The organism is Vibrio sp. Vb339 (assembly GCF_902751245.1).
In the GTDB taxonomy this organism is placed as follows: Bacteria; Pseudomonadota; Gammaproteobacteria; order Enterobacterales; family Vibrionaceae; genus Vibrio; species Vibrio coralliirubri.
The window spans coordinates 1,095,624-1,556,996 of sequence record NZ_CADDIS010000002.1 but is presented as its reverse complement, the minus strand read 5'-3'; the positions used below and the strand labels follow the sequence as shown (position 1 = coordinate 1,556,996).

Annotated in this window: 402 protein-coding genes, 3 tRNA genes and 1 pseudogene (1 of these 406 cut by a window edge); 248 read left to right on the top strand and 158 right to left on the bottom strand. The window is 44.8% G+C overall.

Going from position 1 to position 461,373, the window contains the following annotated elements; all coding sequences use genetic code 11:
* From HRQ85_RS15525 to luxS, 4 genes are all read left to right on the top strand, one after another.
* Positions 1-1,279, top strand: the end of a protein-coding gene (locus HRQ85_RS15525; protein WP_172379997.1) for a M16 family metallopeptidase. 1,580 nt of this gene lie to the left of the window's left edge; the window shows 1,279 of its 2,859 coding nt (coding positions 1,581-2,859); the start codon falls outside the window, past its left edge; the stop codon is at positions 1,277-1,279.
* A gap of 99 nt (positions 1,280-1,378) precedes the next feature.
* Positions 1,379-2,947 carry a glutamate--cysteine ligase gene (gene gshA, locus HRQ85_RS15520; protein ID WP_172379996.1) on the top strand — a complete coding sequence of 523 codons (1,569 nt, stop codon included), beginning with the start codon at positions 1,379-1,381 and terminating at the stop codon, positions 2,945-2,947.
* Positions 2,948-2,957: 10 nt separating this feature from the next.
* On the top strand, positions 2,958-3,608 hold the full coding sequence (locus HRQ85_RS15515) for a transglycosylase SLT domain-containing protein (RefSeq protein ID WP_017629422.1): 651 nt from the start codon (positions 2,958-2,960) through the stop codon (positions 3,606-3,608).
* A 24-nt stretch (positions 3,609-3,632) separates the two neighbouring features.
* The gene (gene luxS / locus HRQ85_RS15510) at positions 3,633-4,151 is read left to right on the top strand and encodes an S-ribosylhomocysteine lyase (protein ID WP_172379995.1); all 519 of its coding nucleotides are present in this window, start codon (positions 3,633-3,635) and stop codon (positions 4,149-4,151) included.
* Between the two features lie 115 nt (positions 4,152-4,266).
* Here luxS and HRQ85_RS15505 read toward each other — a convergent pair whose 3' ends face one another.
* Complete coding sequence (locus tag HRQ85_RS15505; RefSeq protein ID WP_019825852.1) at positions 4,267-5,538, bottom strand: HlyC/CorC family transporter; 1,272 nt, start codon at positions 5,536-5,538, stop codon at positions 4,267-4,269.
* A gap of 127 nt (positions 5,539-5,665) precedes the next feature.
* Entirely contained in the window at positions 5,666-6,460 is a 795-nt protein-coding gene (locus HRQ85_RS15500) for a cytochrome C assembly family protein (RefSeq protein ID WP_019825854.1), read from the bottom strand.
* Positions 6,461-6,660: 200 nt separating this feature from the next.
* On the opposite strand from HRQ85_RS15500, the gene ffh reads away from it, so the two are divergent.
* The 5 genes from ffh (at position 6,661) to rplS (ending at position 10,275) form a co-directional block, all read left to right on the top strand.
* The gene (gene ffh, locus HRQ85_RS15495) at positions 6,661-8,055 is read left to right on the top strand and encodes a signal recognition particle protein (protein WP_172379994.1); all 1,395 of its coding nucleotides are present in this window, start codon (positions 6,661-6,663) and stop codon (positions 8,053-8,055) included.
* Between the two features lie 212 nt (positions 8,056-8,267).
* On the top strand, positions 8,268-8,516 hold the full coding sequence (gene rpsP, locus HRQ85_RS15490; RefSeq protein WP_004410028.1) for a 30S ribosomal protein S16: 249 nt from the start codon (positions 8,268-8,270) through the stop codon (positions 8,514-8,516).
* 24 nt (positions 8,517-8,540) lie between these two features.
* Positions 8,541-9,095, top strand: coding sequence for a ribosome maturation factor RimM (gene rimM, locus HRQ85_RS15485; RefSeq protein WP_017063236.1), 555 nt, complete (start codon positions 8,541-8,543; stop codon positions 9,093-9,095).
* A 26-nt stretch (positions 9,096-9,121) separates the two neighbouring features.
* A complete protein-coding gene (trmD, locus tag HRQ85_RS15480) occupies positions 9,122-9,862 on the top strand; it encodes a tRNA (guanosine(37)-N1)-methyltransferase TrmD (protein WP_017061056.1) in 741 nt (246 codons plus the stop codon).
* 59 nt (positions 9,863-9,921) lie between these two features.
* A complete protein-coding gene (rplS, locus tag HRQ85_RS15475) occupies positions 9,922-10,275 on the top strand; it encodes a 50S ribosomal protein L19 (RefSeq protein WP_004735514.1) in 354 nt (117 codons plus the stop codon).
* A gap of 347 nt (positions 10,276-10,622) precedes the next feature.
* Here rplS and yacG read toward each other — a convergent pair whose 3' ends face one another.
* From yacG to nadC, 8 genes are all read right to left on the bottom strand, one after another.
* On the bottom strand, positions 10,623-10,820 hold the full coding sequence (gene yacG, locus HRQ85_RS15470; RefSeq protein WP_017106879.1) for a DNA gyrase inhibitor YacG: 198 nt from the start codon (positions 10,818-10,820) through the stop codon (positions 10,623-10,625).
* 81 nt (positions 10,821-10,901) lie between these two features.
* Positions 10,902-11,642 carry a cell division protein ZapD gene (zapD, locus tag HRQ85_RS15465; protein WP_017063237.1) on the bottom strand — a complete coding sequence of 247 codons (741 nt, stop codon included), beginning with the start codon at positions 11,640-11,642 and terminating at the stop codon, positions 10,902-10,904.
* A gap of 26 nt (positions 11,643-11,668) precedes the next feature.
* Entirely contained in the window at positions 11,669-12,283 is a 615-nt protein-coding gene (coaE, locus tag HRQ85_RS15460) for a dephospho-CoA kinase (RefSeq protein WP_048612337.1), read from the bottom strand.
* Between the two features lie 2 nt (positions 12,284-12,285).
* On the bottom strand, positions 12,286-13,155 hold the full coding sequence (locus tag HRQ85_RS15455; RefSeq protein ID WP_172379993.1) for a prepilin peptidase: 870 nt from the start codon (positions 13,153-13,155) through the stop codon (positions 12,286-12,288).
* Positions 13,156-13,221: 66 nt separating this feature from the next.
* The gene (locus HRQ85_RS15450) at positions 13,222-14,451 is read right to left on the bottom strand and encodes a type II secretion system F family protein (RefSeq protein ID WP_172379992.1); all 1,230 of its coding nucleotides are present in this window, start codon (positions 14,449-14,451) and stop codon (positions 13,222-13,224) included.
* Positions 14,452-14,465: 14 nt separating this feature from the next.
* Positions 14,466-16,151 (bottom strand): type IV-A pilus assembly ATPase PilB, encoded by a 1,686-nt coding sequence (gene pilB, locus HRQ85_RS15445; RefSeq protein WP_172379991.1) that lies wholly within the window; start codon positions 16,149-16,151, stop codon positions 14,466-14,468.
* A gap of 3 nt (positions 16,152-16,154) precedes the next feature.
* Positions 16,155-16,568, bottom strand: coding sequence for a pilin (locus tag HRQ85_RS15440; protein ID WP_172379990.1), 414 nt, complete (start codon positions 16,566-16,568; stop codon positions 16,155-16,157).
* A 255-nt stretch (positions 16,569-16,823) separates the two neighbouring features.
* Positions 16,824-17,714, bottom strand: coding sequence for a carboxylating nicotinate-nucleotide diphosphorylase (gene nadC, locus HRQ85_RS15435; protein WP_172379989.1), 891 nt, complete (start codon positions 17,712-17,714; stop codon positions 16,824-16,826).
* 83 nt (positions 17,715-17,797) lie between these two features.
* Here nadC and ampD point away from each other — a divergent pair, with 83 nt between their 5' ends.
* The 5 genes from ampD (at position 17,798) to lpdA (ending at position 25,960) form a co-directional block, all read left to right on the top strand.
* Positions 17,798-18,397 carry a 1,6-anhydro-N-acetylmuramyl-L-alanine amidase AmpD gene (gene ampD, locus HRQ85_RS15430; RefSeq protein WP_172379988.1) on the top strand — a complete coding sequence of 200 codons (600 nt, stop codon included), beginning with the start codon at positions 17,798-17,800 and terminating at the stop codon, positions 18,395-18,397.
* Positions 18,398-18,880: 483 nt separating this feature from the next.
* Complete coding sequence (pdhR, locus tag HRQ85_RS15425; protein ID WP_009847596.1) at positions 18,881-19,642, top strand: pyruvate dehydrogenase complex transcriptional repressor PdhR; 762 nt, start codon at positions 18,881-18,883, stop codon at positions 19,640-19,642.
* Between the two features lie 62 nt (positions 19,643-19,704).
* Positions 19,705-22,368, top strand: coding sequence for a pyruvate dehydrogenase (acetyl-transferring), homodimeric type (gene aceE, locus HRQ85_RS15420; RefSeq protein WP_017059442.1), 2,664 nt, complete (start codon positions 19,705-19,707; stop codon positions 22,366-22,368).
* A 26-nt stretch (positions 22,369-22,394) separates the two neighbouring features.
* Complete coding sequence (gene aceF, locus HRQ85_RS15415; RefSeq protein ID WP_172379987.1) at positions 22,395-24,287, top strand: pyruvate dehydrogenase complex dihydrolipoyllysine-residue acetyltransferase; 1,893 nt, start codon at positions 22,395-22,397, stop codon at positions 24,285-24,287.
* Between the two features lie 242 nt (positions 24,288-24,529).
* On the top strand, positions 24,530-25,960 hold the full coding sequence (gene lpdA, locus HRQ85_RS15410) for a dihydrolipoyl dehydrogenase (protein WP_017059440.1): 1,431 nt from the start codon (positions 24,530-24,532) through the stop codon (positions 25,958-25,960).
* 341 nt (positions 25,961-26,301) lie between these two features.
* On the opposite strand, the gene HRQ85_RS15405 is transcribed toward lpdA, so the two are convergent.
* On the bottom strand, positions 26,302-26,907 hold the full coding sequence (locus HRQ85_RS15405) for a LuxR/HapR/OpaR family quorum-sensing transcriptional regulator (RefSeq protein WP_019824386.1): 606 nt from the start codon (positions 26,905-26,907) through the stop codon (positions 26,302-26,304).
* Positions 26,908-27,244: 337 nt separating this feature from the next.
* On the opposite strand from HRQ85_RS15405, the gene hpt reads away from it, so the two are divergent.
* Entirely contained in the window at positions 27,245-27,775 is a 531-nt protein-coding gene (gene hpt, locus HRQ85_RS15400) for a hypoxanthine phosphoribosyltransferase (protein WP_017059438.1), read from the top strand.
* A 74-nt stretch (positions 27,776-27,849) separates the two neighbouring features.
* Here hpt and can read toward each other — a convergent pair whose 3' ends face one another.
* The gene (gene can, locus HRQ85_RS15395; protein ID WP_017059437.1) at positions 27,850-28,518 is read right to left on the bottom strand and encodes a carbonate dehydratase; all 669 of its coding nucleotides are present in this window, start codon (positions 28,516-28,518) and stop codon (positions 27,850-27,852) included.
* A gap of 286 nt (positions 28,519-28,804) precedes the next feature.
* On the opposite strand from can, the gene HRQ85_RS15390 reads away from it, so the two are divergent.
* The 3 genes from HRQ85_RS15390 (at position 28,805) to HRQ85_RS15380 (ending at position 32,476) form a co-directional block, all read left to right on the top strand.
* A complete protein-coding gene (locus HRQ85_RS15390) occupies positions 28,805-30,436 on the top strand; it encodes a SulP family inorganic anion transporter (protein WP_017063247.1) in 1,632 nt (543 codons plus the stop codon).
* A 350-nt stretch (positions 30,437-30,786) separates the two neighbouring features.
* Positions 30,787-31,704 (top strand): ABC transporter ATP-binding protein, encoded by a 918-nt coding sequence (locus HRQ85_RS15385; RefSeq protein WP_172379986.1) that lies wholly within the window; start codon positions 30,787-30,789, stop codon positions 31,702-31,704.
* A 1-nt stretch (position 31,705) separates the two neighbouring features.
* Complete coding sequence (locus HRQ85_RS15380) at positions 31,706-32,476, top strand: ABC transporter permease (RefSeq protein WP_010435987.1); 771 nt, start codon at positions 31,706-31,708, stop codon at positions 32,474-32,476.
* Positions 32,477-32,616: 140 nt separating this feature from the next.
* Here HRQ85_RS15380 and panC read toward each other — a convergent pair whose 3' ends face one another.
* From panC to sfsA, 7 genes are all read right to left on the bottom strand, one after another.
* Complete coding sequence (gene panC, locus HRQ85_RS15375; protein WP_048605734.1) at positions 32,617-33,507, bottom strand: pantoate--beta-alanine ligase; 891 nt, start codon at positions 33,505-33,507, stop codon at positions 32,617-32,619.
* 8 nt (positions 33,508-33,515) lie between these two features.
* Positions 33,516-34,310: a 3-methyl-2-oxobutanoate hydroxymethyltransferase gene (gene panB, locus HRQ85_RS15370; protein WP_172379985.1), complete on the bottom strand. Its 795-nt coding sequence runs from the start codon at positions 34,308-34,310 to the stop codon at positions 33,516-33,518.
* Between the two features lie 22 nt (positions 34,311-34,332).
* A complete protein-coding gene (folK, locus tag HRQ85_RS15365) occupies positions 34,333-34,818 on the bottom strand; it encodes a 2-amino-4-hydroxy-6-hydroxymethyldihydropteridine diphosphokinase (protein WP_102448391.1) in 486 nt (161 codons plus the stop codon).
* Positions 34,815-36,170: a polynucleotide adenylyltransferase PcnB gene (pcnB, locus tag HRQ85_RS15360; protein WP_017059432.1), complete on the bottom strand. Its 1,356-nt coding sequence runs from the start codon at positions 36,168-36,170 to the stop codon at positions 34,815-34,817. The genes folK and pcnB overlap by 4 nt, the downstream gene beginning before the upstream one ends.
* A gap of 183 nt (positions 36,171-36,353) precedes the next feature.
* Complete coding sequence (gene gluQRS / locus HRQ85_RS15355) at positions 36,354-37,229, bottom strand: tRNA glutamyl-Q(34) synthetase GluQRS (RefSeq protein WP_172379984.1); 876 nt, start codon at positions 37,227-37,229, stop codon at positions 36,354-36,356.
* 218 nt (positions 37,230-37,447) lie between these two features.
* Entirely contained in the window at positions 37,448-37,894 is a 447-nt protein-coding gene (gene dksA / locus HRQ85_RS15350) for an RNA polymerase-binding protein DksA (protein ID WP_004738189.1), read from the bottom strand.
* Between the two features lie 135 nt (positions 37,895-38,029).
* Positions 38,030-38,755, bottom strand: a complete 726-nt coding sequence (gene sfsA, locus HRQ85_RS15345) for a DNA/RNA nuclease SfsA (protein ID WP_048612328.1) — start codon at positions 38,753-38,755, stop codon at positions 38,030-38,032.
* 34 nt (positions 38,756-38,789) lie between these two features.
* On the opposite strand from sfsA, the gene hrpB reads away from it, so the two are divergent.
* The 10 genes from hrpB (at position 38,790) to HRQ85_RS15295 (ending at position 55,611) form a co-directional block, all read left to right on the top strand.
* Entirely contained in the window at positions 38,790-41,288 is a 2,499-nt protein-coding gene (gene hrpB, locus HRQ85_RS15340) for an ATP-dependent helicase HrpB (protein ID WP_172379983.1), read from the top strand.
* Positions 41,285-43,684 carry a penicillin-binding protein 1B gene (gene mrcB / locus HRQ85_RS15335; protein WP_172379982.1) on the top strand — a complete coding sequence of 800 codons (2,400 nt, stop codon included), beginning with the start codon at positions 41,285-41,287 and terminating at the stop codon, positions 43,682-43,684. Before hrpB ends, mrcB begins: the two co-directional genes overlap by 4 nt.
* A 38-nt stretch (positions 43,685-43,722) precedes the next feature.
* Positions 43,723-46,056: a patatin-like phospholipase family protein gene (locus HRQ85_RS15330; protein ID WP_172379981.1), complete on the top strand. Its 2,334-nt coding sequence runs from the start codon at positions 43,723-43,725 to the stop codon at positions 46,054-46,056.
* Positions 46,057-46,328: 272 nt separating this feature from the next.
* Positions 46,329-48,917, top strand: a complete 2,589-nt coding sequence (acnB, locus tag HRQ85_RS15325; RefSeq protein WP_172379980.1) for a bifunctional aconitate hydratase 2/2-methylisocitrate dehydratase — start codon at positions 46,329-46,331, stop codon at positions 48,915-48,917.
* Positions 48,918-49,200: 283 nt separating this feature from the next.
* A complete protein-coding gene (locus tag HRQ85_RS15320) occupies positions 49,201-49,569 on the top strand; it encodes a YacL family protein (protein WP_019824378.1) in 369 nt (122 codons plus the stop codon).
* Between the two features lie 239 nt (positions 49,570-49,808).
* On the top strand, positions 49,809-50,147 hold the full coding sequence (glnK, locus tag HRQ85_RS15315) for a P-II family nitrogen regulator (RefSeq protein WP_004738200.1): 339 nt from the start codon (positions 49,809-49,811) through the stop codon (positions 50,145-50,147).
* Positions 50,148-50,174: 27 nt separating this feature from the next.
* Entirely contained in the window at positions 50,175-51,404 is a 1,230-nt protein-coding gene (locus tag HRQ85_RS15310) for an ammonium transporter (RefSeq protein ID WP_048605711.1), read from the top strand.
* Between the two features lie 295 nt (positions 51,405-51,699).
* Positions 51,700-52,713 (top strand): Fe(3+) ABC transporter substrate-binding protein, encoded by a 1,014-nt coding sequence (locus HRQ85_RS15305; protein WP_016790767.1) that lies wholly within the window; start codon positions 51,700-51,702, stop codon positions 52,711-52,713.
* Positions 52,714-52,957: 244 nt separating this feature from the next.
* A complete protein-coding gene (locus HRQ85_RS15300; protein WP_172379979.1) occupies positions 52,958-54,583 on the top strand; it encodes an ABC transporter permease in 1,626 nt (541 codons plus the stop codon).
* A complete protein-coding gene (locus tag HRQ85_RS15295; protein ID WP_050647988.1) occupies positions 54,583-55,611 on the top strand; it encodes an ABC transporter ATP-binding protein in 1,029 nt (342 codons plus the stop codon). The genes HRQ85_RS15300 and HRQ85_RS15295 overlap by 1 nt, the downstream gene beginning before the upstream one ends.
* 150 nt (positions 55,612-55,761) lie before the next feature.
* On the opposite strand, the gene HRQ85_RS15290 is transcribed toward HRQ85_RS15295, so the two are convergent.
* From HRQ85_RS15290 to hemL, 14 genes are all read right to left on the bottom strand, one after another.
* On the bottom strand, positions 55,762-57,174 hold the full coding sequence (locus tag HRQ85_RS15290; protein ID WP_050620018.1) for a phosphoglucomutase/phosphomannomutase family protein: 1,413 nt from the start codon (positions 57,172-57,174) through the stop codon (positions 55,762-55,764).
* A 74-nt stretch (positions 57,175-57,248) separates the two neighbouring features.
* Complete coding sequence (locus HRQ85_RS15285) at positions 57,249-59,654, bottom strand: GH36-type glycosyl hydrolase domain-containing protein (RefSeq protein WP_017066806.1); 2,406 nt, start codon at positions 59,652-59,654, stop codon at positions 57,249-57,251.
* Positions 59,655-59,784: 130 nt separating this feature from the next.
* Positions 59,785-61,743, bottom strand: coding sequence for a beta-N-acetylhexosaminidase (locus tag HRQ85_RS15280; protein ID WP_172379978.1), 1,959 nt, complete (start codon positions 61,741-61,743; stop codon positions 59,785-59,787).
* 12 nt (positions 61,744-61,755) lie between these two features.
* Entirely contained in the window at positions 61,756-62,640 is an 885-nt protein-coding gene (locus tag HRQ85_RS15275; RefSeq protein ID WP_172379977.1) for an N-acetylglucosamine kinase, read from the bottom strand.
* 2 nt (positions 62,641-62,642) lie between these two features.
* Positions 62,643-64,364, bottom strand: a complete 1,722-nt coding sequence (locus tag HRQ85_RS15270) for a glycoside hydrolase family 9 protein (protein ID WP_172379976.1) — start codon at positions 64,362-64,364, stop codon at positions 62,643-62,645.
* A gap of 99 nt (positions 64,365-64,463) precedes the next feature.
* Positions 64,464-65,459 carry an ABC transporter ATP-binding protein gene (locus tag HRQ85_RS15265; protein ID WP_048605696.1) on the bottom strand — a complete coding sequence of 332 codons (996 nt, stop codon included), beginning with the start codon at positions 65,457-65,459 and terminating at the stop codon, positions 64,464-64,466.
* 87 nt (positions 65,460-65,546) lie between these two features.
* Positions 65,547-66,530 carry an ABC transporter ATP-binding protein gene (locus HRQ85_RS15260; RefSeq protein ID WP_048605693.1) on the bottom strand — a complete coding sequence of 328 codons (984 nt, stop codon included), beginning with the start codon at positions 66,528-66,530 and terminating at the stop codon, positions 65,547-65,549.
* A 2-nt stretch (positions 66,531-66,532) separates the two neighbouring features.
* Entirely contained in the window at positions 66,533-67,558 is a 1,026-nt protein-coding gene (locus tag HRQ85_RS15255; protein WP_172379975.1) for an ABC transporter permease, read from the bottom strand.
* Positions 67,559-67,560: 2 nt separating this feature from the next.
* Positions 67,561-68,547 (bottom strand): ABC transporter permease, encoded by a 987-nt coding sequence (locus HRQ85_RS15250; protein WP_017633262.1) that lies wholly within the window; start codon positions 68,545-68,547, stop codon positions 67,561-67,563.
* Between the two features lie 169 nt (positions 68,548-68,716).
* Entirely contained in the window at positions 68,717-70,399 is a 1,683-nt protein-coding gene (locus tag HRQ85_RS15245) for an ABC transporter substrate-binding protein (RefSeq protein WP_102478392.1), read from the bottom strand.
* 700 nt (positions 70,400-71,099) lie between these two features.
* Positions 71,100-74,489 (bottom strand): response regulator, encoded by a 3,390-nt coding sequence (locus tag HRQ85_RS15240; RefSeq protein ID WP_172379974.1) that lies wholly within the window; start codon positions 74,487-74,489, stop codon positions 71,100-71,102.
* A 216-nt stretch (positions 74,490-74,705) separates the two neighbouring features.
* On the bottom strand, positions 74,706-75,728 hold the full coding sequence (gene rsmC / locus HRQ85_RS15235) for a 16S rRNA (guanine(1207)-N(2))-methyltransferase RsmC (RefSeq protein WP_172379973.1): 1,023 nt from the start codon (positions 75,726-75,728) through the stop codon (positions 74,706-74,708).
* Between the two features lie 110 nt (positions 75,729-75,838).
* Entirely contained in the window at positions 75,839-76,924 is a 1,086-nt protein-coding gene (locus tag HRQ85_RS15230; RefSeq protein ID WP_004734536.1) for an AI-2E family transporter, read from the bottom strand.
* A gap of 343 nt (positions 76,925-77,267) precedes the next feature.
* On the bottom strand, positions 77,268-78,563 hold the full coding sequence (gene hemL / locus HRQ85_RS15225) for a glutamate-1-semialdehyde 2,1-aminomutase (protein WP_010436060.1): 1,296 nt from the start codon (positions 78,561-78,563) through the stop codon (positions 77,268-77,270).
* 296 nt (positions 78,564-78,859) lie between these two features.
* Between hemL and erpA the strand changes: the two genes are divergently transcribed.
* The gene (gene erpA, locus HRQ85_RS15220) at positions 78,860-79,201 is read left to right on the top strand and encodes an iron-sulfur cluster insertion protein ErpA (RefSeq protein ID WP_004734539.1); all 342 of its coding nucleotides are present in this window, start codon (positions 78,860-78,862) and stop codon (positions 79,199-79,201) included.
* Positions 79,202-79,348: 147 nt separating this feature from the next.
* Here the strand turns inward: erpA and HRQ85_RS15215 are convergent.
* Positions 79,349-80,552, bottom strand: a pseudogene (locus HRQ85_RS15215) (IS3 family transposase).
* 306 nt (positions 80,553-80,858) lie between these two features.
* On the opposite strand from HRQ85_RS15215, the gene HRQ85_RS15210 reads away from it, so the two are divergent.
* Entirely contained in the window at positions 80,859-81,983 is a 1,125-nt protein-coding gene (locus HRQ85_RS15210; protein WP_172379972.1) for an efflux RND transporter periplasmic adaptor subunit, read from the top strand.
* 10 nt (positions 81,984-81,993) lie between these two features.
* Positions 81,994-85,107: an efflux RND transporter permease subunit gene (locus HRQ85_RS15205; RefSeq protein ID WP_172379971.1), complete on the top strand. Its 3,114-nt coding sequence runs from the start codon at positions 81,994-81,996 to the stop codon at positions 85,105-85,107.
* A 71-nt stretch (positions 85,108-85,178) separates the two neighbouring features.
* Here the strand turns inward: HRQ85_RS15205 and HRQ85_RS15200 are convergent, their stop codons facing one another.
* Complete coding sequence (locus tag HRQ85_RS15200) at positions 85,179-86,468, bottom strand: peptidoglycan DD-metalloendopeptidase family protein (RefSeq protein ID WP_050645391.1); 1,290 nt, start codon at positions 86,466-86,468, stop codon at positions 85,179-85,181.
* Positions 86,469-86,597: 129 nt separating this feature from the next.
* On the opposite strand from HRQ85_RS15200, the gene tyrS reads away from it, so the two are divergent.
* Both tyrS and HRQ85_RS15190 read left to right on the top strand, forming a co-directional pair.
* The gene (gene tyrS / locus HRQ85_RS15195; protein ID WP_017059402.1) at positions 86,598-87,785 is read left to right on the top strand and encodes a tyrosine--tRNA ligase; all 1,188 of its coding nucleotides are present in this window, start codon (positions 86,598-86,600) and stop codon (positions 87,783-87,785) included.
* Between the two features lie 376 nt (positions 87,786-88,161).
* Positions 88,162-89,007: a magnesium transporter gene (locus HRQ85_RS15190; protein ID WP_017068902.1), complete on the top strand. Its 846-nt coding sequence runs from the start codon at positions 88,162-88,164 to the stop codon at positions 89,005-89,007.
* A 111-nt stretch (positions 89,008-89,118) separates the two neighbouring features.
* Here the strand turns inward: HRQ85_RS15190 and dacB are convergent, their stop codons facing one another.
* Positions 89,119-90,552, bottom strand: a complete 1,434-nt coding sequence (dacB, locus tag HRQ85_RS15185) for a serine-type D-Ala-D-Ala carboxypeptidase (RefSeq protein WP_172379970.1) — start codon at positions 90,550-90,552, stop codon at positions 89,119-89,121.
* A 111-nt stretch (positions 90,553-90,663) separates the two neighbouring features.
* On the bottom strand, positions 90,664-91,710 hold the full coding sequence (locus tag HRQ85_RS15180) for a porin (RefSeq protein WP_052878849.1): 1,047 nt from the start codon (positions 91,708-91,710) through the stop codon (positions 90,664-90,666).
* 513 nt (positions 91,711-92,223) lie between these two features.
* Between HRQ85_RS15180 and greA the strand changes: the two genes are divergently transcribed.
* Positions 92,224-92,697 carry a transcription elongation factor GreA gene (gene greA / locus HRQ85_RS15175; RefSeq protein ID WP_017059397.1) on the top strand — a complete coding sequence of 158 codons (474 nt, stop codon included), beginning with the start codon at positions 92,224-92,226 and terminating at the stop codon, positions 92,695-92,697.
* A gap of 125 nt (positions 92,698-92,822) precedes the next feature.
* On the opposite strand, the gene yhbY is transcribed toward greA, so the two are convergent.
* Positions 92,823-93,119 carry a ribosome assembly RNA-binding protein YhbY gene (gene yhbY / locus HRQ85_RS15170; RefSeq protein ID WP_004738252.1) on the bottom strand — a complete coding sequence of 99 codons (297 nt, stop codon included), beginning with the start codon at positions 93,117-93,119 and terminating at the stop codon, positions 92,823-92,825.
* A 114-nt stretch (positions 93,120-93,233) separates the two neighbouring features.
* Between yhbY and rlmE the strand changes: the two genes are divergently transcribed.
* The 17 genes from rlmE to HRQ85_RS15085 all read left to right on the top strand — a co-directional run bounded on the left by rlmE (position 93,234) and on the right by HRQ85_RS15085 (position 111,526).
* On the top strand, positions 93,234-93,863 hold the full coding sequence (gene rlmE, locus HRQ85_RS15165) for a 23S rRNA (uridine(2552)-2'-O)-methyltransferase RlmE (RefSeq protein ID WP_017059396.1): 630 nt from the start codon (positions 93,234-93,236) through the stop codon (positions 93,861-93,863).
* A 107-nt stretch (positions 93,864-93,970) separates the two neighbouring features.
* Entirely contained in the window at positions 93,971-95,938 is a 1,968-nt protein-coding gene (gene ftsH, locus HRQ85_RS15160; RefSeq protein ID WP_048612308.1) for an ATP-dependent zinc metalloprotease FtsH, read from the top strand.
* Between the two features lie 88 nt (positions 95,939-96,026).
* The gene (folP, locus tag HRQ85_RS15155) at positions 96,027-96,857 is read left to right on the top strand and encodes a dihydropteroate synthase (protein WP_172379969.1); all 831 of its coding nucleotides are present in this window, start codon (positions 96,027-96,029) and stop codon (positions 96,855-96,857) included.
* A gap of 21 nt (positions 96,858-96,878) precedes the next feature.
* Positions 96,879-98,219 (top strand): phosphoglucosamine mutase, encoded by a 1,341-nt coding sequence (gene glmM, locus HRQ85_RS15150; protein ID WP_019824349.1) that lies wholly within the window; start codon positions 96,879-96,881, stop codon positions 98,217-98,219.
* 294 nt (positions 98,220-98,513) lie between these two features.
* Positions 98,514-98,846, top strand: coding sequence for a preprotein translocase subunit SecG (secG, locus tag HRQ85_RS15145; protein WP_172379968.1), 333 nt, complete (start codon positions 98,514-98,516; stop codon positions 98,844-98,846).
* Positions 98,847-98,862: 16 nt separating this feature from the next.
* Positions 98,863-98,947, top strand: a tRNA-Leu gene (locus HRQ85_RS15140).
* Positions 98,948-99,000: 53 nt separating this feature from the next.
* Positions 99,001-99,077: transfer RNA gene (locus HRQ85_RS15135), tRNA-Met, on the top strand.
* A 234-nt stretch (positions 99,078-99,311) separates the two neighbouring features.
* Entirely contained in the window at positions 99,312-99,767 is a 456-nt protein-coding gene (gene rimP / locus HRQ85_RS15130; RefSeq protein WP_004738265.1) for a ribosome maturation factor RimP, read from the top strand.
* 35 nt (positions 99,768-99,802) lie between these two features.
* Complete coding sequence (gene nusA / locus HRQ85_RS15125) at positions 99,803-101,290, top strand: transcription termination factor NusA (RefSeq protein WP_017059230.1); 1,488 nt, start codon at positions 99,803-99,805, stop codon at positions 101,288-101,290.
* 22 nt (positions 101,291-101,312) lie between these two features.
* On the top strand, positions 101,313-104,003 hold the full coding sequence (infB, locus tag HRQ85_RS15120) for a translation initiation factor IF-2 (protein WP_059020115.1): 2,691 nt from the start codon (positions 101,313-101,315) through the stop codon (positions 104,001-104,003).
* 134 nt (positions 104,004-104,137) lie between these two features.
* Positions 104,138-104,551 (top strand): 30S ribosome-binding factor RbfA, encoded by a 414-nt coding sequence (gene rbfA / locus HRQ85_RS15115; protein WP_017065964.1) that lies wholly within the window; start codon positions 104,138-104,140, stop codon positions 104,549-104,551.
* Positions 104,551-105,504 (top strand): tRNA pseudouridine(55) synthase TruB, encoded by a 954-nt coding sequence (gene truB / locus HRQ85_RS15110; RefSeq protein WP_172379967.1) that lies wholly within the window; start codon positions 104,551-104,553, stop codon positions 105,502-105,504. Before rbfA ends, truB begins: the two co-directional genes overlap by 1 nt.
* 218 nt (positions 105,505-105,722) lie before the next feature.
* A complete protein-coding gene (gene rpsO, locus HRQ85_RS15105; RefSeq protein WP_010436144.1) occupies positions 105,723-105,992 on the top strand; it encodes a 30S ribosomal protein S15 in 270 nt (89 codons plus the stop codon).
* Between the two features lie 378 nt (positions 105,993-106,370).
* On the top strand, positions 106,371-108,491 hold the full coding sequence (gene pnp, locus HRQ85_RS15100; protein WP_172379966.1) for a polyribonucleotide nucleotidyltransferase: 2,121 nt from the start codon (positions 106,371-106,373) through the stop codon (positions 108,489-108,491).
* 124 nt (positions 108,492-108,615) lie between these two features.
* Positions 108,616-109,539, top strand: coding sequence for a lipoprotein NlpI (gene nlpI / locus HRQ85_RS15095; RefSeq protein WP_048605659.1), 924 nt, complete (start codon positions 108,616-108,618; stop codon positions 109,537-109,539).
* 152 nt (positions 109,540-109,691) lie between these two features.
* Entirely contained in the window at positions 109,692-110,099 is a 408-nt protein-coding gene (locus HRQ85_RS15090) for a MarR family winged helix-turn-helix transcriptional regulator (protein WP_017056675.1), read from the top strand.
* 89 nt (positions 110,100-110,188) lie between these two features.
* On the top strand, positions 110,189-111,526 hold the full coding sequence (locus tag HRQ85_RS15085; RefSeq protein WP_172379965.1) for an MATE family efflux transporter: 1,338 nt from the start codon (positions 110,189-110,191) through the stop codon (positions 111,524-111,526).
* A gap of 85 nt (positions 111,527-111,611) precedes the next feature.
* On the opposite strand, the gene HRQ85_RS15080 is transcribed toward HRQ85_RS15085, so the two are convergent.
* The 3 genes from HRQ85_RS15080 to HRQ85_RS15070 form a co-directional block, all read right to left on the bottom strand.
* Complete coding sequence (locus HRQ85_RS15080) at positions 111,612-112,490, bottom strand: U32 family peptidase (protein WP_172379964.1); 879 nt, start codon at positions 112,488-112,490, stop codon at positions 111,612-111,614.
* Between the two features lie 18 nt (positions 112,491-112,508).
* The gene (gene ubiU, locus HRQ85_RS15075; RefSeq protein ID WP_172379963.1) at positions 112,509-113,522 is read right to left on the bottom strand and encodes a ubiquinone anaerobic biosynthesis protein UbiU; all 1,014 of its coding nucleotides are present in this window, start codon (positions 113,520-113,522) and stop codon (positions 112,509-112,511) included.
* A gap of 168 nt (positions 113,523-113,690) precedes the next feature.
* Positions 113,691-115,730: a sensor domain-containing protein gene (locus tag HRQ85_RS15070; RefSeq protein ID WP_172379962.1), complete on the bottom strand. Its 2,040-nt coding sequence runs from the start codon at positions 115,728-115,730 to the stop codon at positions 113,691-113,693.
* Positions 115,731-115,988: 258 nt separating this feature from the next.
* Here HRQ85_RS15070 and ubiT point away from each other — a divergent pair, with 258 nt between their 5' ends.
* The 6 genes from ubiT (at position 115,989) to HRQ85_RS15040 (ending at position 120,641) form a co-directional block, all read left to right on the top strand.
* Positions 115,989-116,516 carry a ubiquinone anaerobic biosynthesis accessory factor UbiT gene (gene ubiT / locus HRQ85_RS15065; RefSeq protein ID WP_050645398.1) on the top strand — a complete coding sequence of 176 codons (528 nt, stop codon included), beginning with the start codon at positions 115,989-115,991 and terminating at the stop codon, positions 116,514-116,516.
* Complete coding sequence (locus HRQ85_RS15060; RefSeq protein WP_172379961.1) at positions 116,500-117,003, top strand: GNAT family N-acetyltransferase; 504 nt, start codon at positions 116,500-116,502, stop codon at positions 117,001-117,003. Before ubiT ends, HRQ85_RS15060 begins: the two co-directional genes overlap by 17 nt.
* A 136-nt stretch (positions 117,004-117,139) precedes the next feature.
* Entirely contained in the window at positions 117,140-117,538 is a 399-nt protein-coding gene (locus HRQ85_RS15055) for a DNA polymerase III subunit psi (protein WP_050633587.1), read from the top strand.
* A complete protein-coding gene (rimI, locus tag HRQ85_RS15050; RefSeq protein WP_172379960.1) occupies positions 117,531-117,986 on the top strand; it encodes a ribosomal protein S18-alanine N-acetyltransferase in 456 nt (151 codons plus the stop codon). Before HRQ85_RS15055 ends, rimI begins: the two co-directional genes overlap by 8 nt.
* Before the next feature lie 137 nt (positions 117,987-118,123).
* Complete coding sequence (gene prfC / locus HRQ85_RS15045; protein WP_172379959.1) at positions 118,124-119,704, top strand: peptide chain release factor 3; 1,581 nt, start codon at positions 118,124-118,126, stop codon at positions 119,702-119,704.
* A gap of 106 nt (positions 119,705-119,810) precedes the next feature.
* Positions 119,811-120,641 carry a LysR family transcriptional regulator gene (locus tag HRQ85_RS15040; protein ID WP_050633585.1) on the top strand — a complete coding sequence of 277 codons (831 nt, stop codon included), beginning with the start codon at positions 119,811-119,813 and terminating at the stop codon, positions 120,639-120,641.
* On the opposite strand, the gene HRQ85_RS15035 is transcribed toward HRQ85_RS15040, so the two are convergent.
* Together HRQ85_RS15035 and HRQ85_RS15030 are read right to left on the bottom strand one after the other, a co-directional pair.
* A complete protein-coding gene (locus HRQ85_RS15035) occupies positions 120,638-121,351 on the bottom strand; it encodes a hypothetical protein (RefSeq protein ID WP_172379958.1) in 714 nt (237 codons plus the stop codon). The two genes, HRQ85_RS15040 and HRQ85_RS15035, sit on opposite strands and share 4 nt — an antisense overlap.
* A 96-nt stretch (positions 121,352-121,447) precedes the next feature.
* Positions 121,448-123,157 carry a hypothetical protein gene (locus HRQ85_RS15030; RefSeq protein ID WP_172379957.1) on the bottom strand — a complete coding sequence of 570 codons (1,710 nt, stop codon included), beginning with the start codon at positions 123,155-123,157 and terminating at the stop codon, positions 121,448-121,450.
* Between the two features lie 243 nt (positions 123,158-123,400).
* Between HRQ85_RS15030 and HRQ85_RS15025 the strand changes: the two genes are divergently transcribed.
* From HRQ85_RS15025 to deoD, 7 genes are all read left to right on the top strand, one after another.
* The gene (locus HRQ85_RS15025) at positions 123,401-123,556 is read left to right on the top strand and encodes a DUF5363 family protein (RefSeq protein ID WP_172379956.1); all 156 of its coding nucleotides are present in this window, start codon (positions 123,401-123,403) and stop codon (positions 123,554-123,556) included.
* Positions 123,537-124,349 carry a TatD family hydrolase gene (locus HRQ85_RS15020; protein ID WP_172379955.1) on the top strand — a complete coding sequence of 271 codons (813 nt, stop codon included), beginning with the start codon at positions 123,537-123,539 and terminating at the stop codon, positions 124,347-124,349. The genes HRQ85_RS15025 and HRQ85_RS15020 overlap by 20 nt, the downstream gene beginning before the upstream one ends.
* A 204-nt stretch (positions 124,350-124,553) precedes the next feature.
* Positions 124,554-125,816: a NupC/NupG family nucleoside CNT transporter gene (locus tag HRQ85_RS15015; protein WP_017058833.1), complete on the top strand. Its 1,263-nt coding sequence runs from the start codon at positions 124,554-124,556 to the stop codon at positions 125,814-125,816.
* A gap of 517 nt (positions 125,817-126,333) precedes the next feature.
* Positions 126,334-127,110, top strand: coding sequence for a deoxyribose-phosphate aldolase (deoC, locus tag HRQ85_RS15010; protein WP_048605645.1), 777 nt, complete (start codon positions 126,334-126,336; stop codon positions 127,108-127,110).
* 221 nt (positions 127,111-127,331) lie between these two features.
* Positions 127,332-128,660 carry a thymidine phosphorylase gene (gene deoA / locus HRQ85_RS15005; protein WP_172379954.1) on the top strand — a complete coding sequence of 443 codons (1,329 nt, stop codon included), beginning with the start codon at positions 127,332-127,334 and terminating at the stop codon, positions 128,658-128,660.
* 76 nt (positions 128,661-128,736) lie between these two features.
* On the top strand, positions 128,737-129,957 hold the full coding sequence (locus tag HRQ85_RS15000) for a phosphopentomutase (protein WP_172379953.1): 1,221 nt from the start codon (positions 128,737-128,739) through the stop codon (positions 129,955-129,957).
* 65 nt (positions 129,958-130,022) lie between these two features.
* Positions 130,023-130,742 carry a purine-nucleoside phosphorylase gene (gene deoD, locus HRQ85_RS14995; RefSeq protein ID WP_017063285.1) on the top strand — a complete coding sequence of 240 codons (720 nt, stop codon included), beginning with the start codon at positions 130,023-130,025 and terminating at the stop codon, positions 130,740-130,742.
* Between the two features lie 129 nt (positions 130,743-130,871).
* Here deoD and HRQ85_RS14990 read toward each other — a convergent pair whose 3' ends face one another.
* Entirely contained in the window at positions 130,872-131,483 is a 612-nt protein-coding gene (locus HRQ85_RS14990) for a YtjB family periplasmic protein (protein ID WP_076655999.1), read from the bottom strand.
* A gap of 109 nt (positions 131,484-131,592) precedes the next feature.
* Between HRQ85_RS14990 and serB the strand changes: the two genes are divergently transcribed.
* The gene (gene serB / locus HRQ85_RS14985; RefSeq protein WP_017058828.1) at positions 131,593-132,573 is read left to right on the top strand and encodes a phosphoserine phosphatase; all 981 of its coding nucleotides are present in this window, start codon (positions 131,593-131,595) and stop codon (positions 132,571-132,573) included.
* A 122-nt stretch (positions 132,574-132,695) separates the two neighbouring features.
* Here serB and HRQ85_RS14980 read toward each other — a convergent pair whose 3' ends face one another.
* Positions 132,696-135,041 carry a PilZ domain-containing protein gene (locus HRQ85_RS14980; protein ID WP_050649684.1) on the bottom strand — a complete coding sequence of 782 codons (2,346 nt, stop codon included), beginning with the start codon at positions 135,039-135,041 and terminating at the stop codon, positions 132,696-132,698.
* A 161-nt stretch (positions 135,042-135,202) separates the two neighbouring features.
* Here HRQ85_RS14980 and radA point away from each other — a divergent pair, with 161 nt between their 5' ends.
* Positions 135,203-136,582, top strand: a complete 1,380-nt coding sequence (gene radA, locus HRQ85_RS14975) for a DNA repair protein RadA (RefSeq protein ID WP_017058826.1) — start codon at positions 135,203-135,205, stop codon at positions 136,580-136,582.
* A 235-nt stretch (positions 136,583-136,817) separates the two neighbouring features.
* Complete coding sequence (gene fusA / locus HRQ85_RS14970) at positions 136,818-138,905, top strand: elongation factor G (RefSeq protein WP_048612295.1); 2,088 nt, start codon at positions 136,818-136,820, stop codon at positions 138,903-138,905.
* A 201-nt stretch (positions 138,906-139,106) separates the two neighbouring features.
* On the opposite strand, the gene HRQ85_RS14965 is transcribed toward fusA, so the two are convergent.
* Together HRQ85_RS14965 and HRQ85_RS14960 are read right to left on the bottom strand one after the other, a co-directional pair.
* Positions 139,107-139,319, bottom strand: a complete 213-nt coding sequence (locus HRQ85_RS14965) for a VF530 family protein (protein ID WP_012604684.1) — start codon at positions 139,317-139,319, stop codon at positions 139,107-139,109.
* Between the two features lie 45 nt (positions 139,320-139,364).
* Positions 139,365-140,315 (bottom strand): LysR substrate-binding domain-containing protein, encoded by a 951-nt coding sequence (locus HRQ85_RS14960; protein WP_172379952.1) that lies wholly within the window; start codon positions 140,313-140,315, stop codon positions 139,365-139,367.
* 103 nt (positions 140,316-140,418) lie between these two features.
* On the opposite strand from HRQ85_RS14960, the gene HRQ85_RS14955 reads away from it, so the two are divergent.
* Positions 140,419-140,625, top strand: coding sequence for a DUF1127 domain-containing protein (locus tag HRQ85_RS14955; protein ID WP_172379951.1), 207 nt, complete (start codon positions 140,419-140,421; stop codon positions 140,623-140,625).
* A gap of 147 nt (positions 140,626-140,772) precedes the next feature.
* On the opposite strand, the gene HRQ85_RS14950 is transcribed toward HRQ85_RS14955, so the two are convergent.
* The 3 genes from HRQ85_RS14950 to HRQ85_RS14940 form a co-directional block, all read right to left on the bottom strand.
* The gene (locus tag HRQ85_RS14950; protein WP_172379950.1) at positions 140,773-141,678 is read right to left on the bottom strand and encodes a LysR substrate-binding domain-containing protein; all 906 of its coding nucleotides are present in this window, start codon (positions 141,676-141,678) and stop codon (positions 140,773-140,775) included.
* 339 nt (positions 141,679-142,017) lie between these two features.
* Positions 142,018-143,706 (bottom strand): AMP-binding protein, encoded by a 1,689-nt coding sequence (locus tag HRQ85_RS14945; RefSeq protein WP_172379949.1) that lies wholly within the window; start codon positions 143,704-143,706, stop codon positions 142,018-142,020.
* Between the two features lie 93 nt (positions 143,707-143,799).
* Positions 143,800-144,543: a helix-turn-helix domain-containing protein gene (locus tag HRQ85_RS14940; RefSeq protein WP_172379948.1), complete on the bottom strand. Its 744-nt coding sequence runs from the start codon at positions 144,541-144,543 to the stop codon at positions 143,800-143,802.
* A 194-nt stretch (positions 144,544-144,737) separates the two neighbouring features.
* Here HRQ85_RS14940 and HRQ85_RS14935 point away from each other — a divergent pair, with 194 nt between their 5' ends.
* The 17 genes from HRQ85_RS14935 to HRQ85_RS14855 all read left to right on the top strand — a co-directional run bounded on the left by HRQ85_RS14935 (position 144,738) and on the right by HRQ85_RS14855 (position 160,830).
* Positions 144,738-144,920 carry a Flp family type IVb pilin gene (locus tag HRQ85_RS14935; protein ID WP_122082189.1) on the top strand — a complete coding sequence of 61 codons (183 nt, stop codon included), beginning with the start codon at positions 144,738-144,740 and terminating at the stop codon, positions 144,918-144,920.
* A gap of 173 nt (positions 144,921-145,093) precedes the next feature.
* Positions 145,094-145,624, top strand: a complete 531-nt coding sequence (locus HRQ85_RS14930) for an A24 family peptidase (RefSeq protein WP_172379947.1) — start codon at positions 145,094-145,096, stop codon at positions 145,622-145,624.
* A gap of 37 nt (positions 145,625-145,661) precedes the next feature.
* A complete protein-coding gene (locus HRQ85_RS14925) occupies positions 145,662-147,011 on the top strand; it encodes an ATPase AAA (RefSeq protein WP_048605625.1) in 1,350 nt (449 codons plus the stop codon).
* Entirely contained in the window at positions 147,004-147,753 is a 750-nt protein-coding gene (cpaB, locus tag HRQ85_RS14920) for a Flp pilus assembly protein CpaB (protein WP_048605624.1), read from the top strand. The genes HRQ85_RS14925 and cpaB overlap by 8 nt, the downstream gene beginning before the upstream one ends.
* An 8-nt stretch (positions 147,754-147,761) precedes the next feature.
* Positions 147,762-149,216, top strand: a complete 1,455-nt coding sequence (locus tag HRQ85_RS14915; RefSeq protein ID WP_048605622.1) for a type II and III secretion system protein family protein — start codon at positions 147,762-147,764, stop codon at positions 149,214-149,216.
* Positions 149,179-149,475: a hypothetical protein gene (locus tag HRQ85_RS14910; RefSeq protein WP_170930205.1), complete on the top strand. Its 297-nt coding sequence runs from the start codon at positions 149,179-149,181 to the stop codon at positions 149,473-149,475. The genes HRQ85_RS14915 and HRQ85_RS14910 overlap by 38 nt, the downstream gene beginning before the upstream one ends.
* Positions 149,476-149,491: 16 nt before the next feature.
* A complete protein-coding gene (locus HRQ85_RS14905; protein WP_122082190.1) occupies positions 149,492-150,760 on the top strand; it encodes a TadE/TadG family type IV pilus assembly protein in 1,269 nt (422 codons plus the stop codon).
* Between the two features lie 2 nt (positions 150,761-150,762).
* Positions 150,763-151,191: a TadE/TadG family type IV pilus assembly protein gene (locus HRQ85_RS14900; protein ID WP_122082191.1), complete on the top strand. Its 429-nt coding sequence runs from the start codon at positions 150,763-150,765 to the stop codon at positions 151,189-151,191.
* Entirely contained in the window at positions 151,191-151,688 is a 498-nt protein-coding gene (locus tag HRQ85_RS14895; RefSeq protein ID WP_172379946.1) for a TadE/TadG family type IV pilus assembly protein, read from the top strand. The genes HRQ85_RS14900 and HRQ85_RS14895 overlap by 1 nt, the downstream gene beginning before the upstream one ends.
* Before the next feature lie 26 nt (positions 151,689-151,714).
* Complete coding sequence (locus HRQ85_RS14890; protein WP_122082193.1) at positions 151,715-152,935, top strand: AAA family ATPase; 1,221 nt, start codon at positions 151,715-151,717, stop codon at positions 152,933-152,935.
* 33 nt (positions 152,936-152,968) lie between these two features.
* Entirely contained in the window at positions 152,969-154,417 is a 1,449-nt protein-coding gene (locus HRQ85_RS14885) for a CpaF family protein (RefSeq protein ID WP_122082194.1), read from the top strand.
* A gap of 9 nt (positions 154,418-154,426) precedes the next feature.
* Positions 154,427-155,392 (top strand): type II secretion system F family protein, encoded by a 966-nt coding sequence (locus HRQ85_RS14880; protein WP_048605607.1) that lies wholly within the window; start codon positions 154,427-154,429, stop codon positions 155,390-155,392.
* A 3-nt stretch (positions 155,393-155,395) separates the two neighbouring features.
* On the top strand, positions 155,396-156,367 hold the full coding sequence (locus HRQ85_RS14875; protein WP_048605605.1) for a type II secretion system F family protein: 972 nt from the start codon (positions 155,396-155,398) through the stop codon (positions 156,365-156,367).
* Positions 156,364-157,368 (top strand): tetratricopeptide repeat protein, encoded by a 1,005-nt coding sequence (locus tag HRQ85_RS14870; RefSeq protein WP_122082195.1) that lies wholly within the window; start codon positions 156,364-156,366, stop codon positions 157,366-157,368. Before HRQ85_RS14875 ends, HRQ85_RS14870 begins: the two co-directional genes overlap by 4 nt.
* A gap of 34 nt (positions 157,369-157,402) precedes the next feature.
* A complete protein-coding gene (locus HRQ85_RS14865) occupies positions 157,403-159,166 on the top strand; it encodes a hypothetical protein (RefSeq protein WP_122082196.1) in 1,764 nt (587 codons plus the stop codon).
* Entirely contained in the window at positions 159,163-160,092 is a 930-nt protein-coding gene (locus HRQ85_RS14860; protein WP_050652455.1) for a glycosyltransferase family 2 protein, read from the top strand. The genes HRQ85_RS14865 and HRQ85_RS14860 overlap by 4 nt, the downstream gene beginning before the upstream one ends.
* Before the next feature lie 9 nt (positions 160,093-160,101).
* The gene (locus tag HRQ85_RS14855) at positions 160,102-160,830 is read left to right on the top strand and encodes a class I SAM-dependent methyltransferase (RefSeq protein ID WP_122082197.1); all 729 of its coding nucleotides are present in this window, start codon (positions 160,102-160,104) and stop codon (positions 160,828-160,830) included.
* Positions 160,831-160,866: 36 nt separating this feature from the next.
* Here HRQ85_RS14855 and chrA read toward each other — a convergent pair whose 3' ends face one another.
* Positions 160,867-162,015, bottom strand: coding sequence for a chromate efflux transporter (gene chrA, locus HRQ85_RS14850; RefSeq protein WP_172379945.1), 1,149 nt, complete (start codon positions 162,013-162,015; stop codon positions 160,867-160,869).
* A 101-nt stretch (positions 162,016-162,116) separates the two neighbouring features.
* Between chrA and HRQ85_RS14845 the strand changes: the two genes are divergently transcribed.
* Positions 162,117-163,046, top strand: a complete 930-nt coding sequence (locus HRQ85_RS14845) for a LysR family transcriptional regulator (RefSeq protein WP_172379944.1) — start codon at positions 162,117-162,119, stop codon at positions 163,044-163,046.
* Here the strand turns inward: HRQ85_RS14845 and HRQ85_RS14840 are convergent.
* The gene (locus HRQ85_RS14840) at positions 163,030-164,154 is read right to left on the bottom strand and encodes a phosphatase PAP2 family protein (protein ID WP_172379943.1); all 1,125 of its coding nucleotides are present in this window, start codon (positions 164,152-164,154) and stop codon (positions 163,030-163,032) included. The genes HRQ85_RS14845 and HRQ85_RS14840 overlap by 17 nt on opposite strands.
* Before the next feature lie 274 nt (positions 164,155-164,428).
* On the bottom strand, positions 164,429-165,502 hold the full coding sequence (locus HRQ85_RS14835) for a LacI family DNA-binding transcriptional regulator (RefSeq protein WP_172379942.1): 1,074 nt from the start codon (positions 165,500-165,502) through the stop codon (positions 164,429-164,431).
* A gap of 250 nt (positions 165,503-165,752) precedes the next feature.
* On the opposite strand from HRQ85_RS14835, the gene HRQ85_RS14830 reads away from it, so the two are divergent.
* Together HRQ85_RS14830 and HRQ85_RS14825 are read left to right on the top strand one after the other, a co-directional pair.
* On the top strand, positions 165,753-167,855 hold the full coding sequence (locus tag HRQ85_RS14830; protein ID WP_172379941.1) for an alpha-galactosidase: 2,103 nt from the start codon (positions 165,753-165,755) through the stop codon (positions 167,853-167,855).
* A gap of 102 nt (positions 167,856-167,957) precedes the next feature.
* Positions 167,958-169,655, top strand: coding sequence for a solute:sodium symporter family transporter (locus tag HRQ85_RS14825; RefSeq protein WP_172379940.1), 1,698 nt, complete (start codon positions 167,958-167,960; stop codon positions 169,653-169,655).
* Positions 169,656-169,842: 187 nt separating this feature from the next.
* On the opposite strand, the gene HRQ85_RS14820 is transcribed toward HRQ85_RS14825, so the two are convergent.
* From HRQ85_RS14820 to ebgR, 9 genes are all read right to left on the bottom strand, one after another.
* Positions 169,843-170,145, bottom strand: coding sequence for a DUF1330 domain-containing protein (locus HRQ85_RS14820; protein ID WP_050647949.1), 303 nt, complete (start codon positions 170,143-170,145; stop codon positions 169,843-169,845).
* Positions 170,146-170,525: 380 nt separating this feature from the next.
* Complete coding sequence (locus HRQ85_RS14815) at positions 170,526-171,866, bottom strand: MATE family efflux transporter (RefSeq protein ID WP_017070359.1); 1,341 nt, start codon at positions 171,864-171,866, stop codon at positions 170,526-170,528.
* A 392-nt stretch (positions 171,867-172,258) separates the two neighbouring features.
* On the bottom strand, positions 172,259-174,652 hold the full coding sequence (gene ygjK / locus HRQ85_RS14810; RefSeq protein WP_172379939.1) for an alpha-glucosidase: 2,394 nt from the start codon (positions 174,650-174,652) through the stop codon (positions 172,259-172,261).
* Positions 174,653-174,667: 15 nt separating this feature from the next.
* The gene (gene ygjJ / locus HRQ85_RS14805) at positions 174,668-175,732 is read right to left on the bottom strand and encodes a protein YgjJ (protein ID WP_048605573.1); all 1,065 of its coding nucleotides are present in this window, start codon (positions 175,730-175,732) and stop codon (positions 174,668-174,670) included.
* Positions 175,733-176,138: 406 nt separating this feature from the next.
* Positions 176,139-177,572, bottom strand: coding sequence for an amino acid permease (locus tag HRQ85_RS14800; RefSeq protein WP_050633944.1), 1,434 nt, complete (start codon positions 177,570-177,572; stop codon positions 176,139-176,141).
* A gap of 572 nt (positions 177,573-178,144) precedes the next feature.
* Positions 178,145-179,569 carry an amino acid permease gene (locus HRQ85_RS14795; protein WP_048605567.1) on the bottom strand — a complete coding sequence of 475 codons (1,425 nt, stop codon included), beginning with the start codon at positions 179,567-179,569 and terminating at the stop codon, positions 178,145-178,147.
* A gap of 176 nt (positions 179,570-179,745) precedes the next feature.
* Positions 179,746-180,198: a beta-galactosidase subunit beta gene (locus HRQ85_RS14790; RefSeq protein ID WP_172379938.1), complete on the bottom strand. Its 453-nt coding sequence runs from the start codon at positions 180,196-180,198 to the stop codon at positions 179,746-179,748.
* Positions 180,199-180,201: 3 nt separating this feature from the next.
* The gene (gene ebgA / locus HRQ85_RS14785) at positions 180,202-183,318 is read right to left on the bottom strand and encodes a beta-galactosidase subunit alpha (protein ID WP_172379937.1); all 3,117 of its coding nucleotides are present in this window, start codon (positions 183,316-183,318) and stop codon (positions 180,202-180,204) included.
* Between the two features lie 324 nt (positions 183,319-183,642).
* Positions 183,643-184,626 (bottom strand): transcriptional regulator EbgR, encoded by a 984-nt coding sequence (gene ebgR / locus HRQ85_RS14780; RefSeq protein ID WP_017069515.1) that lies wholly within the window; start codon positions 184,624-184,626, stop codon positions 183,643-183,645.
* A gap of 393 nt (positions 184,627-185,019) precedes the next feature.
* Here ebgR and galE point away from each other — a divergent pair, with 393 nt between their 5' ends.
* The 4 genes from galE to galM all read left to right on the top strand — a co-directional run bounded on the left by galE (position 185,020) and on the right by galM (position 190,034).
* The gene (galE, locus tag HRQ85_RS14775; RefSeq protein WP_048612262.1) at positions 185,020-186,039 is read left to right on the top strand and encodes a UDP-glucose 4-epimerase GalE; all 1,020 of its coding nucleotides are present in this window, start codon (positions 185,020-185,022) and stop codon (positions 186,037-186,039) included.
* A 340-nt stretch (positions 186,040-186,379) separates the two neighbouring features.
* Positions 186,380-187,435, top strand: a complete 1,056-nt coding sequence (locus HRQ85_RS14770) for a UDP-glucose--hexose-1-phosphate uridylyltransferase (protein ID WP_172379936.1) — start codon at positions 186,380-186,382, stop codon at positions 187,433-187,435.
* Between the two features lie 247 nt (positions 187,436-187,682).
* A complete protein-coding gene (gene galK / locus HRQ85_RS14765; RefSeq protein ID WP_172379935.1) occupies positions 187,683-188,843 on the top strand; it encodes a galactokinase in 1,161 nt (386 codons plus the stop codon).
* A gap of 111 nt (positions 188,844-188,954) precedes the next feature.
* Complete coding sequence (galM, locus tag HRQ85_RS14760) at positions 188,955-190,034, top strand: galactose-1-epimerase (protein ID WP_172379934.1); 1,080 nt, start codon at positions 188,955-188,957, stop codon at positions 190,032-190,034.
* A gap of 219 nt (positions 190,035-190,253) precedes the next feature.
* Here the strand turns inward: galM and HRQ85_RS14755 are convergent, their stop codons facing one another.
* Complete coding sequence (locus tag HRQ85_RS14755) at positions 190,254-191,252, bottom strand: substrate-binding domain-containing protein (protein ID WP_122082214.1); 999 nt, start codon at positions 191,250-191,252, stop codon at positions 190,254-190,256.
* A 197-nt stretch (positions 191,253-191,449) separates the two neighbouring features.
* Between HRQ85_RS14755 and HRQ85_RS14750 the strand changes: the two genes are divergently transcribed.
* Entirely contained in the window at positions 191,450-191,782 is a 333-nt protein-coding gene (locus HRQ85_RS14750; RefSeq protein WP_017060796.1) for a tRNA-binding protein, read from the top strand.
* Positions 191,783-191,828: 46 nt separating this feature from the next.
* Here HRQ85_RS14750 and HRQ85_RS14745 read toward each other — a convergent pair whose 3' ends face one another.
* The gene (locus HRQ85_RS14745) at positions 191,829-192,383 is read right to left on the bottom strand and encodes a gamma-glutamylcyclotransferase family protein (RefSeq protein WP_017060795.1); all 555 of its coding nucleotides are present in this window, start codon (positions 192,381-192,383) and stop codon (positions 191,829-191,831) included.
* A gap of 288 nt (positions 192,384-192,671) precedes the next feature.
* On the opposite strand from HRQ85_RS14745, the gene HRQ85_RS14740 reads away from it, so the two are divergent.
* Positions 192,672-193,856: an NnrS family protein gene (locus HRQ85_RS14740; protein ID WP_172379933.1), complete on the top strand. Its 1,185-nt coding sequence runs from the start codon at positions 192,672-192,674 to the stop codon at positions 193,854-193,856.
* Positions 193,857-193,924: 68 nt separating this feature from the next.
* Here the strand turns inward: HRQ85_RS14740 and HRQ85_RS14735 are convergent, their stop codons facing one another.
* Positions 193,925-194,932 carry an adenosine deaminase gene (locus tag HRQ85_RS14735; protein WP_172379932.1) on the bottom strand — a complete coding sequence of 336 codons (1,008 nt, stop codon included), beginning with the start codon at positions 194,930-194,932 and terminating at the stop codon, positions 193,925-193,927.
* Positions 194,933-195,286: 354 nt separating this feature from the next.
* On the opposite strand from HRQ85_RS14735, the gene HRQ85_RS14730 reads away from it, so the two are divergent.
* Positions 195,287-195,604, top strand: coding sequence for a DUF3622 domain-containing protein (locus HRQ85_RS14730; RefSeq protein WP_017056240.1), 318 nt, complete (start codon positions 195,287-195,289; stop codon positions 195,602-195,604).
* Positions 195,605-195,808: 204 nt separating this feature from the next.
* On the opposite strand, the gene HRQ85_RS14725 is transcribed toward HRQ85_RS14730, so the two are convergent.
* Complete coding sequence (locus tag HRQ85_RS14725; protein ID WP_017060792.1) at positions 195,809-196,855, bottom strand: succinylglutamate desuccinylase/aspartoacylase family protein; 1,047 nt, start codon at positions 196,853-196,855, stop codon at positions 195,809-195,811.
* Positions 196,856-197,126: 271 nt separating this feature from the next.
* On the opposite strand from HRQ85_RS14725, the gene HRQ85_RS14720 reads away from it, so the two are divergent.
* Complete coding sequence (locus HRQ85_RS14720; RefSeq protein ID WP_048605541.1) at positions 197,127-197,666, top strand: DUF3332 family protein; 540 nt, start codon at positions 197,127-197,129, stop codon at positions 197,664-197,666.
* Between the two features lie 138 nt (positions 197,667-197,804).
* On the opposite strand, the gene HRQ85_RS14715 is transcribed toward HRQ85_RS14720, so the two are convergent.
* Complete coding sequence (locus HRQ85_RS14715) at positions 197,805-199,277, bottom strand: aminoacyl-histidine dipeptidase (RefSeq protein ID WP_172379931.1); 1,473 nt, start codon at positions 199,275-199,277, stop codon at positions 197,805-197,807.
* A 1,064-nt stretch (positions 199,278-200,341) separates the two neighbouring features.
* Here HRQ85_RS14715 and HRQ85_RS14710 point away from each other — a divergent pair.
* From HRQ85_RS14710 to pgpA, 14 genes are all read left to right on the top strand, one after another.
* Positions 200,342-201,631 carry an NCS2 family permease gene (locus tag HRQ85_RS14710; protein ID WP_048605536.1) on the top strand — a complete coding sequence of 430 codons (1,290 nt, stop codon included), beginning with the start codon at positions 200,342-200,344 and terminating at the stop codon, positions 201,629-201,631.
* A gap of 84 nt (positions 201,632-201,715) precedes the next feature.
* On the top strand, positions 201,716-202,180 hold the full coding sequence (tet(34), locus tag HRQ85_RS14705) for an oxytetracycline resistance phosphoribosyltransferase domain-containing protein Tet(34) (protein WP_009847475.1): 465 nt from the start codon (positions 201,716-201,718) through the stop codon (positions 202,178-202,180).
* A gap of 89 nt (positions 202,181-202,269) precedes the next feature.
* Positions 202,270-203,523 carry an esterase FrsA gene (gene frsA / locus HRQ85_RS14700; protein WP_172379930.1) on the top strand — a complete coding sequence of 418 codons (1,254 nt, stop codon included), beginning with the start codon at positions 202,270-202,272 and terminating at the stop codon, positions 203,521-203,523.
* A 144-nt stretch (positions 203,524-203,667) separates the two neighbouring features.
* Complete coding sequence (crl, locus tag HRQ85_RS14695) at positions 203,668-204,057, top strand: sigma factor-binding protein Crl (protein WP_017060787.1); 390 nt, start codon at positions 203,668-203,670, stop codon at positions 204,055-204,057.
* A 76-nt stretch (positions 204,058-204,133) separates the two neighbouring features.
* Positions 204,134-205,318 (top strand): glutamate 5-kinase, encoded by a 1,185-nt coding sequence (gene proB, locus HRQ85_RS14690; RefSeq protein ID WP_172379929.1) that lies wholly within the window; start codon positions 204,134-204,136, stop codon positions 205,316-205,318.
* A gap of 66 nt (positions 205,319-205,384) precedes the next feature.
* Entirely contained in the window at positions 205,385-206,635 is a 1,251-nt protein-coding gene (locus HRQ85_RS14685) for a glutamate-5-semialdehyde dehydrogenase (RefSeq protein WP_050711734.1), read from the top strand.
* A gap of 156 nt (positions 206,636-206,791) precedes the next feature.
* A complete protein-coding gene (gene nrdR, locus HRQ85_RS14680; RefSeq protein ID WP_004734394.1) occupies positions 206,792-207,241 on the top strand; it encodes a transcriptional regulator NrdR in 450 nt (149 codons plus the stop codon).
* A 40-nt stretch (positions 207,242-207,281) separates the two neighbouring features.
* A complete protein-coding gene (gene ribD, locus HRQ85_RS14675) occupies positions 207,282-208,358 on the top strand; it encodes a bifunctional diaminohydroxyphosphoribosylaminopyrimidine deaminase/5-amino-6-(5-phosphoribosylamino)uracil reductase RibD (protein ID WP_172380074.1) in 1,077 nt (358 codons plus the stop codon).
* A gap of 72 nt (positions 208,359-208,430) precedes the next feature.
* Positions 208,431-209,087: a riboflavin synthase gene (locus HRQ85_RS14670; RefSeq protein WP_048612249.1), complete on the top strand. Its 657-nt coding sequence runs from the start codon at positions 208,431-208,433 to the stop codon at positions 209,085-209,087.
* Positions 209,088-209,195: 108 nt separating this feature from the next.
* Entirely contained in the window at positions 209,196-210,305 is a 1,110-nt protein-coding gene (ribBA, locus tag HRQ85_RS14665) for a bifunctional 3,4-dihydroxy-2-butanone-4-phosphate synthase/GTP cyclohydrolase II (protein WP_019824919.1), read from the top strand.
* A 295-nt stretch (positions 210,306-210,600) separates the two neighbouring features.
* Entirely contained in the window at positions 210,601-211,071 is a 471-nt protein-coding gene (ribH, locus tag HRQ85_RS14660) for a 6,7-dimethyl-8-ribityllumazine synthase (protein ID WP_004741508.1), read from the top strand.
* Positions 211,071-211,538, top strand: coding sequence for a transcription antitermination factor NusB (gene nusB, locus HRQ85_RS14655; protein ID WP_004734399.1), 468 nt, complete (start codon positions 211,071-211,073; stop codon positions 211,536-211,538). The genes ribH and nusB overlap by 1 nt, the downstream gene beginning before the upstream one ends.
* A 114-nt stretch (positions 211,539-211,652) precedes the next feature.
* Complete coding sequence (gene thiL, locus HRQ85_RS14650) at positions 211,653-212,627, top strand: thiamine-phosphate kinase (protein WP_172380073.1); 975 nt, start codon at positions 211,653-211,655, stop codon at positions 212,625-212,627.
* Positions 212,627-213,133 carry a phosphatidylglycerophosphatase A gene (gene pgpA / locus HRQ85_RS14645; RefSeq protein WP_017060782.1) on the top strand — a complete coding sequence of 169 codons (507 nt, stop codon included), beginning with the start codon at positions 212,627-212,629 and terminating at the stop codon, positions 213,131-213,133. Before thiL ends, pgpA begins: the two co-directional genes overlap by 1 nt.
* Positions 213,134-213,268: 135 nt before the next feature.
* Here pgpA and dxs read toward each other — a convergent pair whose 3' ends face one another.
* From dxs to xseB, 3 genes are read right to left on the bottom strand one after another with little or no spacing between them, the layout of a single operon-like run.
* Positions 213,269-215,152 carry a 1-deoxy-D-xylulose-5-phosphate synthase gene (dxs, locus tag HRQ85_RS14640; RefSeq protein ID WP_172379928.1) on the bottom strand — a complete coding sequence of 628 codons (1,884 nt, stop codon included), beginning with the start codon at positions 215,150-215,152 and terminating at the stop codon, positions 213,269-213,271.
* A 21-nt stretch (positions 215,153-215,173) separates the two neighbouring features.
* The gene (gene ispA / locus HRQ85_RS14635) at positions 215,174-216,058 is read right to left on the bottom strand and encodes a (2E,6E)-farnesyl diphosphate synthase (RefSeq protein WP_172379927.1); all 885 of its coding nucleotides are present in this window, start codon (positions 216,056-216,058) and stop codon (positions 215,174-215,176) included.
* Positions 216,059-216,078: 20 nt separating this feature from the next.
* Entirely contained in the window at positions 216,079-216,321 is a 243-nt protein-coding gene (xseB, locus tag HRQ85_RS14630) for an exodeoxyribonuclease VII small subunit (protein ID WP_004734405.1), read from the bottom strand.
* A 298-nt stretch (positions 216,322-216,619) separates the two neighbouring features.
* On the opposite strand from xseB, the gene pomA reads away from it, so the two are divergent.
* From pomA to HRQ85_RS14590, 8 genes are all read left to right on the top strand, one after another.
* Positions 216,620-217,384, top strand: coding sequence for a flagellar motor protein PomA (gene pomA / locus HRQ85_RS14625; RefSeq protein ID WP_017060778.1), 765 nt, complete (start codon positions 216,620-216,622; stop codon positions 217,382-217,384).
* A gap of 12 nt (positions 217,385-217,396) precedes the next feature.
* Positions 217,397-218,344, top strand: coding sequence for a flagellar motor protein MotB (locus HRQ85_RS14620; RefSeq protein WP_059020020.1), 948 nt, complete (start codon positions 217,397-217,399; stop codon positions 218,342-218,344).
* 316 nt (positions 218,345-218,660) lie between these two features.
* On the top strand, positions 218,661-220,109 hold the full coding sequence (thiI, locus tag HRQ85_RS14615; protein ID WP_017060776.1) for a tRNA uracil 4-sulfurtransferase ThiI: 1,449 nt from the start codon (positions 218,661-218,663) through the stop codon (positions 220,107-220,109).
* A 671-nt stretch (positions 220,110-220,780) separates the two neighbouring features.
* Positions 220,781-221,689 carry a transcriptional regulator GcvA gene (locus tag HRQ85_RS14610; protein WP_012604639.1) on the top strand — a complete coding sequence of 303 codons (909 nt, stop codon included), beginning with the start codon at positions 220,781-220,783 and terminating at the stop codon, positions 221,687-221,689.
* Entirely contained in the window at positions 221,682-222,305 is a 624-nt protein-coding gene (locus HRQ85_RS14605; protein WP_172379926.1) for an alpha/beta fold hydrolase, read from the top strand. The genes HRQ85_RS14610 and HRQ85_RS14605 overlap by 8 nt, the downstream gene beginning before the upstream one ends.
* Entirely contained in the window at positions 222,295-222,693 is a 399-nt protein-coding gene (locus tag HRQ85_RS14600) for a DUF423 domain-containing protein (protein WP_017060774.1), read from the top strand. Before HRQ85_RS14605 ends, HRQ85_RS14600 begins: the two co-directional genes overlap by 11 nt.
* Complete coding sequence (gene rlmM, locus HRQ85_RS14595) at positions 222,690-223,781, top strand: 23S rRNA (cytidine(2498)-2'-O)-methyltransferase RlmM (protein ID WP_017070491.1); 1,092 nt, start codon at positions 222,690-222,692, stop codon at positions 223,779-223,781. Before HRQ85_RS14600 ends, rlmM begins: the two co-directional genes overlap by 4 nt.
* 440 nt (positions 223,782-224,221) lie before the next feature.
* Positions 224,222-226,252, top strand: a complete 2,031-nt coding sequence (locus tag HRQ85_RS14590; RefSeq protein WP_172379925.1) for a TonB-dependent receptor plug domain-containing protein — start codon at positions 224,222-224,224, stop codon at positions 226,250-226,252.
* Positions 226,253-226,356: 104 nt separating this feature from the next.
* Here HRQ85_RS14590 and xni read toward each other — a convergent pair whose 3' ends face one another.
* The 5 genes from xni to queF form a co-directional block, all read right to left on the bottom strand.
* Positions 226,357-227,130 carry a flap endonuclease Xni gene (gene xni / locus HRQ85_RS14585; RefSeq protein ID WP_172379924.1) on the bottom strand — a complete coding sequence of 258 codons (774 nt, stop codon included), beginning with the start codon at positions 227,128-227,130 and terminating at the stop codon, positions 226,357-226,359.
* Positions 227,131-227,289: 159 nt separating this feature from the next.
* Positions 227,290-228,654, bottom strand: a complete 1,365-nt coding sequence (ppnN, locus tag HRQ85_RS14580) for a nucleotide 5'-monophosphate nucleosidase PpnN (RefSeq protein WP_048612241.1) — start codon at positions 228,652-228,654, stop codon at positions 227,290-227,292.
* 243 nt (positions 228,655-228,897) lie between these two features.
* Complete coding sequence (locus tag HRQ85_RS14575) at positions 228,898-230,463, bottom strand: sensor domain-containing diguanylate cyclase (protein WP_172379923.1); 1,566 nt, start codon at positions 230,461-230,463, stop codon at positions 228,898-228,900.
* 118 nt (positions 230,464-230,581) lie between these two features.
* A complete protein-coding gene (locus tag HRQ85_RS14570; protein WP_048612239.1) occupies positions 230,582-232,840 on the bottom strand; it encodes a tetratricopeptide repeat protein in 2,259 nt (752 codons plus the stop codon).
* A gap of 58 nt (positions 232,841-232,898) precedes the next feature.
* The gene (queF, locus tag HRQ85_RS14565; RefSeq protein WP_048615530.1) at positions 232,899-233,744 is read right to left on the bottom strand and encodes an NADPH-dependent 7-cyano-7-deazaguanine reductase QueF; all 846 of its coding nucleotides are present in this window, start codon (positions 233,742-233,744) and stop codon (positions 232,899-232,901) included.
* Between the two features lie 131 nt (positions 233,745-233,875).
* Here queF and syd point away from each other — a divergent pair, with 131 nt between their 5' ends.
* The 3 genes from syd (at position 233,876) to HRQ85_RS14550 (ending at position 236,809) form a co-directional block, all read left to right on the top strand.
* The gene (gene syd / locus HRQ85_RS14560) at positions 233,876-234,421 is read left to right on the top strand and encodes a SecY-interacting protein (protein ID WP_086970718.1); all 546 of its coding nucleotides are present in this window, start codon (positions 233,876-233,878) and stop codon (positions 234,419-234,421) included.
* Between the two features lie 4 nt (positions 234,422-234,425).
* Entirely contained in the window at positions 234,426-235,202 is a 777-nt protein-coding gene (locus HRQ85_RS14555) for a Zn-ribbon-containing protein (RefSeq protein WP_050633963.1), read from the top strand.
* Positions 235,203-235,603: 401 nt separating this feature from the next.
* Positions 235,604-236,809 carry a carbohydrate porin gene (locus HRQ85_RS14550; RefSeq protein WP_086970714.1) on the top strand — a complete coding sequence of 402 codons (1,206 nt, stop codon included), beginning with the start codon at positions 235,604-235,606 and terminating at the stop codon, positions 236,807-236,809.
* Between the two features lie 91 nt (positions 236,810-236,900).
* On the opposite strand, the gene HRQ85_RS14545 is transcribed toward HRQ85_RS14550, so the two are convergent.
* The 3 genes from HRQ85_RS14545 to metN all read right to left on the bottom strand — a co-directional run bounded on the left by HRQ85_RS14545 (position 236,901) and on the right by metN (position 239,484).
* On the bottom strand, positions 236,901-237,710 hold the full coding sequence (locus tag HRQ85_RS14545; RefSeq protein WP_019824947.1) for a MetQ/NlpA family lipoprotein: 810 nt from the start codon (positions 237,708-237,710) through the stop codon (positions 236,901-236,903).
* Positions 237,711-237,776: 66 nt separating this feature from the next.
* Complete coding sequence (locus HRQ85_RS14540) at positions 237,777-238,460, bottom strand: methionine ABC transporter permease (protein WP_172379922.1); 684 nt, start codon at positions 238,458-238,460, stop codon at positions 237,777-237,779.
* Entirely contained in the window at positions 238,450-239,484 is a 1,035-nt protein-coding gene (metN, locus tag HRQ85_RS14535; RefSeq protein WP_017060763.1) for a methionine ABC transporter ATP-binding protein MetN, read from the bottom strand. The genes HRQ85_RS14540 and metN overlap by 11 nt, the downstream gene beginning before the upstream one ends.
* A 207-nt stretch (positions 239,485-239,691) precedes the next feature.
* On the opposite strand from metN, the gene gmhB reads away from it, so the two are divergent.
* The 5 genes from gmhB (at position 239,692) to treC (ending at position 245,203) form a co-directional block, all read left to right on the top strand.
* Positions 239,692-240,276, top strand: coding sequence for a D-glycero-beta-D-manno-heptose 1,7-bisphosphate 7-phosphatase (gmhB, locus tag HRQ85_RS14530; RefSeq protein ID WP_017060762.1), 585 nt, complete (start codon positions 239,692-239,694; stop codon positions 240,274-240,276).
* A gap of 112 nt (positions 240,277-240,388) precedes the next feature.
* A complete protein-coding gene (locus HRQ85_RS14525) occupies positions 240,389-240,730 on the top strand; it encodes an MliC family protein (protein ID WP_172379921.1) in 342 nt (113 codons plus the stop codon).
* Positions 240,731-240,821: 91 nt separating this feature from the next.
* Positions 240,822-241,766 (top strand): trehalose operon repressor TreR, encoded by a 945-nt coding sequence (gene treR / locus HRQ85_RS14520; RefSeq protein WP_172379920.1) that lies wholly within the window; start codon positions 240,822-240,824, stop codon positions 241,764-241,766.
* 204 nt (positions 241,767-241,970) lie between these two features.
* Positions 241,971-243,395 carry a PTS trehalose transporter subunit IIBC gene (gene treB, locus HRQ85_RS14515; RefSeq protein ID WP_017063347.1) on the top strand — a complete coding sequence of 475 codons (1,425 nt, stop codon included), beginning with the start codon at positions 241,971-241,973 and terminating at the stop codon, positions 243,393-243,395.
* 122 nt (positions 243,396-243,517) lie between these two features.
* Positions 243,518-245,203, top strand: coding sequence for an alpha,alpha-phosphotrehalase (treC, locus tag HRQ85_RS14510; RefSeq protein ID WP_172379919.1), 1,686 nt, complete (start codon positions 243,518-243,520; stop codon positions 245,201-245,203).
* 181 nt (positions 245,204-245,384) lie between these two features.
* Here treC and HRQ85_RS14505 read toward each other — a convergent pair whose 3' ends face one another.
* The gene (locus tag HRQ85_RS14505; protein WP_017060757.1) at positions 245,385-245,987 is read right to left on the bottom strand and encodes a YitT family protein; all 603 of its coding nucleotides are present in this window, start codon (positions 245,985-245,987) and stop codon (positions 245,385-245,387) included.
* 347 nt (positions 245,988-246,334) lie between these two features.
* Between HRQ85_RS14505 and glyA the strand changes: the two genes are divergently transcribed.
* On the top strand, positions 246,335-247,585 hold the full coding sequence (glyA, locus tag HRQ85_RS14500) for a serine hydroxymethyltransferase (protein WP_048612231.1): 1,251 nt from the start codon (positions 246,335-246,337) through the stop codon (positions 247,583-247,585).
* Between the two features lie 471 nt (positions 247,586-248,056).
* On the opposite strand, the gene HRQ85_RS14495 is transcribed toward glyA, so the two are convergent.
* The 6 genes from HRQ85_RS14495 to tsaA form a co-directional block, all read right to left on the bottom strand.
* Positions 248,057-248,383, bottom strand: a complete 327-nt coding sequence (locus HRQ85_RS14495; protein WP_019819867.1) for a hypothetical protein — start codon at positions 248,381-248,383, stop codon at positions 248,057-248,059.
* A gap of 232 nt (positions 248,384-248,615) precedes the next feature.
* The gene (locus HRQ85_RS14490) at positions 248,616-248,807 is read right to left on the bottom strand and encodes a DUF4250 domain-containing protein (RefSeq protein WP_010436438.1); all 192 of its coding nucleotides are present in this window, start codon (positions 248,805-248,807) and stop codon (positions 248,616-248,618) included.
* A 1-nt stretch (position 248,808) separates the two neighbouring features.
* Positions 248,809-249,012, bottom strand: a complete 204-nt coding sequence (locus HRQ85_RS14485) for a YaeP family protein (protein ID WP_008222923.1) — start codon at positions 249,010-249,012, stop codon at positions 248,809-248,811.
* Positions 249,013-249,179: 167 nt separating this feature from the next.
* Positions 249,180-249,869, bottom strand: coding sequence for a tellurite resistance TerB family protein (locus HRQ85_RS14480; RefSeq protein ID WP_172379918.1), 690 nt, complete (start codon positions 249,867-249,869; stop codon positions 249,180-249,182).
* Positions 249,870-250,059: 190 nt separating this feature from the next.
* Positions 250,060-251,775 (bottom strand): proline--tRNA ligase, encoded by a 1,716-nt coding sequence (locus HRQ85_RS14475; protein WP_019821597.1) that lies wholly within the window; start codon positions 251,773-251,775, stop codon positions 250,060-250,062.
* Positions 251,776-251,876: 101 nt separating this feature from the next.
* Positions 251,877-252,572, bottom strand: a complete 696-nt coding sequence (gene tsaA / locus HRQ85_RS14470) for a tRNA (N6-threonylcarbamoyladenosine(37)-N6)-methyltransferase TrmO (protein WP_172379917.1) — start codon at positions 252,570-252,572, stop codon at positions 251,877-251,879.
* A 124-nt stretch (positions 252,573-252,696) separates the two neighbouring features.
* Here tsaA and HRQ85_RS14465 point away from each other — a divergent pair, with 124 nt between their 5' ends.
* The 3 genes from HRQ85_RS14465 to HRQ85_RS14455 all read left to right on the top strand — a co-directional run bounded on the left by HRQ85_RS14465 (position 252,697) and on the right by HRQ85_RS14455 (position 255,058).
* Positions 252,697-252,957 carry a type B 50S ribosomal protein L31 gene (locus HRQ85_RS14465; RefSeq protein WP_009847432.1) on the top strand — a complete coding sequence of 87 codons (261 nt, stop codon included), beginning with the start codon at positions 252,697-252,699 and terminating at the stop codon, positions 252,955-252,957.
* Between the two features lies 1 nt (position 252,958).
* Entirely contained in the window at positions 252,959-253,084 is a 126-nt protein-coding gene (ykgO, locus tag HRQ85_RS14460; RefSeq protein ID WP_004734365.1) for a type B 50S ribosomal protein L36, read from the top strand.
* Positions 253,085-253,471: 387 nt separating this feature from the next.
* On the top strand, positions 253,472-255,058 hold the full coding sequence (locus HRQ85_RS14455) for an AbgT family transporter (RefSeq protein WP_048606691.1): 1,587 nt from the start codon (positions 253,472-253,474) through the stop codon (positions 255,056-255,058).
* A 127-nt stretch (positions 255,059-255,185) separates the two neighbouring features.
* Here HRQ85_RS14455 and HRQ85_RS14450 read toward each other — a convergent pair whose 3' ends face one another.
* The 5 genes from HRQ85_RS14450 to HRQ85_RS14430 form a co-directional block, all read right to left on the bottom strand.
* Positions 255,186-256,115 (bottom strand): hypothetical protein, encoded by a 930-nt coding sequence (locus tag HRQ85_RS14450; RefSeq protein ID WP_172379916.1) that lies wholly within the window; start codon positions 256,113-256,115, stop codon positions 255,186-255,188.
* A 9-nt stretch (positions 256,116-256,124) separates the two neighbouring features.
* A complete protein-coding gene (locus HRQ85_RS14445) occupies positions 256,125-257,288 on the bottom strand; it encodes a BamA/TamA family outer membrane protein (protein ID WP_172379915.1) in 1,164 nt (387 codons plus the stop codon).
* Between the two features lie 188 nt (positions 257,289-257,476).
* Positions 257,477-258,247 carry a MipA/OmpV family protein gene (locus HRQ85_RS14440; RefSeq protein ID WP_172379914.1) on the bottom strand — a complete coding sequence of 257 codons (771 nt, stop codon included), beginning with the start codon at positions 258,245-258,247 and terminating at the stop codon, positions 257,477-257,479.
* Between the two features lie 118 nt (positions 258,248-258,365).
* Positions 258,366-258,809: a YaiI/YqxD family protein gene (locus tag HRQ85_RS14435; protein ID WP_009847429.1), complete on the bottom strand. Its 444-nt coding sequence runs from the start codon at positions 258,807-258,809 to the stop codon at positions 258,366-258,368.
* A 38-nt stretch (positions 258,810-258,847) separates the two neighbouring features.
* Entirely contained in the window at positions 258,848-259,135 is a 288-nt protein-coding gene (locus HRQ85_RS14430; protein WP_017110392.1) for a hypothetical protein, read from the bottom strand.
* Between the two features lie 769 nt (positions 259,136-259,904).
* Between HRQ85_RS14430 and HRQ85_RS14425 the strand changes: the two genes are divergently transcribed.
* A complete protein-coding gene (locus tag HRQ85_RS14425) occupies positions 259,905-260,423 on the top strand; it encodes a GNAT family N-acetyltransferase (RefSeq protein ID WP_048612224.1) in 519 nt (172 codons plus the stop codon).
* Here HRQ85_RS14425 and HRQ85_RS14420 read toward each other — a convergent pair.
* Positions 260,389-260,697 carry a DUF3301 domain-containing protein gene (locus tag HRQ85_RS14420; RefSeq protein WP_017060748.1) on the bottom strand — a complete coding sequence of 103 codons (309 nt, stop codon included), beginning with the start codon at positions 260,695-260,697 and terminating at the stop codon, positions 260,389-260,391. The genes HRQ85_RS14425 and HRQ85_RS14420 overlap by 35 nt on opposite strands.
* An 84-nt stretch (positions 260,698-260,781) precedes the next feature.
* A complete protein-coding gene (locus HRQ85_RS14415; protein ID WP_172379913.1) occupies positions 260,782-261,822 on the bottom strand; it encodes a DUF3549 family protein in 1,041 nt (346 codons plus the stop codon).
* 87 nt (positions 261,823-261,909) lie between these two features.
* On the opposite strand from HRQ85_RS14415, the gene HRQ85_RS14410 reads away from it, so the two are divergent.
* Positions 261,910-262,224 (top strand): YqcC family protein, encoded by a 315-nt coding sequence (locus tag HRQ85_RS14410; protein WP_172379912.1) that lies wholly within the window; start codon positions 261,910-261,912, stop codon positions 262,222-262,224.
* Complete coding sequence (gene truC, locus HRQ85_RS14405; protein ID WP_017060745.1) at positions 262,224-262,973, top strand: tRNA pseudouridine(65) synthase TruC; 750 nt, start codon at positions 262,224-262,226, stop codon at positions 262,971-262,973. The genes HRQ85_RS14410 and truC overlap by 1 nt, the downstream gene beginning before the upstream one ends.
* A gap of 154 nt (positions 262,974-263,127) precedes the next feature.
* Here the strand turns inward: truC and HRQ85_RS14400 are convergent, their stop codons facing one another.
* The 3 genes from HRQ85_RS14400 to map all read right to left on the bottom strand — a co-directional run bounded on the left by HRQ85_RS14400 (position 263,128) and on the right by map (position 267,332).
* Positions 263,128-263,511 carry a DUF3461 family protein gene (locus tag HRQ85_RS14400; RefSeq protein ID WP_004734354.1) on the bottom strand — a complete coding sequence of 128 codons (384 nt, stop codon included), beginning with the start codon at positions 263,509-263,511 and terminating at the stop codon, positions 263,128-263,130.
* 181 nt (positions 263,512-263,692) lie between these two features.
* Positions 263,693-266,314, bottom strand: coding sequence for a bifunctional uridylyltransferase/uridylyl-removing protein GlnD (gene glnD / locus HRQ85_RS14395; protein WP_172379911.1), 2,622 nt, complete (start codon positions 266,312-266,314; stop codon positions 263,693-263,695).
* A 139-nt stretch (positions 266,315-266,453) separates the two neighbouring features.
* The gene (map, locus tag HRQ85_RS14390; protein ID WP_048612219.1) at positions 266,454-267,332 is read right to left on the bottom strand and encodes a type I methionyl aminopeptidase; all 879 of its coding nucleotides are present in this window, start codon (positions 267,330-267,332) and stop codon (positions 266,454-266,456) included.
* 457 nt (positions 267,333-267,789) lie between these two features.
* Here map and rpsB point away from each other — a divergent pair, with 457 nt between their 5' ends.
* From rpsB to HRQ85_RS14285, 21 genes are all read left to right on the top strand, one after another.
* A complete protein-coding gene (gene rpsB / locus HRQ85_RS14385; protein WP_032547152.1) occupies positions 267,790-268,521 on the top strand; it encodes a 30S ribosomal protein S2 in 732 nt (243 codons plus the stop codon).
* A 138-nt stretch (positions 268,522-268,659) separates the two neighbouring features.
* Entirely contained in the window at positions 268,660-269,505 is an 846-nt protein-coding gene (gene tsf / locus HRQ85_RS14380; protein ID WP_048606678.1) for a translation elongation factor Ts, read from the top strand.
* Between the two features lie 150 nt (positions 269,506-269,655).
* Positions 269,656-270,387, top strand: a complete 732-nt coding sequence (gene pyrH / locus HRQ85_RS14375; protein ID WP_017630771.1) for a UMP kinase — start codon at positions 269,656-269,658, stop codon at positions 270,385-270,387.
* Between the two features lie 98 nt (positions 270,388-270,485).
* Positions 270,486-271,043: a ribosome recycling factor gene (gene frr / locus HRQ85_RS14370; protein WP_017060741.1), complete on the top strand. Its 558-nt coding sequence runs from the start codon at positions 270,486-270,488 to the stop codon at positions 271,041-271,043.
* A gap of 98 nt (positions 271,044-271,141) precedes the next feature.
* Positions 271,142-271,894 carry an isoprenyl transferase gene (locus HRQ85_RS14365; RefSeq protein ID WP_017063364.1) on the top strand — a complete coding sequence of 251 codons (753 nt, stop codon included), beginning with the start codon at positions 271,142-271,144 and terminating at the stop codon, positions 271,892-271,894.
* A gap of 15 nt (positions 271,895-271,909) precedes the next feature.
* The gene (locus HRQ85_RS14360; protein WP_048612218.1) at positions 271,910-272,752 is read left to right on the top strand and encodes a phosphatidate cytidylyltransferase; all 843 of its coding nucleotides are present in this window, start codon (positions 271,910-271,912) and stop codon (positions 272,750-272,752) included.
* Positions 272,753-272,803: 51 nt separating this feature from the next.
* Positions 272,804-274,012, top strand: coding sequence for a 1-deoxy-D-xylulose-5-phosphate reductoisomerase (gene ispC, locus HRQ85_RS14355; RefSeq protein ID WP_172379910.1), 1,209 nt, complete (start codon positions 272,804-272,806; stop codon positions 274,010-274,012).
* Positions 274,009-275,367 carry a sigma E protease regulator RseP gene (gene rseP, locus HRQ85_RS14350; protein ID WP_172379909.1) on the top strand — a complete coding sequence of 453 codons (1,359 nt, stop codon included), beginning with the start codon at positions 274,009-274,011 and terminating at the stop codon, positions 275,365-275,367. The genes ispC and rseP overlap by 4 nt, the downstream gene beginning before the upstream one ends.
* 48 nt (positions 275,368-275,415) lie before the next feature.
* Positions 275,416-277,821 carry an outer membrane protein assembly factor BamA gene (gene bamA, locus HRQ85_RS14345; protein WP_172379908.1) on the top strand — a complete coding sequence of 802 codons (2,406 nt, stop codon included), beginning with the start codon at positions 275,416-275,418 and terminating at the stop codon, positions 277,819-277,821.
* 27 nt (positions 277,822-277,848) lie between these two features.
* Positions 277,849-278,349 carry an OmpH family outer membrane protein gene (locus tag HRQ85_RS14340; RefSeq protein ID WP_017063367.1) on the top strand — a complete coding sequence of 167 codons (501 nt, stop codon included), beginning with the start codon at positions 277,849-277,851 and terminating at the stop codon, positions 278,347-278,349.
* A 5-nt stretch (positions 278,350-278,354) separates the two neighbouring features.
* On the top strand, positions 278,355-279,386 hold the full coding sequence (lpxD, locus tag HRQ85_RS14335; protein WP_172379907.1) for a UDP-3-O-(3-hydroxymyristoyl)glucosamine N-acyltransferase: 1,032 nt from the start codon (positions 278,355-278,357) through the stop codon (positions 279,384-279,386).
* A gap of 93 nt (positions 279,387-279,479) precedes the next feature.
* Positions 279,480-279,932, top strand: a complete 453-nt coding sequence (gene fabZ, locus HRQ85_RS14330) for a 3-hydroxyacyl-ACP dehydratase FabZ (RefSeq protein WP_009847408.1) — start codon at positions 279,480-279,482, stop codon at positions 279,930-279,932.
* 1 nt (position 279,933) lies between these two features.
* The gene (gene lpxA, locus HRQ85_RS14325) at positions 279,934-280,722 is read left to right on the top strand and encodes an acyl-ACP--UDP-N-acetylglucosamine O-acyltransferase (protein ID WP_017066405.1); all 789 of its coding nucleotides are present in this window, start codon (positions 279,934-279,936) and stop codon (positions 280,720-280,722) included.
* Between the two features lie 129 nt (positions 280,723-280,851).
* Positions 280,852-282,048 carry a lipid-A-disaccharide synthase gene (gene lpxB, locus HRQ85_RS14320; RefSeq protein ID WP_172379906.1) on the top strand — a complete coding sequence of 399 codons (1,197 nt, stop codon included), beginning with the start codon at positions 280,852-280,854 and terminating at the stop codon, positions 282,046-282,048.
* A 33-nt stretch (positions 282,049-282,081) separates the two neighbouring features.
* Positions 282,082-282,702, top strand: coding sequence for a ribonuclease HII (gene rnhB / locus HRQ85_RS14315; protein WP_017063371.1), 621 nt, complete (start codon positions 282,082-282,084; stop codon positions 282,700-282,702).
* A gap of 113 nt (positions 282,703-282,815) precedes the next feature.
* Positions 282,816-286,295, top strand: a complete 3,480-nt coding sequence (dnaE, locus tag HRQ85_RS14310; RefSeq protein ID WP_048616172.1) for a DNA polymerase III subunit alpha — start codon at positions 282,816-282,818, stop codon at positions 286,293-286,295.
* A gap of 45 nt (positions 286,296-286,340) precedes the next feature.
* Complete coding sequence (accA, locus tag HRQ85_RS14305) at positions 286,341-287,300, top strand: acetyl-CoA carboxylase carboxyl transferase subunit alpha (protein ID WP_017060731.1); 960 nt, start codon at positions 286,341-286,343, stop codon at positions 287,298-287,300.
* 125 nt (positions 287,301-287,425) lie between these two features.
* A complete protein-coding gene (gene tilS, locus HRQ85_RS14300; RefSeq protein WP_172379905.1) occupies positions 287,426-288,766 on the top strand; it encodes a tRNA lysidine(34) synthetase TilS in 1,341 nt (446 codons plus the stop codon).
* 46 nt (positions 288,767-288,812) lie between these two features.
* Positions 288,813-289,136 (top strand): c-type cytochrome, encoded by a 324-nt coding sequence (locus HRQ85_RS14295; RefSeq protein ID WP_170791809.1) that lies wholly within the window; start codon positions 288,813-288,815, stop codon positions 289,134-289,136.
* A 130-nt stretch (positions 289,137-289,266) separates the two neighbouring features.
* A complete protein-coding gene (gene glnB / locus HRQ85_RS14290) occupies positions 289,267-289,605 on the top strand; it encodes a nitrogen regulatory protein P-II (protein ID WP_017063373.1) in 339 nt (112 codons plus the stop codon).
* Positions 289,606-289,666: 61 nt separating this feature from the next.
* Complete coding sequence (locus tag HRQ85_RS14285) at positions 289,667-290,509, top strand: endonuclease/exonuclease/phosphatase family protein (protein WP_172379904.1); 843 nt, start codon at positions 289,667-289,669, stop codon at positions 290,507-290,509.
* A gap of 106 nt (positions 290,510-290,615) precedes the next feature.
* Here the strand turns inward: HRQ85_RS14285 and HRQ85_RS14280 are convergent, their stop codons facing one another.
* The 3 genes from HRQ85_RS14280 to gloB all read right to left on the bottom strand — a co-directional run bounded on the left by HRQ85_RS14280 (position 290,616) and on the right by gloB (position 293,702).
* Positions 290,616-291,302 carry a YIP1 family protein gene (locus tag HRQ85_RS14280; protein WP_050633984.1) on the bottom strand — a complete coding sequence of 229 codons (687 nt, stop codon included), beginning with the start codon at positions 291,300-291,302 and terminating at the stop codon, positions 290,616-290,618.
* The gene (locus HRQ85_RS14275; protein ID WP_048606648.1) at positions 291,299-292,873 is read right to left on the bottom strand and encodes a LysM peptidoglycan-binding domain-containing protein; all 1,575 of its coding nucleotides are present in this window, start codon (positions 292,871-292,873) and stop codon (positions 291,299-291,301) included. The genes HRQ85_RS14280 and HRQ85_RS14275 overlap by 4 nt, the downstream gene beginning before the upstream one ends.
* A gap of 70 nt (positions 292,874-292,943) precedes the next feature.
* Positions 292,944-293,702, bottom strand: a complete 759-nt coding sequence (gene gloB / locus HRQ85_RS14270) for a hydroxyacylglutathione hydrolase (RefSeq protein WP_017060725.1) — start codon at positions 293,700-293,702, stop codon at positions 292,944-292,946.
* A 53-nt stretch (positions 293,703-293,755) separates the two neighbouring features.
* Between gloB and HRQ85_RS14265 the strand changes: the two genes are divergently transcribed.
* Positions 293,756-294,538 (top strand): class I SAM-dependent methyltransferase, encoded by a 783-nt coding sequence (locus HRQ85_RS14265; RefSeq protein WP_048606645.1) that lies wholly within the window; start codon positions 293,756-293,758, stop codon positions 294,536-294,538.
* Positions 294,539-294,616: 78 nt separating this feature from the next.
* Here HRQ85_RS14265 and rnhA read toward each other — a convergent pair whose 3' ends face one another.
* Positions 294,617-295,081 (bottom strand): ribonuclease HI, encoded by a 465-nt coding sequence (gene rnhA, locus HRQ85_RS14260; RefSeq protein WP_017069372.1) that lies wholly within the window; start codon positions 295,079-295,081, stop codon positions 294,617-294,619.
* Between the two features lie 56 nt (positions 295,082-295,137).
* Here rnhA and dnaQ point away from each other — a divergent pair, with 56 nt between their 5' ends.
* Both dnaQ and HRQ85_RS14250 read left to right on the top strand, forming a co-directional pair.
* Entirely contained in the window at positions 295,138-295,905 is a 768-nt protein-coding gene (gene dnaQ / locus HRQ85_RS14255) for a DNA polymerase III subunit epsilon (RefSeq protein WP_017060722.1), read from the top strand.
* Between the two features lie 9 nt (positions 295,906-295,914).
* A complete protein-coding gene (locus tag HRQ85_RS14250) occupies positions 295,915-297,162 on the top strand; it encodes a TIGR03503 family protein (RefSeq protein WP_172379903.1) in 1,248 nt (415 codons plus the stop codon).
* 128 nt (positions 297,163-297,290) lie between these two features.
* On the opposite strand, the gene fadE is transcribed toward HRQ85_RS14250, so the two are convergent.
* Positions 297,291-299,756: an acyl-CoA dehydrogenase FadE gene (gene fadE, locus HRQ85_RS14245; RefSeq protein ID WP_050644957.1), complete on the bottom strand. Its 2,466-nt coding sequence runs from the start codon at positions 299,754-299,756 to the stop codon at positions 297,291-297,293.
* Between the two features lie 328 nt (positions 299,757-300,084).
* Between fadE and lpcA the strand changes: the two genes are divergently transcribed.
* On the top strand, positions 300,085-300,660 hold the full coding sequence (gene lpcA / locus HRQ85_RS14240; protein ID WP_050644958.1) for a D-sedoheptulose 7-phosphate isomerase: 576 nt from the start codon (positions 300,085-300,087) through the stop codon (positions 300,658-300,660).
* 67 nt (positions 300,661-300,727) lie between these two features.
* The gene (locus HRQ85_RS14235) at positions 300,728-301,573 is read left to right on the top strand and encodes a class II glutamine amidotransferase (protein WP_050633987.1); all 846 of its coding nucleotides are present in this window, start codon (positions 300,728-300,730) and stop codon (positions 301,571-301,573) included.
* A gap of 110 nt (positions 301,574-301,683) precedes the next feature.
* On the opposite strand, the gene purN is transcribed toward HRQ85_RS14235, so the two are convergent.
* Positions 301,684-302,358: a phosphoribosylglycinamide formyltransferase gene (gene purN, locus HRQ85_RS14230; protein ID WP_172379902.1), complete on the bottom strand. Its 675-nt coding sequence runs from the start codon at positions 302,356-302,358 to the stop codon at positions 301,684-301,686.
* Between the two features lie 132 nt (positions 302,359-302,490).
* A complete protein-coding gene (purM, locus tag HRQ85_RS14225; protein ID WP_008222945.1) occupies positions 302,491-303,531 on the bottom strand; it encodes a phosphoribosylformylglycinamidine cyclo-ligase in 1,041 nt (346 codons plus the stop codon).
* A gap of 169 nt (positions 303,532-303,700) precedes the next feature.
* On the opposite strand from purM, the gene upp reads away from it, so the two are divergent.
* Positions 303,701-304,327: a uracil phosphoribosyltransferase gene (gene upp / locus HRQ85_RS14220; protein ID WP_017060716.1), complete on the top strand. Its 627-nt coding sequence runs from the start codon at positions 303,701-303,703 to the stop codon at positions 304,325-304,327.
* A 141-nt stretch (positions 304,328-304,468) separates the two neighbouring features.
* Here upp and HRQ85_RS14215 read toward each other — a convergent pair whose 3' ends face one another.
* Entirely contained in the window at positions 304,469-305,707 is a 1,239-nt protein-coding gene (locus HRQ85_RS14215; protein ID WP_050619933.1) for a uracil-xanthine permease family protein, read from the bottom strand.
* A gap of 278 nt (positions 305,708-305,985) precedes the next feature.
* Here HRQ85_RS14215 and HRQ85_RS14210 point away from each other — a divergent pair, with 278 nt between their 5' ends.
* On the top strand, positions 305,986-307,239 hold the full coding sequence (locus tag HRQ85_RS14210) for a DUF2066 domain-containing protein (protein WP_172379901.1): 1,254 nt from the start codon (positions 305,986-305,988) through the stop codon (positions 307,237-307,239).
* A gap of 110 nt (positions 307,240-307,349) precedes the next feature.
* Here HRQ85_RS14210 and HRQ85_RS14205 read toward each other — a convergent pair whose 3' ends face one another.
* The 4 genes from HRQ85_RS14205 to HRQ85_RS14190 form a co-directional block, all read right to left on the bottom strand.
* Complete coding sequence (locus HRQ85_RS14205; RefSeq protein ID WP_017060713.1) at positions 307,350-307,787, bottom strand: DUF2069 domain-containing protein; 438 nt, start codon at positions 307,785-307,787, stop codon at positions 307,350-307,352.
* Positions 307,784-308,377 carry an NAD(P)H:quinone oxidoreductase gene (wrbA, locus tag HRQ85_RS14200; RefSeq protein WP_172379900.1) on the bottom strand — a complete coding sequence of 198 codons (594 nt, stop codon included), beginning with the start codon at positions 308,375-308,377 and terminating at the stop codon, positions 307,784-307,786. Before wrbA ends, HRQ85_RS14205 begins: the two co-directional genes overlap by 4 nt.
* 6 nt (positions 308,378-308,383) lie before the next feature.
* Complete coding sequence (gene arsC / locus HRQ85_RS14195; RefSeq protein WP_172379899.1) at positions 308,384-308,734, bottom strand: arsenate reductase (glutaredoxin); 351 nt, start codon at positions 308,732-308,734, stop codon at positions 308,384-308,386.
* 122 nt (positions 308,735-308,856) lie between these two features.
* Positions 308,857-310,311: a tetratricopeptide repeat protein gene (locus HRQ85_RS14190; protein ID WP_017060710.1), complete on the bottom strand. Its 1,455-nt coding sequence runs from the start codon at positions 310,309-310,311 to the stop codon at positions 308,857-308,859.
* A 178-nt stretch (positions 310,312-310,489) separates the two neighbouring features.
* On the opposite strand from HRQ85_RS14190, the gene HRQ85_RS14185 reads away from it, so the two are divergent.
* Both HRQ85_RS14185 and HRQ85_RS14180 read left to right on the top strand, forming a co-directional pair.
* Positions 310,490-310,729, top strand: coding sequence for a sulfurtransferase TusA family protein (locus HRQ85_RS14185; RefSeq protein WP_029235389.1), 240 nt, complete (start codon positions 310,490-310,492; stop codon positions 310,727-310,729).
* Entirely contained in the window at positions 310,722-311,798 is a 1,077-nt protein-coding gene (locus HRQ85_RS14180) for an AI-2E family transporter (RefSeq protein ID WP_017063383.1), read from the top strand. The genes HRQ85_RS14185 and HRQ85_RS14180 overlap by 8 nt, the downstream gene beginning before the upstream one ends.
* Positions 311,799-311,934: 136 nt before the next feature.
* Here HRQ85_RS14180 and bcp read toward each other — a convergent pair whose 3' ends face one another.
* Entirely contained in the window at positions 311,935-312,405 is a 471-nt protein-coding gene (gene bcp / locus HRQ85_RS14175) for a thioredoxin-dependent thiol peroxidase (RefSeq protein WP_172379898.1), read from the bottom strand.
* Between the two features lie 12 nt (positions 312,406-312,417).
* Entirely contained in the window at positions 312,418-312,960 is a 543-nt protein-coding gene (locus HRQ85_RS14170; RefSeq protein WP_017060705.1) for a glycine cleavage system protein R, read from the bottom strand.
* A 374-nt stretch (positions 312,961-313,334) separates the two neighbouring features.
* Here HRQ85_RS14170 and dapA point away from each other — a divergent pair, with 374 nt between their 5' ends.
* Together dapA and bamC are read left to right on the top strand one after the other, a co-directional pair.
* Complete coding sequence (gene dapA / locus HRQ85_RS14165) at positions 313,335-314,213, top strand: 4-hydroxy-tetrahydrodipicolinate synthase (protein ID WP_050644965.1); 879 nt, start codon at positions 313,335-313,337, stop codon at positions 314,211-314,213.
* 48 nt (positions 314,214-314,261) lie between these two features.
* A complete protein-coding gene (bamC, locus tag HRQ85_RS14160) occupies positions 314,262-315,308 on the top strand; it encodes an outer membrane protein assembly factor BamC (RefSeq protein ID WP_172379897.1) in 1,047 nt (348 codons plus the stop codon).
* A gap of 149 nt (positions 315,309-315,457) precedes the next feature.
* Here the strand turns inward: bamC and HRQ85_RS14155 are convergent, their stop codons facing one another.
* From HRQ85_RS14155 to HRQ85_RS14140, 4 genes are all read right to left on the bottom strand, one after another.
* On the bottom strand, positions 315,458-315,667 hold the full coding sequence (locus tag HRQ85_RS14155) for a DUF2897 family protein (RefSeq protein ID WP_048606545.1): 210 nt from the start codon (positions 315,665-315,667) through the stop codon (positions 315,458-315,460).
* Between the two features lie 8 nt (positions 315,668-315,675).
* Positions 315,676-316,350, bottom strand: a complete 675-nt coding sequence (locus HRQ85_RS14150) for a M15 family metallopeptidase (protein ID WP_172379896.1) — start codon at positions 316,348-316,350, stop codon at positions 315,676-315,678.
* 46 nt (positions 316,351-316,396) lie between these two features.
* Complete coding sequence (gene dapE, locus HRQ85_RS14145; protein WP_048616137.1) at positions 316,397-317,533, bottom strand: succinyl-diaminopimelate desuccinylase; 1,137 nt, start codon at positions 317,531-317,533, stop codon at positions 316,397-316,399.
* A 98-nt stretch (positions 317,534-317,631) separates the two neighbouring features.
* Positions 317,632-317,979: an ArsC family reductase gene (locus HRQ85_RS14140; protein ID WP_172379895.1), complete on the bottom strand. Its 348-nt coding sequence runs from the start codon at positions 317,977-317,979 to the stop codon at positions 317,632-317,634.
* A gap of 205 nt (positions 317,980-318,184) precedes the next feature.
* Between HRQ85_RS14140 and HRQ85_RS14135 the strand changes: the two genes are divergently transcribed.
* The gene (locus HRQ85_RS14135) at positions 318,185-318,472 is read left to right on the top strand and encodes a winged helix-turn-helix domain-containing protein (protein WP_004734273.1); all 288 of its coding nucleotides are present in this window, start codon (positions 318,185-318,187) and stop codon (positions 318,470-318,472) included.
* A 91-nt stretch (positions 318,473-318,563) separates the two neighbouring features.
* Here the strand turns inward: HRQ85_RS14135 and HRQ85_RS14130 are convergent, their stop codons facing one another.
* On the bottom strand, positions 318,564-318,896 hold the full coding sequence (locus HRQ85_RS14130) for a DUF4156 domain-containing protein (protein WP_172379894.1): 333 nt from the start codon (positions 318,894-318,896) through the stop codon (positions 318,564-318,566).
* A gap of 12 nt (positions 318,897-318,908) precedes the next feature.
* A complete protein-coding gene (locus HRQ85_RS14125; protein WP_172379893.1) occupies positions 318,909-319,253 on the bottom strand; it encodes a DUF2956 domain-containing protein in 345 nt (114 codons plus the stop codon).
* A 109-nt stretch (positions 319,254-319,362) separates the two neighbouring features.
* Between HRQ85_RS14125 and HRQ85_RS14120 the strand changes: the two genes are divergently transcribed.
* The 4 genes from HRQ85_RS14120 (at position 319,363) to HRQ85_RS14105 (ending at position 323,500) form a co-directional block, all read left to right on the top strand.
* Positions 319,363-319,824 carry a DUF2919 domain-containing protein gene (locus HRQ85_RS14120; RefSeq protein ID WP_048612193.1) on the top strand — a complete coding sequence of 154 codons (462 nt, stop codon included), beginning with the start codon at positions 319,363-319,365 and terminating at the stop codon, positions 319,822-319,824.
* Positions 319,825-319,890: 66 nt separating this feature from the next.
* Positions 319,891-320,814 carry a Dyp-type peroxidase gene (locus HRQ85_RS14115; protein ID WP_172379892.1) on the top strand — a complete coding sequence of 308 codons (924 nt, stop codon included), beginning with the start codon at positions 319,891-319,893 and terminating at the stop codon, positions 320,812-320,814.
* Positions 320,815-320,935: 121 nt separating this feature from the next.
* Complete coding sequence (locus HRQ85_RS14110; protein ID WP_172379891.1) at positions 320,936-322,069, top strand: flagellin; 1,134 nt, start codon at positions 320,936-320,938, stop codon at positions 322,067-322,069.
* Positions 322,070-322,366: 297 nt separating this feature from the next.
* The gene (locus HRQ85_RS14105) at positions 322,367-323,500 is read left to right on the top strand and encodes a flagellin (RefSeq protein WP_048659821.1); all 1,134 of its coding nucleotides are present in this window, start codon (positions 322,367-322,369) and stop codon (positions 323,498-323,500) included.
* An 874-nt stretch (positions 323,501-324,374) separates the two neighbouring features.
* Here the strand turns inward: HRQ85_RS14105 and crr are convergent.
* The 5 genes from crr to cysZ form a co-directional block, all read right to left on the bottom strand.
* A complete protein-coding gene (crr, locus tag HRQ85_RS14100) occupies positions 324,375-324,884 on the bottom strand; it encodes a PTS glucose transporter subunit IIA (protein WP_004737851.1) in 510 nt (169 codons plus the stop codon).
* A 106-nt stretch (positions 324,885-324,990) separates the two neighbouring features.
* Positions 324,991-326,715 carry a phosphoenolpyruvate-protein phosphotransferase PtsI gene (gene ptsI / locus HRQ85_RS14095; RefSeq protein WP_017061935.1) on the bottom strand — a complete coding sequence of 575 codons (1,725 nt, stop codon included), beginning with the start codon at positions 326,713-326,715 and terminating at the stop codon, positions 324,991-324,993.
* A gap of 136 nt (positions 326,716-326,851) precedes the next feature.
* Positions 326,852-327,109 carry an HPr family phosphocarrier protein gene (locus HRQ85_RS14090; RefSeq protein ID WP_004734263.1) on the bottom strand — a complete coding sequence of 86 codons (258 nt, stop codon included), beginning with the start codon at positions 327,107-327,109 and terminating at the stop codon, positions 326,852-326,854.
* 302 nt (positions 327,110-327,411) lie between these two features.
* The gene (cysK, locus tag HRQ85_RS14085; RefSeq protein WP_017061934.1) at positions 327,412-328,380 is read right to left on the bottom strand and encodes a cysteine synthase A; all 969 of its coding nucleotides are present in this window, start codon (positions 328,378-328,380) and stop codon (positions 327,412-327,414) included.
* A gap of 224 nt (positions 328,381-328,604) precedes the next feature.
* A complete protein-coding gene (gene cysZ, locus HRQ85_RS14080) occupies positions 328,605-329,363 on the bottom strand; it encodes a sulfate transporter CysZ (RefSeq protein ID WP_029235129.1) in 759 nt (252 codons plus the stop codon).
* Between the two features lie 229 nt (positions 329,364-329,592).
* Between cysZ and zipA the strand changes: the two genes are divergently transcribed.
* The 5 genes from zipA to cueR all read left to right on the top strand — a co-directional run bounded on the left by zipA (position 329,593) and on the right by cueR (position 335,835).
* Entirely contained in the window at positions 329,593-330,636 is a 1,044-nt protein-coding gene (zipA, locus tag HRQ85_RS14075; RefSeq protein WP_086970654.1) for a cell division protein ZipA, read from the top strand.
* Between the two features lie 92 nt (positions 330,637-330,728).
* Positions 330,729-332,741, top strand: coding sequence for an NAD-dependent DNA ligase LigA (ligA, locus tag HRQ85_RS14070; RefSeq protein ID WP_172379890.1), 2,013 nt, complete (start codon positions 330,729-330,731; stop codon positions 332,739-332,741).
* A 542-nt stretch (positions 332,742-333,283) separates the two neighbouring features.
* The gene (locus tag HRQ85_RS14065) at positions 333,284-334,447 is read left to right on the top strand and encodes a porin (protein ID WP_048606511.1); all 1,164 of its coding nucleotides are present in this window, start codon (positions 333,284-333,286) and stop codon (positions 334,445-334,447) included.
* A 98-nt stretch (positions 334,448-334,545) separates the two neighbouring features.
* The gene (locus HRQ85_RS14060; RefSeq protein ID WP_048606509.1) at positions 334,546-335,349 is read left to right on the top strand and encodes a DUF2057 family protein; all 804 of its coding nucleotides are present in this window, start codon (positions 334,546-334,548) and stop codon (positions 335,347-335,349) included.
* A gap of 93 nt (positions 335,350-335,442) precedes the next feature.
* Positions 335,443-335,835: a Cu(I)-responsive transcriptional regulator gene (cueR, locus tag HRQ85_RS14055; protein ID WP_017061928.1), complete on the top strand. Its 393-nt coding sequence runs from the start codon at positions 335,443-335,445 to the stop codon at positions 335,833-335,835.
* A 64-nt stretch (positions 335,836-335,899) separates the two neighbouring features.
* Here the strand turns inward: cueR and HRQ85_RS14050 are convergent, their stop codons facing one another.
* The 6 genes from HRQ85_RS14050 to HRQ85_RS14025 form a co-directional block, all read right to left on the bottom strand.
* Positions 335,900-336,079, bottom strand: a complete 180-nt coding sequence (locus HRQ85_RS14050; RefSeq protein WP_017061927.1) for a hypothetical protein — start codon at positions 336,077-336,079, stop codon at positions 335,900-335,902.
* A gap of 319 nt (positions 336,080-336,398) precedes the next feature.
* Positions 336,399-336,848 carry an NfeD family protein gene (locus tag HRQ85_RS14045; protein ID WP_017061926.1) on the bottom strand — a complete coding sequence of 150 codons (450 nt, stop codon included), beginning with the start codon at positions 336,846-336,848 and terminating at the stop codon, positions 336,399-336,401.
* A 3-nt stretch (positions 336,849-336,851) separates the two neighbouring features.
* Positions 336,852-337,781, bottom strand: a complete 930-nt coding sequence (locus HRQ85_RS14040; protein ID WP_172379889.1) for an SPFH domain-containing protein — start codon at positions 337,779-337,781, stop codon at positions 336,852-336,854.
* A gap of 196 nt (positions 337,782-337,977) precedes the next feature.
* The gene (locus tag HRQ85_RS14035; protein WP_172379888.1) at positions 337,978-338,832 is read right to left on the bottom strand and encodes a co-chaperone YbbN; all 855 of its coding nucleotides are present in this window, start codon (positions 338,830-338,832) and stop codon (positions 337,978-337,980) included.
* A 396-nt stretch (positions 338,833-339,228) separates the two neighbouring features.
* The gene (locus HRQ85_RS14030) at positions 339,229-340,056 is read right to left on the bottom strand and encodes an SDR family oxidoreductase (protein ID WP_048606500.1); all 828 of its coding nucleotides are present in this window, start codon (positions 340,054-340,056) and stop codon (positions 339,229-339,231) included.
* Between the two features lie 43 nt (positions 340,057-340,099).
* The gene (locus HRQ85_RS14025) at positions 340,100-341,014 is read right to left on the bottom strand and encodes a TIGR01777 family oxidoreductase (RefSeq protein WP_172379887.1); all 915 of its coding nucleotides are present in this window, start codon (positions 341,012-341,014) and stop codon (positions 340,100-340,102) included.
* Positions 341,015-341,303: 289 nt separating this feature from the next.
* Here HRQ85_RS14025 and HRQ85_RS14020 point away from each other — a divergent pair, with 289 nt between their 5' ends.
* Genes HRQ85_RS14020 through yfcE form a run of 5 tightly spaced genes read left to right on the top strand, consistent with a single transcriptional unit; the run spans position 341,304 to position 344,166 of the window.
* Positions 341,304-342,038 (top strand): DUF1538 domain-containing protein, encoded by a 735-nt coding sequence (locus HRQ85_RS14020; RefSeq protein ID WP_019820230.1) that lies wholly within the window; start codon positions 341,304-341,306, stop codon positions 342,036-342,038.
* A complete protein-coding gene (locus HRQ85_RS14015; protein WP_052878934.1) occupies positions 342,035-342,829 on the top strand; it encodes a DUF1538 domain-containing protein in 795 nt (264 codons plus the stop codon). Before HRQ85_RS14020 ends, HRQ85_RS14015 begins: the two co-directional genes overlap by 4 nt.
* On the top strand, positions 342,819-343,169 hold the full coding sequence (locus HRQ85_RS14010; protein WP_017062207.1) for a P-II family nitrogen regulator: 351 nt from the start codon (positions 342,819-342,821) through the stop codon (positions 343,167-343,169). Before HRQ85_RS14015 ends, HRQ85_RS14010 begins: the two co-directional genes overlap by 11 nt.
* The gene (locus HRQ85_RS14005) at positions 343,166-343,573 is read left to right on the top strand and encodes a CBS domain-containing protein (protein WP_017062206.1); all 408 of its coding nucleotides are present in this window, start codon (positions 343,166-343,168) and stop codon (positions 343,571-343,573) included. Before HRQ85_RS14010 ends, HRQ85_RS14005 begins: the two co-directional genes overlap by 4 nt.
* A 47-nt stretch (positions 343,574-343,620) precedes the next feature.
* On the top strand, positions 343,621-344,166 hold the full coding sequence (gene yfcE / locus HRQ85_RS14000) for a phosphodiesterase (RefSeq protein WP_017068995.1): 546 nt from the start codon (positions 343,621-343,623) through the stop codon (positions 344,164-344,166).
* 25 nt (positions 344,167-344,191) lie between these two features.
* Here the strand turns inward: yfcE and HRQ85_RS13995 are convergent, their stop codons facing one another.
* The 3 genes from HRQ85_RS13995 to HRQ85_RS13985 form a co-directional block, all read right to left on the bottom strand.
* Complete coding sequence (locus HRQ85_RS13995) at positions 344,192-344,512, bottom strand: SelT/SelW/SelH family protein (RefSeq protein WP_172379886.1); 321 nt, start codon at positions 344,510-344,512, stop codon at positions 344,192-344,194.
* Between the two features lie 136 nt (positions 344,513-344,648).
* A complete protein-coding gene (locus tag HRQ85_RS13990) occupies positions 344,649-345,164 on the bottom strand; it encodes a regulatory protein ToxS (RefSeq protein ID WP_017066005.1) in 516 nt (171 codons plus the stop codon).
* 1 nt (position 345,165) lies between these two features.
* Entirely contained in the window at positions 345,166-346,077 is a 912-nt protein-coding gene (locus HRQ85_RS13985; RefSeq protein WP_172379885.1) for a transcriptional regulator, read from the bottom strand.
* Between the two features lie 270 nt (positions 346,078-346,347).
* On the opposite strand from HRQ85_RS13985, the gene htpG reads away from it, so the two are divergent.
* From htpG to hemH, 3 genes are all read left to right on the top strand, one after another.
* Entirely contained in the window at positions 346,348-348,252 is a 1,905-nt protein-coding gene (gene htpG / locus HRQ85_RS13980) for a molecular chaperone HtpG (protein ID WP_172379884.1), read from the top strand.
* A 388-nt stretch (positions 348,253-348,640) separates the two neighbouring features.
* Positions 348,641-349,285: an adenylate kinase gene (adk, locus tag HRQ85_RS13975; RefSeq protein ID WP_048617835.1), complete on the top strand. Its 645-nt coding sequence runs from the start codon at positions 348,641-348,643 to the stop codon at positions 349,283-349,285.
* A 277-nt stretch (positions 349,286-349,562) separates the two neighbouring features.
* Complete coding sequence (hemH, locus tag HRQ85_RS13970) at positions 349,563-350,525, top strand: ferrochelatase (protein ID WP_172379883.1); 963 nt, start codon at positions 349,563-349,565, stop codon at positions 350,523-350,525.
* A gap of 127 nt (positions 350,526-350,652) precedes the next feature.
* Here hemH and HRQ85_RS13965 read toward each other — a convergent pair whose 3' ends face one another.
* Entirely contained in the window at positions 350,653-352,050 is a 1,398-nt protein-coding gene (locus HRQ85_RS13965) for a peptide MFS transporter (protein WP_172379882.1), read from the bottom strand.
* A 502-nt stretch (positions 352,051-352,552) separates the two neighbouring features.
* On the opposite strand from HRQ85_RS13965, the gene rfaH reads away from it, so the two are divergent.
* Positions 352,553-353,059 (top strand): transcription/translation regulatory transformer protein RfaH, encoded by a 507-nt coding sequence (rfaH, locus tag HRQ85_RS13960; protein WP_059019906.1) that lies wholly within the window; start codon positions 352,553-352,555, stop codon positions 353,057-353,059.
* Positions 353,060-353,139: 80 nt separating this feature from the next.
* Here rfaH and asnB read toward each other — a convergent pair whose 3' ends face one another.
* The 4 genes from asnB to nagA form a co-directional block, all read right to left on the bottom strand.
* Positions 353,140-354,810 (bottom strand): asparagine synthase B, encoded by a 1,671-nt coding sequence (asnB, locus tag HRQ85_RS13955; protein WP_017062196.1) that lies wholly within the window; start codon positions 354,808-354,810, stop codon positions 353,140-353,142.
* A gap of 235 nt (positions 354,811-355,045) precedes the next feature.
* Entirely contained in the window at positions 355,046-356,632 is a 1,587-nt protein-coding gene (locus HRQ85_RS13950) for a cation:proton antiporter family protein (RefSeq protein WP_086716115.1), read from the bottom strand.
* An 84-nt stretch (positions 356,633-356,716) separates the two neighbouring features.
* On the bottom strand, positions 356,717-357,931 hold the full coding sequence (gene nagC, locus HRQ85_RS13945; RefSeq protein ID WP_172379881.1) for a DNA-binding transcriptional regulator NagC: 1,215 nt from the start codon (positions 357,929-357,931) through the stop codon (positions 356,717-356,719).
* Positions 357,932-357,933: 2 nt separating this feature from the next.
* Positions 357,934-359,070 carry an N-acetylglucosamine-6-phosphate deacetylase gene (nagA, locus tag HRQ85_RS13940; RefSeq protein WP_172379880.1) on the bottom strand — a complete coding sequence of 379 codons (1,137 nt, stop codon included), beginning with the start codon at positions 359,068-359,070 and terminating at the stop codon, positions 357,934-357,936.
* Positions 359,071-359,545: 475 nt separating this feature from the next.
* On the opposite strand from nagA, the gene nagE reads away from it, so the two are divergent.
* Both nagE and glnS read left to right on the top strand, forming a co-directional pair.
* The gene (gene nagE / locus HRQ85_RS13935) at positions 359,546-361,105 is read left to right on the top strand and encodes an N-acetylglucosamine-specific PTS transporter subunit IIBC (RefSeq protein WP_048612171.1); all 1,560 of its coding nucleotides are present in this window, start codon (positions 359,546-359,548) and stop codon (positions 361,103-361,105) included.
* 302 nt (positions 361,106-361,407) lie between these two features.
* Positions 361,408-363,075 (top strand): glutamine--tRNA ligase, encoded by a 1,668-nt coding sequence (glnS, locus tag HRQ85_RS13930; RefSeq protein WP_172379879.1) that lies wholly within the window; start codon positions 361,408-361,410, stop codon positions 363,073-363,075.
* Positions 363,076-363,223: 148 nt separating this feature from the next.
* Here the strand turns inward: glnS and fcrX are convergent, their stop codons facing one another.
* Positions 363,224-363,673, bottom strand: a complete 450-nt coding sequence (gene fcrX, locus HRQ85_RS13925) for a ferric iron uptake transcriptional regulator FcrX (RefSeq protein WP_048606469.1) — start codon at positions 363,671-363,673, stop codon at positions 363,224-363,226.
* A 207-nt stretch (positions 363,674-363,880) separates the two neighbouring features.
* On the opposite strand from fcrX, the gene HRQ85_RS13920 reads away from it, so the two are divergent.
* Positions 363,881-364,387 carry a DUF4442 domain-containing protein gene (locus HRQ85_RS13920; RefSeq protein WP_019820496.1) on the top strand — a complete coding sequence of 169 codons (507 nt, stop codon included), beginning with the start codon at positions 363,881-363,883 and terminating at the stop codon, positions 364,385-364,387.
* Positions 364,388-364,484: 97 nt separating this feature from the next.
* Here the strand turns inward: HRQ85_RS13920 and fldA are convergent, their stop codons facing one another.
* The 3 genes from fldA to HRQ85_RS13905 form a co-directional block, all read right to left on the bottom strand.
* The gene (gene fldA, locus HRQ85_RS13915) at positions 364,485-365,018 is read right to left on the bottom strand and encodes a flavodoxin FldA (RefSeq protein WP_010436745.1); all 534 of its coding nucleotides are present in this window, start codon (positions 365,016-365,018) and stop codon (positions 364,485-364,487) included.
* A gap of 58 nt (positions 365,019-365,076) precedes the next feature.
* Positions 365,077-365,295, bottom strand: a complete 219-nt coding sequence (locus HRQ85_RS13910; RefSeq protein WP_004737900.1) for a DUF2788 domain-containing protein — start codon at positions 365,293-365,295, stop codon at positions 365,077-365,079.
* A 108-nt stretch (positions 365,296-365,403) separates the two neighbouring features.
* The gene (locus tag HRQ85_RS13905; RefSeq protein WP_172379878.1) at positions 365,404-366,165 is read right to left on the bottom strand and encodes an alpha/beta fold hydrolase; all 762 of its coding nucleotides are present in this window, start codon (positions 366,163-366,165) and stop codon (positions 365,404-365,406) included.
* 93 nt (positions 366,166-366,258) lie between these two features.
* On the opposite strand from HRQ85_RS13905, the gene seqA reads away from it, so the two are divergent.
* Both seqA and pgm read left to right on the top strand, forming a co-directional pair.
* Complete coding sequence (gene seqA / locus HRQ85_RS13900; RefSeq protein ID WP_019820493.1) at positions 366,259-366,798, top strand: replication initiation negative regulator SeqA; 540 nt, start codon at positions 366,259-366,261, stop codon at positions 366,796-366,798.
* 91 nt (positions 366,799-366,889) lie between these two features.
* A complete protein-coding gene (pgm, locus tag HRQ85_RS13895) occupies positions 366,890-368,536 on the top strand; it encodes a phosphoglucomutase (alpha-D-glucose-1,6-bisphosphate-dependent) (protein WP_172379877.1) in 1,647 nt (548 codons plus the stop codon).
* A 121-nt stretch (positions 368,537-368,657) separates the two neighbouring features.
* Here pgm and HRQ85_RS13890 read toward each other — a convergent pair whose 3' ends face one another.
* The gene (locus HRQ85_RS13890; protein ID WP_172379876.1) at positions 368,658-369,416 is read right to left on the bottom strand and encodes a DUF1853 family protein; all 759 of its coding nucleotides are present in this window, start codon (positions 369,414-369,416) and stop codon (positions 368,658-368,660) included.
* Positions 369,417-369,506: 90 nt separating this feature from the next.
* Here HRQ85_RS13890 and HRQ85_RS13885 point away from each other — a divergent pair, with 90 nt between their 5' ends.
* On the top strand, positions 369,507-370,265 hold the full coding sequence (locus tag HRQ85_RS13885) for a Nif3-like dinuclear metal center hexameric protein (protein WP_172379875.1): 759 nt from the start codon (positions 369,507-369,509) through the stop codon (positions 370,263-370,265).
* 691 nt (positions 370,266-370,956) lie between these two features.
* On the opposite strand, the gene HRQ85_RS13880 is transcribed toward HRQ85_RS13885, so the two are convergent.
* On the bottom strand, positions 370,957-372,246 hold the full coding sequence (locus HRQ85_RS13880) for a citrate synthase (RefSeq protein WP_048617859.1): 1,290 nt from the start codon (positions 372,244-372,246) through the stop codon (positions 370,957-370,959).
* Between the two features lie 417 nt (positions 372,247-372,663).
* Between HRQ85_RS13880 and sdhC the strand changes: the two genes are divergently transcribed.
* From sdhC to sucD, 8 genes are all read left to right on the top strand, one after another.
* Positions 372,664-373,056, top strand: a complete 393-nt coding sequence (gene sdhC, locus HRQ85_RS13875) for a succinate dehydrogenase cytochrome b556 subunit (protein WP_017061948.1) — start codon at positions 372,664-372,666, stop codon at positions 373,054-373,056.
* The gene (gene sdhD / locus HRQ85_RS13870; RefSeq protein WP_010436768.1) at positions 373,050-373,397 is read left to right on the top strand and encodes a succinate dehydrogenase, hydrophobic membrane anchor protein; all 348 of its coding nucleotides are present in this window, start codon (positions 373,050-373,052) and stop codon (positions 373,395-373,397) included. Before sdhC ends, sdhD begins: the two co-directional genes overlap by 7 nt.
* Complete coding sequence (gene sdhA, locus HRQ85_RS13865) at positions 373,398-375,164, top strand: succinate dehydrogenase flavoprotein subunit (protein ID WP_048606450.1); 1,767 nt, start codon at positions 373,398-373,400, stop codon at positions 375,162-375,164.
* A gap of 12 nt (positions 375,165-375,176) precedes the next feature.
* Positions 375,177-375,890, top strand: coding sequence for a succinate dehydrogenase iron-sulfur subunit (locus HRQ85_RS13860; RefSeq protein ID WP_010436773.1), 714 nt, complete (start codon positions 375,177-375,179; stop codon positions 375,888-375,890).
* 97 nt (positions 375,891-375,987) lie between these two features.
* On the top strand, positions 375,988-378,804 hold the full coding sequence (gene sucA / locus HRQ85_RS13855) for a 2-oxoglutarate dehydrogenase E1 component (protein WP_172379874.1): 2,817 nt from the start codon (positions 375,988-375,990) through the stop codon (positions 378,802-378,804).
* A 21-nt stretch (positions 378,805-378,825) separates the two neighbouring features.
* Entirely contained in the window at positions 378,826-380,034 is a 1,209-nt protein-coding gene (gene odhB, locus HRQ85_RS13850) for a 2-oxoglutarate dehydrogenase complex dihydrolipoyllysine-residue succinyltransferase (protein WP_172379873.1), read from the top strand.
* A 206-nt stretch (positions 380,035-380,240) separates the two neighbouring features.
* The gene (gene sucC, locus HRQ85_RS13845) at positions 380,241-381,407 is read left to right on the top strand and encodes an ADP-forming succinate--CoA ligase subunit beta (RefSeq protein WP_010436793.1); all 1,167 of its coding nucleotides are present in this window, start codon (positions 380,241-380,243) and stop codon (positions 381,405-381,407) included.
* On the top strand, positions 381,407-382,279 hold the full coding sequence (gene sucD, locus HRQ85_RS13840) for a succinate--CoA ligase subunit alpha (RefSeq protein ID WP_004734209.1): 873 nt from the start codon (positions 381,407-381,409) through the stop codon (positions 382,277-382,279). The genes sucC and sucD overlap by 1 nt, the downstream gene beginning before the upstream one ends.
* A 134-nt stretch (positions 382,280-382,413) precedes the next feature.
* Here the strand turns inward: sucD and znuB are convergent, their stop codons facing one another.
* Positions 382,414-383,199, bottom strand: a complete 786-nt coding sequence (gene znuB, locus HRQ85_RS13835; RefSeq protein ID WP_019820476.1) for a zinc ABC transporter permease subunit ZnuB — start codon at positions 383,197-383,199, stop codon at positions 382,414-382,416.
* Entirely contained in the window at positions 383,199-383,978 is a 780-nt protein-coding gene (znuC, locus tag HRQ85_RS13830; protein WP_172379872.1) for a zinc ABC transporter ATP-binding protein ZnuC, read from the bottom strand. Before znuC ends, znuB begins: the two co-directional genes overlap by 1 nt.
* An 83-nt stretch (positions 383,979-384,061) precedes the next feature.
* On the opposite strand from znuC, the gene znuA reads away from it, so the two are divergent.
* From znuA to HRQ85_RS13810, 5 genes are all read left to right on the top strand, one after another.
* A complete protein-coding gene (gene znuA, locus HRQ85_RS13825; protein ID WP_081230926.1) occupies positions 384,062-384,946 on the top strand; it encodes a zinc ABC transporter substrate-binding protein ZnuA in 885 nt (294 codons plus the stop codon).
* A 268-nt stretch (positions 384,947-385,214) separates the two neighbouring features.
* The gene (locus HRQ85_RS13820; RefSeq protein ID WP_253918866.1) at positions 385,215-388,577 is read left to right on the top strand and encodes an AraC family transcriptional regulator; all 3,363 of its coding nucleotides are present in this window, start codon (positions 385,215-385,217) and stop codon (positions 388,575-388,577) included.
* Between the two features lie 684 nt (positions 388,578-389,261).
* Complete coding sequence (locus HRQ85_RS26120; protein ID WP_004734203.1) at positions 389,262-389,483, top strand: FeoA family protein; 222 nt, start codon at positions 389,262-389,264, stop codon at positions 389,481-389,483.
* Positions 389,484-391,757, top strand: coding sequence for a Fe(2+) transporter permease subunit FeoB (gene feoB, locus HRQ85_RS13815; protein WP_216655515.1), 2,274 nt, complete (start codon positions 389,484-389,486; stop codon positions 391,755-391,757).
* Positions 391,754-391,984, top strand: a complete 231-nt coding sequence (locus tag HRQ85_RS13810; RefSeq protein ID WP_172379870.1) for a FeoC-like transcriptional regulator — start codon at positions 391,754-391,756, stop codon at positions 391,982-391,984. Before feoB ends, HRQ85_RS13810 begins: the two co-directional genes overlap by 4 nt.
* 131 nt (positions 391,985-392,115) lie before the next feature.
* On the opposite strand, the gene HRQ85_RS13805 is transcribed toward HRQ85_RS13810, so the two are convergent.
* Positions 392,116-392,544, bottom strand: coding sequence for an HIT domain-containing protein (locus tag HRQ85_RS13805; RefSeq protein WP_172379869.1), 429 nt, complete (start codon positions 392,542-392,544; stop codon positions 392,116-392,118).
* A gap of 462 nt (positions 392,545-393,006) precedes the next feature.
* Positions 393,007-394,740 carry an arginine--tRNA ligase gene (argS, locus tag HRQ85_RS13800; protein WP_017063415.1) on the bottom strand — a complete coding sequence of 578 codons (1,734 nt, stop codon included), beginning with the start codon at positions 394,738-394,740 and terminating at the stop codon, positions 393,007-393,009.
* A gap of 347 nt (positions 394,741-395,087) precedes the next feature.
* Here argS and HRQ85_RS13795 point away from each other — a divergent pair, with 347 nt between their 5' ends.
* A complete protein-coding gene (locus HRQ85_RS13795) occupies positions 395,088-395,684 on the top strand; it encodes a VOC family protein (RefSeq protein ID WP_172379868.1) in 597 nt (198 codons plus the stop codon).
* A 314-nt stretch (positions 395,685-395,998) separates the two neighbouring features.
* On the opposite strand, the gene purU is transcribed toward HRQ85_RS13795, so the two are convergent.
* Positions 395,999-396,832, bottom strand: a complete 834-nt coding sequence (gene purU, locus HRQ85_RS13790) for a formyltetrahydrofolate deformylase (RefSeq protein WP_050633767.1) — start codon at positions 396,830-396,832, stop codon at positions 395,999-396,001.
* A gap of 301 nt (positions 396,833-397,133) precedes the next feature.
* On the opposite strand from purU, the gene HRQ85_RS13785 reads away from it, so the two are divergent.
* From HRQ85_RS13785 to rnd, 8 genes are all read left to right on the top strand, one after another.
* Positions 397,134-397,334, top strand: coding sequence for a hypothetical protein (locus HRQ85_RS13785; protein ID WP_172379867.1), 201 nt, complete (start codon positions 397,134-397,136; stop codon positions 397,332-397,334).
* Positions 397,335-397,488: 154 nt separating this feature from the next.
* Positions 397,489-399,417 carry an ATP-dependent DNA helicase gene (locus HRQ85_RS13780; protein ID WP_172379866.1) on the top strand — a complete coding sequence of 643 codons (1,929 nt, stop codon included), beginning with the start codon at positions 397,489-397,491 and terminating at the stop codon, positions 399,415-399,417.
* A gap of 59 nt (positions 399,418-399,476) precedes the next feature.
* The gene (gene tsaB / locus HRQ85_RS13775) at positions 399,477-400,178 is read left to right on the top strand and encodes a tRNA (adenosine(37)-N6)-threonylcarbamoyltransferase complex dimerization subunit type 1 TsaB (protein ID WP_172379865.1); all 702 of its coding nucleotides are present in this window, start codon (positions 399,477-399,479) and stop codon (positions 400,176-400,178) included.
* A 72-nt stretch (positions 400,179-400,250) separates the two neighbouring features.
* Positions 400,251-400,556: a chromosome partitioning protein ParA gene (locus tag HRQ85_RS13770; RefSeq protein ID WP_172379864.1), complete on the top strand. Its 306-nt coding sequence runs from the start codon at positions 400,251-400,253 to the stop codon at positions 400,554-400,556.
* A 35-nt stretch (positions 400,557-400,591) separates the two neighbouring features.
* Positions 400,592-401,152 carry a Slp family lipoprotein gene (locus HRQ85_RS13765; protein ID WP_172379863.1) on the top strand — a complete coding sequence of 187 codons (561 nt, stop codon included), beginning with the start codon at positions 400,592-400,594 and terminating at the stop codon, positions 401,150-401,152.
* 63 nt (positions 401,153-401,215) lie between these two features.
* Positions 401,216-402,067, top strand: a complete 852-nt coding sequence (locus HRQ85_RS13760) for an alpha/beta fold hydrolase (protein WP_172379862.1) — start codon at positions 401,216-401,218, stop codon at positions 402,065-402,067.
* A 106-nt stretch (positions 402,068-402,173) separates the two neighbouring features.
* Positions 402,174-403,868, top strand: a complete 1,695-nt coding sequence (gene fadD, locus HRQ85_RS13755) for a long-chain-fatty-acid--CoA ligase FadD (protein WP_017062375.1) — start codon at positions 402,174-402,176, stop codon at positions 403,866-403,868.
* Between the two features lie 144 nt (positions 403,869-404,012).
* Positions 404,013-405,131, top strand: a complete 1,119-nt coding sequence (gene rnd, locus HRQ85_RS13750; RefSeq protein ID WP_050620928.1) for a ribonuclease D — start codon at positions 404,013-404,015, stop codon at positions 405,129-405,131.
* A 114-nt stretch (positions 405,132-405,245) separates the two neighbouring features.
* Here the strand turns inward: rnd and minE are convergent, their stop codons facing one another.
* Genes minE through minC form a run of 3 tightly spaced genes read right to left on the bottom strand, consistent with a single transcriptional unit; the run spans position 405,246 to position 407,012 of the window.
* Positions 405,246-405,509: a cell division topological specificity factor MinE gene (gene minE / locus HRQ85_RS13745; RefSeq protein ID WP_004737949.1), complete on the bottom strand. Its 264-nt coding sequence runs from the start codon at positions 405,507-405,509 to the stop codon at positions 405,246-405,248.
* 6 nt (positions 405,510-405,515) lie between these two features.
* Positions 405,516-406,328: a septum site-determining protein MinD gene (gene minD / locus HRQ85_RS13740; RefSeq protein ID WP_172379861.1), complete on the bottom strand. Its 813-nt coding sequence runs from the start codon at positions 406,326-406,328 to the stop codon at positions 405,516-405,518.
* Positions 406,329-406,349: 21 nt separating this feature from the next.
* A complete protein-coding gene (gene minC / locus HRQ85_RS13735; protein WP_017063419.1) occupies positions 406,350-407,012 on the bottom strand; it encodes a septum site-determining protein MinC in 663 nt (220 codons plus the stop codon).
* Between the two features lie 219 nt (positions 407,013-407,231).
* Here minC and HRQ85_RS13730 point away from each other — a divergent pair, with 219 nt between their 5' ends.
* The 5 genes from HRQ85_RS13730 (at position 407,232) to HRQ85_RS13710 (ending at position 413,026) form a co-directional block, all read left to right on the top strand.
* Entirely contained in the window at positions 407,232-407,522 is a 291-nt protein-coding gene (locus tag HRQ85_RS13730) for a YcgL domain-containing protein (RefSeq protein WP_017062372.1), read from the top strand.
* Between the two features lie 30 nt (positions 407,523-407,552).
* The gene (locus HRQ85_RS13725) at positions 407,553-408,551 is read left to right on the top strand and encodes a lytic murein transglycosylase (RefSeq protein WP_172379860.1); all 999 of its coding nucleotides are present in this window, start codon (positions 407,553-407,555) and stop codon (positions 408,549-408,551) included.
* A 170-nt stretch (positions 408,552-408,721) separates the two neighbouring features.
* On the top strand, positions 408,722-409,642 hold the full coding sequence (locus HRQ85_RS13720; protein WP_016789605.1) for a LysR family transcriptional regulator: 921 nt from the start codon (positions 408,722-408,724) through the stop codon (positions 409,640-409,642).
* A gap of 205 nt (positions 409,643-409,847) precedes the next feature.
* Positions 409,848-411,047, top strand: a complete 1,200-nt coding sequence (locus HRQ85_RS13715; protein WP_172379859.1) for a NupC/NupG family nucleoside CNT transporter — start codon at positions 409,848-409,850, stop codon at positions 411,045-411,047.
* 164 nt (positions 411,048-411,211) lie between these two features.
* Positions 411,212-413,026: a cation:proton antiporter gene (locus tag HRQ85_RS13710; RefSeq protein WP_172379858.1), complete on the top strand. Its 1,815-nt coding sequence runs from the start codon at positions 411,212-411,214 to the stop codon at positions 413,024-413,026.
* A 118-nt stretch (positions 413,027-413,144) separates the two neighbouring features.
* Here the strand turns inward: HRQ85_RS13710 and folD are convergent, their stop codons facing one another.
* The gene (folD, locus tag HRQ85_RS13705; protein WP_172379857.1) at positions 413,145-414,002 is read right to left on the bottom strand and encodes a bifunctional methylenetetrahydrofolate dehydrogenase/methenyltetrahydrofolate cyclohydrolase FolD; all 858 of its coding nucleotides are present in this window, start codon (positions 414,000-414,002) and stop codon (positions 413,145-413,147) included.
* A gap of 210 nt (positions 414,003-414,212) precedes the next feature.
* Between folD and HRQ85_RS13700 the strand changes: the two genes are divergently transcribed.
* Positions 414,213-414,289, top strand: a tRNA-Arg gene (locus HRQ85_RS13700).
* Positions 414,290-414,496: 207 nt separating this feature from the next.
* Here HRQ85_RS13700 and HRQ85_RS13695 read toward each other — a convergent pair.
* A complete protein-coding gene (locus HRQ85_RS13695; protein WP_172379856.1) occupies positions 414,497-416,212 on the bottom strand; it encodes an IucA/IucC family protein in 1,716 nt (571 codons plus the stop codon).
* Between the two features lie 151 nt (positions 416,213-416,363).
* Here HRQ85_RS13695 and HRQ85_RS13690 point away from each other — a divergent pair, with 151 nt between their 5' ends.
* The 8 genes from HRQ85_RS13690 to HRQ85_RS13655 are packed head-to-tail and all read left to right on the top strand — an operon-like array spanning position 416,364 to position 428,061.
* Positions 416,364-417,527: an MFS transporter gene (locus HRQ85_RS13690; protein ID WP_172379855.1), complete on the top strand. Its 1,164-nt coding sequence runs from the start codon at positions 416,364-416,366 to the stop codon at positions 417,525-417,527.
* Positions 417,528-417,559: 32 nt separating this feature from the next.
* Positions 417,560-419,773 carry a TonB-dependent receptor gene (locus HRQ85_RS13685; RefSeq protein ID WP_172379854.1) on the top strand — a complete coding sequence of 738 codons (2,214 nt, stop codon included), beginning with the start codon at positions 417,560-417,562 and terminating at the stop codon, positions 419,771-419,773.
* Positions 419,774-419,782: 9 nt separating this feature from the next.
* Positions 419,783-420,553: an ABC transporter ATP-binding protein gene (locus HRQ85_RS13680; protein WP_216655514.1), complete on the top strand. Its 771-nt coding sequence runs from the start codon at positions 419,783-419,785 to the stop codon at positions 420,551-420,553.
* Positions 420,550-421,506 (top strand): ABC transporter substrate-binding protein, encoded by a 957-nt coding sequence (locus HRQ85_RS13675; RefSeq protein WP_172379853.1) that lies wholly within the window; start codon positions 420,550-420,552, stop codon positions 421,504-421,506. The genes HRQ85_RS13680 and HRQ85_RS13675 overlap by 4 nt, the downstream gene beginning before the upstream one ends.
* Entirely contained in the window at positions 421,499-423,430 is a 1,932-nt protein-coding gene (locus HRQ85_RS13670; protein ID WP_172379852.1) for an iron ABC transporter permease, read from the top strand. Before HRQ85_RS13675 ends, HRQ85_RS13670 begins: the two co-directional genes overlap by 8 nt.
* A complete protein-coding gene (locus HRQ85_RS13665; RefSeq protein ID WP_050647381.1) occupies positions 423,417-423,992 on the top strand; it encodes a nitroreductase family protein in 576 nt (191 codons plus the stop codon). The genes HRQ85_RS13670 and HRQ85_RS13665 overlap by 14 nt, the downstream gene beginning before the upstream one ends.
* Positions 423,993-424,024: 32 nt before the next feature.
* Positions 424,025-426,709, top strand: a complete 2,685-nt coding sequence (locus tag HRQ85_RS13660; RefSeq protein ID WP_172379851.1) for a GNAT family N-acetyltransferase — start codon at positions 424,025-424,027, stop codon at positions 426,707-426,709.
* A gap of 26 nt (positions 426,710-426,735) precedes the next feature.
* A complete protein-coding gene (locus HRQ85_RS13655) occupies positions 426,736-428,061 on the top strand; it encodes a lysine N(6)-hydroxylase/L-ornithine N(5)-oxygenase family protein (RefSeq protein WP_216655513.1) in 1,326 nt (441 codons plus the stop codon).
* A gap of 162 nt (positions 428,062-428,223) precedes the next feature.
* Here HRQ85_RS13655 and HRQ85_RS13650 read toward each other — a convergent pair whose 3' ends face one another.
* On the bottom strand, positions 428,224-428,727 hold the full coding sequence (locus HRQ85_RS13650; RefSeq protein ID WP_172379850.1) for a GNAT family N-acetyltransferase: 504 nt from the start codon (positions 428,725-428,727) through the stop codon (positions 428,224-428,226).
* A 298-nt stretch (positions 428,728-429,025) separates the two neighbouring features.
* Here HRQ85_RS13650 and aroC point away from each other — a divergent pair, with 298 nt between their 5' ends.
* Positions 429,026-430,111, top strand: coding sequence for a chorismate synthase (aroC, locus tag HRQ85_RS13645; protein WP_004734182.1), 1,086 nt, complete (start codon positions 429,026-429,028; stop codon positions 430,109-430,111).
* 115 nt (positions 430,112-430,226) lie between these two features.
* On the opposite strand, the gene HRQ85_RS13640 is transcribed toward aroC, so the two are convergent.
* Complete coding sequence (locus tag HRQ85_RS13640; protein WP_004734183.1) at positions 430,227-430,850, bottom strand: trimeric intracellular cation channel family protein; 624 nt, start codon at positions 430,848-430,850, stop codon at positions 430,227-430,229.
* A gap of 299 nt (positions 430,851-431,149) precedes the next feature.
* On the opposite strand from HRQ85_RS13640, the gene HRQ85_RS13635 reads away from it, so the two are divergent.
* From HRQ85_RS13635 to HRQ85_RS13625, 3 genes are all read left to right on the top strand, one after another.
* Positions 431,150-431,680 carry an elongation factor P hydroxylase gene (locus tag HRQ85_RS13635; protein WP_172379849.1) on the top strand — a complete coding sequence of 177 codons (531 nt, stop codon included), beginning with the start codon at positions 431,150-431,152 and terminating at the stop codon, positions 431,678-431,680.
* Positions 431,681-431,689: 9 nt separating this feature from the next.
* Positions 431,690-431,953, top strand: coding sequence for a YfcL family protein (locus HRQ85_RS13630; protein ID WP_172379848.1), 264 nt, complete (start codon positions 431,690-431,692; stop codon positions 431,951-431,953).
* Between the two features lie 176 nt (positions 431,954-432,129).
* Positions 432,130-432,651 carry an NADPH-dependent FMN reductase gene (locus HRQ85_RS13625; protein WP_050643037.1) on the top strand — a complete coding sequence of 174 codons (522 nt, stop codon included), beginning with the start codon at positions 432,130-432,132 and terminating at the stop codon, positions 432,649-432,651.
* A gap of 146 nt (positions 432,652-432,797) precedes the next feature.
* Here the strand turns inward: HRQ85_RS13625 and mnmC are convergent, their stop codons facing one another.
* Entirely contained in the window at positions 432,798-434,948 is a 2,151-nt protein-coding gene (gene mnmC / locus HRQ85_RS13620; RefSeq protein WP_172379847.1) for a bifunctional tRNA (5-methylaminomethyl-2-thiouridine)(34)-methyltransferase MnmD/FAD-dependent 5-carboxymethylaminomethyl-2-thiouridine(34) oxidoreductase MnmC, read from the bottom strand.
* Between the two features lie 56 nt (positions 434,949-435,004).
* Here mnmC and fabB point away from each other — a divergent pair, with 56 nt between their 5' ends.
* From fabB to purF, 10 genes are all read left to right on the top strand, one after another.
* Entirely contained in the window at positions 435,005-436,216 is a 1,212-nt protein-coding gene (gene fabB, locus HRQ85_RS13615) for a beta-ketoacyl-ACP synthase I (RefSeq protein ID WP_017062353.1), read from the top strand.
* A gap of 483 nt (positions 436,217-436,699) precedes the next feature.
* Positions 436,700-437,833, top strand: a complete 1,134-nt coding sequence (locus HRQ85_RS13610) for a 4-phosphoerythronate dehydrogenase (protein WP_172379846.1) — start codon at positions 436,700-436,702, stop codon at positions 437,831-437,833.
* Positions 437,834-437,845: 12 nt separating this feature from the next.
* Complete coding sequence (locus tag HRQ85_RS13605; RefSeq protein ID WP_017062350.1) at positions 437,846-438,859, top strand: aspartate-semialdehyde dehydrogenase; 1,014 nt, start codon at positions 437,846-437,848, stop codon at positions 438,857-438,859.
* A gap of 207 nt (positions 438,860-439,066) precedes the next feature.
* Positions 439,067-443,953, top strand: a complete 4,887-nt coding sequence (locus HRQ85_RS13600) for a FimV/HubP family polar landmark protein (RefSeq protein ID WP_172379845.1) — start codon at positions 439,067-439,069, stop codon at positions 443,951-443,953.
* A 143-nt stretch (positions 443,954-444,096) separates the two neighbouring features.
* A complete protein-coding gene (truA, locus tag HRQ85_RS13595; RefSeq protein ID WP_172379844.1) occupies positions 444,097-444,891 on the top strand; it encodes a tRNA pseudouridine(38-40) synthase TruA in 795 nt (264 codons plus the stop codon).
* Positions 444,892-445,067: 176 nt separating this feature from the next.
* On the top strand, positions 445,068-445,994 hold the full coding sequence (gene accD, locus HRQ85_RS13590; protein WP_017062348.1) for an acetyl-CoA carboxylase, carboxyltransferase subunit beta: 927 nt from the start codon (positions 445,068-445,070) through the stop codon (positions 445,992-445,994).
* A 42-nt stretch (positions 445,995-446,036) separates the two neighbouring features.
* A complete protein-coding gene (folC, locus tag HRQ85_RS13585; protein WP_172379843.1) occupies positions 446,037-447,317 on the top strand; it encodes a bifunctional tetrahydrofolate synthase/dihydrofolate synthase in 1,281 nt (426 codons plus the stop codon).
* Positions 447,318-447,893 (top strand): SPOR domain-containing protein, encoded by a 576-nt coding sequence (locus HRQ85_RS13580; protein WP_172379842.1) that lies wholly within the window; start codon positions 447,318-447,320, stop codon positions 447,891-447,893. It begins immediately after the preceding gene.
* Positions 447,894-447,954: 61 nt separating this feature from the next.
* Positions 447,955-448,446 carry a CvpA family protein gene (locus HRQ85_RS13575; protein ID WP_009848678.1) on the top strand — a complete coding sequence of 164 codons (492 nt, stop codon included), beginning with the start codon at positions 447,955-447,957 and terminating at the stop codon, positions 448,444-448,446.
* A gap of 34 nt (positions 448,447-448,480) precedes the next feature.
* Complete coding sequence (gene purF, locus HRQ85_RS13570; protein ID WP_017066676.1) at positions 448,481-449,995, top strand: amidophosphoribosyltransferase; 1,515 nt, start codon at positions 448,481-448,483, stop codon at positions 449,993-449,995.
* A gap of 126 nt (positions 449,996-450,121) precedes the next feature.
* On the opposite strand, the gene HRQ85_RS13565 is transcribed toward purF, so the two are convergent.
* A complete protein-coding gene (locus tag HRQ85_RS13565) occupies positions 450,122-450,997 on the bottom strand; it encodes a LysR family transcriptional regulator (RefSeq protein WP_017067604.1) in 876 nt (291 codons plus the stop codon).
* Positions 450,998-451,225: 228 nt separating this feature from the next.
* On the opposite strand from HRQ85_RS13565, the gene HRQ85_RS13560 reads away from it, so the two are divergent.
* The 7 genes from HRQ85_RS13560 (at position 451,226) to recR (ending at position 457,169) form a co-directional block, all read left to right on the top strand.
* Complete coding sequence (locus HRQ85_RS13560) at positions 451,226-452,329, top strand: response regulator (protein WP_048610462.1); 1,104 nt, start codon at positions 451,226-451,228, stop codon at positions 452,327-452,329.
* 148 nt (positions 452,330-452,477) lie between these two features.
* Positions 452,478-452,615 (top strand): hypothetical protein, encoded by a 138-nt coding sequence (locus HRQ85_RS13555; protein WP_017067606.1) that lies wholly within the window; start codon positions 452,478-452,480, stop codon positions 452,613-452,615.
* A 74-nt stretch (positions 452,616-452,689) separates the two neighbouring features.
* Positions 452,690-453,061: a YbaN family protein gene (locus HRQ85_RS13550; RefSeq protein WP_029225617.1), complete on the top strand. Its 372-nt coding sequence runs from the start codon at positions 452,690-452,692 to the stop codon at positions 453,059-453,061.
* 161 nt (positions 453,062-453,222) lie between these two features.
* Positions 453,223-453,768, top strand: coding sequence for an adenine phosphoribosyltransferase (gene apt, locus HRQ85_RS13545; protein ID WP_017101994.1), 546 nt, complete (start codon positions 453,223-453,225; stop codon positions 453,766-453,768).
* A gap of 18 nt (positions 453,769-453,786) precedes the next feature.
* The gene (gene dnaX / locus HRQ85_RS13540) at positions 453,787-456,009 is read left to right on the top strand and encodes a DNA polymerase III subunit gamma/tau (RefSeq protein ID WP_172379841.1); all 2,223 of its coding nucleotides are present in this window, start codon (positions 453,787-453,789) and stop codon (positions 456,007-456,009) included.
* 152 nt (positions 456,010-456,161) lie between these two features.
* Entirely contained in the window at positions 456,162-456,491 is a 330-nt protein-coding gene (locus tag HRQ85_RS13535) for a YbaB/EbfC family nucleoid-associated protein (protein ID WP_017062338.1), read from the top strand.
* A 78-nt stretch (positions 456,492-456,569) separates the two neighbouring features.
* The gene (gene recR / locus HRQ85_RS13530; RefSeq protein ID WP_019823189.1) at positions 456,570-457,169 is read left to right on the top strand and encodes a recombination mediator RecR; all 600 of its coding nucleotides are present in this window, start codon (positions 456,570-456,572) and stop codon (positions 457,167-457,169) included.
* A 66-nt stretch (positions 457,170-457,235) separates the two neighbouring features.
* On the opposite strand, the gene aqpZ is transcribed toward recR, so the two are convergent.
* Positions 457,236-457,925: an aquaporin Z gene (aqpZ, locus tag HRQ85_RS13525; protein WP_050651594.1), complete on the bottom strand. Its 690-nt coding sequence runs from the start codon at positions 457,923-457,925 to the stop codon at positions 457,236-457,238.
* 100 nt (positions 457,926-458,025) lie between these two features.
* Entirely contained in the window at positions 458,026-458,274 is a 249-nt protein-coding gene (locus tag HRQ85_RS13520) for a YkgJ family cysteine cluster protein (protein WP_172379840.1), read from the bottom strand.
* A 159-nt stretch (positions 458,275-458,433) separates the two neighbouring features.
* Between HRQ85_RS13520 and HRQ85_RS13515 the strand changes: the two genes are divergently transcribed.
* Positions 458,434-458,871, top strand: coding sequence for a YcgN family cysteine cluster protein (locus tag HRQ85_RS13515; RefSeq protein WP_048610470.1), 438 nt, complete (start codon positions 458,434-458,436; stop codon positions 458,869-458,871).
* Between the two features lie 105 nt (positions 458,872-458,976).
* On the opposite strand, the gene HRQ85_RS13510 is transcribed toward HRQ85_RS13515, so the two are convergent.
* Positions 458,977-460,863, bottom strand: a complete 1,887-nt coding sequence (locus tag HRQ85_RS13510; protein WP_048611518.1) for a BCCT family transporter — start codon at positions 460,861-460,863, stop codon at positions 458,977-458,979.
* Between the two features lie 128 nt (positions 460,864-460,991).
* Positions 460,992-461,345, bottom strand: coding sequence for a hypothetical protein (locus tag HRQ85_RS13505; protein ID WP_052878961.1), 354 nt, complete (start codon positions 461,343-461,345; stop codon positions 460,992-460,994).
* Between the last annotated feature and the right edge of the window lie 28 nt (positions 461,346-461,373).

Genomic DNA, 461,373 nt, shown 5'->3' with positions numbered 1-461,373 from the left:
TTTTGCCAACGGTACGGATTTGATTGGTACCGTGACCAGTGAAACACCGACCGTACAGCTACAGATTCAACTTCCAGCCGGTGAGCGTTATGTTCGTAAAGGGCAAGAAGGCCTAGCGAACCTAACGGCTTCGATGATGGAAGAAGGTTCAACAAAACGAACGGTTGAAGAGCTACAAGCGACGCTAGATAAGCTTGGTAGTAGTGTGAGTATCAGTGCGGGCAGTTACACCACAGATATTTCAGTTTCTACGCTAGAGAAAAACCTGCCTCAAACCTTAGCGATCGTGCAAGAGGTTCTGTTTGAGCCTAAGTTTGATGAGCAAGACTTTGAGCGTGTTAAGAAACAGATGCTAGAAGGTGTTGTGTATCAGCACCAACAACCAAGCTGGATGGCGTCTCAAGCAACACGTGAGGTGCTGTTTGGCGACAGTATTTTTGCTCGAGCGAGCGATGGTACTAAAGCTTCTCTATCGAAACTCACTCTAGACGATGTGAAAAAATTCTACGATCAACACTACACACCTGAAGGTGCCAATATTGTTGTTGTGGGAGACATCTCGAAGAAAGAGATTGGAAAACAGCTACAATTCTTTGAAGAGTGGCAAGGCGATGCAGCTCCATTAACGCGTCCACAAATCGTCAAAGAGCTTTCAGGTCAACACCTGTATTTGGTAGACAAACCGGGTGCGCCGCAAAGCATTGTTCGCTTGGTTCGTAAAGGCCTGCCGTTTGATGCAACGGGTGAATTGTATTTGAGCCAGCTAGCTAACTTTAACTTAGCGGGTAACTTTAATAGCCGTATCAACCAGAATTTACGTGAAGATAAAGCCTACACTTACGGTGCAAGCGGTTACTTTGCGAGTACTCGTGAAACGGGCGCAGTAGTATTCAGTGCACAGGTAAGAGCGAATGCGACGGTTCCATCGATTCAAGAGTTCATTAATGAGCTGAACGAGTTCAGTCAAAGTGGATTAACTGACCAAGAGGTGAAATTTATGCGCCTCGCCGTCGGTCAACAAGATGCGCTTAAATACGAAACGCCAAGTCAAAAGGCGGGGTTGTTGAGTAATATTGTGGCATTGAGCCTTGATGAAGATTACCTACAACAGCGTAATCAGATAGTTGAAACGGTTTCAAAAGAGACCTTAAACGAACTATCTAAGAAATGGTTTGACCCGAATGATTATCAAATAATCGTTGTTGGTGACGCGGCCTCGCTTCGCCCGCGATTAGAAAAGTTAGATATTCCAATAGAAGAGCTTGAAATCATTCGTTAGAGTACACATTAAAGGGGGAGGGAAGAGACTCTACTTTTCTCCTCCAACCTAATTTATGATAGTTCTAATCAGAACGATATAAGATAAGTGAACTGAATTTTGACTGATTTTGCTGCGCGACTAAAGCAAGTTGCAACTAACCCTAAGACCTTCTCTCAATTTGGTCGTGGTGTTGAAAGGGAAACGTTACGCTACACGGAAGATGGCCATCTTGCTACTGGGCCGCACCCTAAAGCTTTAGGATCTGCGTTGATGAACGAATGGGTAACGACCGATTTTTCTGAGTCGCTACTGGAATTTATCACGCCTGTTTCTAATGACGTTCCGACGCTTTTGAATCAGTTGTCTGATATCCATCACTTCACGCAAACCAAGTTAGACGGCGAAAAACTATGGCCGCTTTCTATGCCTTGTTACGTTGGCAGTGAAGATTACATTCAGCTAGCGCAATACGGCACCTCTAACAACGGTAAGATGAAGACGTTATATCGTGAAGGCCTAAAGCGTCGTTACGGTAGCCTGATGCAGATTATCTCTGGTGTTCACTTCAACTTCTCTTTCCCAGAAAGTTTTTGGGATAGCCTGTTTGGAGAGCAAACTGAAGAAGCGCGTTGTGAATCTAAGTCAGATGCTTACTTTGGTTTGATTCGTAACTACTACCGCTTTGGTTGGTTAATCCCATACTTCTTCGGTGCTTCACCTGCGCTATGTTCTTCTTTCATCAAAGGAAGAGAGACAAGCCTGCCTTTTGAAAAGATTGGCGAGACACTGTACTTACCAAAAGCAACGGCACTGCGCCTGAGCGACCTTGGCTACACCAACAGTGCTCAAAGCGTATTGAAGATTGGTTTCAACAGCCTAGATCAATACCTTGAAGGTTTGAATCAAGCGATTCGCACACCATCAGAAGAATTCGCCGAGATTGGCACTAAGGTTGATGGTGAATACCGTCAGTTGAATAGCAACGTACTGCAAATTGAAAATGAGCTTTACGCTCCAATCCGTCCTAAGCGTGTGGCGAAGAGTGGTGAGAAACCATCTGAAGCATTGGCTCGCGGTGGTGTTGAATACATTGAGGTGCGTTCTTTAGACGTAAATCCATTCAGCTCAATTGGTATCAATGAGCAGCAGGTTCGCTTCTTAGACTTATTCCTAACGTGGAGTGTGCTAACGGACTCAGCAGAGATGGATAACTGCGAGCTTGAATGCTGGCGCGATAACTGGAACAAGGTGATCCTAGAAGGTCGTCAGGTTGGTCTAGAGCTGCAAATTGGTTGTCATGGTGAGCGATTGTCTCTGCAAGACTGGGCGAAGCGTGTCTTCAAAGATCTGCGTTCTATTGCCGAGATGATGGACGCTGAACAAGGTGGTCGTGCATACCAAGAAACGTGCGATACGCTTGAAGCTTGGATTGATAACCCAGAGCTGACCATTTCTGGCCAGTTGCTAGAAGAGACTAAGAAGTTAGGTGGCTTAGGTAAAGTGGGTTGCGCGTTAGGTAAAACGTACGCTCAGCAACACAAAGCGCACCAATACAAAGTATATTCAGCTGAGTTGATGGAAGCAGAAGTTCAACGTTCTGTGATTGCTCAGCAACAAAGTGAAGAAGCAAGCACTCAAGATTTTGATAGCTTCTTAGCGGATTATTTTTCGTATTTAAAAGCATAGCGAGACTTTGGTGGAAAGGAAGCAAGCCTTATTAGGTCAGCCTACTCGAGTGAGTAGTAAATGGTTACCTGTAGTGACTGTTGGTGTTGTCTCTAGCCTATTGGTTGGATGTGCAACGCCACCGCCAAAGCAGCAAGATAATTTGTGTAGCATCTTTCGAGAGCACCCTTCATGGTATGAAGATGCTTTGGATATGCAAGAAGAGTGGGGCACGCCGATTAACGTCGCGATGGCTTTTGTGAAACAAGAGAGTAGCTATCGTCATGATGCGCGCCCACCTAAAGATTACATTCTTGGCTTTATACCGTGGGGACGTGTAAGCAGTGCCTACGGTTATGCACAAGCTCAAGATCCTGCTTGGGAAGACTTCCAAAAGGCGACCAATAACGGTGGCTCAAGAACCAACTTTGATGATGCATTGATGTTCATCGGTTGGTATACCAGCGAGACGCGTCGTCAATTGGGCATCTCACTATGGGACCCATATAACCAATATCTGGCTTATCATGAAGGCCGTGGTGGTTATAAGCGCAAGTCATACAACAGCAAGCCATCGTTGATTAAGGTGGCGCGCAAAGTCGAACAGCAAGCAAAAGATTATGGATGGCAGCTGAAACAGTGCCGCAAAGAACTAGAAGACAATCGAAGCTGGTTTTTCTAAAACCAGCCGTCATGGAGAAGAGCAATGCCTTTATTAGATAGTTTCACTGTTGATCACACACGCATGAACGCACCTGCAGTTCGTGTTGCTAAAACAATGCAAACCCCAAAAGGGGATACCATCACTGTGTTTGACCTGCGTTTTACTGCGCCAAACAAAGACATCCTATCTGAGAAAGGTATCCATACTCTAGAGCATCTATACGCTGGTTTCATGCGTAATCAATTGAACGGTTCAGATGTAGAGATCATCGATATTTCACCAATGGGTTGCCGTACGGGTTTCTACATGAGCCTGATTGGTACGCCTACAGAGCAACAAGTGGCTGACGGTTGGTTGGCAGCGATGCAAGACGTACTGAAAGTTGAGAACCAGAATAAGATCCCTGAGTTGAACGAATACCAATGTGGTACCGCAGCAATGCACTCTTTGGATGAAGCGAAAGAGATCGCGAATGCGATCATCGCTGCAGGTATTTCTGTAAACAAGAATGATGAACTGGCACTACCAGAGTCGATGCTGAAAGAGCTTAAAATCGACTAGTCATTGATAGCTACCCTAGATAGGGCGAGTTAGATACTAAAAGGCCCGGTTCAATGAACCGGGCCTTTTTCGTCAACGTATTTTAGGGCGAGACAGAGATTCAGTGATAACTCAGTTAGCCGTTCACGATCTGTGGGAACACGCGAACCAGTTTGATGCGGTTCTCTTCAAGCTCAACAATTTCCATTGGGTGGCTGGCAACCTGAACACTTAGGTGACTCTCTGGAATATCTTCAAGATGTTCCAGTATCAAACCATTCAGCGTTCTTGGGCCATCGGTAGGCAGTGCCCACTGTAAGCCTTTGTTGATATCTCGGATATTGGCGCTACCTTCAATCAAGAAGCTGCCATCGCTTTGCGGAGTAATTTCTTCTGATAAGCTTGGGGCGATAGAGGTGGTAAACTCACCTACGATCTCTTCTAGAATATCTTCTAATGTAACCAAGCCGTTGATGTCGCCATACTCATCAACAATCAAACCGATACGCTGTTTATTGCGTTGAAACTTGAGTAGCTGAATGTTGAGTGGTGTCGCTTCAGGAATAAAGTAGATCTCATCTGCGGCACGCAGCAGTGTCTCTTTATTGAATTCGTTCTTTTCAAGCATCAGGCGGTAAGCTTCACGCAGCCTAAGCATGCCGACCACTTCATCTATTTGGTCACGGTACAGCACCACGCGGCCATGAGGCGAGTGGGTCAATTGACGAACGATAGATTTCCAGTCGTCATTGATGTCGATACCAGTTATCTCATTACGCGGCACCATGATGTCGTTCACGGTGACGTGCTCTAAATCCAGAATAGACACCAACATATCTTGGTGACGTTGAGGGATTAAGCTACCTGCTTCATTTACTACGGTTCTAAGCTCTTCGGAGCTCAAGTGGTCGGTTGCATCATGGCTGGCTTTGACGCCTAAGATACGAATGAAGCCGTTGGTAATAAAGTTCACTAAGATCACCAATGGTGATAGTACCTTCATAAGTATCATCAAAAGGATACTACTCGCGTAAGAGACACGTTCAGGGAATAGAGAAGCGATGGTCTTTGGGGTTACCTCGGCGAATACGAGGATCACGAGAGTCAGGGTACCAGTAGCGATAGCCACACCGATATCCCCGTAGATGCGCATACCAAGAATAGTAGCGATCGCAGATGCAAGAATGTTGACGAGATTGTTGCCGATGAGAATGAGGCCAATCAATCTGTCTGGGCGGTTCAGAAGTTTTTCTACGCGTTTGGCACCTTTATGACCCGTATTGGCCAAGTGCTTTAAACGGTAGCGGTTCAGGGACATCATGCCCGTTTCGGAACCAGAGAAATAACCAGAAATTACAATGAGACACGCGAGTAGCGCAAATAAGATACCCGTTGATATGTCGTCCAAAACTATTCTTTTCCTATTTGTGTATCTTGATTAATTTATGACCGAACATGGTCGAGATGTCAATTGAATGTCTTGCACTCAATATTTTAAAGGCAAGGTATGTGAGACCTTGCCTTTATTTTACAGACTAGTTCAGGATGATTTCCTGGACGAAGCGGCTACCGAAGTAGGCTAATGTGAGCATGCTGGCACCGGCCAGTGCGAACCAAGTGACTTTCTGTCCACGCCAGCCTTTCTGATAGTGACCCCATAGAAGGATGGAGTAGATAACCCAAGCGATAAAAGACAACACAGCCTTGTGTGCTTTTCCTTGAGCAAACATATCTTGTACAAAGATGAGACCCGTCAACAAAGTACCCGTTAATAAGCCATTACCAATCAAAATGATCTTGAAAAGCTGTCTTTCCACCATCATTAAAGGAGGTAGGTTAGGGTTTATCACTAAGGCTTTTTTCTTTTTAAGTTTGTGATCTAGCCAAGCAAGTTGCAGGGCGTATAGCGCACCGATAGTTAACGTTGCGTATGAGAATAGAGCCAAAGAGATGTGCACGAGCAGTTTTGGGTCATTCTCTAGATGTTTGATGAAGGTGCTTGGAAGAAAAGTGGCAGCCATCAAGTTTAGCGCAGCGAAGCTATAAACGACGGGCAAGATAAACCACAGACGGGTTTTGAGCATTGCACCGCTCATTACCACGGATATGATTAAACTGATTAATGAAGCAACGTTCAAGATACTGAGGTTTTGGCCACTGGCATTAAAAATCAAATCGCCAAGCAACCAAGCATGGAAAGCTAGAGCAAGTAATGCGCTGATAAACACCGTTTTTACACGGATTCCTGTTTGGTGCACGAGACCTGGAATGATCGTGGAAATCGCCATTGTATAAAGAAAGGCTGCTGCGATCGCAATAAGACTGTCCATGGTATCCATTTTAATGATTATTAATTGGCGAATTATACCTCGCATCGCTCTTTGGGGCTATGGCGAACCTCATTCAATTCCAAGTGAATAATGTCTCACATCACAAGCACGGATGATTAACGCTCTACAACGGGTATGACTCTAATCCGCGCTAATGTATACTCACAGTAATAGTCGCAGTTTTGAGCGAAGAGAAAACTATGTTTGATAATTTAACGGATCGTCTATCCAAAACGCTGAAGAACATCAGCGGTAAAGGTCGTCTGACCGAAGACAACATTAAAGAGACGCTGCGTGAAGTACGTATGGCGCTACTTGAAGCCGACGTTGCACTGCCCGTTGTCCGCGATTTTGTTAAGCGCGTAAAAGAAGGCGCTGTGGGTGTTGAGGTTTCTAAATCTCTAACGCCTGGTCAAGAATTCATTAAGATCGTTCAAGCTGAACTTGAAGCGGTGATGGGTGAGTCTAACGAGGCTCTTAACCTAGCAGCGCAGCCGCCAGCCGTTATCTTAATGGCGGGTCTACAAGGTGCGGGTAAAACCACATCGGTAGGTAAGCTATCTAAGCTTCTAACTGAGCGTGACAAGAAGAAAGTCTTGGTTGTATCTGCCGACGTTTACCGTCCAGCGGCAATCAAACAGCTTGAAACGTTAGCAAGCGATGTTGGCGTAGACTTCTTCCCATCTTCAGCTGATCAAAAGCCTCTTGATATTGCAAACGCTGCAATCGACCACGCGAAGAAGAAATTCTACGACGTGCTACTTGTCGATACTGCGGGTCGTTTGGCTATCGATGAAGAGATGATGGGCGAGATCAAAGAGCTTCATACTGCAATTAAACCAGTAGAGACACTGTTCGTTGTTGATGCAATGACAGGTCAAGATGCTGCGAACACTGCAAAAGCCTTTGGTGATGCGCTACCACTAACCGGTGTTATCTTGACGAAAGTTGATGGTGATGCGCGTGGTGGTGCTGCTCTGTCTGTTCGTCATATCACAGGCAAACCGATTAAATTCTTGGGTGTTGGTGAAAAGACTGACGCACTAGAACCGTTCCACCCAGATCGTGTTGCTTCTCGTATCTTAGGTATGGGCGACGTACTGTCTCTCATTGAAGACCTACAGAAAAACGTTGATACCGAGAAAGCAGAGAAACTGGCTAAGAAGTTCAAAGAGAAGAAAGGCTTTGACCTTGAAGACTTCCGTGAACAGCTAGGTCAGATGCAAAACATGGGCGGCATGATGGGCATGATGGATAAGCTTCCAGGCATGTCTCAGCTACCAGATAACGTTAAAGATAAAGTTGATGACAAGATGTTCAAGCAGATGGAAGCGGTCATCAACTCTATGACCATGAAAGAGCGTCAACGCCCTGACCTAATCAAAGGCTCTCGCAAAAAGCGTATTGCCGCTGGTTCTGGTACACAGGTACAAGATGTAAACCGTATGCTTAAGCAGTTCACCCAAATGCAGAAGATGATGAAGAAGATGCAGAAAGGTGGCATGAAAGGCATGATGCGCAACATGCAAGGCATGATGGGCGGCGGTGGAGGTATGGGCGGAATGGGTGGTGGCTTTAACCCGTTTGGTCGATAATCTACAAATGTAAGCTTTAGCTACGTTACTTTTCATAGTGTTAGCCGTGTCACAGAAAGTGTACGGCAGCTATGTTGGTGAAAAAATAGCTAAAGCCCTTGCATTGCACCGGAATAAGAGTAAAATTCCGGGGCTTTAATTTGGCACGAGACCCCAAGCTATTTACTTATACTTGGGGTTAATTATTTTATTAAGAAAGCAAAGAGGACGACATGGTAACCATTCGTTTGGCACGTCACGGTGCAAAGAAGCGCCCATTTTATCAAATCGTAGTTGCGGATAGCCGTAACGCTGCAACTGGCCGTTTCATCGAGAAAGTAGGTTTCTTTAACCCTACTGCTCAAGGTCAAGAAGAAGGTCTACGTCTAGACCTAGATCGTGTTAACCACTGGGTTGGTCAAGGCGCATCTCTATCTGATCGTGTAGCTAAGCTAGTTAAAGACGCTCAAAAAGCGGCTTAATTCTTTTTTAAAGAGAAATAGCTTATGTCGATGAAGGGTAAAGAAACTATGAGCGAGCAAAACAATAGAATTGTCATGGGTAAACTTGGGTCTACCTATGGTATTCGTGGCTGGCTTAAAGTGTTCTCCTACACAGACAATGCTGAAAGCATATTTGATTACAGCCCTTGGTATTTAAACCTAAAGGGTAAGTGGGTTGAGTACAAAGTTGAGAGCTGGAAACGTCATGGCCAAGGTTATGTATGTAAGCTAGCGGGATTAGATGTTCGTGAAGACGCGCAACTGATGACTAACTTTGAAATTGCTATTGACCCTGCTTCGTTACCTGAATTGTCAGAAGATGAATTCTACTGGCGCGAATTGTTCGGTATGCAAGTTTTTACCACTAAAGGTTACGACCTTGGTGAGGTCACTGACCTATTAGAAACTGGCTCGAACGATGTTCTAGTAATCAAAGCAAATCTTAAAGATGCTTTTGGCCAAAAGGAACGGTTAGTACCGTACCTTGAAGAGCAAGTGATCAAGAAAGTTGATCGCGAAGCTCGCCGGATCGAAGTTGACTGGGATCCTGGATTCTAACTCCAAATTACAGAGCGAGAGAACACATGTGGGTTGGCATTATTAGCCTTTTTCCTGAAATGTTCCGTTCTGTTACTGATTTTGGAGTAACAGGTCAAGCGGTTAAAAAAGGTCTTTTATCTATTGAGACATGGAATCCTCGTGATTTCACTCATGATAAACATCGCACTGTTGATGACAGACCTTACGGTGGTGGTCCTGGCATGTTAATGATGGTTCAGCCTTTGCGCGACGCTATCACAACTGCCAAGCAAGCAGCACCGGGAAAGACGAAAGTTATCTATCTTTCACCTCAAGGTCGTAAACTCGACCAGAAAGGTGTTGAAGAGCTGGCAACAAACGAGAATTTACTTCTTATTTGTGGTCGCTACGAAGGGGTAGATGAGCGCATCATTCAATCTGAAGTTGACGAAGAATGGTCGATTGGAGATTTTGTGATGACGGGTGGCGAACTGCCAGCCATGACGCTGATTGATTCAGTATCTCGGTTTGTTCCGGGTGTACTTGGAGATTTCGCTTCAGCAGAAGAAGATTCTTTTGCAAATGGTTTGCTAGATTGTCCCCATTATACGCGCCCTGAGGTTCTAGACGATAAAGATGTGCCATCGGTACTCAAGTCTGGAAACCATAAGGACATTCGTCGCTGGCGATTAAAACAATCGCTGGGCCGAACTTGGCTAAGAAGACCAGAACTCCTGGAAAACCTAGCTCTGACTGACGAACAGGAACAATTACTGGCTGAATTCATTAAAGAGCAACGCTCTTAACGAAAAGCAAGCAGTAACCTATTAAATTTAGTATCAGTTTATTCTAGGAATTTATACAAATGAGCAACATCATCAAGGCTCTTGAAGAAGAGCAACTAAAATCAGACCTTCCTAAATTCGCACCAGGTGACACTGTTGTAGTTCAGGTTAAGGTAAAAGAAGGTGACCGTGAGCGTCTACAGGCTTTCGAAGGCGTTGTAATCGCTATTCGTAACCGTGGTCTACACTCTGCATTCACAGTTCGTAAGATCTCGAACGGTGAAGGCGTAGAGCGTGCGTTCCAAACTCACTCTCCAATGGTTGATAGCATCGAAGTTAAACGCCGTGGTGCAGTACGTCGTGCCAAGTTGTACTACCTACGTGAGCGTTCTGGTAAGTCAGCTCGTATTAAAGAGAAGCTTACTAAGAAGTAATTCTTTTTGCATTCTATCGATAAAAGCGGAGCCATTTGGCTCCGCTTTTTTGTGTCTGTTATTTGTAGCTTAGCAGGTAAGAGATCCCCAATTCGCTCGTACCTCACTCTTGAGGATGACGAACCAAACCGAAACTCATATTTAACCGTCATTCCCTAGACAGACGAAGGAAGGAGTAGGGAATCTCTACTAGCGCCGTGTTATAGGCAATAAAAAAGGATTGACGTTAAACGCCAACCCTTCAACATTTACTCGCTACTCGCTACTCGCTACTCGCTACTCGCTACTCGCTACTCGCTACTCGCTACTCGCTACTCGCTACTCGCTACTCGCTACTCGCTACTCGCCTAGTACGGATCTTCCGACCAACCATCGCTATCCGACATGTCTGGTGCGCCAGCGATGCTGTTCTCTTCGTCTGCCCATTCACCGAAATCAATCATCTGACATTGCTTGCTGCAAAACGGGCGGTGCGGGCTTTGTTCACCCCATTCAACGTCAGTATTACATTGAGGGCATTTAACGATGGTGATTTTCTTCGACATAGTGATTCTTAATTTGAGGGGGTAATAATAGTGAGTTTAGGCCCGAGTGAAGACTCAAGCCAAACTATAAAAGGAAATCAATTAGGTGCAGATCGCCAATTCAAATTCGATGTCTTGAGTACAGGCTTGCCCAGTTTCAAAGCTCATGAATTTAACTGCAAAGCGGTTCTTGTGACCTGAGATCATCGGGTAGGCACCGTATTGCATTGGAATAGACAGACGAAGGATATTCGCTTCATCGGCATCGCTCTGGAAGAAGCCAGCACGAGCGATTTGCTCTTTAAAGTGACCAGTCTCTCTGGTGAGCTTCAACCACAGTGTTAGCGCTTCATACAGAGGCTGTAGGCTATCCATCCAAGCTTTGGCATCTCTCATTCTCTTATCGAGAGGAAGGTGCAGCCAATAATGTAGTGCCGGTAAATCAAAGCAGCATGAGCCACCTGGAAGATTAAAGCGCTGGCGAATCGCACTCAGGAAGCGGTCTTCTTTAAGTGATTGGCCAAAACGCTCTGCCTGCATCAGATCACGATAGATGTTACCAATGTCATTAAGCAGTGATGTCAGCATCTCTTGATCGACACCTTCAACATCCAACCAACTTTTGTAGGTTACACGTTGCTTCTCAATATCTTTTGCTAGTTCGCTCTTGAGTTGGATCTGTTCAAAGATTTCAATCAGATCAAAGATGGAACGGAAAAAGAGTTGATACTGTTGAGCATCGGAAAATGTAGAAGACAAGTGTAGCTGCCTCAAGAGTGATTCGACTCTTAAGTAGATGCGTGTTTTCTCATTTAGAGGATGTTCAAATTTATGGGTGATCATCGAGCAAACCTTCATTCAACATTGTTCTATTCTGACCCATCTACAGCACTGATTGCCAGATACTTTTGATGTAAATCTGTGATTTGAGGCAAAAGTTCTTGGTTTTTAGTATGGTTTTTAATCACGTCATCTGCAACTGCTAAGCGTTGTTCTCTTGAAGCCTGTGATTTTAAAATTGATGCAACTTGTTCCCTAGAAACATTATCACGACTCATCGTACGTTCTATTTGAACTTCTGCTGGCACATCAACAATTAATACGCGATCGGCCATGCCTTGCATTTGGTTTTCTACCAATAGCGGTGCAACTAATAAACCATACGGGGATGTGATTTTAGACAGGTCACTGTCAATTTTGTCACGGATCATGGGATGAAGGAGATCATTGAGCCACTGCTTCTCTTTAGGATCTGAGAAGATCAGCTCGCGCAGTCGACTTCGATTGAGTGTTCCATCTTCAAGCAAGATAGACTCACCAAAGTGTTCTGTAATCTGTTTTAAACCGTCACTGCCCAGCGCAACCACTTCACGTGCCACGATATCAGCATCAACAATATCAATATTAAAATGCTCATTGAACAGGTTAGCGACCGTGGTTTTGCCACTGGCGATACCACCGCTTAATCCGATAATGATTGCCATGGTTAAATTCCTAGTACAGAAGTGAAATACCAACCCATGATGTCGTTACCCCATATCAAGCTTACCCAACCCGCAATTGCAAGGTAAGGGCCAAATGGAAAGGCTTTATCGATGCCTTGCTGTTTCAGGCGAAGTTGAATCAAACCAAACACAAGGCCTACGAGCGAAGATAAAAGGATGATCATAGGCAAGTGCTGCCAACCCAGCCATGCCCCAAGCGCAGCCAGGAGTTTGAAGTCACCGTAACCCATGCCTTCTTTACCTGTGAGTAGTTTGAACAACCAATACACCGACCACAGAGCTAGGTAGCCAGCCATTGCGCCAACCACGGAATCTTGCAGCGATACTGGGCTGATATTAAACAGTGCTAAAGCGATACCGGACCATACCAAAGGCAAGGTGATTTGATCAGGCAACAACATAGTATCGAGATCGATAAAGGTCGCGGTAATCAATGCGAAGGTGAAAAAAATTAAAGCAATGGCGTAGTAACTGAAACCAAAGTGGCTAGCAACCATTGTGCAAAGTATTGCGGTAAGCAGTTCGACCAAAGGGTAGCGAGCACTGATTGGATTAGCACAGCTGTGGCACTTACCCTTTAAGAACAACCAGCTTAACACTGGAATATTATCGACGATTCTTAATTGGGTTTTGCATTTCGGGCAGGTTGAACGAGGAATGCTGAGATTGAACTTTCCCTCTGGCGCTGGAATTTTATATTGAGAGAAATATTCCGAGCACTCTTGTTGCCATTCGCGTTCCATCATAATCGGTAAACGGTGTATGACTACGTTGAGGAAGCTGCCGATAAGAAGGCTAAAAATGAAAGCTAATACGGGGAATAGCCAAGGATAGTAGTGAAATACTTCCATAGTGTCCTTTACCACTTAATCAAGGTGAGCAGAGATTGCTGCTCATGGGTGTTTAGTTGCTTTTAACTATCCTAACACACTCATAAGATTAAAGATCGGTAAGTACATCGCAACCACAAGCCCACCAACGACAGTACCTAAAAACACGATGATCAGTGGCTCTAGAATCTTGCCCAAATTGTCGACGGTGTTGTCGACCTCAAACTCGTAAATGGAAGCGACTTTATTGAGCATATCATCAAGGTTGCCTGACTCTTCACCTATCATCACCATCTGTAACACCATTTCAGGGAAGGCATTGGTATTGCGCATCGCGATATACATCGGCATTCCAGCTGCAGTTTCACGGTGAACTTCAATAATCGCTGATTCATAATGTAAATTGCCTGCGGTTTTTGCGGTGGTTTTAAGGCTCATGAGAATCGGAATACCAGAACTAAAACTGGTGGATAGCGTGCGGCTGAATTTGGCAATAGAGGCTTTGGCCATCACACCACCAAGCACTGGGAAGCGTAAGCCTAAGCGACTGGCTGATAATCGAATCGAGTAAGAGCGCTGACACAATTGATGGACCAATAGCGCCAACAAACCTATGCCCACAGCAGTATAAAAACTGTAAGCCTGCATCCAATGAGAAAGATGAAGAACTTGTTGAGTAAACCAAGGGAGATCGGCACCAAACCCTGAAAACATAGATTCAAATTCGGGGATTACCATGGTTAGCATTAGGTAGGAGACAGTTAGTGCAACAATGACCACCATCGCTGGGTAGATCAGTGCTTTTATAACCTTAGACTTTAACTGTTCACTCTTTTCTCGATAAGTTGCCAAGCGTTCGAATACTTGCGCTAGATTACCGGAAAGTTCGCCCGTCGCGACTAAGTCGGTGTAGAGATCATCAAAGTGACGGCTTGCGGTTCGCATCGCTTTTGATATCGGAGTGCCTGCTTCTACACCTTTACAGATATGCGAAAGGATGGACTTCATTTCAGCCTTACGATGATTGTCTGATACCAACTTGATGGCCTGCACGATAGGGACACCAGTCGCCAACATAGTCGCCAATTGTCGAGTCAAAATAGTGATGTCTTTGGGTTTTACGCGATGTGTTAAACGAGTCAGCGCAGAGATGCTTTTCTTTTTTATCTTCTTGGTTTGAATGTGCTGATCTTTGAGCTTTTCTCGCACCTCTAGTTCGGTGAGCGCTAAGGTTTGCCCAGACACTTTCTTGCCTGAGCTGTTAATGCCTTTCCAGTGATAGCTTTTTAGTTGTGATTGTTTGGACTTGCTACTCATTGGTGCTCCATTGGTTATATGTACAGAACTCGTTGCAGCTCTTGATAGCTGGTGGTGCCTTCAAGCAATTTATCTAACCCTGACTCTTGCAGAGTTCTCATGCCTTCTCGACGAGCCAAGTTTTCAATGGCTAACGCGTTCGGTTTGTCGATCAGGCTGCTTTTCAGTTGATCGCTAAACAGCATCACTTCATAGATACCCACTCGCCCCGAATAACCTTGGTTACACTCATTACACCCTTGAGGATTCGCTTTGTAGATGGTTTGGCTGTTAGGGATCGAGTGACGCAGAAATATGCCTGGTGAATCGTCAGTTTCTTTGCAGTGGTTGCACAACCGCCTTGCCAGTCGTTGGGCGATAATCAAACTCAATGAGGAAGCGAGGTTAAAGGGTTCTATCCCCATATGAGCGAGTCGAGTGACGGTTTCTGCGGCGGAATTAGTGTGCAGTGTCGAAAGCACCAAGTGACCGGTTTGCGATGCTTTGATCGCGATCTCTGCGGTTTCCAAGTCGCGGATCTCTCCAACCATCACAACATCAGGATCTTGTCGTAAAAATGATCGCAGTGCTTCAGCAAACCCAAAGCCGATCTTAGGTGTTACTTGTACCTGGTTGATACCACACAGGTTAATCTCCACTGGGTCTTCAGCTGTTGAGATGTTGCGTTCCGTAGTGTTAAGCACTCTAAGGCCAGTATATAGGGAGACGGTTTTTCCGCTGCCAGTAGGCCCGGTCATTAAGATCATCCCTTGCGGGCGTTTTAGCGCATCGAGGTAGAGTGCTTTTTGATCTTCGGTGTAACCTAATTTATCGATATCTAGATTGGCCGCGCTGCTATCAAGCAGTCGAAGAACGATCTTTTCACCCCACAAGGTCGGCAGCGTTGATACACGCATATCAATCGCTAAGTCGTCATTTAGACGCAGTTTAATACGACCGTCTTGAGGCAAGCGGCGTTCAGCGATATCAAGCTTGGCGAGGATCTTTAAGCGAGCTGATAGACGACGACTTAAGTGAGAAGCGGGCTGTTGAATTTCGACAAGGATGCCATCGCAACGTAGACGCACGCGGTAGTTTTCTTCATAAGGTTCGAAGTGGATATCCGATGCGCCTTTACGCACCGCATCAACCAGTATCTGATTGATAAAGCGACTGACAGGGGAGTCATCTTGGCTGAGATCTTCAATCGAAGTTATCTCGTCATCAGATATCTCAACAAGGTTAGCGAGCTCATCTTGAGTGATCTCTTTACGCTTGGAGTCTTGTCCGGAAATAGAACGGCCATACAGCTTTCGTATTGCGCCTTCTAATTCAGAGTAATTAGCGACAACCAATTCAATCTGTAATCCTGTCGCGAATCGAAAGTCATCTTCAGCTTGTAAATCCGTAGGGTCGGCAGAAGCGAGTGTGAGAGTGGAGCTAGAAACTGAAATTGGAATGGCGCGATACTTGGCGATCAACTCACGAAGCCCCAATTGCTCACACAAGGTTTCGTAGTTAGTACTGGCCAGTTGCACTAACGGTAAGCCGAAGATGGTTTTGATGTTTTTTGCTAAGGAATCGCCGCTGAACAAATCCAGAACGAGCAAAGCTTCAGGTGTAGATACACCTGAAGCATGTATATGTTCCGCAACGGCTTGTTCTTGAACCAGGCTAAGTAAGTTAGCTTGACGGAGAACGGTTGGGAGGTTGGTGAGCATTCTCTAGCTACAGCCCTTTGGTTTGTCATTACTGCCATGGTCTTCTAACTTACATGTCCAACCATGATCGTCATCTCTTTCATATGTAAACTTAGCTCCAGAGACGGCGCCCTTATTATGAGTAAAGGTTATCTTCTTATCTGTAATGGCTATAACCCCCAAACTATTTGAACCTGCAGAAACACCTAAATCACTCGGTGATGCACTGGAGATAGATCCGTTCTCTTGTATATATAACTCTGCAGGTGTTATCACTGATTTTATGGTGGCAAATCCTGATGCTAATTCACTTTTTGATACGTAATCTTTATAAGCTGGCACTGCAATCGCCGACAGCACACCAATAATCGCCACTACGATCATCAATTCAATCAGCGTAAAGCCTTTCTGAGTTGTTCTTTTGTTTTTGTTATTCATTGTCCTATTCCATTGTTTAGTTTGTTTCAGCGCAAGCACTGGTTGTTGGAAAGAATAGAATTTGAGGTGGGTAAGTGGAATGGTGTTCAGGTGTGGTCGCGAGCGGTTTTGTACTTATTGGTATCTTGTTTCATATGGCGCGCAAATTTATGCGATCAACTTAAATAAGTGATTGAAATACTGATAAATTAGGCAATAAAAAAGGCTCGGTAGTTAACCGTGCCTTTATAAATAAGTTATTTATATTTCAATAGATTAAGCTTTGAATCTCATTGATAAATCCATCGCTTTTAAGTGCTTAGTGAGTGCACCAACAGAGATGTAATCAACCCCCGTTTCAGCGAATTCTGCGATAGTGTCTAAAGTAACGTTACCTGAGTTTTCTAATGCTGCACGGCCAGCGTTGATTTTCACAGCTTCACGCATCATGTCTGTGGTGAAGTTGTCTAGCATGATGATGTCTGCGCCAGCACTGATCGCTTGCTCTAGCTCTTCTAGGCTTTCGGTTTCAACTTCCACTGGCTTACCTGGGTTCAGCTCTTTTGCAGTAGAGATAGCCTTCTCAATGCCACCACAAGCGATGATGTGGTTTTCTTTAATAAGGTAAGCATCGAACACACCAATACGGTGGTTGAAACCGCCACCACAAGCCACCGCGTATTTCAGTGCGCTGCGTAGGCCAGGAATCGTTTTACGAGTATCTAACAAGCGGCATTCAGTGTGTTTGATTTTGTCTGCGTAGATAGCCGTTGTAGTCGAACAGCCAGATAGCGTTTGAATGAAGTTCATTGCGTTACGCTCACCCGTTAATAGCGCGCGTGCTGGGCCAGTTAGCGTGCAAAGCGTTTGGTTCGGTTCAACCTTGTCGCCATCTTCTACATTCCACTCGATAGTCACTTCACCGCCCAATTGCTTAAACACTTCATCAGCCCAAGCTTTACCGCAGAACACGCCGTGCTCACGGGTAATGATGGTTGCAATGTTGATTGCGTCTGCTGGGATTAGACTTGCCGTAATATCAGCCGATGGATCTAACGTTCCACCTAGATCTTCTTTGATGGTCTCAGCGACTGCACGAGTGATCTCTAGAGGCAGTTGCTCTTTTAAGTAGTCTAGGCGTTGGTGGCTGTTATGTGTGTTTTTCATCGCAAATCTAATCTTGAAAGGGAGTGGGAATGGAATGATACTCTTGCTTAACTTCAAATTAAAGAGGCTAGCGCGACTGCTCTATGGGCAAGGTCACATCTTATTGTGCTAGCAGAAACGAAAGTGAGACCAAGATGACGATCAGCTCCAACGGATGGTATGACAACGCTCGGCATGTTCCTTCTCCGTATTTTGATGCTCGACCGAGTGCCGACGATATCTCGCTGCTGGTGGTTCATAACATTAGCCTGCCTCCGGGGCAATTTGGTGGGCCTTACATCGAACAATTTTTTACGGGTAAACTCGACGCTTCGGAACATCCATTTTTTAAGGTGATTCACCAAATGGGCGTATCGGCGCACTGTTTGATTCGTCGCGATGGGGAAGTGGTGCAGTTCGTTTCTTTCTTAGACCGAGCTTGGCATGCTGGCCAGTCGAGTTTTGCAGGGCGTGAAAGGTGCAATGACTATTCGATTGGTATTGAACTGGAAGGCAGTGACTTTGTGGCTTACACCGAGCAGCAGTATCAAGCGCTTAGCCAACTAACAGCAACGATCGTATCGACGTTCCCTCAAATCACCAGCGAACGTATCACTGGCCATCAATACATAGCGCCTCTGCGTAAAACTGACCCTGGCTTGGTGTTCGATTGGCAGAAGTTTAAAAAAAATCTCAAAGTTTAAGCCTCCGTTTTTGACGATGGCCTTACCGCTGGTGGGCGTTGAATAGTCAACGCCTAGCATAATGACTTGTGAATTTTTGTTGTTGCGATGTAAAGAAAGTGGTGGAGAGAAGCGCATCAATAAATTGAGAGTGTGACGAACTTATCAAACACTCATTTATTAAAACTTATGAACAGAATTTCCACCCTAAATGTGCGCTTGGTTCGATTTTTAAACAAGTGACGCTAATCTTTCTGAAACAATTCATTTTTATCCTGAAACTTTCTAGCACGAACACTCCCCAAAAGTATTACCCCTGTAAATGGTAAGACCAATTTGGTTGCTGTTTTAAATTTCATTTGTTAAATCATGGTTAATTCACGCTGTATTCTATGATGCAGGTCAATTTTAGGCTGGACAGTGGCGTTTTAATTATGTTAATTTCTGCCCAACTTAAAATTGGTATTACCAATTGTCAGCGAAGAAAAAGAAGAACAACAAACTATGGCTTATCAAAGGATTCGTCAGCCAAAACTCTCCGATGTTATCGAACAAGAGTTAGAAAGGTTGATAGTGGAAGGAACACTGGCTCCAGGGCAGCAGCTGCCGCCTGAGCGCGAACTGGCGAAACAGTTCGATGTGTCTCGTCCTTCAATCCGAGAAGCGATACAACGTTTAGAAGCAAAACGCTTGCTTACTCGCCGTCAAGGTGGAGGTACGTTTGTTAGCGAAAATATCTGGAAAAGCTTTTCAGATCCTTTGCTTAATTTGTTGTCGTCCCATTCTGAAACCCAGCTAGACTTGTTGGAATCGCGTCATGCGATGGAAGGGATTTCGGCTTACTTCGCGGCATTGCGTGGCACTGATGAAGACTTTGCTCGAATTCAAGCATGCCAAGAAAAAATTCGCGGTGCGCAAGATAAGGGTGATATTGAAGCCGAATCTGCAGCAGTGATGGCTTTTCTTATTGCTTTAACAGAGGCAGCGCACAATGTGGTGTTATTGCACATTGTTCGTAGCTTGGCTCCGTTACTCGAACAAAACGTCTTAGAAAATTTAAAGCTGTTGCATCGTCGTAAAGACGTTGTGGAGAAAGTGAGTATACATCGAGCTAACATTGTGGATGCGATCGTTTCAGGACAGCCAGAACAGGCACGTGAAATGTCACACTCTCATTTAGCTTACATCGAAGAAACATTGATGGATTTGACCAAAGAAGAGTCGCGTCGCGAACGTTCTTTACGTCGAATTCAACAGGGTAAATAGCCGTAATACTTCGGTTATTTACGTGTTTAGTAGAATCCAACTAACAAAAAGGATAGATCGCCATGTCTGACATGAAGCATGACGTTGATGCTCTGGAAACTCAAGATTGGTTAGAAGCTCTTGAGTCAGTAGTACGTGAAGAAGGTGTAGAACGTGCACAGTTTTTACTAGAACAAGTTCTAGATAAAGCGCGTTTAGATGGTGTTGATATGGCTACAGGCATCAACACAAACTACATCAACACAATTCCAGCAGCACAAGAGCCAGCTTACCCTGGTGACGTAACTCTTGAGCGTCGTATTCGTTCGATTATTCGCTGGAACGCAATCATGATCGTATTGCGTGCTTCTAAGAAAGACCTAGACCTTGGTGGTCACATGGCTTCTTACCAGTCAGCAGCAGCGTTCTACGAAGTATGTTTCAACCACTTCTTCCGTGCTCCAAACGAGACAGACGGTGGCGATCTAGTTTACTACCAAGGTCACATCTCTCCAGGTATCTACTCTCGTGCATTCGTTGAAGGTCGTCTAACTGAAGAACAGCTAGATAACTTCCGTCAAGAAGTTGATGGTAAAGGTATCCCTTCTTACCCGCACCCGAAACTGATGCCTGAGTTCTGGCAGTTCCCGACAGTATCTATGGGTCTTGGCCCTATCTCTGCTATCTACCAAGCGCGCTTCCTTAAGTACCTTGACGGCCGTGGCCTGAAAGAAACTTCAGCGCAACGCGTATACGCGTTCCTAGGTGACGGTGAGATGGATGAGCCAGAATCACGTGGTGCTATCTCTTTCGCTGCGCGTGAGAAGCTAGACAACCTATGTTTCCTAATCAACTGTAACCTACAGCGTCTAGACGGCCCTGTAATGGGTAACGGTAGCATCATCCAAGAACTTGAAGGCCTATTCAAAGGTGCAGGTTGGAACGTTGTTAAAGTTATCTGGGGTAGCAACTGGGATTCTCTACTAGCTAAAGACACTACTGGTAAGCTTCTTCAACTAATGAACGAAACTATCGATGGTGACTACCAAACATTCAAATCTAAAGATGGCGCATACGTACGTGAGCACTTCTTTGGTAAGTACCCAGAAACAGCTGCACTAGTTGCAGACATGACTGATGACGAAATCTTCGCTCTTAAGCGTGGTGGTCACGATTCTTCTAAACTGTTTGCTGCATTCAACAATGCTAAAGAGACAAACGGTAAGCCAACTGTAATCCTAGCTAAGACTGTTAAAGGTTACGGCATGGGTGATGCAGCTGAAGGTAAGAACATTGCACACGGTGTTAAGAAAATGGACATGACTCATGTTCAACACCTACGTGATCGCCTAGGCCTAGAAGACATCCTTTCAGATGAGAAGATCGCTGAACTTCCTTACCTGAAATTGGAAGAAGGTACGCCTGAGTACGAATACATGCACGCTCGTCGTAACGCTCTACACGGTTACACACCTGCACGTCTTCCTAAGTTTACTCAAGAGTTCAAGGTTCCTGAGCTAGACGCATTCGCACCTCTACTAGGTGAACAGAAGCGTGATATCTCTACAACTATGGCTTATGTACGTACGCTAAACATCCTTCTTAAAGATAAGAACATTGGTAAGAACATCGTTCCTATCATCTGTGATGAAGCTCGTACATTCGGTATGGAAGGTCTATTCCGTCAGGTTGGTATCTACAACCCACACGGTCAAGAATACACACCTGAAGATAAAGGCATCGTTTCTTACTACAAAGAAGCAACGTCTGGTCAAGTTCTTCAAGAAGGTATCAACGAACTAGGTTCTATGGCTTCATGGGTTGCTGCTGCAACTTCATACAGCACAAACGATCTACCGATGATCCCGTTCTACATCTACTACTCAATGTTCGGTTTCCAACGTATTGGTGACATGGCATGGCTAGCAGGCGACCAACAAGCTCGTGGCTTCCTACTAGGTGCTACTGCAGGTCGTACAACACTGAACGGTGAAGGTCTACAGCACGAAGATGGTCACTCGCACATCCAAGCGAACACTATCCCGAACTGTATCTCTTACGACCCAACGTTTGCTTACGAGCTAGCGGTAATCATGCAAGACGGTATCCGTCGCATGTACGGTCCTGAGCAAGAGAACGTTTACTACTACCTAACAGTAATGAACGAGAACTACGCAATGCCAGCAATGCCAGAAGGCGCTGAAGAAGGCATCCGTAAAGGTATCTACAAGCTTGAATCTCACGCTGGTGCTAAGGGCAAAGTTCAACTAATGAGCTCTGGTACTATCATGAACGAAGCGCGTAAAGCAGCTGAAATTCTAAGCGAAGAGTACGGCGTAGCATCTGACGTATTCTCTGTAACGTCGTTCAACGAACTAACTCGTGACGGCCAAGCGGTAGAGCGTGACAACATGCTTCACCCAGAAGCTGAAGAGAAAGTACCGTACATCACGACTGTTCTTGGTAAAGAACCTGCAATCGCAGTGACTGACTACATGAAGAACTACGCTGAGCAAGTACGTGCGTACATGCCAACTGAGTCTTACAAAGTACTTGGTACAGATGGTTTCGGCCGTTCTGACAGCCGTGCAAACCTACGTCGTCACTTCGAAGTTAACGCTGGCTACATTGTAGTTGCAGCTCTAACTGAACTGGCTAAACGTGGTGACATCGAGAAATCTGTAGTTGTTGAAGCAATTGCTAAATTCGATATCGACACTGAAAAAACTAACCCGCAATACGCATAAGACTGGCATTAAGGTAGGTAAATACAATGACAATCGAAATTAATGTACCAGACATCGGTGCTGACGAGGTTGAAGTAACTGAGATTCTTGTAAACGTTGGCGACAAGGTTGAAGAAGAGCAGTCACTGATCACTGTTGAAGGCGACAAAGCTTCAATGGAAGTTCCTGCGTCTCAAGCGGGTATCGTTAAAGAAATCAAAGTAGCAGAAGGCGATTCTGTTTCTACTGGTTCTCTTATCATGATCTTCGAAGCGGAAGGTGCTGCAGCAGCACCGGCTGCTCCAGCAGTTGAAGCGGCGGCACCAGTTGCAGCAGCTCCTGCAGCGGCAGCTGAGCTTAAAGAAGTTCACGTTCCTGACATCGGCGGTGATGAAGTTGAAGTAACTGAAATCATGGTTGCTATCGGTGACGCAGTAGAAGAAGAGCAATCTCTTCTTACTGTTGAAGGCGACAAGGCTTCAATGGAAGTTCCTGCACCATTCGCTGGTATCGTTAAAGAAATCAAGATCGCTTCTGGTGATTCAGTATCGACTGGTTCTCTAGTAATGGTATTTGAAGTAGCGGGCTCTGGCGCTCCAGTTGCAGCAGCTCCTGCTCCAGCGGCGGCACCAGTTGCAGCGGCTCCAGCAGCATCAGCTGAAAAAGAAGTAAACGTTCCTGATATCGGTGGTGACGAAGTAGAAGTTACTGAAATCATGGTAGCGGTTGGCGATACAGTAGAAGAAGAGCAATCTCTAATTACTGTTGAAGGCGACAAAGCTTCAATGGAAGTTCCTGCACCATTCGCTGGTACAGTAAAAGAGATCAAGATTGCAGCTGGCGACAAAGTGTCAACTGGCTCTCTAATCATGACGTTCGTAGTTGAAGGCGCAGCGCCTGCTCCTGTTGCAGCACCTGCACAAGCAGCAGCTCCAGCGGCGGCACCTGCTCCTAAAGCAGAAGCACCTGCAGCGGCTCCAGCAGCTGGCGACTTCCAAGAGAACGGTGACTACGCGCACGCTTCTCCAGTAGTTCGTCGTCTAGCTCGTGAATTTGGCGTTAACCTTTCTAAGGTTAAAGGTACTGGTCGTAAGAGCCGTATCCTTAAAGAAGACGTTCAGTCTTACGTTAAAGATGCACTTAAGCGTCTAGAGTCTGGTGCAGCGGCATCTGGCAAAGGCGGCGACGGTTCTGCTCTTGGTCTACTACCATGGCCAAAAGTTGACTTCAGCAAGTTCGGCGAAACTGAAGTTCAGAAGCTTTCTAAGATTAAGAAGATCTCTGGCGCTAACCTGCACCGTAACTGGGTAATGATCCCTCACGTTACACAATGGGACAACGCAGACATCACTGAGCTAGAAGCATTCCGTAAAGAACAGAACGCAATCGAAGCGAAGAAAGACACTGGCATGAAGATCACTCCACTTGTGTTCATCATGAAAGCTGTTGCTAAAGCGCTAGAAGCATTCCCAGCGTTTAACTCTTCTCTTTCTGAAGATGGCGAAAGCATCATTCTTAAGAAGTACGTAAACGTGGGTATCGCTGTTGATACACCAAACGGTCTAGTTGTTCCTGTCTTCAAAGACGTGAACAAGAAAGGCATTTACGAGCTATCTGAAGAGCTAATGGCTGTTTCTAAGAAAGCACGTTCTGGTAAGCTAACAGCGGCAGACATGCAAGGCGGTTGTTTCACAATCTCTAGCCTTGGTGGTATTGGCGGTACTGCATTTACTCCAATCGTAAATGCTCCAGAAGTAGGTATCCTAGGTGTATCTAAGTCTGAAATTAAGCCAGTTTGGAATGGTAAAGAGTTCCAACCACGTCTACAGCTTCCACTGTCTCTATCATACGACCACCGTGTGATCGATGGTGCTGAAGGTGCACGCTTCATTACTTTCCTAAACAGCGCACTATCTGACATTCGTCGTCTAGTACTGTAATTGAGAAAGTAATTATTAAGGTGACTTTCGGGTCACCTTAATTCTTTATATAAAGACTATTTTTAGAGAACAGTTTCCTGCATTTCTCATAATCTGATAGGGAATTGTTGTCTAGCTCACAGGCTAACTTAAAGCTACTTTCACACTGTTAACATCTCTGTAAAATGTTTCCTGTTTGAAAGCCCAATAATTTTAAGAACATCTACTCAGCCTGTTAGGGATAATGACTACAAGAGGTCACAATGAGCAAAGAAATTAAAGCCCAAGTTGTTGTACTTGGTTCAGGTCCTGCTGGTTACTCAGCGGCATTCCGTTGTGCGGATTTAGGTCTAGAAACAGTATTAGTTGAACGTTACAGCACTCTTGGTGGTGTATGTCTAAACGTTGGTTGTATTCCATCAAAAGCACTTCTTCACGTTTCTAAAGTAATCGAAGAAGCTAAAGCGATGGCAGAGCACGGCGTTGTATTCGGCGAGCCACAAACGGACATCAACAAGATCCGTATCTGGAAAGAAAAAGTAGTTGATCAACTAACTGGCGGTCTTGGCGGTATGGCTAAGATGCGTAACGTTACTGTTGTTAACGGTTTCGGTAAGTTCACTGGTCCTAACAGCATTCTTGTTGAAGGCGAAGGCGAAGCAACAACTGTTAACTTCGACAACGCAATCATTGCTGCGGGTTCTCGCCCAATCAAACTTCCTTTCATCCCACATGAAGACCCACGTATTTGGGATTCTACGGATGCACTAGAACTAAACGAAGTACCTGAAAAACTGCTTATCATGGGCGGCGGTATCATCGGTCTTGAGATGGGTACGGTTTACCACTCTCTAGGTTCTAAAGTTGAAGTTGTAGAGATGTTCGATCAAGTTATCCCTGCTGCGGATAAAGACATCGTTAAAGTTTTCACTAAGCGCATTAAGAACAAGTTCAAGCTAATGCTTGAAACTAAAGTGACTGCTGTTGAAGCGAAAGAAGACGGTATCTACGTTTCAATGGAAGGCAAAAAAGCACCAGCTGAAGCTGAGCGCTACGATGCTGTTCTTGTTGCTATCGGTCGTGTTCCAAACGGTGCACTTATCGACGCTGAAAAAGCGGGTATCGAAGTTGATGAGCGTGGTTTCATCAATGTTGATAAGCAAATGCGTACTAACGTTCCTCACATCCACGCGATCGGTGACGTTGTTGGTCAACCAATGCTTGCTCACAAAGGTGTGCATGAAGGTCACGTAGCTGCTGAAGTTATCTCTGGTAAGAAGCACTACTTCGACCCTAAAGTAATCCCATCAATTGCTTACACTGAGCCAGAAGTTGCTTGGGTAGGTAAGACTGAGAAAGAAGCGAAAGCTGAAGGCATCAACTACGAAGTTGCTACTTTCCCTTGGGCTGCTTCTGGTCGTGCAATCGCTTCTGACTGTGCAGACGGCGTGACTAAGATGATCTTCGATAAAGATACTCATCGCGTAATCGGTGGTGCTGTTGTTGGTACTAACGGTGGTGAACTTCTTGGCGAAATCGGCCTAGCAATCGAAATGGGTTGTGATGCAGAAGATATCGCACTTACTATCCACGCTCACCCAACTCTACACGAGTCTGTTGGTCTAGCTGCGGAAGTATTCGAAGGTTCAATCACTGACCTTCCAAACAAGAAAGCAGTGAAAAAGAAGAAGTAAATACTCTTCATACTTGAAGCCGCAGCGTTGTTAACTGCGTAAGTTCACCCTAATCACATAGAACTCCTATGCTCATAGGGCTGAACTTACTTGTTGCCTAGCTGCAACTCCAATTATTTTGAGTATATCTAGATTATAAAAGCCGCTGATTCGTCAGCGGTTTTTTTATGTCTGAAGAAAAGAGCAGGAACGTTTCACTCCGAGATACGAATACGCTGCGCTTCGGGATGCGAAGAGACATTCCATTCTACAAAAAAGGGTTGACCCATTAGGCCAACCCTTAAATTATTTACTCGAATCTCGAATCTCGAATCTCGAATCTCGAATCTCGAATCTCGAATCTACTTATAAATGCACAGCATGTTCAAGTAACTATCCGTTAAGCTTGAAAGCTCTTCTGGCGTTTCTACACGCTTCGCTTGGATGAATAGCGAGTAGCAAATGCCGTGGAATAGATTCGCTAGATGTTTCGGGTCGTGATCGTCACAAACTTCGCCACGTTCAATCGCTTTGCTAAACATGTTTTGTACTAACATTTGGTTAGTGCGGTTAGTTGTTACGAATAGCGGCCATACTTCATCACGAGTCGAAGCGCTCCATTCGAACCACACATTTAACCAATGGCTATCTTGAGCCACTAACGTCACCATTTCAGTCGCAATATTATGTAGGTTTTGTTTTGCGTGAATATCCAGATCGATATTGTCTGAAAGGAAGTTAGAGAATTGGCGTACAACGTGATTTAGTACTTCATCAACCAGATCTTCACGGGTAGGGAAGTAGTTAAATACAGTTGCGACAGACACCTGAGCGATGTCTGCAATATCAGCGTGTCCACCACGACCGATACCGCGGCGAGAGAATACCTCAAGAGCGATTTCCATCAATTGAAGTTTTCTTTTTAAAGGTGAAAGCCTAGTTCTAGGTCTCTTAGATATTGAGTCCATTTTATTTTCCTTGCCAACGAAATTTTTATATTAATGATTTTATTATTATTTAAGCCAAGATGAGTGTAATGGTGCATATGCGAATGGTCAATCCTTTCAGCTTGTTTTATAGACAGTTACATCAAACTTGATACATAAAGCGTGATCAGCATTGATGTGAAAGGAGACGAGTATTGGATAAGGCACCAGCGCACATTTCGTGGAGAATCTGACAGTAAATTCGAACCATAAGGTGGTGTGGGTATTTGAGCAGTGCTAGACTTACGCACAAAATTGAGCGACACAACTGACGAAACTGTCAACATTCGTCGCAATCACCAAATAGAATGAGAGCAGTATGAAGCATACAGTTGAAGTCATGATCTCTGAGCAAGAAGTTCAGGATCGAGTGAACGAACTAGGCAAACAGATCACGGAACACTACAACGGTAGTGAAGATCTAGTTTTAGTTGGCTTATTGCGTGGATCTTTTGTCTTTATGGCAGATCTTGCTCGTGCTATCGATTTAACTCACCAAGTTGATTTCATGACCGCGTCTAGCTACGGCAACGGCATGGAAAGCTCACGTGATGTTCGTATTTTGAAAGACCTTGATGATGATATCCAAGGTAAAGACGTTCTACTTGTAGAAGATATTATCGATACAGGTAACACGCTGACTAAAGTAAAAGAGATTCTGAGCCTACGTGGTCCTAAGTCTATCGAAATTTGTACGCTACTAGACAAGCCTTCTCGTCGTGAAGTGACTGTAGATACAAAATGGATTGGTTTTGAAATCCCAGATGAGTTTGTTGTTGGTGTTGGTATCGACTACGCACAAAAATATCGTCACCTACCGTACATCGGTAAGGTAGTACCTCAAGAGTAATCATTACGCTTGTAGTTTAGAAGTCATTAAAAAGCCCGCATCAAGCGGGCTTTTTGTATATATGACGGAATGGGTTAGCTTTGTTGACTAAGAAGAGGCGTCGTTAAGATCTTATTCAATGCATCTAAGTGACTGTTCTCTAAGGTATCGTTACTTGAACAACGTACGCCAAGGTCCTGCAGCTTGCCATCGCCAATACCATAAACCACACCATGGATTTCAACGTCTTGGCCACGCTCCCACGCATTTTGCATAATGGTTGAGTTGCCTAGGTTATAAACCTGTTCTGCGACGTTAATTTCGCACAACTTGTCACCCCATTGCTCACGAGGAAGCCCCTCGATTTGCTTACGGTATTTTAGGTAATTGTCACGGATGTGCAGTAACCAGTTGTTGATAAGACCAAGTTTAGGGTTATCAATCGCCGCGTTAACACCGCCACAGCCATAGTGACCGCAGACAATGATGTGTTTAACTTTGAGTACATCGACGGCGTACTGTACCACTGAGAGGCAATTTAGGTCGGTATGAACCACTTGGTTTGCCACATTTCGGTGAACAAACAGTTCGCCAGAGTACAAACCAGTGAGACGCTCGGCCGGAACACGGCTATCTGAGCAGCCAATCCATAGAAAACCAGGGCTTTGACCCTCTTCAAGCGTTGTAAAATACTCAGGTCGTTGAGATCGAATTTCTTCTGACCATTTAGAGTTGTTTTCAAAAAGCTGTTTAATCTCTGGCATTTTGCGTCTTACATCCCTTAATTAAGAATCTCAACTATACACAATGTTACAAATTCAATCTCGTAAAAACTGTGTCAAATAGTACTCATCTGACGTGTACTCGTCGTTAAAATCATTAACTTAGCGTAGAAGCTATGATCCGGTTATAAGACATGAATAATGTGATTGAATTAACACTTTCTGAACACTTGATACATTTGTTAAAGTGATAAGGTTTGTCATTTCATCATCAGGAAGGTGTGTTTTGTTTGGAAGTCGTTTTACGGATATCAATCTCAAAGGGGATATGTTTGGTGGTGTTACTACAGCCATCATCTCATTGCCTTTAGCATTGGCATTTGGTGTTGCTTCTGGTGCGGGCGCGGAAGCTGGCCTCTGGGGTGCCATCATGGTTGGCCTATTTGCGGCATTGTTTGGTGGATCGAGCAGCCTGATCTCTGAACCGACCGGCCCGATGACGGTGATCATGACAGCCGTAATGACCAGCATGGTCGCGAAATATCCTGAAACTGGCATGGCAATGACCTTCACAGTCGTGATGATGGCAGGTGCATTTCAGATATTGCTTGGCACGTTAAAGCTCGGAAAGTACGTTACTTTGATGCCATATAGCGTGATCTCCGGATTTATGTCGGGTATCGGCGTTATTCTAATTATTCTTCAGCTGTCGCCTTTATTAGGACATGCCGCCCCTTCTGGTGGGGTGATGGGCACGCTCTCTGCTCTTCCAGATACGCTAGCAAACTTAAAAGTGAGTGAACTGTTTTTAGGTGCATTGACGCTCGGTATTCTTTTCGGTTTTCCGGCTAAATATCGTAAGTATGTGCCTGCTCAACTGGTCGCTTTGGTTGCTGTGACACTCTTGTCCGTCATTATTTTTGATACCGACTCTATTCGCCGTATTGGTGAAATCCCAGCTGGTTTACCTTCTCTCGTTATCCCTACGATCAGCGCAGAACAGTTCACGACCATGGTTATCGATGCCTTGGTGCTTGGTACATTAGGTTGTATTGATACGCTTTTGACCGCGGTTATCGGAGATTCACTGACTCGTAAAGAGCATGACTCAGACAAAGAGCTTCGTGGCCAAGGCATTGCCAATATGATCTCTGGCCTGTTTGGTGCGCTACCTGGTGCGGGCGCCACTATGGGTACCGTAACGAATATTCAGGTGGGAGCGCGTTCTCCGCTTTCAGGTGTTATTCGAGCTTTAGTACTTGCGCTAGTGGTATTGGTTGCAGGTGGCTTAACAGAACCGATTCCTATGGCAGTGCTGGCTGGTATCGCGATGTATGTTGGTTTCAATATCCTAGATTGGAGCTTTATCCAGCGCGCGCACAAGGTTAGCTATGCCGGCATGGGCGTGATGTACGGCGTGATGCTACTGACTGTGTTTGTCGATTTGATTATTGCTGTTGGACTGGGCGTGTTTATCTCGAACATTCTGATTATTGAAAGATTGAGCCGAGAGCAAGCCAGACAAGTTAAGGCGATCAGTGATGGTGATGATGAAGATGATATCCCATTGACTGATAGCGAACGTCAGTTACTCGATAGTGCCAATGGTAAGGTGCTGTTCTTCTACCTTTCAGGGCCGATGATATTCAGTGTTTCAAAGGCGATCTCACGTCAACACTCAAGTATCTCTGACTATGAAGCGATGATTCTAGACCTGACAGATGTCCCTATGATTGATGTCACTGTTGGCCTTGCGCTAGAGAATGCGATTAAAGATGCATTGGATGCGCAGTGCGAGGTGTATCTGCTGTGTCCTAATGAGAATACGCGTCAGCAACTAGAGAAGTTCCACGTGATTGACCTAGTGCCGGAATCCAACACTTATCGATTCAGATATGAAGCCCTGACGGCAGCAACAAGCTATGTCGACAGAGATGAGCATCAATTTGAGTCAGTTTAATTTTTCAGTAATAAGCGAACATGAATGAGCTGATATGAATAATCTAATATGAATAAGCCATAGACGCTCACTTCAAGACTGATCATTAATGCCGTTAAGTGAACCACTTAGCGGTATTTTTATATCTATTGAACGTTGATTTAGCCTTCACGTAGCCAAGACGCTTATTTGTTTTCGAAAGAAACTCTCACACGATATTTGTATTAATCGTCAATCAACGATAAACTTGTTTGCAAAATGGCCGAGTAAACAAGTTTGGGTTAGTTTTCTGCTAGCTCGTTTTAAGCATTACTCTCTTCCTCAAGCTCGGTCGTCTACATCTTATCTATAGCAAATGGCAGTCTATCTCTATGTATGCATTAGAAATTGAGCAATTAAGAAAAACTTATGCTGGGGGCTTCGAGGCTCTTAAGGGCGTTAGTTTACAAGTAGAAAAAGGCGACTTTTACGCACTACTTGGTCCAAATGGTGCGGGTAAATCAACCACCATTGGTGTTATCTCTTCACTGGTAAATAAAACGTCAGGCAAGGTTAAAGTGTTCGGCTACGACATTGATACCGATCTGGAGTTGGCGAAGCAGAACTTAGGCCTTGTGCCTCAAGAGTTTAACTTTAACCCGTTTGAGACCGTTGAACAGATCGTGCTGCAACAAGCGGGTTATTACGGCGTGCCAAAAGGCTTAGCGAAAGAGCGAGCGAAAAAGTACCTATCTCAACTCGATTTGTGGGAAAAGCGTGGCGAACGTGCGCGTAACTTGTCTGGTGGTATGAAGCGTCGTTTGATGATCGCGCGTGCATTGATGCATGAACCTCATTTGTTGATCCTTGATGAGCCAACAGCAGGCGTCGATATTGAACTGCGTCGTTCAATGTGGGAATTCCTAAAAGAGATCAATGAGAAGCAGGGCATTACCATTATCTTGACCACGCACTACCTAGAAGAAGCAGAAATGCTGTGTCGCAACATTGGTATCATCAATCGCGGTGAGCTGATTGAGAACACAACAATGAAAGCGCTGTTGGGTAAATTGAGTGCTGAGACCTTTATTCTGGATCTGGAAGAGGGCACGACTGAACCTAAGCTTGAAGGGGTGAATAGCCAAGTGATGGTCAATGGGTCGCTAGAAATTGAAATCGACAAGAACCTAGGTTTGAATACCATCTTTGCTCAATTGAGCGAGCAACAGGTTAAAGTCCTTTCTATGCGTAATAAAGCAAACCGTCTAGAAGAGCTATTTGTAAGTATCGTCCGTGAGGGGAGTAAATAATATGTACAGCCTATATTGGACCGCTTTCTGCAGCTTGTTGACCAAAGAGATCAATCGCTTTACGCGTATCTGGGTGCAGACTCTGGTGCCACCAGCGATTACCATGACGCTTTACTTCATCATCTTCGGTAACCTGATTGGTGCTCGTATTGGTGAAATGAACGGCTTTAGCTACATGGAATATATTGTTCCCGGTCTGATCATGATGTCGGTGATCACCAACTCATACTCCAACGTTGCTTCATCCTTCTTTAGTGCCAAATTCCAGAAGAACATTGAAGAGCTGCTTGTAGCACCTGTTCCTAACTACGTGATTATCGCCGGCTTCGTAATGGGTGGTGTGGTTCGTGGCTTGTTAGTGGGCACTATCGTAACCTTCGTGTCTCTGTTCTTTGTCGACCTACAAGTTGACCATTGGGGCGTGATCATTGCGACGGTATTTTTAACGTCGGTAGTATTCGCTTTGGGTGGCTTGATTAACGCGGTATTCGCACGCACGTTTGATGATATCTCTATTATCCCAACCTTTATCTTAACGCCGCTGACCTACCTTGGTGGTGTGTTCTACTCGATCAGTCTATTGCCTGAATTCTGGCAAGGCGTATCGAAGTTGAACCCTATCGTGTACATGGTAAACGCGTTCAGATATGGCTTCTTGGGCGTGTCTGATGTGGGTATCGTGACGTCATTTGGCGTACTAGGCGTGTTTATCGTGCTGTTGTATGGCATTGCACACTACTTAGTGACAAAGGGTATCGGCTTACGTAGCTAACTTTTAGTTATCCAGGATCTATTAGTTATCCTGAATTGCAGGCAAAGAAAAAGGTCGATATTACATCGACCTTTTTTGTATCTTTCGTTTGTGCTTTTACTTTGCGTTAGAAGCTGGTTTACGTAAAGAGAAGAAAGCGATTATTCAGTCGCTTCTTCTTTCACTTCTTCTTTGGTTTCCGTTACCAAGTCGAGAACTTGGTTATCGATAAGACGGGTCTTACCTAGGAAAGCCGACATTAGAATCACTGCTTGAGTTGATTCTGAAGTGATTGCTTGCAGTGTTTTCGCATCGCAGATGAAGATCTCATCTGGCTGAAGATCTGCAGCGCGCAGCTGGTCAGTTGCATCTTCAATCACTGATGCGTAATCATCGCGGCCACCACGAATGGCACTGCTGATCCAGCGCATAGTACGCGCTAGAACTGGCGCTCGTTGGCGCTCGTCAATCGTTAGGTTGCTATTGCGAGAGCTCATTGCCAAACCATCCATTTCACGAACGGTCGCAACGCCGACAACTTCAATGTCTAACGCTAAATCAGTGGTCATCTGGCGAATAACAGCAAGTTGCTGAAAGTCTTTCTCGCCGAAGCATGCAAAGTCTGGCTGAACGATATTAAACAGTTTAGTGACAATGGTTGATACACCACGGAAGTGGCCTGGACGAGAGGCACCTTCAAGCATGTGAGATATGCCAGGGACCTCAACAAACGTCTGTTTGTCTAATCCATCTGGGTACATCACCTCTGGCGTTGGTGTAAATACTAGCTCAACACCTTCACCTGTTAGCTTACTTAAATCTGCTTCTAACGTGCGAGGGTAGTTGTTTAGGTCGTCGGCACGGTCAAACTGCATTGGGTTTACAAAGATGCTTACCACAACGATGTCGGCCAGTTCACGAGCTTTCTTTACTAGAGTCAGGTGGCCTTCATGCAGGTTTCCCATTGTCGGTACAAAAGCAACCGTACGTCCATCACGCTTAAACTGTTTAATCTGCTCACGAAGAGCCGCTATTTCAGCAAAAGTTTGCATACTTACTCCTAAGCGATTGTATGAGCTTCATCAGGGAAGCGCGCGCTCTCTACTTCTTGTTTGTATAGAGCTACTGCTTTACGCATATCACCTGTTTCTGCTAGGAAATTCTTAGAGAACTTCGGCATGTAGTTCGCAGAAATACCGAACATGTCATGCATAACCAAGATCTGACCATCGGTAACATTACCTGCGCCGATACCGATAACCGGTACGTCACAAGCTTCTGTAATTCGTTTTGCCAATGAAGCTGGCACACATTCAAGTAGAACGATTTGAGCGCCTGCGTTTTGCAGTGCTAACGCGTCAGCAACCATTTTGTCGGCTTGCTCGTCGTCACGACCTTGAATCTTGTAACCACCAAAAATGTTCACAGACTGGGGCGTTAAGCCTAAGTGTGCACATACTGGTACTGCACGTTCTGTTAGCATCTTCACAGTATCAACCAACCAGCTTCCGCCTTCGATTTTTACCATGTTCGCACCAGCACGCATCAAAGTCGCTGCGCTCTCACAAGCTTGTTCTGGCGTTGCGTAGCTCATGAAAGGCATGTCAGCCATAAGAAGACAATTTGGGCTACCAGAACGCACTGAGCGAGTATGGTAAGCAATGTCTTCAACGGTTACTGGTAATGTATCGTTATGGCCTTGTAGAACCATACCCAGTGAATCACCGACAAGCAGAACTGGCATTTCTTGGCTTTCGAATAATTGAGCAAAGCTCGCATCATAAGCTGTCGAAGTCGCGAATTTACGGCCTTCACGTTTGCATTTGATCAGGTCGTTAATGGTTACTTTTTTCATTGGTTTTCCTTAATGCGCTTGGCTATTGTTGCCAAACATTGAGCCCGTTCTTATCTACTATTTTCAGCAGTTCTGTCAGCTCAGTCCCATCAGGGAGTTGTAAACTTGGTGCGATTTCAGCAAGCGGGTAGAGTACAAACTCTCGTTCTTTCATTCCATAATGAGGAACGATTAAGCGCTCTGAATCGATCACCTCATTGCCGTATAGCACAATGTCGAGATCCAAGGTTCTTGGTCCCCAACGTTCGTCTTTACGGACGCGCCCTTGCTCTAGCTCGATTTTTTGAGTGCAATCAAGTAGTTCAATTGGCGTTAATTCGGTTTGGATAGCGACTACCGCGTTGATGTAGTCGGGTTGATTTTGCGGCCCCATTGGAGTGCTACTATATAGCTGAGAGGTCGCAATAAACGTTGATCGCGGTAGGATTTTTAGCGTTTCGATAGCCAAATTTGCTTGGCTAACTGGGTCGGCAAGGTTGCTGCCGACCGCAATGTAAGCCGTTATCATTCGGATTGCTTACTCTTTTTGTTTCGGTAAGTCTTACGGCGACGATGGCCTGACTTTGATGGTGCTGCAACGTCGTTAGCCATTGCTTGACGCATGTTGCGACCTGCAGTCTGATAACGCTCCCACCATTTTGCTAACTCTTTGGTTTCGCCACCTTCAATCTCACCACGCATTTCTAGGAAATCGTAGCCTGCACGGAATTTGTTTAATTCCATTAGACGAACAGCACGTTTACCGTTACGGCGAGGCAGTCTAAGTTGCAGTTGCCAAACTTCGCGAATGGTGGCGGTGTGACGGCGAGGAATAGCAATAGACTTTACTTGCTGATCAAGAATGATGTTACTCGCTTCCATGATCGCATCGTAGTGTGCCATACCCTGTTCAGCGACAAGTTTGTCTGCCAGCTTGTTCATTGGGTACCAAAGCATCGCTGCGAACATGAATGCTGGGTTTACTCGCTTACCGTCTTCGATGCGAAGGTCGGTTGAATCGAGAACCAAATCAAGCATCTGCTCTGTGTGAGAGTCATAATCTTCTGTGAAGTGCTCAGCCACGGCTGGGAACATCTGTTGGAACAGGTTGTACTCGCGCATCAGGTGGTAGGTTTCTAAACCGTGACCTGATTGCAGCAGTTTTAGAGACTCTTCGTAAAGGCGCGCTGCTGGGATGTCTCTTAGAAGGTGCGCTAACTCTTCAATCGGGTCAGCCGTGTCTTCTTCGATGTCGAAATCCAGTTTAGCGGCGAAGCGCATTGCACGTAGCATACGTACTGGGTCTTCGCGGTAACGCGTTTCTGGATCGCCAATCAGGCGGATCAGTTTATCTTCTAAATCTTCTACACCACCCGCGTAATCGTGGATGCTGTAGTCTGCAATGTTGTAGTACATCGCGTTGATTGTGAAATCACGACGTTCTGCATCTTCATCAACACTGCCGTACACGTTATCGCGCAGTAGCATGCCTTCTTTCGATTGTGCAGAAACATTTTTCGATGGTTCTTGGTGGTGACCACGGAAAGTTGCTACTTCAATGATGTCACGACCAAACATGATATGTGCCAAGCGGAAACGGCGACCGATAAGACGACAGTTTCTGAAGAGGTGTTTGATTTGCTCTGGCGTTGCGTTGGTCGCAATATCAAAATCTTTTGGCTGAGAGCCTAATAAGATATCGCGCACACCACCACCGACTAGAAATGCGTCAAAACCCGCACCATTCAGGCGATATAGCACTTTTAGTGCGTTGTCGCTGATCTGCTTGCGTGAAATATTGTGCTCTTGACGAGTATAAATATTCAGAGCTAATTCGTGGAATCCGCGTTGTTCGCTTGGGGTATTGTCGTTTGTATTCATTAGTTTAGAACAAAGTAGGTATCGCCAACTTTGTTTTTCTCTTAGTCCAAAGTGGTAGTGCAGAGTTTAATTGCGGCTAATAATAGCTTAGCGCGAGCCATTTGAGAACATCGTCTGCTTAACCACAGTGGTTGGTTATGGCATTTTTATGTGTCGTTTTTGCTATTTGCCGTGAGTTTCGAGCTAATTACAGTGCTCTTTTTGTAAACTATCAGGTAACTGACTGACGCTCCATTGTTGGCAGCCCCACAATAAAATCTCGTCCATTGAAGCCTCACAAAGAGCCGTCGGGATATCAAAACCTAAGAATCGCATCGCGTTGAGTAACGTTGGTTTTGGGTTATCGAGATCTATCGCGGTGGCATGGTTCTGTTTTGACAGTTTATTCCCCAAGCCATCGGTTGCCAATGGTAAGTGCAAGTAGCTCACTGTTTTTTGTTTGAGCGTCTTATACAAACTGATTTGTCGACCAGTTGGTTCTATCAGATCTGCGCCTCTTACGACTTCTGTCACTCCTTGGTCGATGTCATCAAGAACAACGGCCAAGTTATAGGCAAACAATCCATCTCTGCGTTTAATAATAAAATCTTCTGCAGCTAATGCTTTAGGGATTTGAATGGTGCCGTGGCGAACATCATCAAAGGACTCTACTGGAAAGTCCATGCACAAGCGCACCGCCTGTTCACCTGAATCGATTAGGCCTACATCTCGACAGTGACCATTGTAAAAGCCGCCCAAAGCTTTTATCTGCTTGCGGGTGCATTGGCAGTAGTAGGCTTGATTGTCAGCGACCCATTGATCGATTTGAGCTTGATAGAAGCCATGACGCTGGCTTTGATAAACGACTTCACCATCCCAAAATAGGTGGTAAGCCTCAAGCGTCTTAAGAATGAGGTCTGCAGCGCCGGCCATTTCTCTTGGCGGATCTAGGTCTTCCATACGAACTAACCATTTTCCTTGGTTAGATTTCGCTTGAAAGTAGCTACCAAGAGCAGCAACAAGTGAGCCAAAATGAAGAGGACCTGACGGTGATGGTGCAAAGCGCCCGATATAATTCATGAGTGAACAACCTAATCTAAATGGTACCGCAGTAGCCGATTCTTAAGACGTTTAACAAGAGCTTTAATGCGTAGAACTAAGCTTCAATTTATAGAACAAGGTTTGATGTATAGAACTAAGGCTTAAAGCTGCTATTTACTATCAAGCGTGTGAAATACTTCGCTTGGATAACAAACAAAAAAGGGAGCCAAGGCTCCCTTTCTTTACATCTGCAAGAATTAACCTTGCATCTGTTTCTCTTTGATCTCTGCAAGTGTTTTACAGTCAATACAAAGATCAGCAGTTGGACGAGCTTCAAGGCGACGAATGCCAATCTCGATACCGCAAGAATCACAGAAGCCGAAATCGTCTTCTTCGATCTTGTCTAATGTCTTCTCAATTTTTTTGATAAGACGACGCTCACGGTCACGGTTACGTAACTCTAGGCTGAATTCTTCTTCTTGAGAAGCGCGGTCAACTGGGTCTGGGAAATTCGCTGCTTCGTCCTGCATGTGGTGCACAGTACGATCAACTTCTTCCCTGAGCTGGTTGCGCCAAGCTGCTAAAATTTTTGTAAAATGTTCCGTTTGCTCAGGTGACATGTACTCTTCACCTGGCTTCTCTTGGTACGGTTCAACACCTGCGATGGCTAGGATGCCTAGCGCTTTTTTCTTAGATTCTGGCATACAGCATCTCCTATTTACACCTAGTCAACTGCAAAGCAGCTAATTTTAAGGCGGGTATCTATAGCAGAAAGAACGAATGGTGGCAAATACTCTTATTCAAACTTGCAATCAATGTGATTAGTTCAGCATCTTTGCTTAACTATTGATAAATTCAACAGCTTGTTTTAGTTGTATTTGAGTACTGCTGAGCTCTGCTTTATAGCAAAGCACTTCAACTCCAGCGTCTTGTGCTTGTTTTAGTAATAACGAATATTTGGCGTCTATATGGTGTGCCGCAGACACTTTTTCAATACCTGAATGTAAAACAGTGAATAAAAGTACGGCTCTATTTCCAGATTCGACCATTTCTGTGAGTTCACGCAGATGTTTTTGGCCTCTGGTTGTGACCGCATCAGGGAAAAAACCTTGCCCTTTAGTTGACGTTTCTAGCTCGTCGAGCAAAGTGACGCTTTTCACTTCGATATAGCAAGGCGGCTTTTCGTTATCTTCAAGCAGAATATCAATGCGACTATTCTCACTACCATATTTCACTTCGGTTCGTAACGCGTTATAACCTAAGAGTTCAACTATAGTCCCATTTTCAATTGCTTCCACTGCTAGCTGGTTTGCCCGCGCAGTATTTACACAAATACGATGACCTTTGTCTGTTTCTGAGATCTCCCAGCTGTTTGGGTACTTTCTTTTTGCATTATCTGAGGTTGAGTACCACACCGTATTACCAGGAGTCGCACATCCTGTCATCGCTCCAGTGTTAGCGCAGTGGATAGTGCGCTCGCTACCGTCTGGAAGTTGGATGTCAGTGAGAAAGCGTTTATAGCGTTTAATAAGAGTCGCTGGCTCTAATGGAGGATTGAAGTGCATATTACTTATTTAGACAGGTAGGTTTTTATGTACAATGTTGCCAACATTACACCACAAGGTTCTCCCATTGCCACAACTGCCCATAGAAGCTGTGATGCCAGATCTGCTCGCTGGCGTAGAAACACACACTCAACTTATTCTAAAGGCCGCTCCCGGTGCGGGTAAGTCAACATTCTTCCCTTTACAGTTAGTTAAGACCAACGCCGTTCAAGGCAAAATCATCATGCTTGAACCGAGGCGTTTGGCTGCAAGGAATATTGCCACTTATTTAGCGAGCCAATTGGGAGAAAAGGTGGGGGAGAGCATTGGCTTTAGAGTTCGTGGTGAATCTAAAACCAGCAGTGCAACTCGCTTGGAAATCGTCACCGAAGGGATCATGACGAGAATGATCCAAACCGACCCTGAATTGACTGGGGTTGATATGGTGATCTTTGATGAATTTCATGAGCGCAGCATTCACGCCGATACCGCATTGGCGTTTAGCTTAGAGATCCAAGACGCGTTGCGTGATGATCTAAAAGTGGTTGTGATGTCGGCAACCTTAGATCAACAAGCTCTGCAAACTTTGCTGCCGAATGCCAAATACGTTGAATCACAAGGTCGCACCTTTCCGGTCGATTTCCGTTATCAGCCTCTTAACGCAAATGAATATCTAGCCCCTAAAATGGCCAGCGTGATTCGTTCGCTTATGGAGAAAGAGTCAGGCTCACTTCTGGCCTTTTTGCCGGGTGTTTCTGCGATTAAGCAGGTGGAATCTCAACTAGAGCAACTTGCCAGTGATATCGATGTGTGTCCTTTGTATGGGCAACTCAGCTTTCCTCAGCAGCAGAAAGCGATCGCGCCATCAGAGAAAGGGCGTCGAAAGGTGGTGTTAGCGACCAATATTGCTGAGACTTCTTTGACGATTGAAGGCATTCGATTGGTGGTTGATTCCGGGCTTGAACGTGTGGCGAAGTTCGATCTGAAAACCGGTATTACTAAGCTTGAGCAAGTGAAAATCTCGCAATCTTCTGCTGAACAACGGGCGGGGCGTGCGGGACGAATTGAAGAGGGCTTGTGCGTCCGTTTGTACAGCGAAACGCAGCTGATGCAGCAACCAGCTGTACCAGAACCTGAAATTCTTCATTCTGACTTGTCTTCGCTGGTGTCTGAATTGACGCAATGGGGTGCTGCGAGTGCCGACGAGCTGCAATGGTTAGACGTTCCACCAAAAGCGTCTATTGGGCAAGCCAAGCAACTCTTACAGACTCTGGAATTATTAGACGAGAATGGTCAATTTACGGCACTAGGAAAACAGGCCCAACGTTTAGGTTTAGAGCCTCGTATTGCCAGCATGTTGGTTAAAGCGCAGCAAGGTAGTCCTGCTTTATTGAATGTCGCGATTGTTGCTGCCGCTTTGCTGGAAGAGCCGGAACGCAATGTGACGGATATTCAACACTCTTTGCATCGACTTAAGCAAAGAAAACATTCCAAAAATAGCGTTGTGATGCCGCGAGCGAAAAGTCTCGCGAGCAAACTCAATCATCACTTAGATTTGTCACAAGCTGACGAATCATTGCTACCATTAGTGCTTTGTTTTGCCTTCCCAGACCGGATTGCACAAGTGAGAAGCGCGACCAGCAGTGCTTTCCTTTTGGCGAATGGTCACGGCGCTGAGGTTCGTGATGATGATCCACTGGCGAACAATGACTATATCGTAGTGATTGATTTGATGCGCAGCACAGGGCGAGCCAGTCAAATTTTCTTAGCCACTGCGGTTGATATCGTGCAGCTAGAAGCTGAATTTCCAAAACTGTTTGTGCGTTCCGATTATGCCGATTGGGATGAGAAACGTGGCCGTTTAGTTGCCGAGCAGCGTGTATCTCTGGGCAAGTTGATTATCAGCACCAAAGCTTTACCTGATCCCGATGCGAATCAGGCGAGCCAAGCGCTGCTCAATTATGTCGCTCGATGCGGGCTGGATCGCTTAAATTGGACAGCTTCGGCTAAGCAGTTGGTTGAGCGTGTACGCAGTGCACAGCTTTGGATGCCTGAGCATGATTGGCCAGCGATGGATGATGCGAGTTTGATTGAACACCTTGATGAGTGGCTATCTCCGTATTTGAATGGCATTAAGTCGGCAAAAGGGCTGGCTAGTGTTTCGATTGAGCAAGCATTGTCGGCTTATCTTGGCTGGCCTTTGAATCAAGAAATCGACCAATGGCTGCCAACGCACTATCTGATGCCAACAGGCAGCAAGAAGGCCATTCGTTATCAATATCAATCTGAACCAGTGATCTCAGTGCGAATGCAGGAAGTCTTTGGCGAACAAGACTCGCCATTGATCGCGCAAGGGCGTAAAAAAGTAGTGCTTGAGTTACTTTCTCCAGCACAGCGACCACTGCAAATTACTCAAGATTTAGCCGGCTTTTGGGCTGGCGCGTACAAAGAAGTACAAAAAGAGATGAAAGGCCGTTACCCAAAACATCCTTGGCCGGATGACCCTGCTAACCATGTAGCAACCACTAAAACCAAACGACAGTTGAATCGATGATGACCAAAATGTTAACGCCAAAAAAGGCACCACCTAAAAAAGCGCCAGCAAAGAAGTCACCAGCGACCAAAGCCAAGCCAAGAAAACCAAGAGCGGCTGCGAAAAAGACCAAACCTAAGGCTAAGAAATCTGGCAAAAGAGGTTGGTTGAAGATCCTATGGGGCATTTCTTGGAAAGCGGGCTTAGCGCTTGCGGCATTGCTGTTGTTCGTCGGTATTTATCTCGATTCTGTGGTTAAGCAGCGCTTTGAAGGTCAGCTGTTTGATTTGCCAACCGTGGTTTATGCGCGAGTGCTAGACCTGTCTCCGGGAACTCCGGTGAGTTTGGTTCAGGTTAAGAATGAGCTCGATGTACTTAATTATCGTAAGGTGAACGCGCCTCGTCACCCAGGCGAATACTCCTCTTCTTCCACCAAGATTGAAATGATTCGTCGTCCGTTCGAGTTTGTCGATGGACCGGAAGCGGATCGTCATGTGATGCTGCATTTCAACGGTACCGAGTTAACTCGTATTCAGTCGTTAGAGAAGAAAGGCGACATGGGCTACCTACGTGTTGAACCAAAAATGCTTGGCATGCTTGAGAAAAGTAACGATGAGCAGCGCCTGTTCTTAAAACGTAATCAATTCCCAGAAGTGATGGTTGATGCCTTATTAGCAACCGAAGACCGAAATTTCTATCAACACGATGGAGTGTCGCCACTGGCCATTGCTCGTGCAATGGTCGTTAACGTCAAAGCTGGGCGAACGGTACAAGGTGGTAGTACGCTGACACAACAGTTGGCAAAAAACCTGTTCTTGTCCAGTGAACGTACATTGTGGCGTAAGGTTCGTGAAGCCTACATTGCACTTATTTTGGACCATCGTTACAGCAAAGACCGAATCCTAGAGGCTTACTTAAACGAGGTTTACCTTGGGCAAAATGGTGGACAAGCGATTCATGGCTTCGGCTTAGCGTCTCGCTTGTACTTCGGTCAGCCAATTCAAGAGCTCCGTATCGATCAGCTAGCACTGCTGGTGGGTATGGTGAAAGGACCGTCGTATTACAATCCGGTTCGTTATCCTGAGCGTGCTAAGACTCGACGCGATTTGGTTCTTCGCTTATTGATGCAACAAGACATCTTAACTCCGCGACAATACGAAGAGGCGGCGAGTCGTGATTTGGATATTCAAGACAACCCACGCATTGCTAGCCGTCAGCCCGCTTATTTCCAACAAGTAAACATTGAGCTTAAGAAGTATGTCGGCGATCGATTTGAGGCGAAAAAAGGGATTCGAGTCTTTACCTCTCTGGATCCGGTATCTCAAGACAAGTTAGAGAAGTCGATTGCTCGTAAGGTGCCTGATTTATCGAAAACCGCAGGTAACAAGCTGGAAGCAGCAGCTATTGCCGTGGATAGAAATACCGGTGAAATCCGGGCGATGGTCGGTGGTAAGCGTACTGGCTACGATGGCTTTAACCGTGCCTTGAACGCGAGTCGCCCAATTGGTTCTTTGGTCAAGCCTGCAATTTACTTAACCGCACTAGAGCAGCCTCAGAAGTACACGTTGGCGACAACATTGAAAGACACGCCACTGAGCTTGAAAGGCAGTAAAGGTAGCGTGTGGAGCCCGAGAAACTTCGATCGTAAGTTCCGTGGCGATGTGCCTTTGTATGTGGCGCTTTCTAAGTCTTACAACGTACCTACTGTTCGTTTAGGCATGCAATTAGGCATTGATAGTGTCTCGGATACGATTGGAAAACTGGGGGTCGATAAAAATGAAATTCGCCCAGTACCGTCGATGTTTTTGGGGTCGTTCTCACTGACTCCATTCCAAGTCGCGCAGATGTATCAAACTATCACCAACTCTGGCCGTATCGCACCTTTGTCTGCACTTCGCTCTGTGGTTGATAACGATGGCGAGGTTCTGTATCAGTCGATCCCTCGTGTATCACAAAGCGTTGACCAGCAAGCCGCTTGGCTAACAACCTATGCAATGAAACGTGGCGTATCGGAAGGTACGGGGCGTTTCCTACAAGGTCAGTTTGCATGGGCAGGATTAGCCGGCAAGACCGGTACCAGTAATGACAGCCGAGACAGTTGGTTTGTGGGCGTTGATGGCCGTGAAGTGACGACCATCTGGCTAGGGCGTGATGATAATAAGCCGACTAAGCTTACTGGTTCGAGTGGTGCGTTACGTGTTTATGCCGATTATCTCAAACAGAGAACACCCGAGCAGTTATTGCTGCCTTGGCCGACAGGAATTGTCACCGCTAACTTTACTCGAACTTCTCAAGGGGCTTTAGAGTTTGATTGTGATGGCGCAGTCAAACTGCCAGTTTGGGATGAGGATGGAAACATTAAAAAGGGTTGTGAAAGTCAACCAAAACAGTGGCTAAAGAAGCTTTTTCAGTGGTAAAGTCGTAACAAGAAAGAATGACAAGGACAGTTAAAATAATGATTTCTCGTTGGTTAGTGAGTGGCTTAGGTGTTGTCGGTACTGTGATCAGTTTTCAGCTGTTTGCATCCACCGCGACACAGATTGATCAATCTCAGCAGGCTGAACAAGCTCATAAAAGACCAACCGTTGCTGTCGTTCTTGCTGGTGGTGGGGCAAAAGGTGCAGCTCACATTGGTGTGCTTAAAGCTCTAGAAGAGATGCAAATCCCGGTTGATTATATTACCGGTACCAGTATGGGCTCATACGTTGGTGGTCTTTATGCGACAGGGATGAGCGCAGACGAGATCGAGAGCTTTATTTATACGGTCGATTGGAATCGCGGTTATCGTGATCGCGTTAACCGTAGTGATCGCCGTGTACGTGACAAAGAATATGAAGACCGCTACCAACTGAACACCGATCTCGGCTTAGGTTGGGGCGAAATCAAAGCAAGGAAAGGGGTGGTGCAAGGCCAGAATATGTTACGTATTCTGCGTGAGACCACAGGTAATCTATCCTCATTCGATTCTTTCGACCATCTTGCGATTCCATACCGTTCCGTCGCAACCGACATTATCGAACTTGAAGAGGTGGTCATCGACCATGGTCACCTTGTTGATGCCATGATGGCCAGTATGTCAGTTCCCGGAGCGCTTCCCCCTTATGAGCTAGATGGTCGAATGCTGGTTGATGGTGGTGTCACCAATAATATGCCCGTCGACCTAGCCAGAGCGATGGGTGCAGACATCGTCATTGCGGTGGATATCAGTACCAACTACAAAGGCAAAGATGATTTCACGAATTTTCTAGCCGCAGCTGACCAACTCTCTAATTATCTTGTTCAACGCAGCACCCAAGAGCAAGCTGAAACACTCACAGACGATGATGTCTTCCTGCGCCCAGATGTTGGGGAAATGGAGACGACAGAATTTGATAAAATGCCATCGGCTTTCCTCGCGGGTTATGAATCTGCTAAGCAGCATACTGATGAACTTTCTAAGCTATCGCTCTCAAATGCCGATTATCAGCATTATATCGAGGACAAACAAAAAGCGCGCAGACAGCTGAAACACGGCGATCAGACCGTCGTTGACCGAGTTGTCATCAATAACAATACCCACTATTCCGATAAGCTGATCGAAAACCGTTTAAACCTTGATTCAGGTGAGGTTCTGAAGACCAGTGAAATTGAATCTAAAGTACAAGACCTCTATGCGCTAGATAGATTCGAGTTGGTGACTTATGAATTTGACACTGTAGATGGCGAGGAGCAACTGCAGGTCGATGTGAACGAAAAATCTTGGGGGCCAAACTACCTCAACTTTCGATTCTTTCTTGAAGATGATTTCTCCACTACCAGTCAGTACTCGATCGGTGTTTCAGCCAACTTTACCGATATCAACTCGCACGGTGCAGAGCTAAGAACCAATATCGAGATGGGAACGGATAAACGAATTGAGGCGGAACTCTATTCGCCATTTTTTTCGAGTCAAAAATTGTTCACTTCTGCATCGGTTGTTTATAGCAAGGAAAACAGAAATCTACCGGTAGATATTGACGATATTGAAGAGCCGACACTGGACGTAACGAAAGACTACTTTCCAATGACCTATAGCGAGTATGTCGGTGAATTAGCGTTAGGCTATCAACCTACCTTATGGCAAGAGCTGAAGTTTGGTGTTCGTTATACTGATGGGGATGTTGAGGTGGCTTCTTTACCTTCGTTAGGTAATGGTGGTTACACGCGTATTGGTGGATTTATCAATTATCGATTGGATACTTTGGATAACTTCAGCTTGCCAACTGAAGGTTATTTTGTTGATTTAGAATACCTTGTTTCTCATGATGACTTTCAGAATGATAGCTCGATTAACGAAACAGAGTTGACGTCTGAGAGCGATACGGTTTATGAGTTTTCGGCTAATTTAATGGCAGCAAAGAGTATCGAGAAGCATACTTTAGTCGCAAAGCTCGATTACGGTATTGTAGAGAGCAAAAATTCGATTTTCCCTATTGATCCCAAAGAGCTTGGTGGCTTCTTAAACCTATCAGGTATTCCAAGGAACAGTATGATTGGTCAGAACTTGGCCTACACCAGCCTTATTTATCGTTATAAGTGGTTTGAAAATGACTTCGGCCTCTTTGAATCACCATTCTACGTGGGTGCATCCATTGAGCATGGTGGTGTTTGGTCGAACAATGATTTGAGTATTGATGAAGCGCCAATGTACACCGCGGGTTCTGTTTTCGCAGGTGTCGATTCACCAATCGGGCCGATCATTTTAGCTTATGGCCGAACCGAAGATAATTTCGATTCGGTGTATCTGATTGTAGGTACGTCCTACAAATAATCATGCGCAGAGTCGCCATTTAAGTGCGTAATTAGGCAAAAATAGTGGGACTTTCGTCTTAACTTGCTATGTTGGTCAAAATGATAAGATTTTAATTTAACGTTAAATTTGCTATTCTACCGCCCACAGTTTGGCCTCTATGACGCCGCTCATCAATACAAATTGAATGACAAAAATGGCAATGGAGAGCCAAGTTTCCAAGGATGTTCACTTCTTTATTTTACTAACAATTATGAAGGGAAGAAGTGAACCGCAATGAGAGGAAAAAAGTCGTGCTTGAAGCCTACCGTAAACACGTCGAAGAACGTGCTGCCGAAGGAGTTGTTCCAAAACCACTAGATGCTGAGCAGGTAGCTGGCCTAGTTGAACTTCTGAAGAATCCACCTCAAGGTGAAGAAGAAATCATTCTTGACCTACTAGAAAATCGCATTCCACCGGGTGTAGATGAAGCCGCTTACGTAAAAGCTGGCTTCCTTACGGCTATCACTAAAGGTGAAGTAGCTTCTCCACTAGTAAGCAAAGCAAAAGCTGCAGAATTGCTTGGTACCATGCAAGGCGGCTACAACATCGAATCTCTAGTATCTCTACTAGACGATGCTGAGCTTGCTCCAATCGCTGTTAAAGCTCTATCTCATACTCTACTGATGTTCGATGCGTTCTATGACGTAGAAGAGAAAGCGAAAGCTGGCAATGCATCTGCACAACAAGTGCTTCAATCTTGGGCTGATGCTGAATGGTTTACAGCGAAAAACAAAGTAGCGGAAAAGATCACCGTTAAAGTATTTAAAGTTACCGGTGAAACGAACACCGATGACCTATCTCCAGCGCCTGATGCATGGTCACGTCCTGACATCCCAGTACACGCGAAAGCGATGCTGAAGATGGAACGTGATGGCATTACTCCAGATGAACAGGGTAGCGTTGGTCCAATCAAACAAATTGAAGAAATGCAAAAAGATGGCATTCCACTGGCTTACGTTGGTGATGTTGTTGGTACAGGTTCTTCACGTAAATCGGCAACAAACTCAGTACTTTGGTTTATGGGTGAAGATATCCCATTCGTACCAAATAAGCGTACTGGCGGTGTTTGTCTTGGTGGTAAAATTGCACCAATCTTCTACAACACGATGGAAGATTCAGGCGCACTACCCATTGAACTGAACGTACAAGATATGAACATGGGCGATATCATTGATATCTACCCGTACGAAGGTGTTGTTCACAAGAACGGTTCTGTGATTTCAAACTTTGAGCTAAGCAAAGTACTTCTTGATGAAGTGCGTGCTGGTGGCCGTATTCCACTGATCATCGGTCGTGGTCTAACGGGTCGTGCTCGTGACGCTCTAGGTCTAGAAGAAACGGATCTGTTTGCTAAACCAATCGACCCATCTGCATCTGATAAAGGCTACACGCTAGCTCAGAAGATGGTTGGTAAAGCATGCGGCGTTGAAGGTGTGCGTGCTGGTCAGTACTGTGAACCTAAAATGACGACAGTCGGTTCTCAAGATACGACCGGTCCTATGACTCGCGATGAGCTTAAAGATCTGGCGTGTCTTGGTTTCTCTGCAGACCTTGTAATGCAATCTTTCTGTCATACATCGGCATACCCTAAACCAGTCGATGTAAACACTCACCATACGCTACCTGATTTCATCATGAACCGTGCGGGTGTTTCACTTCGTCCGGGTGATGGCGTTATCCACTCATGGCTAAACCGTATGCTTCTTCCTGATACTGTAGGTACAGGTGGTGACTCGCATACTCGTTTCCCTCTAGGTATTTCATTCCCTGCGGGTTCTGGCTTGGTAGCATTTGCTGCAGCAACAGGCGTTATGCCTCTTGATATGCCTGAATCTATCTTGGTTCGCTTTAAAGGTGAAATGCAACCGGGTATCACGCTACGTGACCTAGTACATGCCATTCCTCTTTACGGCATCAAGCAAGGCCTACTAACGGTAGAGAAAGCCGGTAAGATCAACGAATTCTCTGGTCGTGTACTAGAAATTGAAGGTGTTGAGCACTTATCTGTTGAGCAAGCATTTGAGCTTTCTGATGCATCTGCTGAGCGTTCTGCTGCAGGTTGTACGGTTAAGCTATCTCAAGAGTCTATCGATGAGTACCTGAACTCGAATATCGTTATGCTTAAGTGGATGATTGCTGAAGGTTACGGTGATGTTCGTACGATTGAGCGTCGTATCACAGCAATGGAAGAGTGGTTAGCGAACCCTGAGTTGCTATCTGCTGATTCAGATGCGGAATACGCGCATGTTATCGAGATTGATCTTGCTGACATCGATCAACCTATCCTATGTGCACCAAACGATCCAGATGATGCTCGTCTTCTTTCTGACGTTCAAGGCACTGAGATTCAAGAAGTGTTCATCGGTTCTTGTATGACCAACATCGGTCACTTCCGTGCTGCAGGTAAGATGTTAGAAGAGTTTAACGGCTCGCTAAATACTCGCCTATGGGTGGCTCCGCCAACGAAGATGGATAAAGACCAACTGACAGAAGAAGGCTACTACGGCATCTTCGGTCGTGCTGGGGTACGTATCGAAACTCCTGGTTGTTCACTATGTATGGGTAACCAAGCTCGTGTTGCTGATGCTTCGACGGTTATGTCGACGTCAACGCGTAACTTCCCGAACCGCTTAGGTAATGGCGCGAACGTTTATCTGGCTTCTGCTGAGCTTTCTGCTGTTGGTGCGATTCTAGGTCGCATCCCAACGAAAAAAGAGTACTTAGAGTACGCTGAGAAGATTAATGCAACGGCTGCTGATACATACCGTTACCTGAACTTCCATAAAATGGGTCAGTACACGGAAAAAGCAGACACTGTTATCTTCCAAGAACCAGCTTAGTACCTCGTTATATTTGTAGCTGCAGCGTTGTTGACTGCGTACGTTCACCCTAATCACATAGAGCTTCTATGCTCATAGGGATGAACGTACTTGTCGCCTAACTGCAACTCCAACTATTTAGAGGAACCCAAATGATAGAACGTCTACTTCGGTAGGCGTTTTTTTATGTCTGAATTCTGGACGACGAGCGACTCGATCTCTTGATGACTTCGCTATATACTCTCGCCTCATTTTTGCCACAACCCTTTTATTGAGTCTCTTTTTATTAGAGCTTTGGAGCCTTATGGAATTCGAATTTACTAGAAACACTCTAATGGGTGAATACTATGTGAAATGCAGCATGGGCCATGAGATTGTTGGCCGTTGGCTTCAAGAAGAGATCGGTAAAGATAAGCAGAAATTAGATCATGTGATGGCGTTGATTGAGCAATCTCGACAGGATCTGAGTAATGAAGTGACGCTGCTTGGCAAAGAGATTAGCCTTGCGATCAATGAAGATGAAGTAACGATTCAAGAAAACGTGTTAGCGCATGAGCAAGAGATGGAAGAGGGCAGTGAATTCGACTTCTATAACTGTGAAAGCCAAGCAAGCTGCGGAATCGATGATTTCGAACTGCTCATCGAACGCTGGATGGATTTTTTAGGTTACTAGTCTCTAATACCTATTTGTTAGTCACTCAGAGCTTTGAAGGCTCCGTTGCCCAAAACTGGAGCAATAAGAGCATTACGCATTAAGATAGTGAAAAGGCCGCACCATATTGGTGCGGCCTTTTTCGTTATTACGACCTTATTATCTTTATATCATTTAAAATCAATCACTTAACTTTTTGGCACGCTACTTGGATTGTAATAAGAGAATTAACGGATTAAGTAAGAATTTAAGGAACGAATATGAAATTAATAAATGCCATTGTTAAGCCATTCAAATTAGACGATGTACGCGAAGCGCTCTCTGATGTGGGTATTGAAGGTATGACTGTTTCTGAAGTGAAAGGCTTTGGTCGTCAGAAGGGACACACTGAATTGTATCGTGGTGCAGAGTACCAAGTGGATTTCCTACCAAAGGTGAAGCTAGAGATTGCTACCCAAGCTGAAAATGTTGACCGAGTTGTTGAAGCGATTAGCCAAGCGGCACACACAGGAAAAATCGGCGACGGCAAAATTTTTGTGTATGACCTAAGCCAAGCCGTACGAATTCGTACTGGTGAAATGGATGCTGAAGCACTTTAAAGAATTACAAGGACTGGAGACTTTAATATGGAACTTACAACAACAGTAACGGAACTACGTTACGCACTAGACACTTTTTTCTTCCTCATTTCAGGTGCGTTGGTAATGTGGATGGCAGCAGGCTTCGCGATGTTAGAAGCTGGCCTAGTTCGTTCAAAGAACACCACAGAAATTTTAACTAAGAACATCTGTTTGTACGCAATTGCTTGTACTGCTTTCTTAGTGGTTGGTTACAACATCATGTATGTCGACAACGGTGAAGGCGGTTGGTTGCCATCATTTGGTACTCTAATTGGTACACAAGGTGAAGGCGCAGACCACTCTCTAGAATCAGACTTCTTCTTCCAGGTAGTCTTCGTTGCAACAGCAATGTCTGTAGTATCTGGTGCGGTTGCTGAGCGTATGAAGCTTTGGTCATTCCTAATCTTCTCTGTAGTGCTAACAGCGTTTATTTACCCAGTTGAAGGTTACTGGACTTGGGGCGGTGGTTTCCTATCAGAAGCGGGTTTCAGTGACTTCGCAGGTTCAGGTATCGTACACATGGCTGGTGCAGCAGCAGCGTTGGCTGGTGTTTTACTACTCGGTGCTCGTAAAGGTAAATACGGTAAGAACGGTGAAATCTACCCGATTCCTGGTTCAAACATGCCACTTGCAACGCTAGGTACATTTATCCTTTGGTTTGGTTGGTTCGGTTTCAACGGCGGTTCTCAACTGATGGTTTCGGATTTTGAGAACGCAACAGCAGTAGGTCAAATCTTCCTTAACACCAACGCAGCAGCAGCAGCAGGTGCAATCGCAGCACTACTAGTATGTAAAACAACTTGGGGTAAAGCAGACCTAACAATGATTCTTAACGGCGCGTTAGCGGGCCTAGTAGCAATCACTGCAGACCCTCTATCACCATCACCTCTATTTGCTGTAGCTATTGGTTCGGTATCTGGTGCATTGGTTGTATTCAGCATCATCGCTCTAGACAAAGCTAAGATTGATGATCCAGTAGGTGCTATCTCTGTACACGGTGTATGTGGTTTCTTCGGTCTAATGGCTGTGCCACTAAGCAACGCTGATGCAACGTTTGGTGCTCAACTATTAGGTGCAGCAGTAATCTTTGCATGGGTATTCGGTGCTAGCTTAGCGGTATGGGCAGTGCTTAAAGCAACAATCGGTATCCGAGTAACGGAAGATGAAGAACTTGAAGGTATGGACATGCACGATTGTGGTGTCGGCGCTTACCCTGAGTTTGTATCAGTAAAATAATCAACAGTCGTCGCCTAATCTGAATTGGGTAGGTTAGACAAAGAAAGCCCCGTAACTCTTGTTGCGGGGCTTTCTTGTATTTACGGTTGCACAATATATAAACACGAACGTTGAAGTTAGGCTTATTGTTTAAGGGGGATGACAAGACACAAAGTTGAAATGGTTTGTTACAAAAGTGAGAGTTTAAATGGTCTGAGTAGACGGATTTTTTGTTGGTCGTCATTGTAATTATGTTAATGATGAATATAATAACGCAACTGATAGACATTATCATTTCGATATAAAGGATTTTACAATGAAGAAACTGCTAACACTTTCAGCTCTAGCGTGTGGTGTAATTGCCCCGACAGCAATGGCTGCGGAAGAAGTAAACGTATACTCTTACCGTCAACCTTTCCTTGTTGAGCCAATGTTCAAAGAGTTCACAAAAGAGACTGGCATTAAAGTAAACGTTAAGTTTGCTAAAAAAGGTTTAGCAGAGAAGTTAGCTCAAGAGGGTGAATACAGCCCAGCTGACGTTGTCTTAACTGTAGATATCAGCCGTCTATCTGAACTAACTAAACAAGGTCTAGTTCAATCTGTAGAGAGCGATGTACTTGAAAAGAACATCCCTGCTCAATACCAAGATACAGATAACGAATGGTTCGCTCTAACAACTCGTACACGTAGCGTTTATTCTTCACGTGACCGTGTTGGTCGTCTAGGTGAAGAGTTCACTTACGAAGATCTAACTAAGCCTGAATTTAAAGGCAAAATCTGTACTCGTAGCGGTAAGCACCCATACAATGTTTCTCTAGTATCTTCGATGATTGCTCACAAAGGTGAAGCTGAAACGAAAGAATGGCTAGAAGGCGTAAAAGCAAACCTAGCACGTAAGCCTCAAGGTAACGACCGCGCGCAAGTTAAAGCGATTAAAGAAGGTCTATGTGATGTTGCTCTTGGTAACAGCTACTACCTAGGTAAGATGGTTAATGATAAAGAGCAAAAAGCTTGGGCTGACTCTGTTTACATTAACTTCCCTAACCAAGAAACAACGGGTACTCACGTAAACATCTCTGGTATGGCAATGGCTAAATACTCTCCAAATGAAGAGAATGCCGTTAAGCTGATGGAATTCCTATCTGGTAACACAGCACAAAGCATGTACGCAGAAGTGAACTACGAATACCCAGTGAAAGCAGACGTTAAACCTTCTGAGCTTGTTGCTTCATGGGGCGAGTTCAAAGCGGATACTATTTCTCTAGATGAAATTGCAAACCACCACGCGGCTGCAATCAAGCTATTAGACGAAGTTAAGTTCGATCTATAATTTATTACGGTAGGCTTCGGCCTAAGTAAAATGACAACCTCAAGTCGCCATTTTGGCTACTTGGGGTTGTTTGTTATTGGAAAATCACTTTTTGATACAAAGCACCCCGTTGATCCCTTGAGTTATTAGCATCTCACCTTGAAGTCATTAGAGTATATGGGTATAAATAACCCCACCATTAAAAGGATATGAGATGTATTTGCAAATGCATTTGTGTTTCATTAAGCCTCGTTGTAGTTAGGCGATGAAAGAAAAGAATTATTTATGGATCACCAGTAGCAGCATTATTGCTGTATTACTGGTTTTACCGATCTTAGCGATTTTTACGACGGCTGTTGGAGAAACGGATGAGCTATTTTCTCATCTGATGTCCACAGTGATGCCTACCTATGCCTACAATACGGTGGTTTTAGTCATAGGAACCATGTTCCTGTCTTTAGTTTTTGGTATTCCGTCGGCTTGGGTTATGGCAATGTGCCGTGTTCCGGGAGAGCGTGTTTTGCAGTGGGCACTCGTCCTGCCATTAGCAATGCCAGGCTATATTGTTGGCTATATCTTTACCGATTGGTTCGACTTTGCTGGTCCTGTTCAGGTTTTACTGCGAGATCTTACTGGGTGGGGACCTGGAGAGTATTGGTTCCCTGATATTAGAACCTTATCCGGCGCTATTATTGTTCTGTCTCTCGTTCTCTATCCTTATGTATATTTGCTGTGCCGCGCGGCATTTATGGAGCAAAACGTCTCCTTATTGCAATCCGCTCGTTTGCTTAAATGCTCACCTTGGGAAAGCTTCCGTCGTATCTCTTTACCACTTGTTCGTCCATCAATGGCGGTCGGTTTATCGCTTGTTGCAATGGAAACCATCGGTGATTTTGGTACCGTGAGTTACTTTGCGGTAAATACTTTAACGACTGCGGTTTATGATACTTGGCTTGGCTACTCAAGCTTAACGGCAGCAGCGAAAATATCGGCAATCATGTTGGTTATCGTGATCCTACTGTTGAGCTCAGAGCGATACAGTCGGCGTAAGCAGAAGCTATTCCAGAATCAGTTCAGCAGCCGCGAAGATTTTCGTTACGACCTTTCTGGTTGGAAAAAATGGCTGGCACTATTCTGGTGCTGGGGATTAGTTTGCGTTGCGTTCTTATTCCCTCTTGGCCAGCTCATTATTTACGCCTACAAATATTTTGCTCAAAGCTGGACCCCTGAATTCAGAGAGTATGCCATCAACAGTCTTTACGTTTCGGTAGCTGCTGCGATTATTGGCGTGGTTATCGCGATGATTGTTAACTTTAACCAACGCGTTAGTCCTAGTAAGAAAAATCAGGCTTATATGCGTCTCGCTTCGATGGGTTATGCCGTTCCTGGCACCGTGTTAGCGATTGGGGTGATGGTACCTGTTTTGTTCATGGATCACTTGGTCAATGACATTGCGAAAGTGATGGAGTGGGGGCGACCTGGTTTGATCTTCTCTGGCTCCATGTTCGCGCTAATTTTTGCCATGGTCGTACGTTTCTCTGCAGTGGCAATTGGCAGTATTGAAAGCAGCTTGAGTAAAGTATCCCCTTCATTGGATATGGCCTCAAAAACCATGGGTTGCAATACCAATCAGATGTTACGCCGTGTTCATTTACCTTTGATTAAACGTGGCGCATTGATCGCTGGTTTACTGGTGTTTATCGAATCAATGAAAGAGTTGAATGCGGCATTGCTGCTGCGTCCTTTCAACTTCGAAACATTGGCGACTTATGTTTATAACTATGCCTCAGATGAGCACCTAGAGTTGGCGGCGATGCCTGCTGTATTATTGGTGTTGGTGGGTTTAATTCCTCTGATCATCGTAAACCGTTCCTTGGAGCAGAAAAACTAATGAGTTGTGCATTATCAATTAAAGATCTGACTTGTAAGTATGAGTCGCAAACCATTTTGGAAGCGCTCTCGTTAGAAGTTGAGCATGGTGAAATTGTTTGTCTTCTTGGTGCGAGTGGCTGCGGTAAAACGACCTTACTGAAGGCGATTGCGGGCTTACTTCCATTAAGTAGCGGTGTGATGAGTTTGAACTGTCAAACCATTGATGATGGCGAGAATTGGTTGCCACCAGAGCAGCGTAACATTGGTATGATTTTCCAAGATTACGCCCTGTTTCCGCACCTGACGGTAAACCAGAATGTCGGCTTTGGCTTGAAAGACCTTTCTGAGCAGCAAAAGAAAGAGAAGGTTCAAGAGATGCTGGAGCTGGTTCACTTAGATGAGTACGGTGACCGCTACCCACACCAACTTTCAGGTGGACAACAGCAACGTGTCGCGATTGCTCGTTCTTTAGCTTACAAGCCAGACTTATTGTTATTGGATGAACCATTCTCAAACATCGATACTCAGGTTCGTCATGAGCTAATTTCTCAGATTCGTAAGATCTTTAAGAAGCAGGGTGTTACAGCTATCTTCGTAACTCACAGCCGTGAAGAAGCGTTCGCGTTTGCAGATAAGATGGCAGTAATGAACCACGGTGTGATTGAACAGTATGGTTCGGCATCTGAGTTGTATTTCCATCCTTCGAGTAAGTTCGTTGCAGACTTTTTGGGCGGCGGTAGCTATCTCAATGCACAGCGTATTTCAGAGCATGAATTTGAAACCAGTTTGGGTATGGTTGAAGCCAAACCGCAAACGGAGATTGAGTTCGGCAATACATGTGAGCTTCTGCTAAGACCCCAGCATATACAAGCAAGTTACGAGCAAGATAGTGCTATTTCAGTGCTCGAGCAGCAATTTATGGGCGATCACTGTCGTTATGTAATCGAAGCACATGGTCAGAAGTTATTAGCAACCTCGTCAGAAGCACTTGAAGTGGGTATGCCGGTCAACGTAAAAGTCGATACCAAAGGCGTATTAGCTTTTTAAAGAGATATAACGCGATAGTAATCGTTACAAGAATCGCGATAAAAAAGCCCAGCACTTTAAACAAAGTACTGGGCAAGAGTTCTTCACTTATAGGCTTTAACAAGGCAGTGATTTGTTAAGTCCCATACAAAACTGCTGCACTCTATAAGCCTATAGAGAGAGGAAGTCTTTCACTTTTTGAAGAACACGTTCTGCAGTGTCTTTATCTTCCATTTCTGCGAAGATTCGTAGTAACGGCTCTGTTCCTGAGAAGCGAGCAATTACCCAGCCGCCATTCTTGAAGTACACCTTGGCACCATCTTCATAGCTGACTTTTTCAATTTCGTATTCAAATTCAGGCAGTTGCTTCTCGACGTAGATCTTAGTGTAGAGCGCTTCTTTCTCTGAAGGTTTAAACTTACAATCGCCTTCTGCGGTGTAGGCATAGCCATATTTAGAGTAAATCTCATCAAGTAATTCAGACAGCTTCTTGCCTGTCACACTGATCATCTCAACCAGTAAGCTTGAAGCAAATACGCCATCCTTACCTTTGATGTGACCACGAATAGTTAAACCACCTGAACTTTCGCCGCCAATCAGAGAGTCATCAGCCTCCATTTGCGAGCTGATATGCTTAAAGCCTACAGGAACCTCAAAGCTCTTCTCACCATGATCTGCCGCCACTTTATCCAATAGGTGTGTGGTTGCGATGTTACGAACGACAGAGCCCTTCCAGCCTTTGTATTCCAGCAAGTAGTAGTAAAGCAGGAGTAGTACTTCGTTAGGGTGAATGAAGTGACCTTTCTCATCGATGATTCCCAAACGGTCGGCATCGCCATCAGTACCAATACCAATGTCATAGCCTTCTGCTGCAACTAAGTGCTTCAAGCGATAGAGCGTTGCAGCATTTGGCGATGGCATCAAGCCACCAAAATCTGGGTTTTTGCCATCGTTGATGACGTCGACATCACAACGACCGTTAATCAGCACGGTTTGCAGAGCATTTTTTGCCACGCCAAACATTGGATCAATCAGTACACGTAGGTTAGCTTTCTTGATCGAATCGATATCGATGAAGTTGATGATTGAATCAACAAAGTCGTTCATCGGGTTGATGATCTCGATTTCTTTGTCGTTTAATGCTTGTTCGAAATCGACTCGGATAACATCTTCGTTGGTCAGTGTTGCGATTTGCTGTTCGATCTTCTCTGTGATGATCTCATCGGCATCTCGGCCGCCTTCAATGAACACCTTAATACCATTGTAATCAGCGGGGTTGTGAGAAGCGGTAATACACGCCGAGTAGGTGCATCCCATCTCTTTCGCTTGGAACATCACGATAGGAGTTGGAACGAACTTATCGATGAAGCTCACTTTGATGTTGTTCGCCGCAAGTACTTCTGCAAACCAACATGCGGCTTTATCGGAAAGGAAGCGACGGTCATAGCCGATCACAAACCCATTCTTGGCTGCATCTTCGTTGTTAATGATGTTTGCGAGCGCTTGTGCTACCAAACGGACGTTTTCTCTAGTGAACTCTTCACCAATGAAAGCGCGCCAGCCACCTGTACCAAATTTAATCATTAGAAAATCCTTTTAGTCTCATTGTCTCAAGCCCGTAAAGACTTGAGACAAGAGCTGTTCGTTAAATTGCGTGACTAGCCTAGAACAACGACAACATCGTTCACGCTGCCTTCTGCTTGTACTGGGATTGCGCCTTCAACTGATTCACCATTGATAGTGATAGAGGCAACGCCTTTGCTTACTGCATTCGGGTTTTGCACTGTGATGTTGTAAGTCGCGCCACGCCATTGACGAGTAACCTCGAACTCTGGCCAATCAGTCGGGATACAAGGATCAACCGTTAAGCCTTCAAAGCCTGTACGAACACCAAGAATGAAGTTGGTTACCGCGAAGTAAGCCCAACCAGAGGTACCGGTTAACCAAGGGTGGTTTGCACGGCCGTGGTCTTGGTGATCTTTACCCATGATGAACTGCACGTACGAGTATGGTTCTGCGTAACGCGTTTCAATCATGTCGTTTTGGTTGTAAGGGTTCAGTGCGTCGTAGAACTTCATCGCGCGGTCACCACGACCTAGTTTCGCTTCTGCCACCCAAGCCCATGGGTTAGGGTGAGAGAAGATTGCGCCGTTCTCTTTTACGCCTTGGTAAACGCGAGTTACGAAACCGATATCATCGTTTGGTGTTGCAAATGAAGGAGAGTTTAGGTGTAGGCCGTATTCTGAGAAAAGGTTCTCATCAACAGCGTCCATCGCTTTCTCACCGCGTTCTTGAGAAACAGCACCAGATAGAACCGCGAGCGTGTTTGACTCAAGGTGCACACGACCTTCAGCTTGTTGAGCGGTACCGATCTTGTCGCCATTTTTAGTCAGACCACGGATGTACCAACCACCCTCGTCATCCCAAAGATGCGTTTCACATGCTTCGCGAACGTTAGCAGCCATTTCAGTATATTTCGCAACGTCAGCATCGTTATTACGGAACTTAGCAAGATCTAGGAATTCTTGTAGCGCCCAGAAGTGTAGGAATGAAACCATTGAAGATTCACCGCCACCTAGGTTCAAACAGTCATTCCAGTCAGCTCGAAGACCTTTACAGATACCCGTTTGACCCACGTATTCAGCAGAGAAGTTCAGTGCCGCTTTCATGTGTTCGTAAACTGTCGCCTCGCCACCGTCTGCGTATGGAATCACTTCATCGAAGAAGTCGTGTTCACCGGTTTCCATTACGTATTTGATGATGGTCGGAACGATCCATAGGTGGTCATCAGAACATGTGTCTTCAATGCCGTGGATCTTGTCGTCATCTGACGGTGTTGGAACAACCGTTGGTGATTTTGATGGCTCAACGTCGGCTTTCTCTGGATCGAACCAGTCTGGATCGAACAAGTGTAGACCGTAGCCAGCTTTCACTTGGCCGCGAAGCAGGTCGATAATGCGCTTCTTGGTCATTTGTGGGTTAGCATGAGGTACTGAAATAGCATCTTGCGCCGTATCACGGTAACCAAGACCAGTACGACCGCCAACTTCGATGAATGATGCAAAGCGTGACCAAACCACACAGGTTTCCGCTTGGTATAGCGTCCACGTGTTGATCATTGTGTCTAAGCCTTCGTTTGGCGACTTAACTTGGAATTTGTTGCAACGCTCGTCCCAGTGATCTTTGATGCCTTGGAAAGCGGCATCTACGTTTGCTGTGTCTTGGTACTTCTCACGTAGGCGTTCACCGTTGCCTTTACCGATACCGAGTACATACGCAAAGCGAACTTCTTCACCGGGTTGAATCGTAAATTGCTTGTGCAGAGAACCACAATGGTTGTAACAAGTTTGAGCGCTGTTAGAACACTTACCGTTTTCAACCGCAATTGGATTTGCTTCATCACGGTACATACCAAGGAAGTTGTCACGTTGGCCATCGTAGCTGTCTGGTGAGAAAGTTGAAGCTAGGTAATAGAAGCCTTCAAAGTCGTTAGTGTTGTAGTACAGGTCGTATTCCAGAACACCTTCTTGGTAAGACGTGCCCGCAGAGTACAAAGACATCTGATGGTTTTGATTGTCTGATTGAATATGGCTGAAAGAGAACTCAACAAACGAGAAAGTGCTGATGGTTCTTGGCTTGTCAGTGTTGTTCTTTAGTACAACGTCCCAAACTTCTGCATCTTCACCCTTAGGTACGAATAGCGTCTTGGTTGCGGTAATGCCGCTGTATTCACATTTGAATTTTGAGTATGACAGGCCGTGACGAACTTCGTAGTTCGCTTCATCGAGGCTCTTTGCCACTGGTTGCCAAGAGATAGACCAGTAATCACCCGTCTCATCATCACGCAGGTAAACATAGTGTCCTGGACGGTCAAAGGTGCCGTTTGGACGGAACTTAGTAACACGGTTGTATTCCGGAGAATTGTAGAACGAGTAACCGCCCGCATTGTGCGAAATCACGGTACAAAACTTTTCAGTACCTAGGTAGTTTGTCCAAGGTGCTGGTACATCAGGGCGAGTGATGACGTATTCGCGATTGTCGTTATCGAAATAGCCGTATTTCATTGTCATTTCCTTTTTAACAAACTGCATCTATGCAGCTAATTTTTAAATAGTGATGCTGAGTCGTATCTAACTGAGCACCTTAATTTGAGTCAGCAACCACTCGATGTGAGTGTCGCTTTGGTTTGTTTTATTAAGCTTTCCAAGGGTTGCGATAATCAACATTGAGTCTGTCGAGTAATGGCAGATGCCCCTTTAGGCGAGATAGGTAATCTAGCCAGTTTCGGTTGTTTTTATGTGTCCAACATCCTTCAGCTAAAGCGCTAATTCTTGGGAGTACCATGTAATCCATACGCTTTTGGTTGGTGACGATCTCACACCATAGAGCACACTGAATTCCGCGGATCCGCTTACGAATTGGGTCGGTGTCGGATATCTCAGCAAGTGCTTCGTAGGTATAAGCTTGTTCTAATGGGATAACGGCAGCCCAATCTACGCCCGGTTCTTCCGGTGCATAATCTTGGGTCATGTCGAGATAGGTAAACTGTGCAGGTTGCAACACCACATCAAAGCCTTGGCGAGCGCAATTGACAGCCGCTTCTTCACTGAGCCATGAGTAGATGATGGTCTCTTTGCTCACCTTGTCGCCGTGCTGTGCTTCTTCCCAGCCGACCATGCGTTTGCCGAGTTGCTTGAGTTTGTTTTCGGCATAGCGGAATAGGTGGCCTTGTAGGTCTTTGCTGTCTTGGTACTGGTGTTCTTTCATCAATGCTTGAGCAGCAGGGCTGTTGGTCCACACGCCCGGTGGCACTTCGTCTGCACCCATGTGAATCAATTCGCTCGGGAACAGCTCTGCGACTTCTTCAATAACCGCATCTAAGAATTGGTAAGTGCCGGGCAAGCCTGGGTTTAGGACGTTGTCGTTGTAGTGCTGAATGCTCTTGTATTGAGTGGTATCAGCTTGCTCTACCAGCATGTCAGGCAGTGATTTGATTGCGGCGCGACAGTGTCCCGGAATGTCGATCTCTGGGATCACCGTGATGCTGCGTTGCTCAGCGTATTCAATGACTTCACGAATCTGTTGTTGTGTGTAGAAGCCGCCATAGTTGTCCGCAATGTGGGTATATTGCGGCTCTAGTGCATGATCAGGGCCACGCCAAGCGCCAATTTCTGTTAGCTGAGGCAGGCTCTTGATCTCAATTCTCCAGCCTTCATCATCGGTTAGGTGCCAGTGAAAAACGTTGAATTTGTACTGCGCTAGTTGGTTGATCAATCGCTTCACTTGATCCACTGAGTGGAAGTGACGAGCGCAATCCAACATCATGCCGCGGTACTTAAAGCGAGGTTGATCGGCTATCTGGCAGCATGGTAGAGAGAAGTTCTTTGCATTCAGTTGTTGAACTAATTGAATCAAGCTTGCCACAGCGTGTGTAAAGCCCGACTGGCTGCCTGATTCAGCAATAATCTGTTGTGCAGTGATGGTCAGCTTGTATTCGGCTTCATCTAGCGTCGGGTTGCTGCGAAATAGAATGTCGCCGCTTTCGTCTTTTGAAAGTTCAGCTGAAAGCGCGTTCGAAAGAGACAACTCAAAGGTCGAGAGCAATTCTTGCTGGAACCAAGATACTGCCTTATCAGCAAGATGAGATTGAACCTCAATTCTGCAGTCGTTATTTAGCGCGAAGCTACTTAGCGCGAAACTGCCTTGCTGAAGTTCGATATGATTCGGTTGAGGAATCAATGCAACCTCAGCAGCGTTAACTTCGGGTATTTGATTGCGTTCACGGTATGGCGAAGCCAGTACAATGGGTGATATCGCGACAGGCAGTACCGATGTTTCTCCATCATGATGTGACTGGATAAAGGCATCGTTAAGGCCATCAGAATAGAAGCGGAATGGGGCGCTTTGAATACTGAATTCAAGGTAGTAATGGTTGTTGGCCTTTAACACTGACGAACTTGGTGTGAACGAGCAAAAGCTGCCAACTTGAGTCAGCTCTCCTTGCGATAAACTCTCTGGAAGGATGAATCGATCAAATGCAAAGTGCAGAGACCAATCTTTTACGTCGAGGTCACTTAAGTTATGTACCGTAAGGCCAAATCGGCAGTTATTTTTTTGTTCAGAAAGAACAGCTAAGTCGATGCGATAATTCATATAACTTCCCTGCTAAGCCTGTTGATACAAGTTGTGTTGTGGTTTTCCGGCAAACATCAATGCGCCTTCAATAGCGTCGAATTGAGGTTTTACGATCCATTGTTGTACTGGTGGTGATAGCCAGTTGAGAATACGCTCAGCGATACTTCCCATTAAGCACACCTTGTCAGCGCCTTTTCGATGCAGTGCTAAGACAAACATTTCGATATCAGCCGCGGTTTGCTTGAGCATATCGATAGCCAGTTCGTCACCTTCGTTAGCGAGTTGAAAAATCACTGGTGAGAATTGACCGTAATCCTTTGGAATCGCGCCTTTTGACCATTCGACAATGGCATCCACATCATTATTAAAGTGATTCATCACATGTAGAGTCAGTGGGGTTTTGCTGCGAATACCGTCTTCTGCAAGCAAGACTTGTTGAATCAAACGAAGGCCCATCACTGCGCCTCCGCCTTGATCTGAAATCGGAAATTCACGACCGCCAACCACATGTTGCTCGCCGTCTTTTAGGTAGATACCGCAAGAACCCGTACCACCAATCATGATTGCGCCGTTTTGGCCATTGTGAGCACCAATGCAAGCGCCATAAGCGTCGGTATTTAGTGTCATGCTTGCGAAAGGGTGCGGTTGTGACATGAAGTCGAACCATGCTGATTTTTGCTCAGCACCAGCCAGTGCTAGGCCAACATGCATATTTGAAAAATCGTTAGAGTTAAGTTGCCCTTCTTGTGCCGCTTTTGTGATGGCATCAATAATTGAGCTCATCGCAACATCAACACCCAAAAGGATGTTGGCACTGCCACTTTTCGCTTCACCAATCAATTTGCCTTGGTCGTCACGAATACGAGCACGACAAGAAGTACCACCACCATCAATACCGACGTAGTAAAGAGTCATGATTATTGCTCCTTACGCTGAGCTAAGAAGTTGAACTGTGCAGCGGTGGCTAATAGGAACCACGCACCATGAGGGATCCATTGTTCGCCCCAGCGCCAGTTTTGAAGCATGTCATCTTTTTGTGCTGGAGGGTTGAACGCAATGTCTTGTTCATCTTCAAAACCAGCCGTGATGCCATTACAGATACCGCCTTTCGCATTGAAGAAACCAAGCTGAGGCAGGTAGTCTGGGTTGTTATGGCCATGACCATCGAGCATGCACATGTGGTATGGGTTGAGGCCCAAGATCCAATCAAGGCTATTTTGTGAAAGCTGGATTAAGCGTTCTTGAAGTTCGCTATCTTTAATATGTGGTTGAACTAGGTAAGCCATGGTGGCGAGTGAACCAAGGCGTGCGTTCTCGCCTTGCCACCAGTAACCGGTTTCGTTCTGTTGAGCTACGAAGAAGGCATCACGTTTATCACCATCGACAGATTTAACGTACTGTCTTGGGTAGCCGAATGGGTTGGTGACTTTGTCGGTGATGTTGATTTCGAACTGACAAGCTTGTTCAACAACTGTGCGAGCCTGTTCTTTTAGTTCAGCATTGGTTTCGTTGTCGATGTATTCACATAGTGCAATCACCGGAAGGCCGGCTTCTGCTGCATGAAAGTATGGTCGAGTGCCATCAGAGTTCGCAGACCAGAAGTGCTCAAATGAATCATCTGAATGTTGGCGAGAGATTAAACGAGTCGCCCAAGTTCGGGCTTCTGTTAAGTATTGCTGATCTTGAGTTACGCGATACAGCTCATTGGCTGCGAGTAGGGCGCAATACTCATCGATGATGTTCTCTTCACCATCGTTTAGATACTGTAGGTTGTACTCTTTTAGGTGCCAGTAACCCTTAACAGCCGTTTCAAGGTATGTGTGGCTCGAGTAGCTGCCAGAGATTTCAAGCTCAGAAGCTGCGGCTAGTGCTGCGATAGCAACACCTGCACCTTGTCGGTAGCCCGCTTGTAAGTCCGTTGATTTATGACCTTCTTGAGTCGCATAAGCGCAGATATCGCGTTGGTTGATATCTTTACTCCATTTGTCGAATACCGTCATATAGAAGTATCCGTCAGCGTCTTGCATACGCACTAAGAAGTCGGCACCGAACAGAGCCTCTTCCGTTAGACGAGTCATGGAGAATTTCGGGAAGTCTGGATTATGGCAAGTCAAGCGTACGCTTTTTAGCATGTTCCAAACGACCATTGGAATTTGTTGTGGGTTTAGGTAGTTACCATAAGACAGGTGGCTAAAATACTTACTGACATCACCAGATGCGTCATACCATCCACCGTGGACATCGACGTATCGGTCGGTACCTAGAATTTGTGCTTGTCGATCTTTTTTGTCGAAAATACCGCCACAGCGTTGTGACTTAAAGTAATGAAGCACATCAGAAAACGTGTGGTTCATTAATAGGTTGCTACCAATCTCAAACACTTCAGAGCGCAGATTGTCAAAGCGCAGATAGTAGCGACCAGATTCAGTGGCTGAACTGAAATCGATAGTGAAGAATTGCCCTTGATGCCAATTTGCTACGCGGCCTTGTTTAACCACATCAAAACTTCCGACAGTCATATGGTTGTCTGCACAGACGAGCAGAGCCGTTGTGCTAGATAGGCGAGCTTTCTTAGTTTGTAGGATAGCTTGCTTGGGGCCTGTGGACTCATAGCCAATATGGTTGGTCAATAACAGCATCAATATTCTCCGACAGTCCTAGTTTCTATTGGCTAGGTACTTGAATTTTTTTGGATATAAATAGTTAGGGTCCGCAGACCCTAACTTGGGTTTTATTGCTTAGCTTTCGTGTAGGTAACAGCGCACAAAGTGGTTATCAGCGAGCTGCGTAACCCCTGGTAGCTGCTCTTTACACTTATCCATTGCATGAGTACAACGACCTGCAAATGGGCAGCCTGCTGATACTGGTGTCCAAAGAGGAATCTCACCTTTGTTGCCAGCAAGTTGCTCGTGGATCGATTTCTTAGGATCTGGAACGGCCGAAACCAATAGCTGAGTGTAAGGGTGTTGAGGGTTAGCAATAACGTCATCGGTATCGCCCCATTCCACCATGTGTCCCACGTACATCACCGAAAGGTCTTCAGCGATATAACGAGCAGTTGCGATATCGTGAGTGATGTAAAGCAGAGACATTTGCTTCTCAAACTTCATCTCTTCCATCAGGTTCAAAACACCGGCACGAATCGATACATCAAGCATTGATGTTGGTTCATCGGCTAGTACAACTTCTGCACCTACCGCGATGTTGCGCGCTAGGTTGACACGTTGACGCTGACCACCAGACAGTTGGTGAGGGTATTTCTTCGCCGTCTCTTTTGGCGGAATGAGACCAACTTGCTCTAAAAGATCGTAAACACGTTCTTCTAGTTCTCTCTTGTTGCCCGGAGATACTTTCTTGTGGATCAACAGTGGTCGAGCAATGTGGTGGAAGATATTGTGCGTTGGGTTTAATGAACCAAACGGGTCTTGCCATACCATTTGCACGCCTTCACGGTAGTGCATCAGATCTTTTCTGCTTGAGATCTCTTGAATATCACGACCTTTGTATTCGATCGTGCCGCCCGAAGGCGCGTACATTTTTGCGATCATTTTTGCGGTTGTTGATTTGCCTGAACCAGACTCACCAACCACTGCTAGGCCACGGCTTTTGTACATCTTGAATGACACGTCGTTAATCGCACGCATCATTGGGGTTTGAATGGTGGTACTGCTTATTGGGAAGTCTTTTACGACATTCTTGCCTTCTACCAATAATTGACCGAAATCTTTGCTCATAATTGTCTCCAGAATCCTTATTCGCTTTGCTTGTTTTTAGGCGGTCGAGCCGCCTTGTTCGTTATTCACGCTGAGTCAGCGTGCAAGCTATAGCTTCCTTTGTACTATTGGGTCACCGTACAGGTGGCAGTTAGACAAATGTCCCGGGTCGATAGAACGCAACTTGGTTGGCACCTTGGTACACGTTTCATGTACACGGTCACAACGAGCTTGGAAACGACACCCTTCAGGGATCTCTAACAGGTTCAGAGGGTTGCCCGGAATACCTGCTAGTTTTGTCTTTGGCCCTGTCAGTGGAGGGAAAGAACTTCCCAGCCCTTTGGTGTAAGGGTGGTAAGGGTTTTCTAGAATATCTTGAGAGTTAGCCACTTCGATTAGCTCACCTGAGTACATGATGCCGATGCGGTCAGAGAACTCGACCATCAATGACAAGTCATGGGTGATGAACAGAATCGAGAAGCCAAACTCTTCTTTCAGTGCATAGATCTTTTGTAGGATTTCACGTTGCACAACTACATCAAGTGCGGTTGTCGGCTCATCCATGATGATCAGCTTTGGATTCAGTGCTAACGCGATAGCGATAACCAAGCGCTGACGCATGCCACCAGAGAATTGGTGAGGGTAATCACTCAATCGGCTCGGGTGAATATCGACGATTTCAAGTAGACCTTCAGCACGTTGTTTAGCTTGCTCACGAGTCATGTTGGTGTGACGCATAATTACGTCACAGAACTGCTCTTCCATCGGTAGTACTGGGTTGAGTGCGTTCATCGCGCTCTGGAATACCATCGACATCTCGCTCCAACGGAACGACTGCATACGGTCGTCACTGTATTCAAGGATGTTCTCACCGTTGAAGATAACCTCACCACCACTGATGTAAGCGGGCGGCTTATGAAGACGCATAAGGGAGAAAGCGACCGTTGATTTACCACAGCCAGATTCACCAGCTAGGCCGAATACTTCACCTGGAGCGATGTCAAAACTTACGTTGTTACACGCACGAACATCGCCTGACTCTGTGATGTAATCCACGCATAAGTTGCGGATAGAAATTAGTGGTTCAGACATGATTATTTATCTCCGCTCCAAAGTGCATTTTGTGGTGGTAGTTCTGGTTCACGTTCTTCTTTGTCTTGAGCTGCTAGTTTCTTCCAACGCTTCATGCCTTTGTGAGAACGCAGTTGCGGGTTAGCAATTTCATCGACAGCGAAGTTAAGTAGAGCAAGGCCAGTTACAAGTAGTGTCAATGCGATACAAGGAGCCAACAGTTCCCACCAAGCGCCAATCAGCATTGATGAAGAGGTTTGAACGTTGTAAAGCATGATGCCCCAGCTGATTGTGTTCGGGTCACCAAGACCTAGGAACGAGATGGTTGCTTCCATCATGATTGCGTACATCACCGAACCGATGAAGCTTGCGCCAACGATAGAGATAAGGTTTGGCAGAATCTCTACGAAGATGATACGGAATGAAGATTCACCCAAAACTTCAGCGGCTTTTACAAACTCTTTTTCACGCAGTGCTAAGGTCTGGGAGCGAACAACACGGGCGCCCCAAGCCCAGGACATAAAGCCGATAACCAAGGTTATGGTGAGTGGCCCTGCCTCACCGATAAAGGCTGCTACTACGAACAGTAATGGGTATTGAGGGATTACCAGCATGATGTTCATTGCGGCTGTTAGAATGTCATCGACACGGCCACCGAAGTAACCTGCAGAAACACCAATAACCGTTGCGAGTAAACATACGGTTAGACCCGCACCAAAACCTACAGCAAGAGATACGCGTGCGCCGTATACCACTTGAGACCAAACGTCACGACCCATACGAGTTGTACCTAGTACGTGGTCTGCCTTTTTAGACATGATCAGTGTACGACGGTCGTCTGCTAAGTTTTGAGCAACCCAGCCATCAGGGTTAGTTTGTGCAGACTTCACTACGAAACCAGGGTATTCGTGTGGGTTACCTGTACGTTTGTCTGGTACATGTTTTGTGATCAATGGAGCTGCAATCGCGCCAAGAATAAAGATACTTAGGATGATGACGCCTGTTAGGGCCATCGGGTTACGCCAAATGAGTTTTAGAAAGTCTTTCATGATTATTTACCACCCTTACGAAGACGAGGGTCAAGAACAACGTAAAGCATGTCTGCAACTAGGTTAAAGAACAGCATGAATAGCGTCATGATAAGCAGCTGACCTTGCAGTACTTGGTAGTCACGAGCGTTAATTGCGTTGAAAAGTACGCTGCCCAGACCTGGGTAGTTAAAGATGATTTCGATAATTAACTGACCACCGATTGCCATACCTAGCGACATTGAAAGGGCTGTCACACTAGGTAGCATCGCGTTACGAGCTGCGTAGTTGAATACCACTCGGTTTTCGCTCAGGCCTTTGCCTTTCGCCATGGTGATGTAGTCTTCGGCTAGTAGGTTGATCATGTTGTTACGCATGTTTACTAGGAAGCCACCAATTTGAACAACAGAAGCACAGAACAGTGGTAAGAAGGCGTGGTAAGCAACATCTTTAATGAATGCCCAGCTTGTCCAGTCAGGCATAGTACCTGCGGTGTAGGCATAACCTGTTGGGAACCACTTCAAGCCAATTGCAAAGGTAAATAGTGCAATCATTGCGATAACAACTTGAGGAACGGCTTGTAGAATCAGCATCCCTGGAGTTACGAAGGCATCGTACTTACTGCCGCGTTTCCACGCTGCGAAAATACCTAGGATTGAACCAATCGAGAAAGAAAGAATAACTGCGGTGCCGGCTAAGAAAAGCGACCAACCGAATGCTCCACCCAACAGTGTGTTTACAGAAAGTGGGTAGAATTGAATTGATGTACCTAGTTCCCAGCTAAGAATGTTCTTCATATACGCTACGTATTGAACCAGTAGACCACCATCAACGAAGCCTAATAGTTCTTTCATTGCAGCAATACGCTCTGGAGTAACTTGTACAGAAGCGTTCGCAAACATCATGGTAACTGGGTCACCAGGCATTGCTCTTGGAATAATAAAGTTTAACGTCGCAGCAACTAATAGCGCGACAAAATAAAATGACAAACGTCTTAAAAAATAACCCATAACTCACACCTTACTCACCCAGATTGTTTCCCTGTTTCTGGATTCAGGTCGCTCCTAGCGAAATTTGGAACGAAAAATCCCCTGACGACTAGCGCCATACTTTCAATTGAGAGTGTGGGGATTTTTATAAGCGGCGTAAGAGGTTACGCCGCAAGGATTGAACGATTACTTATTTAACTGGTTTTAGGTCCAGTACATGAAGTAGACGCTCTGGAATACCAGCCCAAATGTTTGGACGGCCTTTTGGATTTTCTTCGTTCCACCAACCAGTGAAGCGAGTTGTGTTGTATTGGTACATGTAAGCACCAGACATCACAGGGATTGTCACTTGGTCTGCAGCGATGATTTGCTGGATACCGTGTGCAATGTCTAGCTGCTCGTTCTTATCAGCTGTTTTGTAGAAGCTGTTTAGAAGACCATCTAGCTTTTCGTTTTTGTAGAAGTGCATTGCGAAACGAGGCATACCATCACCAGATTGTAGTGATGAGTTGTAAGCACTGTTCCAGTACGTGTATGGATCCGCACCGTGGAAGTAGTTTGTGTATGCTACGTCGTATGTACCTTCAAGCATTGCTTGGTTGTAAACAGAGAAGTCAGGTGTACGAGCTTTCGCTTTAATACCGATTTCGTTCAGCTGTTCTACCGCTAGTTGAACTGTGTTGTTGAAGTCAGTCCAACCGTTTGGCGATTGAATCATTAGTTCGAAAGACTTGCCTGATGGAGTGTCAACAAAACCATCTTTGTTTACATCTTTGAAGCCAGCGTCAGCAAGAAGCTTCTTCGCGCCTTCAGCGTTGTAAGTGTTGAAGCCTTTGTACTTGTCGTGAGTTTTTTCATCAGACCAAGCTTCAAACGCGTAGCCAAGACCCGATGCGAAATCGTTCACAGTACCGCCGCCGTAGAATGCGATGTCGATGATAGTTTGACGGTCAAGAGCCATAGAGAAAGCACGACGGAAGTCAACGTTGCTCAATGCTTCATGCTTCGCAGCATCAGGGTGCTTGAAGTTAACGATGAATGCCTGTGTACCTGCTGGCGGGTACCAGTAGTGGTGTTTAGGGCTAGCTGCTGCGTATGTACGGTCGATATCTGGAACGAAAGAAGACGTCCAGTCCATTTCACTGTTTACAACTTTACCTAGGAATTGGTCGTTGTTCGCAATTTGTGGAACACGTAGACAGTCAACATCTAGGTTGTCTGCATCCCAGTAGTTCGGGTTTGCACACTGGATGTAAAGTTGCGCTGTAAACGTATCGATTTCTGTAAATGGACCAGAACCTACCGGGTTCTCATTGGTAAACGTTGATGGATCTTTAACGTCTTTCCAGATGTGCTTAGGTACTACAGGTACTTTAGCAATCTCGTAAGGTACGTTTGAGTTTGCTTCTGTTAGTGTGAACTTAACTTGGTTGTCGTTCAGTTTTTCTACAGAAGTTACCCAAGAGTTGATACCAGATTGATCAAGCTCTGGCTTCTCTTTTACAAGGTTGAAAGAAAAAACAACATCATCAGCAGAGAAAGTTTCTCCGTCAGACCATTTAACACCCTTACGAATGTCGAAAACAACGCTCATCAGATCATCTGACATCTTGAAGTTTTCAGCTAGACGGAACACTGGAGTGTTACCGTGCATTTCGTTAAATACTACTAGCGGCTCGTACATGAAGTCAGTTGTAGTATGTAGGTTAGTAGCACCAAGGTACGGGTTAAAGTTACGTACGAATGTAGTGTACTCTTTCGGGTGTACGGTCAGTTCACTGCGCTCTGCAGCGGTTGCTACTGATGCAAAACCTGTTGTAGCAGTTGCAATAATTGCTGTTGCTATTGCTGTTTTTTTTATATTGGCAAGCATAGCTGTTCCTTACTATTTGCTTTCATTTCACTAATGGATTGAATGTTATCTGTCGCTAAATTGTTTAGTAGATACACACTCTGGTTAAAGGCCTACCTCTTCTTCGTTGCTCCAGATTCATCGTTGATTCTGAGAAGTGGTAAGAGTGGCCTGTAGGCCTTTGGCAGGAGTAAGAAAACACCTTATCGATGAATTAATCAAACTCGTTTCCCGTCAAAAACGTTAAAAACACACAACCTCACGTCATTAACGTCAAAATAGGTTGCTTTGGTGGTTTTTTGTGCGCAATTGTTAAGGTGATGTGACTCGCATTTGGTTTTGTGGTTATTGCTAGTTGTAAGTAGTCACTAACTTTAAAGGCTTTTTATTATAATGCTTTACCCTACGTTGGTATAATTGTAGATCTCGGTCACTTGCCAGTTTTACGTTAAATTTCCCTAGAAAATTAAATCTGCCGTTCTGTTGTGACTCGCTTCTCAAACTGCAACAAAGAGTCAGATAACGGTCAGATATGATTGAGAATAGAACGAAAAGTACTGACGGTTACCAGCACGCACTGTGCGTAATTGGCGTGAATTCCTCCTTGTTTAAAGACGTGAAAAAAGTGCGTTGCAAGCGTTGGGATTCTACTTTTTGTGATTATTAGGCGTACAAAAAAGCCCACGCTAGGTGGGCTAATAAGGTGATGTTGGTTCAGGGATTAACTGGTCAGTAGTTTCTGAAGTTTATCTCTTAGCATCTCAATATGGGTTCTTTCTGGCGTCTGTTCTTTACAGTGTTCCAGTATGAATTCGATTGAGCTCAGTACCGTTCGCCAGCGAGGGGTTTTCGGTAGGGTTTCTACGCGTAGGTATTTGTCTAGCGTTCGAGTTTGCAGCGTACTGCGGTCTAAGTAGACGCGCCACAAGCCACTCTTCTCGGCGAAAGCAAACTTGGTTTCCCCAGTCACCGATTCCCAGTAGATGATGGCATTCGTCATCGCATCGACCAGTACTTCACGCATCAACTCTTGTTTGTTTTTACCTTCACCGGTTGCCTTGTCAGCAAGACGAGTAAATTCTCCGCCAAGCTCTTTCAGCTGTTGTAACTTATCTTTGTCGCCTTCAAAGGCATAACTAGAAAGAGCCTCAACCGCCGTTTCAAGGTTATTGATTCGGTTGGAGTTAACACCACCACCTACATTAAAGATATACATGGTGTCGAGCCCTGAGCCTTCAGGCAGCTTAAGGATGTCACTTGGTATGCGCTGACGTGTGTCATCTATATAGATATCAATGTCACCGCAGTAGTGGGCTTGTTCCACCTTAAGGTATTTAGGCGCAATGATTTCGTCAGCCATTGAGCGTTTAAGTTGTTCTTGTCCGCGTCTGAATAGCTTCGCCGCCGCTTCGTTAGCAAAGCGAATACGTTGGTCATCACGAATACAGATGATGGCTTCAGGTGCCGATTCTAGTTGCTCTAATAAGCGGCCTTGAGTTTCTAGCAAGTTAGCTTCAACCATCGCTCTATGTTTGAGCTCGAGTTGCAGCTGGTCGTTTTCAAGGCGTCTCTGTTCTGCTTTACTTGCTGATAGATGCGCTGTTATTCGAGCCGCTAATTCTTGTTTGTTGAACGGTTTAGACAAGTAGTCATTGGCACCCGCTTCGAAACCTCGAACACGGTCTTCTGCTTGGTTGAGGGCTGTTAGCATGATGATTGGCAACTGAGCATGGTCATATTGTTTACGCAGTGCTTCACAAACCTGATAGCCGCTCATTCCTGGCATCATGATGTCGAGTAGAAGCAGCTCTGGCTTCTCTTTTTCAATCAGTTCAATGGTTTCAGGGCCATCACATGCAGTACGTACTCGATAACCTTCTAATTTCAAGAAGCTGTCTAATACTCGTAGGTTCACCGGCTCATCATCGGCGATAACCAATAATGGGCCATCTGGATTCTCACTGATAACACTATTTTCTTGTTGGCTGTTATCAATTAAATCCGGCGCTTGGAAGTGCGAGTAGTGACCAGATTCGTTGTAACTGTCCAGCTCATCTTGAGTCGCTAGGGGCAGGGTAAAGCTAAACGTAGTGCCAAGCATTGGTTGGCTACTTACGTACAGTGAACCGCCCATTAACTCGATGAGCTGACGACTGATCGATAATCCAAGCCCTGCACCTTGGCGGTAGTTACTCGCATCTTGGCCTGCTTGAATCAATGGCTCAAAGATGTGTTCAAGATACTCGGCCGGAATACCTTGGCCAGTATCGACAACTTGTACACGAATGTTGTCATCGATAACGCTGGCAGAGATAACAATCTTACCTTCTGAGGTGTACTTGATGGCATTGCCGACCAAGTTATACATCACTTGCTCAAGTCGTTGAGGATCCGATGAAACCAGCCCTAAATCACTTGGGACTTGGTTAATAATACGGATTGGCTTATTGCCCAATAGGTGATGAGACAACTCTAGGACCAAGCTGGTGGCTGCAGATAAATCAACGGCTGATTTCTTTATGTCTAAGCTGCCATAGCGCATCTTGTGATAATCAAGCAGATCATCAACCAAGGTCGCCAATCTCTGACCACTATTGATGATGATATCCAACTGATACTTCTGATTGGCAGGAATAGGGCCGTTCGCTCCAGATATCAAGGCTTCAGCGATACCCACCATGCCATGCAGTGGTGTTCTCAATTCGTGTGAAGTGGTCGCTAAGAACTCATCTTTAAGTTTGTTGGCCAGTTGCAACTCTTCGTTTTGCTTTTGAATGGTCTTAAGGTTGTCCTCAAGCTCATCATTTTGACTTTTGATGAGCTGCATTTTTTCACGAATCGAGCGCTGCATTCTTTCGAAGCTCACCGCGAGTCGGCCTATCTCATCTTTGCGCTCGGTATTGATCATGGTTTCATCTAGATCACCCGCCGATACTTTCTCGGCAGCCCAGGTCAGTTTAAGTAGTGGGGAGGTGATGAAGTTAGACAGATAGTGCGATGCAACAACGACGAGAATGATCGCCGTTAGCATCACGATCACGAAGATCTTTTCTAACTGATGAATACGAGCAAACGCCTCTTTTTCTGGCAGCTCTACGACAAGAGCCCATGTTGCGTATTTCAGCTCAATTGGTGTATATGCTGCGATAATCGCTTGATCTAGGGTGTTGTCGAAGGTGCCAACCGCCGTTTCGCCAGCCAATGCTTTATCAACAACGTCTAGGCTCAAGTTGATAGATTCTTGTGAATGGGCAAGGCTACGCGGCAGGTGATCATCACCTACAAGCAGCGTTTGAATATTCGAACTCTTGTTGAGATCCGCAATCAGCTTAGTAATGCCGTTGATTGGCAGCCTAAACATCGCGTAGCTGTGCAGGTAGCCTTGTTGAACGATAGGTGCGCCTAGCCATGCGGTCTGCTTGCCGTTTTCGTCTTTAAAATCAGACACGATAACCGGCGTGTAATCTTCGTTAGATTTACGTCGGTCGGTTACGTCTTTGGCTAGTCGTTGAAAGGTAATACCTAGGTTGGAATCCTTGTATTTCCCTGTCAGCAAGTTGGTGCCGTAATCGTCATTTTTAAAGACGGAATAAGCGACGTTACCGTTGATATCAACTAAGAGAATATCCTCAAAATCAGAGCGTTTAAGCAGTTCTAGGTAAGCATTATGGTAGCGCTTGTGCAGTAAGCGATAACGTTCGCTGCCAATAAAGCTGCTGGACTCTGGAAGAATCGACGTTTTGATTTGATCGCCAGACCCCTGAATGTAGCGCTGCTGCGCATTACCGCGAGCCTCGTCAATATCTAACCCCAATCGTTGGAATGCATTGATCAAACCATAAAATCGCCCGCCACTGGCATTGGCCAATTCTGAGCGAACAAAGCCCATCACTTGGGATTCTTGAGCTTGTAGGTAATCGACAATTTGCTGCTGTTTAGTATCACGAACCGAAACAAGGTGTGAGGTGCTTTGTTCCTGGAGATCCTGACTGTGCGATTGGAGGAAAAATATCGCGATGAGTGTCACTGGAGTAATACTGAGGACAAGAAATGCCAGCATTAGGGTATTTTGAAGGCGCTTAAACTTCTGCTTACGATAGAATCTAAACATAAATTGGGTACTACTTTCCTTTGATGTACTGCTAAAAGGGGCGAAAACAAGTACAGAGAATAGAATTAACGGGTTCCAATTTAACGAAATTAACGAGTTTTTTTACTTTGACAAGTAAGTGGTATTTAAAGCGTGTGCAAAAGCTCATTTTTATAGAGTTTTGACAAAAATATGAACAAACAGCGCAGATAATGACCCTGCGCTGTGCTAGAGAGGTTATTTGTTTGCGTGATAGATCGCGAATTTAGTGGTCTTATTTAGAGTCGCGCATTTTCCAAACGCTTGTTCAATAATTGGAATGTATTTTAAGAAACTGTTCGCAACAATAATCATCTCACCAGAACGCTTCAAATGCTTAGGAGCCTGAGCAAGCAAGGTCTCAGTCGCGCTGTAGCTAGTGTCTAAACCTGAATGGAATGGTGGGTTACTGATGATGAACTGGTAGTCTTCTGCAGTATCAGAATAGACATCTGAAGCGAAGACTTTACCCGATAAACCATTCGCTTCTAGTGTTGCTTGGCTTGATGCCACGGCAAACGCACTGATGTCGCACATTTCTAGCTCGATATCAGGGTTACGAGATGCCATTACCGCGCCTAAGACGCCTGCACCACAACCAAAATCCAGTACCTTGCCTTTTAGTTTTGGCAGAGTGTCCAACAGAAGTTGGCTACCGACATCGAATTGACCGTGACTGAAGACGCCAGGAAGGCTTTTTACCGTCAGAGGTTGTTCATCAATGTTAACCGTGTAGGTCTTAAACCAGTCTTGTAGGTTAAATGCTTGTGGCTGCTCGAAGCATTGACCCCAGTAGAAAGAGCAACGACGCGCTGAATCGTATTTAACAACTTTGCCGTAAGGAGCAAACATCTTCTCGATGCTTTTCACGCCTGAACGGTTTTCACCAACCACGACGATCTCGGTATCTTTGCCTAGCTTGGCAAATAGCATCGCCAACAAAAATTCCGCTTCCGCTTTGGCTTTTGGCCAGTACAGCATCACTAAGTCGGCTTTGGTCTCTTCGGTAAACTCCGCACCGTAAAAACGTTGGATGGTGTTGTAGCCTTCTAATTGACGGTAGTAGCTGTAATTAGAAGTAAACACAGAGACAGATTCACAATGCTTCGCTAACTCAACAGGGAATAAGTCTTCAGCCTCACCGGCAACTAAAACATGTTTGCCTTCAAAGTAGGCAAGTTGGCGCTCAGCAATCTGGCTTGGGGCAATATAAGCTGACATAGGACACTCTATTGAATCGTTAGCAAAAAATGAGGGCGGATTTTCGCATAATCCGCCCAAAGCTTGAAGTGTTTAATACTCGTTGGGCAAGTAAGTGATTGAAGAGCGGTTTAACTCTTGTCTTGCTGGTTTAAAAAGTCCTTAAACTCTTCATCGTAGATGTTAAATAGAACAATGGTAATCGCAAAAATCAGTGGGCCGTAGATAAGACCAATCAAGCCAAACAGTTGAATACCGCCCAATAGTGAGAAGAAGATCATTAGGGTATTCATGCCTGCGCTGCCTTGCATTAGCAGCGGACGCAGAAGGTTGTCAATTGAACCAACGATCGCCACACAGTAAACCGTTAGGAAAATTGCCCACGTGGTATCACCCGTTAGGAACAAGTAAGTTGCAGCTGGGATCCAGATTAATGCGGTTCCCACAACTGGGATGAAAGAGGCAAAGCCCATCATAGTGCCCCAGAATAGACCTGGGAAACCGGCAATCCACATACCTAAACCGCCAGCAAAACCTTGCGCGATGGCGGTTAAGAATGAGCCCATTACTGCTGATTTAGATACTTGCTCTATCTCTGTTAGAAGTTTGTCTTCTTGGCTACGAGACAGCGGCAGAATATGACGAACCACACTGATGATTTTGTCGTGATCTCTTAATAAGAAGAACAAAACGAACAGCATCAAGAAGAAATCCATCAAGAAATTGGTCGCATCACCTAAGATTTTCGCACTGATACCAACTAGCTTAGAACCAAAGCTTGTCGCAAACTCACCGACTTTTTGTGCGATGGCTTGGGGCTCAATGTTGTCGAAAGGCAGGTAGTTATTCACAAATGACAGCGCTTTGACCACTAACGGGTGAGCAAACAGAGTTTGAATGCCACCGTGGGTCACCCATTGGTAAGTGTTCTGAGAGAACAGAGAACCTTGCTGAACAATTGCTGCGAATACTGCCAATAAAGGGATAACAATAATGAAAGTCAGAATCACACAAGACAACAGAGAGACGATGTTTTCTTTATTCGGGAGCTTTTTTTCAAGCCACTCATGGATTGGGAACATCAATAGTGAAATTATAAAGGCCATCACGATAGAGTTAACGTACGGCTCGATAAGCAGGTAACAAGCATAAGCTGCCGCGAGTAGGGCGATGATGATCACCCAGTGGCTGGTATTGATTTTGAGTTTTTCTGACACGGTAATGGTCTCTATATTTGCGTTCTGAGTTTATAATGGCTGCAAAACAGAGAGTTAGCAATGAGGAGTTTTGATAATGGGATGCTGTAATAAAGATAAGAAATGCCAATACGAAGAACAGCAAACAAAAAAAGAGATCCCTTGGTTCAGAATGTTCCTTGGTACCTTGATGTTGTTGGTTTTCCTTTTCTGGGAACGTTAATCGCTTTGGGTTCAGCTTTAGCCTTAGTCGACGGCTAAATAAGCTGTCATATTTGTGGCTGGTGAGCGCGATATATAAAAAAGGGCTGCATTTAATGCAGCCCTAAATTCAATCGGTTAGCGACTTATAAAGTGCTTTCGATTATTTGCTTTCAGCAGCAATGATCGCAAGAGAGCGGTCAGCAGCTTCTAGTGTTGCATCAAGTTCTTTTGAACCATGAGCAAGAGAAGTAAAGCTTGCTTCGAATGCTGAAGGTGCAAGGTAAACACCGTGATCTAACATTAGGTGGAAGAAGCGCTTGAAGCGTTCTACATCACACTTAGTTACATCTTCGTAGCACGTCACAGTTTCTTGATCTGTGAAGAAGAAACCAAACATACCGCCAACTTGATGAACTAGCATCGGGATGCCGTGCTTGTCAGCAAGTTGCTTGAAGCCTTTTGCCAACTGCTTAGTTTTTGAAGCTAGACGCTTTTCGTTGCCTTCTTCTCGTAGAAGGTTCAAACATGCGTAGCCAGCAGCCATTGCAACAGGGTTACCTGAAAGCGTACCCGCTTGGTAAACAGGGCCAGTTGGTGCGATGTATTGCATCACGTCTTTACGACCACCGAAAGCACCCACAGGCATGCCGCCGCCGATCACTTTACCAAGACACGTTAGGTCTGGCTTGATGTTGTAGTAAGCCTGAGCACAACCTTCAGCAACGCGGAAACCTGTCATTACTTCATCAAAGATTAGCAATGCACCTTCTTGGTCACAGATTTCACGTAGACCTTCGTGGAAGCCTTCTACTGGAGGGATACAGTTCATGTTGCCCGCTACTGGCTCAACGATGATACAAGCGATCTCGCCTTTGTTTGCTGCGAAGATTTCACGTACTGAATCTAGGTTGTTGAAGGTTGCTGTTAGCGTTAGTTTCGCAAAATCAGCCGGCACGCCTGGAGAGCTTGGTTGACCTAAAGTCAGTGCGCCAGAACCCGCTTTTACCAGTAGGCTGTCTGCGTGGCCGTGGTAACAGCCTTCAAACTTAAGAATTTTGTCACGACCAGTGAAGCCACGAGCAAGACGAATCGCGCTCATTGTTGCTTCTGTACCTGAGCTCACCATACGTAGCTGTTCCATTGATGGAACCATCTCAGATACAAGTTCAGCCATTTTGATTTCAGTTTCGGTTGGAGCACCGAAGCTAAGGCCGCGTTGAGCTGCTGCAATCACAGCATCACGGATAACAGCGTGGTTATGACCAAGGATCATTGGACCCCAAGAGCCAACGTAATCGATATACGCTTTACCATCAGCATCAAAAATAAGTGGGCCATCAGCGCGTTCAACGAAGATTGGAGAACCACCTACGCCATTGAATGCACGAACTGGAGAGTTTACGCCACCAGGAATAGTTTGCTGTGCTTTTTCGTACAGCTCTGCTGATTTGGTCATTGATATATCCTCTTTTGACTGTCGGACCAATTGGCACGCATTGTACCTATCCCTAATCCAACTAGGAATGCTTTCGCCCAGATAATCACCCGAATCTGGTTGTTTTGTGTGGTTACACGTTTTAATTGTTAGATATTGGCGAGTTTACAGCAGTAAAAGGACCGATCCGGTGGTGAATACTTGAACGTTTCAGTCAGGTATTAGATAATCACCCGAATATAAGAAAATACTCAACAACACTGGTCTCGAATTAGATTTGTATCATGTTGTTTTTGACACAGGTAAGAGAGGTTGTCGTGAGCGAAGTAAATATCCCATTGTCTTTTTCTGATGCAGCAGCTACCCGCGTACAAACGCTAATTGCTGAAGAAGAAAACCCAGAACTAAAACTACGTGTATACATTACAGGTGGTGGTTGTAGTGGTTTCCAATACGGCTTCACATTTGATGAAAAAGTAAATGATGGCGACACTACGATTGTAAATAGCGGTGTAACGCTGGTTGTTGACCCTATGAGCCTACAGTACTTAATGGGCGGCATGGTTGATTACACAGAAGGCCTAGAAGGCGCACGCTTCTTTGTGAACAACCCGAACGCGACAACAACATGTGGTTGTGGCGCATCATTCAGCGTATAGCATGAGTTGAAAATAGCTTGAGCTCAAAGCTGCATTAGAAACATTTCAAACGCCGAACTTATGTTCGGCGTTTTTGTTTTTATATCCCCAAATTTCTCTTCATAACAAAGCTCTGACCCGTCCTGATATGGGTTGACACTTGATTGACTAAAACGCTCGATGTACTTCATCGGGCGTTTTGTATTTTAGAGCTGTGTGAGGCCTATATTCATTATAGATTTTTACTGATTCAGCGACCATTTTCTTTGCTTCATCTAAATCATTAGGCTTATTCAACAGATACTCCATCTTCAGTATTCCGTTGATCCTCTCTGCCAACGCATTCTGATAACAGTCATAGCCATCAGTCATTGAGCAAGATACACCATACTGTCGATGCAACTCTTGGTATTCAACAGAGCAGTACTGAACACCTCTATCTGAGTGATGGACAAGCTCACCTGTATTCTTCCGCCCTTTCACGCGTTTAAAAAGGCCTGCTTGACCGTGCGAGCTTTCATATCATCACTTATGTGATAGCCCACGATTTTTCTTGAGTAAGCGTCCGTCACTAAACTGAGATAAGTACTACCACGCCGCGTTGCTAGATAAGTAATATCGGCAACCCATAATTGCTCTGGTCTTTCCGGGATTAAGCCTTCCTTAATTCGATTTGGATGGCAGTAAAAGCGATGATTACTGTTTGTAGTTCGATGATAAGCCCTTCGATTCTGTACTAATAATCGATTCATTCTCAGCAGAGAGAATAAGCGGTCTCGCCCGATTTCAATATCGTTCTGAGCAAGTAAATACTTGATCTTACGAGTCCCTATACGAGGGTGCATCATCCTTTGCTCCTCCACAAAACCGAGTACGGATTCATCTTTCTTTGTCTGATGAATTTCTGCAACACAGCGTTTGTAGAAAGCTTGTCGTGTAATACCTATGAAGTGGCAAGCTTTAGTGACGGTCAATCTTCTGACCGTTTTTTCCTTAATAAATCGGCCTTGCGCTTCTTTGAGATTCGGACTCCGAAATCTCGATCCATGACTTTTACAACCGCTTCAAAGAACTCAGCTTTGAGCTGAGTTTCTTCTAATTGCTGCTCGAGTTCTTTGATTCGTTGCTCTGGGGTTTGAGTTGAGGGAGAGTTTGACATAGTCGCTCCTAACGCTCTCGTTTGTTCTATTCCTTTAGACCAATCTAGTTGACCATGTTTGCGAAGCCAAACTAAAACGGTAGAGCGACCTTGGATCCCATAACGTTCTTGAGCTTGCTTATAAGTCATTTCGCCTTTTTCAACTTGGCTTACGACTGCCAATTTAAAGGCAAGAGAATAATCTCGTTGAGTACGTCTACTTGTTGTTTTCATGACACTCTCCAATTTCATGTTGGAAATGTGTCAACCATATTTAGGACGGTACACTCCTTTCTTAGCAAGGCTCTTGTTTTTCACGCAGCCTCAAAATTGCTAAGACATATTAAGTTATTGCTTTTAAAACCATTCCAACCTTCTATTTTGTCATTTTTAGTACACGGCATATTTTTTAAACTGTCGATAGCGTCCAACTTCGTTGAGGATTGGTCTGTTAAGGTTACCTTTGTGCATAAGGAAGTTGCACATCACGCTATTAAGCCAACTAGCGCGCCTGAATTACATCGGACAAAAGGATTTGTTATGCCCACTCTATTTTCTAACTCACCACTTTTTCAGAAATTGAAGCAGCCGTGGCTGGTTTCTCTGACTCTAGTCGTGTTGTTGTCGATCTGGCTTGGTTTAGGCGTAGGGCAAGCAGAAGAGTCACCTGAAAAAAAGGCGACAGAAATTCCGTTTGCTAAGGTTTCCTTTCAAACATTCACCTCATCACCGACCTTTAAAACGATTGATCTCTATGGAAGAACGGCGCCCGATCGGCATGCTCGTCTAGGTGCAGAAGTCGCGGGCAAGATTGTCAGATTGAACGTTGTTAAGGGGGATATGGTTAAAGCTGGACAAGCCATTGCCCAGATAGATAAAGGTGATTTAGAGATTCAACTAGAACGAGCATCTGCGTTATATCGCTTGAAGCAGAAAGAGTTCAAAGCGGCGCAGTCACTGAAGAAAAGAGGGCTGCAAGGTGAAATCGCCTACACCACAGCTGAGGCTTCATTAACAGAAGCAAAAGCCATGATGCGTAATGCGGAATTGGCTTTAAAGAATACTGTCATTACTTCGCCTTTTTCGGGTGTGGTTCAAGACTTGATGGTTGAGCTTGGTGACTTTGTTGGGGTTGGTGATCCGGTTGCGGGCGTGATTGACCTCGATCCTCTGGTCATCGAAGCCGATATCAGTGAACGTCATATCCAGCATTTGTTAGTCAATCAATCCGCTTTGGTTCGCCTGTTAGGGAGAGAAGAAGCAGAAGGTCGTCTACGTTATGTTTCTCGAATCTCTTCTGCTTCTACCAATACTTTTCCAATCGAGATTGAAATCGATAACTCCAAAGGCCTATTACCTGCAGGTGTCAGTGCTGAAGTAAAACTCAACCTAGAAACAAGAGACGCAATCAAGATAACACCGGCGATGCTGGCACTGGATGAGGCGGGTAACCTCGGGGTCAAAACCTTGGTTTCAGTCGATGATTCACCAATCGTGAAGTTTGTAGGCATTCAGCTAGTAAAGGCAGAACAAGATGGAGTGTGGCTCACTGGGCTAGGTCAACGCGTCGACATCATCACCGTAGGTCAAGGCTTTGTGCGTGATGGTGATTCTGTGATTGCTGTTAAGCAAGGTGCTGAACTCTCAAATGTAACCGCTGAGTAGGAGATTGCCGATGTATTCAATTATTGATGCAGCTTTGTCTCGTGCTCGAACAATGCTTTCCCTTTTGGTGTTAATCCTCGTAGCTGGTGTCGTCACCTATATCACGATCCCCAAAGAATCGAGCCCAGACATTACTATCCCTATTATCTATGTCTCTGTTGGGCACCAAGGTATTTCGCCAACCGATGCCGAACGCTTATTGGTTCGGCCGATAGAGCAAGAGCTGAGGTCGATTGAAGGCGTAAAAGAGATGACAGCAACCGCAGCAGAAGGCCACGCCTCTGTTGTGTTGGAGTTTAATGTTGGCGTCGATCTCACCAAAGCAATGGCCGATGTGCGTGACGCGGTTGATCTGGCTAAACCAAAACTACCAGAAGACAGTGATGAACCGACCGTAAATGAGGTGACGCTGGCTTCTGAACAGCCTGTTCTGTCTGTTGTGCTATTCGGTACCGTTCCTGAGCGGACTATCGTACAAATAGCACGAGAAGTAGGAGACAAATTAGAAAGCTATCGCCAAATCCTTGAAGTGGATATTGCGGGCGATCGCGATGACATCGTTGAGATCATTGTCGATCCGTTATTGATGGAGAGCTACAGCTTAGATCAAGCGGATATCTATAATCTGATCGCTCTGAACAATCGAGTGGTTGCCGCTGGTTTTGTTGATACGGGGTATGGGCGTTTCTCTGTCAAAGTCCCTTCGGTGTTTAACTCTTTAAAAGACGTGCTCGAGTTGCCTATTAAAGTGGATGGCAAGCAGGTGGTCACTTTCGGCGATGTCGCTACGGTTCGTCGAGCGTTTCGAGATCCTGAAAGCTTTGCTCGTTTAGATGGCAAATCTGCGGTGGTGTTGGATATCAAGAAGCGTGCAGGCGAAAACATCATCGAAACGGTTGAGCTAGTCAAAGCAGTAATGGCAGGCGCTCAGCAGCAAGCGGAATGGCCAAATAACCTGTTGGTCAAATACACCTGGGATGAATCTAAAGATGTGAAGATCATGCTTAATGATCTGCAAAACAATATCTTATCCGCCATTATTCTGGTGGTTATCGTTATCATCGCGATTCTTGGTGTGCGTACCGCTTTGTTAGTGGGTATTTCAATCCCTGGCTCCTTTCTTACCGGGCTGCTAGTGCTGTCTGTGTTCGGCTTAACCGTCAACATCGTGGTGTTGTTCTCTCTGATCATGGCTGTGGGTATGTTGGTTGACGGTGCGATTGTGGTGACCGAATTTGCAGACAGGCGAATGCAAGAGGGGGAAGGGCGCAAAGCCGCTTACCGAGATGCAGCGAAACGGATGGCGTGGCCAATAACCGCATCCACAGCCACAACCTTAGCCGCATTTGCTCCGTTACTGTTTTGGCCGGATGTGACGGGCGAATTCATGAAGTTCTTACCACTAACTCTGATCGCGACATTAACTGCTTCGTTAATTATGGCGCTGTTGTTTGTGCCCGTGCTAGGAGGTTTGATTGGCAAACCTCAATACGTATCGTCTAAAAGCCAAGCTCGAATGGTCGCACTACATAATGGTGACTTTTCACAAGCCACAGGCTTAACTAAGGCGTACTACCACACACTGTCGATTGCAATTAAACACCCGTTTAAGATTCTTTGTAGTGCGATACTGCTCGCGGTTGCAGTTGGGTTTACTTACTCCAAAGCGGGCCTAGGTGCAGAGTTCTTCCCAGAAGTTGATCCGCCATTCTTTAACGTCAAAGTTCGTTCTCATGGTGACCTGTCTATCCAAGAAAAGGATGACATTATGCGCGATATTGAACTGATGATGCTCAATCATGATGAGTTCGATACCGTTTACACGCGGACTGGTGGTGATGACCAGATTGGTTTGATCTCGATAACACCTGTTGACTGGCAATATCGCCGCAGCGTTAAAGCAATTATTGATGAGCTAAAAGTACAGACCGACCAATACGCTGGTGTTGAGATTGAATATAAGTTTCCTGATGCTGGGCCTCCGGTTGAAAATGACTTAGTGATTGAGCTGTCAGCAAGAACGCCAGAGCAACTTAATCAGGCTGCAAAGATCGTAAGAGGTTGGGCAGATGGCAATCAAGCACTGACCAATATTAGTGATACCGCGAGTAAAGACGGCATCGATTGGAAGGTGGATATTCGCCGCGATGATGCCGCGCGTTTTGCTGCTGATGCGACCTTGGTGGGTAATACAGTTCAATTCGTGACGAATGGTCTCAAGATTGGTGATTACCTGCCCGATGACTCTGCAGAAGAGGTCGATATCTTAGTGCGTTACCCGAATGATAAAAGGGATATTGGACGCTTCGACCAGCTGAGAGTCAAAACACCTGCTGGCTTGGTGCCGATCACCAACTTTGCTCAGATTGTTCCCGACCATAAGCAAGATACGATTAAACGCCTTGATGGTAAGCGTGTGGTGAACATCATGGCGGATATGGAAGAGGGTTATAACCTTGCCCTTGAATTACCAAAGATTGAGCAAGCGTTGAGTGAGCTGGGGCTACCGAGTAGTGTAGAATTTCGTATCCGCGGTCAAAACGAAGAACAAGAAAACTCGTCAGCCTTCTTACAAAGTGCTTTCTTGGTTGCTTTGGCGGTAATGGCGTTGATTCTGATTACTCAGTTTAATAGTTTCTATCAAGCATTCCTGATTTTGAGTGCGGTGCTGTTCTCGACGGTTGGTGTGTTTGTTGGTCTGCTTATCTTTCAGCGCCCGTTTGGCATAGTGATGTCTGGTATTGGAGTGATTGCACTGGCAGGTATCGTGGTGAACAACAATATCGTGCTGATCGATACCTATAACCAGTTGATTAAAAGAGGCTTGGATAAGCGAGATGCGATTCTAAGAACCGGTGTGCAACGTTTAAGACCTGTAATGCTGACTACGGTCACCACCATTTTAGGCTTAATGCCGATGGTGTTAGAGATGAACATCGACCTGATTAATCAAAAGATAGAATTCGGCGCGCCGAGCACGCAGTGGTGGTCGCAACTCGCTACGGCAATTGCGGGAGGTTTAGCGTTTGCAACGGTACTTACCCTGGTGCTGACGCCTTGTTTGCTGATGTTAGGGCGAGATAAGAAGCCCGATGTGATCCCAAGCAACGACGGTGAAAGATAAGTCCTAGTTCGACGGAAATAAAAAGAGCGCCTTAGTGGGCGCTCTTTTCGTGGGTTTATATGGCTCTTAATCTAATTGGTCGCCAGTAACTGGCCGTATCGCTCTAGGTTATTCAGTCGAATCTCTGAGTTGGCAATAAAGGTTGCTTTTGCTTTACCCGTTAACGACTTAGATTGAGGCAATTTCACGGTACGCGCATTCTTATGTACGCCATTAACCAAGAACTCATAGTGTAAGTGCGGGCCAGTTACACGACCTGTGCCACCCAAAGTACCAATGGTTTGGCCTTGTTTTACACGCTGACCTGTTTTCACCATACGTCGCTTCATGTGCAGGTACTTGGTGATGTAGGTGTTGCTGTGGCGGATAAACACGTAGTTACCATTGAATTGGTTGTAACCCGACTTCTGAACAATACCGTCACCGGCTGCCCAGATAGGCGTGCCAACAGGAGCCGCGTAGTCAGTACCGCGGTGAGCTCGTACCTTACCGGTTACTGGGTGTCTCCTGGTAGGATTAAAGTTCGATGTTACGCGACGAAAATCAATTGGTGAGCGCAAGAACGCTTTCTTCATTGCTCGACCATTTTCATCGAAGTAGTTGCCGCTCTTATCATCCAATACTGCGGTAAATGAATCGCCTTGGTTTTTGAATACGGCTGCCATGATCTTACCGCGACCAACCACTTCACCTTCAACCACTTTCTCTTGGTATAAGATTTTGAAGCTGTCGTTCTTACGAATATCTAACGCAAAGTCGATATCCCAACCGAAGATGCCCGCCAGTTCCATAATTTGGTTTGCGGTTAAACCTGCGCTTACGCCAGCGTTCCAGAAGTTAGAGGTGATGTTGGCTTCGGCATAATTGTATTGGTATGCCACTTCTTTTTTGTCGAAACTTGATGAGAATGAATCGCCAGACTTAGTGATCTTGAAGCTTTCAAACGCACTAAGTTGTCGTTTTAACTGAATAAGGTCGTTGTTTTCATCAAAGCCGAACTGCAAGACATCACCAGGTCTTAGATTAGACAGCTGCTTCTTAATATCATTATTGGTATTGAGTAGCGTGATCAGCAGACGGTATGAGAGGCCAATACGTTCAAATAAAACAGAGGTGCTTTCGCCAGAGCGAACGGTGTATTTCTCCCAATTGAGCACTGCCGTCGGTGGAGCGTCACTTGAGCTAATAAGCGCAGAGGCATTGATAGTCAGTGGGTAATGTTTTCCCACAACTAAAGCGCCCGAATCGTCACGCAAACTGTTGACGTCGGGGAGTAAGAAAATCGCGACGAAAATTATGGCACTAAAAAATGCGATAAAAGCCCGGTGCAAAATAGGAAGGCGTGCAAAAATAGACAACATGTTCCGGTTCGTTCTGTAAATATTATGAAAATCGACGACGGAATAGTGTAACTGGTTTCAAAATACATCGCTATTCAAGTAAGATGTCTAATTAATGTATTTTTGCCAAATCTGTGGGAGTGAACAAGAATGGCGAGTATTGAAGCTGCACTAGCCGAGATCAAACGTGGCGTAGAAGAACTGATTCCAGAAGACGAACTGATTGCAAAACTAAAAGAAGGTCGTCCTTTACGCATTAAGCTGGGTGCCGATCCAACAGCTCCAGATATCCACCTAGGCCATACGGTTATCTTTAACAAGCTTCGTGCTTTCCAAGAGCTTGGTCATGAAGTGACATTCCTTATCGGTGATTTCACTGCAATGGTTGGTGACCCATCAGGTAAAAACTCAACACGTCCACCGCTCAGCCGCGAAGACGTATTGAAGAATGCTGAAACTTACAAAGAGCAAGTATTCAAGATTCTAGATCCTGCGAAAACGCAAATTCGTTTCAACTCTGAATGGCTATCTGAGCTTGGTGCTGAAGGCATGATTCGTCTTGCTTCTAACCAAACTGTTGCTCGTATGCTTGAGCGTGATGACTTCAAAAAGCGTTACGCTGGTGGTCAACCGATCGCAATCCACGAATTCATGTACCCACTTCTACAAGGTCACGACTCTGTTGCACTAGAGAGCGACGTTGAGCTTGGCGGTACTGACCAGAAGTTTAATCTTCTAATGGGTCGTGAACTGCAAAAAGCAGCAGGTCAAAAACCACAAGCGGTACTGATGATGCCACTACTTGTTGGTCTAGACGGCGTTAAGAAGATGTCTAAGTCTGCGCACAACTACATCGGTATCAGCGAAGCACCAAGCGAGATGTTTGGTAAGATCATGTCTATCTCTGACGATCTAATGTGGAGCTACTACGAGCTACTGTCTTTCCGTCCCCTTGAAGAAGTTGCGGAACTGAAAGCTGGCGTTGATGCAGGTAAGAACCCGCGTGACGTTAAAGTACTTCTTGCTAAAGAGATCATCGCTCGTTTCCACAGTGAAGCAGATGCTGAAGCTGCTGAGCAAGAGTTCGTTAACCGTTTTGCTAAGAACCAAGTTCCTGATGAAATGCCGGAATTTGAATTCGAAGCAGGCCTGCCAATTGCGAACGTTCTAAAAGAAGCGGGTCTTGTAAACTCGACTTCTGATGCGATGCGTATGATCAAGCAAGGCGCGGCTAAGCTTGAAGGCGAGAAGATTGAAGACAGCAAATTCGTACCTGAAGCAGGTACTGCCGTTTACCAAGTAGGTAAGCGTAAATTTGCTCGTATTACTATTAAGTAATAATGCACATCAATAATTGAACCAAAGGCATCCACGGATGCCTTTTTTATTGACTTAAAATTGACGAAACTTTGAAACGCCTATTGCTACACTATGCGCGCTGTCAAATTGACAGTAATTCTGGAGATTTTTATGAACAATACCGACCATCCTCCTAGTTTGAATGGAGAAGAATAACCTGTCTCGGTATTGATCTATTGTCCTGCCGTTCAGGTAGGGTATCTTTGTTTTTCCCCCGCATTCTTTTCCACACACTAGATTCTAACAAGTAGACACACCAGTAGCTTTCAGCTCTTGGTGCGCATAAATCTATAAATCTATAAATCTATGCTATTTGTTTTGATGGTCGTTACCTTTGCCAATCGGGAGATTCGCCATGACGGTAATGAACAACACTTTTTTATCTATTGAAGCTCTGTACTCAGAGCAAGACATCCAAGCTGTATCGAATGCATTTCAACAGTACGGACGTGAACAACAAATTAATCTTTTGAACCGAATGCCGCTCGAAGATGCGGTGCTAGTGCTGGGGCAATGCTCTCTTAGTACGATTCAGACTTTACTTAGTGAGTTAGAAGAGCAGGGCTTTGAGAAGCGCTCTCGACATCTAGCTCACCAACTAGGGCTGATCTACTCAGAGGTGGAGCCTCAACAGGGCTACCTTTCTACTGGCGTCATGAGCCACGTAAGACAGCGTATCGGTTGGATTATTGCGCTAGCACTATTGGGGATTGTCTCAGGGCTTATCATTGCTCAGTATGAAGACATTCTCAGTCAGTTGGTTCTTTTGGCAATCTACATGCCGGTAATTGCTGCTGCTGGTGGTAATACCGGAACACAAGCCGCGACTTTGGTGATCAGAGCCTTAGCCACAGGTGAGTTGAAAAAACGCCAATGGGCTAACGTTCTATGGAAAGAGTTTAGAGTTGCTATTTGTTTAGCTTTAGCGATTGCTGTAGTGATGATTGGACGTATTTTACTATTCAGTGAAAACCAATCGACAGGTGGCTATGACATCAACATGATTGCGTTAGCGATTGCGGTAGCGCTGTTTATTCAGGTGACCATATCAACTGTACTCGGCGGCGGGTTACCGATAGTCGCTCGGCTATTTAAGCTTGATCCAGCGGTGTTAGTGAGTCCAGTGCTTGCTTCGATAGTGGATATCTCAGGAATGTGGATCTACTTCACTGTCGTGAACTCATTCCTAGGAATCGCTTAAAAGCTGATAAAAATAGCTAAAATACATCTGAGAAACAAAAATGGTGCTGAAGATTGAAGGTCTTCAGCGCCATTTTTATTATTAAACTAGAAGCTTACACAGAGCTAAGCATTATTTAGATTTGCTTTGTGTTTGACTGAATTCGACTACATCTTTGTAGAAAGCACGTTCAAACTGGGTGATTGGTGCCTCCACTGGTTTGTCTGGATCTTGTTCTTCAGGGAAGTAATCACGGACAAATTGCACAAATAGAGAGTTTGGTTTTCCCGCCTTATCTAATCCGTATCCAGCCATGTTGTAACTGCCGTATAGAGAACCACTTTTGGCGATAATGTTGCCTTGAATCGGTTCTTTTCTCATGCTTTGACGGTATTTGAGCGTTCCATTCGTGCCAGATGTAGGCATAGCCTCAATCAGGTTGAGCTGTTGATCGTTTTCCCAGATATAACGAAGCACCTGTGCCATGGTCTGCGACCTCATCCGGTTATTTCTGGATAGCCCTGAACCATCGACGAGCTGCGCTTTACTGAGGTCAATATTAGCCTTGGTCAGCAATATCTGCTTTATCGCTTCAGTGCCGTTATTGAAGCTGCCCGGTTGAACATAAAATGTGGCTCCTAGCGTTTTAGTTAGATTATCTGCGATAAGGTTATCTGACTTCTTGAGCATGATATCGAGCAGTTCAGGAAGCTTTTCTGAGTTGTGACTAGCGACTAACGTGGTTTGGTCTGCTTTCTCTTTTTTACCAATAATCACATCACCTTTTACTTCTATTTTCAGTTCTTTGAGAAGCGACGTAACGACTTGATAGGTGTAAAGTTCTGGATTTTGAATCGCGAACTTGAGTGGCAGTGGCTTTTTACGTTCAACTAAGCAACCAGAGAGCTTGTAAGCGTTATCTGGTGTCGTGATGAGCTCCAAGTCGCATTGTGTTGCCTTCTGCCCAGAGCGAGTTACAGTGGCGGCAGTGGTCGTCACGTCTATCGGATAGTGAGCGGGAATATAAACGCGTGTCGCACCATTATCTTTTGTATAAATAGAGGCTTGTGCGCAGTTGCTGTCTAAGGTCATTGCACTCGAAGGCGCGCTGTAACAAACCCCTAGAATGTCCCAAGGCCACCCCACCGCTCTCTGATAGCCCGTAAAAGTCGAGTTATCGAGGTATAAGTTGCCTTTGATGGTTCTGGATTGAGATTTTGCGTATTGAGCTAAAAGGCTTTTTAGTTGTTCTCGTTGTAGGGTCGGGTCGCCACTAAATGAAATGATTGAGTCATTACCAGAACGAACAATGCTGGTCGTGTAGTGAAAGTCATCCCCTAACTCCAACTTAGCCGCCAAAGCTGTCACCAGCTTCAAAGTACTGGCGGGTGGATAGAAGCCATCACTGTTGGAATTCATTTTCTTAGAATCGCTACTCAGAGATTCCAAAATAACACTGGTGCTAGTGCCGGTAGGCAATTTATCTAGTGGGGCGTAAGCGAAAGCGTTAACTGAGAAAGCGCTAATGGAAAAACTACATACAAGTAGTGTGGATAGAAGGCGCATAGAAGATTTCTTGGATGGCTGATGTTTTCAGTATACAGATATAAAAAACGCCCGCTAGATAGCGGGCGTTTTGATTCTCAATTAACTAATTAATCAATTAGATAATCAGAATTAGAAGTCGTAACGTAGACCTAGAGCTAGCTCGTCTTCAGCGTCAGCTTTAGATGCAGTACCGTTACCTAAACCTACAGTACCAATCGTGTCATTTTCGCTGATTAGGTTGAAGTTGTACGAGATGTACGTACGGAAGTTAGGCTTGAAGTAGTATGTTGCATCGATAGCAACGTTGTCAGCTGAAGTTTCACCGTCAGTTTCTGCATTGTTGTACGTTAGAGTAAACGCAGTTTTATCTAGCGTGTAAGCCGTTGCGAATTCGTAACCTGTGTAATCACCGTTTCTCTTCGCTAGCTCACCGTCTGTGAATGTACCAGCAAAGTATAGAGCTTCAGTGCGGTAAGATGCCGCTAGCATGTACTCGTTTTCTACGTCTTGATCAGCGTAACCTGCACCTAGCTTAAAGCCAGAGTCGCCGATTGAGTAGATACCAGATAGAGAGTAGCCATCTTCGTTGTTGTCTGAGTAACCGCCGTCAACTGAATCCGTACGGTCTGCGAAGCGGTAGCTTGCTTTTACTGCTAGGTCTTGGAATTCGCCTTTGTAAGAAAGCATGTTGTCAGTACGGTCTGCTGCAGCAATTTTGTATGCTGCTGAGTTACCGTGGTAAGACATGATATCGGTAAAGTCTGTGATAACGCCTAGTGCGCCGTCGTTTTTACCGTATGTAACTTCACCGAAGTTACCGCCGATACCAGCGTAAGTGTAACGGTGATCAATATCGCTACCAGAAGTAGCTTCGCCGTCAACAACTACAGTGTTGTCAGCTGTAGTGTATTCACCTTCGTAGAAACCAACACCGTATAGACCGTCTTGGATTTCAACTTTACCTAGGAAGTTAAGACGTACACGAGAGTTGTCTTGTGCTTTGCCATCTTTTAGAGATAGACGAGCTTCCGCACGACCACCGATCTCTAGAGATGTGCCGTTTGAGCTGTATACAGAAGTACCGTCAATACCACCAGCTTGTTTACCGTCCGCTGCCACTGCGTTAGTAGCAAGAGCTGCAGCAGATACAGCAAGCGCGATCATAGTCTTGTTCATGTTATTATTTCCTAATTACTGTCCATAGAAGTTTTATCAAGGATTTGAACCCTTTTGTGTATTGCCTGTATTAATCAGGCTTCATAATCATGATTAGAACAGAAGTCTGAAAAATGCCAGTGCAATCCATGGGTTACTTTTTACCTCTAAAGTTCCATAGTCAGTTAGTAAAATGATATAAAACTAAAAAATGAACACTGTTTTATTATATCTCTTGTTGTTTAAGTGATTGTTTTTAAGTGGTTTTTATAAAAGTGTGATCTGTGTTTATTTTGTTTGTTTTTTGTTTTTTTAGGTATTTAACTCTCCACTTATTGATGGGGGGGTTATTATTCATTTTTGTGATGTCTGTAATTTAGACCTAGATAAAGCTTTTATAACGCAAAGTGGAATAAAGGTGATTTAGCCATAAAGTTTGTTTACACTAAGCCAAATCGTTTTGTTTCTATCACCCAATAAATACGTTGGGTGTATTTATGTTGGCCAAAGAAAGCTTTGGCATAGAGGTAAAAAATGGAAAAGGTTCCAATGACAGTACGTGGCGCTCAGCAGCTACGTGACGAATTAGATCGCCTACTTAAGCTACGCCCTGTTATCTCAGCAGCTATTGGTGAAGCTCGTGAACTAGGTGACCTGAAAGAGAATGCTGAATACCACGCCGCTCGTGAAGAGCAGGGTATTTGTGAAGCTCAGATCCGTGATATTGAATATAAGCTATCACTGGCTCAGATCATCGATGTAACGCAAATGGATAATACGGGCAAGATTATCTTCGGCACGACAGTGACACTGATTGATGTGGATACCGATGATGAGTTCCGCTACCAAATCGTTTCAGAAGACGAAGCAGACATCAAAACGGGTCGCATTTCTGTGAAATCGCCAATTGCTCGTGGCCTTATCGGTAAAATGGAAGGCGACGAAGTCATGATCTCTACCCCTGGTGGTGACAAAGACTTCGAAATCGACAAAGTAGAATATATCTAATTGAATTTTCTTTGTTTCTGATAAGTAAAAAGGTCGCTAAATGCGACCTTTTTCGTTTCTCACGCTACACTAAAAGATAAGCGCTGTGGCTTCCTATTAGTGAAGTTAGCTTATATTAAGCTCGCTTATTTACGTGGAATCTCGATTTTACGTGCTTCTGACTGACGGAACAGTACTAGAACTTTACCGATAGTCTGTACTTTCTCAGCTTTAGTTTCACGTACAATTGCATCGATAATCAGTTGCTTAGTCTCACGGTCTTCTGATGCAACTTTAATCTTGATCAGTTCGTGGTGGTCTAGAGCTAATTCGATTTCCGCTAGAACAGCTTCAGTAAGTCCATTTGCGCCCATTAGCACAACAGGTTTTAAACTGTGAGCTAGGCCCTTTAGATGCTGCTTTTGTTTGGTACTTAGGTTCATTACGCGGCCAATTTTCTTTACTATTAGGGTTGAAAAAACCTATTTTAACGCCATCTAAAGCTGAAGACTATAATTTATTCAGCAATTAGTACTTTCCTCCAATTTAGGTATCCAATGAGCAAACAGAAACACTCGGCCAGTTCAGGCCGTTGGTTGAAGGAACACTTCGACGACAAGTACGCAAATGAAGCAAGAAAGAAAGGCTATCGTTCACGTGCTTATTTCAAAATGGAAGAGATTCAAACGAAAGATAAATTGCTGTCTCCTGGGATGACCATTGTGGATTTGGGTGCAGCACCTGGCGGTTGGTCTCAATATGCTGCTAAGATTGTTGGAGACAACGGACAAATCATTGCATGTGACTTGTTACCAATGGATCCGATTGCTGGTGTTAGCTTTTTACAAGGTGATTTTCGCGAAGAAGCTGTGCTAGATGCCTTGTTGGAACGTATACAACCAAACATGGTTGATGTCGTGATGTCAGATATGGCACCTAATATAGCAGGCAACAATTCTGTGGATCAGCCAAGAGCTATGTATTTAGTTGAATTAGCTTTGGATATGTGTCGACAAGTTCTAGCTACCAATGGTAGTTTTGTTGTAAAAGTATTCCAAGGCGAAGGGTTTGACCAATACGTTAAGGACGTCCGTGAGATGTTTAAAACAGTAAAAGTTAGAAAACCCGACTCTTCTCGAGCTCGATCTCGTGAGGTGTTTATCGTAGCCACTGGTTACAAAGGTTAACGATTCTCTTCCAAGAGTGAGAGTTAACAACATGGCTACAGGTTACAAACTGTAGTACCCTACCTTTAATTACAATTAGTTATCGAGAGGCTTACACCTTGAGTGACATGGCAAAAAATTTAATTCTGTGGCTTGTTATCGCGGTAGTGTTGATGTCGGTATTCCAGAGCTTCGGCCCTGGGGAAAGTAACGGCAGAGCAGTAGATTACACCACGTTTGTACAGGAAGTTGGCCAAGGCCAGATTCAAGACGCACAGTTCAATAACAGCGAAATCACTTTCACACGTCGTGGTGGTGGTTCTAAGTATGTAACTTACATGCCTGTTTATGATCAAAAGCTACTTGATGACTTAATTAATCAAAACGTAAAAGTTCAGGGTACACCACCTGAAGAGCAGAGCCTGCTTGGCACTATCTTCATCTCATGGTTCCCAATGATCTTACTGATTGGTGTATGGATTTTCTTCATGCGTCAAATGCAAGGCGGAGGCGGCGGTAAAGGCGCTATGTCTTTCGGTAAGAGTAAAGCTCGAATGATGAGCGAAGAACAAATCAAAACGATGTTTGCTGATGTTGCTGGTTGTGACGAAGCAAAAGAAGACGTGAAAGAGCTTGTGGATTACCTTCGTGACCCAAGCCGCTTCCAAAAGCTAGGTGGTAAGATCCCGACAGGTATCCTGTTGGTTGGTCCTCCTGGTACGGGTAAAACATTGCTTGCAAAAGCGATTGCCGGTGAAGCGAAAGTACCGTTCTTTACTATCTCTGGTTCTGACTTCGTTGAAATGTTTGTTGGTGTTGGTGCATCTCGTGTGCGTGACATGTTCGAACAAGCGAAGAAAGCGGCACCTTGTATCATCTTTATCGATGAAATCGATGCTGTAGGTCGTCAACGTGGCGCTGGTGTTGGTGGTGGTCACGATGAACGTGAACAAACACTGAACCAAATGTTGGTTGAGATGGATGGTTTCGAAGGTAACGAAGGTATTATCGTTATCGCTGCGACTAACCGTCCAGACGTACTAGACCCTGCATTACTTCGTCCTGGTCGTTTTGACCGTCAAGTTGTGGTTGGTCTACCGGATGTACGTGGTCGAGAACAGATCCTAAAAGTACACATGCGTAAAGTGCCACTATCAGGTGATGTTGAACCATCACTGATTGCTCGTGGTACTCCAGGCTTCTCTGGTGCAGATCTTGCGAACCTTGTGAACGAAGCGGCGCTATTTGCTGCTCGTGGTAACAAGCGCAATGTATCTATGGTTGAGTTTGAACTTGCAAAAGACAAAATTATGATGGGTGCAGAGCGCCGTTCAATGGTTATGTCTGAAGAAGTGAAAGAGTCAACGGCTTACCACGAAGCGGGTCACGCAATTGTTGGTCGTTTGGTGCCTGAACACGATCCTGTGTACAAGGTTTCAATCATTCCACGTGGTCGTGCGCTTGGTGTAACTATGTACCTTCCAGAGCAAGACCGCGTAAGCATGTCTCGCCAACATCTAGAATCAATGATCTCTAGCTTGTACGGTGGTCGTCTTGCTGAAGAACTTATCTACGGTAAAGACAAAGTTTCGACTGGTGCGTCTAACGATATCGAACGTGCAACTGATATTGCTCGTAAGATGGTAACGCAGTGGGGCTTCTCTGAAAAACTGGGTCCTCTTCTATATGCTGAAGAAGAAGGCGAAGTTTTCCTAGGTCGCGGTATGAGCCAAGCGAAACATGTTTCTGACGATACGACTAAGCTGATCGATGAAGAAATTCGTATTCTAATCGACCGCAACTATGCTCGTGCGAAGCAAATTCTTGAAGAGAACATGGATATCATGCACTCGATGAAAGACGCGCTAATGAAGTTTGAAACGATTGATGCAGGTCAGATTGATGACTTGATGGAACGTAAAGACGACATTCGTGAGCCAGCGGGTTGGGGTGATCAGGCGAAAGCAGAACCTGCAAAGGAAGAAGCTAAGCCTGAAGCGAAATCCGAAGAAGCAACAGCTGAACCAAAAGCTGAAGAGTCGAAAGTTGAAGAAGTTAAATCTGAAACAGATGATGCTCAAAACAAAGATTCTTAATTGCTAAGCTTTAAATTAAAACCCTGAGTACGCTCAGGGTTTTTCTGTTTATAGCCCAAGATGTTTTTACCTTTAAGACCCGCCTTTCATGATATTAAAAGCACATAATAAAACGCTCGTTTTAGACCGCCCACATGTGATGGGGATCCTCAATGTTACGCCTGACTCTTTCTCTGATGGCGGAAAATTCAATTCATTAGATAATGCTTTAGTGCAAGCAGAGCGAATGATTCAAGCTGGTGTTAGCATTATTGACATTGGTGGTGAATCAACTCGCCCGGGAGCACCTGACGTTCCTTTAGAGGAAGAGCTCGCTCGTGTTATTCCTGCCATTAAAGCAATTCGCGCCAAGTTTGATGTGTGGATCTCCATTGATACCAGTAAAGCTGAAGTGATGCGCCAAGCCGTTGAAGCGGGGGCTGATTTGATCAATGATGTGCGCGCACTGCAAGAGCCCGGAGCTTTAGAGGCGGCGGCCGATGCTAATGTGCCAGTTTGCCTGATGCACATGAAAGGTCAGCCGAGAACCATGCAAGCCAACCCAAATTACGATGATGTTCTAACGGATGTTGAAGCGTTCTTAAAAGAAAGGGTGGAGGCTTGTGAGGCTGTTGGCATATCAAAAGAGCAGCTGATTCTGGATCCTGGTTTTGGCTTTGGTAAAACCATTGAGCATAATTACCACCTATTAGCGCACCTTGAAAAATTTCACACGCTTGGGTTGCCCGTCTTAGCGGGGATGTCGAGAAAATCGATGATCTTTAAGCTACTAGCCAAAGCTCCAGCAGATTGCATGGTCGCTAGCGTCACTTGCGCTACCATCGCTGCAATCAAAGGTGCACAAATTATTCGCGTTCACGATGTTGAAGATACATTGGAAGCGATGAAGATAATCGAAGTGATGAATAACAATCACTAATCATAATTAAGGAAAATCAATATGTCTGATAAGAGACGTTACTTCGGCACAGATGGTGTACGTGGCAAAGTTGGCCAGTACCCGATTACACCTGATTTTGTTCTGAAGCTTGGCTGGGCTGCGGGTCGTGTTCTTGCGAAGCAAGGCACAAAGAAAGTCATCATTGGTAAAGATACTCGTATCTCTGGCTACATGTTGGAGTCTGCGCTAGAAGCTGGCCTTGCTGCTGCTGGTCTTCAGGCTACGTTTACTGGCCCAATGCCAACACCTGCTGTTGCTTACCTAACTCAAACCTTCCGCGCTGAAGCGGGTATTGTTATCTCTGCATCGCACAACCCTTACTACGATAACGGTATCAAGTTCTTCTCTTCTGAGGGAACAAAACTGCCGGACGATATCGAGTTGGCGATTGAAGCTGAATTGGATAAAGACATCGAATGTGTTGACTCATTCGAACTTGGTAAAGCGGTACGTTTGAACGATGCGGCTGGCCGTTACATTGAATTCTGTAAGAGCACATTCCCAAATCATATGACGCTTGCAGGAATGAAGATTGTTGTCGATTGTGCACATGGTGCCACTTACCATATTGCTCCTGCTGTATTTAAAGAGCTGGGTGCAGAAGTTATTGCGATTGGTGTTGAGCCAAACGGTACTAACATTAACCACGAAGTAGGTGCGACGGATGTACGTGCTCTGCAAGCAAAAGTGCTTGAAGAGAAAGCGGCATTAGGCCTTGGCTTTGATGGTGATGGTGACCGTATCATCATGGTTGACGAGCTAGGCAACAAAGTGGATGGTGATCAAATTGCTTACATCATTGCTCGTGATGCACTGCGTCGCGGTGAGTTGAAAGGCGGCGTTGTTGGTACACTAATGACCAACCTTGGTATGGAAAACGGCCTTAAGCAGTTAGGTATTCCGTTTGTTCGTGCTGCTGTTGGTGACCGTTACGTGATGGAGCAGCTTCTTGCTAAAGGCTGGAAGATCGGTGCTGAAAACTCGGGGCACGTTATCCTACTGGATAAAGTGACGACGGGTGATGCTATCGTTGCTGCTCTGCAAGTGTTGGCTTCAGTTGTTGATAGCGAAATGACACTGAATGAGCTGTCTCAAGGCATGACGTTGTACCCTCAAGTTCTAGAAAACGTTCGTTTCAGCGGAGATTCAAACCCATTGGAAGCCGAAGCGGTAAAAGCAGCGGTTGTTGAAGTGGAAGCAGAGCTTGGCGAGAAAGGTCGTGTGCTACTACGCAAGTCTGGTACAGAACCACTACTGCGTGTCATGGTTGAAGGCGAAGATGCTGAGCTTGTTCAAGCGTCCGCGCTTAAGATTGCAGATGCAGTAAAAGCAAACTGCTAATTTAACCTTTTACTTAGCTGGCGCAGCGAATAGCGCCTGTGATTAGAAGTGGTTGACTTATATCACGGTCAAAAGATATAACGGTCAAAAGAGACGTAAATGAGTTTTGTGTCGCTTTTGACCTTTTTTTGACCATTCACTTGGTAAAGGCTTATTTTTTAGCAAATTCTCCTTGTCAGCCATCGTCGCATTCGCTAGTATTGCTCGGCCTTCAGTTAGGAGGTCGCTAGCCTTGTTCTTAAAAATAGTTTTTTGAACGGCGCTGGCTCAACAATTAGGAACATAGGTGGAAAAATGTTTACAGTTCTACTTGTGATTTACCTGTTGGCAGCGCTTGGTGTAATTGGCCTAGTGTTGATTCAACAAGGTAAAGGCGCAGATATGGGAGCCTCTTTCGGTGCTGGCGCTTCAAACACTGTGTTTGGTGCTGGTGGCTCAGGAAATTTCCTTACCCGAATGACTGCAATTTTTGCAACTACATTTTTTATCCTTAGCTTAGTGCTTGGTAATATGTCTACACATAAAACTGAGTCACAGTGGATTGACCCGACCCAAGGTCAGGTAATTCAACAAGCTGATGATGCAGTGAGTGAAGTTCCGGCGCAAGGCGAAGAAATTCCACAATAATCTGTAAAGATTTGATGCCGAGATGGTGAAATTGGTAGACACGCTAGCATGAGGTGCTAGTGCCTTAGGGTGTGAGGGTTCGAGTCCCTCTCTCGGCACCATGTTTACAAACTTGTAAAACATCTTGTTGGGCGTATAATGCTCGCAAGTCGGACGCGGGATGGAGCAGTTTGGTAGCTCGTCGGGCTCATAACCCGAAGGTCGTCGGTTCAAATCCGGCTCCCGCAACCAATTTCAATGCTATTATATAGCTTGTATTGGTAGCAAGTTTGCACAGTGTGAACCTCACTGTGAGTTAAGTGCGATATCGAATGTGATGGCACTTAACATATAAGGGTCCAGCAACAAAAACCCCGGCTTATACGGGGTTTTTTGTTATCTAAGCATTTGTAAATGTATTTAGATAATGTTTGCTTGGAATTTAAATTGGGCTTTGAGCCCTTTTTTTGTTTCTGGAGTGGTTAAATGACTGGTTTAGAAAGACAACTTACTGAAATGCTTGACGCTCCAGTAGCAGCATCAGGTTATGAGTTAGTTGGATTAGAATTTATTCGTGCTGGTGAGCACTCAACGCTACGTATTTACATCGATTCACCAAACGGTATCAATGTAGATGATTGCGCTGAAGTTAGTCACCAAGTAAGTGCCGTAATGGACGTTGAAGATCCAATTTCAGTGGCTTATAACCTTGAAGTGTCTTCACCAGGTTTAGAGAGACCACTGTTCAAAGCAGAGCATTACCAACAATTTATTGGTCACGAGGTAAGCATCGTTTTGAAAATGGCTGTCGGCAACCGTCGTAAATGGAAAGGTGATATCCAATCTATCGAAGGCGAGACAGTGAAAGTATTGGTTGAAGGACAAGAAGAAGAATTCGTCCTGAGCAATATTGCGAAAGCTAACCTGATCCCTAAATTTTAGTTCTCCTAGAGAGAAGAGCTTAAGAGGCTAGATTAATGAACAAAGAAATTTTGGCGGTAGTAGAAGCTGTTTCAAATGAGAAAGCAGTTCCTCGTGAGCGTATTTTTGAAGCGCTTGAAATCGCGCTTGCAACGGCAACAAAAAAGAAAAGCGAACTAGAAATTGAAGTTCGCGTTGAAATTGACCGTAAAACGGGTGATTTCGAAACTTTCCGTCGTTGGGAAGCTGTTGAGGAAGTTGAATTCCCAACAAAAGAAATCTCTATTGAAGCTGCAAAGTACGATGACCCAGAGATCGAACTTGGCGGTTTCATTGAAGATGATATCGAATCAGTAACGTTTGACCGTATTACGACTCAAACGGCTAAGCAAGTTATCGTACAGAAAGTACGTGAAGCTGAACGCGCTCAAATCGTTGAGCAGTTCATCGATAACGAAGGCGAGCTAGTAACTGGCGCAGTTAAGAAAGTTAACCGTGACACTATTATCCTAGACCTAGGTAACAACGCTGAAGCGGTAATCCTTCGAGATGACCAACTTCCTCGTGAAAATTTCCGTCCAGGTGACCGTGTTCGTGGTCTTCTTTACGCAGTTAAACCAGAAGCTCGTGGTTTCCAGCTTTTCGTTACTCGTTCGAAGCCAGAAATGCTAGCTGAACTATTCCGTGTTGAAGTGCCTGAGATTGGTGAAGAGCTAATTGAACTTAAAGGTGCTGCACGTGACGCTGGTTCTCGTGCTAAAATCGCTGTGAAAACAAACGACAAACGTATTGACCCAGTTGGTGCGTGTGTTGGTATGCGTGGCGCACGTGTACAAGCTGTTTCTAACGATCTTGGTGGTGAGCGTATTGATATCGTTCTTTGGGATGATAACCCGGCTCAATTCGTAATCAACGCAATGGCTCCTGCTGATGTTGCTTCAATCATCGTTGATGAAGACGCACACTCTATGGATATCGCTGTTGAAGCGGATAACCTAGCACAAGCGATTGGCCGTAGCGGTCAAAACGTACGTCTAGCGTCTCAACTTACTGGTTGGGAACTGAACGTAATGACTGTTGCTGATCTTGAGAAGAAGCACCAAGAAGAAGCAGTTGCTTCTATTGAAAACTTCATGAAGCACCTAGACATTGAAGAAGACTTTGCTCAAATGCTTGTTGAAGAAGGCTTCTCTACGCTTGAAGAAGTAGCATACGTTCCTGTGAACGAGCTTCTTGAAGTAGACGGTCTAGACGAAGGTATCGTTGAAGAACTACGTAACCGCGCAAAAGACGCACTGACTACTCTAGCGCTAGCGAAAGAAGAAACTTTCGACGGTGTTGAGCCTGCTGAAGACTTACTTGCACTTGAAGGTCTTGAGCGTGAAATGGCTTACAAGCTAGCAGCAAAAGGCGTTGCGACATTGGAAGACCTAGCTGACCAAGGCGTTGATGAACTAGAAGGCATCGAAGACCTAACTGCAGAGCGTGCAGGCGAGCTAATTATGGCTGCGCGTAACATCTGTTGGTTCGGCGACGAAGAATAATTCAGCAAGGAGAGAAAGCGGTATGACACAATTAACAGTTAAAGCACTGAGTGAAGAGATTGGTACGCCAGTTGACCGCTTAATTGAACAACTTGCTGATGCAGGAATGAAGAAAGCAGGGTCGGATCAAGTGACTGATTCAGAGAAGCAAACATTGCTAACGCACCTTAAAAAGGAGCACGGCGATACTTCAGGTGAAACAGAACCGACTCGTTTAACTCTTCAACGCAAGACCCGCAGCACGCTAAGTGTTGCCGCTGGAGGCGGTAAGAGTAAGGATGTTCAAGTAGAGGTACGTAAAAAGCGTACTTACGTGAAGCGCAGCACTATTGAAGATGAAGCGAAACGTGAAGCTGAGGAAGTAGCTAATCGTGAAGCGGAAGAGAAAGCACAACGCGATGCTGAAGAGCAAGCGAAACGTGATGCTGCAGAGAAAGCACAGCGCGAAGCCGAAGAAAAAGTAACACGTGAAGCGGATGCAAAACGTGAAGCTGAAGAGAAGGCTCAACGCGCACAAGCTGAAAAGGCTAAAAAAGACATGAATTCAAAAAATGCAGACGCTAACGCACAAGCGAAAAAAGAAGCGGATGAACTTAAAGCTCGTCAAGAGCAAGAAGCAACTCGTAAAGCAGAAGCTGAAGCAGCTAAGCTTGTTGAAGAAGCTCGTAAGTTAGCAGAAGAGAACCAAGAACGTTGGTCTGAAGAAGAGAAGAAGAAGAAAGAGCAAGAGAAATCTGCGGATTACCATGTGACTACTTCTACTTACGCTCGTGAAGCTGAAGATGCGGCAGATAAGAAAGATGAGAAAGCACCTCGTCGTCGCAAGAAGAAAGCAGCTCCTGCTAACCAACCTGCAAACAACCGTGGTGGTCGTAACCAACGTGGTCGTGGCGGTAAAGGTAAGCTTGCTAAACCAACTTCAATGCAGCAAGGCTTCGATAAGTCAGCAACTGTTGCTAAATCTGACGTTGCTATCGGCGAAACTATCGTTGTTTCTGAACTGGCTAGCAAAATGTCAGTTAAAGCAACTGAAGTTATCAAAGTAATGATGAAGATGGGCGCTATGGCGACTATCAACCAAGTGATCGACCAAGAAACAGCACAACTTGTTGCTGAAGAAATGGGCCACAAGGTAATCCTACGTAAAGAAAACGAACTTGAAGAAGCAGTACTAGCTGACCGTGATAGCGATGCTATCGCTGAAGGTCGTGCTCCTGTTGTTACTATCATGGGTCACGTTGACCACGGTAAAACTTCAACACTTGATTACATTCGTAAAGCACACGTTGCTTCTGGCGAAGCTGGCGGTATCACGCAGCACATTGGTGCTTACCACGTAGATACTGACAACGGCATGATCACTTTCCTTGATACTCCTGGACACGCGGCGTTTACAGCTATGCGTGCTCGTGGTGCTCAAGCGACAGATATCGTTGTACTTGTAGTTGCAGCAGACGATGGCGTAATGCCACAAACAATCGAAGCAATCCAGCACGCGAAAGCGGCAGGCGTTCCTCTGATTGTTGCTGTGAACAAGATCGATAAAGAGGGTGCAAACCCAGACAACGTTAAGAATGAGCTAGCTCAATACGACGTTATCCCTGAAGAATGGGGCGGTGAGAACATCTTCGTTCACATCTCTGCAAAACAGGGTACAAACATCGATGGTCTTTTAGAAGCAATCCTTCTTCAGTCTGAAGTTCTTGAACTTACAGCGGTTAAAGAAGGTATGGCGTCTGGTGTTGTTGTTGAATCTCGTCTTGATAAAGGTCGCGGTCCAGTTGCAACAGTACTAGTACAGTCTGGTACTCTAAACAAAGGCGATATCGTTCTTTGTGGTCAAGAGTACGGCCGTGTTCGTGCAATGCGCGATGAGAACGGCAGAGACATCGAAACTGCAGGTCCATCTATCCCTGTAGAAATTCTAGGTCTTTCTGGTGTACCTGCATCAGGTGACGAAGCGACTGTTGTACGTGATGAGCGTAAAGCACGTGAAGTTGCGAACTACCGTCAAGGTAAATTCCGTGATGTTAAACTAGCTCGCCAACAAAAAGCGAAACTAGAGAACATGTTCGCGAACATGACGGCTGGCGAAGTTGCTGAGCTTAACGTTGTACTTAAAGCTGACGTTCAAGGTTCTGTAGAAGCGATTGCTGACTCTCTACTGAAACTGTCTACTGACGAAGTTAAAGTGAACATCGTAGGTTCTGGTGTTGGTGGTATTACTGAAACTGATGCAACTCTTGCTGCAGCTTCTAACGCTATCATCCTTGGTTTCAACGTTCGTGCTGACGCAACTGCGCGTAACACGGTTCAGAACGAAAACCTAGATCTACGTTACTACTCAATCATTTACCAACTAATTGACGAAGTTAAACAGGCGATGGGCGGTATGCTTGCTCCTGAATTCCGTCAAGAGATCATTGGTCTTGCACAAGTTCGTGACGTATTTAAGTCGCCTAAACTTGGTGCAATCGCTGGTTGTATCGTTACTGAAGGTACGATTAAGCGTAGCAACCCAATCCGCGTACTTCGTGAAAACGTTGTTATCTACGAAGGTGAACTAGAGTCACTTCGTCGCTTTAAAGATGACGTACAAGAAGTTAAGAACGGTTACGAGTGTGGTGTCGGCGTTAAGAACTACAACGACGTTCGCGTTGGTGACCAGATCGAAGTATTCGAAATCGTTGAGGTTAAACGTACTCTAGACTAATCAGTCTGTACGACTCGACATATTGACTAAGGTTACTAACATTACTAGTAAAGGTAATAAGTAATCGGTTGTTGAATACACCATGGGGGGCTGGTAATTACCAAGCCCCCCATCTTTCTAAGTGAGAAAAGAAAATGTCAAAAGAATTTAGCCGCACACAACGTGTGTCTCAGCAGCTTCAAAAAGAGCTTGCGCTTATCCTACAACGTGAAGTTCGTGACTCACGTATTGGTATGGTAACTATCTCAGACGTAGAAGTGTCTCGTGACCTTGCTTACGCAAAAGTGTTCGTGACTTTCCTGTGTGTTGGTGAGCAAACTCCTGAATCATGTCTTAAAGCTCTTAAAGAGCATGAAGTGCCAGTTCGTATGGCTCTTGGTAAGCGTATTCGCCACCGTCTAACGCCTGAAGTTCGTTTTACTTACGACAACACACTAGTAGAAGGCATGCGTATGTCTAACCTAGTAAGTGAAGTTCTGAACGACGACAAGCGTAAGCAAGAAGAAGCTGGCCGCACTGACGAAACTCAGTCTAAGGGCGAAGAGTAATGGCTCGCCGTCGTAAAGGTCGCCCTATCAACGGGGTAATTCTATTAGATAAGCCGACTGGTATTTCGTCTAATGATGCACTGCAAAAAGTAAAGCGTATTTACTTTGCAGAGAAGGCAGGGCACACCGGTGCTCTGGATCCTCTTGCGACTGGCATGCTGCCAATTTGTCTTGGTGAAGCGACGAAGTTCTCTCAGTTTCTTCTAGATTCTGATAAGCGCTACGTTGTTATCGCTAAGCTTGGTGAGCGTACCAATACCTCTGACTCAGATGGTGAAGTGGTAGAGACACGTGATGTTAACGTGACTCAAGAACAGCTTGAGCGTTGCATTGCGAGCTTCAAGGGTGAAACCGATCAAATACCATCAATGTTTTCGGCATTGAAGTATCAAGGTAAGCCTTTGTACGAATACGCACGTGCAGGTATCGAGGTTCCTCGTGAGTCTCGTAAGATCACTGTGTACTCTATTGAACTGCTTCGCTTTGAAGGTGATGAAGTTGAAATGGAAGTGCATTGTTCGAAAGGCACATACATCCGCACAATTACCGACGATCTTGGTGAAATGCTAGGTTGTGGTGCTCACGTGACTATGCTTCGTCGTACTGGTGTAGCGAAGTACCCATACGAGCGTATGGTGACTTTGGATCAGTTAAACGAGATCCTAGAGCAAGCACTGGCGCAAGAAATTGCACCGAAAGAGCTGCTTGATCCACTGCTGATGCCAATGGACACTGCTGTTGAAGACTTACCAGAAGTAAACTTGAACGCGGAACTGACTGACCTAGTTCAGCACGGTATGCCAGTTCAGGTTGCTGGTGCGCCAACTGAAGGCACGGTTCGTATGACAAGTGGCGAAGAGAAGCTGTTTGTCGGCGTTGCTCAGATTGCTGAAGATGGTCGAGTTGCACCGAAGCGTTTGGTTGTTTTCAGAGATGAAGAGCAACAAGCGTAGCGCTTACATCGTGTCTGATCTTAGCGCTGAGTCGTGAAAAGCGAGCAAATAAGACAGAAAGCGAACGCCTAATTTAGGTGGTTCGCTTTTTTCGTTTTTAATGGGTTCGATTGTTATTGCACCAACTGACAAACTTCCCTATAATCCTCGGCTCGCGTAGCGGCTGAATCAGAGATTGGCTGCTACAAATATAAACTTACTCTTATCAGGAGAGAATTATGTCTCTGAATGCAGAAACTAAAGCAGCAATCGTTGCAGAATACGCACAATCTGAAGGCGACACAGGTTCACCAGAAGTACAAGTAGCACTACTTACTGCTTCTATCAACCACCTACAAGGTCACTTCAAAGCGCACAAACACGATCACCACAGCCGTCGTGGTCTACTACGTATGGTTTCTAGCCGTCGTAAGCTTCTTGATTACTTGAAAGGCAAAAACCTTGCTCGTTACCAAGACCTAATCAAGCGTCTAGGTCTACGTCGCTAATAGCGATGTCTGCAAAGACAGTTTGAAGAAAAGGAGCATTTATGCTCCTTTTTTTGTGCCTGTAAGAAAATGCTAGGTTGGATGCTCAGAATATCATCTGGCTTTTTCTGATAGGAAATATATCTCCTAATAAAAATAGTTTATACTACGCCCGCCTATAGCGTTTTCAGCGTTTGGCAATCAACCTCTCAAGAGATTACAGTCACAGATGTCGGCCAATAGGTCGCGACTATTCAAAGGCGGATTTGGTCCTAATTCGGCGTATGAACTCATACAAAGAGTCACCATCCTAAGTCCCTTTTCACTAGTCGCGATTGGTAATGTCTTGAGTCATTATTCACTTAATCTAAAGTCTGACTTTAGAGCTAAGGATATACAATGTTTGAAAAACCAGTTGTAAAATCGTTCCAGTACGGTAACCACACCGTTACTCTAGAAACGGGCGTAATTGCACGTCAAGCTACTGCTGCTGTAATGGCGACTATGGACGATACTTCAGTATTCGTTTCTGTTGTTGCTAAGAAAGAAGCAGTTGCAGGTCAAGACTTCTTCCCACTAACAGTAAACTACCAAGAGCGCACATACGCTGCGGGTAAAATCCCTGGTGGTTTCTTCAAGCGTGAAGGTCGTCCATCTGAAGGCGAAACACTAACAGCTCGTCTGATTGACCGTCCAATTCGTCCACTTTTCCCAAGTGCGTTTAAAAACGAAGTTCAAGTTATCGCTACGGTTGTTTCTATCAACCCTGACGTAAACCCAGACATGATCACTATGATCGCAACGTCTGCTGCACTTGCTATCTCTGGTGCTCCATTCAATGGTCCTATCGGTGCTGCACGTGTTGGTCATATCGACGGCGAACTTGTTCTTAACCCATCAAATACTGAGCTTGAAAATTCTAAACTAGACCTAGTTGTGTCTGGTACAGAAGGCGCAGTACTTATGGTTGAATCTGAAGCAGATAACCTATCTGAAGAAGAAATGCTTTCAGCTGTTGTTTACGGTCACGACCAACAACAAGTTGTAATTAAAGCGATCAACGAATTTGCAGCTGAAGTTGCAACTCCATCTTGGAACTGGGAAGCGCCAGCAGTTAATACTGAGCTTAAAGCTAAAGTTGCTGAGCAAGCTGAAACTCGTCTATCTGACGCGTACCAGATCACTGAGAAAATGGCTCGTTACGAGCAAGTTGGCGCAATCAAGAACGACGTTGTTGAAGCTCTAATTGCACAAGACGAAAACCTAGATGAGCGCGAAATCCGCGGCATGCTTGGTTCTCTAGAGAAAAACGTAGTACGTAGCCGCATCATCGCTGGCAACCCACGTATCGATGGCCGTGAAAAAGACATGGTTCGTGCGCTAGACGTACGTACTGGTGTTCTTCCACGTACACACGGTTCTTCTCTATTCACTCGTGGTGAAACTCAAGCACTTGTTACTGCAACGCTTGGCACACAACGTGATGCTCAAATCATCGACAGCCTAATGGGTGAGAAGAAAGACAACTTCCTTCTACACTACAACTTCCCTCCATACTGTGTAGGTGAAACTGGCTTCGTTGGTTCTCCTAAGCGTCGTGAAATTGGTCACGGTAAGCTTGCTAAACGTGGTATCCAAGCAGTAATGCCTTCTGTTGAAGAATTCCCATACACAGTTCGTGTTGTATCGGAAATCACAGAATCTAACGGTTCTTCTTCAATGGCTTCTGTATGTGGTACATCTCTAGCGCTTATGGATGCTGGTGTTCCAATCAAAGCTTCTGTTGCGGGTATCGCAATGGGTCTTGTTAAAGAAGGCGACGATTTCGTTGTTCTTTCTGACATCCTTGGCGACGAAGATCACCTAGGTGACATGGACTTTAAAGTAGCAGGTACTAACGCTGGTATCACTGCACTTCAAATGGACATCAAGATCGAAGGTATCACTAAAGAGATCATGCAAATTGCACTTAACCAAGCGCAAGGTGCACGTAAGCACATCCTTTCTGTAATGGATGAAGCTATCTCTGGTGCTCGTGAAGATATCTCTGAATTCGCTCCACGTATCCACACAATGAAAATCAGCTCTGATAAGATCAAAGATGTTATCGGTAAAGGCGGCGCAGTTATCCGTGCTCTTTGTGAAGAAACGGGTACTACAATCGAAATCGAAGACGATGGCACAATCAAGATTGCTGCTACTGAAGGCGCAGCTGCTAAAGAAGCTATCCGTCGTATCGAAGAGATCACAGCTGAAGTTGAAGTTGGCCGCATTTACCAAGGTAAAGTTGCTCGTCTAGCTGACTTCGGTGCATTCGTTACTATCCTTCCAGGTAAAGATGGTCTAGTACACATCTCTCAAATCGCTGATAAACGCGTTGAGAAAGTGTCTGACTACCTAACTGAAGGTCAAGAAGTTCCTGTTAAGGTTCTTGAAATTGACCGTCAAGGCCGTGTACGTCTAAGCATGAAAGAAGCTGTTGAAACGCCAGCTGAAGGCGAAGCACCTGCTGCTGAGTAATTCTCAGTGTGTCGATGGTGATATCGCTTTTTAGTGATTTCTAACCTATCGTCAACAAAGCATGTTATAAAGGGGAGCATATCGCTCCCCTTTTTTATTGCGGTCATAACAGGAGTAATTATTTGTGAAATGGTTTCAAACCGCGAGTATGTGTTTACTGCTTGTACTAACAGGTTGTGCGACAACATCAGATAACACCTCACGTTGGGTTTATCCACCGATGGCTGTGCCACTGCAACCAAGCGTTCAGCAAGAAGTTCAAATTGCACGTCTTAGTCAGTTATTACAGCGCCCAGATTTGAACGATGAAGTTCGAGCTAAGATGCTGTTTGAACGTGGTAACTACTACGACAGTGTTGGCCTGCGTGATCTCGCGCGTCTCGACTTCAACCAATCTCTTTCATTGAACCCTGCTCAACCTGATATCTTCAATCTTTTGGGTGTTTACTTTACGCAGGTAGGGGAGTTTGATGCGGCTTATGAATCTTTTGATTCTACGTTAGAGCTTGATCCTGCAAACTCTTACGCAGAAAGAAACCGCTCTATCGCGCTTTACTATGGCGAGCGTTACGACTTAGCCAATGAAGAGATGATGAAGCACTATGCCGATGATCCTAGTGATCCGTTTCGCGCTCTTTGGTTGTACATCATTCAGCATGAGCTGACGCCAGAGCAGGCTAAGCTTGATTTACAAAAACGTTACGAGAGCCGTGATGAGCAGTGGGGCTGGGTATTAGTCGCGATTATGCTTGATGACATCACTGAAGAGCAGGCTTTCAAGGCGATCTTAACCGGTACTCGTGACAACACGTTACTTGCGCAGCGCCTAACAGAGACGTACTTCTACCTTGCTAAGCGTTACCACATGAATGGTGACTACGCGAATGCGATCTCTTTGTACAAGTTAGCGGTTTCTTTTAACGTGTATGAATACGTAGAACACCGTTACTCTTTCTTAGAGTTAAGCCGTATCTTCACCACGCTTAAAGCTGAGCACTTAGCACAAGTTAAGCTAGCTGAGGCCGAAGAAGAAGCCAACGCTAAGTAAGCAACACATTTTGATTCCGAAAAGCCGCTGCCTGTCAGCGGTTTTTTTATGCTCCTTTTTTATAAACGGGGCTCGTTTTTGATTGCTTTTTATTTAAACAATACTAAAATAGTTAGCCTTGCTAACTAAATGCTATTCTTGATTAGGTGAGTATGCTGAACCAGAATTTAGAAAAGATTGAGCGCTTCGCCTCTAAGATATGGCGCACTCAGGTAAATGAAGATCCTATTTGCCAATTGAGTTTCAATGAGTATGACTATTTGAAGGTCATACAAGCCTCTCCTGAACCGATCCGATTGACGGATCTGGCGATTGAGATGCAGGTGACCAAGCCTTCTGCAACCACTATGGTTCAAAGGCTAGAGAGAAAGGGGCTTGTGGAGCGTAAAGCTTCGCTCGAAGATGCGAGATCTAAGTTGGTCGTACTGACCAGCAAAGCGGAAGTCGGCTTGGAAGAAGAAAGTAAGATCTATCAGGTCATGGCACAGATACTGGAAAGTCGTTTGTCTGAGCAAGAATCTCAGCAGCTAAACCTATTATTAAATAAAGCTTTGAAGTAACTAATTTAGATATTTAGTTAGCCTTGTTAACTAATTTTTCGAGTCATATCTTGTTGATATACGACTCACAAATGAAAGTAGAGTAAGAAATGAGTAACTCAATTAGTCGCCAGTTTTGGCGATACACAATCCCTACCGTGGCAGCCATGTTGGTTAATGGCCTGTACCAAGTGGTGGATGGCATCTTCATCGGCCGCTATGTGGGGGCTGATGGACTTGCAGGTATCAATGTTGCTTGGCCTGTGATTGGTTCGATTCTCGGTATTGGTATGTTGGTGGGTGTGGGTACGGGGGCGCTTGTCTCGATTCGCCAAGGTGAAAAAGATACTCAAGGCGCTAAACAGATCTTAGCAACGGGCTTAACCTTGTTGTTAGCGATAACGCCTATTGTTTCTGCATTGCTGTTCTTGTTTGCTGATAACTTCTTGCTTTGGCAGGGCGCTGAAGGGCGAGTGTATGAACTTGGCCTGCAGTACTTACACATTCTGATTGCTGCCAGTGTCTTCACGTTAGGTTCGATCGCGATGCCGTTTCTACTGCGTAACGATGACAGCCCTAATCTAGCGACGATACTGATGATCGTTGGTGCGGTGATTAACATCGTGCTCGATTACCTGTTTATCGCTCTCTATGGCTGGGAGTTGATGGGCGCAGCATTAGCAACAGCGATTGCCCAGTTTGTGGTAACAGCTCTCGGCTTGGCTTACTTCTTCTCACGTCGAGCAAACCTACGTTTACGTTGGAATGAGTTGAGACTGAAGCTGGATGTGATTCCACAAATCTTCGCTATTGGTACATCAAGCTTCTTTATGTACGCTTATGGTTCGATGATGGTGGCGCTACACAATGCGTTGTTCTCTCAATATGGCGACCAGTTGATGATTGGTGCTTACGCTATTTTGGGCTACATCGTGACGGTTTATTACCTCACGGCTGAAGGTATCGCTAACGGCATGCAACCATTGGTGAGCTACAATCATGGTGCGCGTAACCAAGCGAACATCCGTAAGTTACTTAAGATAGCGATGATGAGTTCGGTATTGATTGGTGTGGCGTTCGTGCTGCTTCTGAACGCGTTCCCACGTGAGTTTGTATCAGTATTTAACTCAGACGAACCTCAGTTAGTTGAGTACACCGTGTTGGGTATTCGACTTCACATGTTTGCACTGGCGCTGGATGGCTTCTTGGTAGTAGCAGGTGCTTACTATCAGGCTGTGAACAAGGGCAGCAAGGCGATGTTTGTGACGATAGGCAATATGCTTATCCAGTTACCTTTCTTGTACATTATGCCCAAGTTGTACGGTGTGCCGGGGATCTGGATTGCGTACCCACTGTCTAACATCGCGCTAAGTGTGGTGGTGATGGTGATGCTCTACAAAGACTTAAAGAAGCTCAATGCCTCACCGATGGAAACAGCGACGGCATAGGTCGTGTTTCTTAAGTCGAATTAAAAAGGTCTAGCGAATGCTAGACCTTTTTTGTATCTGTTGCTGGTTAGTTCAATGCGAGGAACTAGATGTTCTTAACGTCTAAACCTGCAAGCTGATGCCAGTAACCATTGCATTGGCGGCTTTCAATCTTCATCGGTTTTTGACCTTGCTCGTTCGCTCTGAAGTTGTTGATTTCAGAGAAGGTATCGATACCGAGTGGGCTTAAACGAATCACATCAACCAAGTCGTGCATGTTCGGCAAATCATTGACTAGGTTGTAGCAGTAGCCTGATTGCGTCTGGATACCATTAAGATTGAAGACTGATTGGCCTTCTTGGCTTTCTACTTGTAGCCCTGTTGGGTACTTGATACAGCAGGTTTCGCAATCGTCTTTAGCTTTGTTTTCCGCGCGAGCGGTAAAGCAGCGTGCTGAGTAAGCAAGCGGCAGGTAGCCGTGGCTAAACACTTCTACTTCGAACTTATTACGGATGTTCAGTTCTTCACACTGGGTCATTACGTTGCTTAGCCATTCGCGAGAAAGCTCAACCGGCATACACCAACGCGTCATACCTTGTTTCAAGAACAGGTTCAGGGTGCGCGCGTTGTAGGTGTTCACTGCTGGGCCAACCACGAAAGGTACTTTGCTTTCGCTGGCCAGTTGAATTGCAGACACATCATTGGCTTCGATAGCAAAGTCACCGTTATCAATGTACTTCTTCATGATGTTGACTTCGCTTGGCGCTTCGAGCAAAGCCATGGTCGAGAGGACTACTTGCTTACCTGAAGCAGACAGCTCTTTGGCAATGTCCATCCAGTGTTTCGCTTTCATCTCACGACGTTTTGAACACACAGCTTCACCTAGATAGATGATGTCAGCAGAGCTTGATTTCGCTTGCTCATAGAAGCTTTCAACGTCTTGTTTTGGCCAAAAATAAAGTAGAGGGCCTAATGCGTATTTCATTGAGTTCTCCATTTGGCTCTATTGCCATTTACGGTGATAAGCGCCAAGCGTGGTTTGTGTACCTTCCGATACATTCGCCAGTGTCGCATTCCAAGCTTGTTCCACTTGGTATTGTTCTGGGTTCGCTAAGTAGCGATCGATAGCAGCGCGCCAAGTGCGAGTGACTTGTTCAACATAAGCAGGGCTGCGTTGGCGACCTTCAATCTTCACTGAGGCAACATTCGCCGCGAAAAGCTCAGGCAGCATGGATAGCGTGTTGAGGCTGGTTGGCTCTTCAAGTGCGTGATAGCGCTTACGTTCACCATCGATATCGGCTTCAAAGCGGCCTTTACACAGCGTTGGGTAACCTGCGTTCTCACCTGCTTCATACTTATCGATAAGGATTTCGTTCAAGCGAGACTCGAGGCCAGTTTCTGTTTCTTGCCAGCGAACGTATTTCGCCGGAGAACAAGCACCAACAGTATTTGGTGATTCGCCAGTCATGTATGAAGAGAGGTAGCAACGGCCTTCAGCCATGATACACAAGCTACCAAAAGCGAATACTTCAAGGTCAACGTCAGAAGTGATATTACGAGAAAGCTGTTTGACCTGATGAATCGACAATACGCGAGGCAACACGACACGCTTAACGTTGAAGTTTTTATGGTAGAAGTCGATAGCCGCCGCATTGGTCGCAGATGCTTGCACTGATAGGTGCAGTTCTAGATCTGGATACTTATTTGCTGCGTACTCAAGCACCGCGATGTCTGCGATGATCAGTGCATCAACACCCAGTGCAGCGGCGTTGTCTACGGCACTGGTCCAACGGTCGAAGCCATTTGGGTGAGCAAACGTGTTTAGGGCAACATGAATTTTCTTGTTGTGGTCATGCACATACTGCACAGCACGATCGAGCTTTTTACCCGCAAAGTTTAGGCCTGCAAAGTGTCGGGCATTGGTATCGTCTTTGAATCCGATATAGACAGCATCCGCACCACAATCAATAGCGGTTTTCAAAGCAGGTAAGTTACCCGCTGGGCATAAGAGTTCCATTTGCTCACTACCAGTAGAATTAAGTTGAAGCGAGCATTTTATGAAGAATTGTGAATGACGGAATTGATGTAAGGCAGGTTTAGATGGATAAATCTGCTTTTACTCCGTTTGAGGTACTGACGAGTGACCGTTTTACATGTTGGCTTGGTTTAAATTTGAGGTATTTGATTAGTTCTTATGACGGCGGTTTTGGGCAAACAACTCTTCGACATCTTGTTTTGGTTGCGGACGATAGAAGTGGAAGCCTTGAATCGAACTACAGTTGAGGTTAGACAGCAGAGTCGCTTGCTCACTGGTTTCGACACCTTCTGCAACCACGGTCAAATCGAGAGATTTACCTAGGTTGATGATGTTTTCAATTACGGTGATTTGCTTTGGTAGGGTGTCGATATCAGAGATGAAAGCACGGTCTATCTTAAGCTCATCAATTGGGAAGCGAGCAAGGTAAGACAGTGAAGAGTAGCCGGTACCAAAATCATCAATCGATAGAGCAAAGCCAAGTTTCTTGATGGCGTTAAGCATTTGCAGTGTGTGTTCACTATCACTCATCACCGCACTTTCCGTCAACTCGAATGTAATCGCACTTGGATCAAGCTCGGTCGAACGCAGTAATTTTTCCATGTAATCAATTAGCTTTGGATTACCAAACTGTTCTGGTGAAAGGTTGATCGCGACACGACCTGGAAGGATACCTTGCATCTTCCAGCGCTTAACCGTAGCAAATACTTCGCGCATCACCACTCGGCCAAGTTGTTCAATAAGTCCTGCTCGTTCTGCTACAGGAATGAACGCGGCCGGGCTGATATAACCTTCGACAGGATGCTTCCAACGTACCAGAGCTTCAGCGCCGTTGATGGTGAAATCACGGGCATTCACTTTCGGTTGATACCAAACCTCAAGTCCATTTTGTTGCAGTGCTTTTTGGAGCTCTATCTCAAGCCACAGTCTCATACGCGCTTCTTTGTTCATCTGTTCGTTGAACTTGATTAGACGATTGCGACCACGATCTTTCGCTTCATACATTGCTGTGTCTGCATTTTGCAGCAAGATACGAGCATCAGTACCATCTTGAGGAAAGCTCACGCTACCAATCGAGCAGGCTAAGCGCTTGCTAAAGTGGTGAAGATCGAAGGGTTGATTGATCAGGGAGATGATCTTTTCAGCGAGCATTTCAGGTGTTCGCTGATGTTCAGGTTCTGGCAGGATAATACCAAACTCATCCCCACCTAAATGCCCAATCACGGCCTTACGAGGCAGTAAGCGTTTAAGACGCGAAGCGACCTCTTTAATCACCTTGTCACCGATGTGATGACCAAGTGAGTCATTGATATTCTTAAAGTTATCAATGTCTAAGTAGAGCATCACCACCGGCGTATCGTTGTGAATGAACTGCTCAAGACGCTTAGTAAACCCAACTCGGTTGTAGAGCTTGGTCAGTGCATCGATGTAGGCATCTTCACTGTTTGCCGGAGTATATTGTTTTGCGGTTTCTTGTGCGTCTTGGATAAGCATTAATTGAGTGTTGCTTCCAAGAACAGTGGTGGAGTCGATGTTGAGCTGAACCTTACGTTCAAAGCCGCATCGTGCACCCGTTAAGCAAACCAAACCAGACTCAGAAATAATAGAGCTGAGGTTATTATTGAAGACTGTTTTGGTTTGTTCATCGATAAATAGGCGCCCCAACTCTTCGCCAATTAACTCTGTGGTTGAGTTAAAGCCTAGCAAGCGTGCTGCTGCTGGGTTGGATGACAAAATGTAGTCACTTTCAACGAGCAGTAATCCATCTGGAAGTAGTTGAGATAGCTTGTGGAATTTGGCTTCGGACTCTTCTAAAGAACGGACAAGTACTTGGTTTTCTGAAGTGTCGAAGGCGTGAAAGACGATGTAGTCGGTTTTGTTGCCATTGGTAAGCGGAGATAGGCTGAAATGAAGGCTGGTATCGAGATCAGTTTCGTTGAGGGTGACTTCGGCCTCAATCGTTTCGCCACTGAATGCACGCTCATAGTAAGGCTTGAGATGTTGGTAGAACTGTTCGCCCAATGTTTGGCGGTCATTCATGCCTGCAAGCTCTATTTGACTTAAACCAGCAATATCGCAGTAACGCTCATTCACCATAAAATAGTTATGTTGAGCATCAAGTACTGCAAAAAAGAACGGACTATTTGCAGTTAGCTGGGTAAACCAATGTTGTAGTTGCTGGGGAGGCATCAAAGTACTACCAATTCTCCAAGAGCTTGAATATTCACTATCGATAAATATTTATTACTTTTTGTGTGGCTATCGATATTTACCTGTGAGTGCAGCGATCCGCTGTAATTCTCATTACCTGAGTTACTATAACTGTGATTTTCAGGATATTAAAGGTCGAGTGTCAAACAGAGGTTAATTTGATACATAACAGTAACTGAGATCTCAACATCATCTATGATGCATTCCATATTATTGACAAAGTTACGGATAAGTCACGTGATAAACAAGATTCGCACTCAACTAGTTCAAAATGCCGCATCAATTTTGCGATCTCCAGTCCAGTTATTGCCTAAAACAGTACAAAAAAGAGCCTTATTGGAGGCGCTTAAGAATGTCTTCAAGGAAGCTTTAGAGGACGGTGACTTTGAGTTTTTAGAAGACAAATGGCTGAAAGTCTCAATAAAAGACATGGGGTTAAGTTGGTGTATTAGCTACAAAAATGAGCAACTGGTTGTAGCTGATAAAGAGGTGACTGAAGATGTAAGCTTTAGCGGTAATCTTAACGATCTTGTGTTGATTGCGGGGCGTAAAGAAGACCCTGATACGCTTTTCTTCCAGCGTAGACTGTCTATTGAAGGCGATACCGAGCTCGGTTTAGAAGTTAAGAACTTGATGGATAGCGTAGATTTGGACTTATTGCCGACTCCTATGAAAACTTTGTTAAATCAATTAGCTGATTTTGTGCAGAAGGGGGTACAATCCCCAGATACACAAAGTGAGGTAATGAATGCTTATTCGAACTGAAGCACCGGCAGATATACTTGTCATTGATCGTTTATTGAAATCTGTTTTTGAAACAGATGCAGAAGCTAACTTGGTTATGAGCTTGCGTGAGAATAGCCATTTAACGCTATCGCTGGTGGCTTGTTCTGATGAAGGCGAGGTGGTTGGTCACCTGATGTTTAGCCCTATCACTCTTGATGGCGACGATCATAACTGGCAAGGGCTTGCGCCTCTCGCAGTGAAAGAAGAGTTCCGCAACCAAGGCATTGCCAAATCTCTAGTTGAAGATGCGTTTTCCACTTTGGTTGATTTTGGTTACCCAGCTTGCGTTGTGTTGGGTGACCCTGCTTATTACAGCCGCTTTGGTTTCAAGGCAGCGAGCGAGTTTGGCCTGAGTTGTGTTTGGGATGTGCCTGAAGGCGCTTTCCAAGCGATTGAATTGGTAGACGGTGCGTTTGCTGGACATGCTGGTGAGATTGTTTACAGCCCAGAGTTCAACGACTTATAAGCTGATTTATCACGCAATAAGATACAAACTGATTTAGTCTAAATAAAGGAGCTTGATGCTCCTTTATTTTTTGTTAGTATCAGCCCAGTTCTAATAAGCTTCGGCTCTAATCAACTTAAGGTTACTACCGCTAGATATGTCACAAACACACGCGCAATACCTACAAGAGATGGGCATTAGCCAATGGGAGCTAAGTCATCCAGAGCGTTTAGCGGGTTATGAATCTGAATTGACTCCGCTCTCGAACGATTGCAAGTTACTGTTGGTTTCGCCTGAAAAACCTCAGGAAGATCTCGCCGTGATGTTTGAGCGAGTACTCAAAAGTATCAAGCTCGACTTATCTCAGGCTTTACACCTTCAACCGCAACACTTGTCTACTGTGGATTTAGGTTCGGTTGAGTGGGTATGGTTTGCTGGTTGCGAGTCACCTCAAGAGCTGAAGGCTAAAACACTTCAATCGCCATTACTGTCTGACATTAACGGTAACAACCAACACCGCCGCGACTTATGGCAACAAATTTGTGCTTATGACTAATCAACTTTTACCGACTTCACAACAACACCTAGATGCCATTTGGAAGATAGAGCAGGCCGCGCATTCTCACCCTTGGTCTGAAAACATGATCCGAGATCTTGATAGCCGAGGCGCTTGTCATCATGTGCTTGAAGTCGATGGGCAAGTGGTCGGGTACTTCTTCGCGCAAAACATCGTTGGCGAAGTCACGCTGCTTAATATCGCGGTAGACCCAAACCAGCAAGGCAAAGGGTATGGAAAAGCGTTAACTGAATATTTCCTTGATATGTGCGAACAAGCTGGCGCGGAAAGCGCTTGGCTAGAAGTTCGCGAAAGTAATGTGAATGCGTTTAACCTTTATGAAAAGGCCGGCTTCAATGAAGTTGATCGCCGTCGTAACTATTATCCAACCAAGCAAGGCAACGAAGACGCCATCATTATGAGCTATCTTTTTATGTCTTTTAGCTAAGCTGAGAGTACACTAAAAATAGGGTGTAAACTGACCCTTTAGAAAGTGACACGCTTTCTGTATAATCCGCACACAGAATTCAAGGGCAAGTATTATCTACTTGCCCTTTTTACGCTTTAGATCAGCAAAGGGCGACTATGTCTTTCCAACAAGAAGTGAGCAAACGTAGAACGTTTGCGATTATCTCTCACCCGGATGCGGGTAAAACCACGATTACTGAAAAAGTTCTTTTATTCGGAAACGCGATTCAAAAAGCGGGTACCGTAAAAGGCCGTGGCTCTAACCAGCACGCTAAATCTGACTGGATGGAGATGGAAAAAGAACGTGGTATCTCGGTAACTACGTCGGTAATGCAATTCCCATACAATGATTGCCTAGTAAACCTACTAGATACTCCAGGACACGAAGATTTCTCGGAAGATACGTACCGTACGCTAACAGCGGTTGACTCTTGTTTGATGGTTATCGATGCTGCGAAAGGTGTCGAGGATCGTACTCGTAAACTAATGGAAGTAACACGTCTGCGTGATACGCCAATCGTAACGTTTATGAACAAACTTGACCGTGACGTTCGTGACCCAATGGAAGTGCTTGATGAAGTAGAGAGCGAGCTAGGTATGGCTTGTGCTCCAATCTCATGGGCTATCGGTTGCGGTAAAGAGTTTAAAGGTGTTTACCACATTCACCGTGATGAAACGATCTTGTATGAATCTGGCCACGGCCACGAGATCCAAGAAGTTCGCATCATCAAAGGTCTAGATAACCCTGAGCTAGATGAAGCGGTAGGTGCTGATCTTGCGGAAAGCGTACGTGAAGAGCTAGAGCTTGTTATCGGTGCTTGCCCTGAGTTTGATCACGAACTGTTCCTTGCGGGTGAATTAACGCCGGTTTACTTCGGTACTGCATTAGGTAACTTTGGTGTTGACCACATGCTTGATGGTCTAACTAAATGGGCTCCAGCGCCTCAAACGCGTCAAGCGAACGAGCGTGATGTTGAAGCGACAGAAGAGAAGTTTTCTGGTTTCGTTTTTAAGATCCAAGCAAACATGGACCCTAAACACCGTGACCGTATCGCATTCATGCGTATCGTTTCGGGTACTTACAACCAAGGTATGAAGATGAACCATGTTCGTACAGGAAAGAGTGTAAGTATCTCTGATGCGGTAACCTTTATGGCGGGTGACCGTGCACGTGCTGAAAAAGCATACGCGGGTGATATTATCGGTCTACATAACCACGGTACTATCCAGATTGGTGATACCTTTACTCAAGGTGAGAGCCTTAAGTTCGCTGGTATTCCTAACTTCGCACCTGAGCTATTCCGTCGTATTCGTTTACGCGATCCACTTAAGCAGAAGCAACTTCTAAAAGGCTTAGTTCAGCTTTCAGAAGAGGGCGCAGTACAAGTATTCCGTCCTATGCAAAACAACGACCTGATCGTTGGTGCGGTTGGTGTACTTCAGTTCGACGTGGTTGTAGCGCGCTTGAAAGCGGAATACAACGTAGAAGCTATCTACGAAGGTGTTAACGTTGCAACAGCTCGTTGGGTTGAATGTGATGACGCTAAGAAACTAGAAGAATTCAAACGTAAGAATCAATCTAACCTAGCGCTAGATGGCGGTGACAACCTGTCTTACATCGCACCAACTATGGTGAACTTGAACCTAGCTTCTGAACGTTTCCCTGAAGTTCAATTCCGAGCGACGCGCGAGCACTAATAGCGACAGTTCTACATAACACTGTTGGATAATATTAAAGCCGAATTGCTTCTAGCATTCGGCTTTTTTGTTACACTAAGAGTACACCGTTTTGATGGAGTAAAGCGTGTTTGATCTCAATTTAGTAAAGCCATTCCTCTCTGTATATCAACAAAGATCGATAACCAAAGCTGCTGAATCGTTAGAGCTAACTCAACCTGCGGTCAGTGCTGCAATTAAGAGGTTTGAAGCGGTGGTAGGCTATGCGTTGTTCGTAAGAGTAGGGCGTTCAATAGAACCAACGTCAATGGCTCACAAATTGGCAGGTCAATTATCTGATGCTTTAGAGTTGATGGAAGGTGCAGTATCAAGAAAGCGTGATTTTACCGTTTATATGCCAGCAAACCTTCTCCACAAAATGCCTATGCTCAATGGTGTTCAGCTGGTTGAATCTCCAATTTCTGTAGAGAGCGTAGTCGAGGATATCCGACTCAACCGAGTAGATTTAGTGGTCGATACTGGTTTGCCTAAACAGACAAGTTTAGCGTCTGAATTTGCAACTACCGACAGACTACTTCTTATGAGTGACCCTGAGGTTGGTCAGTTTCGCGAGCTGATTTCTATGGATGATTTTCTTGCAGCAAGACATGTAACTTTAAAGTTACTTCGCCAAGATACTCAAATAGTCGACTTTCTTTCCGAAAAGAGCTTCACCCGTGATGTGGCAATTGAAGTCCGAAACCTAACGAACTTGATCTTAGCTGTAAAGGGGACGGACTATATTGCTGCCATTCCGGTTAGCATGATCGATTTAGCTAAAACCATCGGTTTACAGATTCATGAGCCTCCATTTTCAATGCGTCCCGTGGAGTTTGAGTTTTTCTATCACAAGAAGTATCAAACTAATGGACAACATCAAGAATTGCGAGATGAGCTTAAGCAGTTATTAAATCGCTAGAAATCGAAGGCTAGGCCGAATTCAACATAGTTTTTACTTTCAGGATATATCGTATAGGTGACAGACGGTTTTACATACTTCAAATTAAAGAATACAGCGACCTCGTGATAATGAATGTTGGTCCTAGTTTCATTTCTGATATATCCAGGGCTCGTAGCAGTATCATCTTTGATGTAAAAATCTTGAGTATCTTTTTTGAATCCAATTTCTTGATTGAATTTGTAAAGAAAATCAGCATATTGAATCGGGCTCCACAGAGCGCCTGCACTATAATCGAATGTGTCAGAGACTTTATATTCCACGCATAAGTTTGGAAGACAAGCTTCGAAATCTCTATCCATATAGTTGTAGTTAATATCTCCAAGCAGTGTCCAATTTTCATGAATTAACTTAGCGATAAAAATGCCTGTTGTGATCTCATGTTCGCTGACTTTTATTGTGTTTTCTGTGTAGTACGTGTCCCCCTGCCAGAATGAATATCCCAATCCAGCTTGCCAATATTCTTGAGTATCAACTTCTCCGAAAACACGCAACTTATCATTGATTTGATAGTTTATATCAAGAGTGGCAACGGTTTTTTCGCTGTCTGGATTTTGAGATAAGCTGACGGAAAAGATATCTGTAAAACGCTCAATAGATTCAACAAGGGTGTCATTTGCAGACGAGTAAAAAGGGAAGGTCAAAGCAAGTATTAGTAGAAGGCGTTTCATATTCAAATTCCGAATCGCTTTCCTTAGCTAGTGAGTACAAACACCCGATAATAGGAGTAACTATTATCGGGTGAACTGGTTTAACTTGGTTTTAGATTAACCGCGCAAACGCTGTTGGATTGCTGATTTAGCTTTCTGTAGCTTGGTTGGGTCGATAGATTGAACCCTGTCTTTTACGTTGTTTTTAACTGCTGGAGGGAGTGTTACATCACCTCGGTCATTTACAACAATACCGTTCCCAAAAGTAACTGTTCCATTTACTTCATCTATGTAGCCTTCACCCACAATATTTCCATGGCGATCTTTGATGTGAACGACACCACGGTCATCAGCCTCAGCTGTATAGTCAGTCGTTTGAGATTTACCATTTATCGTTACAACAATGTTGTCACCTTCTAACCCAGCAGAAATAGTTGGCTTCGCAGGGGCGTCGATTTGTGGCATATCAGCAGGCTTCAAGTGCTGCTCGATGAAATCTTTAGCTGCAGCAATTTTAGAACCGTCGAAGTGCTTCCAATCACCACCATTAATGCTGACATGAACACCACCATCGTGTTTACGCTGGTCGTTAACTTCAACTGTTTTTACACCGTCTTCAGTCACTTTTTCAAAGCGGTAGAAGTCTTGAACACCCGCGCCAATGTCGACACGAGTCCAACCCTCAYCGAYAATKCCGTTGCCGTATTCTGGGTCAGACAGTTGAGGCATATCAGCAGGCTTTAAGTGCTCATCGATGAAGTCTTTAGCTGCAGCAATTTTAGAACCGTCGAAGTGCTTCCAATCACCACCATTAATGCTGACATGAACACCACCATCGTGTTTACGTTGGTCGTTAACTTCAACTGTTTTTACACCGTCTTCAGTCACTTTCTCAAAGCGGTAGAAGTCTTGAACACCCGCGCCAATGTCGACACGAGTCCAACCCTCACCGACAATTCCGTTGCCGTATTCTGGGTCAGACAGTTGAGGCATATCAACAGGCTTTAAGTGCTCATCGATGAAGTCTTTAGCTGCAGCAATTTTAGAACCGTCGAAGTGCTTCCAATCACCACCATTAATGCTGACATGAACACCACCATCGTGTTTACGCTGGTCGTTAACTTCAACTGTTTTCACACCGCCTTCAGTCACTTTTTCAAAGCGATAGAAGTCTTGAACACCCGCGCCAATGTCGACACGAGTCCAACCCTCACCGATAATGCCGTTGCCAAAGTCAGGTGTATCGCCCCAATCAGGAATATCTAAGTCTGGATGGCTAACTTGATCTACTCGGTAAAGCTCATCTCCATTGATTCCTACTATAAGCTTGCGATCGTTCACGACAATGGTTGCTGTACCATCGTTGTTAAGTGTCACATTGCTTGAATCAACATAAACCTCTTGCCCAGCAAGAGTCACAATATATCCACTGTCATTATCCGCGACTTTCCATGTACCAACACTGTCCATTGAAGTAGTGACTGGAAGCTCTGGGATTGTATTACCGTTGTCAGATGAACTGGAAGATGAAGAACTACTTAACAGCCCTGCAACCAACGCAGCTGAAGCGGCACCAACTGCAGCCCAAGTGCCGTTAGATTGTTTTTCGTAAGTTACGTCATCGATTGTAGCTGTCGTGCCTGGAGTCGCATTGGCATATTGTTCGTTTAATTTATACTGAACAGAAGCATCAATAGCGTTCATCTGCCCGTCAATAAGTTGAAGTGTTTGTTGGTTTGCTAGTTCTACGTCAACTTGAGGTGCAGAAGCAAAAGCAGGTGCTGCTAATACGCTAGAAATTGATATGGCTAAGAGTGATGCTTTCATAAAGTAGGATCTCGTTATTGAATGGAGCGTCTTGCTATCAATGCCTCCTTGGCAAGTGCGTTTATTATTCGCTGTGGTGAGATTTTCAACAATATAGCCAGCTAGTGTTAATATATAAATTTAATTTATATATCTGATTGTTTTTGGGTGTTTATTGAACTCATTTGTTGTTTTTATATGTTGTTATGACGCTTTGCTTTATGTGTTGGTTTGTCATGAGTATTGAGTAGACTTGAGGTAAGTATGTTGGGTTGGATAAAAACTTGGATTAAAAAATACGATAAGTGGTGCGAGGAGCTTGGTTTAACGCCTGAGAATAAGCGCAGCTGTGTGCCTCATCGTCGTGATCCTCAAGGGAAACAAACGGAGAGTAGGGAAGATGACACAGCAAATAAGTGACTTTCCGCTGTTTGATACTCATTGCCACGCGGATTTTGAGGCGTTTGAGCAAGGTTTTACACCTGGTCAAACTATTGATGGCTATCTTAAAGATGCGAAACAAGCCCAAGTTGAGAAGTTAATCATCCCTTCTATTGGCCAAAGTAACTGGAGGAGGCTTGATGAAATCGCTCAATCTCACACCAATGTTTACTATGCATTAGGCTTCCATCCATACTTTTTAGAGCAGGCCAATGACGAACAATTTTCGGAACTTAGCCAGTTACTCTCTTCAAAAAATAGCCAATGTATCGCGATAGGAGAGTGTGGGCTCGACTTCTTTGTGGACGTTGAACGAGAGAAACAAGAGCGCTTTTTCATCCAACAAATGGAACTTGCCAAGGCGTTTGAGCTGCCTTTAATCATCCATGAGAGGAAGTCTTATAACCGACTTATTGCGTTGTTAAAGCAACACAAGTTTACTTTTGGAGGGGTGATTCACGGTTTTTCAGGGAGTGAACAGCAAGCTTTAGCGTGGATCAAGCTCGGCTTCTATATTGGCGTCGGTGGAACGATAACTTACCCAAGAGCGCAAAAAACGCGCACAACCATCGCAAAACTGCCCCTTGAATGCTTGGTGTTGGAAACGGATGCTCCGGACATGCCCATGTATGGAAATCAAGGAAATGTTAACCATTCCAAACATTTAGTTACGATCTTAAATGAACTTTTTTTGCTTAGAAAAGAGTCAAAGCAATCGATTGCAGCGCAAATTTGGCAAAATAGCCATCGTGCATTCGGTATATGTGAATAAAATCGAAGGTTTTTGTTTATCGTTTGCGTAAATTGCACTGAGCTTGTGATTTGGGTCACATTTGCGTGTGAATGGTACATGAATCTTCTACGAAAGTGTGAGGACGGCATTACTTTATTAGTGGTCGCATGAGTATAATTGCCTCCGCTTTATAGCCCCATTTTGTAACACGCCAATAAATAACTAATAAGGAAGTCATAAACTATGAGCCTGTTTATGAGCCTAGTCGGAATGGTTGCACTGATCGCAATCGCAGTACTACTATCTGACAACCGCAAAGCTATTAATCTAAGAACAGTGGGTGGCGCTTTCGCTATCCAATTCGCACTTGGTGCATTCGTACTTTACATCCCTTGGGGTCGTGATCTACTTGCAGGTTTCTCTGCTGGTGTAGCAAACGTGATCGACTACGGTAAAGACGGTACTGGTTTCCTATTCGGCAGCCTAGTTAACTTCTCAGTTGACGGTATCGGTTTCATCTTTGCTTTCCAAGTACTACCAACTCTGATTTTCTTCTCTGCACTTATCTCTGTACTTTACTACATTGGTGTTATGCAAATTGTAATCAAAGTTCTTGGTGGTGGTCTTCAGAAAGCTCTAGGTACTTCTCGCGCTGAGTCTATGTCTGCAGCAGCAAACATCTTCGTTGGTCAAACTGAAGCACCTCTAGTTGTTCGTCCATTTGTTCCTAAAATGACTAACTCTGAACTATTCGCAGTAATGTGTGGTGGTTTGGCTTCTGTAGCTGGTGGTGTACTAGCAGGTTACGCATCTATGGGTGTACCTCTAGAGTACCTAGTTGCAGCGTCATTCATGGCAGCACCTGGTGGTCTACTATTCGCTAAAATCATCAAGCCTGAAACAGATACGCCAGACGACAACATCGCTGACGAAATGGACGGTGGCGATGACAAACCAGCTAACGTTATCGACGCAGCAGCAGGTGGCGCATCAGTTGGTCTACAACTAGCACTTAACGTTGGTGCAATGCTACTAGCATTCATCGGTCTAATTGCTCTAATCAACGGTATCCTAGGTGGCATCGGTGGTTGGTTCGGTATGGAAAACCTAACTCTAGAACTTCTTCTAGGTTGGATCTTCGCACCGCTAGCATTCATCATTGGTGTTCCATGGGAAGAAGCAACTATCGCTGGTTCTTTCATTGGTCAGAAGACAGTTGTTAACGAATTCGTTGCATACCTAAACTTCGTACCATACGTTGGTGAAAACGCTCAAGTTGTTGCAGCAACTGGTCAAGTGATGTCTGAGAAGACTCAAGCTATCATCGCATTCGCACTATGTGGTTTCGCAAACCTTTCTTCAATTGCGATTCTTCTAGGTGGTCTAGGTGGTATTGCACCAAGCCGTCGTCACGACATCGCACGTATGGGTGTTAAAGCGGTAATTGCTGGTACTCTATCTAACCTGATGGCAGCAACAATTGCTGGCTTCTTCCTGTCTTTCTAATTAGTTAGAAATCGATATATAGACGCCATAATAATATCGCCCCGTAGCAAGAAATTGCTGCGGGGCTTTTTTGTTTTTAGGCCTAGTGATTCTTTGGCATAAGCATCAGCTTGAAGTCGATTAATGGGTCTAGAATGTTTTTTTGAGATACAAACCGTTTGCGTTCTAAGGAGCACTACAATTTATTGATGGATACCTATAATGTATAAGCTAAAGGGATAGGATATCTCTGTTGGCAAGAAAGTAACCTCGAAATCAACTCGAACGTTATTCTTCTGGGATTAAGCCAAAATTAGCGATACGCTATAGATGTTAGACACAACATGACTGATTTGTTGTGCCATAGACCAAACTGGTACTGTGCGGTGACAAGGATTGCAATTGGTAGCGAAAGTTATCAAGTCTTCAGGGAACCAAGTCCGTTCATTTGTGGCTACTGAGCATTACTAAAATATCCATCTATACTGGATGGAGGGCGAAGTAGTTAACTATTTGAATATATTGATCGGAGATAGAAATGAGCGATTTAAAAGCAGCAGCTCTACGTGCACTTAAACTTATGGACCTAACTACGCTAAATGACGATGACACTACAGAAAAAGTAGTGGCGCTTTGTCATGACGCGAAGACTGCAGTAGGCAACACCGCTGCAATCTGTATTTACCCTCGCTTTATCCCAGCAGCTAAGAAAGCGTTGCGTGAGCAAGGTACTCCAGAAGTACGCATTGCGACTGTAACTAACTTCCCTCATGGTAATGACGACATCGAAATTGCTGTTGCAGAAACAAAAGCAGCGGTAGCGTACGGCGCAGACGAAGTTGACGTAGTATTCCCATACCGTGCTCTTATTGCTGGCAACGAAGAAGTTGGCTTTGAGCTAGTTAAACAGTGTAAAGCAGCTTGTGGTGACATCACGCTTAAAGTGATCATCGAAACAGGTGAACTGAAAGAAGAAGCACTGATCAAGAAAGCTTCTCAAATCTGTATCGAAGCAGGTGCAGACTTCATCAAAACTTCAACAGGTAAAGTGCCAGTAAACGCGACTCCAGAGTTCGCGCGCATGATGCTTGAAGTTATTCGTGACATGGGCGTTGCTAAAACAGTTGGTTTCAAACCAGCTGGTGGCGTACGTACTGCTGAAGATGCAGCACTATACCTAGCAATGGCTGATGAGCTACTAGGCGCTGAGTGGGCAGACAACATGCACTACCGTTTTGGTGCTTCAAGCCTACTAACTAACCTTCTTAATACATTAGAAGTGACAGACCAGACTGCTGATCCAGCAGCATACTAATTTACCCGTCATATTTGACGTAGCAGCGTTGTTGCCTGCGCAAGTTCCGCCTAATCACATAGAGCTTCTATGCTCATAGGAATGAACTTGCTGCCCGCCTAGCTGCAACGCCAACTATATAGGGTGTAACAATATTTAGTCTGTTTGATGGAGTGGCGTTAAGTCACTCCATATTACCTCTTTCCCTACAAACCATACTCACTAGAGTTTGGGAGGCACTAATGTATCTACCTCAAGAAATTATTCGCAGAAAACGTGACGGTGAAGTCCTAACAGCTGAAGAAATTAACTTCTTCATTCAAGGTGTGGCTAAAAACACGGTTTCTGAAGGCCAAATTGCAGCATTCGCAATGGCTATCTTTTTTAATGAAATGACGATGCCAGAACGTATCGCACTAACGTGTGCAATGCGTGATTCAGGCATGGTGATTGACTGGAGCCACATGAATTTTGATGGCCCAATCGTTGATAAACACTCTACTGGTGGTGTTGGCGACGTTACTTCTCTGATGCTTGGCCCAATGGTGGCAGCATGTGGCGGTTTCGTTCCAATGATCTCTGGTCGTGGTTTAGGCCACACTGGCGGCACGCTAGATAAGCTGGAATCTATTCCGGGTTACAACATTACACCAACCAACGATGTGTTCGGTGAAGTAACGAAAGATGCTGGCGTGGCTATCATCGGTCAAACAGGCGATCTAGCTCCTGCTGACAAGCGTGTTTACGCAACTCGTGATATCACAGCAACAGTCGATAACATCTCGCTGATCACGGCTTCAATCCTATCTAAGAAACTGGCTGCGGGCCTTGATTCTCTAGTGATGGATGTAAAAGTAGGTTCAGGCGCATTCATGCCGACTTACGAAGCATCTGAAGAGCTAGCGAAATCTATCGTTGCAGTAGCAAACGGTGCGGGCACGAAAACAACGGCAATCCTAACGGACATGAACCAAGTACTGGCTTCTTCAGCGGGTAACGCAGTAGAAGTGCGTGAAGCGGTTCAGTTCTTAACAGGCGAATATCGTAACCCTCGCTTGTTAGAGATCACTCTAGCATCGTGTGCTGAAATGTTGGTGCTGGGTAAACTAGCTAAAGATTCAGACGAAGCGCGCGACAAACTGATGGCAGTACTGGATAACGGTAAAGCAGCAGAGTGCTTCGGTAAGATGGTAGCGGGCCTTGGTGGTCCAGCAGACTTCGTAACGAACTACGATAACTACCTAGAAAAAGCAGAAATTGTTAAGCCAGTGTACGCGCTAGAAAGCGGTGTGGTATCAGCAATGGATACTCGTGCAATTGGTATGGCTGTAGTTGGTATGGGCGGTGGTCGCCGCGTAGCAACGGACAGCATTGATTACACAGTCGGTTTTGATCACTTCATTCGCCTAGGTGAAGTAGCAAGTGAAGATAAGCCATTAGCAATGATTCATGCTCGCAACGAACAACAGTGGCAAGAAGCTGCAACTGCATTACAAAATGCAATCACTGTGGGCGGAGAATATACAGCAACGCCAGACGTTTACCGTCAGATTCGTTCTGAAGACGTGTAAATAACAGATATCGGTATGCCTCGCGTATACCGATAAACAGAGTTCTGGTGCAAAGAGCAATAAGTTGGTGAAGAAAATGAAAAGAGCATTTATTTTAGTTTTAGATTCATTCGGTATCGGTGAAACAGCGGATGCAGACAAATTTGGTGATGTAGGTTCTGACACTATGGGCCACATCGCAGATCATTGTGACCAAGGTCTTGCAGACAATGCAGATCGTAAAGGTTCACTGACACTGCCAAACCTGTCTAAGCTAGGTCTAGCGATGGCTCACAAAGAGTCTACAGGTCGTTTTGCTCCTGGTATGGACGCAGACGCTGAGATCATTGGCGCTTACGGTCACGCTGCTGAGCTGTCTTCTGGCAAAGACACGCCATCAGGTCACTGGGAAATCGCCGGTGTTCCTGTACTGTTTGACTGGGGCTACTTCACCGACAAAGAGAACAGCTTTCCAAAAGAGCTGACTGACCGCATCCTTGAGCGTGCAGGCCTGTCTGGTTTCTTAGGTAACTGCCACTCATCTGGCACAGAGATCCTAGATAACCTAGGTGAAGAGCACATGAAGACTGGCTTGCCTATCTTCTATACTTCTGCAGACTCTGTTTTCCAGATCGCTTGTCACGAAGAGACATTCGGCCTGCAAAATCTATTAGACCTTTGTCAGATTGCTCGTGAAGAGCTAGAAGATTACAACATTGGTCGTGTTATCGCTCGTCCGTTCATTGGCCCGGGCAAAGGTCAATTCGAACGTACTGGTAACCGTCGTGACCTTTCTGTTGAGCCACCTGCAGCTACCATTCTTCAGAAGTTGGTTGATGAGAAGGGCGGTAACGTTCATTCAATCGGTAAGATCTCTGATATCTATGCGGGTTGTGGTATCACGCAGAAAACTAAAGCAACAGGTATCCCTGCGCTATTTGAAGCAACCAAAGAAGCGATCAATGAAGCAGGCGACAACACTATCGTGTTCACTAACTTCGTTGATTTCGACTCAGCTTACGGCCACCGCCGTGATGTTGCTGGTTACGCAGCGGCACTTGAGTACTTCGATGGTCGTATCAATGAAATCATCGATATGATGAAAGAAGATGATGTGCTTATCCTAACGGCTGACCACGGTTGTGATCCTACATGGCCAGGTACAGACCATACTCGTGAGCACATCCCTGTGATTGTTTACGGTCAGAAGGTTCCAGCCGGTTCTTTAGGCCGTCGCGATACGTTCGCTGATATCGGTCAAAGCTTAGCGTCTTACTTTGGTACATCGCCAATGGAACACGGTACAAGCTTTCTATAATAGTTAACGAAGAGAGAGGGAAACCTCTCTCTTCTTTTTTTGTTTTGAGATTAAGGATATTTTCAATGGCTACTCCACATATTAATGCTGAAATGGGTGATTTCGCTGACGTAGTTTTAATGCCAGGCGACCCGCTACGTGCTAAATACATCGCTGAAACCTTCTTAGAAGAAGTGGTTCAAGTGTGCGACGTTCGCAACATGTTTGGTTACACCGGTACTTACAAAGGTCGTAAGGTTTCGGTAATGGGCCACGGTATGGGCATTCCATCTTGTTCTATTTACGCGACTGAGCTGATCAAAGACTTTGGTGTGAAGAAGATCATTCGTGTGGGTAGTTGTGGTGCAGTGAGCGAAGATATCAAAGTGCGTGATGTGGTGATCGGCATGGGCGCATGTACTGACTCTAAAGTGAACCGTATTCGCTTTAAAGATCATGACTTTGCGGCTATTGCGGATTACAAAATGGTGCGCGCGGCAGAAGATGCAGCCAAAGCTCTCGGTGTCGGCGTAAAAGTCGGTAACCTGTTCTCGGCTGAGTTGTTCTACACGCCAGATCCAGAGATGTTCGAAGTAATGGACAAATACGGCATTGTTGGCGTAGAGATGGAAGCAGCTGGCATCTATGGTGTATGTGCTGAATACGGCGCAAAAGCTCTAACGATCTGTACTGTTTCTGACCACATCAAGACTGGTGAGCAAACGACATCAGATGAACGTCAAACGACTTTCAACGACATGATGGTTATCGCACTGGACTCTGTGTTGCTTGGCGACCAAGAATAATCTTGATTTGTCTTAGCTTGATAAGTTAACAGATAACAAAAAGCCCCGTTGCTGCCTGAGCGTCGGGGCTTTTTATTGGATTGCGATATTTATTCTCAATCTAGTGTCTTTATTGTCAGCCTAGTGTGATTATGAGCTTACATTCTTCAACAGTAAGTTCTCACCAGACTTAGTCGGTCTTCTGCGAATCAGCATGATGAACAACACGCCACTCACAAACCCCATCAACACCATACCGATCATGTAGCGATCACTTTTTCGGTAGTGGTGATCAGAAATCGCCGTCATCTTCCCGGTTTCAAAAGTCACTCGAATAAAGCCGATGATCGTCTTCTCTGGTGAATAAATAGGTTCAACTAATTGTTGTCTGCCGATACTTGCTGTTGAAAGTGGCGTATCTAAGCCAAGAACCTCACGTACCGAGAGGGCTTTTTCACTCGAAGCCAGTCGAATACCCTCTGCATCATAGATGGTGGTATCGAACACCAGTCGGTCTTGAGATAGCTGGTTAGTCAGATCAAGCAATCGCTCTTGGTCTTGTTGCGTGATCATCTTGCTGGCTGAAAGTGATGCCTGAGAGATAAGCAGCTTGGTAAGAGTTTCCAACTGTTTTGCTTGGATCTTCTCGTTACCTTTACTGATCACGACCGTATTTTTAATCGTTACAACGAACATGGTAGCCAACAAAATGAGGGCTAGCATTCGTAAAGCGTTACGTATTGAGAACAATGATTCATTCATGTTTCACGAAGCCTGAAATAAACAAATGTTATGATTAAGACATATTGAGACTTGCGTTTTCAAATTGCAATAGGTTAACGTTTAGCATAGTTAATTAGGAATCATACACATGGACGCTCAGAAATATCTGCCGATAAAAAGGCATACGACATTATTAACTCGACTCCCCGAGACTCGTTTCGCTTCTCAACTCGCTAAATCCAAAGCCAATTGGATTGTGTTTGGTGAGTACTTATCTCCACAATCTTTCGATGACATCGACTTTTTCACTGGCACTTACAACACCATCCTCGATACGTGGAAGGTTGGGCATTATGAAGTGGCTTTGATGTCAGGCAATCTAACGCCAGCACACGAAGAAATCCTCCAAGCGCTAAAGCTTGATTATGCTTGCCTTAGCGAGGTCCCAGACTTATCTAAGCCAGGTTTGATCGTGATGGATATGGATTCCACAGCGATTCAAATTGAATGCATTGATGAGATTGCTAAGCTAGCTGGAGTGGGAGAGTTAGTCTCTGAAATCACAGAAAGAGCAATGCAAGGCGAGCTCGACTTTGAACAGAGCCTGCGCCAACGAGTAGGAGCACTGAAAGGTGCGGATGAGTCGATATTAGAGCAAGTGCGTCAGTCATTGCCATTCATGCCAGATTTGGTCGGGCTGGTGAATACTCTGAATAAGCTTGGCTGGAAAACAGCGATTGCATCAGGCGGTTTTACTTACTTCTCTGACTACCTGAAAGATACCCTTGATCTTGACCACGCTCAGTCAAACACGCTTGAGATCGTCAATGGTAAGTTGACGGGTGAAGTCTTAGGTGATGTTGTTTCGGCGCAGACCAAAGCGGATATCTTGGTAGAGTTGGCTGAAGAGTACGAATTGGAACTGCACAATACCGTTGCCGTTGGTGATGGTGCCAATGACTTGGTGATGATGGGTTCTGCAGGGTTAGGCATTGCCTACCACGCAAAACCAAAAGTAGAGCAGCAAGCTCAAACCGCTGTGCGTTACGCAGGTTTAGGTGGGGTGCTGTGCATCTTGTCGGGTGTATTGGCTAAGCAGCAGAAGATCAGCTGGCAAGCGAAACCTTAGGGGTTCTACCTAAGTGCTATTGGCTATGTATCTTATTTAGCTATAGTGGCTCAGACACAAAAAAAGCAGGCTATCAGCCTGCTTTTTCTATTTTCATGCTTAAGTTAAGACGCCACTCGAAGTTAGCGTGTTAGCTCCAATCGAATCAGCACTTCATCGGTAATGTCTTCTATCTCGCCATAACCGATAAACGCCGTCACTTCATTCTCTAGTTTCTTAGCTTGATGCATACTGATGCGTGAAAGCTCTTCTAAATCAGACTGGAATAAACTCGTTAGCGGATTAAAGATAGGTGCCGTGGTGACTCGCAATACATACACGTCACCTAAGTGCTGCGCTTTCTTGATGAATAAGATGCGTTCCTTTGCTGAGGCGAAGTCTTTGACCAATTTGGTGTGTACCGATTGGATCTTGTCGCCAAACTTTACCGCAGCAATGTACACGTCATGATGCTTCGGTTCTGCACCTTCAATTCTTTTTAGTGGCTCAGCCAACAGTGAGTTGGTGTGACCCTTGAAGATTGGCTCCAGTGAGAACTTTTGGTTGTGACCAAGTTTAGCAAGTAACGTTAGATGCTTATTCAGTGGGAAATTCACACCAATGATCTTACAGCGCAGCGTTGAACTTGGCTTATCAATGAATATTGGGTTACTGACCATCTTGCTCAACAAAATGTTGTGCAGAGATTCGAGTAGCGAATGCGTTGGCAGTATCTCTTGCTTCTTAATCAGCTTACTTTGGTTTTGATCGATAAGCCCATTAAGAAAAGCGATGGTACGCATTGTCTTGGCGTTCTCAGCAATAACCAACTGCACGTTACGGCCATTCGGGCTCACTCGGATCACGTGGTAAGGCACAGTGCTCAGTGGCAGGTTCTTGTCATAGAGCTGCAGTTCATTGAAGTTCACTAATACCGGATCATTAATCTTGAGTACCATTGGGTGTTCAAGGCTAATGCTCAGTCCACGTTTCGAGATATCTAAGGTGTGTCCGTTCGCCGCTGCGCCATCTTGTGATGTAAGTTGCAACGGTGACTTAAATTGGTATCTCGGCTCTTTACGACGAGTCTGAGAGTCAAAGTAGATGCTTTGAATATTACCGACGACAGTACGCGGGTGACGGAAGCGGTTTAATTCACTGCTTGGAATGCGTGGCTTTTCACTTAGAAGATAATCAGCCGCACTTTCGTGATCGCCGATCTCTTGCAAGATTCCGCAATGCGTCAGTTGAGCTGAGCTTTGAGCCAGCGTATCCGAGTGTTTAGCTAATGCTTGTCGTTCTGTGTCTGACAGTTCGAAAACCGAGAACTTGAACGCCTTCCAACTTTTACGTTTGCCACCAATGTGCCAGAACAGCTGTCTTTGTTCACGAGAGGCTTCAGGCAGCATCATTGAATAGAACAAGGTCTTGTTTTGGTGTTCATGGGTAAAAGAGTAGATAACGTTACTGGTTCCCTTCACTCCTGGTTTCGCCAACAGGTTCATACGTTGCTCGTTGAACAGGGTGCCCAGTGCTTGTTGATTTCGCTCGTCGTGCCAATATTGCCATAACGGATGGTTGTTATCCGTCAGTAGGGCAAGCTTGAGTTCGCTGCCGCTGAAAAACAGGGGAAGGTTACAAGTGTGCTTTAGATAGGTGTGTTCGATTCCTCGAGTACGAGTTCGAATGACCCTATCTTGATTTTCATGGCTGGTTTTCTTACTGGTGCTATTTAAAGACTCATCGAGTAAGCGAGCCACAATATTGTTGTCGCTTACCTTGATGGTTCTTAGAAATTTGACCGCGTTGTTCTCATAAGATTCGTCGATACCTAAAACACGAAACTCAACCGCTTGGTTAATATCGTTTTCTTGGGACTTTTCGATAAGCTCTGAGAACTTAACGCTGATGATCTCGCCGAGGTTGTATCGAAAGGCGCTCGGCACCTTGAACTTTGCACCCGACGGGGAGATATCAACCGTTACACCGTGTAGGCTTTGCCCTTTCGATGTGGTGATCTCGACCTGCGAGCTAATTTTGAGTCTGTTCTCTTGGCGCTTTAAGTCGTAACCTAGGTTAATAGCTTCAGCTTCATACGGGCTATTGGCGCTAGTAATGTCGTGGTTACCTTGAGAAGATGTTTTAACAACGCTCAGAGGCTGAGTTCGCGGAGTCATTACTAACTCCCATGCGCCTTCTGTGTAACCTTTAAACTTTTTAGTACCACGTTGATACGCGTTTAACGCGATGTCATCGAGCCAGTGCTTACGGCCGTCTAACGTGAACTGACGACATTCATTATCAATGCGCCCACGTAAATCAATGCTCTTTGTACACGGAGCCATGATACGATTCAGTTCCATTTTAACCAGCAGTTTTAGAGACGGAGATTCGCCTTCTGTCATTTGAGAAAGAAGGAATTCGAAATCTTCGGCGTGGTAGGCCGGGATAAGACGTTCTGCTACAGATAGAATTTCAGATTGCTGCATACTTTTCTTGTTAGAATGGACGGTGCATTTATGTTATCGACTAGTTTAAATCGATCTTTAAGTATAAGTGGTATGACTGCAACGTTTATTTTCACCCGTACGGTCAAATAAGTCACAAATTGACAACATCATTGTGTAACTGAGTAAATTATTGAGGTTTTATGGCTAAGGCAAAACGAGCTTATGTGTGTAATGACTGTGGTGCTGACTTTCCACGTTGGCAGGGGCAGTGCAACGCATGTGGTGCTTGGAACACGATTACAGAAGTTAGGTTAGCCGCTTCACCTCAAGTAGCGCGCAATGAAAGATTATCTGGTTATGCAGGTGCAGTAACAGAATCGAGCGTTCAGACATTATCTGAAATTAATCTACAAGAAGTACCACGCTTTAGTAGTGGCTTCAAAGAACTCGATCGCGTACTCGGTGGTGGTGTTGTCCCTGGGGCTGCGATCCTGATTGGTGGTAACCCAGGCGCGGGTAAATCAACATTACTATTGCAGACCATGTGTCAGCTCTCTTCTCAACTGCCGACTCTTTATGTAACAGGTGAAGAATCCTTACAGCAGGTTGCAATGCGCGCCTCTCGACTTGGATTGCCAAAAGAGCACCTAAAGATGCTCTCTGAAACCAACGTAGATAAGATCTGTCAGGTTGCTGAAAAAGAACAGCCAAAGATCATGGTTATCGACTCCATCCAAGTTATGCACGTTGCTGATGTTCAGTCTTCACCGGGCAGTGTTGCTCAGGTTCGTGAATCGGCAACCGCATTAACGCGCTACGCAAAACAGAATAACGTTGCTGTGTTCTTAGTTGGACACGTAACTAAAGACGGCACCTTAGCCGGGCCAAAAGTGCTTGAACACATTATTGACTGTTCTGTTCTATTGGATGGCGGAACCGATAGCCGCTTTAGAACACTGCGCAGCCACAAAAACCGTTTTGGTGCGGTCAATGAGCTTGGCGTGTTTGCTATGACAGGCCAAGGACTAAAAGAAGTCAGCAACCCATCGGCTATTTTCTTGTCTCGTGGTGAAGAAGAAACCTCGGGCAGTTCGGTGATGGTTGTGTGGGAAGGTACTCGTCCATTGCTTGTTGAAATCCAGGCGCTGGTGGATTATTCCCAGCTGGCTAACCCGCGTCGTGTCGCCGTTGGCCTAGAGCAAAACAGGCTTTCGTTGTTATTAGCGGTGCTGCATAAACACGGCGGCTTACAAATGGCTGACCAAGATGTGTTTGTGAATGTCGTCGGTGGTGTTAAAGTAACCGAAACCAGTGCTGATCTTGCGTTGGTGATGGCTCTACTTTCAAGTTTCAGAGATCGCGCATTGCCAAAAGATGTGGTGGTATTTGGAGAAGTAGGCCTAGCGGGTGAGATTCGACCGGTACCAAGTGGGCAAGAGCGTCTTAATGAGGCATTTAAACACGGCTTCAAGAAAGCGATTGTACCGGCGGCTAACATGCCTAAGGGAGGTATTCCAGGAATGCAGATCCATGGCGTGAAAAAATTATCAGAAGCAATTAATGCTTTTGATGAGTTGTAATTGAGCTCACTTCAGCTACTCTATACAGCAGAAATTCAGTCTAACTTAAAACGCCAATTGCGCTTTAGATTAGCACTAAACTAAACAATCATTTAGATTGTTTCTACAGATTGCCTTTTTCTATATGTTAGAAAAAGGCAAAGTTTTTTAGTCCCAAATGCATGCAAAGCTATCAGTCTTCACAGATTGTGATATACTCTGCGCGCATTTTATATCCTATTAACAGAGTAAGACAATGGCAGATTTATCGAAATACAGAAACATTGGTATTTTCGCGCACGTTGATGCGGGTAAAACAACTACCACTGAGCGTATCCTTAAGCTAACTGGTCAAATCCACAAGACTGGTGAAGTACATGATGGCGAATCAACTACTGACTTCATGGAACAGGAAGCTGAGCGCGGTATTACTATCCAATCAGCAGCTGTAAGCTGTTTCTGGAACGGTCACCGTCTAAACGTTATCGATACTCCTGGACACGTTGACTTCACAGTTGAAGTATACCGTTCTCTTAAAGTACTTGATGGCGGTATCGGTGTATTCTGTGGTTCTGGTGGTGTTGAACCTCAATCAGAAACTAACTGGCGCTACGCTAACGAATCAGAAGTATCTCGTCTGATCTTCGTTAACAAACTAGACCGTATGGGTGCAGATTTCTACAACGTTGTTGACCAAGTTAAAAACGTTCTAGGTGCTACTCCTCTAGTTATGGTTCTACCAATCGGCCGCGAAGATGAATTCGTGGGTGTTGTAGACCTTCTAAGCCGTAAAGCATACGTTTGGGATGACACTGGTCTTCCTGAAAACTACGAAATTCTAGATGTTCCTGCGGACATGGTAGATGACGTTGAGCAATACCGTGAAGAGCTAATCGAAACTGCTGTAGAGCAAGACGATGACCTAATGGAAGCTTACATGGAAGGTGAAGAGCCTTCTATCGAAGACATCAAGCGTTGTATCCGTAAAGGTACTCGTGACCTAGCGTTCTTCCCAACTTTCTGTGGTTCTGCATTCAAGAACAAGGGCGTACAAATCGTTCTTGACGCTGTTGTAGATTACCTACCTTCTCCAACTGAAGTTGATCCTCAACCTCTAATGGACGAGAACGGCGAAGAAACTGGCGAACACGCTATCGTTTCTACAGATGAAACTTTCAAAGCGCTTGCATTCAAAATCATGGATGACCGTTTTGGTGCTCTAACTTTCGTTCGTATTTACTCTGGTAAACTGAACAAAGGTGACACGATTCTTAACTCATTCACTGGCAAAACAGAACGTGTTGGCCGTATGGTTGAGATGCAAGCTGATGACCGTAACGAACTAACTAGCGCACAAGCTGGTGACATCATTGCGATCGTTGGTATGAAGAACGTGCAAACTGGTCACACTCTATGTGATCCTAAGCACCAAGTAACGCTTGAGCCAATGGTATTCCCAACTCCAGTAATCTCAATCGCTGTATCTCCAAAAGATAAAGGCGGTTCTGAGAAAATGGGTATCGCGATCGGTAAAATGGTTGCAGAAGATCCATCTTTCCAAGTTGAGACTGACGAAGAGACTGGCGAAACTATCCTGAAAGGTATGGGTGAACTTCACCTAGACATCAAGGTAGATATCCTTAAGCGTACATACGGCGTTGACCTAACTGTAGGTGCTCCTCAAGTTGCTTACCGTGAAACTATCACTCAAGCAATTGAAGATAGCTACACGCACAAGAAGCAATCTGGTGGTTCTGGTCAATTCGGTAAGATCGATTACCGTATCAAACCAGGCGAAGCAGGTTCTGGCTTCAAGTTCAACTCTGTAGTTGTGGGCGGTAACGTTCCTAAAGAATTCTGGCCTGCAGTTGAGAAAGGCTTCGCATCTATGATGGAAAACGGCGTACTAGCTGGCTTCCCAACTCTAGACGTTGAAGTTGAACTTTTCGATGGTGGTTTCCACGCAGTCGATTCATCTGCAATCGCATTTGAAATCGCAGCGAAAGGTGCATTCCGTCAATCTATGCCTAAAGCTGGCGCGCAACTTCTTGAGCCTATCATGAACGTTGACGTGTTCACTCCAGACGATCACGTTGGTGATGTTATCGGTGACCTTAACCGTCGTCGTGGCATGATCAAAGATCAACAAGCTGGCGTTACTGGTGTTCGTATTAAAGCTGACGTACCTCTTTCTGAGATGTTCGGCTACATCGGTCACCTACGTACTATCACTTCTGGTCGTGGCCAATTCTCTATGGAATTCGCACAATACGCACCATGTCCAACTAACGTTGCTGACGAAGTGATTGCAAAAGTTAAAGCAGAAAAAGAAGCTGGTAAGTAATTAGCCCTTTTCTCAATTAGCTAAAAAAGCCCCGCAAGTGAAAGCTTGCGGGGCTTTTTATTGCTTGTAACATACTGCGAGATGCGAGATGCGAGATGCGAGATGCGAGATGCGAGATGCGAGATTGATATGGCCCCTAAAAAGTAGACACAGGGGGTGTCCCGTATTTAATCAACACGGGACAGATAAAGTAGGGAGAGACTAACGCTTTAAGTCGATGTAAATCTGCTCTACCTTGGTACGTGCCCAATCTGTTTTACGCAAAAACTTTAAGCTCGATTTAATGCTCGGGTCTTTTTTAAAGCAGTTGATGTTCACCATGTAACTCAACTCTTCCCAACCGTAATGTTCAACCAATTCAGTCAGTAGCTTCTGTAGAGTGATACCGTGAAGTGGATTATTGTCTTGTGTCATGAGATGTTCTCGCCATTTATTTGAGCTAAGTATACCAGTTTCGCTTTATGAATTATCTGACCATTTGAGTTCGTAATTGGTGTGGATAATCGAAAGCTCTTCTCTACCTGTATTACCAAATAATCTAACCTGAGCCTGCATCCATTCTTCGAAACGTTTTATCTTTTCTCGATGAAAGTAACCCGGAGGCGCGCACAAAAAATAATTGTATTTAGGCTTCAGCGCGATGTTTCCGATTCGCACCAATTTCTTTTCTTGTAAATAACGGTATACCAAGCTGTGCTTAACAAGCGCGACACCTTGAACGGATAGTGCACCTTCTAACACAAAATGAGAGCCATCAAATTGCAATGATGTGCGGCCAGCTTTTACCCCTGCGACTTGTAACCAGAGATTCCAATCCATATCAGGCCAACGGTCTTCAATCAGTTCAGCTTTATGCAGATCGTCGATGTCATAGATACCATGTTTCTCTTGATAGATAGGGTGGCAAACCGGGTAAATGACCTCGTCCATCAACCAGCGTGATTCGATGTTTGGGTAATCTCCATGACCATATCGAACGCAGATATCGACATTAGAATCTTCAAATGTGACTAGCTTATTGGTCGGCTCAATTAACATGGATAGATCAGGGTGGCGATCGCGAAAGTCGCCTATTCTCGGTACGAGCCAATGCTGAGCAAAGGAAGGCACGGTAGAGATCGACAGCTGAGTGGGGGTAGGATCTTGGTTGATTCGTCTCACCCCATCTTGAATATGAGCAAATCCTTTCTTCGCTTGCAGGTAAAGTACTTCTCCTTCATGGGTTAATACTATTTTTCGGTGCTGGCGAATAAACAGATCTGCGCCTAACCACTCTTCAAGTTGGCGAATTTGTTGGCTGACGGCAGCTGCCGTGACAAATAGCTTTTCTGCTGCGAGTTTAAAACTGCCTGTTTCTGCAGCCGTGTAAAAGTAATAGATCCCTTGGAATGGTGGGGTTCGTTCTCTCACATTAGTTTTCCTTAACTGAATGCCAGTATCTATCGTTTGTCGATGTTGCTCTGTTGGTCGATTATTAACCATAGCAAAGCAAAAGATCAACAGGAGAAAGGCTATGAATACGATCACAGCAACAACAAATGCCAACCATTCATTTTTGTCATCATTATCAATTAAGAAATTCTATTCTAAATTAGGCCTGTACTTTCAAAATCGTAGAACCAGAAAGCAGCTGTCTGAGCTACCCGATTATTTACTGAGAGATGTCGGGATTACGTCGGAACAAGTCGAGAAAGAACTGAAGAAGTCATTTTGGGAGTGATTCGAGGCAACGTAGCTTTTAACTCGACGTTGCTTTAACTCAACATAGTTTTGTCGGTGTCGGGAGGTTTACGTTACCGTTCTATGTTGAGTTAGGTTTATGGTTTATTTAAGCCTATTCCTTGTTTAAGTAATTAGTAGGTGAGATCTAATTCTCCAATAGCTCGTTTACTTCTTCATGCAACCAATTGGTGAACGCAGTAATACGCTCTTCTCTCGGGGAGTTAGGATCAAAGCACAGGTTTACTTGAACACCAGGTGTCATGCCAATATCAAAAGGCTTCACTAGCAAGCCGCGTTCGATGAAGTCACCAGCTAAGCTGTCTGTTGCCAAGCAAACCCCATGCCCCGCCATGACCGTGGTTAACCCCATATCAAAGGTACCGACTTCCATCCACTGAATGGCGCTGCTTTGAGTCGATATGTTTGCTTGCCTAAACCATTCCTCCCACGGGAAACAACCGCTATCAAACTGAATCAGCCAACATTTGAGGAGTTGTTCCGGTGATGTGAAGTTCAAAGAGTTTGCGAGTTCAGGAGAACAAAAAGGGTAAACCGGTTCGTTGATTAGCATCTCTAGAGTCAAGCCTTCTTCAACGTATAGATCTTCGCCCTGCAGAATAGCCACATCAATCTCGCCATGTTTTAAATTTGGGGTATCAGACCCTGTTAGCACCTTAATTGGGATTTCTGGGTGCTTTACCGAGAACTTCCACAGCCTAGGCAGTAACCAACGAGAAGCAAAAGAAGGGGGAGTTCTAACAACAAGCAGCCCTTGAATAGGTTCTGATTGGATCTTGTTTAACCCCAGCAGAACCTCTTGAAATCCATCAGAGACATGTCTAAAAAGTGTGTGCCCTTCATGCGTCAAAGTCATTGCACGCCCCTTACGAATAAAGAGCTTACATCCAATCTGTTCTTCTAACTGTCGAATCTTCTGGCTGACGGCTGCTTGAGTGACGAACAGCTCTTCAGCCGCTTTGCTGTAATTGCTCAAGCGACCCGCAACTTCAAAGTAACGGAGACCTGAAAGGTGACGCAGTCTATTGTCCATAATCTCAGCTTATAGTCCTTGTTAATAATGGTTGTTCGATTATCGAACAGGTTGTTTTCATAATAGCGATAAATAAACAGGGAATACAAGAGAGAGAACATGAAAGCAATAACCTGCTGGGTCGGTATATTTGTTACTCAGGTACTTAAAATCAATGATAATACTAAGGTGAGGAAGCCGACTAAATCTAGACAAGTTGTTTGCTTGGAATCGTTAAGTCATCGAATGAGAAAGGATGTCGGCTTAGATTACGAGAGTAGTGATGCCGCGGATTATACTAAGTACTTATAATGTGAGCTTACAAAAAAAGGAGCCATAATGGCTCCCTCTCGATTTTGATTATTCTTCCCAAACCACCAATTTATCTTTCGGCCAGTTATGACCAACTTCATGGTATTTCTGCTCCAGGATATGTCGCTTGATTTTGAGAGTAGGGGTTAACACGCCATTCTCAATGCTCCATGGTTCCTTAATCATCAATACACCTTTGATCTTCTCGTGTGAACCGAGCTGCTCGTTCATTTTCTCGATAACGCGCTTTGTCGTTTTCTCATAGCGAGCTCTATCGAAATTAGGGAAGTCATGCGGTACCACAAGTAGGATTGGACCTGGTAGGCCAAGCCCTATCAAACACATCATTTCTACGCGGCTGTACTCAAACAGTTTGTTTTCGATTGGTACAGGGGCAACAAACTTACCTTTAGCGGTTTTAAAGGTGTCTTTCTTACGTCCACGAATCGTTAGGTAACCTTCGCTGTCGATATCGCCGATATCACCAGTATGTAGCCAGCCATCGGAGTTAAAAGACTCTTGGGTTGCAATATCATTCTTGTAGTAACCAGAGAACAAGCCTTTGCCTCGAACTAGAATTTCTTCGTCTTCCGCTATTTTGAGTTCGATCCCTGGGCCTGCATTACCAACCGTACCGATCTTATCGGCTCTGAATGGGTAGTTGAGCGTGCTGTAGGCGAAAGACTCTGTCATGCCCCATGCCTCGGTAATGTGCAGGCCAACATTCTCATACCATGCGAGTAGAGCGGGTGATACAGGTGCAGAACCACATCCAAGAACGCGAGCTTGGTCTAACCCTAAGCCATCAGCAAGCTTCTTCTTAATGATGTTGTTGATAAACGGAATCTTCAGCAAGAAGTTCAGTTTCTTCTGTGGCAATTTATCTTGGATTCGCTGCTGGAACAGAGTCCATAAGCGAGGAACTGAAATAAACAGTGTAGGGCGATGCATTTTCACATCATCAATAAAGGTGTCTAAAGATTCAGGGAAAGCCGTAACCACGCCCCCCATTACTGAAGAACCAAAGATGTAAACGCGTTCTGTAATATGAGCAAGCGGTAGGTAAGAAAACAGGCGGTCGCCAGGTTGGATTCCAATATGGTCAATCAACCTTTGAACAGACCAAGTAAACGCGCCGTAGGTGAGCATTGCGCCTTTTGGTAACCCTGATGTACCCGATGTATAAACAAGTGACATCAGCTTATCGTCGTGATGCTGAGGGCGTTTGGTTGATGGTTCATGTGTATCAATGAGCTGTTCGAAAGTGTGTTGGCACTTCGCTGCGCTGTCGTATGGCAGTGAAATGCTCACCAAGCTTGGATTGTCATCAAGTACTTTTTGAGTGGCTTTAGGATCGTCAAGCTTACCCGCAATCACAATTTTACTTTCACTGTGTTCAATACAGTATTGAATGGTATCTGCACCCGCTGTAGGAAAGATTGGGACGCTGACAAAATCTCCTAACATCATGGCAAGATCGCAGATGAACCACTCTGCACAGTTTTTCGATACGAGAGCGACTCGATCGCCAGGTTGGGCTCCGAGTCCTTCTAGTGCTGACGCCAGTTTCAGTGCTTTGTCGGCTACTTCTTTATAAGTAAATTCGACAAATTGGCGGTTAATAATCTGTTTCAAATAGACTTCATCTGGGCGTTCTTCTGCCCATTTTAAAATCATATCATTGGGTGTAGGGAGAGCTGTTGCTTGTTCTTGGCTAAACTCGTTAGGCTGAATCATTGTCTAACTCCATGTTTTTCGCTAAGTTATTTTTGGTTATTTTTGTTAAAATCATGTTAAATGTACCATGATTTTTTCTTTTAGGGAGTAAAATTAGCGTTTTCTGTTATCTGTGCAGGCACGCCTGTAACTTGCTGGGGTTACACCTGTCCTTTTCTTAAAAATTCTCGAAAAATACGACACATCCTTGTATCCACATTGATAGGCAATTACAGCAATTTTTGACTTGGTATCCGCCTCAATCAATTTTTTAGCTAGTAGAACTCTTTTATCACAAACAAAGTCTCTAAAGCTTACCCCAAAGTGTAGATGAAACTTTTTCGAAAAGTAGGTTGTTGAACAATGGCACTTCTCGGCGATCTCCGTTTCTCTGATTTCTTTGTTTATGTTATCCATCACATAGTTAACAACCTCAGAAGTAAACAATTTGGCAGGCAGTTGATTGTTGTTATTTATGTCTCTGTCGAAATCGAAGTGAGGTTCGAAGATATGCTGTGTTTTACGCTTAAGTTCTTCGAATGTACTGGTCAGATGATTACTGTTTGTTTCGATAATGAAAAATATATTCTTATGATTTCGAACGATATTAGGTAACTGGTCCGAGCAAATAATGACTATTCGCTTGTTCAAGTTTTTACAAATAGATAATGCCATTGTAAGTAGTTGAAGTTTATCCGGTCTATTCAAGATAAAAAATACCAGTCTGACATCTAAGTTACTGATTATAGATATATCTTGCTTATAATTTTCAATGGGGAAGTAGTGATTTATTTTATTGATAATAACAGAATTAAATTCACTGTCTTTATCTGATAATAAAGGTGTTACTACTTTCATATAAATACCAACTCTATTTCATATTAAAATTAGCGTTTAAAAATAGATAAATTAAGATGCATAATAATTAGATTAGAAGTACCACAAAAAAGTGCAAGTAAATGGCAAGAAAATCCTAACCTAATATATCTCTCACCTCTAGATTTAGTTTACAGGTAAACAAAGCCTGATACGTAAATCAAGGAGAGGTTATCATGGATAAGTTTTTGAATAATTGTAAAGAATTCATGAAAGATGAAGAAGGGTTGACTGTAATCGAGTATGTAATCGGTGCAGCTTTATTGGTATTAGGTTTGACAACCGTATTTTCTGGTTTGGGCAGCACTTTAGCAACCAAATTGAATACTATCGTTGCCAATGTCGGCACTACCTCGTAGTTCATAGCGTCATGGATAAGAAAAGGATTGGACAACAAAAAGGACTTACAACTATTGAGTATGTGATCGGTGCTGCCTCACTTGTTCTCGCTGTTGGATTCGTTTTTTCTGGGATGGCAGCGGCCTTACTTAGTAAATTCCAGAGTATCATATCGAGTGTGTGAATTTTATTTATGATTAATGAGCCTTCAGTTTTTTGGGCGTTGTTAATTGCAGTTTCGGTATACGATGTTGAGAAACATCGTATACCAAACAAAATATTGATACTGTTTTTGTTCGTGTACTTTTTGTCAATGTTTAACCGCAATTACACCTTTGATGTTTTTTTAATGTCCTTAGTTGGATTCTTGGTGCTTTTTTGTTTTGGATTACTCTTATATTTCGTAAGAGCTATGTCAGCAGGAGATGTGAAGCTATTAGGTATTGTGGGTATGTATCTCGGGTGGGGACAATTACTTGATGCGTCGTACTTTATCTTACTTTCTGCTGGAGTTATCGGGACTTTCTACCTGCTATATAACTTTGCCAATTCGAGTAATTTCACTGTTAAAGGTTATTTTGAAAACAAGTTGATCGCGCTTGGTGGAGTCGCCCCTGTAATAGATAAAAGTGCGAGTTTTCATGCTAGGTATTCAAATAAGGTGACGATGCCTTTTGCACCCTCTGTTGTTATGGGATTGGCGATGTATAGCTACTTTACTTAAACCTGTTGTTGGTTAGCTTTGTGGAGAGGAATAATATATGGATATTATAGGGCGTACAGCTCCAACAACTTTGAAGCCTCAAATTTCAGCCCCTACCGTTCCGACATCTCTTGATATGTTGGGTGTTCCTGAAGTTGTTATTGAAAACCTCGTACTCAAGCATTTGTCTGCTTATCCTAAATCGGATGTGTTAGAGCTTTCTAATTATTTGTGTGTTGTTACCCATATAGTGGAAAGTGCTCTAGCCGTTTTGAGGAAGAAGTCATTAATTGAGGTGTTTCAACCTACCTCAGACCTTTCTCTTTCATCAGTCTCCCATAGTCATGTCCGTTACTCCCTTTCTGAGAAAGGACTTGAAGAAGCTGATCTTGCCTTTAAACGTGATGCTTATTTAGGGCCCGCGCCAGTTTCGCTTGACCAATACAGTGATGTGGTCAAACAGCAAGACCTGAGAGTAGAGCTAGTCACTAGACCACATGTCGAAGCTGCTCTGGATGATGTATATGGTGTCGACAAAATGATTTCAGTGCTAGGGCCTGCAATCAATTCTGGACGTGCTTTGTTGTTATATGGGCACGCTGGTACTGGTAAAACCTTTGTCGCGAGCCGTATTGTGAATGCTTTGCACACCTCTGTATTTATTCCTTATGCAGTCTATGCATTAGGTAACATTATCAAGGTGTTCTCGGCGCAACATCATAAACCGTTGGATAGTAACGGCAGCGATCAAAGCATTTCCCTCAAAGATCAGTACGACAAGCGTTGGCTTAACTGTGAGAGACCGAATATTCAGGTGGGTGGTGAGCTTACTATGGATATGCTTGAAGTGAATCATTCAGAAAATAGTCGAGTCTGGTTAGCACCAGTTCAAATGATGGCAAATAATGGGATCTTTATCATTGATGACCTTGGTCGTCAGCCCATGCCGGTGGATGCGCTTCTTAATCGTTGGATTGTACCGATGGAGTATTCCTTCGACTATTTGTCGCTGCCTAATGGTCAGCAGATAACGATGCCATTTGTATTAACTCTTGCCTTTTCTACCAATCTAAACCCCAAGAAAATAAGCGATCCTGCCTTTTTACGTCGTTTGGGTTACAAGATTGAATTCAAGCCACTTAATCAGCGAGATTATGAAGCTTTATGGATGAGTGTCGTTGCTGATAAAGAGGTAGAGCTTCAAGACGGTTTTTTTGAGCGTTTGTCTCAAATGCACACGCTTCTAAAAGTGCCACTTTTCCCATGTTTACCGAAAGATCTCGTTGGTATAAGCAAAGACATTCTTTCGTTTGAGCAACTCCCACCTGTTATCACATTCGATATTCTTTCCATGGCATGGGAAGTTTATTTTACCTCTGATGGACACGAGGAAGAGAATAATGAATAAGAGTCAAGTTTTCCTACTGTTTTTACTGTCCGTAGTATTCGGCTTAGCGGCTGTATTTTTTGCTAAGCAGTGGATGGATGATCAAGTTCAGCCAACCGTTGAAGTTGAAACGGTCGAGCGTCACCCCGTTGTTGTCGCATCACAAGAAATTGAAGCCGGAACTATTATCGAGGATCAGTTTTTAACCACCAGATTGATGGAAGTTGATTGGATTAATGAAAATAACTATTCGGATAAAGCAGAGCTGATTGGCAAGGTTGTTGCGAATACTGTCTATGCGGGAGAGGTGCTTCACAAGTTACGATTTACTGTACCAGGAGAAGGGTCAACGCTTGCAGCTCTTATCCCTGAAAATAAACGTGCGGTAACGATACGTGTTGATGATGTTATTGGTGTGGCGGGTTTCTTATTGCCGGGTAACAAGGTTGATATTCTTAATACGGTTTCTTACGGAAAAAACTCTGCAGCGACTCAAACAGTATTAAAAGACATTAAGGTTTTGGCTGTCGACCAAACGGCTAAAACGAAAGAAAACAGTCCGATTATTGTACGAGCGGTAACACTTGAGATGACGCCGAAAGAGGCAGAGAAACTTCTCACGGCTAAAAGCAAAGGCGATATTCAGCTGACTTTGAGAAACCCACATGAAGTTGAGAAAAAAGTGGTTCGTCGATATGTGCCTAGACCGAGTGTCACCATTATCAAAGGTACAGAAACATCTAATGTGCGCGTCAAGGATTGAGGTGAAATATGAGAATATTAATTGCGTGTGTTTTGAGCCTGATTTGTATTTCGACGGCCAGTGTAGCGGCGTTACAAACGGGAAAAACAGTCACGGTTCCACATCATAAATCTACGCATGTCGTGCTGTCGGGAAAAGCGGCGAAGGTTTCTCTTGGTGATCCTGAAGTTTTAGATATTGTAATTTTAAAATCAAATGAAGTGTTTTTAATTGGTAAAAAATTAGGTGCGACAAACCTAATGGCTTGGGACTCTCGAGGTCGGTTGATTGAGTCTATTAACATTGAGGTTACTCATGATCTTAATAGCCTCAAAGCTAAATTATATGAGTTCCTTCCTGATGAAACTATCGAAGTGCACAGTGCGCAGAACCGTCTATTATTGAGCGGTCAGGTCAGTAACCAACAACAAATGAATGTGGCGATGCGAATCGCAGAAACCTATTCGTCAGGGCAGGCTGCTGACGCATCAAAAGAAAGTGGAAGTGAACAAGCTGCAGCGACAGGTGTTATTAATTTGATGTCGATCGGAGGGGCTCAGCAGGTGATGTTAGAGGTAACGGTTGCTGAGGTTCAAAGAAGCTTGGTAAGAAAGTTTGATGCGAACTTCCATTTCTTCCAAACCAGTGGATCTGACTTTTCTTGGGGGGCGTCTTCAGTCCCTGCCGGTGTGTTAGGTGCAACCCCTATTTTCAATATTCCTACCTCTACTGATTACGGTATTTTAGGTTCTTTCATTGATAGTAATACATTGTTTACTTTCGCATTGGACGTAGCAAAACAAAATGGTGTGGCAAAAGTCTTGGCTGAACCGAACTTAACCGCGCTAAGCGGTTCAAAGGCTGAGTTTTTAGCGGGGGGAGAATTTCCCATTCCGGTGCCTGACGAAGATGGTATTACCATTGAATATAAAGAATATGGTGTAGGTTTAAAGTTCATCCCCACGGTACTCAGTGACAAAAAAATCAACCTAAACTTAGCGGTTGATGTGAGTGAGATTGCCAATAGTAGCTCGTTAACGATTGATCCTGGTACCACCAATGCGACTTACTTTATCCCTCCTATTACCCGAAGAAGTGCATCGTCGACGCTTGAGTTAGCCGACGGTCAAACCATCGGTATTGCGGGGTTGTTGAGTGAGAATGTTAGGGACATCAGTAACAAGATGCCCGGTTTTGGCGATGTGCCGATTTTAGGTCAGCTTTTCAATAGCCAAGAGTATGTATCTGGCGAAACAGAGCTCGTTATTCTTGTTACTCCTCGACTCGCTAAACCTATTGACCGAACGAAAGTGACGTTACCAACTGATGCCTTTGTTGATCCTAATGATTTGGAATATTACTTGTTAGGCCGAAGCGCTTACATCGCTGAACCGTCTGAATCTGATTCAGAACAATCTCAAGCTTCACAGGATATATCACCGACCGATGGTGGTAGCGAAGGCTCATTTGGGCATGATTTATAAGGGGATAGATATGACTAAAATAATGATGATCTTTCTCACAATGTTATTGGTTGGCTGTGCGAACGATGCTCGTTTAGGGCACTCGGTAGCACTAGTGAAAACAGAGCAAACGTATAACCCTAATGCGACCCAAGAGAATTTACTCGAAGTACCTGATGGTACAGGGGAGCGGATGCAGACTGGTTACGACAGATATGTTGGCAGAGGTGAAAACGATCTGTCCGGAAGTAGTAGCCAGATCTTAGAAGATTTTAACTAAATCTGGAGGTACTCATATGTCGTATCGAGTATCACAAAGCCCTAAGAAACAACAAGGCTTAGTTGCGGTGATGATTACTGCTGCCTTGTTGGTTTTTCTCGCTGTCTCAGCGCTAGCTGTAGACATAAACCATATGGTTGTAAATAAAACGCGCTTACAAAATGCAGTTGATTCTGCAGCGCTGGCTGCTGCAACCATATTAGACAATAGCAAAGATAAAGACGCGGTAGACGCGGAAGTCGGTACGGCGCTCAATGCCATGGCGGCTTCAACAGGGAACCAAGAAATTGATTTCTCGACCGCTTCTATAAGCATTGATTATTCGAATGACCCACAAGATTTTACTGGCACGGTGACGTTCGGTGCAAGTGATGATGTTTATGTGCGAGTTCGCGTAGATGCACTAGAGATGGATGAATTTTTCATTCATATGTTTGGTCTTGATAAGGAAGTATCGGCAAGTGCCGTTGCTGGGCCAAGCTCTGGGCAAGATGTAGTTAATAACGTTGTACCCATTGGGGTGTGTATTGGTGATGGCACTTCGGATAACGATATTGACCCAGAAGATGGCTATCACGATGTGACAGGTGAAGAGATAGTTAATGTATTTGGCTATGAAGTCGGTACCGTTCATGCTCTTAAGGTAGGAGATAACAAACTATCTGAAATGGGCAATGGTAACTATCACCTATTGGATTTCGGTTCAGGTGGTAAAACCGTCAAAGAAGGCTTAGGTGGTAGTTATGACCAGCCAGTCAAAATTGGTGAAGATATTACGACAAAACCTGGTGGCACGGTTGGTCCCACAGGCGATGGTTTGAATACTCGTTTTGGAGATTATGGCGGTGGCTTATCGGCATCTGATTACCCTTCAGATTATGTAACCACAGAACCTACCAATGAAATCACGATTGATGCTAGCACGGGAGAGATCGATTCTGACGGAAGTTATACCTATGCTCAATATGAGTCAGATACTAATGCCTGTATAGCAAGCGGTGGTTCTGGGTGTGTATCTAATGGTGTTGCTTGGAGAAGAATTTTGCCGATTCCTATGGTTGATTGCTCAGGTAAAAGTGGTGGTGCAACTGACTTTACCGTACACAAGATCGGCTGCTTTTTCTTGTTGCAAAAAGCACCAACTAACAACTCAGGTACACCCGCCGTTTTTGGTGAGTTTATCCACTCTTGCAGTGTTGCTGGTGGATCAGGTAGTACAACGTCGACAACGGAAGGGACTTATAAGATTGTTCTGTATAAGGACCCCAATAGTGGGGAATCTTGATCATGAAGCAATCTAATCAATTTCAACAGGGATTTGCTGCCGTAGAGATGGTCATTGCGACTCCCGTTTTACTGTTTTTTCTAGTCTTAGTTCTAGAGTTTGGCAATATTCTTGTTCACTACAATGTGATATCGAAGTCAGTGCAAAATGGCGCTCGTTATGCGGTTAGTGAAGTGTATGGAACCATTGGTGGAACCATCGCACCGACGTCTGAAATTCAGAATGTCGTGGTCTATGGTCAGAACAGCGCAGGAACAGCTGTATTATCTTCACTGACGGTATCGGATGTGACTGTAACCCCCCCTTCAGGAGACAGTTATGTACGAGTTAGTGTGACGTATGATTATGTTCCACTCTTCTTGTCTATTCCTTTTTCGAACGAGAGTTTTGCTGTTCCATTAAGTGTGACTTCCGTGATGAGGGTGCTGTGATGATAAGGCTTAAAAGACGAACCAAAGGGCTGGCCATTATTGAGTTCACTTTGGTCTCATCATTAATTTTTCTACTGCTCTTTCTCATTTTCGCGTTGGGTGCCTATATATTTTCGCTGCAAATGGTCAGTGAGGCGACTAGGAAGGCTGCTAGGTTAGCGACGGTCTGTTACGTCTTAGATAGAGATAATATTGCCGGAATGGTGGTGGATGATATTCCTCTTGTTGGGTTTACTAATGCGAACTTAGAAGTGGCTTACTTAGACGCGAGCGGGGGAGAGATTGCTTCTGATTTTGAAGCGAACTTTGGTGATATTAAATTTGTGCGTGCTAGGGCTACGGGCTATGGCATTCAGTTAATCAGTAACCTAAGCTTTCTAGGAAATAATGGATTTCTTGCAGCCCCTGCGTTTGAAACAATACTACCAGCAGAAAGTTTGGGAGTGGTGAGGCCTGAAACTGAAACTAGCCCTAATATATGGAATAGATGCCCATAAGCGGTTGTTTAAAAGGAGATAAATGTATGGGGGAAGCGATCAAAATAACGCCGAATGAAAACGATAAGGATATGACTCGTTTAAGAACGAATCTAAAGGTTTGGTTAGTCCATAGTACTGACGGCTTTCACTCGCATATGAGTCAAGAGCTAAAAAAATGCCGAAATGTTCATGTGACGTCGTTTTCTCTTGCGGCAATGAGTGAAGAGTACTTAAAAAGTGCGGATGTTCCAGAGCTTATTTTCGTTGAAGCTCACGGGAATTGGGCGCAAAAAATGGTTGAGTTGCAAGGGTATGATTTGTCTTTAGAAGACAAGGACTTGTCTTTAGTTGTGCTCGGTGATGAAAGTGATAATGGGTCACTAAAAATCGCACTGCGTTTAGGAGCTTCAGATTTTTTGTCTCACAATGTGACCCTATCAGACCTACTGCCACTCTTGAAGAAAACGGCCTCTGAAAAGCTTGAGAACTCCAGTTACGGAGAGTTTATCTTGTTTTTGAACACCAAGGGAGGGATGGGAGCAACCACCTTAGCGTTAAATACTGCCATTGAAATGGCCACGCAACATCCTAACGAAGTGCTTTTACTCGATATCGATCTTCAATTTGGCGTGATACCTGATTATTTGAACATAACCCCTACTTATAGTGTTTCGGATGCGATCAACAGTTCTAATGATTTGGATGAAATGTCTTTGGGGTCATTGGTAAATAAACACGAATCGGGTCTCCATGTTCTAAGCTTTAAGCATGAAAATAACGCAGATGATTTCGAACAGGCTCAGAAAATTGGCAGATTACTTCCAATTCTGCGTCGTTTCTACCCTTATGTGATCATTGACCTGTCTAGAGGCTTAGATCACGTATTTGCATCAGCAATATCACCCGCGACTAAAGTACTTTTGGTTTTGCAACAGAGCTTAGTGTCAGTAAAAAACACAAGCCGACTAATTAAATCTCTGAAGTTTGAGTACGGCTTACAAAGTGACTCAATAGAGGTCATTCTCAACCGTTATGAAAAGCGACATTCAATTAAGTTGAAAGACATTGAGCAAGCAGTGGGTAACCACGACATACACCTTATGCCAAATGATTTTAAAGTCGCGCTAGAGAGTGCCAACTTGGGGCAGCCGTTAGTTCAGTCGAGAAAAAAAAGCTCTATTACTCGCTCTATCATCGACTTATCTCATGTTCTTTCACCACCGGAGCAGGAAGAGAAAGGGTGGCTGAAAAAGTTGTTTTCATAATGGGTTGATGAAAAGTAAACACGAGGGATTGTGATGTTCTTTAAACGAAAAAATGTAAATCCAGAGTTTGAAAAAAAAGTAGAACAGATTTCGCATGATTCAGAAGATGCCAATCCTGTTGAACGTTTATCAAGTGTTGAGACGTCCAGTAACTCTCGGACAGAAGCGAGTGTTGAAAAGGAGAAAGCGATCGATGAAGCTCGAAAAGTACTGGAGCAAGAATTATCAATCAAACACTTCTTTCACAAGCAGTTGCTTGAAACGTTAGACTTAGGGTTACTTTCTAGCTTGGAGAAAGAGCGCGCCAAGCTAGATTTGCATGAAGCTATCGTTCAGTTGATGGCTGATGATGGTAGTCATGCACTCAGCGCAGAAGGTCGTAAGCGGGTCATCAAACAGATAGAAGATGAAGTTTTTGGCCTTGGTCCGTTGGAGCCCTTATTAGCTGATCAAACTGTATCGGATATATTGGTCAACGGCCCTAAAAGTGTTTACGTGGAGCGAAGAGGTAAACTTGAAAAAACACCCTATACTTTTCTTGATGATCGCCATTTAAGAAACATTATTGACCGTATCGTCAGTCAGGTTGGCCGTCGCATAGATGAAGCGTCACCTATGGTAGATGCGCGCTTAGTTGATGGTTCACGTGTTAACGCAATTATCCCGCCTCTCGCACTTGATGGCCCTTCCGTTTCTATCCGTCGCTTTGCTGTTGACCGTTTGACTATGGATAACTTGATTGACTATAACTCAGTGTCTCCTCAGATGGCTAAGTTTGTCGAAGCTGCGGTTAAAGGTGAATTAAATATCTTAATCTCCGGAGGGACTGGCTCTGGTAAAACGACAACACTTAACATCTTTTCTGGCTTTATTCCTCGAGATCAACGAATTATTACCATAGAAGACTCGGCGGAATTACAACTTCAACAACCTCATGTAATTCGCTTAGAAACCCGCCCTGCTAACCTAGAAGGGAAGGGAGAAATTAGCCAGCGAGAACTCGTAAAAAATACCCTGCGTATGCGGCCCGACCGAATCGTGGTTGGTGAGGTTCGTGGTAGCGAAGCCGTTGATATGCTGGCTGCGATGAACACGGGCCATGACGGCTCACTTGCTACCATTCATGCGAATACCCCTCGTGATGCCTTGAGTCGTGTCGAAAACATGTTCTCGATGGCTGGGTGGAACATATCAACCAAAAACTTACGAGCTCAAATAGCTTCGGCTATCCACCTTGTTGTTCAAATGGAACGCCAAGAAGATGGTAAGCGTCGTATGGTGAGTATCCAAGAGATCAACGGCATGGAAGGTGAAGTGATTACGATGTCTGAAATATTCCGTTTTCAGCGTAAAGGTATTGATGAAGATGGCAATATTATCGGTTATTTCACTGCAACGGGGGTTGTGCCTCAATACCACGACCAGTTAGTCAAACGTGGACTCGATCTGCCTTTCGAGCTCTTTAGTGAGACCAAAGGTTAAGGAGAGATTATGGACAATGTAAGCGTTTCATTAGGTCTATTGTTTATCGCAGTACTTTTTATTTCCCAAGCGTTGTTGTTACCTGCTGCAGGTAAGAAAGCGAAGCATAAAGAGCTGTCTCGCCGCTTGAAAGAGACGCAACGTAATATCGATGCAGAGAGTTTGTCATTACTCAAAGAACACTATAACAAAGAACTTTCCCCGCTGGACCGTAAGCTCATCGTCATCTCTTTTTTCGCGGGCTTGAAAAAAATGTTGGAACTTGCAGGTATGAAAGTGGCATTAAGCCGATTCTTACTGATTATTTCTCTTTGCGCTGTGCTGCTCTCATTAATATCGATAATGACCAACCAAGTATGGTTCATCAGTCTGGGGGCGTTCATTTTTGTTTGGGTTATCGCCTATCTATTTGTACAAAATCGAGTGACTTACCGAATGGCTCGATTTGAAGAACAACTTCCTGAGGCGTTGGATATTATTCGACGTGCCTTACAAGCAGGGCAACCGCTCGTTCAATCATTTAATGAGGTTGGCGAAGAGCTTCCTGACCCAATCGGTACCGAGTTTAAGAACACCTATAACTTACTGAATTATGGTTATGACTTACGTTTAGCGATTTTACAGATGACAGAGCGAGTACCCACCGTATCAATGTTGGCTTTTTCTAGTGCCGTAATGTTGCAAAAAGAGACCGGGGGTAACTTATCTGAGAACCTGCAAAAGGTATCAGAAGTACTTAGAGCGCGTTTCAAACTGGAAAGGAAGGTAAAAACACTCTCTGCTGAAAGTCGTTTATCAGCATGGATATTAACGTTATCGCCTTTTGGTTTGTTTTTCGCATTGAGGGTAGCTAGCCCAGAGTATATCGAGCCACTTTATAAAGACCCACGCGGTTTATCGATGGTCAGTGTCGGTATTGTTCTTTTGGCCATCGGGGCCTTGTGGATTAAAAAGATCATCAGCATAGAGATTTAACTTATGGAACTACTCAATATTGAAGTCTGGAAGCAGATGTTAGAAGAGTTTGGGATCAGCTCTCAGGTAGTTATTTATGCGATGATTTTGCTCACTACTGTCTTGTTAACATTGACTGTTGGGTTTCTGTTTTTAGGTGCTCGATCTCCTTTAGACAAGAAGCTTAGACAAATATCTGAAGAGGGAAGTGTCGGTGGCCGCAAACCCTATGATTTCTCAAATACGCTTGAATCATTAAGCCCTTTTTTAAGTAAAGGTAACAAAAAGGATAATGAAACTTACTCAGAAAAGCTGATGCATGCTGGGTTCCATGAGAAGAGTTCATTATCAGTTTTCTATGCGTTGAAGGTTTTATCTAGCTTAATAGGTATCGTCGCTGCTTTTATGGTCTATTACATATCGTTGGGCGGAGATTACAATAATTTGCTCATCATGACTTGTGTTTTTCTCGGAACATTCACGCCAAATATTGTTCTGAACAAGTTACAAAAAGAGCGTCAGAAAAAAATAAGAAATGGTGTCCCTGATGCGCTTGATCTTCTTGTTGTGTGTACTGAGTCTGGGCTTGGTTTTAATGCAGCCCTTGGCCGTGTCGCATCTGAGCTCTATGTCTCTCAGCCGGAGCTTGCGGATGAACTAGAGACTGTGTTTGCTAAAATCCAAGCGGGTGTCACCATGCCTGATGCGCTTAGGCAGCTTATCGAACGAACCGGTTTAGTCGAGTTGGAAGGTTTGGTTTCTTTGCTTTCTCATGCATCGAGAATGGGCGGAAGCTTAGCGCAAACGCTCCGTGACTATACTGAAGATTTTAGAGATAAGCGTCAGCAAGCCGCTGAAGAAATCGCGGCGAAAATACCGACTAAAATGTTATTCCCCATGTTGATATTTATTTGGCCTTGTTTTTTCATTGTCGCACTTGGCCCTGGACTCTTGATCGTAATGGACGCATTAACTGCGCCGGGAGCAAGTTTATGATGCTATACAACAAGTTTATTCTTCTACTATTGCCAATTTTGCTACTTGGTTGTGCTTCTTCGGATGAGCCGACCAATCAATTTGATGCAGAATTGTATTCTGGTAAACCAATCGATTCTTTAACTAGTGATGATCCACCGCTAAATGAAAAAGAAGCAATTATGCGCGGTGACATTGCTCTGCGAGACAACAATATAGACTTGGCCTTATATGAATATATACGCTCTTTGTCCTTCCCTGAAAAAGAGTTTCACGATAAAACCTTATTCACTATTGGCCAAATACATTCGTCTCGCGGTAATTATGCGTTGGCCGAGAAAGCTTACCTAGCAGCGCTAGATTTTAACCCTGCCCACACTGAAGTACTGGAACAGTTAGGTGTTCTATACACCAAACAACGTCGTACAGATGAAGGTCGAAGCTATTTCTTTAAAGCGATAAATTCAGACCAAGTTCGTTTAAAAAGCAGTGAAACTATCCAAAACTACCAAGCGTTGAGCCAAAGTGAAGTGGCCAGTTTGAAGGTAGACAGCATGTCCCCAGCATTGGCTTACATGGGAATTGGTGTATTGGAAGATGTTGACGGAAAGCATCAGATCGCACAAGAGTACTTTAAAAAATCGCTGACGATAGACAAAAGTTCAGTCAAAGCTTTGTTGAATATGGGCTACTCTCATTACATGTACGGTAATTATAAGGAAGCGTATCAGTACACGCGCTCAGCTTTAGAGTTAGAGCCGAATAATGAAAAAGCTCAGAATAATCTGGCGCTTATTTATTTAGCCTCTGGCGATATTAAGAAGGCAACTAACGTATTCATGAGGCACATGGACACACCGGAAGCGTTGAATAATGTTGGGTATTTCCTAATATTACAAGGTAAGCCGGATGAAGCCGTTCCTTACCTTCAGCAAGCAATAGACAAGAAACCATCGTATTACAGAGTTGCGAACGAAAACTTAAACAGAGCACTAGCGGAAGTGAGAGAGATGGAGCAATAGTCGTTTAAATTTTGGCTCAGTGAAAAGGATATTCATGTCGCCTAAAAGTGAGAGTTTTAATAAAGATATCATTGTTATCTCTGTCATTTGGCTAGTTTGTGCCACAGTTATCTTTATTTACAAGTGGGAGAGTGTTTCAGCTCTTAAGCTGAATGACAATGACGACTATATGCGTTTCGTTCAATTTCAGGATTGGATGGCAACTGGACATTGGTACCTAGAGCCAATGAATAATTTTAATGCCGCTGATGGCATTGTTATTCATTGGTCTCGCTTTCCTGATTTAATCTTATCGCTCGTAGCTTTTCCATTGTTGTTTATCGTCGATGATAATCTTGCTTATACAATATCCATTTCTCTTGTCCCTCTGCTTTACTTGCTACTTTTTTCGCTGTCATGCTTTTACCTAGCTGACCACCTCTTCGGTGCCAAGTATCGCTTTATTAGTATGATGTTTGCGATTTCTTCGCCTTCAATTATCCATTTTTTACCCGGTTCTATTGATCATCATAATATTCAGCTGATCTTCGCGGTCCTATTTCTAGCTTTAACGCCATTGAATCATGAGCAGTTGCGCCATGCGTGGCGTGTGTATGCGCAATCTATCTCGCTGTCTCTATCTTTATGGACGGGGCTTGATAATGTTTTGCTATTCATGTTTTTTTTCGCGATTTACACCGTGTATTACGGTCTTGTTCGCCATGAGTGGTTTGGCTATATCTCTAAGTTGTATGCGAGTTCCGCTCTGTTTGGGATTTGTGCGGTTTTATTAAATCGGCCTTACGATGAGTTTTTCGTTTTTAAGTACGACGAAATATCATTTGTTCTCATCATCCTTTTCTTCTGTGGCTGGCTTTTCGTTAATGTTTATCATCGGTTTATGAATGAAGATAACAGTCTACTGCAAAAGGTTTTTCTGTTCGTATTTCTAGCTGTTCTATTTTTAATCCCAGTGGCAGTGCTTTATCCATCACTCAGCAGTGCGTTGTTAATTGATTACCCTCCAATACTTAAAGTCTATTGGTTAGACCAAGTGACAGAAGCGAAATCGGTCGTTAGATATGTCGCAAGTCATGGTTTTTTCTCGATAGAGAATTACGCTTTGCTCGTGATTCCTGCCACTTTGTATCCACTTTTTAAGCGTAAAAATCACCACTGCACAATTTTGTATCTCATCTTTATGTTCAATTTAGCCCTTGCGATCTTTTGGCAGATTAGAGTCATGAGGTTGTGTTTCGTGCTAGCTGCTCCCCTGCAAGCATACGTGATTCTTCAGTTAGCTGATTACATCCGTTCCTCCATCATAAAAGCAACGGTTATTACTTCTGGAGCACCACTAGCGGTCGCCTTTGTCATTCTCGCGTTGTCGCCAACCGAAGAAATTACAACTACCCTTGATCAAAAGGAGCAATCGCTGAAGATTCATAAGGTGTTAAAAGATAATGATATAAATTCGCACACCATACTTTCAGGGATTGAAACGGGGGCTCCAGTGTTAGCAAAAACGGATAATCGAATTATTGCTGCTCCTTACCATCGAAATATTGTAGGGAACCAATTTCTTATTGAGGTGATGCTAGAGGAAGATCTGAGCTTAGCCGAACGGAAAATCATAGAGAAAAGCATCGATATCATTGTTATTGGCAATGATCCGCATTTGTTGATTTTAAAGGACTCGGCTAGCGAGGAGGCATTGATCAATAAGCTGTACAGCTCAGATACGCCGACTTGGTTGGAGGTTGTGCACGACAACATCGAAAGCGGTTACCGAGTATTTCGAGTTAGGGGGAGTACATGAAAGAACAAACCATTGCAGTGTTACTCCCGTGCTTTAACGAAGCTGGGGCTGTTGGAAAAACTGTGGCTGATTTTCAATTGGCTTTACCCAGCGCAACTATTTATGTGTACGATAATAATTCTACTGATGGGACGGTCAAGGAGGCGTTACAGGCTGGTGCCATTGTTCGTCATGAATCTCGTCAAGGTAAAGGCGAAGTTGTGAGGAGGATGTTTTCGGATATTGATGCTGACATTTACATTATGGCAGATGGTGACGATACCTACGATGCGTCAATATGCCCCACATTGATCGATCAGCTCGTAACTGAACAGCTCGATATGATCATCGGTAGCCGAGAGCGTTCTTCAGGGGCTTACCCCAAAGGACATATTTTCGGTAATAAGATGTTCTCGACACTTATCAACCGAGGGTTCGGCGCTCAATTGAGTGATGTATTTTCGGGCTATCGAGTTATGAGTCGTAGGTTTGTTAAAACAGTTCCAATTTTTAGTGATGGCTTTCAAATTGAAACGGAATTAACCGTACACGCGTTGCACCATAATATGTCAATCAAAGAAGTTCCAACTAAGTATCATTCAAGACCTGAAGGCACTGCTAGCAAGCTGAATACATTGAGTGATGGTATTAAAATCCTTAACTTTATTTTGTTCTTATTAAGAGACGTAAAGCCGATGTTTTTCTTCGGTGTGTTGTCAGTGTTGCTTTGTTTTATTTCATTAGGATTAGGGATTCCCGTTATCCTAGATTTTATCGATACAGGGTTAGTTGAAAGAGTACCTACTGCTATTCTGTCTAGCTCAATTGCACTTATTGCGGTGATGTCTTTCTTTTGTGGCTTGATACTCGACAACGTGTCACGAGGTAGAAGAGAGATGAGAATCCTCTCAATATTAAGAAGTCACGATCACAAGCTATCAAAATAGGGTTCTGGTATGAGAATAAGCAAGGACGAAGATAAAGAATGGCTCAACTATTTATCTCGATTCAGTGACGAATATGATGAGCGGGTTTACAGCGGAAATACAACGGGTTATGTGATGAGAGCTGGCCATGTAGCGTGTGAAAAGCCATTTGGTGAAAGTGAACACTTTTCGAGAGTATTAGAAGTGGGATCCGGAACGGGTGAACACTTACTGCATGTTAAGCACACTTTTGATGAATATATTGTAAGTGATGGTGATGCTGCGGCACTTGAGTTGGCCCAAAAGCAGCTCAATCATATCAACTCTTACGATAAACTTACTTTCGATGTGACCAATGCTAGGCAATTAAACTTTGAAAATAATAGCTTTGATCGAGTGATTGCAACTCATATATTGGAACATTTGTATGAGCCCCATTTAGTTATCAAAGAGTGGTTAAGAGTGTTAAAGCCCGGAGGGACTCTTTCGATTCTGATTCCTACTGATCCTGGAGTAGCATGGAAGATTGGTCGGTACTGTACGACGAGGAAGCAAGGTCTGGCAAAAGGTTGGAATTACGATTATATAATGGCAAGAGAGCATGTAAATCCATGTAATAATCTAATTGCGTTCTTAAGGTACTATCTTCCTGAACATCAAAAATCATTTTGGCCGATGAGTTTTGTGCCTCTTATTGACTGCAATTTATTCTTCAATTTTCACGGGATTAAGCCTGATTCTAGTTCTGAAAAGAAGTAAGAAGCAAGCGACTCGCTCACTTCTTACTATAAATCTTTAGACTGCTAAACCTGTCATTGCGCCAAAGACCATGAATAATCCGACAAGCCCTACAATAGGTAACTTCAGGGTTTTCAATAACCACACACCGATAATTATCAGAGCGAAGTCTATGCCGCTGCTCACTGCACTTGTGAAGATAGGTTGATAAAGGGCTGCAAGTAGTAGACCTACAACTGCCGCATTCACACCAGTAAGAGCGCCAGCAACCAGAGGTTTGCTCGCAATTGCTTGCCAGTTTTTCAGTACACCTAGTAGTAATAAGAAGCCCGGTAAGAACACAGCAATCGTCGCTAACAGTGCGCCTGTGATCGGTGCTGACGGCATCAATACATAACCTAAGTAAGTCGCGAGTGTAAACATAGGCCCTGGTACTGCCTGTGCTGCTGCATAACCTGTTAGGAAGGCATCTTGCGATAGTTGGTCGCCAATACCATTTTGTAGCAATGGGAGTACCACATGGCCGCCACCGAATACTAAGCTACCTGCTTGGTAGAATAGGCCAAACACTTCAATACCTTGAGAGTAAGCACTGAATAGAGGTAGACCAACCAATAACCCAACAAAAATCACGAGAGGCGTTACCGATATTTTTTGTGTTGAAGGTGTCGTTTTTAGCTCTTGAGACGTCAAGAACCCACTACCAACCATCGCTGCAAATAGAAGCACTAAAACTTGAGGCCAGATGCCTGGAATCAGTAGTAGAACAATCGCGGTGATCACACATAAAGCGGTCGCTATCTTCGATTGGCAAAAGTTCTTGTACATACCAAAGGTTGCATCAGCTACAACCACTACCGCTAACAACTTAAGCCCGTGAATGATTGAATTGAAAAGTGGTGCTTCCAATAGTTGGTTGCTCACTAACGCCAATATCAACATCAGAATCACAGATGGGGAAGTGAAGCCGACAAATGCAGCAATAGCACCTGTTAATCCACCTTTCTTGTAGCCAACCGCAAAGCCAACCTGACTTGAACCTGGGCCCGGTAGAAATTGACTAAGAGCGACAATCTGCCCGTATTCTTCGTCGGACAACCAATTCAGTTTCTCAACAAAGGTTTTACGGAAGTAGCCAATGTGTGCTGCTGGTCCACCAAAGCTAATCCAGCCAAGCCAAAAAAAGGTTTTAAAAATTGAAAGCATGATCGATTCCAGATAAATGTTTAGCGTAATGTAGGTGGAGTTAGACTATGATTCAAATTAATTGTTTTAATTATGAACATGAATGAAATGGGTTGCTTGGTATGACTGATTTTAATTGGAAAGGGATCGACCTTAACTTGTTGATTGCACTGCAGGCTTTGTATAAAACGAATAGCGTGAGTAAGGCTGCCGAGCGTTGTTATGTTAGCCAATCTGCGATGAGCCATAGCTTACAAAGGCTACGAAAGTTGTTTGATGACCCTTTGTTTGAGCGTGTAGGTAGCAAGATGGAGGCGACCGATCGAGCCATTGAACTATCAAGCACCGTGGACACGCTACTGAATACCATCCAGTCTGAAGTTCTGTTATCTAAACATTTTGAGACCGAGAGTTTCAAAGGTAGTTGGAAAATAGGGCTGACGGATTACGCAGAGCAGATGTTTGGCCCAATGATATTCGATTTGATCAAAGAAGCTTCACCAAACTCTCAAGTCGCATTTTTTAACGTTAATCGAAGCAACTATCAACAAATATTTGAAGAGGCAAAGCTTGATATCTCGATAGGTAGTTTTGGAGAGGTGCCTAAGCTGTTTGGTATCGAGCAACTCTACACCGAGCAGCATGTTTGCTTACTTGATAGCTCAGTGCTTGGTGTTGAGCTACCGATGTCGCTAGAGACATTTGTGTCTGTCGAGCATGCATTAGTTTCCCCTAATGGTTCTCTAAAAACGGGCGTAGACCTTAAATTAGCTGAACTTGGTTATACGAGAAAAGTGGCGATTGCATCGAGTAATTTTTTGACGGTAAAACGACTGATAAGTGGCAGGAAGTTGCTGTGTATTGTGCCTAAATTGGTCGCCCGAACAGACCCTAATGTTGACAGCTCATTGATAGCGGTTCCGCCTCCTATAGATGTTCCTGATTTCGATATACAGCTTGTTTATCGCAAAGGAAAGCAATTAGACGATAAAAACACGCACTTGAGGAAAGTAATTACCCAAGCGGTAGAGGTTGTCATTGCTGAAGGCTGATTGGGGCTGAGTTCTTTCTGAGTAAGTAACCGATCAAGTGCCAGAGGATAACAACAAATAGAGTGCCGACATAGCCATCGATGGCGTAATGCCAGGCTAGATGAACAGAGCCAATTTGAATAAAGAAGGCGTACAGCCATGCTGTGTAACCGAGTTTCTTATTTAGTCTGAATGATGCCATCGCTATCAGCACAGATATTGTTACGTGCATACTGGGCATGGCTGATATTCCAGTCCCTATATCCCCAATACCTCCTTCATAACTTGCCCATAAGGCATCTTGAGTGCTGAGAGCCCACAAAGAAAACAAACCACGCTCAGTGAGTTCTGCGCTCTGCATGTCTAATCTTTGCATCAAAGAGAGATACAAATCTTGGTCATTGAAGTAGCTAATATAAACAGGTCCAGCCGATGAAAGAAGGGTCGCCATAATGTTGCCAATGATAAACCACGAGCTCAAGAAGGTGAGCAAAAACTGGTTACGAAGTTGGTCATCTTTACGGTGAATAACAAAGTAAAGTAGCATCCCCCACATGATAAAAAACCATAAGTTATACAAGATATTGATGGCGAGTGAAGCTATCGCATTAGGCAGGAAAAAGTGGGTAATTTCCCAAGGTGAAATGCCAAAGTGCAGCCATTTATCTAGATTGTAGAAATCGAGATCTAAAAAGTATGGATTAAGGTAAGGGATTACCGATTTTAGGAAGGTGTAGCTAGAGAACGAGATATTCAAAACGAGCATCAACAGAACAAAATAGATCGGCTTTGATATCGGGAACAACAGTGTTCTGATTTTCTTGATAAATTGTTTTGTGGGTCTTTTTTCTCGATTAAACAACAGGTAGCAGTAGTAGTATGTTGCCCATAATATAAAGGTGACATAGCAGACTGTCGCCAAAATCTCTAAGTAGGTATAGATGTTGTACCGAACTTCGTGAGGCACGAAATAATTTACAATCAGTGTTACCGGAGTTGTGAATGCAACATAGTACAAAATCAGTTTGTTTCTTCTGAATTCATAAAGTAAAGATGATAACAAGCTTGATTTATCTTTTTGAGGAATGGGTTTAGCGGTTGTCGTCTCTGGATCCATGTAACCCCTCATCAAGATTTCCTATCATGATTAAAGGTTAGTTCATTTAAGCTCCTTTGCTACTTTAGCTTTATTCGCTTTAGCAAAAATAAACGAAATAATTCCTTCCATTTTTCACAACCCGACTATACTTAATTTACGACTCAAAGCAGTCGTAAAGAATAGGCTTTTTGATTTACCTAAGTAAAAAATTGGTTATATCTTCATGATATAGCTTAAAAATCTACCAGGCTAAACGGACTTAGTTGGTCTTAAAAGCGCTAGCTCCCCCTAGCGCTTTTTTCTTTCAGTTGGATTCTGGTAATAGGCTCTGAATCTTCTTCAGCAGTTTTTCGATCTCTTGTTTTTCATAATTGGCAGTCACCTTAGACTGGCTACTTTCTCTTGGAAGCAGTGTGGTTTCGATATGATGTTGTAACAAGGCATCTTGCGAGTTGGCGTTGAGCTTCTCTGCAAGTCTCACTGCTTGCTGGCCTATTTTTGTGAAATCTTGTTTGATGGTTGTAAGAGGCGGATTGAAGAATGCGCTGTCTTCAATGCCATCAAAGCCGACGACCGCAACCTTGTCAGGGACTGGAATCTGCAGTTCTTGCAGAGCACGTAAAACCCCTAATGCCATTTGATCACTGGCGACCAACACAGCATCAAACTGGATTTGTTTCGCAACGGCGTCTCGAATGCCAAGGTAGCCACTTTCTGCTTGCCAGTTTCCTTGATGTTGAAACTGTACCTGACAGTTTGCATCTGATAACACACCCAACCAACTCTGAAGACGGATTTGTGAGGCACTGGACTCATTAGGCCCGCTGATCAACAAGTATTCACTGCGACCATTTTCAATAAGATGTTGAGCCGCCAGCTTTGCGCCCTCGGCATGATCGCCGCATATATAGTTAACTTGGCTGTTAGAAGGGACATCAATGAAGATGAGGTTTAAGTGTTGATATTGTTCTACCAGCAATTCGGCGTCTGCACTCTTTAAAGGCACATTGAGAATGATGCTGTCGACCTGTTGGGCGATCAGTTCACGAATGGCTTCGCGGGTGTTGGTGAGATTTGGTTCTGATACCACAGAAAAAGCGGTGCCATACCCCATATCGTGAGCCTGCATTCGCACACCATTGGCGATCATTGCGGCGCCGTGTAAGGCCATATCGAGAGTCACTAACCCTATGCTGGTGGACTTGGATCGGCTGAGCATTTGAGCACCTTTATTCGGCACATATCCAAGCTTCTTTATCGCAGCATTCACTTTGTTTCGAGTGGATTCTGCGACATCCTGCGAACCGTTCGTCACCCTTGATACTGTTTGAGTCGATACGCCAGCCAGCTTCGCCACATCTTTAAAAGTTACACTCATCACACCGTCCATCGAATATTCCTGTCGTTCGATGAGCTTATCCAATTTAGCGAAATGAAACTCTGCTCCCTTTCAAGAAAATGTCATTTGAAACATTAAATATGTTTCCGAAAACAGTCGATCTTGTGCAAATTTTAGCAACGAATAAGTGTTTTTAGATCACGTTATTTAGCCATTTTAGTACTAATTCCAGTCTTCAAGTTCACTATTAATCTTAGTTTATGTTTACGAAAACAATATGAGATTGGCTATGAGCGAATTTATTCATCTAACAAGTAAAAACCACAGTTTGATCATCAAATCGGGCCGTACTCCAGAGGTTCTTCATTGGGGCGCTAAGATCGCCAGTATTGATGAAGATCTTTTGTTATCAACTGAGAGACCGATATCTCAAGCACGCCTTGATGTCGATGTACCGCTTTCTCTTTGTCCTGAATTGGGTAGCGGTCATTTTAATGCGCCGGGAATTGAAGGGCATCGTGATGGTTTTGATTGGGCTCCCGTTTTTAATACCGTCCGCGCAGAAGCTCAGGATCAGCAAGTCACTTTTGTTCTAGAAGACACCGTGTCTAAGCTTGAATTGACGGTCGAAATTAAACTGGATTACGAATCGGATGTGGTTCAAAAGCGCGTCACAGTAACCAATAAAGGGGACAGTAAATACTCTTTAAATAAGCTGTCATCAACGTTGCCGCTGCCAAACCACGCCAATGAATTGATGACGTTCCATGGTCGCTGGTGTCATGAGTTCCAAACGCAACGTCAGCGTTTTGAGCATGGTGGCTTCATGCAAGAGAATCGCCGCGGTCGTACGTCACATGAAAATTTCCCAGGCATGTTTGCTGGAACGCAAGGTTTCTCAGAGCAGAACGGCTTGGTGTGGGGCTTCCATTTAGGTTGGAGTGGTAACCACCAAATGCGCGCTGATGTCCGCAGTGATGGTCGCCGCTTTGTACAAGCGGGAGAGTTATTGCTAGCGGGTGAATCGATTCTAGAACCAGAGGCAGCTTACCAGACACCTTGGCTCTACGGCTGTTACAGCAACTCTGGTTTGAACGGTATTGCTCAACGTTTTCAGCAGTTTGTTCGTGACAACATTATTCAATTCCCTACCGATAAACCTCGCCCAGTGCATTTGAATACTTGGGAGGGCATCTACTTCGACCATAAACCGGAATACATCATGCAAATGGCAGCCGAAGCCGGTGTGATGGGTGTTGAACGATTCATTATTGATGATGGTTGGTTTATTGGTCGTGATGGTGAACGAACGGCCTTAGGCGATTGGTATCTTGATGAAGTGAAATACCCAAATGGCTTAGAACCAGTGATTGAACACGTTAACCAACAGGGCATGGAATTTGGTTTGTGGGTTGAACCTGAGATGGTCAGCCAAGACTCAAACCTATACCGTAACCACCCTGATTGGGTACTAGGTTTACAAGGTTATCATCAACCCTCTGGTCGTTGGCAGTATGTTTTAGACTTGCAGAATGAAGCGTGCTTTGACTACTTGTTCTCTCGCCTTGATGCGCTTCTGACTACGTACAATATCGGCTACTTAAAGTGGGACATGAACCGTGAATTGGTTCAGCCGGGTCATCAAGGTAAGGCGGCGGTACATGGTCAAACTCAAGCCTTGTATCGTCTCGTTGACCAACTGAATCAAGCGCACCCTAAGGTTGAGATTGAATCTTGCTCATCAGGCGGTGGTCGCATTGATTTTGAAATCCTCAAGAGAACACATCGATTCTGGGCATCCGATTGTAACGATGCATTGGAACGCCAAGCGATTCAAAAAGGCATGAGTTACTTCTTCCCACCTGAAGTTATGGGTGCGCACATTGGCCCTGCTGAGTGTCACTCAACCAATCGTCGTCACAGTATCAATATGCGTGGTGTCACCGCTTTGATGGGGCATATGGGTGTTGAGCTTGATCCGGTTAAAGAGTCGCAACAAGAGAAACAAGCTTTCTCTCACTACATCTCTCTGCACAAGCAGTTCCGCCATATTCTGCACTCAGGCCGCAGCTTCCGTATGGATCCTGCGGACAAAAACCAGAACATTTATGGGGTGCAGAATGATGATGAAATGCTGATCACCGTGTGTCAGTTGGCGATGCCTGAATATGCTCTGCCATCACCACTTCGTATTAGCTGCGTGGAAGACAGTGCGCTGTATCAAGTGAAGTTGGTGGAGATGCCACAAACCAGTTTCCAACTCATGAAGCAACGCCCTCAATGGTTAGATAAAACACTGACTTTAAGCGGCGATAACCTTAAAGAGATTGGATTGACCTTACCTATTCTCGACCCGGAGTCTGCCTTGATTGTGCATCTAAAAAAGATGTGAATCTCTGACTCTGAGTACCCCTACAAATAAAAATCTAAATATAAAAATTATAATCGGCAGCGAGGTATTGCTGCCGCAATAACTCAACTTAAGGAAAACAAAATGTCTATTACCGTTCTGTTGTCATTTTTGTTATTTACTGGGTTTGTAGTCGCGTTTACCTACAACAAAGTGAAAAATGACAAAAACACCTCACAAGATGGTTTCTTTCTTGGCGGAAGAAGCTTAACCGGCGGCTTAATCGCCAGCTCACTTATCTTAACAAACTTGAGCGCCACCAGTTTCGTGGGCATGAGCGCACAAGCTTATACCCACAATATGAGTGTCATGGGGTGGGAAGTGGCCTCTGGTGTCACTTTGGTGATCATCGCTTTGATGTTAGTTCCTCGTTATTTGAAGCAAGGCATCACCACTATTCCTGATTTCTTAGAGAGCCGCTACGACATGTCGGTGAAGAAGTTTGTGACGTTACTTTTCCTGTGCCAATACGTGATCAACATTTTGCCTACCACACTTTACGCGGGCGCCGTTGTTTTGGGTGAAATCTTCGATGTTCAGGCCTTGCTCAATATTTCAGAGTTTAGTTCAATCGCACTGATTTCGGCGACGATTGGCTTACTTGGCTTCTTTTACGCGATTTATGGCGGCCTAAAGGCGGTTGTGATTGCAGATACCATTAATGGCGTAGGCTTGATTGTTGGCGGCATGATGATCCCTGTATTTGGTTTAATGGTATTGGGCGAGGGGAGTTTCGGTGCTGGCTTAGATATTCTGCTTTATGCCGCGCCAGAGAAGCTTCAATCGGTGGGTACAGAAACCGATCCACTGCCGTTCTCAACATTGTTTACAGGTCTATTATTGGTGAACTTGTATTATTGGGGTACTGACCAATCCATCATTCAACGCGCATTGGGTGCTAAGAACCTAAAAGAAGGTCAGAAAGGTGTCATCCTTGCTGGTGCGATTAAGGTTATCTCTCCATTGTTCTTGATCATTCCAGGTATCATCGCTTTCCACATGTTTGGCGCTGATGCGGGCAACCCAGACACCATGTACACCCGTTTAGTGAATGAAGTTTTGCCTAAGCCGTTGGTTGGCTTCTTTGTCGCGGTGATGTTTGGTGCGATTTTGAGTACCTTTAATGGTGTGTTGAACAGCTCAACGACTCTGTTTGCATTGAACGTGTATAAGCCGCTATTTGGACAAGGTAAAACAGATGAAGAGCTAGTGGGTAAAGGGCGTATTTTTGGTGTCGTGATTGCGATTATCTCGGTATGTATCGCACCATTCATCATGTATGCACCAGAAGGTTTGTTCCAATATCTACAAATGGTGGCAGGTTTCTTCAGTGTGCCAATCTTCACTATTGTGTTTGTCGGCTATGTATCTAAACGTGTTCCAGCTGTAACGGCGAAAGTGGCGTTGGTGGTGTTTGTAAGTTCATACGCAGCAATGCAGCTAGTATTTAAAACACCGATTCACTTCCTACATCAATTAGCGATTCTGTTCGTGGTATGTACTGCGTTGATGTTCATCATTGGTTACTTTATGCCGCGTGAGTCTGAGTACGTGATGCCAGTCAATGAGAATATTGATGTGACACCTTGGGAGTTCCGTTTTGAGGCTTCGGCTATCATTCTCTACATGGTGTTAGGTGCTTACGTGATGTTCTCTGATGTGGGCTTTGTCTCTGATGATCCAACCATCATGCAGGTTTACGGTGTGTGTGGCATCGTGATGTTAGTCGGTATCTTTGGCCGATTAGCAAAGCGTAAGAAGGGCGTTGAAGTAACGGTTTAGTTACTTGATTTAATACCCTAAGTGTTTGATTTTATTGTTATATGGTGAGTTTGTAGTAAAAGGTTCATCATAGGCTAATTACTATGTAGCGAATAACAAAAAGCCGCGCCATGAAATGATGGTGCGGCTTTTAATGTTTGGAAAGGGCCAGTGGAGATCTAAATATAAATCGAAATTGAGCTTTCGATTACGCTAGGTCGTCTTTACCTTCGATAAGCGCATGATGGCTAACTGAACCTGCAGTGCGTGCAGCTAAGTGTGGCACGTAACCAGGATCATTCATGAAATCTACGGCTGCTTGTTTTGACGGCCACTCGATGATAATACGAAGCGCAGGCTGCTCTGCGTCGCCTTCAAGGCGTTCGTGGCTAGAAGTACGTGCTAGGTATTTACCGCCGTATTGAGCAACCAGTTTGTTTGCAGGCGCAATGTAATCGGCAACCCATGCGTCTGTAGTGGGTGTTACTTCTAGTACTGAATAGTAAGACATAGTGATGTTCTCCACGGTGTGCGCTCTGAATGAGCATGCGCACTTTAGTTATTGGTTGTTTTAGTCGCTGTCTTGCTAACGTGTTGGCTAGCGAGTGAAATAATAGTAGTTCGAGCGAACCTGTTTGATAATCCCTACGATTGCAGAATCTTTATATAGAAAACGTTGATAATAATATTTGAAAGTCAGTATTGTTACGTCAATTGAAAGCAATAGTGATGTTGGATGACGATTAAGGAAGGGCTGTTTTTATCGGTGATTAGTGAAGCCTGTATAGCAATAACTTGGATAGATCATCGTAGTCAGAATATGATGAAAGGTACCTCAATCATGACAATTGAGATACCTGGCGTATTGTTTAACCTATTGTATTTATAGTTCTAAAAAGAGAATCGAGTCCATTTCTTAGCTCGCCAGCGATAGGCCATGATGATTCCGCGGAACCACTCGTCCATCGCGATTGCCATCCAGGCACCCAATACGCCATAACCCCAGTGCACGCCAAGCAAATAGCTCATGGCAACCCCAATGCCCCACATGCTGAGAATACCCATTTTGATCGGGAATTTAATGTCGCCAGCGGCCTTTAGACAAGAGATAAAGATCAGGTTAAATACTCGGCCAGCTTCAAGAATGATGGAACCAGCAATCAGTGCAGCAGTTAGCGCAATGATCTCTGGATCTTGAGTGAACAGATCGAGAATTTCGAAACGGAACACATAAACCATGCAGGTAATCGCAGTTGAGGCGATAAAGCCAACCACAAAGTAACGTTGCACGCGCTTGGTAATCTCGTCGATCCAACCCTTACCAATGTAATAGCCTGTTTGGATTTGGCTGCCTTGACCAATTGCCAGTGCAAACGCAAAAGAGAGACGAGCGATGTTTTGTGCGTAAGTAAACGCAGCCAGTGAAGACGTGCCCATCTGCACTACAAAGAAGGTAATGCTGATCTGAGCCATGTTATAAGAGAGCACTTCTCCGGCGTTCATCGAGCCGATCTTAATGATTTTTTGATAGATGGCTTTCGGCACAGATTTAAACTGCTTCACTGGTAGATCAATCCCTTTGCTTCTGACCACACCAATCAAGATCAACATCCCGATCACTTGGCTAATGACGGTCGCGGTCGCAACCCCTTGCACGCCGTATACAGGTAAACCAAAAGGTTGATATAAAGCACAGTAGTTACCGAATACGTTGATGACACCTGCAATCATATTGATCACCATCGGTGACTTTGAATAGCCATGACTGCGCAAAATAGTGGTGAGAACCACACCTATAGTTACATTGAAGGTGAGAGCACCACTGATGAACAGGTATTCTTGCGCGTACTGTTCAACTTGAGGTTCGAGTTGATAGAGCGGGATAAAATATTCAGCAACAAGAACGGCAATAACACTCAGTAGCACACCGGCAATAATAGCCAGAATGATACTCGCTACGCCTACGTGAGCGCTCTCTTGAGTGCGAGAGGCACCATTGTACTGCGCGATTAAAATACCCGTACCACTGCTGACCATGGTCGAGACAATGATCAAGAAAAAGGATATCTGAGAAATAACACCAACGGCAGACACGGCTTTGTCCGAGTATCCCGATAACATGAATACATCACTGGTGTTGAGTGCGGTTCTTAAAAGAACTTCGATAAAAATTGGCCAGGTGAGCGCAACGATTCCCATACGTTTATTTAGGGTGGAATCAGCATTAGGCATTTAGGTTTTCTCAAAAAAGGGGTAGGCGACACTATAGTTTAGCGATTATTTAGTAAACGACTATCAAATTAATGTCCGGAAGGCTAATAAGGATAAATAAAATTCGAATAAGTCTTCATAACCCAATATTTCAGTGAGAGTGATGAAATTTTTGAGTGGGATTTCATAGCAAGAGAACTCTTTGCTTTTTGTGAGTAAAAGCTTGCCAGTGTTAGCGGAGTACAGCGAATTGAGTAAAAGGATCATGGTAGGCTAAAAAGTCTAAATACTTGTTTGTTCGCTTATTTGGCTTCAAGTATAAAAAAGGCACTCAGCGAGATACTGAGTGCCAAAACCTGAAATTTATGAGGTTATCTTTTCATTGAATTCCAGAAGACAGGTATAGGTTTGATTTACTCTGCGTCAGTAAAGAAATCGTTGTAAAGCATGTACAGGTGAGCCGCACTCCAAGAGAAGTTTGGTGCGCCTTGTTGTTCACCGTTCAATGGGTTGTAGTTCTCACGGATAGGACCGTCTTGAACTAACCCATCTGCGTGGTCAAAGAACGCGCCTGCCATTTCAATTGCGTCATCACGGTAGCCGTAGCTGTCCATGCCTTTTAGACCGAAGTAGAATTGGTCTACCCAAACGCGTCCACGCCAGTAAATATCTGGGCCGAATGCTGGGCTAGAAAGCGCTGCTGTGCCTAGTGGAACGTAGGTGTTGAACTCATTCTTGTCTTTCATCACAGAGAGAACCGCATCAGCGTGACCTTGCGTTGCTGCGCCATTGAACAGTGGTGACCAACCCTCAGGGCCTTTACCACGTTCTACAATCGGTTTACCTGCACAGCCATTGGCTAGTGGTTTGTCTTCGATACGAATGTCGTAGAAGAAGTTAGTGCCTTCGTCGAACATACAAGTGTTGATGTAGTTCGATAGGTGCTCTGCTTTTTCACGGAACTCTTTCGCTTCTGCGTCTTTACCTAGAATGTCAGCCATTTCTGCTAGGTACTTGTTATCGCTGTACATGTAGCTTGCTTGGTCGACAGATTCTTGCAATAGCGAGTAGCCTAGCAGTGTGCCGTCTTCAGCGCGGTTTTGAGCGAACTCAACATCCCAGTCGCTGCGCTTACCACCGTTTGCAACGTATGCGTCTAGCTGGTCTTTATCGATGAAACCGAATGCGGCTGCATCGTCACGACCTGACTCCCAAGACGCGGCAGTTTGTGCTGGGCTCTCGATGTAATCGTAGTTGCCTTCTGCTACCACTTTATCCAGTGCTGCTTGGCCTACGACTGTTTCGTGCTTATCGCCACGAACCACGGTGAAGTACATTTCACCTTCAGGTGTGTTGTGTGCTTTGTCGCGTGCTGCGCCGTATTCAGGAACACCGTTGCCGTTGTTATCACGGTTGCGTAGCCACCAATCATGGTATGCCACTAGTTTTGGATACATCTCTTCAAGCCAAGCTTCGTCGCTGGTGGTCTTGTAAACTTCCATTACCGCCCATGCCGCTAGGCTTGGTTTGGTGTTACGCTCATTCCAGTTACCGCCGTCGCCGCCACGTTCTGGGCTTAGGTTGTAAGCGAGTAGATCGGGCACGTAGCCTTCATCCCAAGGGCGAACGGCATCGTCTGCCTGAATTTGGTAAGCGAACATCGCGCGGATGTTATCTTTCGCTACATCTGGGTTGAAGTGAGCCATTGCGTAGGCTTGCTTCCATGTGTCCCAAGGCCAAGTTTGGTTGCCCGAGAACCAACGCGCCGTTACTGATGGTGTCACAGAGTCAAACTCCATCGCACCTGCAGCGCCACGCCAGTTACCGTTTAGGGTTTCCATCGCTTTAACCGCAACACGCTCTTGCTCTGGTGTCGCGTTCGGGTTGGTTAAACCCATCTCAAGATAGCCTTCCCAACGCTCTGCTGATGTAGCTAAGAAATCGGTAGGGTTTGCCATGATCTTTTTGATTTCTGGCTGTTCCGCTTGCGCTTCTTCTGCCGTTAGAACATGCGAGTAAGTCGTGTAGATGGTGGTTGATTCTTCAATGCTTGCGGTTGAAGTAAACGTTAGGCCATCAACCTTGGTTTGGGTTGGAATCGACTTGTGAACTTGGTACTCAGACTCACCAGAAGTCAGTAGATCCCATGTTGAGCGCACCTTACCAAAGGTTACTTTTAGGCCATCGTCAGTTGCGACGATTTGACGGTCATATTCAGGGTAAGTTTCAGCAATGGTTTTGTCGGTTTGCGAAACGCCTTCTTTGGCGTGGGTCTTTTCTAGTAGTTCACCATCCCACACTAATTCGACAGGGGAGTCAGTGGTGATTTTAGTTTCTAGTAGAGAGGTGCGGTTTGAAGCAAAACGCATCGTCATTTCTACTGTCACATCGTCAGATTTTAGTGTCTGAACCAATGCGCCCGGTAGGCTGTAAGCTTCCATAGTGAAAGCCACTTTTTTGCCATCTTTGAACACGCTTAGGCGGTCGAAGTTATCAGCCATGAAGTTGATGTATTCTTCGGTAAGCAGTGCTGTACCTGGGAATCCGCCCATGCCTTCTGCACTGTCTGGCAGTAGGTGACCGTGCCATGCGCCGAGGTCGAAGAATGGGTTAAAGCGTTGGTGGTCATCGAAGTCGTAATCTCGCATGTATTCTGGTGAGCCAGTACGGTCGATAACGTTCTTAAATTCGCTGGCTTGCAGTTGTTCTGTGTCAGAAGCTGAGCCAGAGATGGAGTTTGATGCACAACCAGTAACGACAAGGGCTGCACCGATAGCGAGAGCTGCGAATGATTTATTCAGTTTCATGATCAATTCCTGTTATTACCAGTAGAAGTATTGCATTGCGAACACTTGCGCGTCGCCGATTTCAGTGTCGCTGCCTACGCCAAAGCGGCTATCGAAAGCAGTCGCAAATGTGCCGTTTCCATATTCGTACCAAACGCCCGCGTTGATGTAAGAGGTGATTTCTTTGTCGCCGTTGTCACCATCAAAGTTTGCGTAGTTGTAGGCTGCTGAAAGGTAAACGCCCTGAGCCGCTTCGTACCAAGCACTGGTTTGAATACCTGATTCGCTGCCAAATGATTCTTGGTTGCCTTTATCTGTGTCGTGCCAAATACGAGTCGCAAAGTTTTTGTATTCAGCACCCAATAGCAATAGTTCACCGCCATCGTTGTTACGCACTTCACCACCACCCATTAGGGTTAAGTCATCGGTCAGATCGTATTGGAGGTAACCGTTGACCATGGCGTTCTTATCTTTCCATTGGTCTGCAAAGTTGTCGTATTTACCGAAGTGAATGAGAGCATCGTCTTCAGAGAAGTCAGACTCTGGCGCGAATGAAACGCTGTAGCGAAGCTTGCCTTCTAGGTTTTGGATCTTCACACCAAGGTGTACGTCTCGCGTGTTTGAGATCGCGTAACCGTATTCAACCGTAGGGTCACCCCACCATTGAACGTCATCTAATGAAGAGTCCATACGACCAATCATGAATTCTGTTTTGTTGTCGGTGCGGTAGCCAGCGTAAAAGCGGTTAAAACCACCTTCGAAGCCGCCCCAGCCGTGGCCAGTTGCCCAAGCGTTGCCTTCGTCGTCGGCTTGCACTGTCCAGCCTTCCATGTAAGCAAGACCGAACCAATTACCGTGCTCGATAGCCAAGCCTGCTTCGATGTAAGTACCGTCTGCATAACGGCCTTTGTCATCACCTTCTAGTGCCACGTGACCACCAAGGCCAAGCTCACCATAAAAGTTAAATAGGGTTTCAGTTTCTGTTTTAGGGGGCTGAGTATCGCTGTGGTTTGCTGCGGACTCTTCCGCGTGGGCAGTGGTACTTAGGGCAGCAAGAATACAGCTTGTAATAAGAGTGGTTTTAGTAAAACTACTTTTCATTTTAATCACTTCTGTGTCGGGTTATAAATGAAGGTTCGTAAGCAGTTCTGACTTCTAATATGGGGTGCTCTTCAAGGCGTATTGGTCAGGTTACTTACGATCGCAAAACCGATATTAATGATAATTTTGATGTTTAAAATTAATTCAGTTTAAAAGTGTGATCTATTTTTAGTAAATATTTACTTTGTTTTTATTTTGACTTTAAGTTGAATGTGTAGAGGCATGGCTAGGGTGATAGCTATTCAGTTGGTGAATTGCTTTATAGGCGGTTAGATTGTTGACTCGAATGTCTTCTTTCTTGAAGGCTTTGGTGAAATTTAGGTGTTGAGTGGGAATGTACCGACAAATAAAAAGGCACTCACCAAATGCGAGTGCCTTAAGCTTTCAATCAGAGCACAGGGTAAAACTAAGCGTTCGCCGGTTCAGGCTTTGCTTCTAGTTTTTTCTCTTCTGGAGATAAGCTTTTCTCGTATTGACCGTACTTCCACCATGCGTAGCCAAGGAAGATCACTATCCCGCCCACGTTGTAGAAGATGATGGTCATGATGTCTGCGCCTGTTGGGAAGGTAGAGGCGAAGAAACCAACGGTGAAGATAGCGATAAGAATCGACACAGCAGTAATACCGACCGTACGAGAACCCATGCGGAAATCACGAGGAAGGTGGTCCAGTTTCACGCGTAGGTGAAGGTAAGCAATCATGATGAACAGTGGCGGTAGCATAGAAGCTGCTGCAGTCATGTTGATGATGGTGCTCATCAAGTCTTGAACGGTGTCAGACGCCAACGTTGGGATGAACATCAGTGGAATCACGATGAAGAACTGAATCCATGCCGCGCGCTCTGGAACGCCTTGTTTGTTAAGCGCGACAGTTTTCTCGCCGAAGATGCCTTTAGGGATTTCAGAGAAGAAAATCTTAACGGGTGTTGCCGTCCACATCAGCAGAGAGCCCAACATTGCCGTGAATGAAACCACACCAACGAAACGGTTCATCAAGATTTCAGAAAGGCCAAAGTGTCTTGCTAGCCCTTCAAATACCTGAACTGATCCGCCTGTGAATTTAAGTTCTTCACGCGAAACAAACACGTTCGCTAACACCGACCCTACCGAGTAAAGCGCGCCGATGAAGATACCCGCGATAATGATTACCTTAACGAAAGACTTGTGACCGCCTTTGATGTCGTTAACGTAAACCGCGACCGATTCTGCACCGCCTGCCGCCATGAATATCCAAGTGATTACGCCAAGGAATGCCCAGTTGAAGCTTGGTGTCATGGCTTCAATGGTGATTGGATCCGCTGGCTCGATACCGCCTACCAAAGCCCCGCCAGATAACAAGATGTAAGACATCGTTAGCAGCAGCATCAGTGAGGATGTTAGTGAAGTGATAGGGCCCAGTAATTTCGCACCGTTGTTAGAGATATGAGTCGCGACCGCAAACAAAATAGTACTCAGAATTGCGGTGGTCATTGGTGTGAATATGTACTCGAAACCTAAGAACGCATACGACGCATAAGCGATGATTCTAGGCAGCAGAGAGGTGAAGAAGAACAGGTTAACAAACCAGTAGGTGTAAGCTGAAATAAACGCCCAGCGACCGCCTAGAGAGCTTTTAACCCAAGAGTAAACACCCGCTTCAGAGTCTTTATTCAGTGACACAAACTCTGCAACGATCAAACAAAATGGCACAAAGTAAAAAATGGTTGCTAGAAAGAACATCGGAGCCGAGGAAAGGCCGATCTCGATGTTGTTATTAATGATGTTATTGAAGCTGTATACCGCCGCGAAGGTCATAGACAGTAGGGCAAATTTGCCTATCGTACTGCGTTTATTTTCGGACATGATGTTCTCCGGTGAATCACGTTGATGATCGTTATAACTTGGTCCTAGAGAGGGAAGCTCTAGGCCGCACTTTTATTGTTATGTTGGTTTGGCAAACACCCGCTTTGTTTTGTCAGGGTTGGCTCATTGTTGTTTTTATAGATTTACGATCGGACTTCTTTGGGCTTTTTCTCTCTGGAATTTCAGTAAACTTATTACCAAAACAAAGAGTTAAAGATTAAGAAGTTCATTGAAGAGATTGTTTGTTTCATGAGCGACGATTTATAAGGCTTGTAGGGGCTTTGTGTCGCTTTTTTCATATGAATCAGTTTGTCTCTTCAGCAAGAAGATTAAAGATTAAGCGGCGGGAAGTTAATCGAAATTGATCAAATATGTGACCTTGAGTAAATAAATTTAGTTAATGTTTTACTTTGGTTTTTATTCGAGTTTTATTACCTATTAATTGGTGTTTTTCGTGAACTGAAACCTTGACGGAACGCCGTTTTTATTTCTCGGATTTTATTTTAATTATCTGATTTAAAACAAAAAAAGCGCCTTGGTAGGCGCTTTTGTAGTTGGGGGAATGCAGAGTGCTACGATTGCTTAGCTGTTTCTAGCTTTGCGTCTTTACCTGCCTGCTTTTTTTCAAAGCGAGAGATCCACCACCAAGCAAGACCAGAGAATACCGCTGTCATGAATACGTTGATAAAGAAGGCTTGAACTAGGTCAACACCTGTTGGGAATGCAGATGCCGTCATACTCACAACGAAGATGCCGATAAGTACAGAGACAACAGCCATACCTTGAACTCGAGTACCCATGCGGAAATCACGCGGTGTATCGTCATGCTTCAAGCGGAATACAAAGTACGCCACCATGATGAAGATAGGCGGAAGCATTGCTGTACCAGCGGTTAGGTTGATTGCTGTGTTCATCATGTCTTGTACTGATTCAGAGCCGAAGCCGTTAACCACAAGCATCACGAATACAAACGCGAATTGCCACCAAGCTGCACGTACTGGCACGCCGTGTTCGTTAAGCTCTGTTGTCTTCTCGCCGTAAACACCTTTAGGAATTTCAGAGAAGTGAATTTTTACTGGAGCTGCTGTCCACATCATCATCGAACCGAACATGGCTACGAATAGGATAATACCGACGAAGCGACCCGTTAGAGATTGTGAGATGTCGAAGTAGTTCGCCATACCTGTGAAGATTTCAACCATGCCGCCAGCGTAGGTCAGTTCATCGCGAGCAACGAATACGTTAACAAGCAGAGAGCCAACGGCGTACATTGCGCCGATTGCGATACCTGCACCAATGATAACCTTGATAAAAGACTTGTGACCGCCCTTAACATCGTTTAGGTAAGCGGCTGCAGTTTCAGCACCACCGGCTGCTTGGAAGATCCAACACATGATACCTAGCGTTGCCCAGTTGATGGTCGGTGTCATTGCTTCAAGCGTGATTGGTTCTACTGGTTCATGGTTGCCGCCCAGTGCCATTAGTGCACCGATAACGTAGATTGCAAATAGAGCAAATACACCGTAGGCCACGATCTCGGCAATCTTACCTAGCCAGCTCGCGCCTTTAGTTGAGATGTGAGTTGCTGCCGCAAATAGAGCAATCGAGATAGCCGATGTGACGACTGGCGAGAAGGCGTATTCATAGCCCAACATCGCGTAAGACGCATAGGCGATTACGTTTGGTAGCAGTGATACAAACCAGAAAAGGTTTACGAACCAGTATAGGAACGAACCTAAGTAGGCTGCTTTTGAGCCCAGCGGTTTTTTAAGCCAGTCATACATGCCTGACTCAGAATTTTTATTTGCAGATACGAATTCAGCAATGATGAACACGAATGGAATGAAGTAAATAAGGGTAGCGAGCAAAAAGATAGGGGCTGAACTCAATCCCAATTCGATGTTGTTGTTTACAATGTTGCGAACGTTAAATACCGCTGCAAATGTCATGGAGAGTAGGGCAAATTTGCCTAACTTACCGCGTACAGATTCAGACATAGTGTCCTCCAAGGGTCACGTAATTATAGTCGTTATATCTTTAAGCTTCCTTGTAGGGAAGAAGCATAAAGGCGTTTGCAGTGTGGCTGAGTCTTGAACGGCAAGCCTCAGTCACACTGTGAATAGATCTTGTGGTTGCTACTTTCGGCTGTTTGGCTTCGGTAGCTTGTTTTCGGTTACTTATTAAGGAAGTAGCCGTCTTCGATAGTCACTTTCAGCACCACTTTGCGAACTCGGTTATCACCGTGAAAGCGGTAAGCTTTGCTGTTATCAAAGATCGCCACTTGGCCTTCAACTAACTCACGAGTCTCGCCGTTACCCATGAGATGTTCACGGTCGGTTTCATCGCTGTAAGCTTGGGTCTTTTCAAGTTGAGACTTATCTGCAAACTCAACCGTTTCACGACCTTCCAAGTAGTAGTGCACATCAAAGTAACGGCGGTTACCGGTGAAGTTTTCTGTGTTACGAGCCACACCGTCTTCAATCATGTAAGCCAGTGAGTCACCAATGGAATACATCACGCCATCTTTGATGTTGCCGGTGTTTTCAATCGCTTCTACACAGCGCTGCCATTTACGACCGTCGCGGTAAACGACTTTAAATTGCTCTAGGTTGTCTAAAACGATCATCGCTTATGCCTCGTTCTGTTGTGGTTGAGTTGTTGGCGTATTTGCCATGAAGAACTCGTCACCAAAGTTGTGATTGATTAGGTGTGGTGCGTCGCAATCGCCTGCTTGGAATGGAATCAGAGTTAGGCCGTAACGGAACTCGTCCATGTACACGCGGTAAGAATCCAACACTTCGCTGCCCCAAGAGTTTGAGCCTAGGCCCATCACTTGGTGGTCTAGGTTTAGGGTGATGTAGCCACTCTTCTCTAGTTCAATCGTGTGTTGTGCTTGATGCAGGTTTTGGTTGGTGTAGAACCATGCGCTGAAGTTGATTTCTTGCTGTGGTTTTACTGCAATACCATTACCCGCACGGCTTGAAAGCGCAGCCCAACGAACGTGTTGGCGGTTGCCGTTGTTTTGTGGGAACGGGTAGTTCTCGAACATGTCAGCCACGGTTGATTGGTAAACATCAATCATGTTGGCTTGCTTGCTGTCTTGGTAGTTCTCTTCAGGACCGCGGCCGTAGTATTGAACTTGGTCGAAGTCGCCGTTGATGCCCATATCGAAACCAATGACTGGAATCACGTGAGGGTAATCACCGTAACGCTCGCCGCTCAGTTCAACGTTTAGCTGACCTTCTGCACTGATCTGGTAGCGGTATTCACAACGCATACCGAAATCAAATACCGGTGGAGCAATGATGCTGGTGGTGGTGATCTCTACCTTGCCGTTTACCTGCTCGACATTGACGCACTCAAGTTCAATGCTACGGAAGTGTTCCTGCATGATCTGTAGGTGTGCAGGTTCCCAGTAACCATCGTGCTCTTGCTTATGGTTATCGATCATTGGCTTGAAGAAGTTCAGCTTAGGCTCAGACTTAATCAGTTCCTCGCCATTGACTAACCATGACGTCAGTTTGCCGTTCACTTTCGAGAAGTTCAGAGCAAAGTTGTGACCTTTGATTAGGTAGGCTAAGCGAGATTCTTCAACATTCAGTGCTGTCGCATTGTTGTTGGTGAAGGCTTCAAGTTGTGCTGTATTCTCTTTCACTTGGAACTGGTAAACCGCGATGTCGTGGTTCGCTTCGCTGTATGAAGTACGAGAATCCTTACGAACCGTAAAGTTTACAAACACTTCACGCTCATCAAGCTGTGGCAAGTTTAGAGTCAGTTCACGGCTAGAGTTTTCAGCCAGCTCTTCAACCTTGATGTGCTGTACGGCAATGGTTTCACCTTCAGCACGGATTTCCGCAGTGATGGTGTAGTCATCGATGTTTGAGAACCAAAGCTTGTTGTCTACTGTGAAGGTACCCGTTTGTGCATTGAAATCGCGAAGCTTCACTGGGGCAATCACTTGCTTGTACTCTTTCAAGCCAGGGCCTGGCGTTTGGTCTGGATAGATCAAACCGTCCATGCAGAAGTTGTAGTTGTTCGGGTAGTCACCGTAGTCACCGCCATATTTGTAGAATTCTGTGCCTGCTTCATCACGCGCCAGAATGCCGTGATCACACCATTCCCAAACATAGTGACCTTGAATTGCGTCATGCTTGTAGAACACGTTTTGGTATTCGGTTAAACCGCCCGGGCCGTTACCCATTGCGTGTGCGTATTCGCAGATGATGCGTGGTTTTTCGTGTGGGAATTCACCGAAGGCATTCATCAGTTGAGCGCGTGAGTACATGGTTGAAATGATGTCGACCACTTCAGCATCACGGTCTTCTTCGTAGTGAACCAAACGCGTGTCATCAATTGCTTTTGCAGCATCGTACATAGAGCGGATGTTGCAGCCGTAACCAGACTCGTTACCTAGAGACCACATGATGATAGAAGGGTGGTTCTTTTGAGCGTGGATATGACGTTCGATACGTTCAACAAACACCGCTTCCCATGCGGCATCGTTAGTGATGCGGCTTAGGTCGCCAACGTTAGCAAAGCCGTGTGTTTCAACATCGGTTTCGCCCATCACGAATAGGCCGTAGATATCACACAGTTCGTAGAAGCGTGGGTCGTTCGGGTAGTGCGCAGTACGTACTGAGTTGATGTTGTGTTGCTTCATCAACACTAAATCTTTCTCTACGCGATCCATCCCAACCGCACGACCTTTCAGGTGGTCGTTGTCGTGACGGTTTACGCCGTGCAGCATCACGTATTTGTTGTTGATGTAGAACAGACCATCGCGAACTTTAATGTCGCGGAAACCAACGCGCTGTGGAATCACTTCCAACACCTTGCCGTCAGCGTCTTTCAGCGTAAGCAGCAGTTGGTACAGGTAAGGGTTCTCAGCGTTCCATTGAACAGGGTTAACCACATCGATAGAGAATTGAGTATCTACATTGCCATCGACACTTAAGCTATCTACAGAGCCTTGCGAGATAACTTGGCTGCCATCAAGCAATGCGTACTCAAGGGTTGCGTTTGCCGCTGCTGCTAGGTTTTCTAGTTCCACTTTGCACGACAGGGTAGCGCTTTGGTAAGCATCGTCGAAGTCAGTGCGAACGGTAACGTCTTGAACATGCAGCTGCTCTTTACCTACAAGGTAAACGTCACGGAAGATACCGCCCGTCCACCACATATCTTGGTCTTCAATGTAGGTTGAGTCGGCCCACTGCATCACTCGAATAGAAAGTAGGTTGTTGCCTGCTTTTACCTGGCTAGAGATATCGAACTCAGCGGTTAGGCGGCTGCCTTTGCTGAAACCTACGTATTCGCCGTTTACGTAAACTTCGAAGTAAGTTTCAACGCCATCAAACTTGATGATGGTTTGTTTCTCGTCCCAGCTTTCGCCAAGGAAGAAAGAGCGTTGGTATGCGCCGGTTGGGTTGTCTGATGGTACGAAAGGCACATCAATTGGGAATGGGAAACCTTCATCAGTGTATTGAAGATCGCCGTGGCCTTCCATTTGCCACATGTTTGGAACCGTGATGTTGCCCCAGTCGCTCATTTCCTGAGAATAGAACTCTTCAGGAACCAATAGCGGATTGGTGAAATAGCTGAAATTCCATTGACCACTCAATAGTTGGAAGTGGCTGCTCAGTTCACGCTGAAACGTTTTTGCATTTTTTTCTGATGCGTACGAGAAGAAGTATGCACGCGGTGCCATACGGTTCTCATGTAAGTTCAGGAAGTTTTCCCAGTTGTTCACGTTGCCTCTCTCTCGGTCTGAATGCAGTTTGCTGACCGACGTTCTTATGTGTAATTGGGTCGTAGTGAATACGAGTATTTTTGGACTGAGGTAATTATTAGTAAAAGTTTTACTAAATGAAATTGGTGAAAACGTTTTACTTTAACTTCATCACGTTTTTTATGGTCTTTTTACAGTGCTGTGTGATCCACTTAAAAGAATGCTATTGGCTGTTTTATGCAGCAGATTAAAGAGGGGGATATGTGTCGATTGATGTATGTGATGGGCACAAAAAAGGCCACCTTTAACAAAGGTAGCCTTTATTTATCTACTTGATATATTTAATTATTTTGTTGTATCGCGCAGCTTAAGTTTGCTTGGTACATAGACGCGTAATGGGATGGTTCGGCCGTCACGTACTTTCTCGATCAGCAGGTTAACGCCTTGAATTCCCATTAGTTCAGAGTGAATACGAACAGTCGATAAAGATGGGAAGGTAAATTTAGCTGTTGGGATGTCGTTTACACTGATCAGCGCAATATCTTCAGGAATGTTTAATCCGTGCTCATGAACTGCTCGTAAAACGCCAATTGCGATGGAATCTGACGCAATAAACATGGCTTTAGGGTAGTCGCCCGTCGCGAGCATCTGTTTTGCAAGCTTGTAACCTGAAGAGCTAGAGAAGTCACCACGGTAGATGTCTTGTTCACTGACAACGTTCTTGAGGCCACCATATTCAGCAAAAGCGACTTCACGAATATCAGGGGTATTGACGTCGTCTTGACCACCAATAAAGCCGATGCGCTCATAGCCTTGGTTGATAAAGAAGTTGGTGATCTCTTTGCTGATCAAAGCCAGGTCGATATCGACAGAGTCATAAGGTTCTGAGTGATCGGTAAAATCGACATAACAGATATTATCGCTCAGCTTTTTAGCTTGCTCTATAACCTCTGGTGTCATTCTTCCTACTAACAAAACACCTGTGATTGGCGCTGAGTTAATTTGTATTTTGCTTTCATAACAGTTGGTTAGCTTAACTTCCATCTTTTCGCATTGGGTTTCAATCCCGTGGCGAATCGATAGGTAGTAAGGGTCGTTAACTTCCGCTTCTTGTTTGTAGTTATACAGTGCTAGGAAGTGATGGTTTTGTTTTTTACTGCTAACGGTTTTTCGTGAGCTGCTGGTTTTGTATTCCAACTTCTCTGCAATTTCAAAGATACGCCTTTTGGTCTCTTCCTTGACGCTTAATGTTGGATCTTCATTGAGAACCCTTGAAACTGTAGCCAATGATACATTCGCTTCAGTCGCGATATCTTTTAACGTTGCCATACTCACTTCCTGTTATTGGAACATTGCGCTGCTTTGAAATTGGTATTTAGTAAAAAAGCAATGCACCTCTTTATTCTACAGACCTATTGTAATCAAACTGGACGTCATTGCATTAACTTTTAGTAAAATAAATGCTCAACTCATCTGTGATGTCTCAAATCTAACTATCTATAATTATCTTATTAAAATTCAATGAATTAGAGGTTAACAGCTATACGTTCTCTCTATGTCATGATCAGTACCAATGATGAAAGTCAGTGTAAACGTTTACACTTCGTGGTTTTGATCACAGAATTATAGTCAAAATGGCTGCTACTATTTCTGACATACGGTGCTACTGAGCTGAATGTCAGTTCGAGTTAGCCCACGAATGACGACAAAGAGAGGTTGATTGTGAAAGTACTGGTTACGGGCGGCATGGGTTACATCGGAAGTCATACATGCATTCAAATGATACAGGCAGGTATGGAGCCGATCATTGTTGATAACCTTTGTAACAGCAAAGAGCTAGTGCTGGAACGAATCGAGTCGTTAACTGGCAAGCGCCCAACGTTTTATCTTGGCGACATTCGTGACCAATCTTTTCTAGATAGCGTGTTTTCAGAAAACGATATCCAAGCGGTGATTCACTTTGCTGGCCTGAAAGCGGTAGGGGAGTCGGTGGCTAAGCCTTTGGAGTACTACGATAACAACGTCAATGGTTCACTAGTGTTAGCTCGCAGTATGAAGAAAGCGGGCGTGAAAAGCATCGTATTTAGTTCTTCGGCTACCGTTTACGGTGATCCAGAAGTAGTGCCGATTACTGAAACTTCACCAACTGGCGCGACAACTAACCCTTATGGTCGCAGCAAATATATGGTGGAAGAGTGCTTGAGCGATCTGTTCAACGCGGAGAACGATTGGAGCGTCACTTTACTGCGTTACTTCAATCCAGTTGGCGCACATCCATCGGGCACTATGGGTGAAGACCCACAAGGTATCCCAAATAATTTAATGCCGTTTATTGCTCAAGTAGCCGTCGGTCGCCGTGAAAAACTGGCTGTTTTTGGAAACGATTACCCAACAGTCGATGGCACAGGCGTTCGTGACTATATTCATGTAATGGATTTAGCGGACGGTCATGTCGCAGCACTAAAAGTGGTTGGCGAGAAAGCGGGTTTACACATTTACAATCTAGGTACGGGCAAAGGCTCAAGTGTACTCGAGATGGTTGAAGCCTTCGCACAAGCATCGGGTAAACCGGTTCCTTATGAACTTTGCCCACGCCGCGCAGGTGATATTGCCGAATGTTGGGCAAGCACTGAAAAAGCAGAGCGCGAGCTTGGCTGGAAGGCGACGCGTAGCGTGATGGAGATGACGGCGGATACGTGGAACTGGCAGTCGAATAACCCGAACGGCTATTCCCCTTCGTAATTGAAGCCGCAGCGTTGTTAGCTGCGCTTACCAATTCCAATCACATAGAAGATCTATGCTCATGGATATTGGAAATCTTGCTGCCTAGCTGCAACTCCAATTTCTTTGGGGAAGGTAAAGACAAGATATGAGAAAAGAGAGATTCCAGATATCTCGTACCTCGATTCTGGAATGGCGGATGAGCACAAGATTATGAAGCGGCTGCCTTTGCACAAATAGCACAACGAGATTACACGTCATTCCCTACAGCGAGGCACGAGCGTGATAGGGAATCTCCTTGTAGAAGAATTATTCATCTTGGTGAATTGACCAAGACACAAAATTTGAGAGCAATCTAAACATGTCAAAAGTTGAATTTAACCCAGTAGACCACCCGCATCGTCGTTATAACCCATTAACGGGTCAGTGGATCTTAGTCTCACCGCACCGAGCAAAACGACCTTGGAGTGGCCAAGATGAAAAAACATCGACCGCGCAGCTTCCTGCGTATGAGAAAGAGTGTTTCTTGTGCCCAACCAATACGCGTATCTCGGGCGACGAAAACCCAGATTACGACGGCACTTACGTATTCAGTAATGATTTCGCGGCGTTGATGCCTGATTCACCTGATGCTCCAGAGTCTGAAAACCCTCTATTCAAGACTCAAGGTGTTCGCGGGTTGAGCCGCGTGATCTGTTTTTCTCCGGACCACAGCAAAACGCTGCCAGAATTACCAGTAAACAAGATTCGCGGTGTTATCGACACATGGAATGAACAGATTGAAGAGCTAGGTAAAGATTACCTATGGGTTCAAGCGTTTGAAAACAAAGGCGAGACCATGGGCTGTTCTCAGCCACACCCACACGGTCAAATCTGGGCAAACAGCTTTTTACCTAACGAAATTGAACGCAAAGAGAAACTGTTAAAAGAGTACTTCGAACAACAAGGTTCGAATCTTTTAGTGGATTACGTTGAAGCTGAAATGAAAGACGGCTCTCGCACTGTGGTTGAAACTGAACATTGGATTGCTGTGGTTCCTTATTGGGCGGCGTGGCCATTTGAAACCATGTTGCTACCAAAAACACACATCCGCCGTATGAGCGAACTGACTGACGAGCAGCGTGATGATTTAGCGCTTGCGATTAAGAAGCTGACGAGTCGTTACGACAACTTATTCCAATGCTCATTCCCTTACTCAATGGGCTGGCACTATGCGCCGTTCTTTGAAGAAGGCACGGACATCGATCACTGGCAACTGCATGCGTTGTTCTACCCGCCACTGTTACGCAGCGCTTCAGTTCGTAAGTTCATGGTCGGATACGAAATGCTGGCAGAGTCTCAGCGTGATTTAACCGCAGAACAAGCCGCGCAACGTCTGCGTGATTTGAGTGACGTTCACTATAAAGAGCAGGAATAGCCTGTTTCGTAGATAACGAGTGAGATTCCTGATATCTCGTCCCTCAATTCTGGAATGACGGCAGATGAAAAGCCCATAAGTTTAAGAGCTTAGAAGCATAGAAGCATAGAAGCATAGAAGCTTAGTCGCTGATGTTGTCATTCCCTACCGTGAGAGACCAACGAGATAGGGAATCTAAAAGAATGAAAGTGGTGCCGTGAAGGGACCATAACCAATTGAACAAAGAGTTTAACCAGAGAGTTTACTTATGTCTGACCTAATCCAAAACGTGAAAGCATCTTTTGAGCAAGTCCTTGGTTACCAAGCGACCCATATTATCCAAGCGCCAGGTCGTGTGAACCTGATCGGCGAGCACACTGACTACAACGATGGTTTTGTTCTGCCGTGTGCCATTAACTATCAAACGGTAGTCGCCGCGGCTAAGCGTGACGACAACATTGTACGTGTTGTATCAGTGGACTACGGTAATGCAGTGGATGAGTTCGATTTAACTCAAGAGATCACCTTCCAACAAGACAAGATGTGGGCTAACTACATTCGTGGTGTGGTGAAGTGCTTAAAAGGTCGCGGCTTTGAATTTACAGGTGCAGACATCTCTGTAACGGGTAACGTGCCTCAAGGTGCAGGTTTAAGTTCTTCTGCGGCACTGGAAGTGGTGATTGGTCAAACATTCAAGGTGCTTTACAACCTAGAGATCAGCCAAGCCGAAGTGGCGCTTAATGGTCAGCAAGCAGAAAACGAATTCGTGGGTTGTAACTGCGGCATCATGGATCAAATGATCTCTGCTGAAGGTCGCGCAAATCACGCGATGCTTTTGGATTGTCGTAGCCTAGAAACTCAAGCGGTTTCAATGCCAGAAGATATGGCTGTGGTTATCATCAACTCAAACAAGAAACGCGGCTTGGTCGACAGCGAATACAACACACGTCGTGAACAATGTGAAGAAGCGGCGCGCATCTTTGGTGTTCCGGCACTTCGTGATGTGACCATTGAGCAGTTTAAAGCGAAAGAGTCTGACTTGGATGAAATGGTCGCAAAACGTGCTCGTCACGTGATTACTGAAAATGACCGTACCGTTGAAGCAGCTCAAGCTCTACGCACTCATGATATGAAACGCATGGGTGAGTTGATGGCTGAATCGCATGCATCAATGCGTGATGATTTTGAAATCACGGTGAAAGAGATTGATACGCTGGTTGATATGGTCAAAGAAGTGATCGGTGAGCAAGGTGGCGTGCGTATGACTGGCGGTGGTTTCGGTGGTTGTATTGTGGCATTGGTTCCACCTGCATTGGTTGATGAAATCAAAACAACCGTTGAACAGAAATATCAAGCGGCGACGGGTCTAAAAGAATCTATTTATGTGTGCCAAGCGAAAGACGGAGCAGGCTTAGTTGAAGTAATCTAACGGCTTCGAGACTTAATATAGAGCTTACCAAGTAAAAAGATCATGGTAGGCCAAATGCTAAAGCCTTTACTTCAGGTAGAGGCTTTTTACTGGCACTAGAAGGAATTTAGAATGACACAAGAGCAAAACCTGCATCAATCCATGACGCAGACTCTAGCCTATGATGGCCAACCCGCTCAGTTAGTGACGCTATCAAATACGCATGGCATGCAAGTGACATTCATGGATATTGGTGCAACATGGTTGAGCTGTATCTTGCCAGTAAAGGGAAATAAAAGAGAAGTTTTGTTGGGTGTTAACTCAATGGAGAACTTCGATAAACAAGCCAGCTATATGGGCACAACGGTTGGCCGCTATGCTAACCGCATTGCTAATGGTCGTTTTAAAATTGATGGTCAGAATTACAAGCTGGAAACCAACCAAGCGGGCAATACCTTGCATGGTGGTCCGAACGGATTTGATAAACGCCGTTGGAATATTGCCGAGCAAAGCGAAACGTCAGTGGTGTTTACTCTAGAGTCTGCTGATGGCGACCAAGGATTCCCGGGGAATTTGAATGTGTCGGTGCGTTATGACATCACCGAAGACAATCGAGTTTCCATTAATTACTCTGCAACCACAGACAAGCAGACCGTGGTCAACCTAACGAATCATGCGTACTTCAATCTACTTGGCGCAGAAGCCGGACACGATTGTTTGTCACACATTGTCAGCATCAACGCCAATCAATTCTTGCCGACCAACTCGGTGGGAATTCCATTAGGTAACCTTAAATCGGTCAAATCGACCAGCTTCGACTTCAATCAGCCTATGATGATCTCAGAGCGTTTGTTGGGCGATGAACAGCAGAAAGCAGCAAAGGGTTACGACCACTCTTTCTTATTGGCTGATGGCTGCAAACGCACTCAATGCGCTGCGACCGTAACCTCACCGGATGCGCTCGTCACACTAAAAGTATTTTCAACCAAACCTGCGATGCAGCTATACACCGGAAACTGGCTTGGTGGTACACCAAACCGAAGTGGTGGTAGCTATGAAGACTACGCTGGTTTGGCACTAGAAACCCAGTTCTTACCTGACTCTCCTAACCACCCAGAGTGGAAGCAGGACAGTTGTATTCTCAAGCCTGAACAAGAATATAACTATAGTACCTGTTACCAGTTTGAATTTTCGGGGGATTCTTCAAACTAGTACGCTCTAGCTCAAAGCGGTTACGCCAATATCTTTTGCTTGTGAATAGGACGATGTGAATTATCGCGTTGTTCTTGGGGGATGAGCAAAAGTGGCGCTCAACAAGAGTGCGGTTTATTAAGCGCGATTGTTGAGTATCTGAGTAAGGTAGGAAAGCCCTAACAGAAGCGATTCTGTTAGGGCTTTTTTTTGATTATTGCTTGATGAGTCGACCAGAACTTAGACTTTCTCTACCGAATTGCGGCGTACCAGAGTTGGAGAGAACATCATTGGTTCAGTAGAGGTGTTTTCACCTTTGGCTAAGTGCAGCGCGAGTCGTGTCGCTTTCTCTGCCATCATCTGAATCGGGTAGCGAATGGTGGTGAGCTTTGGATGAACATAGCGGGCAATCAAGCCATCATCGAAACCGATGATCGACATTTTGTCCGGCGCTTGAATACCGTTTTCATCAAGGACAGACAAAGCACCAGCTGCCATGTAATCGTTGTACGCCACAATACCAGTGATTGGCAGTGACTTAGTCAAAAGATTAGTCATGGCGTATTCGCCACCGTCACTGGTGGGCGCTGAGTATTCAATATAGCTGTGAGAGAGCGCTATTTTGTAATCTGAGAGTGCCGCTAAGTAACCTTGGATACGTTCATCGGCATCTTCAATGCTATGCGAAGAGGCGATACAGGCAATGTTCTTATGGCCATGACGGATCAGATATTCCGTCGCAAGATACGCGCCTTTCTTGTTATCCAAGAAAATACAACGGTTGGCAATCTCAGCAATATAACGGTTGATCAGTACTAAGCCTTTGACCTCTTTTGCATAGGCGATCAGTTCTTCGTCTGTCAGGCCTTTTGAGTGGATCACCAAGGCGTCACAACGGCTATTAATCAGCAACTCAATCGCTTGTCTCTCTTCTTCACGATCGTGTGAGCCATTACCGACAAGGATATGTTTTCCGTTCTCACGAGCGACATTATCGACAGCCTTAACCAGCGTGCCAAAAAAGGGATCGGAGATGTCACCGACCAATACGCCAACAGTGTTTGTGCTTTGGCTTACCAGCGCTCGAGCATTGGCATTCGGGCGATAGCCGAGTTTAGACATCGCTTTAGTTACAGACTCTACCGAGCTTGCACTCGCCTTGGGAGACTTGTTGATCACTCGAGATACGGTTGCAACAGAAACACCAGCTTCCTTTGCTACATCTTTAATTGTTGCCATTTTTAACCTCTATACATTGCTGCATCTATTTAACACCGACAATGATAGTAAGGCAACGAAACTCTCATTTTACTTCCAGTAATGAGATCTTTACCGCTTGTAATTATTAGGCTTAATGCTAGTGTAAACATTTACATTTTACTTAATTTTAGTAAATGATTTAATGAGTGAAAACAAATCAATATAGGAAGTGAGAAATGGATACTGTCTCTTATGGTGACTTTGCTAAGTTAGAAATGCGCGTGGGTAAGATCATTGAGGTTGTGCGTCATGAAAACGCCGACAAGCTCTACATCGTGCAAGTGGATGTTGGTGATAAGACGCTGCAAACGGTGACCAGCCTAGTCCCTTACTACACAGAAGAAGAGTTGATGGGTAAGCAGGTTGTTGTTTTGTGCAATCTAGCGAAGGCGAAGATGAGAGGCCACACTTCTGAGTGCATGTTGCTATGTGCAGAAACGGAAGATGAATCTGAAAGTGTATTGCTAACACCTGAACGTGCGATGCCAGCAGGTATTCGTGTCGTTTAAGCTCACTTTAGGTTGGTGAGCCTATGTGTTCACCAACCTAAATCAACTAGCTGCGCACGGTCAGTATCAAGCCATCAATCACACTGTGGTGGTGATCGGAAACCCCAGCAAGGTTGCCGTATTTAGGCTGGTGGCGATCATTTTCTAATGGGTGATGCCAACCTTGTGTGTGTTTAACAAAGTGCGCCGCAAAGCTTTCAGACACCTCTAAACATCCTGCTAATACCGTATCGACATAAGTTTGAACGATAGGGCTGTTTTCGCAAGGTGCTTCAATCTCGTCTTTGATGTAAACCCAGATCGGTTGATCCTGTTTGAATTCATCTTGGCTTTCTATCTGAGAGGCCTTTAATTCGATACGGTGATAACCACGCTCACGGCGATCAAACTCAGCAAGTGCAATATCATCCACCTCAAGCAACACACCATTCACTTGTCCCTCGCCGAGATTGACGATCAAAGGTGATAACACATAGCTGTCATCGATCTTGCTCCAATGGCGAATTAAGCCATGAACAATCGCAGGGATCGCTTGCCCTGTCTGACCGGTAAGCTGGCGTGAAGATGAGTTGATTAAACTGCCATAACCAAAAATATACATCGCATTCCTTGTCTGAGTTGTTCCATTTAAGTCTAGTCTTACTATATGTGGCGAGATACCAAAAGTCAGTAAGTTTCTATTTATACATCTATAGGTCTTTATGACTCTTTTGGTTGTGTTTTTTTGACTTGTTTATTGGCTGGTAAATCTCGTGAGTCGCTGTTTTTACTGGTTTTATCTAATTGGCGCGTTTCATGCAATGTGATCTGCATATTGCATCGGATTTGATGCACACCAAATTTGGTTTAGGTAATACCTTGGCCGCTTATCTGAGAATTAGGAGCGAGTTTGTTAAATATCACAGATAAAAGTGTAGAAGACGCGATTCCAGCCTACCTGCGTTTAGGCTTTCGACCTTTCTTCTTTTTAGGCAGTCTCTATGCCGTGATCGCGATTGTCGCTTGGGTCATCATGTTCCAAAACGGTCAGCCAGAAGTGCTAAAAGTACCGGCACTGTGGTGGCACGTACATGAAATGCTGTTTGGTTTCTCAATGGCGATAGTGGTTGGTTTTGTGTTAACGGCGGTACAAACGTGGACGGGTGTCAACGGCACCAAGCACTATCGATTGGCAGCCTTGGTTGGTTTATGGATCGCACCTCGTATTCTGTTTTGGACCCCCGCACCGTTATGGCTTATCTCGTCGGTTGAGGCGCTGTTCTTAATCTTCGCTGCCTACGAAATTGGTTTCCGAGTCGTGAAGTCGAAAGGCTGGAAGAATCTATTCTTTGTGCCGCTGTTTATATTGGCTATCGTGGCGAACTTTGCTAGTTACGCGACCATTAAGGGGATGCCTCCATTCCCATCGTCTGCAGTTTGGCAGGCTATGTTGTGGTGGTTTACCTTGCTGTTATCAGTGATGGGTGGGCGAGTGATCCCATTCTTTACGGCGCGTCGTTTTGAGTTTGAAAAAGCGCAGCCATTGGTTTGGTTGGAATGGTTAGCGAATCTACCTTTGGTTGGCTTATTTGTATTGAGCTTCTTCCCATTGACCTTTGCTCAAGTAGGTAATGAGTTAATGGTGTTTGCTGGCGTGACTCAGTTAGTCCGCTTTATCCGTTGGAAGCCTTGGACAACCTTGTCTGAGCCTTTGGTGTGGTCACTGCATGCGGCTTACTTGTGTATCCCTCTAAGCTTGTTGTTACGTGGTCTGTTAGATAACCCATTTGCGAGTCATAACATGCTGCACTTGTTCGCAATTGGTGGCTTGAGTGGGTTAATTCTGGCGATGATTACGCGCGTGACGATGGGGCATACTGGTCGTGCTATCTATAAAGGGCCAAGCATGGCTTTGGCGTTCTCGGCTATTTTTATTGCGGCACTCGTTCGTAGTTTAGGTGTGACATTCTTCCCAGGGTATTTATTTGAGATGGTCAACATCAGTGCCGGTTTATGGACGTTAGCGTTCGGGCTGTTTATCTGGAAGTTCGGCATGATGCTGTTAACGCCAAGAGTGGATGGTCACCCGGGCTAAACCAATTAATTATCGATTGATACAGAAAGGGAAGCTCAGAGCTTCCCTTTTTTAATCTTGATAACTCATTAAGTATTTGCAGCAAGGTATTGGCGTACCTGTGTGATGAGATCTTCTTTGGCGTGAGGCGAGATGAAACTGGCTTCGATGGCATTAATACTGAACTGCGCTAATTCGTTTTTGGTCACAGGGTGAGCATTGGCGACCGCGAGGAAGTTATCATTCATATAGCCGCCGAAGTAAGCCGGATCATCGGAATTGATGGTGACGCACAGCCCTTTTCTCAGCAACTCGACGATGTTGTGTTGTTGCATGGTCTCAAACACTTTGAGCTTGGTATTCGACAGCGGGCAGACTGTTAGAGGTGTGCGTTTTGCTATTAGCTGTTTCATTAGCTCTTCATCTTCTACACAGCGAACGCCATGATCAATTCGGGTAATGCCTAACAAGCTCACTGCGTCGATGATATTTTGTGCTGGGCCTTCTTCTCCGGCGTGTGCGACAGTCAGGAACCCTTGGTTGATCGCTTCTTGGAATACATGTTTAAACTTCTCTGGCGGATTGCCCTGTTCTGATGAATCTAACCCAACGGCAATGATCTTATCTTTATAAGGAAGGGCTTGTTTGAGTGTTTCAAAAGCGCTGTCTTCATCAAGGTGACGCAGAAAACACATGATCAGTTGACTGCTGATGCCAAGTTCTTGCTCTGCTTGATTCAAAGCTCGAGTGATCCCGCTTACGATTACTTCAAAGGCAATGCCGCGTTCAGTGTGAGTTTGAGGGTCAAAAAAGATCTCAGTATGCACCACATTATCTTGCTGGCACTTCAACAGATAAGCCCACGTCAGGTCGTAAAAATCTTGTTCATGAATCAGTACGTTTGCACCTTGATAATAGATATCGAGAAAGGATTGAAGATTGTGGAACTGGTACGCGTCTCGAACTTGGTCAGGGGTCTCAAAAGGAATCGACACGTTATTACGCTTGGCGAGTTGGAACATCAGCTCTGGTTCTAGTGTGCCTTCTATATGTAAGTGCAGCTCAACTTTCGGTAAATTTTTGATGAAGCTATCCATAGCAACTCCTTAGCTATTTTAATTATGGGCGGAGTAGGTGAGACTGTAGAGTCTATAAACCTGAGCAAGCAGGTATCTCTTTCATTTATCTCTGTTTGAGCATAGTCCATTTCATTGTTGTCGATAAAACAGGATAGAAGTTGATGGTGAACCGAGAGTTATGAACCGATTGAAATCAGGCGCAAACGATTTGCAGCATTGGAGTGTGATCCGCTGCAAATATTTGCAGCAATATTCATTGATTTGTGCTCTAATACCGCGCTTACCAAGGGATGGTGTTAAAAGATGCTCACTTAGATGGAGTTATCAAAGTTGACCGATCCCTTAATGATCTCCCTTAGGAAAAAATAGAACATGTCTAAGAACAAAAAATTTGATATCCGCCTTACAGAAAAACGCAACGGTTGGTGTGCAGAGATTACTCGTCAAGTAACGTCTCGCAGCACTACAGTATCTAAGCGTGAGTCTGGTTTCGAAACTGAAGCTCTAGCACAAGAGTGGGCAGAGAAAGAGCTAGCATCTTTCATCGCTAACCAAGCTGAACGTAACGAGCGTAAATCAGAGCAGCGTAAAGAGCGTGACGAACTACGTCACACTAAAGAGCTTAAAGCTGAGCAAGCACGTGAAGCGCGCGCTAAAGCTCGTGCAGAAGAGCAAGAAGACGCTGAGTAATTCAGTGCATGACTAATTTATAGATCCCTTAATTTTAAGATAAGGGATTTGTGAAAAAAAAAGCCCCGATACAACTTTTTTCTTTCTAGTTAAAAGTGTATTGGGGCTTTTTAGTTTGTGGAGTTCTGTTTTATTGTGTTTAAGAGCACTGTTTTGGCTTCTCGCTTTTAACGTCGAGCTCTTAAACTTTTAAGCATTGTCTGATCAGTTATTCAGTGCAGTTAGCCAATCGTCTTCTGCCACTTCTTCAATGTAGCTTTCTACTGATTGCCCGACTTCTTCATCGTCTTGCTTGAAGTAAGCGATGTGGAACACAGCATCACCTTCGTTGACCAAAGGTAGAGTTTGCTGACCAATCACGATACCGCCTTTGGTTGTGATCACTTGGCCTTCTTGGTGACCCAATGGAGAGCTGATGTAAGCAAGGGTTTGTCCCGCTTCAACTTGTTCGCCAAGTCTTACCATGTTACGCAAAATACCGTCTGATTCAGCGCGGATCCAGCTGGTGGATTTACTCAATACTGGCTCTGGTAACTTCTTACGGTTAGGGCGCAGCATACCTATTTCTTTCATCACTTGATGCACGCCAAGGTAACCCGCACGAATCGCTAGGTGATCAAAACGCAGCGCTTCACCACCTTCGTAAGTTAATACAGGAATACCCAGTTTTTCCGCTTCGCTACGCAGTGAACCGTCACGCAGTGGAGAATCAATGATCACGGGTGTTGCAAACGCTTTTGCGATGCGCAGTGTTTCAGGGTTCGATAGGTTTGCACGAATCTGTGGCAGATTGGTACGGTGAATCGCGCCCGTGTGTAGATCCAGAATGTAATCACAGTGCTTTGCCACGTTCTCGAAGAAGGTGTAAGCGATGCGTGATGTTAGCGATCCTTTCTCACTGCCAGGGAAGCAACGGTTTAGGTCACGACGGTCTGGTAGGTAACGAGATTTATGGATAAAGCCAAACACGTTAACGATAGGCACAACAATTAATGTCCCTTTCAGTTTCTTTGGATCAATCGCATTGGTCAGCTGTCGTGCAATTTCAACACCGTTTAGCTCATCGCCGTGGATAGCCGCATTTACCATCAGTGTTGGGCCTGCTTGGCGACCGTGAATAATTTCAATCGGGATCGAAAGTGGAGAATGCGTGTAAAGCTGAGCCGCTTGCAGTTCAATCTCCATTCGCTGTCCTGGCTGAACAGTATAACCAAGTAATTCGAATGGTTGATTAGGTTTTAGTCTTGCCATTTAGGTTGTTCTCAACATGGTGATAATTCGTTAACACGGAATGTAGCAATCGTTGATTTTTAGTACGAATCAATCGCTTTACGGTGACGACAAAAGTTTTTTATGAAGGGGCTTCTGAATTGGTTTCAGTTTTTTATTTGGCTAATTGAAGGGTGTTTCAAATTGTGAATTTTCTGACAATACATTGATTTAGCGCTGATATTTGTCATTCAGTTCGTTGGTATTATCCACCGCCATTTTTTGGCGGCCAAATTCAAATATTGAGATCAAAATGAAAAAAACAATTTCAAAAGTTGTAGCACTAGCGGTGGTATCTGTTGCTTTATCTGGCTGTGTTGGTAGCAACGCAGTAACGGGTTACCTAATGAAGTTCAACATCAAGGCTGTTGATAACCGTTACGCTCGTGGTGGTTTGAACATGCTACTTGCACCTGCATACGGTCTAACGGTTGCTGCCGACTACCTAGTATTCAACTCACTAGAGTTCTGGACAGGTAGCAACCCACTAACAGGTGCTCCGCACATCTTTGATACTAAGACTGATACTTACCTAGACATCAACCACCAACTTGATCCGTCTCTAACGGAAGCGCCTGTTGGTCCTATCACGAGTGCAGATGTGATCGAAAAAGGTCAAATGCAGCAGATTGATGAAAACACGATCCAAATGGACATTACTTACCAGTCTGGTGAGCGTGCGACGTTAATCGGTGTTCGTGATGGCGAGATGGTGACGTACTTCATCGATGGCGAAGTTGTGGCACAAACTTCAATTGATGAGCTAGAAAGCTACGCGGCTTCACGCGCTTAATTGCTTCTTTAGTCACAAATAGTCGATTACAAAGATTAGATACAAAAACAGGTACTCATTGAGTACCTGTTTTATTTTGTGTCGATAAACGGTGTTTACTGTAAAACACCATTTACTGAACAAACATAGCTTATCGAATTAAGCTTTTTCTGGGATCGCTTCAAGCAATGCAACCATTTGGTTCCAGAATAGCTCAACGGTGTCGATCTTCACTTTCTCATCAGGAGAGTGCGGGAACTTGATGGTTGGGCCGAAAGAAACCATATCCATGTTCGGGTAAGGTTCTTTGAATAGACCACACTCAAGACCAGCATGGATAACCATGATGTTTGGCTTGTGACCGTAGATACCTTCGTACATGTCGCGGAAGATATGCATGATTTCTGAATCTGCGTCTGGTTTCCAACCTGGGTAAGCACCAGAGAACGCGATGTTAGCGCCTGCTAGTTCAGCAACAGAGTGAAGCATGCTTTCTACTTGTGAGCGACCTGAATCGATAAGAGAGCGGATCAGGCAAAGCACTGTGATTGAGTTCTCTTCTGTTGTGATAACACCTACGTTTAGAGACGTTTCCACAACACCTTCAATCTCGTCACTCATACGAATCACGCCGTTTGGACATGCGTTAAGTGCCGCGATAAAGCGAGCTTGGTCTGCTGACGCAAGTGCGCCCATTTCTACAGAAGCTTCTTCATTGAAAGTCACGATGCTGTCTTCTACTTTACCTAGCTCTGTTGAAAGCAGCTCAGTGTAGTAGTTGTATAGTGAAGCCAGTTTTTCTTGGTTTGCCGCAGGAACAGCAACCGTTACGAAGCCTTCACGAGGGATCGCGTTACGAAGGCTGCCACCTTTGAATTCGACGATGCGAAGGTCTAGCTCTTTTGCGTGACCCGCTAGGAAGCGAGCAAGCAGTTTGTTTGCGTTTGCACGACCTGTGTGGATGTCACAACCAGAGTGACCGCCTTTTAGGCCTTTTAGCGTTAGCTTACGTGTTACAAAGTCAGCTGGAATCGCGTTACGTGCAATTTCAAATGTCATTGCGCCGTCGATACCGCCAGCACAACCCATGTACACTTCGCCTTCTTGCTCCGAATCGGTGTTAAGAAGGATATCGCCTTCTAACCAACCCGCTTCAAGACCGAAAGCACCAGTCATGCCTGCTTCTTCATCTACTGTAAGTAGAACTTCGATAGGGCCGTGCTGGATTTCGTTTGAAGCAAGAACCGCTAGGCAAGAAGCCATGCCCATGCCGTTGTCAGCGCCAAGCGTTGTGCCTTTAGCTGTAACCCACTCACCATCAATGTATGGTTGGATTGGATCTTTAGCGAAGTCATGAACTGTGTCTTCGTTCTTTTGTGGAACCATATCGATGTGAGCTTGTAGCACGACACCTTTTTTGTTTTCCATACCCGCCGTTGCAGGCTTTTTGATGAATACGTTGCCCGTTGTGTCACGACGTACATCTAGGCCTTGCTCTGTTGCCCAAGCAATAATGTATTGAGCAAGCTCTTCTTCATGCTTAGAAGGGTGTGGGATTGAGCAAATCTTATCGAAGAACTGCCAGATAGGGGCAGGGGATAATTTACTGATCTCAGAATGGAATTCAGACACGGATGACTCCTTTTTTATTTAATAACCATATATTTAGGTTTTGTATGGGTAAAAACCTAGAACAAAAATCTAAAATATGGATCTGTTTTGATGGCAACAGCATACCACTTGAGCGTTTTGACGAGTAGCGGTTCTAAACCTCAAATAGCTCAAATTTTGAAAGCGATCTTGTCCACCTGATCACAGCTAAGCGCCTTGATGCTTATAAATGGCGCAAGCAAACGTTTGTTTAATTCTATTCTGTAATTTAATTACGAAAATAAGTTTGCAAAATAACCGCAAATGGCAAAAAGTGTGACGTATAGCAAAAAATACTTGTAATCTTTTTTCTTTGGGGTATATTAATAACCAACTTCTGAGATGAAGAGTAAATGCTCAAAGGATGAGTCCGTTTTATCGCCTCCAAGGAACCGAGAAATCAAATTCGTTTTTTATTGATTTATTAAGGTGATAGTTATGAAAGGTTTACCATCTGCAATGTTCTGGATTAACAGCTCTGTTTACACTAGCAACTTTGCATACCCTACAAGCTTTGGTTACTAATACCGTAAGCATGTAACTCGAACAGTTTTGTTCACCCCTATATATTGGAATTCTTTTACAGCCCTTTTGGTTGACAGATTCTACCGCCACTCAGTTTTGAGTGGCGTTTTTTTTGCCTGCTACTTTTCCAAACCGCTTTCGCTTGTCACTTTCCCTGCAGTTCTGCGTGGTTGTTTTTTAAACGCCGAAATATCAATTTGCACCTTATTACTGATCCTGTTGAAAAATACATAACTATTGTGGGTTTGAATTCAGAATTTACTGGCTAGATTCTCAATGAAAATAACCGATGGTAGAAAAAACAACCAACTAATTTCATTGAATGTAATGTTGTTAATTGTTTGTTTTTAAACACTATTTACCGCTAATGTTTTTATTTTTAATCGCTTTGTTTCATACGGCATTCTGATAAATATCGATTAGAGCCTTAATTCTATCTGGAATTTGTTATTTGATAACTTTATAATCCACAGCCAATCGATTACGCAACCGTTTACTTTTTACCCTTATAGGATTCGATAATGTTCGAAAAGCTATTCAAACTCAGTGAAAATGGCACCAATGTGCGCACTGAAATCATCGCAGGTCTAACAACCTTCCTAACAATGGCTTACATCATTTTTGTAAACCCAATGATTCTAGCTGATGCTGGTATGGACCATGGCGCTGTATTTGTAGCAACCTGTTTAGCGGCTGCTATTGGCTGTTTCATCATGGGCTTTGTTGCTAACTACCCAATTGCTCAAGCTCCAGGCATGGGTTTGAACGCATTCTTTACCTACGCTGTTGTAATGGGTATGGGTTATACGTGGCAAGTTGCTCTGGCAGCGGTTTTCGTATCAGGCGTAATCTTCATCTTCTTAAGTATCTTTAAGATCCGTGAATGGATTATCAACTCGATCCCTATGTCTCTGCGTGTTGGTATCTCTGCAGGTATCGGTCTTTTCCTAGCGTTTATTGCTCTTAGCAATGCAGGCATCGTTGTTTCTAACCCAGCAACTAAAGTTTCACTGGGCGACATTACCGCGATTGCTCCTATCCTAGGCTCACTTGGTTTCTTCCTAACGATTGCTCTTGTTCACCGTGGCGTGAAAGGCGCAGTTATGATTGCGATTCTAGCTATCACAGCTCTTGGCATTGTTATTGGTGACGTTCAATACGGCGGCATCATGTCTACACCACCAAGCCTTGCACCGACATTCATGCAGCTTGATTTCTCTGCTGTATTTGAAATCGGTATGATTTCAGTGGTATTCGCATTCTTGTTCGTCGACTTGTTCGATACAGCGGGTACTCTGGTTGGTGTTGCAACGAAAGCAAACCTAATCAAAGAAGACGGTAAACTACCTCGTTTGAACAAAGCACTGCTTGCTGACTCTACAGCAACATCTATTGGTGCACTGCTAGGTACATCAAACACTACTTCTTATGTTGAGAGTGTTGCGGGTGTTGCTGAAGGCGGCCGTACCGGCCTAACTGCTGTTGTTGTTGGTATCTTATTCCTATTGGCTCTTTTCTTCTCGCCACTTGCAGGTATGATTCCGGCTTACGCAACATCAGGTGCACTTTTCTATGTAGCAATTCTGATGATGTCTGGCTTAGTTGGCATTGATTGGCGTGATCTTACGGAAGCAGCACCAGTCGTGGTAACATGTCTGCTTATGCCGTTGACGTACTCTATCGCTGAGGGTATCTCACTAGGTTTCATCGCTTACGCTGCAATTAAGCTGCTAAGTGGTAAAGGTCGCGACGTTTCACCTGCTGTGTGGGTAATGTCGGTTATCTTTATTCTTAAATACATTTTCGCTTAATCGTCTAGATTTCTGCTTAATCGCTGAAGAGGCTATGTTTGAGATAGCCTCTAATAACATGACAAAATTATTAGGTTTTATACTATGAGCAACAAATTCGTTATCACTTGGGACAACATGCAGACTTACTGCCGTCAACTTGCTGAAAAGCAAATGCCAGCAGAGCAGTGGAAAGGCATCTGGGCAGTAAGCCGTGGTGGTTTGGTTCCTGGTGCAATCTTGGCTCGTGAGCTAGGTATTCGTCACGTAGATACGATTTGTATTTCTAGCTACGACCACGATCACCAACGTGATATGACAGTAGTTAAAGCACCTGAAGGTGACGGCGAAGGCTTCCTAATCGTTGAAGACTTGGTTGATAGTGGTGACACTGCACGTAAGCTTCGCGAAATGTACCCTAAAGCGAAACTGATCGCTGTATGTGCAAAACCATCTGGTGCTGATTTGCTAGACGAGTACATTGTTGATATCGCTCAAGACACATGGATTGAGCAACCTTGGGATACTAGCCTAAGCTACGTTGAGCCAGTAAATCGCAAGTCAAAATAAGCGTAAACTTAGTTTTTTGAGAAATGACCCTTTATAGGGTCATTTTTTTTTATATTATTAGTGACAACCATTTCTTATTAAGTATCCCAATGTCTGAACCAGAAGAAACGAGCTCGAACCTTTCGGAAACTTTGTTTGTAAAGCACAAGCAGGCGAAAGAGACCTCAATGTTGACACAATACATGCCAAGCTCTGAAGCGTTATTGGATGAGAAGCGTGAACAGCAAAACTCATCATGGTATCGAAACCTAAGACGTCTTCAGTGGGTATGGCAAGGCGTTAATCCAATAGAGCAAGAAGCGGTATTGGCTCGCATCGCGTCATCAGGTAACTCTCGTACAATCGACGAGTGGCTTGATACGGTCATGGGTTACCGAAGTGGTAACTGGGCATACGAATGGACCAAGTTGGGTATGCAGCATCAAAATCGTTCTAATGAGAAGAACGGTGAAGAGATGGCTGAAGAGCTATTTTCAGCATCGTTGTGCTTCAGTATTGCGGGTTACCCACATCTCAAGAACGACAACTTGGCGGCTCAGGCTCAAGTGTTGGCCAACGCAGCCTATTCTGAAGCGATCAAGCACACTAAGTTGATCGTCAAGCAGATTGATATTCCATACCAAAACAAGAAGATCAAAGCGAACTTGCACCTAACCAAGACAGACAAACCACAACCGGTTGTGATTGTCAGCGCAGGTCTAGATAGCTTGCAAACGGATATGTGGCGCTTGTTTAGGGATTACTTAGCACCAAAGAACATTTCCATGCTAACGGTAGACATGCCATCGATAGGGCACAGTGCACATTGGCCGTTAACAGAAGACTCATCTTGTCTTCACCAAGCAGTGCTGAATGAATTGCCTAACATCCCATGGGTCGATCACCACAAAGTCGGCTTGTTTGGTTTCCGCTTCGGTGGCAATGCGATGGTGAGATTATCTTTCCTCGAGCAACATAAGATTAAAGCGTGTATCTCTTTAGGCGCGCCAATTCACGACATCTTCGTTCATGCAGACAAACTGAAACAGATGCCTAAGATGCATCTAGATGTGTTGGCTTCGCGCCTTGGTAAAGGGGCGGTCGATATCAATAGCCTTTCTGGGCAGTTGATGGCGTGGTCACTCAAGGTACAAGGTTTGCTGTCAAACAGTAAAACCAGCGTTCCTATCTTGGCATTGGCTCTGGAAGGTGACCCGGTTTCACCGCCAATGGATAATCAACTGGTTGCTATTTACAGTGATTACGGAAAAGCGAAGAAAATCAAAGCTAAGTCAATTACACAAGGTTATGAGCAATCCCTCGAATTGGCGATAAAGTGGCTTGAGGATGAATTATTTAGATGACATTTCTCCTAAATTAGTTAAGCATGAAAAGTGTACAAACTAAGTACCTGATACTCAGAGATAATTTATAAAATCCAAATGCGTAGTTTCTACGTATAACAGTCTGAGTAACGTCATTCTTAACATTGAAAATGGAGATTCAATATGTCAGAAGTGACACAACAACCTACGCATTACCGCTTGTTGAATGTTTTAAAGGCGATCGGGCCTTACTTAAGGGAACCGCAATCAGAAGAAGGCCACTATATCTTTGATTGCTTGTCTGTATGTGTGAACGATAAAAAATCACCAGAAGAACGCGAGTTCTGGGGCTGGTGGCTGGAATTGGATAAGTCGGAAGAGGGATATTCGGCGAAGTACAATATCGGCAAGTACAACATCGATGGTAACTGGGATTCTTTGCCGTTACCTAAAAAGGCGGTCGCTGAGGTATCTCGAACTCAAGAAGCCTTCCACAAAAAATTGGTTGATGAACTTCAAAGTAAGTTTGAAATCAGTATCCAATTAGACGAAGAGTCTGTCGAATTCGTCTAATTTTAAAGGTTACTCTTCTATATAAAGCAAAAAGGTGCGATTTCGCACCTTTTCTGCTTGTGAATTCCCCTTTTGATTGCTAAAACATCACCTCTTATTTGTTTTATCCATAAAAGACTTCATGACAACAAATCATCAAAGCGGGACAACAACACAGCGTAAAACTGTCGTTGTTAAACTGGGTACCAGTGTCTTAACTGGTGGAACATTGGCATTAGACCGCGCTCATATGGTTGAGCTGGTTCGTCAATGTGCTGAATTAAAAAAACAAGGCCACTCTGTGGTTATGGTTTCGTCTGGCGCAATTGCAGCAGGACGTGAACACCTTGGTTACCCCGCACTTCCCAACTCAATGGCGAGCAAACAGTTGCTTGCGGCAGTTGGGCAAAGCCAGTTGATTCAAGTTTGGGAGTCTTTGTTTGCTATCTATGGCCTTAAGATTGGCCAGATGCTACTGACTCGTGCTGATCTCGATGATCGCGAGCGTTTTCTTAATGCACGTGACACGATCAACGCACTGGTTGAGCACGATATTATTCCGGTAGTAAACGAAAACGACGCAGTAGCAACCAACGAAATTAAAGTAGGCGACAATGATAACTTGTCGGCCTTAGTGGGTATTTTGTGCGGTGCTGATAAGCTTTTGCTACTAACAGACCAAAAAGGCCTGTTTACAGCTGACCCTCGTAAAGACCCAAATGCTGAGCTCATCAAAGAAGTGAAAACCATTGATGACACGCTGCGTAAGATCGCAGGCGGTAGCGGTACGACGTTAGGTACCGGCGGCATGGCAACAAAACTGCAGGCAGCTGATATTGCTCGTCGTGCAGGTATCGAAGTGATTATTGCTGCGGGCAGTGCTGAAAATGTGGTGTTTGACTCACTGAGTGATAACCCACAAGGCACACGTTTCTTGCCTTTAGCGGAAGCGCTTGAAAACCGTAAACGCTGGATTTTAGCGGGCCCTGCTTCAGTTGGTGACATCGTGGTTGACGACGGTGCAGTAAACGCAGTCAACACCAAAGGCAGCAGCTTGTTGGCGAAAGGGGTTGTTCGAGTTAAAGGCGAATTCTCTCGTGGTGAAGTCACCCAAGTCACAGACAGCAAAGGCAAAGTAATTGCGCGTGGTATCGCCAGTTATTCAAGCCAAGACCTAGCAAAAATTGCAGGCAAGCACAGTAAAGATATTGGCGACATTCTTGGATACGATTATGGGTCAGAAGTCATTCACCGTGATGACCTAGTTGTGATCCAAGAATAGCTCGTGATGATGAGGCGAATCGCCTTTTTGCATCCAAAGACAGACAGAATTTAGGGAGAGTTAAACGTGGATTTAACTAACATGGGTATCGCAGCAAAAGACGCTGCTTTCCACCTAGCGACCGCATCTACGGCGCAAAAGAATAAAGCATTGGCGATCATCGCTGATGAGCTAGAAGCAAACGCAGCAACGATTTTAGAAGCGAATGCGAAAGATATCGAACTTGGCCGTGAAGCCGGTCTAACTGATGCACTGCTTGATCGTCTACTTCTTAATGAAGAGCGCTTAACCGGTATCGCTAATGATGTGCGTAACGTGATCAGCCTGAACGACCCTGTAGGCAGCGAAATCGACAGTAAGGTACTGGAAAACGGTATGTCACTGTCTCGCCGCCGTGTGCCACTTGGTGTGGTGGGTGTCATCTACGAAGCGCGTCCGAACGTAACTATTGATATTGCAGCTCTGTGTCTGAAGACAGGTAACGCAAGCATTCTACGTGGTGGTAAAGAGACGTTCTTCTCGAATATGGAACTGGTTAAGGTTATCCAGTCTGCATTAGAGAAAGCGGAGCTTCCAGCGGCTTCTGTTCAGTACATCGAGAAGCCTGATCGTGAATTAGTTTCTCAACTGCTTAAACTGGACGACTACGTGGATATGATCATTCCTCGTGGCGGCGCTGGCTTGCATAAGATGTGTAAAGAGAACAGCACCATCCCAGTTATCATTGGCGGCTTTGGTATCAGCCATATCTTCGTTGATGAAAGTGCGGACCTTGAAAAGTCGGTAGATGTTGTCGAAAACTCTAAAGTTCAGCGCCCATCAGCGTGTAACTCGTTAGATACACTGCTAGTGCATGAAGCGGTTGCTGAAGCTTTCCTAATTAAGCTGAAACAGCGTTTAGCAGGCAAGGTTACCTTGGTTGCTGATACCAGTGCAAAATCACTGCTAGCGGGTTTTGAAGACCAACGTGATGCGGTTGAAGGCGACTTTGACACTGAATGGCTAAGCTACACGCTAGGCGTGAAAGTGGTAGCGGATGTGGCAGAAGCGATTGACCACATGCGTGTACACAACGCGAGTCACTCAGATGCGATCATGACCAATAGCCTAGAGAGCTCAGAGCGTTTCATTAACTCTGTTGGTTCTGCAGCGGTTTATGTGAATGCATCAACACGTTTTACTGATGGCGCACAATTTGGTTTAGGCGCTGAAGTCGCCGTGTCTACTCAGAAATTGCATGCTCGCGGCCCAATGGGCTTAGAAGAGCTGACAAGCTACAAATGGGTAGGTAAAGCGAACTATTTAGTTCGCGGTTAACGCTGGTCGTTAATTTTACTCCTCAGCTCATTTTTGAAATGGCGATCGAGTAGCAATAATCAATGAATCACCACACAAAAGGGCCTTAATTGGCCCTTTTTCTTTCCTAACGTTTGGCAATTCCGTTACACTGATATTCAATTATTTGGAGGTGATATGCATTGTCCTTTTTGTTCAGAGAACGACACTAAAGTAATCGATTCAAGACTGGTAGCCGATGGCCATCAGGTTCGTCGTCGCCGTCAATGCCTTGCATGTAGTGAACGTTTTACTACGTTCGAATCGGCAGAACTTGTGATGCCTAAGGTCATAAAGTCGAATGGAAACCGCGAACCATTTAATGAAGATAAAATGGTGGGTGGTGTACAGCGCGCCCTAGAAAAACGCCCAGTGAGTGCTGATGCGATTGAACTTGCGATCAGTACGATTAAGTCACAACTCCGTGCAACTGGTGAGCGTGAAGTACCAAGCGAGATGATTGGTAATCTTGTGATGGGCCAATTGAAAGAATTGGATAAAGTGGCGTACATTCGTTTTGCCTCTGTTTACCGCAGCTTTGAAGACATCCGAGAGTTTGGCGAAGAAATCGCTAAATTAGAGGATTAACTCCTCAATCATGTCAAACTTTACTCCCCTAGATTTTCAAATGATGTCGCGTGCTATTCAGTTAGCAAAACGCGGCATTTACACTACTGCACCAAACCCGAATGTGGGTTGTGTCATTGTACAAACTGATGGTCAGATCGTTGGCGAAGGTTTTCACGCGAAAGCCGGTGAGCCTCATGCTGAAGTACATGCCATGCGAATGGCGGGTGACAAAGCAAAAGGTGCGACGGCTTATGTCACGCTAGAGCCTTGTTCTCATTACGGTCGAACGCCGCCTTGTGCAGAAGGTTTGATTAAGGCTCAAGTAGCTAAAGTGATTTGCGCAATGCAGGACCCAAACCCAAAAGTCGCAGGTCGTGGTATTAAAATGCTACGCGATGCGGGTATTGAGGTTGAAATCGGTTTGCTAGAGCAAGACGCTCTCGACTTGAACCCTGCATTTATCAAGCGTATGCAAACTGGCATGCCATTCGTTCAGCTAAAGATGGCCGCTAGCCTTGATGGGCAAACGGCATTGGAAAATGGTCAAAGCCAGTGGATCACATCGCCAGAAGCGCGTCGTGATGTTCAGAACTACCGAGCAAAATCAGGCGCTGTGTTATCAACTAGCCAGACGGTGATTGAAGACAACGCGTCGTTGAATGTTCGTTGGGCAGAGTTGCCAAGCAGCATCAAAGCTCACTACGCTGAAGACGAGCTGCGTCAGCCGATTCGCGTGATTCTTGATCGTCAAAACCAACTGCGTCCTGAACTCAAGTTATTCCAGACTCCAACATCCGTGTTGAGAGTTGCCGAAGCATCTGCTGATATTGAAGTCGCAACCACAGATGCAGGTCAGCTCGATTTGCACGATCTGATGCGTCAATTACCTGCCAATCATATCGACCATATTTGGGTCGAAGCGGGCGCAACATTGGCAAAAAGCTTGATTGAAGAACAACTGGTGGATGAGCTAATCCTCTATTTAGCACCTAAACTTATGGGCAGTGACGGACGAGGTTTGATGGGCGCATTAGGGCTCACTTCAATGTCTGACGTTATTGACCTAGAAATTAAAGATGTTCGACAGGTTGGTGTGGATATTCGCATCGTTGCGAAACCCGTATTTCGAAACTGATAGTAACGCAACCATAGTGGAAATAGTTACTCCAACTGCATACGTGTCGTTGACAACAAAAAGAGTTTTAAAATGTTTACAGGAATTGTAGAAGCCGTAGGTACATTGAGTGCAATCACTCCCCGCGGAGAAGACATCACCGTAACGGTTAACGTTGGCAAGCTTGATATGGCTGACGTTCAGTTAGGCGACAGTATCGCAACCAATGGTGTGTGTTTGACTGTGGTTGAATTTAACGACCACAGCTACAGTGCAGACCTTTCGCTTGAGACCCTGAAAAAGACGGGTTTTGTCGATTACCAAGCAGGCGATAAAGTTAACCTTGAGAAAGCAATGTTACCAACCACGCGTTTCGGTGGACACATCGTGTCTGGTCACGTGGATGGCGTGGGTGAGATTGTTGAACGTAATCAAGTCGGTCGTGCGATTGAATTCTGGGTAGAAATGCCAGCAGAAATCTCAAAATACGTGGCTCAAAAAGGTTCAGTAACGGTCGATGGCATCAGCCTGACTGTGAACGATTTACGCAAGAACGCATTCAAGCTGACTATCGTTCCTCACACTTCTTCAGAAACCACCATCGACCAATTCAATGTCGGTCGTAAAGTGAATCTAGAAGTTGATGTATTAGCGCGTTACATGGAGCGTTTACTGCAAGGTCAGCAACAAGAGTCTGAGCCTGAATCTCGATTAACGATGGAATTCTTACAGCAGAATGGTTTTGCCTAGCCGTTGATACAAAGTGCGTAAAGCGAGACTTTGTAAAGCGAAGCAATATCATCAGGTTTAAATAGTGTCGGTTCTAGGAAGCAGAACCATTTCAAAGGATATAGAACAATGCCAATTAGTACTCCTCAAGAAATTATTGAAGACATTCGCCTAGGAAAAATGGTTATCCTGATGGATGATGAAGATCGCGAGAATGAAGGCGATCTGATCATGGCAGCAGAACATGTGACGCCAGAAGCGATTAACTTCATGGCTATGTATGGCCGCGGTTTAATCTGTCTAACGCTAACCAAAGAGCGTTCAAGCCGTATGGGTCTAGCGCCTATGGTTCAAGACAACAATGCACAATACACCACCAACTTTACGGTTTCGATTGAAGCGGCTGAGGGTGTAACTACGGGTATCTCTGCATCAGACCGTGCAGTGACGGTTCAAGCGGCAGTGGCGAAAGACGCGAAAGCGGCTGATCTTGTTCAACCTGGTCATATTTTCCCACTGACAGCGCAAGATGGCGGTGTTCTGACTCGCGCAGGACACACAGAAGCAGGTTGTGATTTAGCTCGTCTAGCAGGCTGTGAGCCAGCATCTGTTATCGTTGAGATCCTAAATGACGACGGCACCATGGCTCGTCGCCCTGACCTTGAAGTGTTTGCTGAAAAACACGACATCAAGCTAGGCACGATTGCTGACTTGATTGAATACCGCAACAATACAGAAACAACGATTGAGCGTGTAGCACAATGCCATTTACCAACTGAATTTGGTGATTTCGAGCTGGTGACTTACCGCGATACAATTGATAACCAGATCCACTACGCGATGCAAAAAGGCGACCTATCTGAAGGTGCTCCTTTGGTACGTGTTCACCTGCATGACACGTTCACTGATCTGCTTCATTCAGACCGTGGTACGGAGCGTAGCTGGTCGCTAGATAAAGCGATGAAGCGCATTGGCGACGAAGGCGGTGTGTTGGTTATTCTTGGCAACGAAGAGTCTTCTGATTCTTTGATTCACAAAGTGAAGACATTCGAAGCGCAAGACAAGAACGAGCAGCCAACCATGGCGAAGAAGCAGGGTACCTCGCGTCGTGTTGGTGTCGGTTCTCAGATTCTTCAAGACCTAGGCGTGCACGATATGCGTCTGCTTTCTTCAAGCTCTAAGCGTTACCACGCATTGGGTGGTTTTGGTCTTAACGTTGTTGAGTACGTTTGCGAATAAATCATGCGTCAGCGAGCAGACGTTTCTCCGTTTGTAGCGACATAATTTACCGATGATTTCAGTGACTCTTTTGGTGATAGATCTTGCCAAAAGAGCAAAGTAGCCAAGTTCGACTCAAAACGTGTTCAATACACAAACTTGGCTCCTCGCTGTTCCTATATGCTTGGGATCAGCGCTGCATTATCATCTTTACATTGCCGGTGTCTGTTCTTCTAAATTACCATTAGATATTGCTCACAGTTTTGTGCTAGAATCCGGCGATTCTCACTTGATGAAAATAGTTAAAGGAAGGCTTATGAAAGTGATCGAGGGTGGCTTCCCAGCGCCAAATGCAAAAATTGCTATCGTTATTGCTCGTTTCAACAGTTTTATTAACGAAAGTTTACTTTCTGGTGCAATCGATACTTTAAAGCGTCATGGACAAGTAAGCGAAGACAACATCACTGTTGTTCGTTGCCCTGGTGCAGTAGAACTTCCACTTGTAGCGCAGCGCGTTGCAAAAACAGGTAAGTTCGATGCGATTGTATCTCTTGGTACAGTAATTCGTGGCGGTACACCTCACTTTGACTATGTTTGTAGTGAATGTAATAAAGGTTTGGCACAAGTGTCTCTGGAATATTCTCTTCCAGTAGCGTTTGGTGTTCTTACTGTTGATACGATCGATCAAGCTATTGAACGCGCAGGAACCAAGGCTGGTAATAAGGGTGCAGAAGCAGCACTTAGCGCACTTGAGATGATCAACGTTCTTTCTGAAATCGATTCCTAATGGGGGCCAGTGTGAAACCAGCCGCACGTCGTAACGCACGTCAATTTGCTCTACAAGCAATTTATTCTTGGCAAATTACTAAAGAAAATATTGCTACCGTTGAAGAACAGTTCTTATCTGGTGGTAAGTATGATGAAGAAGAGCATCATGCTGCAGAGCCTGCTCTTGCTATGCCAGAAACAGACGTTGCATACTTCCGCGACCTACTAACTGGTGTTGCTCTTAGCCACATGGAACTTGATAGCAAGCTTCGTCCATTCGTATCTCGCCCTATGCAAGATCTGGATCTGATGGAACTAGCGCTTCTACGTTTAGCTATGTACGAGATGACTCGTCGCGAAGATGTACCATACAAAGTGGTTATCAACGAAGCTATCGAGCTTGCAAAAGTATTTGCAGCAGAAGACAGCCATAAGTTTGTTAACGGTGTGCTTGATAAAGCTGCACCGCACGTTCGTAAGAAATAAGACGTTCGTATATTGAATCTAAAGGTCAGCTTTTATGCTGGCCTTTTTTGTAACTAAATTTCTGTAATATCCATGATTACGGCGATTTTTATGAGACTAAAGATAGGGCATGTGATGTCTGGCGAATTTAACCTGATTGAAAAATATTTTGTAAATCGACAACCACAACGTAAAGACGTTCTTCTGGCTGCTGGCGATGATTGTGCTTTGGTCAAAGCGCCGGGCAATGTTGAGATAGCGATCAGCACGGACACCTTAGTGGCGGGTACCCATTTCTTAGCTGAGGCAAATCCAGCTTGGGTGGCGCACAAGGCGTTGGCTTCCAATATCAGTGATCTTGCCGCTATGGGCGCGACGCCGGCTTGGGTGTCATTTGCTTTAACCATGCCTGAAATCGATGAAGCATGGCTTGCTCCTTTCTGTGACTCCTTTTTTAAACTCGCAGACTACTTTGGTATTCAGTTAATTGGTGGTGACACCACCAAAGGCCCACTAAGCCTGACACTGACGGTACAGGGCTTTGTTCCTGAAGGACGAGCGCTGCGCAGAGATGGCGCGAAAGTGGGCGACTGGATTTACGTAACAGGTAATCTAGGTGACAGCAAAGCTGGCTTAGAAGTGTTACTTAACCCTGAGCAGAACAGAGCGAAGCCCTATGCTGCTGAGCTTGAAGAGAGACATTATGTGAGCGCTCCACGAGTGTTAGCGGGTCAGGCTCTAGTGAACCTTGCTTCATCGGCGATTGATATCTCTGATGGCGTTATTGCTGATTTAAAACATATCCTTAAGCGTTCTCAAGTTGGCGCGAGTATTGATGTAAGCACGCTGCCTATCTCTGCAGAGTTACGTCAGTTCGCTCCTGATATCATTTCAGCTCAGCAGTATGCGCTGACCAGTGGTGAAGAGTACGAACTGTGCTTTACTGTACCAGAAGAGAATAAAGGGTCGTTGGAAAGTGCTTTGTCACACACTGGTACAAAAGTCACCTGCATTGGCCAGATAAGACCTGTAGAATATTTTGAATTACACAATAATGGTGAACCACTAAGCTGGAACTTAACTGGTTACGATCACTTTAAGGTTAATTGATGACAAACCCACTTTCTCTTATTTCTCTTAAAAACCCTTGGCACTTCTTGGCAACGGGTTTTGGTAGTGGCTTATCGCCTATTATTCCCGGCACAATGGGCACGCTCGCGTCTATTCCGTTGTACCTGTTGTTGGTTCAGTTACCGTTTCCTGCTTACGTTGCCGTGGTGGTGGTAAGCTGCATTATTGGTATTAAGATCTGCCAAGTAACGTCTGATGATATGGGCGTGCATGACCACGGTTCTATCGTTTGGGATGAGTTTGCGGGCTTTTGGATCACCATGAGCTTAGTGCCTATGCTGAATATCCCTGCCGATGACTGGAAATGGCTTCTGACTGGTTTTGTGCTTTTCCGCTTCTTTGACATGGTAAAACCTTGGCCGATTGGTTGGCTAGATGCGCGAATTCACGGCGGCTTGGGTATCATGATTGACGATATTGTAGCGGGTATTATGGCGGCTATTTCGTTGTATGCCGTGGCACATTTCGCTGGTTGGTTAGTGTGAGTTAGCTGAAGGGCTAAGGTTTCGCTGTCGATACACCAAACTAACTAATTGATACAAAAAAGGTTGACCCTAGGGCCAACCTTTTTTGTTTTTATTGCTTACGAGCTTACGAGCTTACGAGCTTACGTATTAAGACTACTTAGCAAGGTAGTTAGAGATAGACTTCTCAATGCCTTTCGCATCCAAACCAAGCTCTTCATGCAGTTCGCCTTGAGTACCTTGAGCAATGAACTTGTCTGGTAGGCCAAGGTTCAATACTGGCATCAGTAGTTTCTCTTGCATCAAGAACTCAATCACACCTGCGCCCGCACCACCTGCAATCGCATTCTCTTCGATAGTTACCAGAACATCGTGGTCAGCAGCAAGCTGTTTGATTAGAGCTTCATCGAGTGGCTTCACAAAGCGCATATCTGCAACAGTTGCATCGATAGCGTCAGCGGCTTGAAGTGCACTCTCAAGGAAAGTACCGAAGCTTAAGATAGCGACTTTCGAGCCATCTTTTGCCTGTTCGCTTTCGCGAACTATACGGCCTTTACCAATCTCTAGCGCAGTAAACTCACTTTGAATCTCTGTACCCATGCCATTACCACGAGGGTAACGAACGGCACTTGGACCAGTGTGCTGGTGGCCTGTGTAAAGCATTTGGCGACATTCGTTTTCGTCGCTTGGCGCCATGATCACCATGTTTGGAATACAACGCATAAAGCTTAAGTCGAACGCACCTTGGTGTGTTTGACCATCTGCGCCGACAAGACCTGCACGGTCAATAGCAAACATGACCGGTAAGTCCATGATAGCCACATCGTGGATCAGTTGATCGTAACCACGTTGTAGGAACGTCGAGTAGATAGCGACAATCGGCTTGTCACCTGCGATCGCCATACCCGTTGCTAGCGTCACAGCATGCTGCTCAGCAATCGCTACATCGAAGTATTGTTCTGGGTACTCTTTCGAGAAACGCACCATGCCAGAGCCTTCACGCATTGCAGGCGTGATCGCCATCAGCTTAGGATCTTGCGCGGCCATATCACACAGGAAGTCGCCAAAAATCTTTGAGAAAGTTGGTTTAGAGCTGGTGCTCTTAGGCAGACTTGAGTGTGCTGGATCGAATTTCGGTACGCCGTGGTAACCGATTGGATCTTTCTCAGCTGGCTCGTAGCCTTTGCCTTTCTTAGTCATGATATGCAGGAACTGAGGGCCTTTAAGGTCTCTCATGTTCTTAAGCGTTTTAATCAGCTCATTGACATCGTGACCATCAATTGGGCCAATGTAGTTAAAGCCTAACTCTTCGAACATGGTGCCAGGGACTACCATGCCTTTTAGATGTTCTTCTGTACGACGAACCAGCTCTTTAATCGGCGGAACGCCTGATAGCACTTTCTTGCCGCCCTCACGAATTGACGTGTAAAGACTGCCAGAAAGAACTTGAGCTAGGTGGTTGTTTAGCGCACCTACGTTTTCAGAGATCGACATCTCGTTATCGTTCAGGATAACCAGCATGTCATTGTGAATATCGCCCGCGTGGTTCATGGCTTCAAATGCCATACCCGCAGTAATCGCGCCATCACCAATCACACTCACGACTTTACGGTTCTTGCCTTCTTTCTTCGCACTGATAGCCATACCAAGTGCAGCACTGATCGACGTTGAAGAGTGACCAACAGAAAGGGTGTCGTATTCGCTCTCTTGACGCCATGGGAATGGGTGCAGTCCATCTTTTTGACGGATAGTCGACAAGCGGTCGCGACGACCTGTAAGAATTTTGTGTGGGTATGCTTGGTGGCCAACATCCCAAACCAACTGGTCAAAAGGCGTGTTGTACACATAGTGCAGAGCAACTGTCAGCTCTACAGTACCTAAGCCTGACGCTAAGTGACCACTTGACTGGCTCACTGAGTTAAGAAGATAGGTACGTAATTCATCACAAAGCTGTGTCAGCGTCTCTTTTGGAAGTAGACGCAAATCCTCTGGCTTATCAGCCAAAGCAAGAGTTGGGTACTTTGATATATCAAGAGTCATAGGTAATGCGCGCTTATTGTCTTAGTTCTTGCGCTCGATGACGTATCGGGCGAACTCTTCGAGTGACTGGGTATTGTATGGGATTGCAGCCAAAGCTTGAAGCGCTTCCTGTAGCAGAGTTTGCGCTTTTTCTTGAGCGCCCTCTAAACCTAACAAAGAAGGGTAGGTGCTTTTGTTCAATTCTTGGTCAGAACCCTGTGGTTTACCCAAAGTTTCAGTATCGCCAGTAATATCTAAAATATCATCTTGAACCTGGAATGCTAATCCAATGGCATCGGCGTACTTGTCTAATTGAGGCATCACTTCAAGCGCTTTTTCACCAGCAGCAAGCGCACCTAAACGAATCGCACATTTCATTAGCGCGCCCGTTTTATTGCGGTGAACTTCTTCTAACTCTTTTAGCGTGACAGAGCGGTTTTCAGCTTCAATATCAAGTGCTTGCCCTATACACATACCTTGTGCACCAGAGGCTTCAGCTAGGCGTTGAATCATTCGAACGCGATTGCTTTCACCGTCAGCACTTAATGTACCTTCCGCAAGTATAGTAAACGCGAGAGTTTGTAGTGCATCGCCAGTTAAAATTGCCGTTGCTTCATCGTATTTGATGTGACAAGTCTGATGGCCACGACGCAGTTCATCGTCGTCCATTGCTGGAAGGTCGTCGTGAATCAGAGAATAGGCATGAATACATTCGATTGCAGATGCTGGAGTGTCGAGTTCTTCAGCGGTGCAGCCGAGCATTTCCCCTGTAATGTAGACAAGAAATGGACGTGCGCGTTTACCGCCTAAAAGTAACCCATAACGCATCGCGTTGATCAGGTTCTGATTTTGGTGTGGTAGGCGATCAAGCCAAAGGCTCAATTGCTCGTTATTACGTGCTTGATAAGACAATAAAGTCTCGATCATAGGGGATCTCATACAATTCGTTATTCTGGTTGTGGGTTAAAGTCACTAAGTTCTGCGTTTTCATCATTTTGCAGTAGGATGCTAACACGCTGTTCAGCATCATTTAGTTTGCTTTGACCGGCACGAGCGAGGGAGATGCCTCGTTCGAACTTTTTCAGCGCATCATCTAAAGCTAGATCACCATTTTCTAGTTGATCAACCAAGCCATCAAGCTCTTCGATTGCTGCTTCAAAGCTCATATTTTCAGGTTTCTTAGTAGCCATAATAAATCTGCGTTTGGAAAGATGAACGAACGTTACCCTAGGCCGCTGAGATGGTCAAATGTAACCAAGAAATTTTGCTAGAAAGTTCGTTTTTAAGGGGCTTGAACGCACTTTGCTTGAATAACCTTAGCTTTATCGAGTTTATGCGCTACGTATAAGAGCAAAGTAAGCCAATAGTTGGGATTCAAAAACGAAAAGTGTGATACTTAGGCCAAGAATTTACTAAAAGATCTTATAGTCTTGCCGATACAAAGATTATCGTCGACATAGAGCTACAAAAAAGCATGAGGAGTGCTCAGTGGATTTAGCAACCCTAATAGGTTTGATTGGTGGATTTGCCTTTGTAATTATGGCAATGATCCTAGGTGGAAGCCTCGGGATGTTCTATGACACGACATCCATTTTGATCGTAGTTGGTGGCTCAACTTTTGTTGTTCTAATGAAGTTCACCATGGGACAGTTCTTTGGTGCGACTAAAATCGCAGGCAAAGCTTTTATGTTTAAAGCGGATGAGCCTGAAGATCTTATTGCGAAAGTTGTAGAGATGGCTGATGCGGCTCGTAAAGGTGGTTTCTTAGCACTGGAAGAGATGGAAATTAACAACAGTTTCATGCAAAAGGGCATCGACCTTTTGGTGGATGGCCATGATGGAGATGTAGTTCGTGCTGCACTGCAAAAAGACATCGCATTAACCACAGAGCGTCATGAGCAGGGCGCAAAGGTGTTCTCTGCATTTGGTGATGTAGCACCCGCGATGGGTATGATTGGTACCTTGGTTGGCTTGGTTGCCATGCTTTCTAACATGGATGATCCAAAAGCGATCGGTCCTGCGATGGCGGTGGCACTTTTGACCACTCTATATGGTGCGATTCTTTCGAACATGGTGTTCTTCCCAATTGCGGACAAGCTTGCGCTGCGTCGTGACCAAGAGACCCTCAACCGTCGTTTGGTTATGGATGGCGTACTCGCGATTCAAGATGGTCAGAACCCACGAGTAATCGATGGTTACCTGAAGAGCTACCTAAACGAAGGTAAGCGTACGATTGATGGTGAACCGGCGTAAGAGGAGTTGAAGATGGATGAAGAGAATCCATGTAAATGTCCTCCTCCAGGGTTGCCTCAATGGATGGGGACATTTGCTGACTTGATGTCACTGCTGATGTGTTTCTTCGTACTACTGCTCTCATTCTCTGAGATGGACGTACTGAAGTTCAAGCAGATCGCTGGCTCGATGAAATTTGCGTTTGGTGTACAAAACCGCTTGGAAGTGAAAGACATTCCTAAAGGCACCAGCATCATTGCACAAGAGTTCCGTCCTGGTCGCCCAGAGCCGACACCGATTGATGTGATCATGCAGCAGACGATTGATATTACGCAACAAACGCTTGAGTTTCATGAAGGTGAATCTGAGCGTGCTGGCGGTACCATGCGTGACCAAGGCAAGATGACCGGAGGCAAGTCGCCAGAGGTTTCGACTCACGACAATCAAAACTCTGAGTCAGACCAACAGCAACAACAAGCTGAAGCTCAATCGCAAGAGATGGAAACCTTGATGGAAAGCATCAAGAAGGCGTTGGAGCGAGAGATAGACCAAGGCGCGATTGAAGTTGAAAATCTTGGCCAGCAGATTGTGATTCGAATTCGTGAGAAGGGTGCATTCCCATCGGGTTCTGCTTTCCTACAGCCTAAGTTCCGACCTTTGGTGAGACAGGTGGCTGAGTTGGTGAAAGATGTTCCGGGTATCGTTCGAATCTCAGGGCACACCGATAATCAACGTCTTGATTCCGAGCTTTATCGCTCTAATTGGGACTTGTCATCACAGCGAGCAGTGTCTGTTGCTCAAGAGATGGAAAAGGTGCGTGGTTTCTCTCATCAACGCTTGAGAGTACGCGGCATGGCGGATACCGAGCCAGTCGAGTCGAACGATACTGAATGGCAACGTAGCCTCAACCGCCGCGTTGAAATCAGTATCATGCAGGGCGAGCCGCTTTACAGTGACGAAGTACCTGTTATTAATGAATAGCCTATACGTGCTCACGCGGTAACATGCAGATAGCATCGAAAGCCCAACCTTATAATGAGGTTGGGCTTTTTGTTTGCTGGTCTTCAATGGTTCTCTGCGGTATTTATGTCGTTTCGAAACCTGCTACTGTTAATAACAAGCGGTTTAATGAGGGTGTTACAGCAAGCACTCTTTTCCTTGCTTCACTTTCTCATGTATAATTCGCGCCCTTAGATTTAGATATGATCTATTCTTGCTTCAAGTGCTGTGTAAATTCTCTAATTTACTTGGCGATGAGCGTTTTCAAAATTTTGAACATTAATGTTGTGAAAGTACTATGAAATTTATTGTTAAGCCCCATCCGGAAATTTTTGTAAAAAGTGAATCGGTGCGTAAGCGCTTCACAAGGATTCTAGAGTGCAACATTCGTAACGTTATTCAACGTCGCTGTGAAAGTGTTGCGGTATTCAACCGTCGCGATCATATCGAAGTGACGTCTGAGAGTGACCAGTACTACGCAGAAGTGTTAGAGGCTCTGACTCACACTCCAGGTATTCACCACTCTCTTGAAGTACAACAGTCTGAATTCAAAGACTTGCACGATATTTACGAGCAAGTACTAGAACGCAGCCGTGCTGACATTGAAGGCAAGACTTTCTCCGTTCGTGCTAAGCGTCGTGGTAAGCATGACTTTACCTCTATTGAACTTGAACGCTACGTAGGCGGCGGTCTAAACCAAGCGGTTGAGTCAGCTAAAGTTCGACTTAAGAACCCTGATGTAACCGTTAAGGTTGAAGTGGCTAACGATAAGCTAAACCAAGTTCTAGCTCGTCACAAAGGCCTAGGTGGTTTCCCTCTTGGTACTCAAGAAGATCTACTAAGCTTGATCTCTGGCGGCTTTGACTCTGGTGTTTCAAGCTACCTGCACATCAAACGTGGCTCTAAGGTTCACTACTGTTTCTTCAACCTTGGTGGTCCAGCGCACGAGATTGGCGTTAAGCAAGTGGCTCACTACCTATGGAATAAATACGGCTCATCTGCAAAGGTGAAGTTCATTTCTGTAGACTTTGAACCCGTGGTTGCTGAAATCCTTGAGAACGTAGAAGACGGCCAAATGGGCGTTGTTCTTAAGCGTATGTTCATGCGTGCTGGTGGTATGGTTGCAGAGCGCTTCGGTATTGAAGCTCTAGTCACGGGTGAAGCACTTGGTCAGGTTTCTAGCCAAACGCTAACTAACCTTCGCCACATCGACAACGTGACAGACACTTTGATTCTTCGTCCGCTTATCAACTGGGATAAAGAAGACATCATCGACCTTTCTCGTATCATCGGTACTGAAGACTTCGCTAAAGTAATGCCTGAGTACTGTGGTGTTATCTCTAAGAAGCCAACAGTGAAAGCGAAGAAAGGCAAACTGGAAGCAGAAGAAGCTAAGTTTAACTTTGAAGTGCTGGATCAAGTGATCGAGAACGCTCGTGTTATGGATATCCGTGACATCGAGAAAGAGAGCCAAGAGCAAGCGCCTGAAGTTGAACAAGTTCAAGCTGTTGCTGAGCACGCTATCGTTCTTGATATCCGTAGCCCAGAAGAAGAAGACGAAAGCCCACTAGAGATCGAGGGTGTTGAAATTAAACACATCCCATTCTTCAAGCTTTCGACTCAGTTTGGCGACCTAGACCAAGCGAAAGAGTACTTGCTGTACTGTGACCGTGGTGTAATGAGCCGTCTACAGGCGCTTTACCTACAAGAGCAAGGCTTCCATAACGTTAAGGTTTACCGCCCATAGTGGGGTGTTGACCAACCGTTAATTATTTTGCAAAGCCGCTTACTGAAAAGTAAGCGGCTTTTTTATTTTCTATTGTGAATGATTTACAGTAGTCAGACAGAGGCATGGGTTTGGGCGTGCTATCGCCATGCTCAGCTTTGAAATTTTTGATTGATAGCAAGAGTAAGCTCTAAACGGGCTTATAAGTACCGAAGATGAGTGAGTATCTTGAAGTATTCTGTTACTTTTTAGTGCAACTCAATGATGCTATTTGTATGTGTTCAGTTGATTATTTGAGTGGGTGTCTGATTCTGTGATTGGCGATGAAAAATAATAAAGATTAATTAGTACAGCTATTGATAAACTTGTTGTTACATTTCTTTGCACATAAAAAAACACCGCCCATAAGGCGGTGTAAACAAATTTGACAGACAGGTCAAAATAAATACAGGAAGTACATGCCTCGTTTCAGTATAAACTGCAACAAAACATTTGGTAGAACTCTACCCAACTCGAAAAGAACGAGTTTGCAAACACAACATCGCAGGAGCTAAGCCAATTGATTCTAGAGAGAATCAAGCCGTTCAGGCTAGCTGCTGCGGGATGAAATATAGAATTTCTCTGGCCGCTAGGCAATGGACAAATTATAATGTTTCAGATAAAAAAAACTAATGCTTATTTAGAGAGTAACTATGTCTCGTCGATTACCCCCATTAAACTCGCTAAGAGTGTTTGAAGCAGCAGCTCGACACTTGAGTTTTACGCGTGCCGCAGAAGAGTTGTTTGTTACTCAAGCGGCGGTCAGCCATCAGATCAAAGCGCTTGAAGAATTCTTATCTTTGAAGCTGTTTCGCCGAAGAAACCGCTCTTTGCTGCTGACTGAAGAAGGTCAAAGCTACTTCTTGGATATCAAGGATATTTTCACATCACTGGCAGAAGCGACGGATAAAGTGCTTGAGCGAAGTGAGAAGGGCGCATTGACCATCAGTTTACCGCCGAGTTTTGCGATTCAATGGTTGGTACCAAGGCTCGCTGACTTTAATCAGCAAGAACCTGATATTGATGTAAGAATCAAAGCCGTTGATATGGATGAAGGCTCGCTGACCGATGATGTAGACGTCGCTATCTATTATGGCCGAGGTAATTGGTCGGGGCTCAGAGCCGACAAGCTTTACCAAGAGTACTTGATCCCTCTTTGCTCACCTTCCGTGCTGCTAGGAGTAAAACCATTAGAATCTCTCAGTGATTTAGCATGTCATACGCTATTGCATGATACTTCTCGAAAGGATTGGAAACAGTTCGCTAAGCAAAATGGCATCGATGGGGTAAACGTTAATCACGGTCCTATCTTCAGTCACTCAACCATGGTGCTACAGGCAGCGGCTCACGGCCAGGGCATTGCTCTAGGTAACAACGTGTTGGCGCAGCCTGAAATCGAAGCGGGTCGTTTGATTGCACCTTTTGATGAAGTGTTGGTGAGTAAGAACGCCTTCTATGTGGTTTGTCATGAGAAACAAGCCGACATGGGCCGTATCGCCACTTTCCGCGACTGGATGCTAGCGAAAGCGCAAAGTGAACAAGAGGACTTACTCGATGAATAACGTCATCATTGATGGTGAAGACAATCCGATCACCTTTATCTTTGCCCATGGTGCAGGCGCAGGCATGGAGCATGAGTTCATGCAGTCGGTAGCCAAAGGGTTAGCCTTTAAAGGGATACGGGTAATTCGTTTCAATTTTCCTTACATGATCAAGCGTGCTGAAGATGGTAAGCGTCGTCCACCTGACAGAGCACCTAAGCTACTTGAAGCCTACCAAGAGATTATTGAGCAGGTTGATGCCGATAAGCTTGTGATTGGTGGTAAGTCGATGGGAGGGCGTATGGCGAGCCATTTGTCTGAAGTTGATAAGGTGGCCGCAATGGCGTGTTTAGGCTTTCCTTTCCATCCTCCAGGTAAGCCTGAGAAGTACAAAGGTGAGCATCTGGCTGAGTTAGCAAAGCCGTGCCTCATTTTACAAGGTGAGCGTGATACCTTTGGCAAGCGTGAAGAGTTTGCTGACTTTGATCTGTCTGATTCTATTCGTGTTGAATTTATTCCTGATGGCGACCACAGCTTTAAGCCGCGTAAGAGTTCTGGTTACACCGAACAGCAGAATATTGCGTTAACCGTTGAAAAGTTATCAGCGTTTATCAAAGAGGTGCTCAATGAGAAGTAAGTATTTACTCACGTTTGCTGGCATCTCTGGCGCGGTTGCTGTGATGCTTGGCGCCTTTGCAGCTCACGGTTTGAAAGCTATCTTGCCTGAATATCTGCTAGGCGTGTTTGAGACTGGTGTTCAGTACCAGTTTATCCATACTCTGGCGATATTGGCGTGTGGTGCTCTGCTGCAGATGAAACTTGGCGCTAAATCACAAAAATATTTTTTCATTGCGGCAATTTGCTTTATCATCGGCATCCTTTGTTTTAGTGGCAGCCTTTATGGCTTGGCACTGACAGGAATAAAATGGTTTGGCCCTATCACTCCGTTTGGTGGTCTACTATTTATCATTGGTTGGGGAGTCTTCTCCTTCGCTGCTTTGAATATAAAAGAGGTAACTCAGTGAAACACGTACTACTTTATTGTCGCTCTGGTTTTGAAAAAGAATGTGCTGGCGAAATTCAAGACAAGGCAACACAACTGGAAGTGTTTGGTTTTCCTCGCCTAAAGAACAATACAGGTTTTGTATTGTTTGAATGTTACCAAGCAGGTGAAGCGGATAAGTTGATCAAAGAGATCGATTTCCAATCACTGATCTTTGCTCGTCAAATGCTGGCAGTGGCTGTTGAAATTAAAGATCTGCCAACCGATGACCGTATTTCTCCAATTCTTGAGGCGCTTTCTGAGAAAGAAGGTTTCCCTCGTTGTGGTGATATTCGTATCGAAACACCAGATACTAACGAAGCAAAAGAGCTTTTGAAGTTCTGCCGTAAATTTACCGTGCCGATGCGTCAAGCGATGCGTGGTAAAGGCCTGATGACTGCGAAAGATAACGCTAAGAAGCCTGTGCTTCATTTATGCTTCATCGCTCCGGGTCACTGTTTTGTTGGTTACTCTTACCCAACGAACAACTCACAGTTCTTTATGGGTATCCCTCGTCTGAAATTCCCATCAGATGCGCCAAGCCGTTCTACATTGAAGCTAGAAGAAGCATTCCACGTATTCATCCCTCGTGATGAGTGGGACGAGCGTCTGGCTCCAGGTATGTGGGGTGTTGATTTAGGTGCGTGTCCAGGAGGTTGGACTTACCAATTGGTTAAGCGCTCGATGTTCGTTCACTGTGTTGATAACGGCATGATGGCAGACAGCCTAATGGAAACGGGTCAAATTAAGCACCACATGGTGGATGGCTTTAAGTTTGAACCAGACCGTAAGAACGTAACTTGGATTATCTGTGACATGGTTGAGAAGCCAGCTCGTGTTGCACACCTTATGGGTGAGTGGATCATCAAAGGCTGGGCGAAAGAAGCATTGTTTAACCTTAAACTGCCTATGAAAGGCCGTTACGATGAAGTACTGCAAGATATCGAGAACCTAAAAGTGTTCCTTATTGAGAACAAAGTGAAGTTTAAGATGCAGGCTAAGCACCTTTACCACGATCGCGAAGAGATCACGGTTCATATTCAGGCGCTTTCAAACATCTCACCGCACTAATATTTACGTTAGTGTGTCAGTGATAAAAAATGCTCCTTTAAGGGGCATTTTTTGTATCTGAAGTTAGGTAAACGCTGGGTTGAATCTATGGCTATATGTCGCCAGAAGTCGCATTTATTAGTCAGATATTGGTGTTGTTATAATCAATGCAACTGACATGAACATCGCTAAATTTCCTACATTAGCCGTGATCTGAGATGAAAAAAGCCGTAAGTGAACGAGACTTACGGCTACCTAATTCAGGGGTGATACGAACAAGGCTTTATTCAATAATTCAGCAGCAAAACGAAGTAAGTTTTACAGCCAAAACATGTTAATCAAATTCTATTTTATTAAAAGTAAGTGAATGTAAGTAAAGAATGTAAATGATAAGAATTATCATTCAAATTGTGTAATATTCACACCTCCTCACTCAAGCTTATAAAATATAAAAATAGAATATGAAACTTAAAGCATTATCAGTGGCCGTAACGGTTGCCTTAACTTCATTTACAGCACTTGCTGCCGACGAACAAGAAACCGTAGTGGTTATCGGTTCCGCTCTTGATCAACTTGTTCAGACTGAAATCAACTCAGACACCCTTGAGAAGAAACAAGCATCAGACATCAAAGATGTTCTGAACACCATGCCGAGTGTGACGGTAGACGGAAACGCACGTTACTCACGTAAAGTTTATGTACGTGGTATGGAAGATAAATTTGCCGTTGTGACGATTGATGGCGCTCGTCAAGAAGGGCAGCTATTCCATCACTCGGGCGATCAGGCGATTGACCCTGCGATGCTTAAGCGTGCTGAAATTGAGCTGGGTGGTAACTCAGCGCTTTCGGGTTCTGGCGCGATCAACGGCTCATTTAGCTACGAAACCAAAGACCCAAGCGATCTGCTTAAACCGGGTGAAAGTGTTGGTGCTCGAGTAAAAACAAGTTACCAAACGGCTTACGAGCGTTTCGCAACCAACGTTGCTGTGTACGCAAAAGTGAACGACAAGCTGCAGTTCATGGGCATTGCAAATTACTCAGAAGATGGCGATTTGCACATCCCAGATCAGGAAGCGGTGACTTCAAAGCAGGGCGAATTGAAATCTGGCTTGGCTAAGATTGTTTTCATTCCCAATGATGCCAACGAATTCAAGCTGACTTTCAACCGATACAATGATGGCGGTAAGCGTCAATTGTCAGGTGAGAAGGCTGGTGCTCTGTATGCTGATGATGAACACAACTACCACTCGCTCAACCGCGATACTGTGACTCTACAGCACGAATACGATGCGGGTAGTGACTTGGTACATCTGAAAACCAATATTTACTACAACCGCCAGTACATGGAGCGCGATGCGCTTGTTGATACGGCGTGGGACAAAGACGCGAACGGCAACTGGATCAAAGATGGCACGATTGCTATCCCAGACCGTGAATACAACGTGACGACCATCGGTGGTGATATTCGTAACATCTCTTGGGTTGGTCAGCATGAATTGACTTACGGTTTAGATGGTTACAAGGCTGAACAATGGATTGATGCTGGCGATGGTGTGTACCAAAGTGGTTCGCAACAAGGTCAAACTAAGAAGTACGGCATGGACGGCGGCACTGTGACTGCTTACGGTCTTTACGTACAAGACATGTACGAGTTCAGCGATTTCCGCTTAACGAGCGGTTTGCGTTACGACGTTCATAAACTTGGTGGTGTTTACGATGGTGATTTTGATCAGCTGTCTCCAAAGTTCAAGGGTGAATACCAAACCACGGATAACCTAAAACTTAGTGTGGGCTATGGTCGTTTGTTTAAAGGTGCATCATTGCCAGAAGCATTGACGATGAAAGCTGCACCTGATGTTAACCAGTCTAATACCAAAGCGATGACGGGTAACAACTACGAAGCGGGTTTTGATTACGAGCTGACACGTCTGCTTGCTGCTGATTACGCTATCCTAGGTTTTACGGCTTACACCTACAATCTTGATAATCAAATGCATCCAACTAAGAACAACTCAACATTAGCAAACCAATATGATGTTGAAGTGTGGGGTGTTGAAACCGTATTGAGCTATGAGCTAGATGCGTTAAGTGTTTACGCTAACCACTCATACTCTGATGGTGACCAGAAAGACCTAGAGAATGGCAAAACGAGCCATATGAGTAAAACAGGTATTCACAACTTCAAAGCGGGCTTTAACTACAGCCTAAACAGTGAGTTTGTGTTTGGTTGGGATTCACGCTTTGTACCGGGTAATGACTACATGGACGAAGATGGTGAACAGGTTAAACGTGCTGGTTTCGCTACGCATAACATTTGGGCGGCTTACACGCCAACGTTTGCTAAAGATCTAGAAGTGAACCTTGGTGTCGACAACCTGCTTGATAAGAAGTACGCAGAGCATACTGGTTTTGGTATCTCTTGGGGCTCAGATAAGTACACCAGCTACGAAGCGGGTCGTAATTTCAAAGCGTCTATCGCTTATAACTTCTAATCATGCGACTGAATCCGCTTAGGCGGCAGCCGTAAATAACAAAAAGCCTTAGTGTGAACTAAGGCTTTTCTGCTTCAGAAGCTTTGTATATAGAGAGTAGGGATCTAAGAGTTTGCTTCGTAGCGAATATCTTGCAGGTTGAACCCTAAATCAATGTCTGTTTTGAGTGCCGATACTTGTTTACATACACGAGCGGATTCGATGTGCTCGTCGAATTTCTTGCGATATTTCTTCGGCAAGTCTTCTGCTTGGTAGGCCGCTTCGATATCTGGGTAAGTGGTTAATATCTCTTTGGCTGCTTTTGGTCCGACACCTGGAATCCCCGGTACTTGGCTTGAGCTTACGCCCGTTAATCCCCAGTAATCCGCCAGTTGTTCAGGTTTTACGCCAAACTCAGCTTCGATAAAGGGTTTATCTAACCAGCGGTGCTGGAAGTAATCTCGGATCTGCAGCGTTGGTGACAACAGTTGGCAGTAGCCCTTATCCGTCGAGATGATGGTGACGGTTTCTCCGTGGTCAGCCACTTTCTTTGCCAGTGTTGCGACGAGATCATCCGCTTCATCGCCATCAGATAGCAGTGAATCAATGCCTAATTCCCACCAAGCTTGTTGAATCGCATCAAGGCCTTTCATCAGTGGCTCTGGCATCGGTTTACGGTTCTGCTTATAAGAAGGGAGCACGTCTGCGCGCCAGCCACGGTCTTGTAAATGGTGATCAAATACCGCGATGATGTGGGTGGGTTTTGATTCATTCAGAATCTTATTGAGAGTGCGAGTTGTCGTGGTGATGGTTCTTGCTATATCGGTTGGGTCCGGCTGAACAGAGTGCACGCGTCGGATGAGGTTTAAGGCATCGATAATAACAAGATGGATAGACATAAGTTTCCACTAAATAGGCAATAAAAAAGGGGCTGCTAGCCCCTTATAGTAACGTATCACTTGGTGAGTTGAAACGTTAGCGACGTATACGTCATGACTTGTTTAGTTTTACGCTTGTCACCTGTTATCACTCACTTAGCTACTCGTTAATGAGTGTGCCTATTCGCTCGGTGCGATTTTATAGCAAGGCACGTAATCAGAGCCGCCCGGTAACTTCATTCGATGTTGCTCAACAAAGTCATTCAGCAGTTGGTCCATCTTGGTCATTAGCTCTTTGTCGCCATCAATTAGGAATGGGCCGTGCTTCTCGATCTCGAGAATACCCTCTGCTTTGACGTTACCCGCCACAATGCCTGAGAACGCTTTACGTAAATTAGCGGCTAGGCTCTCTGTTTTTTGGTCCATGTGTAGGTCGAGCGCCGCCATAGATTCGTGTGTTGGGTCGAATGGCAGTTGGAATTCAGGCTCAATATGCAGTGACCAGTTGTAGCTGTAGGCATCACCGGTCTCTTTACGGTGAGAACGCACATCTGGCATCGCTTGTTTCATGATTTTCGCAGCGCGTGCTGGATCATCAATCACGATTTCATAATGTTTCTGCGCATCAGGCCCTAGAGTCTCACCAATGAACTTATCGATTGAGCGGAAGTAAGCTTCGCTCTCTTTCGAGCCCGTTAACACAATCGGCATTGGTTGTTCGGCGTTATTCGGGTGCATCATGATCCCTAAGATGTACAGTAGCTCTTCCGCCGTGCCGGGGCCGCCTGGGAAAATGATGATGCCATGCGCCATACGAACAAACGCCTCAAGACGCTTCTCAATATCTGGCATGATCACCAGTTCGTTCACGATTGGGTTTGGTGGCTCAGCTGCAATAATCGAAGGTTCGGTAAGCCCCAGGTAACGATGATCGGTGTAACGCTGCTTCGCGTGACCAATGGCAGCCCCTTTCATTGGGCCTTCCATCGCACCCGGTCCACAACCGGTACAGATGTTCAGTTCACGCAGGCCGAGCTCATTACCGACTTCACGAGTGTATTGGTACTCGCTGGCATTAATAGAGTGACCACCCCAACATACAATCAGGTTAGGCTCGATGCCCGGCGTCAGCGCCCCTGCATTTCTTAAGATACCAAACACAAGGTTGGTAATGTGAGTGGCATTAGTTAGATTGAGCCTTTGGTTATCGGCTAAGTGCATGTTGACGTAAACAATGTCACGCAGCACTGAAAATAGGTGCTCTTGAATACCCTTGATGATTTCACCATCGACAAAGGCATGCTCTGGTGGGTTGCTTAGTTCGAGCTTAATACCACGCTCACGGCGAACGACTTCGACATCGAACGACAGATATTTGTCGAGCAACTCTTTGGAGTTGTCGGTATGGCTACCCGAGTTCAGGACCGCTAACGTACAGTTACGATACAGTTGGTACAGATCACTAGACGCGGTTTTCTTAAGACGCTCAACCTCAAGTTGAGAGAGTAAATCCATGCTACCGGCAGGGCTGATATGAGTGATCATAGTGCCTCCTTATTGAAAAGAGCAGGGGACGTTGAAGTGACCCTCTGGCTCGAGAGTGAGAAGCAAACGTTGAAAGTGTTTGGTTAAAGGTAGGAGAGAGTTAACCAGACGAAACGGATACGACAGCGTTGCTTGCCAAGAATGCTTGTTAAGCGAATGTTAATCATTAGCTTAGCAAACATTGAGGGAAATGGTATGTGATAAGTATTTGAAAAAATGAAATAAATTAAATCTAGGGCTGGCCTAGTGCCAAACAAGTTGGTTGTTACCGCGTTGTTTTGCTTTATTTAGCGTTGTATTGAGTCGCTCTAACACTTCTTCCGGTGTATCTGACTCTTTAAACTGAGTACTTGCCGCACATAAAGTGATCGTGATTTGTTGGTCACGGAACTTAAAGGGTAAGCGGCTTACTTGAGTTTGAATGTTTTGAATTACCTGATGGCAATATTCATCGGTTTGTTCTGGTAGCAGTAAGACAAACTCTTCACCTGAAAAACGAGCCACAGTATCAGTGGTGCCGGCTTCTTTGGTGATGGTTCTTGCGATGATCTTGAGTGCTTTGTCGCCCGCGGTATACCCAAAGCTGTCGTTAATTGCTTTGAAGTTGTCGATGTCGAGCAGTACTACGCGTAGCGAATGTTGCGCGCGGATCCAGCGGCGATATTCAAGCTCTAAGCGATCAGTAAAGGCAGTGCGATTGTAAACCTTGGTTAGAGGATCAAGCAGCATACGCTGAGCCTGATCTTCCAAGCGCTTACGGTAATCTTGCGTCACTTCATAGAGTGAATCTAACTGAGTCTTTCCGTAACTCATTCTCTCTATCAGAGCTTGTTCTTTTTGCTCTGCGTGGTTCAGCCTTTCCGAAAGAGAGGCGATTTCACTGAGTAGCGGATTAATCGAAAGCTTTAAACTATCAATATCTTTCGCTTTATCTACCGAGCTTTGGCTTCTTGTGACAAGTTCATTCAACTCAGAGTTCAGACCTTGGCGGTGCTCAAAGTAGCTCTGGCTCTGGTCGGCATTTTGATCTGCCGTTTTGATGCTGGACGCCAGAGAAGCATTAAGCTGATCGATGAATTGTTCAGACTTCTTACGTTCTAGGTTGGTGCCTTCAATAACCAGTTTGAGTATCTGAAGTGTTAGCTCAAGTAGGTTTTGTGTAGAAACACCAAGCAGCAGTTTTGCTCGAATATCGGTAAGCAGATCACCCGATTCACCCTCGAAGTCGAGTTCAGTGATCAGATGTTGTAATTCGTTTGATAGGTCGGAAAGGAGTTCTTGTTCCGGAGAGTGCGCACCGTCGGCAAAGTGGGTGCGTGAGTTATTCGCCATAATCTTTATGGCACGCTCATAAATACCGAGAAGTTTCATGGCATGGTCGACTTTCTGACTGCCATTGCATTCGGAGAAGCTAAGTAAGTTTCGTAGGTCGCGTTTTAGCTGTGCTGGAAGGCCAGTTATGCGCTGCAGCGTTTCCCCACTGTGCTTAATGCTATCGTCCAGATATCCGTTCTGTTTATCCATAGCCAACGTTTTCTGCTTAAGCATCCTTTCTAATACTGCCAGCTTTGGGATCATCGAGCTAATGTCTTTTTGCTTTTCTAGCTCTTCCCTAAGGGCAATGAGGTTTTCATCTAAATGGCTGTTACTGCCAACACATGCGTCACTTAAAGATGTGACGATACGCTTTAGAACTTTCTGTTCTCTAATAAACTTGAACGAGGTGTCTCTTTGCGTCAAACGGACCTGCTCCAACTGAGATTTCAGCTGGTGGAGTTGCGCCTGAATGTCTTTTTCAAGAATGCCCATAGATGTATTTATTAGCGCCGCGTAGACCGATCTCGATCATTTTGATGAAATTCCGTTACATCGATAATAACAAAACTAAAAATAAGGTCACGACTTGCTGCTCTTAACCGCTCGCAAATCAGTCATCTTTTAGCATTTTTTTGATGTTGTCCTCATTCTGGTACGAGGATTGTATTTTTATTAACCCTTGATTAATCGCATGTTTACACGCTTCTCTTATGTTACCAGTTGCAAGGCTCGCTGCCGGTGCATTATCGATAGCTTTTAGATAAACCCATTGGCTACTGCGCTCTTTGAGACTGATCTCACGAGCTAGATTGGTCGACATCAACAATACGTCGAGCAGCTCTTGATCGTTAATTGCGGTGTATGCGCGTGGTAAAAACGGGTAGTCAGCGATACCCATACGGACCGTTCGGTTGATGTTACGCTCTGTTTCGAAGTCATTCACCCAAGATTGAATCTTTCTGAACATGGCTTCCGGCGACAAATCACGGTCCGCGTTTGGCTCGATATAAAGCAGGTTCGCATCCGAGAAGTGGTAGACACGAGCTGGGCCTTCAAGCTTAGATTTTAGGAACTCACCGAAAGCGTCTTCCAGTTCTAGACCGGCTTTGTAACCGTTCTGCGTATACATATTGCGTAGGAACGGTAAATCAATCATCACGAAGCGTAAACGGTCGTTCAATGGTTCATGAATGAGCTCGCCAAGTTGCCACTGTTCGAAGGTCTGGCTGGTTTGTTCCAGTGAATTTGAGAGCTTCGCATTGAGCATTCTTAAGTTAGGAAGCTTTGAACGTGAGTGCGTAAATAGGTCGGTGCGCAGTGAGTCCACTTCTTTGGCTAAGGTTTGAATGATGTAGCCTCGGCGCAGCACAAAGAAGAACAAGACAATGCTGAACAGGAATAGGGCGAACGATATCTTTTGGAACTTACGATGCTCCAGTTTGTATTTTTCTAGCTCTTGCGCTTGGCCAGCGTAGTGCAGGGTTTGTTCGGCAAACTCTTTTTGTTGACGGAACGCATCTTCGCCAACACGGTTAAGCTTTTGCTGCTCTAGAGAGACAAGGCTATTGTACTGCTTAAGGTTTGCTAACGCTTGCTGTGGGCGACCAGCCTGCTCATAACCTAAAGAGAGTAAGTAGTATGAGCGTTGCGACAGGCGCATATTTTCTATCTGACGTGAGATCTCAAGTGCACGTGTCGCATGCTTTATCACGTCTTCGCTTTCTTGTAGGTGATACGCCAACCCTGCTGATAACAGTGCAGCACGACCTTCCAGCTTTGGAATGTCGGTATATTCCAGCAGCTCAAGGGCACGGGTTAGGTACTGTTCTGCTAGAGGGTAATTATAAAGACGTAGGTAAGTCGCTGATAGACTTAGGCGGATATCAATGACTTGGTGGATATCTCGGTCAGTGCTTTCGTGATCAAGAACGTTGAAGAAGTGCACCAAGGCAAGGTTATATTTCCCTTGATAGAAGTACACATCACCCATTTTTTTGAGCACTTGTGCTAAGACAGGAGAGTTTTCAAAGTTATCATAGAAATCAGCAGCTTGAGATAGGTGTTCTAGCGCTTTATCTAACACTTGGCGCTCAAAGAAAAGCTGTGCAAGCAGGCGGTTTACCTTAGCTAAACGTGAACTCAGATTACCTTCTACCGATTTCCAGTAGCCATACAGCAACTCAGATAATGCGTGGTTGTACTCTTTATGGGTTAGATAAAACTCACCGACTGAGATGTGGTAGTCGATGGTGACTTTTTCAGAGTAACGCTGATCGAGATAGGTTTTGGCTTCTTGATAGAACTTCTCGGCTTCATCGACCTTGTTGTCGTAAGAAGCGATATCGGCTTTCAACATGATCAAGCGATAGGTGATGCCTTCCGTCAAGCGTAAGGTTTTATTCACCGACTCTAGATTTGCTTCAATACCCGCTAGCTCTGTTTTTGCTTTGGCTGATTTTCTATCACTCAGCCACAGTAAGCGAACTTTTAGGATCTGAAGATCCAGTTTTAGGTAATCAAGCTTATAGGTTTTCGCTAGCTCAGAGGCTTTGTCGATGTGCTGAATCGCAATACGCATATTGCCAAGGTTGTATTCCGCCTTAGCTAAGATTTTATACGCATCGATACTGCTGTTTGGTGTTCGAATCGAAGAGTCTGTCTCTTCGCGAGAAATCGCTGAAGGGCTTTTCTCGCGTTGATCAGAAAGGACACGAAGCGTTAGGTAGCTGTTGGCCATTTGTTTTGCTTGGCTCGGCTCGATCTCAACCAAGTTATTGGCTTCATTGAGTAGCGCCGACGAATAAACCGACGCATTGACCGATGTGCTTAAGCTTAAAATAAATAGACTAACAACGTATAACCAACGCATTTCAATGTCCCTTTAAAGATTTGGTAGGTTCAAATAAGTGTGGGTGGTTCTCGCCTGATTATTGGCGAGCCATACGCTTATTGTGGCTTGGTCTATCTTGCTCTGTTGAACGGTATGGGTTGATATCCAGACCACCACGACGTGTGTAACGTGCGAACACAGTTAGCTTCGAAGGTGCACAGTATTTCATGATGTCAGTGAAGATACGCTCAACACATTGTTCGTGGAATTCATTGTGCTCACGGAAAGAAACTAAATAGCGTAGCAGAGCTTCACGGTCAATTTGCTTACCAGAATATGCGATCTCAACGCTGCCCCAATCCGGTTGATTGGTGATCAAACAGTTCGACTTCAACAGGTGGCTATGCAGTGTTTCTTCAACGTCTTGTTCGCCAGCAGCGCCTTCAAGCAGTGACGCTTCAAAGTCGTAGCTAGTGATTTGGATGTCTTGGTTGTCGATACAGTCACCTTCCATCGTCACGATAGGTTGGTTGGTGTAGTTGGTTACTGAGTTTACATTCACAATCACCGTTTCGCCTGCACATGCCGACAAATCTTGGGTCAGGCGCTCAGTGACTTGATCCCAGTTTTCAAATTGAGTTTGGTTGTAGCTGTTCAGGTACAGCTTGAAAGATTTTGATTCAATTAAATTTGGGCTGGTTGCTGGGATGAAAACTTCACCGACAGCCACTTGTGGTAGGCCATTGGTGTTTAGCCACGAAAGCTCGTACATCGTCCAAATATCATGACCAACAAAAGGCAGCTCGCCGTTTAGCGCAAGATCATCGCGATTAAGGCTACGAGGCACTGGTTGCAATAAACTTGCATCGTATTGGTTAGAGTACTCAGTTTTTTGGCCAAGGGTTAAACCCGCTAGCTCTTTTGCGTCAGAATATTTGCTCATACTTTCGTTTCAAATTCGATTAGAATGGGGTCGATTTTACTGAATCCCCCTTACCCTGTCATTAAGTCATCGCTTAATCGGCGCAGAAAGGGCTCGGATTCTATTTATTATTTTGTGTTTAGGAGATTTTCATGACTCAACGTGCTCAAGACGCACTACTTTCTTTCAGTCAGCGATACGTTGACGCGTGGCAGCAGCAGCACCAAAGTTTACCTCGTAATGAGGAGTTGGTGGACATCGTATCGCCATGCGTAGAAGAAAAGAGTGGCGACGCCGTGTTGTGGAAGCACTATCCACGTGAGCAATTCGCGGATTTCACCAACGTTGAAACCGGTATTGAGTTGACTCTCCATGAAGACATCAAGACTTTCTACGGCGCACAATTCAGCGCAGATATGAATGCAACTTTTGATGGTAACGATTTGATTCTGTTACAGATTTGGAGTGATGAAGACTTCGAATGCCTACAAGAAAACATTTTGGGTCACCTAGTAACTCAGCGTCGCTTGAAGCTAAAACCAACGGTTTTCATTGCCGCGACCGATGCAGAGCTGGATGTTATCTCTATCTGTAACCTAACGGGTAACGTGATTTTGGAGCGTTTAGGCACCAAAAATCGTGATGTACTCGCCGAGACATTGGCAGAATTTTTAGAAAAGCTACAACCAGCGGTATAAATAGATGTACGTACTAGAACTTCAATTTGAGTGTTTTGATAACACAACGGTAAGCGCTGTCGACAAGGCTGTTAATGGCTTAATGGATGCACTTCGTTATAACGGACAAGTGTTAGGTCGTGAGTTCCCAATCGTGATGGGCGACGGAGAATTCTATGTTCGCGTTGTGTGCCCAGAGCAAGACAGTTTACACCCGCGTAATCATTCAGATTTCGTAAAGGTCTGTTTTGAACGCTTATCAGCTGCGAGCTTATTAGCGCCTAAGATGCGTTTGCTAGGTCGAGATCTGAACTCAGAAGAAGTGGCAGAAGATGAGACGCCGAGCTGGCAGGTGCTATACACGACTTTCGTGCACACCTGTTCACCGCTGCGCAGTGGCGATAGCTTGCTACCAATCCCTTTGTATCGTAATCCACCTACATTCAATGGCGACCATAAAGCCGTATTGAAATGGCAGACCGAATGGCAAGCCTGTGATGAAGTACAAATGGGTGGGGGTTGTCGCGCTGAACATGCAACGCTAACCGAGATCAGTGATACTAAGAGTGTCCTGTTTAAACGCGGTTGGGGTCTAAGAGGGCGTATTGAATATCTGACTAAGGTTCCAACCTACTACTACTTATACCGTGTTGGTGGAATCAGCCTGAAAGATGAAAAAGAGCGCAAATGCCCGCAATGTGGTGGTGAATGGCTGCTAGATGCGCCTATCCACGATATTTTCTATTTCAAGTGTGATGACTGCCGATTGGTGTCAAACATCTCTTGGGATCACCTGAAGTAGTCTTCTTGTCGTTATTTAGCGTCATGCTTTAGATATCGGAGTGCAATTTAGTGCTCCGATATTTTTTTCCTTTTATATTAAATGTTTAGCACCTTGTATCATCCCCGGTGCCGTGACTTCGTTACCTGTCTTAGCTCGATTTTTATTACTCTCTTATCGTTACCCTTTTCCCCTTTAAATACGCACAGAACGTGATATTGAGCTCTTTCTGTAGCGCCAATGTATTCATTGAAGTAATCCAACACCCATCAACTTTTAGTTATCTCAATAGTTAGCCGGATCACAATAATCAATCAGTTCTCTTTCAATTTATATTCTGCTTAATATAAATGGGATCGATCCCATGGGAATGTTCCCATTTATAAATAATAACCTGATTCTAGATCTGAAAGGAATGGACGATGAAACTGTTACCTATTGCTGCTGCACTCTCTACTGCTTTACTTGCCCCTAATTTATACGCTGATGAAACCACGCCATTGGAGTTCAATGGCTACATGCGCGGCGGCGTTGGCCTGAGTAATGAAGGCGGCTCAAACAGCAAGTGGGAGGTGAGTAAAGTTGGCCGACTCGGCAACGAAAATGACCTGTATGGTGAGTTTGGCTTTAAGAAAGAGGTGTATGCTGAGGACGACGTTTCATTTTTAGTTGATTCCATGTTGTCGTACTGGCAAGGCCAAGATGAGAATGCCGCGGATAAAAGCGTGGATGTGGTGCAATTGAATGTTCAAGCGGTAGGGCTTTTTGAAGATAAGGACATTGGAATTTGGGCGGGTGAGCGCTACTACCAACGTCATGATGTGCACATCGTTGATAACTACTACTGGGATGTAAGTGGTATTGGTGCCGGCGTTGAACACATCAACCTAGGCCCTGGTAAATTATCGGTGGCTTTGATTCAAGACACGGTGACTGGCGATGTGTTTGATGGCAAAGAAACGACGGCCATGATTGCTGATATACGTTATGCAGGCATTCCATTGTGGAACAATGCTGATCTTGAGGTCGGTATTGATATGAACTTCGCCAATGAAAAACAAGGTCAAACGGTGGATGCGGATGACAGCGTAATGCTAACGGCGAGCTTGAATCAAAACCTATCAGGCGGCTTCAACAAAACCATTCTACAGGTTGCTAACTCTGGTTATGCCGAGCAGATGACGACTTTTGGAACGGGTAAAGGCATCGTTCGTGATGCAAACAACAATGACGCCGATGGCTTCCGTTTGATTAACTGGGGCGTGCTTGCGATTGGCGAGAATATTGAGTTTGGCCACACTGTGCGTTATGCCGCGTCAACCGGTGTGGGTGCTAATAACAGTGATGATGACTCTTTCAGTGCCGTCATTCGTCCGCTTTATAAGTGGGACAAACGCATGCGTACCATTCTTGAAATTGGTGGTTTTGTAGAAACGATTGATAACAAAGATGGGGCAGGTGGTAAATTCACAATCGCTCAGGCTTGGGTTCCTCAAGTGGGTTTCTGGTCTCGTCCTGAATTCCGTATCTTCGCCACTTACCTGAATGATGCTGAAAACGACAATGCCTTCGGTGAAGGTAAAAACAGTGAAATGAGTGTTGGTATGCAAGTGGAAGCTTGGTGGTAAGTCGAACTTTCTGGTAAATCCTAACCAATAAAAAGGGGCTGACGTTATGTCAGCCCCTTCGGGTATCTATACAGTGCTGTCGTTTAGTTGATTACCAACCTTTAACGACGCCACCTTGGAAGATGTCAGAAGCTGCGTTGTACACTTCTTCAGTTTGGTAAGCTTTAACGAAGTTTTGTACGTTCTCAGCGTTTAGGTTGTCTTCACGAGAAACGATTAGGTTTACGTAAGGAGAATCTTTGTCTTCAACGAATACGCCATCTTTTTGTGGAGTCAGGTTGATAGAGCTCGCGTAAGTTGTGTTGATGATAGATAGAGCAACATCATCAAGAGAACGTGGCAGTTGAGCTGCGTCTAGTTCAACAATCGTTAGGTTCTTAGGGTTACCCACGATGTCGCGAACTGTAGCTAGAAGACCAGCGCCTTCACGAAGTTCAAGAAGACCTTGTTGCTCAAGAAGAAGTAGAGAGCGACCTAGGTTTGTAGGGTCGTTTGGTACAGCAATACGCGCACCGTCTTGGATTTCGTCTACTGATTTCACTTCTTTAGAGTAACCCGCAATTGGGTAAACAAACGTGTTACCAGCGATAGTTAGTTTGTAGCCACGGTCAGCCACTTGCTGATCTAGGTACGGTGCGTGTTGGAATGCGTTGATGTCGATAGAACCATCATCTAGAGCTGCGTTTGGTGTTACGTAATCTGTGAACGTTACTAGCTCAACATCTAGGCCGTATTTCTCTTTCGCTACTTTCGCTGCCACTTCAGCAACTTGAGCTTCTGCACCTGCCATTACGCCAACTTTTACTTTAGAAGTATCCACTTCTTTATCACCACAACCTGCTAGAACTAGCGCTGAAGCTGCTGCTGCGATAGTTAGTAAACCTTTAAGGCTAAATTTCATAATAATCTCCTTTTAATAAATCTATTTAATTTGGTTCAGACGACTCTAATCTTTATGCGTGAGTCTTTATCTGTGGTCAACGCGGCGAACTAATGAATCACCGATTGATTGAATAATTTGTACCAGCACAATCAACATCACTACTGTTACAGCCATGATGGTCACATCGTAGCGGTGGAATCCGTAACGAATCGCGACATCACCTAGGCCACCACCGCCCACAGTACCGGCCATTGCTGAGTAGCTCACCAGAGTCACTAGCGTAATCGTTACTGAGTTGATGATAGTCGGTAGTGCTTCTGGAAGCAGAACCTTATTGATGATTTGTGTTGGTGTTGCGCCCATTGATTGAGCTGCTTCTACTAGACCTGTTGGTACTTCAAGTAGTGCACTTTCGATAAGTCGAGCCACGAATGGGATAGCGCCAATCGTCAGTGGAACAATCGCTGCTGTTGTACCGATGAAGGTACCAATCAGCATCTTAGTCAGTGGGATAATCGCAACCATCAACACTAAGAAAGGCACTGAACGACCCACGTTCACAATCGCACCTAGAATCTTGTTTAGTTTGGTGTTCTCTAACAGGCCACCTTTTTTAGTCGTGTGTAGAATCACGCCTAATGGAATACCGACAGCAAAGCCAACAATGCCCGCAACTGCAACCATGTAAAGCGTCTCGCCGGTTGCACCTAATAGAAGGTTACCGTTAAGGCTGATCCAGTCAGCAATCTCGTTGAAACTAAAGGACATAACCAAGCACCTCTACTTTTACATTGTTGTCGCGTAGGAATTGGATAGCAGCATTATCATCTGCTTCATTGCCGAACAGTTCAGCAACCATCATGCCGAACTTCACGCCGCCGGCGTAATCAAGGTCAGAGCTTAGGATGCTGACATCGATATTGAATTTGCGTGCAATCTGAGTCATCAGCGGAGCATCAACCGTTGCGCCTGTAAACTCAAGGCGTACTAGCGGGTAGCTGCTGTTTACGCGAGTCTCTTGCAGGCGTGCTTGGTAATCTTCAGGGATCGTCAGATCCAGCGTTGAACGAATGAATTGATGCGCTAGTTCAGTCTTCGGGTGAGCAAAGATGTCACCGACTGTTCCTTTCTCTACCAACTCACCGCCACCAATGATCGCAACTTCATGACAAATGCTTTTCACTACATCCATCTCATGGGTAATAAGCAGGATAGTGATGTTCAGCTTGCGGTTGATTTCACGCAGCAGCTCAAGGATAGATTGAGTTGTTGCTGGGTCCAATGCGCTGGTTGCTTCATCACATAGCAGTACTTTCGGGTCAGAAGCCAGTGCGCGAGCAATCGCCACACGCTGCTTTTGACCACCACTTAGGTTTGCCGGGTAGGTGTCACGCTTATCAGCCAAGCCAACCAATTCAAGTAACTCGCTGACTTTCGCTTCAATAATCGCTTTATCTTTACCTGCAAGTTCTAGAGGCAGTGCTACATTGTTAAATACAGTACGAGAAGACAGCAGGTTGAAGTGCTGGAATATCATGCCGATGTTACGTCGCGCTTCGCTAAGTTCTGATTTGCTGAGTTTTGTTAGGTCGATACCGTCAACAATCACTTCACCAGAGGTCGGAGCTTCCAACATATTTACACAACGGATCAGAGTACTTTTGCCTGCACCAGAAGAGCCGATGACTCCAAAGATTTGACCTTGAGGAATGTGGAGGTTGATATCAATTAAGGCATTGATTTCTTTAGTGCCTTGATAAAAAACCTTGTTGACTTGATTCACTTTAATCATAGAGAAACCCGTGCAGGTAGAACAGAATAATATGTCGATAGCTCGCTCGATTTACAGACGATGCTATGGTGTTCTATGATCTAAGTCAATAGATATTTTTACGTCTAGACGGCTAAACGTCGATTGTATGGCTAAGCTAGAAACAAATCGTTAACGAACGCAAAACTAAATAGATAGTGATGAAGCAAATAAAGCGTGTAATAATTAATGATTAATAGAGAGTTGATAGAGAACAAAATTTTGTCTAAACCTGCTGTTTTTTTAGATCGTGATGGTGTGATTAACGTTGATCACGGCTACGTACATGATGAGCATGACTTTGAATACATCGATGGTGTGTTTGAAGCGGCGAAAGCGTTTAAAGATATGGGTTATTTATTGGTGCTAGTGACCAACCAATCTGGTATTGCTCGCGGCATGTTTAGTGAAGACCGTTTTCTTTCTCTGACGCAGTGGATGGATTGGAACTTTGTCGATAACGGCGTTGAGCTTGATGGCATCTATTACTGCCCGCACCACGCGGAACACGGTATTGGAGACTACAAGCAAGATTGTGAATGTCGTAAACCAAAGCCAGGCATGTTCATTTCTGCTCGTGACTTTCTGAAGATTGATATGGCTAACTCGGTCATGATCGGCGATAAAGCGGAAGACATGATGGCTGCAGAAGCGGCAGGTGTTGGTACTAAAGTCTTGGTAAGAACGGGTAAACCCATTACTGAAAAAGGTGAAGCGTTGGCTAGCGTGGTACTTGATAGCATTAAAGACGTACCCGCTTTCTTAAAAGGCTAAACGTTTTATTTATCACTAAGGTATGGACCTATCATTAGGCACTTACATTAGGTTTGTTCGAACCTGTGAATAGGCTAAGTGTCGTTGACTATATAAAGATGAGGAACGAAGTATGAAAGCTATGTTGGTAGCATCTCTATGTACAGTAGCATTGGTTGGGTGCTCTAAATCAGCAGCCCCTGAGACTGATAGCGCAACATCGAATGATCAATTCGTGACTTATCAATGTGAGTCTGACGTTTCGTTTGATGTGTCTTACCTTGATAATGAAAAAGCGGTACTACGCTTGCCTGATAATGAATACCGCCTGACTCAAGTTCCAGCGGGCTCAGGAACCAAGTACATCTTAGATGATGGCACTTCAGAGATGATTAACAGCATCACTTTGCGCACGAAAGGTGACAATGCGCGTCTAGAACTTGGCCGTGTAGTCTATCGAAATTGCCAAAAGTAAGTCATAGTAAGAACTGCTAGGATTTACAAACAGTTAAGTGAGGGAATCTACCCTCACTTTTTCTTCTCTTCCCTTTAACGTTAGACTTTTTATGAGCAAAAAACTCACTATTCTTGATATTGCAAAGCTGTCCGGTGTTGGTAAGTCAACCGTATCACGCGTTCTGACCAATGATCCAAAAGTGAAACCTGAAACCCGTGAAAGGGTGGAAAGAGTAATTCAAGAATCTGGGTACACGCCTTCAAAGTCTGCGCAATCGATGCGCGGTGGCAGCCAAAAAGTCATCGGCGTAATCATCTCTCGTTTGGACTCTCCCTCAGAAAACAAAGCCGTTAGCACTATGCTGACCGAGTTGTATCGAGCGGATTACGATGTCGTGATTATGGAAAGCCAACTTGATAGAGATAAAGCCAATGAGCACCTGCAAGTTCTAAAGCGTCGTAACGTTGATGGCATTATTGTATTTGGCTTTACTGACTGCGACATTCCTGCAATCGAAGCTTGGGAACACAAAGCGGTGGTGATTGCTCTGGATACCGAGAATGTCACGTCGATTAACTATGATAACCAGCAGGTGATCAATAGTGCGTTGGCGCATTTATCGGATCAGGGGATCTCTGACGTTGGCTTTATCGGGGTTGATCCTAGTGATAAATCAACTGGTGAACTGCGTCTTAAGGCTTATCTCGATTGGTGTGAAAACACAGGTTCAGTGGCAAACTATCGTACTGGGCAGCTTCATCATGAAAGCGCTTATCAGCTGGTGGATGAGGTTCTAACTCCCGCAACTCAAGCGATCGTTTGTGCCAGTGATACCCTTGCCCTTGGCGTAATAAAACGTCTGCAAGAGTTACAGCGTGAAGATGTGGTCGTCACCGGCGTTGGTGGCAATGATCTTCTCTCTTTCTTATTCCCACGAGTATTTAGCATTGATCCTGGTTACCAATCTGCAGGTAAGCTGGCTGCTAATCTATTGATCTCTCAGCTTTTAGACAATTCAGAGATCTCTCATCACACACAATCTCCTATTCTATAATCCACTCAATTAAGCGAAATTGAACCGCTTAGATTAAAATTAGAGTGTGATCTCTTTCAATTAATGGGACTGTTCCCATTTTAATTTATCATTCATGTGTGCATTATAATAACCGTGATTGGGAATGTTCCCATGGATCTGAATCTGAGTGGTTATAGCTGCATGGTTTAGATGAGTAATTGAATGAAACCAGGGTGGGGTAGTATGAGTAAGATAGCGAAGCAAGACGTTGCGCGTCTTATCGAGTTAGTCGGTGGTAAAGAAAACATTGCGAGTGTCAGCCACTGTCTGACTCGACTGCGTTTTGTATTGAACGATACAGAGCAGGCAAACAAGGCTGAACTCGAAAAACTGAAGCTAGTAAAAGGTTGTTTTACTAACGCAGGCCAATTCCAAGTTGTGATTGGCACTGAAGTTGATGAAGTGTACGCACTTCTGATTGAACAGACAGGTAAAGAGGCATCATCAAAAGATGAGGCGAAGCTGGCTGCTCGTCAAAATATGAACTTCCTTGAGCGTGGTATCTCCCATTTAGCCGAAATTTTCGTACCACTGCTGCCTGCCATCATTACTGGTGGTTTGATTCTTGGTTTCCGTAATGTGATTGGCGACATTCGCATGTTCGACGGCAAAACCCTCGTTGAAATCAGTCAATTCTGGGCAACGGTTCACTCTTTCTTATGGTTGATCGGCGAAGCTATTTTCTTCTTCCTACCGGTTGGCGTGTGTTGGGCTACGGTTAAGAAGCTTGGCGGAACCCCTATTTTGGGTATCACGCTCGGTGTGACCTTGGTTTCTCCACAGTTGATGAACGCTTACATGATAGGTAAATCGGTACCTGAGGTGTGGGACTTTGGCTTGTTCGTGATTGAGAAAGTTGGTTATCAGGCACAGGTGATCCCTGCGATGCTAGCGGGTGTGGCTTTGGCGTTCATTGAAACCAATCTTAAGCGCATCGTCCCAGCTTACTTGTACCTAGTGGTTGTGCCATTTGTATCGATTATTTTGTCTGTGATTCTAGCGCACGCTTTCATTGGCCCATTCGGTCGTATGTTAGGCGATGGTGTGGCATTCGCGGCTAAAGCGGCAATGACAGGTGATTTTGCGATTCTTGGTTCAGTGGTATTTGGCTTCCTTTACGCACCTTTGGTTATCACGGGTATTCACCACACCACCAACGCCGTGGATCTGCAATTGATGCAAGATTTAGGCGGCACACCAATCTGGCCTTTGATTGCACTATCAAACATTGCACAAGCATCGGCAGTAGTGGGCATCATCATCTTGAGTAAGCGTGAAGGTGAACGAGACATCTCGGTTCCTGCAGCAATCTCAGCCTACTTAGGTGTAACAGAGCCTGCGATGTACGGTATTAACCTTAAATACAAATTCCCAATGCTCAGCGCAATGATTGGTAGTGCGGTTGCAGCCGCAATCTGTGGTAGCGCGGGTGTGATGGCGAATGGTATCGGTGTCGGCGGCTTGCCGGGCATCCTATCGATTCAACCTCAATATTGGTCGATTTACCTAGTCGCGATGCTGGTGGCGATAGTACTGCCTATCACGTTAACCCTGTTCTTTTACAAGCGAGCCCAATCCAAGGGTGAGTTAGAAACCGCGAACGCGTAATGCATTTAATAAGCGATGGCTCCAATGTGAGTTATCGCTTTTTCTCTTAGTTATAACGGCTATTCGACCATGATTTGCATGGTGATTTTTATTTTATATTTTCTGGTAAGTGAGTGTTAGAGATGGCGATGACTGAACATGATGAAAGCTGGTGGAAAACCGCAACCATCTATCAAATCTACCCAAAGAGCTTCTGCGACAGTGGCAGTAAAGGTACTGGCGACATCAAAGGGATCATTTCGAAACTGGATTACCTCAAACATTTGAGTGTCGATGCGATTTGGCTAACCCCGGTTTACGCATCTCCTATGATCGATAATGGCTACGATATTTCAGACTATTACTCGATTAACCCTCAATTTGGCACCATGGAAGACTTCGACTTATTATTGTCTGAAGCGCACCAACGTGGCATCCGCATCGTGATGGATATTGTGGTCAACCATACTTCAACAGAGCATGCATGGTTTCAGTCTGCATTGGGTGACAAAAACAGCCCATACCGCGATTACTACATCTGGAAAGACCCAGTGAACGGTCAAGCACCAACCAACTGGCAGTCTAAGTTTGGTGGTAATGCTTGGGAAATGGATGAAGCTACTGGGCAGTATTTCCTACACCTATTCGCGAAAGAGCAGGCTGACCTTAACTGGGAGAATCCTGTTGTACGCGAAGAAGTAAAAGACGTTATCAGCTTCTGGGCTGAGAAGGGCGTTGATGGTTTCCGTTTAGATGTAATCAACCTGATTTCAAAGCAGCAAGATTTCCCAAATGATGATATCGGTGATGGTCGCCGTTTCTATACCGATGGCCCACGAGTGCACGAATATCTGAAAGAGATCAGCGAAGCGGTATTCCAAAAATACGGTAGCGTGACCGTAGGTGAGATGTCTTCAACCACGTTGGAACATTGTCAGCAATACTCAAACATTGATAATAGCGAGTTATCGATGGTGTTTAACTTCCACCACCTTAAGGTTGATTACACCAACGGTGAGAAGTGGACCAATGCGCCGTTTGATTTCTTACAGCTCAAATCGATCTTCAATCATTGGCAAACTGGCTTAAACGGAAAAGGGTGGGGAGCACTATTTTGGTGTAACCATGACCAACCACGAGTGGTGAGCCGCTTAGGTAACGATCAACAATATCGCGTTGAATCAGCCAAGATGTTTGCCGCCTCGGTTCACATGATGCAAGGCACACCTTATATCTATCAAGGTGAAGAGATTGGCATGACCAACCCGGGTTACACCGAGATCAGCCAGTATCGTGATGTAGAGAGCACCAACATGTACGACATCATGGTGAACCGTGATGGTGTGGCTCATGAAGATATGATGGCGATTTTGGCGCAGAAGTCTCGTGATAACTCTCGTACACCAATGCAATGGAACAGTGAGCCTTACGCAGGGTTCTCACAAGCCCAGCCATGGCTTGATGTAGCGAATAATTACTCTGAGATTAACGCTGAGCAAGCGCTTGAAGATAAAGACTCTGTTTTCTATTTCTATAAGAGCTTGATTGAGTTACGTAAACAAGTACCAGTGATTACGGATGGCAGTTATCAAGATCTACTGCCTGAACACTCATCCATTTTTGCGTATGTACGTGAGAACGAAGGGCAAACTTTGCTGTGTATTAACAACTATTATGGTGAAGAGGCGGAATGCGTTTTACCGGAACGTTTTGATATGACTAAGGCGAAGAGTCTGTTGTCTAACTATCAACAATCGAACACTTCAGTTGCATTACATCATCAAGTGTTACGTCCTTACGAGACTCGTATTCTCTTGATTGAAGGGTAACCTTGTTTCATTTTAATAAGCCTAATTCTTATTCCCCTTAAAGGATTCGGCTTCTACAAAGGCTTTGGAGTGCTCCCCAAAGCCTTTTTTGTTTTAGTGATGGCTGGAATATCGTGCCTCGAGTCTACTTGCGAGAAGTTTGAGCATCGAGTGCCAGCAACGACAGAGCAGGTAATGAACTCTAAGACGCGTAATTCACCGAGTAGCGAGTTGGTTTGTGGTTCATTGCCAATACGATGTTCAATACTGCGGTGCCTAATACAGATACGGCAATTACCCAAGGTGACACGAAGAAGAACGATGCAAACAGAATACACGCATCAATACCCATTTGTGTTTTACCTACCGAGATACCGTAGCGGTCTTGGATAAACAAGCACAGTACGTTGAAGCCACCAAGACTTGAGCGATGACGGAATAGGATTAGCATACCTAAGCCCATTAATAAGCCGCCGGCAACAGCACAATAGATCTCGTTATGAACTTCTAGCGAGATAACTAAGTATAAATGATCGGCAAACACAGATACTAAAGCACCAGAAATCGCACTGCTAATAGCAAAGCTGCGGCCGAATCGTTTCCATGCTAATAAATAGAATGGACAATTGGCAACAAAGTACAAAATACCAAAGGTTACAGGCAAGAATTGACTCAAAAGCAGAGCCAAGCCAGTAGTACCACCGGTAAGCAGGTTCGCTGACTGTAAAAAGAAGACGCCTAACGCCACTAAAAACGTGCCAGTGAGAATCGCTACCCAATCTTCTTTACGTGAGTGTTTTTCCATCGTTTTTATAATTACCTAACAAATAAAGGCGTGCATAGTAGAGAAAAACCTTAGCTTTCGGTAGCTTGAGGTGCAAAATTAAGGTAAACCTATGTAATCTGCGTTTTACAGGGTGTAAAGCGTAAAATTGACAGTAAGCGTCATCTTTGGTTGGATAAGCCAAATAACCATGATGAATCTTATATGTGATTATGAAAAAACTGCATGATAAAATTGCAATTAGCTCTTTATGACCTAGATCAAATTATGTAGAATGCGTCACATCAAAACGGTGACGGAAACGTTTGCTTTCGGTCGTTGTGTGGTTTTTTTGAAACTTTCAGTACAATCTGAGTCAGGAGATACAGATGCTTAAGCGTGACATGAACATTGCTGATTACGATGCGGATCTATTCGCAGCTATCCAAGAAGAAACTCTTCGTCAGGAAGAGCACATCGAACTTATCGCTTCAGAAAACTACACAAGCCCACGTGTAATGGAAGCTCAAGGTTCTCAACTTACAAACAAATACGCTGAAGGCTACCCAGGTAAGCGTTACTACGGTGGTTGTGAGTACGTAGATAAAGTTGAAACTCTAGCAATCGAACGTGCATGTGAACTGTTTGGCGCTCAATACGCAAACGTACAACCTCACTCAGGTTCTCAAGCAAACAACGCTGTATACATGGCACTACTGAATGCTGGCGATACTGTTTTAGGCATGAGCCTTGCACACGGTGGTCACCTAACTCACGGCTCTCCAGTAAACTTCTCTGGTAAGCTATACAACATCATCCCTTACGGTATCGATGAAGCAGGTCAAATCGATTACGAAGAGATGGAAGCGTTAGCTATCGAGCACAAACCTAAGATGATCATCGGTGGTTTCTCAGCTTACTCTCAAGTTTGTGATTGGAAGCGCATGCGTGAAATCGCTGACAAAGTAGGTGCTTACTTCTTCGTAGATATGGCTCATGTTGCTGGTCTAATCGCTGCAGGTGTTTACCCGAACCCAGTTCCACATGCTCACGTTGTAACAACGACAACGCACAAAACGCTTGCTGGTCCTCGTGGCGGTCTTATCCTTTCAAACGAAGGCGAAGATCTTTACAAGAAACTAAACTCAGCAGTATTCCCTGGCGGCCAAGGTGGTCCTCTAATGCACGTTATCGCTGGTAAAGCAGTAGCGTTCAAAGAAGCTCTAGAGCCAGAGTTCAAAGAGTACCAAGCTCGCGTAGTTGCTAACGCAAAAGCAATGGTTGCTGAATTCCTAGCACGCGGTTACAACATCGTTTCAGGTTCTACAGAGAACCACCTGTTCCTAGTTGACCTAATCGACAAAGACATCACAGGTAAAGAAGCAGATGCAGCACTAGGTGCAGCGAACATCACTGTGAACAAGAACTCAGTACCAAACGATCCACGTAGTCCGTTCGTTACTTCAGGTATCCGTATCGGTTCTCCTTCTATCACTCGTCGCGGTTTCTCAGAAGCAGACGCGAAAGAGCTAGCAGGTTGGATCTGTGACATCCTTGATAACATGGGCGATGAGTCTGTTATCGAAGCAACGAAAGCAAAAGTATTAGAGATCTGTAAGCGTCTACCGGTTTACGCTTAATTTTTCTGGCTCAAATAGCTTAATTTCTGTGTCAAAGGTGCTCATTTACATTCGTAAACTCCGCGCCTTTTCCTTGAACTAAAGCTATTTGATTGAAAAATATGATTTGAAAGGCTCCTGTTGGGAGCCTTTCTGTATTCGTAAGTAATAAAGTCGTTGTCGAGCATGCTCACTTACATCCGTAAGCTCCGCGTGCTCTCCTAGAATTTCAAACGACTACTTTGAAAAACGATGAATTTGAAGGCTCCTGTTGGGAGCCTTTTTTATTGGTCTGGTAACTCTCAGAGAGTGAACGAATTTCTGTATTAGCGCAAACTCCGTGTGAGCTCCTTGAACTTTGCTCATCTACTTTGAAAAAAGAGTTTAAAGGTTCCTTTTGGGGCCTTTTTTGTTTTTGAAGATTGGTTATTGCGGGTGCTAAAAAGGGCTGATGCTTGCACATCAACCCTTTGTGGTTTTCTTATGTTGGTTCTACTTTCTGATGCTAAGCAGGGTGCCAGACTTACACTTGAATGAGTAATAATGGCGGCTCTCGTTGAATTTGCCTAAGCCTTCGCCGTCACAGTAGTCGATGTTGATATCACGCATCACTTCTAGCGTGTCTTCGTTGTTTAAAGCGAATTTAGAGCCATCAGAGCAGACAATGCGTACTCTTTCATCGTGGCTTACTGAGTAAATATCGACTTCGGTGTTACACAGCTCAAAAGAGGCTTCACGAAAATTGTCTTGTTGTGTATTTGAAGCGCAACCTGCAGTCAGTGTTGCAGCGAAAACTGCCAAAAGTCCGAGTCTTTTCATTGTTAATCCTTCGCTATCATCAGATTGGGTGATGAGTTTTATATGCTATTTCAGGTAGCCTATACAACAATACGCTTTGGTTCAAGGAGCGTTCGTTGACTCTAAGATATAAAAGTATAGATGTAGACAGATAATTTATAACTGGCTAACTACATGTTTATCCAATACGTATAACCAATAAAAAAGACCAACACTGAGGTTGGCCTTTCAAAATCAAGCGTGTTCTAAATGACTATCGAAACTGTTTGGCTTCTGGAAGGAACTCAAAACCAGCAGACGCAAGTTTAGCGATCAATGCTGCTTTGTCGATCTCGTAGAAGTTGACCACTCGATCCAAATCACCACCGAAGTCGTCACGTAGCTTCATGTTGACGATGCTCATCAACATTACAGGATCCATCTTTTCAAAATTAGCGAGGTTCATATTAGTCCTCGAAATCTGAGATCAGCAGGTTTGCAGCGGCAAATGCTGCACGCTCACGCGCTTCTTTAGGAAGAGATTCATCTGCAGCAAGGTCATTCAATGTTTTTACCGCGCAGGTGATCGCTTTAGGGATATAGCCTTGGTCGCCACTGCCAATTTGAGAATACAGTTCACGCACCAAATCACAACAATCGTATACTTTCATTTTTATACCTAACCAAATGATAACTGATCTCAATATACACATAGAGATAAGCAAAAACAAAGTGGATCTGATTAAGTTCAGAGTTAGTTTGTTCTTGCTCAATATCTCATTCTGTTGATGCTCAACGTATCACTTGTTAGCTTACCGATTAGCTGGATATTGACTGCTTAACCTGATATTTGCTGTTCAAGTTGATAAGTAACTTCATCAGCAAGGTTGAGTTGCTTGGCTAACTCTTTGAGGTAGGCCTTCTCCATGAAGTTTTGTTCATCCGCTACAATCAAAGACGCTAAATAGATCTCACTCGCTTGTTGAGGTGAGGTCGCGAGCTGAGCGATTTCGCTTGGATCGAGCGGTTTGTGCAGTTCTTCAGAGACCAATTTAGTCAGCTGATAATCGGCACCCATGTTTTCGACGGCTTGCTCAATCTTGGCCACCTCTTCTTCATCAACATGACCATCCGCTTTGGACGCTGCAATCATCGATCTGAGAATCAGCACGCTATGGTTTGAGTCGTTCTCATCAAATTGAGCTTGTTCGGCATTCGGTGTTTGGCCTTGTTTAGACTGGTAGTCGTTGTAGACCTTATAAGCGAGAGCACCAAGTGCTGCTGCGCCACCAATACCAGCGGCTTTCTTACCCATTTTCTTGGTTTTCTTCGAGCCCACTAACGCTCCTAACAGTCCGCCGCCAACTGCGCCTGCACCGAAGGCTCCGAGTGTACTTTTGCTGTTACTCTTGCCATTGCTGCCTTGAGAAAGGCCACTTAAACTTGAAGACCCTTGTGAAAGTTTCTGAGTGCCTTGTTTAACGAGATCTGATTTAAGTGCTTGGTTCAGTAAGCTTTTGATATCCATCGATACCTCCAATGGTGAGCATGTCCAAAAAGTTGATGACACCAATATACGGATTTGAAGATGAACAGGGGATTAACTTACGTTATTTACTCTACTGATAAATAGAAGGGAGCTTGAAGGGAAACGACAGGCACAAAAAAGGCCACCTGATGGCAGCCTTTCAATGTTTATCTAGTCAGTAATCGGATTACTAAGCTAGTTGAGCCTTAAGGTGCTCGATAACCGTGTCCATTGCGATAGCTTCTTTATCACCAGTACGACGGTTTTTGTATTCGAAGTTGCCTTCGTCCATGCTGCGATCGCCGATAACGATAGTGTGAGGGATACCCACTAGCTCGATATCTTTAAACATAACACCTGGGCGCTCTTTACGGTCATCGAATAGTACTTCGATACCCATAGCGGTTAATTCAGCGTATAGCTTCTCAGCTGCTTCTTTAACGCGCTCAGATTTGTGCATGTTCATTGGTACGATAGCAACTTGGAATGGTGCTAGTGCGTCTGGCCAAGTGATACCAAATTTATCGTGGTTTTGCTCGATAGCAGATGCAACAACACGTGAAACACCGATACCGTAACAACCCATTTCTAGGATTACGCTCTTACCATCAGGACCAAGCACGTTACAGTTCATTGCTTTAGAGTAAGTATTACCTAGTTGGAAGATGTGACCAACTTCGATACCACGCTTAAGCTGAATAGTACCTTGACCACATGGGCTAAGGTCGCCTTCAACAACGTTGCGTAGGTCTTCAACTTGAGCAAGCTCAACGTCACGACCCCAGTTGATGCCGAAGTAGTGCTTACCGTCTACGTTTGCGCCAGCGCCGAAGTCACTCATTACAGCAACAGAACGGTCAACGATGAATGGTAGCTCTAGACCAACAGGGCCAAGTGAACCAGGACCAGCACCAACAAGTGCACGGATTTCTTCTTCAGAAGCCATCTCTAGTGGAGAAGCAACCTGTGGAAGGTTCTCTGCTTTCACTTCGTTCAGTTCGTGGTCGCCACGGATGATTAGCGCGATGATATCAGCGTCTACTTCATCAGAAGCTTTAACGAATAGAGTCTTAACAGTCTTCTCGATTGCTAGACCGTGTTGCTCTACCAATTCTGCGATTGTTTTTGCGTTTGGCGTATCAACCAGTTCCATCTCTTGAGTTGGCGCTGCCGCTTCAGTCGTTGGAGCTAGTGCTTCTGCTTTTTCGATGTTTGCTGCGTAATCAGATTCAGAAGAGAATGCGATTAGGTCTTCGCCGCTTTCAGCTAGAACGTGGAACTCTTGAGAGCCGCTGCCGCCGATTGCGCCAGAGTCTGCCAGTACTGGACGGTACTCAAGGCCCATGCGGTCGAATGCTTTACAGTAAGCATCGTGCATCGCTTGGTAAGACTTTTCTAAGCCTTCTTTATCGATATCAAAGCTGTACGCATCCATCATAGAGAATTCACGTGCACGCATTACGCCAAAACGAGGGCGGCGCTCATCACGGAATTTAGTCTGGATTTGGTACAGGTTTAGAGGTAGCTGTTTGTAAGAGCTGATCTCGTTACGTACTAGGCTCGTTACCACTTCTTCAGCTGTTGGACTAAGAACAAATGGACGAGAGTGACGGTCTGTGAAACGAAGTAGCTCAGGACCCATCTTTTCAGAACGGCCAGTCTCTTCCCAAAGCTCAAACGGTTGAACTACGGGCATCAAGATTTCAACGGCACCTGCATTATCGATCTCTTGGCGAACGATATTTTCGACTTTACGCAGTACACGTAGACCAGTAGGTAGCCAAGTATATAAACCTGAAGCTAGCTTACGGATCATACCTGCACGTAGCATCAGCTGGTGGCTGATAACTTCTGCGTCGTTTGGAGTCTCTTTCAGAGTAGAAAGAAGGTAGTTACTGGTACGCATTCTATGGTATCCGTTTCATCATTGATAAAAGAAAACTTGCTGTCGTTCGTGACCACAGCAAATCTGATATAGCCGCATATAATATCAGCCTATTTGGGATCTCAAAAGCGTTCAATGTCAGTTACATTGATGAAAAGCGTTTCAACCACGAATTTCACGTTAAGATCGAACAAATTTACCGCATATTCCTTGTTGTCAGGCTTACCTTTCTTATAGGCAGGGCGAGGATCTTGGCCTAATACTTCTTTGATCACCTGAATGATATGGCGCGCTTGTGGATGGCTTGCGATCTTACTTTGCGCTTGCTGCGAAAAGTTAACGTCGAGCACTTCTGGTTCATCGGCGGCAAACCCTCCCAATGCATCCGGAATCGAATCTGAGTAGGGGATATAAGGCTTGATGTCGATGATCGGTGTACCGTCTACTAAGTCGACGCTGCCGAGATCCAACCAAGTCTGTCCTTTCTCTTGAGACACACCTTTTAGTTCAACCGCAGACATGCCAATTCCATTCGGTCTGAATGTGGCACGAGACGCGAATACACCAATACGTTCATTCCCGCCAAGGCGAGGTGGCCTCACAGTTGGTTTCCAGCCTGCTTCAAGGTTCTTGTCGAACAGAAATAGTAACCAAACATGGCTAAATTGCTCGATATCACGAACAGACTCAAGGCAGTTTGCTGCATCAACCAACCTGACTCTTGAGGTGGATGTGGGTACCAACCTAGGCTGTCTTGGCACAGCGAACTTCTCTTTATAAGGAGACTCAATAAAGCCAACAGGTTCAATTGTGTACATAGTTGGGTGTTCTCTGATTACGATTAAGATGGAAAAATATCATAAAATCGCTTGTTTTTCTTTTGATAATAATTATCATTTGAAATGTTATAACGTATCAATTTGGTTATTTAAGGGAAATACAATGAAACCGAATATCCATCCAGATTACCGTCCCGTGGTTTTTCATGACACCAGTGTCGATGAGTACTTCTTAATCGGCTCAACGCTAAAAACAGACCGTACTATCGAATGGGAAGACGGCAATACTTATCCTTACTTTACGATTGAGGTGTCGTCAAAGTCGCATCCTTTCTATACAGGTAAACAACGAGTGCTACATAAAGAGGGACGTGTTGCGAACTTCACTCGTCGTTTTGGTCAATTAGGCAAGGGAGCGAAATAGAATGAAAGTTGTGAAGTCACTTAAAAGCGCGAAAAGCCGCCATCCTGATTGCCAGATAGTAAAGCGTAGAGGTCGTCATTATGTTATCTGCAAAACCAATCCGAGATTCAAAGCGGTTCAGAAATAGTCAGTCAAATTGATGTGACGCGAGTGTAAAAACGAGGGGAAAGTCAAACTTCATTCATTTGTCTGTTTTTCTTTTCCCTCGAGAAGAACCTGACAGAATATTGCGTATCAACTTAGAGTATGGCGTGTTTTATTTTCAAGTGAATCAATGGGTTATATTATCAGTTATATCTGTAGTGAATGTGTAATTGTGAATTATAAATCTAGATTTTGTATTTAATGTAGATTTATTTGCTAATTAATTGTTCAAATAGAGTTAAAAATCGTCGCTTGTTACACATTTTGTAACATTTTGAATTTCTAATTGATAATTTTGTCGCGTACCCTTCGCTGGCAATTTGAACATTTTTGTCACAATTGCATAGGAATCACTACAAGGAGGGAACTGATGAGTTCATCAGCTTCAATAAAAAACAACTCGCCAAAGAAACCTATTTTTACCCGTTTTCTCGATGGTGTTGAATATTTGGGGAACCTATTACCCCACCCGATCACTCTTTTCGCAATCTTCTGTGTCGCTATTCTAGTTACTTCAGGTATCGCAGGATATTTTGATGTGTCTGTTATGGACCCTCGTCCAGAAGGTGCTCCAGGTCGTGCTGCTGACGGCATGATCTACGTTGTAAGCTTACTTAATGCTGAAGGCTTACAGCTCATTGTTACTAATCTAGTGACAAACTTTGTTGGCTTTGCGCCATTAGGTACCGTGCTTGTTGCTATGCTAGGTGTAGCGATTGCTGAGCACTCAGGTCTATTATCTGCGGCGATGCGTGGCATGGTAATGGGCGCATCTAAGCGCATGGTTACGGTAACCGTAGTTTTCGCCGGTATTATCTCTAACACGGCTTCAGAGCTTGGTTATGTAGTACTTATCCCGCTTGCAGCAATGCTTTTCCACTCTTTGGGTCGTCACCCATTAGCAGGTCTAGCGGCAGCATTTGCTGGTGTATCTGGTGGTTACTCTGCAAACCTTCTAATCGGTACGGTTGACCCACTGCTTTCTGGTATCACAGAAACAGCAGCACAAATGATCGACCCGACTTACAGCGTTGGTCCTGAATCAAACTGGTACTTCATGTTTGTTTCTACTTTCTTCATCGCGATTACAGGTGCATTTGTAACTGAGAAGATTGTTGAACCAAAACTGGGTAAATACAATGACGAAGAAGCGTCTGAAGATTTATCAAATGATTCAATGGGCAAGCTAACAGATGTTGAGAAGAAAGGCCTTAAGCTTGCGGGTATCGCAGTGCTAGCGGTTTCAGCGCTTCTTGCTTGGACGATTGTTCCAGCTGATGGTGTTCTACGTTCAGCAGCAGGTACGGTTTCAGGTTCTCCATTCCTGAAAAGTATCGTAGCGTTCATCTTCGTATTCTTCGCAGTTCCTGGTTTTGTTTACGGTAAAGTTACCGGCACAATGAAAACAGACCGTGATGTAATCAACGCAATGTCTAAGTCTATGTCTTCAATGGGCATGTACATCGTACTTGTGTTCTTCGCTGCTCAGTTTGTTGCTTTCTTCAAGTGGACTAACTTCGGCCAAGTATTCGCAGTTGCTGGTGCGACTTTCCTACAAGATATCGGCCTAACGGGTCCAATGTTGTTCTTCGCATTCATCCTAATGTGTGGCTTCATTAACCTGATGATCGGTTCAGCTTCTGCTCAGTGGGCAGTAACAGCGCCAATCTTCGTTCCAATGCTAATGCTAGTAGGTTACGCGCCTGAAACGATTCAAGCGGCTTACCGTATCGGTGATTCAACAACCAACATCATTACGCCAATGATGAGCTACTTCGGTCTTATCCTTGCTGTCGCGACGCGTTACATGAAGAACCTAGGTATCGGTACTCTGATTGCAACTATGCTTCCATACTCAATCGTATTCTTGGTTGGTTGGAGCTTAATGTTCTACGTTTGGGTATTCGTATTTGGCCTACCAGTAGGTCCAGGTGCGGCAACGTACTACACGCCTTAGTCTTAAAGTTCAGATTTGTCTGTAGATGACTTGTTTCTATAGACAAATCTAGCTGACAGATAGCTATCTTATAGAGAACGAAAAACCTGCGTTTATCGCAGGTTTTTTTTCGTTATGCCACCGAGAACTAGTAAGAGTAAGTCATGATGACATTGACGATTTTTCTGCCCGGACCACCAATGAATTCGAGGTTTGCTCCGTAAGTTTTTGTGATATTCCAATTTGCTCCGATTATCGCAGAATAGTCTTCTGCGCTTTGCTGAGATAATTGATACGACAGCCCATCTACACCTAACGCGTTGTTTTCTTGCGTTAACCCTTCACTGTGCATGTAAGCGGCACCCACATAGGGGAAAATGTTACCCCAGTTTTCAGTTTGAATAAGTTGGCCAACTCGAGGGCTGAACAACATGGTTTTGGTATTGGTACGCTCATCGTCGGTGCGAGAGTGCGTCATACTGGCCGGAAGTACATAAGTGAAATTCCCAACCTGACCGACAATATTCATCGAAAATCCCCAGTTTGTGCCTTCCACATCCGGGTAAAACTCTGGGGTACTGACGGATTCTTTAGCGCAAGTGGGCAACCTTGGGTGATTATCGCAAGCTTTAAAGAGTGAGGTCGGTATTTCGGCTGTTAATTGAGTACCACCCGAGAAACGCCCAACATGTACGCCCATTTGTAGGAAGGGAAACACCCAAGCCGCAGCGCGCAGCTGCATGCTTTTACTCTCGATTTCAGGATCGCCAAATGACACCTGAGAAAGGTCGTATCTGTCTCCTAAATCTACGTCGCCAACTTGCACGCCTAAGTCATACATTTCGATATTTTGTGCAGAAGCGTTACCGATGAATGAAAGAGAAAACGGTAGAGGCAGGGCATAACCGAGATCAATGGCCTTTTGGGCATGAAAAGGTAAAGCGTGTTCCCACTTCTTATTGAGCTTCTGCTGTGTTTCGGCATCAGGAAAATCGACTCGTGCACTTTCTTCTGCCCAACTTGATGTTGCGCCGATAGCCAATGCGACAACCGCACTTAACGTTATTAACTTTGTCATGGTGACCTCTTAAAACGCTTCGTTGATCGACAGATAAAGGCCTTGTGCATCATTGGAGCCAAAGCCGAGGTCGACACGAACGTTCATACGAGGTTGGAGTTCATAACGATAGCCAACGCCATAGCTGTAAATTTTATCCTGATACAGGTCATTGGTGTTTTCAGCCGTTGTTGCGAGACCGGCCCACATCGTAAAGCCGTGTTTGGTGTAATCACCATTACTCATAAATGACTGGCGATACTCCATGGTGTGCTCGACGCTGTGCATATCACGGTAGCGTCCGTAATAGATGCCACGCATGGAATCTTGGCCGCCAAAGGTTGGCAGTTCGTAATAAGGAACATCGCCTGCGCTGAAATTTGCAGTATTGAGGAAAGCCAAGGTGGAGCCTTTGATTGGTGTCCAATACAGACGGTAATCGGCTTCAGCTTTTTCAAAATTGGAGTCACTGCCAAAGTTGTCTTGGTAGCTCGCATATTCAAGGCTCAGAAACTGACCTTGACGAGCATTTACTGCGATGTCACGGGTATCCCATTGTAAGGCTACACCTACCCCTAGCGTGAAGGGGTTATCTTGACCGTAGATAAAATCGGTATCTTGAGCGACGTTTGATGAAATAGATTCTTCAATCGCCTTTTTGTACTGCAGGCGAAGTATTGGCCCTAAGTAAATGTTGTTACCCAAGTGCATTCCGAGATCAGCGTTGTAGGTGACGGAGTCATAGTCGACTAAGTTCTCTTCATCTTTACCGTTATTGACCCCTGACTGATAACCAGTACCGAAATAGTACAAGCTTTGTTTGCCCATCGATAATTGGCCGAAGTAGCGCAGTTTATTCTGTGGAGAAAATATTTTTTGTTTAGAGCGAACACCAAAACCGACGCCGCTATCCATTTCATTGGCGATACCCACTAATGTGATGGAAGATCGTTGAGTTTTACTCGGTTGTTCAGGTGTTGTGTTAAATGAGTACAATCCACCGATGGCAAGCATAAAGCCAGTTTCTGGCATGTAAGCCGGGCCCCCAAGCAATGAAAATAATCCGCTATCTTTGTTGTCTGATGTTGAGGGGAGAACGGTATCTTCTTGTGCTAAAGAAGTAGAAGAGAATCCAAGGAGCAGGGAGCAGATCCATTGCAACGAGCCAAAAATAGTCGTTGTTTTACGTAGCATGGTGCACTCATGTGTTCACTAAAAGAGGGAGTATCCATGTCTGCGCTACGAGGAGGTAATGATCCGTTTCAATATCTGATATGTGTTAAGTGTATATCGTTGTTGGGATAAGGCTTGGAGCACCATCTTGCCCGATTTCAAAATGGTACATGTAAAATAGGTTGGCTCGTTTATTTGGACGAGTAAACTCATAATCCGGCGAAACGATAGGTAACCCCAAATTCAAATGACCAGCCTAAATCTCGTTGTATCAACGCGCTGTCGCTGTCGTGATGAATTAAGTCTGCTCGAGCAATACCAATCCAAGTTGGCGTGAACTCATAGAGCCCGATTAACCCCGCTTGATAAACAAACGTCGCCCCTGCATCAAACTGGTTTAACCCTGAGGCAGAAGCTTCGGTGTTAGAAATACCATAAAGGTGATTGGACAGTTTCTTGTCACGATAATCGATTTCTAGGTAGGGCGTAATGGTGAATGGCTGCGTCCAGGTTTCTAATGTTCTGCCTAAGTGAAGCTGAACTTCGTAGCCGCTATGTTCTGAAGTCACATCGTGTAAGTAGGTAAGTCGTGCGCCTACCGTACCTAACGTTATCCCCAGCTCTCCATTACCATCTCTGTCTTGAATGCCATTAGGTAGGTCGACAAAAGTGTCTGACACCTCAGCAAAGCGCCAGCTTCCAGATAGCCCGACGTAAGGGAGCAGTTGCCAATTGGCTAAGCTGCCATCAATAAAGCCTTTTGGGCCTGAGTAGAATAGGTTGGGTGTCGCGCCAAATTGAGGGGCACTTTTAGTTGAGAAAACACTTTCACCATAGGTGATGCTGCCTCCGATGATTCCAAACTCTTTATTCGCAAGGTCTTCATCGGCAAAGTCTTCACCAGCAAAGTTTTCATCGGCAAAAGAAACTTGGGTGCTGTAAAAAAGAATGGATAGCGAGAGGGCGATTCGACGAATCATAAGCAATACTCCGTTATTGTAATAAATATCAAGAACGGAGTATGTCGGTTAAAATTTCATCGGGGCTACAGCTATTAAGAAACGACTATCAAAGGTTTCGTCGTTAGGAAGGCTGTGGTTAACGTTTGGCTAGCAGGCGATCGAGGTGGTTGGCAAACTCACGACGGTCGGTTTGAGAAAGGGCACTTGGTCCACCCGTTTGGATGCCACTTGAGCGCATAGTATCCATAAAGTCACGAATGTTCAGACGCGCTTTGATGGTCTCTTTGGTGTAAAGCTCGCCACGAGAGCTGAGGGCTTGCCCACCTTTAGTGATCACTTCGTCAGCCAGAGGGATATCGGATGTAATCACAAGATCGCCGGGTTCAGTGCGCTTTACGATTTCATCATCAGCAATATCAAACCCGCTTGGCACTTGAATTGAGTGAATGTTATTGCGTTTAGGAACGGGAACCAGATGGTTTGCCACAAAGGTACATTCAACCCCTGTGCGCTCAGCTGCGCGTACGATTGTTTCTCGGATAACCTTTGGACAAGCGTCCGCATCAACCCATATCTTCATAGTGTTCTATTTCTCTGTTAGCTTATTTATCGGTCAACTTATTGCTCAGTTAACTTGGCTTCAAGCGTAGCTACGCGAGCGGTGAGTTCAAGGATTTGCTTTTCTAGCTGGCTAACACGATCAAGTGCCGGCTCTTCTTGTGTCGCGACTTCAACTTTAGGAACGCGATTTGCGCTTTTCCAGCTCTTGATTGTCGTGATTAAAGCGGGCATCGGAACGGATGTGCTCATACGAGCCTTAACTAAAGCAACTGTCGGCTCTTTCCCTTGCGCTTGCAGTCCTTCAAGCACTGATTTCAACTCTTCAGAAACATCTTTTGTCAGCATGTTGACCTCCATTTTTAGTCATTAGTCATTTTACTCGCTCTGGTGAATGATAGCGAATCATAAAACCGCCCATGGCTTGTGAGAGATCTCTTACAAAGGCTGTGAGATAACACGAATACATCGCTAGAGAGATTGATGTGCATATAGTTAAGGTGTTGAATTTTAATTGTTTTATATAGTTAACAACTTTCTTGAATTCAAAATGTGATGCAAATCTATTGTCCGAAATCCTAAATCGCGTAAATTAAACCTTGTCGGAAGGATTCTGACACGGAACAGGAAAGCACCAAGGAATTGGTTATCTTCAGGATGAAGATTTGGTTACTTAGGATTGAGTGATCAAGCATGGAGCGTAAGGACATTGTAGGGATACAGTCAGTTAACAGGAAGTTAGCTGCAACGGAATGACAATGGACACCTTTAGGATTAAAGGGTTGGATTAGCATCAGGACGATGTAAAGGACACCGCTCACGGAACAAGTGATGTGCGCTAACTAGGATTGTTAGCTTTCAGGATGATTGGACACCGCTAGGACGGCGAAGTAAAGGAAAGAGCTGAAGGATTACAGCCACTATTATGGATGATGCATGGAGCATTAATTAGTAGCCGGACTGCTGCGAGTAAGACCCTAGCCCTGACACTTCGGTGTCGGGGCTTTTCTTTTCCTGAGGCTTTTCTCTATCTAGGAGGCTCTTTTTAATCGAGAGCTTTTTCATCTAAGAGCGCAACATCTGCTTTTCTGCTAATGGTCAACACAAGGAGTGTTTTATGACGATAGCAACCTCAAGAACGCTGTTGGTACCTTATACTGAACAGCTAGAACTCGACTTTATTAAGTTAAATTGCTGCCCCATTAATCGCGCTGAAATGAACGGGCCTCACTCTGTCGCCTCTGCGAAGCATCTTTTTCAAGAAATACTGCAAGATAACGTTGGCTTCTGCCGCGCGATCATCCACAACCAAACCCGCGAATATCTTGGACATGTCTTTGTTTCATCGGAAAAGGGTAAGCATGAACTTGGCTTTATTTTGGATAAAGAATATTGGAATCAAGGTTTTGCTAGTGAGGTACTAAAACCTTTCTTTAGTTTAGTGCGTTTTGAAGAGCGCCTAACGAATGTTGTTGCGACTGTGAATGTCGGCCACAACCCATCGATTAAGCTATTAGAAAAATTAGGCTTTGCATTTAAAGAGACCAAACAAGATCAGTTTGGCCCTTATCATGAATATCGTTATACCGAGTATTGCGACGTTACATTCTATGAGGCTGTAGCTCAAACCGCATAGAACGGAAGCCTACCATGGTCAGTTTCCCTTGGTATAGGTCATCACCCAACGCTGAAAACTCAAATTGATACACGGTGTGCCAGCGCCAAATGGTGGTGAGCTCATGGCGCATCTTAAGTTTATGACCACTAAAGGCAACACTTAATAGCTGTAGGTCGAGCTCTTTACATTTTCTCGCAATGGCAGCTTTCGCAAGCTCAGATTGCCTGCGCTGCTGCCAAAACAGAAAGCAAAAGAAGCACAGCATCAAAATAGCCAATAAGTTATCTATCATTTAATCCATACTTCCTTTTATCTCTCTATCCCGTTCGTGATTTGAGCTTTTTCTTATGAGCTACTGAGCTGTTATGTCTGGTATCTATTGCGACTTAGCCGCTTGTTGTAATTCAACAAGTGCATTGGCAAGTTCTGGTGATGGGTTCGAATTCAACAACGGCAAAAATACCATTCTTAGTGTCGGAATCATCACTAAATCTGCAAATAACTGATTGAACAGGTTCTGGTTGCCTGTTTGTGCGAGGCGCAACAAGAATTGCTCAGCAATCGATGGATTTTGCAGTGCGTGCCAGCTACGACCAGCCAAACCAATTAACACCTCTTGATGGCTTAAGCGTGGGCTCGCCAGTACTTGGTTAATTACGGAATTCGTTGTGCTTTGCTCTGCGCCAGAAAGGGCACGTACCAGTGCCGACAGTAAGAACAGATCCGGCTCTTGGCTGTTAATCTCATTCTCTGCCATCTCTTGTAAGCGTTGAGCCAGCTTGTCATTGATTTGCGTGTGCTCAAGCGCCCCTAGTGTTGCGTATAGAGGTTCTGATGGCAGTTTGTTCAATGCTTTGCGAATCGCGACACCATTTTGTTGGCTGCCTAAGCGAGCACACATATCAGTGATGCCTTGTAGGCCAACGGTTTTCCAGTTGTCCCAACCGAGTTCGCCTGTGAAGTAGTGTTGAGCGTGTTCGTAGTATTGGCTCGTTGTAAGGTCTAAACCTGCTCTTACTTGGCTATGGAACACGGCCATTTTGTCTTCTGAAGGCTTGAAGGTATATGGGTTGTTTGACAGCTTTTGTTGTTGATCTTCGCTGATCTCACCGTTCAAACGAGTGCCCATCGCTTCGATAACAAACTTAAGGAAATTGCCGACATCACCTTGATGTAATAGGCCTCTTTCGTCCAGTTTGAATTTTAGGAACCAGATCCAAGGTTGCTTGTGTTCGTTCCAGTAGCTAATCGCTAAGTGAGCTTGTTTCTGAAGTGGAAATGGGTACGGCTGTTTCCCTTGCTCAACATCAGAGAATAAGGTGTTGTCGATCTTCTGAATACGGCGACCTAGGTCGTAGATATCGTATTGGCAACCGCTATTCTTTAGTAACTGAGTGAGCGTGCGAATCGTTTCCATAGTAATAAAGCTCCTAACTTTCTTTCCTAAATAGATGGTACTCTATGCCCCAATTTCAAGGTCACTAGATAAATAACTTGGTGAAAAATGACAGCAGCCACAAAGTTACCTCTTTTACTTCAACAATTAGAACAACAAATGCGCCAATGTTCCCTATGGAGCGATGTTTCACCTTCGGATGAAGCTCTGGCGAGCGTTGAGCCTTTTGCGATTGACTCGCTACAGCCAGAAGAGTGGTTGCAGTGGATCTTTATCGTAAAGATCAACGCAATGATGGATGCACAAATGAGCCTACCGAGAGGCTTTGCGATTCACTCTTATTTTGGTGAAGTATGGAAAAATGAGGCAGATAAAGCTGAACTGCTAGTGACGATTCAGAGCATTGATGAGGTATGCGTGTAATGTTAGAGATCATTTATCAAGATGAGTATTTTGTCGCGGTGAATAAGCCCGCTGGCATGCTAGTGCATCGTTCATGGCTGGATAAACACGAAACGCAATTTGTTATGCAGACATTGCGTGATCAAATTGGTCAGCATGTCTTTCCATTGCACCGTTTAGACAGACCGACATCGGGTGTGTTGGTGTTTGCGTTATCGAGTGAGGTTGCTTCACAGGTGATGCCAATGTTCGCTAATCATGAGATGCAAAAAACCTATCATGCGATTGTCCGTGGTTGGATAGAAGAGGGCGATACGCTCGATTATGCACTTAAGGTTGAGCTGGATAAGATCGCAGATAAGTTCGCGAAAGAAGACAAAGAAGCGCAAGAGGCGGTGACAGTCTATGAACCGCTAGCAAAAGTAGAGGTGCCATACTCAACAGGACGTTTTCCAACGAGCCGCTACTGCTTGGTTGAGATGATGCCAAAGACAGGTCGCAAACATCAGCTGCGTCGTCACATGGCTCATCTAAGACATCCGATTGTCGGTGATACTTCACATGGTGATGGTAAGCACAATCGACTGTTCCGTGATGATTTAGATTCGCATCGTTTGTTGTTGCATGCTTCTGAGCTTCGCTTTATCCATCCTTTCACAAAAGAAGAGTTGGTGATGAAAGCCAACCTTGATGAAACTTGGCTAAGGTTGTTTGAAACCTTTGAGTGGGATACTAACTTAATCGATGCTCAAACTTGCTTGTCTAAGTAAGTCTCGCGTGTTTAGGCAATCGCGAGTCTAAGTGAATAGAGAAAATAGAATAAAAAAACAAAGGGCTGATAGTGATATCAGCCCTTTTTGTATCTGTATAACCTTAACGGCATAACTAATGTTGGTTAGTTAACAGTAATAGTTAGTCGCGGGATCATTTTAGCTTTTCTAGATCAGCTTCGATCTCAGCGATCTTGCTTGATACCACTTTCTCTAGATGGCGTAAGTCGGTAAGGATCTTCTGCTTCACATCCACCTCAGCCGTTGGCGTCGGTTTGGTGATCTTGTTGAGTTCATCAATCACAAGAGTGAGGTTGCGGTTAATCTCTGTCACTTCTTTGTATTGATTATTGCCACCGCTAACAAGCACACTTTTTACTTGTCGTGGGTACTTAAATTTAACGCTTTTCGCGAACAGTTCACCTTTCTGCTTACGAAAGTAAATCTTCAGGATATCTTTGTGCGCTTCTTGGCGAAGGGAGTAACGTTCAATCTGTTTAGGTTCGTGGATACCTAAGCCAGTGAGGTTTGGATACATAAGCGACCTCTAGGTTATGAATGTAATACTTTTATGTAATTGACTTGATCAATGTAGCAGCCTAACGACGAGCTAGATAGTTGATATCTGTGAATTGATTGTAAGTTGTGGGCAAGATCGCTCTCTATCTTTGCCCACACTTATTTGGTGATTAAACCTGCTTTTAGACTGAATTCGCTTTCTAAGGTGCGAGTTCCGAAACGTGCTCGGTTAATCGTTCTCTTAGTGCCTGTTCTTGTTCTTCAGACAGCCTTCCTCCCGCTTCACTGGTCAGAATAAACAAATCCTCAGCTCGCTCACCTATGGTGGTAATTTTCGCACCGTGCAAGTTGATGTCTAGCTCCGCAAAGGTTGCACCGACTTGAGCCAATAACCCCGGCGTATCAAGAGCTCTTAACTCCATCAAGGTGCGCTTCTTGCTCTTGGTTGGTAGGAACTCAACTAAGGTTTTGACCTTAAAGTGTTGCAAGTTACGTGGCGTACGACGTGTCTTAATCTTAGTCGGGCGGCCATCAGCCAATACATGAGTCAGATGCTTAGCAACGGCTTTGTGTCTTGCTTCATCAATGGCTTCACCATGTTGGTCTAGTACGATAAAGGTATCCAAAACATGACCATCTTTGCTGACCATGACCTGCGCGTCATGAACGTTAAAATTACGTCTGTCGAGTTCGGCAACCACGGTCGCAAACAGTGCTGCTTGGTCTTTACAGTAAACGAACACTTCTGTGCCACCACGTGTCGCTTTCTTACTGATCAGCACTAACGGTTGGCTTGGGCCTTCTAGGCGAAGTAAGTGTTCACAGTGCCAAGCGATTTGTTTATGTGTGTGGCGCAAGAAGTAATCGGCTTTAAAGCGTTGCCACAACACTTCAATCTCACGAGCAGTGAAGCCTTCTTTACGCAGCAGTGCTGAAGCCATTTGTTGATTGTGACGAATACGATCTCTGACATCGACTGGGTTTTCCAATCCTCGGCGCAGTGCGCGCTGTGTTGAGTGGAATAGCTCAGCTAACAGGGTTCGTTTCCAGCTGTTCCATAGCTCAGGGTTCGTCGCACAGATATCGGCAACGGTTAAACAAACCAGTAGCTCGAGTGATTCTTCATCACGCACTTTTTTGGCGAATTCGGTGATCACATCTGGGTCGTAGATATCACGACGTTGAGCCGTTACTGACATCAGCAGGTGATTTTGAACTAGCCACGCCACTTGTTTGGCTTCAGGCTTCGATAACCCGTGCTCAATACAGAAAGAGTAAGCCTCAACCGCACCTATCTCAGAGTGGTCTCCGCCGCGGCCTTTGCCGATGTCATGGAAGATAGCGGCAAGGATCAGCAACTCTTTCTTCTGTACGCGCGGGTACACTTCACAACAGATAGGGTGCTTATCGTGGTTTTCGATTTGACCAAAGCGGTTGATGTGTTTGAGCAGGCGGATACTGTGCTCATCAACGGTATAAACATGGAATAGGTCAAACTGCATCTGACCAACGATCTGGCTCCACTGCGGTAAGTATGCCGAGAGTACGCCCAACTTGTGCATTAAGCTAAAGGCCTTGTGCAGAGCATTTGGGTGGCGAACTAGATCCATGAACTTGTCACGCGCTTCAGGAATGGTATGCAGGAATCGGTTCAATCGACGGCGTGCCGTTCGCAGTTGTCGCAATGTTGGTGGACTTACCCCTTCGATAGTCGAGTCATTGGCGATATGGATGAACATATCGAGAATGGTTTCTGGTCTTGCTTGGAATAGTGCTGGCTTGCGTGCTTCGATCAACGAACCTCGGCGTTGGAAGTCATCGTCGAGAATCTCAGCGTCCTGGGTCTGACCGCCATTGATGATCGCTTGATCGAATAGTTTAAGCAGCATCTTATTCAGTTCAGCAACACGACGAAGGGTTCGGTAGAACTCCTTCATCATCATCTCAACACCGCGGTTGCCTTCACCACTGTAACCTAGATGTTCAGCGACTTGAGCTTGATGGGCAAAGGTGAGGCGGTTGTCGTAACGGCGCAGTTCAATGTGCAGTGCAAAACGAACTCGCCATAGGAAATCTTGGCACTCAACTAATTCACGATACTCAGCATCGGTTAGAAAACCGTATTTACTCATCTCTAACAAAGAGGTCGCACCGAAGTGGCGACGCGCAACCCAGCTCAGGGTATGGATGTCTCTGAGTCCGCCTGGAGTCGATTTAATGTCCGGCTCTAGATTGTAAGTGGTGTCGTGGTAGCGAGCGTGACGCTCTCTCTGTTCTTGAATCTTAGCCTTGTAGAAGGTTTCACTTGGCCAAAATGAATCGGAATGAATCTTAAGTTTTAGTTCTTGGAAGGTGTCTTCACTGCCACACAGCAATCGCGACTCTTGTAGGTTGGTCGCAACGGTTAAATCATCAATGCCGATCTCAAGACATTCGGCAATGGTGCGCACGGCGTGGCCGACTTCTAATCTTAGATCCCAGAGTAGGGTGATGAACTGGCTGACTTTCTCGCCGAGCGCTGGTGGCAATGTTTTTTGCGAGACGATGAGAATATCAATGTCGGACAAAGGATGCAGTTCGCCACGACCATAACCGCCCACAGCGACCAGTGAAATATGAGGCAGTTTGTTAAATCCGAAATTTTCCCACAAACGATTGAGAAGTAAATCCATGTATTCGGAGCGCAGTAGAACCAAATCGGTGACGGGGTGGTGGTTCAGAAATTCATTTTTTTGATACTGCGTGAAGATTTCGAGCTGATTTTTTAATTCGCAGATTTCAATTTGTTCGTCATTGAACGTAAGAGGGCATTGATAAGGCATAGTCTGCTATCCGTGCAAGCAAATGAGAATAGTAAACAATTTAACAGAAGCTGATGGAAAATCGAAATTGAGTGGATAAAAAAATATCCTCGACAATGCGAGGATATTTTTAAAAGGCTGATGCGTTCAGTTCGGTGAACTAAGCGTTCTTCATGATACGTGGGATTGTATCATCGCTGCGCAGTGTTAGTACTTCACAACCAGTATCAGTTACAACCAGAGTGTGCTCCCATTGAGCCGAGTTCTTGCTGTCTGCTGTGTATACTGTCCAGCTATCTTCGTCATCAAGACGACAGCCAAACTTACCCGCGTTGATCATTGGCTCGATAGTGAAACACATGCCTGCTTTTAGCACGGTGCGATCGCTGTTCTTGTAGTGAACCACTTGTGGATCTTCGTGGAACTCAGAACCAATACCGTGACCACAGTAATCTTTAACAATAGAGAACTTAGCGCGTGGGTTGTTCTTATTGTTTGTTTTGATGTACTTCTCGATAGCGGTACCGATTTGACCAAGTTGAACACCTGGTTTAACTTGGCGCATGCCTTCGTAAAGTGCTTCTTGAGCAACCATGCACAGACGCTTGTTTGCTGGTGAAACCTCACCCACTAGGAACATCTTAGAGGTGTCACCGTGGTAACCTTGTGGACGAACGCTTAGATCTGCGTTTTCGTCATCAGGAATGATTACCGTGATATCAACGTTAAGAATGTCGCCATCTTTTAGTACCGCAGGTTTGAATTGACCTGTGCTGCCAGTCTCATCTTGTGATGCTGGAATGCCGTGGCACACAATGTGGTTGATAGACGTACAGATTGACTTAGGGAAACCGTGGTAATCAAGTGGTGCTGAGTATGCGCCTCTTTCTAGAGCGTACTCGTGACAGATTTGGTTTAGCTCTTCTGTCGTTGTACCTACTTGGATATGAGGTTCAATCATCTCTAGAATTTCAGAAGCCAGCTTGCCGGCGACGCGCATTTTTTCAATTTCTTCAGCAGTTTTAATTTTTACAGCCATTGCATATCTCTTAATTTGGTAGCACCTAAGTGTGCATATTGGGGCTATTCTATCAGTGCAGCATTTTAGCGCAACATTCCCATGTCCATACATTGCTGGTGGATACTGCTCAACGTGAGTGAATCGTGATCAATTTATTGAGCCTGAAGTGAATGAATAGCGGCACTATTTATAGGTGAAATTCGCCGATAGGGATCAGTATAGCAGTCGCCATTTTTAGAATTTTTTCTAGCCATAGATAGACAAAATATGGTATAAAGCGCGCCGGACATCAGGACTGTTTTCTCCAATTGGCGAAACAAGCTTTATGTCCACTAACTTATTTCTTTAAATCACACACATTCCGACACATGTTCCGGGGTGCCTCAACAACACAGATAACGGCTGAAAAGTGGTTAGTTGTTAGGGGTCGGATTCATGGGGGATGTGGAGGCCTAACCCCATAGAGGATTTTAAAATGGCAACTGTATCAATGCGCGATATGCTTAAAGCTGGTGTTCACTTCGGTCACCAAACTCGTTACTGGAACCCAAAAATGAAGCCATTCATCTTTGGTGCTCGTAACAAAGTACATATCATCAACCTAGAAAAAACTGTACCAATGTTCAACGAAGCTCTAGCTGAAATCGCTAAAGTTGGCGAGAAGAAAGGTAAAGTTCTTTTTGTTGGTACTAAGCGCGCTGCATCTGAAGCTGTTAAAGAAGCTGCTATCAACAGCAACCAGTTCTACGTTAACAACCGCTGGTTAGGCGGTATGCTAACGAACTACAAAACTGTTCGTCAGTCTATCAAGCGTCTGAAAGAACTTGAAGCGCAAGCTCAAGACGGTACTTTCGACAAGCTTACTAAGAAAGAAGCTCTAATGCGTACTCGTGAAATGGAGAAGCTAGAGAAATCTCTTGGTGGTATCAAGAACATGGGCGGCCTTCCAGACGCTCTATTCGTAATCGATGCTGATCACGAACACATCGCAGTTAAAGAAGCAAACAACCTAGGTATCCCAGTTTACGCTGTAGTTGATACTAACTCTAACCCAGACGGCGTTGACTTCGTTATCCCAGGTAACGATGATGCAATCCGTGCAGTACAGCTTTACCTAAACGCTGCTGCAGACGCGGTTAAAGAAGGTCGCAACAAAGATGTTGCTGCTGTAGCTGCTGAAAAAGACGGTTTTGTAGAAGCTGAATAATAGCGGCTCTGAGCCATATTTAGTTCACATTAAGCGGTCATAATCGATGGCTTAACGGACTGAATACAGTCAATATCAGGGGCCAATTAATTAGGCCCCTGTTTTTTATCTTTTTTAGAATTTACTGAGGAATAGAGAATGGCAACTGTAACTGCAGCTCTAGTTAAAGAACTTCGTGAACGCACAGCTGCGGGCATGATGGAATGTAAAAAAGCGCTTGTTGCTGCTGAAGGCGACATCGAGCTAGCAATTGAAAACATGCGTAAATCTGGCGCAGCAAAGGCAGCTAAGAAAGCTGGTAACGTTGCTGCTGAAGGCGCAATCATCATCAAAGAAGCAAACGGCGCAGCTGCTCTTCTTGAAGTTAACTGCCAAACTGATTTCGTAGCTAAAGATGCAGGTTTCCTTGCATTCGCTAACGAAGTTGCTGAAGTTGCTCTAGCAGAACGTCTAGAAATCGCTGATCTTCAAGCTAAATTTGAAGAAGCGCGTATCGCACTAGTAACTAAAATCGGTGAAAACATCAACATCCGTCGCGTACAATTCGTTGAAGGTGTTGCACTAGCTTCTTACCGTCACGGCGAGAAAATCGGTGTTGTTGTTGCTGGTGAAGGCGAAGCTGAAACTCTTAAGCACGTTGCAATGCACGTTGCTGCATCACGTCCTGAGTTCCTAAACCCAGAAGACGTACCTGCAGACGTAGTTGAGAAAGAAAAAGCAGTTCAAGTTGAAATCGCTATGAACGAAGGCAAACCAGCTGAAATCGCAGAGAAAATGGTTGTTGGCCGTATGAAGAAATTCACGGGCGAAATCTCTCTAACTGGTCAAGCTTTCATCATGGAGCCTAAGCAAACTGTTGGCGCTATCCTTAAAGAGAAAGGCGCTTCAGTATCTAACTTCGTACGTCTAGAAGTTGGTGAAGGCATCGAGAAAGCAGCTGAAATGAGCTTTGCTGACGAAGTTGCAGCGGTACAAAAAGGTTAATCCTTAGCGTATTGTTTGAAAAGAGACCGTGGCAAATGCTGCGGTCTTTTTATGAATAGTGAATTATTTTTTAGCTGTTATGAATGCAAACTGAGCTATTCAGTTTTTATCCATGACTGTTAATCATCAACTCTTTGGAAGGTAAACTCCATGACTACGAACCCTAAACCGGCGTATCAACGTATTCTGTTAAAACTTAGCGGTGAAGCACTACAAGGCGAAGAAGGTTTTGGTATTGACCCGACGATCCTTGATCGTATGGCTCAAGAAGTGAAAGAATTGGTTGAACTAGGTGTTCAAGTAGGCGTTGTTATCGGTGGCGGTAACCTTTTCCGTGGTGCAGGCCTTGCTGAAGCAGGTATGAACCGCGTTGTTGGTGACCACATGGGTATGCTTGCAACGGTAATGAACGGCCTTGCAATGCGTGACGCTCTTCACCGTGCTTACGTAAACGCACGTGTAATGTCTGCAATCCCTCTTAAAGGTGTGTGTGACGACTACAACTGGGCAGATGCAATCAGCCAACTACGTCAAGGTCGCGTTGTGATCTTCTCTGCTGGCACTGGTAACCCATTCTTCACTACGGATTCTGCTGCATGTCTACGTGGTATCGAAATCGAAGCTGACGTAGTTCTAAAAGCGACAAAAGTAGATGGTGTATTTACTTCTGACCCTGTAGCAAACCCAGACGCAGAGTTGTATGATACGTTGTCTTACAACACGGTTCTTGATAAAGAACTTAAAGTAATGGACTTGGCTGCATTTACGCTAGCACGTGATCACAAAATGCCAATCCGTGTATTTAACATGAATAAACCAGGCGCACTACGTCGCGTGGTTATGGGTGAAACTGAAGGTACATTAATCAGCGACGCTGACTAATTTTTCGGGCTTACTGAGGTGTTGTACCTTGGTAAGCTTATCCTTATCACTCCAAATAAAAAGCTTTCTTGAAGAAAGAACATAATCAAGGTGAAATTGTGATTAACGAAATCAAAAAAGACGCTCAAGAGCGCATGGTAAAAAGTGTTGATGCACTAAAAAACAGCCTGCAAAAGATTCGTACAGGCCGTGCGCACCCGAGCCTACTTTCTGGTCTTACTGTTGAGTACTACGGTGCTCCAACGCCTTTGACTCAAGTAGCTAACGTTATCGCTGAAGATGCACGTACACTAGCTATTACAGTGTTTGATAAAACACTGACTCCTCTAGTTGAAAAAGCAATTCTGACATCTGACCTAGGCCTAAACCCTATGTCTGCGGGTACAGTTATCCGTGTTCCACTTCCACCGCTAACGGAAGAGCGTCGTAAAGACCTAGTTAAAATCGTTCGTGGCGAAGCAGAAGGTGGCCGTGTTGCTATCCGTAACATCCGTCGTGACGCGAATGGCGATCTAAAAGCACTTCTTAAAGATAAAGAAATCTCTGAAGATGAAGATCGTAAAGCACAAGACGAAATTCAAAAGCTAACTGACGCTGCGGTTAAGAACGTAGACGAAGTTCTAGCTGTTAAAGAAAAAGAGTTGATGGAAGTTTAATTTTCCATATTCTTTTCTTTCCGGAAAAACGCTGTACTCACGGTGCAGCGTTTTTTTATGCTACTCTGTTCGACTATTAGAATTTGATTCACTCTTTTATGCATAATTCTCAAGCGTTCACAGACTCTCTTCCTAAACACATTGCTATCATTATGGATGGTAATGGTCGCTGGGCAAAAGCTCAGGGCAAGCCTCGCGTCTTTGGCCATAAAAACGGTGTTCAAGCCGTTCGTAAAACTATCTCTTCTGCAGCCAGACTTGGCATTAAAGCCGTTACTCTTTTTGCATTTAGTAGCGAAAACTGGCGTCGTCCTGAAGAAGAAGTCGGTATCTTGATGGAACTGTTTATTTCAGTGCTGTCGAGTGAAGTTAAAAAGCTTCATAAAAATAATCTACAACTTCGTGTTATTGGTGATAAAAGTCGTTTCAATGATCGACTACAAAAGAAGATAGAAGAAGCGGAAGCTTTGACTAGCACCAATACTGGTATGGTTATTAATATTGCAGCTAACTACGGCGGTAAGTGGGATATTCAGCAAGCAATGACCTCTATTGCTCAACAGGTAAAGTCTGGCGATATTAATGTAGATGACATTGATGAAGCTATGATTACACAGCATCTGACGATGGCAGATATTCCTGAAGTCGATTTGCTTATCCGCACCAGTGGCGAATGCCGTATTAGTAATTTTATGCTTTGGCAGTTGGCTTACGCCGAAATGTATTTCACTGAACAATTCTGGCCAGACTTTAATGAAGACAGCTTAGTAGAAGCTGTGACTTGGTTTGTAAACCGTGAGCGTCGTTTTGGATGCACCGGTGAGCAAATTAAAGCTCTGATGGACAGTTAATAAGGATTTTTTGGTTTGAAACAACGAATTATTACGGCGTTGATTTTAGCTCCCCTAGTTATTCTAGGTATTTTCGAGTTATCACTTCCTACATTTATTCTTTCACTAGCGGTAATCTCGCTATTGGGTTTTTGGGAGTGGACTCAGTTTGTTGAAAGCAAATCGCGTTATTTAGCGTTGATTCCAACGGTTGTGGTTAGTGCTGCAAGTTTTGCTTTTATCCCTTTTGATGCATTTAGCCTTAATAACTTGTCTACTGCTCACTACGCCATTCTAACGATTGGCTCGATTTGGTGGGTAATCGCGAGTGGCATGGCGGTGACCTATCCTAAGTCTATGCCCGCATGGAAAGACTCTTCTCTTCTTCGTCACGCCTTTGGTGTGCTGACTCTGCTGCCATTCTTTTGGAGTGTGGTTATCCTGCGTGCTAACGGTATCGATGCTGATCCTTACCACGGTGCTAAACTGGTGATGTTTGTTTGCTTGCTTGTTTGGGCTGCAGATAGCGGCGCATACTTTTCAGGAAAGAGTTTTGGTAAGCGTAAAATGGCACCAGCGGTAAGCCCTAATAAGACGATTGAAGGTCTTATCGGTGGCATTATTACTGCGGTGATCGTGGCTTGGATCTTTGCTGACTTGTTTGACATCCAATTCACAAGCCCACTTCACATGATTGTTATTACCCTTGTGACCGTTGTTATTTCTGTTCTAGGTGACCTTGTTGAAAGCATGTTTAAGCGTGTTTCTGGGGTGAAAGACAGCAGTAATCTGATTCCTGGTCATGGTGGTATACTAGATAGAATAGATAGCTTAACGGCTGCATTCCCTGTCTTTGCTCTGCTTTATTTAGCATTCTAATAAAAAAGGGCAGTGATTCTGCCCTTTATTACATTTCTACGGTCATATGTGATGCGAAATCTAACTATCCTTGGCGCCACCGGCTCAATTGGTGCAAGTACACTAAAAGTCGTTGAGCAAAACCCAGATCTCTATTCAGTGGTTGCACTGGCTGCAGGCTCGAATGTTGAAAAGATGCTGGCGCTAGTTGAAAAGTGGCAACCAAGCTATGTTGCTATGGCTTGCCCTGATGCAGCGTCTCAACTGACTGAAGTGTTGTCCGCGAGTTACCCTAACGTAAAAGTGCTTTCAGGCACTAAAGGCATGTGTCAGGTTGCTTCTCTAGAGGACGTGGACACGGTAATGGCTGCGATTGTTGGTGCGGCAGGTTTAGTTCCTACTATGTCTGCGGTTAAGGCCGGAAAGCGTATCTTGCTTGCTAATAAAGAAGCCTTGGTAATGTCTGGGCAGTTGTTTATCGATGCGGTAGCAAAGTACGGCGCAGAACTACTTCCGGTTGATAGTGAACATAATGCTATCTTTCAATGCTTGCCTCAAAACGTACAAACTAACCTAGGCCGTTGTGACTTAGAAGAGAGCGGTATCAACCATATTCTTTTGACTGGTTCAGGTGGTCCTTTTCGTTATACGGACGTTGCTGAGCTGGAGTCGGTAACTCCAGAACGAGCTATCGCACACCCTAACTGGTCTATGGGTCCTAAGATCTCGGTCGATTCAGCGACTATGATGAATAAGGGCTTAGAGTACATTGAGGCGAAATGGTTATTTAATGCCTGTCAAGAGCAGTTAAAAGTGATTATTCATCCTCAGTCTGTGATTCATTCTATGGTCCAGTACAAGGATGGCTCTGTGCTTGCTCAAATGGGCGAACCTGACATGGCGACGCCAATTGCTTTGACGATGTCTTACCCTGAGCGAACAGAAGCGGGTGTTAAGCCTCTGGATTTCACCAAAGTGGGCGAGCTTACTTTCCTTGAACCAGATTTTAGCCGTTACCCATGCTTAAGATTAGCGATTGAAGCTTGCTACCTAGGTCAGCACGCTACAACCGCAATTAACGCAGCAAACGAAATTGCAGTCGATGCTTTCTTGAACAATCGAGTGAAATTTACCGATATTGCTGTCATTAACGAGCATGTTATGAGCAAAGTATGTGAACAACATAACTCTGAGGGCTTAGATAGCTTGGAAAGCCTTCTCGAGCTCGATAATATGTCTCGTCAATTAGCCAATCAATTTATTAAAGAGCAGCTAGCATGAGTGGAATTCTGTGGAACTTCGCATCCTTTATTGTAGCGCTTGGTATTCTGGTCGCTGTCCATGAGTTTGGACACTTCTGGGTTGCTCGTCGTTGTGGTGTGAAAGTTGAGAAATTCTCGATTGGTTTTGGTAAATCAATCTGGAGCAAAGTTGGCCGTGATGGCACAGAGTACAGCTTGTCTGTTATTCCATTGGGCGGCTACGTTAAGATGCTTGATGGTCGTGTAGACGATCTTTCTGAAGACGAACAACAATACGCTTTTGATAAGAAGCCATTGTGGAAAAGAACGGCGATAGTTGGTGCAGGTCCAGCGTTTAACTTTATCTTTGCCGTCTTTGCGTATTGGCTTGTATTTTTGATTGGCGTGCCGGCGGTTAAACCCGTAATTGGTGAAGTTACTCCGCAATCTATTGCTGCACAAGCCGGAATTGAAACTGGAATGGAACTTAAATCTATTTCGGGAATCAAAACCGCAGATTGGGAATCAGTCAATATGGGTTTGATATCGCATATTGGTGATCAGTCCATGACTGTAACGGTTGCTTCTCAAGACGATATCGGCTTTGAACAACAGATGACATTGGATATTTCAGACTGGTCATTCAACCCAGAAACTGAATCTGCAATGACAACGCTGGGCTTTAGACCATATTCTCCAGAGATATCGACAGTGCTCGCTCAAGTCATTGATGACGGTGCGGCATACGATGCAGGGGTAGAAGCTGGCGACCAAATTGTTGAGATTAATGGGCAGCCTATTGAACAGTGGCAGTCGGTTGTTGAGTTAATCCGTTCAAACCCGATGACACCCTTGGACCTTGTAGTCCTGCGAAATGGTACTGAACAGTCATTAGCTATGACGCCAAAAAGCCGCGAGCTTTCTGATGGTTCCACAATCGGCTATGCAGGTATTGCTCCAGAAGTCGCAGAATGGCCAGAAGATTATCGCTTTGAGTTACAATTTGGTGTAATTGAGTCTGTAGGAAAAGCATTTGATAAAACAGGTCAAATTATTGGTTTGACGCTGACAATGCTTAAGAAGCTCATCGTTGGTGATGTTGGCTTAAATAACTTGAGTGGCCCGATTTCAATAGCTAAAGGTGCAGGGACAACCGCCGATTACGGTTTGGTTTACTTCTTAGGCTTTTTGGCTCTGATTAGTGTTAACTTGGGGATTATTAATTTGGTTCCGCTGCCTATGCTTGATGGCGGACATTTGCTCTTTTTCGCTATTGAGGCCGTTACTCGTAAACCGGTGCCTGAAAAAGTTCAGGAAATGGGATACAGAGTGGGAGGTGCAATCCTCTTCTCTTTGATGGCTCTGGCAATATTTAATGATTTTACTCGTCTGTGAATGGTTTCTCACAGGCATTGGTAGTAGCAAGGAATAATTAGAATAAGTATGGCGATTAAGCAAATTCTGTTCGCAAGTCTATTGGCCACTAGTGTGGCTGCGAACGGAGCACAAAACTTTGTGGTTCAAGATATCAAGATCGAAGGTTTACAGCGTGTTGCACTTGGTGCAGCTCTACTGAAAATGCCAGTGCGTATTGGCGATGAAGTGGATGAAAGCGATGTATCTGAGATCATTCGCGCACTGTATGCTTCAGGTAACTTCGAGGACGTTAAAGTCCTTCGCGATGAAGGTGTTTTAGTTGTTCAAGTGAAAGAACGACCGACCATCGCGAGCATTTCATTCTCGGGTAACAAAGCGATCAAAGAAGAGCAGCTTCAGCAGAACCTAGATGCGTCTGGTGTTCGTGAAGGTGAAGCGCTTGACCGTACTACGCTGAGTAACATTGAGAAAGGCCTTGAAGATTTTTACTACAGCGTGGGTAAGTATAACGCGACAGTAAAAGCGGTTGTGACGCCTCTGCCACGTAACCGTTCTGACCTTAAGTTTGTGTTTACTGAGGGCGTATCCGCTAAGATTCAGCAAATCAACTTTATCGGTAATGAAGTCTTCTCAGACTCTGAACTGCTTAGTCGTTTCAATCTGAACGTTGATGTTGCATGGTGGAATTTCCTTGCGGATGAAAAATACCAGAAGCAAGTCTTAGCCGGTGATATCGAAGCGCTGAAATCTTACTACCTTGACCGTGGTTACCTGAAGTTTAAGGTCGACTCTACACAGGTAGCGATCTCTCCAGACAAGAAAGGTGTTTACATCACACTTGGCCTTGATGAAGGCGAAGCTTACACCGTTAAAGATGTCTCTTTCCGTGGTGAGTTAATCGGTCGTGAGGCTGACTTCGAAGCGTTAGTGCCATTCGAAGACGGCGATACGTACAACGGTTCTTCGGTAACGTCCTTGGAAGAGAACGTAAAACGAATTCTTGGTGAATCTGGCTACGCGTACCCACAAGTTCGCACGATTCCTGAATTTGACGATGAGACCAAAGAAGTGTCGTTGGTTATCAATGTAGAAGCGGGCAGCCGTATCTATGTTCGAGATATTCGATTCACGGGTAACAACTCAACGAAAGACGAAGTACTGCGTCGTGAAATGCGTCAAATGGAAGGCAGCTGGCTTAACTCTAAGTCAATTGATACCGGTAAGAGCCGTCTTAACCGTTTAGGTTTCTTTGAAACGGTTGATGTACAAACAGTGCGTGTTCCTGGCAGTGAAGACCAAGTTGATTTGGTTTACAACGTTAAGGAAGCAAACTCAGGCAGCATCAACTTTGGTGTTGGTTACGGTACTGAATCAGGTGTTAGTTTCCAAGTTGGTTTGCAACAAGATAACTTTGCAGGTTCAGGTAACCGTGTTGGCGTAAGTGCCATGATGAACGATTACCAAAAGAACGTGAGCTTAGACTACCGTGACCCATACTGGAACCTTGATGGTGTGAGCTTGGGCGGTAAGATCTTCTATAACGAATTTGAAGCCTCTGAAGCAGGTATCGTCGACTATACCAACCAAAGTTATGGTACCAGCCTAACATGGGGTTTCCCTGTGGATGAGCTGAACCGTCTTGAGTTTGGTGTTGGTTATACGCACAACAAGATCGGTAACGTTCCGACCTATATCCAAGTGGAACAGTTCGCGAGAAGTATTGACCAATATGGTGACGAACACATCCTAACCGATGACTTCGATATCAATATCTCTTGGACTCGTAACAATCTTAACCGTGGTTTCTTCCCTACTGAAGGTAACCATCAACGTGCTTTTGCTAAGGTGACGGTACCCGGTTCTGATGCTCAGTACTTCAAAATGCAGTACGATGTAAAACATTACATCCCGCTGACTAAAAAGCATGAGTTCACACTATTGATGCGTGGCCGTTTAGGCTATGGTAATGGTTATGGTCAAACGGATGGTAACGATAACTTGTTCCCATTCTACGAGAACTACTACGCAGGTGGTTTTACAACCCTACGTGGTTTTGGCTCTAACTCGGCAGGTCCGAAAGCTGTTTACGGGAACAGCACGGGTAACAACCCTACATACGATTCAGCTACTGATGACTCAGTAGGTGGTAACGCGGTTGCTTTGGCAAGCTTAGAGTTAATTGTACCAACGCCGTTTGCTTCTGATGAAGCGCGTAGCCAGATTCGTACCAGTGTCTTCTTCGACATGGCGAGTGTATGGGATACCGAATTCGTAGACCGCGGCGCACCTAACAGTGGCAGCCAGTACTACTACGATTACTCTGATCCAACAAATTACCGTTCATCTTATGGTGCCGCTCTTCAATGGATGTCACCGATGGGCCCACTGGTTTTCTCTCTAGCGAAACCAATTAAAGTTTACGAAGGTGATGATGAAGAGTTCTTCACATTTACCATTGGTAGAACTTTCTAATATTTAAAGGACAATATTTTGAAAAATATGATTAAAGCAGCAGGTTTAGGCCTTGTAGTTCTTAGCTCTTCTTTCTTTGCAACAGCTGCTGAAGCTGCGCAAAAAGTGGGTTATGTAAACACTGCACAAGTATTCCAGGCTCTACCTCAGCGTGAAGTTGTTCTTCAAAAAATGCAGGAAGAGTTCAAAGATAAAGCGGCTGAGCTACAGAGCATTCAAGCTGAAGCGAAAACAAAGATTGAAAAGCTTAAGCGTGATGGCGAGCTACTAGGTCCTGAAGAAGTTGAGAAGCTTCGTATCGAAGTCGGCCAACTAGACAGCAAGTACAAAATCAAAGCTCAAGCACTAGAAAAAGCAAGTCAACGTCGTGAAGCACAAGAGAAGCAGAAGCTGTTCAAAGTGATTCAAGATGCTGTAACTAAAGTTGCAGAGAAAGAAGGCTACGACATGATCGTTGATATTCAAGCTCTACAATACGGTAAGCCTGAATACAACATCTCTGAGCAAGTAATTAAATCACTGAAATAAGTTTTATGAAGAACCTGACTTTAGCCGAATTGGCGACGATTACTGGGGGAGAGCTACACGGAGACGGTACGATTACCGTCTCAGCAGTCGCTCCTATGGATAAAGCGCAAGAAGGTAACATTACGTTCCTTTCTAACGTTAAGTACAGCAAGCACCTAGGTGACTGTAAAGCATCCGCTATTATGGTTAAAGAGAGTGAGCGCGAACTGTGTAAGACCAACGTTATTGTGGTTAGTGACCCTTACGTTGCTTTTGCTAAGGTTGCTCAAGCGCTTGATACTACTCCTGCACCCGCAGCGGCTATTGCTGATTCTGCTTCAATCTCTAGCGATGCAACCATTGGACAAAATGTGTCTATTGGCGCGAACGCTGTGATTGAGTCTGGTGTGGTACTCAGTGATGATGTGATCATCGGTGCTGGTTGCTTTATTGGTAAAAATGCAAAAATTGGCGCAGGCACTAAGCTGTGGGCTAACGTAAGTGTTTACCATGAAGTGGTGATTGGAGAAGCATGTCTGATCCAATCAAGTACTGTTATTGGCTCTGATGGCTTTGGTTATGCGAACGAGAAAGGCGAATGGGTTAAGATCCCACAAGTCGGTTCTGTTCGCATCGGTAACCGCGTAGAAATTGGCGCGTGTACTACCATCGACCGCGGCGCATTAGATGACACAATCATTGAAGACAACGTTATCCTAGATAACCAACTTCAGATTGCTCACAATGTTCACATCGGATATGGTTCAGCTCTTGCAGGTGGTACTATCATTGCAGGCAGCACGACGGTAGGTAAGTACTGTATTATTGGTGGTGGTAGTGTGATTAATGGTCACATTGAAATTACTGACGGCGTTACGATTACCGGAATGGGAATGGTAATGCGCAGCATCACTGAGAAAGGCATGTACTCTTCGGGTATTCCTTTACAGCCAAACAAAGATTGGCGTAAAACAGCAACGCGTGTTCATCGTATTGATGAAATGAACAAGCGTTTGAAAACCGTTGAAAAACTTATTGAGAAGAGCGCGGAATCATAATTCCAGCATTTCTAATAAAAGGCTCGCGTACAGCGAGTCTTTTTCGTTTATAATCCTTCTAATTAAATAAAGAATATACATAGGAATACGACTTTGACTACTGAACAGACAACGATGAACATTACTGAAATTCAGGAACTATTACCTCATCGCTACCCATTCTTAATGGTTGATCGTGTGACTAGCTTTGAAAAAGAAAAAACACTGACCGCAATTAAGAATGTTTCTGTTAACGAACCTCAGTTCACAGGCCACTTCCCTCAGCTTCCTGTATTCCCAGGCGTGTTGATCTTAGAAGCAATGGCACAAGCAACAGGCCTTCTAGCATTCAAATCTTTCGGTGCGCCTTCTGGCAACGAGTTGTACTACTTTGCTAGCGTAGATAAAGCTAAATTCCGTAAGCCAGTAGTACCAGGTGACCAACTGGTTATCGAAGTTGAATTCTTAAAAGAACGTCGTGGCATCGCATCGTTTAACGGTGTTGCTAAAGTTGACGGCGTAGTTGTATGTTCAGCTGAACTTAAATGTGCTCGTAGAGAGTTTTAATATGATTCATGAAACAGCGAAAATTCACCCGGCAGCAGTAATCGAAGGTGATGTAACTATCGGTGCTAACGTGACGGTTGGGCCTTTCACTTACATTGCTGGTAACGTGACAATTGGTGACGACACTGAAGTGATGTCGCACGTTGTGATCAAAGGTCACACAACCATTGGTAAAGAAAACCGTATCTTCCCACACGCTGTTATCGGTGAAGAAAACCAAGATAAGAAATACGGCGGCGAAGACACAACAGTTGTGATCGGTGATCGCAACGTAATTCGTGAAGCGGTTCAAATCCATCGTGGTACGGTTCAAGACAAAGCAACCACCGTGATTGGTGATGACAACTTACTTTGTGTTAATGCTCACGTAGCGCACGATGTTATTGTTGGTAACCACACTCACATTGGTAACAACGCTATTCTTGGCGGTCACGTAACGGTTGGCGACTACGCTGGTGTTATGGCTCTTTCTGCGATTCACCCGTTCTGTTCGATTGGTGCTTACGCATACATTGGTGGCTGTTCTGCAGTTGTTCAAGATGTACTGCCGTACGTACTTGCACAGGGTAACCACGCGGCTCCATTCGGTCTTAATCTAGTAGGTTTGAAGCGTAACGGATTTGAAAAACCTGAAATTCGTGCACTACAGAAGGCGTACAAAGAGTTATACCGTTCAGGTAAAACACTTGAAGAAGCGAAAGTGGCTTTAGTTGAAATGGCAAAAGAGTTTACTTCGGTAGCGCCTATGCTTGAAATGCTAGAGAACTCTGAGCGCGGTATTATTCGTTAATACTCGATATGGTTATGTACCAATCAATGTGAGTATGGCAATAACTACTTCATCAGAATGGTATAACAAAAAGATCGCTACTCGTTAGGCGGTCTTTTTTGTTTTAGGCAACAAGGGAATTGAAAAACTATGGCACAGCAAGAAGCAGCAACCAATAGCTCGGACTTCGTTTCGAATGAACCATTGCGCGTAGGCATTGTTGTCGGCGAACTGTCTGGCGATACGCTTGGTGAAGGCTTTATCAAAGCGATCAAATCACAATACCCGAATGCAGAGTTCGTTGGCATTGGCGGGCCGAAAATGAAAGCCCTAGGTTGTGAGTCTCTTTTCGAGATGGAAGAGCTGGCCGTTATGGGCTTAGTTGAAGTGCTTGGCCGTTTACCTCGCTTGTTAAAAGTAAAAGCAGAGCTGGTTAAGTATTTCACTCAAAATCCACCCGATGTCTTTGTCGGTATCGACGCGCCCGATTTCAACCTAAGGCTTGAGTTAGACCTTAAGAACGCTGGTATCAAAACGGTGCATTACGTGAGCCCTTCAGTGTGGGCTTGGCGTCCAAAGCGTATCTTTAAAATCGACAAAGCAACCGACTTAGTCTTGGCTTTCTTGCCGTTCGAAAAAGCGTTCTACGATAAATATAACGTTGCCTGTGAGTTTGTTGGTCACACGTTGGCAGACGCGATTCCTTTAGAGCCTAGTAAACAAGATTCTCGAGAGCTGTTAGGTCTTGATCAAGACAAGCAGTGGTTAGCCGTATTACCGGGTAGTCGTGGTGGTGAGATGGGTTTGATTGCTCAGCCATTTATCGAAACTTGCCAACGTATCAAGCAGAAGTATCCGGATATCAATTTTGTTGTTGCGCTCGTTAACGAGCAGCGTAAAAAGCAGTTTACTGAAATCTGGCAATCGACCGCACCTGAGCTTGAATTCACGTTAGTCGAAGATACGGCAACCAACGTGATTACCGCTGCTGATTCTGTGCTTTTGGCTTCAGGTACTGTGGCTCTTGAATGTATGTTGCTTAAACGCCCTATGGTGGTTGGTTACAAAGTAAATAAGCTGACGGGTTACATTGTTAAGAAGTTGGCGATCACTGAGTTTGTGTCATTGCCGAATATTTTGGCTGGTGAAGAGATCGTGAAAGAGCATATTCTTGAAGAGTGTCACCCAGACTTTTTGTTCCCGTCTGTCGATAAAATGCTATCAGCCGATAACAGTGCCTTGATCGAACGCTTTACCGAGATGCACCATTGGATCCGTAAAGATGCTGATAAGCAAGCCGCTAACGCAGTATTGAAATTGATTGACCGACCTTTTGTTGAAGCATAAAGCGCTTATCTATAGAACATTAAGAGATTAGTTATGGCAGTAAAAGAAAAAAAAGAGCTTCCTCCATTTGAATACCCGCAAGGTTACCAACTGTTTGCTGGCGTAGATGAAGTAGGCCGTGGTCCTTTGGTTGGCGACGTGGTGACTGCTGCGGTTATCCTCGATCCAAATAATCCGATCGAAGGTTTGAACGACTCAAAGAAATTATCTGAGAAGAAGCGTCTTGCGTTGCTTCCTGAAATCAAAGAGAAAGCTTTGGCGTGGTCTGTTGGCCGTTGTTCCCCACAAGAAATTGATGAGTTGAATATCCTGCAAGCGACGATGGTAGCTATGCAGCGAGCTATCGCAGGTTTGAGCGTTCAACCTGACATGGCGTTGATAGATGGAAACCGTGTCCCAGAACTGCCGATGGACGGTCTTGCGATTGTGAAGGGTGACTTGCGAGTGGCTGAAATCAGTGCGGCGTCTATTATCGCTAAAGTCGTTCGTGACCAAGAGATGGAAGATCTTGATAAACTTCATCCAGAGTTTGGTTTTGCTAAGCATAAAGGTTACCCGACCAAAGCGCATTTCGAAGCGATTGAAAAACATGGTGTAACCGAGCATTACCGCAAGAGCTTTAAGCCAGTAAAACGCATTCTTGGCATAGACTAGAGCTTTACGTTAACTAGAGCTTGGCATCGAATAAAGTTGCTAACTTGTATTAGAAAAAAATAGAATACACACAGTTGTAATCCTAGGCTCAAACCTAGAACTCAGGAAAAATAATGTCAGATCCAAAATTTGTTCACCTACGCGTACACAGTGACTTTTCGATGGTGGATGGCCTATCCAAGGTGCCACCGTTAGTTAAAAAAGTCGCTGAAATGGGTATGCCTGCTCTAGCATTGACCGACTTTACCAACTTGTGTGGTTTGGTGAAGTTTTACGGTACTGCCCATGGGTGTGGGGTTAAACCTATTATTGGTGCTGACTTCTTGATGCAGTCTCCGGAATTCGGTGACGAGTTGACCAAGCTCACCGTTATCGCAACGGACAATAAAGGTTATAACAACCTAACGCTACTTATCTCAAAAGCTTACCTTCGTGGTCACGTTCAGCATCAGCCTGTTATTGATAAAGAGTGGCTAATTGAGAATGCAGAAGGCCTGATCATTCTATCGGGCGCCAAAGAAGGTGAGATTGGTAAGGCGTTACTGAAAGGTAACCGTGACTTGGTTGCAAGCAGCGTCGAGTTTTACAAAACGTACTTCGCCGATCGTTTTTACTTGGAACTGATTCGTACCGGACGACCGGATGAAGAGTCTTACCTGCACTTTGCGTTAGAGCTTGCTGAGCAGGAAGACTTGCCTGTTGTCGCAACCAACGAAGTGGTTTTCCTAACTGAAGATCTTTTTGATGCCCATGAAATCCGCGTGGCGATCCATGATGGTTTCACAATGGTCGATCCTCGTCGTCCGAAGAACTACAGCGCACAGCAATACCTACGTAGTGAAGAAGAGATGTGTGAGCTGTTCTCAGACATTCCAGAAGCGCTAGAGAACAGTGTTGAGATTGCCAAGCGCTGTAACGTGACCGTTCGTTTAGGTGAATACTTCCTGCCTAACTTCCCGACGGAAGGTTTGGCGATTGAAGATTTCTTGATCAAGAAATCTGAAGAAGGTCTTGAACGACGTTTGGCGTTCCTGTTCCCTGACGAAAAAGTTCGCGCTGAGCGCAGACCTGAATACGATGAGCGACTCAAGATCGAGCTCGAAGTTGTCAATAACATGGGTTTCCCAGGTTACTTCTTGATCGTAATGGAGTTCATCCAGTGGTCAAAAGACAACGATGTGCCAGTAGGTCCTGGCCGTGGTTCTGGTGCCGGATCTCTAGTAGCTTACGCGCTTGATATCACCGATCTTGACCCGCTTGAATACGATCTCCTTTTCGAACGTTTCTTGAACCCAGAACGTGTATCCATGCCCGATTTCGATATCGACTTCTGTATGGATAAACGTGACCAAGTTATTGATCACGTGGCTGAAATGTACGGTCGTGATGCGGTATCTCAGATCATCACCTTTGGTACCATGGCGGCAAAAGCGGTAATCCGCGATGTAGGCCGTGTATTGGGTCACCCGTTTGGTTTCGTCGATCGAATTTCAAAGCTTGTACCGCCAGACCCGGGTATGACGCTAGAGAAAGCATTCCTTGCTGAACCTGCATTGCCAGAGCTTTACGATGGCGATGAAGAAGTTCGTGAGCTGATCGATAAGTGTCGCATCCTTGAAGGTTGTACGCGAAATGCGGGTAAGCACGCGGGTGGTGTTGTTATCTCACCCACCACGATCACCGATTTTGCGCCAATTTATGCCGATGCCGAAGGTAACTTCCCAGTAACGCAATTCGATAAGAATGACGTTGAAACCGCTGGTTTGGTTAAGTTCGACTTCTTGGGTCTACGTACCCTGACCATCATCGACTGGGCGTTAGGCCTCGTAAACCCTCGCCTGAAGAAAGAGGGTAAAGAGCCGGTTCGTATCGAGTCGATTCCTCTTGATGACCAAGCATCGTTCAACCTGTTACAAAATTCTGAAACCACCGCGGTATTCCAGCTGGAATCGCGTGGTATGAAAGACCTGATCAAACGTCTACAACCGGACTGTTTTGAAGATATTATCGCATTGGTAGCCTTGTTCCGTCCGGGTCCTCTGCAATCAGGCATGGTAGATAACTTTATCGACCGTAAACACGGCCGAGAAGCGGTTTCTTACCCTGATGAAACGTGGCAACACGAATCGCTTAAAGAGACACTAGAACCTACGTACGGCATCATTCTGTATCAAGAACAGGTAATGCAAATCGCACAGATCCTTGCTGGCTATACGCTTGGCGGAGCGGATATGTTGCGTCGCGCGATGGGTAAGAAAAAGCCAGAAGAGATGGCAAAGCAGCGTGGTACCTTTAAAGAGGGCGCTGAAGCCAATGGTGTTGATGGCGAACTGGCCATGAAGATCTTTGATTTGGTAGAGAAATTTGCGGGCTACGGCTTTAACAAATCTCACTCCGCAGCATACGCACTGGTTTCTTATCAAACGCTATGGCTGAAAACGCACTACCCAGCGGAATTTATGGCTGCGGTAATGACAGCGGATATGGATAACACCGAGAAGGTTATCGGCCTTGTTGATGAATGTTTCCGTATGAAGCTCAAGCTTTTACCCCCAGATATCAACTCGGGTCTGTACCGCTTTAACGTCGATGAAGATGGCGCGATTGTCTATGGCATCGGTGCGATCAAAGGGGTCGGTGAAGGCCCTATTGAAGCGATCATTGAAGCGCGAAATAAAGGTGGTTACTTTAAAGACTTATTCGACTTCTGTGCGCGTCTTGATCTAAAGAAGGTTAATAAACGTGTTATCGAAAAGTTGATTCTATCCGGAGCCTTAGATAGATTAGGTCCTCACCGAGCTGCGATGATGGCATCTTTGAAAGATGCGGTGAAGGCGGCGAGCCAACATCACCATGCCGAGTCTTTTGGTCAATCTGATATGTTTGGTGTGTTGACCGACGCTCCGGAAGAGGTTGAGCACAAGTATACCCAAGTGCCTAAATGGCCTGAGAAGGTTTGGCTTGAAGGTGAACGTGAAACGCTTGGCTTGTATTTAACGGGTCACCCGGTTAACGCTTACATCAAAGAGTTAGCGAAATACACCAGCTGTCGTTTGAAAGATGCTACGCCAACGCGTCGTGACCAATCATTAACGATTGCAGGTTTGGTGATTGCTGCGAGAGTAATGACGACGAAGCGCGGTACGCGAATCGGTTTGATGACACTTGATGACCGATCGGGCCGAATGGAAGTGATGTTGTTCTCGGATGCGCTCGATCGCTACGCAGAATTGCTCGAAAAAGACAAAATTGTGGTCGTTTCCGGACAGGTCAGCTTTGATGATTTCAATGGCGGGCTTAAAATGTCCGCGCGCGAGGTCATGGACTTAGGAAGCGCCCGTGAGAAATATGCTCGTGGGGTGTCGATATCTATCGACCAATCCCAAATTAACGGTCAATTTTTTGAACGCTTTAGTCAAATCTTAGAACCTTATAGAGCCGGAACGGTCCCAGTCAATGTATACTACCAGCGTGCCGACGCTAGAGCGCGGTTAACATTGGGCACAGAATGGCGCGTGACGCCAAGTGATACATTGCTAGACGAATTAAAACAGCTGCTTGGAAATAGCCAAGTAGAACTCGAATTTAACTAAAATTTAGCTTCGCGAATGCGGAGCTGAATCAACAAGGATTCATAGATGAGCCTGAACTTTCTAGAATTTGAAAAGCCTATCGCTGAACTTGAAGCAAAAATCGAAGCGCTACGTGACGTTTCGCGTCACGGTGGTGACACAGCGGTAGATCTAGACAAAGAAATCGAACAACTAGAGAAAAAAAGCTTAGAGCTTAAACAGAAAATCTTTAGTGACTTAGGTGCATGGCAGGTAGCTCAACTTGCTCGTCACCCTCAGCGTCCTTACACCAAAGATTACCTGGAGCATGCATTCACAGAGTTTGAAGAGATGGCGGGCGATCGCGCTTACGCTGACGACAAAGCGATTGTGGGTGGTATGGCTCGTCTAAATGGCCGTCCTGTTATGGTTATTGGTCATCAGAAAGGTCGTGAGACTAAAGAGAAAGTGATCCGTAACTTTGGTATGCCAAAGCCAGAAGGTTACCGTAAGGCACTACGTCTAATGGAAACCGCTGAGCGTTTCAACATGCCTATCATCACTTTCATCGACACAGCGGGCGCATACCCAGGTGTTGGTGCTGAAGAGCGTGGTCAATCTGAAGCTATCGCTAAAAACCTAAAAGTGATGGCTGGCCTTTCAGTTCCTGTTATCTGTAACGTTGTGGGTGAAGGCGGTTCTGGTGGTGCACTAGCGATTGGTGTTGGTGACTACGTGAACATGCTTCAGTACTCTACGTACTCAGTAATCTCTCCAGAAGGTTGTGCTTCAATCCTATGGCGCGATTCAGATAAAGCACCACAAGCAGCTGAAGCGATGGGCCTTATTGCTCCTCGTCTTAAAGAGCTTGAGCTTATCGACGAAATCATTCCTGAGCCTCTAGGTGGCGCGCACCGCGACCCTGCACAAACGGCTCAGAACATGAAAGACATGTTAGTTAAACAGCTAGAAGAGCTAGAGCAGTTTGATAACGAAACGCTGCTTGAGCGTCGTTACCAGCGTCTAATGAGCTACGGCTACTGCTGATAACTTGCCTTAGCGATAAGGCTAGCTATACGAACAAGTTGATGAAAGGGTTGGACTCAGTGCCAACCCTTTTTTATTATTAAAACATTATCCCTTCACACACGACCTCTTGGTTTATTAGCCTCATGACACACTTAATTGATACCTTCACATCTGTACTTGATCAAAGCGCGCTTAAGCCTTGTCGGTTGATCGTCGCTTTCAGTGGTGGTGTCGATTCACGAGTGTTGTTGGAGTTGGCTGCGCAATACGCCAAGTCCCATCACATTGAGTGCTGTGCGGTACATGTTCACCACGGCTTAAGTAAGAATGCTGATTATTGGGCAGAGCAGTGCCAAACATGGTGTGATGCTTTGTCGGTATCTTTGTTCATTGAACGAGTCTCGCTAGATATTAGCCGTGGAGAAAGCGTTGAAAAGCTGGCTCGAGACGCGCGATACCAAGCTTTTAAAAAGCATATTAGACAGGGTGATGTATTAGTTACAGGTCAACACATCGATGACCAAGTCGAGACCTTCTTGTTAGCTCTTAAGCGTGGCAGTGGCCCGAAAGGGCTCTCTTCAATGGCGAAAATGATGCCGTTTTCAGGTGCTCATATCGTTCGCCCACTGCTGTCGGTGACGAGAACGGATATTGAAGGGGCGGCGCGTGATATGGCGTTAACTTGGGTAGAAGATGAGAGTAATCAAGACGTTCGCTTTGACCGCAATTTTATTCGTCATCAAGTCGCTCCGACACTGACCGAGCGTTGGCCTAGTTTCCGAGAGTCGGTCAGTCGCAGCGCTCAGCTATGTGCAGAACAAGAGTTGCTGCTGGATGAGTTGCTTGAGTCTCACTTACAGCAAGCTTTAGGTGGCAATCAAAGTCAAAGCATAAGTATAGAAGCACTATCTCAGCACTCTGATTTACTGCGTGCACGCCTATTAAGAATGTGGCTGAGCCGCTGTAATCAACCGATGCCGAGCCAAAAGCAGCTCAAACTTGTATGGGATGAGGTGGCATGTGCTCAGGCGGACGCCAATCCTAAGTTGGTGCTGAATGAGGTTGAGGTTAGACGTTTTAATCATCAGCTCTATGTCGTCAAAGAGACCAAAGACTTGTCAAACTGGCAAAGTGATATCTCGATGGAAGAGAGCTTAGTTTTGCCTGACGGTTTAGGGGAACTACACTTAATTTCAGCGGCGAGTGATGGTGTATCTAACCACTGTGATGCGCAACATTTTAGTCTCAACACAGCGAGCAGAACATTGCGAGTGATCTTTAACCCTGAGGGATTGTCAGCACACCCTGTTGGGCGCGGTCATAGCAGGAAGCTGAAGAAGTTGTTTCAAGAGTACCAAGTACCCAGTTGGTTACGACGCAGAACACCGATATTAATGGATGGCAATCAAGTGATCGCTGTTTTAGGCTTATTCGTAGATAAAAACTACGAAGGTCAAGATTGTGAAGCGCTTTGGAGCAAGTAGAAAAAGTTTGTGTCACAATTCGACGTCACTTTAATAAAAATAATTAATGGAATATGCAATGAAGAAAATTACACTAGGATTAGTTCTTGGATTTGGACTATTGAGTGGTAACGCACTGGCGGCTGATGTTGCTGCGGGTCAAGCTAAAGCAGCAATCTGTGCGGCATGTCATGGTGCAGACGGTATCGCAGTGATCCCTGGCTATCCAAACCTTAAAGGTCAAAACGAGCAATACATCGCTTCATCAATTAAGGCCTATAAGAACGGCCAGCGCACCGGTGGTTTGGCCGCTGTAATGCAGGCTCAAGCTTCAATGCTGAGTGATGAAGACATCGCGAATCTAGCCGCTTACTACGCAAGCCTTAAGTAAAACCTTCTCAAAGCGCTGATTAAACAAGATGATAAATTTCGAGCCAGAGCTTTAAAGCTCTGGCTTTTTTCATTGAATGTTTACTATAGCTAACCGATAATGAGCCATTCGCACAGTTTAAGGGATGAACATGAAAAAGATTGAAGCCATTATCAAGCCATTCAAACTTGATGATGTACGTGAAGCACTTGCAGAAGTGGGTATTACGGGTATGACAGTATCTGAAGTTAAAGGCTTTGGACGTCAAAAAGGTCATACTGAGCTATACCGCGGCGCAGAGTACATGGTCGACTTTTTACCTAAAGTGAAACTAGAAATCGTTGTAACCGACGAAGTGGCTGACCAATGTGTTGATACCATCATCGAGACGGCTCAAACAGGTAAAATTGGTGACGGTAAGATCTTCATTACTGAAGTTGAACGTGTGGTACGTATTCGTACTGGCGAAGAAGACGAAGACGCCGTATAAAAAAACTATTACCCTAAAAGGAGCGTTTATCGCTCCTTTTTCATTTCTGGTAGGGTGCTGTATGTTTAAGAAAACCATCATTGTTATCACGCTATTGATAACGCTTGCTGTCGTTAGTTTTCATTTTATCTTCGTTATCCCGAATAAACCCAACTTGATCACTTCCTCTCAAAGTACCAGTAACGACATCTACAGCTGCTACCAAAACTCTGCACCGAAAGCGATTGATGTGTCTGATGACTTAGACATTACGGTGTGGAATATCTATAAGCAAAACCGAAATAATTGGCAGAGTGAGTTAAATAAGCTGTCGGCAGGTAGCGATTTAGTCTTGCTGCAAGAAGCGAGTATGACAGAAGGGCTTCGCCAATGGGTAACGAGCGGCCAATGGGGTAGCACACGTGTTAATGCGTTTGAGGCCTTTGAGCAAAGTGCAGGGGTACTCAACCTAGCAACTCATTTGCCGATTGAAGCTTGTGCTTATACTCATGAAGAACCTTGGCTTCAATTGCCTAAATCCGCGCTTTGGTCGCGTTACCAACTAAGCAATGGCGAAGAGTTGGCAGTGATTAATATCCATGCCGTGAACTTTACCTTTGGTACGGAAGATTATGAAGCTCAGCTCAAGAGCTTAACTGACAATCTACAAAAGTATCGTGGGCCTGTTATTTTTGCTGGGGATTTTAATAGCTGGAGTGAAGCTCGCTTTGCTGTATTGAAAGGTGCGTTGGAGAAGGTTGGTTTGACGGAAGTTGCCTTTGAGCCAGATAACAGAACTCAGTTCATTACAGGACTGGTGCTCGACCACGTGTTCTATCGAGGGCTAGAGGTAGAAAAAGCAAAAGCGCCCATTACGGACGCTTCTGATCATAACCCTATGCGAGTGACCTTTAAGGCTAAATAGTCATTAGCTATTAGTCATTGTAGCTTAACCATTAGCACGGTGGTTACCTTGGGTAATCTAACGGAACAATAGGCTAGAGAGTTTTCGCTAGCCTTATCTCTTCAACTTAAAAGATTAAAATGTAGAGTGCCCAGATTAGGTAGTATCCAACCCATGGTAAGCCTGAAATCACAAGCGCTTGCCCGCGTTCAAACTCAGTCCACGTCAATACCGCGGCATAACCTAGCACGATGTACCATGGCAGAAGCAGTGGTAATGAGCTAGCAAACTGTGACCAATCATTAGTTAGCGGTAACTTGATCAAGCCATTTAAGCTGTTCAAGTCTGCAGCGTAGTTCATCACATGTCCATGCTTGAGTATCAGGCTTGCGTAGCTTGCTACATCACCTAAAACAGCTGGGAATATAACAACCGATGCCGCTGCAAACCATCGCCAAAAGCTGTGTCGGTGTTGGCTTGGCTTGGTTGCTAGGTTAAACCAGAATGCCAATAGAACAATGGTTAATGTTCGGCCAAATACGTCGCTGATGATCTCACTCGCGAGTAAGGTATTGCTGTCAAGTAACGCCAATTGGTCAGGGTTCGTTTGAGCCAGTTGCTGCGAGAGCTCTGCACTTAACCATGCAAAATCTACATTCGAAAAATAAGCACCCCAAAACAAAAATGGGCTGAGCATTAATACGACGTACGGTTGCCATCCCCAAGCACTTCGTTGATAAAGCGCTAAGAAACAAGCTGTTGGTGAACGGAATATATCCAACAGCATGACGAGTGGGTTACTTGACGGGTTCATACACTTACCTTAGTTACATCAACATACAGCTTGAGTTTTTGTCCTGGCTGTAAGTATTTCTTGTTCTGCAAAGTGTTCCATTTTACAACATCTGCACTTTTTACTTTGAACTTTGATGCAATACCGCTGACTGTGTCACCTGATCTTACGTTATAAAAGATCGTACGGATGATGGCGCCGTCTGAGCCATTCTTCCAAATGACCAGTTCTTGACCAACTCTAAGCGTGTCGCGTGGTCCCATGCCATTCCACTTAGCCAGTGATTGGTGAGAGACCTTATTTGCGCGTGCAATCGTCCATAGGCTGTCACCACTTCTTACAGTATGGCTGAGCTTATATTGACCACGACTCTTCGACTGTGTGCTTGCTAGGCGATTTGAGGCGCTTAGGGCGTATGTCTTGTCGTCTTTGGTGGATGTTGGGATAAGTAAGTGCTGGCCGATACGAATATTGTTGTTGCTCAAACCGTTCGCAGAGCGGATCACTTTGCTGGTGGTGTTATATTTGCTTGCCAGTACGCTAATGCTGTCACCAGATTGAACCTTGTAACGCACCAACTTCATGCCTTTGCCTTTATTGGCAGCGACTTCTTTGTTGAATTTCTCAACTGAGTCTAAAGGAAGTAATAGTTGTTGGTGTTTCTCTGGCGCTGTCGCCCACTGGTTGTAAGCCGGGTTGTAACCTTGCAGTTCTTTGACAGGAATGCCTGCGTAGTTCGCAGCAATGGCTAAATCAAGCTGTTCTTCAGGGTTAACCAGAGTCAGCACAGGCTTGTTCGGGATCGCTGGAATATCGATGCCATACTTTTCTTGGTTGGCAATGACATCAGCTAGAGCAAGCAGTTTAGGTACATAGCTGCTGGTTTCTTTTGGTAAGTCCAGCGAGAAGAAATCGATTGGCTTGCCCAGTTTCTTGTTCTTGCGGATTGCGCTGTTTACTCGACCACCACCACTGTTATAGGCAGCAATTGCATGGTTCCAGTCGCCATCGAAACGTCGGTTAAGGTCTGATAAGAAATCCAATGCGGCGTCGGTAGAGGCGGCAACATCGCGGCGGCCGTCATACCAAAAGTTCTGTTCAAGACCGTAGTCTTTGCCTGTGCCTGAAATGAACTGCCATAGACCTGCAGCACTGCCATGAGAATAGGCAAATGCATCGAAAGAGCTTTCTACAACGGGCAATAGTGCCAGTTCTAGTGGTAAGCCTTTTTCTTCAATCTTAGTGGTGATCAAATATAGGAAAGGTTCAGCACGTTTTGATACGGTTTTTAGATGACTCGGGTGCTTGAGGTACCAAGTTCGGTAGTAGTCGACTTTCTTTTGGTCTGGCACTTCCATTTCAAGTTGCATCGCAATGCGTTTCCAAACATCTTCTTGTGTTTGTGGAGTAACGACAGGTGCTTCAACTTTTTGATCTTCTTTGGCTGTTGCTTCTGATGAAACGTTCGCTTGAGAAACTTCTTTAGTAGGAGAAGTGTTGGTTTGCTCGGAAGCTTGGTCTGGATTCTCTGACTGAGTTAATTGGCAACCAGAAAGTAGTAATACCAAAGCCCAGCTGTACTTAACTCGCATGTTACAGCCTTTTTAATTAACGGCCGATGATAATACTTGCCACCCCCTATGAGTGACAAGTCTGTATTTGTTAAAATTCGTTCTTCCACGCACGTAAAGCGGTGAATACCGATAAAGGGTCGGTCTGCTCGGTGCGATTAGACACTGATTTCACTACACTTGGCTCGGTATAGCGCAGGAAGGGGTTCACAAACTTCTCTTGTCTCAAATTTGTGGGGATGGTCGACTTATTTTGAGCACGAAGTCGGTTCACTTGGTCGCGATATTGCTGCAAATGTTGGTTATCAGGCTCAACGGCTAATGCGAAAGCGATATTGGCTGCAGTGTACTCATGTGCACAATAAACTTCGGTTTCTTGAGGCAGCGCCGTGATCTTATTCAGTGCATCGAACATCTGTTGTGGTGTGCCTTCCATGATTCGGCCACAACCCGCAGAGAACAGCACATCACCACAAAACAGTTTGGCATCGCCCACATAACCAATATGACCCGCGGTGTGGCCACTGAGTCCTAGGACGAGAAATACTTCGCCAAACAGTTCTAATTGATCACCATCATCGACCGGATGAGTTAAGGTAGGGATAGGTTCATTCCTTGGACCCACGACATCCACGCCGGGAAATTGTCTAACGAGTTCTGGAACGCCACCAATGTGATCGTGGTGGTGGTGTGTAATCAAGATTGCATCTAAAGTTAGCTCATGGTGTGCTAAGTACTCTAATACTGGAGCCGCATCACCAGGGTCGACGACAGCACAACGGCGATCGCTATTTTGAATCAGCCAGATGTAATTGTCGTTAAATGCAGGTATGCTTTTGATATGTAACATTATTGGTTCTCCAGTCACTTTTAGTGCGACAGAATAAGTGAGACAGATTATTGATGAAGCCAGCACGTAGCAGAAAGAAGTTTGAACGTCCTTACACTTGGGCGCAATTGCACAATGGGGACTGGTTGAGAGAATCTATTCAAACTCGACTCGATGAGTGGTGCCCAAAGCTATTTGGTTACCATATGCTCAAGCTCGGTGGCCTCAGTAGTGAGATTTCTAGCTGCACATGCAACATTCAACATCAAGTAAACCTAGATATCCAGAACCCATTACATAATGTGATAGCGGATGGCTATAATTTACCCTTTTTGGAGAAAAGCTTTGATGTTGTAGTACTGAGTCATCAGCTAGATTATAGCAATGACCCGCATCGATTATTGAGAGAAGTCGATCGAGTGATGATGGACGATGGCTATATTATTATCACTGGCTTCAACCCAATCAGTGTCACTGGGCTTGCCAGTTTGATGCCTTGGCGAAAGAACAGCTTACCCTGGAGTGGGCGGATGTACACGCCAAGTCGAATTAAAGACTGGTTAGGTGTACTTAACTATGAAGTAATTCATTGTGACACCTACGCGCTGTTTCCGATGAGTAAGTATCAAGCGATGTGGACGTGGTTGGAGAACAGCTTAGGTGGTTGTGCATCCTTCGCCGGAAGCCAATACTTTATTGTTGCTCGTAAACGTACTTACCCGCTAAAACCTATCAAGCCACATTGGCACCTCAAGCGACGTTTCTCGCCTGTTGGGGCAAGTTTTAGAACCAATACGCGCCGTACAATGGATTCAACCAAAGCGTCATATCCGCTAAAAACAGAAAAAGCCGACTAGTTGTCGGCTTTTTATCGATTGGTCAGTTTAAGAAATTATAAATCGCTTTCTGAAATGTGCGTCTAATTAAAAAGACGATTAGCTTGGTTGATAGCCCGTATCTTCTTGAGTCGGATTTTCCGCTGCGTTTCTTGCTAAATCATCACACATCTCGTTTTCTCTGTGCCCTGCGTGTCCTTTTACCCAGCGCCAATCTACGCTATGGCGAGCGGTTTCTTTATCGAGCCTTTGCCACAGGTCGGCATTTTTAACCGGTTTCTTGTCGGCTGTTTTCCAGTCACGCTTTTTCCAGTTATGAATCCACTGTGTGATGCCTTGACGCACGTATTGGCTATCTGTGGTCAGAATCACAGAGCAAGGCTCTTTGAGGGCTTGGAGAGCAACGACAGCGGCGAGCATTTCCATACGGTTATTGGTTGTTAGCGTGAAGCCTTCTGCTAGCGTCTTCTCGACTTTCTTGTAGCGAAGTACGATGCCATAGCCACCGGGACCAGGGTTGCCTAAACAAGAACCATCAGTGAAAATTTCAACTTGTTTCGTCATGATTTGATACTATTACCTCAAGCACATTATCGGCATAGTCTGACACAGTTATCCTTATGAATACCAGTAGCACTCCAGAACAAAGCACGAACGAAAAAAACAGTTCGAACGAAAATAAGCGCATTGTTGTACTCGATACCGAAACCACCGGTATGAATACAGAAGGTGGTCCTCACTATATGGGCCACCGCATCGTTGAAATTGGTGCAGTAGAGATCATCAACCGCAGGTTGACCGGGCGTCATTTCCACGTCTACATCAAGCCCGATCGTGCGATTCAAGAAGAGGCGATTGGCGTTCACGGTATTACCGATGAATTCTTGATTGATAAGCCTGAATACCAAGACATACATAAAGAGTTTCTCGACTTTATCAAAGGTGCTGAGCTGGTGGCTCATAACGCGCCCTTCGATACGGGCTTTATGGACTATGAGTTTGAGAAGCTCAACCCTGCGATAGGTAAAACGGATGACTACTGTAAAGTTACCGATACCTTGGCAATGGCGAAGAAGATATTCCCAGGTAAAAGAAACAACCTAGATATCTTATGTGACCGTTACGGTATTGATAACTCGCACCGTACTCTCCACGGCGCATTGCTCGATGCGGAGATCCTAGCCGACGTCTACTTATTGATGACGGGTGGTCAAACTTCGCTGCAATTTAACGCTGGTCAACAGGAAGGCGAAGCCGAAAGCATACGAAGAGTAGAAAGTGGTCGAAAATCCCTAAAGGTTTTACGAGCTACGGCCGATGAAGTAGAAGCGCATCAAAGTCGTTTAGATCTCGTCGAGAAAAGCGGAAGCTGCCTCTGGCGTCAGTAGGGAGAAAGTATGTTAAGGGTATTGGCTACCGGTTGCTTATTGCTGTTAAGCTTTGGCTTACATGCAGCAACAGAATCCGTAATGAGTTTATTGGACAACCGTTTTCGCGTTGATCCCAGTATTGAACAAGTCACCTTTGTGATTTATCGCGCCGATAACTCTAAACCTGTCGTTTTGGTTCGCCCTGATGGCAAGAAATACTACTCTTGGCGCAATGCTGATAATGTCCGTTGGTACGAAGAATCGTCCATGGACATTATCTCTATCGACAATCCGATGCCCGGCCCTTGGCAAGCGATAGGTAAAGTTTCCCCTAAGAACAATATCAAGCTCCTGTCTCATCTTGTTTTGGATGCTAATGAGTTCCCAGATAAGTTGTATCAAACTGAACGCATCAAATTTACCGCTCGACTGACCTCTGATGGCAAGCCGCTGGTGCTGCGCGATTTTCTCGATCGCGTGAAGCTTAAGGTCACCTTTACTAAGTTTGTTGAAAACGAAGAGTCTTTGGTGAGAGAAGCGCGCCCGGTGCCGGTTGTGATGGGCGAGTTTGCCGATGATGGCGCTGATCTTGATGAAAAGGCTGGAGATGGTGTGTTCACGGTCTCTTTGCCAATTGATATCGAGCCCGGTAAATACCGAGCGCGTATTACCTCTGGTAATGGTGTGTTCCTGCGAGCGCAAGAGCAAGAAGTCTTGGTTTACCCAACACCGATCACTAGCACCTTCATTCAATCACGAAAAGAGGGTTTACCTCATACTATTGTGGTGTCTGGTGAGCAGGGGATGATCGCACCGAGCTCGTTAGCGGTTCATGTTGAGCACAAGGCTCCTGATGAATATGTGATGTACAAGCAGGGGCAAGCTGAAGTCGACGCAATGAAAGTCGCTCTTGAGGTGCCTTATAATGGCGATTTGGGGATTTATAATTGGTCAGGGATGGTTTACGCCACTGATGCTTCAAGTCAGCGCCCGCTGATCTTTCCTATTACCGAGCAGTCGTACAGCGTTGTTGAAGATATCGACTTAGCAGAGTCACGACGCCTTCAAGAAGAAGCACTTGCTGAACAGAAGCGTATCGCAACAGAGTTGATGATCCTTCAAAAACGTGAAGATGACAGACAGCGCAGTATGATCATTATTGCGGTGGGTAATGTGGTCGCGACTCTATTGGGCTTATTGATTTGGTTTGTGGCTCGTAAGGTTAAGGCGAAGAAAAAAGCGTTACCTGAGATGCAGCTCAAGGCGCCGAAGTAACTCGCTTAGATGATTAGATTGTCTAGAGAGAATAAGCCGCTAGATAAAGCATTGGAATTTGTGGCAACGAAATCATGAACAAAAAAACGGGACTCATAGGAGTCCCGTTTTTGTTTCTTTTTCTGGCCTTAAGCGACGTTATCAATCGATTGGTCTGGGTATTGAGACTTTGCTGCAAGCTCCTCTGGTGAGAAGTCATCCACGTTAATCGTGTACAGTCTATGTTCCTCAGCGCTAATCAGAAGATTTGCTTCGTCTTGAGTTAAGATACCTTTCTCAAGTCCCAACTGAGCAACAAGATCAAGTCGTAAGAAGGCACGTTTTTGATGCGTCTCTTTGCAGACTTTGTCGAACAGAGGTTCAGCTTGAAGAATCACTTCTAGCGCTTTTTCAATCTTACCTACTGGGTTGTATTCCGTTGCTTCTAGATATTGGCCGCGACCGATACGAGAACGTGTTTCGCTTGGGGTTTGTAGAATGTGCGCCACTTTGCTATCCAGCTTGTCATTTGGAGCACGACGGATACGACCAAATGGCATTAGCACAACACGAAGCAGACGACCAATCACAGGGTTAGGGAAGTTCGCTAAAAACTCATCAATCGCCACTTCAGTCTGACGTAAGCTATCTTGCATACCCCAATGTACTAACGGTAGATCTTCAGCGTGGCTGCCTTCGCTTTCAAAGCGCTTCAACGTTGCTGAACCTAGGTAAAGTTGACTCAGGATATCACCCAGTCTTGCTGATAAACGTTCTCTACGCTTCAGTGATCCGCCTAGAACTGCCATTGAAATATCAGACAGTAGCGCTAGGTTTGCACTGTAGCGGTTTAGTTGTTGGTAATAACGCTGTGTCTGTTTATCTGTTTTATTTGAAGGTGTTGGCGCATCAGAACCACGACCATCGGTTAAACCAAACCACAAGCTGCGGACTAGGTTACTCATCGTAAAGCTAACGTGTCCTGCTAACGCTGAATCAAACTTATCAAGCGCATCGCTGCTTTCAGAATAAGCCGCTTCCATTTCGTTCAGTACGTAAGGGTGACAGCGAATCGCACCTTGACCATAGATGATCATTGAACGAGTCAGGATGTTTGCGCCTTCAACCGTAATCGCGATAGGCGAACCTTGGTAGCCACGAGCTAGGAAGTTCGATGGGCCTAAACAAATACCTTTACCACCGACGATATCCATCGCATCAATGATGCTGCGTTGGCCACGGTGAGTACAGTGGTACTTAACGATTGCAGAGATAACCGAAGGCTTTTCGCCAAGGTCGATGCCCGCGACGGTTAGGTTACTCGCAGCGTCCATTACATAAGCGTTACCTGCGAGGCGTGCAAGTGGCTCTTCAACCCCTTCCATACGACCAATAGGCTGTTTGAATTGACGACGGATACGAGCGTAAGCGCCGGTTGCGAGCGCGGCAGACTTAATGCCACCGGTTGAGTTTGAAGGCAGTGTGATACCACGACCAACCGACAGACACTCAACCAGCATGCGCCAGCCTTGACCTGCCATTTTCTGGCCACCAATGATGAAATCGATAGGCACGAAGATATCGTCGCCTTGCGTTGGACCATTCTGGAAAGGTACGTTTAGTGGGAAGTGGCGGTTGCCAATCTCTACGCCTTTTAAATCTGTTGGGATAAGCGCACAAGTGATACCAAGATCTTTTTGGTCACCAAGCAGACCATCCGGGTCACGAAGTTTAAAAGCCAAGCCTAGAACGGTCGCGACAGGCGCGAGAGTGATGTAACGCTTGTTCCAAGTTAGGCGCATGCCAAGTACTTCTTCGCCTTGCCAGTCGCCTTTACAAACCACACCGTAATCTGGGATTGAACCTGCATCTGAACCGGCTTCTGGGCTAGTCAGAGCAAAACAAGGGATCTCTTTACCTTCCGCTAGGCGAGGCAGGTAGTGGTTTCTTTGTTCTTCTGTACCGTAGTGTTGTAAAAGCTCACCAGGGCCTAATGAGTTAGGTACGCCAACCGTCGATGACAATACACTAGAAACACCCGTTAGCTTCTGTAGAACCAAAGATTGAGCATAAGCTGAGAACTCTAAGCCGCCGTATTTTTTCTTGATGATCATGGCGAAGAATTTATGGGATTTCAGGTATTGCCATACTTCTGGTGGCAAATCAGCAAGCTCATGAGTGACTTGGTAATCATTGACCATTTCACACACGGTATTCACAGGGCCATCTAAAAACGCTTGCTCAGCTTCAGAGAGCTTAGGGTCAGCAATGTCCTGAAGCTTCTTCCATTCAGGCTTGCCTTTGAACAGCTCTGCTTCCCACCATACTGTGCCAGCTTCTAGTGCTTCTTTTTCTGTCTGAGACATCGCCGGTAGAACTTTCTTAAATAAAGAGAGTGCTTTTTGGCTGATCAGTGTCTGACGAATGGTAGGTACAGCAAAGATCGCAACCGCTAACAGGTAGCAAAGCCAGCCAGTAACAGCCACGCCGCCAAACAGTGTTAATGCTACCATTGCGCCGGTTAATACAACTAATGCACGTACCAGACTAACTCTATGGTAAAGACAGACGCCTAAGATGGCGGTCATGCCGAGTAGGGAGAGCAATATGTTCATGATCGATTTCCTTTTCAGAGATCACTTATTGTTATTAAGTTTTAGGTAAGAGGTCTAACCAGTCAAGTGTAAACAAAATATTAAATATTTGTAAAACTCCAAAGTGAATAAAAAGTGATCTCAATAGAGTTAAAGTTCTAATTGTGAGAGGTTGGTGGCGAATATTTGGACGGATCGGCAGTGAGACCCTAATAAAGGTGGCAATCTTTGGGCTTAAGTGTCGACACTATTTCATGTTTGTGGGTAAACTCAGGTAAAAGAGGGGAAAACCCTCAGCTCTCATTTCACGTACTTTAAGTTGCGTAAAAAAATATAAGAGATAAGCCTTATGTACCATGACCTAATCAAAAGTGAATTGAACGAAGCTGCTGACGTTCTGAATAAGTTCCTGAGTGATGACCATAACATCGCTCAAATTGAAGCGGCGGCAAAACTGATTGCTGAGTCATTCAAGCAAGAGGGTAAAGTGCTTTCTTGTGGCAACGGTGGTTCACACTGTGATGCAATGCACTTTGCGGAAGAGCTTACAGGCCGATACCGTGAAAACCGTCCAGGTTACGCTGGCATTGCGATTTCAGATCCAAGCCACCTGTCTTGCGTGAGTAATGATTTTGGCTACGACCATGTATTTTCTCGTTATGTAGAAGCGGTAGGTCGTAAAGGTGATGTGTTGTTCGGTCTGTCGACTTCAGGTAACTCTGCCAATATTCTAAAAGCGATTGAAGCTGCTCAAGCCAAAGGCATGAAGACGATTGCATTGACGGGTAAAGATGGCGGCAAAATGGCGGGTTGTGCTGATATCGAAATCCGAGTGCCACACTTTGGTTACGCAGATCGCATCCAAGAAATTCACATTAAGATCATTCATATTGTGATTCAGCTTGTTGAAAAAGAGATGGAATAATAGTTTTACAGACATTTGGAGCCCAGGTTTGTGGCTCCATTGGTTTTAACAGGGAGTAGATTAAACCATGTGTGAATTGCTCGGTATGAGCGCGAATGTGCCAACTGATATTTGTTTTAGCTTTACTGGTCTTATGCAGCGTGGAGGCAATACTGGCCCGCACCGCGATGGTTGGGGTATTACCTTCTATGAGGGAAAGGGTTTTCGTACATTTAAAGATCCTAACCCTAGCTGTGAATCAAAGATCGCTGAGTTGGTTCAAAACTACCCAATTAAAAGCCAAGCCGTTGTCAGTCATATCCGTCAAGCGAACCGTGGTGGTGTTAATCTAGAAAATACACACCCTTTTACTCGTGAGCTTTGGGGGCGATACTGGACCTTTGCTCACAATGGTCAATTAACGGATTACGACGATCTGATTAGTGGTCGTTTCAGACCGGTTGGCGAGACAGACAGTGAGCTCTCTTTCTGTTGGCTACTCAAACAACTTGAAGAGCGTTTCCCGGAACCACCTCAAGATATGGAAGGTATGTTCCGCTTTGTGGCTGAGTGTTGTGACAAGCTGCGTGAGAAAGGCGTATTTAACATGTTACTCAGTGATGGTGAGTATGTGATGACTTACTGCACCAACCATTTGTACTGGATAACAAGGCGCGCACCTTTTGGTAAAGCGAGCCTGATTGATGAAGATGTTGAGATTAACTTCCAGGAAGAAACTACGCCTAATGATGTGGTTACAGTGGTGGCAACTCAGCCTCTAACAGACAATGAAGAGTGGTTTAGAATGAAGCCGGGCGAATACGCGCTGTTTCATTTTGGTGAGCTGATTGGCAACAATCATAAAGCATTGGAAGATGTCGCTTATGCGCCGAAGAAGGTAGCAAGCCAAGCGCCAACTGAACCATTGAGCTGAGCTAAGTATCCCGAATAGTATTATTTGAACCGTATAAAAAAGGCCGCTTACTGAACTAATGAATCAGTAAGCGGCCTTTTTTGATTTGATTTGATTTAGTTTCTGACGAATTACTCTTCTGCGTAACCGTGTTTGCTTAATGCCTTACCGTCTAAGACAGCCTGCCCATTTAGCATTGATAAACGATCTTCTGCGAACCATTTGCAGACCATAGGGTAAATGCAGTGTTCTTGGGTAAGCACTCGGCTTGCCAGCATATCAGCATCATCATCTTCAAATACCGGTACCTTAGCCTGTAAGATCACAGGGCCACCATCAAGTTCTTCGGTCACAAAGTGGACGCTAGTTCCGTGCTCTTTATCTTGTGCATCAATGGCACGCTGGTGGGTGTGTAGGCCTGGGTACTTAGGTAACAGGGAAGGGTGAATGTTGACCATTTTCCCTGCATAGTGACGAACAAACTCTGAACTCAGGATACGCATGTATCCCGCAAGTACGAGCAAATCGGGTTGGTATGCATCAATCTGAATCATCAATTCATGATCGAACTCTTCACGTGAACCAAAGTCTTTTGGATTGACTGAATGTGCGTCAACACCTGCGGTTTTCGCTCGTTCTAATCCAAAAGCCTCTGCTTTGTTTGAGAAGACAGCCTTAACTGAAGCATCAATCATATTGCTATCACAGGCATCTAAAATTGCCTGTAAGTTACTTCCGCTTCCTGAAACTAACACAACGATGTTTTTCTTAGAGTGACTGGTTTTATTTGAGTGATTGTTTTTCATAGAGTGGGTCATACGATTGATTAACTGAACTGTTTACAATGTACCTACATAAACTAAGGTTTTCTGCGGGCTAAATAGCAAAATGAGGACCATTAGGTCCTCATTGATTAACTAAGTAAGTGAGCGTATCACTTATTTGATTTCAACTTGCTCTTCGCCAGCTTCAGCGTTTGCGATCTCACCGATAACCCAAGCGTTTTCGCCTTCAGCTTTCAGTAGTTCGACAGCAGCGTCTGCTTGATCTTTAGGTAGAGCAACAACTAGGCCTACACCACAGTTGAAAGTGCGGTACATTTCAAATGTCTCCACGTTACCTTTCTCTTGTAGCCAGTTGAAGATAGCAGGCCATTCCCAGCTCTTGCCATCAATGACTGCTTTAGTACCTTCAGGAAGTACGCGTGGGATGTTTTCCCAGAAACCACCACCTGTGATGTGCGAGATAGCATGAATGTCATGCTCAGCAATCATCTTAAGTGCTGATTTGATGTAAATCTTAGTAGGTTCTAGTAGGTGCTCACCGATAGTGCGACCTTCTAGTTCTTCACTCTTATCAGCACCAGAAACTTCTAGAACTTTACGAATTAAAGAGTAACCGTTTGAGTGTGGACCACTTGAACCAACAGCGATAAGTGCGTCGCCTGCTGCTACTTTTGTGCCGTCAATGATGTCAGCTTTTTCTACAACACCAACACAGAAGCCAGCTACATCGTAGTCGTCGCCTTCGTACATGCCTGGCATTTCAGCAGTTTCACCACCGATTAGTGCACAGCCAGCTTGAACACAGCCTTCAGCAATACCAGAAACAACGTCTGCTGCTGTATCTACATCTAGCTTACCTGTTGCGTAGTAGTCTAGGAAGAATAGCGGCTCACCACCTTGAACGATTAAGTCGTTCACACACATTGCCACTAGATCGATACCAATGGTGTCGTGTTTTTTCAGATCCAAAGCAAGGCGAAGTTTAGTACCAACACCATCAGTACCTGAAACAAGTACCGGCTCTTTGTATTTCGTTGGAAGTTCACATAGGGCGCCAAAGCCACCAATACCGCCCATTACTTCAGGGCGACGAGTGCGTTTAACAGCACCTTTGATACGGTCTACTAGTGCATTACCTGCGTCGATATCAACACCAGCGTCTTTGTAGCTTAGAGAAGAAGTATTACCACTCACGGGATAGTCCTCGAACTTAAGTTGGATGTGAAAACGGCGCTATTCTAACAGGGCTTGATTACCAAGAGCAAACGTTTGCGCGGTTTTTTTTATTAGAATAAAGATTCTGAAATAACCTTAGAGTTCGTGTATAATCTACAGGTTTGTTTAAATATTGCCGGAGTTGGAAATGAAAGTTGTTGAAGTGAAACACCCGCTAGTAAAACATAAAATTGGCCTGATGCGTGAAGGTGAGATTAGCACTAAGCGTTTTCGTGAGCTAGCGACAGAAGTGGGTAGCCTTCTAACATACGAAGCGACATCAGACTTTGAAACTGAGCGTGTGACGATTAACGGTTGGAACGGTCCAGTAGAAGTTGACCAAATTAAAGGTAAAAAAGTAACTGTAGTGCCAATCCTACGTGCTGGTCTAGGCATGATGGACGGCGTTCTTGAGCACATCCCAAGTGCACGTATCAGCGTTGTTGGTATCTACCGTGACGAAGAAACACTTGAGCCAGTACCATACTTCAACAAGCTTGCATCTAACATCGATGAGCGTATTGCTCTAGTGGTAGACCCAATGCTTGCGACAGGTGGTTCTATGATCGCGACTATCGACCTGATGAAAGAGAAAGGTTGTAAGCACTTTAAGATTCTTGTGCTTGTTGCTGCTCCTGAAGGTATCGCTGCTCTAGAAAAAGCGCACCCAGATGTTGAGCTTTACACGGCTGCAATCGATGAGAAGCTAAACGACAAGGGCTACATTGTTCCTGGTCTTGGCGATGCTGGCGATAAGATCTTCGGTACTAAGTAATTCGGTTTCAGCTTAAGTGACCCTAAACAGTTCCTTAACTCGCTGAATTAACTGTATTAATAAAAAGGGAGAGCATTCGATGCTCTCCCTTTTTTGATCTTGTTTGGTTGTGATTCTTTTGAATCTAGCCTTATCGATTCATTAATCGATTTGAGCTTTATCTACCACAGTGTTGTCACCTAGCTCATCTGGAAGTACTAGGTTAAGTAGAATCGCTACGATGCCACATAAGCTTACGCCCTGTAGGCTAAAGTCACCGATGCCAAATGCCATGCCGCCAATACCGAAGACTAAGGTAATGCCCACAATCACAAGGTTGCGAGATTTGTGCAGGTCAACTTTGTTTTGAATTAGAGTATTCAAGCCTACGGTTGCGATAGAACCAAACAGTAGAATCATGATGCCGCCCATTACAGGAACCGGAATCGTTTGAAGTAGTGCGCCTAGCTTACCGACCAATGCCAGAACGATAGCTGTTACCGCTGCCCAAGTCATGATCACTGGGTTGAATGCTTTGGTCAGCATTACCGCGCCAGTTACTTCACTGTAGGTTGTGTTTGGTGGCGCGCCCAGCATTGAAGCAGCAATGGTTGCCACGCCGTCGCCAGTAATAGTGCGGTGTAGGCCAGGTTTCTTAAGGTAGTCTTTACCGGTCACGTTAGAGATAGCAAGCATGTCACCTACGTGCTCAACAGCAGGTGCAATCGCAACAAATACCATAAAGAAGATAGCGTTGATGTTGAACTCTGGCGCTGTGAAGTTTGGCAGAGCTAACCAAGATGCTTGCGCTACTGGTGTGAAGTCGACTGCACCATAAACCAAGCTAGTGATGTAACCCGCAACAATACCACCGAAGATTGGCAGTAATTTAAGGAAGCCTTTCGAGAACACACTGATGACAATGGTCACTAACAGTGAAATCGAAGAGATCCACAGTGCAGCGTCTGCATCAACAAGCTGAACTGCGCCATCGCCTGTCTTACCTAACGCCATGTTAACCGCAACAGGCGCAAGGCCTAAACCGATAACCATGATCACAGGGCCAACCACGACCGGTGGAAGCAGTTTATGGATGAAGCCAACGCCACGAACTTTAATTAACGCGCCCATTAGTACATACACAACACCCGCAGCCATAAGGCCGCCCATGGTTGCACCTACACCCCAAGTTTGAATACCAAACATGATTGGCGCGATGAATGCGAAAGAAGACGCTAAGAAGATTGGCACTGAACGGCGTGTAATAAGTTGGAATAAAAGGGTACCGATACCTGCGCCAAAGAGTGCAACGTTAGGATCAAGTCCTGTTAGTAGCGGCACGAGTACAAGCGCACCAAAAGCTACGAACAGCATTTGCGCACCTTGCAAAGCATTTTTCATGATATGTCCTTAAAAATGGTCGTTATATGAAAAGTGAAAAATAAAATTCGCGGGATTCTATCACTTAGCAATCGATTGCTACACCTGATAGATCAAATTTATTTATCTTAGTGATGTTTTATATCCATCTAAGCCCTAGAAATTCAGTTTATAAGTGAGCGATTTATCATGGCCAGGTGATATTTTGTGGTTATTAAACACAGTGGGCGCTAACGACCTTGCCCCTCAATCCATAGTTGCTTATCATCTAGGCACAAGATTTGAATATTAGGATCAGTATGCGCTACATAGCATTGTTGTTGATGGGACTATTAGCCACTCCGAGTTATGCCTTAACTCAAGTAGATATTTTTAGTGCTGAAGTTGCGATTAACGCTGAAGACAAACAGCCAGAACAAGTGGCAAGAAATACAGGTATGGAGCAGGTATTGATACGTGCGACTGGCCAAACTGATGTCGCTTCGAATGAGACGATTCAAAAGGCGATGCGCAAGAGTTCGCAGTACATGTCTCAAATGAGTTTTGGCGAAAGCAATGACCAATCAACATTGCGTATGCGTTTTAACGGTGCTCAAATCCGTTCTCTGTTGACTCAAGCACAGTTACCTTACTGGCCTGACACGCGTTCAAACATCCTTGTTTGGCTGGTGGAAGAGGACAACTACGACAAGAACATCGTATGGGAACACTCTAACTCACAGTTAGCAGCTAGCTTACAAGCGAACGCAAAAGAGCGTGGCTTGCCTCTAACGCTGCCTGTGGGTGACTTTGACGATATTACGGGTATTGCGACTTCTGATTTGTGGGGTAGCTTTGTTACGCCAATCAGTAAAGCGAGTCAGCGTTACCCTGTTGATGCTGTGTTGGTGATAAAGGCTCAATCTTCAGGCCTACGTTGGGCTCTATACGATCAAAAGCCAAGTCAATTGACGAGCGCACCAACATCGCCTGTAAGTGGTTCTTTATTAGGTAACAGCGCAACGACTTCTAAGAAGTTAGTCGACCAAATCAGTAACTACTACGCAGGCAAAAGTGCTGTGACGGTAGCGAGTGAGTCATCAGAATCGATTTTAACGCAGTTTATTAGCCTGAATAATGCTCAAGACTTCTTCCAGTTGGAGAACGCACTTAAGCGTCTAAACTCGGTGGCAAGCCTAGATATCCTGAAGATTCAGAACAACGAAGTCACTTTCCGAATTCACTTATTGTCGACTCAACAAGAGTTTGAGCAAGAAGTAGCAAGTATTCGCCAAGTTGCGAAGGTTGAAGAATCTTACATTGAGCCTGAAGTGAGTCCTGAATTTGAAACTCAAGACAACACAATGTCTGTAGGTGATGATTCAACAGACGCTGCTGAAGTCGCTGGTGACGAAACTGACTCAGGCGTGCAAGTGATTAAGGGAAACGAGGTGTCTGATGATGCTGAGCTCACGCCTGACGCAACGTTAGAGGATTCTAGTACGGAAGATCTAACCATCACTGCGCCAGTACATGCTAAGCCAAGCTTGGTCTACGAGTGGGTTCGCTCATAATTGTCAGCTGACATGACTGATTGAAATGAAAACATGAAAAAAGCCTTGCAAGAGCAATCTCGCGGGGCTTTTTGTTTGTAAGCGGTCAGTTTAAAAGCATGGGTTCAATATTATTGCTCGAACTTAGCTTTCTCTCTCTTTTCTACTTCAGAAAGACGCTTCAACTTGATGCCTAACTCTTTGGCTCTAAAGCGAGTAAATAAGATATTGCCCGCGAAACCTAGAGTCGTCAGAAGCAGTTCTACAGCCGCTAACAAGCGTTCACCATCGTCTACATACAAAATAGTTAATGCGTGTAGGAAATAGAGCATCAAAACGAAATTTGCCCAAGCGTGCGTATAAGGCTTACCTGCTAAAATACCCGGTAATGGCAGCAACAGTGGGATAGCCCAAGCAATCGCCAGTGTGACATTACTGAGATGAGGGTGCGGTGAAAGCGTCATCTGCCAAGCCACCACCCAGAATAAAAGTGACAAGTTGCCCGCTAAAGCAAGGTAGCGAAATAGCTTGGTTTTGGGAGACATAGCCTTCTCTGGCATATACATCATTGAGAAATTCCCTTCTGGTTTAACGCGATGCGCGCTAGGCGTTTACCTAGGTTTTGCGCCAACTCAATCTCTTCTTTGCTAAGCGAAGCGCTCTCTCCAGTACTGCTTGCACCATAAGGCGTACCACCGGTTTGCGTGGTGTGCAGTGCAGGTTCTGAGTAGGGGATGCCTACGACCAGCATGCCGTGATGAAGCAGGGGCAACATCATGCTTTGCTGTGTCGTCTCTTGACCACCATGCAGTGATGAAGAAGAGGTAAAGACACAAGCTGGTTTATCGATGAGATCGCCATTGATCCACATTGATGTCGTGCTATCCCAAAAGTGCTTCATTGGCCCGGCCATGTTGCCAAACCAAACCGGACTGCCTAGCGCCAAACCATCACAAGATCGAAGCTCTTGTAAAGATGCAAAAGGATCGGTTGGTTGATAACGCGAATCAGGCTGCTCTTCTACTGTGTACACATCGTTCACCGTTCTTAGCATGGCTTCGCAGTTCGGGATGGATTCAACCCCTCGTGCAATCTGCCTTGCTAGAGCTTGTGTGTTGCCGTGGCGGCTGTAGTAAAGAACAAGAATGTTAATGCTCATATTGGATTACAGAATCTCTAGCACTTGCTCTGGTGGACGACCAATCTTTGCTTTGTTGTTCGCGACAACGACAGGGCGCTCAAACAGTTTTGGATTGGTTGCCATCGCGGCGAAAAGATCTTCATCATTAACTGAAGCATCACCAAGGTTTGCTTCTTTGTAGTCCGCTTCTTTGGTGCGCATCATGTCGCGAACATTGTCAAAACCAAGCTGAGTGAACAGTACTTTCAGCTGTTCAACTGTTAACGGAGTCTCTAGGTATTTGATTACCTCTGGCTGTACGCCGTTTTCTTGAAGCACTTCTAGAGTTTGACGGCTCTTTGAGCAGCGTGGGTTATGATAAATCACGACAGACATGGTTCTTCCTCATTATTATTTTTGATTTAATTGTTTAGCTGAAGCCACTAGAGGTGACTTCTTTTTTGTGTACAGTTGAGCTTTATTTTTATTCTGGCAACGAGCTGTTACCAGTAAACATATTATTGTAGCGACAAGAAGCGTTCTCGTTGAATCATTAGCTGATCAATTCGAGCGTCGTAGCGTGCTTGTTTTAGGCTGCCAAGCTCTGCGATTTGGCTTGCCTGCGTGTAGTACTGAATCGCTTTGTTCCAGTTGGCTTGCAGAGCCAAAATTTCTGCACGAGCAGCCAGTTCTTCGTCGCTATTACCAAGGCTCGTATTTACTTTTGAAAGTAGGTGCCAGCCATTGGTGTCGTTCGGGTTATCGTGCGTGTAACGTTGCAAAACGCGAACGGCTTCCTGTAGGTCTTCATTTTCAATCAGTGCATTGGCGTAGTTAATGGTCAGAACCGGGTTATTTGGTTGACGAACCAGTGCCGATTTAAGTTCCTTAATTGCAATCTCAGGCTGCTTCTTCTCGATGTGCAGATCCGAAATAGCGTCTAGATAAAACAGGTTGGTTGGGTCACTGTTAATCAGCTTGTTCAGAATCGGCTCTGCTTTGTCTAATTTTTTTGAATCTAGGTAAACCAGAGCTTGGCCATACTCTAATGACGGAACCAAAGCTTTAGGAGCTTTCTTCAGCTGACGCTCAAACCAATCAAGAGCAGCATCATTATTAATGCCAGCATAGCGCGCAACGATGCGGGCTCTTGCTAGGTGGTAGTCCAGAGACGGAGCCAGTTTCAGTGGCGGGTAACTACGAGCACGAGCACGTGAATCGGTAATTCGGTCTTCTGGTAATGGGTGAGTCAGTAGCATTGGCGGTGGTGTGCTCGCATAGCGATATTCATCAGCTAAACGGCCAAAGAAACGTGGCATCGCATTCACATCAAACCCAGCTTTTGCTAGCGTGTTGATACCAAAGCGGTCGGCTTCTTTTTCATTACTACGGGTGTAGTTGATTTGGCTTTGCATATTACCCGCAGTCGTTGCCGTTAGGGCTGCAATGCCGGCTTCAGGAGCTGCAATCGCCAGCAATACAGACGCCGCAAGGGCTGCAATGGTTGCTGGAGAGCGGCGCGCTTGGTCTTCCATACTACGCGCTAAGTGACGTTGGGTTACGTGCGCGATTTCGTGCGCTAATACAGAAGCCAGTTCACTTTCAGATTGTGCATGCAGGAACAGACCTGAGTGCAAAGCAACGTAACCACCAAAGAAAGCAAAGGCGTTGATGTTGCGGTCACGGATCATAAAGAACTGGAAAGGTGTCTTTACATCATTTGCGTTCGCGACCAGACGATGGCCAAGCGTATCAATATACAGGTTTAGAACTGGGTCGTTTACGATAGGCTGGCTGCTTCTGATGATGCGCATGTAGGCATCACCATAGATAAGCTCTTGGTCGATAGTGAGTGTGCCGCCAGCAGCGGTACCGATATCTGGTAGCTCCAAACTATTGGTATTCGCCATAGTTGGGGTGCTTAATGTAGCTGCGATGCATAAGCAAGCAATTGAGCGAGCGCGTTTAAACATATTAGTCAGTAATACTCCGTTTCTTCTGACAGTAAGACAAGTGCAATGGAAATTGGTTCTTTATCTGATTTAACCTTTGCCAAGTGCGTGCGCTATCATGAAGGAAGATGAATGAATGATGGCGCGTTTTCAAAAACAGATTACAATACGACCCTTATAATAAGCATCGAGCTCAAGAATGACACCTAATATTCTAGATTTACGCCAAGAGCGCTGTCCAATGGCGCTATTATTAGCCAAGCGTCACAGTGTAAAGTTAGAAGTAGGGCAGTCATTGTCAATTTATGTCTCTGATAACAGCTCGATGAAAGATATTGTTACTTATTTGTCTAAGCAAGCCTATGACGTCGTCACTGAGGTTTGCTCTAATTACCATCATCTCCTCGTCACTAAAAAGGAATTGCAGTCAGATGCTTGAAATGGTCAATCGTTGGTATAAACGACGTTTCTCTGATCCCCACGCTGTCAGTTTGGTTGCCATCATTCTCTTCGGCTTTATTACGATCTACTTCTTTGGTCACCTAATTGCGCCACTCTTGGTTGCAATTGTGTTGGCTTATTTGCTTGAGTGGCCTGTTACCCAGCTTCAAAGACTCGGTGTTCCAAGAACGCCTTCAGTGATGTTGGTGATCATGATGTTCTTTAGCGTGATGCTACTTGCGATCTTTGGCTTGGTACCAACCATTTGGCAACAAGTGGGTAACCTAATCAATGACATCCCAAGCATGTATGGCAGCTTGCAAAACTTCATTGCAACGATTCCTGAACGCTATCCAGAACTAGCCAACCTGCAGATCGTTGAGTCCATTATGTCTAACGCCAAGAACAAAGCGCTAGGTTTTGGTGAAAGTGTTGTCAAAGGCTCTCTTGCTTCTCTTGTGAGCTTAGCGACCTTAGCGGTTTACTTGATTCTCGTACCACTGCTTATCTTCTTCTTGTTAAAGGACAAAGAAGAGATGATCAGAATGGCGAGCGGTGTACTTCCTCGAAATCGTCGTTTAGCGACCAAAGTATGGGAAGAGATGAACCAGCAAATCTCGAATTACATTCGCGGTAAAGTCTTAGAGATTTTAATCGTTGGTGGTGTCAGTTACGTAACCTTCGCGATTCTGGATCTGCGTTATTCAGTCTTGTTGGCTGTCGCGGTTGGCTTCTCAGTACTGATTCCTTATATCGGTGCGGCAGCTGTGACTGTTCCAGTAGCGATTGTTGGCTTGTTCCAGTGGGGATTAGAGCCTCAGTTTTACTGGCTGCTTCTCGCTTACGGTATTATCCAAGCGCTAGATGGTAACGTGCTCGTTCCGGTTCTTTTCTCTGAAGCGGTGAACCTGCACCCAGTGGCCATTATTGTTGCCGTGTTAGTGTTTGGTGGACTGTGGGGATTCTGGGGCGTGTTCTTTGCTATCCCGTTGGCGACGCTAGTTAAGGCGGTTTGGAATGCCTTACCGAGTCACGCATTAGACGATGACCCCGAACATCAAAAGTAGTTGATCTTGTTATAGAAAAAGGCCGAACATCCATGATGTTCGGCCTTTTTGCTCTTAGCTTAATAATTAGCTTAATGAGTGCTGCTCTTGCCTTAGAGAGTGGTGAATCTAAGTCATTAACTCACTCAAATCGCCCTTAAGCTTCTTGATTGAAGTAATCGAGAACCACTTCGTGGTGAGTCTTAGTCTTGAACTTGTTGAAGACATGTTCAATCTGACCTTCTTCATCAATTAGGAAGCTAATACGGTGCAGACCATCGTATACCTTACCCATGAATTTCTTCTCGCCCCAAACGCCAAACTGTTCAGCAACGCTATGGTCTTCATCAGATAGCAGTATGAAGTTTAGAGATTTCTTTTCAACGAAGTTTGGTAGACGTTTTACTGGGTCAACACTCACACCTAGAACAACCACGTTTAGGTCATCAAGTTGTGCTTTGATATCACGCAGGCCTTCCGCTTGCACAATACAACCTGGAGTCATTGCTTTAGGGTAAAAATAGAAAAGTACTTTTTTACCTTTGAAGTCACCAAGAGATACGATATTGCCATCTTGATCTGGAAGAGAAAAAGCAGGTGCTGGAACACCAGCCGTTAGCGTATTCATGACATTTCCTTTTTAAAGACTGTTTTTGATAAAGTTGAGCGAGCCTTGGACTGATAGGCTCTGACACAGCGAATCGAATTCTTCTTGTAGCTGCATCAAGTTACATTCTGATTGCACAGAAGCGGTAATAGAGATATGGAATTGGTCGTTGTCGAGTTGAACCTTAGACTTATTGATGGTTCGTGCACTTAACGAATCGAGGCCGATGTTTCGGTCTGCGAAGAACTGGGTAAACTGCTCAGTAAGTCCGATTTTATCGTCTGACTCAACGAACACCTCTACTGTGTAAGAGTTCTCAATAACATCATGAGTTGAGGTTCGCTTCATAATCGTAATCAAGTCGTGCTCTTGTCCAAGCAAGGGCAAGGTGGTTTCAACGCGGGTAATGTTGTTTGCCTTTCCAGACAGCAGCATGATAAGCGTAAATTCTTCGCCAAACAGGGCGATACGGCTATCAATAATGTTACAGCCTGATTGGGTGACTAAATGAACCACTTGGTTGCATACACCTGGGCGATCAGTGCCCACAGCTGTGATTACTAGATGTTGAGTCATAAAATCACGTCTCTTTATATTCCATTGATTCATGCATGTTAGCACAGTTAGCTCGTGGAATAAGCGTGCGTACGGGGCTTTTTATGAGCGACCTTGCTTCGAACATGTAACCAATGATAAGAATATTGAGCGCGTTAAAAAATGAGATAGAGTGATGAGAGCACAGCTTACTTGTTACTGACATCCAGTGGTGTGCTATCCGCTAGATTGAGCGCAGGTTACCCAAATTCTAGGTAGAACGCCGTTAGAAGTCGTTTTACCTCAAACATACGACAATATTTAATGCAGATGTTGCCGGTAAGCCACTTTAATGTCTTGTGTTTATTGATTGGCTTACAGTAACATGCAAAAAGAATAAATTAAGGGAGATAGACATGTTTTCAGGAAGTATCGTTGCGCTAGTTACGCCATTTAATACAGATGGTGAAGTGGATTTCGACAGCCTTAAAAAGTTAGTTGAGCACCATGTTGCTGCAGGTAGTGATGGTCTGGTTGCGGTTGGCACAACAGGTGAGTCTTCAACACTCACTATTGAAGAGCATGTCAAAGTCGTCAATAAGATCGTTGAATTTGCTGATGGTCGTATTCCCGTTATCGCTGGTACAGGCGCAAATGCAACTCATGAATCTGTTCTATTCAGCCGTTTGTTGAATGGTTCTGGTATTGCTGGTTGCCTGAGCGTAACGCCTTACTACAACAAACCGACTCAAGAAGGTTTGTACCAACACTACAAAGCTATTGCTGAAGTCAGTGACGTTCCACAAATCCTATACAATGTTCCAGGTCGTACTGCGGTAGACTTGCTGCCAGAAACGGTTGCTCGTCTTGCTGAGATCGAAAACATCGTTGCACTGAAAGATGCGACGGGTGATCTCGACAGAATTGCAATTCACCGTGAACTTTGTGGCGAAGACTTTATCTTACTAAGTGGTGATGACTTAACAGGTCTAGAATTTGTTAAGCGTGGTGGCGATGGCGTGATCTCTGTAACGAATAATGTTGCAGCCGCTGATATGGCAACCATGTTCAAGCTAGCGAAAGAAGGTAAGTTTGAAGAAGCAGAAGCGATCAATGAGCGTTTGATGCCTCTACATAAGAATTTGTTCGTTGAGTCTAACCCTATTCCCGTAAAATGGGCGGTTCATAAAATGGGTTTGATTGCTGAAGGTGGCTTACGTCTACCGCTGACTGAATTGTCAGAGCCAGCTCAACCTGTTGTTGCTCAAGCAATGACTGAAGCGTGCATTTACTAAAACGTATGAAGTGATGCCGAAGCGAACCTTCGGCATTTAGGAGTATAAATGAAGTATTCTCACCAGCTAGTGATTGGGTCACTGGCTGTTTTCGTTCTTACAGCATGTTCTGGCAGCCCGACTCAACGTCGCCAAGCCAAAGATGATTTCGAATACTTAGAAACACCTGAGTTTTCACAATGGCAGTTGCCTGAAGATGCTCAGCCTCAGTTCTACCCAAATTTTGACATCCCAAGCGGTGAATTCAGTGGTGGTACAGGTCGTGAAGTGGATATTCGTCCACCGCAACAGGTTCTTGAACTGATCCCGGGTGCTCGTGCTGAGCGTCAAAACGGTGAAGTGACACTATGGCTTCTTCGTGCTGAAGAGGCAGATCGCGTGTGGCAAACGGCTGTAGATATGCTGGCTCAGCGTGGTATTGGTATTCGTGAGCAATCAGAGAATGAGATTGAGACCGATTGGGTAACTTGGGTTTCTGAAGATGAAGACGTAGAGATTGGCAGCCGCTACTCAATGTCTCGTTTCCAAGCGAACAACCGTCATGGCTTCAAGATTAACCTGATTGATTGGCGTGAAGGTACTGAAGAGAAAGCGGTAACGGCAACCAATAAAGAGCGTTACAACGCGTTCCTTACTAACCTAGTTATGGCTAAGTACGATGAGAACCTTCGTGCTGAAGCGGAGCTGAAAGCGCAAGAGTTGGTGAAGCGTATCCCAATCTCAATGGGTGCTGACCGTAGTGGTTTCCCTGTGATTATTGCTCGTACACCATACAATGTATTCTGGCAGCGCCTGCCTAGTTTGTTGCCTGAAATGGGCTTTGAGCTTGAAGAACGCAATCAATCTCAGGGTACGGTGAAGGCGAAGTACGCAGCACCAGATGATGAGTTCTGGGAAGAAATTGGCCTACAGCCTATCGACTTAGCGCCAGGCACTTACAACTTCCTATTTGGTGACCTTGGCAACCGTACGTCAATCAACGTAACGGATGCATCAGGTAAGCCAGTAGAAGAAGAGCTGCTTAAATCAATGGTTCCGGTACTGGCGCATATTGCTGACCAAACCAAAGATGATAAAGAAGCGAAAGCTGAGTAGTCGCACTTAAGCCGTCACAGAGCGGAGTTAAATCAGTTCTGTGATTAGCTCAAGCATATAAAAAAGAGGACACACTGTGTCCTCTTTTTTTGTATTCGTTGTCATCAGGCTATATTGATCAATCAAGCTGATTAGCCAAAGCAAAAAGGCTATGCGTCTTTACTGTCTTTGGATTCTTCTTTTTCAGCTTTCTCTTGGTTAAGTTTATCCAAGCGATTGAGCTTATCTAAGTCTCGCTCAGTTTTACCACGACCCGTCAGATCCATATTGGCGGTCTGTTTGAGCGCTGCGATGTTACCCACCACAACGCTAACCACGATGATGATGATAACCCAAGGGTTTGTAAGCCACTCCAACATAAGCGCTCCTAATGACTGATATTCGCTACGAAGCGCGCGTAGATCTCGTCTAGCTGCTCCATAATAATCTCATACCCTAATATTGGCTTAGATTGGAGTTGCTTGCCAAGTAAAGTCGGAGATAACTGTGATAAACACGACTCTGATACTTTACGATGGCTGATATGCCATGGTTCGACCGCCACACCGCCGAGGTCTTCGCTATAAGGGAAAAAGAACCCAAATTGCGAAGCGTGAACAGATAGCCATTGGTAAAATGCCTGCTGGTGGCCAGTAAGGTATTCCCATGGCTCTAATTGCAGCTGTGTGCCTTCAGGTAAGTCGTTTCGAGCAAAGACGTCAAAGTCACAACCCCAATGGTGACGGCTCGCTCCAGGAAGGGCAGACCATCTCAGGATTGCCGACAATTTCTGATGTTCACTGAGTGTTGAAGCATCAAGTGGTTGGCTCTCTGAATCCAATATTGGCACTTCACCAGAAAACTTACGGTTCCAAATCAGAGATTGCCTTGCGTAGTCGCGAAAGCCACTGGCAATTTCCATTTTGAAACCAGCAAGTTGAGCAGCTTCAATCAAATTGTTTAGGTCATCTTTGACCTCACTGTGAACCAAGAAGGTTTTGCTGCCAATGAGGCTAGGTTCTAGATGAGAATCTGATTGTCCGGTTAGCTGCTCTGGTGTCATAACGTGTCTCTCAATAATTAGATGCTATGAATCGCTAATGAAAGAACTATTTAGCGAACAGGTTCACTAATGTTCTTTCGTACATGTCAGTTAGCTTCTCTAAATCAGCCACTTTCACGCATTCGTTAACCTTGTGAATCGTCGCGTTCACAGGACCTAGTTCTACCACTTGTCCTTTCATGCGCGCAATAAAGCGACCGTCAGATGTCCCCCCTGTGGTAAGCAGTGCAGGCTTAACATCATTCACGTGACCGACAGCATCGACAATAGCATCAAGCAATGAACCAGCGTCTGTTAAGAACGGGTCGCCATTGAAGGTCCATTTCAGGTCGTATTCGAAGTCGTACTTATCGAGCGTCGTTGTGATTCGTTCAACGATGATGTCGTTGCTTAACTCTGTGCTAAAACGCAGGTTAAACTGAACATTAAACTCACCAGGAATCACGTTTGACGCGCCTGTACCTGCGCTTACATTTGGGATTTGGAAACTGGTTGGTGGGAAGTAATCATTACCTTTGTCCCACTCAGTCGTTGCCAACTCGTTGATTGCAAGCAGAGAGCTGTGTACCGGGTTATTCGCAAGGTGAGGGTAGGCAACATGGCCTTGTGTGCCTTTAATCGTTAGGTCGCCAGTGATAGAGCCACGACGGCCGTTCTTAACGACATCACCCACGAACTCGGTGCTTGATGGCTCACCAACGATACACATATCGATATTTTCACCGCGTGCCATTAATGCTTCAACAACACGTACTGTACCGTTGATGAAAGGGCCTTCTTCATCTGAAGTGATCAAGAAACCTATTGAGCCTGTGTGGTCTGGGTGTTTGGCAATGAACTGCTCGACAGCAACAATCATTGAAGCCAGAGAGCCTTTCATATCCGCAGCGCCACGGCCATGTAGGAAACCGTCTACGATAGTCGGTTCGAATGGCTTTGTATTCCACTGTTCGATTGGACCTGCAGGTACCACATCAGTGTGACCTGCAAAAGCAAACAGAGGCGCTTCAGTACCGCGGCGAGCCCAGAAGTTGGTAGTATCTTCAAATACCATCACTTCGATTTCAAAACCGAGTGCTTTTAAGCGTTCAATCATCAGGTCTTGGCAGCCTGCATCTTCCGGTGTTACCGATTGACGGCTGATTAGGTCTTTTGCCAGAGCCAAAGTTGGGCTATCTGTCATCCTTGAATTCCTTGTTTAAATAAAACGTCTAGTCATTAATTTTTAGGCGCTGATTCAATGATCAACGTCCTGTTGTCTGTCTATGTCAATACAACGATCTAAGCAAAAATAGTCGCGTATTGGTCGGCTTTAAATCCGATGTGAAGCTTACCCTCAACTTTTAAGATTGGGCGCTTGATCATTGCAGGTTGTTCAACAAGCAAAGTCACCGCTTTTTCTTCTGTTAGGGTGTCTTTCTGTTCTTGAGAAAGTTGGCGATAAGTCGTACCACGTTTGTTTAGCACAAGCTCCCAACCTAGCTCAGAGCAGAAGCTTTTTACTAGCTCTTCTGTGATGCCTTGTTTGCGATAATCGTGAAATTCGAACTCGATACCTTCAGCTTCGAGCCATTTCTTTGCTTTTTTAATGGTGTCGCAATTTGGGATACCAAACATGGTGATAGTCATTATTCTTCCTTTGAGTGATTTTATTTCATTGTTATGAGTTGAATCCTATCAGGAAGCGGCAACTCAGACAAAATAGAGTGATGAATATTTCATAGAGTGAAAAAAAAGCGTAAGAAAATGTCACTATTGGAGACTTATTGATCAGCCTCAACATGTTGTCAGCGAAAAAAGAAATAATTGAGCTGCACATATATAGGAGGTGTCAATGGAGTTGAGTCCTGTTTTTGCAAGGCGGCTATATTTAGCATTGTTAGTGGAAAGCCTTGATAGGCCAAATGTGCCTAAACTCATCGAAAAAACGGGGTGGCCTCGTCGTACTATTCAAGATGTACTCAAGGCGTTACCGGGGATCGGTATCGAACTTATGTTTGTTCAAGATGGGCGACGTCATAATGATGGCTATTACCAGTTATCCGACTGGGGGCCATTTGACAGTCAATGGGTTATCCAGCGTAAAGGCGATATAGCAACAAGCCTTGGATTTAGTGCATAAGCCAGCGAAAGCTGGCTTTCTTTTTTTAGAATAGAAATAGTAGGGAGCATCTCGCTAATGTGAATGGTGAGCTACCCCATTACGTTTCTATTTACCTACACAGATAGGCAGTTCCCAACATAGTCACGGAAGTCGAAAAATCTTGGGGAAGTGTGAATATCACGGTATCTGCGCCTAGCTCAATCGTATTCGACTTGAGTTCATTCATGGCGCCTTGAATCAATGTGTCATTCGGGTAAAACAGGTAGCTGTACCAATGGCCTTCGCTGCCTGTGACTTCCCCTTTATACTCGCATTGCTCGATATTAATCACACCGTGGTAATCCATTTGCACTTTGTCAGCTTCGCTATGAGGTATTGATGTTGGTGTCGTGCAACCTAACAATGCACCACTCATAGCTAAAGCGATTAATTCCTTTTTCATACGATTACCCTGTTATTTCATCAAATAAATCGCGAAGCCTATCCAGCTAGCGATCAGTAGTAGCCACGGTAATTTGTTGCCGTGATTTGATGTTGTTTCAACACTCGTGTCGACATTCTGTTCTTGGTCTTGATTAGTCTGTTGAGTTTGTTTCTCTTTCTGTACACGCTTTTTTGCTTTGTCGGCTTGGCGACTGCGCTCTTTTTGCTGTTTCTTGTACAGTGCGATGCCTTTCTCGATACCTTGAGCAATCAACTTGGTTTGTTCTTTGGTTTGAGCTGGCTTTTGAGTCGCTTTGGCTATCTTCAGTGCTTCTTGTTGAGATTCAACAGACGGCGTATTAGTTTTCTTTTTCATACTGAGTTCGATAATTAAAACGGATTGGCTACTAAGATAACGCAAAGCTAGTTAAGTATGAATGATTTGCGTTAAAGTGTTGGTTTGAAAATAACTGAAAGTGAGATTTGTGCGGTACTCCATAGAACAATACGATAAGCACGGCTTTTTAAAAGCCCCAATCCTATTATGGTTAGGTTGGCTGTTTCTGGCGAAAGCTTTGGTTGTTTTCATTGTCGCAGGAGCAAGCCGAGAGTCGGGCACTGACATACTCGAAATTATCTATCCAGATCATCAAATGTTTTATGTCGGGATCGCGTTGAGTGTGCCTAGTTTGCTACTTATGTGGTTATTTGGACTAAGATCGCCAGATAGAAAACGCCTAAATAAAGTCGTGTCTTGGGGGCGTTGGGTCACCATGACGGCTATCTTGGCGCAGGGCTCACATACGATTTATTTAATCTATTTGGATAATGGATGGTTTCGCTGGTCCAATGGCATCACTTTATTGCTGCTTTTATGGTTATCGCTTTACCTTACCAATAGCCATGCTGCTAGGGACTGCTTTAAAGTGGTTGAGCACGAAGACTGATTCTCATCAAAACATTTGTCCCATTCCTAATTATACTTAGAAGCTAAAAAATGAAAGGATTAATCTATGCTTAACATCTCAAATGAGCAGCCTAAAACTCAAAGCGCTATCTTGCCAGAAGCTGGGCCTTTCGCTCTTTATGTTCAACTGAAAGTGAATGCTAACGCTGCTAATGTTTTAGCGGAACTTCAAAAGCTTCCGAGTTTAATCGACGAACTAAACCAAACTCAACCTGATGCGAACTTAACGGCATCGGTTGCGTTCTCAAAAGCTTTTTGGGATAAGTTCGAACAAGCAGCGCCCGCTGATTTGATCGACTTCCCTGCGCTGGGTGAAGGTGATATCACTGCACCGAGCACACTGTCTGACGTTCTGATTCACTGTCATTCAAACCGACATGATCTGCACTTCTTTATCTTGCGTAAATTGCTATCTGAAGTAGCAGCTGATGTTGAAGTGGTTGATGAAACTTATGGTTACCGCTTCCTAGACTCTCGTGACATGACAGACTTTGTTGATGGCACTGAAAACCCGAAAGACGCACAACGTGCTGAAGTCGCTATTGTACCTGAGGGTGAATTCGCTGGTGGTAGTTATGTAATGGTGCAGCGTTTTGTGCACAATCTGCCAGCTTGGAATCGTTTGAACGTATCGGCACAAGAGAAAGTGATTGGCCGAACTAAACCTGATTCAATTGAGTTAGATGATGTTCCTGCGGCGTCTCACGTTGGCCGTGTGGATATCAAAGAAGAAGGCAAGGGGCTTAAGATTGTTCGCCACAGCCTACCTTACGGTACTGCTACTGGCGATCACGGCTTATTGTTCATTGCTTACTGTAACGTTCGTCATAACTTCGATGCGATGTTAGAGAGCATGTACGGCGCAACAGATGGCAAAACAGACCAACTGCTTCGCTTTACCAAAGCAGTGACTGGCGCTTACTACTTTGCACCTTCAACTGACATGTTGAGTGCATTAACGATTAAGTAAATCGTCTCATCTGCAGCAAAGAAAGGGAGCCTCAGGGCTCCTTTTTTATTAAAGCTTGATATGAACTGGTCGATATAAGAGCAATCGTGAGTTTTATTCATCTTTTTGTAAGCGAAGGTCTATGGCTATCACTGTTAATACGAATGTCTCGGCGTTAGTGGCTCAGAGAAACCTCTCTAATGCTAATAACATGCTGAACCAATCTTTGGAGCGCTTAGCTTCAGGGAGCCGTATTAATAGCACAAAAGACGACGCTGCTGGCTTACAGATCTCGAATCGATTAGAAGCACAGATGAGTGGCATTGATGTTGCCGTTCGAAATGCTAACGACGGTATCTCCATTATGCAGACTGCAGAAGGAGCGATGAATGAAACCACTAATATCATGCAGCGCATGCGAGACTTATCCCTACAAGCGAGTAACGGCTCGAATAGTTCATCGGAACGAATCGCTATTCAAGAAGAAGTCACCGCCCTAAATGACGAGCTGAATCGAATTGCCGAAACCACCTCATTCGGTGGTAAAAAGCTCCTTAACGGCAGTTTTGGGCACACCTCGTTTCAAATCGGCGGCAGTTCGGGCGAAGCCGTGCAGATTGGTTTGAAAAGTATGCGTACTGATGACATCAACATGGGCGGCTTTAGCTACGTTGCTAATGGCATGGCCAGTGATTCATGGGAAGTGAAATCAAACCAGAATGATATGACGATGTCGTTTACTGATCGTTTTGGTCAACCACAAGAAATCACCATCAACGCGAAAGCGGGTGATGATATCGAAGAGTTGGCGACTTACATTAATGGTCAAACGGATCTCGTATCAGCTTCTGTCAATGATGACGGACAGCTTCAGATTTATATGTCTGGTGAAGATACGGCGGGTACGATCTCTTTTTCAGGTTCGTTAGCCAGTGAGCTTTCAATGTCTGCGGGTTATTACGAATCAGTCGATGACATCAATGTAACGGATGTGGGTGGTGCTCAGCGTGCCGTCTCTATTTTGGATACGGCGATGAAGTATGTCGATAGCCATCGCTCTGAATTAGGGGCAATGCAAAACCGCTTTGATCATGCCATTAATAATCTTGAAAACGTTCATGAGAATTTGGCGACATCAAACAGTCGAATCAAAGATACCGACTACGCCAAAGAAACCACTCAAATGCTCAAGCAACAAATACTGCAGCAAGTGAGCACAACGATACTCGCTCAAGCCAAGCAAGCGCCGAATCTAGCTTTAACGTTATTAGGTTAATGAATTACCTCGAATCTTATAAAGGTATTTCAGCTTAGCCAGTGCTTTTTGGCGAATAAAAACACAATTTCTCACTCGACTGACTTCCCGGCAACTTTAGCGATTTTCTCATCTTTTTTCGATAATTTTACGACCAGTCACGCTTTCTTCTGTTTTACCGCTATTTCTTTAATTTTGTTGTTTTTTTCCTAAAGGTTTCGCTAATCACGCCGTTATTAAAAGTAACTTAGAGATAACTACTTGGTTTTCCGAGACGTCGGAAACCGCTATACCGGAAAATCAATTGGAGAAGTCACCATGGCAGTGAATGTAAATACAAACGTTTCAGCGATGACAGCGCAACGTTACCTAAACAATGCAAACAGCGCACAACAAACATCAATGGAGCGTCTAGCTTCAGGCTCAAAAATCAACAGCGCAAAAGATGACGCTGCGGGCCTACAAATCTCGAACCGTTTGAACGTTCAAAGCCGCGGCCTTGATGTTGCTGTACGTAACGCGAACGACGGTATCTCTATTGCACAAACTGCTGAAGGTGCAATGAACGAGACAACGAACATCCTGCAACGTATGCGTGATTTGTCTCTACAATCTTCAAACGGCTCAAACTCAAAATCTGAGCGTGTAGCGATTCAAGAAGAAGTAACAGCACTGAACGACGAACTAAACCGTATCGCGGAAACGACGTCTTTTGGTGGTAAYAARCTGCTTAACGGTACTCAYGGTACTAAATCATTCCAAATCGGTGCGGACAACGGTGAAGCGGTAATGCTTCAACTGAAAGACATGCGCTCTGATAACGCTCAGATGGGTGGTAAGAGCTACCAAACTGAGAACGCGAAAGACAAAGACTGGAACGTTCAAGCTGGCTCTAACGACCTAAAACTGTCGTTCACTGACAACTTTGGTCAAGCACAAGAAATCGACATCAGCGCAAAAGCGGGTGACGACATCGAAGAGCTAGCGACTTACATCAACGGTCAACAAGACTCTGTTAAAGCGTCTGTAACTGAAGACGGTAAGCTACAAATGTTTACTGGTAACAACAAAGTTGAAGGCGAAGTCGCATTCTCTGGCAGCCTGGCTGGCGAACTAGGCATGCAACCTGGTAAAGACGTAACCGTTGATACTATTGACGTTACATCAGTTGGCGGCGCACAAGAGTCTGTAGCCGTTATCGATGCGGCACTTAAGTATGTAGATAGCCACCGTGCTGAACTAGGTGCTTTCCAAAACCGTTTCGACCACGCTATCAGCAACTTAGACAACATTAACGAGAACGTTAAYGCATCTAAGAGCCGTATTAAAGATACCGATTTCGCGAAAGAAACGACTCAGATGACTAAGTCTCAGATCCTTTCTCAAGCTTCAAGCTCGATTCTTGCTCAAGCGAAGCAAGCWCCGAACTCGGCACTTAGCCTACTAGGTTAATCGATTRAAARGCCACGTTGACCAATAGTGTTGACGCAAGGCTTCCACAAATTAGCTCGTGGTGAGAGATGAGCGCTAAACAGACCCAGCTTCGGCTGGGTTTTTTATTGCCTGCGATTTGGCAAGGTGTATTTGGAAAAGTGCAATGTTGGTTGATAGAAGAAAAAGCGAGATTCCCTATCACGCTCGTTCCTCACTGTAGGGAATGACGGAGTTAGGGCGATGATGACCCTATTGCTTTGCAATATAAGTGTGGTGGTAGTCGCAAGTAACGGCTTAGTTAGAACAAAGACTTTTATCGTCATTCCAGAGCCGAGTGGAGCGAGGCATCAGGAATCTGGCTTTTAAGGAGAATGCTCTTTTAGTTATTGTTTAGCACTGAAGGGAATGACGAGTGCTCTATTGGTGGGTAAGGATATTTACGTCATTCCAGAACCGAGTAGAACGAGGTATCAGGAATCTGCTTTTAGTCGAGAAGTCGTCAGATGTTAGGGTTCTTGTTGTGGTCGAAAGACAATAAGCTAGATAAAGCTGATAACCTACAGCGTAGATGAAGAATCAGGAAGTCAGTGATGATTGCTACCTCAGAATCGAGCGGAATGAGATACCAAAGAACCGGCGCTTGTCGAAAGTCATACCGCGTGCTCTAACGCATGGGATCTGCGCTTATGGTGGCGTTTAACATGGTTTAATAACAACGTAGGGTTATGTTGGTAATTAAGAATTGGGCACAACTGTAGCTTATTGAGGGATTGTTATAGTGAGGTGAGGGTGAGTAATCAGAACTGTTGTTTAAGGAACTCGAGCAATATAACAGACACAAAAAACGCCACCCTTAGGTAGCGTTTTAATTAAAGCAGATAAGTAATCGAGATTACTTAGTTACTTTAAGAACTGGAGTTTCGCCAACAGTTACAGAACCAGAAAGCTTGTTCAGCTCTTTGATTTCGTCCATGTTAGAGATAACAACTGGAGTAAGCGTAGATTTCGCTTTCTCTTCTAGAAGCGCTAGGTCGAAAGTGATGATAGTGTCACCAGCTTTAACAGATTGACCTTCTTCAGCTACACGAGTGAAGCCTTCGCCTTTAAGTTCAACAGTATCGATACCGAAGTGAACGAAAAGCTCAACACCGTCGTCAGACTCGATAGAGAATGCGTGGTTAGTTTCGAAGATCTTACCGATAGTACCGTTAACTGGAGCTACCATTTTGTCGCCAGCTGGTTTGATAGCGATGCCGTCACCAACGATTTTTTCAGCGAAAACTACATCTGGCACGTCTTCGATGTTTACGATTTCACCAGAAAGAGGTGCGATGATTTCGATTGCACCAGCATCAGCGCTGTCATCAGATACAAGCTTTTTCAGTTTGTCAAACAGACCCATTGTGTCATGCTCCTAACGTTTAGTTTTATTCTGTAGAATATACTATACCAATCTAACAAATTAGACGACTATTTTTAGCCGTCTAACTTTATTAAGCATTTGGCAATTACTGAGTTTTCTCAGCGATGAATTTTTCTACGCAAGCTTCAATTTCTGCAGCTGTAGGTAGAGATAGTGCTTCGTCAGCCATAGCTTTAACTTCGGCGAAGTTAGAATTACGGATTACTTTCTTCACTTTAGGGATAGAGATACCGCTCATAGAGAACTCATCTAGACCCATACCAAGAAGAAGTAACGTTGCACGTTCATCACCAGCAAGCTCACCACACATACCAGTCCACTTACCTTCAGCGTGTGATGCGTCGATCACTTGCTTGATTACTGTAAGAACAGCCGGAGATAGTGGGTTGTACAGGTGAGAAATCATTTCGTTACCACGGTCTACCGCAAGAGTGTATTGCGTTAGGTCGTTAGTACCGATAGAGAAGAAAGATACTTCTTTCGCTAGGTGGTGTGCGATTGCAGCAGCTGCTGGAGTCTCAACCATTACGCCGATTTCGATTTCTTCATCGAAAGCTAGGCCTTCAGCGCGAAGTTCAACTTTGTACTCTTCGATTGCTTTTTTCAGTTCACGGATCTCTTCAACAGAAATGATCATTGGGAACATGATACGTAGTTTACCGTGTGCAGAAGCACGTAGGATACCACGTAGTTGGTCACGTAGGATTTCACGACGATCCAAGCTGATACGTACTGCACGCCAGCCTAGGAAAGGGTTCATCTCTTGTGGAAGGTCCATGTATGGTAGGTCTTTATCGCCACCGATATCCATAGTACGGATAATCACTGACTCGCCTTCCATTGCTTCAGCTACTTCTTTGTAAGCAACGTATTGCTCTTCTTCAGTAGGAAGCGCGTCACGGTCCATAAATAGGAACTCAGTACGGTACAGACCAACGCCTTCACCGCCGTTACGCAGGATACCGTCACAGTCTTTTACTGTACCGATGTTGCCACAAACTTCTACACGGTGACCGTCTAGAGTTTCAGCATGTAAATCTTTTAGTTTTGCTAGTTCAACTGCTTCTGCTTCGAAATCTTCTTTGATTTTCTTAGCTTCTGCTAATTCAGCATCTGAAGGGTTGATGATGATCTTGTTGTTCATCGCGTCTAGCACAAGCATGTCGCCGTTCTTAACTTGCTTAGTGATATCGTTAGTGCCAACGATAGCTGGAAGCTCAAGAGAACGTGCCATGATTGAAGTATGAGATGTACGACCGCCGATGTCACAAGCGAAACCAAGAACGTAGTCTAGGTTGATTTGTGCAGTTTCAGATGGCGTTAGGTCGTAAGCAACTAGGATAACTTCTTCATTGATATCTGCTAGAGATACAATGTTGATGCCTAGAGCATTTTTAACGAAACGAGTACCGATATCACGGATATCAGTTGCACGTTCTTTTAGGTACTCATCATCAAGAGATTCTAGTGCAACAGCTTGCTCTTCGATCACAGTGTGGATCGCGTTGTCTGCGTGCATTTTGTCTTTCTTGATGAGTGCTAAAATCTCTTCTTCTAGCTCTTCATCTTCAAGCAGCATGATGTGGCCTTCAAAGATTGCTTCTTTTTCTTCGCCAAAAGTTTCAAGTGCTTTTTGCTTAACAACTTCAAGTTGCTGAGAAGATTTGTTACGAGCGTCAAAGAAACGCTGTACTTCTGCTTCAACTTGGTCGTCAGAGATAGATTGAGTGTTTAGGACAATTTCATCTTCTTGAAGTAGTAGTGCTTTACCGAAAGCAATACCAGGAGATGCTAGGATGCCTGAAATCATAGCCTTACCTTAGTTGTTCAACTGTAAACGGGAGAGTGTGTGACTTTAAGTCGTCGACTAATGTCGCGCTTATTCCTATCTATTTCGAACAAAGCCACTTTGCTATGCAAAATGGCTTTGAAAGAAGGAGACCGTATTAGTGTAATTGATCCATAAGAGCAACTAGGTGGTCTACTGCTTGCTGAGCTTGAGGACCTTCAGCTGAAATAGTAACGTTAGTACCTTTTACTAGGCCTAAAGTTTGTAGTTTGAACAGGCTTTTCGCGCTAGCGCTTTTGCCGTTAGAAGTCACTGTGATGTCAGCGTCGAAAGATTTTGCTTCTTTAACGAACTGTGCAGCTGGACGAGTGTGAAGACCGTTTTCTGCTGTGATTTCTACTTGCTTCTCGTACATTTTATATACCCCAATTAATTTATTTTTTGTAAGTTTGTAACCAGATTAGCTTAACTGCTTTAGCCCAAATGCGCTAGAGGCTAGTACGCCATGTTCGTGTTAGAACTTAGACTGGTTATAAATTTTTATCCAGCCATGGTCGTCTTTTGTTGAGTACTCATGACTTTCAGAATTTGTTTATTGCTTCTTTTATTTTGAAGCGAAAAATAAAACAGACCCGATATTACCAAAGGTGGGGCAGGGATCAACAAAAAAGCCCCTAAACGGGGCTTTTTTGGACGAAAAATTGATTTGACCACATATTATTGTTGGTTCTCTTTTTCCGTAAAGATGCCAGCAAATAGGGCTGTGCTTAGGTAACGTTCACCAGAACTTGGCAGTACGGTAACGATGGTTTTTCCTGCAAATTCAGGTAGTTCGGCGATTCTGTTCGCTGCTACAACTGCCGCGCCAGATGAGATGCCAGCAAGAATACCTTCTTCTTTCATTAGGCGTTGAGCCATCTCAATCGCTTCTTCAGAAGTTACCGATTCAACACGGTCAATAATCTCTAAATCTAGGTTTCCAGGGATGAAACCTGCACCGATACCTTGAATTTTGTGTGGAGCTGGTTTGATTTCTTCGCCTGCAAGTGCCTGTGCAATCACTGGAGACTCTGCTGGTTCAACCGCTACTGAGGTGATCGCTTTGCCTTTTTCACCTTTAATGTAACGACTTGTACCTGTAATAGTACCGCCAGTACCTACACCCGCGACAAACACATCGATTTCGCCGTCTGTTGCTTCCCAAATTTCAGGACCAGTCGTCTGCTCGTGAATCTGTGGGTTGGCTGGGTTGTTGAACTGTTGTAGTAGTAAGTACTTGTCTGGGTCTGAAGCAACAATCTCTTCTGCTTTAGCTATCGCGCCGTTCATGCCTTTTGGCGCTTCAGTTAGCACTAGGTTTGCGCCAAGCGCTTTAAGCAGCTTACGACGTTCTAGGCTCATTGATTCAGGCATAGTTAGCGTTAGTTTGTAACCGCGTGCTGCTGCTACGAATGCAAGTGCAACACCTGTGTTACCACTGGTAGGCTCAACAAGCTCGATACCTGGCTTAAGCGTACCCGCTTTTTCTGCTTCCCAGATCATGTTTGAACCGATACGACACTTAACACTGAAGCTTGGGTTACGAGCTTCGATCTTAGCTAGGACGTTACCTTTGCTTACTTTGTTAAGGCGGACTAGAGGTGTGTTACCAATCGTTAGGGTGTTGTCTTCGTAGATCTTGCTCATGCGATATTCCTTCATTTAATGACAGAACTAAACGTAGTATATCAATCACTTTACCGTCTAGTGTCTTACGATGTTTATTCAGCTTGAATTTAGATTAAACAAGTTGAAAAAAAGGTAAAAGGATTAAAAAGTTATATCATATAGATATGTAGCAGAATTCACGCCTATCTTTATTGAAATCAGAACTTCAAAAAGATAGGCGAGACTAGGGCGTGTAGGAAGGGTTATAGACGAGAACGCAGAGCTTGGTCTTTAAACTCAGCAACCCACATTGCCGTCGCGCCGCAAACGGCAACGGGCATTACGATCAGGTTTAGAATTGGAATCGTGGTGAACACAGAAACAAGCGCACCAAAGCTGTAGCTCTTGCCTTGTTTTTGTTTCAAATTGTTTCTCATGTCATCAAACTTGATTTTATGGTTATCGAATGGGTAGTCGGCGTATTGGATCGCTAACATCCATGCTGTGAAAATGAACCATAAAAATGGTGCAACGGTTTGTCCTAGTGCTGGAATTAACAAAAGTAGGAATAAACCGATCGCTTTTGGCAGAATGTAGACAAGCTTGCGCCATTCTCTCGCTAATATACGTGGGGTATCTTTGAGAACATCAAGTAAACCATCGTCATTAACTTTTTTACCGCTCAACAGCTCTTCAACTTTTTCCGCGAGTAAACCGTTGAACGGTGCGGCAATAAAGTTAGCGAGCGTGCTAAAGAAATACGAGAACGTGGCCAAAACGGTTAACACAAGTAATGGCCATAAAATGTATGACAACCACGACAAGAAGCTTGGCAATGCACCAATCCAACCTTCAATCCAAGTGTTTAGGTTGGAGAAGATATAAAACAAGGCACCACCAACGAGTAACACGTTTGCGATAAGTGGCATTAGTACAAACTTACGAATGCTCGGTGATAAAGCGATTTTTATTCCGAAAATAAAATAGCCAAAGCCGGAGCGGGGAACAGATTCAATAGTCATATTTAAATTAGGTCACATGTGAATTTGGTTAAATAGCAAACATGTCTAGTGTACTCGACCGAAATTAAGAAAAAAAGCGTGGTGAAAATCACACCATGTAAGGAACTAATTGTATTAAGTTGTTCTAAAACAGTGGCTACTTTTGATAGAGTAGTGAGATTAGCCAAATTAACCCAACTTAGTGACAGCGTGTTTATAGCTAGTTGACTAAGAAAGCTGAGAGCGAAAAATGCAGGAATTGCGATTTGTACTCATTATTGTTGGCGCATTAGCTATCGCCGCATTATTGTTCCATGGTCTATGGACGAGTAAAAAAGAAGGGAAAGCAAAGTTTGGAGATAAGCCGCTCGGTAAGCTTGATAACGACAGCTTAGATGAAGCAGAAACTATCCCAAACCGTTCATTCGCCCCAGAAGATGATTTTGAGATAATCCGAAAAGAACGTAAAGAGCCGGATTTTGCTGTTTCACCCTCTGAGACTGATCCGCTGATCGACTCAGATCCGCTAACAGCGCCACAAGCGAAAGAAGCTTACGAAGATGACATCGAATTGAATGATCTTCCTTCTTTCAGCGTAGAAGACCCAATCAAGGTTGAAAGTGAACCTGAAGTGATTGAGGAGGAGAAGGTTGTTGAGCCTGAAGTTCCAAGCTTTGAGTTGACTGACGAGCAAAAAGAAAACCATGCCGGCTTTAAAGAGCAGTACGGTTCGTTTGAAGAACCTTCTGAGACAGTTGATGAGCCAGTCGTTCCAAACGAAACGCTTACTCAACGAGAGCCAGTTGTTGCGAAAGAAGTCGTTACTCCACAAAGCGCACCTGTTGAAGAAGCAAAACCAGATGAAGAACTTGGTTTAGAAGTGATTGTACTTAATGTTCACTGCGCTGGAGAGATCCCGTTCGTTGGAACTGAACTTTTCCGCAGCATGGAGAACAACGGTCTAACTTATGGTGAGATGTCTATCTACCACTGCTTTGCACAATCTACAGACGCTCCAAAGGTTATTTTCAGCGTAGCGAACATGATGCAGCCAGGAACGCTAGAGCATGATGATCCTGCTGACTTCACGACTAAAGGTATTTCGTTCTTTATGACGCTACCTTGTTACGGTCAAGCTGACCAAAACTTCAATGTGATGCTGAGTGCGGCGCAGAAAATTGCCGACGATATGGGCGGAAACGTGTTGGATGAGTCACGCAACTTAATGACACCAAACCGTTTATCTGACTACCGCAAGCAAATCAGAGACTTTATGACGGCATCGAATGCCTAGCCGTATTGTTTAGCCTTGTAAATAATCTATATTTATAGAAAAGGGCTCCTAAGGGAGCCCTTTTTGATATTTCAATCACGACAGAGAATGATATGAAAGAATCGATTCAAGTTACCTTAGAGCAGTTAAGAGAAACTCTGCATTATCACGCCGTTCGTTATTACGTAGAAGATAGCCCTGAGATCCCTGATGTCGAGTACGATCGATTAATGCAGCAATTGCTAAAGATCGAAGAAGAGAACCCAGAGCTAGTGACGGTAGATTCTCCAAGCCAACGCGTTGGTGGTCAGCCGCTAGATGGTTTCACTCAAGTGACTCATGAGATCCCAATGCTTTCTCTGGACAATGCTTTCTCTGATGAAGATTTGGATGCGTTCAATAAGCGAATGTCTGATAGAGCGCCAACCGCAAACCTCAAGACTTTCTGTTGTGAACCTAAGCTTGATGGCCTTGCCGTTAGCCTGCTCTATGTGAATGGTACCTTAGTTCAGGCAGCGACACGTGGTGACGGTGCGACGGGGGAAAACATCACTGAAAACGTGCGTACTATCAGCTCTATCCCACTTAAGTTGCAAGGTGAAGGCTGGCCGGAGCGTATTGAAGTTCGTGGCGAAGTGTTTATGCCAAAAGCGGGTTTCGATAAGTTGAATGAGATGGCGTTGAAGAAAGGCGAGAAAGTCTTTGTTAACCCACGTAATGCCGCTGCAGGTAGCCTGCGTCAGCTTGATTCTCGTATTACAGCGAAACGTCCGCTGGCTTTCTATGCATACAGTGTCGGTGTTGTTCAAGGCGCTGAGCTATCAAATAGTCACTACCAACGCTTTTTACAGCTTAAAAGTTGGGGCTTACCTATGTGCCCTGAGACTAAGCAACTAACCTCTCTTGAAGACGTTAAAGCCTATTACCAAGATATTATGACTCGTCGTGATGCTCTGGCTTACGAGATTGATGGCGTTGTTATCAAAGTTGACGACATCGCGGCTCAAGAAGTGCTTGGCTTTGTTGCACGAGCACCACGTTGGGCAATTGCTTATAAGTTCCCAGCTCAAGAAGAGATTACCCTGCTCAATGATGTTGAGTTTCAGGTGGGCCGTACTGGCGCTATTACGCCGGTTGCTAAACTGGAACCTATCTTCGTAGGTGGCGTGACGGTCAGTAATGCCACGCTTCACAATGCCGATGAGATTGCTCGTTTAGGCGTGAAGGTAGGCGACAGCGTTATTATTCGCCGTGCAGGTGACGTTATTCCGCAAATTGTGGCTGTTGTACAAGATCGTCGCCCTGAAACAGCTAGAGACATTGTTTTCCCTGATGCTTGCCCAGTATGTAACTCTGCAGTTGAGCGCGTAGAGGGTGAGGCTGTAGCGCGTTGTACTGGCGGTTTAGTATGTCAGGCGCAGCGTAAAGAAGCGCTTAAGCACTTTGTGTCAAGAAAGGCATTGGATGTTGATGGTCTTGGTGTAAAGGTGATAGAGCAGCTTGTAGACCGTGAAATGGTAGAAACGCCCGCTGACCTGTTCAAGCTCAGCGCAGGTGTGATTACAGTTCTTGATCGTATGGGGCCTAAATCGGCGCAAAATGTGGTGAGTGCACTTAATAAAGCCAAAGACACAACATTGGCACGTTTCCTTTATTCGTTAGGTATTCGTGAAGTGGGTGAAGCAACAGCTATGAACTTGGCGCAACACTTTAAAACGCTGGAGCTGGTTCAAGCCGCAACCCATGAACAATTAGTTGAAGTGTCCGATATTGGTGACATCGTCGCTAGCCATATCACAAGCTTCTTTTCACAAGAGAAAAACAGAGCGGTTGTCGATCAGCTGATAGAACTTGGTGTTAACTGGCCTATTATCGAAGAAGCTGCAGATGACCAAGAGCTACCACTTGAAGGTAAGGTAGTTGTGTTGACCGGATCACTTTCTCAACTAGGTCGCAGTGAAGCCAAAGCGGCATTGCAAGTATTGGGAGCGAAAGTTACGGGTAGCGTATCTAAGAAAACGGACATCTTATTTGCCGGTGAAGCTGCGGGTTCTAAATTAACTAAAGCACAAGATTTAGGTATCGAAATAAGAACAGAAGAAGATCTAATAGCCCTTATTTCGTAAGTAAATACAGGTAAAAAAGCTCAAAGGCACTCCTACCAAGGAAGTGCCTTTTTTGTTTCTGATATAAAAATCAGGGCTTTTTAATTGTTGAGAATTTTGTTCCTATACGAACTCTAAAATCAGGACAGTGACACTGCTCAACATTAATGAAATACCGTTATAGTTGTATCAAAAATGCGAGTCACTTCTATCTTTATAAGAGTGCTAGCGATTTAAGTTTTTGATATTTATTGTTTTTATTGTTTTTATTGTTTTTATTGTTTTTAGTTGTGAGCTTTACAATTTATCGATCTGGATCACTAAGTACCTACTAAATTTGCACTAACTCATATTTTTTTAGATGAAAATTAAGTTCTCATTGATCTTTTTGAGGGCGAAGTTAGTCTTAATGCCATGGATGCACACGATGTGCATAACCAGAAAGGAAATAGAGAATTCAGAGTTTAGGGTTCTCAAACAAGAAAAGGTATTTCTCTCTACGGCGGCCAACTTTAGGCGGGAAATATTCAAACAGCTATATCCATTTTTAGGAGTTTTATTCCATGGAAAACAAAATTTTCAAACGTACTCTACTAGGTGCATCCGTTGCACTTTTATCGACAGGCGTAATGGCGAAAGAAGTTGGTATCAACTCTGACTTTAACGTTGACGTATACGGTGTTGCAGCTATCTCTGTAGTTAACTACAACACAACTGACAACAGAGACGACAGCTCAGGTTACGCTGTAGAGAATGAATCTCGTATCGGCTTCCGTGCTCATAAAGATATGTTTGATGATGTATTAATCACAATGCAAATCGAATCTGGCTACGTAGATAGCACAGACTGGTCTCATGGCGGTGTTTCAGGTGGTGTTCTAGGTTTCCGTGATACTTTCGTTGGTGCTTCAGGCTCTTGGGGTAACCTACGTGTGGGTCGTGTTCTTACGCCACTATACGAAATCGTCGACTGGCCATTCTCTAACCCTGGTCTAGGTTCTGTATTCGATTGGGGCGGCATCAACGGTCACTACGATCGTCAATCTAACCAAGTACGTTACGATTCAGCTAAATTTGGTGGTTTCTCTTTTGCAGCTTCTGTTGGTCGTGATGATAACGACAACGGTGGTGGTGCAGCGACTCGTGATGCTAACTTCGTTGGTGCGAGTGCTAAGTACAGCTTTGAAAAAATTACATTTATGGCAGGTGTTGAATCTGGTACTCGTGTAGTAGCTAGTACATCAGACGTGTACGCTGTAGGTACAGCTGCAGATGTAGCGAATGGTGTTAAAGATGCAGATAAAAACTTAGTTACTGAAGGCGATAACTACCTTCAGTCTAAAGGCGTAGCGGGTTATGATGACGACACATTCGCATACATCGTTGGTTTTGAAGCAAGTTTACCAGCAGGTTTCGGTATTGCAGCTGCATATAAAGGCGAAGAGCTAGACAACGGTATCCGTAAGCAAACACAAGATTCTTACTCTGTTATTGGTCAATACTGGAATGGTCCAATCGGTTTCAAATTGGGTTACGCAGCCAACTTAGAGTCTGAATTGAATGGTCAAAAAGAAGCTGGTTCAGATAGCAGCACTATTTCTGGTCAGTTAATGGCTGTTCATAACGGTTTCGTACCTTACCTACGTGTAGCGGGTCGTACTTTCTATAAAGATGGTGTTGAAGACACAGATATCGTAACTCGTATCGGTCTTGAATACGGTTTCTAAGCTAGAGTTTTCAGCTTAAACTGTTAAATAAAAATCAAAACGCTGGTAAATTTTGTTTGCCAGCGTTTTTCCATAGTGAACATAAGGAATTAGTCATAATGAATAAAGTTAGTGTAGTTGTATTATCATTATTTTTGGGAGCTTGTAGTTCACTCGATTCAAAAAGTAATTTTGTAGATTCAGTGGCGGATGTGCAGCCTAAAGGTGGTTATATTCAGGTTACTGGACAATCTTATGTAGCAGAAAGTAAAGCGAATGTTGGGGCTGACATCCTGAAATCTTCACTTTATTTTACGTATAATAAAGAAGTAACACAGAACTCAGCTCCAGAATCTTCAATCACTATGGATGTAAGTTACTTCCAAAGTTATAAAGAGTACGAAACTGTTAGCTTTTTCGGCAAGACGATAGAGCTAGAAGAGAGACAAACCCCAAGAGAAAGTTGCAGCGAACATTGTACAAAGACTCAATATATTAAATTCCCATTAAGCGACGCTGATATACAGCAAGCAAGAGAAAAGAACTTAGAGTTTACGCTTGATGGACAAAACTCAATCATGAGTACAACTTTCATTGTGCCGAAAGCGTATATCGACACAATCTATAACGGTGCAAATAATCATACGGCTATCGCTGTTGCTCCGGTTGCGGTACCTGTTGCGGCTGTAGTTGCTGAAGAACCAAAAGCGTCTCAAGCTCAAGAGATGGTTAATTACTGGTATGGACAAGCGACAAAAGAAGAGCAATCTGCTGTGACGGATTGGGCGTTCCAAAACCGTAAGAACGCTAACCCAGCATCACTAGAAGGCTCAAAAGAAATCGAAATGGTTTCATATTGGTTTAATAAGCTAGACAGCAAAGAAAAATCTCAAACTATGATTTGGCTGTTAGAGCAAGAGTAGGCTTCTAACGTAAGTCTCTAGCTATGTTTTTCAACCGCAGTATTGTATAACAGCAGTACTGCGGTTTTTCATTTTAGGCTTACAGGTAAGATTGTGAATATTGGTGAAGTAGCGAAACGTGTTGGTACAACAGCGAAATCCATTCGTTTTTACGAAAGTAAAGGCATGATGAGCCCACCGCACCGATCAGAAAATGGTTACAGGCAATATGGCGAGATTCATATCGAACAGTTAGAGTTCGTTTTGAGAGCTAAAATGGTTGGTTTCACCCTCGATGAGTGTAAGTCACTGGTTGAGTTGGCAATGAATCCCAACAGACAAAGCTACGAAGTAAAGAAGAAGGCTACTCAGAAGTTAGATGAAATAGAGTTGAAGCTTGCGGAGTTAAACAAGATGAAGGTGCAGCTACAATCTTGGGTGCATGACTGCCCTGGGGATACTTCAACGGAATGTCCAATCTTGAATAATCTATCTGGCCGCAGTTAGGTTATTCCAGTTCTAAATAATCGTCAGGCAGCAATTTCATTACTAGCCTGACTTTAATCACTTATCACAGCACCTTTCCGCCGTAATGTTTACAGATCAACAGTGGTACATGAGTGACTGCGTTACCATCTGAACACTTAACGATAGGCCCCATGTTTCCGTTACCAGGAGACTGACTGCTCGCTAGAGCGCTTCCAAATGACAAGCTGAAAATAGCCGTTAGAATTATTAAAAAATGTCTCATACAAACTCCATTAGGTTTATCTCTAATTGAGATAATTGAAAGTATGGACAAGGAAAAGAAAATTTCAAAAATTTGACGGACTTAACATTTTTAATAATTATAAATAAGCGAGAGTAAGGTTAACTATTCATATATATCTTGGGTAAGAAATCTGGCTTTCTTATACCTTTTTAGCTCAATCAAACTTTTTAGCTTTACGAAATAAGAACTTATTTTTTTTTCAATTCAATCTATCGCAATGATAATTCGAATATTATTAAGGTTCGAAAATAGAAAAAGCCTGCAGTTATTGAAAATGCAGGCTTCATATAGCTCTTGTTTATAAAGGTTCTATTATTAGAACGATTCCGTCTAAAGCGACAATCTTAATTTCGGTGCCAGATGGAATATCTTGACTGGCCTTTGCTGACCAAGAAGAGTCACCGAACTTAATTCGACAGCTACCTTTCTTTACGTCTTCACTTAAAATAACGGTTTGACCGACCAGTTGCTTTTCTCTTTGGTTTAACTCTCGCCCTGCATCGGACTGCTTGTCATTAGACAGTTGTCTTCTCCACCACAACCAAGTGGTAATCAGAGAGAAGCTTGCAAAGGACAGCCATTGCATCTGCCAACCGATTGGTAGTGCGCCTAATAGGGCACCGACCAGCATGGCAGATATGCCTATCCACAAAAAGTAACCAGCGGTTCCAATTAGCTCAAGCGCTAACAATGCTAGACCAAACGCTAACCAATGCCAGTGGTTTACTTGTTCTAGTAATTCGACCATAAGTTAGTCCTTACTACCTTTGTCATTCTTATGTGCAAACATCTCCGCGATACCTGCGACAGAACCCATAAGGCCAGTTGCTTCGAGTGGTAGCATGATGATCTTGCCGTTTTCAGCTTGGCCTATAGATTTCAATGCGTCAGTGTAACCTTGTGCGATAAAGTAATTGACCGCTTGCATGTCTCCTTGAGCAATCGCCGTTGATACCATTTCTGTCGCTTTAGCTTCTGCTTCTGCAGCACGCTCACGGGCTTCTGCTTGCAATATTGCCGCTTGTTTCTCCCCTTCGGCTTTCAGGATCTCTGATTGCTTGTGACCTTCTGCTTTCAAGATCTCAGCTTGTCGTACACCTTCTGCTTCTAGGATATCAGCACGTTTATTACGCTCGGCTTTCATCTGGGCATTCATCGCAGCAGTAAGGTCTGCTGGTGGCTGTACGTCTTTAATTTCGATACGGGTGACTTTTACGCCCCAAGGGTTTGTCGCTTCATCAACGATGTTCAGTAGCTTGGTATTGATCATGTCACGCTGGCTCAGCATTTCATCCAGTTCCATCGAGCCAAGTACAGTACGGATATTGGTGAGGGTTAAGTTACGGATCGCATGCTCAAGGTCATTCACTTCATAAGCTGCCTTAGGCGCGTCGATAACTTGAACAAAACAAACCGCATCGATAACCACATTGGCATTATCTTTGGAGATGACTTCTTGTGCTGGGATGTCGAGAACACGCTCCATCATGCTGATGCGCTGTCCAACTTTATCAATAAATGGAATGATTAAGTTAAGACCCGGTTTAAGGGTGTGTGTGTATCGCCCGAAGCGTTCAACGGTCCAGTTGTTGCCTTGTGGAACGGTTTTTACGCCAGCGAAGATAAATAACAGTGCGACGGCAGTAAAGATGCCGATAGTAATCAAGGTATCAATAGGCATACAAAATCCTTTGCAAGTTTAAGTTTTTGATAGTTCAGTATTGATACTGGCTCATATTTAAATTCTGAGCAAATTTATAAACGAGAAATGGGCCATAAAATATTGATTTTATGGCCCATTTTACATTCTATTATGCGATAAACTAATTGATTGAATGGTCAATTTCGATGTTTAATCTACCGCTTTTTAGGTTTAACTAGTAAAGCAGAGAGTACAGTTGTCGACGGTACTTACTGGCAACTGGGTTACCTTGTCCAAGCGCACTCAAGATGTCCATGAACTCTTTCTTCATGTCACCATCGAGAGCATTAAGATCTTTGGCTAGGAAAGACCATAATAGATCCATAGCTTCTTCACTGCGGTTCACTTGGTGATATTGCAATGCTAATTCAGATGCTGTTTTAGCGTCGCTCGGATTTTGCTGAAGAGCGGCTTCTAATGCTTGTATTTCAGGGCTGTCTGCTGCTTGTTTATGAAGTTCAAGCTTTGCAACTAAGCCTTTGTAGTAGTTGTCTTGGTACTCAAGAGGGATAGTTGCTAGCTGAGTTTCAGCAAGGTCAAATTGTTGCGTTTCTAACAAACACTCTGCGATCGCCAGTTTTACTTCACCTTTATTCGTCAGCTCTGCTGGAAGTTGCTGCATTGCTGCTAGTGCTTGTGTGTGCTCGCCAGCTTGCATTTGCTCAAGCGCTTGGCGTAAAGCAAGTTCATCTTGGCTAGGAAGGTGCTTGCTTAGCATATCGACAATCGCTTCTATGCTTTGAGGGCCACCGAGTCCATCGACTGGCTGACCGTTAACAAACAGTGCAATAGTTGGCAGTGCTTGAACACCAAACTGGCTAGCAATAGCTTGCTCTTGTTCGCAATTGAGCAGGGCTAAGGTGAAGGCACCGTTGTATTGCTGAGTTAAAGTTTGCAGTTCAGGAATGACTTGGGCGCTCTCTTGGCTCATTGGTGCCCAAAAATGGATGAGTACAGGGGTCTGTATCGAACCTTCTAATACTTGACGAAAGTTCTGCTCATTAAGTTCAACAATATGCGGAGATTGCATTTACGTTCCTTGAGGTTTGTTTTGTGGATACGTTGCAAATATGGGGGGATTAGTCGGTAACTTCAAGATCTAACTCGGTTATCTCAGATAAAAAGAACCAAAAATAGAAAAACGCTATGCTTCGATGTTGATAGAGTTGTTATCTCAACATGGAAGGCATAGCGTTATCATCGAGGTAGTCAGTGAGGCGTTGCGTGAGATACTCAAAACAGAATAAACAACGTAATAGCCAGACCCACACCTACCCAATTAAGGCGGTTTAAAGTCATGAGATTTCCAGAGTAGAACCATCAATTGGGAATAACTGATGGGATAGGATAATCATGACATCTTATTGTTACGGAAAAATTACATCGTTACATTAAAGTTTGCGACTCTGCATTCAAAGTTAGCAATTTATGCAGCTTTTCTCAAAATAGGGTCTAGCAAGCGACTCGGTAGGATCCTTTTCAATACCGCGAACACTTTAGTTGGGGTGGTAACTCGGTATCTTAGCTTGGGTTTGTCGGCGGTGAGAGCATGGAATACCGGCTCAATACAACTTTCTGGAGGTAGAACAAAAGCGTTATTCGATGACTCTTTTTCGAGTCGGTCTTTTTGTTGTTGGTACGCGTCTTGGTGAGCGCTGCCAGAAATGTTGATCCATTTATTGAACGCTTTCAAGGCATTGGTTCTAAATTGAGTCTCAATTGGCCCAGGTTGCAGTAATGAGATCTGTATACCACTGCCATGCAGTTCTAATCGTAAGGTGTCCGTCCAACCCTCAATCGCGAATTTAGAAGCATTATAAGCACCACGATACTTCATGGCTGCAAAACCTAATACGGAACTGTTTTGTACGATTCGACCTTCGCCACGCTCGCGCATGTGCGGAAGGATCTGACAGACGAGATGATGCCAACCAAAGAAGTTGGTTTCGAATTGTTCTCTGAGTCCTTGGGTTGGTAAGTCTTCTAGCGCACCTGCTTGACCGTAAGCACCGTTATTGAATAATCCAAACAATCCATTAGGTGCGAGATCAATAGCAAGCTTGGCACCATGCTCAATACTTTCTTGGTTGGAAAGGTCTAATTGAATACAGGTGAGGCCTTCATCTTGAAGGCGTTGAACATCTTGTGGATCACGACAAGATGCAATGACATGAAAACCACGCTTTTGAAGTGCATGAGCACATGTATAGCCAATACCTGTTGAGCAACCGGTAATAAGAATCGACTTGTTCACACTTAATCCTTTATTAGAGTCTCTATCGCTCTAGGGTAAAGAATTAGTCTTGATGTTGTAACAAGTTTTTTAGTGCTGGCTCGATTCTTGAGTAACTAAAGATGAATCCCATCTCAGTGAGTTTCTTCGGCTTGGAGCGAATGCTGTCAAATAGCAAACAAGATGATTCCCCCATGAGAATCGACATTGCCCATTTCGGCGTGAATAAGAAATGCGGTCGGCCTAATTGTTTCGCTAACGTGCTGCTGAACAGTTTGTTGGTCACAGGATGAGGGGCACACATATTGAATTCCCCTTGAGCGTGAGGGATAGACAACAAGTGGTTGATGGCTCTCACCATATCGAGAATGTGAATCCATGGCATGTACTGCTCACCTGAACCTAGTGGACCACCGACGCCGAGTTTATAGGGCAATAACATCTTCTTGAGTGCGCCGCCATTCTCGCCGAGTACAACCCCTGTTCGCAGTAGTATCACGCGTGTACTTTCTGATTGTGCTCGCTTGGCTATCTCTTCCCAGTGGGCACAGACTTTATGAGGAAAGCTTTCATCTTCTACTTGCAGTGACTCGTCAAACGGGTGCTGCTGTTGATCGCCATAGTAACCCACGGCTGAACCGCTAATAAAAGCGTGTGGCGGATTGTTACTGGCATGAATTAGTTCGACCAGCTTTTCAGTGATGTGCCAGCGACTGTTACAGATCCTCTCTTTTTGCTCTGTACTCCAACGCTTATCGGCAATCGGTTCACCCGCGAGGTTGACCACCACATCAAAGTCATTGAGATCACTGAGCTCATCAAGGGATTGAATGTAATGAAGGTTGTTCTGGTTGAGGTGATTTAGGTTTTGCTTCGCATTTTCAGGACTCCGCGTCAGCAATGTCACGTCGTCAGTGTTCCAACTCTTGACCAATTCAGAGCCAATAAATCCAGTACCACCCGTTAACAATATCTTCATACCAATCTCCTTATTAAACATAATTATAGACATGGCTTTTTTTTGGTCGCCAATCAATACGAAAAAATCACTATAACGATCATAAGGTTTCAATCGTGTGATGCCCAAATTACGCCTTTTTCAATTTACAAAGGAGTGAAATTAAATTCATCAAGTCAGGATGTGTACCGTTATCACACTTATGCACTTTACTCGGATATGTTACCAACTGCGTAATATTTGTCACATAAGCAATGATAAGGATTTGCCATGATTATTATTAATTCATAACCAACGACAAGGAATTGCGATGACGGCGGTGCTTGCTTTGTTTCGATCCATGTTAGGTAGCCTGAGGGATCTCTTGCCAATCGTGGCGGTAATCGCTTTCTTCCAGCTTGCTGTCTTACAAGAGCCACTTCCTCATCTTTTATCTATTCTGACTGGCTTAGTGCTCGTCGTTTTTGGACTTACTTTTTTTATCTTTGGCCTTGAAATGGGGCTGTTTCCAATTGGCGAATCGATGGCTCAAGCATTTGCCAGAAAGGGGAGTGTGTTCTGGTTATTGATCTTCGCTTTTTGTTTGGGGTTTGGTACCACCATAGCCGAACCAGCGTTAACCGCAGTCGCTGCCGAAGCCGCAGAAGTGGCCGCTGAGGGAGGGGTAATTCCCAATACGTTAGATGAAATGGAGCAGTATGCTGATGGCCTGCGCTTTACTGTGGCATTGTCGGTCGGTATCGCTATTTTACTCGGTGTGCTGAGAATCTTAAAAGGTTGGCCAATCCAGTACATGATTATCGGTGGATATATTGGAGTGGTGGTACTCACCGCATTTGCTCCGGAAAACATCATTGGAATTGCGTATGACTCTGGTGGAGTAACGACATCGACGATCACCGTCCCATTAGTAACTGCGTTAGGGGTGGGTTTAGCCTCGGCAATTAAAGGGCGTAATCCGATGATAGATGGTTTTGGGTTGATCGCGTTTGCTTCGTTGCTGCCGATGATGTTTGTCATGGTGTACGGGATGGTGGTGACATGATCAGTGTTCAACAATTTATCGACACCTTTCTCGGCACTGTGATGGATGTGATCCCGATTGCGGTCATCATCTTCGGTTTTCAGTTAGCGGTACTGCGTAAGCCAGTCAATAACCTAGCCAAAGTGCTCATCGGTTTCTTCTACGTCATCCTAGGTTTATCTCTATTCTTGATGGGGTTGGAGCTCGCGTTGTTTCCTTTGGGGGAGACGATGGCAATGCAACTCACCGAACCAAGCTTTTTGACTGAGTTTAAGATCAGTTCTGGTCTTGCTTTGGCTTGGTTTGATTATTATTGGGTTTACCTTTTTGCGTTTTGTATTGGTTTCAGCACCACGATAGCCGAGCCTTCTTTGATCGCAGTGGCGATTAAGGCGAACCAAGTTTCCGGTGGCAGTATTAGCGTCAATGGGCTGAGGATCGCCGTGGCATTGGGCGTTGCTATCGGTATCTCACTGGGTAGCTACCGTATCGTTGCGGGTGACCCGATCCATTACTACATCATTTTTGGTTATGTCGTTGTGGTCATTCAAACCTTTTACGCCCCAAAACTCATTATTCCATTGGCCTACGATTCGGGTGGCGTAACTACATCAACTGTGACAGTCCCCTTAGTGACAGCGCTCGGGCTTGGGCTCGCTTCAACCGTACCAGGAAGAAACCCTGTCATTGATGGCTTTGGGTTGATTGCCTTTGCCAGCTTATTTCCCATCATTTCAGTGATGGGTTATGCCCAAATAACACAATGGTTAAACCGTTTACACACCTCTAAGGAGAGCAAAGATGCGCTTTAAACTTATCTTAGCGTTTGTAGAAGAGAGCAAGACCGACACTGTGCTCGATGCCGCGCGTGATGCGGGCGCGACTGGAGCAACGGTGATTAACAATGCCAGAGGGCAGGGTTTAAACCAAAAAACCACCTTCTTCGGCTTAACGTTAGAGGTGCAAAAAGATGTGTTGCTGTTTGTGGTTGAGGAACACTTAGCTAGGCATATTCTTGAAACTATTGGTGAGGTCGGTGAGTTTGACCAAGAGTCAGGACAAGGTATAGCGGTGCAGATCGATATCGAAGACGCAGTCGGGGTAGCGCATCAAGTCGAGACATTAACTAAGGTTGTGGAGGATGAGTTATGAGTACCAGTGAAAAAATCCGAGTAGGTGATGTCATGGCCAATACGTACGTGATTATCGATGGGCTAACCACTGTGTTAGAAGCGATAGAGATGGCGAAGAAGCACAAAGTGAAAGCAATTATTGTCGATAAGCGCCACGAAGATGACGAATACGGCATCGTATTGATGAATGACATTGCCAAGAAAGTACTGGCTAAGAACCGATCTCCGAAGCGAACCAATGTTTATGAGATCATGACCAAGCCAGCGCTAAGCGTGTCTGCTGAGATGAACGTAAAGTATTGCGCTCGCCTGTTTGAACGCTTTGGTATCAGTCGTGCGCCAGTAGTTCGTGATAACAAGATAGTCGGTATGGTTAGTTACAATAATATCGTGATCAACGGTATGGCGAGAGATGACGTGTAGCATTTAGATACGTACAATAGGCTCATAAATTTTATGGAGAAGTACGTGTGAAATTATTTTTTGCTTCAGACCTACACGGTTCGCTGCCAGCAACAGAAAAAGTATTAGAACTCTACCAAGCGTCTGGTGCGCAATATTTAGTTCTATTGGGTGACATTCTGAATCATGGACCAAGAAATCCGATCCCAGAAGGATACAACCCGCCGGCGGTTGCAGATAAGTTGAATGCGTTTTCCCAAGAGATCATTGCCGTTCGCGGCAACTGTGATAGCGAAGTGGATCAGATGTTGTTGTCTTTTCCAATGATGATGGATTACTCGTGGGTGCTATTAGAATCAGGTCAACGTATCTTCCTAACGCATGGCCATTTGTATAACACCAATAAACGCCCTGCGCTGAAGGCGGGCGATATCATTGCACACGGTCATACCCATATTCCTGTCGCCGAATACCAAGATGACATCTTTATCTTTAATCCTAGCTCGGTGACATTCCCACGAGAGGGGCACGCGGCGAGCTATGGCATCTATGAAAACAATACCTTCAAAGTCATTAGCCTTGAAGGTGATGTTCTCGTGAGTGGCCAGCTTTAAATCATTGGATCGGCCGTGAAAGGGCTTATTTTGAGTCCACGTGGCCGAGATCTCTGTCTGGAGCAATGATGTTTCGTACTCTTTGCTTCAGAACTTTCGCCTCTGGAAAACCGTCATCTGCTTTTCTTTCCCAAATCTGCACACCATTACAAAAGATTTCGAACCTGCCTCCGGTGTCTGGGTGTAAGCTCACTTGTTCAATTTCTTCGCTGAAGGTATGCAGTAGCTCTTGGCATAACCAACTAGAGCGAAGCATCCAATTGCATTGACGGCAATAGTGTATGGCGATTGTGGCTTTTGCTGCTGTTTCTTTCGCTGGCACCAGGTTTGGCTGTTCCGTCTTCATGGTTAATCCTTAAAATGCTACATCCGTAATTTGATACCAACGGCTAACAAAAAAAAGGGGCTTCATGCCCCTTTTTCTATTGGTTTTCCGTTTTATGGTATTCAGCTATTCATAAACAGTAAATAGCGATCCAATCTTAGTTTGAAAACAATACGGTAGAACCATGATTTAAGCTAGTCAGTAGCAGTGCCTTCGGGTTAACGATGTCTATGCGGCGGCTTTGCTCTGCGTCCATCTTAATGACTTGAGTGATCAGCTCTAGCTGTTCTTCTGAAAAGTCTTGGCGCTGAGCCGAAGTAACATCTTTAAACTCCGTTGGCGAAACCAGTAAGTAGTTATCGTTAATATCCCACTGACCCGTTTCAGAGATGTTGATGACATTCGCAGGCTCAGTTTGATTACCGTAAAGTCTCACCACTGACATTCTTAAATATGTACCATTTGGTAGGTATTTCGCATTCGATGATAGTTCAACTCTACGAAGCGGGCCGATTGAGTCAGCTTGCTTGTTATCGCTAATCAGCGTCACCATTTTCGACTGCCACTCATGCTGAGTGAGCAAGCGCTCTACTTTTGCATCGCTGCCCCAGTATAACCAACCACTCAAGAATGCCGATAGAACCAGTAAAATAATCGATACTTTTAATTTCATGTTACTGACCACCGTTACAAATGTCGTTTAGATCCGACTGATTTGCGTAAATTCTTAGAGTTACATTTTCGCTCGAGTAATCTTGCGGGTGAATGTAGTTGAGGGCTAGGTTATTGGTTTGTCCACCTGTCGCGATCACTTCAGTCGGCTTTAGCATGCCAGTGTGATTCGTGTTGTAACGTAATACACACTTTTCTATCGCTGGTAGCCAACTGCTGAGGTCTGGGTGGTTAACCGGTGATTGAACCTTTACGCCATCGACTTCAGCCAATGTTTTGAACTCGGACTCTGCCGGGTTGGTAAACGTTAAAACGAGAATCGGCATGATGAAAGCGGCAAGCAGCAACCAAAATGTTAGCCATTTATTGGTGCTTTTAGTCGGAGCCACAACAGGAGCTGTTGCTGGTTCTACTTCTACCTTGTTCTCTTGAACTTTTGCAATTGGCTCAGGTTCAACCGTTTCAGTGATCGCATCTTCAGTCGCTGCAGGCGTTGCAAACGTTAGAATAGGCTCTACGTCATTTTCTGCAATTTCAGCGGTTACTGGCTGATCATTTGATGATAGTGGGGCAGAGCGCTCAACGGTCGCAATAAATTGGTAACCGCGCTTAGGTACTGTCTTTACGAATTCAGGAGATTTAGTCGAGTCTTTGAGCATTTTTCTTAGCGTCGATACGGCTTGCGTCAAGCTTGAGTCATCCACCTCAAAGCCTTGGTCTCGCCAAACATACTCGTGCAACTCATTGCGAGTGATAACTTCATTGGGTCTTTCTGACAGCATCAGGAGAATGCGGCTTTCATTGCTACCAAGACGTACGACTTCACCGTCGCTCATTTGATCAACAAGTGAATTGCTGTTTGGGTCGAATACGAACCGCTGTGCGAGAATAAACTTTGTGCCGATATTGCTCATTGAATTCTTCTATTTTGGGTTGTTTTGGGTGCGAAATAGACAAATCTCAGGTGAAGTTCCGTTAATTCTTCACCAAATCATGGCTTCTTTTATGTTCTTTTATATTTATCAGACTCAAGGATAATAAAAACAGATCAAAAAAACAGTGTTTTTATGATTTTTGACCTTGAATTTACATTTGTCATCCTCATGTTAATGAACAGAAGAGTGGCATCAAGTGTTACGCCCCTATGATTATTCAACATAAAGTATAGATGTTTTGGAGTAAAAATGAGCGAAACGGCAACGCAAAATAAAGAGACTCGTGGCTTTCAATCTGAAGTAAAACAACTACTTCATCTAATGATTCACTCACTGTATTCAAATAAAGAAATCTTTCTACGTGAGCTGATCTCTAACGCATCTGACGCGGCTGATAAGCTTCGTTTTCAAGCTCTATCGAACGGTGACCTTTACCAAGGTGATGCAGAGCTAGGTGTAAAACTTTCATTCAACGCGGAAGCAAACACGTTAACCATTTCTGATAACGGTATCGGTATGAGCCGCGACAACGTTATTGAGCATTTAGGTACGATTGCTAAGTCAGGCACTGCAGACTTTTTCTCAAAGCTGTCTGAAGACCAAAGCAAAGATTCTCAACTGATTGGTCAATTTGGTGTGGGTTTCTATTCTGCATTCATCGTTGCAGACGCGGTAACGGTTCGCACACGTGCAGCTGGCCTGCCGAACAATGAAGCTGTTCAGTGGCACTCTGAAGGTGAAGGCGATTACACAATCGAAGACATCACTAAAGAGTCTCGTGGTACTGACATCATTCTTCATATGCGTGAAGACGGTAAAGAGTTCTTAAATGAGTGGCGTCTGCGTGAAGTGATTGGTAAATATTCTGACCACATCGGCATTCCTGTTTCTATCTTCACAGCAGTGAAAGATGACGAAGGTAAAGACACCGAAGAGAAGCATTGGGAACAGATCAACAAGGCGCAAGCACTTTGGACTCGTAACAAGTCTGATATCGAGAAAGAAGAGTACCAAGAGTTTTACAAACACGTATCTCACGACTTTGCTGATCCACTAACCTGGAGCCACAACAAGGTTGAAGGTAAGAACGATTACACAAGCCTGCTTTACATCCCAGCGAAAGCACCTTGGGATATGATGAACCGTGACCACAAGAGCGGCTTGAAGCTCTATGTGCAGCGTGTATTTATCATGGATGATGCTGAACAGTTCATGCCATCTTACATGCGTTTCGTTCGTGGCTTGATTGACTCAAACGATCTGCCATTGAACGTGTCTCGTGAAATCCTGCAAGACAACAAGGTAACTCAGTCTCTTCGTGGCGCATGTACCAAGCGTGTACTGACTATGCTTGAGCGCATGGCGAAGAATGACAATGATAAGTACCTAGAGTTTTGGAAAGAGTTCGGCCTAGTATTGAAAGAAGGCCCAGCTGAAGACATGTCGAACAAAGAGAAGATCGCTGGTCTACTTCGTTTCTCGTCAACGGAAGTGGATTCTGCTGAACAAACTATCAGCCTAGAATCTTACGTTGAGCGCATGAAAGAAGGCCAAGATAAGATTTACTACCTAACAGCAGATAGCTACGCTGCAGCTAAGAACAGCCCACACTTGGAGCAGTTCAAAGCTAAAGGTATTGAAGTGGTTCTAATGTACGATCGTATTGATGAGTACGTAATGAACTACCTGACTGACTTCGACGGTAAACAGTTCCAATCGATCACTAAAGCAGGCTTAGACCTAAGCAAGTTTGAAGGTGAAGAAGAGAAAGAGAAGCAAAAAGAGACAGAAGAAGAGTTCAAATCTGTTGTTGAGCGTACTCAATCTTACCTAGGTGGTCGTGTTAAAGAAGTTCGTACGACCTTCAAGCTAGCAACAACACCTGCGGTTGTCGTGACTGACGACTTCGAAATGGGCACGCAAATGGCGAAGCTTCTTGAAGCTGCGGGTCAAGCGGCACCGGAAGTTAAGTACATCTTTGAGATTAACCCTGAGCACGCACTTGTGAAACAGATGGCTGATGAAGCTGATGAGCAAGCATTCGGCCGTTGGGTTGAGTTACTCCTTGGCCAGGCTATGCTAGCTGAAAAAGGCTCAATGGAAGATCCGTCACAATTCTTGGGTGCAATCAACGAGCTACTAACAAAGCGTTAGTCTTTCGACTTTAGGTTAAGCCAACAATTGTAATAAAAAGCTCGCAAATGCGGGCTTTTTTTATGAACGTCGTTGAAAATTGACCTAACGTGGTCAACGTCACCGTTATCGTCACAACAAATGTTGTCGATGCATTCTTTAGTCGTAAATTCAGCCAAATTGAATATTAATGTGATAGAATGCTCGACCTAATCAGCTGGGGTTAGGAAGCGACTATCTCCAGTTGTATGATTTTTAAACGTTATACCGAAACTTACCGTTTTGCTTCTGTTCACAGTTTTGCTTAGCCTCAATGGTTACTTAACGCTTTCTGTTCATCCTGAAAATGAGCAAGAATGGAGGGATAGTGAGCTTCGGTATAAATCATAATTTTATAAGAGGATTAAACATGCGCATCATTCTTCTAGGTGCTCCTGGCGCGGGTAAAGGTACTCAAGCTAACTTCATCATGAACAAATTTGGTATCCCTCAAATTTCAACTGGTGACATGCTACGTGCTGCTATCAAAGCGGGTACTGAGCTTGGTAAGCAAGCAAAATCAGTAATCGACGCTGGTCAGCTAGTTTCTGATGAAATTATCCTTGGTCTTATCAAAGAGCGTATCGCTCAAGATGACTGTGAGAAAGGTTTCCTACTAGACGGTTTCCCACGCACAATCCCACAAGCTGATGGCCTAAAAGAAATGGGCATCGCTGTTGATTACGTTGTTGAATTTGACGTAGCTGACGATGTGATTGTTGAGCGTATGGCTGGTCGTCGTGCTCACCTTCCTTCTGGTCGTACATACCACAATGTGTACAACCCACCTAAAGAAGAAGGTAAAGATGACGTAACGGGTGAAGACCTAGTGGTACGTGATGACGACAAAGAAGAAACAGTTCGTGCACGTCTAGGTGTATACCACGATCAAACAGCTCCGCTAATCTCTTACTACGGTAAAGAAGCTGAAACAGGTAACACTCAGTACCTTAAGTTTGACGGTACTAAGCAAGTTGCTGAAGTTAGTGCAGAACTTGAGAAAGCACTAGCATAATTGGCTAACAGCCAGTTTTAGAATTTGATATATTGGAAGCGACCTTAAGGGTCGCTTTTTTTGTTTCAATTTTTAGTACGATACCAATCTAGATAATTTGATTGCACATGATTCAGAACGGTTCAGACCCGATGGAAGTGGCTAGCAATTGAGAGTGGATGTTGTGTACCTCATATGAAGAATGATTATTCAGACTTTCATTGAGGCGCAATGATCTTAAACTTATGCAGATTAGTATATTACTTTCCAGAAAATCACATATTGGTCTCAGGTATCTATGGAAAATAATAAAAAGCAGGGCGTTTTACTGGTGAACTTAGGAACACCAGATTCGGCGACCCCCGCTGGCGTTCGTCGATTTTTGAGTGAATTCTTACACGACAAGCGAGTTGTAAACCTAACGCGTTGGCTTTGGTGTCCTATATTACATGGCGTGATTTTACCGATTCGCTCGCCTAAAGTTGCTAAGCTGTATCAGTCTGTCTGGATGGATGAAGGCTCACCACTGCTTGTGTACTCTCAAAGACAAGCTGAAAAGCTCCAGAAGAAACTAGAGATGCCTGTTGCACTGGGTATGACCTATGGCAACCCGAGCCTAAAGACAGGTGTTGAGCAACTGATGGAGCAGGGCGTTGAGGACATCATCGTATTGTCTTTATATCCTCAGTACTCTGGCACAACCACAGCGGCGGTTTCTGATGGTTTAACCAAAGCCTTTAAACAGATGCCGGTCATCCCGAGCTATCGCTTTATTCGTGACTACTACGCGCACCCAAGCTATGTAAAAGCATTGGCTGAAAGCGTTCGCAGCCATTGGGATAAAAATGGCAGAGCCGATCATTTGGTGTGTTCTTTCCACGGTATTCCGAAGCGACTGGCTGATGAAGGCGATATCTACCCTCAGCATTGTGAAGCGACAACAAAACTGCTTGCGGCAGAACTAGGTTTATCAGCAGACGATATCACCATGACCTACCAATCGCGATTTGGTCGAGAAGAGTGGTTGAAGCCATACACTGACGAGGCACTTGAATCATTGCCAAGTAAAGGTATCAAGAAGATCGACATCATGGCGCCTGCATTTTCGGTTGACTGTTTGGAAACGCTGGAAGAGATTTCAGACCAGTGTAAAGAGACTTTCATTGACGCTGGTGGTTCGGACTTTAGCTACATTATGTGTTTGAACGACAGAGATTCGCACATCGATATGATGGCAGAGTTAGTCGCTCTATACCGATAACAGTGGCTGAGTGTTGGTTACGGCTTATCGTTAATCGCCGTAAGGTGCATAATACAAATAACAAAAGGGCTGCTCATTGAGCAGCCCTTTTTGATCAGGACATTTCGTATTGAAAAAGCTGGAGAGTTTAAGCCGCAGATGTCTTTGTTGCTTGCTTAGCTTTTGGCTCTGCTTCAAGCGTCATGTTGGTTTCTACGCCATGCATCCATGACACAAGCTTACCAGCACAAAGCAGCAGTAATATGCCACTCACCGTTGCTGTGATAGCAATACCACTGAAGATAGACATAGCACCAAGCTCACCAACATGAGAACCAACCAGGCCTGCCACGTAGTTTGCCACCGCATTGAAGCCAAACCATGCACCCATCATCAATGATGCTAGGCGAAGCGGAGCTAACTTAGTGACCAACGACAGGCCAATAGGAGATAGACAAAGCTCACCAAGGGTATGGAAGAAGAAAGCACCGACTAGCCATAGCATTGATGTTTTCACTGTTAGGTCGCCGCCTTGCTCCATTACCGCGCCCATCATGCACACAAAGCCCAGTGCTAAGAAGAACAATGCCATTGCAAACTTAACAGGAGAGTTGGGTTCACGCTTACCCAGTTTCACCCAGAACGCCGCAATGATTGGAGCAAGTGTAATGATGAAGAATGGGTTCAAAGATTGGAACCACGCAGCAGGAACTTCAAAGCCACCAATCATACGGTCAGTATATTGTTGAGTGTAGATGTTCATTAGGCCGCCAGCTTGTTCAAAGCCCGCCCAGAAAACAATCACGAACAGACCCATGATAAGAATCACTTTTAGTCTGTCGAACTCTTCTTTGGTTAGTGGCGCTTTTTCTTTAGATTTGTTCAGTGCTTTCGCTCGAGCAGCAGCAGGCACAGAACCGATGTTGCCTAACCAAGATTGAGCCATTGTCATTTGCATGATCAAGCTAATAACCATACCAATACCAGCGGCTAGGAAACCTGCTTTCCAACCAAATGAGTCGACTGCAGCACCTGAAATTAAGCCACCAAGCAGCGCACCTAAGTTGATGCCCATGTAGAAAATGGTGAAAGCACCGTCACGGCGGTTATCGCCTTCTTGGTACAGATCGCCAACCATGGTTGAGATGTTCGGTTTAAACATACCGTTACCACTGATTAGCAGTGCTAAACCAAGGTACAGAGCGTTCACTTGGTCTAAACCGATGAAGCCGTTAGGTAGAGCCAGTGTAAATTGGCCAAGTGCCATTAATACACCGCCAATCAGAATTGATTTACGTTGACCTAGGTAGTTATCGGCAATCCAGCCACCAATTAATGGTGTGATGTAGACTAAACCGGTGTAAATACCGTAGAGATCGAGTGCGTCTTTTGTTGACCAACCCAGTCCACCGTTGAGGGTAGTGTCAGTCAAAAATAAGACAAGGATGGCACGCATCGCATAGTAAGAGAAACGTTCCCATAGCTCTGTGCTAAAAAGTAGAAATAGGCCTCTAGGGTGGCCAAAGATGTTGTGGTTGCTTGGCATAAGTTTTACTAATTTTAGGTATTAAAAGATTTTATAGTCATTCATGTATACACAGTGGGATAAAAGTCTGCAATAGACGTATTTTATGGTCACGACAACTTGGTTTAGCTAAGGTGCTGATATTAAAGATCTTTACTTTTAATGTTGCCCATTTTAGATGTGCTGCAAACTAATTTTCCAGATTTGAGTTGGTTGGTTAATAACCTTCTTTAAAGCCATGTTGAATAAAGATGTTTAGATGCATTGCTCTGGTGTATCATTTTGAGTTTAAAGGGAATGATATGCTCATTAATTGGGGCGTACATATGCTTACAACAATGAGCCTTTTGATCTCTAAATGATCCCTGTACAATGCTTAACCACTTTCGACACCTATAACTTTTTGTTGATAAATTGGTCCGCTACGCATTATTTTTCGTTCGCGACGATTCATTTTATTAATGGCGATTCAACTGTTTTAGGCATGTGGTAAAATATCTAAAAATATAAAATGGCTAGTTAAATGAAACGTTGGTATTTGCTTTACTGTAAGCGTGGTGATCAAAAACGCGCTCAGCAGCACTTAGAGAATCAAGGGGTAGAGTGCTTTTACCCTCAAATAGAAGTCAAAAAGGTGGTGAGAGGGAAAGAAAAGCAGGTCAAAGAACCGCTGTTTCCGTCTTACATTTTTGTACGCTTTGACTATGAGCAAGGTCCTAGCTTCACGACAGTTCGTTCAACTCGTGGCGTTGTGGACTTTATTAAGTTCGGTGCACTGCCGCATGAGGTCCAAGGAGACTTGGTGTTTGAACTTAAAGAGTTTGAGAAGTGCTGCAGTAACGAAGTGGAAGATTGTTGTGTTGAGTTTGAATCTGGACAGGTAGTTAAGATTCAGAGTGGCCAGTTTGCCGGGGTTGAAGCTATTTTCGATCAGAAAGACGGTGAGGCTCGATCGATTATGTTGGTGAAAATGATCAGCCAAGTCGTTCCAATCAGTATTGAGAACGAAGCACTACAAGCTCGCGCATAACTGCAGTAATAAAAAATAGGCTTAAAACAAAAAGGCGCATAATGCGCCTTTTTTAGTCTTTAGGATTTGTTCAAAACGCTCTAAGCGTTGTAAGCATCGTTGTGAACGGCTTGTACGGCACGGCCTGATGGGTCGACACAGTTTTTGAATGACTCATCCCACTCAATCGCTTTCGCTGATGAACAAGCCACTGAAGGACCACCAGGAACACATTCTGCCGCTGATTCTAGAGGGAAGAGCTCCTCAAAGATTTCACGGTAAGCATAACCTTCTTTGGTTGTTGGCGTGTTGTAAGGGAAACGGAATTTAGCAGCTTCCATTTGTTGATCCGTTACTTTTGCTTCAGCCGTTGCTTTCAATGTATCAATCCAGTCGTAGCCAACACCATCAGAGAACTGCTCTTTTTGACGCCATGCGATTGAATCTGGTAGGTAGTCTTCAAAGCACTCACGCAGGATGTGTTTCTCCATCTTACCGTTACCACACATCTTATCTTCAGGGTTCAGACGCATTGCGACATCGATGAACTCTTTATCCAAGAATGGTACACGGCCTTCAACACCCCATGCCGCTAGCGATTTGTTTGCACGAGCACAGTCGAACATGCTTAGAGCAAGCAGTTTACGTACTGTCTCTTCGTGGAACTCTTTCGCGTTTGGCGCTTTATGGAAGTACAGGTAACCACCAAAGATCTCATCAGCACCTTCGCCAGACAATACCATTTTGATGCCCATTGCTTTGATCTTACGAGCAAGCAAGTACATTGGCGTTGATGCACGAATCGTCGTTACATCGTAAGTCTCGATGTGGTAGATAACATCGCGGATGGCATCTAAGCCTTCCTGAATGGTGTAAGTCATCTCGTGGTGTACAGTACCGATCTTGTCCGCAACTTCACGAGCAGCGATAAGATCTGGTGCGCCTTCAAGGCCAACAGCGAATGAGTGCAGTTGTGGCCACCAAGCTTCAGATTGCTCATCATCTTCGATACGCATTGCAGCAAAGCGTTTTGCGACGGCTGAAGTAATTGATGAATCAAGGCCACCAGATAGAAGTACACCGTAAGGAACGTCAGTCATTAGTTGACGTTTAACTGCTGCTTCTAGCGCTTCAGTCAGTTCTTCTTTGCTTGTGCTGTTGCCTTGTACCGCAGCGTACTCGTTCCAATCGCGGATGTAGTATCGTTGAGGTTCTGCATCTTTCGAAGAGTAGAAGCTACCTGGAGGGAATTCACTGATCGTCTTACATACTTCAACCAATGCTTTCATCTCTGAAGCCACGTAGTAGTTGCCGTGCTCATCGTAACCTTGGTAAAGCGGGATAATACCAATATGGTCACGGCCCACTAGGTACTCGTCTTTCTCTTCGTCGTATAAAACGAATGCGAAAATACCGTTAAGCTCTTCTAGAAGGTCTGCACCCATCTCTTGGTATAGCGCTAGGATAACTTCACAGTCAGAATCAGTCTGGAACTGGTACTTATCTTCATAGCGTGCGCGAAGTTCTTTGTGGTTATAAATTTCACCGTTTACTGCAAGAATGTGCTTTTTGTCTTGGCTGTATAGTGGTTGAGCACCGCTGTTCAAGCCAACAATAGCAAGACGTTCATGAGCAAGGATTGCTTTTTCACCCGCATAGATACCAGACCAGTCTGGACCACGGTGACGAAGCTTCTTAGACATTTCTAAAGCAATAGGGCGAAGTGCTGCGGCATCACTTTTAATGTCGAGAATGCCAAATACTGAACACATAGAACTTCCTTTTAAATAATTTCCAAATCAACTGCATTCAATTTGCCATTCTGGCTAAAAAAAGCAACCGGATGTGAGCAAAAAAATAATATAAAGGGTGTTCTGTTAGAAATTATCTAATTTTTATGTGCTTTTGGTGTGTGATGTTTAATTGCGGTTGGTTTTTTAAACAAAAACCTCTCAAAAGTGCGAAAAATAGGCAATTTTGAGAGGTTTAGTTGAACACCGTCTAATACTAGATTTTATTGATATTTGGATTTAACTGTTCGCAAACGTGGCGAGCAAAACCACTACCCGCCTCGCTGTAAATGTTAAATGCCGCATCAACGCCATTCTCTTTCAGTGTTTCGAGTTGATCTGGGTATTCAGCAATAGCCGCAATTTGGCCTTTAAAGTTACGTGACTTCAATTGCTCTAAAGCGGTTTGATTACCTTGGTGGTGAGGCATTGCCAAAATCACCAGTTTTACGTTGGCCGTATCTAAGATGCGTTCCCAGAAATCCGGGTCAGTTGCGTCACCAGAAATTACGTTTCTGCCATGGCTTCTGTGGTTGTGCGCAGCTTCTTCACGAACTTCGACACCTAAGCTCACCTTGCCGTAGCGAGAACGTAATTCGTCATAAGCACCAGTACCAATTCGTCCCATACCAAGAATAAGTACTTGGGCACGACCTGGGTCAATTCGCTTATCACGTCGGTGAAGTTTTTCTGACGCATGCTCTTTCAGCCATTTACCTGACTGCTGATAGAGTTTGTGACCTGCTCGGTTTAAAGGTGCAGCGATTAAGAATGACAGTGAAACCGCAATGGCGACGGCAACTAAAATATCACCAGACATCCAACCCATCTTGAAGGCGAGGCCACCAACGATGAGGCCAAATTCGCTGTAATTAAACAGTGATAGAGAGGCGAGTAGAGATGTTCGAACGCGGAACTTGAAACGGTTAAGCACTAAGAAGTAGAGAACCCCTTTCACTGGCAGCATCAGTAAGAACAAAACTGCAAGCATAAAGCCTTGAATGGTTGGTTGCTCTGACAAACCAATGTTCAAGAAGAAACAGACAAGGAAAAGCTCTTTAAGGTTAAACAGCGATTTTGATAACTCTGAGGCTTTTGGGTGACCAGCCAGTAACATACCTAGAACAAGAGCACCCAGGTCTGGTTTAACACCAACCAAATGGAATAAACCAGCACCGACGACTAATGCGAAGAAGATGCCGGATAAAACTAGCATCTCACCATGACCAACCCAATCGAGCACTTTGTAGAACAGTGGGCGTAATAAGGGCAGGGCAAACAGAGCAATCGCATACCACTCAGGTATTTTGCCCGTAGAAGCCGTTAGGAATACTACGGCGAAGATATCTTGCATGACCAAGATACCAATCGCCAACGTTCCGTAAGTCGCATTCATTTCGCCTTTCTCTTGCAGAGTCTTAACCGCAAATACGGTACTAGAGAATGAAAGAGCAAAACCGAGCAGAACGATCTGTTCTACCGACATGGCGGCTAGCGATGAAATACCTAAGAATTTAAAACCAAACAGGGCGACGGCGAAAAACAGAGTGGACAAAAGGTTGTGGATTGTCGCGCCAGCCCAGATCTCTTTAGAGAGTAGGGTTTTGATATCGAGCTTTAAGCCGATAGTAAATAGAAGCAGCGTGACACCAAGGTCAGCTAAAGTAATGATGGTGTCATTGGTTTCAAAGCCAAAGGCAAAAAGCCCAAAGCCTGCAACCAAAAAACCAACTAATGGGGGAAGGTGACACTTTAAAGCAATAAATCCTGCGATAAACGCAGTGGATATTAATATAAGTTCCATAACTTGTTGTTGTAGTTCCCTAGCTTAAAAAAACGGGCCGTGTTTATACAAACACGGCCCGCGGAAAATCAGAATTGTTTTTCTCTAGTCTTCGAGAAGCCTCTGCAGTAACACGCCGTTGAGCATGGCGCGCTTAATCATGGCAAAAGCTCCCATCGTAGGATGTTTATCGATCTGAGATGCTACAATAGGCAAGCCGCTATGGAAAGTCGTTAACGACTGATTCTCTACATTGCGCTTAATTGCAGGGAAAACAATCTCTTGTGCCTTGGTAATATCACCAGCAATGATAACTTTTTGAGGGTTAAATAAGTTAATCGTCATCGCGATAGCCTTACCTAACTGGTTTCCTACTCGAACTAAGCTTTGCTTGGCTAGCTCATCACCATTAATCGCGTGGTCACAAACGTCTTGAATCGTAATATGCTCAAGCTCTGTTAAAGAAGACTCATAGCCTTGCTTAATCAGCTTCTGCACGCGTTCAACGATAGCTGGGTTTGCTGCTACGGTTTCAAGACAGCCGAAGTTACCACATTGGCATTGCTCGCCGAGAGGATCAATTTGGATATGACCAATTTCACCCACGTTACGGTTATGACCTAGGAAAACCTGACCATTAACGATAATACCTGCACCTGTACCACGGTGGACACTGACCAAAATAGAATCTTGGCTGTCTTTACTTGCACCGAAGTAGTGCTCAGCAAGCGCCATTCCTCGAACATCGTTACCAACAAAGCAAGCAACATGGAATGTATCGCGAATAATGTCGCTCAATGCGAGGTTATCGATGTCGGTATTCGGCATGTACTCAACAACACCGGTCGTTGGGTTAACTAAGCCTGGAAGCGTGACGCCAATAGCAATCAGTTGGTCGATCTTTGGTTGATGCTCAGCAATGAAAGCCTTGAGGTTATTAACCAAGCCTTGGGTAAGGTCTGATTGGTCTGAATAATTTAGGTCTTGCTGTTGGAAAGCCAATTCACGACCACCAAGGTCATGCAGGCTTATTTGAATGTAGTCTCGACCTAAGCGCACAGCGACAGAATGAAAAGGTTCTACTTCTGTGGTTAGGGAGATAGCGCGTCTACCGCCAGTAGACGCTTGCTGCGCAACCTCTTTAATTAGGCCGCGCTCTAAAAGTTGGCGGGTAATTTTTGTAACACTTGCCGGTGCGAGTTGGCTTACATCAGCCACTTGTATACGACTGATAGGCCCTTGCTGGTCTATAAGTCGGTATACCGCAGCACTGTTTAGTTGTTTAACTAAGTCTACGTTACCTATTTGTCCGCCATTCATACTTAATTGTGCTCGTATTGTCCGTTAACAACAGTCGCTTTAACGTTAAAGTCTCGGTCAAATACAGCTAGGTTTGCAACCATGCCTTTTTTGATTCGACCTAGCTTGCTTTCTACACCGATAGCCGTAGCTGGGTATAGCGTAGCCATGCGAAGAACTTCGTCTAAAGCGATACCAGCGTGCTCAACTGTATTCTGAACTGCTTCAATCATAGTCAGAGCTGAGCCGCCCAGTGTGCCGTTTTCATCAACACACTTACCATCACGGTAATATACTTTCTTACCGACAAAAATAAAGTATTCCATGTCAGCACCTGCAGGAGCTGTGGCATCCGTCACTAATACCAACTTTTCTCCCTTGATTTTATGCGCAATTCTGATGTTTGCGTAATCAACGTGGAAGCCGTCGGCAATAATGCCCGCATAAACCTCAGGAGTATCGTAAATCGCACCAACAACGCCAGGCTCACGACCAACCATCGGCGTCATTGCGTTGAATAGGTGAGTGGCGAACGTGATACCAGATTCGAAACCTTGACGCGCTTCTGAGTAAGTTGCGTTGGTGTGGCCGATAGAAACCACAACGCCAGCTTTGTGCAGGCGTTCGATGTGTTCAGGGTCGTTAAGTTCTGGAGCCAATGTTACTTTTGCAACAAGGTCACGGTTCTCACAGATAAGCTCAATCATTTCGTTGTCAGATTTACGAATGTGATCGACGCTATGGATGCCTTTTTTCGCAACGTTCAGGTAAGGACCTTCAAGGTGCAGACCTAAAGATTGGTTTTGGTATTGGTTATGGTATTCACGAGCTGCCGCAATAACCGCACGCATATCTTCGTCTGAAGACGTGATAAGCGTTGGCAGGAAGCTAGTACAGCCAGATTTCAGGTTTGCTTTGTGCATGATCTGCATGGTTTCTGCAGTGATCTCATCGTTAAGCATCACACCGCCACAACCATTCAGTTGTAGGTCGATGAAACCTGGGCTTAGGTTTGCTCCGTCTAGGTCGCGAACCTCGATTCCTTCTGGCAATTCAGAGATAGGACAGACTTTTTTGATCAGTTCGTTTTCGATTACAACAGCATGATCGGTTAGAACATCACTACCAGTGTAAATTTTACAGTTACTTAGCGCGTACATAGTCAGCTAATCCTTATTTCGTGAGATCTTTTAAATTCGTTCGTTACCTAAATGTGGACTTAGTTTGCGAGCATCATTTACGTAACGATTTATCTTTTATGGGCAAACGGCTTCAAAATGGGAAGCGATTTAAGTTGTTGAAAAACATATGAACAATTGATTTTTATTATACATTTAGGTTCATCAATAATGATTATTCACGGTGCTCTATAAGCCCGGAGATACCATCTTTTTGCCTAATGATTAGATTTGGATTTTATCCATAAATGTTCATTTTTTTGAATGATAAAATAAGTTTTATGATCTCGCTAGCAAAAACCTCTGGATTTGGTAAAAACTGGTGATTAGGATCACAAATGGTAAGGTTTTAATTTGCGGAGCAAAATTAATTGAATACACTGAATAGGACTAAATTGAGCGACTAAAATAAGTTTCTCAAACGAATTCTAAAAAATCCTATAGGGGGAAACAACTGGTGAATATTCTAGGATATGCACAGAAGCTTGGTAAGGCGTTAATGCTACCAATCGCAACGCTTCCGATTGCGGCGCTTCTTTTACGTTTAGGTCAAGGCGATCTACTTGATATTCCATTCATGGCGCAAGCTGGTGGTGCTATCTTCGGTAACCTACCATTGCTCTTTGGTCTAGGTATCGCGATTGGTCTTTCTAAAGACGGTAACGGCGCAGCGGGTCTTGCTGGTGCAGTTGCTTACTTCGTACTAACTGCTACAGCAACGACAATTAACGCAGACGTTAACATGTCATTCTTCGGCGGTATCTTCGCAGGCATCATCGCAGGTCACTCTTACAACGCTTTCCACGCGACACGCCTTCCAGAATGGCTGGCTTTCTTCGCGGGTAAACGTTTAGTACCTATCATGGCCGGTCTATTTGCACTTGTTGCAGGTGCTGTGTCTGGTGTGGTATGGCCTGGTGTTCAATCTGGTCTAGACGCACTTGCTCATGCAGTATCAACGTCTGGCGCTATCGGCCAATTCGTTTACGGTACTCTTAACCGTGCACTTATCCCTGTAGGTCTGCACCACGTATTGAACTCATACTTCTGGTTCGGTATGGGTACATGTCAAGAAATCATCGTTGCTGGTCAAGGCGCATTCGCTAACATCACTCAACTTTGTGTTGACCCAGCACTTGCTAAAACTCTAGTTGTTGGCCAAGAGCACACATTCACATTCGCGAACTCTGTAACTCCAGAAATCACTACTGTAGTTAAAGAAGTGACTGAAACTGTGAAATCTGGCGACCTACACCGTTTCTTCGGCGGCGATAAAGGCGCTGGCGTATTCATGAACGGTTTCTTCCCAGTAATGATGTTCGGTCTACCAGGTGCTGCACTTGCAATGTACCTAGCTGCTCCTGCTGAAAAACGTAGCCAAGTTGGTGGCGCACTATTCTCAGTTGCATTCTGTTCATTCCTAACAGGCATCACAGAGCCGCTAGAATTCATGTTCGTATTCCTAGCTCCTGCTCTATACGCAATGCACGCTGTATTTACAGGTCTGTCTCTAGTAGTTGCTAACATGTTTGGTACTCTGCACGGTTTCGGTTTCTCTGCTGGTCTTATCGACTTCGTATTGAACTGGGGTCTAGCAACTAAACCATTCGTACTACTACTAATCGGTCTTGGCTTCGGTGCTCTATACTTCTTCACTTTCTCTTTCGCAATCCGCGCTTTCAACTTGAAATCGCCAGGTCGTGAAGATGATGACGAAGCTGTTGCTGCTCCTGCTGGCGACGCACCAAAGGGCGACCTTGCACGTCAATACCTGAAAGCTCTAGGTGGTCACGACAACCTAACTTCAATCGACGCTTGTATCACTCGTCTACGTCTAACTCTTAAAGACCGCTCTGTTGCAGATGAAGTTGTTCTTAAGAAACTAGGTGCTAAAGGTGTGGTTAAACTAGGTGAAAACAACCTACAGGTTATCCTAGGCCCACTAGCTGAAATCGTAGCTGGCGAAATGAAAGCTATCGGTGCAGGTGAAGACCTATCTGATGTAAAACTTCCATAGTAAGGGAAGTACTTAATTAAGATGTAAAGTTACTCTTAAGTAAGTGTCAAATTGAAAGCCTCCCACATGGGAGGCTTTTTTGTGCCTGCAGTTTAAGACCAGCGAACACGGTTCGTTCTATTCTTCATCGAATAGCAGAAATAATCGCAATTAACGGACGGTTCTTATTGTGCAAAGGCTAAGAATTGTGGATGATTAGCAACAATGATCTTTCTATCTTTGACTGGCGCTATAAGCGACCGTTTTCTTGGGGACGAAAGATAACTTTCTCTGACAATACTAAATACATAGAGGTGCTATAGATGAGTGAAGCTGAGGCTCGTCCATCGAATTTCATTCGCCAAATTATTGATAAAGATTTAGCGGATGGTACACACAGTAGCGTGCATACTCGTTTCCCGCCGGAGCCAAATGGCTACCTGCACATTGGTCACGCTAAATCTATTTGCTTGAACTTTGGTATTGCTCAGGACTACCAGGGACAATGTAATCTTCGTTTCGATGATACAAACCCTGAAAAAGAAGACGTTGAATACGTTGAGTCAATTAAGAATGATGTAAGCTGGTTAGGCTTCGAATGGTCTGGTGATATTTGTTACTCATCAAACTACTTCGATACGCTTTACGCTTATGCTGTGGAATTAATTAATAAAGGCTTAGCGTATGTTGACGAGCTAAGTCCTGATCAAATCCGTGAGTACCGTGGCACGCTAAAAGAGCCAGGTAAAGCGAGTCCATACCGTGACCGCAGCCCTGAAGAGAACCTAGCGTTGTTTGAAAAAATGCGTGACGGTGGCTTCGAAGAAGGTAAAGCGTGTCTACGTGCTAAGATCGACATGAGCTCTTCGTTCATGGTTATGCGCGATCCTGTTATCTACCGTGTTCGTTTTGCTCACCACCATCAAACGGCTGACAAGTGGTGCATTTACCCAATGTACGACTTTACTCACTGTATCTCTGATGCGCTGGAAGGTATTACGCACTCTATCTGTACGCTTGAGTTCCAAGATAACCGTCGTTTGTACGATTGGGTTCTAGATAACATCACGATTGATTGCCAACCTCGTCAGTACGAGTTTAGCCGCCTAAATCTTGAATACACAGTGATGTCTAAGCGTAAGCTGAACAAACTTGTGGTTGAAAACCTAGTTCAAGGTTGGGATGACCCACGTATGCCTACTATTTCTGGCCTACGTCGTCGTGGTTTTACTTCAAGCTCGATTCGTGAATTCTGTAAGCGTATTGGTGTGACTAAGCAAGAGAACATGATTGAGTTCGGTTCACTTGAATCTTGCATCCGTGATGATCTGAACGAAAATGCACCTCGTGCAATGGCTGTTCTGGATCCAGTTAAGATCGTTATCGAAAACTACGAAGCAGATACAGTAGAAACGCTAACGGTTGCAAACCACCCGAACAAGCCAGAAATGGGTACTCGTGAAGTTCCATTTACACGCGAAGTTTGGATTGAACGTGACGACTTCCGTGAAGAAGCAAACAAGAAGTACAAGCGTTTGGTTCTAGGTAAAGAAGTTCGCCTGCGTGGTGCTTACGTGATCAAAGCTGAACGTATCGAAAAAGATGCAGAAGGCAACATTACGACTATCTTCTGTTCTTACGACAATGAAACATTGGGTAAGAACCCTGCAGATGGCCGCAAAGTGAAAGGCGTTATCCACTGGGTATCTGCTGATAAAGCATTACCTGCTGAGATTCGTTTGTACGATCGTCTATTCACAGTGCCAAACCCAGCCGCTGCTGATGACTTCGCTGCAACGCTAAACCCTGAATCACTTGTTACGCTAAATGGTTTTGTTGAACCTAGCTTAGCAGAAGGTGTGGCAGAACAAGCGTACCAATTTGAACGTACAGGTTACTTCTGTGTGGATTCGAAAGACTCTAAAGCAGACGCACTAGTCTTCAACCGTACGGTTGGTCTACGTGACACTTGGGGTAAAACTGAAGCTTAATGCTTGAGTGCTTAGTTTGTTAAAAGCGACCCAATAAAAAACCGGCTTAGAGCCGGTTTTTTTGTGTCTGAATAATATGGGATAAGTATCGGAGATCGTACTTATGTAGGGCCATATAAAAAACGCCGGCCTAAGCCAGCGTTCTGTATTACTTCTTCGCTTTATGCGCGTCTGGATTGCCTTTGCAATCTCCGCTAATGCTTTTGCCGTACAAGTACAAACTGTGGTTTGTTAGTTGCACGTTGTAACGCTGAGCAATCTCTTTCTGTCTTTCTTCGATGATGTCATCAGAGAATTCGATCACTTCGCCACAATCTAAACATACAAGGTGGTCGTGGTGGTGCTGTGTAGAAAGTTCAAATACAGACTTGCCGCCTTCGAAGTGGTGACGAGTTACAATGCCAGCGTCATCGAATTGGTTAAGTACTCGATAAACGGTTGCAAGGCCGATTTCTTCACCTAGGTCGATCAGCTTCTTATATAAATCTTCAGCACTAATATGTTGGCAGTCTGGCTGTTGTAATACTTCTAAAATTTTGAGCCGTGGAAGGGTCACTTTAAGACCTGCATCTTTTAGCGCTTGATTATTGTCTGACATATACTTTCCTGTTGATGATCTGCAGCAATTAACAGAATTCAATATTAATACCATTATAGTTTAGTCAGGCATAACAATAAACCACGAACTTCAAAGGGTTACTTACTGACATCACAATCTGTTTTGTAAATTGGAAGTATCTCACTTATAGTGGAGGTACGACCAGTCAAGGTGACGGTGTTTCTGATATGAACATGGAATGTTGTTATGAATAAGCAACTCGCAAAAATATATAAACCCAACATTGTAAAATTTGCTCTTAATATTTGGCCTCCCTTTTGGGGAGCGGGTATTCGAATAGCCCACATTAGCGCTGACTTTAGAGTTGTTAAGACAGTACTTAAGCTACGCTGGTGGAATAAGAACGCCAATCGTACTCAATATGGCGGCAGTATCTTTTCTCTTACCGATCCCGTTTACTCATTGATGTTAATGGGAATTTTAGGTGAGCGATATTATGTTTGGGATAAAGAAGCGAGCATTAACTTCATCAAGCCGGGGCAATCGGACTTGTATGCAGATTTTGAGATAAGCCAAGGGCAGCTTGATGATATCTATCGTCAGACACAGCTCGGTGAAAAGTGTTTCCCCGAATTTATTATTCACGTGAAAGATAAGCAGGGTAATGTGGTTTCAGAAATTCAACGCACCCTCTATGTAAGAAAGAAGCCGCAATTTAGAGATGACGATGAAGCACTAGAAGCTGAGTGCTAATTAATAGATTTTAAATAGCAAAAAACCTCCTATAAGGAGGTTTTTTCATATCTACATAATGGTTTATTAATTGTAACAATTAACAACCACTAGAGAATTAGTCTTCTAGCTCTGCTAGGCACATCTCTTCGTGGATTTGTTTAACCCAGTTAGATACGCGCTCATCAGTTAGCTCAGGTTGACGGTCTTCATCGATACATAGACCAACGAATTGGCTGTCATCGCCTTCAACTAAACCTTTCGATGCTTCGAATTCGTAGCCTTCAGTTGATGTGTGACCTAGGATAGTACCGCCTTTCGCTTCAACGATGTCACGGATAGTACCCATAGCATCACAGAAGTATTCTGCGTAATCTTCTTGGTCGCCACAACCAAAGATAGCAACAAGCTTAGTTGAGAAATCAATAGCTTCTAGCTCTGGGAAAAAGTCATCCCAATCACATTGTGCTTCGCCGTAGTACCACGTAGGGATACCAAGCAGCAGTAGATCGAAGTTATCGATATCTTCTTTGCTGCTTTTTGCAATGTCTTGAACGTGAACGAGCTGTTTGCTCAATTGCTTTTGAATCATCTTAGCAACAGCTTCAGTGTTACCTGTATCGCTACCAAAGAAGAGACCTACACTTGCCATAGAATCATTACCTTTCATTTTGTCTGTTGTCGGTGTAATAAAGTTCGGAAGAGAATCGTTAGATCCCAGTTCCTTCCCAGCTTAGTTGGATTATCCCTTTGGCGATAAAACCCGCACAGCCAAGGAAAAGTACTAACCATACGATGCGACGACCAAATGGAGGAACATTTCCCTGCTTGAGAACGTCCTTAATTGCCATACCGATTAAAAAGAAAATCGCGGCAAACAGGAGATCTAAACCAACAGATTCGATGATGTTCATGTAGTCGTAAAGCATGGGAACCTTATATACCAATTTTGCTTGGGCGCACTATATCACTGTTGTGAGATAAAGTTAATCTGCAGTAATTACACAGCTCTCATTTATCTCCACGAAAAAGCGCAGTTAAGCGATGAATTTTCTAATTGCTCTAAGTACTTCTGCTGGTTTTTCAGCATGCAGCCAGTGACCTGTGTTGGCAATGACATGCGCTTTTGCGTTAGAAAATTGCTGCTGAACGGCTGCTTGATGTTCTGCGGTGAGGTAATCTGAATCCCCACCTTTAATGAGCAAGGTTTTGACCGAGGTTTTCTCGATCGGTTCCCAACCAATAATATGTGGGTAGTTGCTCAATAACGAAGCAACATTGAAGCGCCATTCCATGATGCCTTGCTCTGTTTTGAACAAAGATTTGGTTAAAAACTGGCGAACGCCATCGATCTCGATATATTTTGCGAGAACCTTGAGTGCATCTGAGCGTGAAGTCGGCTCTTCTTCTATCACGGCTTGCAGGCCTGCGAATACGTTGTCGTGGCGACTCTGAGTGTACGCGACCGGAGCCATATCCAAGACAATCAATTTATGCAGCGCAAGATGTTGTGTCAGTGCCATCGCTACTTTGCCACCCATCGAGTGACCAATCACAGTGACGTCTTCTAACTTAAGATCATGCAGCAGTTGAGCCACGTCTTGTGCCATCGCTTGATAGTTATGAGTGTCACTATGGAAGGATTGACCGTGGTTGCGGAGATCGATACTAAGTACCTGATGATCGGCTTTTAGATCCCTAGCGAGCAAGCCAAGGTTGTCCTGATTACCGAATAATCCATGGATCAAAACAATGGTGTGACCCTCACCTTCAATTTTATAGTTGAGCTGTACTGACATTTTTATCTTATTCATGGTGGGTTTGACGTAGAGTATCCGCGCGGATCTCGCTATAATCCCCCAGAGTTTAAACATTGAGATTGTGAAAAGCGAATGAAAACAATTGAGGTTGATGAGGACCTATACCGTTTTATTGCGGGTCAGACAGAACGTATTGGCGAAAGCGCTTCAGATATTCTGCGCCGCTTGTTACAGGTTGATAGCCAAGGCATGGCTCCGATCGAAGAGATCGTTGAGCCAAAAGGTATCGTTGTTAGCAAAGAGGTAGGCTTTACTCCAGAGAAGTTCGATGGCGTTAAAGAAATGCGCTCACTACTAATATCAGATGAGTTTGCATCACTAAAGAAAGCCATTGATCGTTTCATGCTTGTGTTATCAACACTGCATAAAATCGACCCTTTAAGCTTTTCAGAAGCAACTCAAGTAAAAGGCCGTAAGCGCGTTTACTTTGCAGATAATGAAGCGACGTTGCTAGCAAACGGCAACACGACTAAGCCTAAAGCTATTCCACAAAGTCCTTTTTGGGTTATTACTAATAACAATACAAGCCGAAAAAGACAGATGGTTGAGCAGCTTATGAGCCGCATGAGTTTCCAAGCAGAATTGATAGAAAAAGTAACAGGTTCAATTTAACGAAATCTGATTTAAACCTCATAATATCCATGGATAAGAAGATATTATGAGGTTTTTTTGTTTTTAAATTTTATATATAAGGATGTCGAAAATGGCTATGCACCCTCGTGCTGGGCAGAAAGCTCAGCAGGAAGATCTTCATAATATCCCGGCTTTAGTTGCTAACTATTTCTTACAGCAACCGGATGCTACGAACCCAGATCATAAAGTACTTTTCGGTACTTCAGGTCACCGCGGTACAGCAGACAAATCAACATTTAACGAAAACCACATTCTAGCAATTGCACAAGCGGTTGCTGAAGTTCGTACCGAGCAAGGTACAACTGGCCCTCTTTTCTTAGGTAAAGATACTCACGCTCTATCTGAGCCTGCATTCTCTACGGTTATCGAAGTGCTTGTAGCGAACGGTGTTGAAGTTATTATTCAAGAAAACAATGGCTTTACTCCAACACCTGGTATCTCGCACGCGATTCTTACGCACAACCTAGTGAATGACAAAAAAGCCGACGGCATTGTTATCACACCTTCGCATAACCCACCTCAAGACGGCGGTATCAAATACAACCCGATACACGGTGGCCCAGCTGAAGCTGAACTGACTCAAGCGATTGAAGACCGTGCTAACGTGATCATTGCTGAGCAAATGCAAGGTGTTAAGCGTACGCCGATCGCACTGGCTAAACAGTCTGAGCTAGTAAAAGAAGTTGACCTAGTCGCGCCATACGTCGCTGATTTGGTTAACGTCGTGGATATGGAAGCGATCAAGAAAGCAAACATCAAGATTGGTGTTGATCCACTGGGTGGCAGCGGTATTGATTACTGGCGTCAAATTGGTAAAGCGTACAATCTAGATCTGACTCTGGTAAGTGAAGCGGTTGACCCTTCATTCCAATTCATGTCTCTAGATAAAGATGGCGTGGTTCGTATGGACTGTTCTTCTCCATACGCAATGGCTGGCTTACTGGCGCTTAAAGACGAGTACGCTCTAGCGTTTGGTAACGACCCAGATTACGATCGCCACGGCATCGTGACACCTAAAGGCTTGATGAATCCGAACCACTTCTTAGCGGTTTGTATTGATTACCTATACCGTAACCGTGAAGGTTGGGGTAAAGACGTTGCTGTTGGTAAGACACTGGTATCAAGCGCATTGATTGACCGAGTTGTTGCTGACTTAGGTCGTGAGCTTTGTGAAGTGCCAGTTGGTTTCAAATGGTTCGTTGATGGTCTTTACAACGGCCAGTTTGGCTTTGGTGGTGAAGAGAGTGCAGGTGCTTCTTTCCTACGTAAAGACGGTACGCCTTGGTCAACAGATAAAGATGGCCTGATTCTTTGCCTACTTGCGGCTGAGATCACAGCTGTGACAGGTAAGAACCCACAAGAATACTACGAAGAACTTGCCGCTAAACACGGTGAATCTAAGTACAACCGTATTCAAGCGGTAGCAAATGGTGCACAAAAAGACGTGCTGAAGAAACTATCTCCAGAGATGGTTTCTGCTGAGACGCTGGCTGGTGATGCAATTACTGCACGCCTAACACACGCTCCAGGTAACGGTGCTGCGATTGGTGGCTTGAAAGTGACAACTGAGAACGGCTGGTTTGCTGCTCGTCCATCAGGCACTGAAGACATCTACAAGATCTACTGTGAAAGCTTTAAGGGTGAAGAGCACCTGAAAGCAATCGAAGCAGAAGCTCAAGAGATTGTTAACCAAGTATTTGCAGCCGCTGGCCTATAATCGAATCTCTATTACTAGAGTTACTACGTAAATAGAAGAAGGGTTGATGTGAAAGCATCAGCCCTTTTTATTTGTGTTGATTTTGTATAAGCGGGAAAGGTAACTGAGTTAGCTGAGACGACTAACTGTGTGGCCAACTTTGTGGCATCACAAACCAGAATTGCCCCGACTTTGTTTGCCCATGGATGAAGCGATCACCGAATTCAGTGATAGGCTGACTGCTGAAATCATCCGTGCCAGCTGCCCATTGCTCTTTGGTGAGAGGGTAGAGCGCTTCAGTGATTAAATGAGCCTGATTTTGATAACACCAGAATCCATTTATTTGGCTTGGGTTAATGTCGTAGCCCAAACATGCAGTAGGTACGCTTTGTTCTAAGAAAGGGTTGGTGTAGAGACGACCTTGCATCAGTAAGTGCTTTGAGTCGACATCGATCTCTGGATATTGCTCAATAAACGCTGCAGAAGAGGACATTTCGAGTTGGTGGTTGAGCATCCTGGCGAGTTTCTTATCTAATTGGTCGTGAGAGTTGGGGCCAAACCATGTTTGTTCATGGAGTAGATAAAATTTAATCGCCACTTCCCAATGTTCCAGCTTTTGGCCGCTTTCTTCTTCAAGAATAAAGTCGATTGCACCAAGAGTTCTGCCTTCCACATTGATCTGAATCTCGTCGTGCTTTATCGAGTAATTCGGTGAGGCAGCGATCACTTGTTCGCATAGATATTGGTAGAGGAAACCTAATCTAGGATTACCATCATAAGTATGTGATGAGTTGATGGCATGGTGGCTAGAGAATGCACTGAGATCCGAAATCGGTGGTTTGATTTCTAGTAATGGTGGTGAGTCGATGACCCATTGGTAAAAACGTTGTAGTGCTGTCATCTCTTCCTCATAAACTCATCGTGGGGCTTTCGACATTCTACCCGTAAATTGATATAACGACGTTATTATAAAGGTAAGCTGGAAAGAAAAATGAATAACTTACAATTAGAAAAGCTACTTAACGAAAAACTGCAGCCACAGCAGATTAAAGATTACTGTCCTAATGGTCTTCAAGTTGAAGGTGCAACAGAAGTGAAGCGAATCGTTACTGGTGTGACAGCTTCTCAAGCCTTGATTGATAAAGCGGTGGAACTGAACGCAGACGCTTTGTTAGTCCATCATGGTTTTTTCTGGAAAGGCGAGTCAGAAGCCATTCGTGGCATGAAGGGCAAGCGCATTCGTACCCTGGTTAAAAATGACATCAATCTTTTAGGTTATCACTTACCGCTTGATATCCACCCTGAACTTGGCAACAACGCAAAATTGGCAGAGTTACTTGAGATAGAAGTCGAAGGCGGTTTGGAAGGGCACCCACAATCGGTTGCTATGTTTGGTAAATTAAAAGCGCCAATGACAGGTACTGAATTTGCAGCAAAAATCGATCAAGCTCTGAATCGTAAACCACTGCATATCGCACCAGAAAACCAAGACAAAATGATTACGACTGTCGGTTGGTGTACTGGTGGTGGTCAAGATTACATTGAGCTAGCGGCTTCTCAAGGTATTGATGCGTTCATCTCTGGTGAAATTTCAGAGCGCACTACTTACTCAGCACGCGAGCAAGACATTCATTATTTTGCTGCTGGTCACCACGCGACTGAGCGATACGGTGTAAAAGCGTTAGGTGAATGGTTAGCGAAAGAGCATGGCTTGGATGTTGAGTTTATTGATATCGATAATCCGGTATAAGAGAAGTTGCGAGATGAGGGATACGAGTCGAGAGTATGCATCATTTTCTAGAATTGAGCAGGTAACCTGTAGAGTTGATCTGCTCGCTTAAGGAGATCCCCAACTCGCTCGTTCCTCGCTCTTGAGGATGACGACATTGTTTCGCTCTATAAGTACCGTCATTCCCTAGACTGACGAAGGAAGGAGTAGGGAATCTCTTAAGGTTCTCTATAAATTAAATGAGATCCCCAAGTCACTCGTCCCTCGTTCTTGAGGATGACGAGTAACTATAAATTTGTATCCTTCGATTAGGCGGGCTAATTAGAACTCTAATGGACTCTACTTAGAGAGTTCATAAGTAATTCGTCATTTCCTAGACTGACGAAGTAAGGAGTAGGGAATCTCTGAAAGCTTGTCGATACAATTAATGAGATCCCCAACTCGCTCGTTCCTCGCTCTTGAGGATGACGACATTGTTTTGCTCTATAAGTACCGTCATTCCCTAGACTGACGGAGGAAGGAGTAGGGAATCTCTCAAGGTTCTCTATAAACTGATTGAGATCCCCAACTCACTCGTCCCTCGTTCTTGGGGATGCGATATTATTTTATTCGTTCACTTCGCACTCTTGAGGATGATGGGGTTGAGAGCGTACAAAAGAAAAGGGGTTGATGTTCTCACATCAACCCCTTTTAACATTATGATTTATAGCAACTATTCACGTTCGTGAAGTGCTTTAAAGTCACGTTGTTCTTCACCAGTATACAGCTGACGAGGACGACCGATACGGTTCGTCGGATCGCTGTGCATTTCGTTCCAGTGTGCAATCCAACCGATGGTACGAGACATCGCGAAGATTACAGTAAACATAGATACTGGAATACCGATTGCTTTCAGAATGATACCTGAGTAGAAATCTACGTTCGGGTATAGTTTCTTAGAAACAAAGTACTCATCAGAAAGAGCGATACGCTCAAGTTCCATTGCCACGTCTAGTAGTGGATCTTGGATGTTTAGCTCTTTAAGTACTTCGTGACAAGCTTCGCGCATTACTGTTGCACGTGGATCGTAGTTCTTGTAAACACGGTGACCGAAGCCCATCAAACGGAATGGGTCATCTTTGTCTTTTGCTTTCGCAACGTATTCTTCAATGTTATCTACGCTACCGATCTCTTCAAGCATGCGCAGACAAGCTTCGTTTGCACCGCCGTGAGCTGGGCCCCAAAGTGATGCGATACCTGCTGCGATACACGCAAACGGGTTAGCACCAGATGAACCAGCAAGACGCACTGTAGACGTAGAAGCGTTCTGTTCGTGGTCAGCGTGTAGAGTAAAGATTTTATCCATTGCACGAGCAACGATAGGGTTCACTTCATACTCTTCACATGGGTTTGCAAACATCATGTGTAAGAAGTTTTCTGCGTAGCCTAGATCGTTACGTGGGTAGATAAACGGCTGACCGATTGAATATTTGTAACACATTGCAGCCAGTGTTGGCATTTTTGAAATCAGGCGGTATGCCGCAATTTCACGGTGTGTATCGTTGTTGACATCAAGTGAGTCGTGGTAGAACGCCGCTAGAGCGCCTACAACACCACACATTACAGCCATAGGGTGAGCGTCACGACGGAAGCCGTGGAAGAAACTAGCGATTTGCTCATGCACCATAGTGTGACGTGTCACGGTAGTCTTGAACTTTTCGTACTCAGTTCGAGATGGGGCTTCACCGTAAAGAAGTATGTAACATACTTCTAAGTAATCAGCGTTATTGGCAAGTTGGTCGATTGGATAACCACGATGTAAAAGAATGCCTTTTCCACCGTCAATAAAAGTGATTTGAGACTCACAGGATGCAGTGGCAAGAAAACCAGGGTCAAAAGTGAAAAAACCATTAGAACCTAGTGTACGAACGTCGATCACTGGAGTACCAAGTACACCTTCTGTAATCGGCAGCTCGATTGGCGCTTGACCTTCAATGTGAAGGGTAGCTTTCTTATCCGCCATAACAATCTCCTTTGTTTATTATTTAATCCGTCCAGGATGTTTATGTGCCATTTTTTTACTGGTCTTACGTGGGAAAGTCAATTTTTCTGAAGCTTTGTGTGCACTTGTTAGTGTTTTTTACATTAAATTCGTTAAAAATCTGGTCTGTGTAGCATTATTTGTTACATCAATTGTATTAGAATGTTGCCAGCCGTATAGTGGCGCTGAAAAGTTTGGTTAAAACCTTATAAATGCAAGGCTAAGAAGAAATGTGAGGTGTCTTTCTTAATCGAGCAGTTAACAATTATTTTACAATTATCTAAGGCTCAACTTCAGTTATTTGTTAAGTTAATGTTAAATTTTGAAGGTTTGCAATCAAATTTTGTCCATAACAATATCATAAGGTTATTTAATGACCATAATGCTCAATGGAGCTGAGTGAGCAAGCCCGTGAAAGAAAGAAAGACAAGACCTGTTAATTTAGATTTACAGACCATCCACTTTCCAATCACAGCAATAGCTTCCATCCTACACCGTGTGTCTGGGGTGATAACTTTTGTCGCGATTGGAATTTTGCTTTGGTTACTATCCATTTCCCTCTCATCCCCAGTAGGCTTTGCCGAAGCTAGCGACATTGTCGATGGTTTCTTCGTGAAGTTTATTCTGTGGGGCATTTTAACCGCTTTGGCTTACCACATTGCTGGTGGTATTCGTCACCTTCTTATGGACCTTGGTCACTTTGAAGAGCTGGAATCTGGCGCTAAGAGCGCTAAGGTTGCATTCGCAGCAACAGCGGTATTGTCTCTACTAGCGGGGATCTTAGTATGGTAAACAACGTTTCTACTTTTGGTCGTAATGGTGTCCACGATTATCTATTGATTCGTGCTACTGCCATCATTATGACGCTTTACACTATCTACCTAGTTAGCTTCTGTGCTTTCTCTGGTGATATCTCTTACGCATCTTGGACGCAATTCTTTGGTGGAACCTTCACTAAAGTCTTCACCATGTTAGCGCTTACTTCTGTTTTGGTTCACGCGTGGATCGGCCTATGGCAAGTACTAACTGACTACATCAAATGCGCAAAACTGCGTGTTGGTCTTCAAGTCGGTGTTGTTGCAGTTCTTCTTGGATATTTCTTCTCTGGTCTGTTTATTTTGTGGGGTGCGTAAGTGACTATTCCTGTTCGTGAGTTTGATGCCGTAGTGATCGGCGCTGGTGGTGCAGGTATGCGTGCCGCACTGCAAATTTCTGAGCAAGGCCTTTCTTGTGCATTGCTTTCTAAAGTTTTCCCTACTCGTTCTCATACGGTTTCAGCGCAAGGCGGCATCACTGTTGCTCTTGGTAACGCGCATGAAGACCATTGGGAACAACACATGTATGACACAGTAAAAGGTTCTGATTACATCGGTGACCAAGACGCTATCGAATACATGTGTAAAAACGGTCCTGAGTCGGTAATCGAACTTGAAAAAATGGGCCTACCTTTCTCTCGTTTTGAGAACGGTACTATTTACCAGCGTCCTTTCGGTGGTCAATCTAAAAACTTTGGTGGTGAGCAAGCGGCTCGAACCGCAGCTGCAGCTGACCGTACTGGTCACGCTCTGCTTCACACGCTTTACCAACAAAACATTAAACACAAAACGACCGTTTTCTCTGAGTGGTATGCACTGGATCTTGTTAAGAATGAAGATGGTGCAATCTTAGGTACTACTGCGCTTTGTATGGAAACGGGTGAGGTTTGCTACTTCAAAGCGAAGGCAACAATCCTTGCTACTGGTGGTGCCGGTCGTATCTACGCATCAACAACCAATGCACATATTAATACTGGTGACGGTGTTGGTATGGCGATCCGTGCTGGCGTTCCTATGCAAGACATCGAAATGTGGCAGTTCCACCCAACGGGTATCGCTGGTGCAGGTGTATTGGTAACGGAAGGTTGTCGTGGTGAAGGTGGTTACCTTCTCAATAAAGACGGCGAACGCTTCATGGAACGTTACGCACCAAACGCTAAAGACTTAGCGGGTCGTGATGTTGTTGCTCGTTCAATGATGGTTGAAATTCGTGAAGGTCGCGGGTGCGATGGCCCTTGGGGTCCACACATCAAGCTTAAGCTTGATCACCTAGGTAAAGAGACACTTGAATCTCGTCTTCCTGGTGTATGTGAACTTTCTCGTACCTTTGCTCACGTTGATCCAGTGAAAGAGCCAATCCCAGTAATCCCGACATGTCACTACATGATGGGTGGTGTTCCAACACAAGTTTCTGGTCAAGCTATCAAGCAAACCGAAGACGGCAGCGATGTTGAAATCCAAGGTCTATTTGCTTGTGGTGAAATCGCATCAGTATCAGTACATGGTGCCAACCGTCTAGGTGGTAACTCACTGCTTGATTTAGTGGTATTTGGTCGTGCGACAGGTCTACACCTAGGTGAGACACTGAAGAAGCAAGACGAAGCGAAACCTGCAACTGAAGCTGACATTGAGCGTTCACTAGAGCGTTACAACCGTTGGGAAAACAGTACAGACGGCGAAGATCCAGCGCAAATTCGTAAAGATCTTCAGCAATGTATGCAGAACAACTTCTCGGTATTCCGTGAAGGCAAAGCAATGGCTGAAGGCCTAGAAGAGCTAAAAGCGATTCGCGAGCGTCTGAAGAATGCACACCTATCTGATAAGTCTACAGAGTTCAACACTCAACGTATCGAGTGTCTAGAGCTTGAAAACTTGATGGAAACAGCATTCGCAACGGCTGTTGCTGCAAACTTCCGTACAGAGAGCCGTGGCGCACACGCTCGATTCGATTTCCCTGACCGTGATGATGAGCAATGGCTATGCCACTCACTTTACAACCCAGAGTCAGAGAGCATGACTAAGCGTGGTGTAAACATGGAACCTATCCATCGTGAAGCGTTCCCACCAAAAGCACGTACGTACTAAGGAGATATGACCATGAAACTGAATTTCTCTTTATACCGTTACAATCCAGATGTCGACCAGAAGCCTTACATGAAGGAATACACTCTAGAAGTGGATGAAGGTTCAGACATGATGCTTTTGGACGCGCTTATTCTGTTGAAAGAGCAAGATCCAACAATCTCATTCCGTCGCTCATGCCGTGAAGGTGTATGTGGCTCGGATGGTTTGAACATGAACGGTAAGAATGGCCTAGCGTGTATCACGCCATTGTCTGCGCTTTCTGGCCAAGACAAGATTGTGATTCGCCCACTGCCTGGCTTACCTGTTGTTCGTGACCTGATTGTAGACATGACTCAGTTCTACGATAACTACGAAAAAGTGAAGCCATTCTTAGTGTCTGATGGCAATGTGCCACCGGCTCGTGAAAACTTACAAAGCCCTGATGAGCGTGCTCATTTAGATGGATTGTACGAATGTATCATGTGTGCATGTTGTACAACGTCATGCCCATCGTTCTGGTGGAACCCTGACAAATTCATCGGACCAGCAGGCCTGCTTGCAGCGTACCGTTGGCTAATTGATAGCCGAGATACAGCGACAGACGAACGTTTGTCCGATCTTGATGATGCATTTAGCGTTTTTCGTTGCCATGGCATCATGAATTGTGTAAGTGTTTGTCCTAAGGGATTAAATCCGACGAAAGCGATTGGTCACATCAAGACCATGCTAGTGAATCGTTCGGTTTAAGTTATATAAAAATTGCCGCCCTAGAAGTTTTGGGGCGGCCTTTTAATAGCTCGGCATAGACCGCAGCAAACGTGAAAACTACTGGTTAAGGGAAAATATGCACAACGGCGTGATGAAGGCATGGCTCGAGTCTTCACACTTGGCTGGCGCCAATGCAACGTACGTAGAAGAACTCTATGAACTGTATCTAAGTGACCCAGATTCGGTAAGTGACGAATGGAGAAGTGTTTTTGAAGAACTGCCTGTGCAAGCTTCAGAGACAGTGGAACAACCACACTCTCGTGTTCGTGAATACTTCCGTCGACTCGCTCAAGAAACAAAGCATTACAGTGTCCAAGTTAGTGATCCAGATGTCGATGCGAAACAAGTAAAGGTTCTGCAACTTATTAATGCCTATCGATTCCGAGGGCATCAAGCAGCAAATCTAGACCCCCTAGGTTTATGGAAAAGAGCGACAGTTGATGAACTGGACCCTTCTTTCCACACTCTTACCGAAGATGACCTCAATGAGACGTTTAACGTCGGCTCTTACGCCATTGGCCAAGAGACGATGGTGCTTAAAGATCTCTACAAATCTCTAAAGCAAACTTATTGTGGCTCTATTGGTGCTGAATACATGCACATGACAAATACAGAGCAAAAGCGTTGGATCCAACAACGTTTAGAGTCTGTATCTGGTCAACCCTCTTTCAACAAAGAAGAAAAGCAAGCTTTCCTAGAAGAGCTAACTGCTGCTGAAGGTCTTGAGCGCTATCTTGGTGCGAAATTCCCAGGCGCAAAACGCTTCTCGTTGGAAGGTGGTGATGCTCTTATCCCAATGACGAAAGAAATTATTCGTCATGCTGGCGGACAAGGCATGCGTGAAGTTGTTGTTGGTATGGCTCACCGTGGTCGTCTAAACATTTTGGTCAACGTGCTTGGTAAAAAGCCACAAGACCTGTTTGACGAGTTTGCGGGCAAGCACGATGACACGTGGGGTACTGGTGATGTGAAATACCACCAAGGCTTCTCTGCGGACTTCGCAACGCCAGGCGGCAACGTTCACTTAGCACTAGCATTTAACCCATCTCACTTAGAAATCGTAAACCCGGTAGTTATCGGTTCAGTACGTGCACGTCAAGATCGCCTAGGTGATAATGATGGTAGCCGTGTACTTCCAATCACTATCCACGGTGACTCAGCTATCGCTGGTCAGGGTGTAGTACAAGAGACGTTTAACATGTCTCAAGCGCGTGGTTTCTGTGTTGGTGGTACGGTTCGTATTGTTGTAAACAACCAAGTTGGTTTTACAACGTCTAACCCTCGCGATACACGCTCTACGATGTACTGTACCGATATCGCGAAGATGGTTCAGGCTCCGATTTTCCACGTTAACTCTGATGATCCAGAAGCGGTTGCGTTCGTTGCGCGTCTTGCATTGGATTACCGTAATACGTTTAAGCGTGATGTTGTTATTGATTTGGTTTGTTACCGTCGCCACGGTCACAATGAAGCCGATGAGCCGAATGCAACACAGCCTTTGATGTACCAAAAAATCAAGAAGCACCCAACGCCACGTAAGCTTTACGCTGACGTGCTAATGGAGCGCGGTGAGTTTGGTATTGATACAGCAACTCAGCTAGTTAACGAATATCGTGATGCACTTGATCACGGTGAAGTTGTGGTTAAAGAGTGGCGTCCAATGGCACTTCACTCAGTAGACTGGTCTCCTTACCTAGGTCATGACTGGAACATCGAGTGGGATAACAAGATTGATATCGAGCGCCTGAAAGAGCTTGGTACCAAACTTTGCCAATACCCAGACAGCCACAAGCTGCAAAGCCGAGTAAATAAACTGTACAACGATCGTACTGCCATGGTGAATGGTGAGAAACAAGTCGATTGGGGTATGGCTGAAACTTTGGCTTACGCAACACTTGTTGACGACGGTAAGCGTATTCGTATCTCAGGCCAAGATTCAGGTCGTGGTACGTTCTTCCACCGTCACTCAGTACTGCACAACCAATCAGATGCAAGCACGTATGTTCCTCTTGCGAACATTCATGATAAACAAGGGCCATTCCAAGTGTTTGACTCTGTGTTATCTGAAGAAGCGGTACTCGCATTTGAGTATGGTTACGCAACAGCAGAGCCAAGCGGTCTAACCCTTTGGGAAGCACAATTTGGTGACTTCGCAAACGGTGCACAAGTTGTTATCGACCAATTCATTTCATCAGGTGAGCAAAAGTGGGCACGTCTATGTGGTCTAACTATGCTGCTTCCTCACGGTTATGAAGGCCAAGGCCCAGAGCACTCTTCTGCACGTCTTGAGCGTTACCTTCAGTTATGTGCTGAACAAAACATGCAAGTTGTTGTTCCTTCAACACCGGCACAGGTTTACCACATGATTCGCCGTCAGGTTGTTCGACCAATGCGTCGTCCACTGATTGTAATGTCACCTAAGTCATTGCTTCGTCACCCTCTGTGTACTTCTTCTCTTGAAGATTTGGCAGAAGGCACGTTCCAACCAGCTATCGCAGAAATTGATGATCTGGCACCTGAGAACGTAAAACGCGTCGTGTTCTGTTCAGGCAAGGTTTACTTTGACCTGCTTGACCAAAGACGTAAGAACGAGCAAGACGATGTCGCTATTGTACGTATTGAGCAACTTTACCCGTTCCCTTACGAGGACGTGAGAGCTGCCATCGCACAGTACACAAATGTAGTCGATTACGTTTGGTGTCAAGAAGAGCCACAAAACCAAGGTGCTTGGTACAGTAGCCAACATAATTTCCGAGCTGCTATCCCAGTAGGTGCTGATATTCAATACGCAGGTCGTCCTGCATCAGCATCACCAGCTGTTGGCTATATGTCAGTACACTTGAAACAACAAAAAGCGTTAGTTGACGACGCTTTGACCCTACTTAAGAACTAGAAGTAAAAGGAAAATACGCACATGACAATTGAAATTCTGGTTCCAGATTTACCTGAATCTGTGGCTGATGCAACAGTTGCTACTTGGCACAAAAAACCGGGCGAAGCGGTTGCACGTGATGAAGTCATTGTAGATATCGAAACAGATAAAGTAGTTCTAGAAGTACCGGCTCCTGAAGCGGGTGTTCTGGAAGCTATCATCGAAGAAGAGGGTGCTACGGTACTTTCTAAGCAGCTTCTGGCTAAAATCAAGCCGGGTGCTGTCGCTGGTGAACCAACGAAAGACACCACTGAAGATACAGAAGCATCTCCTGACAAGCGCCATAAAGCTGCGCTAACAGAAGAGAACAACGACGCACTAAGTCCAGCTGTTCGTCGCCTGCTTGCTGAGCACAACCTACAACCAGCTGACGTTAAAGGCACTGGTGTTGGTGGTCGTATTACTCGTGAAGACATCGACGCACACCTAGCAGCTGCGAAAGCGGCTCCGGCAGCTGCATCTGCACCAGCAATTGAAGCGCCAGCAGCGGCTCGCAGCCAAAAACGCGTGCCTATGACTCGCCTACGTAAGACAGTTGCAAACCGTCTTCTAGAAGCGAAAAACAGCACAGCAATGCTGACTACTTTCAACGAAGTGAACATGAAGCCAATCATGGACCTTCGTAAGCAGTACAAAGACCAATTCGAGAAGCGTCACGATACGCGTCTTGGTTTCATGTCTTTCTACGTGAAAGCAGTAACAGAAGCACTGAAGCGTTTCCCTGAAGTTAATGCTTCTATCGATGGTACAGATATCGTTTACCATAACTATTTCGACATCAGCATGGCGGTATCTACACCACGTGGTCTAGTAACTCCAGTACTGAAAGACTGTGACACACTAGGTTTCGCTGATATCGAAAAAGGCATCAAAGAACTAGCAATCAAAGGGCGTGACGGCAAGCTAACGGTTGATGAACTGATGGGCGGTAACTTCACTATCACAAACGGTGGTGTATTTGGTTCTCTAATGTCTACGCCAATCATCAACCCGCCTCAAGCGGCAATTTTGGGTATGCACAAAATCCAAGACCGTCCAATGGCTGTTGATGGCAAGGTAGAGATTCTACCAATGATGTATCTAGCGCTTTCTTACGACCACCGTCTAATCGATGGCCGTGAATCAGTTGGCTTCCTAGTGACCATCAAAGAGCTTCTAGAAGATCCTGCACGTCTGCTATTAGACGTTTAGTATCGCTAAAACGTCTAGTTAGCCCGGTTAGCTAGACGTAAAAAGTTTCAAAGGCTAGGCTGCTCAACGTCTGGCCTTCACTTGAACTGTAAAGCCATTAGAAAATGGACAGCAGTTTATTTGAGAAGACCCTACAGACGTAACACAGGAAACTGTGTCGTTATGGAAATAATAATCCCTTAAGGGAAAATAAACGGAATATCAAAATGAATTTGCATGAATACCAAGCCAAACAGCTGTTTGCAGAATTCGGTTTGCCTGTACCAGAAGGTTTCGCATGTGATACTGCACAAGAAGCTTTCGAAGCTGCAGGTCGTATCAGTACAGCCAAGAAAGTCGTTAAGTGTCAAGTACATGCTGGTGGTCGCGGTAAAGCGGGCGGCGTAGAGCTACATGACACGAAAGAAGGCGTTAAAGAGTTTGCACAAAAGTGGCTAGGTAAAAACCTAGTGACTTACCAAACAGACGCTAATGGTCAGCCAGTAACAAAGATCCTAGTTGAAGAAGCATCGAACATTGCTAACGAGCTTTACCTAGGTGCTGTTGTTGACCGTGCAACGCGCAAAATTGTATTCATGGCGTCAACTGAAGGCGGTGTGGACATTGAGAAAATCGCTGAAGAAACTCCAGAGTTGATTCACCAATCAGCGATCGATCCTCTAGTGGGCCCTCAAGCTTACCAAGGCCGTGAATTGGCGTTCAAACTTGGTCTAGTTGGCGATCAAATCAAACAGTTCGTTAAGATCTTCATGGGTCTTGGCCAAATGTTCTCTCAGTACGACCTAGCTCTACTTGAAATCAACCCGCTTGTAATTACTGGCGAAGGCAACCTGCTTTGTCTTGACGGCAAGATCAACATTGACTCAAACGCAATGTACCGTCAGCCAAAACTTCGTGAAATGCACGATCCATCTCAAGAAGATGAGCGCGAAGCACACGCAGCACAGTGGGAACTGAACTACGTAGCACTAGATGGCAATGTTGGCTGTATGGTTAACGGTGCAGGCCTTGCAATGGGTACGATGGATATCGTAAACCTACACGGCGGCAAGCCAGCAAACTTCCTTGATGTAGGCGGCGGCGCGACCAAAGAGCGTGTAGCTGAAGCATTCAAGATCATCCTTTCTGATGACAATGTTAAAGCAGTACTCGTAAACATTTTCGGTGGCATCGTTCGTTGTGACATGATCGCTGAAGGTATTATCGGTGCAGTTAAAGAAGTCGGCGTAACAGTTCCTGTAGTTGTTCGTCTAGAAGGTACAAACGCAGACCTAGGTCGCGAAGTACTTGCTAATTCTGATGTTGATATCATTGCAGCTGAATCTCTAACAGATGCTGCTCAGAAAGTTGTTGCTGCTGCGGAGGCTAAATAATGTCTGTATTAATTAACAAAGACACTAAAGTAATCTGTCAGGGTTTCACTGGCGGTCAAGGTACATTCCACTCAGACCAAGCTATCGCATACGGTACGCAAATGGTTGGTGGTGTTTCACCTGGTAAAGGTGGTCAAACTCACCTAGGCCTTCCAGTATTCAACACAGTACGTGAAGCGGTAGAAGTAACTGGCGCAACTGCAACAGTTATCTACGTACCAGCTCCTTTCTGTAAAGATGCAATCCTAGAAGCGATTGATGCAGGTATCGAACTGATCGTAACGATCACTGAAGGTATCCCTACGACAGATATGATCGACGTTAAAGTGAAGCTAGAAGAAACTGGCGTTCGCATGATCGGTCCTAACTGTCCAGGTCTTATCACTCCAGACGAGTGTAAGATTGGTATCATGCCTGGTCATATCCATAAGAAGGGTAAAGTAGGTATCGTATCTCGCAGCGGTACTCTGACGTACGAAGCAGTTAAGCAAACAACAGATGAAGGCTTTGGTCAGTCTACATGTGTTGGTATCGGTGGTGACCCTATCCCAGGTTCAAACTTCATTGATATCCTAAAACTTTTCCAAGAAGACCCAGAAACTGAAGCAATCGTAATGATTGGTGAAATCGGTGGTACTGCGGAAGAAGAAGCTGCTGAGTTCATCAAAGCAAACGTAACTAAGCCAGTTGTATCTTACATCGCTGGTGTTACTGCTCCTCCGGGCAAGCGTATGGGCCACGCAGGCGCAATCATCTCTGGCGGTAAAGGTACTGCTGAAGATAAGTTCGCAGCACTAGAAGCAGCAGGCGTTAAGACTGTTAAGTCTCTTGCTGACATTGGTAAAGGCCTACGTGAAATCACGGGTTGGTAATCAGCTGGCTTTTATCGATTGAGATAGAAGTTAACTGAACGATATTAAAAAGGCTTGGTCACTGACCAAGCCTTTTTTTATGTTCTCGGGATACGAGATACGAGATACGAGATTCGAAATCGTCCCGATAAGTATTAAGCTCGGCTTCTAACCATTTGAGATAACATAAACATCGCAGCTGCACTGATAACAACAGACGGGCCAGCGGGCGTATCATAGAACCAAGACAAGCTTAACCCTCCAAAGACTGCGATAGAGCCAATAACCGATGCGAGGAAGGCCATCTGCTCAGGTGTGCTCGAGAACTTCCTTGCCGTTGCTGCAGGAATAATCAGTAGCGATGTCATGATTAACGCACCCACAAATTTCATACCGACAGCAATCACAATACCAACCAATAGCATCAAAATCAGACGCATTAAATCAATGTTGATGCCATCAACCGCCGCGAGATCCTCGTTAACCGTCGTTGATAGTAGTGGTCGCCAAAAGATAGCCAGTACCAGCCCAATCACGGCTGCACCCGCATAGATGAACACCAAATCAGTCGGAGATACTGCCAGCAAGTCACCAAACAGGTAGCTCATCAGATCAACACGAACATTATCTAAGAAGCTGACAGCAACCAAACCAAGTGATAGCGCACTGTGAGCCAAAATACCGAGTAGAGTATCGGTTGCGACCAGCTTTTGTTTTTGCAATGTCACGAGCAACACGGCCAGCATCAAACAACAAATCAGCAGCGCGAAATACAAGTTAATGTTGAACAGAAAGCCAAGTGCTAAGCCCATCAAAGATGCGTGAGCAAGCGTGTCACCAAAGTAAGCCATCTTACGCCACACCACGAATGAACCTAGTGGGCCTGCAATTAGTGCAATACCCAAACCCGCCAAAATAGAGGGAAGAAGAAACTCAAGCATTAGTGGTGTCCGTGTTTATGGTTTGAACATTCATGCACGTCGCCTTCGACAGGCTGGCCTGCAAGATCATGATGGTGATGCTCGTGTTGGTGATGATAAAACGCTAGTGTCTCTTGGGTCGCGGTGCCAAAGAGCGCAATATACGAAGGATGGTGTTTGATGTCTGCAGGTGCGCCTGAACAGCGGATGTGGTGGTGCAAACAGATCACATCGTCTGTTTTTGCCATCACTAAATGCAGATCGTGCGAAACCATAAATACGGCACAACCAAAGCGGTGACGAATGGTGTCAATCAAATCATACAGGTCAATTTGCCCTTGAACATCAACGCCTTGAGCCGGTTCATCGAGAACCAGTAGGTCTGGTCTTCTTAACAATGAACGAGCAATCAGCACACGTTGGTTTTCACCGCCGGATAGCTGGTGCATGTTACTCTTCTGCAGATGTTCAGCACCAACGAGCTTCAATGCTTCAAGGATCTCTTGCTGACTGAACTTGCCAGTGAGCTTTAGAAAACGCTCTACGTTGAGCGGTAGGGAATCATTGAGCTTTAATTTTTGTGGTACATAGCCAATTTTCAGTTTTTTAGCTTTTGTTATTGTGCCTGAAAATTTGGTCTGTAAACCCAGTACCACTTTTACTAATGTCGACTTTCCTGCACCGTTTGGCCCAATCAGGGTGGTGATTCTGCCGCGCTCTAAATTTAGAGAGATGTTGTCTAGAACTTTTCGACCGTCAAATTCGACGCTCACAGAATCTAGTTGGATTAAGTTATCCATGAATAGAACTCATTTGCAATTCGCTAATGTTATAATGTAACATTTACCTCAAGCCTAAGCTACTTTTCTATTATCGAGGGATTATGTCACGTTCATCTTTTATACTTGCTACTTTGCTTTTAGCGCCAAGTGTCGCAAGTGCCAATACTATTCTAACAAGCTTTAAACCAATTCAAATGATTGTGACGGAATTAACGCAGGGCGTTAGTGAACCGGATGTGCTAATGAACAGCAATGCTTCGCCGCACGATTATGCGCTTAAGCCATCTGATGTCAAAAAAGTTCACAGTGCCGATATGGTTATCTGGTTTGGTCCTGACCTAGAGGCCTTTTTGACTAAGGTGATTGGTTCAAAAGAAAACGTTATCAAGATCAGCGAGATTCCAGGAATTAACTTGCGAGAATTCGGACATGATGACCACGATTCTCATGAAGGACATAATCATGGTAGCCATGACCCACATTTTTGGTTAGGTATCGACCAAGTTGAAGTAGCCGCAAAATATATCTCAGCAAAGTTGATTGAATCTGACCCTGATAACGCAATGGCGTATCAAGAAAACTTAGATTCTTTCCTGCTTGCTTTGAAAGAAAAGCAGCAGTCTATTCATGAACAACTTGCGCCAGTGAAAGACAAAGGTTATTACGTATTCCACGATGCGTATGGTTACTTTGAGCAAGAGTTTGAACTGAATAACTTAGGCCACTTCACGGTGAGCCCAGAGCGTAAACCGGGTGCAAAAAGCCTGATCGCTATTAAGAAAACGCTAGTACGCGACAATGTTCAATGTGTATTCTCAGAGCCTCAATTTACTCCCGCTGTGATTGAATCAGTGACTCGCGGAAGTAACGCTAAGCAAGGTCAGCTTGATCCTATCGGTTCAACGGTTGAAGTGAAGAATGGAAGTTATTTCGATTTTCTTCAGCAACTTACAGACAGCTACACAAGCTGCTTAAGCGGGACGTAATTCATAACGAGTATTCTTTACTCTACTTTGCTCTCGTTAATTTATGAATCATGCCGCTTTTTGCGGCATTTTCGTGACCGCTAAGATAAAACCTCCCAACAAATAGCAAACCTCCTTTCTCCTTTTCTAATTTCCGCTAAAATAGAAAGATAATAATAAGCACAAAAAAACTCAGTTTTTGGTTAAGCAACGATAAGACGTTGTGGTACCCAAAATTTCATGTGTTGTTGCTGTTCAGGATTAAGAGTTGTATCGAATTATCTTCAAAATGTTCATGTTAATGAGCATTTCATTTAGCGTTCTAGCGGTAAATACCTCACCCTCCGTTTTCTATCCTTTGCCCGTTCAAGCGCAAGGGAATTTTCTTGCGGCTAATAACTTGTACTTAGGTGCCGGAGGCGGGCTTTGGGTTCATGATGTGCATGGAAAAGTACTCTTTTACGACGGCCGAACTCTATTCCCTCGCAAGGGTAGCTTACTGCAATTTTCTTCGGAAAGAGTCGCGTTTCTGAACGATGAGTTTTGGACATTTTTCGATAACGAGGTGTATCGACATAACCCTGGAATTGGCAACGAATTGGCGTTTAGCCTAAGTCCCGGCGCTGAAATAACTAATATCGGTGCATCGGGCGATTATATTTGGGTCACTGATGGCAGTAATTTCTATACCTACAACACTCAATCTTTAGAATTCAACACCTACTCTCTACTCAAACTGTACCGATACAATAACAGCAGTGACATTACGATTAACGACGCGGAGTGGGTGCTATCAAAGTGGGTGCTAGCGACTAGTTCTGGCGTTTACCTTTCAGAGAATCAAGAGTTTACCCATGTCACCGCATCAGACAAAAACCATATTGAGACGGTTTATTTTTCGAATGCTCGACGTGAGTTAGTGATTGGTACTTTAAATGGTGCTGTGATAGTAGATCTCGCCAATCCCGATAAAGAGACCATAGTTAAAGGGTCGCATGTTCTCTCGCTAGCCGAAACTTCGGACCAGTATTGGATTGGTACAGAGCACGGCCTTATTAGCTACAACTTTATTACGGGACAAACTACTCGATTCGAACAAGCCGCTAATCAAGACTTCTCGTTACCGGGTGAGAAAATATATTCGTTGATAAACGATCATGCTGGTGGCATGTGGATTGCGACAAACAACGGTATCCGATATTTCTCACTATTCAGTAAGACCTTCTCGAGAACCCCCCTAACTGGAATGGGCATGCATTCGAGTAGTGTGGTGATCAATAAAGTACTGCCTGTCAGTGATCAGTTATCTTGGGTCGCGTCCTCAATGGGGCTCTACTTGGTTGATTCTGAAAGTGAAGAGAACCCAATTCGTGTTTACTCTAATCCCGTTAATGATTTTGAGCTCTTTGGCTCTTCCATTTGGTTGGCGACCGAACAAGGTATCATCAGTCTAAATACGGAAACGCTACAACCCGAAGCCCTTGATTTACCAAGGCCAATTGACGGAGTGCGTGTTGAAAACCTCGCGCTTCAGGCTGATAACGTTCTTTGGATGACCTCTGGGCAAAACCTGTATTCGTTATCTATCGAAACCATGAAACTGACGAATTATGGCACTGACTGGTTAGTCGACAAGTTCTTGCCTGCGAAGATCACCGCTCTCAATGTAGGCTTGCTAGGTCGTATCTATATAGGAACAGACCATGGTTTCTACTCGTTCATTGATAAACGAATTAGCTTTAGTCGTTCAAGCGAACGGTTTGGCAAAGTCGTCGATATTGAAAAAGCGAAGGATGGATCGCAGTGGTTTGCGAGCAGTTATGGCGTATATCGAATCCCGGATGACAGCTCTATTATTCAAGAAATCACTCTTGTTGAAGACAATATTAGCCCCAACTGCCTGATAAGCGATGACAATGGTGTTTGGTTAGGCTCTTCGAAAGGCATCAGTTATTACGGATTGGATGGGCAACTGCATAAACACATAGGTTCGCCATTTGGTTTGATCACCAATGAGCTGGCGGCGGGAGCATGTGCTCTATTTTACAGTGAAGAGAGCCAACCTTCGAGGCTTATTTTCGGCTCAAAGTATGGCGTAGTCAGCGCGTTGTCTAACGAGTTACTGGTATCAACCACACCTCATAGCCGTGCCTTGTTGAGTAAGATAAGTGTCGACCAACAAACTGTGTCACTTGGCGGGAAAACGGCTGAACTGGATGAGATTCCTTATGGTTCATCGATGGGGTTTAAGCTGGGTATCTTACCTGCAACGTTCGCACCAGCGATGGAATATCGACTGAGCGACGATGAACCATGGAGTGAGTTTGAAGGGGGCTTGTTAACGCTCGACCATCTTCTTCCAGGGGATTACACACTTGAAGTGAAGCCGGTTAAGGACTCCCATTATCGCTTTGTGTCAACCAATCAAAGCTTCTCGATTGCGGAGCCTTGGTATCTGACGAATTGGGCTGCAGCAAGCTCTCTGATATTACTGATTGGCGTTGTGACTATCTTAGTCTTTTGGCGTTCGCGTTATGTCACTTTTGCCAACAGGCACTTAAAAGCGCAAGTTGCACTGAAGACAGACCAATTGAGACACCAAAGCCGGATATTACTCGCAACTAATCAACAGCTTAAAAAGCAGCTGTCCGTTAAGAATGCGCTTGTGTCTCACACTGCCAATGAACTCTCTTCTGAAGTGAATCATATTGCTGCGATGATTCCTAATTGGAATGACGAGCATGGGAAGTCGCCAATTCTAACCTTTAAAAATGGCTTAGCTCAATTGAGCAATACGCCTCAAGGAGAAGGGCAAGTTTGTTACGATATAATTTTAATTTTAGAAGCGGTACTCAAAGCTTGGCAGGATGACTTAACCAAAGCCGGTATTGAACTGGATATTAAAGTCGAAACAAAACAACGATATGTCTCGTTGCTGTATTTTAATCTCGATATTATCTTCAATAGCTTGGTTGGGAGCATCATCAAGAGAAACTTTAAATCGCAGAGTATGGTGGTTCTGGTTGAAGAGGTTAAAGAGCATCTTGTTGTAACCATTCGAGATCATGGCATGCCTTTCCCTAAACTGGCATCAAGCATGGGTGACAATACCGGAAAGTCGACCGACCTTAACATCGAAAAGCTGCCGCTATTGATGAATCAGAGCGGTGGCGAGCTTAATGCCTTTGTTTCGGAGTCTCAAAATAAGGTTCAGCTTTCGTGGCCAATTGAGTACCAAGTGCTCGATAATCTTGAAGCCAGCACAATTGAACAGATTGAAACCATTAAGCTTGCCGCTTCAACGCCAGAGCAGCAAAAACTGACAGCGGAACAAGAGTGGAAGAACAGAGTGTCGCAGCTTGTGAGTGAAAACTACGCTGATGCAGAGTTCAGTACTGCAACTGCCGCTAAGTATTTGTTTATGTCTGAGAGAAGCTTACAGAGACGCTTTAAATCGGCTTACAACAAGACCTTCAAAGAGCACTTGAATGAAGTACGTCTAGAGCATGCGTGTGAGCGCTTACTCGCTGGAGAGAAGATCTCTGATGTGGCGTTTGATTCGGGGTTCAATGACCCTTCCTATTTCAGTCAAAGGTTTAAGCACCACTTTGGCATGTCACCATCTAAGTTTGCTGAAAACAACGAAGAGTAGCGCGCAGCGGATACTCTGCTAGGACATAAATAAAGATACTTTAGCCTCGACATTCGTGTTGGGGCTTTTTTATGCTTCTACGAGATACGAGATACGAGATACGAGATACGAGATACGAGATACGAGATACGAGATACGAGATACGAGATACGAGATACGAGATACGAGATACGAGATACGAGATACGAGATACGAGATACGAGATAAATGGGGAGTTTAAAAAGGTTGTTGAGATAAAACAAAGGGAAGAAAAAAATATCGTGGCATAGCCGGGGGGACTATACCACGGGTGCCAATGACACCTTCGCTTGCTGCCGGAGTGATATAGCAAAGCCATATCACCTCTGGAATAAAATTAAAGAGAAGTAGTTTCTCTTCGATGGAGTAACTATACGTCCAGGTACTTATTTTACTTATAAAATTAACGACAGATACCTATGAGAAAACCGACATTATTTTAACTGATTGATAATTAATGATTTGTTGTTGTTTGGGAGGGGTTGTACTAGTGAGGTAGTTCTCGCTAGTTGTTGAAAGTAACGTTTTTGACGTAAACGTTTTTAACGAAATTTACGAGTATGTATTTTCGAAAACATTGATTTCACACAATAGAATTGTGGGCATGTATGTGTATCATAGCGTTAATAACAATCTTTCTCATTATCAGTCACGAATTGGGTACTTATGAAACTCTCACAACTAGAGCAAGGAAAGGCGGCTTCTATTGTTGCACTAACAGGTTTAACACCAGACGTAAGGAAGAAGCTTATGGTCATGGGTATGTTGCCAAAAACCGAGGTGACGCTTATCCGCCGTGCACCTATGGGTGATCCGCTTCAAGTTGAAGTGAGAGGTGTTTCTATCGCCATTCGTGAAAGCATTGCAGAACAAATCGAGGTTATCTAAATGGATTATCAAGTTCTTACCGTTGGTAACCCGAATAGCGGTAAAACAACACTGTTCAACGCACTGACTGGTGCTAAGCAGCACGTTGGTAACTGGGTTGGTGTAACTGTTGAAAAGAAGACGGGTTTATACTCGCACGCAGGTGATCAGTTTCAACTAACGGATTTACCGGGTATCTACGCACTAGACAGTGGTAATGATGCGAACAGCATCGATGAGTCTATCGCGTCTCGCGCTGTTTTAACTCACCCTGCAGATGTGATCATTAATGTTGTCGACGCTAGCTGCTTAGAACGAAGCTTATACATGACATTACAGCTACGTGAGTTGGGTCGCCCAATGATCGTGGTGTTGAACAAAATGGATGTATTAAAGCGCGAACGTCAGGTGATTAACCTTAAAGCACTAGAGAAAGAGCTAGGTTGCCCAGTTCTAAGCTTGTCTGCAAACGATAAAGGTCAAGTGGTTCGCTTTAAAGAGCGTTTGCATAAACTGCTTGTTCAAGGTGTGAGCCTTGACCCTATCTCTATTGATTACGATACCGCGTTAGAAGCTCTTATCCCTTCTGTTGAGTCACAATTTGATGATGCTGACGTATCTCACCGAGCGCTCGCGATTCGTGCTTTAGAAAATGATTACTTGGTATTGAATGGACTGGCTCCACAAACTCGTACTCAAATTGATAGCGTGCGTCTTGGTGCCGATTTCGATATTGACCTTGCTGTTGCTGACGCTAAATACACTTTCTTACATGACCTTTGTAAACGTGTTCGTCGCAGCGAAGGCAAACTAAGCCGAAACTTTACAGAGAAAGCAGACCAATTCATTTTGAACAAATGGGTCGGTATTCCTTTCTTCTTCGTCATCATGTACCTAATGTTCATGTTCTCTATCAACATAGGTAGTGCGTTTATCGACTTCTTCGATATTGGTGTTGGGGCAATATTAGTTGATGGTGGACACCACTTATTAGATGGCCATTTACCAGTTTGGTTAGTTACTGTACTTGCTGATGGTATTGGCGGTGGTATCCAAACGGTTGCAACCTTTATTCCTGTTATCGCAGCGCTTTACCTATTCTTAGCGGTACTAGAAAGCTCAGGCTATATGGCTCGTGCTGCATTCGTACTTGATAAAGTGATGCAGAAGATTGGTTTACCGGGTAAAGCATTTGTTCCACTTGTACTGGGCTTTGGTTGTAACGTGCCTTCAATCATGGCAACTCGTACTCTTGACCAAGAGCGCGAACGTAAATTGGCAGCATCAATGGCGCCGTTTATGTCATGTGGTGCTCGTTTACCAGTATACGCACTGTTCGCAGCGGCGTTCTTCCCTGGTGCAGGACAAAACGTAGTATTCGCTCTGTACATCATGGGTATCGTTGCTTCTGTGTTTACGGGCCTTTTCCTGAAAAACACAATCTACCCAGGTAGCAGCGATAGCTTAGTGATGGAAATGCCAGATTACGAATTGCCGACAGTGCAAAACGTAATGCTGAAAACTTGGCAGAAGCTGAAGCGTTTCGTACTTGGTGCAGGTAAAACAATCGTGATGGTTGTGGCTATTCTAAGCTTCCTAAACTCTCTAGGTATGGACGGTAGCTTTGGTAACGAAGACAGCGAAAACTCAGTACTGTCTAAAGCGGCTCAAGTTGTAACGCCTGTATTCCAACCAATTGGTATTACTGAAGAGAACTGGCCTGCAACGGTTGGTATCATCACAGGCATTTTCGCTAAAGAAGCTGTTGTAGGTACATTAAATAGCCTATACACAACGCCTTCTGATGAAGAAGCGGCTGAGTTTGACTTAGCAGCAAGCCTGCAAGAAGCGGTAATGACGATCCCTGAAAACCTAGCTGGTTTGAGCTACTCAGATCCATTAGGTATTGAAGTTGGCGACTTGTCTGATTCTAATTCTGTAGCAGCTGACCAAGAAGTCGATACCTCTATCTTTGGTAACTTGAAAGACAAGTTTGTATCTGGTCATGCGGCGTTCGCTTACTTGATTCTTATCCTGCTTTACACGCCTTGTGTGGCCGCGATGGGCGCTTATGTTCGTGAATTTGGTCAGACGTTTGCACGCTTCATCGCGGTTTGGACGATGGCTCTTGGTTACTTTGGTGCGACTTTCTACTACCAAGCGGCAAACTTTGCTGCGCATCCTGTGACAAGTGCAGTATGGATGGTGGCGATTGCTGGTGGTTTTGTGGTGACGTATCGCGTCTTCAAGAAAGTGGGCAGTAAGCAGAAAGCACTAGAGGTGCAAGTAGTATGATTTTAACTGAACTTCATCAATACATTGATAGCCAAGGCGTTGCGGCTCGTAAAGAGCTCGCTGCAAAGTTTGGCATGAGTGAAGATGGCGTCGATGTGATGCTGAGTGTGTGGGTCAAGAAAGGGAAAGTTTCTCGTTTGGTCGATACGAATAAGCATGGTCATACAACGCGTATTCGCTACACCATCAGCAAGCAAGATGGTTTGTCGCTTAACGTGATGATGTAGTTCGGTCTTCATTATCTCGTTGAAAAGGCGAGATTAGAAAATGACAAAGCCGCTTATCTAAGATAAGCGGCTTTTTGTTATGTGTCTTTTCTGAAGTGTTTTGCTTTTAAGCTCAACGAAACCAAGTCGAATTATGCTTTCTTGAAGATAGAGCTCAGTGACAGAACGTTTTGAATACGAGTCAGGATAGCAGCTTGATCTTCTTCATTGCGCTGTTCACCTTTGGTATTTCCCCATACTGGGCCAGGCCAAGCAATGTCGTCTGTAAAGCGTGCAATATGGTGAATGTGCAGTTGTGGCACCATGTTACCCAGAGCACCAAGGTTCAATTTGTCAGGTTGGAACGTGGCTTCTAGTGCTTGGCTTACCGCCTGAGATTCATGCAGGAACTGCTGTTGCTCTTTCATTGGTAAGTGGTGCAACTCTTTTAGGTTGGCACGTTTTGGTACCAAGATAACCCAAGGCACCGCGTTATCTTTGTGTAGCAGAGCCAAGCTCAGTGGAAATTCGCCGATAAGTGTGGTGTCTTTCGCAAGTTGCGGGTGAAGTTCGAAGCTCATGATCTTTCCAATTAATTGTTTTACATGAGTATAAGGTCGGAGTTTGAATGTGGCTAGGGCTTACGTTCTCAATAAGCAGATTCCCTATCACGTTCGTGCCTCACTGTAGGGAATGACGGGCGTGGAAAGTAATGGTGCATTGCTTTGCTGGCGTTATTCGCCTGAGGCGGATTCTCAATGACGTTGGTTCCTCATTAAAGGAAGTGATGATTGGGGAAGTAACAATGATTTAGTTTGGCTTGATGGTGCATCATTGATGCTGTCTTGGATTCACTACACCTATTCTCGTCATCTCCTAGAGCGACGAAGGAGCGTAATAGGAGATCTCTTGTTGTGTAGGTTAGCTAATCGCATAGATAGTCGATTAAATAAACCTTCAGATAAAACAAAAGGTTGACGCTTTCACGCCAACCTTTTTAATTTTCTCGAATCTCGAATCTCGAATCTCGAATCTCGAATCGCTTACATGCGCTCTAGAGTGTCGATACCTAGAAGCGATAGACCTTGCTTGATCGTCTTCGCTGTTAGTGCAGCAAGCTTCAGACGGCTCTGCTTAACAGCTTCGTCTTCAGCAACTAGGATAGGGCACGCTTCGTAGAAGCTAGAGAATTGACCAGCTAGTTCGAACAGGTAGCTACACATGATGTGTGGTTGACCTTCACGAGCAACAGACTGAACTGCTTCTTCGAATTGTAGAAGTTTCGCGATAAGTGCTTTCTCTTTCTCTTCAGTGATTTTGATTTCACCTTCGAGAGAGTCCATAGAAATGCCAGCTTTAGCAAATACAGAAGCAACACGAGTGTATGCGTACTGCATGTACGGTGCTGTGTTACCTTCGAACGCAAGCATGTTGTCCCAATCGAACACGTAGTCAGTAGTACGGTGCTTAGAAAGGTCTGCGTACTTAACCGCTGCCATAGCAACAGTGTTCGCGATCGCTTTCTTCTCGTCTTCTGCTAGTTCTGGGTTCTTAGATTCGATTAGCTGCGCTGCACGAACTTCTGCTTCATCAAGAAGATCAGCAAGACGAACAGTACCGCCTGCACGAGTCTTGAATGGCTTACCATCTTTACCTAGCATCATGCCGAACGCGTGGTGCTCAAGAGAAACAGATTCTGGGATGTAACCTGCTTTACGAACGATAGTCCAAGCTTGCATTAGGTGTTGGTGCTGACGTGAGTCGATGAAGTAAAGCACGCGGTCTGCGCCTAGTTCTTCAAAACGGTATTTTGCACAAGCGATATCTGTTGTTGTGTAAAGGAAGCCGCCGTCACGTTTCTGGATGATAACGCCCATTGGGTCGCCATCTTTGTTTTTGTATTCGTCTAGGAATACAACCTGTGCGCCGTCATCTTCTTTAGCAAGACCTTGCTCTTTTAGGTCAGCAACGATAGTTGGAAGCATGTGGTTGTACATGCTTTCGCCCATTACGTCATCACGTGTTAGAGAAACGTTTAGGCGGTCGTAGTTGCGTTGGTTTTGAATCATTGTTACGTCAACAAGCTTCTTCCACATTTCTGCGCAGAACTCGTCGCCGCTTTGCAGTTTAACAACGTAGCCACGTGCTTTAACTGCGAACTCTTCGTCTTCATCGTAAAGCTTTTTAGATTCACGGTAGAAGCCTTCAAGGTCAGCAAGTTCCATTGAAACTTCGCCAGACTCAGCTTGAACGCGCTCAAGGTTTGCGATAAGCATACCAAATTGAGTACCCCAGTCACCGATGTGGTTAGCACGGATAACGTTGTGGCCTAGGAACTCAAGAGTACGAACTACCGCATCACCGATGATCGTTGAACGTAGGTGACCAACGTGCATCTCTTTCGCAACGTTTGGTGCAGAGTAATCCGCAACAATTGTTTGTGTTTCTGCTACTGCAACACCAAGGCGAGAATCAGCCAATGCTGCGTCTGCTTGTTGTGCTAGGAAAGCTTCATCTAGGAAGATGTTAAGGAAACCTGGGCCTGCGATTTCAACTTTAGAAGCGATACCGTCTAGGTTTAGAACGTCCAATACTTTTTGAGCAAATTCTCGAGGATTAGTGCCTAGTCGCTTAGCAACGCCCATAACGCCGTTTGCTTGGTAGTCACCAAATTGTGGTTTTGCAGATTGGCGAACGGCCGCAGGAGAGCCTGCAGGTGCGCCAGCGGCTTCTAGAGCCTGAGATACTTTGTCATTAATAAGTGCTTGGATATTCACACGCGTTTCCTTCAATTCAAGGATGATAAGAGTGGCCGTTATTTCGAGGTCATTAAATTGGTTAATTATGCGTCTAGTTAACGATTTAATGCCGAAATGAACAACAGACACTGTTTAAGTTCACAAAAATGGCGTTAATCATACCAATTTTGTGGGGTTTCTTATAGGTCGAATTGATAGAAAATTAACATTTCCTGAGTGGTTTTTGACAATCGACTTTTAGCAAGACGCGTTTGCATGTTTAAGGAGCAGAAAGAACATACTTATTGAGTATTTTTTGTAAAAGCAACGCTTGTTGCAAAAGGCAAAACTGATAACATGCAGCCATTATTTGGAGAACACAGACAATGATGATGAGCCTGAAGCAAGCTGAACTAGAACCACAACAAATGATCGCCCGCCTTGATACCTTTATGGCAAAAATCGAGAACCTAGGAAATACATTGGGTTTGGATTTAAGCTTTGCTCAAGCGGATCATATTGCGCTGCGCATCAATGACACTGAGCTAGCGAAATCTGCGCATCAAGCGTGGTCTGATTACGGCTCTACGATTTCAGAGGCGATGATTAATGGTCGTCCAATTGTAGTGTTGGCTTTCGATGAACCCTTGCAAAGTCTTGGCTGGAGCATTGAATGCTTAGAGCTGCCATATCCAGCTGAAGGTAAGATTTACCCAAGCCAAGATTGGGAACATGTAGAGTTTGTAATTCCTTCTCACGCCCAAACGGCCGATGAGTACTTAGCGGATCTTAAAGAAACTTACCCGCAGTTCGCTGCTAACTTTGAAACGCTGGCTGAGCAAGGCATTAAGATCAAACTCTCTAGCCCGAAAGGCGAAGGGGAGCGTTTGAACAACCCAACCGTTGCATTCAAGCATCAAGGGATTTGTATCAAGCTGCACCCACATTCGTTGAAGAAGATTGTTGAGTCAGAACAGGCTTAATTTGAGTAGAGAGCTGCTAGGAAAAGATTCCTGATCTCGCCTAGGCTCGTCGGAATGACGGAGTGTTCGATGGTGTTTACCAGAGTCTATCTTTGGATACTGACAAACTGAGTATTCGAGGGCGTATGTTGGAGCCTATAGCTAGAAGATTCATCACCGAGTTTGTCATTCCCGATAGCGACGAAGGAGCGTAATTGGGAATCTCGTAAAGCGAGTCTGATCATCAGATACAAAAAACGCGCGATGGGCTGTCCCTATTGCGCGTTTTTTATTGGGTTCTAACTGGAAGTCTTACAGGAAATCGAAGCTCCGACTTACAGAATCACAGTCTTGTTGCCGTAAACAAACACATGATCATTGATCACTTTGTTTAGCGCCTTACTTAATACATTCTTCTCTACGTCACGACCGGCTTGCGCCATGTCTTTCGCGCTGAAGTTGTGATCCACCGGGATAACATCTTGCTTAATGATTGGGCCTTCATCCAAATCATTAGTCACAAAGTGCGCTGTAGCACCAATGATCTTCACGCCGCGCTCATACGCTTGTTGGTATGGCTTCGCGCCAATAAATGCTGGCAAGAAGCTGTGGTGGATGTTGATGATCTTGTGGTTGTACTTTTCAACAAATCCTGGAGTCAGCACTCGCATGTACTTAGCCAAAACAAGGTAATCCGCCTCGTATTGGTCAATCACTTCTAGCATCTTCTTCTCATGCTCTTCACGGTTCAGACCTTCGTGTGAAACATGGTGGTAAGGAATATCAAAACGCTCGGTCAGGCTTTGTAGAATGTCATAGTTGCCAACAACGGCTGCGATTTCCACGTCTAAACTGCCATCGAAGTTCTTCATTAGAATGTCGCCAAGGCAGTGCGCTTCTTTGGTCACGAGAATCACAACACGTTTGCGAGAAGAGCTCATTAGCTTGCGTTTTGCGTTCTCTGGCAGCGCTTGGTCCAAATCGGCGAGCAAGGTTTCGTCATTGAAGTAACCCTCTAGCTCGGTGCGCATAAAGAAGTGACCGCTGGTGTTATCTACGAACTCATTGTTGTGCACAATATTGAGTTGGTGTTTGTAACAAATGTTGGTGATCTTTGAGATGAGGCCTGGGGCATCAGTACAATGTGTTAGTAAAGTTTTTCTTTCCATTTGCATCTTACTTCCATGAAATGTTGCACTTATTATATGAAATCGGGATTCTTCAAATTTAATGCAGGCCGTCGAACGGTGAACTGAGCCGCAATATCACCGTTATAATTAATCTATTATCAAGTTGGTTTCAACAAATTCTGCTGCTCATTTATCGCTTTGATAAATTGTTTGATATAGAAATATCAGTTTTTAGATAGGAAAACAGGCAGAAGCTTCATTTTTAAAAGTTTTGACCGTAGTACGCATTTGAACTTCAACCGAGGCATTTATGCCTTGGCCAAAAATAGAGGTGATACTTATGGATAAAGAGTTACTAGCCAAAAAACTGTACTGCAAGCGAGTGAATTCATTGGCGAGAGGTTCCGAGTTAGATGGTCATGTTCTAGATGAAATGTGGGAAAGTAAGACCTCACCAACCGATGCTGCGAAAGCCATGCAGCCTTGCGATAATCAATTTGAAGGCGCCCCTTGGTTGTCGCGTTACCTCAGCCGTAAATAAACCCCTTTCTTTGATTTCTGCTCCCTTCGCTTTTCAGGACGCTCAGACCAAATCAAACTAAACCAAACACCTCCGGTGCGAAGTCATTCTTGATTCGCGCCGGCTCACTAAACCTGCCATAATTCGCCTTCTATTTTTCTAAACTTCGTACTCTATGATATCTAAAACGTTTTCTGCTGATGGTGCTCTGGGTAAAGCGATCCCCGGGTTTCAACCACGACAAGCTCAGCTAGACATGGCTGAAGCGGTTTCACAAGCGATTGAGAAACAGAGCCAATTAGTTGTTGAAGCGGGAACGGGTACCGGTAAGACCTTTGCTTACTTAGTGCCTGCACTGCTGAGTGGCAAGAAAACCATCATTAGTACGGGGTCTAAAAACCTTCAAGAACAGCTGTTTCACCGAGATTTACCCTTGATGGTCGATGCGCTTGGCTTTTATGGTCAAGTTGCGTTACTCAAAGGGCGTTCAAACTATTTGTGTTTGGACAGACTCAGCCGTCAAATGATCGAGAGTCATGGCGCTCATACCGACCCAACGCTGCTGGCTCAGTTAGTTAAAGTTCGTAGTTGGTCGTCATCCACTCAAACGGGTGATTTAGGTGATTGTGATGATATCGCTGAAGACAGCCCGGTTATTCCAACCATTACCTCGACCAATGATAATTGCTTGGGTAAAGAGTGCCCAAGCTACACTGATTGCTTCGTGCTTAAAGCGCGTAAAAAAGCGATGGACTCCGATGTTGTTGTGGTAAACCACCACTTGTTCTTAGCGGATTTAGCGATTAAAGAGACCGGATTCGGTGAGCTGATTCCTGAAGCCGATGTGTTTATTTTCGATGAAGCGCATCAACTTCCCGATATCGCCAGCCAGTACTTCGGACAATCGGTTTCCAGTCGACAGATCCAAGAGCTAGCCAAAGACATTGAAATCGCTTACCGAACTGAAGCCAAAGACATGCGTCAGCTACAGAAAGTAGGGGATAGGCTCGTTCAATCGTCAGCCGACTTGCGTATTGTGCTTGGTGATACCGGCTTTCGTGGTAACTGGCGCGAAGCCTTGAAATCCGAGTCGATTGCACGCGAGTTAGTTCGTTTGCAAGATGCGCTGCAACTGGCCGTCGATGTATTGAAATTAGCATTGGGTCGAAGCCAATTGTTAGACACGGCTTTCGAACGTGCAAACATGATTAAGTCGCGTATCGAACGTGTGTGCGATGTGTCGATTACTGGCTATTCGTATTGGTATGACACTACACCACGCCACTTTGCCCTGCACATAACACCGCTTTCAGTCGCCGATAAATTCCACGAACAGATTGAGCTTAAACCGGGCGCGTGGGTATTTACCTCTGCAACCTTGGCGGTATCGGACGATTTCGACCATTTCACCTCACGCTTGGGACTAAAACCGTCGGCACAGTTTTCACTGCCGAGTCCGTTTGATTACCCGAATCAGGCGCGCTTGTGTGTACCTCGTTATCTTCCTGAACCGAATAGCCCTGGCTTAGCCGATAAGCTAGTAAGAATGCTGACCCCTGTGATTGAGCAAAACCAAGGTCGCTGTTTCTTCTTGTGTACTTCACACAGCATGATGAAAGAGTTGGGGGAGCGATTTCGTGAAACCCTTTCGGTTCCAGTTCTGCTCCAAGGTGAGACAAGTAAGCAAAAAACCTTAGCCGAATTCATGGAATTAGGTAACGCATTGCTGGTGGCTACTGGCGCTTTCTGGGAGGGGATAGATGTTAGGGGCGACGCATTAAGCTGTGTTATCATCGATAAATTGCCCTTTACGGCCCCTGATGACCCTTTACTTAAGGCTCGAATCGAGGACTGTAAATTAAAAGGGGGTGATCCTTTTGCACAGGTACAGTTGCCAGACGCTGTGATTACCTTGAAACAAGGTGTCGGCCGATTGATACGTGACAAGCACGATAATGGCGCTTTGATTATTTGCGATAACCGATTGGTGACTCGCGATTACGGTGGCATATTTTTGGCGAGTTTACCGCCTATCCCACGTACCCGTGACTTAGGGGTCATTAAAGAATTCTTAGCTAAAGACCATTCAACCGCTGCTGATTAATTGGCATTGTTGAGTTTAGCCATTATTTTTAGATTAGATAACAGATATTTGAGACACAAATGAGCGCGAAAATTCTTGCAGTAGATACCGCAACTGAAAATTGTTCAGTTGCATTAGTAATGGGTGACCAGGTGTTCGCACGTAGCGAAGAGGCTCCTCGAGACCATACGAAAAAAATTCTACCTATGGTGGATGAAGTACTGAAAGAAGCGAATGTCGCTTTAACCGATATCGATGCTATCGCGTTTGGCCAAGGCCCAGGCAGTTTCACGGGTGTACGTATTGGTATTGGTATTGCTCAAGGCTTAGCTTTTGGTGCGGATTTACCGATGATCGGTGTCTCTACACTGGCAGCGATGGCGCAAGGCAGCTACCGTAAATTTGGTGAAACTCACGTTGCGACAGCAATTGATGCGCGTATGAGCGAAGTGTATTGGGCGCGTTACAGCCGCGAACAAGATGGTCGTTGGACTGCGATTGATGCCGAATGTGTAACGCCACCAAGTGAATTGGCTGCGCAGTTAGAAGCAGATTCTGAAACATGGGCGAAAGTCGGTACCGGCTGGGAAGCTTATGCCGAGCATATGGATACACTTGCGATCAACACCAAAGCGTGTGAAGTGCTATTCCCAGAAGCTCAAGATATGGCGGTCCTTGCTCAATTCGCTTATGCGGAAGGTAAAGCGGTTGCAGCAGAAGAGTCTGAGCCAGTTTATCTTCGTGACAAAGTGACTTGGAAGAAACTGCCAGGTCGCGAATAATTTTTACAAGGTTCTGATGCAAATTAGGTCTAAATGCGTATTATTTAGATTTGAGAGGGCAGATATTTAGTCATGGTATCAATTAACAACTTACCTCCTTCTTCGGTAGGCAGCACATCTAAGCCGAATCGAATTAAAAAGAAGGAGCAGGCAAAAAAATCTGATGCTAGCACTGCGGTTGGGCAACCGACTAAGGTGGCTAATGCTGTTTCTCACTCTATTCGTCAAGTTAAAGAGTCTGAACTACACAAGGCTCAAATCCAGTATGATCTTCCAGAAGGCCGAGGACGTAAGGCTATGGAAGAGTATATGGATGTAATGAATCAGGCGAAGAAAGAAGAACTTGCAAAGCTTATCGGTGTCGATATCTACATCTAGAGCTTCTTATTAATGCCTGTTTAAGGACCAGAACCATGTCAAATTATCTCTCTAAATTACGCTTAATAGCCTTTTCTCTTGGTGTCTTGGTACTTGCCGGGTGTTCATCACTTCCTAGCGAGCTTGAAGCAAAATCAGAGCCTGTAATTAGCGATTACCAACAGTGGGTCGACCAACTACCGGATGCGCAAAGTGTTCGATTAGGCGGTGTAATATCTAAAGTAACCAACTTAAAAGATAAGACTCGAATCGAAGTCGCTAATATGCCGATTTCTAGTAACGGTAAGCCAGATCTAGACGCAGAGCCAAGCGGACGTTTTGTCGGTTACATTGAAGGCTACGTTGAGCCTCTAAGCTTTGCAGAAGGTCGCCTGATTACTTTGGTTGGTCAATCAAGCGGAAGTGAAGATGGAAAAATAGGGGAATACCCTTACACCTTCCCTGTGATGCAAGTGGACAATCAACGACTATGGAACATTACAGAACGAGTTGTTGTTAACGATTTTGCACCAACCTACTACTCGTGCAGAAGCTTACATTGCCGCAGTTTCCAAACGATGCCAAGACAAGGTCGAGTGATACAGGACGTAGAGTAGATCACTTTACGGGAGCTTGATTACTAGAGGTTAATTACGCAACCAGATGGAATTAGATGCTTGATGATTGAAAAATCATATTCCCTTGCGAGCGGGACGCTTGCCACACAACAGATTGGCAACTCAAAAACGACCGCAACGACGGTCGTTTTTATTCATGGTTGGCTAGATAATTCTGCAAGTTTCACTCAGGTTATGCCGCAAATAGCCAAGCTTTCTCCAGATACTCACCTCGTTGCTATCGATCTCTTCGGACACGGTTTCTCGTCGCATAAACCGGGAAGTTATTATCCATTTCACGACTATATTGATGATTTGCATCAGTTGGTGACTAAATTATCGCCAAACAGACTGGTACTGGTAGGACATTCACTTGGTGCATTGATCGCAAGTTGCTATAGTGCCGCCTTTCCTGAAAAGGTGTCAGGATTAATTCAAATTGAAGGTCATGGACCTCTTTCAGAAGCTCCCCACGAAACAGTCTCTCGCTTGAGGGATGGGGTACTCAGTCGTCTTCGACAGCGAAGAAAGCCTTCACGTCCTCTGGCAAGTCTTGAGGATGCTATTAAGCTGAGAGCTCACGCCAACCAAATTAATGCTGAATTAATCGCTCCTATTGTTGAGCGAGGTATTGTCGAGTTCGAGAACTCTTGGCAATGGCGATGCGACCCTAATCTAAAATGTGACTCGTTATATCGAATGTCACAGGCGCACGCTGAAGCGATTATGGCGGCTATTGAATGCCCTCAATTAATAATCCTAGGGAATGATGGATTCCGACATTTGCAGCATAATCGCTACAAATCAGTGCATAGTCCTCTGCATATAGAGACTGTTCCTGGTGGACATCATTGTCATTTAGAGAGCCCAGAGCTAGTTTCAGAGCTAATTCTTGGTGTAGTTAACAAAATTTAAACAAGTGTTTGAGCCTTTTAGTGCTCATGCACTAAAGCTGTGCTGTAATACCGCAATGATAAAAAGCGGCGAAGCAGTCGTCAGCTGATAAACGAGGAGTAACATCGTGGATAAACCTTGGCTTTCACGTTATCCAAGTGACGTACCAGAAACGATCAACCCAGATCAGTACCCATCTCTTGTAGAAATGTTTGAACAGTCGGTACAGAAGTACGCGGACCAACCTGCATTCGAGAACATGGGCTCGATTATGACATTCCGTAAGCTTGAAGAGCGCAGCCGTGCTTTTGCCGCTTACCTACAGAATGACTTGAAACTGAAGAAGGGCGATCGCGTCGCGCTAATGATGCCAAACCTACTGCAATACCCAATTGCACTGTTTGGTGTATTGCGTGCAGGTATGATTGCAGTGAACGTCAACCCACTGTACACACCTCGTGAGCTTGAACATCAACTAAACGATTCTGGTGCAAAGGCGATTGTTATCGTATCTAACTTTGCGAGCACGCTAGAGAAAGTCGTTGATAACACGCCGGTTAAACACGTAGTTCTAACTAGCCTAGGGCAAATGCTGCCACGCGCGAAAGGGACAATTGTCGACTTCGTAGTGAAATACGTAAAAGGTATGGTGCCTAAGTATGATCTGCCGGGTGCTATCTCATTCAGAAAAGCGCTGCACAAAGGTCGTCGTCTTCAATATGTGAAGCCGTTCATGGCGGGCGATGACATCGCGTTCCTGCAGTACACCGGTGGTACTACGGGTGTAGCGAAGGGCGCAATCCTAACGCACCGTAATATGATCGCGAACGTACTACAAGCGAAAGGGGCTTACGGTCCTGTTCTGCAAGAAGGTCGCGAGTTGGTTGTAACGGCATTACCGCTTTACCACGTATTTGCACTGACGGTGAACTGCTTACTGTTTGTAGAGATGGGTGGTCGTAACCTTCTAATTACTAACCCTCGTGACATTCCTGGCTTTATTAAAGAGCTGCAAAAGGTTCCGTTTACCGCAATTACCGGCGTAAACACCTTGTTTAACGCGCTAGTTAATAACGAAGATTTCCACGAGTTGGATTTCAGTAACCTACGCCTATCTGTTGGCGGCGGCATGGCGGTTCAACGCGCTGTTGCTGAGCAATGGAAGAAAGCGACAGGCATTCACCTATTGGAAGGCTATGGCTTAACCGAGTGTTCTCCATTGGTAACAGGTAACCCATACGACCTTAAAGACTACACAGGTGCTATTGGCCTACCTGTACCATCGACAGAAGTTCGTATTGTTGATGATGAAGGCAAGGTTATTGCTAATGACCAAGTAGGCGAACTACAAGTTCGTGGTCCTCAAGTGATGCAAGGTTACTGGCAGCGCCCTGAAGCGACTAAAGAAGTGATCGATCAAGACGGTTGGTTATCGACAGGTGACATCGTTAAGTTTGATGACGAAGGCTTGTTGTACATCGTAGACCGTAAGAAAGACATGATTCTTGTATCAGGCTTCAACGTTTACCCGAACGAGATCGAAGACGTAGTGGCTCTGCATGGCAAAGTGTTAGAAGTTGCGGCTATCGGCCAGCCTCATGAAGTGTCTGGTGAGTTAGTTAAGATCTACGTGGTTAAGCGTGACCCTAGCTTGACTAAAGAGGACATTATCGCGCACTGTCGTGAGCACCTAACGGGTTACAAGATCCCTAAATTAGTCGAGTTCAGAGATGACCTTCCAAAGACTAACGTAGGTAAGATCTTACGCCGCGTGCTGCGTGAAGAAAACGATGCAGAATTGGCTAAACGCGCGAGCGAATAGACTAGTCAGTGGATTAGTAACCCCTACACCAAAGCCATTGAGGCGCTTAATCTAAGCGAGCATTGAAAAATGGTGTTAGAATGCCGACAGTTAATGTCGGCATTTTTGTATCCGGCGATCAAATAGAAACCAGTGAGAGTTTTTGTGGATTATCAAATCATTACCCAATTGAAAGACCTTGAGCGAGTTTGCCAACAAGCACGTGAAGCCGATGTCGTTATGCTTGATACGGAGTTTGTTCGTACAAGAACCTATTACCCTCAATTAGGCTTGATTCAGTTATTTGATGGTGAAACGCTGTCACTGATTGACCCTATTGCTCTTGGTGAAATGACACCATTTGTTGGATTGTTGAAAGATGCTTCTGTTCTGAAAGTACTGCACGCTTGCGGTGAAGATTTGGAAGTGTTCCAGAACGCATTCGGTTGTACGCCAACTCCAATGGTCGACACACAGATCATGGCGGCTTTCTTGGGTCATGGTTTATCAACAGGCTTTGCTGCTCTGGTTTCAGAGTTTGTCGGTGTCGATCTCGATAAGAGTGAATCTCGCACTGACTGGCTAGCGCGTCCGCTTTCTCAAAAGCAATTGGACTACGCAGCGGCAGACGTGCATTACCTAATGCCAATGTACAACAAGCTTCTAGAAAAAGTGATGGAAGCTGGCTGGTGGGAAGCGGCTCAACAAGAGTCTGACTTACAAGTTGCCAAGCGCATCCGTAAAGTAAACCCAGATACCGCCTACCTTGATATTAAAGGGGCGTGGCAGCTTAAACCTAAGCAGCTAGCGATCTTACGACCTCTAGCAACTTGGCGTCTAAAAGAAGCAATCAAGCGCGATTTAGCGCTGAACTTTGTCTTCAAAGAGCAAGATTTATGGGCAGTGGCACGTTTCGCGATGAAAGATCCTAAGCACATGGAGCAAGAAGGTTTTGATTACCGCTCTGTGCGTCGCCATGGTGCGAAGATCAGCTCAATTGTTAAGTTAGCGGAACATACACCAGAAGAAGAGTACCCAGCACCAGTAGAACGTCTAATGGACTTCCCTGGCTACAAGCAACTCTTCAAAGTGTTGAAAGATGAAGTGAAAACAGCATCACAGCACAGCGGTTTAGCGACGGAATTCTTGGCATCGAAGAAGCAACTTAACCAAGTGTTAAGCTGGGTGTGGAAGCACGATCGTAACCCAGAGAAGCTGCCTGATGTTATGCAAGGCTGGCGTTTAGATGTGGTTGGCGAAAAGCTGAGTAAAGCGATCAAATAACCGTTTGCTGTTATAAAATCTAACTTAGTTACAGCTATAAACTGAAGACACAAAAAAGAGAGCCTAGGCTCTCTTTTTTATTTAATCTGCTTACTACTTACAAGAGGGTGAGGACTACTTATCGTCTTCTGGTAGCTTAACGTTCAACTCTAATACAGAGATGTCGTCATCTTTGTGTTCGAAAGTAAGATCAACCATTGATGGATCTACCTCAACGTACTTTGCAATACACTTCAAGATGTCTTCTTTCAGTTGCGGCAGGTAAGACGGCGCTGGGTCGTCATGGCTGCGTCGCTCTGCAACAATGATCTGCAAACGTTCTTTGGCTAGGTTTGCGGTTGTCTTTTTCTGTGGTCTAAAAAACTCTAATAATGACATTGTGTATTAGCCCCCGAACAGTCGTTTGAAGATGCCTTTCTTCTGTTCCGTTAAGAAGCGGAAGTCAACTTGGCTACCCAGTAGTCGCTCTACAGTATCATTGTAAGCCATACCTGCGTCGGTTGCTTCGTCAAAGATAACTGGAACACCCTTGTTCGATGCGTTCAGTACCGCTTGGCTCTCTGGAATTACACCCAGTAGAGAGATGTGCAGGATTTCTTCAACGTCTTCCACACTGAGCATCTCACCTTGAGTTACACGTGCTGGGTTGTAGCGAGTCAGTAGAAGGTGTGTTTTCACTGGCTCTAAGCCGTCTTCTGAACGACGAGATTTAGAGTCAAGAATACCTAGAATACGGTCTGAATCGCGTACTGAAGAGACTTCTGGGTTAGTGGTTACAATTGCTTCATCAGCGAAGTACAACGCCATCAGAGCGCCTTGTTCGATACCCGCAGGAGAATCACAGATGATGAAATCAAAGCCCTTTTCATCCAGTTCATCAAATACACGACGAACACCATCTTTTGTTAGTGCGTCTTTATCACGAGTTTGAGAAGCAGGAAGAATGAACAGGTTCTCTGTGCGCTTGTCTTTGATCATCGCTTGGTTCAGCGTCGCTTCACCATTGATAACGTTAACGAAGTCGTACACAACACGACGCTCACAACCCATGATTAAATCTAGGTTACGCAGACCGATATCAAAGTCGATAACTGCGGTTTTCTTTCCTTTTAAAGCCAGACCCGAGGCAATAGCTGCACTGGAGGTCGTTTTGCCTACCCCGCCTTTACCTGACGTTACAACGATAATGCGTGCCATTCTGTTTTCCTTTTATTTCTCTTATATTGCGAGGACATCAACGTGTAATACATCGTTTGCCATACTGAACATGGTTTTCTTCTGCCAGTACTCGCTTTCAATTTGATCGCTGAGCCAGTAATTTCCAGCAATGGAAACCAGCTCGGCTTGTAAGTCATTACAAATTATTTTTGCTTCAGTTTGACCACTTGCACCTGCAATCGCACGGCCGCGTAAAGTGCCATGAATATGGATGCTGCCATCGGCAATCACTTCTGCGCCTGCACTCACATGGCTGAGTATCAATAGATCGCCATCTTTCGCATAAACCTGCTGACCAGAACGAATAGGGGTTCTAATCACCTTGATTGGTGCCATTTTCGCTGGAGCTTGAGACGGCGACTTGCTTGCCGTCATCACCGCAAAACCGGCTTCTTTAGCGAGGTTTTGCATTCGCTTATCAGAACAGCCAGCCACACCAACCGGGATCATGCCCGCTTGAGATATACCATTTTTAAGTTGCACAAAATCGATATCGCCCGCGACTTTACTGATGTTGATAACAACAGGTGCGGCAGCGAAAAACGTAGGTGCTTGGTCTACCTTCTCTTGAAGAAAAGAGACTGCATTTTCGACTTGATCATCGGATAAGTGCAAAACAGATAGCGTAAAGCTGCTACCTTTTAGATCTGGGTTACTAGACATCGAAAAACTACAGGACCTCAATAGCGGATTGGTACAATTTCTTTATCAATAAAATAAAGGGCATTGCCTGAAACTAGGTTTATCATGTTATATTCCCAAACCAAGCACAGCAAGTAATCTTGTTGTCAAATGGACGTTTTGTTCCCAATATTTCCCTAACATAAACTATTGATCTCGCAAGTGAGAGTTTTGTAGTCATAATCAATTAAAAGGTTTGTCATGCTGTGTTCTATATATAAAAGCTCAAAGAAAGAAGGAACATACCTTTATATCCCTAAGAAGGATGATTTTTCACAAGTTCCTGACGCATTGATGCAAATGTTTGGTAAACCTAGTTTTGTAATGGTAATTAAAATGGATGGCCGTAAACTGGCTCAAGTAAACATCGAAAAAGTGAAAGAATCACTGAATACCGATGGTTTCTTTTTACAGGTTCCGCCACCACCAGTTAACGAACTTGAGCTTCATAAAGAGCGTAAAGCTCAACAGAAATCTCAAGACGAAGAGTGATAGCCACCTCAATTCAAGGAGGAATGATCGTTGAGTAAATTTTCGAAAACCATATTGGCTGTGTCGGCATTACTATTGGGTAACAGCCTGACCATAAGCTCAGTACAAGCAGAAGAACTGAGCTTCGAGCAATATGTAGAAAAACTAAAACAACAAGGCCGTGAAGAAGGCATCTCTGAAGCGATCATTGATGAAGCCTTTGATGGTGTAACGTTTAAGCCACGAGCGGTGAAAGCCGACAAAAACCAACCTGAGAAAAAACTGACTCTGGATGAATACATTCCACGAGCGGTTCCAGATTGGAAAGTGAAGCAGGCAAGGTCACTCTATAAGAAACATTACACCGCGTTAAAGCGTATTGGTGACGAATATGGTGTTCAACCAAGATTCATTGTCGCTCTGTGGGGTGTGGAGAGTAATTTTGGTAAGTTCACGGGCAATTACAGCGTTATCGACGCCCTAACGACCATGGCTTACGAAGGACGCCGAGAAGCTTTCTTCCGTAGCGAAGCGATGGCGGCATTGAAAATTCTTGATCAAGGCCATATTGCACCAAAAGAGATGAAAGGCTCTTGGGCTGGTGCGATGGGTCAACCTCAGTTTATGCCAAGCTCATTCTTAGCTTACGCCGCTGATGGCAGTGGTGATGGTAAGAAAGACATTTGGGGCACTGAAGAAGACGTATTTGCTTCAGCGGCCAATTATCTCAGCCAATCAGGATGGGATGACAAATATACTTGGGGTCGTCAGGTTCATGTTCCGTCAACTGTGTCTATTGACTTACAAGGTCGAGACGCAGACAAAGCGAAATACTTAAAAGAGTGGTCTGAACTCGGTATTAAACGCTATGACGATCGCCCACTGCCAACGCTTGATGAAGACATTAAAGCTTGGTTGATAATGCCAGATGACGAAGCAGGTCGTTCGTACCTCATTTACAACAACTACAATGTGTTAATGAAGTGGAATCGTTCTTACTACTTTGCTTTGGCAGTAAGCCACTTAGCAGACAGAATTAAGTTTGATTAATCGGCCTGATTTGATTAGTAGACTTAATTTGGTTAATAGACCTAGGTTGCTTTGATAGCATTTGGCCTACCATAGGCAAAACGAACTAAAGGACTCTTCGGAGTCCTTTTTGATTTTATATTTCAGAGATTTAAGAAGGTGGTCTTGTGCTAACAGATAGAGCTGCACAGATGGTGATATTCCATGCGCTGATCAAGCACGAAGGTTTTACTAGTGCTGCAAAAAGCTTGAACGTTTCGGTGTCTCACATCAGTAAGCAAGTTGCTTTACTTGAAGACTCAATCGGTATCAAGCTGGTGCAAAGGACGACACGAAGCCTGACGCTGACTGAAGCTGGGGAGGTGTTCTATCAGCACTGTGAGCAACTGTTTAACACGGTGAAAGCGGCTCAAATGGATATGGACAGCCAGCGTGATGATATTTCTGGAATACTGCGCGTAGGGTTATCGCAGTCATTTGGTACCTTGCATATCATCCCTGCGATTGATCAGCTAAGACAACTTTATCCTCAGTTGAGAATCGAGGTCCATTTGTTCGATTACAAAGTGGATATGATCGAGGAGCGCTTAGACCTCTGGATCACCAACAATGAAGATTTACCTGAAGGTTATATTGCGCAGCGCTTGGCCGACAGTCAGTTTGTAGTGGCGGCATCACCGGATTATCTGATTAAAGCTGGTACTCCTCATGTGCCATCTGATCTGATTGACCATAACTGCCTTATCTATCGTAGCCGTGAACGGGACTACACATCATGGGCATTTGATAACGGCCAAGAAAACCTCAGTGTTAAAGTGGCGGGCGATTACTCGGTGGATTTAGCGGAAGCGGTACGAGACGCGGCAGTATCGGGTTGGGGCGTTGCTTATCTGGCGACTTATTTAGTCAAAGAAGAGTTTAGAACGGGCAAGCTCATCCAAGTATTACCAGAATGGCGAGCGAGTCAGCTGATGCCATTTTACGCTGTGTATCCGAGTAGAAAGAACATGCCGAAGAAGCTTTCAGCAGTGATTGAATTCATCAAAGATCATATCGGGTCGCCAACTTATTGGGATGAAAACCTCAAAACCTGCGTTGAGCTGCACCGTTAACTGTTTCCTAATCTATAAATATAATTTCCATATGGAAAAAGTACGCTTTTTAAGCAAGTTAAGTCATTAAAATTCAATGCTTTAATATAATCACAGGTGAGGCAGTGATAATCCCAACATCACATTAACAACCGCACCTTGCCGCAAACGATTTCCTCTATACAATGCGTCGCCTTTCCTACCTACAACTTTTAGGTTGACGCATATGGCTTCCCTACTTGGAATTATCACTATTTTAGTAGCCGCTTGGTTACTATCTACGGACAGAAAAAATATTCCGCTAAGAACCGTCTCTTTGGCTTTCTTACTGCAAATCTCATTCGCGCTATTGGTTCTTTATGTGCCAATGGGTAAAGAAGCGCTGAATGCAGCTACTGGTGCGGTGTCTAGCTTGATCAACTACGGTCAAGAGGGGATTAACTTCCTATTTGGTGGCCTAACGAATAACGGATTTGTTTTCGCTATTAACGTTCTCGGCATCATTATCTTTTTCTCTGCACTGATTTCAGGTTTGTACCACATCGGTTTTATGCCAAAGGTGATCAACCTTATCGGCGGTGCTTTGCAAAAGTTCTTAGGTACAGGTCGTGCGGAGTCACTGTCTGCAACGGCGAACATCTTTGTTGGCATGATTGAAGCACCATTGGTGGTTAAGCCTTACTTGAAGCACATGACGGATTCACAACTGTTTGCTGTGATGGTGTGTGGTTTGGCTTCTGTGGCTGGTGGTACGCTAGTGGGTTATGCATCGCTTGGTGTTGATTTGAACTACCTGATCGCTGCGGCGTTTATGTCTGCGCCTGCTGGTCTATTGATGGCCAAGATTTTGGTACCAGGTAACGCAGATGAGGCTCAAGAAAATATTGAGTCTGACGTTGAAATTCCACGAGCAACAAACGTCGTTGAGGCAATGGCAGATGGGGCTATGTCTGGACTTCGTATTGCCGTTGCAGTGGGTGCGACACTTCTGGCCTTTATCAGTGTAATTGCAATGCTGAATGGCTTGTTAGGTATTGTTGGTGGTTGGTTTGGCGTGAACCTAAGCTTCGAACTTATCCTAGGTTATGTGTTCGCACCCGTTGCATGGCTGATCGGTGTGCCATGGTCTGAGGCTGCGGTTGCAGGCTCGCTGATCGGTAACAAGATTGTCGTGAACGAGTTCGTGGCTTTCATCCAACTGATGGACGCTAAAGAGGCACTAAGTGAGCACTCACAAGCGATCGTTACCTTCGCACTGTGTGGTTTTGCCAACATCTCTACCATGGCGATTCTGATCGGTGGTTTGGGCAGCTTAGTTCCAGAACGTCGCTCTTTCATCTCACAATATGGCTTCAAAGCAATTTGTGCAGGTGTGTTTGCTAACTTAATGAGTGCCGCTATTGCTGGTGTTGTACTTTCTCTATAGCTAACTGATCATGACTTTACTCCCCCTATAGTAAAGTAACTGATTAATCACAATAATATTCGGTTAGCGTGAAAAAGAGAGCCTATAGTGTAAGAACGTAGGCTTTCTTATTTCATTGAATAGTTTGTACCACAGGGTGTGGTGCAAACCTTTTAGGGGCACAAATGGATTTGTCGATTACTTCTTCTTTGGCGTTAATTGGACTCTTGTCTTTAGCTTGTCAGCTGCTCGGCTGGCGTTTACGTCTTCCCGCTATTCTTCCTCTCCTTATCGTTGGCCTGTTGTTAGGTCCCGGCCTGAATATTCTAAATCCCGATGCCATTTTCGGTGATGTGCTGTTTCCTATGATTTCGTTAGGTGTTGCCATCATCCTGTTTGAAGGGGCATTGACCCTAAATTTCAAAGAAATCAGAGGCCATGGCCGGATGGTGACTCACCTCGTGAGTTTCGGCATGTTGATTACATGGGCGTGTATCGTGGTGGGTGCTTACTACTTTGTGGACTTTAGTTGGCCGTTAGCCGCACTGTTTGGTGCATTAGTCGTGGTAACTGGCCCAACGGTGATCGTACCCATGCTTCGCAGTATTCAGCCTAAATCCTCCTTAGGCAGTATCTTGCGATGGGAAGGGATAGTGATTGATCCGATTGGCGCTCTGTTTGCGGTTCTCGTTTACGAGTACATCGTTTCTTCTGCCGACCCTACCGGACACGTTCTGTCAGCTCTGGGCCTGACGTTAGTCATAGGTTTAGGCTTAGGGATCATCGGTGGCCATTTGATTGCCAAGATGCTGCAAGGGCATTGGGTACCGCACTATTTACGTAATGTGGCTGTGCTGACGCTAATGTTGGCGGCGTTCTCGTTTTCCAATGACCTGAGTGAAGAGTCTGGTTTATTAACCGTGACCATCATGGGGATCTGGCTTGCCAACGTGAAGGGCTTGGATATCGAAGACATCATCGAATTCAAAGAAACCTTAACCGTGTTGCTTATTTCTGCGTTGTTTATTCTGTTAGCGAGCAGGCTCGATTCCGGAACCTTCCTCTCGATAGGTTGGGGTGGGGTTGGCTTGTTAGCGGTAGTGATGCTGGTGGCGCGCCCTTTGAGTGTGTGGATCAGCGGGATCGGCACGGATCTTACCTCTGCGGATAAATGGTTTTTGAGCTGGATGGCACCGCGCGGGATCGTTGCAGCCGCGGTTTCTTCTCTGTTTGCAATCAAGCTTCAAGAAAAACAATTAATCGAAGGTGCGGATTTACTGGTGCCAATGGTGTTCTTGGTCATCATCGGTACAGTTGTGATTCAGAGCCTTACCGCGAGTTGGTGGGCGAGAAGGCTAGGTGTGACTCAAGAGAAGGCGCAAGGTGTTATCTTCTTTGGTGCGACTCAGTTTTCACGCCAGTTTGCCAAAGTGCTAGCCACACACAACATCAACAGTGTGCTTGCGGATACCAACTGGGAAAGTATTCGCTTGGCGCGTATGGAAAACTTGAATGTTTATTTTGGTAACCCGGCTTCGAGCCACGCTGAAAATAATCTGGAATTGGATGGAATAGGGCGTGCGATGATCGTGTCGCCTTATCGTCAAACTAACCCGTTAGTTAGCATGCACTATCAAGATGAGTTTGGTGGAAATAAGGTGTTTGAGCTTGAATCTTCAGAGAATAAACATGAAAGGCACCAAGTGAGTCGCAATGGCAATAGAAGTCTGTTTTCGGAAGGGATTACCTATTCTAAGCTTAACTCACTGATGGCTCAGGGTAGCCAAATTAAAAGTACAGGTTTGACCGAGGCATTTGATTTAAAAGAGTTTAACGCTTTGTATCCTAAAGCCATTCCTCTTGGGGTGATTAATGGCGGTGATTTCCGTTTAATTACACAAGGATCTGAGTTGGAAAAACTCATATCAACGGAGTGTGAGCTTATTAGTTTATTACCGCCTTCTGAACAGGTGGAAAAAGTCGAGACTCCAGATAAGTAGCAATGAGCACTTCATCAAAAGCGCGTCGCCTTGTTTCAAAAACGAATAGCTAAGTATCAAAAAAGCCGCAACGTTCATCACGTTGCGGCTTTCTCATTTTATTTATATGCGCTGCGGACTACTTCGAGTGAAATTGCTCACAAGCGATCATGGTGTTCTCGATTAGGCTCGCCACCGTCATTGGGCCAACACCACCCGGTACAGGTGTGATGAAGCTTGCGCTTTCTTTCGCTACGTCGTATTCAACGTCACCCACTAGTTTGCCAGATTCCAAACGGTTGATACCAACATCGACCACAACAGCGCCTTTCTTAATCCAAGCGCCAGGAATGAAGTTAGGCTTACCTACGGCAACTACAACAACGTCTGCTTGACGCACGTGACCTTCAAGGTCTTTGGTGAAGCGGTGACATGTTGTCGTCGTACAACCTGCTAGAAGAAGTTCTAGCGTCATTGGGCGACCTACAATGTTTGATGCGCCAACCACAACCGCGTGTTTACCACGTAAGTCGATGTTGTAACGGTCAAGCAGCGTGATGATGCCTTTTGGCGTACAAGAGCGAAGCTTAGGCATACGCTGAGCCAAACGGCCGACATTGTATGGGTGGAAGCCATCAACGTCTTTTTCTGGCGTGATACGCTCAAGAACGTGAGTGCTATCAATGCCTGCTGGTAGAGGCAGTTGAACAAGGATACCGTCGATCTCTGGATCGTCGTTCAGTTGGTCTACCAGTGTTAACAATTCGTCTTCTGTCGCAGTGGCTGGCAAGTCGTAAGATTTAGATACGAAGCCAACTTCTTCACACGCTTTACGCTTACTTCCAACGTAAACCTGAGAAGCAGGGTCTTCACCCACTAAAACAACCGCTAGGCCCGGAGCGCGCAATCCAGCTTTAGTACGAGCTTTTACACGTGCAGCAACTTCGGAGCGAACCGTTTGAGAAATTAGCTTTCCATCAATATTTTGAGCAGTCATGAATTTCCTTAGTATTGATATTCAAGTTAGTGGCTGATGTTTTGGCGCATTATTCCAGAAAATCTTTTTGATTACCATCAAGCAAACGTTTGCTTTGGTCTATTTTCCAACACTTATATGTTTGTTGGCCTTTTTTTACCCACTTAGATCAGAATGTTACATAAAGCCGTTGCTTTACTGATTCGAATTCGTATAATTCGTTCCTGTAGCGCGCCCTTAGCTCAGCTGGATAGAGCACCTCCCTTCTAAGGAGGTGGTCGAAGGTTCGAATCCTTCAGGGCGTGCCATTATTCTATAAGGCCTGATAACTTTTTAAGTTGTCAGGCCTTTGTCGTTTCTGGCCTTTGTAGTTAAGTATATGGTCAAGTAACGATGAATCTACAGGTATGGCAAAGTGAAAAAAGCCCACGCTCAGAGGTCAATTAAGTGGGTAAATAAATCTTAACTTGTTGCTTCAAAGTTTGCGATAGCTCCTCTGGCTACCAAAACATTAGCTATTGCATGAGTGGGTTATTAATTGGCTTTCCAATATCGGGCAGTGGTCTTTCGTTCGTATCCCCATAACCAATCTTAAATCTGACTCGATTTATGCAAATTTTGTCGATTTGTGGAGTCATCAAATCAAATTGATTAAACCTCTCTTCAAGGTGTGAATGTTGTTCTTTATACGCCTGAATGACACGACGTAATAAGCGATAGAAGTCTATCTCTTGGAAGCCCAACGTCGCGATTTTCGGAGAAATAAACCTTAACACCGTAACAAAGTGACCAGTTAATAAGTCGTGGATCAAATAGTGTGGCGGTAATCGTGTGAGGGTCTCTTTGATAGATCCATCAAGCGAATTTAACTCGGGAAATTCTTGATTGACGATTCTTAAGTCGCCATGGAAATCCTTGATAATACAACCACAAGGTATATTGTCTTCTAGAACTAGAGTGATGTTTTGTCCATGTGCAACAAGACCAACGCCATACTTGCACATCAAATGGTAGAGTGGGACGACGACATGGCTAAACAGTTTTTCTAGCCACTGCTCAATAGTGATACCTGATGCATCGATTAGAGAGCCAATTAAAGGCTTTCCGTTGAGGTCTTCTTGCATCAAAGCTGCCATAGTGATTGGACGTTTATGTTCTGCAATGATGTGCTCAGCACGCTCACGCCAAATGCACCCCAACATCTCTTGATATCGATAAGGTCCTTGTTCAAGTTGTGATTGAAATGGGTGGGGAGCATAAAAGCCAGCGACTTCTTGTTGAACATGTAAGCCAGCCGCTTTTAATGTTTCATCCATTTTCGTGAGTTTATCTAGCCAAGAAGATAGCTCAGGTCCTTGAACAATAAATTTTCCTGGAATGCCACGATAACAAGAAGTATTGAGAATACTTAAAGCGGTTCTAGCGTCGTAAGCAATAAGTTCAGAAGGTGAGCTGAGTGTACGAATGGACTGTTGAGCTTTCCAATCTGCTCCAGCTAGACCGAGATCGACGATATCACCGTTCATAAACAAGCAAGCATACTGACTGGTTAGAAATCGTTGGAACTGCCAAGGGTGAATGGCAACTAGCCAAAAATCTTGATATTGAGCCCCTAACTTTGCGTTTAATTGATCGAATTCCGCCTCACCAAGAACGTTTTTTAGAATGCTATCGTAGCTTGTCGACTGGGCAATTCCAGCTTCGCATTGAGATTTACGAATGGCCAACCAACGCAATTGAAATGGATTACCAGACTCTGGTGAGTATTGTTCTAAATTATCGGCACCCCAGCCAAGACGACCCTTGTTAGCAATTGCTTTTGGATGTGCATCGATATATTGCTGACGGTCGATTTCACTCATGGAAGTTAAATCGTCAGCTGTCATTCCTTCTAGCTTTTTCATTCTGACCATATCGCTGTAAAGGGTTTGCTGGACCTCTTCAAGCAGGTTAGCCAAGTTGATGTCAGATATTGTTAAATATTCATTTAAATCAATAAGTAATTGAGATGCTAAAGGTGCTTTGCCACTTTCGCATTCTACACTGTCTTTGGCGATTTCAAGCATCCCCCAAATTGTGATACTGGCTTCAAAGTACCATTTGTCATTTTTGGTTTCTAAAAACCAAACCTTGTCCTGTTTCGTTGGTTCTAGAAGTTCTTCGTAGTGAAGTTCAGAGATGATTTTCGCGCACAGAGAGCGATTAACACTTAGCCAAGAGTTCTGTGTCATTGTGTCCAATCCGTTAGTAAGTTGATTTATTTAATAAACCAAATGGTGATCATTATTTATAAAATGAATTTAAGTTCATAATATTATTGACACACTGCAACATAAATGGCAATTATATTAACAATCATTCTCATTTGCATTATTGATCATTATGAAGTTGGCTTTTTATCTGGTATTGATATCGCTTGGTATCAACCAGACTCTGGTTGTTGCTGCTATTCCATCTTTGTCAGGTTGGTTTGAAGCATCTGATATTAACGCCTCTATGGGGGGGCTGGTGCTTGCCGTAAACATGAACCTTGTCAGTTACTGGCTTGGTGCCAGCCGTTGGGGGGCTGTTGTCAGTAAGCTTGGCTTTACAAAATCGTTTCAATTAGCTGCATTTGGCTATGCTTTCTCTTGCTTGACGTTTGTTGCCTTGATCTTAGGGGACGTACCGAATTTGTTGCTTTTAGGCGGAAGTCGATTTTTGATAGGCGCCTTTAGTTGCGCGTTTCTTCCTCTATCTCAAACTTTGTTAGCAACTAAAAATGACGCGACACCTGCGGCACTTTCTCGCTTAAGTAGTGCTCTCACGCTCGGAAGACTCGTTGGTCCAAGTTTGGTCTTTCTTCCTATGGAGTTTGGCTACTTACTTTTGCTTCCTATCGTCATGGTCTTGCCGTTGTTTTTCACTCGCTGTGATGCAGGGCAGTGGAAAAAAAATGTCAATTCGACTTCTAAGAAATATTCGATAAAACCAATGCATTATTTTGCATTTACTGCCGCGCTGCTTACCACAGCCTTGGTCGCGGTATTCCAGTTCTTTGTTTTACAGTTCTTATCTCTACATGGATATCAAGGGGAGAAAGGGACCGACATTTATGCGTCGTTGATGCTTGCAACGAGCATTTTGCTCGTGGTGTATCAACTTCGTTTTATACCATCTCTCAGTCAACGCCAATCCAATCACTTTATGGGTATCTTGTTATCTAGCCTAATTATTGGCAGTGCAACCTTAGTCATGTTTGGGATGAATTGGTGGGGTCTCGGGGGCTCACTTGTGTGGCTGCTCTTAGCCGTCGCAGGTTTACCTGCTTGGTATACCGCGAGATTACTTCAAAGTGAAAACGATACTTTAATGCAATCAAAGCTTAGCGGGTATTTAACTCGAGCTTATACAAGTGGACACATCCTAGGGACAGGGTTTGCGGCATTGTTTCTTAATCAACAGTGGCTGCTCTCTATTTTGATCGGGCTTATCTCTGTCTCTCTAATCTATTGTGTGTTGCGGCTTAATTCATCGTCGGAATTGGAACAAGCACACAGCTACTAATAATCTAATTAATAAGAATGGACACTAACGATATGAACACCACCACTCGATGCATGGCTAAGCTTAGCCCAATTGCGTTATTGGTTTTTGCTAACCTTGCTCACGCTTCTGATACAGAGACCATTGTTGTAACCGCTAATCGAGCTGAAACGGCTATTTCGGATGTTGCTGCAACCATGTGGGTTGTTGACCAGCAAGAGCTAGAAAAAGTCATAAATACTGGTGCAGATCTCAAGAATGCTCTTGGTCAACTTATTCCGGGCTTTGATTTTGGTAGTGACGCACGAACTAACTTCTCTCAGAATTTACGTGGTCGTACGGCTCTGTTTATGATCGATGGTGTATCGCTGAACTCAACACGAAACATTAGCCGCCAATTGGATAGTATTGATCCTTTCAATATTGCTCGAATTGAGGTGCTTTCAGGAGCCACTTCAGTATACGGTGCCGGTGCTGCTGGCGGTATCATCAACATCATCACGAAAAAAGCGGAGAGTGACGAGCTAACATTTGAAACGAGAGTTGGTGCATCTTCAGGCTTCAACAACAGTGATGATTTGGCAAAAGAAATTGCGGTTGCGGTTTCTGGTGGACATGGCGATCTGAAAGGCAGACTTTCAGTTGCGTATAGTGGAACTGGCGGTGTGTACGACGCAAATGGTGATATCGTTCGCCCTGATATTACTCAAACAGATTTGCAGTTCAATGACACAATAGATGTGATGGCCAACGCTGAATACTCGTTTGATGAGCAGCAAACACTGTCTGTTAGCGCTCAATACTACAATAGCGAGCAAGACTCGGAGTATTCTACTTATCTTGGAGCCAACTTGGGTGGTCTTTTCAATGCTTCATTGATCGAGACGCGTAAAGGCTTGCAACTGGATGAACAGCCAAACACAGAAAGATACATGGTTAATGCTCAATACAGTCATGCTGATGTGTTAGGTGGCCAATTGTTAGCTCAAGCTTACTACCGTGATGAGTCTATCCGTTTCTTCCCATTCCCAACGATAACGCGAGTCTCTCTATCGCCTTTGCCAGGTAACATATATCCGCTCTACGGTGCCTCTGAGCAGAACACATCAGTGTTTGGTGCGAAGTTAGCATTAATTAAACAGTTTGAGTCTGTCTCTGCCACATTTGGATTAGATGCTTCTCAAGAGTCGTTTGATGCTAGTCAGACTATCTATGATCAAGCAACGTCAGTGGGCTCAGGTGGCATGGTATTCGTACCTTCTCAAACTGCACAACGTTACCCAGATGTGGATAGCCGTTTCATTGCGTTATTTAACCAGTTAGAAATGGAAGTGACATCAGATCTTACCGTTAGTGGTGGATTCCGTTATGAGCGTATTGAGCACGAAATTGGTGACCATGTTGGGGTTCTACAACAACATCTAGCGCAGCTTGGGGTGTATTCAAACCCAGATTCAATTGCTGGTGGTAAGACCGATTATGACGAGTGGCTGTTTAACTTAGGCGCGGTTTACCATTTAAACAAGACATCACAAGTGTGGGCAAATGTATCTCAAGGTTTTGATGTGCCAGATCCAGCTCGCTTCTTTGGGCAAGGTCAATACGATGGTCCATATGGTGAAGGTTCGAATCTAGTCTCTTCGACATCAGTATCTAACACCGAACTTCAAGGGGTTAAAACAAATGCTCTAGAGCTTGGTTGGCGTATGTCCGAAGGTGACTTAGATGCTCAAGTTGCGTCATACATTTCACTTTCAGATAAAACAGTAGATTACGATCGCTCCACATTTGCGGTTGTTGTAGAAGACGATGACAAACGTATCTATGGTGTTGAAGGTCAAGCAGTATATAGCTTCACGGACAGTATCTACTCAGGTGTGAATGCTCACTATGTGAAGAGTGAAACTAAAGTTTCTGGTGACTGGAAAGATCTATCTGCTGCATCAGCGAGTCCTAGTTCCGGTAGTGTGTGGTTTGGTTTCGATAACCTTGAATACGGCGCAGAGCTGAGGATCAATAGCTTCATAAGCTACGAAGATGATGATGGCGAAAAGCTGGAGAGTTACACCCTTGCTAACGTGTCATCTTACATGGCATTACCGGTTGGTCAGTTAAACCTAGGCATTTCAAACCTGTTCAACAGAGAGTACGAGACGCTTTGGAGCCAGCGTTCGCAAATGCTTTACGGTGCGAGTGTTCCTGAAGAAATTTTCACTCACAACGGTCAAGGCACTACCTTCTCTGTTGCTTACAGCGCGACATTCTAGGGTGTGAATGTGCTGAAATTTAACGATGTTTCCCTCCAGTTAGGAGGGAAACCTATTCTCAAACCAATGAGCGGTGGGTTCCCTCAAGGATCTATCACCGCCTTGATTGGTCCTAACGGCTCAGGGAAATCGACACTTTTGTCGGTGTTGAGTCAATTACGACAACCTGACAGTGGAGAAATTCTACTTCGCGGTGATCAAGTCTCTAACTTGTCTCGAGCAAAGATCGCTCGCGAAATCGCTCTTATGCCACAGCGTAACCCAGTCCCTTCAACTTTATCCGTAGCAGACTTAGTCGCATTTGGTCGACATCCGCATCGCCCTTGGTATCGCCGTTTAGATGCGCAAGACAAAGAAGCCATTGATTGGGCAATTTCTGTGTCTGGCGTTGAACATTATCGAGACCGATTACTGAGCGGCCTTTCTGGTGGTGAATTGCAGCGTTGCTGGCTAGCGATGGTACTTGCTCAAGATACTCCACTTTTGCTGTTGGATGAGCCAACGTCTTGGTTGGATATCCATCACCAACAAGGGTTATTGGAGATTGTTAAACGACTCAATGAAGAGTTTGGTAAAACTATCATTTGGGTACTCCATGATTTGAACCAAGCCCTTCAATACAGCGACAGAGCCATGATGCTGCAAAATGGAGATTTAGTTGCTTCTGGTTTGGTCGATGATGTGATCACCGCAGAAAGAGTGAGTCATATCTATCAAACTCCAGTTCGTGATCACGATATCGATGGGCAGCGAATTTTGTGGACGGAGGTTCGTGCATGAGGCGTTTATCTTGCATCCTCATCTCAATCTTAACGGTCTTAATACCATCTGTTGTTTATGCAAATCAGCCTTTCATCGATAAAGAGGCGGCTTGCTTATCAACCTGTGTGAGTCTTAATCAGCCAGCTAAAAGGGTGGTGGCGTTAAACTGGTCTGCAGCAGAGATGCTTTTATCTCTTGGTATAAACCCCGTTGGTATTACTGAAGGAAGAGGTTATCGAAAATGGCAAACCAACAATCCGCAATTGCCAGAAGATGTTGTAGAAGTAGGCCGCCGCCAAGAACCAAACTTAGCGGTTATCGCGAACCTAAAGCCAGATTTGATCGTTGGATATGACTTTCGACATCAGCGCTTGTACCCGGTACTGAACCAGATCGCACCCACTCTGCTGTATCAGCAATTCCCAAGGTTAGATCAGCCGGAGTTTCGGTATTTCGAACAGGCTCAACAAATATTTTCCACTCTGGCCGTTGTAACAGGGACCGAGAGACAAGCGGCTCTGATGTTGGACGATATGGATAAAACTCTCGTCAAGTTGCGCAAAGCGATTAAAGAGTCTGGTCTTGCTGGGACTTCGGTAACCTACGGCAAATTTGTTGGCATGGGATATGGGCTACGAATTTTTTCTAACCACAGTTTGGCAGGCTCAGTTGCTGAACAGTTGGGTCTGAACTATCAGTGGCAGAGCACGTTGCCTGGTAAGGATTTTGTTCATCTTCAATTGGAACAGCTTCCGGGTGTTATTAATACTCATCTTCTACTCGCAGGTAATCAAACCGATAGTGAACGGATGACTCGTTCTCCGGTTTGGCCATACTTGCCCTTCGTCAAACAAAACGCATTCTCTGAAGTAGAACCACTTTGGAGCTTTGGTGGGCCTAAGTCGATTGAGCGAATGGCTAGAGTATTTACAAAGTCACTGCTGGATTGGAAGGAGAAGAGCAATGGTTAGATTTTTCAGCTGTTCATTGTTGGCATTGTCTCTCGTTGTCGCAGGTTACTTATATACGATTTCTCCTATCTCAGATCCGCAATTGAGCCAAGTGATGTTTGACGTCATTTGGCTCCCGACAGTTGGAATGGCGATTGTAACAGGGGCATTATTAGCCAGTTCTGGCGTATTAATTCAAGTATCGCTCGACAATGATTTTGCTTCTCCTTCGACATTAGGTGTTGCCTCTGGCGCTCTACTTGGCGCTGTTCTAGCAAGAGTATTTTATCCTGAGGGCGGACTCATCTTTGTCTGGTGTAGCGCATTTCTGGGCAGTGTTGCGATTGCCTTTCTTGTCGTTATGGTGGGTCGACTTATTGGTGGGGGAAAACTGCCAATAGTGTTAGTTGGTATGGCTATTGGTCTTGGTGCTGGCGCGGTTGCTTCTGTATTTTTGCTTTACTTCGAGCATGAAACGGATGGGCTGTTCCTATGGGGGAGTGGACAAGTTCTACAAAGCTCAGCCGAAGCATTTAAACAGTTTTCTTTACCAGCCTTGATTACGTTGGCTCTGAGTGTCCTCGTGCTGCCTAAGCTTTCACTGTTTCAGCTTGGTGAAACACATGCGCATGCATTGGGTTTATCAGTAAATCGTTGGCGTTGGGTGATTTTGCTCCTTGCTATTTCTCAAGCGGCTCTGGCAACTGCGATGGTTGGTATGATTGGTTTTATCGGGCTTATGGCTCCCCATTTGGCTCGTTATTTAACGGTGAACAAATACCAAGGTCGAAGTGTTACAAGCCTTTGGCTTCTATCCTTGGTGATTGGTGCGATGTTAGTGCTGCTGGCCGAATGGTGTTCAAGAAGCCTGCTGTTCTTAGGCTATCGATTACCAACCGGTGCTTTCGCGGCGCTTTTGGGCGCACCATTCTTCTTACTCCTTTTATTTGGAAAGAGTGGGCGAGCGCTTGCTGCTACAGAAGATCAAGTGATTGGTCTACGTCCATTGTTAAAGCTTTCACCAAGTCATGTGTTACTGGTTCTCGGTGTGATTCTTATAATGACAGTGGGTTACTGGTCTGAACCAAGTAATAATATTGGCTCTGATTGGGTGATGAGCAGGATTGTTTTAGCAGGACTTGCAGGCTTTGCATTGGCTTGCGGGGGGACTTTGCTACAAACATTATTCAGAAATCCGTTAGCAAGCCCTGATATTTCAGGGGTCAGTACCAGCTCAGTTTTAATGATCGCTTGTCTGCTGGTGGTTTTCCCGGGAGCCAGTCACAACATGATCGTTTTAGCCGGCCTAACTGGTGCTCTTGCCGTTATAGCGCTCCTTTTTTGGGGTCTCAAATCACAACTTAGCGTCTCTCAACTCGCGCTGTTTGGGATTGTCATTTCTGCATTTACTGGCACAGCCACTCACATCTTGTTGACTTTCGGTAGCACAACATCAACGGTCACTCTCATGTGGCTGTCTGGTACAACTTATGGCGCGTCTGCTGAAAGCATTATGCCTTTGGCTATTACGCTCGCTTTGTCACTTATTGTTATGGTTCCTATTCTACGAAGCCTAGACATCATGCCTTTGGGAGAAGTGATTCCTCAAGTCGTGGGGATTGCTCTTACCCCTTATCGCCTAGTGCTGCTCGGAGTTGCTGCTCTATTAACGGCGGTTGCAATATCAACTGTTGGTGCAATTAGCTTCGTTGGCTTGTTAGCGCCACATTGCGCGCGTCTATTGGGTTTATATCGTCATGTTCATCTGATTCCCGCCGCGGGTCTTACTGGTGCGTCTCTTTTAATTTGGGCTGACGGAATAGGACGCAGCCTTATGCCTCCTTCTGAAATAGCAGCTGGCTTGGTCGTGTCTATTTTAGGGAGCCTTTACTTCTTACTTTTACTACTAATCGGATATCGAAAACAACGTCATGGAATTGATTAAATTTCTTCAACAACGTGTCTCTTATCATGTTCATGAGTTATCTCTACCAGCTCCGGCTGGGTGTGATTTAGAGACCATACTGCAAACCGCAATGAGTACTCCAGATCATGGGAACCTTAACCCTTGGCATTTTCTAGTGATAGAGCATGAACAAGTTGAAGCACTGGTTGAACTATTGAGTGCCGCATGGGTTGCGTCTGATGTGAATGTAGATAAAGGGCAAGTCAAACGACTATCAAGTTATTTACGCCAAGCTCCGATGCTGGTGTTGGTCTCTGCAGAGATCAAACTACACAAAGAGATCTCACAACAAGATCAGATTCTTTCTGCGGCTGCAGCATGCCAAATGATACTCCTAGCAGCGGATGCGAGTGGTTACGGTGGCGTTTGGTATTCGACGGAAGCTGTTGACCTACCAAATGTGAAAGAACATCTGCACCTCAAGGAGAGTCATGTTCCTGTGGGTTTCTTGGTACTAGGTACACCTGCAGAAACACGTAAAAAGCGTAGACGGTGCGCAAAACCGCTGACATCAAAATGGTCGCCACAGACGACCTATTAAATAATGAAATGAATCCTAAGAGATAGAGTTAAATGACGCATTTACTTACGATGCAGCACTTCTTAAACAGCTTGCTGCTTGAAACATCTGAATATCAAATCAAGGACAACTGTATTCATGTTGATTTGAACAGTCATAGGCAATTAGAGATACCTCTCACCTATATATCAGCCTCAGGTCGTCATCGATATAGTGGAAAAGTACTGCTTCGAGAGCTAGATAAATTATCACAAATACCTTTTTCTCAAGCTGCTTCTTTGTTGGTTGATCGTTACTTCCCTGACGTTGATAAAGATAAAAAAGCGCTGTTTTTACAACGTGTTGAAAACTCAAATGATTATGTAAAGCGGGCATCTTCTGCATTGGCTTTGCGTCAATCTAGACATGATTTGCAAGGTTTTATCACATCAGAACAGGCACTTAGTGGTGGACACAGTATGCATCCGGCACCTAAGTGTAATGAGCCTCTGAACCAACAAGAGCAAGAAGCGTACTTACCTGAGTTCGCCGGTGAATTCGCCGTGGAATGGTTTGCCGTAAAAGAAGATAAGCTCGCTGGTGAATACGTTTCCGGGAGTTTGAAATATGAACTAAAAGAAATGTTTCTGAGCTGTCACACTCAAGGCGGTTCTTCATTACCAGATGCAGAATGGGTGCCAGTTCCCATGCATCCGCTCCAAGCAAGAGAGTGGCGAAAAGCACAAGCAAATTGTCAGGTTCTGCAGGCTTATACTCTTGATTTAGGTCTAAAGAGCGATGGGTGGACAGCAACATCTTCCTCACGTGCTATTTATCATCCGAATTGTAAATGGATGCTAAAGGTATCCTTACCGGTTCGTTTGACTAATTCTCTGCGTCTTATGACCGAGCCTGAAGCGAGGCGCGGGACTCAATTTAGTAAGTTGATGAAGACTGCTGCAGGGGAGGAATTAAAACAACGTTTGAATTTCGCCAATTTTATTGAAGAGCCTATGTGGTGTTCTATTGTCGGACAGGATCAAGCGGTCCTAGATCTACCGTTGGTATGCTTTAGAGTGAATCCTTTCTTTGTTGAAGCTGAACAAGCATCTGATTCTACCGCGAGTCGCTTCCACATGTTGGCAACACTAAACCAAGACGCAGTCGGTGATAAGACTAGTGAGCTTGAACAGTGGATTCGACAGTCTGCCCAAATCCAAGGACAAAGCCTTGAACTCGCAGCGAGGCACTGGATGAGCGCATTTATGGAAAAGGTCATTGCGCCAATCTGTGTCGCGCGTGCTGACTATGGCATTGTGATGCTTGCTCATCAGCAAAACTTAATGGTTGAAGTAGAGCAAGGTTTGCCTGTTGGCGTTGCGGTTCGAGACTGCCAAGGTTTTGGTTTAACGTCACTAGCAATGGATGTGTTCTCTGATGTTTTGGAGCGTGAGCAACCGGAATACTTTATGGAAGCTGGAGAGCTCAACCCTTATCACGCTTACTATGTTATTGGGAACTCTCTACTAAATACGATTGCGGCTATTGGCGCGCTAGGATTTATTGAAGAAACCGATTTATGGGCATTATGCCGCAATCAGTTTGACGCCTTATCCAAGCTAAATCCTAAAGATGACACTTTTTATCACTATATTCTTAACTCTCCAACCTTACGGTGGAAACGCAATTTTATGTGCTTCTTATCGGCGTTTAATGAAGCGACGATGAAAGATCCATCAATCATTTACTGCGAGGTCGCTAATCCACTTGTTTGGAAAGAGTCAGAAAATGAAGGCGTACGTATCCACAAACCACTTCCTTCAGGTCGAACTGTCACAATACTTGATCGAGAGAGTTCGGATGGGGCTTTGACTTTCAGTCTCATTGAATATGGCAAAGTAGTTGCTCAATTTAATGCGGAAAGAGAAGGTGGGAAGACTGGCGCTTTAACGTGCAACACAACTGACATCAATGATTCCATACTTTGGTGGAGTGCTGTTGAACACACGTTTTTCTCTATGGATCTGAATCGTATTAACGTGACCAATTGGCCAGGTGGAGAAAAGACGATTGAGTTCAGTGAGTTTTTAGAGTCAGCACCCATTTGGTTGCATACAGCTCAGGATTCGAACCCTCTTGTATTCACGACAGCAGAGAATGGTTCGACACACCCTGTTCGACCAGATCACCCTGAAGGTATCGTTTTTCAGCGATATTACTACCACTTGAAACGTACGGTTACCTTGAGAGTAATTGATATCGCTAGGGACTTAAACACATTCCACCGTTGGCACAATGAGCCTTCTGTTGCCCAAATGTGGGAGCTAGAGGGAGAGTTGTCGACACATCGAAACTATCTTGAGCAGCAAAAACAGGACAAACATGCCTACGGTGTGATCGGGGAGTTTGATGGTGTGCCTTTCGGCTATTTTGAAATCTACTGGGCAGCCGAAGACAGAATTGGTCCATTTTACGAATACGGATTGTTTGATAAAGGCGTGCATATGCTGGTGGGCAACTTAGCGTATAGAGGTCTTCCTTACTTTGATACTTGGGGAAGGGCAGTTGTTCAATACTGTTTCATGCAGGAACCAAGAATGGAGTCTGTGGTCGGTGAGCCAAGAGCCGATAACCATCGAGTGCTCAAGTTGAACTCGCGAGTAGGGATGAAAAAATTGTTTGAATTTGATTTTCCTCATAAACGTTCAGCGTTCATTTTGTGCGGTAGAAAACGCTTCTTTGAACAGTTTGCATTTTAGATATTTGGTATTGAAAAGGGAAAATAATGAATAACGATAACGAACGTTTCGAGATGGACATTATTTATGATGTGATTGGTGTCGGCTTAGGTCCATTTAACTTAAGTATTGCCGCTTTGGCTGCCCAACAACCTGAACTAAACACGCTATTTCTAGATAAGCGTTCTCACTTTGCATGGCATCCTGGGTTGCTACTGGACGATGCAAAAATGCAAACATCATTCTTAAAAGATTTAGTGACTGCGGTTGACCCAACTAGCCCTTACAGTTTTCTCAACTATCTAGTCTTGAACAGAAAGTTCTACCCGTTTATGGCTTCGGGACAGAACACGATAGGACGTTTAGAGTTTTCAGATTATATGGGTTGGGTGGCGAATCAACTACCCAATGTAAAATTTAGCCAAGAAGTCATTCATATTGAAAACAACGATGGTTTATTCAAGGTAGTAACGGAAAACCACATCTTTTATGCAAAAAACCTTGTCATGGGAACCGGTGTTGTACCAACCGTTCCTGAATGTGCAATGCTACACATGGGCGATGAGTGCTTCCATGCCAGTGAGCTGGCTTTGCGTGCTCCTCAATTTGAAGGTAAACGAGTTGCCGTGATCGGCGGAGGGCAAACGGGAGCAGATGTTTTCCAACATAGTTTTGATCAACAGTTCGGTGCGTTATCTGAGCTTCATTGGGTGTCGAGAAGAGCGAATATCGAGGTACTTGATGAAGGATGCTTTACTGACCAGTATTTCATGCCAGATTATGTGAATGGATTCTATCAACTTGATCAAAAAGTGAAAGATAGCGAAGTAGGGCGACAAAAGCTAACCAGCGATGGAATCACAAGCGAGTGCCTTCAGGGGATTTATCAGCGTTTGTACCATGATAAGTTTGTGTTGAGAAATAGACCATGGTGGAGCATTCAACCAAGCCGCTCCTTAATTGAGATGCAACGTGATAGCACAGGTTACCAATTGACACTTGAACATAGCTTAACAGGCGAAATATCACAGATTACAGCGGACGTTGTTGTGATGTGCACTGGTTTTAAGCGCGTAACACCAAGCTGTCTAAACGCGTTACATGAACAAATCAAATGGGATTATCATGGGCGTCCTAAATTGGCAGAAGACTTCTCTGTAGAATGGGACGGTGGGGAGCATAATCGTATATATATGGTTAATACTGGTATGGGAAGTCATGGTATCGCAGAGCCACAATTAAGCTTAGCTGCGTGGCGAGGTGCCAAAATACTCAACAGCATCGCACAGAAAAACCTCTACGACCCGGTCGAGCACACCTGTGTCGTTGATTGGGGATTAGAGCCTAGCAAGCCACAGAAAGAGCTCTGCTGATTTCGAGAAGGCCCTAAATTCTACGTAACTGTTCAAACTTAAGCCTTTCATGCGAATGAGAGGCTTGTTTGGTATGTTAACTGGGGAGGTAAGTGCCACTAAACTAGAGGAATCTTCTCAATCTATAAAAACGAGTACTTATACTGCGTCTGCCGCTTTCAGCTAAACCATCACGACCTCTGGAATAAATCGAAGGCCTAACATCGTACACCCATCTTCTAAGTAACTATCCGTCACCACGTCGAAACCGAATTTACCATAGTAGTCTTTAAGGTGCGCTTGTGCCGAAATGAAAATTGAGCAGTCAGGGTAAATCTTTCGAGTTGCATCAAAACTCACCTGCATGAGTTGGTTACCTATTTGTTTGCCTCGATAGCCCTTCGCGACAATCACTCGTCCGATACAAACATCGTTGGCGTCTGAATCGAGCAGGGGAAGAACATCGGTTGGATACCCAAGTTTCTGAGCCATAATTCGACTGTAAGCCACTAAGTGTCCGTTCTCGTAGCCCATGACGTGATAAGTCTCCGGATGGTTATCTTTGCCATCCAAATCGCTGTAGGGCGTGTTCATATCCACGATAAAAATATCAACTCTTTGCTGCAAGAAATCATAGAGCTCTTGAACAGACAGATCTGCGAACTTTTTAACTCTCCACTCAATCATTATTTTTCTCCTTATTATTGTGGGCTACAACATAGAGAGTATTTGAAGTGACTTCATTAACCTTTGTTAATTGGACAATGTTACTGGTGAAAATAGCCACTTCAAAGCGACGCTCATTTCTCCTCGTCATTCATTTCATTCGGCTCATGTAATAGAAAGTTAAAATTGTTCGTTTTTTGGGGTTTACATCATTTGGTAATAAAGCCACTATGAATTCACGAAGAATAGACAAGTAAAGCTATTCGTCAGTGGGTTTAGGAATCAAACCTTCTGCTCAATAGCTGATTTAGAGGAAGTAATGGCAGGAAACAGTATCGGACAACATTTCCGCGTGACCACGTTCGGAGAAAGTCACGGTATCGCACTAGGATGTATCGTAGATGGGTGCCCACCAGGATTAGAAATTACCGAAGCAGACCTTCAAAGAGATTTGGATCGTCGTCGCCCTGGTACTTCTCGCTATACAACGGCTCGCCGTGAAGCGGATGAAGTGAAAATCTTATCAGGTGTATTTGAAGGCCAAACTACGGGCACTTCTATTGGTCTATTGATTGAAAATACAGACCAACGCTCTAAAGACTATTCCGAAATTAAAGACAAGTTCCGCCCTGGACACGCTGACTATACGTACCATCAAAAGTACGGTGTGCGTGATTACCGAGGTGGTGGTCGTTCTTCAGCTCGTGAAACTGCAATGCGTGTAGCGGCAGGTGCAATTGCGAAGAAATACTTAAAACAAGAATTTGGTGTTGAAATCCAAGCTTACCTTTCTCAAATGGGTGATATCTCAATTGATAAAGTGGATTGGAACGAGATTGAAAACAACGCTTTCTTCTGTCCAGATGCCGACAAAGTACCGGAATTTGACCAACTGATTCGTGACTTGCTAAAAGAAGGCAACTCGATCGGTGCGAAGATTCAAGTTGTTGCGACGAAAGTGCCTGTAGGCCTTGGTGAGCCAATCTTTGATCGTCTAGATGCAGACATCGCGCACGCTCTAATGAGCATCAATGCGGTGAAAGGTGTTGAGATTGGTGATGGTTTTGATGTGGTTAATCAACGCGGTAGTGAACACCGTGATCCATTAACTCCAGAAGGTTTCAGCAGCAACCATGCTGGCGGTATCTTAGGTGGTATTTCTACTGGTCAAGATATTGTGGCAAGCATTGCGCTTAAACCAACATCAAGCATTACCGTTCCTGGTGACACGATCACTAAAGACGGTGAAGCAACGCAGTTAATCACTAAAGGTCGTCATGATCCATGTGTGGGTATCCGTGCTGTGCCGATAGCAGAAGCGATGTTAGCGATTGTATTGCTTGATCACTTACTACGTCACCGTGGTCAAAACTTTGGTGTGACAACTGAAACGCCAAAAATCTAGTTCTGCTTCGTTTTATTCAGAACAGATTTGAAGCTGATTTGATAGAAACAAAAAAAAGGGTTGCTTCGTAATGAAGCAACCCTTTTTATATTGTGCGTAATTGAGAATATATTATCTAATGTACCGAGCTTTCCGGATCAAGCTGGAACGAAGGTAAACGCCACTTGAATCGCACGGCCGCCATGCGCAGCAAGTAACCAACCACAAGCGTAACAATCGTCGCGGTTACGTCGTTGATGCCAAGCTCAAGCAAACCTAGGTATAAACCTGAAGCGACAAGTGCGACAGATGCATACAGCTCTTCATGCAATACCAATGGTGTTTGACGACAGATAAGATCTCGCAGCAAACCACCAAAGACACCGGTGACTAGCGCAGACACCATGCAGATCATTGGGTGCAGACCCATGGTCATCGCTACCTTAGTACCAATGATACTGAACACGATAAGCCCTAGTGCATCCAAACGAATGAATAGCCCTTTGAGCTTGATTACCCATTTAGCCAGTCCTGTTGTGATAACACCTGCGATACAGGTGATCGCTAGATACTGAGGGTTCTCAACCCAACCTAAAGGGTAATGGCCAAGTAAGATATCTCGTACTGTACCGCCGCCAATTGCCGTTGCACTGGCAACCAACATTACACCAAACCAATCCATTTTTTGTTTGCCAGCACTGAGAGCGCCGGTCATGGCTTCTGCCGTGATGCCAATGATATACAAAACACTTAGTAGCATTGCTGTAGCTCTATAATATAGGTCTATAAATTGGAGTCTTATAGGCCTTAGTGATATAAAAATGAAGCGCGAGTGTAGTAGTAAAAACGCTGATTGACGAATGAATATTTGTACCGTGAATGGGCATTTCAGATTAGCTAAACTAATCATTCACCTCAAAGTAGTGTAATCTGGGATCAGCAATCGATTGTCACGGTAAAGTATTGGGGTCAACCTAAAGCCATTGCCCGTGATAGGGCTTTACCGAGCGCTGAAAAAAACGCAAAATGCCCCAGTTCTTTTTACTTAAATTTTATTTTATGACGCACCAATACTCAGACATCATCGATATTTTCAATCAAACCTTTTTCGAGAGCTACAATACCAAGCTCGAACTGGGTGCAGACGAGCCTATTTACCTGCCAGCCGATGAACAGGTTTCTCATCACCGTATCGTATTTGCTCGCGGCTTTTACGCATCTGCCCTTCACGAAATAGCACACTGGTGTGTCGCTGGGCCTGAGCGTCGTTTGTTGGAAGATTTTGGCTATTGGTATGAGCCTGATGGTAGAACTGAGGCGGTTCAAGCTGAGTTTGAAAAAGTAGAAATTCGCCCACAAGCGTATGAATGGATCATTGCGATGAGTGCGGGCTTTCCTTTTAATGTCAGCTGTGACAATCTACACGGCGATTTTGAGCCAGATCGTTTGGCTTTTATGAATAAAGTACACAGTGAAGTCATGGGTATCTTTGAAGCTGGTCTTCCGCCTCGCGTGAAAATGCTCTCTGAAGCATTACGCAGCTTCTACGATGTAGAACCTTTATGTACTAGCCAATTTATTGTGAAATAAGAGAATATTATGATTATCGAATTTGAAGAAAAACTACTTGAAGTAATTGATGCTCGCATTGAAAACGCATCAGACGATGAACTGTTTGCTGGTGGTTACTTACGTGGTCATATTTCTTTTTCTGTGGCTTCATGTGAAGAAGAAGGCATTGAAGATGTGGCTGAAGTAAAAGCTCGTATTGAGCAGAGCCTAGACGACGCTCGCTCTGAACTAACGCCAGCAGACCGCACCATCGTTAATGACCTTTGGGTTGAGCTACAAAACCAAGCTTAATCTCGATATATTGACACTATCCGCTCAGTCCCTTCTTTTTCATTTTGCTGAGCGAACTGGTTTATTTGAGACTCGTTCGAAATTTTTGAATGAGTCCGTTCATTTCTTGTGATGGTTCCATTTTCTTACTACGTTATTCTAATCCCACTTAACGGAATTACAGAAAAGGTCACATCATGAAAGTTATCGCATTTGGCGCAAGCACAAGTTCTACCTCAATCAACAAAACACTAGCAACTTACGCAGCAAACTTGATTGAAGGTGCTGAAGTTAAAGTCCTAGACATCAACGATTACAATGTTCCTATGTTCAGTGAGGACACTGAAAAAGAGATTGGCCAAGCGGAAGGCGCTCAAGCATTCTTGCGCGATCTAGCTGAAGCTGATGCGTTTGTTATCTCGTTCGCAGAACACAATGGTCACTACCCAGCAGCGTATAAAAACCTATTTGATTGGGCGACACGCATTGAGCGTTCAGTATTTGGCGAGAAGCCGGCGGTTTACCTAGCGACTTCACCGGGCCCTGGCGGCGCACAAACGGTACTTGGCGCAGCAACAGGTTCTGCACCTTACTTCGGTGGCAACGTGCAAGCGTCAGTTTCAGTACCAAGTTTCTACGATAACTTTGATTTTGAATCTGGTTCTATCAGCAACGAAGAGATCGCTCTACAGATTAAAGGCGCGGTTGCTAAGCTGTAAATACAGCTTCGTTTAGAACATCAGTTTAGAGCAACACGAATAACAAAAAGCCCGAGCGACACAATGTCGTTCGGGCTTTTTAGCTTTTAACTTATTAGTTTCAGATATTCAGATATTTCAGATGTTCAGAATAGCTGAACTAGAAACTACGGCTTTGATTTAGAATGCTTGTCAGCAACCCATCCAGCCGTTAATGCCTTACCTTTACGCAGTCTGCGTACCCACATTCGACTTGGGTGAATCGCCTCAAGCACATCAACAGGCAAGGGTAGCGGATCGCCACAGATCTGTGATGCTAATACTTCAGCCAATAATGGTGCAGAGCTCAAGCCACGTGAGCCTAGCCCGATAAAGCAGTATAGGTTAGGGAAGCTTGTTACCGTTTCAACATCCTCAACCGAGTCACGCTGCGGGTTGAAGTTGTGCAGGTCTTGGTACTGCTCCTTAATGGCTTCAAAGTCACCAACGTTTCCGACAAACGGGAGATGATCGCGGCTTACACTACGGATACCTTGGCGAGCTAAGTTGTCACTGGTGTCGACATCTTTTGTCCATGCTTGGTCTGGTAGCGACCCGTGTAGGCGCTCACCATTGTGCTGCTGAACCTCAATATCAAACTCTTGGTCGATATTGGTTTTGTCGTAGTTCGCACCAATACAGTGGTGACCATTGTTTGGGTTCTGTGGCGTCAGGTAGCCATCAAAGCACAACACGGTTTTTAGTTTACTGAGATTTTCCGTGGTCGGAATATGGCTCACTTGGCCTTTAACCGGAGTCAGTGGCACTGGCTGAGTTTGTTCAAACTGAGTGAACTTGTGTCCGTTCGCGACAACTACTTGGTCGTGCTTGGTTTGAATCTCACCTTGAGGTGTCTCAATCGTCAGTAACCATTGTTGTTCAACTTCGATCCACTCAAGTTGCGTTACTTGATGTTGATAGTGCGCGCTTACTTTGTTGTTCTCTTCTAACTTGCCAATCAAGCCTTGAGTCAGTTGAAGAGGGCTTAACCAGCCGCCCAACGGAAAGTAAACACTCTCTTTATCTACCGGTAAGCCAATTTTTTCGTTGGCTTGCTCTGGCGATAAACGCTGAATCAGGTCGGTGTGGAAGTTGCCTTCCAACATGCGGTTGAGCTTTTTAGTGGAGCCTTGATCCCACATCAAAATGTTCACTCCGCACCAGTTGTGATCAAATTGGATAGACTGAGCCGCTTGATTAATAAATTGACGAGCAAACAGTAATCCTGGGCCAAACACGCGAGACACGTTCGAGGTCGCTTCACTCAATAACGGGTAAATCGCTCCTTGGTTGTTACCCGAGGCATTGCCCGCAGCTTGTGGGTGTTCACAATAAAGGGTGATGTTTTTACCACGACGGCTTAGCGTTTTGGCTAATGCAGCACTGGCGACACCCCCACCAATGATCGCAATGTCTTGTGATTCACTGTGTTGAGAAAGGCCATACCAAGGTTTGATGTTGGTATGAGCGTGCTTTTCGCCAAGTCGGCCGGCGATCATTTCTCGCTTAGTACCAAAGCCTTTGACCTTTTTCATTTCAAAGCCAGCTTCAATTAAGCCACGGCGAACAAAGCCGGCAGCGGTGAAGGTGGCGCAGCTACAATCTTGCTTAGCGAGCTTGGCCATGCCGTTGAACAGGTTTTGATTCCACATCTCTGGGTTCTTGCTCGGAGCAAAACCATCTAAGAACCAAGCATCAACCAAACCTTCACGTGGGGTTGGTACGTTAGGCATGCAATCTTTAATATCGCCAAACCACAAATCAAGCGTGATTGCACCGTCGCCCAGCACAATGCGGTGACACTCAGGTAGAGCGATAGGGTAGTGTTCTTGGAGTTGCGTCGCATACTCGGCTAATTCTGGCCACGATTGGTGTGCTTTGATGAGATCCTCTTTATTTAAAGGATATTTTTCAAAACTGATGAAATGTAACTCTTTGGTCATCGCTTGTGGGTTATCTTTAAGAAAAGCATCGAACCATTGCCAAACGGCAAGAAAGTTCAAACCTGTGCCAAAGCCGGTTTCAGCAATCACAAAGCGGCGTTGTTCATGTTCAAGCCAACGCTCTGGAAGGTGGTTTTGCTTTAAAAAGACGTAGCGAGTTTCTTCTAAACCGTTAACATTGGAGAAGTAAACGTCGTCAAATTGGTCTGAAACTGGCGTGCCAGACTCATTCCATTCCAGTTCTGCATTAGTAATTGAAGTCATAAAATCTATCATTTTGTGATTTGAAGCGATATGTTGGTAGGGATTGTACGAATTTCTAGGAAAGCTGACCACTTTTGTTAGGCTTCTTAGTTATCATCTAGCTGAATTTAGAATTATAGGAATGTCACATGAAACGAGTCGTAATCACCGGTATGGGTATTGTTTCAAGTATCGGTAACAACGTCGAAGAAGTTTTAGCATCACTGAAAGAGGGTAAATCTGGTATTACCGCTTCAGAGCAGTTCAAGGAAAATGGCTTGCGCTCTCAAGTATGGGGTAACCTAAAAATGAACCCTGCTGACCATATCGATCGCAAAAAAATGCGCTTTATGGGTGATGCAGCGGCATTCGCTTATCTTTCAATGGAGCAAGCAATTGCTGATTCTGGTTTAACTGAAGATCAAGTATCTAATGACCGCACGGGTATCGTTGCGGGTTCAGGTGGTGCTTCATCTCTAAACCAAGTAAACGCGGTAGACATCATCCGTGAGAAAGGCGTGAAGCGCGTTGGTCCATACATGGTGCCACGTACAATGGCTTCTACGGTTTCTGCTTGTCTAGCAACTCCTTTCAAAATCCGTGGTGTGAACTACTCTATGAGCTCTGCATGTGCGACATCTGCACACTGTATTGGTCACGCAATGGAGCTTATCCAACTTGGTAAGCAAGACGTTGTATTCGCTGGTGGCGGTGAAGAACTGGATTGGTCTCTGACTATGATGTTCGACGCAATGGGTGCACTTTCTACTAAGTACAACGACACGCCAGAACTGGCTTCTCGTACCTACGATGCAGACCGTGATGGTTTCGTTATCTCTGGTGGCGGCGGCATGCTAGTTATCGAAGAGCTTGAGCACGCTGTTGCTCGTGGCGCGAAAATTTACGGCGAGATCGTAGGTTACGGCGCAACTTCAGATGGCTACGACATGGTTGCTCCTTCTGGTGAAGGTGCGGTTCGTTGTATGAAGATGGCAATGCAAAACGTTGATGGCGTTGACTACGTGAACACTCACGGTACTTCAACTCCAGTTGGCGACGTGAAAGAACTAGGCGCTATCCAAGAAGTATTTGGTGGCAACAGCCCAGCAATTTCTGCAACTAAAGCGATGACAGGTCACGCTCTAGGTGCTGCTGGCGTACACGAAGCAATTTACTCAACGCTAATGCTAGACAACGGCTTTATCGCTCCAAGCATTAACGTTTCGAACCTAGACGAAGCTGCTGCTGGCCTAGACATCGTAACTGAAGCTCGTGATCAAGAGCTAACAACGGTTATGTCTAACAGCTTTGGTTTCGGCGGTACGAACGCAACGCTAGTAATCAAAAAGTACCAAGCTTAACTTAAGCTTGAGTTACAGAGACAAGGTTAATCGTTAAAGGGTTGCGCTAGTGCCGATTCAACACGCACAGGTCACCCAGTAATAATGACCATCAGAACAAAGTTTTTAGACGTAGGTTGGTAAACGTGTTTTTTAAACATAGTTTTTAAATCTGGGTTTAGAGATTGAAAGGTTTCCAGAGCTTGACCAGTACTGACTTTAGTTAGTACTGGTTGAACAGACGCAAGACTCTGTCTCCTGGAGAGCGAGATAGGATCCTTTTGTTCTGGATGTTTGCCCGATTGTTTATTCAATCGGGCATTTTTCGTTTTAGCCGTTTGATATTTGGGTATGGAATCTTATGCCTGTTGTTTGTGCAGACTCAGTGATTCAGCCCTTTATTTATAATGTATTCCAATTGCTACTCGACACCGTGTGTGGAATTTTGCACAATCATTTCAATTCACATTTAGGTCGATAGACCCCAACAAAAGTACTCGCCAAATGAAAATCTTAATCGACGAAAATATGCCTTACGCTGAAGCGCTTTTTAGCCAGCTAGGGGAAGTGACAATGAAGTCTGGTCGCACATTAACAGCTGACGACCTAGTTGACGTAGACGCATTGATGATTCGCTCTGTTACCAAGGTAAACGAGTCATTGATCAGCAAGGCCAATAAGCTGAAGTTTGTCGGTACTGCGACGGCTGGTATGGATCACGTTGACCAAGAATTGATGAAAGAGCGTGGCATTTTCTTTACTGCGGCACCTGGTTGTAACAAGGTGGGTGTTGCTGAGTACGCGTTCAGTGCGATGATGGTGCTTGCGCAGCAACAAGGCTTCTCTGTTTTTGATAAAACGGTTGGTATTATCGGCTGTGGTCAAGTGGGCAGTTACTTAGCGAAGTGCCTAGAAGGCATTGGTATTAAAGTTCTGCTGAACGATCCTCTAAAACAACAAGAGGGTGACACTCGCGAATTTACTGATTTAGAGGCTCTGCTTGAGCAATCAGACGTTATTACATTACACACACCGATCACTAAGACAGGTGAGTTTCCAACGCATCACTTAATCAGTGAGCAAGTGCTGAACAACTTACGTGCTGATCAAATTCTGATTAATGCAGCTCGCGGTCCTGTGGTTGATAACCAAGCGCTAAAAGCTCGCCTGCAAAAAGCCGATGGTTTTACTGCAGTGCTTGATGTGTTTGAGTTTGAACCTGAAGTCGACTTTGAGCTTCTTCCGTTACTCGCTTTTGCAACGCCTCACGTAGCGGGCTACGGTTTAGAGGGTAAAGCGCGTGGTACCACGATGATCTTCAACAGTTATTGTGAGTTTTTAGGTACTGAACAGCGTGCGTATGCAAGTGACTTATTGCCGACAGCGCCTGTACCTCAAATGAAATTAGATAGAGCTTGGGATGAAGCAACACTGCACAATTTGACTCAGTTGATCTATGATGTGCGCAAAGACGACGCCTTATTCCGTCGCAATATCGCTACGCCGGGTTCTTTTGACAAGATGCGTAAAGAATATTGGGACCGCAGAGAGTACAGTGCAGTCGAGTTAACGGGCGACGAATCTTGTAATTTAACGCCGTTATCTAAACTCGGTTTTATGGTAAAGCCAACTTTATAAAAGAGAGAAACAATGAGCCAAGAATTTAATATTGCTATTTTAGGTGCGACTGGTGCGGTTGGTGAAACCATTCTTGAAGTACTTAAAGAGCGTAAATTCCCTGTCGGTGAAATGCACTTACTAGCAAGTGAACGTAGTGAAGGCAAAACTTCCCGTTTTAACGGCAAAACAATACAAGTACAAAACGTAGAAGACTTCGATTGGTCTCAAGTACATATTGCGTTTTTCTCTGCAGGTAGCGAGCTTTCAGAGCGTTGGGCTCCAATTGCGGCTGATGAAGGTGTGGTTGTTATCGATAACACATCACGTTTCCGTTACGAATACGATGTTCCTCTGGTTGTGCCTGAAGTGAACCCTGAAGCAATTGCTGAATTCCGTAATCGCAACATCATTGCGAACCCTAACTGTTCTACTATCCAAATGGTTGTAGCACTAAAACCAATTCACGATGAAGTGGGCCTTGAGCGTATTAACGTTTCAACTTACCAATCAGTGTCTGGTGCAGGTAAGCCAGGTATCGATGAGCTAGCGGGTCAAACGGCTAAGCTTCTTAACGGCATGCCAGCTGAAAATTCAGCGTTCTCACAACAGATCGCTTTCAACTGTATTCCTCAAATCGATGAATTTACAGAGAACGGCTACACGCGTGAAGAGATGAAGATGGTTTGGGAAACTCAAAAAATCTTTGCTGACTCTTCAATCACAGTGAACCCGACTTGTGTTCGCGTACCGGTATTCTACGGTCACGCAGAATCTCTACACATTGAAACTCGCGCACCAATCGGTGCAGAGCAAGTGGTTCAGCTTCTAGAGAACACAGAAGGTGTAGAAGTATTCCAAGCGCTAGACTTCCCAACTCAAGTTCGTGATGCAGGTGGTAAAGACCACGTAATGGTTGGTCGTATTCGTAACGACATCAGCCATCACAGCGGCGTGAACATGTGGGTTGTCGCTGATAACGTTCGTAAAGGCGCAGCAACAAACGCAGTTCAAATCGCTGAAGTTCTGATTCGCGATTACTTCTAAGCTTTATTGCTTTGATAAACAAGCCTCACTCTTTAGTGGGGCTTTTTTAATCGATTAAAAATATTGTTAGTCAAATTGTGTGAAATTGCTGCGAATATTGTTGCTGCAACACATTTTTTGTTTTCATCTCTATAGTTTTACGTCATTTATCCGATATATTTAATAGATCATCACTTTTCCGAATTTAAGCACCTAGCTGAGCCTTTTATGTTTCAAATTTTCAAGCCGTGGTTAATGCCTTTTGCCTTTATCATTGCGACTCAGATTTCCGTTGTTCGTGCAGATTCCATTCGAGTTGTAGGGCCTAATGGCCAGATACAATCAGCGCCTACGTTTTCAGAACCTCTTCAAAGAGCGCAATCAAATAGCGCTGAGCCTTCTCGTTTCTATGGTCCAACTCGTGGCTCAGAAACATTGTGGTCTATTGCTTCAAAGTTACGCCCTGATAACTCCGTGTCAGTCCAACAAACCCTGTTGGCTATTTATCGCTTAAACCCACAAGCGTTTGAAAACCAGAATATCCATAGCCTGCTGCCTGCCAGTAATTTACGTGTGCCTTCTTTAGAGCAAGCACGTGCAAGCTCGACGCAGCAAGCTATCAACATCATGAACTCACATCTTGCTAAGCTTGATGCTCCTGCAAGTAAGCCTGTCGCTTCAAAACCCAAAGCGCCGAGTTCTGATGCAAAAAATGTTGCTCCTGCTAAGCAAGTAAGCACTGCTGAAGCCGCTAAAAAGCCATTGTCTGCAACTCAATCATCTCTAGCTCAATCCGCTCCAACCCAAGAGATGAACAAGTTAGAGAAGCAGCTAGAGCTTTCAGAAACTGAATTACTGTCACTTGAAGAGAAAAACCACCAACTTCGTTTGATGTTATCGAATGTTCAATCGGAAGTGGATGAGCTAAAAACTGAGCTCAGCGATGAAGACCGCATTCGTAGCGAAGTGGAAAAACTGCTTGATGAAGAGCGCAGAAAGAACGCCGAAATTGAAAAAATGGCACCAAGTGCCATGGACGAACTGTTATCGAATGGTTGGTTAGTGGCGGCTCTAGCGATTATTCCAGGCTTGCTCATTGGTTTGATCGTTGTGATGTTGTTGGGCCGTCGTTCTAAAAATGATGAGCAACAGCAGACGACTCAAGAACAACCGCTTCAGCCAGAACCAAGCACCGTTGCGCCTATTACATTGGGCGACGAGATGGACGACCTTAACGAGTTGTCTTTAGACGATGATTTGTTTGGTACGGAAGATGACGCCAACAAGCTGTTTGACGATCAAGCGCTAGCTGAGGAAGACGATGTCTTTGCCGGCTTAGATGAATCTGATCTCGATTTCAATTTAGATGGTGAAGACGATGACCCGTTTGCCAGCATTGGCGAAAACGGCGATTTAGACACCAACTTTGACGATCTAGATTTAGACAGCAGCAACGGCATTAGTGTTAATGGCGAAGAGAAAGCGCTTGGTCTTGAAGAGATGGAGCGTGCGCTAGACAAAACTGCGGAAAGCGCCGTCGATACTGATGATGTCGACTTCGACCTTTCTGATGATAACGCAATGTCTGCTGATGACATTGAAGCTTTACTATCTCAAGAGTCTGAAACTGAAGATCTCGGTTCCAATGAGCTAGACCAATCTTTATTAGATGACCTGTTTGCTCTTGATGACGAAGATGATGACAGCTTCGATATCGATGCTCTGATTTCGGAAGAGCAAAGTGATTCGCCTTCTAACACGGAAACACCAGCAAGCGATGATTTTGACATCGATGCGCTTATCTCAGAGCAACAAAGCGAGACTAAGCCTGCTGATTTGAGCAATGACGATTTTGATATTGATGCTCTAATCTCTGAACAACAGTCCCCTGAGCCAGCTTCACCGACAGCGAATGATGATATTGATGACATCTTTGCGCAGGTTGCGGCTCAGAACGATCAAGCGAATGACCCTTTCAACCTCGATAGCGATGATGAGATTGCCACTAACCTAAACAGTGGGTTGGCGTCTGATGATGATATCGAAAACATTCTGTCTCAGTTCGATAAGCCAATCGTAGACGAAGAAACTCAAGACAGCGTTGATCTGCTTGATGAGCAACTGGCAGGCGATGACGTTGATCTAAGTAACTCGACCGACCTTCTTGATGAGATGCTAGGGGACGATTCGGATGATGAGTCTGAAAGCGAACCTCTTGGCTTTGATTCTTTATCTGAACTGGAAGAGCTTTCTGGTTTATCGACCGATGATGACCTCAACATCGCAGAAGACAGCACGGAAACCTTGGATGAATTGATAGGTGATTCTGACGACGATGATTTCGAACTTGACGCCGAAAGTACCGACTTACTGGATGATTTCCTTGATAGTGAATTGTCAGGTGACGAGCTTTCAACGGATGTACCAAAATCAGAATCTCTAGACCCGTTTGATGACTTACTAACAAGTGGCATTGAAGACGAACTTGAATCTGAAGAGAAGGCGTTTGATAAAGAGTTAGACGCAGCCTTTGGTTTTGACAACGTCAATGATGAGCCTGAAAAGGACTCAGACGTTGAGCTTACTCCGTTAACCTCTGAAACATCCGAAGGTGAGCCAGAGCAAGATCCGAACATTAGTGAAACACTACAACCTGAAGTCGTTAGTGATGAATCGTTAGATTCGGAACTGATTCAAGACAGCGCTGACGTTAAGCCAGAAAATGATGAAGCCTTTAATCGTGATGGTTTTATCGATGATTTGTTCGGTGTCGCACCAGCAACGGATGCTTTGCTTGATGACTCGCTAGAAACAACAGATGAAGCATTGATTGATGAGTTAATGACTTCTGATGACAATGATTTGTTGCCAGCAATAGAAGAGCCTGTTGAACCATCAATTGACAATATGGTTGAACCAGAGCAAGCGCCTCTTTCAAATAGCAACGAAGTATCAGCGCAAGAAACCGCATCATCGGTTGAAGATGATGAACTGGATATCGACTCGCTGTTATCTGAGAATTCTGATTTTGACAAACCAGATTTTGAAGAGCGAGTTCAAGAAGAAACCGCACAACAAGAGCCAGAGCCGAAAGAAGCCGACGTCCAAGAACAGCGTGAAGACATTGCTGCTAGCTTCGAAGATCAAGCTTCGCCATCCTCTTTAAATGATATCTCTGAAGATGAGGAAGAGACGGTTGAAGACTGGTTAGCTGAGGCTATCGACGATGTAGAGTCGCCAGCGAACGTTACCTCTGATTTTGACTTTGAACCAAAAATCCAAGGTAGTGATCAGCTTGAAGATGTCGTTGAATCCTTGCCAGAGCCAGAGCCAGAGCCAGAGCCAGAGCCAGAGCCAGAGCCAGAGCCAGAGCCAGAGCCAGTTCGTGCTGCAAACATGCCAGAGATCATTCCGAATGAATTTGGTGTGCCACAAGACGATGATTGGCTGATTGAAGATGAGGCGTCTGAACCAGAAGCATTAGCGGAAACTGACGTAACACCAGAGCTAGCGACACCTGTCGCTGAACCGCAAGTTGAAGCTACACCACAAGCGGAAGTGGCAGAACAAGCTGAAGTTCTAGGACAAGACGGCGAAGAAGAATTCTCGTTTGATGATTTCGAGTTACCTGAGTTTGGCGAAGAAGACGCACTAGCGGAAGCTGATGCTGAATTAACACCAGAACCAGTAACGCCAGCTATTGATGCTCAACCAAGTGTTGAACCTCAAACTGAAGCCCAAGTTAAAGCTCAGGGGCAAGGCGACGAAGAGTTTTCGTTTGATGATTTCGAGTTACCAGAGTTTAGTGTAGAAGACGCACTAGCGGAAGCCGATGCTGAATCAACACCTGAGCCAGCAACGCCTGCTATTGATTCTCAACCAAGTGTTGAATCGCAACCAACCGCTGAGCCTCAGCTAGATGATGCACCACAGGCTGAAACTGCGAAACCAGAAAGCGAAGAAGAGTTCTCGTTTGATGACTTCGAACTTCCAGAGTTTGGTGAAGAAGACGCGTTAGCTGAAGTGGTGAGTGAGCCTGATGAAGCGCAGTTAGAGCAAGACTTAGCGCCTGACACAGAGAAGTTCGAGTTCGATGATCTTGATCTTCCTGAGTACGATGAAGAAAGCGCAAAAGCGGACTCTGTTTTAGATGATATTGAGCAAAGCAATGCTGAGCCGGTGGCGGAAGACCAAGGCGTAGAGTTTGATGAGTTTGATTTGCCTGAATATGGTGAAGATGAAGCCATCTCCGATGCGTTTGCAGAGAAACCAACACCACTGACTTCTTTCAGCCCACAAGGCGAAGAGCAAGATGCTTTGCATGATCTGTTCTCAAACCCGCAGAGCTACAGTCAGGCCGATGATTTCTCGAATGCTGAAGACTCTGAACCGGCTGGTTTTACACAACCAGAACAATCACTGAGCGCGGCTTTAGAACCAAACTCAACGCCTACAGCGCTTCAAGACGAACCACTAGAAGGCTTTGATGACTTTGATGAGACAGCACTAGCTGAGTTGCTTTCTGAAGATGTTCAAGACTCTGTCGACAACATGTTCGATAAGCCATTGGACGCAACTTCGATTGATAGCGCAGGGCTAGATATTGACGCCATGCTTGAAGTTGGCGGCGAAGACTGGAAAGGCTTTAACCTAGCACCAGAGCAACAATCGAGCATGCATAATGATGTGCCTGATGACCAACAAGAGATTTGGGCATCGGCTGAGCAGCAAGCTGAACCGAAAATCAAAGAAGAGAATTGGGCTCAACAAGACAACCTAACCGAATCAGGCAACAGTCGTGATAAGCAGTACATGACGATTGATGAACTGATGGCTCAAGTTGAGCAAGAAAGTGAAGAAGTCATTAATCCAGACGATGAAGAGCTTAAACTGGATGTTGGTTTAAACGAATTCCCTGATGTTATCGGTGATATTGGCAATTATGATGTCGACAGCAATGCAGAAGCTGCGGGTAAGCTTGATTTGGCCAAAATCTACATCGAGATGAGTGACTCGCAAGGGGCAATTAAGCTTCTAGAAGAGGCAATCGTTGATGGCAGCGATGATATTCGTCGAGAGGCAAAAAATCTTATCGATACGTTAAACGGTCGATAAATTTACAAATCAGAAAGGGTAGCGTTGGCTACCCTTTATTTTAACGCGATGCAGATTGTTTATTAAAGTTTTAGCCCCATCCTATTTGGGCTAGCACTGATTTCCGTATATACTTCTCGCCCATTTTCAAAGAGAACAAGAACATGAAAATTGCTTTAGGTATTGAATATAACGGTACCCACTACTTTGGTTGGCAACGCCAACGAGACGTGAAAAGTGTCCAAGAAGAATTGGAAAAGGCTCTTTCAGTTGTCGCGAATCACCCTGTAGAAGTTATGTGCGCAGGTCGTACAGATGCCGGTGTTCACGGTACGGGACAAGTCGTTCACTTTGAAACTAATGTCGATCGTAAAATGGTGGCATGGACAATGGGCGCGAATGCCAACATGCCAAAAGATATTGCGGTTCGTTGGGCGACAGAAGTGAATGAGGATTTCCATGCTCGTTTTTCTGCGACTGCCCGCCGTTATCGCTACATTATCTTTAACCATGCACTACGCCCAGGCATTTTGAATTCAGGCGTGAGCCATTATCATGGTCACCTTGATGAGAAAAAAATGCATGAAGCGGGTCAGTACTTACTTGGTGAGAATGACTTCACTTCGTTTAGGGCAACACATTGTCAATCTCGTAGCCCATGGAGAAACATGATTCACTTGAACGTGACTCGTCATGGACACTACATTGTGATCGATATTAAAGCGAATGCGTTTGTTCACCACATGGTGAGGAATATTACTGGTAGCCTTATTGCTGTAGGTAAAGGGGAGCAGAAACCAGAGTGGATCCAGTGGCTTTTAGAAGCTAAAGATCGAAAAATAGCCGGCGCAACTGCAAAAGCGGAAGGTTTGTATCTGGTGGATGTTGATTATCCTGAACATTTTGAGCTACCACGAGAGCCAATTGGTCCTCTATTTTTACCGGATAATTTGAACTAAATGTGAGACTTAGGTTCAAAAATTATTACGGTTTAGTGCGTAAGATAGTCCCAGAAAATAGGTACAACCAGTTTTTTATCTACAGTCGCTGTTTTATGTGCTTTAATTCCCACGCATAATTCCCAAATTTATTTCTTTCGCAATCAAGCGGAAGAATCGAAACAAAAAGGTCTTCCATGAGTTGGCTTGAAAAGATTTTAGAAAAAAGCAACATCGTAACATCTCGTAAAGCGTCTATCCCTGAGGGTGTTTGGACTAAATGTACTTCTTGTGAGCAGGTTCTGTACCATGCTGAACTAGAGCGTAACTTAGAAGTATGTCCAAAATGTGACCATCACATGCGCATGAAAGCACGTCGCCGTCTGGATACATTCCTAGACAAAGGTGAGCGTGTTGAACTAGGTGCTGATCTTGAGCCACAAGACAAGCTGAAGTTTAAAGACTCTAAGCGTTACAAAGAACGTATCTCTGCTGCTCAAAAGAACAGTGGTGAAACAGACGCATTAGTTGCAATGAAAGGTGAACTATTGGGTTTACCTATCGTAGCGTGTGCTTTTGAATTCTCATTCATGGGCGGCTCAATGGGTTCTGTTGTTGGTGCTCGTTTCGTGAAAGCGGTAGATGCTGCTATCGAGAACAACTGTGGTTTAGTGTGTTTCTCTGCAAGTGGTGGTGCTCGTATGCAAGAGGCATTGATGTCTCTAATGCAAATGGCGAAAACCAGTGCTGCGCTTGAGCGTTTATCTGCGAAAGGCCTACCGTTTGTTTCAGTCATGACTGATCCAACAATGGGTGGTGTTTCTGCAAGTTTGGCAATGCTTGGCGATATCAACATTGGTGAGCCAAAAGCACTGATCGGTTTTGCTGGACGTCGTGTAATCGAACAAACGGTACGTGAAGACCTTCCTGAAGGTTTCCAACGCAGTGAGTTCCTACTAGACCACGGTGCTATCGACATGATCGTTGACCGTCGTGAGATGCGTCAGCGCGTTGCAAGCCTTGTTGCTAAAATGACCAACCAGCCTTCACCATTAGTAGTTTCTGTGAACGATTCACCGAATGAAGCTACTTATGAAGTACCAGAAGCGCCAGAAAAAGGGTAAAGTACCTTCTAACAAACCAACTTAATTATGGTTATGAGTTAGATGAGTCAACAACCTATTCCTCAAGCCACATCCTCTTTGGAGATGTGGCTTGATTATTTATCAAACATCCACACAACCGCTATTGATCTTGGATTAGATCGAGTTCAGGCCGTCGCCTCTAAGGCAAACCTCACCAAACCTGCTCAACATGTTATTACTGTTGCCGGAACCAATGGCAAAGGCTCAACATGTGCACTGATGGAAGCGATTCTATTGGACGCTGGTTACTCAGTTGGTGTCTACAGCTCTCCTCACTTAATTCGCTATAACGAACGTGTTCGTATCAACGGCCAAGATCTATCTGATGAAAAGATGGTTCAGTCTTTCGATTTCATTGAGAAAGAGCGTGGCGAAATCAGCCTGAGCTTTTTCGAATATGGCACTTTAGCGGCGTTACGCGCATTTCAAACTGAAGCGGTTGATGTTGTGCTATTAGAAGTGGGTTTAGGCGGGCGTTTAGACGCGACCAATATCGTTGAGCATGATGTTTCTGTGATTACTAGTTTGGCTGTCGACCATGTTGACTGGCTAGGTGATGACATCAATGTGATTGGCTTTGAGAAAGCGGGCATTTATCGTAGTGGTAAACCCGCTATCTGTGGTCAACCCAAGCCACCGGCTACGGTTGCGGCGCACGCTGATGATATTAAGGCTGAGTTCTACCAAGTCGGTATTCAATACACTTATGATGTTAACGGTGATACGTGGAACTGGCGCAGTGGGGCATTCCAACTAGAATCGCTACCTATTCCAAGCCTGCCGTTACCTAACGCTGCAACAGCATTAATGGCATTGGGCACATCAGAGCTTAGTATTAGTGACGTGAACGTGGTTAACGGCATGAAGAATGCGCAGCTTCCAGGGCGTATGCAGCAAATTAGCGAACAACCCGTGATTGTGCTTGATGTGGCGCACAACCCGCATTCCGCTGAATACTTTGCGCAGCAAGTTACGAAGAAGTATGCAGGTAAAAATTTACACGTTGTAGTCGCCATGCTTCATGACAAAGATATCCCAGCGACATTGGAAGTATTAGCGCCATTGGAAGTATTAGCGCCAATCGCAACTCATTGGTATCCAGCTTCATTGCAAGGGCCACGCGCAGCGACAGCTGCTGAATTGTGTCAAAGTCTACCCGAAGGCGTAGAGCAGCATTCAAACCCTGTCACAGCTTTTGAAGCGGCTTTAGCTTCTGTTAAAGGTGACGATGTTGTGTTGGTTGTCGGTTCTTTCCATACCGTGGGTGAAGTGTTGGAGCATTGGCAGAAAAAAGGAAACTAAATGGCAAGTAAATTCCAAAGCCGATTAGTCGGCACCATCATTTTAGTGGCTATTGGCGTGATTGTATTACCCGATGTGCTAGATGGTAAGAAGCTCCACTATAAAGAAGAGTTTGCAAGCATTCCGATTAAGCCTGAGCTTGATAGTAATGTTGAAGTGTTTGAAGTACTCGATCCCGTTGAAGATCAGATAGCGCTACCAGATTCTCCAGTTGAGCAAGTGGTTGAAAGTGGTCGTAGTGACAATTCAAACACGCAAACCGCGTCTTCTTCCAATAATAAAGAAGCAGACAAAGTGGCAGTCGTGGTTAAGCCAGTACCTGAAAAAAATGAATACCAAGACAGTGCTTGGATTATTCAATTGATGGCTTTGAAGAATGCTGACAATGCAAAAAACGTTGTTAAGGATCTGCAAAAGCGTGGTTATCAGGCTCACACCAAGCAAGAAAAAACATTTACGCGAGTAATTATTGGCCCGGATGTCTCTAAATCCAAACTTGAGCGACAAATTAAGGAATTAGAAAAAATTACGGGTTCAAAAGGCCAATTGCTCAAATTTAAACCGTTAAATCCATAAGAAAACGTTTGCGTCAGCATTTTTTCTGTTAAAATGCGCGCCAACTTAAGATGAAGAATTCATGAATTGGTTAGATTTTGTCATTTTAGGCGTGATCGGCTTCTCTGCCGTGATCAGTTTAGTTCGTGGTTTCGCTAAAGAAGCCTTGTCACTCGTTATTTGGTTTGGAGCATTTTTTATTGCTAGCCAGTACTACGCTAAATTAGCGATGTACTTCACCAATATCGAAGATGAGATGTTTCGAAACGGAACTGCGATAGCAGCATTGTTTGTTGCAACGTTAGTTGTGGGTGCCTTAGTTAACTATGTCATCGGTCAACTAGTTCAGAAAACAGGCCTGTCAGGTACAGACAGAATCCTCGGTGTCGTCTTTGGTGGCTTACGTGGTGTTTTGATTGTTTCTGCAGTGTTGTTTTTCATGGATGCGTTTACTGCATTCCCAAGTTCTGAGTGGTGGAAGAATTCGCAATTGGTTCCGGAATTTAGTCGAATCATTGCGCCGTTCTTCGAGCATTTACAAGCAACATCTAGTTTCTTATCTGGCGCGCTCTAGCGCCAGTTAATGTCGAAAAATCGAGGATTAGGACATGTGTGGTATTGTTGGAATCGTGGGTTCAACACCTGTAAACCAGTCTATTTATGACGCTTTAACGGTATTGCAGCATCGTGGCCAAGATGCCGCTGGTATTTGTACCATAGAAAGCAATCGTTTCCGTCTGCGTAAGGCGAACGGTTTAGTAAAAGATGTTTTTGAAGCAAAACACATGCAGCGCCTACAAGGTGAAGTTGGTATTGGCCATGTTCGTTATCCTACTGCGGGTAGTTCAAGTGCGTCTGAAGCTCAGCCTTTCTACGTAAACTCTCCTTTTGGCATTACGTTGGCGCACAACGGTAACCTGACGAACGCAAACGAAGTTCGTGAGAAGTTGTTCGAAAAAGACCGTCGTCATGTAAACACAACCTCTGACTCTGAAGTTCTACTGAACGTATTAGCTCATGAGATCGATACCGTTAAAGGTAACGTAACTTCAGATGACGTTTTCCGCGCTGTGGCAAACGTGCATCGTACAATTCGTGGTGCTTACGCCGTAACTGCGATGATCATCGGCCACGGTATGATTGCATTTCGTGACCCACATGGTATTCGTCCATTGTGTCTTGGTAAGCGTGAAGTTCAAGGTAAAACAGAGTACATGGTTGCGTCTGAATCGGTAGCACTCGATGCTGTTGGTTTCGACTTCATGCGCGACGTAGCACCAGGTGAAGCTATCTACGCAACCTTCGACGGTGAGCTTTTCACTAAGCAATGCGCAGACAACCCACAACTAAACCCATGTATCTTTGAGTTTGTATACTTTGCACGCCCAGATTCATTCATCGACAAAATCTCGGTTTACAGCGCACGCGTTGAGATGGGTGAGATGCTTGGTAAGCGTATTAAAGAAGAGTACGCAGACTTAGATATTGATGTGGTTATCCCAATCCCTGAAACATCAAACGATATTGCGCTACGAATCGCTCAAGCGATCAATAAGCCATACCGTCAAGGTTTCGTGAAAAACCGCTATGTTGGTCGCACGTTCATCATGCCAGGTCAGCAACAGCGTAAGAAGTCGGTTCGCCGCAAGCTCAACGCAATTCGCTCTGAGTTTAAAGGTAAGAACGTTCTTCTGGTTGACGATTCTATCGTTCGCGGCACAACATCAGAGCAGATCATTGAGATGGCTCGTGATTCTGGCGCAAACAAGGTCTTCATGGTTTCAGCGGCTCCAGAGGTTCGCTTCCCGAACGTTTACGGCATTGATATGCCGAGCGCGACAGAGCTGATTGCTCATGGTCGTGATAACGAAACGATTTGTAAGCAGATTGGCGCAGACGCATTGATTTTCCAAACGCTACCAGATCTGATTTCTGCAGTGGGCATGGGCAATCAAGACATCTCTCGTTTCGATACTTCTGTATTTAACGGCGAGTATGTGACTGGCGATATCGACCAAGCGTACCTAGATTTCCTAGACTCTTTGCGTAATGACGACTCAAAGGTTCAGCGTGAGATTCAACAAGATCTTGCTAACTTAGAGTTACACAACGAAGGCGCTTAGTTAGTTAGCGTTTCGTTAGTGATAAAGAGTTTTTGCTAGCAATGATTCAGTATTGCTAGCGATACAGAAAATAAAAAACCAGAGCATCGGCTCTGGTTTTTTTGTTTATAGAGAAGGGGATTGACCTTAATGAATGTGGTATGCGATCACAAAATCAATAAACAATCTCACTTTTTCTGGTAGATGGTCTTTGTGATTATAAAGCATGTAAATATCACGAGGGTTAGCGCTCCAGTCTTCTAAGACTTGCACTAAGCTGCCATCTTCAATGTATTCACGGATCATCACGTCAGGCATTAGGGTGATACCTAGGCCTTCTGAGCACGCTTGTCTCACGACATTAAGCGCATTGGCGTTGAAACGGCCTTTCTCACTATTCACCACCGTCTCTTCATTCGAATTACTCAGCTGCCATTTAATCAGCGGGTAGCCTTTGAGTAGCGAATGGTTCGCTAGCTCTTCAGCATGGCTTGGAGCTGGGTTCTTCGCTAAGTACTCAGGGCTCGCGATAAGAATATCTTTGACTTCACTGATTTTTCGAGCGATTAGGCTTGAATCACGTTGTGGACCGACTCGGAAAATTACGTCCCACTCAGTTGGATCCAGCTGATCCGCTTGGTTGTTCATCATCAGCTCAATATTGATATCAGGGTATTGAGTCATGAATTCACTGAACATTGGCATCATCATGCGCTTGGTCAGGTTTGAGGGTGCCGTAATACGAATCTTACCGGAAGCGCCTTTGCACACGTCAGTTAACTCTTCTGCAGTAGAAGAGAGACGTTGCAATAGCGGAGAGCATTCATTGAAGAAACGTTCGCCTGCCTCTGTTAAAGAAAGTTTACGCGCGTGTCTATTGAGAAGCCTAAGGTTCAAAGAATCTTCTAAGGCTTGGATGCGTCGTGTGATGGTCGCAACCGGAATCATAGTCTTGCGCGATGTTGCGGTGTAGCTCCCATTTTCAACGACGAGTCGAAAGAGGTTTAAATCATCTAATTTCATAAATCCAGACACATTTGTTTACAATCTCATCTAATTTATACGTAACAGTGAGATCAATGTTTGCGTTACGTCAACTCGTTGCATTATTTACAAGTATTCCAACCCTCGTCACGAATTACCAGTAAAGAGTGCAAATTTGTGTATTTAGCATTTTATTACTAAGTTTTATATTAGTTCTTAGAACAGATAACAATAATAATTCGACTTAGTTTTGTGAGGTTATAGATTATGTACAAAACTCACAGTCAGCCAGTAATGACCTCGGCTCAGGAAGTAATTAACCAAAAATGCGTGATGTTGGTTGATGATGATCCTATTTTTCGCCGTATAACCAGCGCGTACCTAGACAAGGTCGGTTATAAAGTGGTTGAGGCTGAAAATGGACTGGACGCTTTGCAGAAACTTAGAGACTCAGCGCCAGATTTAATTGTGTGTGACTTATCAATGCCAATACTTGATGGCATCGAGCTTGTGGAAGAGCTCAGTTTAGAGTACCCGTCACTGCCTATGATCGTTGTGTCCGGCACTGATGATATGTCTGATGTGGCGAAAGCCTTGCGATTTGGTATTAAAGACTTCTTAGCGAAACCGTTAGAGGATCACCGTCACCTAGGAAGTGCGATTGCGAATACATTGACAGATTCGTTCGATAACATTTCAGACCAACGAGATTTTTCGAGTCAGTGGTTCTGTGTGGATGACGGGGGAGAGATCCCTGAAGACCAAGAACTTCATTGGCACCTGAATTATCTTCAAGATAATCCAAGCGCAGCAAAAGACTTACTGCATGCGTTGCTTCCAGAGAAGGACACGCGACAAGGCTCATGGCGTTGCAGTTACCGTTTACTGCAATCAACAGAGATGATGCCACTTGTGTTTGATTATGCGTGGATGATGAACGGGCAGTTTGCTTTTTACCTCGTCGATTCATCGTCGTCTGATAATGGCGGCTCCGCGACAACATTGTTAGTGAGAGCGCTGTTCCACGATTACATAAGAAACAGAAAAGATTTTAACGTTGATCTCAAAGATATTGCTGAGATCTTAGAGAAGGGGATTCGTTGCTCTAAATGTTCTACCCCAGTGAATGCCTTGTTTGGTGTTGCAGACCTTGCCGAGGGAACCATCTCCATTTTACCTGCGGGTTTAGATGGGCAATGGTCGAATGGTGAATTGAATCAACATATTGCAGCAGGTGAGCGCTTGGGCGAGAACTGCAAGAAGAACTTTATTACGCGGGACCTTCCGATCGAACAGGGCTGCCAACTTTCGTTGAGCCTACTTGGATCGGCAAGTTTTAGTTTAGACATACACCAAGGGTCTACTGATTAACCCTATATTTCCTCGGTTTTTGTGAATAATTGATTAAGGTATAGTTGCGCAAATGGTGTGGCTATGCCTTTTTTGTTAAATGTCGATTTAGCAAAGCGGGTTTGGTTCGCCGGATACTTACCTTTACTAACAAAAACAAGAAGCAATCATGGCAGATAACAAAGACTTTCAAGACCCGTTTAATGTATTCTACTTTTTAGGATTTTTAGCCGCATTTTTAATGATTCCATTGCTACCAGCAACACTTACGTTGATCCGTGTATTCAATGGTTACGCAACATTCTAGTTAAGCTGTCGTCACTGACTGGTGATAGCTAACTCAAGGAGGCCACAATTAGCGTTCGAGTTTTAAGCCTCAATATTGCTGGTGGCCTTTGTATATTTCTCGCAGTTCTAGGGATAGTTTTGCCCGTTCTGCCAACCACTCCTTTCCTCCTTCTTGCTAGCGCATGTTTCATGCGAAGTAATCCGAAAGTTCATAAATGGATGCATGAGCACAAAACGCTGGGTCCTTTGCTGAACAATTGGTATCAACACGGTGCCGTCACCAAACAAGTTAAAACGCGTGGCGTATTCTTTATCTTGTTGAGTTTTGCTTTATCCATCTACTTTGCCCCTATCATTTGGGTCAAGGCTTTCCTAATTTGTGTACTTGTTATTCTTCTCACATGGTTTATGCGACTTCCAACCCATGAGTTGGTTGCTGACAGCAAAGAAAATCACTACCATTAAGCCAGTGTGCCTGCTTGTATAGCGGGCGTTTATTATTTCAGCAATCAGAGTTATGACTCTCGTTGCAATGAATACCAATCGTACCTTTCCTTAATTCCAAGCGTTGATGTTTGATTCGTTAACGAGAGTTTGGAAAGCGGCCTAATGAAGTGCATAAGATTATGAACACAGAAAAAATCTCTCTGATCAAAGCAAGCATCAAAAGCATTCCTGATTACCCTAAAGCGGGTATTTTGTTCCGTGACGTAACAAGCTTGATGGAAGATCCAGCAGCTTACAAAGCGACTATCGACCTGCTAGCGGAAACATACAAGGACATGGGCTTTACTAAGATCGTTGGTACTGAAGCTCGTGGTTTCCTATTTGGTGCGCCTCTTGCTCTTGAGCTAGGTGTTGGCTTCATTCCTGTTCGTAAGCCGGGCAAGCTGCCTCGTCAAACTGTGGCACAATCTTATGAGCTTGAGTACGGCACCGACACTCTAGAAATCCATACTGATGCTATCGTTGAAGGCGACAAAGTGTTGATGGTTGATGATTTGCTAGCAACAGGCGGTACGATTGAAGCAACAACAAAGTTGATTCGTCAACTTGGTGGTGTGGTAGAACACGCTGCATTTGTTATTAACCTTCCAGAAATCGGTGGTGACAAGCGCTTACAAGGCTTAGGTCTAGAAGTGTTTAGCATCTGCGAATTCGACGGTCACTAATCCTTTTCGGAATTATTCATGAGCTATCTTGCGTTAGCGCGAAAATGGCGACCAACCAAATTCAAAGAAGTGGTTGGTCAAGCCCATGTTTTAACAGCATTAGAGAATGCCCTTAGCCAGAACAGGTTGCACCATGCATACCTGTTCAGCGGTACACGAGGTGTCGGTAAAACGACCATCGGCCGTTTGTTTGCTAAGGGACTCAACTGTGAGACAGGCATTACCTCAACACCTTGTGGTGAATGTGCAACCTGTAAAGAGATCGATGAAGGTCGCTTTGTTGACCTACTTGAGATTGATGCGGCATCACGTACTAAGGTAGAAGATACCCGCGAGCTTCTGGACAATGTTCAGTACAAGCCTGCACGTGGTCGCTTCAAGGTTTACCTAATCGATGAAGTACACATGCTTTCTAGGCACAGCTTTAACGCGCTTCTAAAGACCTTAGAAGAGCCGCCTGAGTATGTGAAATTCTTGCTCGCAACAACGGATCCACAGAAGCTTCCAGTGACTATCTTGTCGCGTTGTTTGCAGTTCCACCTCAAGCCGATCAGCGTTGATAATATTCACGAGCAGCTCGATCATATTCTTGAACAAGAAGATGTGACGTCTGAGTCTCGTGCGCTTGGAATGATTGCTCATGCTGCTGATGGCAGTATGCGTGATGCATTAAGCCTTACAGACCAAGCTATCGCATTGGGTAATGGCAATGTCGTAACAGATACTGTTGCTCACATGCTCGGAACACTGGATACCGACCAAGCTATCCACTTGCTTGAAGCGATTAGCAGTAAGCAGCCACAGCAAGCGATGGCGTGTATCCAAAGCCTTGCTGAGAACGGTGTTGAGTGGGATGGTTTGCTGAATCAGCTTGCGGCCCAACTGCATCGTCTTGCGATGTTCCAAGCTTTGCCATCTACCTTAGATAAGGCACAGCCTGACGCAGAGAAGCTTGAACTACTGAGCAAAGCGCTTAGTCCACAAGACATTCAACTCTACTACCAGATTGTGTTGAAAGGTCGTGAAGACTTACCATTGTCGCCAACCGCTCGTGTTGGTATTGAGATGGTGGTTTTACGCATGTTGGCATTTAGACCGGCAGAACAAGCGGTTGCTACGGCAATCTCGACTCAGTCGACAAGCCCAGTGCCAGCAACTCAAGTTCAGAGCGTTGCTCAGTCAGTGAGTCAACCTGCGCCAATGGCAGCTCCGAGACAGCCTCAGATGCAACAACAGGCGCCTCAACAGCAGCCTATGCAGCAGCAACCCGTACAACAGGCTCCGCAGCAGAATCCAGCACAGTATTCAGATTCGCAAGGTTACGCTGATCACTCAGGCAACCAAGGTTATCCAGAACAGGATTACCCGCATAGCCAGTATGATGCGCCTCCTGCTTATGATGAGCGTCCAAGCTACGGTGCAGAGCAGCCTCAGCAGCAACAAACGAATTATCAAAACCAGAGTCAGGTTCAACAGCCAAGCGCTGCACCTTCTGCTCCGCAAGAGCAGCCAGCGCGTGCAACTTCGCCTGTGAGTGGTTTACGCCACCAATTACGTTCTCAACGTAGAGGCAGTTCGGCAACAGAAAACAAAGGCTCGGCGCCAAAAAAGGCTAAAGCGACACCTGCTAAAACTTCAGTTCTTGATCGAGTTGCTCAGCAACACGGTGGTTCTGAGCGGGTGTCGCCAGCTTCTTTATCAGCCTCTTCGACAGAAAATGTGACCAACGATAATGAACCTTATCGCTGGAAACCGTCTAAACCTGTAGTGAAAGAGGTGAGCAAAGAGCTTACACCTACTCAGCTCAAGCGTGCGTTAGAGCATATTAAGACACCAGAAATGGTCGACAAATTGCTTCAAGAGTCGATTGCTCAAGATGAATGGTCCGCCACGATTCAAAAGCTAGAGACAGCCAAGCTTGTTGAACAGTTAGCATTGAACTCAGTGTTTGCTAAAAACGACACATCAATCACTTTAACGTTAAGAGCGAGCCAAGCTCACTTGAATACGGACCGTGCACAGAGTGAGCTATTGCAGTCTCTCAATACTGTGCTCGCGGAAGAGTGTCATTTGAGTGTTGAAATCGGTGAGGGTGGAGAAACGCCGCTAGAATTACGAGAACGACTGTATCAAGGTAAGTTGAAAGACGCGTTTACCGCGTTGGAAAACGATGCCAACGTACAGTTCATTGAAAGACGTTTTGCCGCTGAACTCGACAGAGACAGCGTTCGTCCTATCTAGAACGTTTTCTTGTTTAGTGACCGGCGTATCATCCCAGATAAGCAAATCTGAGAACTGAACATCGAGGGGTTGAATCACACTGTTTTAACCCCCATTTAAGCTTGTATAGCTTAATTAATTTTAATAAACCAATTAGACCAGAGAGTATTAACATGTTTGGTAAAGGCGGTATGGGCAACATGATGAAGCAAGCCCAGCAAATGCAAGAGCGCATGCAAAAGCTTCAAGAAGAAATCGCAAATATGGAAGTTACAGGTGAGTCAGGTGCTGGCCTTGTAAAAGTAACGATCACTGGTAGCCACAGCGTTCGCCGTGTTGATATCGATGAAAGCCTAATGGAAGACGATAAAGAGATGCTTGAAGATCTTATCGCTGCTGCTTTCAACGATGCGGCTCGTCGCGTTGAAGAAACTCAAAAAGAGAAAATGGCTAGCGTAACTGGCGGAATGCAACTTCCACCAGGTATGAAGATGCCTTTCTAAGTAACTTATTCTTAAAGGTTAATTCAGGTGGTGGTTTGTATTGAACAGGCTATTACTTGAAAATTAGAACGGTTAAATATGCGTACCAGTCATATGCTGGAGCATTTGATGGAGGCCTTACGTTGTCTACCTGGGGTTGGCCCCAAGTCGGCGCAGCGTATGGCCTTTCATTTGTTACAGCGCGATAGAAAAGGCGGCCTACAATTGGCTGAAGCTCTTAGCCAAGCAATGACCGAAATTGGTCACTGTAATGAGTGCCGTACTTTTACTGAAGAAGATACTTGCCACATTTGTACCAATCCTAAACGTCAGGAAAATGGTCAAATCTGTGTAGTAGAGAGCCCTGCAGACATTGCAGCAATAGAAGCGACTGGCCAATATTCAGGTCGTTACTTTGTATTGATGGGTCACCTTTCACCACTTGATGGTATTGGTCCAAGTGACATCGGTCTCGATGTTTTGGACTACCGCTTGCGTCGTGGTGATATCTCTGAAGTAATCCTAGCGACTAACCCAACAGTTGAAGGGGAAGCAACAGCGCATTACATTGCTGAGCTATGTAATGCCCATGAAGTGAACGCTAGCCGTATTGCTCATGGTGTTCCCGTTGGTGGTGAGCTAGAGCTGGTGGATGGCACCACGCTTTCGCACTCCTTACTCGGTCGTCATAAGATCTAAAAAAGCCGCTTGGTGAATCATCACTAAGCGGCTTTTTCTTTTATTGCTTTAGACGTTTTTCAGCGCTTAATCTGAACCTCTTACCGCTTTGTATATCATCGCGCCAATCACGGCACCAATAATCGGTGCAACCCAGAATAACCATAATTGCGAAACGGCCCAGTCACCGACAAATACAGCCACACCAGTACTTCGAGCAGGGTTCACAGAGGTGTTGGTTACAGGAATACTGATAAGGTGAATCAAGGTTAAACAAAGGCCGATTGCGATCGGTGCAAACCCAGCAGGGGCTTTCGAATCAGTCGCGCCCATGATCACGAACAGGAACACCATGGTCATGACCACTTCACAGGCCAGTGCGGCAGTTAGTGAGTAGCCGCCCGGTGAGTGTTCACCGTAACCATTTGAAGCAAAGCCAGATGCCGCAGCGTCAAAGCCTGCTTGGCCTGAAGCAATCACGAATAACACACCACCCGCGATAATGCCGCCAATGACCTGGGCAATAATGTAAGGTGCGACGTCTTTGGCATCAAAGCGACCACCGCTCCACAATCCAATAGTAACAGCAGGGTTGAGGTGACAGCCGGATATATGGCCAATAGCAAAAGCCATGGTGAGTACGGTTAAACCAAAGGCGAGGGAAACCCCGAGTAAGCCTATACCTACATCGGGAAAAGCAGCGGCTAAGACGGCACTACCACAACCTCCTAACACCAACCAAAATGTACCGAACATTTCTGCGATATACCTATTCATAACGATCCTTATCAATCTGTACCAGTATCAACAAGATAGTTTAGATTTCGAAGAATTGTGAAATCTTGGGCATATAGAAGGAAGAAAAGGTCAACTAATCTTAGGTAATGGCTTCTAACTCGATCAGGTTATCAAGGGCTTCTTGGTCGGTTTTACCACAAATGATAGGGCAAGCTTTGAATTGGTGACATACCTTCGGGCGTGAAGGTTGACCAAACAATTTGCAGAGATCTTGCTCATTTAATTGGATGCAGCGTGCGCCAGCAGGCTTACCATTAGGCATTCCAGGAATAGCAGATGTAATACTTGGAGCGATACAACATGCTCCACAACCTAGGCGACATTCCATCAAATTAAACTCACTAAATAACAGGGTGCGCGATAGTAGCAAAAAATGATGAGAGTGACAGCTGTTGATTGAATCAAAGAATGAACAATTATTATCCTTGAACTTTTTATGGGCTAGCGGTATAACACGCACCCCAGTAAAAGAGTAAGAAGTAATCCTATGACGAATCCATTTTGGCAAGAAAAGACACTAGAGCAAATGACCGAGAATGAGTGGGAATCACTTTGTGACGGTTGTGGTAAGTGCTGCCTGCATAAACTAATGGATGAAGATAGCGATGAAGTTTACTACACCAATGTGGCGTGTAGCTGGTTAAACGACAAAACATGTTCGTGCAAAGACTACCCGAACCGCTTCACTTCAGGTGAAGAGTGTTTGAAGCTGACTCGTGACAAAATCGATGAGTTTCACTGGCTACCAGACACTTGTGCTTACCGTCTTCTATCAGAATCTAAGCCGATCCCTGAGTGGCACCCATTGATCACCGGATCAAAAGCAGAGATGCATGCAGCAGGTGAAAGCGTTCGTAACAAAGTGGTATACGAAATCGATGTGGTGGATTGGGAAGATCACATCTTGAACCACCCAAACCGCTAGTTAACGAAGACTAGTCAATCACCCGAATAAAAAAAGGCTCACATTTCTGTGAGCCTTTGTCGTATTTAGGAGGGTCCAAATCAATGGACTGTGTCATGGCTAATGTCAAGCAAGCGGTAAGTCTGCAACCACCTGGTTGAACGTGATACGAGCATTCTGAGCTTGCTCAGATAACTCGATCTTTTTCGCTTGTGCGGCACTAAGATTACTCTCGGCCTGCTCAAGTGCTTGTTGTAGGTTCTCTGGTAACTCGTGAGTTTCCATTTGTGAACCCTGTTCTAGCACATAAGCGCGAATTTCTTTCTTCACTGCGGCAAGTTCTGTGTAAGCAACACGCTCAAGTTCTGCAGCTTCTTGTGCTGCATCTCTTTCTTTCTCAAATTGAGCCAGCGCCATACCTTCAGCAGACCAAGGGTCCATGTCTGGCAGCTCTTCGATGTTGATCGTTGGCTCGATGTACGCATCTTGATGGCGTAGGTCGAGGTTAGTCGCACGAACCGCTGAAATCATCAACATGACAGAGATAGCAAGCAGCGGTAAGCCACCAACAATCGCAGCCGTTTGTAGCGTACTTAGACCGCCCAAGAACATCAGAATCGTTGGCAAGAATGACAGAGTGAATGCCCAGAACATACGGTTCCAGCGCAATGGCTCTTCGGTCACGTTGTTTTGTACAACAGACGCCAGGATGTATGAGATAGAGTCAAATGTTGTTGCCGTAAAAATGATACACAGCATTGTAAATACAGCGATAACCAGCGTGCTCATTGGCAATTGTGCAAGCATCGAGAAGATAGCTTTGGTTGCGCCTTCAGCATTCAAAATCGCAACGACATCCAGCTCACCAGAAAGCTGCAGTGATAGGCCGTAGTTACCTAAGATCATGAAGAATAGGAAACAACCTAGAGAACCAAAGAAGATCGAACCTGACACCATTTGTTTGATGGTTCTGCCGCGAGAGATACGCGCAACAAACAGACCCATACTCGGTGCAAATACTAGCCACCATGCCCAGTAGAAAATCGTCCAGTCTTGTGGGAAGTGAGTGTTTTCGAATGTACCGTAGCCACCAAATGGTTCAGCCCACGTTGCCATCACGAAGAAGTTAGACAGTAGGCGACCAATTGAGTCTAAACCTGTTTCTAACATGAAGATTGTTGGACCCGCGATCAGAACGAAAGCCAGTAGACCCATCGCACCCCAGAAGTTGATGTTACTTAGGATCTTGATGCCTTTTTCCAATCCAGCATAAGATGAGTAAGCAAAAATCGCTGTACACACTAAAAGCACCATCACTTGCGTTAGGTTGTTTTTAGGTAGACCAAATAGGTGATTCAGACCTTCAGTGATTAGAGGTGCAGCTAAACCTAGTGTTGTTGCAGCGCCGCCTAATAGACCGAAAATGAAAAGGATATCGACGATTTTTCCAGGTACGCCTTTACTGCGGTGTTCACCAAGAACAGGCATTAACGCACTAGAGATCTTTAGAACTGGCTGTTTACGTACATAGAAGAAGTAAGCGATAGGAATCGCAGGGATCAGGTAGATAGACCACGCGATTGGTCCCCAGTGGAACAAACCGTAAGTTGCCGCCCAACGAACCGCTTCTTCACTGCCAGGTTCTAGTTGGAAAGGCGGTGATTGGTAGTAGTAAGCCCACTCAATACAGCCCCAGTACAAGATACTTGCACCGATACCGCCACAAAATAACATTGCAGCCCATGATGCTGTTTTGAATTCAGGCTCTTCATCGGCTTCGCCCAGTTTAATTTGTCCCATATCACTGAACACAACGTAAACCATAAATGCACAAGCAGCGAGGCCTAGAGCAAGATATAGAAATCCAAGTTGGTCAGTCATGAATGTTTTCGCAACCGCAATCCAGTCTGCGCCCTGTGTTGGGAACAAAATGAGCGGGAAAACTATCGTGAGTAGGAGTGCAATGGCACCAAAGAAGGTCGGCTTGTCAATAAGCTCAAAAGTGTTTTTCACGAGTATTATTCCATTAAAATGAGAGCGGAATTATGGAATGAACTCGTTTTTTAGACCAAATCGGGTCTGTTGTCGTGACGACAAATCGCTTTAATGCAGAGAGGAAAGTGCAGTAATAGGGGATAAAGTTAGATTAAAGCGAGTAGGATGCCACCAACGGTTGCCGCTGCGGATAAGTATTGCCCTGCTGAATAAGAACCATCGTCCTCTTCTTCAATCTTATCTGGGTGATCCATACCTAGAGCGCCATGAGCAAATGACTCAACCTTATCGGTAACGGTCGCGTTTTCAGCTTCGACCTTCTTGGCTTCTTTATCGATTTCTTTAAGTGCAGATAATAGGGCTTTGCCTTCATCAGAAAGCTTCACGGTATTTTGCTCAACCTTAAGCGGCGCAGGCTTTTCAGCTTCAGTGCTTTTAGCTTGTGCATTCATTTGCGAAGCTGAATACAGCTGAGTATTACTCGTTCCTACTGGCGTCATATCGCTCTCCTTACCTATCCTTAAATAT

Coding starts and splice junctions, on each gene's coding strand:
- HRQ85_RS13805 (WP_172379869.1), bottom strand. CDS start 392,544: ATGAGCTTCGAACTTCACCCGCAACTTGCGAAAGACACCACACTTATC.
- dnaE (WP_048616172.1), top strand. CDS start 282,816: ATGTCAGATCCAAAATTTGTTCACCTACGCGTACACAGTGACTTTTCG.
- ampD (WP_172379988.1), top strand. CDS start 17,798: ATGGGCAAGGTCACATCTTATTGTGCTAGCAGAAACGAAAGTGAGACC.
- HRQ85_RS13965 (WP_172379882.1), bottom strand. CDS start 352,050: ATGCCAAGCAACCACAACATCTTTGGCCACCCTAGAGGCCTATTTCTA.
- HRQ85_RS13780 (WP_172379866.1), top strand. CDS start 397,489: ATGATATCTAAAACGTTTTCTGCTGATGGTGCTCTGGGTAAAGCGATC.
- ygjJ (WP_048605573.1), bottom strand. CDS start 175,732: ATGAAAAGTAGTTTTACTAAAACCACTCTTATTACAAGCTGTATTCTT.
- minC (WP_017063419.1), bottom strand. CDS start 407,012: ATGTCTAGTAACCCAGATCTAAAAGGTAGCAGCTTTACGCTATCTGTT.
- pyrH (WP_017630771.1), top strand. CDS start 269,656: ATGACTACGAACCCTAAACCGGCGTATCAACGTATTCTGTTAAAACTT.
- HRQ85_RS14835 (WP_172379942.1), bottom strand. CDS start 165,502: ATGAGTGTAACTTTTAAAGATGTGGCGAAGCTGGCTGGCGTATCGACT.
- xseB (WP_004734405.1), bottom strand. CDS start 216,321: ATGGCTACTAAGAAACCTGAAAATATGAGCTTTGAAGCAGCAATCGAA.
- syd (WP_086970718.1), top strand. CDS start 233,876: ATGACTCAACGTGCTCAAGACGCACTACTTTCTTTCAGTCAGCGATAC.
- HRQ85_RS14485 (WP_008222923.1), bottom strand. CDS start 249,012: ATGAAAGTATACGATTGTTGTGATTTGGTGCGTGAACTGTATTCTCAA.
- HRQ85_RS13770 (WP_172379864.1), top strand. CDS start 400,251: ATGGTATCAATTAACAACTTACCTCCTTCTTCGGTAGGCAGCACATCT.
- ftsH (WP_048612308.1), top strand. CDS start 93,971: ATGGCAAAAAATTTAATTCTGTGGCTTGTTATCGCGGTAGTGTTGATG.
- galK (WP_172379935.1), top strand. CDS start 187,683: ATGTCTGACCTAATCCAAAACGTGAAAGCATCTTTTGAGCAAGTCCTT.
- HRQ85_RS15255 (WP_172379975.1), bottom strand. CDS start 67,558: ATGAAAGACTTTCTAAAACTCATTTGGCGTAACCCGATGGCCCTAACA.
- fldA (WP_010436745.1), bottom strand. CDS start 365,018: ATGGCAAGTGTAGGTCTCTTCTTTGGTAGCGATACAGGTAACACTGAA.
- HRQ85_RS15450 (WP_172379992.1), bottom strand. CDS start 14,451: ATGAGTAGCAAGTCCAAACAATCACAACTAAAAAGCTATCACTGGAAA.
- HRQ85_RS14925 (WP_048605625.1), top strand. CDS start 145,662: ATGGATATTATAGGGCGTACAGCTCCAACAACTTTGAAGCCTCAAATT.
- HRQ85_RS14280 (WP_050633984.1), bottom strand. CDS start 291,302: ATGAACCCGTCAAGTAACCCACTCGTCATGCTGTTGGATATATTCCGT.
- deoD (WP_017063285.1), top strand. CDS start 130,023: ATGGCTACTCCACATATTAATGCTGAAATGGGTGATTTCGCTGACGTA.
- HRQ85_RS13990 (WP_017066005.1), bottom strand. CDS start 345,164: ATGAAATTAAAAGTATCGATTATTTTACTGGTTCTATCGGCATTCTTG.
- HRQ85_RS15090 (WP_017056675.1), top strand. CDS start 109,692: ATGCTGAACCAGAATTTAGAAAAGATTGAGCGCTTCGCCTCTAAGATA.
- apt (WP_017101994.1), top strand. CDS start 453,223: ATGAACACAGAAAAAATCTCTCTGATCAAAGCAAGCATCAAAAGCATT.
- HRQ85_RS26120 (WP_004734203.1), top strand. CDS start 389,262: ATGAAACTCTCACAACTAGAGCAAGGAAAGGCGGCTTCTATTGTTGCA.
- nusB (WP_004734399.1), top strand. CDS start 211,071: ATGGGGGCCAGTGTGAAACCAGCCGCACGTCGTAACGCACGTCAATTT.
- HRQ85_RS14610 (WP_012604639.1), top strand. CDS start 220,781: ATGTCTCGTCGATTACCCCCATTAAACTCGCTAAGAGTGTTTGAAGCA.
- HRQ85_RS14825 (WP_172379940.1), top strand. CDS start 167,958: ATGTCTATTACCGTTCTGTTGTCATTTTTGTTATTTACTGGGTTTGTA.
- HRQ85_RS14955 (WP_172379951.1), top strand. CDS start 140,419: ATGAATACGATCACAGCAACAACAAATGCCAACCATTCATTTTTGTCA.
- cysZ (WP_029235129.1), bottom strand. CDS start 329,363: ATGACTATTGAATCTGTTCCCCGCTCCGGCTTTGGCTATTTTATTTTC.
- purU (WP_050633767.1), bottom strand. CDS start 396,832: ATGGAAAGAAAAACTTTACTAACACATTGTACTGATGCCCCAGGCCTC.
- znuA (WP_081230926.1), top strand. CDS start 384,062: ATGTCACGTTCATCTTTTATACTTGCTACTTTGCTTTTAGCGCCAAGT.
- HRQ85_RS14060 (WP_048606509.1), top strand. CDS start 334,546: ATGAATAAAGTTAGTGTAGTTGTATTATCATTATTTTTGGGAGCTTGT.
- HRQ85_RS14895 (WP_172379946.1), top strand. CDS start 151,191: ATGATAAGGCTTAAAAGACGAACCAAAGGGCTGGCCATTATTGAGTTC.
- HRQ85_RS13995 (WP_172379886.1), bottom strand. CDS start 344,512: ATGAAGACGGAACAGCCAAACCTGGTGCCAGCGAAAGAAACAGCAGCA.
- HRQ85_RS14480 (WP_172379918.1), bottom strand. CDS start 249,869: ATGGATATCAAAAGCTTACTGAACCAAGCACTTAAATCAGATCTCGTT.
- bamC (WP_172379897.1), top strand. CDS start 314,262: ATGAAGTATTCTCACCAGCTAGTGATTGGGTCACTGGCTGTTTTCGTT.
- deoC (WP_048605645.1), top strand. CDS start 126,334: ATGAGCGATTTAAAAGCAGCAGCTCTACGTGCACTTAAACTTATGGAC.
- HRQ85_RS15025 (WP_172379956.1), top strand. CDS start 123,401: ATGTTGGGTTGGATAAAAACTTGGATTAAAAAATACGATAAGTGGTGC.
- fadE (WP_050644957.1), bottom strand. CDS start 299,756: ATGAACATATTGCTCTCCCTACTCGGCATGACCGCCATCTTAGGCGTC.
- HRQ85_RS13560 (WP_048610462.1), top strand. CDS start 451,226: ATGTACAAAACTCACAGTCAGCCAGTAATGACCTCGGCTCAGGAAGTA.
- crr (WP_004737851.1), bottom strand. CDS start 324,884: ATGGGTCTGTTTGACAAACTGAAAAAGCTTGTATCTGATGACAGCGCT.
- dapE (WP_048616137.1), bottom strand. CDS start 317,533: ATGACAGATAGCCCAACTTTGGCTCTGGCAAAAGACCTAATCAGCCGT.
- pdhR (WP_009847596.1), top strand. CDS start 18,881: ATGGCTTATCAAAGGATTCGTCAGCCAAAACTCTCCGATGTTATCGAA.
- nagC (WP_172379881.1), bottom strand. CDS start 357,931: ATGAATGGCGGACAAATAGGTAACGTAGACTTAGTTAAACAACTAAAC.
- HRQ85_RS14965 (WP_012604684.1), bottom strand. CDS start 139,319: ATGACACAAGACAATAATCCACTTCACGGTATCACTCTACAGAAGCTA.
- HRQ85_RS15405 (WP_019824386.1), bottom strand. CDS start 26,907: ATGGACTCAATATCTAAGAGACCTAGAACTAGGCTTTCACCTTTAAAA.
- ribBA (WP_019824919.1), top strand. CDS start 209,196: ATGCCAATTAGTACTCCTCAAGAAATTATTGAAGACATTCGCCTAGGA.
- tsaA (WP_172379917.1), bottom strand. CDS start 252,572: ATGTACACAATTGAACCTGTTGGCTTTATTGAGTCTCCTTATAAAGAG.
- HRQ85_RS14555 (WP_050633963.1), top strand. CDS start 234,426: ATGTACGTACTAGAACTTCAATTTGAGTGTTTTGATAACACAACGGTA.
- HRQ85_RS13655 (WP_216655513.1), top strand. CDS start 426,736: ATGAATAACGATAACGAACGTTTCGAGATGGACATTATTTATGATGTG.
- HRQ85_RS13610 (WP_172379846.1), top strand. CDS start 436,700: ATGAAAATCTTAATCGACGAAAATATGCCTTACGCTGAAGCGCTTTTT.
- HRQ85_RS14725 (WP_017060792.1), bottom strand. CDS start 196,855: ATGGCAAGACTAAAACCTAATCAACCATTCGAATTACTTGGTTATACT.
- tsf (WP_048606678.1), top strand. CDS start 268,660: ATGGCAACTGTAACTGCAGCTCTAGTTAAAGAACTTCGTGAACGCACA.
- HRQ85_RS13580 (WP_172379842.1), top strand. CDS start 447,318: ATGGCAAGTAAATTCCAAAGCCGATTAGTCGGCACCATCATTTTAGTG.
- HRQ85_RS14490 (WP_010436438.1), bottom strand. CDS start 248,807: ATGAACCTCGCTAATTTTGAAAAGATGGATCCTGTAATGTTGATGAGC.
- HRQ85_RS14015 (WP_052878934.1), top strand. CDS start 342,035: ATGATCAGTGTTCAACAATTTATCGACACCTTTCTCGGCACTGTGATG.
- sucD (WP_004734209.1), top strand. CDS start 381,407: ATGTCTGTATTAATTAACAAAGACACTAAAGTAATCTGTCAGGGTTTC.
- HRQ85_RS13555 (WP_017067606.1), top strand. CDS start 452,478: ATGGCAGATAACAAAGACTTTCAAGACCCGTTTAATGTATTCTACTTT.
- can (WP_017059437.1), bottom strand. CDS start 28,518: ATGCCAGAGATTAAACAGCTTTTTGAAAACAACTCTAAATGGTCAGAA.
- HRQ85_RS15055 (WP_050633587.1), top strand. CDS start 117,140: ATGTCACAAACACACGCGCAATACCTACAAGAGATGGGCATTAGCCAA.
- HRQ85_RS14090 (WP_004734263.1), bottom strand. CDS start 327,109: ATGTACGAGAAGCAAGTAGAAATCACAGCAGAAAACGGTCTTCACACT.
- HRQ85_RS14755 (WP_122082214.1), bottom strand. CDS start 191,252: ATGGCAACAATTAAAGATGTAGCAAAGGAAGCTGGTGTTTCTGTTGCA.
- rimI (WP_172379960.1), top strand. CDS start 117,531: ATGACTAATCAACTTTTACCGACTTCACAACAACACCTAGATGCCATT.
- HRQ85_RS14180 (WP_017063383.1), top strand. CDS start 310,722: ATGCTTGAAATGGTCAATCGTTGGTATAAACGACGTTTCTCTGATCCC.
- truB (WP_172379967.1), top strand. CDS start 104,551: ATGGCTCGCCGTCGTAAAGGTCGCCCTATCAACGGGGTAATTCTATTA.
- dapA (WP_050644965.1), top strand. CDS start 313,335: ATGTTTTCAGGAAGTATCGTTGCGCTAGTTACGCCATTTAATACAGAT.
- HRQ85_RS13535 (WP_017062338.1), top strand. CDS start 456,162: ATGTTTGGTAAAGGCGGTATGGGCAACATGATGAAGCAAGCCCAGCAA.
- HRQ85_RS13650 (WP_172379850.1), bottom strand. CDS start 428,727: ATGATTGAGTGGAGAGTTAAAAAGTTCGCAGATCTGTCTGTTCAAGAG.
- lpxD (WP_172379907.1), top strand. CDS start 278,355: ATGAAGAACCTGACTTTAGCCGAATTGGCGACGATTACTGGGGGAGAG.
- deoA (WP_172379954.1), top strand. CDS start 127,332: ATGTATCTACCTCAAGAAATTATTCGCAGAAAACGTGACGGTGAAGTC.
- HRQ85_RS13685 (WP_172379854.1), top strand. CDS start 417,560: ATGAACACCACCACTCGATGCATGGCTAAGCTTAGCCCAATTGCGTTA.
- HRQ85_RS13905 (WP_172379878.1), bottom strand. CDS start 366,165: ATGTCAGTACAGCTCAACTATAAAATTGAAGGTGAGGGTCACACCATT.
- ebgR (WP_017069515.1), bottom strand. CDS start 184,626: ATGGCAACGTTAAAAGATATCGCGACTGAAGCGAATGTATCATTGGCT.
- HRQ85_RS15385 (WP_172379986.1), top strand. CDS start 30,787: ATGTATGCATTAGAAATTGAGCAATTAAGAAAAACTTATGCTGGGGGC.
- HRQ85_RS13520 (WP_172379840.1), bottom strand. CDS start 458,274: ATGGAATGTCGCCTAGGTTGTGGAGCATGTTGTATCGCTCCAAGTATT.
- rsmC (WP_172379973.1), bottom strand. CDS start 75,728: ATGTCAGCTTATATTGCCCCAAGCCAGATTGCTGAGCGCCAACTTGCC.
- lpxB (WP_172379906.1), top strand. CDS start 280,852: ATGGCACAGCAAGAAGCAGCAACCAATAGCTCGGACTTCGTTTCGAAT.
- znuC (WP_172379872.1), bottom strand. CDS start 383,978: ATGGATAACTTAATCCAACTAGATTCTGTGAGCGTCGAATTTGACGGT.
- HRQ85_RS14745 (WP_017060795.1), bottom strand. CDS start 192,383: ATGTATATTTTTGGTTATGGCAGTTTAATCAACTCATCTTCACGCCAG.
- HRQ85_RS14845 (WP_172379944.1), top strand. CDS start 162,117: ATGACTGATTTTAATTGGAAAGGGATCGACCTTAACTTGTTGATTGCA.
- zipA (WP_086970654.1), top strand. CDS start 329,593: ATGCAGGAATTGCGATTTGTACTCATTATTGTTGGCGCATTAGCTATC.
- nagA (WP_172379880.1), bottom strand. CDS start 359,070: ATGTACGCGCTAAGTAACTGTAAAATTTACACTGGTAGTGATGTTCTA.
- queF (WP_048615530.1), bottom strand. CDS start 233,744: ATGAGCAAATATTCTGACGCAAAAGAGCTAGCGGGTTTAACCCTTGGC.
- ykgO (WP_004734365.1), top strand. CDS start 252,959: ATGAAAGTTGTGAAGTCACTTAAAAGCGCGAAAAGCCGCCATCCTGAT.
- HRQ85_RS15210 (WP_172379972.1), top strand. CDS start 80,859: ATGCCCACTCTATTTTCTAACTCACCACTTTTTCAGAAATTGAAGCAG.
- HRQ85_RS14010 (WP_017062207.1), top strand. CDS start 342,819: ATGCGCTTTAAACTTATCTTAGCGTTTGTAGAAGAGAGCAAGACCGAC.
- hemH (WP_172379883.1), top strand. CDS start 349,563: ATGGAAAATAATAAAAAGCAGGGCGTTTTACTGGTGAACTTAGGAACA.
- HRQ85_RS14545 (WP_019824947.1), bottom strand. CDS start 237,710: ATGAAATTTAGCCTTAAAGGTTTACTAACTATCGCAGCAGCAGCTTCA.
- HRQ85_RS14930 (WP_172379947.1), top strand. CDS start 145,094: ATGATTAATGAGCCTTCAGTTTTTTGGGCGTTGTTAATTGCAGTTTCG.
- HRQ85_RS15330 (WP_172379981.1), top strand. CDS start 43,723: ATGATTTCTCGTTGGTTAGTGAGTGGCTTAGGTGTTGTCGGTACTGTG.
- HRQ85_RS14150 (WP_172379896.1), bottom strand. CDS start 316,350: ATGACACCAGAGCAGCTAACCGGACAATCAGATTCTCATCTAGAACCT.
- HRQ85_RS14945 (WP_172379949.1), bottom strand. CDS start 143,706: ATGATTCAGCCTAACGAGTTTAGCCAAGAACAAGCAACAGCTCTCCCT.
- HRQ85_RS14045 (WP_017061926.1), bottom strand. CDS start 336,848: ATGGTCGAATTACTAGAACAAGTAAACCACTGGCATTGGTTAGCGTTT.
- aroC (WP_004734182.1), top strand. CDS start 429,026: ATGGCAGGAAACAGTATCGGACAACATTTCCGCGTGACCACGTTCGGA.
- HRQ85_RS15275 (WP_172379977.1), bottom strand. CDS start 62,640: ATGACTCTTTACTACGTCGGTATTGATGGTGGTGGTACTTCTTGTCGT.
- HRQ85_RS13890 (WP_172379876.1), bottom strand. CDS start 369,416: ATGACAGCACTACAACGTTTTTACCAATGGGTCATCGACTCACCACCA.
- pgm (WP_172379877.1), top strand. CDS start 366,890: ATGGCTATGCACCCTCGTGCTGGGCAGAAAGCTCAGCAGGAAGATCTT.
- minE (WP_004737949.1), bottom strand. CDS start 405,509: ATGTCATTATTAGAGTTTTTTAGACCACAGAAAAAGACAACCGCAAAC.
- ppnN (WP_048612241.1), bottom strand. CDS start 228,654: ATGATCACTCATATCAGCCCTGCCGGTAGCATGGATTTACTCTCTCAA.
- HRQ85_RS14050 (WP_017061927.1), bottom strand. CDS start 336,079: ATGAGACATTTTTTAATAATTCTAACGGCTATTTTCAGCTTGTCATTT.
- tyrS (WP_017059402.1), top strand. CDS start 86,598: ATGGCGAGTATTGAAGCTGCACTAGCCGAGATCAAACGTGGCGTAGAA.
- HRQ85_RS15320 (WP_019824378.1), top strand. CDS start 49,201: ATGGAATTCGAATTTACTAGAAACACTCTAATGGGTGAATACTATGTG.
- HRQ85_RS14575 (WP_172379923.1), bottom strand. CDS start 230,463: ATGGGCATTCTTGAAAAAGACATTCAGGCGCAACTCCACCAGCTGAAA.
- HRQ85_RS14425 (WP_048612224.1), top strand. CDS start 259,905: ATGACGATAGCAACCTCAAGAACGCTGTTGGTACCTTATACTGAACAG.
- ygjK (WP_172379939.1), bottom strand. CDS start 174,652: ATGAAACTGAATAAATCATTCGCAGCTCTCGCTATCGGTGCAGCCCTT.
- purF (WP_017066676.1), top strand. CDS start 448,481: ATGTGTGGTATTGTTGGAATCGTGGGTTCAACACCTGTAAACCAGTCT.
- HRQ85_RS14130 (WP_172379894.1), bottom strand. CDS start 318,896: ATGAAAAAGGAATTAATCGCTTTAGCTATGAGTGGTGCATTGTTAGGT.
- frsA (WP_172379930.1), top strand. CDS start 202,270: ATGTCTGAACCAGAAGAAACGAGCTCGAACCTTTCGGAAACTTTGTTT.
- HRQ85_RS14275 (WP_048606648.1), bottom strand. CDS start 292,873: ATGCGAGTTAAGTACAGCTGGGCTTTGGTATTACTACTTTCTGGTTGC.
- fcrX (WP_048606469.1), bottom strand. CDS start 363,673: ATGTCAGACAATAATCAAGCGCTAAAAGATGCAGGTCTTAAAGTGACC.
- HRQ85_RS14860 (WP_050652455.1), top strand. CDS start 159,163: ATGAAAGAACAAACCATTGCAGTGTTACTCCCGTGCTTTAACGAAGCT.
- HRQ85_RS15060 (WP_172379961.1), top strand. CDS start 116,500: ATGCTTATTCGAACTGAAGCACCGGCAGATATACTTGTCATTGATCGT.
- HRQ85_RS13880 (WP_048617859.1), bottom strand. CDS start 372,246: ATGGCGGATAAGAAAGCTACCCTTCACATTGAAGGTCAAGCGCCAATC.
- feoB (WP_216655515.1), top strand. CDS start 389,484: ATGGATTATCAAGTTCTTACCGTTGGTAACCCGAATAGCGGTAAAACA.
- dxs (WP_172379928.1), bottom strand. CDS start 215,152: ATGACTCTTGATATATCAAAGTACCCAACTCTTGCTTTGGCTGATAAG.
- HRQ85_RS14400 (WP_004734354.1), bottom strand. CDS start 263,511: ATGTATCCAAACCTCACTGGCTTAGGTATCCACGAACCTAAACAGATT.
- HRQ85_RS13985 (WP_172379885.1), bottom strand. CDS start 346,077: ATGAGCAATATCGGCACAAAGTTTATTCTCGCACAGCGGTTCGTATTC.
- prfC (WP_172379959.1), top strand. CDS start 118,124: ATGTCTTTCCAACAAGAAGTGAGCAAACGTAGAACGTTTGCGATTATC.
- HRQ85_RS14915 (WP_048605622.1), top strand. CDS start 147,762: ATGAGAATATTAATTGCGTGTGTTTTGAGCCTGATTTGTATTTCGACG.
- HRQ85_RS14525 (WP_172379921.1), top strand. CDS start 240,389: ATGAAAGCTATGTTGGTAGCATCTCTATGTACAGTAGCATTGGTTGGG.
- HRQ85_RS13640 (WP_004734183.1), bottom strand. CDS start 430,850: ATGCTACTAAGTGTTTTGTATATCATTGGCATCACGGCAGAAGCCATG.
- HRQ85_RS14605 (WP_172379926.1), top strand. CDS start 221,682: ATGAATAACGTCATCATTGATGGTGAAGACAATCCGATCACCTTTATC.
- HRQ85_RS14710 (WP_048605536.1), top strand. CDS start 200,342: ATGTTCGAAAAGCTATTCAAACTCAGTGAAAATGGCACCAATGTGCGC.
- HRQ85_RS13730 (WP_017062372.1), top strand. CDS start 407,232: ATGCTGTGTTCTATATATAAAAGCTCAAAGAAAGAAGGAACATACCTT.
- HRQ85_RS13690 (WP_172379855.1), top strand. CDS start 416,364: ATGAAGTTGGCTTTTTATCTGGTATTGATATCGCTTGGTATCAACCAG.
- treR (WP_172379920.1), top strand. CDS start 240,822: ATGAGCAAAAAACTCACTATTCTTGATATTGCAAAGCTGTCCGGTGTT.
- HRQ85_RS15200 (WP_050645391.1), bottom strand. CDS start 86,468: ATGTTGTCTATTTTTGCACGCCTTCCTATTTTGCACCGGGCTTTTATC.
- HRQ85_RS14830 (WP_172379941.1), top strand. CDS start 165,753: ATGAGCGAATTTATTCATCTAACAAGTAAAAACCACAGTTTGATCATC.
- yacG (WP_017106879.1), bottom strand. CDS start 10,820: ATGTCGAAGAAAATCACCATCGTTAAATGCCCTCAATGTAATACTGAC.
- luxS (WP_172379995.1), top strand. CDS start 3,633: ATGCCTTTATTAGATAGTTTCACTGTTGATCACACACGCATGAACGCA.
- HRQ85_RS14950 (WP_172379950.1), bottom strand. CDS start 141,678: ATGGACAATAGACTGCGTCACCTTTCAGGTCTCCGTTACTTTGAAGTT.
- radA (WP_017058826.1), top strand. CDS start 135,203: ATGGCTAAGGCAAAACGAGCTTATGTGTGTAATGACTGTGGTGCTGAC.
- HRQ85_RS15020 (WP_172379955.1), top strand. CDS start 123,537: ATGACACAGCAAATAAGTGACTTTCCGCTGTTTGATACTCATTGCCAC.
- ispA (WP_172379927.1), bottom strand. CDS start 216,058: ATGATCGAGACTTTATTGTCTTATCAAGCACGTAATAACGAGCAATTG.
- upp (WP_017060716.1), top strand. CDS start 303,701: ATGAAAGTTGTTGAAGTGAAACACCCGCTAGTAAAACATAAAATTGGC.
- rbfA (WP_017065964.1), top strand. CDS start 104,138: ATGTCAAAAGAATTTAGCCGCACACAACGTGTGTCTCAGCAGCTTCAA.
- minD (WP_172379861.1), bottom strand. CDS start 406,328: ATGGCACGCATTATCGTTGTAACGTCAGGTAAAGGCGGGGTAGGCAAA.
- gloB (WP_017060725.1), bottom strand. CDS start 293,702: ATGTTACATATCAAAAGCATACCTGCATTTAACGACAATTACATCTGG.
- HRQ85_RS14465 (WP_009847432.1), top strand. CDS start 252,697: ATGAAACCGAATATCCATCCAGATTACCGTCCCGTGGTTTTTCATGAC.
- HRQ85_RS15280 (WP_172379978.1), bottom strand. CDS start 61,743: ATGAATTATCGCATCGACTTAGCTGTTCTTTCTGAACAAAAAAATAAC.
- treB (WP_017063347.1), top strand. CDS start 241,971: ATGAGTAAGATAGCGAAGCAAGACGTTGCGCGTCTTATCGAGTTAGTC.
- yhbY (WP_004738252.1), bottom strand. CDS start 93,119: ATGAACCTAAGTACCAAACAAAAGCAGCATCTAAAGGGCCTAGCTCAC.
- panB (WP_172379985.1), bottom strand. CDS start 34,310: ATGAAAAAAGTAACCATTAACGACCTGATCAAATGCAAACGTGAAGGC.
- gmhB (WP_017060762.1), top strand. CDS start 239,692: ATGATTAATAGAGAGTTGATAGAGAACAAAATTTTGTCTAAACCTGCT.
- HRQ85_RS14140 (WP_172379895.1), bottom strand. CDS start 317,979: ATGACTATCACCATGTTTGGTATCCCAAATTGCGACACCATTAAAAAA.
- HRQ85_RS14735 (WP_172379932.1), bottom strand. CDS start 194,932: ATGGATAGCTTCATCAAAAATTTACCGAAAGTTGAGCTGCACTTACAT.
- HRQ85_RS13715 (WP_172379859.1), top strand. CDS start 409,848: ATGGCTTCCCTACTTGGAATTATCACTATTTTAGTAGCCGCTTGGTTA.
- HRQ85_RS14940 (WP_172379948.1), bottom strand. CDS start 144,543: ATGAAAGTAGTAACACCTTTATTATCAGATAAAGACAGTGAATTTAAT.
- lpxA (WP_017066405.1), top strand. CDS start 279,934: ATGATTCATGAAACAGCGAAAATTCACCCGGCAGCAGTAATCGAAGGT.
- HRQ85_RS14040 (WP_172379889.1), bottom strand. CDS start 337,781: ATGCCTATTGATACCTTGATTACTATCGGCATCTTTACTGCCGTCGCA.
- HRQ85_RS14870 (WP_122082195.1), top strand. CDS start 156,364: ATGATGCTATACAACAAGTTTATTCTTCTACTATTGCCAATTTTGCTA.
- HRQ85_RS14670 (WP_048612249.1), top strand. CDS start 208,431: ATGTTTACAGGAATTGTAGAAGCCGTAGGTACATTGAGTGCAATCACT.
- folP (WP_172379969.1), top strand. CDS start 96,027: ATGATATTAAAAGCACATAATAAAACGCTCGTTTTAGACCGCCCACAT.
- HRQ85_RS15080 (WP_172379964.1), bottom strand. CDS start 112,490: ATGAAATACGCATTAGGCCCTCTACTTTATTTTTGGCCAAAACAAGAC.
- rnhB (WP_017063371.1), top strand. CDS start 282,082: ATGGCAGTAAAAGAAAAAAAAGAGCTTCCTCCATTTGAATACCCGCAA.
- HRQ85_RS14035 (WP_172379888.1), bottom strand. CDS start 338,832: ATGCAATCTCCGCATATTGTTGAACTTAATGAGCAGAACTTTCGTCAA.
- rplS (WP_004735514.1), top strand. CDS start 9,922: ATGAGCAACATCATCAAGGCTCTTGAAGAAGAGCAACTAAAATCAGAC.
- HRQ85_RS13625 (WP_050643037.1), top strand. CDS start 432,130: ATGAAAGTTATCGCATTTGGCGCAAGCACAAGTTCTACCTCAATCAAC.
- xni (WP_172379924.1), bottom strand. CDS start 227,130: ATGTCTATCCATCTTGTTATTATCGATGCCTTAAACCTCATCCGACGC.
- HRQ85_RS13630 (WP_172379848.1), top strand. CDS start 431,690: ATGATTATCGAATTTGAAGAAAAACTACTTGAAGTAATTGATGCTCGC.
- sucC (WP_010436793.1), top strand. CDS start 380,241: ATGAATTTGCATGAATACCAAGCCAAACAGCTGTTTGCAGAATTCGGT.
- HRQ85_RS13785 (WP_172379867.1), top strand. CDS start 397,134: ATGGATAAAGAGTTACTAGCCAAAAAACTGTACTGCAAGCGAGTGAAT.
- HRQ85_RS15455 (WP_172379993.1), bottom strand. CDS start 13,155: ATGGAAGTATTTCACTACTATCCTTGGCTATTCCCCGTATTAGCTTTC.
- hemL (WP_010436060.1), bottom strand. CDS start 78,563: ATGACCAAATCAGCAGAGCTGTACGAAAAAGCACAGCAAACTATTCCT.
- greA (WP_017059397.1), top strand. CDS start 92,224: ATGGAAAAGGTTCCAATGACAGTACGTGGCGCTCAGCAGCTACGTGAC.
- accA (WP_017060731.1), top strand. CDS start 286,341: ATGAGCCTGAACTTTCTAGAATTTGAAAAGCCTATCGCTGAACTTGAA.
- glnB (WP_017063373.1), top strand. CDS start 289,267: ATGAAAAAGATTGAAGCCATTATCAAGCCATTCAAACTTGATGATGTA.
- HRQ85_RS13600 (WP_172379845.1), top strand. CDS start 439,067: ATGTTTCAAATTTTCAAGCCGTGGTTAATGCCTTTTGCCTTTATCATT.
- crl (WP_017060787.1), top strand. CDS start 203,668: ATGTCAGAAGTGACACAACAACCTACGCATTACCGCTTGTTGAATGTT.
- HRQ85_RS15015 (WP_017058833.1), top strand. CDS start 124,554: ATGAGCCTGTTTATGAGCCTAGTCGGAATGGTTGCACTGATCGCAATC.
- ptsI (WP_017061935.1), bottom strand. CDS start 326,715: ATGATTTCAGGCATCCTAGCATCTCCTGGTATTGCTTTCGGTAAAGCA.
- rpsO (WP_010436144.1), top strand. CDS start 105,723: ATGTCTCTGAATGCAGAAACTAAAGCAGCAATCGTTGCAGAATACGCA.
- map (WP_048612219.1), bottom strand. CDS start 267,332: ATGGCTGTAAAAATTAAAACTGCTGAAGAAATTGAAAAAATGCGCGTC.
- ispC (WP_172379910.1), top strand. CDS start 272,804: ATGCGAAATCTAACTATCCTTGGCGCCACCGGCTCAATTGGTGCAAGT.
- HRQ85_RS13860 (WP_010436773.1), top strand. CDS start 375,177: ATGAAACTGAATTTCTCTTTATACCGTTACAATCCAGATGTCGACCAG.
- HRQ85_RS14875 (WP_048605605.1), top strand. CDS start 155,396: ATGGAACTACTCAATATTGAAGTCTGGAAGCAGATGTTAGAAGAGTTT.
- dacB (WP_172379970.1), bottom strand. CDS start 90,552: ATGCGCCTTCTATCCACACTACTTGTATGTAGTTTTTCCATTAGCGCT.
- HRQ85_RS14980 (WP_050649684.1), bottom strand. CDS start 135,041: ATGCAGCAATCTGAAATTCTATCTGTAGCAGAACGTCTTATCCCGGCC.
- HRQ85_RS14365 (WP_017063364.1), top strand. CDS start 271,142: ATGCATAATTCTCAAGCGTTCACAGACTCTCTTCCTAAACACATTGCT.
- HRQ85_RS14295 (WP_170791809.1), top strand. CDS start 288,813: ATGGAATATGCAATGAAGAAAATTACACTAGGATTAGTTCTTGGATTT.
- HRQ85_RS15270 (WP_172379976.1), bottom strand. CDS start 64,364: ATGCTGTTATTGACCAACCATATTGGCTATGAGTCCACAGGCCCCAAG.
- HRQ85_RS13795 (WP_172379868.1), top strand. CDS start 395,088: ATGATGATGAGCCTGAAGCAAGCTGAACTAGAACCACAACAAATGATC.
- HRQ85_RS14415 (WP_172379913.1), bottom strand. CDS start 261,822: ATGGAAACGATTCGCACGCTCACTCAGTTACTAAAGAATAGCGGTTGC.
- HRQ85_RS14600 (WP_017060774.1), top strand. CDS start 222,295: ATGAGAAGTAAGTATTTACTCACGTTTGCTGGCATCTCTGGCGCGGTT.
- truA (WP_172379844.1), top strand. CDS start 444,097: ATGAAAATTGCTTTAGGTATTGAATATAACGGTACCCACTACTTTGGT.
- HRQ85_RS15180 (WP_052878849.1), bottom strand. CDS start 91,710: ATGAACAAGACTATGATCGCGCTTGCTGTATCTGCTGCAGCTCTTGCT.
- nadC (WP_172379989.1), bottom strand. CDS start 17,714: ATGAAAAACACACATAACAGCCACCAACGCCTAGACTACTTAAAAGAG.
- HRQ85_RS13820 (WP_253918866.1), top strand. CDS start 385,215: ATGTTCATGTTAATGAGCATTTCATTTAGCGTTCTAGCGGTAAATACC.
- rnhA (WP_017069372.1), bottom strand. CDS start 295,081: ATGACGAAACAAGTTGAAATTTTCACTGATGGTTCTTGTTTAGGCAAC.
- HRQ85_RS14135 (WP_004734273.1), top strand. CDS start 318,185: ATGGAGTTGAGTCCTGTTTTTGCAAGGCGGCTATATTTAGCATTGTTA.
- glyA (WP_048612231.1), top strand. CDS start 246,335: ATGCTTAAGCGTGACATGAACATTGCTGATTACGATGCGGATCTATTC.
- lpdA (WP_017059440.1), top strand. CDS start 24,530: ATGAGCAAAGAAATTAAAGCCCAAGTTGTTGTACTTGGTTCAGGTCCT.
- serB (WP_017058828.1), top strand. CDS start 131,593: ATGGACGCTCAGAAATATCTGCCGATAAAAAGGCATACGACATTATTA.
- HRQ85_RS13670 (WP_172379852.1), top strand. CDS start 421,499: ATGGTTAGATTTTTCAGCTGTTCATTGTTGGCATTGTCTCTCGTTGTC.
- HRQ85_RS14215 (WP_050619933.1), bottom strand. CDS start 305,707: ATGAAAAATGCTTTGCAAGGTGCGCAAATGCTGTTCGTAGCTTTTGGT.
- zapD (WP_017063237.1), bottom strand. CDS start 11,642: ATGATCACCCATAAATTTGAACATCCTCTAAATGAGAAAACACGCATC.
- secG (WP_172379968.1), top strand. CDS start 98,514: ATGTTTACAGTTCTACTTGTGATTTACCTGTTGGCAGCGCTTGGTGTA.
- HRQ85_RS13505 (WP_052878961.1), bottom strand. CDS start 461,345: ATGACGCCAGTAGGAACGAGTAATACTCAGCTGTATTCAGCTTCGCAA.
- HRQ85_RS14430 (WP_017110392.1), bottom strand. CDS start 259,135: ATGCTGACAAAAGATGTTTCTGAAGAGTTGAAATCAGTGCTTGAAGGA.
- HRQ85_RS14540 (WP_172379922.1), bottom strand. CDS start 238,460: ATGTCCTTTAGTTTCAACGAGATTGCTGACTGGATCAGCCTTAACGGT.
- HRQ85_RS14450 (WP_172379916.1), bottom strand. CDS start 256,115: ATGACAAAGTTAATAACGTTAAGTGCGGTTGTCGCATTGGCTATCGGC.
- HRQ85_RS13575 (WP_009848678.1), top strand. CDS start 447,955: ATGAATTGGTTAGATTTTGTCATTTTAGGCGTGATCGGCTTCTCTGCC.
- HRQ85_RS14935 (WP_122082189.1), top strand. CDS start 144,738: ATGGATAAGTTTTTGAATAATTGTAAAGAATTCATGAAAGATGAAGAA.
- aceF (WP_172379987.1), top strand. CDS start 22,395: ATGACAATCGAAATTAATGTACCAGACATCGGTGCTGACGAGGTTGAA.
- HRQ85_RS15190 (WP_017068902.1), top strand. CDS start 88,162: ATGACGGTAATGAACAACACTTTTTTATCTATTGAAGCTCTGTACTCA.
- wrbA (WP_172379900.1), bottom strand. CDS start 308,377: ATGAGCATTAACATTCTTGTTCTTTACTACAGCCGCCACGGCAACACA.
- HRQ85_RS15240 (WP_172379974.1), bottom strand. CDS start 74,489: ATGTTTAGATTCTATCGTAAGCAGAAGTTTAAGCGCCTTCAAAATACC.
- rpsB (WP_032547152.1), top strand. CDS start 267,790: ATGGCAACTGTATCAATGCGCGATATGCTTAAAGCTGGTGTTCACTTC.
- aceE (WP_017059442.1), top strand. CDS start 19,705: ATGTCTGACATGAAGCATGACGTTGATGCTCTGGAAACTCAAGATTGG.
- HRQ85_RS14285 (WP_172379904.1), top strand. CDS start 289,667: ATGTTTAAGAAAACCATCATTGTTATCACGCTATTGATAACGCTTGCT.
- ligA (WP_172379890.1), top strand. CDS start 330,729: ATGAAAGAATCGATTCAAGTTACCTTAGAGCAGTTAAGAGAAACTCTG.
- HRQ85_RS14115 (WP_172379892.1), top strand. CDS start 319,891: ATGCTTAACATCTCAAATGAGCAGCCTAAAACTCAAAGCGCTATCTTG.
- folK (WP_102448391.1), bottom strand. CDS start 34,818: ATGATAACGGCTTACATTGCGGTCGGCAGCAACCTTGCCGACCCAGTT.
- HRQ85_RS13635 (WP_172379849.1), top strand. CDS start 431,150: ATGACGCACCAATACTCAGACATCATCGATATTTTCAATCAAACCTTT.
- odhB (WP_172379873.1), top strand. CDS start 378,826: ATGACAATTGAAATTCTGGTTCCAGATTTACCTGAATCTGTGGCTGAT.
- sdhD (WP_010436768.1), top strand. CDS start 373,050: ATGGTAAACAACGTTTCTACTTTTGGTCGTAATGGTGTCCACGATTAT.
- HRQ85_RS13660 (WP_172379851.1), top strand. CDS start 424,025: ATGACGCATTTACTTACGATGCAGCACTTCTTAAACAGCTTGCTGCTT.
- HRQ85_RS14250 (WP_172379903.1), top strand. CDS start 295,915: ATGTTAAGGGTATTGGCTACCGGTTGCTTATTGCTGTTAAGCTTTGGC.
- HRQ85_RS13515 (WP_048610470.1), top strand. CDS start 458,434: ATGACGAATCCATTTTGGCAAGAAAAGACACTAGAGCAAATGACCGAG.
- HRQ85_RS13720 (WP_016789605.1), top strand. CDS start 408,722: ATGGTGATATTCCATGCGCTGATCAAGCACGAAGGTTTTACTAGTGCT.
- fusA (WP_048612295.1), top strand. CDS start 136,818: ATGGCAGATTTATCGAAATACAGAAACATTGGTATTTTCGCGCACGTT.
- HRQ85_RS15260 (WP_048605693.1), bottom strand. CDS start 66,530: ATGTCTGAACCACTAATTTCTATCCGCAACTTATGCGTGGATTACATC.
- HRQ85_RS14885 (WP_122082194.1), top strand. CDS start 152,969: ATGTTCTTTAAACGAAAAAATGTAAATCCAGAGTTTGAAAAAAAAGTA.
- HRQ85_RS14440 (WP_172379914.1), bottom strand. CDS start 258,247: ATGATTCGTCGAATCGCCCTCTCGCTATCCATTCTTTTTTACAGCACC.
- HRQ85_RS13665 (WP_050647381.1), top strand. CDS start 423,417: ATGGAATTGATTAAATTTCTTCAACAACGTGTCTCTTATCATGTTCAT.
- HRQ85_RS15250 (WP_017633262.1), bottom strand. CDS start 68,547: ATGGGTTATTTTTTAAGACGTTTGTCATTTTATTTTGTCGCGCTATTA.
- HRQ85_RS14910 (WP_170930205.1), top strand. CDS start 149,179: ATGGTGGTAGCGAAGGCTCATTTGGGCATGATTTATAAGGGGATAGAT.
- nusA (WP_017059230.1), top strand. CDS start 99,803: ATGAACAAAGAAATTTTGGCGGTAGTAGAAGCTGTTTCAAATGAGAAA.
- HRQ85_RS14855 (WP_122082197.1), top strand. CDS start 160,102: ATGAGAATAAGCAAGGACGAAGATAAAGAATGGCTCAACTATTTATCT.
- HRQ85_RS14065 (WP_048606511.1), top strand. CDS start 333,284: ATGGAAAACAAAATTTTCAAACGTACTCTACTAGGTGCATCCGTTGCA.
- HRQ85_RS14265 (WP_048606645.1), top strand. CDS start 293,756: ATGAAGCCAGCACGTAGCAGAAAGAAGTTTGAACGTCCTTACACTTGG.
- HRQ85_RS14495 (WP_019819867.1), bottom strand. CDS start 248,383: ATGAAAAGACTCGGACTTTTGGCAGTTTTCGCTGCAACACTGACTGCA.
- HRQ85_RS14880 (WP_048605607.1), top strand. CDS start 154,427: ATGGACAATGTAAGCGTTTCATTAGGTCTATTGTTTATCGCAGTACTT.
- HRQ85_RS15295 (WP_050647988.1), top strand. CDS start 54,583: ATGAGTTGTGCATTATCAATTAAAGATCTGACTTGTAAGTATGAGTCG.
- sucA (WP_172379874.1), top strand. CDS start 375,988: ATGCACAACGGCGTGATGAAGGCATGGCTCGAGTCTTCACACTTGGCT.
- HRQ85_RS15085 (WP_172379965.1), top strand. CDS start 110,189: ATGAGTAACTCAATTAGTCGCCAGTTTTGGCGATACACAATCCCTACC.
- HRQ85_RS13605 (WP_017062350.1), top strand. CDS start 437,846: ATGAGCCAAGAATTTAATATTGCTATTTTAGGTGCGACTGGTGCGGTT.
- bamA (WP_172379908.1), top strand. CDS start 275,416: ATGGCGATTAAGCAAATTCTGTTCGCAAGTCTATTGGCCACTAGTGTG.
- HRQ85_RS14720 (WP_048605541.1), top strand. CDS start 197,127: ATGAAAAAAACAATTTCAAAAGTTGTAGCACTAGCGGTGGTATCTGTT.
- HRQ85_RS13765 (WP_172379863.1), top strand. CDS start 400,592: ATGTCAAATTATCTCTCTAAATTACGCTTAATAGCCTTTTCTCTTGGT.
- HRQ85_RS13565 (WP_017067604.1), bottom strand. CDS start 450,997: ATGAAATTAGATGATTTAAACCTCTTTCGACTCGTCGTTGAAAATGGG.
- HRQ85_RS14475 (WP_019821597.1), bottom strand. CDS start 251,775: ATGCGTACCAGTAACTACCTTCTTTCTACTCTGAAAGAGACTCCAAAC.
- rpsP (WP_004410028.1), top strand. CDS start 8,268: ATGGTAACCATTCGTTTGGCACGTCACGGTGCAAAGAAGCGCCCATTT.
- pcnB (WP_017059432.1), bottom strand. CDS start 36,170: ATGAATACAAACGACAATACCCCAAGCGAACAACGCGGATTCCACGAA.
- HRQ85_RS14770 (WP_172379936.1), top strand. CDS start 186,380: ATGTCAAAAGTTGAATTTAACCCAGTAGACCACCCGCATCGTCGTTAT.
- HRQ85_RS13950 (WP_086716115.1), bottom strand. CDS start 356,632: ATGGAACTTATATTAATATCCACTGCGTTTATCGCAGGATTTATTGCT.
- glmM (WP_019824349.1), top strand. CDS start 96,879: ATGTCTGATAAGAGACGTTACTTCGGCACAGATGGTGTACGTGGCAAA.
- seqA (WP_019820493.1), top strand. CDS start 366,259: ATGAAAACAATTGAGGTTGATGAGGACCTATACCGTTTTATTGCGGGT.
- folC (WP_172379843.1), top strand. CDS start 446,037: ATGAGTCAACAACCTATTCCTCAAGCCACATCCTCTTTGGAGATGTGG.
- HRQ85_RS15380 (WP_010435987.1), top strand. CDS start 31,706: ATGTACAGCCTATATTGGACCGCTTTCTGCAGCTTGTTGACCAAAGAG.
- HRQ85_RS13885 (WP_172379875.1), top strand. CDS start 369,507: ATGAATAACTTACAATTAGAAAAGCTACTTAACGAAAAACTGCAGCCA.
- treC (WP_172379919.1), top strand. CDS start 243,518: ATGGCGATGACTGAACATGATGAAAGCTGGTGGAAAACCGCAACCATC.
- HRQ85_RS13760 (WP_172379862.1), top strand. CDS start 401,216: ATGATTGAAAAATCATATTCCCTTGCGAGCGGGACGCTTGCCACACAA.
- HRQ85_RS13710 (WP_172379858.1), top strand. CDS start 411,212: ATGGATTTGTCGATTACTTCTTCTTTGGCGTTAATTGGACTCTTGTCT.
- HRQ85_RS14235 (WP_050633987.1), top strand. CDS start 300,728: ATGTGTGAATTGCTCGGTATGAGCGCGAATGTGCCAACTGATATTTGT.
- dnaX (WP_172379841.1), top strand. CDS start 453,787: ATGAGCTATCTTGCGTTAGCGCGAAAATGGCGACCAACCAAATTCAAA.
- ffh (WP_172379994.1), top strand. CDS start 6,661: ATGTTTGATAATTTAACGGATCGTCTATCCAAAACGCTGAAGAACATC.
- glnK (WP_004738200.1), top strand. CDS start 49,809: ATGAAATTAATAAATGCCATTGTTAAGCCATTCAAATTAGACGATGTA.
- HRQ85_RS14190 (WP_017060710.1), bottom strand. CDS start 310,311: ATGTTTAAACGCGCTCGCTCAATTGCTTGCTTATGCATCGCAGCTACA.
- arsC (WP_172379899.1), bottom strand. CDS start 308,734: ATGTCTGTCGTGATTTATCATAACCCACGCTGCTCAAAGAGCCGTCAA.
- rseP (WP_172379909.1), top strand. CDS start 274,009: ATGAGTGGAATTCTGTGGAACTTCGCATCCTTTATTGTAGCGCTTGGT.
- HRQ85_RS15205 (WP_172379971.1), top strand. CDS start 81,994: ATGTATTCAATTATTGATGCAGCTTTGTCTCGTGCTCGAACAATGCTT.
- HRQ85_RS15305 (WP_016790767.1), top strand. CDS start 51,700: ATGAAGAAACTGCTAACACTTTCAGCTCTAGCGTGTGGTGTAATTGCC.
- HRQ85_RS14455 (WP_048606691.1), top strand. CDS start 253,472: ATGAGTTCATCAGCTTCAATAAAAAACAACTCGCCAAAGAAACCTATT.
- HRQ85_RS14505 (WP_017060757.1), bottom strand. CDS start 245,987: ATGGAAAAACACTCACGTAAAGAAGATTGGGTAGCGATTCTCACTGGC.
- HRQ85_RS14730 (WP_017056240.1), top strand. CDS start 195,287: ATGTCTAAGAACAAAAAATTTGATATCCGCCTTACAGAAAAACGCAAC.
- aqpZ (WP_050651594.1), bottom strand. CDS start 457,925: ATGAATAGGTATATCGCAGAAATGTTCGGTACATTTTGGTTGGTGTTA.
- HRQ85_RS14125 (WP_172379893.1), bottom strand. CDS start 319,253: ATGAAAAAGAAAACTAATACGCCGTCTGTTGAATCTCAACAAGAAGCA.
- pilB (WP_172379991.1), bottom strand. CDS start 16,151: ATGCTCACCAACCTCCCAACCGTTCTCCGTCAAGCTAACTTACTTAGC.
- galM (WP_172379934.1), top strand. CDS start 188,955: ATGACACAAGAGCAAAACCTGCATCAATCCATGACGCAGACTCTAGCC.
- coaE (WP_048612337.1), bottom strand. CDS start 12,283: ATGGCAATCATTATCGGATTAAGCGGTGGTATCGCCAGTGGCAAAACC.
- tilS (WP_172379905.1), top strand. CDS start 287,426: ATGACACACTTAATTGATACCTTCACATCTGTACTTGATCAAAGCGCG.
- thiL (WP_172380073.1), top strand. CDS start 211,653: ATGTCTGGCGAATTTAACCTGATTGAAAAATATTTTGTAAATCGACAA.
- dksA (WP_004738189.1), bottom strand. CDS start 37,894: ATGCCAGAATCTAAGAAAAAAGCGCTAGGCATCCTAGCCATCGCAGGT.
- accD (WP_017062348.1), top strand. CDS start 445,068: ATGAGTTGGCTTGAAAAGATTTTAGAAAAAAGCAACATCGTAACATCT.
- asnB (WP_017062196.1), bottom strand. CDS start 354,810: ATGTGTTCAGTATTTGGCATTCTCGACATTAAAAGTGATGCCGCAGCA.
- HRQ85_RS13920 (WP_019820496.1), top strand. CDS start 363,881: ATGAATAAGCAACTCGCAAAAATATATAAACCCAACATTGTAAAATTT.
- HRQ85_RS13910 (WP_004737900.1), bottom strand. CDS start 365,295: ATGCTTTACGACTACATGAACATCATCGAATCTGTTGGTTTAGATCTC.
- HRQ85_RS14840 (WP_172379943.1), bottom strand. CDS start 164,154: ATGAGGGGTTACATGGATCCAGAGACGACAACCGCTAAACCCATTCCT.
- recR (WP_019823189.1), top strand. CDS start 456,570: ATGCGTACCAGTCATATGCTGGAGCATTTGATGGAGGCCTTACGTTGT.
- truC (WP_017060745.1), top strand. CDS start 262,224: ATGTTAGAGATCATTTATCAAGATGAGTATTTTGTCGCGGTGAATAAG.
- adk (WP_048617835.1), top strand. CDS start 348,641: ATGCGCATCATTCTTCTAGGTGCTCCTGGCGCGGGTAAAGGTACTCAA.
- HRQ85_RS14890 (WP_122082193.1), top strand. CDS start 151,715: ATGGGGGAAGCGATCAAAATAACGCCGAATGAAAACGATAAGGATATG.
- pgpA (WP_017060782.1), top strand. CDS start 212,627: ATGACAAACCCACTTTCTCTTATTTCTCTTAAAAACCCTTGGCACTTC.
- rlmE (WP_017059396.1), top strand. CDS start 93,234: ATGAGCAAACAGAAACACTCGGCCAGTTCAGGCCGTTGGTTGAAGGAA.
- pnp (WP_172379966.1), top strand. CDS start 106,371: ATGTTTGAAAAACCAGTTGTAAAATCGTTCCAGTACGGTAACCACACC.
- HRQ85_RS13695 (WP_172379856.1), bottom strand. CDS start 416,212: ATGACACAGAACTCTTGGCTAAGTGTTAATCGCTCTCTGTGCGCGAAA.
- rfaH (WP_059019906.1), top strand. CDS start 352,553: ATGAAACGTTGGTATTTGCTTTACTGTAAGCGTGGTGATCAAAAACGC.
- HRQ85_RS14750 (WP_017060796.1), top strand. CDS start 191,450: ATGGATACTGTCTCTTATGGTGACTTTGCTAAGTTAGAAATGCGCGTG.
- HRQ85_RS14020 (WP_019820230.1), top strand. CDS start 341,304: ATGACGGCGGTGCTTGCTTTGTTTCGATCCATGTTAGGTAGCCTGAGG.
- ribH (WP_004741508.1), top strand. CDS start 210,601: ATGAAAGTGATCGAGGGTGGCTTCCCAGCGCCAAATGCAAAAATTGCT.
- HRQ85_RS14905 (WP_122082190.1), top strand. CDS start 149,492: ATGTCGTATCGAGTATCACAAAGCCCTAAGAAACAACAAGGCTTAGTT.
- HRQ85_RS15245 (WP_102478392.1), bottom strand. CDS start 70,399: ATGCTTGCCAATATAAAAAAAACAGCAATAGCAACAGCAATTATTGCA.
- HRQ85_RS15285 (WP_017066806.1), bottom strand. CDS start 59,654: ATGAAATACGGCTATTTCGATAACGACAATCGCGAATACGTCATCACT.
- panC (WP_048605734.1), bottom strand. CDS start 33,507: ATGCAAACTTTTGCTGAAATAGCGGCTCTTCGTGAGCAGATTAAACAG.
- HRQ85_RS15035 (WP_172379958.1), bottom strand. CDS start 121,351: ATGAAACGCCTTCTACTAATACTTGCTTTGACCTTCCCTTTTTACTCG.
- HRQ85_RS13675 (WP_172379853.1), top strand. CDS start 420,550: ATGAGGCGTTTATCTTGCATCCTCATCTCAATCTTAACGGTCTTAATA.
- HRQ85_RS15310 (WP_048605711.1), top strand. CDS start 50,175: ATGGAACTTACAACAACAGTAACGGAACTACGTTACGCACTAGACACT.
- htpG (WP_172379884.1), top strand. CDS start 346,348: ATGAGCGAAACGGCAACGCAAAATAAAGAGACTCGTGGCTTTCAATCT.
- hpt (WP_017059438.1), top strand. CDS start 27,245: ATGAAGCATACAGTTGAAGTCATGATCTCTGAGCAAGAAGTTCAGGAT.
- HRQ85_RS14865 (WP_122082196.1), top strand. CDS start 157,403: ATGTCGCCTAAAAGTGAGAGTTTTAATAAAGATATCATTGTTATCTCT.
- HRQ85_RS14790 (WP_172379938.1), bottom strand. CDS start 180,198: ATGATCGTTTTAGACAACCTAGAGCAATTTAAAGTCGTTTACCGCGAC.
- rimM (WP_017063236.1), top strand. CDS start 8,541: ATGTCGATGAAGGGTAAAGAAACTATGAGCGAGCAAAACAATAGAATT.
- hrpB (WP_172379983.1), top strand. CDS start 38,790: ATGTTGCCAACATTACACCACAAGGTTCTCCCATTGCCACAACTGCCC.
- HRQ85_RS14620 (WP_059020020.1), top strand. CDS start 217,397: ATGGATGAAGAGAATCCATGTAAATGTCCTCCTCCAGGGTTGCCTCAA.
- sfsA (WP_048612328.1), bottom strand. CDS start 38,755: ATGCACTTCAATCCTCCATTAGAGCCAGCGACTCTTATTAAACGCTAT.
- HRQ85_RS14590 (WP_172379925.1), top strand. CDS start 224,222: ATGAAACTTAAAGCATTATCAGTGGCCGTAACGGTTGCCTTAACTTCA.
- purN (WP_172379902.1), bottom strand. CDS start 302,358: ATGAAAAACAATCACTCAAATAAAACCAGTCACTCTAAGAAAAACATC.
- HRQ85_RS14155 (WP_048606545.1), bottom strand. CDS start 315,667: ATGTTGGAGTGGCTTACAAACCCTTGGGTTATCATCATCATCGTGGTT.
- HRQ85_RS14815 (WP_017070359.1), bottom strand. CDS start 171,866: ATGCCTAATGCTGATTCCACCCTAAATAAACGTATGGGAATCGTTGCG.
- ribD (WP_172380074.1), top strand. CDS start 207,282: ATGATGTCGCGTGCTATTCAGTTAGCAAAACGCGGCATTTACACTACT.
- metN (WP_017060763.1), bottom strand. CDS start 239,484: ATGATTAAAGTGAATCAAGTCAACAAGGTTTTTTATCAAGGCACTAAA.
- HRQ85_RS14795 (WP_048605567.1), bottom strand. CDS start 179,569: ATGTCTGAATCTGTACGCGGTAAGTTAGGCAAATTTGCCCTACTCTCC.
- fabB (WP_017062353.1), top strand. CDS start 435,005: ATGAAACGAGTCGTAATCACCGGTATGGGTATTGTTTCAAGTATCGGT.
- folD (WP_172379857.1), bottom strand. CDS start 414,002: ATGACTGCTCAAAATATTGATGGAAAGCTAATTTCTCAAACGGTTCGC.
- cysK (WP_017061934.1), bottom strand. CDS start 328,380: ATGAGCAAGATCTACGAAGACAACACCCTAACGATTGGTAACACACCT.
- HRQ85_RS14800 (WP_050633944.1), bottom strand. CDS start 177,572: ATGTCCGAAAATAAACGCAGTACGATAGGCAAATTTGCCCTACTGTCT.
- HRQ85_RS14025 (WP_172379887.1), bottom strand. CDS start 341,014: ATGAAGATATTGTTAACGGGTGGTACTGGATTTATTGGCTCTGAATTG.
- bcp (WP_172379898.1), bottom strand. CDS start 312,405: ATGAATACGCTAACGGCTGGTGTTCCAGCACCTGCTTTTTCTCTTCCA.
- ubiU (WP_172379963.1), bottom strand. CDS start 113,522: ATGGAACTCTTATGCCCAGCGGGTAACTTACCTGCTTTGAAAACCGCT.
- HRQ85_RS14435 (WP_009847429.1), bottom strand. CDS start 258,809: ATGAAGATATGGGTTGATGCGGACGCTTGTCCAAAGGTTATCCGAGAA.
- dnaQ (WP_017060722.1), top strand. CDS start 295,138: ATGAATACCAGTAGCACTCCAGAACAAAGCACGAACGAAAAAAACAGT.
- znuB (WP_019820476.1), bottom strand. CDS start 383,199: ATGCTTGAGTTTCTTCTTCCCTCTATTTTGGCGGGTTTGGGTATTGCA.
- HRQ85_RS14445 (WP_172379915.1), bottom strand. CDS start 257,288: ATGCTACGTAAAACAACGACTATTTTTGGCTCGTTGCAATGGATCTGC.
- HRQ85_RS15070 (WP_172379962.1), bottom strand. CDS start 115,730: ATGCCTCCCCAGCAACTACAACATTGGTTTACCCAGCTAACTGCAAAT.
- HRQ85_RS15500 (WP_019825854.1), bottom strand. CDS start 6,460: ATGGACAGTCTTATTGCGATCGCAGCAGCCTTTCTTTATACAATGGCG.
- HRQ85_RS14340 (WP_017063367.1), top strand. CDS start 277,849: ATGATTAAAGCAGCAGGTTTAGGCCTTGTAGTTCTTAGCTCTTCTTTC.
- HRQ85_RS14110 (WP_172379891.1), top strand. CDS start 320,936: ATGGCTATCACTGTTAATACGAATGTCTCGGCGTTAGTGGCTCAGAGA.
- HRQ85_RS14990 (WP_076655999.1), bottom strand. CDS start 131,483: ATGAATGAATCATTGTTCTCAATACGTAACGCTTTACGAATGCTAGCC.
- nrdR (WP_004734394.1), top strand. CDS start 206,792: ATGCATTGTCCTTTTTGTTCAGAGAACGACACTAAAGTAATCGATTCA.
- HRQ85_RS14550 (WP_086970714.1), top strand. CDS start 235,604: ATGAAACTGTTACCTATTGCTGCTGCACTCTCTACTGCTTTACTTGCC.
- HRQ85_RS15390 (WP_017063247.1), top strand. CDS start 28,805: ATGTTTGGTGGTGTTACTACAGCCATCATCTCATTGCCTTTAGCATTG.
- infB (WP_059020115.1), top strand. CDS start 101,313: ATGACACAATTAACAGTTAAAGCACTGAGTGAAGAGATTGGTACGCCA.
- glnS (WP_172379879.1), top strand. CDS start 361,408: ATGAGTGAAGCTGAGGCTCGTCCATCGAATTTCATTCGCCAAATTATT.
- HRQ85_RS15300 (WP_172379979.1), top strand. CDS start 52,958: ATGAAAGAAAAGAATTATTTATGGATCACCAGTAGCAGCATTATTGCT.
- HRQ85_RS14820 (WP_050647949.1), bottom strand. CDS start 170,145: ATGTCTTACTATTCAGTACTAGAAGTAACACCCACTACAGACGCATGG.
- HRQ85_RS14210 (WP_172379901.1), top strand. CDS start 305,986: ATGCGCTACATAGCATTGTTGTTGATGGGACTATTAGCCACTCCGAGT.
- HRQ85_RS14570 (WP_048612239.1), bottom strand. CDS start 232,840: ATGCGTTGGTTATACGTTGTTAGTCTATTTATTTTAAGCTTAAGCACA.
- trmD (WP_017061056.1), top strand. CDS start 9,122: ATGTGGGTTGGCATTATTAGCCTTTTTCCTGAAATGTTCCGTTCTGTT.
- rimP (WP_004738265.1), top strand. CDS start 99,312: ATGACTGGTTTAGAAAGACAACTTACTGAAATGCTTGACGCTCCAGTA.
- HRQ85_RS15290 (WP_050620018.1), bottom strand. CDS start 57,174: ATGATTAAATTTGGTACAGGTGGCTGGCGCGCTTTCATTGGTGAAGAG.
- HRQ85_RS14205 (WP_017060713.1), bottom strand. CDS start 307,787: ATGATGTATATGCCAGAGAAGGCTATGTCTCCCAAAACCAAGCTATTT.
- glnD (WP_172379911.1), bottom strand. CDS start 266,314: ATGCCTTATCAATGCCCTCTTACGTTCAATGACGAACAAATTGAAATC.
- gluQRS (WP_172379984.1), bottom strand. CDS start 37,229: ATGAATTATATCGGGCGCTTTGCACCATCACCGTCAGGTCCTCTTCAT.
- lpcA (WP_050644958.1), top strand. CDS start 300,085: ATGTACCATGACCTAATCAAAAGTGAATTGAACGAAGCTGCTGACGTT.
- cpaB (WP_048605624.1), top strand. CDS start 147,004: ATGAATAAGAGTCAAGTTTTCCTACTGTTTTTACTGTCCGTAGTATTC.
- chrA (WP_172379945.1), bottom strand. CDS start 162,015: ATGCTTTCAATTTTTAAAACCTTTTTTTGGCTTGGCTGGATTAGCTTT.
- mrcB (WP_172379982.1), top strand. CDS start 41,285: ATGATGACCAAAATGTTAACGCCAAAAAAGGCACCACCTAAAAAAGCG.
- HRQ85_RS14185 (WP_029235389.1), top strand. CDS start 310,490: ATGACACCTAATATTCTAGATTTACGCCAAGAGCGCTGTCCAATGGCG.
- HRQ85_RS13810 (WP_172379870.1), top strand. CDS start 391,754: ATGATTTTAACTGAACTTCATCAATACATTGATAGCCAAGGCGTTGCG.
- HRQ85_RS15000 (WP_172379953.1), top strand. CDS start 128,737: ATGAAAAGAGCATTTATTTTAGTTTTAGATTCATTCGGTATCGGTGAA.
- HRQ85_RS14420 (WP_017060748.1), bottom strand. CDS start 260,697: ATGATAGATAACTTATTGGCTATTTTGATGCTGTGCTTCTTTTGCTTT.
- thiI (WP_017060776.1), top strand. CDS start 218,661: ATGAAATTTATTGTTAAGCCCCATCCGGAAATTTTTGTAAAAAGTGAA.
- HRQ85_RS15265 (WP_048605696.1), bottom strand. CDS start 65,459: ATGAGCAAAGATTTCGGTCAATTATTGGTAGAAGGCAAGAATGTCGTA.
- tsaB (WP_172379865.1), top strand. CDS start 399,477: ATGAGCGCGAAAATTCTTGCAGTAGATACCGCAACTGAAAATTGTTCA.
- HRQ85_RS14900 (WP_122082191.1), top strand. CDS start 150,763: ATGAAGCAATCTAATCAATTTCAACAGGGATTTGCTGCCGTAGAGATG.
- HRQ85_RS15440 (WP_172379990.1), bottom strand. CDS start 16,568: ATGAATAACAAAAACAAAAGAACAACTCAGAAAGGCTTTACGCTGATT.
- HRQ85_RS14005 (WP_017062206.1), top strand. CDS start 343,166: ATGAGTACCAGTGAAAAAATCCGAGTAGGTGATGTCATGGCCAATACG.
- HRQ85_RS14410 (WP_172379912.1), top strand. CDS start 261,910: ATGACAGCAGCCACAAAGTTACCTCTTTTACTTCAACAATTAGAACAA.
- HRQ85_RS14170 (WP_017060705.1), bottom strand. CDS start 312,960: ATGACTCAACATCTAGTAATCACAGCTGTGGGCACTGATCGCCCAGGT.